This window comes from Streptomyces sp. SAI-170 (assembly GCF_049739565.1).
In the GTDB taxonomy this organism is placed as follows: Bacteria; Actinomycetota; Actinomycetes; order Streptomycetales; family Streptomycetaceae; genus Streptomyces.
The window spans coordinates 172,395-633,767 of the sequence record NZ_JBMGQD010000001.1; the positions used below are offsets into that span (position 1 = coordinate 172,395).

Here is a 461,373-nt window from a genome sequence, read left to right on the forward strand (position 1 = left end):
GCCCGAGGGGGGAGCCTCTGGCGAGGCGAACCATGCGCTGAGGTCGTCCGGGTAGCGTTCACGGACTTCGCCGAAGGTCAGGCCCTCCCAGGCGCCGAAGTCAGCTTCCCGCAGGTCCCGTTCGACCTGGACGCTCAGGCCGAGGCGCTCGGCCACGGCCTGAGCTGTCTCCTTGCAGCGCCGCATCGGTGACGTGACGACCGCCTCGATGTAGCCGCGGTGGGCGAGGGCGTCCGCTGCCGACTGGGCCTGGCGGCGTCCGGCAGGTGAGAGTTCCGGGTCGGATCCTCCGCTGCCGGAGAGCCGCCGCTCAGGGGTGAGCAGGGTTTCGCCGTGCCGCAGCAGGACGAGCGTCGTCACGTCGCTCACTTCGCGGTCTTCGCGAAGTGGTCCCGTACGCAGTCGGTCTGCTTCTCCATGATGTCGATGATGCCCTCGACCACCTTCAGGTCCGCGTCCTCGGCGATCTCCAGGATCCGCGACCAGTCGAAGAAGCTGCGGGCCGGGTCGTTGGTGATGGGGAACACCCGGATGGTCGCCTCGTAGCTGGCGACTCCGCTGGTGGGGGCGACGGCCCGGTAGGACTGGGTCCTGTTGATCTCGTCGCGGGCGGCGATCTCCTGCTGGACGACGTTGCCGCTGAGCGTGAGCTTGAAGTCGTAGCGGGCCGGGACCGTTTCGACCGAGCCGCCTTCCACCCAGCTCACGTCCCGGTGGACGTCCAGGTCACCGGGGGACACGATCTCCAGGATCTGCATGGCGTCGCGGATGGTCGCCCACACGGTGTCCGGGTCGGCGTCGAGGATGGTGGAGTGGTACATGGTGTGCTTGCGCTGGATCTTCGGCACGGGTTGCTCCTAGCTCTTGGCGACGAGGTGGTTTCCGAGGACCAGATAGTCGATCTCGGTGCCCATGAAGCAGTTCAGGGCGTCGGTGGGCGTGCAGACGATGGGTTCGCCGGCGACGTTGAACGAGGTGTTGATCAGGCAGGGGGTGTCGGTGAGTTCGATGAACTTGCGCAGCAGTGCCGTCAGGCGTGGCGTCCCCTCGTCCGTAAGGGTCTGGATGCGGGAGGTGCCGTCCACGTGTACGGCGCCCGGGATGCGGTCCCGGTACTCGTCGCGGACGGGGAAGACGAACGTCATGTACGGGGACTCGGTCTTGCGCCCCATGTCGAAGATCTTCGGCGCCTGCTCCTCGAGGACGAGGGGAGCGAACGGGCGGAACGGCTCCCTGTGCTTGACCCGGGTGTTGATGATGTCCTTGATGTCGCTGAAGCCGGGGTTGGCGAGGATGCTGCGATGCCCCAGCGCGCGCGGCCCGTGCTCGATACGGCCTTCGAACCAGCCGATGACGACCTTCTTCGTCAGCAGCCTCGCCACCTGCTCGACGACCTCGTCGTCGTCCAGCCGCGAGACCACGACACGGCCGGCGAAGCCCGCAAGGGCCTCCTCGATCGCGGCGTCGTCGTAGGCCGGGCCCACATAGGGCATGACGGGTGCGGCGGCGGCGAGGATGTCCGCGGGACCGGTGCCGGGATGGTCGAGCCAGGCGTGGACCGCGGCTCCGATGGTGATGCCGGTGTCCGAGGCGCCGAAGCTGACCTGCATGTCCTCGAAACGGGATCCTTCGAAGAGGGGGGTGTTGTTCAGGCAGTTCAGGGCGACGCCGCCTTCGAACAGCAGCCGGTCCAGGTCCGTCCTGCGCTCCAGGTGGCGCACCTGGTGGGCGGTGGCCACGTTCAGCATCTGCTGCGCGGCGGCGGCGATGCGGGCCTTGTAGGCGAGGGTGTCCTCGAAGGGACCGAAGTACTCCTCGAACAGGGCGTCGTGGCTGTGGAGGTTGTCGGTCTGCAGGGGCTTGGTGAAGGAGTAGCGGCCGTCGTCGTGCAGCGTCAGAAGGCGCTCGACGAACGGGTTCGGAGTCGGCGGGTCGGTGTACCCGGCCAGGCCCATCACCTTGTACTCGTCGTTGTTGGGGACGAAGCCGAGGAAGCGGGTGATGGAGGAGAACAGGGTGCCCATGGAGTACTGGGCGCCGATGACGCTCTCCTCGAAGACGGTGATCTTGCCGTCGCGGATCTCTCCCGTCAACGTCGAGAAGCGTTCGGCGCGGCCGTCGCTGACGAGGAACGCGGAGTCCTTCATGCCGGCGAGGTAGTAGCCGGTCGTGGCATGGGCCAAGTGGTGAGGGACGAAGCGGACCTTGGCCGGGTCGGGGCGGTGTCCGGTGCGGGCTGCGAAGTCCGCGAGGATCGCCTCGTGGCTGACGACCTGGTCGAACAGGTCGGCCATGTCGTCCATGAGGCGGGTCTTGGCATCTTCGCCCATCGGCGAGTTGCGGATGCCGTCCTGGATCTCCGCCAGCACCTGGGGGGTCCAGTTCCAGGGGAAGGCGAACAGGTCGACGTCGTCGAACGTGATCCCGGCTTCTTCCAGGCACCAGTTGATCGCGTTCGTGGGGAAGTCGGTGGTCTTCTTCTCCCGGTTGAGGCGTTCTTCCTCCACCGCGGCGACCAGGCGGCCGTCGATCAGGAGTGCGGCGGCGGCGTCGTGACCCAGGAGGTAGTGCTTGTTGATGCCGGTCGCGCCGAGGCGCTCGGAGAAGAACTCCGACACCCGACTGAAACCATTACATCCGAGAACTATCACGGGATTCTTTCCTGAATTATGGGGCTGCTTCGGCTACTTGGGCTGCTTGACGATCAGCAGATCGCGGAGCCTTTCCCCCGCCGCGGGTGCCTGGCACAGGCCCGCGCCGGTGAAACCGGCCGCGTACAGGAAGCGGCGGGTGGGGTGTTCGCCGATGAAGGCGGTGTTGTTCGGGCTGGCGTCGAAGTCGCCGCTCCACGCGCGATGCAGGCCGATTCCGTCCAAGGCGGGGAACAGGGTGCCGAGATGACCGGAGATACGGCCGAGCCAGGCCTCGCGTGCCTCGCCGGGCTGGGGTGCGCCCATGGCGAGGAGGATGCGGTCCTTCCACGAGCGGATCCGCAGGCCCGACGCGGCGTGCATCGTCATGGGCAGCTCGGGGTGCGGCGAGGGCGGGACGTCGGTGAACAGCATCTCCATCGTGCGGGGTCTCATCGGCAGGTCGACCGATGCCATGGACGCCACCTCGCCGGACCAGGGACCGGCCGTGCACACGATGCTGTCCGCCTTGATGCTGCCCTGCGGGGTGTGGACGGTGTTGTCGTCGTCGATGCCCGTGACGGGTGTGTGGGTGAACAGGCCGGCGCCGTGATTGCGGGCGGCGGCAGCGTAGCCGCGGACGATGTCGAGACCGTCGACGTGATACGCCTCGGGAGACCAGGCAGCGGCCAGGACAGCGCGCTCGTTGATCAGCGGGTTGAGTCCGGCCGCTTCACGCGCACTGATCAGGTCGACCTGGACACCGGCAGCCTTCTGGGCTTGCTGGGTGGCCTCGAACTCGGCGACCTGCTGTTCCTCGGTGAACAACGCCATGAAACCGAGCCGCTTCAGGGCGAGGGGGGCGGCGGTGTGGCGGGCGAAGTCGTGATAGGCCTTCAGGCTGCGCACGGCCCTTTGCCCGGTGTGGGGGTCGCCGGGGAAGTAGGTGCGGATCATGCCCGCGGTGTGCGCGGATGCTCCGCCGCCGAGGCCTCCGCGTTCCAGCAGTACGGTGTCCACGCCGGCTTCGGCGAGGTGGTAGGCGGCGGACGTGCCGATCACTCCCCCGCCGATGACGACAGCCTCGGCGCGGGCAGGCAGGGCTCTCGGCATGACTACACGCCTGCCTTGACGCCCTGCTGGCGGAGGTGGTCTCCGGTCTCCCACGGGTACAGCTGGAGGTTCCAGCCACCGAGGCAGTTGATGTACAGGGCCATCTGGCTGGTGACGGCGTAGAAGTCGTCACGGTCCAGGCCGTCGAGGACGTCGAGGAAGCGCTGGGTGAACGCCCACAGCTTCTCCAGTCCGCAGTAGCCCAGGAACTCGGCCGGGACGCCGACCAGGAGGCGGGTCATGTGGACGAGGGCGTCCATCGGCATGCCCTGGACGGCGGCGCGGACGAGTCCGCCGTAAGCGGCGTAACCCAGCGGCCGCGTCTCGCCGTTGACGAACAGCAGCGTGGGCAGGACGGTGCCGAAGTTGCCCGCCTGCGAAGGGATGATGCCCTGGTGGAGGTCGTCCAGCTCGGCCGGGGGCGCGAGCCAGATCTTCTCGGTCTCGGCGCGGATGTCGGAGATCAGCTGGGCGGCGGCCGTGTCGGTGGCGTGGAGCATCGGGATACGGTGGCCTCCCGGCTCCCCTGCGCGGCGTACTTCGGCGAGGATCTGCTTCTTCGTGGAGTAGACGGCCTCCCAGATCGCCGCCCCGGCCTCCAGCAGGGCGGGCATGTCCGCCGCACGGATCTGGCCGACGGGGGTGGCCGGCATCGGCTCGGTCAGCGTGCCGTACTTGATGCCCAGGTGCTGCAAGCCGGAGCAGAACACCGTGCCGTTCGGAGCCTCGCGCCGGTCGGGGATACGTGTGGTGTGGGGAGTGTGCAGCAGGGTGGGTATGGGCGCTACGTGGTAGAGGTGCTCCCCCGCGATGAGCGCGTGTCCTTGGAGGCTCTGGTAGGGCAGCGACTCCCACAACGCGTCGGCGAGTGCCGGGTTGCGGTCGTCAAGGTCGGCGGTGACCGTGATGCCGAGGTCGGGCCAGGAGATCTCGATCTGACGGCCAAACAGCTTCTCAGACAAGGCTTTTCCCGTTCGTTGGTTCGGCTTGCCCGAGGAGTACATCGTCGGCAGGCGGGTTTCAGCCAGGCGTCAAAGACCTGAAAAGTGGCCTGCCTGAGACCAGCACTTCGTGTGTTTCTACGAGAGTCGTGCCGTCCGGACACTGGCCGATGAGCCGCCGGCTTTCCCCGGACTCGAAGGGGCCCGGCGGGTCCATCACGGCGTATCGGTGGGGTACTTGAAGGCGATCGCATCGAGTGACGGGTCCTCAACTGGCTGAGGCGACATGCACCTTGGAGTGCGCCTTCGCGGATTGCCGACAGTTCCCCAGGAGGCGCGCGTCGTTCAGGCCTTGGCCGCTGCGAACTCCCGTACGGCTGCTGAACACAGCGAAGCGGAAGTCGGAGGGAGAGGGAACGCCTGTCCATGCTGCCGCAGTTGGAGAAGGCCACCCGGCTGGTCGCCCGCGCGTGGGCGAGACAGTCGCGGTGGAACACTGGAGATGCCCTGCTTTCCTGCGCTGATTCGTGTCCTGAGTACGACAGTCATCGCAGGCCGCAGGGCATCTCCAGGGTGGATCCAGGGTCAGTGGGCCATCACGGGCTCGCCCTCGGACGGCTCCAGAGCCCGATTCGGAATCAGGAACGCCGCGATCACCGCACCGACCACGAAGAACGCGGAGCCCCACGCCAGGGTGGCCGTGTAGCCCTCGACCCCGGCCTGCGCCGCGGCCAGCGCGCTGGGCTTGTGCGAAGTCAGGTAGTCGGTCGCGGCCGACGAGGCAACGGTGGTCAACAGCGCCGTGCTGATGGAGCCGCCGATTTGCTGGCTGGTGTTGATCAGCGCCGAGGCGACGCCCGTGTCATCGCGGTGCAGGCCTGAGGTCGCCCCCTGGAACGCCGTGGTCATCACCCCACCGATGCCGAGACCCAGCAGGATCATGCCGGGCATGATGTCGGCGACGTAGGTGCTGTCCAACTCGAGCCGGGTCAGCAGGGCCATGCCGGACGCGGCGACCAGGAAGCCTGCGGTGATCACGATCTTCGGGCCGACCCTGGGCAGCACCAGCACAGGCATCGTGGTCGACGAAACGACGACGCCCGCGACCATCGGCAGGAACGCCAGACCGGTCTTGATCGGCGAGTAGCCGAGGCTGGCCGCAAAGTAGTAGGTCAGGAACAGGAAGATCGAGAACATCCCCATGCCCAGGACGAACACCGCCACGAACGAACCACCGCGGGTCCGGTCCAGCACGACTCGCAGCGGCAGCAGCGGATGCGCGACCTTGGACTGCAGCCATGCGAACACCACGAGCAGCACCACGCCGACGATCATGGAGCCGAGGGCGACCGGGTCGGTCCAACTGGTGGACTCCACGTGCGCGAACCCGTAGACGATGGCGAACAGCGCGGCGCTCACCACGACGATGCCCGGGATATCGAGATTGGGCTTCCTGGTGATCACGGGCTTGGCCAGCAGCAGCAACGCACCGATCAGGGCGGGGGCCGCGAAGGCGACGTTCACGTACATCACCCAGCGCCACGACGCCCATTCGGTGAGCATGCCGCCGAGCAGCAGCCCGATCGCGCCGCCCGCACCACCCAGCGCACTGAAGATGCCGAAGGCCTTCGCCCTTTCCGACGGTTCGGTGAAGGTCACGCTGAGCAGTGAGAGTGCCGCGGGCGCGAGCAGTGCAGCGAAGAGGCCTTGAGCCACGCGTGCCGCGACGAGGATCTCGAAGCTGCCGGCCGCGCCGCCGACGACGGACGCGGCCCCGAAACCTGCCAAGCCGATCACGAAGAGGGTGCGTCGGCCCAGCAGGTCACCGAGTCGGCCGCCGAGCAGCAGCAGGCTGCCGAACGCCAGGGCGTACCCCGTGATGACCCACTGCCGGCTGCCGTCGCTGAAGCCGAGGTCGTGCTGCGCCTCGGGCAGCGCGATGTTCACGACGGTCGCATCGAGCATGACCATGAGCTGTGCCATGCCTATGACGACCAGCACCCACCAGCGCACGGCATGTGAGCCACGAAGGCCCGAGTCTGTCTTTCCGGAGGCGGGCGCCCCGCGGTCGATGCTGGTACTCATCTTTTTCCCTTGCTTGCTGGGCATGGCTGAAAGCCGTCTGGAATCTGATTGGTTTCCTCACCGCGATGAAGGTGAGGCGAGTGGGTGACGGGCTGGGATCTCAGGGCTTGGAGATCATCGTGTGGCCGCTTTGGGGCTTGCCTCGGCGATCCCCTGGAGGGCCGCGTCGGTGTCCGCGGTGGCCAGCATCCTGTTGATGTCGGCGCCGGCCAGAGCGCCGGCCGCTGCGGAGGCCCCGACCTGGGCGACCGGATCGGTGGCGTTGCCGGCCACCCACACACCCGGCACCTCGGTGGTGCCGGCGATGCCGGAGGCGAAACCGCGGCCCATGTTGTTCGGCAGGTCCTGCACCGGCAGGCCCAGACCTTCCAGGCCCTGGGTGCGGGCCTGCATCTGCGGGCCGACCGCGAGGACGCGGCGGGCCACGACCTGGCCGTCGGCCAGACGCACCCCGGCGAGGGCACCGTCCTCGTCGTTGACGACCTCGGTGACCGGGGTGTCGATGACGCGGATGCCGCGGGCGGCGAAGCGGGCGCGGCTGTCTTCGTCCAGGTCGGTGCCGTGGGTGAAGTAGGTCAGGTCCTCGGTCAGCTGACGGAACAGAAACGCGTGGCCGACGGAGGCCGCGCCAGTGGCGAGGATGCCGATGGGCTCATCGCGCACCTCCCAGCCGTGGCAGTACGGGCAGTGCACCACACTGTGCCCCCAGTGCCCGGCGAGCCCGGGCACCTCCGGCAGCACATCTGCGAGGCCGGTGGCCACCAGGATGCGGCGGGCGGTGATGCTGCGACCGTCGGCCAGGGTGACGGTGAACCGCAGGTCTCCGTCCGCCGACGGGGCGGCAGACTCGGCCGAGACCACCTCGCCGTGGACGACGTGTCCGCCGTACTGGCGCACCTGCTCCCGGCCCCGTCGAAGGATCTCGGGCGGCGGGGTGCCGTCCAGGGCGAGGAGGCCGTGCACGGCCTTCGCGGGCGCGTTGCGCGGGGATCCGCTGTCGATCACGACGACCGAGCGGCGGGAGCGGGCGAGGATCAGTGCGCCGTTCAGCCCCGCGGCGCCCCCGCCGATCACCACCGCGTCGACGGTCCCCTCGGCCAGTGCGTCGCTCGTGTACGGAGGAGTCGTCCCGGCCATGGCCTCCTGCCTTTCCTTATCAGTCATGGTTCGGTCAGCCCTTCGAGTTCTGGGTGGTTGGAGGGGGGTCATCTGTGCAGAAAACCCGGGATGTGGTCGGCGACCGTCTTGGGCTGTTCGAGGCGCAGGAAGAGCCCTGCGTGGGATGCACCTCAATCGCGCCAGGCGTGCACGCGGCCTGTCCGGTGAGCCCAAGATGGTTGTGTACTGAACAGTCAGAAACCTAGGCAGTTCTGTACTGAGTTGTCAAGAACGGCCGGTCGGCCTTACCTTCTGTGTATGGCGAGACCACGAAGCTTCGACCGTGACCACGTCCTCCATGCCGCCGAGCGGCAGTTCCGCACCTCTGGCTACAGCGGCACGAGCGTCGACGACATAAGCGCCTCCACCGGCCTGGGCCGCGGCAGCCTCTATGCCGCGTTCGACGGCAAGCACGGCGTACTGCTGCAGGCGATGGCCGGGTACTCCGCCCGGCTGGGGCAGTTTGTGCCGGAGGCGCTCGCCGGACCGGACGAGGGCGCCCTGGAACGACTGCGCGGGTTCTTGCTCCGTGCCGTCGAAGGGGTACCACTCGCCGACGACGTACCCCCCGCCCCTGACCGGGCGGCGGCAGCCTGCTTCGCCGCAAAAATGGCCCTGGAGCTCGGCGCCTCCGACCCCGAGGTGGAACGCCTGGCCAACGACTGCTTCTCCGCGGTCGCAACCGCGGTGGCCGAGTGTGTGCGAGCGGCGCAGCGCAGCGGCGACATCGACCCCGACGCGGATCCCGACGACCTTGCGTACCTTCTGCTGACCATCGTCCGCGGGATCGATGTCGTAGGCGCGTCCGGCCACACTCCCGCCCGCCTGACCTCGATCGCGGAGAGCGCGTTCGCATTGTTGCCTCGCCGGCGCCACGGCTGAGAAGGGCACGGCCGACAGGAGTTCGGGGCCGATCCGAAGCACCGTAGCGGCACCTCCGGACTCCAAGATCATCTCGTGGCGGGTTCCTGGCGTGCGGGGTCGGTGGGCCAACTCTGGCAAAGCCCGGTCCGGACGCCCGCCCGTACGGGCGTCCTGTGCGGCGCGCCCTGCGCGTGTACGAGGCTCAGGCGGGGTCGTGCCCACTACGGTGTCGGCCTGGCCCCTGCCGACAACGCTCTCGTGGAGTTGTGTTGCGCCGACTCACCGTTGCCCTCGCCTCTCTGACCTCCATGGCCGCCACGGTCCTCATCGGCGTCGCGGCGCTCTCCGCCGACGCCCACGACACCGATCCCACCCGCGGCACGAACATCCTCGTCGTCGGCATCGACAGCCGGAAGGGCATCTCGGCCGCCGAGAAACGGCGACTGCACGTCGGCGGCAAGGGCTGCAACTGCACCGATGTGATGATGCTCGTCCACCTGTCCGCGGACCGGCGCCGTGCCAGCGTCGTCTCCATCCCGCGCGACTCCTATGTCGCCTACGCCCAGGAACCAGGGGCCCCGACCCGCATGGGCAAGATCAACGGCGCCTACGCACTGGGCGGCGGCGACATGACGGTACGCACCGTGGAGAAGGCCACCGGCCTGCACATCGATCACTACCTGGAGACCGGCTTCCTCGGCTTCGAGAAGGCCGTCGACGACCTCGGCGGCGCGGTCGTCTGCACCGACAAGCCCCTCAAGGACGAGAACTCCGGCCTCGACGTCGCCGCCGGCGTCCATCACACCGACGGACGCGGCACCCTGCAGTACGTGCGGGCGCGCCACATCAACCGGCCCGGCGACCTCGGCCGTATGCGCCGCCAGCAGCGCATGGTCTCCGACCTCCTCAGCAAACTCAACGCCGAGCATGCCCTGTCCGACCCGGTCGGCACGGCTCGCACCGTCCAGACCCTGCTGAACTCCGTACGCACCGATCCCGGGACGAGTGTGCGGGACCTGCTCCGCATCGGCCAGGTGCTGGGGCGCCTGGGAGCCGGACAGACCGAGTTCGCCACCGTGCCCATCAAGGACTTCGACCACCGCGTGCCCGGAGTCGGTTCCACCCTGCTCTGGCATGAAAGCCGCTCGGTGGCACTCTGGCAGGCCATCGCCGCTGACCGGCCCCTCGCCGGTGACACCCGCATCCAGCCCGCTCCCGAGACACCCGTCGACACCGACCCTGCCAGGATCACTGTCCGGGTCGACGACCCCGCCGTCGCCGCAGCCCTGCGCGCGTCCGGCTTCCGCGTCACCGACACCTCCGCACAGGCCCCGGAGGTCCGCCTCGAAGGGCCACCCGTGATCCGCTACGACCCGGCCCACGAGCTCGACGCGGCCACGCTCGCCGCCGCTGTGCCCGGAGCCCTGCTGGAGCCCGTGCCCGGGCATGACGACACCTTCGACGTCGCCGTCGGGACCACGCCGGTGACCGTCAAGGAGGTCGTCTACGACCGCAACGTCGCCGAAGGCTCCCCGATCACCGGCGACCGCCTCGGCTGCGCCGGAACCGCCGGCCTCACGGGTGCTGCTCCCGCCTCCCACCCCTGATGCTCCGCACCGGCGCCCGCACACCGCCGGGGAAGGGATACGCGGCGCGGGCGGGACTGGGCCGCCGGGACGAGGTGACGTACGAGCGACAGTAATTCGGGTGCGTCCGCTTCGACCCGGTGATCCAATCGCCGGATGCGACGCGACACCGACATGCAGATCGAGGTCGGGATCGACCCTGAGGCAGCAGCTACGGTCGACCGCGGGCGGTTCTCCGACGCGGTCACCCCCTGGGAGGAACCCGGCTGGCGCGCGGCTGCCCTCGCCTGGGCGATGCGAGGGCTCGCCCGGCACGGCCTGCGGGAGACCGGGCCCCGTGAGGTGCGGGTGCGGCCCTGGTCGATCCTGATCCGGTTCCGGACCGGCGCGGCCGAGCGCGACGCCGTCTGGTTCAAGGCGAGCGCGCCGGCCGCCGGCTTCGAGGCGGCCCTGGGCGGGGCGCTCGCCGAGTGGGTTCCCGGGCACGTCCTGACGCCGCTGGCGGTCGACCCGGTCCGCGGCTGGTCGCTGCTGCCGGACGGCGGCCCGCTCTTCCGGGACGTCCTCGACGCGGGTGACGCCGGGCCGGCCGACTGGCTCGCAGCGGTCGAGCAGTACGCCCGGATGCAGCGCGCCCTGGTCCCTTACACCGACCGGATGTCCGAACTCGGTGTGCCCAGCGCCCGGACCCGCCACCTGCCGGAGATCTTCGACGGACTCGTCGAGAACAACCCTTCCCTCGCCCCGGACACCCGCCGCTCCCTGCGGGCTGGGCGTCCGCGCCTGCTCGACTGGTGCGCGGAACTCGACGCGATCGGTGTCCCCGACTCGCTCGACCACTGCGATCTGCACGACGGCCAGGTCCTCGCCCCGGGTGGCGCGCGCTTCACTTTCTTCGACTGGGGCGACGCCGCCGTGGGACACCCCTTCGGCAGCCTCCTCGTCCCGGCGCGGGACGTGCGCGAGCGGTACGGGCCCGAGGCCGTGGCCGCCGTTCGCGACACCTATCTGGAGCCGTGGAGAGACCTGTCCATACCCCTCCCGGAGCTCCGCCGCGCCGCCACCCTCGCGGTCCGGCTCGCCGCTCTCGGCCGTGCGGTCTCTTGGTGGCGGCTCTTCCCCGGCACTCCGGCCGACGACTGCCACGAGGCGAGCGCCTACTGGGTCGAGGAACTTTTCGCCGACCCTGACCTGTTGTAGCCGCGGGAGCCGACGAGGTGCGACTGTCGGGCGGTGTGCTTGTACGGCGTCCGCCCCGCCGTCTCGGTCGCGAGCCGACCGGCATGTCAACGGCCACCGGCGTGTGCTCGTGCCGTCCCAGTGTCGACCCGTGTCGTCGGGGCGACCGGGCGGATCCTGTGAAGGTGCCCGCCGACAAGGGGGTGGGACATAGGCTTGGTGCCGCTGTCGTCGGGCGCGGATCTGCTGCGCCCGTGCTGTCGCCACCGACGGGAGCCGGAATGGGCTACTTGGACGGCATAGAACCACGCCTCAGAAGAGCGTTGGAGCTCCGCAAACTGTCCCTGCACGAGCGGGCGGACAGGAGTGGGTACTTCGACGTGTACTGGGATGACGGCATCAAGAACGCCCCGGACGACCTCGGCCTCCCTGTCGGGTTTCTGAATGTGTCCGCCTACTCTTCCGGCTTCATGCGGCGCAGGGTTGAGTTGTGGTGGGTCAGCGTTTCCAGTCCCGTGGTCCACGAAGTAGCCGCCAGGCTTCCTGACGTCAATGAAGCCATCAGCGTGCTCCTTGTCCATCTCCCCGACCGATACTCCTGAACCAACCGCCGAAGGCCATCTCGCCCAGACCAATCTGCGGTCGGCGGCAGCTACGTGATCGACGCCGTCGCGCGTGTGCGGGCCGCGTCGATGCTTGGCGGCACGCCGAACTGGCGCTTGTACTCCCGGCTGAACTGCGAGGGGCTGTCGTACCCCACCCGTTGGCCGACGCCGGTCACATCGTGCGGACGGTTGGCCAGCAGGAGCCGTGCCGCCTGCAATCGGATCTGCTTCTGGTACTGGATCGGGCTCATCGCCGTCACCGACTGGAAGTTCCGGTGGAACGCGGAGACGCTCATCCCGGAAGACCGCGCCAGGTCCTCGACCCGAAACGCCTCGGTGTAGTTGTCCCGAATCCAGCCGACCGCCCGGGTGATGTGGTTCAAGCTGCTGTCCGCGAGGCCCAGTTGGCGGACCGCCTCGCCCTGCTCCCCCGTCATCAGCCGCCACAGAATCTCACGCTTGATCAAGGGGACCAGCACCCGGCGGTCGCGCGGCCGGTCCAACTGCCGGAGCAGGCGGACGATCGCGTCGATCAGCTCCGCCGAGGCGTCGCTGACCATGATCCCCGGCCGGGGCGGTCCAGATGACCGAGGCAGGTCACCCGGCCCGGCCTGCAGCATCAACTCCGCGATGACGGCGGGTTCCAGCGTCATCCCGAAGCCGAGCTGCGGCCCGCCCGGAGCGACGCGCCCGGTCACCGGCAGATCGGCCGAGGTGACCAGATACTGGCCAACCCCGTACTCGTACACCCGCTCGCCGAGCGCGAGCCGCTTGCCGCCCTGCGCGATGACAGCAAGCATCACGCCGGACATCGAGTACTCCGGCTCAGCGCCCGGGTCTGCCCGGCAGATCCGGACGCCGTCGATCGCCGTGGTCGGGTCAGGCCGTGCATGCCGCTCCAGCAGATCGCGAAGCTCGTCGAGGGACATGCGCCCATCTCATCACGGACCGACACGCTCCTCCCGGACGGCGAGAGGATCGTGCAAGGAGACGCGAGGAACATGTGGGCGTCCCGCGACGTGCAGGAGACGTCGTAATCAGGCCGCTCTCGCACCGCCGCGGGCGCCTACTCTCCGGTGTCCTCGTACTCGGCGATCAGCTGACCTCGGGCGATGGCGTGGAATCGGAGGTGGAAACCGACGAGGGCCGGCGACGCGTCCGCATCGGGTCCCAGCTTCTCCTGGTCCACGGCGTACACCGTGAAGACGTAGCGGTGCGGACCGTCCCCCGGCGGCGGCGCGGCCCCGCCGAAGTCCTTGCTGCCGTAGTCGTTCCGAGCCTGCTGGGCTCCCGTCGGCAGCCCCTTGAAGCCCCCGGTTCCGGCACCGGCCGGCAGCTCGGTGACATCGGCCGGAATGTCGAAGACCGTCCAGTGCCAGAATCCGCTGCCGGTCGGCGCGTCCGGGTCGTAGCAGGTGACCGCGTAGCCACGGGTGCCCGACGGCCCTGCCGACCAGCTCAGATGTGGTGAGGAGTTCCCCTTCGCGTACACGTGCGCGTCCGGCAGGACCCCACCGTCCGTCAGATCCGTGCTGCTGACCGACAGCTCGGGCACCGGCGGGTGAAAATCATGCGGCAGCGGACGTCGGCTCCTCGGGTCGCTCATTTCCGGTTCCCTTCATGTGTCTCTCGATGAAATCGCCCGAACGGGCGTGATCCCGATCTGACCACGCATCGAGTCACGACGACCGACCGGCGAGAGGATCGTGCAAGGGGTCGCAACATTTGTGAACGCACCCCCGGAGGGGCAGGAGCAGCAGCACGTGGCTGAAGCCTTGCCTCCTGTCCGTCGGTCGTGCTCACCCGGCCTTGTCGTCGCCGCAGGTCGACACGGGCACAGCCTGCGGAGCCCGCTTCATGCCGCCGATACCGGACAGGTCCGCTTCCTCGACGGGCAGCTCGTCGAGGGGCTCCCAGGGCTCCAGATCGCCGTGATCGCGCTGCCACGTGGTCCCCTCACGGTCCGCGAAGGTGAGGTAATGGACCTCGATGCTGTCCGGCGTCGGCTGAGGCCTCCAACCGTCCTCGCGGCGGAGCGGAACTCGATGGCTGTCCGGGAAGGTCGCCCGCCCTTCGGGGATCCGGTACATCCAGTCGTCCGGGTCCAGCGCCAGATCCGAGCAGGGCGGCACGCTGGGCAGGGAGAGGGAGTAGAGCACGGCGAGCTTGGTGTGGTTCCAGTCGCCCACCTTCGCGTCGAAGTACATGTCGACGTACGACACCGGGTCCCGCGACCTGTTCATCAGATGCAGTCGGATGCCGCCGTCCTCGCCGTAGTCGACCCAGGTCGCGATGCGAGCGGCCTGGGCGCGGTCCCTCTTCTCCGCGTCCTCGCGGGACTGGGCCAACTGGTCGCGCGACACCATGGCGCCGTAGTAGGTGGCGATTCCGGTGAACAGCAAGGTGCCGATGCCGGCCACCACGCCCACCACCGTGGCGCCCCGAGTCCAGTCGACCCGCCGCCACGCCGGCGTGGACGTGGTCGGCCCGGTGCGCCGTCTCCGCGTGCGTACCGAGTCCGGCCCCGGCCGCTGCCGGGCCAGCCGGCTTCTCGCGTGCCGCTGGCTGCGCGTGCTGCTCATCCGTCTCCCTTCCGGTCCAGGGCAGAGACGCGATCAAGGGCGGGCACGGTTTCGACCTGGACCAGCCACCCGGCGCCGGCCCGTCCCAGGCTCCCGCTGCCCTCGTCGGCCGGACGGTCCCTCCTTAAACGATGACGCGGCAGGGTTGGATCCGGGGCCGTGCTCAGGGGCGCCGCCAGGCGTCGTCCGGCAGATGGGAGCCGGCCTGCGGGCCCATCCGCAGCATCCCTCCGTCCACCACCCACGAGGCACCCGTGACGTAGGACGCGTCCGGACCGGCGAGGAACGCGATCACGGCGGCGACCTCGCGGGCGTCGCCGGGACGGCCGAGCGGTACGCCCGGCCTGCGCTCGTCGGTGACGTCGGTGTCCGTCTGGCCCGTCATCGGCGTGGCGATCTCACCCGGGGCGACGGCGTTGACAGTGATCCCGTGCTCGGCCAGTTCCAGCGCCATGACCTGGGTGAGAAGCCCGAGTCCGCCCTTGGCCGCACAGTACGGCGCCGCGCCCACCCGCGGCTGGTGCTCGTGGACGCTGGTGACGTTGATGATCCGGCCACCGCTCCCCTGGCCGATCATGCGGCGGGCGGCGCGCTGCCCGCACAGAAACGGGCCCACCAGGTCGACGTCGATGACCTGTTGCACCGTTTCGTGGTCAAGCTCCAGGAAGGGGGTCATGGTGCCGGTGCCGGCGTTGTTCACCAGCACGTCGATCCGGCCCAGTTCATCGGCCAGCCGGTCGACGACTCCGGCGGCCTCGGGGAGCCGGGTGAGGTCCAGTTGCTCGACCGCGGCCCGGCGCCCGGTCGCCCGTACCTCGTCCGCCGTCCGCAGCGCCCCCTCCCGGTCGCTGTGCCAGGTGATGCCGATGTCCATGCCGGCCTGCGCGAGACGTACGGCGGTCGCACGGCCGATACCGGAGTCGGATCCGGTGATCAGGGCCACCGGAGTGGTGCGAGGGCCGGGGGTGTCCTGCTGAGATCGCATCGAGGCTCCAGATGTCTCGTCCTGCGCCGGGGCGGGCGTCGCCCCGGGACGGAGCCCCGTCGGCTCCGGGGCGGGTCCCACGTACCCCGCGCCGAGCCGGCCACACGGGACTCCTGGCACACGTGTGCCGGTCCGACCGGCCGACTTCTGCCACCGCCCCGGGCCTGCAACCTCGTTCCAGGCCGCGAAGCGCCGCCGGCAGGTCATGCCCGAGCCGAAGCCGAGCTCCTGGTGCAGGCATTCCCGGCCGCCGCGTGCACGGTCGTCGCAGCCCTGCTCGCCCCCACAGCCACGGCCGCGTAGCCGCGCGCCGGAGGTGAGCCGGGGAACGCCGCCCCCGCCCGCACGTTGCCACCGAACACCCGTTCGACAGGTGGACCTTCCAGGGGCGGGCCGTGTCATCACGAACGGTGCGAATTGCGGCGCGCCCGCCTCCTTGCCGCCGCGCCCTCTGCCTCACGCCGCCGCAGCGCGGAACGTACTGGGGCTCAGCCCCTTGTGGCGCTTGAAGGCGGCGCTGAAACCGAAAGCGTCGGCGTAGCCGACGGTCTTCGCGATCTGGGCGATGCTGAGGTCGGTGTCGGCAAGGAGTGCCTCGGCGTCGTCCATGCGGCACTCGGTGAGGTAGGCGAGGGGCGGGCGGCCCATCAGCTCGGTGAAGCGCCTGGCGAACAGCGCCCGGGAGACGCCGGCTTGCGCGGCCAGCGACGCGACCGTCCATGGATCGGCGGGCCGGTCGTGGAAGGCGTGCAGGGCGGGTGCGAGGACCGGGTCGGCGAGGCCGCGGTACCAATTCGGAGCGTCGGCGCCCGCCTGGTCGAACCACATGCGCAGCGTGCACACCAGTGCCCAGTCGAGCAGCCGGTCCATCAGCGCCTGCGAACCGGGGGTGAGTCGGGCGGCGTCAGCTGCGGAGCTCTCCAGCCAGGCACAGACGTCGGCGTCCTCGGTGACGACCAGGACGGGCGGCAGCGCGCGCAGGAGCCGTTCCTGGCGGCGGCCGGCAGCGCGGTAGGCGCCCACGATGAGTGCCGTGGCTCCACCCGGGTCGCTGCCCCAGTGGATGCCGCCGAGTTCCTCGGCCGAGCACGGGACTTCGGTGAAGCAGTTGATCTCGTACGCCACGTGAGGGCGGTGGACGGAAGCGGGCTCGTCGGCGAGATGGAACGGTGCGGGGCCGCGCACGACGGCCGTGTCGCCTGCGGCGATCACCCGCTCGGTGCCGTCGGGCAGCAGCAGGGTGCCGCCTCCGCGCAGCACGGTGACCATGGTGAGCGGTGCGCCGTCGGTGAAGCGGATGGTCCAGGGCGCCTTCAGGACGGCATGGCTGACGACCGAGCCCTCGGCACGGATGCCGCTCAGCAGCGAACTCAGGGGATCCATAGGGGAATCGTAGACGTTCTCCTATGTCTTGGAGACTTTCTCCCATGGATCATCTACGCGGCCGCGTCTGTACTGGACTCACCGAACACAACGAGCCAGTCGGGAGACACTGTGCCGCAGCACAGCAGTGACGTCAGAACAGCCCTCGTGGTCGTCGCTCACCACCGCAGCGATTCCCTCACCGCCCACACCGCCCGCCGTGCGGCCGCCCGACTCGAGGCCGCCGGATACCGCATCGACCTGCTCGACCTGCACGCCGAGGGATTCGACCCTCGGATGACCGTGGAGGACCAGCCGGACTGGGGCAACCGGGAGAAGACGTACTCGGACGAGACGCACGCCCATATGCGGCGCATCCTCGACGCCGATGTGGTCGTCGCCGTCTTCCCCGTGTACTGGCAGAGCGTGCCCGCCGTCCTCAAGGGATGGATCGACCGCGTGTGGAACTACGGATTCGCCTACGGCCGCAGCAAGCCCCGCCTGGCCGGCAAGCGCATGCTGTGGCTGGGCCTGGCCGGCGCCACCTCCGACGATCCCGTCGCGAAGGAGATGCAGTCCGTCCTCGAGGCCCAGCTGAGTGAGGGCATCGCCTTCTACTGCGGCTTCTCGCACTCCACCGTGGGCCTGCTCCTCAACGCGGAAGAGCGACCGCAGCGCCTCGACGCCGAGGGCAATCTGCTCGTCGGCGCCGCGGTCGCCGGAGCCGAACGCGAGGCTCAGTACGCCGACTTCGACCGTCGGACACTGGAGTTCGTGGAGGGATTCCTCGCCGACGACCCGCTGGCGGCCTGAAGGCACCCGGGCCCTTCGGGCAGACCGGCCGTCTCGCCGGTCAGCCCGAGGGGCCCGGCCTCGGGCACTCAGTTGAGACAGTTGGGGCCAGAGCGCCCTGTCGAGGGCTCCGGGCGCCCGGATACAGTGCGCGAGACGGCAGCCCGGTCAGGGAGGGAAGCGTGACCGACACCAGCAACACCCGACCCGCCGACGGCGCAGCACAGGCCTCGCGGCCGAGCCGGCTGCACCGCCTGATGCGCTACATCCCCCTGATCGCCCCCGTCCTGCTGTGGGCCGTGCCCTGCTGGACGCTCCTGTACACCGGCCAGCACTGGCCCCTGCCCGTCACACTCGCCGGCACCGCCGTCTTCGCCCTCGGCCTCGTCGGAATGCCGCTCGCGATGGCACGCGGCCACGGCCGACGCCAGCAGGACCGCGCGGCGATCGTCGGGGACACCCTGCTGGGCACCAGCTGGGTCCTGTTCACCTGGTCCGTACTGCTCGGCGTCCTGTTGCGGCTCGCCCTGACCGTGGCCGGCGTCGGCGAAAGCCAGGACCGCGCCCGCATCGTCGCGTGGGCCGTTACCGGCACCAGCGCCGTTCTCCTCGCCTGGGGGTACGCCGAAGCCCGCCGTGTGCCACGTGTGCGCCGACTTGACGTCCAACTCCCGCGGCTCGGTGCCGGATTGGACGGGCTGCGCGTCGTCCTCATCACCGACACCCACTACGGCCCGCTCGACCGCTCCCGCTGGTCGGCCCGGGTGTGCGAGACGGTGAACACGCTGGAAGCCGACCTGGTCTGCCACACCGGCGACATCGCGGACGGCACAGCCGAACGCCGCCGCGCCCAGGCCGCCCCGCTCGGTACGGTGCAGGCCACCCGGGCCCGTGTCTACGTCACCGGCAACCACGAGTACTACAGCCAGGCCCAGGGCTGGGTCGACCTGATGGACGAACTGGGCTGGGAGCCGCTGCGCAACCGGCATGTCCTGCTCGAACGCGGCGGGGACACCCTCGTGGTCGCCGGTGTCGACGACGTCACGGCCGAGTCCTCCGGCCTGGCAGGCCACCGCGCCCACCTCGCCGGAGCCCTGGACGGCGCCGACCCCGGCCTGCCCGTCCTTCTCCTGGCCCACCAGCCCAAGTTCGTCGACCGGGCGGCCGCCGCCGGCATCGACCTCCAGCTCTCCGGCCACACCCACGGCGGCCAGATCTGGCCCTTCCACCACCTGGTCCGCATCGACCAGCCCGCCGTCGCCGGCCTCAGCCACCACGGCCCCCGCACCCTTCTCTACACCAGCCGCGGCACCGGCTTCTGGGGCCCGCCGTTCCGCGTCTTCGCCCCCAGCGAGATCACCCTGCTCGTGCTCCGCTCCCCCAACCCGGTGTAGTGCTCTGGGCATCGGCCGGGTGGGCCCTCGCCCACGGGCATGCCCTGCATGCCGACAGCACCACCTGCTCCGTCCACTTGCGCGGTCATCGCGTCCGCCGCATACTCGGCTCCCGCGCCACGCTCCCTCCCCACCCCGGAACGAGGTGTCGACTTCCGCCCTGAACACCCAGCCCGCGCCGGCCGAAGGTCGCTGAGCATCTCAGGAACCCTTCGGCGCCTCCTGCTCGCCGGCCGGCGCACCACGACATGGACAGACTGCCGCAACACTCCCGTCGTAATCCCGCCGCATGATTGATCGTTGGGCCGTGCAAGGACAACCGTCAGGGGGCACGCACCATGACCATCAGCCGCAGGACACTGCTCACCGCAGGGGCGAGCGCCGGACTGCTCACCGCCTGCGGGTCCAACACCGGGCGGGACGACGACGCCGGCGCCGGGCCGAAACTGTCGCAGTGGTACCACCAGTACGGCGAGGCGGGCACCGAGCAGGCCGTGGAACGGTATGCCGCCGCGTACAAGAAAGCGAAGATCGACGTCCAGTGGCGGCCTGGCAACTACGACCAGCAGACCGCCGCCGCACTGCTCACCGACTCCGGTCCCGACGTCTTCGAGGGCAGTCCCACCCTGGACCAGATCCAGGGCGGTCAGGTCATCGATCTCAGCGACCTGCTCGAAGACGTCAGGGACGACTTCAACCCCGCCGTACTCGCCCCGAAGACGTACGACGGAAAAGTCTGGGGTGTCCCGCAGGTCATCGACATGCAACTGCTCTACTACCGCAAGAGCCTGCTGAGCGACGCCGGCGTGGAGCCACCGGCCACCCTTGACGCGTTGATCGACGCGGCCGCGAAACTGACCACGAAGAAGGTCAAGGGGCTCTTCCTGGGCAATGACGGCGGCGCCGGCGTCCTCGGCGGAACTCCGTTGTACGCGGCGGGACTTGAGTTGGTCACCGACGACGGCAAGGTCGGCTTCGACGACCCCGCCGCCGCCCGCACCCTCGCCAAGCTGCACCAGCTGTACACCGACGAATCCTTGCTGCTCGGCGCCCCCGCCGACTGGTCGGACCCGTCCGCCTTCCTTCAGGGCCTGACCGCCATGCAGTGGTCCGGCCTGTGGGCGCTGCCGCAAGTACAGAAGGAACTCGGTGACGACTTCGGCGTGCTGCCGTTCCCGAAGGACGGATCGGGCGCTCCCGCCGTCCCCGTCGGCGCGTACGGGGCCGCCGTCAGCGCGCGCAGCAGGCACCAGGACACAGCGAAGGACTTCGTGCGGTGGCTGTGGGTCGAACGCACCGACTACCAGGAGGACTTCGCACTCTCCTACGGCTTCCACATCCCCGCCCGCATCTCTTTGGCGAAGAAGGCCGACAAGCTGAAGACGGGCGCCGCCGCCGAAGCGGTCCGCTTCACCGGCGAACACGGATACGCCCAGCCTCTGTTGTGGACCCCGGCGGCCCAGACCGCCTATCAGGACGCGCTGAGCCGGATCATCAAGAGCGGGGCGAACCCGGAGAGCGAACTGCGGACGGTGGTCCGGAAGGTGTCGGCCGAGCTCGACCGGGTGAAGAAGAAGTCGTGACGGCACAAGCGGTGACGGCCCGCCGCAGAGCACGTGCCCGCACTCTCTGGTTCTGGGTCTTCGTCGGTCCGTTCGCTCTCGGGCTCGGCCTGTTCACCTACATCCCGCTGCTGTGGAGCGTCGCTCTCAGCTTCTTCGACGCCCACAACACCGTCACCCCCACCGACTTCGTCGGCCTCGACAACTACACGGCCATGCTGTCGGACGACGCCTTCGTCGACAGCCTGTACACCTTCCTGATCTTCACGGCGTTCATCGTGCCCACGACGTACGGGTTCTCGCTGGCCCTCGCCCTGATGGTCAACCGGGTGCGCCGGGCACAGGCGTTCTTCCGGTCGGTGTTCTTCCTCCCGGCCGCGTGCAGCTACGTCGTCGCCGCCCTCATCTGGAAGATGTCACTCTTCAACGGGGTACGGTTCGGCCTCGCCAACACCGTGCTCGGCTGGTTCGGTGGCGATCCGGTCGCCTGGCTGTCGACCACCGACCCGCCCTGGTACTGGCTGGTCGTCGTGACCGTACGGCTGTGGCTCCAGGCAGGCTTCTACATGATCCTTTTCCTGGCCGGGCTGCAGCGGATCGACCCCGGACTGTACGAGGCAGCGGCCGTCGACGGCGCCCGGCCCGGCTGGCAGGTGCTGCGGCACATCACGCTGCCCCAGCTGCGCGCCACGTCGGTCGCGGTCGTCCTGCTCCTCGTCATCAACGCCTTTCAGGCCTTCGACGAGTTCTACAACCTGCTCTCGGACGCCCGTGGATACCCGCCCTACGCACGTCCGCCGCTCGTCTACCTGTACTACGTCGCCCTCGGCCAGGGCCAGAACCTCGGGCTCGGCAGCGCGGGCGCGGTGATCCTCTCACTGATCATCGTGGTCGTGACGGTGGGGCAGGCGCGCTGGTTCGGTCTGGGCAGGAAGGAGGAATGACCATGGAGGACGCGATGGTACGCGTCGGACGCGCGCTGCGGCTCGTCCTGCTGATCACTCTCGCTCTGCTCTTCCTCGTCCCCTTCTATCTGCTCGTCCGCAACGGCCTGTCGAGCGAGGAGGACATCACCGCCCCCGAATGGAGCTTCTTTCCCACTGAGGTGAGATGGGGAAACGTGCAGGAGCTCTTCGCCGACACCTCCGTCCCCTTCGCCCGCTCCCTGCTCAACTCCGCGCTGATCGCGGTCGCGACGACACTCGGCACCGTGCTGCTCGCCTCGCTCGCCGGGTACGGCCTCGCCCGCATCCCCTACCGGCACGCCAACAAGGTCTTCTACGCCGTCCTCGGCACGCTGATGGTCCCGGCCGCCGTCACCTTCGTCCCGAGCTTCGTGCTCGTGTCGTCGCTGGGCTGGATCTCCACCTATCGGGGGCTGATCGTCCCGACGCTGTTCTCGGCCTTCGCCTGCTTCGTCTTCCGGCAGTACTTCCTGGGCTTCCCCAGGGAGTTGGAGGATGCGGCGCAGGTCGACGGCCTGGGCTACTGGAGGACGTACTGGCAGATCGTCGTGCCGAACTCACGGCCCGTCTTCGCCGCTGTCGGAGCGATCGTACTCATCGGCGCCTGGAACTCCTTCCTGTGGCCGCTGGTGATCGGACAGGACCGCAACGCCTGGACGGTGCAGGTGGCGCTGTCGTCCTTCACCACGTCCCAGGTCGTCAGGCTCCACGAGCTGTTCGTCGCGGCCGCCGTGTCGATCCTGCCGCTGCTGGTCGTGTTCCTGTGCTTCCAGCGGTGGATCGTGGCAGGCGTGGAACGGTCCGGGATCGACTGAGACCTCAGACGGGCCCCCTGCACCAGTGCCGCACGTGACGTTGACGGGCACCTCAAGGGTCGTGTGCAAGTCCCCATCACGCAGCGACTACTGTGCCTGCCACGGTGGAGGTTCGGGGTAGCAGGAGCCGCGGGCGTGGGTCGGTGCGATACAACCGGTGGGCGGGAGACAAGGGTGGCGTCGGGCAGCGCGTGGGCTCCGGCGGATCACTCGCGGCGGTCGAAAGCGGGGGCGCGCAAGGGCTTCAGTTCTCTGATGTGGGCGGTGCTGCTTCCCGGCACGATGCTCCTCGGTGCCGGGAGCAGCCAGTGGGTGATCTGGATCGGCGTGGTCGTCATGCTGGCGAACCTCGCCGTAACCGCCTGTCTGATCGGGGGCGTCTGGCACCGCGCTGGTGCCGCGACACTGGCCTCGGCCAGTGCCTTCGCTCTGATGTTCTTCGCGGGGCCCGCCATGTACGAGGTCTACATGAAGACGGTGGGTGATCCGGTTCCCGCAGTGGTGACCGAAGTGACCGACGAGAACAACCGGCGAGGTGCGGACTGGTTCTGTACCGTCGAGGAGATCGGCGGCGCCCATGAAGTGCACGAGGTGTCTCAACAGGAGAACTGCTTCGGCCAGGCCGAGGTGGGCGACAGTGTGGAGATCCGCAAGGACCCACTCGGCCTGCTGGACCCGCGGCTGCCTGACAGTCCGGACCAGCAGAACACCACGGAGATCACCGTCGCCATCACCGCGGGGCTCGTCCTGCTGACCGCTGCCACCACCTTCTACGCGGGCCAGCGCCGCCGGGACAGCTGACGAGTGGGTGCACGGCGGCCGGTGGGACGAGGATCGTGTGGCCGGGCCGCGCCACCGGTGGCTCCTGAGCTGACCTGCTCCATGTTCTGGAGGCCGTCGCTCATGCGGCGTGCTCAGACACCGACGTGACGGAAGTGTGTGGTCAACTGCCCCGTCTCGTCGACGATGTGGAAGGCGAGGGCGGGTGGGTGATCCAGATGGACGTGGTCCTGGGCGTGGGCGCGGTGTTCCCAGGGGAGGCGGAGGGTGGAGACGACTCCGTGGGCCACCAGGACCGGGCGGCCGGCGAAGGCGGTCACCGCGGCGGTGTGGGCGTGTCCGCAGAGGAAGGCCGCGAGGTTGGCGTGGCGGTCGGCGAGGGCACCGAGCCGCTCTGCGCCGAACTGCCGGATGCCGTCGATGAACGGGACGTGCAGTCGCGCCGGCGGGTGGTGGAAGCCGACCAGTACGGGCGTCGACTCGGGGGTCTCGGCCAGCACGTCCTCAAGCCAGGTCAGTGTCTCGTCCGAGACGAACCCCTCGTCCTTGCCCGGCACGGATGAGTCGCACATCGCGATGACCACGCCGGCGCCACGATGCACCTGGTTGACCGGAGCCGTCGAAGCCGCCTGCTCCAGGAGGTGAGTCCGAAAGGTGTCACGCCTGTCGTGGTTGCCCGGGCAGAGCATCATCGGATGCCGCGAGGAGAAGAGCCGGCGGGCCTGCTCGTACTCGCTGGGCAGACCGTGATCGGTGATGTCTCCCGTGACCAGGACGGCGTCCAGGTCGTACGGCAGATCCTCCAGGTAGCGCATGACAGCCCGGGTGCGCTCGATGCTGCGCGGCTCACTGTCGATGTGGGTGTCGCTGAGATGGGCAATCACGATCATCGCAATACGTCCTGTCGCCGGTCGGCTGTTGATCACTCCCGGCCGAGGCTAGGCGGGCACTGGACCAGGTGTAAGGTCCAGTAGCGTGCAGAAATCCTGGTCCGGTTCACGCGTCGACCTGCACCTTCGTCTCGATGCCGCCCAAGGCCGCCGCTCGGCTCTGGAGTCGGCGCTGCGCGACGCGATCCGCGAGGGGCGCCTGGCCACGGGGACGCTTCTGCCCTCCACCAGGGGGCTGGCCTCCGAACTGGGCCTGTCCCGTGGAACGGTGACCGCCGCCTACGACCAACTGGTCGAGGAGGGCTACCTCACGACCCGGCCCGGATCGGGCACCACGGTGGCCGACATACCGCCGAGGACCGGGACGTCCCCGACAGCCGCACCGGCACCGCCCGGCCCCCGGCACGACCTGCGCCCGGGGCTGCCCGATGTCGGCGCCTTCCCCGCCCGTTCCTGGCTCGCGGCAACACGCAGGGTGCTCGCGGACTCCCGCTCGGTCGTGCTCGGTGCCGGAGACCCGCAAGGCCGGATCGAACTGCGTACCGCCGTGGCCGACTACCTCGGCCGCACCCGCGGTGTGGTCACGACCCCCGACCGCATCCTCATCACCTCCGGCTACTACCAGGGGCTGAGCCTGCTCAGCGGTGTGCTCGCCCGTGGCGGCGCAAGGACGGTGGCCGTCGAGGACCCGAGCCACAACGTCTTCCGCGCCGTCGTCCAGCGCTCCGGGCTCGCCACCCCGCCCATGCCCGTGGACGCCCACGGCGCCTGCGTGGACACCCTCACCTCCTCGGTCGACGCCGTGCTGCTCACGCCCTCGCACCAGTACCCGACCGGTGTCCCCCTTCACCCCGGCCGGCGTCAGGCCGTCAGCACCTGGACGCGCACCACGGGCGGGCTGGTCATCGAGGACGACTACGACGGCGAGTACCGCTACGACCGCCAGCCCGTCGGCGCGCTACAGGGCATCGCTCCCGACCGGACCGTCTACTGCGGCACCGCCTCCAAGACCCTTGGACCGGCTCTGCGCCTGGCCTGGATGGCTCTGCCCCGCCAGTTGGTGCAGCCCATGGTGGAAGCCAAGCAACAAGCCGATCTCTACACCGAGAGCCTCTCCCAGCTCGTCCTCGCCGATCTCCTCACCACGCACGCCTACGATCGCCATGTGCGCGCCGCCCGCCTGCGCTACCGCCGCCGGCGGGAACTGCTCCTGGCGCGTGCGTCCGCCATTCCGGGACTGGCCGCCCTGGGTGTCCCCGCCGGACTGCACACCCTCCTGACCCTCCCCTCCGACTGGCCACCGGAAGACGAGATCCTCTCGCTCTGCGCCCGGCAGGGAGTCGCCCTGCGCGGACTGTCCGAACTCCACATCGATCCCCACGGGCGTCCGTCGGGCGTCCTCATCGGCTTCGCGGCCCCACCCGAACACGGATACCGGCCCGCTCTCGACGCACTGTTCGGGACGCTCCAAAAGCTGGTGACGCGGCCGTGACGGTCGGGACTTCACCGCCACAGGGACGTCATGAACCTGTTCAGCCGGTCGGGGCCTGCCAAGGCTGGAACCACGGGTCGGGCCACTGCTCGGCGGCGGCCAGCAGGGGGAACAGGGTGGCACCGTCGATGGTTTCGCGGATGATGTCGGCGTGACCCCCGTGTCGGGAGGTCTCCTCGATGAGGTGCAACAGCACCCAGCGAACGGACCAGTTCTTCACGTCAGCGGGGAACCATGGCAGTCCCTGTGGGACGGGCACGGCCTGACCGAGATCGGCGATTCCGGCGATCACTGTGTCCGTCTCCCGCGCTGCGGCCTCGTACTGGTCCAGCACCTCTGCGAGCGTCTCCTCCGCGGTGAGCACGAATTCGGCGGAGTCGCTCTCGTCTGCTGTCCGTTGTGGGCCGCGCTGCCGCTGAAGGATCAGGTCCGTCCACCCGGCCTCGCACCGTGCGGCGTGTTTGATGAGACCCCCGATGCGCACAGCGCTGACCGCCTACCTGGCCCACCAGCGGCGTGCTCTGCGAGCCACCGCATACGGCCTCACCGACGAGCAGGGCCGCATGGCGGCATCTGCCGGCGAGCTGAGCATCGGCGGCCTCATCAAACACGCGGCGCGGTGTGAGGACTTCTGGACCGACCTCATCCTCCAGCAGCGGTGCGAGCCGCAGCCGAAAGCGGACGAGTTGAACGGGGAGGAATTCCGGCTCGGACCGGACGAGACCCTGGCCGAGGTCCTGGTCGCCTACGCAGAGGCGTCCGAGCGGACCGACGCGGCGATCGCCGGTGTCCCGGACCTCGGGCAGGCGGTTCCGGTGCCGCAGGGGGCTCCCTGGATTCCCACGGAGGTCAAGGAATGGTCGATCCGCTGGGTCCTGTTGCACTTGATCGAGGAGACGGCACGGCACGGCGGTCACGCTGACATCATCCCCGAGAGCATCGACGGCGCAACGTTTGATCCGCTGCTCGCCGCAGCCGAGGCGTGGACCGACCCGTGGGTCCAGCCGTGGGAACCGGCGCCCCAGGGCGTCAACCCGCGGCAGATGCCGATCGATCGAGCATGAACCCGCGCCGCACTGCGACTCGCCTGCTCCCCTCGGTTGGCAAGTCCACGGATGCCTGTCGAGCGGGAGGTCGGGTACACGGTGCCTGAACGTGCTGGTGTGGACGCAGGAGGGGAAGTCGGGCAGTGACAGTGAAGGCGATGGGGTGGGCACACTCCTTCCCCATGAACCAAGGAGTGCGCGCCGGCCGTGAGTGGACCCGCAGCCGTCTCGAGTCCCTGCCGTGGAGCGCTGCCGAACCCGACAAGGTGGACGCGATCGTGCTGGCGGTGTCCGAGCTGATCACCAATGCGCATATCCACGCGCACAGCGACGCGCAGCTGGTTCTCACATGGGACGGCGACTGCCTGCAGGTGAGCGTCCACGACGAGGACCCCTCGCTGCCGCGCCGACGCGATCCGGAGCCGGGCGCGCCCTCAGGCCGAGGAGTGGCCATCGTGCACCAGCTCGCCGACGAGTGGGCTTCAAGGTGCCAGCGGCACGGTAAGACGGTGACGGCGTGCTTCCGTCCCGCCGACCCGGGCGCGGGCGATGCCCGTCACGGTGGTTGACCGCCGCTCACCGGTGCAGGTCCCTGTACGCCCTGATCACCTACGGGCAGGGGACTGCTGTGGTGCGGGCGTAGTGGTCGGCGATGTCGTCGCTGGTCGTGGTCCACACGCCGGGGTGGTTGACGACGTATTCGAGCGCCTGGTCCAGGTACTTCATCCGGAACGCCTGGCCGGTTACGAAGGGGTGCAGGGCCAGTGACATCACGCGGCTGCTGTGCTCGGAGTCCTCGTACAGCTGGTCGAGCTGGTCCTTGACGATCTGGACGAAGTCGGGGCCGCTGATGGAGTGGGCGGTGAACAGCCCCAGGTCGTTGAGTTCGAGGGTGTACGGGACGCTCAGGAGCCCCGGCACGTTCAGCGGGAACGGCTGGTCGTCGGCCGTCCAGTCCAGCACATAGCGCAGACCGAGTTCTGCGACGAGCGCCGGAGTCTGGAACGTTTCGCTGAGGGCTGGTCCCATCCAGCCGCGAGGACGCTGCCCGGTCGCCTTCTCGATGGTCTCGACGACCTCGGTCAGGTAGGCGCGCTCGTCCGCCTCGACCTCGGCCTGCAGGGTGGAGTTGTTCTTGCCGTGCGCGAGCCAGGCCCAGCCGCGTGCCCGGCCGGCTTCGATGATCTGCGGGTAGTGCTCGGCGACATCGGAGTTGAGCAGCACGCTCGGGCGCACGCCGTGCCGCTCGAACGACTCGATCATCCGCCAGATCGCCACGCGGGGGCCGTAGTCGCGCCAGCCGTGGTTCAGCGGATCGGGCACGAGCGCTGCAGTGCCCTGGTTGATGCTGGTGGACGGCTTGCCCAGGACGAAGTGCTCCACGTTGAGGCCGACGTAGAACGCCACCCGGGCACCGTCGGGCCAGTGGATCGGCGTGCGTTCCGTGATGGGGGTCGTCAGCACCATGGAGGCGACATGAGCACGACGCGTACGCCCGACCCCGCCCGGCGCAACCCGCAAGCGACCGCCGCGATCCTCAAGGCCGCGCTCGACATGGCCCGCGAGATCGGCTTGGCGCGTGCGAGCATCGAGGGGATCGCGGCTCGCGCGGGCGTCGGCAAGCGAACCGTCTACCGCTGGTGGCCCTCCAAAGGCGCGGTCGTCCTCGACGCGTGGGCGCAACAGCTGGAAGAGCGCCTGCACCGGCGCCTCGAAACCGCGCAGACCGGCGACTTCGAGGCCGACCTGAAGCTGATGGTCAAGGACGCCTGGATCGACACGATCGGCGACACCCGCAGTGTGCTTGCGTCGATCGTCGCCGAATCCCAGCACGACCCCCACCTCGCCGCGGAGTTCCGCAAACGCCTCATCGACCCCGCCAGCGCGCTGGTCGCCGAGCGCATCCGCCGAGCCCAGGCGGACGGACAGGTCGCCCCCGACATCGACCCGTACCGCGCCATCGAGCTGATCTACGCCCAGCTGTATTACCGGCTGCTCGTCGTGCACGGCCCGCACGACGAGGCATACGTCGATGACGTCGTCGAACTCGCCATGCGAGGGCTCAGGCCCTCGCGCCAGGACCGAGCATGACCAGAGCGGGGGCCTGACACCGACGCTCCGGCAGCGCGCTTCGGCAACCCTCGGGCGAGGCGAGACCGCCGACGGCTCCATCCCCGGGCGAGCAGGTAGAGCCATGCGCCCTCCTGACGGTTCCCGACACTCCCCCTCCCACTCCGCCGACCTCGCCGGCTACCGGCGGGACAGGGCGCGGAGCTTGGACATCCAGCTCGGCAGCCAATGCATGAGCGCCACCGTCGCGGCCAGGCTGCCAAGTGTCACGAGGAAGGCCCCCGGGTAGAGGTGGTTGACCCAGCACGGCTGCCACTCGCTGTGGCAGGGGGCCGAGGAGCCCCTTCCGGGGATCGCGCGGGATGCGGCCAACGCGCTCACCAGGGCCACGGCTGCGTACCCGATGCCGGCCACGACCCACCGGGGCGAGTACTTGCTCTCCTCCGAGTACATCCGGCGGAAGGAGCGCCTGGCGGCCGTGAACGTGATCGGGAGCAGCACGCCGACGGTGGCGCCGAATCCGATTCCGGATGCCGGCCAGTACGCGGACAGAGTCCACAGCTCATCACCGAGCCACAGCGACAGTGCAAAAAATCCGCCGAGGGCTACGAGTGCGGCGGCCTGCTTGGTGTTCTTCTTCCAACTCGTGCTGCGCGCCGGACGCTTCATCGGCGATCCACCCTGTGGCTGATGGGACAGGACAGCATATTGAAACGTCGGGCACCTGCGACCTCAACCCTGGAACCGGACTGACAGGCCGGTTGATCAAGTGAAAGCGAACCGATTCGGCGCGCCTTTGAAGTCGGGCAACACTGATCAACGGGGCTAAAAATGACGACCTTTCAGAAAACGCTACTCAGCGCCTGTCTTGCGCCGATACAGTCCGACATGCGTAAACCCCACATCTACCCGGTGACGCCGGGACGTTGGAGGTGCACATGGCGCTGGTCGTGGTTCGATTGCACCCCCTGGGGGACCCGGTCTCGGGCTCGGATTTCTCGTCGGCACTGAACGGGCTGACGATCCGTGTGTTCGATCTGTCCACGTCGGGTGGCGAGGCGCAGATCGGCAATCCCGCGAGTTACGTGGCTCCGCTGGATCCGCTGCATCCGGAACTGCCGCACCCGAACACGGGAATCGTCCAGCACTTCCGGCTCACCAGCCCGCTGTCGGGCGTGTTCGAGCGGCTGGCCTCGGCGACCGCGCTCTTCGAGATCGCCCCGCCGAACCCGCCCGCGGGCCGTCCCGAGCACGGCACACGGGATCTGCGCGTGGAGGTGTCACGGGGCGGCGGTGTCATCCTCGTCCGCCGGATCTTCATGAACGTACCGGAGGCCACCGGGTCGATCCCGGTCGACCGCGGGGTGTTTCCCGGCATCGGCCCGACCTCGCTGTACCTCGCCGTACCCCCGGCCGGCACCCAGATCGACCCGGCCGACGCGTACGTCGAACTGCCCGCCGACGGCAGCCCGCCGGCGTACGACGGGCTGCTGAACGCCGTCGCCCGGGTGCTGGGACACGACCCTGGAGGGCCGGTCTCCCTGACCGGGCTCAGTGTGCCGCAGGCCCGGCACGTCGCCCGTGAGATCGTCTGGAACCAGAAGTTCCGGCCGATGCCGGTGCCCGGCACGACCGACCTCGGCAAGCTGTACACCACGCCGGTCAGTACCGCCGACGACGCCGAACGCGGCAAGTTCGAGGCCAAGTTGACCTCGTACTACGCCCAGGGCGACGCGGACGCCGAGCGCCTGACGAGCTATGTCTACGCCCTCACCACGGCGGTCGACGCGGAGGACCGGACGACGAAGACCACCCAGGCGGCCCTCACGTTCCCCGTGCTGCCGGGGCAGACCGGCACCGGCGAGCGGTACACCACCGCGCGGGCCCTGGTGACGAACCTCCCGGCGAACGCCCGGTTCACCGTGCCCGCGCGCTACTTCTACGCGCTCGGCGCGGGCCTGCCCGTCACCTTCGACGCCGAGCAGCGCTACCGGTCCGCCCTCCTCGCGGACACCGAGCGGCTGCGCGTCATGCTCAAGGCCGCCAAGGACACCGGGGTGATCAAGGAGCAGCCCCCGGCCTCCCCGCCACCGCTCCCCGCCGGTCAGCCACCGGTCGCGGACGCCCCCGCCGTCACCATCGCTCAGGCCGTACGCCGGCTGCGCGCCCTCGGGGACACCTCGGGCAAGCCGCCGCGGATCGCCGCGACCGGCGATGTCCTGGCGCTGGTCACCGGCTGGCTCGCGGTGACCCAGGTCGACATCGACACCGGCTTCTGGGACACCATCGTCACGACCCACGCGAGCGGTCACCTCGACCTCGTGCTCACGGCGCTGACCCGCGGGTACGTCGTCCAGCCCGGCAACACCCCGCTGCGGACGAAGATCCGTGCCACGCTCGCGCCCGCCGACGCGCCCGCCCTCTCCCGGATCACAGCGGCCGCGTGGGAGGCGTTCTTCCGTGGCGACGCGTCCTGGCCCGGCACTCTGCCCGACTTCACCCGGCCCGGTTCCCTGGACGAACGGCTGCAGGCGTTCATCCAGGAGGTGCGTAAGTTCTTCGTCCTCGCCTCGGCGGTCCAGGCCGCCCCCGACAACGCCCCGGACGCGCCACCGCTGCTGCGGGTGCCCGACGGCGATCCCGTCAACCGCTTCACGGCCGCCTACCACGCCCGCGCGGGTGCCGACTTCGTGTTCGGCGGCACCAACGACCCAGGACACGTCCAGGACGCGCTGAACGACGTCGGGAACACCCTGTTCCCGACCGACACGCGTGGGCGGGAGTGGCTCGCGGCCGCGATCGCGACGGTCGACGACCTCATGCGGCTCGTCGCCGTCGTCCCGGCACCGCTGCGCTTCTCGATCGCCGAGGCCCTCTACGCCCGCGGCTTCACCAGCGCCGCGCAGGTCGCCGCCCGTACCCGACAGGGCCTGCGGGACGCCCTGGTCGGCACCGTCGCCGTCGACTACGCCGACGTCCTCGGCTCCGCGGCCGGTGGCCCGTCCCCCGATCCGGAGCCGGGCGGCGACGGCCAGGTGCCGGTGCCGGTCAATCCCGACGGTTGCCTCGTCGACTGCCGGCCACCCGACCACCTGTCCGCGCTCGGCCCCGTCGCCTACCTCAAGGCCCTGCTCGCCCTCCCGCTCACCGCCGACTGCCACCACCCGGACGGCACACCGCACGGTGACGGGGCGCCGCCCACCCTCGGCGACCTCGTCGTGGCCCGCCGCGGTCCCGTCGACCAGTTGCGCGCCACCGCCGCGAACCTGGGCACCGCGATCCCCGTCGTCGACCTGGTCGACGAGTCCCTGGAGGCCCTCGCCGGCAGCCCGGGGACGGGCAAGGGGGCCGTCCACGACACCTCCGCCGATCTCACCGACGAGGATCTCGCGGCCCGGCCCGAGCACTCCACCCCCGCGGTGCCGCTGCCGGCCGGCGCCACGTACACGCCCCTCGCCACCGACGTCAGCCATCCGCTCCTGCCCTACCACCAGGCGCTGGACATCGCGCGCAGCCACCTCGACGTGCTGGGCACCTCCCGGTACGAGGTCATGCGGGCCTTCCGCCGCGACATCACCGAGTTCGTGATCGACCCGGCCGCCGAACCCGCCGAGTTCCGCCGCACCCTGTGGCGCTACCCGCTGCGGCTGCCCGTCGCCCTGGAGTTCCTCGGGATGAGCCCGCAGGAACACGCCCTGCTGTTCTCCCCCGGCCCGACCACCAGCCCGAGGAAGGGCACCCCCGTCTGGGAGTACTACGGGTTCGCCCGCCAGACCGAGAACGACCGCTCCTGGACGGACCTCGTCGTCCGGCTGCCGCGGTTCCTCGAGGCGACCGGCCTGGACTGGTGCGACTTCCTCGACCTGTGGCGCAGCGGGATCGTCCCGTTCGGACGCCGGAGCGAGGAGGGCCAGGACCGTACAGCGAAAGAAGCCGAGGAGCCCGCGTTCCCCGACTGCGAGCCCTGTCGGCTCGACGACTACGTGCTCGACCTCTTCCTGGCGGACCTGCGCCGCCTCGCGGTCGTCGTACGCCTGTGGCGGATCCTCAACCGCGCCTGCACACCCGCCTTCGGCTTCGATCAACTGGCCGATGTGGTCGCCGTACTGCCTCTGTTCGCTGCTGACGGTTCCCCCGTCCCCGACTTCGCCCGGCAGTTGGCCGCGCTGCAACTCCTGCGCCGCCACTTCGGACTGCCCCTGGCGCCGCACGGCCACGAACCCCCGGCCGGGACCCCGCCGGGAACCGGGCGCAGCCCGCTGCTCGCCCTGTGGGCCGGGCCGGACGACCCGCACTGGGACTGGGCGGTCGGCGCGCTGCTGAAGCACACCGGCGAGCACGCCGTGCGGCGCTTCGGCTGCCGGCCCCGCCCCGCGAGGTTCCTGGAGATCCTCGCCGAGAACCTCGACCCGCTGTCGGTGCTCGCCGGGTTCGACCCCGCCGACCCGCAGGCGCGATGGCACGCACGCCCCACCAGCACACTGCGCTTCGCCGAGGTGCTGGCCAAGCTGTACGCAAGCGAACTCGGGGTCGGCGAACTGCTGTTCCTGTTCACCGTACGGGACCACGCCCAGGGCGACGACCCGTTCAGCCTGCCGTCGCCCAACGAGACGCGGGACGATCCGCTGACGCTGCCGGACGACGACACGGCCAACTCGCTGTGGCGGCTGCGCGAGCGACTGCTCGCCGTCGATGACACGGAAGATGCCGCCGACTGGTCGTGGACGCAGATCGACGCCGCCCTGCGCACCGAGTTCGGCTACACGAGCGCTCCCGGCGCGGACCCGCTGTACCGGCTCGGGGCACACTTCTTCCCCTCGCTGCTGGAGGACGACGGCATCGTCGTACCGGTCGAGGACCGGCGCTGGAGCGCCCCGCTGGCCGGTTCGCCGCCCGCCATGTGGAACACCCCGCCCGACGGCCCGTTCCGTCATGCCGCCGGCCGGCTCACCGCCGGGCTCCCGCTGCGGGACGAGGCGGTGGCCGCGAAGCTGGGCCGGATCCGTCAGCTGCGCCCCGAAGAGCAGCACGCCGTACGGGAGTTGCTCGCGGGACCGCGAGCCGACCTGACGCCGTTCGCGTTCCTCTTCGAGGACGCCGAGGCCGCGCTGCGTCTCCTCGTGCACGAGGAGGACGAACGGGAGCGGTTCGCCTTCTTCGCCCGCTCGGTGCGCCGGGCGGTGGCGCGTGCGCGCGTCGTCGCGGACCATCTCGCGGGGCACGTCGAGGCGGCGACGGGACACCGCCGCGAAGGGACGGCCGCGCTCGCCAAGGCCCTGCTGCTGGCGCTGCACGGCGACGAGAACGCCGGCCTCGCCCCGTGGGAGAACGACGCCGGGACCACGCCAGCCGTGACCTGGGACGGTGTGAACGGGGCCGCGTTGGCCGCCCTGCTCTCGGTCACCGGCACAGGCTTGCTCGGCGAGTACCGCCGGGTCACCACGTCCGGAGAGGGCCCGCTCGTGTGGCGGCAGCCCACCTCCGGACTACGGCTGTTCGGTCCCGGCCGCGACGAGGCCGCCGTCGCCGTGCCCGGCCTGGTGCCGGGGCTCGACGCCACGCTGACGGCGGGGCAGGGCCGGTTCGCCGGGGTCCGCAACGGGTTCGCACTGAGCGACCCCACCGGCGAGCCGCTCGGGGCCGCGGAGGGCTTCGCCGTCCGCTGGACCGGCAGCCTGCTGGTCGAGACCGGCGGCGCGTACACCTTCTACGCCGGTGCGCCCGGGCAGGACGGCGAGATCCCCGACCCCGAGGCCGCGCGGGCCCGGCGCTGGCGTGTCGTACTGCGCCGGGGGCAGCGCGTCTGGGTGGTGCTGGCCCGGCACTGGCCGGGCGAGACGGGCGCACCCGAGTGCGCGTCCGAACTCGAACTGCGCCGCGGCGCCTACGACGTGGAGATCGAGTTCGTTCAGCCGGCACCGGAGTTCGCCGAGGCCGACGACGTACGGCCGGCCACGACCGGATTCGAACTCGCCTACCGCGGCCCGGACTCCGAGGGCCGCCCCGTCGCCCTCCCCCAGCACCGGCTCTACCGGCGCACCCAGGACCCCGGCCCGCTGGACGGCGGCCTTCAGGACCTCACCGACGTCGAGCGGCGTGCCCTGCGCGAGCGGTACACCGGCTCGCTGCGCGACGTACGCCGTACCTACCAGCGGGCGTTCAAGGCGCTGCTGCTGGCCCACCGGCTCGGACTGTCCGCCGCCCCTGTGGCGGACGACGGACAGTCCGAGATCGGCTACCTGCTCACGCACCCGGACCGGTTCTCCGGAGCGGCCTACCGCAAGGAGGGCGCCGCCTACGCGGTGCACCTGGCGGGTTTCGACCCCGACCTGCTGCCGGTGGCCGACCCCTACCTGTCCCCGGATCCGGCCGTGGACCTGCGGGCCGCGCCGTCGGTCGCCCGGCAGCAGGCGCTGACCGACATCTGGGAGCGCCTGTTCGACCACACGGTCACGCGGGCCGGGACGACGGGTTCCCCGGAGCGGCCCCTGTGGCTGCTGTTCCACGAGTCGGCGGAGGGCCACCCCGACCTGCCCGCGGACCTGCTGCGGTACGTCGGCGTCGATCTGCTGCGCACCTCGCTCGTCACGCTGTTCGACGGCGGGCCCGCGCTGGTCAGCGACGACCTCGTGGACGAGCGCTGGCCGATCCGCGTCTGGCACGCCGACCTGCTGCTGCGCAGGGTGCTGCGCCGCTTCCTGGTCGCGGACGTGCGCACCGCGCGGCCGGACCTGTGGGCCGCGGACGACCCGGCGGCCGGCGGCAACGCCAACCTCACCGCCTTCGTCGCCGACGGATATCTGTCCGCGGGACCGCCCCGCCGGTACGGCGATCTGCGCGCCCTGAACGACGGTCTGCGCACACGCGGTCGCGCCGCCCTGCTCGCCCACCTCACCCGCTTCGACCGGGTCACCGGCGTCGGCGGCACCCCGGTCCGCGAGGCCCGGCAGCTGAGCGACCTGCTGCTCCAGGACGTCGAAGCCGGACTGTGCGAACGGGTCAGCCGCGTCGACGACGCCATCAGCGCCGTACAGACGCTGGTCAGCCGGGCGCGGCTCGGTCACGAGCCCGACTGGGTGCCGGCTCCCGGGTTCCTCGCGTTGTGGGACGCGCAGTTCGCGCGCTATCAGGTGTGGCAGGCGTGCGCGCGGCGGCGGTTCTACCGCGAGAACTGGGTCGACGTCGACGAGTTGGCGCTGGCCCGGCGCAGTGAGGCGTTCGCGTTCTTCGAGGCGCAGTTGCGGCAGGTCACGCTGACCCGGCCGGAGCCGGGCGGGCTCGACGTATGGGCGCAGCCGCCCGCACCGGAGCACCCGGGCCTGGCGCTGCTCCAGGTGCGCGACCCTGCCACGCTGCGCGAGGTCGACCCCGCCCGGCACGGGTTCGATCTGCTGGGGACGCCTCAGCGGCATGCCCGGCCGTCGTGGCTCGCGGCGGTGCACGCACCGTCCGGCGACCGCGGCGACGTACCGCCCGACGGCGGAGACGGTGACGGCCAGCAGCCGCCGGGGCATGGCGGGGACGGCGGGCAGCCGCCGGGGCATGGCGGGGACGGCGGGCAGCCGCCGGGGCATGGCGGACACGACCAACGGCCGCCGGGCCATGGTGACGACCAGCAGCCGCCAGGCCATGGCAGGGGCGACCACGAGCCGCCGCGCGACGGCCCGGTCGGGCTGGGGGCGGCCCCGCGGCGCGACGAGCGCGGTCGGCCCGGCGACGACGACAGCCCGGCAGCGGTGGAGCTGCCCTGGTGGGTCGAGGCACCCGTACGGCTCGGTACCCGCTTCCTGCGGGTCGCCGCCGCCGGGGACCCGGCGGTCACGGCCGGGCCCGGGACGATCGGCCTGCTGCCGGGCCCCGCCGCGTCGTCGTGCTGTGCCACCTGCGGCTGCGAGCACGGCCCGTACGTCGACGAGTACTACTTCTGGCTCGTCGACGCCCGGCTCCACGACAGCGTCGAGCAGGACCCGGGCTGGCTCTGGCACGAGCCCGACCAGGTGCCCGGCCTGCTGGCGTGGCCGGAGACGCATGCTGTGCGGCTGGCGTGGTGCCGGGTGCGGCACGGGGAGTTCGGCCCCGTCCGCCACAGCAGTGAGGCCCTGCGCTGCACGGCCGGTGCGACGCTCGGTTTCGCCGGACGCACCGACGACTCCGTCCGCCTCGTCGTCACCGGCGGCATCGCGCCGCCCGGCCACGCGGCTCAGCCGCCCGGGTTCCGCTACGACATCGCGGCCGACGACGTCGTCGTACTGCCGCAGGCCGTGGCCGCACCACCGGCGCCGCAGCCGCCGGCCGGTCCGGTGCACCCGGGACAGCTGCCCGCGTATCCCTACTTCGTGTTCCACAGCCCCGGGGCACCGCTGGTGCCGGCTTCGCCGCACGCCCCGGCGACGGCCGTGGCGGCGGCGCTGCGCGCACACTGCCGGCCCGGTGCGGCACTCGGCTGGTACCGGCTCGCCGCGGACGTCGCCCACGGGGACGCCTCCTGGCTGCGCTGTCACGGACGGGAGGAGGACCGCAGGCATCGCGGATGCTGCACGGACAGCACGCGTGCCTCCGAGCAGGACGCGCGACGGCGCAGCATCGTGCTGCACCACGCCGAGACCCTGCTGGAGTGGGGCGACGCGCTGCTGCGGGCCGGGGGCAGCCCCGAGGATCTCAGCCAGGCGCGGGTGGTCTTCGACGGGCTGAAGGCGATCCTGGGCCGACGGCCGCGTCTGGTGCTCGACGCCGATACGACGCCGCCGGGCGAGGCGCCGACGGTCGCCGCGCTCGTCCCGCATCCGGCACCGCCGAACCCTCGGCTGATCGGGCTCTACGACAGTGTCGAGGACCGGCTGTGTCTGATCCGCGCCTGCCTGGACGCGCAGCGGCTGCCCGCGCTGTGGCCGCCGGGCGGGCCGTTCCTGGGGAACACCGAGCGGCTCGGCTGCGACGACGTCTGTGTGCCGGACAGTCCCTACCGTTTCGCCTTCCTGGTCGGCCGGGCCCGCGATCTCGCCGCGGAGGTGCACGGCCTCGGTGTGGCGCTGCAGAGCGCGTTCGAGCGCGGGGACGCCGAGTTCCTCGCGGCCCTGCGCGCGGACCAGGAGCGGCAGTTGCACGCGCTGTCGGTGCAGACCCGGCGGTTGCAGTGGCGGGACGCGGACTGGCAAGTGCAGGCGTTGCAGAAGACCAAGCAGATCGCCCTCACCCACCGCCGTTACTACGCCGACCTCGTGGAGGCGGGGCTGATCCAGGGCGAGAACGACTACCTGTCGCTGACCGAGCAGTCCGTCGGCAGCCACGGTACGGCGATCCCGCTGGAGGCGACGGGACAGGCGCTCGGTTTCATCCCCGACATCTGGCTGGGCGTGGCCGGCCTGGGCCCGCTCAACGCCAATCAGCTGCCGCTCGGCACCAAGCTCGCCGGGGTGTTCTCGGCAGCGTCGCGCATCGCGGGGATCTTCGGGACGATCGCGGGCATCACCGCCTCGGAGCGGCTGACCGAGGCCGGCTGGGACCGGCGTACGGCCGAGTGGCGGCACCAGGTGGAGATCCACGACATCGAGATCGAGCAGATCGAGCGGCAGATCCTCGCGGCCGAGCGCCGCCGGGACGCCGCGCTGCACGAGCTGGACGAGCAGCAACTGCGCTGGGAGCAGGCCAGGATCACCGAGGAGGTCGTCCGGGACAAGCTCACGGGCCACGCCCTGTTCCTGTGGCTGCAGCAGGAGACGGCCGCGCTCTACCGGCAGACGTACGAGCTGGCCGCCCGTGCGGCGGTGCAGGCGCGGCGCGCCTTCGAGCTCGAACGCGCCCTGCCCGCGCGGAACTTCCTCGCCGACGCGCGCTGGGACCGGCTGCACGAGGGGCTGCTCGCCGGAGAGCGGCTCACGCTCGGGCTGCGCCGGATGGAGCAGGCGTACCTCGATCTCAACGAGCGCGAGTACGAGCTGACCAAGCACATCTCGCTGCGCCTGCACGCGCCGGTGGAGTTCCTGCGGCTGCAGGCCACCGGGCGGTGCGAGATCGAGCTGCCGGAGTGGCTGTTCGACCGGGACCACCCGGGGCACTATCTGCGCCGGATCAAGAGCGTGGCGTTGACGGTGCCGTGTGTCGCCGGGCCGTACACCGGGGTGCACGCGCGGCTGACGCTGCTGGCGAGTACGACACGGGTGAGTCCGGTGCTGACGCCCGAGCCGGCGCCGTGCTGTTCCACGCGGGCCGACGGGTGTGGCTGTGGGGACTGTTGCGAGGACTCCGACACGGGCTGCGGCCACGGCGGTTACGCCCTGCTCCCCGAGGATCCGCGTGCGGTGCGCCGGTACGCCGCCCGGGAGGCGGTGGCCACCTCCAGCGGCCAGAACGACAGCGGCATGTTCGAGGTCCGCTTCCAGGACGAGCGCTATCTGCACTTCGAGTACCAGGGCGCGGTCAGCCGCTGGCTCCTCGAACTCCCCCAGGACGACAACCAGTTCGACCTGTCGAGCGTGACCGATGTCGTCCTCCACCTGAACTACACGGCACGGGAGGGCGGCACGGCCCTGGCGGAGGCGGCGCGGCGGGAGGCACGCAGGCGGCTGCCCGGGGACGGGCTGCGCGTCTTCGACGTCGAGCAGGACCTGCCGCAGATGTGGTCCTCCTTCTCGCGCGCCGCCGAGCACGAGGAGCGGCGGTTGCCGCTGCGGCTGTCCCGCGCGATGTTCCCGTTCCTGCCCGGCAACCGGGGCTTGCGCATCCGCCGGGTGGAGTTCTTCCTCGAGGCCGGGGGCGCCTGCCCGTCGGTGCACCACCCGGTGCGGTTCAGGCCGCCCGGGCGTCGGGGGGCCGAGGAGTACGAGGTCGTGGAGTGCGTGGCCTCGCGTGACTGGCCCGAGCTGTTCCACGGTGTGCTGCCCGACCTCGACGCACAGGGCGTTCCCACCCTGGTGCCCGGCGCACGGGAGGCGGACCTGGGCAGTGTGACGGTGCCGCCGCAGTTCGGGGAGGTGTCGCGGCTGTGGCTGCTGTGCAGCTACGAGGTCGACGAGTGTGACCGGAGCGGGCGATGACCGACCTGGACCAGGGCCCGCCCGCCTTCCCGGGCGGGGCGCAGGACGACACCGAGTCCGGCCCTGTCCGGCCCCGGCAGGATCCGCTGCCCGGGGCGGAACTGCCCTCGGCCGGCGGGGCGGTGCGCGGGATCGGGGAGAAGTTCGGCACGGACGCGGTGACGGGCACGGGGTCGTTCGCGATTCCCGTTCTCCTCACCGCCGGCCGGGACGGCTTCGGCCCGCAGATGTCGCTCGCCTACGACACCGGGCAGGGCAACGGGCCGTTCGGGTTCGGCTGTTCGCTGCGGCTGCCGTCCATCACGCGCCGCACCGACAAGGGGCTGCCCCGCTACGACGACGCACACGAGTCCGACGTGTTCGTCCTGTCCAGCGCCGAGGACCTCGTCCCCACCGGGCAGGACCGGCGGGTGGGCGGCCATGTGGTGCGCGGCTACCGTCCCCGGGTGGAGGCGAGCTTCGCCCGGATCGAGCGCTGGACGAGCCTCGACGACCCCGCCGATGTGCACTGGCGTTCCTGGTCCCCGGACAACGTCCTGACGGTATACGGCATCGACGCCGACTCCCGGATCAGCGACCCCGAGGAGCCGGAGCGCGTGTTCTCCTGGCTGATCAGCCAGACCCGCGACGACCGCGGCAACGCGATCGCCTACGAGTACGACCGCGGCGACGGCGTACGGGACCGGGCCCAGCGCTATCTGCGGTGCGTCCGGTACGGCAACGCCGTCCCCCTCCTGGACGACACCGGGGAGCGCCCGCTCTCCGTGACGACGGCCGAACTGCGTGCGATGCGGTGGTACTTCACGCTCGTGCTCGACTACGGCGGCCACGACGAGGAGCGGCCGGGCCCGCAGCCGGACCGGCCCTGGTCGCCTCGCCCCGATCCGTTCTCCTCACGCCGCAGCGGTTTCGAGCTGCGCACCGAGCGGCTGTGCCGTCGGCTGCTGATGTTCCACTCGTTCCCCGAGGAGTCCGACGTCGGCGGCGACTGTCTCGTGGCCGCGACCGAGCTGACGTACGCGCCGACCCCGGCGCCGGACGAGGCGACCCGGCCGGTCTACTCGGAGCTGACCGCCGTCACCCACGCCCGCTTCCGGCGCCGGCCCGGGGGCGGGTACCGGCGCAAGGCGTTCCCGCCGGTGGAGCTGGCCTACAGCCAGGTCGCCGTCCGGCACGAGGTGGAGACGGTGGAGGCGCGGGAGCTGGCCCGGCTCCCACACGGCCCCGGCCGGCTGCGCTGGGTGGACCTGCACGGCGAGGGCATTCCCGGGGTGCTGACCGAGCATCCGGGAGCCTGGTACTACCTGCGCAACCTCAGCGCGCTCACGGACGCGCCGCACTTCGGCGAGCCGGCGCCCGTGCCCCGGGTGCCGAACCGGAGCCTCGCCGCTGGGGCGGAACTGCTCGACCTCAGCGGGGACGGCCGCCTGGACGTCGTCGACCTGACCGGACCGCCGGCCGGCGTGTACGAGCAGGACGAGCACGGCGGCTGGCGGCCGTTCCGCCCCTTCGCCGGCCCGCTGGTCAGCGATCCCGGGGCCGACCTGCGCCTGGTCGACGTCACCGGGGACGGGCTCGTCGACGTGCTGCGCCTGACGCCCGACGAGCTGGGCTGGCACGAGGGGCTCGGCACATCGGGCTTCGGCCGCGAGCAGCGGGTGCCGGTCGATCCGGCGCAGTGGCGGGGCACCCGCGTGGTGTTCACCGACGACTCGGGTGCGCTGCTGCTGGCGGACATGACCGGCGACGGGCTGCGGGACCTCGTACGGATCGGCTGCGCGCAGGTGTGCTACTGGCCGAATCTCGGTTACGGCCGTTTCGGCGCGCGTCAACTGCTGGAGAACTGCCCGCGCTTCGACGCCGACGACCGCTTCTCCCCGGGCCGGGTGCGCCTGGCGGACATCGACGGGACCGGCACCAGCGACATCGTCTACCTCCATCCGGACGGGCCGCGCCTGTACTTCAACCAGTCCGGCAACGGCCTCAGCCGCGAGGTCCGGCTGCACGGCCTGCCCCCGGCCACCGACGTCGACGACTGCGACGTCGTCGACCTGTTCGGCAACGGCACGGCATGCCTCGTCTGGACCTCTCCCCTGCCCGGGAACGCGGGCCGGTCCGTGCGCTACGTCGATCTCATGGGCGCCAAGCCGCATCTGCTGACCCGCACGACCAACAACCTCGGCGCCGAGACCCGGATCCACTACCGCTCCTCGACGTCCTTCTACCTCGAGGACGAGGCCGCAGGGCGGCCCTGGCGCACGCGGGCGCCGTTCCCGGTGCAGGTGGTGGAGCGGGTCGAGTCGATCGACGTGGTGGCCCGGCACCGGCTGACCACGCGCTACGCCTACCACGACCAGTATTTCGACCCGGTGGAGCGGGAGTTGCGCGGCTTCGCGGTCGTCGACCAGTGGGACACGGAGGACTTCGACGCTGCCAAAGACGCGAGAGACGCGGGAGACGCGGGAGACGCGGGCTGGGAGAACTCTCACCCGGTCGCGCCCGTCCACACCCGCAGCTGGTTCCACACCGGCGTGCGGGGGCCGGGCGGCGAGTCGGCGCACGAGTACGACGAGGGGTGTGCCCGCGACGGTCTGCCCGACAGCGTCCTGCCCGAGGGGCTGACCCCGCAGGAGGAGCGCGAGGCGTGCCGTGCGCTCAAGGGCATGCTGCTGCGGCAGGAGGTGTACGGGCTCGACGGCTCGGAGCACGAGTCCGTGCCGTACAGCGTGCTGGAGCGGAACTTCACCGTACGGCTGCTGCAGCCGGCCGGCCGTGGTCGGCACGCGGTGTTCCTCGCACATCCCCGGGAGCAGTTGACGTCCCGTTACGAACGCGACCGCGACGATCCGCGGGTCACGCATGCGATCACCCTGCGCGTCAACGAGTTCGGCCAGGCGCTGGAAGAAGTGGCCATCTCCTACGGGCGGTTGGCCACCGACACGCAGCTCACGACGCGGGTCGACCGGGAGGAGCAGGCGCGGACCCTGGTCACCGCCGTCCGGTACGAGCACAGTGAGCCGCTGCTGGACGATCCCGGTCACTACCGGCTGCCGGTGCCCGCGCAGCAGAGCACGATCGAGGTGCGGGACGTCGTCGTGCCCGAGGGCGGCTGGCTGCGGTTCGAGGACTGGACGGGGTCCGGGGCGCCGTTCGCCCGGCCGCACCGGCTGCTGCGGCGCACCCGCACCCTGTACCGTCCCGACGACCTCGGCGGCGCCGACCCGCTCGCCCTGCTGCCGCCGGGCCGCGCGGGGCGGCGGGCGATTCCCGGGCTCGGTCTGACCCTGGCGTTCACCCAGGACGTCCTGGCCCGGGTCCTGACCCGGGACGGGCGGCCGGTGCTCGCGCCCGACGACCTCGACGCGGTCCTGCGCGAGGGCGGCTATGTGCCCGGTGACGCCCCCGGCGAGTGGTGGGTGCCGTCGGGGCGGACCTTCCTCGGGCCGGCCGGCGCCTTTCCCGGCGAGGCGGCGCAGCACGAACTCACGTACGCCCGGCAGCACTTCTTCCGGGCGCGCCGCTACCGCGATCCCTTCCAGGACGGCGTCACCAGTCCCGACCGTGAGGTGCGCTACGACCGGTACGACCTGCTGCCGGTCGACACGGTGGACAGCCTCGGCAATCGCAGCACGGTCGGCGAGCGCGGTCCTGACGGGGTGCGCGAGGACTCCGGCCTGGACTACCGGTTGATGAGACCGGTCCTGGTGACGGACTCCAACGGCAACCGCTCCGCCGTGGCGCTCGACACCCTCGGGCTCGTCGTGGCGACGGCGGCCATGGGCAAGCGGGGCGAGCGGCTCGGGGACTCGCTGGAGGGGTTCGACGACGCGTTCGTCGACGCGCCGGGCGGGGACGGCGTCGAGGACGCCGAACGGCTGCTGCTCGGTGCGACCCGGCGCGTCTGCTACGACCTGGAGGCGGTCCGCCGTACGGCGTCCGAGCCGGTGGTCCAGCCGCTGTCGGTGCGGACCATCCTGCGCGAACGGCACCTGAGCGACCTGGCACCGGGTGAATCCTCGCCGCTCCAGCAGAAGTTCGTCTACGTCGACGGGTCCGGGCGGGAGATCCAGGCCAAGACCCGGAGCGACGAGCCGGGCGGCTGGATCTCCAGCGGCTGGAAGGTCTACAACAACAAGGCGAACGTCGTCCTGTTCCACGAGCCGTACTTCACCTCCACCCACCGCTACGAACCCGGTCGGCGCGAGGGCGTGTCGACCGTCCGCTGCTACGACGCCACGCAGCGGCTGGTCGCGACCGTCTTCCCCGACGGGACGTACACCAAGCGGGTGTTCGGCGCCTGGTGGTCGAGCACCTGGGACCGGGCGGACACCGTCCTCGACGATCCACGCCACGACGCGGACATCGCCGTGGCCACCCGCGGCCTGTCCGGCCTCCTGCCCGCGGACTGGCGGCCGTGGTACGAGCAGCGGATCGACGGCGGGCTCGGCGACGCCGAGCAGGAGGCCGCCCGGGCCAGCGCGGCCCATGCGAACACCCCGGACAAGGAGTGGTTCGACGCCTTGGGCCGGGCCGTGCTGGTCCGGCGCACGGACGGGCAGCACGCGGTGGACAGCCGGGTGGTGCTGGCGATCACCGGCGAGGTGCTCGCCGTCCACGACGCCATGCCGGACGACGATCCGCGGGGGCGTGCGGTCAGCCGTGCCGACCACGACCTGCTCGGCCGGGTCCTCCGGCACTGGGCGCTCGACTCGGGGACCCGCCTGCGGCTCGCCGACGTCCTCGACCAGGAACTGCGCACCTGGGACTCCCGGGGCCATGTCTCCCGCACCCGCTACGACGCCGGCCGTCGCCCCGTCGCCGTCCTGGTGACGGGCGCCGACGCCGAGCGGCCCGAGGCCGAGGTGACCGTGGAGCGGGTCGTCTACGGGGAGACGCTGCCGGACGCCGAGGAGCGCAATCTGCGCGGGCGTATCCACAGGCGCTACGACCAGGCCGGGTTGGCGGTGTGCGACGGCTACGACTTCAAGGGCAGCCCGAGGTCGTCCACGCGGCGCGTGGCCGTGGCCTACGACCGGGTACTGGACTGGGCTGTGTCGGAGGCCGCGGGCGACGTCGAATTGGAACCCGCGCGTCTCGACGCCTCCACGCGCCTGGACGCGATGAACCGCCCGATCGTGCTGACCTCGCCCGCCCTCGACTCGGCGCCGAGCGTCACCCGCTACCGGTACGGCCGTTCCACCCAACTGCGCGCCCTCCAGGTGCAGATCGAGGGCGAGCTGGACGCCGACGGGCAACCGGTGTGGACGGACGTCGTCACCGCCATCCGCTGCAACGCCCGCGGTCAGCGCACCCGTATCGAGCGCGGGAACGGGCTCGTCACCGACTTCACGTACGACCCGCTGACGTTCCGGCTGGTCCGGGTGCGCACCTGCCTCGGGGCCAGGTGTGTGCAGGACCAGCACTACACGTACGACGCCGCGGGCAACCTGCTGCTGGTGCGGGACGACGCCGTACCGCCTGTCTTCTTCCGCAATCAGCGCGTCACGGGCGAGTCCGCCTACCGCTACGACGCGCTGTACCGCCTGGTCGAGGCGACAGGGCGCGAGCAGCTCGGACTCGTCGACGCGGGCGGCCCACGGCCCGGGGGGCACCGGTCGTTCGCGCATGTGGAGGACGGGATCGCCGTCGGGCGGTACGTGGAGCGGTACGCGTACGACGCCGTGGGCAACCTGCTGCGGATCGCCCACCGCGGGAGCGATCCGCAACGCCCCGGCTGGAGACGGGAGTTCCACTACGCCGCGGACTCCGGGAACCGGCTCCTTGCCACGTCCAGCACCGACGGGCCACGGGAGGCGTACGCCTACGACGCCCACGGGAACACGGTGGCGATGCCGCACCTGGCCCGGATGGAGTGGGACCACCGGGACCGGCTGAGGTCGACGTGGCGCCAGGTGGTCGACGCGGACGGCGAGGCGGGCTCGGTGGCCGTCGATCGGACTTACTACGTCCATGACGCGACCGGAGTCCGCACCCGGAAAGCCACCCGGCGCTCCAGCGGTGGGCTGGTGCGCGACGAACTGTTCCTGTCCGGCGTGGAGTTCGTCCGGGCTCACACCGGCCGCCATGCCGGCCTGGTCCGTACGGGCCTCGATGTGGGCGACGGGGTCGGGGTGTTCGCGCGGATCGAGACCCGTAACGACGTGGAGGACGGCTCGCCGCGACGACGGGTGCGGCATCAGCTCACCGACCATCTCCGCTCGGTGGTGCTGGAGTTCGACGACGAGGGCCGACTGCTGTCGGCCGAGGGGTACTCGCCGTACGGCGCCACCGTCTGGCGGGCCACGCGCGGGCAGACCGACGCTCCGGCCCGTCGAGGGTTCCTCGGCAAGCAGCGAGACGACGAGACGGGCTTCTACGCCGTCGGTGCCCGGTACTACGTTCCCTGGCTGGGGCGCTGGCTGTCGTGCGACCCGGCGGGCCAGCGCGGTCCGACGAGCCGGTACGCGTACGCCGCCTGCGATCCGGTGAACCGGCTGGACGACAACGGTGCCTGGGACATCAGCTGGAAGGACGTCGCCATCGGAGCGGCGGTCGCCGTCGGAACGGTCGCCGTGGTGGCGGTGGTCGTGGCGAGCGCGGGTACGGCGGCGGCTCCGCTGCTCGCGGCGACGGCCACGACGCTCGGGGTGAGCGAGGCCACCGTCGTCACGGGGGTGGTGGTGACCGGCACCGCCTTCGGTGTCGCGGGGACCGTGAACACCGCCAACGAGGTGGCGACGGGCCGGACGATCACCGGCAGGGTGCTCAGCGACCAGGAGCGCTCACGCAAGCTCGGTGCGCTGCCGGTCGAGGCGGTGGCGACCATCTTCGGCATGCGGGGCATCACCTTCGGAGGCGGCGGCGGAGGCGCGGCGCCGAGCATCGCCGCCGATGTGTCGGTCAGCGCCAACGGGAGCGCGGCACTGGCCCGGCCGAGCTTCGACTTCGGATTCAGCCTGCCGAACGTCGTCGCCAACACCGAGGCCATCGCGCCGGCGCTCATGGCCACCGCGGTTCCCGTGGTCAGCGCGATCACGGGCGGGGGCGGGGGTGGCGGGGCGTCCGGCGGTTCGGGCGAGTCCGGTGGGCAGTCCCAGGAGCCGAACCAGTCCGTCAAACCGCCGCCGGAGCCGAACAGTTCGTCGGCGACCGGGGCGAGTCCGGGTGTGCAGCCCGAGCCGAGTCCCGCCGCCACCTCCGACGCCGCGGGGGCCGCCACCGGCGGCAACGGCGCCAACGGCTCGACGTCCGGGGGTTCCACTGCGGGCCCGAACATCGCCCCGTACCGGGACATCGGCGGCCACCACATCCACCAGTCGGCCGCCAACTCCCCCGCCGGGCAGACCTCCCGCACGGGCAACCCCAACCACGGCGACGCCCTCGCCATCGAGCAGGGTGTACCCGGCTTCACCGAGGCCGACCACAACCTGGCGTCCGCGCTGCAACGCAACGCCAACCGTGCGATGTGGGGCAAGGAGATCACCGACCAGCCGATCGGTCCCGTGACGATCACCGCCAGTGGAGAGGGCACGGCCGTAGGCACGCCGTCGCCGTTCTTCGAGGACGTCAAGGCGTTCTTCGCCCTGGTCGCGGCGGGCCGTTCACCCGAGCAGTCACTGGTGGACGTCCTCCGGTCGCGGGCGCAGATCGACGCGTCGGGGGCTTCGACGGTGCGGGTGCCGACGCGGTGACCGGGGTGCGGGATTCATCTGCCCCACTGTGTCCCGCGACCCGTTCGCCGCGCAGGCCGACGCCTTCGAGGAGGAGACCGAGGGGGACTCGCGCGGCATCGTTCTGAACGACCGTTACCTCATCAAGGGGGCGCTCATCTTTCTCCAACGCGGGCGGCGTGTATCACGGCACGGACAAGGTCACTCTGGAGCCGGTCGTGGTCAAGGAGCCCGTCGGCTCACCAACTGTTGGACGAGCGAGGACCGCGTGTGGGGCGCGGTCGATGTGCTGCGCCATGAGTACGACATGCTGCTACACCTGGAGGTCGTTCCCCGGCCCGTCGCTCGGCATCGAAGGCTACGGCGAACTCGCCCGGTGCATCGCGGACGACACGTACGTCAAGTACGCCTTCGTCCCAGGGCTGTTCGAAGGTCTCTCGGGCATCGGCGAGTTCATGCTGGACATGTACGTCTTCACCGGCGAGGAGCGTTACCGCCGCAACGCGTTCGACATCGCCGAGACCCTACTGTGGTTCAGGATCGAAGGGGAGGACGGCACGGCCTTCCCGGGCCGATGGCTCACCCGCATCTCGCATGACTACGCGACCGGTTCGGCGGGCGTGGGCCTGTTTCTCTCACGGCTCGTCCGTCCTCACCCCCGGCACTTCGTCGACCTTGCGCCGCCCGGCCCGGCAGAGTGACCCCACCTGTGACCTGAGCCGGGCGGCGGTCCACGGCAAGCACCGTTGCCGTACTAGGTCGTCGCCGTCACGGGTTCGGCGGTGGGCCTGGACCAGTGGATCCGGGTCGCGCACAGGGACACGGTCAGCGCGCAGGCCGCGACGACGGCCATGCCCCATACCAGGCTGGTGGCCCCGGCGACGAAGCCGATCAGGGCCGGTCCGGCGAGCAGCCCTGTGGTGCCCATCGCCGCGACCAGTGCCAGGGCCTCGGGGCCGCGCGCGGCGGCCGCGACGTAGACGCACGGGGTGACGGCGGCGACGCCGAGGCCGACGCAGGCAAAGCCGAGCAGGGTGGGCAGCACGCCGCCGGCCAGGAGGGCGAGGGCGAGTCCGGTGCCCGCGAGGGCGCTGCCGAGGCGGACGATCAGGGCGTCGCCCCAGCGTTCGCGCCAGCTGTCGGCCATGAGCCGCGCCAGCACCATCACCACCGAGACCACGGCGATGCCCATGGGCACCAGATGCTCGGGCGCCTTGACGACGTCCTTCAGGTAGAGCGCGGACCAGTCGTTCATGGCGCCCTCGGTGACGGTGCCGAAGGCCATGGCGCAGCCCATCCACAGCGTCAGCGCCGACGGCAGGAGCAGTTGGCTGCGGCGGTCCTGCTTCTTCGCCTCCCGTGGCTTCGCGGGCTCTTCGTCGGTCAGCAGGCGGGGCTGTGCGTAGGCGAGGAGGAGCAGCAGCAGGACGGTGGCGGCCATGAAGTGGGCGGTGACGGCGGAGGTCACGAGGTTCATGCCGGAGGCGAGGAGCGCGGCGGCGAGGGAGCCGGCGCTGAAGGTGGCGTGCAGTTGGGACATGGCGGTGCGGCGGAACCGGGCCTCCAGGGTGGCGCCCTGGGCGTTCATGGCGACGTTGAGGCAGCCGACGGCGACTCCGTCGAGGCAGATGACCAGCAGCGCGAGCGGGTAGTTCGGAACCGTGGCCAGGGCCGGCAGCAGGGCGCCGAGGCACAGGGCCGAGACGCAGGCGAGCCGCCGGGAGCCGAGCCGTCGCATCAGCACCGCGACCAGCGGGAAGGAAGCGGCGGCGCCGGCGCCGCAGGCCATGAGCAGCAGCCCGAGTTCCTCCTCGGTCATGTCCAGCCGGGTCTTCAGCGCCGGGAGCCGGGCGGCCCAGGTGGCGTACTGGAAGCCGAGGAGACAGAAGAGTGCCGCTATGGCCGACTGGGCGCGGCGGAACTCGCCAGGGGCCCGGAACAGGTCACCAGGGACGCGGAACACGGTCATCAGCCTGCTTTCTGCGCATCGTTGCTTCGGCCCCCGCGCGCGCGTCGTGGAGTGCCGTCGACATGTAGGCCGCGTTTTCGCCGTAGCTCGCGGGGAGTTCGACCTCGCGGTGGGTCAGATAGCCGTGGGCCGCCCAGAACGGCTCCATCCCGCCGACCGCGATGAGCGAGATCCGCCGGTAGCGCTGTGCCGAGGCGGTGGCGGTGAGCCGGTGCAGCAGACGGCTGCCAAGACCCCGTCCGCGCAGCGGTTCGGCGACGACGAGGTCGTGCAGATGGAGGTTGGTCGAGCGGAAGACGGTCCGCTCCGGGCGGCTCAGGTCGGGGTAGCGGAAGGCCGGGTAGGGCAACGCGAGCACATAGCCCGCGAGTCGGCCGTCGAGATGCAGGACGAGGCAGGTGCTGGGCGAGGCGCGGCCGCGCGATTCCAGGGTGGCCCGGCCCTCCAGCAGGGAGCTGTCCCGGTAGGCGGAGGCTTCGAGGGCCGCCACACCGGGCCAGTCGGCGGCGCCGACCGCCCGGATGCGCACACGGTGGGGCATGGCTCAGGCTCCTTGGCGGGTGGTGCTGTGCGGCAGCGGGCGGAAGCCGTTGAACCCTTGGGTGAGGTAGCTGACGGCGTACGCCCCGGCGGACAGCACCCAGACCGGGTCGCCCGAGGCCGCCGCTCTGGGCACCGGCACCCGGGGGTGCTCGCTCGGGTAGGCGTCGTCACTGTCGCAGGTGGGACCGGCGACGACGGCGGGCACGTACTCGGCGCTGTGGGTGGGGAAGACGAGCCGGTAGCCCAACTGATCCATCTCGTACAGGCCGTTGAACTTCCCGCAGCTCAGGTAGAGCCAGCGCACCCGCTCGCCGTCGGGCCGGCCCCGCTCGGTCAGCCGGGAGACGTGCGCCCTGATCGCGCCGTGGTCGGCGACCAGGTGCCGGCCCGGCTCCATGACCACGGACAAGGGGGCCGGGGACAGGTGCCTGAGCCGCTCGACGCCCTCGCGGATCACCACGAACATCTTGTCCAGCGGGGGTTCGAGTGCGATGCCCCGCCGGTCGACGTAGCCGAGGGCGGGCAGTCCGCCGCCGAGGTTGACGTGGTCGGGGACGATGCCGCGCCGGTGCAGCGCCGTCAGCGCCTCGGCGAGCGAGTCGAAGGCCAGCCGCCAGGCCGCGGTGGTCATCTGCTGCGAGCCGACGTGGAGGGAGAGCCCGGCCGGGGTCAGGCCCGTCGCCCGCACGGCCTCCAATACCTGTACGGCGTCCTGCGCCGAGCAGCCGAACTTCCGGCTCAGTCCCCACAAGGCGCCCTGTCCGCCCATGGCCAGCCGGCAGAACACGCGGGAGCCGGGGGCGTGGACGGCGATCGCCGTGACGTCCGCCAGGCTGTCGGTGGCGAAGTCCCGGATACCGAGCCGGTGGGCCTCGGCGATGTCGGTGTCGGACTTGACGGTGTTGCCGTAGTGGATCCGGTCCACGGGGACCCCGGTGCGCAGGGCCAGCGCGATCTCACCGGGGCTCGCGGCGTCGAAGCCCGCGCCCCGGTCGGCGAGGCAGGTCAGCACCTCCTCGACCGGGCAGGCCTTGACGGCGAAGCGGACGGCGAGGCCGGGCAGTTCCCGCAGCAGTCCGTCGTACTGGGTCTCGATGCCCACGAGGTCGTACACCACCCGGTCGTCGGTGGCGGCGGCGAGTGCCGCGCGCAGGCGGGGGCTGAGCCGCCCGGTCACGGGGTCGCTCCGAGAAGCCCGCGGCCGGACTGGACGAGGGGCGTCCAGGACTCGGTCAGCAGCGCGAAGTCCTCCATGTCCTGCCGGACCTCGTCGAGCAGCCGGGCCCGACGTGGGCGGAGTTCCGCGGCGAACTGCGCGTATCTGCCGCCCAGTCGGCGATAGGCCCGGTCGACCTGGTCCAGGCGCCACTCGTTCTCGGTCCGGTCCAGGCCGGTGCTCTCGCGCAGGAGGGCGACGACCGCGTCCGCGCGGATCTCCTGCCGGTCGTCGAGGAGGGCGGCTCCGGTCGCGGCCATGCGGTCGTAGACGAAGTGGAAGTAGAGCATCGACAGCAGGAACTTCACGAAGCGTGTCTGGTAGGCGGTGAAGCCGGTGTGCGTGCGCCGCTCCGGGGTGTGGAAGTTCTCGATGTGCCGGTTGTGCAGGACGCCGGGGAGGGTGGCGTCGTGCACCAGGTGGATGTGGAAGTAGTCGCTGCCGATGGTGTTCCGGGCGGGCGGCAGCGGCATCCGCTCGTACACCCGGTGCTCGAAGCCGATGTTGCACATGTCCACCCGCATCGGGTCGACCAGGGTCAGCTGGGTGCGGTCCTCGGTGTACGGGGCGGTCCCGGCGCCGGTGAAGGACTCCGCGACCAGCTGTCGCTTCCGCTCCGCGGTCCAGTGGCCGGGCGCCCACAGGCCGACGACGTTGTCATAGACGTCCGGGTCGAGCGCGCGTATCTCGGCGATGTCCACGGAGAGCTCGCCGATGAAGGAGCCGCCCGCCATCGACACCGGCCGGCCGTCGTACGCCGGGTCCAGGTCCTTTTGGGACACCTCGCCCGCGACCTCGGCGGCGCGCCTGCCCAGTGCGGTCAGTTCGGGGTGGACCGGGAAGACCGGGACGCCGTCCTTGGTCTGGTAGCGGGAGTCCGAGTCGCGGCGGTGCACCGAGCGGCAGCCGAGGGCGGCGGCGATCAGGAAGGCGCGGTTGGTGCAGGCGCCGTAGGAGACCTCCGAGGGCAGCATCAGGTCGAGCATCAGGTCCGGCTTCGGGACGCGGGCACGGTCGATGACGGCGCGCAGGAAGTCCCGCTGGCGGGCCTCGTCGAGGTGGTGGACCGTGACGTGCGGGGCCGGGGCGAGAGCGGCGACGGTCCGCGCGTGCTCGGCGTGGGTCCGCTCGTCGCAGGAGTCGAGGATCAGCAGGTGCACCTCGACGCCGAAGTGCCGGGCCGCGTAAGCCGCTTCCGCACCGATCGCCGAGATCATCGGGGAACAGGCGCGGTTGGTGGGCAGGACCAGGCAGACGCGGCGCCGGTTCACCGGGCGCCCCAGGAGTCCAGGCCCAGCACCTTGCGGCCGAGGCCGGTCAGGTCGGCGGCGCCGTAGCGCAGGGACTCGTGCCTGTCGGCGTCGCCGAGCAGGGTGCCGTTCCAGTCGGGGGTGCTCAGGGTGCGCCAGGAGTCGATCCGCGAGCGCCTGAGCTCCTGGTGTTCCTCCAGTGCGGGCATCATCGACAGGTACTGGACCGCGCGGGCGCCGCTGCCGGAGTTGGGGGCCACACCGTGTGCCAGCAGCCCGTTGAAGATCAGGAGGTCACCGGCGCGCAGATCGGGCCGCACCAGGGGGAATTCGCGGCGGTCGACGGCGGGCCGGACGGGGTCGCGGCCCTCGGGCTGCTCGACCCGCCACCGGTCGAACCGCCGGAACAGCTCCGGGCAGCACTGGAACCCGCCCAGTTCGGGCCGGGTGTCGTTGAGCGCGATGATGCCCTGGACGCGCTGGGGCAGCACCTCGAGGGTGGTGTCGACGTCCCAGTGCAGCTCGATGTCGAAGCCCTGCTCGGTGGGTTCGATCAGGGAGCGGGAACGGTTCTTGGTGTTGGGCGGGTTGAGGTTCAGCCGGTCCAGGGTGGTCCACAGCTCCTCGCAGTCCCAGACGTCGACGAAGGCGTCGTACACTCTCCGGTTCTGGCGGCTGTCCCAGATGAGCTGGTGGTGGTACGCCTCGACGAAGCCGTAGACGAACAGGTCGCGGTCCAGGTCGGAGCGGAACTCCCGCTCCTCGTACCAGGTTTCGGGGCGCTCGGGGTCCATGTTCTGGAAGTCCCAGGCGAAGTCCAGCAGGGCACGCGCGGCTTCGGGGGAGATCGCCTCGCGGACGACGACATAGCCGTACGTCTGCCAGAAGGCGAAGTCCTCCTCGGAGAGCACGCGCAAGGGCAGGGACTTCTCGATGCCGCGCAGGGGAGTTGGGGTGAGGTAGGTCTCGCCGTCGGCGCTGAAGTAGGGGCGGTTCGACGCCGCCCGGTACAGGTGCTGGTCAGAGGCGGGCATGGCTGGTGCTCCAGGCTCGTTCGTGCTGCGGCCGAATGGCCGAGTATTGGACTAGACCAAGGGGGGTATGAGGGGCTACAACGGAGTCCGCCGAGCGGCCGGAAGGCAGGACCATGACCACCGATGCCGGTGTGCGAGCGCCCAAGTACTACCGCGTCAAGGAGCAGTTGCTGGAGTTGACGCGGACCTTGGGGCCCGACGCGCCGATCCCGGCGGAACGGTCGCTCGCGGTCGCGCTGCGCACCTCGCGCACCACCGTCCGGCGGGCACTGCGGGAACTCGCGGGCGAGGGCCGCCTCGACCGGGTGCACGGCAAGGGCACGTTCGTGGCACGTCCGAAGATGTACGGGACCCTGCGCTTCGGCTGCTTCGCCGAGGATCTGCGGGCCCAGGGGGTCGAACCGGCGACGCGGACTCTGGACGCCGGCCCGGTCGCCGCCGACGAGAAGCTCTCGGCCCTGCTCGGCGTCGGCGTCGGCGAACCCGTGCTGCGCGTCGAGCGGTTGCTGCTGGCCGACGGCCACCCGCTGGCGATCGAGACGACGCACCGGTACACGGGGGCCCGGCGGGCGGCGGAGGGCGAGGTGACCGTCGAGACCACGCCGGCGACCCCGTACGAGGCCGCTCTGCTGCGCGCCGACGTGGGCCAGCCGATGCTGCTGGTGACCTGGCACTCGCGGACCGCGCAGGGCGAACCGGTGGAGTGGGTCCGCTCGGTGTACCGCGGCGCCCGCTACCGGTTCGTGACGACGCTGCTGCGGGCGACGGGCTAGCACACGGCATGCGCGCTCCCCACCCCCAGGATGCGGCGGCGAGTCCTCGCCAGGGATTTCGGGTCGGCGCGGTCCACGTACCAGGGGCGGTTGAGCCGGTCGGAGTTCTCCCGCGGCACCAGGTGGACGTGGAGGTGGAAGACGTCCTGCCACCCCGCGGGGCGGTTCGCCTGGAACAGGGTCAGGCCGTCGGGCTTCAGCACCTCGTCGAGGACCCCGGCCATGCGGTGGACGGTGCGCATCACCGCTGCCGCGTCGTCCTCGGTGATCTCCCAGATGTCCGCCGCGTGCGCGCGGGGGACGACGAGAGTGTGGCCCTCCATCACGGCGGTGTTGTCGAGGAAGGCCACGGTCCGCTCGTCCTGGAAGAGGATCTCCGCGTGCAGCCGGCCCGCCACGATGTCGCAGAAGACGCACTCGGACGCCATGTCAGCCCCCGTCCTTGCGGGCGGCGGCGTCGATCAGCTCGCGCCAGCGGCGGACGGCGGCCGGGTCGACCGGGCTGTCCCAGCCCCGGTGGCGCACCGAGGTGCCGACGTGGAACGCGTCGACGCCCCGGGCGCGCAGCGCGGGGACGTGCTCGGCGCCCAGTCCCCCACCCGCCATGACGGCCAGGGTGTGACCGGGCTCGCCCTGGCGGTCCGCCTCGGCCAGCAGCGTGGGCAGTCCTTCCGCGACGCCGGCGACGCTGCCCGCGGACAGCAGGGTGTCCAGACCGGGCAGCCCCTCGATGGCGAGCCGTAGCGCCGTCCGGTCGGCCGCGTGGTCCACGGCCCGGTGGAACGTCCAGCGGCAGCCCGGCACCGCGTCGAGCAGGGCGCGGACCGCGGGCAGGTCCGGTGCGCCGTCCGCGGTGAGGAAGCCGAGGACGAACTCCTCGGCGCCCGCCACCCGCAGCGCCCCGGCTGCGGTGCACAGGGCGTCGAGGTCGGCGGCCTGGAAGCCGCCCTTGTCGCGCAGCATGACCCGCACGGGCACGGTGACGGCGTCCCGGGTGCGCACGAACTCCGCGAGCGCGGGGGTCATGCCGTCGGCTTCCATGTCGGCCGCCAGCTCCAGCCGGTGAGCGCCGCCCGCTGCAGCGGCGCGCGCCTCCTCGGCGGAGGTGACGACGACCTCCAGAATCGCCTCGCCCATGGCTCAGACCTCCGTCCGGGTCGCGGCGGTCATGGCGGGCGTCGGCGGTGGCCAGGTCATCCCGGTGAGATCGGGAACGATCAGATCGGCCGCGGCCAGCGCCTCGGCGGACTGGGTGGATGTGATCGCCACGCAGTCGGCGCCGGCGCTCTTGGCCGCCGCGACCCCGGCCGGCGCGTCCTCGAAGACCACGACGTCGGCGGGCGAGACACCCAGCGCCGCACAGCAGGTGAGGCAGCCTTCCGGATCGGGCTTGCCGCGGCTCACGTCGTCGGAAGTGACCAGCACGTCGAACAGGTCCAGCGCCCCGACCGCGCCGAGTTCGTGCCGGGCGTAGTCCCGGGTGCCCGAGGTCACCAGGCCGAGGGGGACCCCCGACTTCCTCAGCCGGGCGAGGAGTTCGAGGGCGCCGGGGATCGCGCCGACCGGGGGCATGTCGGGGAGGGTCGTGTAGGCGAGGGCCTCGGCGAAGAGTTCCTCCACGGTGCGTCCGGGGAAGCGGGGCAGGTGGTCGAGCAGTGCCTCGCGAGGGGGCCGCCCGGCGAAGCCCCGGATGACGGCGTCGTCGTGGGGGACGCCGTGGTTGCGGAAGAGCCGCGACCACGCCTCATGGCTGCGGGGCTCGGTGTCGATCAGGGTGCCGTCGAGGTCGAACAGCGCGGCGGTGTACATGTCGGTTCCTTCGGGTCGGTCGGTGGCTCACCGCACCTGGGCGGAGAGGGCGGCAAGGTCGCGGGCGGTCCTGGAGAGCGGAAAGCGTGCCGCGTTGGCGAACCCGGACCGGCGCAGGCCCTCCAGCGCGCCGGGGTCGTCCCGCAGCCCGGTCAGCTCGCCCAGCGCCCGCCGCGGATCGGCGAGGAGATCGAGGGGCAGCGCCGAGTCGGCCAGCGCGTCCCGCAGCCCCGGCACCGGCTGGTACGCCACCGGCAGCCCGCACGCCTGCGCCTCCACGGCCACCAGACCGAACGCCTCCAGCTTCGCGGACGGCACCACCAGCAGATCGTGCTCGGCGAACACCGCCCACAGCTCCTGGCGGCGCAGCCACCCGAGGTGCCGTACGGCCGACAGGTCCCGTTCCCCGGCCAGCCGCCGGAACTCGGCGGCCGGAGCCGCCATGCTGAGCCGCACCCCGGGTACGCCGGTCAGCACGGCGACCAGTTCGGCGGCGCCCTTCTCGGCGGTGAGCCGGCCGGCGTACAGCACGCGCAGCGGCCCGTCCTCCCGGGGGACGCGGACCGGCGGCTGGGCCAGCAGGGCGTCCGGGACGCCCCAGGGGATGTGGACGATACGGCCGCTGTCCGTCTGCGGGGCCAGGCGGCGCAGTTGGTCGGCCATCCCGGCTGTCGGCACCACCAGGGAGCGGGCCGCCTCGACCGCCTCCCGCAGCACGGCGCCCTGGGTCTCGTACTCGGCGGCGAACAGCAGGTCCGTGCCGTGCACCAGGCCGATGGCGGGCTGCTTGGGGTAGCCCCGCAGCAACGCCGGGGTGGCGCCGAAGGCGAGGTGCTGGAGGTGGACGACGTCCTGCTCGGTGTGCGGGAAGCGGGCGGTGACCGCGTCCGTCAGTCGGTCGACGTAGGCCCAGAAGCCTTCACCGCTGAGCTGTTTGCCGGGGACGTCCAGCAGGGCGAGGGGGCTCGCGCCGGGCGGCGGGCCTGCGTCCGCGGTCCCGGGGGCCAGCATGAACGCGCTCGCCGCCAGCGGCCCGTCCGGGTCGAGGTACAGGTCCTTGAGCAGCTCGACGCTGCCGCCCGGACTCCCCCAGGGCAGATCGAGTCCGGTCAGGACACGGGGCGCGCTCACCGCAGCTCCTCGTACAGCCGCGAGATGTCGATCCCGCTGGTCCGGGTGTATTTGCGGCCCAGGCTCTGGTAGCTGGACATCGCGCCCTCGGCGACCAGGAAGACGATCTTCCCGAAGGGCATCAGCGGATAGACCCGCACCGGCCGCGCCACCCGGATCTCCAGGGTCCAGCGGATGGCGTGACCGACGTGTCCGAGCGGGGCGGAGACATGGACCCAGATGCCGAGCGCGCCGAGGCTGCGGTCACCGTTGATCATCTGGGCGTAGCGCTCGGAGTGGGTGCGCTCGTGGGTGACGCCGAGGTAGAGCTGCCCCGGCCGCAGCACCATGCCCTCGGGCGGGATGACGTGCTCGGTGACCCGGGTCGCGGCGGCGGCGTCCAGCTCGTCGCCCTCGCAGATCCGGATGCGGTCCCCGAGGTGCCAGTCGTAGGCGTTCGGCGAGATCCGCCCGGGATCGTAGGGCTCGATCACGATGTCGCCGCGCTCCACGGCGGCGGCGATCGCTTCGCGGGTGAGGATCATGTCGTCGGCACCGCCACGTCCCTCCAGTAGCGGGACTCCTGGGGGCCCGCCGAGGACTGGTACTTGCCGCGGTAGAGGTCGACCTCGCCGAGCGACACGAAGAACATGATCTGGCCGATCTTCATCCCCGGGTACACCCGCAGCGGCCGGACCGGGGAGAGCATCAGCGTCCACTGGCCGTGGAAGCCGATGTCGCCGATGGGCGCCGTGATCTCCACGAACAGCCCGAGCCGCCCGACCGAGGACCGCCCGAAGAGCAGCGGCACATACCTGTCGGAGCCGACCTGTTCCACGGTGTGCCCGAGATAGAGCTGGTCGGGTCTGAGGACATAGCCGTCCTCCCCGATGACGATCTCCCGGGTGGCGTTGGGCCGGTAGGGGTCGATGACCTCGTCGGTGTAGGTCAGCAGCCGGTCGCCGAGGCAGACGTTGTAGCTGTTGGGGTTCACCTGGGCCGGGTCGAACGGCGAGATGACGATCCGGCCGTCGTTCGCGGCCTCGGTGATCTCGGGACCGGTGAGGATCACGCGGCCCTCCCCGCTCCACCCGTGGCACCCGCGGCGCCCTCGAAGTCGAAGTCCACCCGGTCCGCCACGTCCAGCTCCCGCAGCATGCGCAGGATGCCGGAGAAGTCGGTGACGAGCAGGTCGGCGTGTCCGCCGCTGCGGGAGTCCTCGACGATGTCCCGGGCCTTGGGGATGCCCGCGAACTCCAGGACCTTCAGCCACCAGTCGAAGTCCTCGGCGCAGAAGGCGTTGATGCCGGCGGGCAGGGACGCCACGAAGAAGTCCTGCTGCGGCTTGGAGAGGTTGACGAAGACGTCCTTCATCACCTCGACCATGACCGGGCCGTGCGCCGACTCGTCGCGGGCGTGCAGCCGGGCGATCGTGGAGTGCAGCGGCTGCACGGTGGTGTCCCGGGCCATCAGGTCGAGGAAGGCGTTGACGCTTACCTCGCCGACCGTGGTCCACAGCAGGAGGAGCAGGTCCGACTCCCAGCGCTCGGCGGAGGCGTCCTGCGCCTCGTACAGCAGCCGGTTGGTGACGGGGTGCCCGCAGTCGGGTTCGGCGGTGATGCCCCGGGCCTCGCGGGTGCGCTGCATGCCGAGCATGTGCATGTACGTGTGCCACACCTCGTCGATGTGGGACTGCCGCACGATCTCCTTGACCTCGAAGCGGTCCACCCCGGGAAACACGGCGTGGCCGAGCTTCTCGAAGGTGGGGTTGACGACGAACTCCTCGGCGGCCACGACGCGTTGGTTGTACGCGATCCAGCCCAGGGTGTTCACCGTGCGCCGCTTGTCCTCCGGGGCGTCCCGGAAGTCGGGGTGCTCGCCGAACGGCATCAGCGCGACGGGGTAGTCGAGGAGTTCGGGGTCGTACTCCTCGGCTCCGGTGACCTTCTCCATGTCGGTGCGGACGGTGGCCCGACGCGGCCAGGCCGCCGCCAGCCGGCGGAGCGTGCCGGGGCCGACCTGGCCGGTGGCTTCCTCGATGGTTCCCAACTCTTGCGTTCCTCCGTTGCCTTGCCGCGTCATTCGGCCGGTCCGGCGGTGGCGCGGGCCTCGATGACCCGGTATCCGCTGAAGCCGAGCGGCGCGCCCATCTCTGTCAGCTCGAGGCCGGCGGCGTCGAGGAGCTCGGTGAACTCCCGCTCGGTACGCTCTCGGCCGTGGGTCAGGACCATCAGGTTGAGGTCGCTGACGGTGAGGAAGGGGTCGGTCGTGGTGTCCGCGACAGGCGGTGCGACGACCTCGACGATCAGCACGCGGGCCGGGTCCGCCATGGACCGGCGGCAGTTGCGGAGGATCGTCACGCAGGTGTCGTCGTCCCAGTCGTGCAGCACGCTCTTGAGCACATAGCGGTCGCCGCCCTCGGGCACGGCGGTGAGGAAGTCCTGGGCGGCCAGTTCGCACCGGTCCGCGACGCCCGCGGCGGCGAGGACCTCCGGGGCCCCGGCCACCCCCACCGGGGTGTCGACCAGAATCCCGCGCAGGTGGGAGTGGTGCCCCAGCACCCCGGCGAGCAGGGCGCCGTTGCCGCCGCCGACGTCCACGACGGTCTTGACGCCGTCGAAGTCGTACGACCGGGCCAGCGCCTGTGCCTCCGCGCCGCCACTGACCGCCATCGCGGCGTGGAACTCCGCGCCCAGCTCCGGATCGGCCGCGAACAGGTCGAAGACCGAGCCTCCGGTGACCGACTCCACGGACGGCCGTCCGGTGCGCAGACACTCGGTGAACCGTCCCCAGGAGGCCCAGACGGCCTCGCTGAAGTAGGGCATCAGCATCGGGCGGACGGACCCGGGCACATCCGCGCGGAGCAGGTGCCCTGCCGGGGCCAGCCGGAAGCCGTCCTCGCCCTCCTGCTCCACCACGCCGAGGGTGGCCAGGCCCCGCAGCAGCCGGCGCAGCGCCGGGGTCCGGGTCCCGGTGTGTTCAGCCAACTCCTCGGTTGTCAGGGGCGCTTCGGCGAGGAGGTCGGGGAGGCGCAGCCGGGCGGCGGCGTGGATCATCTGGGCGGGAATGAAACCGAAGGCGAGGCGGTAGAGGTGGGCTGCCGCCATCGGGTCGATCGCGTTCACGTGCCACTCGTTTCTGGACGAACTGGATGAACTGAATGAACAGGAGCGAAGGAGATGGGCAGTGCGGTCAGCCCGCACAGGATGCTGATCTGGCGCCAGCGCAACTCGTCGGCCGGGACGGCCAGTTGCAGTCCGTCGAACCGGCCGAGCAGCGCGCCGAGTGCCGTGGTCGCGAGCATCCGGGCCAGCGGGGCGCCGAGGCAGTAGTGGATGCCGTGACCGAAGGCCAGATGGGGGTTGGCCGTCCGCCGCACGTCCAGGGCGTCCGCGTCCAGGAAGGCGCCGGGGTCCCGGTTGGCCAGGGACAGGCCGATGTTGACGACCGAGCCGCGGGGGATCACGGTCCCGCCGATGACCACGTCTTCGACGGCGACCCGGAGTGCGGACTGGCCCGCCGATCCCTCGTAGCGCAGCAGTTCCTCCACCGCCGACGGCAGCAGCGCCGGGTCGTCACGGACCAGGGCCAGCTGGTCCGGGTGGAGCAGCAGGGTGAGCAAGCCGTTGCCGATGAGGTTGGTGGTCGTCTCATGTCCGGCGACGAGCAACAGCACGGCCAGGCCGATGAGTTCGTCCTCGTCGAGGCTGCTGCGCTGTTCCTGGGCCACGATGAGGGCGCTGAGCAGATCGGGCTGCTCGTCCGGCGCCAGGTCCGGTCGTACGGAGGCGCGCTTGGCCGCGACGAGCCGGGTGAAGTAGGCGCGCAGCCGGCGGGAGCGCTCCTCGCGGGTGCGCGGTCCGGCGGCGGTGGACAGGGTGCGCCGGGCCCAGGTGCGGAAGACGTCCCGGTCCTGGGTGGGGACGCCGAGCAGCTCACAGATGACCAGCACGGGCAGCGGGAAGGCGAGGTCGGCGATGACGTCCGCTCGCCCGGTGGGCGCGAGGACGTCGAGGAGTTCGGCGGTGACGGCCTCGGCCCTCGGCGCCAGCGCGTCGATCCGACGGCGGGTGAACCCGTGGGAGACGAGTCGGCGCAGCCGGGTGTGGTGCGGCGGATCGTTGTTGGCCATCGGGGAGTAGGCGTTCGCGGTGTCGACCGAATGGCCGAGACGGCGCGGATCGTTGGAGAGTCCGGGGGCGCGCAGGGCCTGGCGGGCCTCGGCGTACCGAGAGATGAGCCAGTACGTGAAGCCGCTCTCTTCCCGTACCAGGCGGACCGGTGGCTGCATGCGCATCCGCTCGTGGACAGCGTCCGGTTCGGTGAGCAGCCGGTAGGGACTGAAATCGAGCAACGGTTCGAGATCCGGCTTGGCCTGCACCTGTTCCCCCTGAATCGACCGACCGGATCACCTTCGCACCGTGGCCGGAAGCTGTCGTCCGCCCCTGGACCGGATTTGCTTCTCAGACTGGAGGTTGAGCTTCCGACTCCGTCTCCACCGGCTGCCGCCCGGGGCCGTGAAGCCGGGATCCAATGGCGCTAGATCTTTGCGGCGACCTATCAGTACTCTGCAGGACGAGACGAGTGGTCCAGACCAGCGGTCTTGGCCGTTTCCCGTTATGTCCGTCTTCGGGATTCATGCACTCATGGGGGTTATTTCACAGCATGACGAACACAACTGGGGCTGACTGTATAAGGGTCGTGATCTGCGACCCACGCCATCTGATGCGAGCGGGCATGGTCAGCGTCCTGGAGAGAGAACCGGACATCAGCGTGGTGGGCGAAGCCCTCGACGGCCGGGAGATGCTCGCCGCGGTGCAGAGCCTGCACCCGCATGTCGCACTCATCAACCACGACGCCGACACCGTGGACGGCATCGCCATGGCGCGCAGTCTGCGCAGAATCGACCCGGACAACGCGCCGGGCGTCCTCATGCTCAGCTCAAGGACCGAGCACGCGGAGCTGCTGTCGGCGCTGAAGGGCGGGGTGCGCGGCTTACTCCCCGGCAACTGCGCCCCGCGGATCCTGCCCGCCGCCATCCGTGACATCGCCGGCGGCGCGATGGTACTGAAGTCGCCGAACGCCGTGCAGCTGATCGGCAGACTGCTCAACCGCTCACCCGAGGTGGCCGCTTTCGCGGGCTCCGGGAAGCTCGAGCTGCTCACCACCCGGGAGCGCGATGTGCTCTCACTCGTCGCGAACGGCCACTCCAACCTGGTGATCGCGAAGATGCTGTCCCTGAGCGAGGCGACGGTCAAGTCCCACCTCTATCACCTGTGCCAGAAACTCGGCCTGCGCGATCGCACCCAGGCCGTGATCCTCGCGTACGAGACGGGTCTGGTCCGCCCCTGCGCGGCCTGATCCGGCGGTTGGGGGCGGTGTCGGTGGCAGCGACCGACACCGGCATCGTCCTCAGCCCGCCGCGGGGAGCAGTTCGGCCGCGTCGACATGGCTCACCGCCACTGACAGGAAGGCGTTCGCGGACGCCGGATCGCTCGCGATCCATCGGGTGAACTCCAGCCTCTCCTCGGTCACTTCGAGCCGCGCGGTGTCGAGCGCGGTCCGGTAGCGCGGCTCCATCAGCCTTCGGTGGCCGTCGGCATAGCGGTCCAGGGCGGTCTCCAGCTCCCGCTCGTCGTGCAGCCCCGCGCCGACCGACCCGGCGAGCAGTGCGGCCTGTTCGAAGGCGTCGCTGATGCCGGTCCCGGTGATGGAGTCCTTGTGGCATCCGGCGTCCCCGACCAGGACCCAGCCCGGCCCCCTGACCTCTCGGATGTGGTTGAGCTGGCTGCCGGTGCCGCGCAGCCGCTCCACACGCCGTGCCGACAGGGCACGTTCGGCCAGGTCGGGGGCGGTGGTCCGGATGGCCTCCCGGTAGGCGCGGTCCGCGTCCCGCCGTATGTCCTGGAACTCCGCCTGAGGGAAGTAGGCTGCCACCAGGGTGAGTTCGTCGTGGGTGCCGACCACGCCGATGAGCCGTCCGGTCCGTTCATACACCTCGAACTGTGCGGGCAGCCCCTCCCAGTAGCCGTAGTAGACGCAGGTGCGCGGGGTGTCCTCCCGCTCGACCGCCGCACCGCACAGGCCTGCCAGCGTCGAGCGCATCCCGTCGGCGCCCACCACCAGCCGGGCCCGCACCGCGCTCTCGCCCCGGTCGGTCCGGCAACGCACCCCGGTCACCCGGCCCCCCTCGGCGAGCACGCCGGTGACGGTGTGCCCCTGCCGGAACTCGGCCCCGGCCTCGACAGCCGCGTCGATCAGCATGCTGTCCAGGACGTATCGCCGCGGCGCGTACACCGCGTCGATGCCCTCCTCCACAGGGACCGGTCCGGCGAGCCGGACGTCCTGGAGCGTGTAGGAGATCCGGCGCACCGGCGGGCAGCCGGTCGCGGCGAGCCGGTCCAGCAGCCCCCAGCGCCGGAGCAGCCGCAGTCCGGGCCGGTGGATGTGCTGGGTGGAGAGGGTGTCACTGGGGAAAGCCGCCCGGTCCAGCAGCAGGACCCGGTACCCGGCCCGCGCGAACAGCAGCGCGGTCGAGGCACCGGCGCTGCGCGCGCCGGCCACCACCACGTCGTAGGACTCCATGAGTCGGGTGCTCCTTCTGTTCAGAAACCGGCTCGCAGGGGCAGGTGCGGGTCCGTGCGGTCCGGTGCGCGGGGGCCCACGGTCACCAGCACCAGCGGCTGGAGCGGACCCGCGGTCAGACCGAGGGCCGACCGCACACCCTCGGGGTCGAAGTCACAGTGCACATGGCTCTCCAGGCCGGCGGCCGCGGCGGCCAGCGCGATTCGCTGGGCCGCGGCACCAGCGGCGATGTTCTGCGCCCGGTACCAGCGGTCCCCGCAGCGCTCGACCCCGCCGCGCGGATCGCCGCAGACCGCGAGGACCGCGGTGGCGGTACGGCATTCGTCGGCCAGCATGGGGCTCTTGGCCGCGGCGAGCACGTCCCGTGCGGCGTCGGCCCGCCGGGTGCCGATCAGCGCGTGGGCCTCGGCGTCGTACACATACGCGCCCGTCTCGACCTCCGGGACCCGCTGGAGCAGTCCGGCGAGTCGGACCGGGACCTCCGCCCCGGTCACCGGGGTCCCCGCGGCGGCGAGGAGGGCGGCGAGCGTCCGCTCGGCCACCGGGGCCGGCCGGAAGCCGTACGCCGTCCGGCGGCCCGGGAAGCCGTCGGCGAGGTCGAGGGAGGCGGCCGGCAGGGCGTGCCGGGGGTCGTCGGGGAGCGGCCAGGGGGCCGGGCCGTCGCCGAAGTCCCCCGGTGCGGCGCGTCGGATCGCGGCGTGCAGCGCCGCGGCCTCGGCCAGGACGGGGACCTCGCTGATGAGGACCGGGGTGGGCACGGCGACGGGAAGCTCGGTGACAGTAACCGGCTCGGGTTCGGGGACGGGCACCTCGGTGACAGAAACTGGGCCGGGCCCTGCGACGGATGGCCCGGTGACACGGACCGGGTCCGGCTCTGCGACGGGCACCTCGGAGACAGGGACCAGGCCGGGCCCTACGACGGACAGCCCACTGACACGGACCGGGTCCAGCTCTGCAACGGGCACCCCGCTGACAGGAACCGAATCGCGCACGGCCGCGCGCACCTCGGTGACACGGACCGAGCCCGGCTCTGCAACGGGCACCCCGGAGACGGGAACCAGGCCGGGCCCCGCGGCAGGCAGCTCGGTGTGGTGGCCGGTGGCAGGCGCCGCTGCCGGTGCGTCCGGCCGGTGCAGGGTGATCACCGCGAACACGCTCTCCGCGAAGGAGGAAAGGCCGAGCAGATCGTCCAACGCGGCGTCCTCGTAGCGCAGATGGACGGTCGCCGTCAGGCCCGCCGCCTCGGCCGAGGCCACCGTCTGCGCGGCCGCCACCCCGACGTCGAGGCTCTGGAGGCGGTAGCCGAAGACTCCGTACTTGGCCATGTTGCGCCACAGCACGCTGCTCAGCAGCAGGACGAACTCCGATTCACGTGCCGGTGGTTCGGCGAGCAGGCGCGTGACCAGGTGACGTCCGTCGTCCGCACGCAGGTGCTCCAGGACGTGATGGACCGGGTCGTAATGGGAGAGCCCGGCGGGGAGACCGTCCAGGGCGGGGTGCGCTAGGTAGAACTCCACGGGGTAGCGGGAGCCGGAGGCGGCTGCGGTACGGCCGGGTGACAGGAGCCTCGGGCGGGCGGCTGAACCGCCGAGGCCGAGCGGCATGATGCCGCTCATCCAGCGCATCCGGGTCAGTCCGCCCGCCCGGTGCAGCAGCCAGGACAGACGCCGGAGCGGATCCGCGTCCCGGGGACCCGGTCGGTCCGGCAACGGCAGACGGCGCGCCGACGGATAACGCTTGTGGACCGGCGGAAGCCGGAGCGGGTCGGCCACGGGCAGCGCGTCCGGCGGCTGATGGCCGGAGTCCAGGTACTGCAGGGCGGCCGAGGATGTCGAGGACGTCATGCGACCCTCCAGTGCGGGACGGGCATCAGATAGCGCTCGTCGTCACCGGGGGTGCCGAGGGAGATCTGGAACACCGGCTCGTGGCCCGGCGGCAGACGCAGCGCGCGGGCGAGCGACCCGGCGGCGTAGCCGTTGTGGATCCGCGCGGCGAGCCCGGACCGGGCGCTCAGCACGCACAGCCGCTGCGCGACGATGCCAGCCTCGTGGTGCAGCACCCGGAACCCCCGGTCGCCGAATGCCAGTTGGCCGCGGCGGGCCGGCACCGACAGGAAGACGACGGCGTTCACCGAGCGGTAGTCGATATTGGCCGCCTCCAGGCCGAGACCGGCGGCCCGCGCGGGACCGAGGTGCCGTAGGCCGTGTGCGGTCACCTCGTGCACTCCGTCCTCGACCCCGGTCACATCCACCGCCCACAGGTGCGCCCGCACGGGCGGCGCGGAACCTTCCGGCACGGCATCGGACCCGTACGGCGTGAAGGCGGGCAGGACCGCGTCGAGCACGGCCGCCACCGGCACCGGCCGCGGCTTCGGGTGGAACACCGGTGCGCCCGAGGTGCGTGCGCGCAGACACTCGGCGAGTTCCCCGGCCGGGGCGGGCACGGCGGGCGCCTGCTCCTCGTGGGGCAGCCGGGCGAAGGACGCCGTGTCGGTGAGCCGCGCGGCGGTGTCCAGCTCGATGAGGTCGGCGAGCGCGCCGACACCGGTGGCGGGACGAGCAGGCAAGGGCGTCAATGCCACCTCCGCCTCGATGGACGCCGGGGCAGGGCCTCCGCGCCCCGCGTACAACGGCACCACCGCGGCCAGGCTCTCCTCCGGACGCGAGACCCCGATCAGCCGCTCCAGCGGCCCGTCGACGAACTGGTGCCGCACCTCTCCCCGCACGCCGAGCGTGCCCGCCACCATGAGCGCGTTGCCGGCCACCAGACCCGTCTCCTGCGCGCACAGCCGGTACGCGTACGCCCCGTACCGGAACGCCGTGCGCCAGAAGACCGTGGACAGCAGCAGCACGCCCACCGCACCCTCCAGGTCCGTGCCGAGCGCCGCGCCGAGCAGGGTGCGGAAGTCGCCGGCCCGCAGCAGGACGAGGGCGTGGTGCGCGGGGTCGTAGGCGTACACGCCCGCGGGCAGTCCGTCGTGGCCCGGCGTCCACAGGTACGTCTCCACCGGCGCGAAGCAGCGGGCCGAGGGTGCGGCCCGGTGGTAGGGCCAGCGGGCGGTGGGGCCGAACTCGGTGCGCAGGACACCGCAGGTGTAGTGCAGCAGCGCGGAGTGCAGGCCGACGCTCGGCGCGGGCGGGCTTGCGGTGCCGTCGCCGAGGGCCCGGCTCAGCGTGCCGAGGGTCCGTGGCGGCGACGGCAGCGGATACCGGGGCAGCGAGCCGTGGCGGGTGAACCGCTCCGGTTCCTCCGGGGCGCCCTCCCGACCGCCCGGCCCCCGCCCGATCAGGTCGGCGTAGTCGTGCAGGGACCGGTGCCAGTACCGTGCCCCGGGCGGCTCGGGGGCCCGGTCGGCCCCTTCGACATCAGTCATCCGCGGGGTCCTCACGGGAACGGGTGGGGGTGGGGGTTGATGTCCTGGGGCGTCAACACACGGTCGCGGTAGCCGAGTTCGTACGGCACGGTCAGCAGCCTCGGGATTCCGTCGACACGCCGGTTCTGGTGCCCGAACGTCATCGGCAGGGTGCCCGGCACCATGACCTTGACGCAGGCGAAGCCGCCCGCCCGGTGTTCCGGGGTCGTCTGGTCCACGACCAGGACGTCCAGGCCCCGGTCCAGATAACGGCGGAGCATCTCCTCCAGGTCCGCCCGCAGATCGGTGTGCGCGGGCCACCGCCACTGCTCCTCGAAGCCGGCGAACGGCCGTGCCTCGCGCTCCCCCAGCAGGAAGTCGAACCGGTCGAAGGCGTCCTCGTGGCTGTAGAGCACGGAGTGGTCGCCCATCACCTTCACCAGGGACGGGTCGCGCACCATCTCTGCGGCGCGTTCCCGCTCCGCCGCGTCGTAGATCTTGGCGTGCTCCAGCAGATGTGCCGTCTCGTGCAGGACGTTGACGACGGCCTTCTCGGCCAGCAGCGCGGAGCCGCCCGCGCACAGCACACGCGGTCGGCCCGGGTCGCCGAGCGTGTCGAGCCCGACCGCCCAGAAGCACGGGACGCCCTGTTCCAGGGTGGCCGAGTACAGGCGGACCGCGTACCCCGTCCGTTGGCGCAGATGCTCGATCATCATGGGGATCGAGCGGTCTCGCGCGGAGTCCGGGTCGACGCGCGGGATCGGCATCCGTCCGTACCAGGTCATCAGGAAGGCGTCCCGTTCGGCCACCTCCAGCAGCCCGCACAGGACGGCCTCCTCCAGACAGCCGCCCATGGCGCAGCCGTTGGAGATCTCGTAGACGAAACGCGGGTCGTCGTGGCTGTGCGCCGCGTAGTAGGCGTACCGCTCAGGGACCAGCACCGGCTCGGCGCGGGCGAAGGACCAGCCCCACACCCAGGGCATCACCAGGTCCTCGTGGTAGCGGACGTAGGGGAAGCCGGGCAGGTCGTGGCGGTCGTCGGGGTAGAGCCCGAAGGTGCGCGGGTCCACGGCGCGTTCTCCCAGCTCCCGTCTGCTCGCCGTGACCGTGGTGCGCCGCCCCCGCGGCTGCTCCCCGCCGAACCGCTCCAGTGCCTCCAGCACGGCGGTGATCCGGGAGGTGCGGTAGTCGGTCGTACGGCCCCAGCCGTGCTGCGAGCTGTTGCCGCGCAGGGAGCTGAGCGGGGCCACCGCGCGCGGCAACGGCCCGCCCCGCTCGTCGTCCACGGACGGTACGACACCGGCGGCGCGGTCCACGTAGAGGTCGTACAGCTCCTGTTCGCGCGCCACGACGTTCTGCACCCGGAAGACGTCGGGCGCGGGCTTGGGGCGGGCCGCCGGGGCGATCCGTGCCGCCTCGGGACCGTCGGGCGGCAGACCACCGCAGTCCGCGCAGAGCGTGTACGGCAGGTAGCGGTGGGAGCTGACGGCGAGCGAGGCGAGTTCGACGCGGAGGAACCGGTCGTCCGGCCGGCGGCCCTCGGCGGTGCCCGCGCGGTCGGCGGCGTCCTGCGGCAGGGGTTCGCCGGTCAGGGTCGACCGGAGGAGGCCGACGGCGAGTTCGGCCGCGACGGCCGCCGCCGTCCGGGTGCGCAGCGGCGTGAGCCGGGCGGACAGGGCGGTGCCGTGGCGGGCGCGCAGGGTCTCGTGGTGCTGGGCCTTGTCGCGGGCGAGGCGGCGGCGCCAGTCGGCGCAGGTGGGGCAGGCGTCCCCGACGACGGGTCCGACATGGATCGCGTCCGCCCCGGTGCTGAGCGGGATCCAGGGGACCCCGGCCGCCTCCGCGGCCTTGCGGATCTCGGCGTAGCCGGTCGTGTCGGCGGTGTCCGAGGCCATCAGGACAGCGGCGCAGGAGCCGAGCGCGTCGGCGAGCGCGCCGTGGTCCGGCCGTACCAGCGGGAAGGAGCGGGCCAGGACGGCGGCGGTGGCCCGGTCGAGGAGTCCGCCGTCACCGAGCAGGGCGACCGGGCCGGTGGGGTGCTCACGCATCGAGCAGCACCACCCGGACGAGATGCGGCAGTACGGCGTGCACGGCCGGGTCCTGGTCCAGCGGTACGACGACGGGTTCGAGTCCGTCGTCGCGCAGGGCCTCGACGAGCGGGCGGTGCCGTTCCCCGTCGGCGCCCTCGGAGGGGGCCCACAGGGACACTTCGGGTGAGGGCGTGTACTCGGTCTGGTCGTGCGTGTGGGCCTGGTGGGCCAGCAGCAGGCGCCCCAGGCCGGACGCGGCGGCCTCGGCGGGGGTGAAGCCGGCCCCGTGCTCGGTCAGCCCGGTCCGCGCGTCACCGAGGCGGAAGGCGTAGGCGCTGACCCCGGCGGGGGCCGGGAGCGCGTACGCCGACAGTTCCTCGCCCGTGGTGAGCAGAAGGTCGCGCAAGCGGCCTGCCCGGTCGTCGAGTTCGAGGTCGGCCAGTGCCACCGGCTCGCGCCGCTCCGTCGGCAGCCGTCGCACGAGATGGTCAAGCAGCGCCCGCTCCACGGCGTCGTCCCATGTCGCACCTGCGCCCGTACCGACGGGGAGATGCCCGAACACCTCGTCCGCGGGTATGTCCCTGACCGTGCCGTCCGCCGCCGCGAACCCGGTCACCGCGGCGTCCGCCGACAGCGCGCCGGCGCGGACGGCGTACGCGGCGAGTCCGTGCCGCAGCGCGGCGTCCTGGGCCTGCGCGAAGTCGGCCCCCGCGCCCCACACCGGGAAGGAGTCCCCGGGGTGCCCGGGGTCGGCCACGGCGACGCGGACGACCCGCAGCGGGAACTGCTCGTAGTGCCCCTCGGTCACCGGCCCCAGCACCCCGAGCCGCTCATCGGTCAACGCACGTACACGTTCGGCGAGTTCGCCGCCGACGGAGGCGTCCGGCGCTTCGGCGAGCCGGTGGACGGAGGTCTGAAGCGTCTCCAGGTCGACACGAACGGCACCGGCCGCCGCGGTGTCCTCCTCCGCGACCCCGGTGACGTGCTCGAAGGCGCGGAACACCAGGTGGTTGGCGACGATGCCCGGCACGGGCCCGGTGAGCAGGTCGGTCCGCGTCTCCTCGGCCGGGCTGCCCAGTCTCCGCCACAGCCTCTCCCAGCGCATCGCGGGACGGTCCGCCGGGCACACCGGCCCGATCCAGGCCTCCTCGCCGAGGAGCGTCACGGCGATCAGGGTCCGGCCGAGTTGCGCGCAAGCGAGGTCGACGGCCGTGAGGTGCACGGGACGGGTGCGGTCGGCCGCGTACAGGACGAGGTCGGCGGCCTCGACCGCGTGCCGCAACGCCGCCGTGTCGGTGACGTCCAGCGATCCGTGGTCCAGGTGCTGTTCCACCGCACGGTCCCGGGCGTCGTCGGCGAGTTCCTCCAGCCGCGCGCTCACCCCCGGCTCCTCCCCGCCGGTGGTCAGGGCCGAGACCCGGGCAACACCCGTGAGCAGGGCGCCCTCCACGGTGGCGCAGAGCACCGCGCCCGCGCCGAGGACCAGGAGCCGGGTACGGCGGTACCGCTGGAAGCGCAGCGCGGGCGAGGAGCGGAAGGACTCGACGAAAGCGATCTCGGTGGCGTACGCCTCCATCTCGGCCTCCGACAGGGTGTGTTCCTTGTCCTCGCCGACATCGCGGACCAGTCCGGCCTCGTGCAGGGCGCCGACGAGCCGCTCGACCATCTGCCGGGTCGCGGGCCGCATGCTCGCGGTGAGGTCGCCGACGCTGTGTCTGCCGTCGAGGTGCGGGGACAGCTTCTCCAGCCACGCGTAGGTCGAGGCGCCCTGGAAGGTGACGATGTCGCTGCCCTGGGTCAGCAGCACACCGTCTCCTTCGGGGGTGGGCGTGAAGAAGACGCCGGTTCTCATCCGCGGGCGCATGGCCGCGATCGTGCTCTGCATGGTGGAGGACTCCGCATTCTGCTGGTCGGGCTGCGCGCCCCGGGCGAGTCGTGAGGTCGATCGTGTCAGCGGACCCCCGCCCCGGTCGTCCGTCGGCAGTCTGCATTCCTGCCTCCGCCGAGAAGAGGCGGGCGGGCCCGGTCTCCCACTGGCGTGGGGGCCGGGGACTCAGATTCGCTGGTGATGGCGGGTCAGCTCCTCCAGCACCGGCACGAGTTCGGCGGGTCCCGGAAGCCGCGCCAGCTCCTCGCGCCAGACAGCGGCGCCCTCCCGGCAGTCCTGGAGAACCGACCGCAGAGCCGCCCGCAACGACTTGGGGTCCGACTCCCCTCGCCGGAGGGCGACTCCGGCGCCTTTGCGTACGAGCTGTACGGCCGCCGCCTCCTCGTCCCAGGCCGGCTCCGGAACGATCACCTGGGGCACGCCCGCCGCCGCGGCCGACGCGAAGACCTCGGCACCGCCGTGGTGGACGACCGCCGAGCAGCTCGGGAGAAGCCGCGCCCAGGGGGCGTCCAGCGGGCCGACCAGCTCGATGTCCAGCTCCCGCAGGGCGTCGGCGAACTCCTCCCCCGCCACCCAGACCCGCGGTCCCAGCGGCCGGCCGCGCAGCCGCTCCGGGATGCTGCCGCCCCCGCCGTACGGCACCCAGCGCACGTTCTCGTACCGGACGCCCGGCGCGGGCAGCCGCATCCCCGGCGGCATGGGGTCGACGGTCCACTGGCCGAGGACCAGTTCCTCGGCGTAGGGCAGCCCGTAGGGTTCGAGGAGCTGCTGCATGGTCTCCTCCAGCGGCTCCGGGAAGCCGTCGCCGGGGGCCTGGTCCCGGTAGCGCGCCGAACGCCCGCGCAGCCAGGCGATGTTGTCGCGGCCCCACAGCAGGCGGGCGTGGGCGGCGCCGCCGACGCGGGCGGCGACGGCGGCCGGGAGGCAGAAGGGGTCCCACAGCACCAGGTCGGGCCGCCAGCGGACGACGGTACCGGTGAGCTCCTCCAGCAGGGGGCGCAGGGCCGCGAAGGCGCGGGTGGTCCGGTACCACTGGGCCCCCCAGTCGGGGCAGCCCCCCGGGCCGATGTGCAGTCCGCCTCCGGGGTGGCCGGCCAGGGCGGGGTTGCGGCTGAGGTCGGTCAGCGCGGCGAGGTCCTCGCCCTGGCCCACCGGGACGGCCGCGAGCCCCGCCTCGGTCACCCGGCGCACCAGGTCCGGGTGGGTGGCGACGCGCACCTCGTGGCCGGCGTTCTGGAGCGCCCAGGCGAGCGGGGGCACCGGGAAGGCACGGGCCGCGACAGGAAAGGCGGCGAACAGGACACGCACGAGGTCACTTCCTTCTCGCCGGGTGTTCGATGAGCCGGCGGTTGCAGTGCGTCATGAGGCGATCCGCACGGTGCTGTGGTCCCCGAGCACCAGCCGGTGCGAGGTGGGCACGCGGGGCGCGGGGGCGACCTGGACGTGGCAGCCGATGAGGGAGGCGTCGATCCGGCGCACTCCGGTGATGGTCGCTTCGCTCAGCACGATGGAGAACTCGATCTCGCTGTCCTCGATCCGGCAGTTCTCGGCGATCGAAGTGGACGGTCCCACATAGGAGTTGACGATGACCGATCCGGCGCCGATCAGTGCCGGGCCCACGATCCGGGAGCCCCGCACGACCGCTCCCGCGCACACCCTGACCCGGCCGACGAGTTCGCTGTCGGCGCTGACGCTGCCCTCGACGGCGGGTTCGAGCACTTCCAGGACACTGCGGTTGGCCTCCAGCATGTCGGCGACGGTGCCGGTGTCCTTCCAGTACCCGGTGATGACGGTCGGGCGGATGTCCCGGCCCTGCGCGAGCATCAGCCGCAGCGCGTCGGTGATCTCCAGCTCGCCCCGCTCGGAAGGGGCGATGGCGCGGACGGCCGCGTGGATGGCGGGGGTGAACAGGTAGACGCCGACGATGGCCAGATCGCTCGCGGGCCGCTCCGGCTTCTCCCGCAGGTCCGTGACGCGGCCGTCGGCGGAGAGCGTCGCGACGCCGTAGGCACTGGGGTCGGGGACCCGGGTCAACAGGAGCTGGGCGTCCGGGCGGTGCGCGTGGAACTCGTCGAGCAGCGCGCCGAGGCCGCCGACGATGAAGTTGTCGCCGAGGTACATCAGGAAGTCGTCGTCACCGAGGAAGTCCCGGGCGATCAGTACGGCGTGGGCGAGGCCGAGCGGCCGGGGCTGCGGAAGACAGGTCACCCGCAGCCCGAAGTCGGAACCGTCGCCGACGGCCCGCCGGATCTCGGCGGCGGTGTCGCCGACGATCACCCCGACGTCCTTGATCCCGGCGTCGGCGATGGCTTCGAGGCCGTAGAAGAGGACGGGTTTGTTGGCGATGGGGACGAGTTGTTTGGCGGAGGTGTGGGTGATCGGGCGCAGTCGCGTGCCCGCGCCGCCCGCCAGCACGAGGGCTTTCACGAGACTCCTTTCGATGCTCGGTGCGTCAGGGTGCTCAGTGCCTGGGCGCGCGGAACGCGGCGACCGTGAGCGGGCCAAAGACCACGAGCAGCAACAGCGACCAGCCGAGCGTGGCGGCGATCGGGTGCGCGATCGGCCAGGCGGCGTCGGCGGGTGCGGCGACGGGGTTGCCGAACAGCTCCCGTACGGCCGACACCACCGCGCTCACCGGGTTCCAGTCGGCGAGCAGCCGCAGCCCCGCGGGCAGCCCTTCGGTGGGCACGAAGATGTTGGAGATCATGGTGAGCGGGAACATCAGCATGCCGACCAGGTCGGTCGCCGACCGGGAGGGCATGACCTGGCCGATCCACATCCCCAGCCAGCTGAAGGCGTAGCGGGCGAGGAGGAGCAGGGCGAGCCCCGCCACCACCCCGGTCGGGCGCCAGCCGACCAGCAGCCCACAGCCGGCCATCAGCACCAGGGTGATGACCCCGCCGAGGCACTCGGCGAGCGACTGTCCGACGGGCACACCCGTGCGGCTCATGGGCAGCGAGTGGAAGCGGTCGGTGATCCCCCGCTCCTTGTCCTCGGCCACCACGGCCGCGCTGGCGGCGATGCCGAACACCGCCATCTGGGCGAGCATGCCGGGCACCAGGAAGTCGACGTACGAACCACCGCCGGGCGGCCGCATGTTGCTGCCGAGCACGTAGACGAACAGCAGGGTGAAGAGCAGCGGGATCACCAAGGCCATCACGGCCCGCTCCGGGGCGCTGCGCAGGTGCAGGAGATAGCGCCGGGCGACCGTCGCCGCGTCCCCGGCGCACCAGCGCAGCCGGGACAGCAGGGGTTCGTCGGCGGTGTGCCAAGTGGTGGGCAAAATAGGGGTGTTCACACAGACTCCCGGTCACGGTCCGGTCGGCGCATGAGATTGAGGAACACCTCGTCCAAGGTGGGCCGTCGCAGGGCGAGATCCGCTACGGCGATGTCGGCGGCCTCCAGTTCGCGCAGTGCCGTGGCGAGCACGGCCGTGCCGGGCGCCGCCTCCGCGCCGAGGGCCAGGGTGACCCGGCGGGGGTCGTCGCCGGTGTCGGGAGTCCGGCCGCCGGCTCGGGCCAGGATCTCGGCGGCCCGGCCGCGCTGCCCGGCGTGGCGGACGGTGAGGTCGATGGACTCGCCGCCGAGCGCGGACTTCAGCTCGAAGGGGGTGCCCTCGGCGACGACCCGGCCGCCGGTGCCGTCCGGGTCGTGCAGCACGGCGATCCGGTCGGCGAGATGGTCGGCCTCGTCCAGGTATTGCGTGGTCAGCAGCACGGTCGTCCCGGCCCGGACCAGCTCCCGCACGCTCTCCCACAGACCGCTCCGGCTCTGTGGATCGAGGCCGGTCGTGGGCTCGTCGAGGAACATCACCGCGGGTGGGACGACCAGCCCGAGGGCGAGGTCGAGCCGCCGGCGCATCCCGCCGGAGTAGGTGCGCACCGGCCGGTGGGCCGCCTCCAGCAGTCCGAACCGCTCCAGCAGCTCCTCGGCCCGTCGCCGTGCGGCGGCTCCGCGCATCCGGTACAGCCGGGCGAACATCTCCAGGTTGTCACGCCCGCTGATCACCTCGTCCACCGAGGCGTACTGCCCGGTCAGCGCGATGCTTCCACGCACCCGGGCGGGATGCCGGACGACATCGTGCCCGGCCACACGGGCGGTCCCGCCGTCCGGGACGGACAGGGTCGCCAGGATCCGGACCAGCGTGGTCTTCCCCGCGCCGTTGGGCCCGAGCAGTCCGCAGACAGTGCCGGGTGCGACGGTGAGGTCGACTCCGCCCAGGGCGGGCGTCGCCCCGAACGCCTTGTACAGGGCGCGCACCTCGATCGCGGGGGCGTCGGGCGGGGGTGGGGGCACGGGTTCTCCTCGGGACGAAGACTTAGGGTCGGGTCCGGGCGGCGGGGCGCAGCCGCACCGGCAGCGTCAGCAGCCCGCGCATGTCCCCGACGGGACGCCACAGCGGGGGCGCGCTCGGATCGGCCGCGGCCGGCTCCGGGCAGCGGTCGAGCAGTACGGCCAGGACGGTCTCCGTCTGGAGCCGGGCGAGCGGCGCGCCCAGGCAGAAGTGGATGCCGTGGCCGAAGGAGAGATGGGGGCCGCGGGCCCGGGTGAGGTCCAGCCGGTCCGGCACGGGGAAGACCTCCGGGTCCCGGTTGGCCGCCGAGAGCGCCACGCTGACGACGCTGCCCGCCGGGATGACGGTACCGGCGACCCGTACGTCCTCCCGTGCCACCCGCAGCGTGGTCCGCGCCAACGACGTCTCAAAGCGCAGGAGTTCATCCACCGCGGAGGGCAGCAGCTCGGGACGGTCGCGCAACAGCGCGAGCTGGTCGGGATGACGCAGCAGGGCGTCGACCGCGTTGCCGATCATCCCCGTCGTCGTCTCATGGCCCGCCACGAGCAACAGGACCAGCAGGCCGACGAGTTCCTCGTCATCGAGGCGCTGCCCCCGGTCATGTGCCACCACGAGAGCCGCGAGCAGGTCGGGCTGCTCCTCCTGGGGCAGGTCGGTGCGCACGTGGGGGCGCTTCGCGGCCACGAGGGAGGCGAACCAGCGGTGCAGTCTGCGGGTGCGCTCCGCGGGCCCCGATCCGTCGCCGGAGACGGTGAGCATCCGGGTGGCCCAGGTCAGCAGCGCGCCCCGGCTTCGGTGCGGCACCCCGAGCAGCTCGCTGATCACCAGGACCGGCAGCGGGAAGGCCAGCGCCGTCATCAGGTCGACGACGTCCTTGTCCAGGACCGCGTCGAGGAGTTCGCGGGTGAGCCGTTCGACCCGTGGCCGTAGCTCCTCCACCCGGCGCGGGGTGAACGCACCGGAGACCAGCCGCCGTAGCCGGGTGTGGTCCGGAGGGTCGCTGTTGACCAGGGGCAGGAAGAAGCTGTCGGCGCCGGAGACGCCGTACCCGGCGGAACTCAGCGCCTCTTCGGCGAGCCTGGGGTCCTTTGAGAACCGGGGGTCGAGCAGGACGGCTCTGGCGTCGGCGTGCCGGGTGATCAGCCAGTACTCCAGGCCCTGCGGGTTGCGCACGAGCCGGGGGCCGGGGCTCTCGCGCAGCCGGGCGTAGTAGGCGTGCTGATCGGCGAAGAAGGCGGGCGTGTCGATCTCGGTCGGCGAGGTCACCGGGAGTCCAGCAGGGATTCGATGGCGTCGGCTGCTGCGGGGGCTCCGCCGGCCCGCTGGATGTGTCCCCTCATCTCCTGCACCCGGGCACCGAACGAGGAATCGGACAACACCCCCAGCGCCGCCCGCCGCAGACCGTCGGCCGTCACCTCGCTCCGGTGCAGCATCACCCCGAGCCCCAGCTCCGCCACCCGGTCCGCGTTCGCCCGCTGCTCACTCATCTGCGGAATCGCCACCATCGGCACCCCGAACGACAGCGACTCCATCACACTGCCCATCCCGGCATGCGTCACGAACAGATCCGCCTCACGCAACACCCGAAGCTGCGGCACATGCGCCCGCACCTCCACATGCCCAGGCACCCCCACCAACCGCGCCGGATCGACCCGGTCCCCCACCGCCATCACCACATCCCACGGCAACCCGGCAAACGCATCCACACACGTCTGGAAAAACCCCAGATCATCGTTGTGAATCGTCCCCAACGACACCAGCACCAACGGCCGATCCCCACCCGACCCACGACTCCACACCCCGTCCGTGGCCCGCTGTCCGGGGCAGGGACCGACGAAGTGGACGTCGTCGCCGAACGTCTCGCCCCGGAACTGGAACTCACGCGGGATGAACACCAACGCCGGACCCGACTCGCTCCCGGTCATCAACTCCTTGGGCCGGAAGGGGACTTGCACCCGCTCCAGCAGCTTGGCGACACCGTGGTAGACGCGCATGACCTCCGGGTGCAGCGGATTGACCTCGGTCCGGTCACTGGCCAGCGACCAGTCGGCGCTCGCCGCGAAGGTGGTCCGGTACGGCAGCGCCGTGATGCCCCGTCGTGCCGCGGCCAGCCGGGCCGCCCACCCGGACGGGTCGTCGTACACCACCAGATCGGGCCGGTCCGCCGCGAACGCGCGGTCCAGCGGCCCGAGTACGGCCACGGTCTCGCGCAGCAGATCGCGCAGCACCTTCGCGAGGTCGGCGCTGCCGAACCGGTCCGAACGCTCCCCGGCGCTGTCGTCGGCCGGCAGCCCGTCCATGGTGGACTCGTAGCGCAGGGGCGTCGCCCCGGTCCCGGCCACGGCGGCGGCGAACCGGTCGGTCGTCGCGAAGCTCACCCGGTGCCCGCGCCGCGTCAGCTCCTCGGCGACACCGAGCGCCGGGTTCACATGGCCGTGTCCGGGCAGAGCGAAGAAGGCGATGTGCGCCGGGCGGGGTCCACCGGCCTGGCGGAGACCGCTCACCGTCCCACCTCTGCCCGCACCAGCAGGGATTCGATGGCGTCGGCCGCTGCGGGGGCTCCGCCGGCCCGCTGGATGTGTCCCCGCATCTCCTGCACCCGGGCACCGAACGAGGAATCGGACAGCACCCCGAGCGCCGCCCGCCGCAGACCGTCGGCCGTCACCTCGCTCCGGTGCAGCATCACCCCGAGCCCCAGCTCCGCCACCCGGTCCGCGTTCGCCCGCTGCTCACTCATCTGCGGAATCGCCACCATCGGCACCCCGAACGACAGCGACTCCATCACACTGCCCATCCCGGCATGCGTCACGAACAGATCCGCCTCACGCAACACCCGAAGCTGCGGCACATGCGCCCGCACCTCCACATGCCCAGGCACCCCCACCAACCGCCCAGGATCCACCCGGTCCCCCACCGCCATCACCACATCCCACGGCAACCCGGCAAACGCATCCACACACATCTGGAAAAACCCCAGATCATCGTTGTGAATCGTCCCCAACGACACCAGCACCAACGGCCGCTCCCCACCCGACCCACGACTCCACACCCCGTCGAACCGGCGCTCCGACCAGCAAGGCCCCACGAAGTGGAAGTCCGCCCCGAACGTCTCACCCCGGAACTGGAACTCACGCGGGATGAACACCAACGCCGGACCCGACTCGCTGCTGCCGAAGAACTCCTGGGCGCTCAGGCCCACTCCGAGGTCCGCCAGCATGGTGGCGATCTCCCCGTAGACGGCGTTCAGTCCGGCGTGCTCCGGCTCGAAGGTCGCGTACTCCCCGTCCGTACCGAGCGACCAGTGCTCGTTCGCGGCCAGCGTGGGGATGCTCCGCACGGCCGGTATCCCCCAGCTGTGCGCGAGGAGGCGGCCCGTCCACCCGGACAGTCCGTCGTGGACCAGCACGTCCGGACGGTCACCGGCGAACGCCTCGGCGAGCCTCGGGTACACCGCCTCGGTCTCTCGCACCAGGCCCCGCAGCACCTGTACGAAGTCGCCCGTGGTGAACCGGTCGACGCTCTCCAGGTCGTTCATCGCGTTCCGGGTCTGCCGCATGGTCGACTCGTACGGCACCAGCGTGGCGCCGGCCTCCTCGACCTCCGCGCCCTGGCGTGCGGTGACCGCGTAGCTGACGCGATGGCCGCGCGCCACGAGTTCCGCGACGATCCCCGCCGTCGGATTGACGTGACCGGTTCCAGGAATGTTGAAGAAGGCGATATGGGACATCGAACCACCTGTGTTTCCGGGCGGGCAGAACTGTCATCGGACCGGCAACGTAGCAAAGGATTCTGCCCGTTCGGTATGCGCGGGCTCCGTCCGATGCCGTAATGGAGGGATGGTGAGCCCGCGGCTCACACCCGGGTGGGAGACGCGGGGCCGGCTTCCTACTCGTGCGGGGAGCGAGAAACCAGCGGGCCGACGGAAGAATTCGGGATGCTCCTCCGGACAGCATGGCGACCGCCGCCCGGACTTCGGGCGGCCCGCGGATGCATTCCCCATCCGTCGGAATATCCCTTGTCGAAGGAGGCACCATGCCCGTCGCCGACCTGCTGGCCGATGACCTGCTGGAGCTGGACGCCCTGACCGAGGACGAGCTCCTCACCGTCGAGGCGGACGAGAACGAGGCGCAGGCCATCCTGTGCTCCTGCTGCTGCTCCTGGTGCGGTTGCTGAGCATCGGCCTGATACACGTCCCCCGGGAGGCCCGGCCTCCCGGGGGACGGCTGGACGCTGTCGCCCAGGAGACCGGAGTGTGCGATGACAGGTGATGTGCGCGATGACGAGTGAAGAGAACTGGGGCATGCCGCCCATCCCGATTCCGCCCCTCGGGGCGAAACGTCTTCTCCTGGTCGGTAGCGGCTCATCGAATGCCGCTTTCCTTCCGCTGTGGGTCAACTGGTTCCAGGTCAGTTACCCGCAGGTGGAATTGCGCATCGTCCTCACGCGCTCCGCGCAGCGTTTCGTGACCCGGGAGGGTCTTTCGGTTCTCACCAACCGGCTGGTTTTCGAGGATTCCTGGTCCGAGGAGCCGCAGACCCGGAAACTCCATGTGGAGCTGGCGAACTGGCCGGACGCCATCGCCGTATATCCGGCGGGCCTGCATTTCATCGCCCGCCTCGCCCAGGGCCTCGCCGACACTCCGGTGACAATGGCGCTGCAATGCACCGAGGCGCCGATCGCGCTGGCCGCCGCGCTGCCTCCGGGCGGCTGGGAGAGCGCGGCGATGACGGACCACCGGGCGCGGCTGCGGCAGCGCGCCAATGTCGTGCTGTGCCCGCCGGTGACGGGGCTGAGCATGACGACCGGACGCCATGACGGCAACCAGCCGGACACCCTCCCGAACCTCCTCAGGAGCCTGGAGGACCTCCGCACCCGGCACGAGGCGGTGAACGGTGCGGGCTCCCGCTGAGCCGGGAGCGGCGGCCCGGCATGTGGCGGTCTGCACGGCCGCCGCGTACAGCCACATCGGCCCGCTGCTGGGCACGGTGGCCGAGCTGGTACGGCGCGGCGTCCACGTCAGTTACGCCACGACCGAGCAGTTCGCGCCGCTGGTCGAGTCCGTCGGTGCCACGCCCGTACGGTTGCGCTCCTCGCTCCCCGCGGACCCGGCCGACTGGCCCACGGACGTCCGCCGGCTGCCGCTTCTCTACCTCGACGACGCCCGCACCGCACTGCCCCAGCTGACGGCGGCCTTCGCGGACAACCGCCCCGACCTCGTTCTCACCGAGGACCCTGCGGGCGCGGGCAGCGTCCTCGCCGCCCGGTGGGGCATCCCGTCCATGCAGGTCTGGACGTACCTGGCGGCACCCCGCCATTGGTCCCTGGCCCCGCCCGGGACGCCCGAGGCGAACCCGGCGGCGCCCGAATTCCTGTCCCGGCTGGCGGAGTTCCTCGTGGCCGAGGGCGTACGGACCACAGCACGGGAGCACTTGGCCACGGCGCTGTCGGGCGGACTGGTCCTGATCCCCCGCTCCTTCCAGCCGGACGGTGACTCCTTCGGCGAGGAGTACGCCTTCGTGGGCCCGACCCCGGCCCCCGAACCGGCGGACTGGACACCGCCCGACACGGACACCCCCGTCGCCCTGGTCTCCCTCGGTTCGATCGACCGCGCCCACCCGGAGTTCTTCGCGACGGTCGCCGAGGCGTTCACCGATCTCCCCTGGCATGTCGTGATGGCGACCGGCGATCGCCGCGACCTGCCCCCGCTTCCGGCCAACGTCGAGGCGCGTTCCTGGGTGCCCAACAGGGCCGTACTGCGCCATGCCGCCCTGGCCATCCATCACGGCGGGATGGCCACCACGATGGAGGCCCTCCAGCACGGCGTGCCGTCACTGGTGGTGCCCCGGCTGCCCGAACAGGCCGGCACCGCACGGCGCGTGCGCGAGCTGGGCCTGGGCGCGGCGATCCCGTTCCGCTCGGTCACCCCGGCGGCGTTGCGCACCGCCGCGCTCCGCCTGCATACGCACGACGGCGTCCGCCGGCGGCTGGCCACGATGCGCGAGGAGATCCGCCGCTCGGGCGGCGCCCGCGCGGCGGCCGACGCCGTCCTGCGCCGCCTCGCTCGCGTATGAGCGCCGAAGTGATCGGTGACGGATTCATCGCCCGCTATCTCCGCCGCCACCCGCTGCCGCACCACCGGGTGACCGTGCTGGCCGCGGGAGTCTCCAGCACCTCGGAGACCGCGCCGGAGCAATTCGCCCGTGAGGCACGGCTGGTGACCGCCACCGTCCGCCGCTGCCGGGAGCAGCGCCGGCTTCTGGTCCTGCTGTCCACAGCGGCTACCGGCCTGTACGGCCGGCAGGGCGAGGGTCACGAGAGCGCACGGATCACCCCGCTGACGCCTTACGGCCATCACAAGCTGGCGATGGAACGGCTGGTCACCGTCTCGGGGGCCGCCGTGCTGATCCTGCGCCTGAGTCATCTGGTCGGCCCGGACCAGAACCCGGCCCAGCTCATCCCGTCGCTGGTCCGTCAGATCCGTTCGGGCACGGTCACCGTCCACCACGGGGCGCGCCGGGACCTGCTGGACGTACGGCACTTCGGCACAGTGCTGAACCGGCTGCTGGACCTCGGGGTGCACGGCCGTACCGTCAATGTGGCCTCAGGGGTCTCCTACTCGGCCGAGGAGATCGTCACCGCGCTCGAGGCGGCCCTGGGCAGGCGGGCGCACCGGGTCCCGCACCTGGTGCCGCCCGAGTCCCTGCGGATCTCCACCGGCCGGATGCGGGCCTACGTCCCCGAGGCCGCGCACTTCGGCTTCGGCCCGTCCTACCTGGACGGCCTCATCGCGCGCTACGCGCCAGCCACGGTGTGAGGTTGGGGTCCACGATCAGTTCCTTGTAGGTCTCGTCCCCCGGCAGCGGCACGATGAGCCACTGGCCGGGCGGGAACAACCGGCCCTTGGTCCGGGCGAGCCCGCCGTAGACGGATCGCAGGAACCCGGGTACGGAGTCTCGCGGCACATCGTTGAACTCCACCCCGTCGACGGTGATCCGCGCGTCGTCCTCGGGGAAGAGCCGGACGCTGACGGAGGGCGACCCGGCCAGCTCCACGAACGCCTCGTGCGGCAGCGAGCCGTCCGGGTCGAACACGGTGAACAGCTCGGCCGAGGTGCGGCGAGAAGTCTGGTCGGCACCGATGTCGTCGGTGACGGTCATGCCCACCTCGAACTCCGCCGCCAGGTCACGAATCGCCACGACAGCGGACTCAGTGGTCGGCAGATGCACTCTCTCCATGCCACCGATCATGCCCGACGAACCCCGCAGAGGTCTAGACAATGTCTCGGCCCCGCGCGCCGGTGTCGCCCTGGCTCGGAGCCAGGCCCGTGTCGGGACCGGTGTGAGGTGGGATGATCCTTCCCTGTTCGGTATGCCAGGCGACGCCGCGCGTACCGGATTGCCGGTGTCCGACGAGGAAGACGATGGATCGATGACGTTGAACGTGGGCCAACGGGTGCGACTGGCGGCGGATCTGCAGTTGACCGGATCGGTGACCCCGGCCGGGGAACCCTCGGAGGAGACGGGTGCCTTCGCCGCCTCTCTGGCCCTGGCAGCAGGCATCGAGGGCACCGTCGAGCGTGTGGACGAGCATCACCGTCAGCAGAGCCACGAGGTCCGTGAGTACCTGCGCCTCAAATCACTCCTCGATGACTTCGGCCACCAGATGCCGCCCGCGAGCAGAAGACAGCTGGAAGAGCAGGTGGGGGCCCTGGAGGCGCACTGGGTCGCCTACCAGCAGCGGATGCTCCGTGTCACGGTCCGCGTCCGGCTCGACAACGGATTCGTCCTCGACGCCGTCCCCGAGGAGGCTTTCACCTCCGCCTGACCAGGCGTCGGGACCGAGGCCTGTATCGCGTGCCGCCGGGCAGACGGTAGGCCGGAAGCCGGACCGGCAGCCGCCCGGGCGGGCACGCTCGCGGCCGGCCCGACACGTGAGGAGAGACGCGGACGATGGGGACGGTCGTGCACGTTCCGCAGACGCGGGACATGATCGGGGAGGAGCTGTCCGGCGACGAGGCGTTCACGGCGCTGCGCCGCTACGGCGGTGTGCGGCTGCTCGCCGACGCGTTCTCGCGGTTCCGCTACGCCGACGGCTTCACCAACGCGCGCGCCCTCGGTTTCCAGATCGTGCTGGGGATGGTGCCCTTCACGATCGCCCTCGTCGGCGTCGCCACGGCCGCGCACACCGAGAGCGTCGGACGTGTCGTCGAACTGACGTTGGGCCGGATCGTGCCGGGCGCCAGCACCGGGGTGGTCGAGGAGGCACTGGCCGGCACCCGGCGCAGCGCCCACTCCGACGTCTGGAGCACCGTCGCCCTCTGGCTCGGTCTCGCCTTCTCGGTCCTCAACCTGGCCTCGGCGATGGGGCAGGTGGAGCGGGGCGCCAACCGCATCTACGGCATCGAACGCGACCGGCCCTTCCCCCGCAAGTACGGCCGGGCTCTGCTGCTGGCCTTCGCCGCGGGCGTCCCGATGGTCCTCGGGTTCCTCGTCCTGGTGGCGGGTGAGGCCGTGGGCCGGTCCACGGCCGAGGCACTCGGCTGGTCCGGGGCGCCCGGCTGGTGGGCAGCCCTGCGGACACCGGTCGGCGCGGGTCTCGCCTGGGTCGCCTCGGCCGTGATCCTTCGCTGGTCACCCCGCCGGGTCCAGCCCGGCTACACCTGGCTGGCGTTCGGGTCGGCCGTACATCTGGTGCTCTGGGTCGGCGCCACCTGGCTGCTGACGCTCTACGTCGCCGAGAGCGGGTCCTTCGGTGCGGTGTACGGCCCCCTCACGGCGTTCGTGGCGCTGCTGCTGTGGGCCAACCTCAGCGGTGTCGCGCTGTTCCTGGGCATCGCGTTCGCCGCACAACTGGAGGCCGCGCGGGCGGGGTTGACCGATGCGGTACGTCCGGACCCGGGGGCCGGGCCCTGACAGCCGGGCCCGCCGGCCGTGGGGGTGTCCCCGGCTCGAAACAGCCCGCGGGAATGAGGCGGCGCGGGTGGGGCAACAGGTGGTGCGGGCCTGTCGGGCAGCCCGCTTCCTTGCCCTCGATGTCCAGGAGGAGATCCGGCGTGATCCTCGACGGCATACCCGCACCGCTCGACGACAGCACGTCGACCGGCACGGCGGAGCGCAAACAGCGCCTGCGCCGCCGCCTGGAGCGGCTGATCGGCGTCGCCGCGACCGAAGGAAACGCCCTGGTGCCCCTGCGCAACGGCGACGAGATCTTCCCCGCGATGCTCGGCGCGATCCGGTCGGCCCGGCACACCGTCGACATGATGACCTTCGTGTACTGGAAGGGGCAGATCGCCCAGGACTTCGCGGGCGCGCTCGCCGAGCGCGCCAGCGCGGGGGTGCGCGTGCGGCTGCTGCTCGACGGATTCGGCGCCAAGGAGATCGAGCGGGGGCTGCTCGACCTCATGAGCGCGGCGGGTGTGCAGGTGGCGTGGTTCCGCAAACCCGCGTGGCTGTCGCCGTTCAAACAGAACCACCGCTGCCACCGCAAGGCACTCGTCGTGGACGAGCACACGGCCTTCACCGGCGGCGTCGGCATCGCGCAGGAGTGGTGCGGCGACGCCCGCACACCCGACGAGTGGCGCGACACCCACGTCCAGGTGTGCGGCCCGGCGGTGGACGGCATCGCGGCCGCCTTCGCACAGAACTGGGCAGAATGCCACAAGGAGCTCTTCGACGACCGCGACCGCTTCACCGAGCACCCCCAGGCCGGCTCGTCGGTCGTTCAGGTGGTGCGCGGCTCCGCCAGCATCGGCTGGCAGGACATGCAGACCCTCATCCGGGTCATGCTCACCTCCGCCGAGGAGCGCTTCCGACTGGCCACCGCGTATTTCGCACCCGACACCTACTTCATCGACCTGCTGTGCGCGACCGCACGCCGCGGTGTGCGGGTCGAGATCCTGCTGCCCGGTCCCCACACCGACCAACGCGCCTGTCAGCTCGCCGGGCAGCATCACTACGCGCGGCTGCTGGACGCCGGCGTACGCATCCACCAGTACCTCCCGACGATGATGCACGCCAAGATCATCACCGTGGACTCGGTCGCCTCGCTCATCGGGTCCACCAACTTCAACCGCCGGTCCATGGACCATGACGAGGAGGTCATGCTGGCCGTCCTCGACGAGGACTTCACCGCCGTCCTCGACCGCGACTACGAGGCCGACCTGAGGCGCAGCGTGGACATCGACCTCACGCGGTGGAGACGCCGCGCACTGCTGCAACGCGTGAAAGAGGCCTCGGTCCTGCCGATCCGGCGTTTCCTCTGAGCCCGGCGTGCGGCACCCGCCACCTGCGCCTGCCGCTCCACGCCGACGGACGTGACGCCCTGCGCCTGGCGAAGGGGCGACCGCGCGCGTTTCGACGTAACCGAACTCAGCCCGCAGAAGGGCGATTTCTCGCCGGTGCCGCGTCGCCGCTGCTCGGCGGAGTGCGGGACCGCCGGTGACGAGTTGGCCCATCGCGCCGTCGACCGACGGAGTTTGGCCACGGCGGCGCCGGAGCATCATCCAGGTCCGTCACAGAGGTTCTGTCCGAGGTGACATCACATCCGGGCTTCAAGAGCCCGGACGGGGGGCGAACGCGATGGCAGCACTGCCCGGCAGACCGTCCGACCCGGCGTCGGGTCCGACGTCGGACCCGGCCGACTCAGCGCACGCGCAGGGCAGTCGGGGCCGAATGGACGCATCGAATGTCTCGGGCGCCCCGAACGCATCCGGCGGACCGGGGACGTCTGATACGCCGAGCGCGCCGGGCACCGGCAGCGCCTCAGGTGTGCCAGGGGCCTCCACCGTGCCGAGCGCCGGTGACGGTGGCACACCATCGGGCGAAGCCGCACCGGACGGCGGTACGACGGGCGTCGATCTCCACAGGTCCGTCCGCTCGTTCGCCTTGATCGGCGGGCTCGGTGGTGCCGCGGCGATGCTGACGGCCGTCGCCCTGCTCCTCGGCAAGAGCCCCGTGGACTGGTTCGGCGACTCCGCCGCACCGAGCCCCACGACGTCGTCGCCGACCGAACCCTCCTCGTCCGCTCCCGACACCACTCCCCCGGGCACCGTCGCCGCGTCCCGCGCCTCCTCGGTCACGATCCAGCAGCCCACCACTCACGACGGCGAACAGGTCGAGGTCGAGCAGTGCCAGGAGTTCAGCGGCACGGCCCGTCTTGCCGACGGTTTCACGCTGTGGCTGGCCGGCCACACGAAGGCGGACCCTCGCTACGCGCTGTACACCGAGGCATCCGTCTCCGCGGCGACCGGCCGGTGGACGGCCACCGCTCAACTGGGCGGACCCGGCGAGGCCGGCCACAGCTTCGAGATCGTCGCCGTACCCGTACCCGCCGACATCGCGGACTACCTCAGGGGTATCACCGACAGCAGCAGCCGCCAACTGCTGCAGAACAAGGACGGAACAGGATCGTCCGTCGGCCTGTTCAACCCCGCGCTGCCCCCGCGTTCCGACACCGGGCACAGCGACACCGTCACCGTCCGGCGTGCGGAGGCTCCGCCGAACTGCTGAACGCCACAGGAGAGACGATGGCCGTCCCGACCCCGGACCGAGGCAATGCTCCGCAGGAGCAGGAGAGCGACGTACATCTGGTCGTGCTCGCGGCGCCCGGCGCCTCCGGCGGCGACGGGCTGACGCCTGCACATCGCGGACGACGCGGGCGACGCAGGCTCGCCGTGCTCGCGTCCGCGCTGCTGGTGACGGGGGCGTTGGCCGCGAGCCTGCCGTTCCTCGGCGACGCCGAGGATGACACGTACGCCACTCCTCGTCCCGACCAGCGCACGGCGGACACCGTCCCGGATCCGGCGAGGCTCACTCCGACGGGCCGGCCGGCCCGAGCCACCTCCTCCCTGCTCCCGGTCCGTACGAGCGCGCAGCCCAGGCAGCCGGGTACGGGCGGGCCGGCCACCGGCCGGGACTCCCCCGGACGCGGCGCGAGCGGAGGCACAGTGGGTGCCTCGGGCACCCCGGGCGGTGGAGGTTCCCCTGTCGGTGGCCCGGTCGGCCGGGCCACCGACGAGAACTCCACCCGCGCCGCCGCCGTGACCTTCACCGACCCTGCCCCGCGAGGCGACGCCTATGTCGAAGTGCCGCACTGCGCGCGACTCACCGGGACAGCTCTCATCCCTCAGGGCACCCGCCTGTGGTTCGCCGTGCGCTACACCGGCGACGCGCGCTACCAACTCATGGGCCCTGCCGAACTCGGCGCCCTGACCGCGGACCGGCGAACGCGCTGGTCGAAGGTCATCCGGCTCGGCAACCCGGACCAGTACCTCAAGGGCCGCGTCATCGCACTGTTCGTCCCCCATCGCTGGGCCGATTACCTGCTCGCCGCCAGGGGGTACGACGACCAGCGCCCGCTCCTCGACTCCGGCCAGGGCGACCCCTTCGGGATCTCCGCCGCAGTGCTGCCCCCGGACTCCAGCACGGAGGGCGAACTGAAAGTACAACGGGACCGCTCGGCCCCGTGCGACTAGAGCACGTTCCGCCGTGCCTGGCCGGGCCAGGCAGTACAGCGCGACTCGTTGTCGGGCCGGCGCCCCTCACTTGCTGAACCGTTTGCGCAGCGTCGGCTTCGAGGCGCTGTTCCACGCCGTGCGCGCTTGACGTTCCCGGGCCGCCGCGACGGCCTCCTCCCTGCCGTACAGCAGGCCCCAGGTGAAGGCGCTCTCGCCCGCTGTCGCGGCGGCCACGGCGAGTTCCCTGAGCGTGGCACGGGCCACCACGCTGTCGTGGTGGTCGCCGAGGACGCTCTGCACGGCCTTGACGGACCGCCCCAGGCGCTTGGCCGGTTTGCCGAGCGCTCCGCGGGCCGCCTCCGCCGCGTAGCGCGCCCTTTTCGCCGCCTTGCGGGCGTTGTGCAGGGCCGCGTCACGTTCGTCGCCCGGCGGCAGGCTCAGTGCGGTGTCCATGCGCCCGGCCAGCCGGTGGAACTCCTTGCGCACAGCCTTCGCCATGACCCTGTCCGCGTCCTCGCCCGCCTTGGCCCGCAGCGGTGGCTTCTCCACGAACCCGGCGAGGGTGTCGAGCAGGGCAAGGTAGCGGGGCGATCCGAGGGCGTCGAGCGTGCGCCGATGGGCCTCGTCCCCACGACCGACGCCCCACAGTTGCAGCCGGGCGGTCACCGGCCCGAGGACCAGTTCCCGGGGCAGGGCCCCGACGCCGTCGGTCAGGCGCTCCCTCAGTACTTCTTGGTCGCGCTCGGCGCCCAGCTCGCCGGCCAGCCACTTCAGTTCGTCGCGGACCGGGTCCGTGACCTCACGGTTCAGCACAGTGCGGTATGAACGCAGACAGCTCCGCAGGCGACGGCACGCGACGCGCATCTTGTGGACCGCGTCCGGCCGGTCGAGGCGTACGGCCGGGTCGTGCACGGTGAGAGCTGCGACCTGTTTCCGTACGTACGCCAGGACCTGCTCACCGGCCGATCCTCCAAGTCCCTCGGACCTGTCTCTGTCGCCGGCCGACGCCGCCCCGGTCTCCTCCAGGGCCCGGGCGAGCTTCGACGGTGACTGCGCCCGAGTGATGCCCTGCTCGCGCAGCCCGGCCTCCACGGCGTCCAGCAGCGCCGGGTCGGTCTCGTTCCCGGCCGACTCCACCTCCACCTCCCGCCACGCCGTAGGGGCGGCATGCGTCCGCAGCGACTCCCCACGGACCGCGTCGACGGCGAGTTCGGCAAGGGCAGCGCCCTCGGCGTCCGCGAGGCGCCACACCGCGCGGTCGGTGCGGATTCGCACGAGGGGCATCAGCTCGGCTCCGCGCGTGCGTGACCGGGTCAGGTCGAGCAGCGGTTGCGGGACGTCTGCCGCGAGAGGCGACCGGATCTCCTCCCGGCTGTCGCCCGTCATGGGCAGCTTGAGATGCCAGCCGGCATCGGCCCCACCGGTCCTGCGGCGCAGTGTCGCCCTGGAGCGGAAGAGGCGGAGGTCGGCGGTGTCGTAGTACACCGCCTCCAGCTCCTCGGTGCCCGAGGCGACAACCGTCGCGACGCCCTTCACCCGGTCCAGGCCGGGTAGCCAGGAAAGATCGGCGGAGGGCGGGACCTCGTACTTTCGCTCTGTTTCGCGCGTCGGCCTGACCATGACCTATAGGTAGACCGGTTGTGCCGATCGAAACACCGGCGCCACGACGGCGGGTTGGACAGCTACTCGGCCGAGGCCGTCCCGCGAGAACCTGGCGACGCGTGCTCCCGGCACAGTCGGTCGGCGGTAGTTCGGGCGCGGCGGGGTAACTGGACGCCCATCAGCCCTGTCGTGAGAAGGAGCCGATGATGACCGATGACGCCTACCTGTTCCTGCTCGACGACGCGTCCGCGCCGCTCGGCGTGCCCCCCGCCGCCGTCGGGGAGCTCGCGTGCATGGAGACTCCCGCCGTACGCGCATGGCTGGACGCGCATGAAGCAGCACCCACGTCCCCGCACTTGCGCCTGCTGCCGCCGGAGGAGACGGCGGCCATCCCGGAGGGAGCGGAACGGCTTCCCGTACCGCTGAGCGACGAGGAGCTGAGCCGGGTCCGCCACCAGAGGGCACCCGAGTCCCTGGCCCGGCTCGAGGACGAGCTGCTGGCCTACCGCGAGACCGCGAACGGCCGGGACGACCTGATCACGCGCGCACTGGCCGCCGGCGTGCCACCGCACCGCATCGTCGAACTTACCGGGGTCGATCCCGCGACGGTGTCCGCAGCGGCGGACGGCTGACGACGCGGCGGCGCCGGGCCGCCCAGACGGTCCGCTCGGTGCGCACGGCCAAGTCGTCGAGGCCGGCACCGACGCTCCCGGTCGGACCGACCTGGCGGTCGAGGGCGGACTTCACCGTGCTCGGCAACGCGCGCATCTTGCGCTGCCGGTCGGCCGGTCGGCAGCGCCACGCGCGCTCACCGGATGGTGGCGCAACGTCGCGGACGAGGGCCGCGCAGCGCCCACGGAATCCGTCAGCGCCCGGGCCCTCGGCACAGCGCGAGCACGCTGGGGCGGCAAAGGCCGTCAGCGGCGCCCTCGCCACCTGCCCAGAAGCCGCTGCGCCTGCGCCCGCCGACGTGGGTCGGCGGAGGCGCGGCGCAGTTGCTCCACGGCGCGACGCCCCTGCGGACTCCTGCTGAACTGCTTGATCCGGTCCAACATGCCTGGCACGGCTGCCTCCTGAGAACGGTCGACGACAAAGCTGGTACAGCTGAGCCTTCGTAGGAGCCGGTTACCCCCGTCCCGCTGTGGCATCCGCCGGGCGGAGGGCGCCGGGCGTCCCTGAGGCCGCCCTCCTCACGAGACAGGGTCGCGCCAGGGCTCGGAGGCGGCGGCTACCGGCCTCGGGTCGCGCAGCACCTCGCCAGCCGCCCGCGCCCCCGAGGCCGGTGGCCCGATGCGGAAGCGGTCGGCCACTGACAAGGACCGGTTCTCGGCCAAGGAGACGGTCATCGGCCACCCGGCGTCGGCAACCGGAATGCCAACTCCCGCATCATGCGAGCTCAGGACGAGGCCGCCGTGGAGCGTGCCGACCTGACGCCCACCGTGGCCCGGCTGAAAACGTCTGCCGTTCCGCGGCGAGGGCATCGTGGGTACCCCCTCCCGCCAGAGGCATGACCCGGTCCTCGAACTCCGTGGCCTCTGAGGCGAATGTGACGGAAGGGAAGTCCCGCAGTACGCCCCGGATGGCCTGCGGCCACTGTTGTGAACGAGGAAACAGCACACCTAGCTTTGTGCACTGCGTCGGCGCCCCCGCTGATCAGGTGCGGCGCGCCGGCTCACGCAACAGGCGGGGCAACCCGCCTTCCGTTGGAGCGAATTCCTCGACGAAGGGATATGACGATGGCTTACGAGCGTCCCACTCTCACCAAGGTCGGCGACTTCCAGAAGGTCACGGGCCTGGCCGGGACGGGCAGCCCCGACCTGCTGGGCGGCCACAGCCTGCTCTGACCTTCTCCACCCATCCTCCGACTGCCCTCTACGGCTGATCGGAGAGCTGGTCACAAGCGTGGGCGGCGCCGCCGGTGCCGCCCACGCCCCCTGCCGCACACCGCCGACCGCACCCGACCGGAAGGACCCCGCCCCATGGTGACCGGCCCGTCGTCTCCCGCCGGGGCCTGCTGGTTCCTCGTCTTCCCGGACACCGACGCCGTCGCAGCACTCGCCACGCGAGCCCGCTCCCACGGCACCCGGGAAATCCCGCATCCGTCCGGCCGGCCCTGGCTGATCGGCCGTTGGCCGGACCACGCCGTGACGACGGCAGCGTGCGGGCCCGCCCGGCTGACCGTGCTCGGGCAGCACGCGGTGACGCCGGAAGAGGCAGTGCGCGCGGCACGCACCGGATCACCCGAGGCCGCCGACGCGTACGCGAGGAAGTGGCCCGGCAGCCACCATCTGGTCGTGAGCTTCGACGGCAGGACGCTGGTCCGCGGCACCGTCACCGGCGTCCGCAGCGTCTTCGCCGCCGAGGCTCCCGGAACCCACGGCGCGCACCTCGTGTCCGACCGTGCCGACGTCCTGGCCGACCTGACCGGCGCGGGCCTCGACGAGGGCCGTCTGGCCGTCCAGTTGCTCAGTCCCGGCATCCTGCACCCGCTGACCGTCCAGACGGTCTGGCGCGGCGTCGACGTCGTGCCCGGCGACCGGCGCGTCCTGCTCGACCGCGACGGACGCCTGCGCACGAGCCGCTGCTGGAGCCCGCCGCCGGCCGAACTGTCGCTCGCCGAGGGCGCCCGGCTGGTCCGGGAACGGCTCGCCGACGCGGTCGCCGTACGGATCGCGGGCCGCGGACTGATCAGTGCCGACCTGGGCGGCGTCGACTCGACGGCGGTGGTGGCCACAGCCGCCCGCGCGGGCGCGAAGACCGTCGCCTACACCGCAGCCGTCCACGACGTTCTCGGCGACGACGTCACCTACGCGCGGCGCACGGTGGAGGCGCTGGACGCGGTGGAGCACCATGTGGTGCCCGCGACCGCCGTACCCCTGACCTTCGACCGCGTCGACACGCTCGACGACGACCTCGACACACCGTCGCTGTACACGGTCAACCGACACCGGCGGATGTACATCGTCGAGCGAGCCGCGGAGCGCGGCTCTCCGCTGCACCTGAGCGGAATGGGCGGCGACGAACTCTTCAGCGGCGCCTGTGCCCACGTCCACGGCCTGCTGCCACGCCATCCCCGTACGGCCTGGCGGCTCGCCCGCGGCTTCGCCTCCCGGCACCGCTGGTCCCGCCGCACAGCCCTGGCCCAGCTCCTGGACCGCCGCCCGTACGAATCCTGGCTGGCGCGCGTCGCGCACGACCTCACCCTCCCCCAACCCCCCATGTCCGTCCCCCTGTTCACCTGGGGCACCCCGCCGCGGCTGCCCCCGTGGGCCACCGGGCGGGCCGTCGAGGCCGCGCGCGAGCTGATCCAGCGGCAGGCGCGGGACGCGCAGCCACTCAGCGCCGGTCACGGCGGGCATCGGGAACTGGCCACCCTGCGCACCCTGGCCCGCTTCGCCCGGCACGTCCAGCAGATGTCCGAACCCCTCGGCGTCACCTTCGCCGCCCCCTACTACGACGACCTGCTCGTCGAGGCCGCCCTCGCCGTCCGCCCCCGGGACCGGGTGACGCCCTGGCGGTACAAGCCACTGATCGCGGAGGCCATGCAAGGTGTCGTCCCCGACGCCGCCCGCCACCGGACCACCAAGGCGCACGCCGCATTCGAGGAGGAGACCGGGCTGCGCCGCCATCGCTCCTCACTGCTCGCCCTCTGGGAGGAATCGCGGCTGCGCGAGCTGGGCTTCGTCGACGTGGCGGCCCTGCGCGACTGGTGCCTTCGGCCCCTCGCCGCCGACCTGGAGAGCGCGCTGCTGCATCCGACCGTCGGCTGCGAGGTGTGGCTGCGTACACGCGAACGAAACCGCGGCCCGCTGCTGCCGGCGAAAACCGACATGGGAGGTCTCACGACATGACGATGAACCTGCGCCCCGGAGTGGTGACGGCCGACACCGAGTACGGCATGGCCCTGCTCGACCAGAACAGCGGCGAGTACTACACCCTCAACCCCACGGCGGCACTCATCGTACGGACCCTGCTGGACGGCACGAGCCGGCAGCAGGCGGTGACGACGCTGACCGACCGGTACGACGTGAGCGCCGACCAGGTCGAGGAGGACATCACCCGCATCCTCGAGGAACTGCGCACCGCGAAGCTCCTGACGGCCTGACCCGTCGCCCGGCACCGTCCCGGTCCTCGCTTTCGACTCCGTCCCCGTCCCGGAGGGATTGCCGCAGTGTCCACCTCGCAAGTCGTCCCGCACGATCCCCGCTCGGTGCCCCTCGGGCCACGGCTGGTGACCCGGCTGGCCGTCGGCTGCGCCCACCTGCTCGCCCGGCAGCCCCCGTCCCGCATCCGTACGGTCCTCCTCCGGCTGCGCCGCGGAGCCCGCCCCGCGACCCTCGCCGAGACCGCCCGCGCCCGCCGGACCGTCCTCGCCGTCAGTCTGGCCGCCGGCGGCCAGCAGGGCTGCCTGCCCCGCTCCCTCGCCACCGTGCTGCTGTGCCGGCTGCGCGGCCAATGGCCCACCTGGTGCGTCGGCGTACGCACCCAGCCGCCGTTCGCCGCGCACGCCTGGGTGGAGGCCGAAGGCGTCCTGGTCGGCGAGGGCGCGCCCGCCGACTACTTCCAGCGGTTCATCAGGGTGGACTGAGGGCTCCGCTGCCCTGGCAGGCCGATCAGGTCGGCCGGGCCGGGACCGTGCATCTGGCGGACGGCATGGACGGGCTGACCCGGTTCGCCGCGCAGATCGCCATGGGGCAGGTGCCCCATCGGCCCTTCCTGCTGTTCGGCCAGATGACCAGCGCCGATCCGACCCGGTCCCCGACCGGGACGGAGTCCGCGTGGGCCTACACCCACGGGTCCCGCGACATCCGCTCCGACGCGGCGGACCGGCGGTGCGGCGCGGGCGGCGGAGCCGCGCGCCGGCGCTAGCGGGAATCCAGCGGCTGTTGAGCCGCCGCGACCGCACCGCGGGACGCCGTGACTCCGGGCGGGGCCGAGACCACCACCCATCACACGGCGGATACAGCCTTCAAGGAGGACGCGTGCTCCCCGGCCTCCAGCCTTGAACCGGCGGCGACCGACTCTCCCATGAGCTGCCCGCGGCCGCGGAGATGACCGGCGCGCCGGGCGATGGCCGAGAAAGCGCATCCGGTCGTGCCCCCGAGTAGGAACAGGTCGAGGAGGGTGTATTTCCGGCAGAAGGACCCCATGTCCAGCGGCCCGCTCGTCCACCGGACGCTCGTGGTGACGGGCGTCGCTCGCGGCATCGGTACGGCGCCGGCCCGTGAGATCGCCGCGCGGGGCGCACAGGTGGCACTGTTCGGCCAGGAGAAGGCCGCCCTGGAGGCGGTGGCGGCCTCCCTGCCCGGGACGGTGCCGGCCCTGGAGACGGACATCACCGATCCGACGGCCCTGGCGGCCGCCGCAGGCCGGGTACGCGAGGTCTTGGGCCCCGTCTCGGCCGTGGTCGCAAACGCCAGCATTGCCGAGGGCGGTCCCTTCCTCTCCTCCGATCCGGCGACCTGGCGGAGGGTGATCGACGTCAACCTCGTCGGCAGCGGCGGCGCACCGCTCGGACGGCTGATCGGGGCCGGGGCATCGCCTTGGAGACTGCCCTTTGGGCTACAGCCTTCTTCTCAGCCCTCGCCAGCCACTTGTGCGGATGCGGTGCGGTGCCGGAGATCCGGCGGTGCAGCATCGCGTGGTCCCACCACCGGTCTCGGTCTGCTCTCCCCTGGCCACGCCGCCAGTGGATACAAGCCGGCCGGCACCGGCGCAGGCAGCTCTCTGACCTGCTGGGTTCACGGGAAATGGGCGAGCTGCGCGGGTACGCACAGACCTCTTGCGCGACGGCGTCATTCGGCCTTCTACTGTCCTTCACGTTCTCGTCCCTCGCGCAGCAGGGCCCGTGACGCATCCTTACGTCCTTCGCACCGGGAAGCCGGTGGCAGGCGACACCTCCTTCCCAGAAAGACCGAAGGCCCCGTGCCCGTACCCGTCGTGCTCACCGGCCGCCTGACGCGGCTGGAGCCCCTCGCAGCGCACCATGTCGAAGGCCTGGCCCAGGCCGGAGCCGAGGACCGTACCTCGTACGCGTTCACTCCCGTCCCCTACGGCATGGACTCGGCTCGCGGCTACGTGGAACGGGCACTCGCCGAGCAGGCGGCCGGCCGGGCGGTACCGTTCGCCGTCGTCCGCGCCGACGACGGACGCGTCGTCGGCTCGACCCGCTTCCAGGAACTCGACTACTGGCAGGGGCCGCTGATGTGGCCCCCAGTGTCCGGTGTGCCCTACGGCGACCCGGTGACCGCCGTCCCCGACGCCGCCGAGATCGGCAACACGTGGCTCGCTCCGCACGCCCAGGGCACTGGGATCAACACCGAGGCCAAGCTGCTCATGCTGCGCCATGCCTTCGAGACGTGGCGGCTGCGCCGGGTCTCCTTCCGCGCCGACGCCCGTAACGTGCGCTCACGCGCCGCGATCGAGCGCCTCGGCGCCACCTGCGAAGGTGTCCGCCGGGCGCACTCGCGGGGCCTGGACGGCGTCGTGCGCAGCACCGCGTTCTACTCGATCCTGGACGAGGAGTGGCCGGCCGTCCGCGCCGTCGTGGAACTGCGGTTGAGCGCGGGACGGTCCGGAGCGGCCTGTGGGCTCGCCCTCGGTGACGTCGGCCCTCGGCCGCGTGGCAGCGGCGACCGGCTGATCCCGGCCTAGGGCCCGTCTTCCGGATCATGCCGGTGTCGCGGGGTCTGGCACGCACATCTGCGGCGTTGTCGTCGGTTGCCGACTCCATCGCGTCGCCGCCCTCCTCCGCCTTGCAGCTGCACGCTCCCCCACGCTCGAATCGAGCTCGCGCGAGGGCACCCCCATCGCCCCGCTCGACCCGGCCCGGAGGCGGAAGCCCCTAGCAGACCGCTCTGATGCTGATCGCCGTGCCCCACGGGGCCGCGGACCGTGCTCACGTCTCTTCGCCGTGGGTCCGGGACGCGGTCCTGACGATGTTGCGAGCCATGCCGCCGAAGACGGCCGCGTGCAACGGCGCGACGCTGCACCAGTACAAGTGCCCGAGCAGCCCATGGGGATCGAACAGGGCCCGCTGCCCTCAGTCGGCATGCGTCCCGTCGGCCCCGCCGCAGTCCTCCCCCGAGCAGCCGGTCGAGGCGGCCGCGCACAGCCCAGGCCAGCGGTCCGCCGATCCCTTCGATGACCTGCCACAGCGCGGCGGGCGGCACGTCGGCCCCGCATGCACGGACGTCCGTGTAACAGGCTGCCGCCGACCCGGTCCGGATCTGTGGGCAGCGGATCGCTCGGGGCGCCCGGCACCGAGGCCGACAACCACCGGGTGCTGGCCTGGGCCTCCCAGACCCGTTGCAGCGCCAGGGCCTCCCCGTCGCCGGAGTCGGCGACGGCAGCGTGCCGGCGCATCATGTCCTCGTACGTGAGCACCTCCGGCCCGCCGGATGTCGAAGGTGCGGTTGACGTCGGCGGGCAGACCGGCGCAGCCCATCAGGATGCGCAGCACGTCCCGCACGGCGATCGGCTGGATCCGGGTGTGCACCCAGGGCGGGGTGATCATCATCGGCGGCCGCTCGGTGAGGTAGCGGAGCATCTCGAAGCCGGCGGACCCCGAACCGATGATGACGGCGCCCGCAGGACCGCGGCCGGTACACCGCAGTCCATGAAGATCCTGCCGACCTCGGCGCGATAGCGCAGATGCGGGGGCAGGCTCGACTCGGCCACTCCCGCGGGAGTGAGTCCGCCGAGGTAGACGACGCGGGGGACGCCGGCCCGGCGGGCCCGCTCGCTGAAGTGGCGGGCCGCGTCCCGGCCGGTGCCGAGCGCGCGCACGAGGTAGTAGGACACGTCCACACCGCCCATCGCCCTGCCCACCGGGGCGGCGTCGGTGACGTCTCCTTGGACGATCTCCCCCTGGCCGACCCACGGATGGTCGCGCAGCTTGCCCGGGGTGCAGACTCGGCAGCGCACCCGGTGGCCCGCGGCCGGCAGTTCCGGCACCAGCCGGCCGCCGATATACCGCTCACACCCGCCGCCGGCGTGCCACGCACGTCCGCCGGAGCACGCCAGTCGTATCGCCCGACCCGCAGCATTCTGGACTGCGGCCGCTGTGCGCGTCCCAGACGGGCGTGGGTGATCCGAGGTCATGGGGGTGCTCGCCGGAGGGACGAACCACGGGATCGCCCGTGGAAAAGCTCCGAGCGCCGAAGGACGCGGGAACGCACCCGATGAATGATCAGCCGCGCCACGGCCGGGTTCAGCTGAGGCAGACCACGTCCACCCGCTCGGACCTGCTCGGCATCTACCTCAACGACCACCTCGTGGGTGCCACAGCCGGCGTCGAGCGAGCCCGGCACATGAAGATCATGCCGGTGCGAGTGCTGGGCGTGGACGGCACCAGCAGCAACGCGAACATCACCAAGGGGATCGTGTGGGCCGCCGCCCACGGAGCCGACGTCATCAACCTCTCCCTCGGCGAATCCGGCCTGATGGCGCGGCTACTCAAGGGCGGCATCCTCAACCAGGCCATCCAACACGCCCACGAAAAGGGCGCGGTCGTGGTCGCCGCCGCCGGCAACGAGGGCACCGGTACGTCGATGGCGGCCCCGTACGTGTCCGCGGTAGCCGCCTGGGCTGGGCATCGTGGATGCGCAGGCAGCCGTGAAGTCGGCCAAGGGCTGACCACCCCGATCACGGACACCAGACCGCCCGCCGCAAAGATCGAAGTCAGCCTGCCAGATCACGCTTTCTCGGATCCTCCCAGCCAGGGCGTCGGCCAGGCCGTGTGCAGTCGCAATGGTTCCGCTCGGCAAACAGCCGTGGCGCCCAGGGATCATGCCACCGCCGAGTTATGCGCAAGCTTCATGTCAACCGACCACGGATTCCGTCGCGGCGCGCGCTTCTATCGCGACCGTGGTGTGCCTGGCCGGCGTCTTGTCCTCGCCTTGGACCGGACGAAGCCGCCCCGAGTCCGGCCGACACCGCGAGAGTGCACGGCCGGTCGTCGCCCAGCAGCCCGACGACCGTCGCACCACCGCCTGCACCACGGCCGACAGCGTGAAACCCAGGATCAGCGCCCAGGTGACCTCCCAGGTCATCGCCCCGGCGCTTTACCCCGGTGGGGTATCTCGGGCGACGGATGGCGGGAGGTCCCCGGATCGATCCGGCGCGCCCGGACCTCTGTCACGAAACGCCGTTTACATGCCGATTTGACAGGTCTAGCGTGAAAGTACAGGACGACGCTCGCCGCCATCACCATCGGAAAAGGGGAGCCCCTCATGTCATGGACGATATCCGGCACTTACGTGGCCGGTTGCTCTTGCGCGGTGTTGTGCAGCTGTCCGTACGACGGCCGGCCTCGGGACACCAAGGGCGGGACCGAGTGCCTGGGCACCGCCGTGTTCCATGTGGCGAACGGGAATCTGGACGACCTGGACCTGTCCGACGTGGACTTCGCCTTCTACAACCACTTCCCCTCCAATCTGTCCTCCGGAAACTGGAAGGTCGGGCTCGTCGTGGACAGCACGGCCAGCGACGAACAGGCCGCGGCCCTGGAGCGCATCCTGTCCGGCCGGGAAGGCGGACCGTTCGGCCAGCTGTCCCAGTTCTACGGCGAGTACCTGGGCATGGAGCGAGCGAGCGTGTCCCTCACGGGCGGAGACAGTCCCGGCCTCACGGTCGAGGGCAAAACGGAACTCTCCTACCAGCCGCTCACCGGGCCCGACGGCAGCTCGACAAAGATCAAGAACGCCATGTTCGGGTTCGCGCCCGAATTCGAAGTCGGCACCACCACTGGCCGCTCCAATGCCTTCGGACTGAGCTACGAGGCGTCGTACGGCGAGACCGCCGACTATGTCTTCAGCAGCGAGGAGACCGAAGAGGCCGGCCACGGGCGGGTCTGAGCGAGTACACGGATGAGCGCCGGCGAGGCACCACGACTCCTGGCGACGGTGTTCTCGGCGGCCTCGTTGTGGAGGTGCGTACCGATCGCCCTCCTGGTGGGCACTCTGCTCTCACTGGTCAACCAGGGCGCGGTGATCGCGTCCGGCGACGCCACGGCCGCGACCTGGTGGCGGGTGCTGTTCAACTACCTGGTGCCGTTCTGCGTGTCCAGCGCGGGCTTCTTCGGCTGTCGGCGGCCCACCTGGCGGACAGCACGGTCCTCGGGGTCCAGGTGAGTCACATGCCGCCCATCGACGGCATCGACCCTTGCAGCCCGGGCAGCAGCCAGTCCTGGAACGGCGCGAGCACGGCCAGCACGAGAAACGCGACGCCCACGATCCGGCCGAGCAAGGGGCCACGGGACCACAGCTTCTCCAGGAAGATCACCACGGCCAGTCCGGCCATCGCCGCCACATTCATCACGCCGAGCGGAATCAGGACGACCATCAGTCCCGCGCAGCAGCCGACGCAGTAGGCGCCGTGATGGACGCCCACCCGAAGGTCGCGGGCCGGCTGCCGGAACCCGGCGTAGCGCACCAGCTGGCTCATGGGGTCGCGGCAGTGCCGCAGACAGACGTACTTGAGGGGGCCGAGCTGATACAGGCCTGCGAGCAGGAAAGCCGCTGAGCCGATCCAGCGTCCGGCGGTCGGATGGTCGTCCACCAGGTTGCCGGTGAGGGCCAGGGCCGCGTAGGCGAGCAGCCCGAAGGCGGTCCACACCAGCAGATACCCGCCCACGAACTCGACGGTGCGCATGGTTCGCGTCCAGCCGGAGGACTGCCGGCCGATCCCTCGCCCCCACGTGATGGCCACCGGCGCCATGGACGGCAGCATCATGGCCGCCATCATCGTCACCCACAGCAGCAGGAACAGGGGCAGCGCAATCCCCATCGTGCCGGGCTCGACCCCCATGTCCCGGGCCTGCCCGATCGTCAGCGCCCAGGCAGGCACCGCGATCAGGACGACCAGGAGCCAGGCGGCCGCGAGATCCCGAGCCGGCAGCAAGCCTCCGCCCGCTGCGGTCGGCGTGGACGCCCGGGTGGCAGCGAAGGCCGAAGTCCGGCTGTGACGCATCGGCGAGTCCTCCTGCGGATAGTTCCAGGACAGCACGCATTCCACTGCAGCGCGACCTTGCACAGCACGGCGGGGCTCGCGCATGGACCACCGAAACGGCGGGCTGCCGCCAATGACGACCAGCACCACGTTGAGCCGCTGACCGGACTACGCGAGGGCACGCCGGGCGAGTGCCAGGGCACACCCGTGCGCAACGTACTGGTCCGCTCCCTCGAAGAGCGTCGGCCCGGCGTCGACAACGGCACCTTCGTCGAACTGGCATCTGTCCGATTAGTGATCACTGATGCGATGTGGGACCGGATCGAGGCACGACCACGCACTCGGACGCTCCCGCGGCGGGCTGAGCACCAAGATTCACCTGGCCGCAGACGACCGCGCACGGCCCCTGGCTCTGGCCGTCACAGCGGGACAACCCGGTGACACGCCCGCCTTGAGGCGGGTGCCGAGGACCTGCCCCGGCCGGCCGCGGACCCGCCCCGCCATGGTCCTGGCCGACCGTGCCTACTCATCTCGCGCGATCCGGGGGCCCTGCGCCGTCGGCAGATCCGCGCGGTCATCCCGCAGCTATCGGACCAGACCGGCCACCCGATGCGACAAACCCCTCATCCGGGCCCGTAGGTGAAGACCTAGCTCTCCGCCTGCAACGCCCTGCGTGCTGCTGCCTGAAAGGCGCTGCCTGGTGCGCGCTTAGCTTCGACTGCTTGCATGTACTGGGCGTCGAAGTCTTCCAAGCGACCAACTCCGGCTTGGCGGGCAGCCTCATGCCAGGCGGTCCCAGCCATGTCCAAGGCATACATCGCCCGCCGTAGAGCATCGGCTGCATCGGCCACGAATGCGGGACCTACGACGGTGACCTCAGCCACCGCAGAACTGAAGGGAGCCCATGCCGCATGGGCGTCGGCCGCGGGTTCACGCCACTGCTCCTCAGTACTCCCTTCGGCGCGAAGACTCGCTGCCAACTTCCACCACGCCGCCGACACTTGCTTGGAAGTGCTGATGCACGTGCCGTAAGCGCTGCGGCGGGCCTCCTCCAGCCTGAGTTCCCGGTCGATCTGCCGCTGCCGTCTCTGCTGTAATCCCTGGCTCAGAGCGGTGACCAAGCCACCCCCGAAACCTCCGATCGTGCCGATCGCTTCGTGGGGTTTGGGGCGGTGGCCGTCTTCACGGACGGTGGTGGCGAGGATGCGGATGGAGTCGTCGACAGTGGCGTACGGCGATCCAGCGGCAGGCCAGGTCGTCACCGGGCGCGGCGATGCCGTCCGTGCTGCTGCGGCCGCGCAAGCACTGGGGCGCCGGGCGCAACAGCTTCGCCTGGGGTGCTTACCGCGACCTGGTTGTACGCGCGCATCTCCAGTTGAAGGCTCCCATCGTGCTGGTCTGGGGACATCTCGATACCCACCGGGCCGCTCGGATGCGCGGGCATGCTGCCACACACAACCGGAATTTTGTGCAACTGCCCTGTCCAGCACCGGACTTGGATGATCCCGTGGACGGCATCTGGTCGTCGCTACGCCGCGGCGCGCCGACCAACACCGTCTTCACCGACCACGACCGCCTCGAACGCATCCCTCGCCGGGGCTTGCGTCATACCACGGCCCGACCTGATCGACGGCTGCCCTGCCAGCACAGGACTCACACTCACCGACCAGCCGGCAACAGTCCGAAGAGGTCAGAAGGTGAGTCCAGGACGGCCTCGGTGAACGGCTCCGCGACGAGGCATGGCCCCCAGGCATCCACGCACCGGCCCACGGCGGCAAGGGGCGCTCGTGGAACCCGGTGTTCACGTCACCCCCGAACTCTCCAGATGGTTCCAGCAGGTTCTCGCGCGCACCTCCGCCGCGGGGCTCACCGCGTTCGCCGGCGACGGAAGCTCCACCGCTCCGTACCCCACCACCCGCCAAGGAAGCCGACGCTTCTCCGTCGGCATCGCCCACGCGGCCACCGACAGCATCAAGGACGCCGCATACACACTGCTCGGCATCCCGTGCGTCGGCACCGACCACGTCTTCCGCCTCAACGGAACACGCGTGGAGGCGTTCTCCGGCGTCCACGCCGACCTCTTCTCCCACCTGAGCCGCGGCCGCTTGGAGCGATACCGGAGCGACGTCCACGCTGTGCGCACCAAGTGGCCTGCGGACACCTGGGACGAGAAGTGGAACGGCCCCATCTCGATACACCAGGATGGCTCGGTCCTGGCCATGCATCTGCTGCCCTGACCGTCGAAGGTCGTCGAAGGTCGTCGAAGAAGCCTTCCCGCCATGCCCCATCGACCACTGGCGGGGGGAGGTCTTCTGGGGAGAATCAGGGAGTATGGGCGGCACTGAGGAGCGCGGGAGAAGAATCGGCTGCGGCGCTGCCGCCAGTCAGCGGCGACCCCGAACCCCTGCGGTCGATGCCCGTCGGGGACGGCAGCAGGCACACCGACTTGCAGATACAGCGCCCCCGTGAGCGCAGCTTGCGCCACACGCTGGCCCGGGCCGCCGCCAGAGCCCCGGCCGTGCCGACCGGCACCCGCAGGGACCCGACCCGCCCCGTCAGCTCGTACGTCATGCAACCGCCGTGACATGGACGTGAAACGCAGAGCCCGACCCGGAATCAGTGAGCGAGTCTCCACAGGCGGACGGTCCGGTCTGCGCTGCCGCTGGCCAGTAGGTTTCCGTCGGGGCTGAAGGCCACGGAGTAGACGGCGCCGCGGTGACCGGTGAAGGGGCGGTCGGCGGGTACGGGACTCCCGGATTCACTCACTCGCCACAGGCGGATCGTCCCGTCGCTGCTGCCGCTGGCCAGGAGACCTCCGCCGGGGCTGAACGCGACCGCCTCGACGGAGTCCTTGTGGCCGGTGGCGTCTCCCAGGAACACAGGATTCGCGGGGTCGGTCACCTTCCACAGACGGATCGTCCGGTCACCGCTGCCACTGGCCAGCAGGTGCCCGTTCGGGCTGAACGCCACACAGTAGACCCGGTCGGTGTGACCGATGAGGGGCGGGCCCACGGGCGCCGGAGGGTCAGCCACGTTCCACAACCGGACGGCGTGGTCGGAGCCGCCGCTTCCCATGACGCTCTCGTCGTAGCTGAACGCCACCGACAGGACGGCGTCCGTGTGACCGACGACAGGCTGTCCGACGAGCTCAGGACGTGCCGGGTCGGTCACGTTCCACAGGCGGACGGTGCGGTCGCCGCTGCCACCGGCCAGCAGCTCCCCGCTCGGGCTGAAGGCCACCGAGAAGACGGCGTCCGTCCGACCGGTGGCCGGTGTACCGAGACGCACCGGCTTCGCCGGATCGGTCACGTCCAGCAGCCGGACGCTCCGGTCGGCGCTGCCGTCGGCCAGGAGGTTTCCGTCGGGGCTGAAGGCCACGGAATAGACCGTGTCGGTATGGCCGGAGAAGGACGGGCCGAGCGGCTTGGCCCGTGCGGGTTCGGACAGGTCCCAGAAGCGGACCGTGCGGTCGACGCCGCCACTGGCCAGTACGCGCCCGCCCGGCCGGAAGGCCACCGAGTGGACGGCATCCGTGTGGCCGAGCAGCGGCTGTCCCAGGGGGGTCATCGACGCCTTGGTCGGCGTGCTCGGGGCTCCGCCGCTCGGCGGCTTCGTGTCCGCCACCGTCGAGGGGCGAGCCGGACGTCCGTCGAGGGTCAGGATGCTGTTGCCGATGGTCAGTCCGACGGCGGCGACAGCGGTCAGCAGGGTGCGCCGGTCCAGCCGTGGCGGCAGCTGACCGGGAGAGGGTTCCGGGAGTCCGTCGAGCAGCTTGTTGTGGTGGTCGGGGTGGGCGGCGTTCAGGGCGAAGGGGAAACGGCGTGCGTCGCGGGCCCCGCTGTCCACCGGCGTGGGCAGGTCGTCCTTCCGCAACCGGGCGCGCAGTTCGAGAAAGATCCGCTCCATGGGCAGGGTCGGCGCCGAGAAATCGGGGACGCCGTTCGACACCACCTGGAGAAAGGCCTCGGTGAAGCAGGTCAGCGTCCCGTTCAGAGGCGTCTTGGCCTTTTCGTGCTTGCCGCTGGCACCGATGACGTACACACCGTCGATCGGGTAGGTCTCCCCGAAATCGGCGGATTGGAAGAGGTAGTTGGACTGGTTGGAGAGTTCGGCGTGGCAGCAGTCCAGGAGAACCAGTTTGGTCGCCGCCCGGCAACGGCGAAGGATCTTGGCGAGGTTCTCATAGAGCATGGCAGTGTGCGGCAGCACTTCCCAGTCCGGGTCGGTATTACCCATCGCCAGCGCGAGTTGCCCATCGCTGGTGCGCATGCCGTGGCCGACGTAATACACCAGCAGTACGTCCTGGGTGTCGCGGATCGGCTCGATCACCCTGCGTGCCAAGTCGTCCGGAGACGCCACATCCACAAGGGACATGACGCGGTCGGGCGGCCATCCGCACAACTCACCGGTGAGCAACTCCGCCATCGCGGTCACACACTCGGCTGCGGGCAGATCAGGGATGCGGTCGTCCGCGTAGACGCCGTTGCCGATGAGGATCGCGCGGGACCGGCTCAGGTCACGGTCCACCCAGCAGTTCCTCCAGGACGGGCCGGACCTCTTCGAAGGTGTCGGCGGTCACCTTCAGCCGGACATTGCCCTGCCGGACCTTCAGTACGAAGCCCGGCCTGCGGGACTCCAGCAGCGACTTGACGATCCCCAGGAACACCGCGACGGCGCCGCCCGACGCGCAGGTCACCGTCACCATATCCACGACCGAGCCCTGCTCTCCGGGCTCCATCGGCACAGGCACCGCGTCCGCCTCGATCCCGCTGACGCCCTGCAACTCGCTGTAGAGGATGTCGAAATCGTCCGGGTCCTCAGCCGAGACGTCGATCGCGTGCACCCGCGCCCCCTTCGAGACTGGCGTGTAGCCAGCCCTCATGATGTCCCCATGGACTCGACTCCGTAACCCGCCCGCCTGCATGCCTGTCTGTACCTGGGCCCCCGCCCCCGGCACGACGCGCGCAGCCACTTCGACCCTAGAGGCACTGTGATCGCCGCATCCGCACGAGATCGGAACCTCCTCGAAATTGCTCACACCTGACCGGTTACGGTCGGCAGGCGTCAGGTGTTCGGTACGGCGATACGACCCCAATGGGGTCTGCGGGGCACCTCGGCCGCCGGCGTGGCGGTCCGGTCCACCGCGAGCTTGCATGCACGAGGTGCGTTCCTCGTGGTTCGCCGAGGACGACGAGACGGGCATGGCGGTGAAGGACCTCGTCGGCCCTCTGTCGACGCTGACCGTGCTGCTGCTCGCCTTCGTCCTGGACACCGCCACCGGCTCGTACGGCAAGGCGGAGGTCGCCGCCCCGCGGCGAGGCCCGGGCCCTCGACCAGATCACGGAGGCGGCCGCGTACGCGCATGCCGTGCGTGCCGCCCCATGGGCGAAGTCCGGCTCAAGGGAAGGCGGCCGCGGGAAGGGAGGAACGTCGCAGTCGTCGTCCCGTCCCCATGGAGTGCCGTGGTGCAGAACGTTGAAATCGTGGTCGTGGGTGCCGGCATGTTCGGCTCGGCGGCCGGAAAGTACCTCAGCCGTGCCGGTGCCGATGTGACGGTCATCGGCCCACCGGAGCCGGCCCGCCGCGCGGAGGCCGGCCTGCCGGAGTTCGGCGCGCACCACGACGAGGCGCGGATCGTCCGGCGCCTGGGACGGGACCCCTTCTGGGGGACGGTGGACGCCCGCTCGGCAGGACGCCTCCGCGCCATGGAGGCCCAGACGGGCATCGGCTTCTTCCAGGAGTGCGGTTCCCTCGCCGTGATGGCGACGTCGATCCGTTCCCGTACGGACTCCATGCTGCGTACGAGTGCGGGCGACGGCATCGCGGTGGAACGGCTCTCGGACACGGACATGAGAGGACGATTCCCCGGCCTGGGGCTGCCCCCGATCCCTGGCGGCGTCGAGGGTCTCCTGGAGACCAAGGAGGCCGGCCACCTCAACCCACGCCGCCTGGTGAAGGCACAGCTCGATCTGATGACGGCCTCGGGCGGACGGCTGCTGCGCGGGGCTGTGACAGAGGTCCGCAAGGACAGGCGGACGGGGCTGTGGCGGCTTCGGGTGGCAGGGACGCAGGGCGGCGGGCTGGAGGTGGGAGCCGAGAAGGTCCTCATCGCGACAGGCGCCCTGATCAATCACAGCAAGGCCCTGCCCGCCGGTTGCCGGGAGCTCGGCCTCCAGGTGTTCACCGAACCCAACCTCCTCTTCGAAGTCGAGGGAAACCAGATCGAACGTCTGCGCGACCTTCCCACCGTGGTCACCGTCGACCCCACGGATTCGGGCAACGACAACATGTCCCTCTATCTCCTGCCGCCCCACCGGTACCCGGACGGCAAGTCGTACCTGCGGATCGGCCCCGCCATGCAGCCCCTCGTCCACGACCTGCGTACGGCGGAGGAGATCCACGCCTGGTACGCGCGGGAACGGATCACTGCGGAACAGTCGGCGTTCCTCACGTGCATGATGCGCCTGCTCCTGCCCGGCCTGGAGCCGGTCTCTGTACGCGAGGCCAGCTGCGTCGTGGACAAGACGCCCTCCCGCTACCCGTACATCGGCCACCTCGGCGAGGACGAGAGCCTCAGCGTGGTCGCCGGCGGCAACGGCCACGGAGCCCGGGGCTCCGACGAGATCGGACGGCTCGCCTCGACGGTGGTCCTGGGGACGGCATGGGACTTTCCGGTTCCGCGAGACAGGTTCGCACCGCTGCCGGCGGACGCGGGCCGCGCCGACGACGGCCGACCCGGGTATCTCAAGCCACCCTTCGGGCTCTGCTGAGAGGCCCCTGACGGCCCACAGCCACCTGACCTGTGCCGAGACGACCGACGTCCTCCTGAGCGCCCCGACGGGTCACTGGGGCCATTCGTGTGCGTACGGCCTCATGCCGGGCGTAACCAGGGGCACGGCCGGGTACGGAGGGTCCCGTGCTGCCCTCCCTGCGTCTACCCCCGTACCGCCCCGCCTTGCGGGAGCGTTTCACCGCCGACGGCTACCTGCCCCTGCCAGGGCTGATCCCGCCGGACGCGCTGGCGGTGCTGTCGGACGAGGTCCGGCGCCTGGCGCGGCTGGCTGTGCGGCGGGACTTCGCCATGGAGTGCATGGACGGCTCGCCCCGCCACATGACCACGCTCGGCGGCAAGGTCATCACCGAGGAGTCCACGCTGATCCCGCAGCTGTACGAGAACGAGGAACTACTCGCTCTCCTCGGCGCGATCGCCGACCTGGACGCCGTACCGGTGCGGGACCCGCTGGAACGCCACGTCATCAACATGCTTCACGAGCCGGGTGACACCCACGGCGCGCACACCGACGACTACCCGCTGGCCCTCGTCCTCTTCGTGCAGGCTCCGGCGGACCCCGCCGACGGCGGTCTCCTCGAATTCGCCTCACACGCCCACCACCTGAGCGCCCTGCGCCGCACCGAGGCACTCCGCCGAGCCCACCACACGCCGGGCGACGGCTACCTGCTGCGCAGCGACACGACACCCCACCGGGTCACCCCACTGCGACGCGCCGGACTGCGCCGTACGGTCCTCAACTGCGCCTATACGACACCGGACCGACAGCGGGCCGTCACGCCGTCCGCGGCACGGCTGTACTGACCCGGGGCCAAGGCGGGAGTCGGAGCCTCCGCGCGTCGCCCGCGATGCTCGGGGTCCGTTTCAGAGGCCGACAGCACCGGCGCCCAGAGCCGGTTCTCCGTCTCGAGGCCGGCGAACGCATCGCGGAGCCTGGCCCCCATGGCCGCGCTCTCCTCGTCGCTCACCTCGACGACTCAGCGGCTGAGCCTGCTAACGCGACACCCGGTGGCGGAGGTAGACCACTCCTGAGCTGAAGGTGCGGGTCTCGACGAGTTCGAGATCCACCCGGCGCTCGCGTTGTGGATAGAACGGAATGCCACCGCCGACCAGCACCGGGTAGACCATGGCCCGGTACTCGTCGATCAGACCCGACTCGGCCGCCTCGGCAGCGAGCATCGCGCCACCGATCGCGATGTCCCCCTCCCCCGGCTCGGCCCGCAACCGCTCGATCTCCTCCGTCAGGCCGCCGGAGGCCAGGCGGGCATGTCCCTGCACCGCCGACAGCGTGGTCGAGAACACCACCTTCGGCAGCGGGTTCCACAGCGCGGCCCACTCGCGTTCCGCCTCGTCGAGCGAGGGATTCTGGTCGGCGGTCTCCCAGTACAGCATCGTCTCGTACAGCCGACGGCCCAGCAGATGGACGCCGACCTCCCGGATCTCGTCGATCCAGAAGCGGAACACCTCCGCGTCCGGCGCCGTCCAGTCGAAGCCACCGTCCGGCCCGACGATGTAGCCGTCGAGTGAGACGTTCATCGAATAGGTCACGCTGCGCATCAGAAGCCTCCTCGGTGACAGGTTTCGACAGTACGGCCGTCGGACGCCGCAGGACTCGTCGCGGCTCTCTGGATTCTCCGGGCCGCCAGGTGCTCGGTGGCCGCCCGTTCAGGAGGACACGGCTTCGACACCGACGAGGAAGGCCGCCGCTTCGGCGACCAGGGGCATCACTCCATCAGGAATGAGGGGCGTAGAAGCCGACCATCCGCCCGGCACCGTGCTCAACGGCCTGCCAGGAACCGGTGAAGGTGAGTACGGCCATGGCGGAGGTGGGAAAGCCACTGCGGTTCATTCGCGGCAGCAGGTCGCCCTCGGCCTCGCCTGCAAGGGCGTCGGCGAGAGCGTGCATGCCTGGGTTGTGCCCGATGAGCGCCAGGTCACGGACCTCGTCGGAGACCTCGTTGAGGACGCCGATCAGTTCACCCACGGACGCTTCGTAGAGGCGATCCTCGTACACCGTCCTGGGCCGCTGCGGCAGCTCGGGCACTGCGAGCTTCCAGGTCTCGCGGCAACGTACGGCCGTGGAGCACAGTGCCAGGTCCGGCGTGATCCCTGCGCCTGCAAGCCAACGACCTGCGGCGGGAGCGTCCTTGCGACCGCGTTCCGCGAGCGGACGCTCGTGATCGTCCACGTCGGGCCAGTCGTCCTTCGCGTGGCGGAAGATCACTACGCGGCGGGGCGTATCCACAGTCATAGCGCCCCAGCCTGTCGCAGCGGCCTCCCCCAGCTACGGAGAACCGCGCCGGATTCAGCCGAGTGGGGTACTGCCCGGTGTCGGGAGCTGTCGTTGGCCTGATGTCTCGCGGGCCGTACCGGTCCACCCCGACTCGTCACGGTCAAGATGCCCTCGCTGTGCGCCTGACTGCGGCTCAGGGCGGTGCACGCCGGCGCCCTCGGCTCCGTGTCGTTGGTAGTGGACGTTTCGTTCCAGCGGACGACGGCCGGGATGGCGTCGCTCCTCCGCCGGGTAGCCGAGGGACATGAGCAGGGCGATGGCCAGGTCGTCCCGGTCGCCGATCCCGATCACCTTCTTGACCTTGGCCTCGTCCCAGCCGTTCATCGGCGAAGTGGCGAGGCCTTGCTCCGTCGCGGCGAGCATCAGGAAGGAAGCGGCGATCATGGCGTCCTTCACGGCGTACTCGCGCAGCAGGCCACGGCGGTCCAGGTCTTCCTGGAACGAGTCGGAGGCGCTGGAGAACATGGCGATGAAGTCCTCGTTCCAGGCGCCGTTGCGGCGTGCCCGGTCGTAGATGTCGCTGCGGTCCTCACGCCATGTGTCTGGTTCGGCGACGAAGACCAGCGTCACCGGGGCTTCCTGTGGCTGCGGCTGACCTCCTGTGGCCCAGGTCAGTCCGGCGCGGCCCTCGTCGTCGGTGACCACCACGATCGATCGGTCCTGCAGGTTCCAACTGGTGGGCGCTTCGACGGCGAGTTCGAGCAGCGCGGTGAGTTCGGTCTGCGGGATCGGATCGGGCCGGTAGTGGCGTACGGTGCGGCGGCTGCGGATCGCGTCGGCGACGGAGAGGTGGCGGTTCGTCATGCCACTCACTATTGGAGAGTGACGCACCAATAGGAAGAAGGCACTTATTAGTGCGCTACTCTCCTGCAATGACGACTGTGGTGAAGTCCTCCGGCCTGCCCGCCGATGCTTATTCAGCGAAGTGCCCGACGCGCCAGGTGCTCGACCACATCGCCGGCAAGTGGACGATCCTGGTCGTCGACGCCCTTCTCGGGGGCACCATGCGGTACACCGATCTGAGCCGACGCATTGAGGGCGTCTCGCAGAAGATGCTCACTCAGACCCTCCGCGGCCTGGAGGCCGACGGCTTCGTCACGCGCACCGTTCATCCGACCATCCCGCCCCGGGTCGAGTACGACCTCACGGAGTTGGGCCGGAGTCTGGCCGAGCCCATCGCAGCGCTCCGGCGATGGACCGAAACCCACATCAACGAGATCGAACAGGCCCGGGCCCGTACCGGAGCGCAAGCGGCCAACGCCTCGACCCCGACGCCGACTTCTTCAGCGCAGTAGCCGCGCCCCTGCCGAGACCCGGGTGTGCACCGACGGCGGCCGGGGGCGCCGGCCCCCGGCCGCTGTCGGTGCGGTGCGGGTGTTTCGGAGTGACCGTCAGGTCGTCACGCCGGGTTCAGCACGCTGATGGTCAGGTCGTCACCCAAGTCGCCGGTGACGGTGACCTTCACCCCGTGCCCGGCGACCTTCACACTGCCCGTCGGGTTCGCGGTGCTGTAGTACGCCGTCGGGTCGGTGTCGTCGAAGACCGGAATGCCGACGACCGAGGGGGCACAAGCCTCGCGCGTCTCCACGGTGGCGCTGGGACCGCTGCCCACCTTGACCTCCTTGTGGAGGCAGACGGCGTCGGTGGCCTCGCGGCCGAACGTGGCGTCGAACGGCTGGCGCCGGTTGCTCGGGCTGGTTCCGTCACCGTAGGTGAAGGGCTGCGGCCGGGCGTCGACGGGCAGCGCCAGACCGCCGCCCGGGTGCTGGCTGGTGTTGTTGTCGTCGTACGACTCGTCGACGTACCAGACCAGCATGCCGTTCTGGAACTTGAAGAACTCCACCCACTCGGGGCGGGTGAAAGCCCGGCTGTACTGGTACGGCCCCTCGGCGAGAAGCTTGTCCCAGCCCACGTACTCGCGGTTCTCCACCAAGTAGTACTGCGCGGTCGTGGCGGTCTCGGAACCCGTGGAGATCTTCCAACGGCCCTGCGCGGACCAGCCATTGGCACCCTGCTCGACGTCGTCGGCGAAGAGGGTCGAACCGCCGCCCGTGAACGCGATGTCGTCCAGGAAGGCGCCGGTCAGGTGGACGCCGCCATCGGTCTGATAGCGGAAGCGGAACATCGAGGGCTTGCCGCCCGCGTCGTAGGAGTAGCGCAGCGTGGTCCACTTTCCGGCGGAGTCACCGTCGACGGCGGAGCCGATGCGCTGCCAGGTCGTACCGCCGTCCAGCGAGTACTCGGCGAACAGGTAGTCGTAGTCGGCCTCGATGTCGTACCACGCCTGCGCGGTGACGGTGACCCTCGACGATGCCGGAAGGGAGCGGGACAGCGATTGGTTCAGGCCGTCGGCCGACCCGGTCCACCAGGCGTTCCGGCCGGAGGTCGGTGTCGTGTAGGACTTGGTGGTCACCTTGTCCGGCAGATTGATGCGGACCGCCTGGTCCTTGCCGGCCATGCGGTACTGCGCCGGGTTCAGGGTGTACGTGCCCGAACCGCCGACGTTGACCGTGCTGTGGTCCAGCCAGCCGAGGAACTCCTTCTCCTGGGCGCCCATGAGGCCGGGCAGGGTACCGATGCCCTCGCCGGCTGCGGCGCCGTGGCCGAGCCAGGAGCCGCTGCTCATCAGGGTCCAGAACGCGGTGGAGTTCTCGCCGCCACCGCTGGTGTCGTAGAAGTCTGGCAGGCCGAGGTCGTGGCCGAACTCGTGGCAGAAGACGCCGAGTCCGCCGTTCTCGCCCTCGGTGGTGTAGTCGCCGAACCAGTACTTCGACTCGCCGATGCGGGCGCCGCCTGCCTTGTTCTGCGTGCCTCCGACCGACGGTCCGGTGATCCCGAAGTCGTCGCCGTTGACGTACCAGCGGTGCGACCAGATCGCGTCCTCGCCCTGGGCGCCGCCGCCGGAGTCCTCGCCCTCACCGGCGTGCACGGCCTGGAAGTGGTCGATGTAGCCGTCCGCCTCGTCGAAGTCGCCGTCGTGGTCCCAGTCGTTGCGGTCCCATACGTCGAACTGGGCGAGGTAGGCGTCGATCTCGGCCGCCGTCTTTCCGGCGGCGATCTGGGCGTTCCACCAGGCGTTGCCGCTGTCCTGGATGAAGTCCCACGAACCGCCGTAGTCCTCGCGGGCGTTGTCACCGTAGTACGACTCGTTGTACGGGACCTTGACCCAGTCGGTGACGGTGTTGGTCACCGAGTACTGGCCGTTGGACAGACCTTCGTAGAACGTCTTCATCGACTCGCCGGAGCCGTTGAACAAGTTCTCGTAGTGGGTCTTGCCGAAGTCGGGCGCCCACGCGGTCGAGTTGTCGACGCTGCGGTCCGGCTGGGGTATCTGGTTGTGCAGCGGGCCGGGCACCGTCCCGTAGCGGCCGGCACTCTGGGTGCCGAACTCGGACAGGATCGTGAAGATCTTGTCCTGCCTTGTGGTCTTGGTCTCGGTGAACTTTCCGGGCCCCAGCTTGACGACGCCGTCCGCGTCGGCCATGGCCTTTCCCTTGGCGATCAGGTCGATCGCCTGCTTGCGCAGCTCGTTGCGCTGCTTGGTGAGCGGCCCGGGACGGTTGTCTTCGTGGTGCGCGGCGGCGGCCTCGGATGCAGTCGCCTCCACGTCTTGCGTGGCTGCGGCCGCGGACTGTGGTCCGGCCGCCAAGAGGGCGGTGAGCGCAGGCCCCAAGGCCATGCCCACGACTAGTCTTCTCACTGGTAGTGGTCCCCTTCGAAGGGCGAGCGGGGTGTCGCTTCCCGACGCAGATCACCTGCGAGTGTCGCGGCAGTGTTGCACGCGCCGAGGGGTGACGAGGAGGTCTCTGACGCTCGAATTCGTAAGTCCTGGCAGGAGTTCGGCGGGTGGTCAAGATCGGAACCACGCCAGACGGCCGGCGTTGGGTATCACGGGCGGCTCAGTCTCTTGAGCCCGCAGACCAGCAACCGCTCGCCGCGCACATCGCCTTCAAAGCCGTCCGCGCGGACGTGCGGGCGTGCGGGCGTGCGGGCGCCTGCCGATGTCAGGGGACGTCCACGATACGGTGCGGGCGTGACCGCACCCGCCTGACCGACGGCCCCGTGCTGGTCCGCCGTCATGTCCTCAAGGCCGAGACGCGGCCGGCCGATGGCGGGGGTATGCACTCACTTTCCGTACTCACGAACCGCGGCCGTCTCGGCCGGTATCTGCTCGGTACATGTGCGGCACTGTCCGCCGTGCTGCTGTGGGCCCTCGCGCAGGGTTCAGTGGCTCCGCCTGCCGAGGCTGTAGCGCCACAACCGACGGCGACCGTGGACGCCAAGGGACTGCACGCGCTGTTCGGATCGGAGAATCGGGTGATCCGTACGCACGAGCGGGTGATCGCAGTGACGTTCAACGCGGCCTGGAACGACATCGGCCTGGACAGTGTCCTCGGCGAGCTCGCCCGCCGTCGAGCACCCGCTACGTTCTTCTTGACCGGCGATTTCGCCGACCGCTACCCCGCAGTGGTGAGGAAGATCGCGGCAGCCGGCCACGGGCTGGGCAACCACTCCTTCAGCCACCCCCTCTTCGAGGACCTGACCGAGGCCGGGCGACAGCACGAAGTGCTGGCCGCGGACCGGGCCCTCCGCGCCGCCGGGGCTGGCCGCGCCATGACGCCGTTCTTCCGGTTCCCGTACAGCGAAACCAGTCCCGCTCACATCAAGGAGGTCAACGCCCTCGGTTTCGCGGACATCGAGTTCACCACCGACACCAACGGATGGAAGGGAACCGAAGGCGGCATGACCGTGGACCGCGCCGTGGACAGGGCTCTCGACGCCCTGCGTCCCGGAGCGATCCTGCAGATGCACGTCGGGGCGTCTCAGGGCCGCACCGAGGTGATCGACGCCCATGCCCTGCCTCGCATCCTCGACGCGCTCTCTGCACGGGGCTACCGCGTCATCGACCTCCGTACGCTGCTCACACTCTGAGCCCGCACACGATGGCGCCGTCATTTCCCAGGCGCCCGACCGTCAGGCGTTGTGCGGGATCCTGGTCGTGCTGCATAAGGGCATCCAGTGGGAGTACCTGCCCCAGGAGCTGGACTGGTCAGCCGTGTCTCCGGTGCGGGCGACACGCCGATCGCAGGCCTCTGCTCTGGGCCGCTCAGTTGCTCACAGCAGCCGCCGGCTCCTGGATCCGCGGATGGTTCTCCAGCGCCTACACGGTCTTCGGCGGGCGCCCCAGCAGGGTTTCCAGCTGGTCGGTGAGCAGTTGTCTCTTGCCTAGGGCTCGAGGTTCATGCGTGCCCGGGCACGCCAGCCCCGCGGGGTCTCATCGATCTGCAGGCCGCAGCTGACTGCGGCGACGATGGCCAGGCCTCGTCCGTGCTCACCGGGCTCACAGGGCGGGGTGATCCGTTCGCTCTGCCCGTGATCGTCAACCGATATGTCCAGCGTCGGGCCGGTGCGGGTGATCGCGAGCGTCATCATTCCGCGTCCGTGCAGCACAGCGTTGGTCAGGAGCTCGCTGATCACCAGCTCTGCAGCCGCCTGGGCGTCGTCGCTCATCGCCCAGGCGGCGAAGAGTGCGGACGCGCGTTTCCTGAGAAGACCCACGCATTCGGCACGCGCCGGCGCTGTTACGCGAACGCTGTGAACACTCGACGCCAGGTACAGCAGCTGACGGGGTGCTGTGCGGGCGGTGCTGGTGAGATCCATGGCGCTTCCCGGAGGTCGGGGCATGTCCACTCGTCACTGAGGCAAGCCGGGCCGCCCCAGCTTCGTAGCTGAGGCGGCGGCTTCACGACCGGCGGCACGCCTCAACGGCGAGTGGTGCGCTCTACGTGAGCGCGGGCTGGACACTCGTTTCTGTCTCGTGTCGCACGGTGTGCGGACGCAGATTCCATGCGGCGACGGTGTAGCCGATGTGGCCCTCTTCCGGAGCGCGGGCTTCGATCCGCCAGGGGCTTGCGCCGGTGGGGTAGAACCGCAGGGTCAGCGTCCGGCCCGACGGGAGGTACAGCTCGGCGACGGAACGGTCCACCACCAGTCGCAGCTCGATCGCGGCACCGGATGCTGTCTCCGCCTCGGAACAGGGGATGCGATACGTTCCGCCGTGCGCGCGGGGGTCGAGTGAAGCGTGCTCACGGTCGACGACGAGCTCGCCGGTGGCAGGGTCGATCCTGATGTCGAGGTACTCGCCGCCGTCGGCGGAGGTCACCAGTCGCAGGCCGCCTGCCGTCGCCGGGGCGTGGAGTTGCAGACGGGCGGTTAGGTCGAAGCTCGCGTCCACCGTGCCCAGTACGGCAGTTGCGGCCGTCTCGCCGGAAGCTGTCAGAGCGCGCCCGTCGCGCAGCGACAGGAGTTCCTTGGCCGGCTGCTGTCGTACGGTGCCGTCCTCGCCGAGGGTGACCTCGCGCGGCAGGGTCAGCATCCCGGCCCAGCCGACCGCACTGACCCACTGCTGGTCGCGGGCCTCCCACGACCAACCCCACAGCAGCCATCGGCCGTCGGGGGCGGGCAGCAGCGCGGGGGCGTAGAAGTCGGGGCCGTGGTCGAGCAGGGCGGGGGCGCCGGCGAGGAAGCGGCCCTCCTCTTCCCGCCCGGAGTAGACGACCGTCCGGCGGGGTCCGAGCTTCGGGTCCCAGGCGCTGACGATCAGTGCGCTGCGTCCGTTGTCCGTGTGCAGGTACTGGGGGCACTCCCAGCCCAGCCCGGTGTCGGCACCCGACGCCAGCAGCTGGGGGGCCTGGGCGAGGAACGGGCCCCGGTAGTCCCAGTGTTCGAGGTCGGCGGACTCGTAGAGGAGGGCAGCTGCCTGGCCGTCCGCCAGGGCTGAGCCGACCAGCATCCGCCACCTGCCTCCTTCGCGCCAGACGAAGGGGTCGCGGTACATGGTGGTGCCCTCGGGCAGGTCGGGTATCAGCAGGCTGCCGCGGGATGTCCACGTGAAGCCGTTGTCCCGGGACTCGGCGGTGGTGACCGGCTGGGCCCAGTTGTCGGTGCGGAAGGCGGAGTAGAAGGCGACCATGCGGTCGCCGTCGGAGACGGCGTTGCCGGAGAAGCAGCCGTCGGCGTCGTCGCCGCCCGGGGTGGGAGTCAGCGCGATGGGGAGTTCCTCCCAGGTCAGCAGGTCGGGGCTGCGGAAGTGGCCCCAGTGCATGTTCGCGTGCTCGGGCCCGAACGGGTTGTACTGGAAGCACACGTGGTAGTGGCCGTCGTGGAAGGCCAGCCCGTTGGGGTCGTTGATCCAGTTGCGGGGCGGGCGCAGGTGCGCGACGGGCACGTGGGGGTCTGCAGGCATGACGGACACGCAGGGGGTCCTTTCGGTGCGGAGTCGGGGCGCGAAGTCAGCCCTTGACGCCGGTGGAGGCGATGCTGTTGACGAAGGAGCGCTGGAAGGCCACGAACAGGGCCAGGATCGGCACGGTGATCATGGAGGAGTAGGCCATGATCTGGCCCCAGCCCACGTTGAGTTGGAAGAAGTAGGAGATGCCCACCATGACCGGCCGGAGGTTCTCGCTCTGTACGACCATGAGCGGCCACAGGTAGGAGTTCCAGGCGGGCAGGAAGGTGAGGATGGCGACGGTGGCCACGGCCGGTCCGGACAGCGGCATGATGATCCGCCGGTAGATGGTGAACCAGCCGGCGCCGTCCATGACCGCGGCCTCGTCGATCTCCTTGGGGATGCTCTGGAAGTACTGGTGGAAGAAGAAGATCGAGAAGGCGTTGGCCACGAACGGCAGGATCTGGACCTGGTAGGTGTCCATCCAGCCGGTGGTCCACTCAAGGTGGAAGCCGTTGACGCGGAGCAGCGGCAGTTGGTTGACCCACCACACCAGCGGCAGGGCGAAGGTCTCGAAGGGCACGATGAGGGTGGCGATGACCGCGGTCATGACGACCTTGCGGCCTGGCCAGACCATGCGTGACAGCGCGAAGGCGGCCATGCTGTTGATGACGATGCCGAGGATCACGGTGACCGACGAGATGATCACCGAGTTCAGCAGGAACTGGGCCGCGGGGACGCGCTCGAAGACGCCCGTGTAGTTGTCCAGGGACAGGGCCCCCACGGGAAGGAAGGCGCGCAGGGAGCCCAGATCGTCGAAGATCTGGTCGTCCGTCTTGAACGAGGAGACCAGCATGAAGACGAGGGGCAGCGCGAAGACCAGGGCCAGGACGACCCGGCCGGCATGACCGCCGAGGTGCTTGAGGAAGGAGGTCATGTCAGTCCTTCTCCCGGGTCAGGAAACGCTGGACGAGGGACACGCTCAGGACGAGTACGAAGAAGACCAGGGAAATGGCCGCCGCGTACGCGGTCTGCTGCTGGTCGTAGCCGGCGTGCACCGCCTGGTAGACGACCGTCGTGGTGGAGTCGAGCGGGCCCCCTTGGGTCATCACCCTGATCTGGGTGAAGAGGCTGAACGCCGCGATGGTGATGGTGACGAGGACGAAGTTGCGGGTGGCGCGCAGGCCGGGCCAGGTGACGTGGCGGAAGCGGTGCCAGCGGGTGGCCCCGTCCAGGTCGGCGGCCTCGTACAGCTCGGCGGGAATGGTCTGCAGGCCCGCCAGCCAGATGATCATGTGGAAGCCGACGCCCTGCCATACCGACATCAGGATGATGGCGGGCATGGCGGTGCTGGGGTCGCCCAGCCAGTCCGGGCCTTCGATGTGTCCCAGGGTGAGCGTGGAGAGCACGTGGTTGACGAGGCCGTCCTTGCGGTAGAGGAAGGTCCACAGCAGGGAGACGACGACCATCGAGGTCACCACGGGCAGGAAGTAGACGGTGCGGAAGAAGTTGACGCCGCGTACCTTCGCGTTGACGAGCACCGCGAGCGCGAGGGCGAGCCCGGCTTGCAGCGGGACGACCACGGCGGCGAAGTACGCCGTGTTGCGCAGGGACTTGTAGAAGACCGGGTCCTCGAAGAGCAGGCGGAAGTTGCGCAGGCCCACGAACCGGGCCGGGGTGGGTGAGATGAGTCGGGCGTCGGTGAATGCCAGGGCGAAGGCGAGGACGACCGGTACGACGAGGAAGACGATCAGCAGCACGATGGCCGGTGTGGCCATGCCGAGGGCGGTGAAACTCTCGCGGCGGCGGGTGCGTGTCGGTCGTGTTCTTTTTACCGGACGCAGCCGGGCGTGGGCTGCGGTCTTGGTGGTCACGGTAGCTCCAGGGAATCCGGGCCGGCTCGGGCCACGCGGAGCAGGCGTGCTCAGGGCCCGAACCGGACCGGGGGTCAGCCGGCGTAGGAGCTGTTCGTCAGCTCCAGGGAATCCGGTCCGGCTCGGGCCATGCGGGGGAAGCGTGGTCAGGGCCCGGACCGGGGGTCAGCCGGCGTAGTAGTTGTTCGTCTTGAGGTTGGTGTCGATGTCCTTCGCGGCCTGCCCGAGCGCGTCCTTGGGGTCGGCTCCGGCCAGGATGTCCTTGGCCGCCTTCTCGAACTCGGTGGAGATGTAGGGGTAGGCCGGGGTCACCGGGCGCACCACCGCGAACTTGCGGGCGAACTCCACGAGGTCGTTGAAGTTCCCGCCGGGCTGGTAGCCGTCGATCTGCTGCGCTGCGGCCTCGGTTGCCGGGAGGGTGCCGGTGGCCTTGGCGTAGTCGACGAAGTACTTGGTCTGGCGGGAGAACTTCAGCCACGCCTGGGCGCCGTCCTTGTTGGAGCAGCTGGAGCTCATGGCCCACTGCCAGGAGGCGCCGCCGATCGTGGGTCCGTCGCCGAAGTCGACGGGCGGGATGATCGCCAGGTCGTCGCCGAGCTTGTCGGCGTTCTTGGCCGCGTTCCAGCTGCCGTCCCACTGGATGGCGCTCTTGCCGGCCAGGAAGTCCTTGTTGGGGTCGGCGCCGGACTTCTTCGCCATGTAGCCCTTGGACACCAGGGACCGGAACCAGGTGGCCCACTGCACGGACTCCGGGCTGTCGAGGGTGCCTGCGGCGGTCTTGTAGCCGTCGCGGTCAATGAGGTCGCCGCCGAAACTCTGCAGCTGCGGGGAGTAGGCGTAGGACCACCATTCACCGCTGCCGCCGGTGCCCATCTCCAGCGGGTACTGGAACTTGCCGCTCTTCTTCAGCTTGGCCAGGGCCGCGTCGAACTCGGCCCGCGTCCAGGGCTTGTCGAGGGTGGGGATGCGGATGCCGTACTCGTTCAGCACCGACTTGCGTGCGAAGTGTGTCAGGGCGACGTCGTAGAAGCCGAACGCGTAGACCTTGTCCTGGTAGCGGCCGACCGTGCTGGCCAGCTGGTCGGACAGGGGAACCTCGCTGCCGGAGACGTCTATGGGGGCGAGGTAGCCGCCCCAGGCCCAGTTCGCCACGTTGGGGCCGTCCACGTCCAGCAGGCAGGGCAGCTTGCGGGCCGAGGCCGCGGCCACGACGGAGCTGTTGTAGTCGTTCTGCGGGAAAGCCTGGAGCTTGACCTTGTACGTGGTCTGGGAGGCGTTGAAATCCTTGATGATCTTCTTGACGACGTCCAGCTCGGCCGAGTTGCCGGCGTTGTGCGTCCACAGGGTCAGCGTGTCGCCGCTGGCTCCGGACGAGCTGCCGCCGTCTCCGGACGCGCAGCCGGCGACCAGCGCGGTCGCCGCTGCAGCGGCTACACTCGCACCAGCGAGGCGCCTTGTATTCCACACCACGGGGTTTCCTCCATCTCACTGAGGCGGGTCTTGCCGGACCCGCCGGTGCGACCGGTTGCGTCGGTCGCTGTCTTTCGGTGACCGTCCTGCCGGCTCGGAGTCTTCGCTCCCAGGCGGCGGGACGACCGCTTTTCGGGCCGGTGTCACTCCAGGGCGGGGGCGCCGATGGAATCACGCTCCTGCAACGGCATGGCCACCCGGTGGACGGCTGCCTCAAGCGGCCCCTGGGCCAGAATCAGCTCGACTGCCAGGCGGCCGAGCCGGGCGTGCGGCAGCTTCACGGTGGTGAGTGCCGGGCGCAGTGCGGCGGCGATGTCCTGGTCGTCGAAGGACACGACCGACACGTCGCCGGGCACGGACAGTCCCACCTCGCCCAGCGCCTGGTAGGCGCCCATGGACAGTCTGTCGGTCAGGCATACCAGCGCCCGTGGGCGATGGCCCGCCGCCAGGAGCGCGGAGACCTCCCGATAGCCGTCCTGGGTGTTCCAGTCGCACTCGATGACGCCGTCCAGGTGGGCCCCGGCCGCCCTCAGGACCTCTTCCATGCCGCGCATGCGCTCGTTTCCGGCGATGTTTCCCTCGGGTGAGGCGGGCACGGCCAGGTGGCCGCCGATCGCCCAGATGCCCTTGGTGTGACCGGCGGCGAGCAGGGCCCGGGCCGCGTCGCGGCCGGCCTGCAGTTCGTCCGGCACGACGGACGGTGCGTCGAAGCCGGGGGCCAGGCAGTTCAGCAGCACGACCCGCTGCCCGTAGAGCTCTTTGGGCGGGGTGATGTAGCGGGTGGACATGGCCGCGTAGATCACGGCGTCGACCTGGCGGTCGAGCAGCGCGTGAACCAGTGACGACTCGGCGGCGCGGTCGCCGCCGGCCTCTGTGATGAACAGCAGGTTGTCGCGTTCGCGGGCGGCCTCGAGCGCACCGCGGATCACATCGCCCGCGAACGGGGTGGTGGTGATCTGGTCGGAGACGAACCCGATGGTCTGGGTCGACTTCGTGCGCAGGCTGCGTGCCGTGACGTTGGGGCGGTAGCCCAGTTCCTTGGCGGCCTCCAGGACGCGTGCGCGGGCGGCGTCGGAGATGCGCATGTCGGTGCGGCCGGAAAGGGCGAACGACGCGGTGGTCGGCGAGACACCTGCCATGCGGGCAACGTCGGCCATCGTCACGCGGCGTTCAGACATCAGCGGCTCAGCTCCGTTGTTAAATCGGATTAGCAAGGTTGTGACGAGATTGAATCGCCAATGGCCCCATGTCAACACCCTGGACATCTCGAACCAGCAACGGCGAAATTTTGTACCTTTTGTTCGATTAGTTCGATTTGCAAGTGTCGTCAATGTAAATCGCTGTGCGTTAGCTCTTGCTTTAGCCGGTACGCCAGGCGAACGATGCCGAGCCACGTGCTAAACCGAATTGGCATGGCGGAAGCCCTGCCGCACTGTTCCAGGAGTCAGCCATGAGGAGAAGAACGGCCCTCAGTGTCGTGTCCGCCGCTGTGGGCGGCGCGATCGTCCCTTTCTCGTTCGCTTCCGCCCCCGCAGCCGCGCGGAGCCGGGCCCTGCCGGCCGCACGGCCCACCGCCCGCTGGGACTTCGACGAGCGGTCCGGCGCGGCCACCCTGGAGGCGGTGTCCGGCGCGGCCGATCCGGTCGGCTACGTCTTCAACGACGCCCGTTACAAGCCCGACAGCGATCCTCTGCGGCGCCGCGGCGTGCGCGGCCGGGCACTGTACTTCGACGGCTACTCGACCGTCGTCACCGCCAACGGTCCCGGTGACCTCGACCTCTCCGGCGGGCTCACCCTGGATGTGTGGATCGCGCCCTACGCCTACGAGCACGGCATCGACGGCAAGCCCCAGGCGCTGGCCAACCAGCACAACCCCGACACGCGAAGCGGATTCCTGCTCGGCCTGCGCCGCTTCGGGCAGATCGTCTTCCAACTCGGTTTCGGCGACAGCCTGATCGAGGTCCAGGGCGCCCCGGACAAGCCCGCGGCGAAGAACCGGTGGACGCACGTGGCAGCGACCTACGACCCGGCTGCCCGGCAGCTGCGTCTTTACCGCGACGGCCTGCTGATCGGCACCACCGCCACGCCGGACAAGGCCCCTGTGCCGGCCGCTGAGGAGCCGCTGCTCATCGGCAGGCACAACCGCTCCACGCTGCTGAACGGCGAGTTCCACGCCAACATGTACATGGGGCTGATGGACAGCCTCGTCATCCGTCAGGGCACCCTGGACGATGCGGCCGCGCAGCAGGAGCACGCCCAGTACGTCGCCGGCCTCCCGGGCCACCGCGTGCCGCGGCCGGACCTCGCCCCGCAGCGCAGCCGCTTCGACGGCGACCGGCACCGGCCCCAGTTCCACATGCTGCCGCCCTGGCACTGGATGAACGAGCCGCACGCGCCTGTCTACTTCAAGGGCAAGTACCACATCTTCTACCAGCACAACCCGCTCGGCCCGTTCTGGGGGCAGATCCACTGGGGGCACGCGGTCAGCACCGACATGGTGCACTGGCGGGACCTTCCGATCGCCCTCGCGCCGGCCGCCGGCTCGGTCGGGCCGGACGGCTGCTGGTCGGGCTCGGCCTGCGTCGACGGGGACCGCGGGCCGGTCCTGTTCTTCACCGGCGGCGACGACCGCCTGCCATACCGCCAGCGCACCGGGCTCGCGGTGTCGACCTACCCGGCCGACAAGGACACGGACCTGCCCGCCTGGACGATGAAGTCCGAGCCGGTGACCGAAGCCCCGGCCGGTCTGCCCGCCGGTCCCGGCACCGCATGGGCGGAGAACTTCCGTGACCCGTTCGTCTGGGAGGAGGACGGCGTCTGGTACCAGCTGGTCGGCAGCGGCATCGTCGACTACGACGGCACCCGGGTGGCCCGCAAGCATGGGGGAACCGCCCTCGTCCACACCGCCCGCAGGCCCGAAGGCCCCTGGACGTACCGCGGAGCCCTGCACCACAACGACCTCACCACCCACCCGGAGCCCGGCGAGGTGTGGGAACTGCCGGTACTCCTTCCTCTCCCGGGCCCCGGCGGCAGGCGCAGCGGCAAGCACATCCTGCTGATCTGTCCCTGGTGGGAGGGGTTCAACCCCAACGCCGTCAAGCACACCTACTACTGGATCGGCACGTTCGACAAGCGTGAGTGCCGCTTTCTGCCCGACCACGACGAGCCCCGCGAGTTCGACTTCGGCGAGCACTTCACGGGACCCTCCGGCCTCGTCACCCCCGACGGCCGGTCCGTCGTCTTCAGCATCACCCAGGACCGCCGCAGCGAGCAGCAGCACGCCCAGTCCGGCTGGGCGCACAACGCCGGGATGCCCGTCAGCCTCTCGCTGCGCCGCGACGGCCGCCTCGGCGTCGAACCGATCAGCGAGGCAGCCGGGCTCCGCGCCAAGCACCTCGCCCGGATCCGCGGGACGTCCATCGATGAGGCGAACCGAGAGCTCGCCGGCGTCCGCGGCGACCTGCTGGACATCCAGGCCGTCATCGAGCCGCGCGGCGCGCGGACGATCAGCCTGGCGGTGAGGGCCTGTGCCGACGGCACCGAGGAGACGCTGCTGTCCTACGACACGGCCGAGCGGCGCTTCTTCATCGACCGCAGCCTCTCCAGCCTCGATCCGGACGTCCGCAAGGGCGTGCACGGCGGCACCGTCGAACTGGACGGCGGGCGACTGCGTCTGCGCGTCCTGCTCGACCGTTCCATGCTGGAGACCTACGTCAACGGCACCAACAGCATCACCAGCCGCGTCTATCCCACGCGGAAGGACGCCACCGGCCTGCGGCTCGCCGCCGACGGCGGCTCTCCCCGGATCGTGGAGCTGGACGTGTGGCGGATGAACGGCGCCTACGACACGCCCGTCGCGCCCGCCGCGTACGATCCGCCGCGTCCGACTGATGTCGACGCCCTGCCCAACCACGATTTCGCCACCGGGGACCTCACCGGATGGACCGTGGTCTCGGGCACGACCTTCAGCGACGCCAACGTCACCACCCGCACCGACTGGGGCTGGGGCGGACCCTTCTACCAGGCCGATACCGGCAGCGACGACGGCGGCCACCACCTGTGGGGCTTCAACCCCGACGCGGGCGGCGACGACGCCACCGGTGTGCTCCGCTCCGCCACCGTCGTCCTCGGCGGCGACGGCCTCGTCGACCTGCTTGTATCCGGCGGAAACGACCCCGACCGGCTCTACGCGGCTGCGGTCCGCGCCAGCGACGGCAAGATCCTGGCCAAGGCGACAGGCCGCGGCGGCGAGCAGTACCGCCGCGTCGTGTTCGACCTCGCCGACCACATCGGTGAGCAGATCTACATCGAAATCGTCGACAAGGCGACGGGCGGCTGGGGCCACATCAACGTGGACGACGTCAACGTTCCGGTCCGCCGGCGGTAACCCACCGACCCGGCAGACGCTCCCCCGTCCCTCCACGCCGGCTCATTCTTTCGCCCTGGCGGCCGGCCGGTCGTTGCGGCACCGCGACCGGCCGGCGGGCGCCGAGAACCCGGCCCCCCGAGGGCCGTTCCGGGACAAGCAGCAGGCCAGCCGCATCTCCTCCTGCGCTCGTGCCGTGCGCAGCAGTCAGTACGCGTTACCAGGAGACAGACCCTCACCATGCTCCGATCCCCCTCCCCCGGCAGTGTCACCGTCCTCGGCGAGTGTGTGGCCGACGCTTTTCCCGACCCCGCCCGATCCGGCCCGCAGGAACTTGCCCTGCGCGTCCTTCCCGGCGGCGGCCCGGCGAACACCGCGGTCGCCCTCGCCCGCCTCGGCACCCCCACCCGCCTGCGCGCCAGGCTCTCGCACGACGTCCTCGGAACCCTCTTCCGCAGCCGCCTCGCTGGCGCCGGCGTCGATCTGTCCGGCAGCGTCGACGCCGCCGAGCCCAGCGTCCTGGCCGTCGCCAGCCTCGACGCGAGCGGCCAGGCCGCTTACACCTTCTACGCCGACAGCGCCGCCGACTGGCAGTGGAGCGCCGCCGAACTCGCGGGCGCCTCCTACGACGGCACGGTCTGCCTGCACACCGGCTCCCTCGCACTGATACGCCAGCCCGGCGGCAGCCGGATCGAGGACCACCTCGACGCCGTCCGCGAGCAGGTCACCATCTGTCTCGACCCCAACGTCCGCCCCCACCTCATACCGCTCGCCGCCTACCGTGAACGGCTCCCCCGCTGGTGCGCCCTCACCGACATCCTCCGCCTCAGCGAGGACGATCTCGCCCTGCTCCTGCCCGAAGCCAACCCCGAACAAGCCTGCGACATCTGGCACGCCCTGGGCGCGCCCCTGGTCGTCATCACCCGCGGCCGGCACGGCGCCCTCGCCTCCCTCAACGGCCGGCGCGTCATCGTCCCCGCCCCCGCCGTGGACGTAGTCGACACCGTCGGCGCGGGCGATTCCTTCACCGCCGGCCTGCTCCACCGCCTCGCCGCCCTCGGCCACCTCGGCGGCCGGCTCAGCGCACTGAACCTCGAAGACCTCGCCGATGCCTGCGCCTTCGCCGCCCGCGTCGCCGCCCTGACCTGCTCCGTGCCCGGCGCGAACCCGCCCAGCGCCGAACAGACAGCACAGACAGCCGCGTTCGAACGGCTCTAGCCCTCACCTGATCCGCCGCGCCGCGGGCTGCTTTGTCCCCCGGCCCCAACAGGCGCAGCCAGCCCGTCCGCTTGCCTGCGCCCGGCAGCAAGACACCGCACTGCCTGACCGCGGGCGCTCCACGTGCGCCGCCGCGGTTTCAAGGGCGGCGCCCCACACGCCCGTTCCTCATCACTCATCACTGGAGGTATGCATGCGCACACGCTCGCCGGCAAGAGGCACCACCAGTCCCCCGCTCGTCCTTCTGCGAGTGCTGCTCGCACTCGCCGTATGTGTCGGCCTGCTGTCACCGCTGATGACGAAGCCGGCCGGGGCAAGCGAGACCACGCTGTCGAATCCGGGCTTCGAGAAGGGCAACCTGAGCGGCTGGACCACCACCGGAACAGCCTTCACCAACGCGGTCAGCGACAAACCCGGCTGGGGATGGGGCTGCTGCTTCAACCAGCAGGGCACCTACCACCTGTGGGGCTTCGCCTCCGGCGGCGACGCAGCCACCGGAACCGCCACGTCCGAGGCGTTCACCCTGACCGGCACCGGCATGGTCAGCGCCCTCGTCTCCGGCGGCCGCAACGACAACGACCTCTACGTCGCCCTCACCACCCTCGACGGCACCGTCCTGAACAAGGCCACCGGCACCGACGACGAAACCTACCGCCGCGTCACCTGGGACGCCCGCGCCCACCTCGGGAAGCAACTACGCATCACCGTCGTCGACAAAGCCACCGGCGGCTGGGGCCACATCAACCTCGACGACGTCCGCGCCGGCACGGACAACGCCCCGGACCCTTCCGCGACGCAGCTCGCTGCCCACTGGGACTTCTCCGAGGGCCAGGGCGCCACGACCAGGGAAAAGGTCAGCCAGGCGGCTGATCCGATCAGCTACGTCTTCAACGACGCGCAGTTCAAGCCGGACAGCGACCCGCTGTGGCGCCCCAAGCGCGAGGAGGACGGTGTCCTGTCCGGCGCCCTGCTCTTCGACGGCTACTCCACCTGGGTCTCCCGCGCCGCGACGCAGACGCAGTTGTCCACCGACGGTCTGACCGTCGAGGCATGGGTCGCGCCTCGCGCGTTCGAGTGGGGTGACGACGGCAAGCCGTCAGCGGTCGTCAACCAGCAGGACAAGGGTGCCAAGCGGGGCTTCTCCCTCGGTGTCGGCCGGCACGGCAGGTGGCAGTTCGGCATCGGGACCGGCGACGCGTGGTACGAGATCACCGTCCCGAAGTCGGCGGCCCTGGCCGCAGGCAAGTGGGCGCACCTGTCCGCGGTGTTCGCGCCCGCCGACGGAGCGATCAGGCTCTTCCTCAACGGCCAGCAGGTCGCCCAGACCGCCATTCCCACCAGCGCGCGGCTGGCCAAGGCCGACGTGCCGCTGATCATCGGACGGCACAACCAGCCCGCCATCATCAACGGCACCTTCGCCGTGAACATGTTCAACGGCCTCATCGACGAGGTGAAGATCCACACCGGCGCGCTCACCCCCGCGGCGGTGACCGTCGGACACCAGAAGGACGTCCAGACCTTCGCCGGAGGCGTCACGCCCACCGCGCGGATGGAGATGGACCGTGCCCGCTACGACGGTGACCGCTACCGTCCCGGCTATCACTTCACCGCCCCGAACCATTGGATGAACGAGCCCCACGCCCCCATCCAGTACAAGGGCAAGTACCACCTCTTCTACCAGCACAACTCCCACGGCCCCTACTGGCACAACATCAGCTGGGGACACGCGGTGAGCACGGACCTGGTCCACTGGCGCGACCTGCCCGTCGCGCTCGCGCCCACCGAGGACAGCGTGGCACCCGACGGAGTCTGGTCCGGCGACGCCGCCTACGACGAGAACGGCGTACCGGTCCTGCTGTTCACGGCCGGCAACGACTCCCAACGCCCCAACCAGGCCACCGGCCTGGCCCGCCCCGTCGACCCCAGCGACACCGACCTGGTCGAGTGGAAGATGCACCCCACTCTTGTCACCAGCCAGACCGCCGACCTCAACGTCGGCGCCGGACGCAAGGTCCGCTTCGGGGACTTCCGCGACCCGTTCGTCTGGCAGGAGGGCGACACCTGGTTCCAGCTGATGGGCTCCGGCGTCCAGGCCACCGACGGCCGCGACATCGGAGGCACGGCCCTGCTGTACACCTCCAAGAACCTCACCGACTGGACGTACTCCGGGCCGCTGATGACCGGTGACGTGGCGGCATACCCCAAGACCGGCCAGGTCTGGGAGCTGCCCACGTTCCTGCCGATCGGCAAGGACGCCCAGGGCCGCGAGCGCCGGGCCCTGCTGATCAACCCGGCCTTCCCGGCCGGCCCCGGCGAGTACAGCAGCAAGTACGTCTACTACTGGACCGGCATCTGGGACGGCCAGGCCCGCCGCTGGACACCCGACACCACTGAACCGAAGCTGATGGACTACGGCGACCACTTCACCGGCCCCAGCGGAACCGTGGACGACAAGGGACGCTCGCTCGTCTTCAGCATCGCCCAGGACCGGCGCACCGAGCGCGCCCACTACGACGCCGGATGGGCACACAACGCAGGCCTTCCCATCCAGCTGTCCATGCGGCCCGATGGAGACCTCGGCTTCAGCCCCGTCGAGGAAGTCGCACGCCTCCATGACGGCGAACCCCTCGTCGACATCACCGCCCCTACGTCCGTCTCCGCCGCGAACGAGCGCCTGACGAACATCAAGGGCGACATGCTCCACATCAAACTGACCCTCGAACGCGGCAGCGCCGGCACCTTCGGCCTCGACGTACTGCGCAGCCCCGGAGACGAAGAGCGCACACGCCTCTTCTACGACGCCGCCGGCGGACAGCTGGGAGTGGACCGGACACGGTCGGGCAACAACTCCAGCGCCGAACCTAACCTCGGCGTACACAAGGGTCCGCTGACACTCTCCAACGGCACTCTGACCCTGGACGTGTTCGTCGACCGCTCGGTCATCGAGGCGTACGCGAACTCCCACAAGTCGATCACCACGCGTGCCTACCCGTTCCGGCAGGACTCCCTCGGCCTGCGCCTCTTCGGCGACGGCAGCACCGTCAAGTCCATGACCGTCTGGAAGATGAGCAGCATGACCGACTGACACCTCGCACGAGCTGACCCAGCGGGAAGCGCTGTCCGCAACGAAGCCCCGCCGCACGCCGGCGGGGCTTCACCATTGGCACATGTTCCTGCCTGATCCAGAGGGCCGCGGTCAGGACCCACTCTCAGGTGATCGCCCCCGTGACTTGTCGTAGGCGTTCTCAGACGCCGACGGCCTCCCCCGGACCAGGCACGCGACGGAAGCGGAACGGCTCCGGATCGCGTCCGGGCTGGATGAACCAGCACTCCCCGGTGGCGTCGCCGGTGACGAGCCGGAGCACCGTGTCCGCGACGACCTCGGCCGGGATGATCGGCAGTTCCTGCTCGGCGAGCATGTCGCGCAGGTGGTCGATGATCCGCGACTCGGCGAACCCCGGGCAGACGGCGTTGAAGCGCACGTTGTCACGGGCGAGAGCCGGTCCCAGGGAGCGTGCGAGTCCCACCACCGCATGCTTGTTGGCCGCGTACAGCGGATCCAGCGGCACTGCCGCCAGGCCCGCCAGGGAGGCGGTCGCCACGATCGCTCCTCCGCCGCGGGCCCGCAGCGCCGGCAACACCGCATGGGTGCCGAAGACGACGCCGTCGAGGTTGGCGCCCATCGCGCGGCGGTAGCGCGCCAGGTCGAAGTCGTCGCCGAGGCCGCATCCGGTCGCCACTCCCGCGTTGAGGAACGCGATGTCGACGCCGCCGCACTGCTGCTGGGCGAAGTCCACCAACGCCAGGTTGGCTTCGAGGTCGGAGACGTCGCAGGCACGGAAGTGGCCGTCGACCATCTCGGCCACCTCACGGCCGCCCCGTGCGTCGAGGTCGGCGACCACGACGCGCGCCCCCGCCTTGGCGAGCGCCAGGGCCGTGGCCCGGCCCAGTCCGCTGGCACCGCCGGTGACGATCGCGACCTTGTCCTGGAGCGCGAGCGCGCTCTCGGCGGCCGTCACGCCAGCTCCAGCACGAGCTTGCCGACGTTCTCGCCGCGGAAGAGCATCTGCAATGTCTCCGGGAAGTCGTCCACGGTCCCCCTGACCACGTGTTCCTTGACCTTGATGCGACCGGCGCCGATCCAGGCCGCGATCTCCTGGGCGGCCTCGCCGTACCGCTTGGCGTAGTCGAAGACGACGAAGCCCTCCATGCGGGCGCGGCGCACCAGCAGCGAGAGGTAGTTCGAGGGGCCCTTGACCGGGGTGGCGTTGTTGTACTGGCTGATCGCGCCGCAGACCACGACGCGCGCGTGCATCGCCAGCCGGGTCAGGGCTGCGTCGAGGATGTCGCCTCCGACGTTGTCGAAGTAGACGTCGATGCCGTCGGGGGCGTGCCGGCGGAGCGCCTTGCGGACGTCCTCGGTGCGGTAGTCGATCGCTGCGTCGAAGCCCAGTTCGTCAGTGAGCAGCGCGCACTTCTCCGGCCCTCCGGCGATGCCCACGACCCGGCAGCCCTTGGCCTTGGCGATCTGACCGGCGATGGTGCCGACCGCGCCGGCCGCGCCGGACACCACGACGGTCTCGCCCTCCTGCAGCGCTCCGACGTCCAGCAGGCCGAAGTAGGCGGTCATACCAGGCATGCCCAGCGCGCCGAGATAGGTCGAGGGCGGGGCGAGGGAGGTGTCGATCTTCATGGCGCCCTTGCCGTCGGAGACCACGTGCTCCTGGACACCGAACGTCCCGACCACGTGATCACCCGGCTGGAAGTCGGGGTGGTTCGACGCGGTGACCTCGATGACCGATCCGGCGCGCATCACCTCACCGATGCCCACCGGCGGCAGGTAGGAGGGACGGTCGTCCAGCCAGCCCCGCATCGCGGGGTCCAGGGAGATGACGCGGGTACGGCCCGCGAACCGGCCCGGGCCCGGCTCGTCGACGGGCTCCGTACAGTGCTCCCAGTCATCGGGTTCGACCTCGCCCACGGGGCGGGCTGCCAGACGGATCTGGCGGTTGGTGGCAGACATCGCGCCTCCTGTCGTCACGGCTCCCCGCGACCATACCGACCAGTAGGTACGTCTGCTGCCGTGATGTTCGCCACAAGCCCGTCTCCCCGCCGGGTGCCTATGGTGCAGGGGGCCATCGAGCCGTGACCCGGCAGTGCTCCTCCGGTGCGACCTTCGAGCTCAAAACGTGATGCTCGACAGCCTTAGCAGGCATACCCACCAGTCGGTATCGTGCGCGCGCCGCCCCCTCCCCACGCCCCGCACGGCACCGAGACGCACCGGAAGGCCACCCGATGACTTACCCCGACGACAAGCGGTACCCGCCGCCGACGCCGCCGCAGTGGCCGCAATCGCGGACCGAGCCGTACAGCCGCACCCCTCGCCACCCTTCGTACGGGCAGGAACCGGGGCAGCAGCCCCAGCCGTCCGGGTACGGCGGCTTTCCGGGGTACGACCCGTTCGGGCAGACCCCCCGTCCACAACCGCACACGCACGAGGCCCACGCCGGCAGCGACCTCGCCGCCCTCCGCTCGGCCTACCGCGTGCTGCGCCGCGTCTCCACGCTCACCGCACTCGGTTCCTTCGTGGTGTACGTGCTGCTGTCCTGCTACGCACCGGACCTGATGGGGTCCAAGATCATCGGGGAGCTGAGCCTGGGCATGTCCCTCGGCGTCCTTCAGCTCGTCGTCACCTTCGGGGCGGTCTCCTGGTACGGACGCAGCGCACATCGCTCGGTGGACCCGTTGGCCCACGCCGTCAGAGAGCGTGCGGCCGCCCGGCACGCGGGGGTGGCGAGATGAACGACTTCAGCTCCGGGACGCAGGCAACCGTCCTCGTCCTCTTCGCCGCCCTGGTCACCGTCACGCTGCTGATGTGCGTGATGGCGGGACCGGACCGCGACGACCTCACGGACTTCTACACCGGCTACCGCTCGCTCACCCCGTTCAAGAACGGCCTGGCCATCGCGGGCGACTACATCTCGGCAGCCACGGTGCTCAGCACCACGGGCATCATCGCGCTCGCCGGATACGACGGCTACGTCCTCGCGGTCAGCACCGCCCTGTCGCTGGTGCTGCTGATGTTCCTGGCGGCCGAACCCCTGCGCAACACCGGCAGCTTCACCATGGGCGACGTCCTGGCCCGCAACATGCCCGGGCGGGCGGTGCGTATCGCCGCCAGCGTGGTGACGCTGTCGGCGACACTGCCCTTCCTCGTCGTGCAGCTCTCCGGAGCCGGGTCGCTGCTCACCTTCATCCTGGACATCCCGCACGGAGTGGGCGCCAGAACGGCGTGCATCGTCATGGTCGGCAGTCTGATGATTCTCTACGCGGCGCTCGGCGGTATGCGGGGCACCGCACTCATCCAGATGATCAAGATCGTGATCCTGCTCGGCACCAGCTTCGTCGTCGCAGCCCTGGTCCTCAGCCGCTTCGACTGGAGCCCGGGGGCCCTGCTCAGAGCGGCCGAGCACGGCAGCGGCACGGGCCCCGCCTTCCTCGAGCAGGGCCTCCAGCTGGGCACGTCGGCCGGCGACCGGCTGGATTTCGTCGGGCTCCAGCTCACCATCATCCTCGGCGTGGCCTGCCTGCCCCACATCACCATGCGCCTGTACTCCGCGCAGGACGTGCCCGCCGTACGACGTTCCATGTCCTGGGCGGTCGGTACGGTGACCACGTTCTGCCTGCTCGTGATCGTCATGGGCACGGGCGCGGCGGCGCTGGTGGGATCGCAGCACATCATCGCGGCCGACCCGCAGGGCAGGACGTCGGTGCTCATGCTGCCGCAGGCGCTCGGCGGAAGCCCCGACTCCGCGGGTACGGCGGTTCTCTACTCGGCCGTGGCGGGGATGGTGTTCATCACCCTGCTGTCCTCGGTGGCGGGAATGACCCTGGCCGCGGCCTCCTCTCTCGCCCATGACCTGTTCGCCCATGCGGCGCGGCGGGGACAGGCTGAGCCGCGTACGGAGATGACGGTTGCGGTGTGGACGAGCGTGGCCGTGGGGACCGTGGCCATCTCACTCGCCACCCTGGTCCAGAACTGGGACGTCGGCGTGCTCACCACTGTGGCCATCTGCATCGGGGCATCCGCGGTGGCCCCCGCGCTGACCTACTCCCTGTTCTGGCGAGGATTCACGCGCACCGGCCTGCTCGCCACCCTCTACGGCGGTACGGCCTGCGCGCTGGTGCTGATGGTCTTCTCCGAGGCCGTCTCGGGCACGCCGTCCGCCGTCTTCCCGAACGCCGACTTCCACTGGTTCCCCATGCAGTCCACCGGGCTGGTCTCCATCCCGTTCGGTTACCTGGCGGGCTGGCTGGGCAGCCGTCTGGACCACCGGCTCCGGGCCGCCGACAGCCGGGAGAGCCGGCAGTCGTACGAGGAGAACGAGGCGCGTCTGCTCGCCGCAGCCGATTGACAACGGTCGTGCACCACCGAGCAGCATGCGCCTGACCGCGCAGGCGACCGGGTGGGCCCTGGGGACATGCCGGCTGACCGCGCTGGCGCGCGCCTCAGTCGGCCGGGTGCCGTGGCACAGTGGCGGTATGTGCGGCCGCTACGCCTCCACCCGCAGTCCCCAGGACCTCACCAGCCTCTTCCACGTCACGGACTGGCGTCCCGACGAGACACTCGCGCCCAGCTGGAACGTCGCGCCGACCGATCAGGTCTACGCGGTCCTGCAGCGCGTCTCCCGGGACGGCAGTGACGAAGTGCGCCGTGAGCTGCGGGCGCTCAGGTGGGGCCTGGTGCCGTCGTGGGCGAAGGACCCGAAGGCCGGCTCCAGGATGATCAACGCCCGGGTCGAGACCGTGCACGAGAAGCCCGCCTACCGGCGTGCCTTCGCCGAACGCCGCTGCCTGCTGCCGGCCGACGGCTTCTACGAGTGGGAGCCGGTGAAGGACGAGAAGTCGGGCAAGACCCGCAAACAGCCGTACTTCATCCACCCCGCCGACGGCCAGGTGATGGCCATGGCCGGTCTGTACGAGTACTGGCGCAACCCCGACGTCACGAACAACGACGACCCCGATGCCTGGCTGATCACCTGCACGATCATCACCACCGAAGCCACCGACGAAGCCGGCCGCGTCCATCCCCGCATGCCCCTCGCCCTCACCCCCGGCCACTACGACGCCTGGCTCGACCCCCACCACCACGACACCGAAGACCTCCGCGCCCTGCTCACCCGGCCCGCGGACGGCAATCTCAACGCCCGGCCCGTCTCCACGGCGGTGAACAACGTCCGCAACAACGGCCCCCAACTCCTCGACACAGCCACCTGAACTCGCCGGTGGCCGGTCGGGAGCAGTTGCGCCGACGCGTGACCTGTCACCGCGGGCCCTCCTCCCCGTCGGGACCGGAGGTGGCCTGTCCCAGGCCCCGGCGGATGGCGATCTCCACGGGTGAGTACGCGCCGTCGGCCCGCTCCAGTTCGTAAGGCGCGGCCGGCATCAGCGGCGGCTGGGCCATGAAGCGCGGCCGCACCCCGTGGTGCGGCTGCGCCGCGTGCACCAGGAACGGATGGCACAGGAAGACGTCGCCCGGGGATCCCGTGGCGAGGGCGAGCGGCCGGTGGGCGGACGCCGCTACGAGGTCCGGCGCGACGGCCAGGCCGCTCGCGCCCTTCTCCCCGTACGGCTCCAGCACCTTCGGCACGTCGAGATGGGAGCCGACCCGGATCCGGGTCGGGGCGTCCTCCTCCCCCACCTCGCTGAACAGGAACAGCATCAGCAGAGCCCGGCCGCGTGAGCGGAGATTGGTGAAGGGCCAGGTCTCGCCCTCCACCGCATAGCTGCCCTCGATGTGCCAGCCCGCGTCATCGGGCTCCTCCTCGTGCGGGAAGCGCAGCGGGAAGGTGCCGAGCGAGTAGCGCGGCTCCCAGCGTCCGGCGCCGACCAGCAGGTCGTACGCCCGGTGCAGGGCCGGGGAGTTGGGTGCGGCGGCGAACGGTCCCTGGGCCATCCCGCCGACCCAGTGCACGGGCTGCGTCCACGTCTGCGGGTCGTCCGGGTCGCAGCCCGTCTCCCGCCACAGCAGCCGCGCGCAGCTCGCGGCCACGCGGGGCGCGACGGCGCCCTCCAGCTTGACGAAGCCGTCGCGCAGAAAGCGGGATACCAAGGTCGTGTCGTCCATGCCGCCATCGTGCGGCGCCGCCCGTCCCGGTCACCCGACACTTGCCGCACCGCTTTTCTCGGGTGCGGCGTGCAGGCCGCGCCTGATTGAATCGATGGCCGGGATCTTGGAGGCCAGCGTGCTGGAGCGGCTCAATCAGGCCATGGAGCACGTCGAGCGGCAGCTCGACAGCTCCGTCGACGTAGGCGAGTTGGCGCGGATCGCGGCCACCTCGGAGTACCACCTGCGGCGGATGTTCTCGGCGCTCGCGGGGATGCCGCTCTCGGAGTACATCAGGCGCCGGCGGCTGACCGTCGCGGGTGCGGAGGTACTGGCCGGTGAGCGGACGCTGCTGGAGATCGCGGTGCGGTACGGATACGGCTCGGGCGAGGCGTTCGCGCGGGCGTTCCGCGCGGTGCACGGCGTCGGGCCCGGCGAGGCGCGGCGCACCGGCGCGGCACTCAGCTCCCAGCCCCGGATGACCTTCCGCCTCATCGTCGACGGGAACAGCAGCATGCGCTATCGCGTCGTGCACAAGCCGCAGTTCAGCGTCGTCGGGGCCAAGGCCCGCGTCCCGCTCGTGCACTCGGGCCCGAACCGGGCGATCATCGACTTCGTCCGCGGAATCGGCAACGAGACGAGCCGGCTGCTGGAGAAGCTGTCCGACCAGGAGCCGCACGGCATCCTCGCGGTCTGCGACAACCTCGATCCCAGCCGGGCGGAGGGCACCGGCCTCGACTACTACCACGGGGTCGTCACGTCGGCGTCCGCGCCGGAGGGCATGGCCACGCTGCCCGTGCCGGCCGGGACCTGGGCGGTCTTCACCACCTCGGGGCCGGCACCGGAGGCGATCCAGGCGCTGTGGCGGGATGTGTTCACCGAGTGGTTCCCGTCGAACCCGTACCGGAGCCGTCCCGGGCCGGAGATCCTTCGTACACGGATGTCGGCGGACGGCAGCGAGGCGGATGCCGAGCTGTGGCTGCCGGTGGAACGGCAGGCCGCCTGACATTGAAAACAGGTCGGCATCGCACGGCCATGTTCTTCCGACCGCGCCGAGAAGTACCGACCGGGCAACGGGGACGAGATCACGCACTCACCCGCGCACCGCCTCGGTCGTCTTCTAGGGTCGTCCGTATGATCATCGACAATGGGGCCGCCGGCTTGCTCTTCGAATCCCTCCGGGCGGACGCCCTCACCAGCCCGGAGCAGTTGCGCGAGCTCTACCAGCAGCCGAATCCGAACGCGCTGCGCAAGGAGATCGACCACCTGACCGAGGAAACCCGGGCGCTGATCGGCTGTTCCTCGCTGGTGTTCATCGGCAGTGCGGACGTCGAGGGCCGGGCGGACGTGACGCCGCGCGGCGGCCCGGCCGGATTTGTCTCGGTGCTGGACGAGCGGACCTTGGTGATCCCGGACGCGACCGGCAACAAGCGGCTCGACACCCTGCACAACGTGCTGCAGACCGGACGCGTCGGGCTGCTCTTCCTCATCCCCGGCCGCCCGACCACGCTGCGTGTCAATGGCCGCGCCTGCGTCTCGGCGCGCCCGGAGCTGCTCGCCCAACTCACTCCCGTTGGAAAACCGCCGGTCACGGCGATTGTGGTGCAGGTCGAGCAGGTCTATCCGCACTGCCCGAAGTCGCTGATGCGCGCAGGCGCCTGGCAACCGGAGCGGTGGGTGCCTGCTGACGCCCAGCCGACCAGCGCCGAGGTGACGCTGGCCCAGCTGAACCTGCCGGGCCTGACCGTCGACCAGGTCGAGGAGGCCGAACGGGAGTCACTGCGCCTGCGTTACGAGTAAATCCCGTTAGAGGTTCTCAGTACGTAATCGGTGATCGGTACGGCGCGTAGGGCTCACTCCGCCTTTCTGAACAGCTCCGACATCCCGTCCCCGGTGTCGGGGGCCAGCCGGCCGGAGGCCTCCGGGGGGAGCAGCCCGATCCTGGTGGCCAGTTCGCGGCCGTGGACGTCGACGGCGGCCTCGACCAGGCTCGCGAGTGCGTCGAGGGCGGTGCGGGCGCGGGAGCGGGCCACGGCGGCGCAGCCGAGGGCGGCCAGGGAGGCGGGCCACCACCAGCAGGCGAGTACGGCGTAGCCGGCGGCCCAGGCGGCGAGGCGGGCGGCGGCGCCGAAGGAGTCGTGGGCGGACTGGATCTGCCGTACGGCGGTTTCGGGGAGGATGAGCCACAGGCGGGGCCAGAGCGCGGCGAGGTCGAGGCCGTAGGCCGTCTCCACGCGGTCGGCGGCGGCCTGCATGCGGTCGCCGTACCAGGTGGGGCGGACCGGCTCGCGTGGCGCGACCCGGTCGCGGGCCTCGGTGAGGGCCTCGATCCGTGCGAGGAGGGCGTGGGGGACGGTCACCGTGCCGGACGGGGTGTCGGCGGCGGGGTGGGCACGGCTCACCGCCTCCTCCAGGCGAGCACAGCCGGATCGCCCCTCCCCGCGCCCTCGGGCACGTCCGGTCCGGCCCGGGTGCGCGTGCCGACCTGCGTCAGCGTCTGGCGGCCGACTGGCGGGAGGTGACCGACCGGATCCGCGCCGAACACCCCGAGCTGGGTCTGCTGCGCCCGGTTCGGGAGTGGGAGGAGCGTGAACTGTGTGCCGTCGCCGCCGACGGCCCGGTGGTGCTCGTCGATGTCTCGCCCTACGGCAGTCATGCCCTTCTTGTCACCGAGTCCTCGGTGGACGCCGTGCCGCTGCCCGGGCTCGACCCGGCGACCACGGCCGCGCGTCGGCGGACCTTCGAGGAGGCGCTGGTCCGACTTGAGACGCCCGGTGTCTCCCGCAGGCAGTCGCAGCGCGCTCAGCAGGACGTACGGGAAACCCTCGGCTGGCTGTGGCAGACGGTCACGGGGCCGGTCCTCGACCGGCTGCCCGCGGCCACCCGCGTGTGGTGGTCACCCGGCGGCCGGCTGGGCACGCTGCCCCTGCACGCGGCGCAGCCCGACGGCGCTCCCGGCGCCCTGGACCGGGTGGTGTCCTCCTACACCCCGACGCTGCGGGCCCTGGACCACGCCCGTCGGCGCCTGGCCCGGCCGGCGGGACGCGGCACCCTTGTCGTCAGCGTCGCGCAGGCCGCGGGTCAGAGCCCGCTGCCGGGCGCCCATCACGAGGCCGAGCAGCTGGCCCGCGACCTGCCCGGCGTCACGCTGCTGGCCGACGCGCGCGCCACCCACTCCGCCGTCGTCGCCGCCCTGCACGACCACGCCCACGTCCACTTCGCCTGCCACGCCCTCGGCGACACCGAGCGCCCCTCGGGCAGCCGGCTCGTCCTGCACGACCACCTCCAACACCCGCTGACCGTACGGGATCTGGCCCGGCTGCGACTGCCGTCGGTGCGCCTCGCCTACCTGTCGGCCTGCGACACCCTGCGCACCAGTCCTGAGCTCGCGGACGAGGCCGTACACATCGTCAGCGCCTTCCAGATCGCGGGATTCCCCCACGTGGTCGGCTCGCTGTGGCACGTCGACGACGTCATCGGCGCCGAAGTCGCGCGTGGCGTCTACGCGGCCCTGGATGCCGGTGACGCCACTCTTGACGTCGCCCGCACGGCCGAGGCCCTGCATCAGGCCGTACGGGCCCTGCGCGACACCTACCCGCGCACTCCCAGCCTGTGGGCGTGCCAGGTGCACGCCGGGCCCTGAAGGCCGGGCCGCGCCGACGGGTGCTCCACGTTCGGCCACCGTATTTCTGCGAGACGCGCGAGACTTCCGCCGAGCATCACCGAGACAGCGGACCACAGCACAAGGCTTCTCATCTCGCGCCCCACGCCCTACCGTTCGCGTCCCGCAGCCCGACCCCACACTCGCCGGGAGGCCCCCGATGTTCAGCCGACGCGGACTCCTCACCGCCTCTGCCGCCGTGCTCACCGCTCCTCTTCTCACCGGCCACGCTTTCGCTGTCGCCGCCGACACTCGCCTGCTCGACATACCAGGGCTGGTCAACGCCCGTGACATCGGCGGCTCCTACAGTCCCGCCGGAACCATCCGCTACCGGACCCACTACCGCACCGACGGCCTCCACGCCCTCCAGCAGCCCGGCATCGACGCTCTCGCCGGCCTAGGTCTGGCCGCCGTCGTCGATCTGCGCACCAGCACGGAACGCACCCAGGACGGCCTGGACAAGCTCCCTCCCGGGCCGGTCACGCACCACTGCCCGATCAGCGAGGGCAGCTGGTACGCGGACGTCAGGCAGGCGATCTTCACCCGTGACTACGCCAGGCAAGAGACGCTCCTGGGCAACGGCCGTGCCACCCAGCTGATGATCGACATGTACCGGGGATACGTCACCAGCAGCGGCAACCGCGCCTCCCTGGCCCGAGCGATCACCGTATGCGCCAACGCCTCCGGCCCGGTGCTCACGCACTGCACCGCAGGCAAGGACCGCACCGGAATCACCATGGCCGCCATCCTGCGCCTCTGCGGCGTGTCCACCACCACGGTCATGCAGGACTACCTGCTGTCCAACGACCTGCGCGCCACCGCCGACGCCAACACCCGCACCTACCTCAAAGCCCAGGGCTACATGATCAACCCCGACCTGCTGATCCCGGTCCAACGTGTCGAGCCCACCTACCTCAACGCGTTCTGGCAGCAAGCCACCGACTCGTACGGCTCGTTCGGCAAGTTCCTCACCACGGGCCTCGCCCTGCCGGCCGGCACATTGGCCGCCCTCGTCGACCGCCTCACCTGAAGACTGCGCCCCCGGCAGCTGAAGCGGCACACGAGTGGTTTCGAACAGCCAATCGGGCGAGAGGCGACGGAGCTCTGCTTCGGGCCGGGAGAGAACCGGCATCCTCCCGGCGCGGACGCCCTCACTCGAGGGCGAACCACAGGCCGCGCTCCCGGAAGGAACACAAGGCATGACTCAGTCACAGACCCGGACCGTAGGCAGCGTCGACGACGTCATCGAACGGATGCAGGCCATCAAGGCGCAGCTGGATCCACGCGATGGCGTGGCCTGCTTCAACCGTATGTACCTGCGCGTGACGGAACTCGTCGGCCAGAACCTGGTCGCGGGCTTCTTCGAGGACCAGGCATTCATCGAACGCATGGATGTCATCTTCGCCGGGTTGTACTTCGACGCGGTCGACGCCGCAGCCGAGCGCCCCGCGGCAGCGGGCAACCTGGCGGCGCCCCTCCTGGGTGCTGCCCAGGCCGTCACCGGCCACTCGCAGAACCATCAGGCATGGCAGCCCCTGTTCGACGCACGCGACAACCGCACCATCTGGCCCATCCAGTTCGCGTTCGCCGGCATGAACGCGCACATCAACCACGACCTCGCACTCGCCGTCATCGACACCTGCATCGAACGCGGCACCACCCCGGACACCGCACCCGTCCACGCCGACTATCTGCGCGTCAACGAACTCCTCGCCAAGGTCGAGGCAGAGATCCGCGCGTCGTTCGAAGCCGAGCTGATCAAGGTCGCCACCAAGGACGCCGAAACCCTGAAGCACATCGTGGGCGCCTTCAGCATCGCCCGCGCCCGTGACAGCGCCTGGGCCACCGCCCAGAGCCTGTGGCACCAGCGCAGCCTGCGCCCTGCCTACGACGCCACCCTCACCACCGTCGCCACCACAACCGCCACCATCGGCCGTGCGCTCCTCGTCCCCGTCCTGCCCCCGGTCGAACAACCCGACGGCCACAACTGACCCGAGCCGGTGACCGATCCTTCGACACCGGTGAATTCGCCGATGGCAGCCCGCCACGGTGCCTCCAGACTGCGGTCTCGACCCATTGGGAGACGCATTCACGGAGGCAACCCGTGCGCATGCTTGCTCGGTCATCCCGGCGGTCCGTCACCGCCACCGCTCTGGGGGCGCTGCTCTGCGGCGCCCTCCTCGGCACGCCGTCGGCCGCCGCGGCCGCGGGCCCCACGGTCACGGTCCCGCCCGCCGGCAGTCACGGCTTTCCGTTCCTCGCCGCGGCGGAGGACCTCGGCTCGTTCGGCTACACCGAGAGCGAGTACTTCATCTCGGGCACCGCAACGTCGTACGCCAAGTCCGGTCTGTGGACTTCGGACGGCCGCTGGGCCGTACGCGCGTCCGGCAGCGCCGCGTACAAGAGCCGTCTGCTGGTGCGCCGCCCCGTCGACCCGGCCGCGTTCAACGGCACGGTGGTCGTGGAGTGGCTCAACGTCAGCGGCCAGCTCGACCTCTCCCCGGACTACTGGTTCGAGCGGGAGGAACTGCTGCGCGAGGGTTACGCCTGGGTCGGTGTCTCGGCGCAGGCCGTCGGGGTCAACGGCGGGCGGGGCGAGATCAAGGGCCTGAAGGGCTGGGACCCGGCGCGGTACGGCAGCCTGGTCCACCCCGGTGACGCCTTCGCCTACGACATCTTCTCCCAGGCGGGCCAGGCGCTGCGCACCCCGAACGGGTCCGACCCGCTCGGCGGGCTCCCGGTGCGGACGCTGCTCGCGGACGGCGAGTCGCAGTCGGCGGGCTTCATGACGACGTACGTCAATGCCGTGCACCCCGTGTCCAGCGTCTACGACGGCTTCATGGTGCACAGCAACAGCGCGGTCGCCGCCCCGATCAGCGGCCGGCTCGCCGACACCCTGCTGATGCCGAACCCGTCCCGGATCAGGACCGATCTGTCGGTGCCGACGTTCGTCGTGCTCACCGAGACCGACGTGCCGGGTGCCGCGGCCGCCCGGCAGCCGGACACCGACAGCGTCGTGCACTGGGAGCTGGCCGGCACTGCGCACGGCGACCAGTGGGCCTTCGACCTCGGCAACCCGACCGTGCAGAAGTCGGCAGGCGCAGCCGCGCCGTCGCCCGACTGCGCCGCAGGTTCGGCCCCCTTCAACGACGGACCCGGCCACTGGGCGATGAACGCGGCGCTGCGCCACCTGGCCGGCTGGGCGCGGGGCGGTCCGCGGCCACCGAGCGGTCAGCCGCTGAGCACCGTACTGCGCGATGCTGCCACCGGCCTGGCCACCGGCGGTGTCCGGCTGCCGGACGTCACGGTGCCCACCCGTACGCTCACCGGTGGCCGCGACACCACCGACAGCGGCGTCTTCTGCGGCCTGTACGGCGCCCGGGACCCATGGAACGGCGACGCCGACGCCTGGGACCGCCACGACGACGGCGACCCGTCCGACCCGTCCTATCCGGACACCCCGGAACCGGTGCTCAGCCGGCTCTACCCGACCCACGCCGATTACGTGAACAAGGTACGCACGGCAGCGCAGACGTCCGTCGACGCCGGATACCTCCTGCCGGAGGACGCGGCGGCGATCGTCTCCGCCGCGCAGGACTCGGCCATCGGCAGCAGCACACAAAGCTTCACAGAACGCGTGGTTCAATGACCGCATGGTGGCAGACGGTACGTTTCTGGGACCGCTGGAACTGTGCAGCGGGCATTGGGGAGTTGGGGACGCCACGCGTCCGGACACCTATTGGGTGCAGTTCCGCCCCGACGGGCTCTACCAGCACGGGCCGGACTCCCCAGGACAGTTGATCGGGTGGTCCAGGCTCATGACCGGCATCTGGATCACCTGGGGCAAGCACTCCTGGAACACCAACGCCCGGGGCGTCTACACGCCCAAGGGAACGGTCGCCCGGCGCGACGGCGGCTGGCTGCACATGACGCTGCGCCACCCGCACGAAGCCCACCAGCTGCGCTTCGACCAGCACGCGCGCCCCTACCGGGCGGTGGACGTCCTCCGGCTGGAGTACCTGCTGCGGCAGCTCATCGACGAGGGAAGGCCACACCTCCTCGGCGACCCGGAGTGGGTGGGCCGCGCCGTGACGTGCCTGGCCGGCGGGAGCAACCGCTGGATCACCCGACGCGCGCTGCGGCGTGCCGCGGCGCAGGCTCTGGCACTGAGCCGCGACATCGACGCAGCGGACCGGACACAGCCCCGGTGAGCGGCCGTCCCCCGGGCGGGCCGGTCAGCGCAGTCCGGCGAACAGGTCGTTCTCGGGCACATCCGCGCCGGTGGTGTCCTGGACGCGTACGAACGTCTCGACGCCCATCAACTCGGTGAACCTCTCCGGGCCCATCTGAAGAAAGAAGATGTTCTCGCCCTGGCTGGCGTGCGCGGCCAGGGCGTCGAACTTCTGGCCGCCGAACGCCGTGGTGTCCACCCAGGTGGTGATCTCGTCGTCGGGCAGTCCGATCTCCGCCATCGCGGCGGCCTCGGCGGAGTCGGGCTCCGGGAGCTCCGCGCCGAACTCGCGCATGACCTCCCCGAACCTCTGCATCATCGAGCGGGGCGCCGTCGTCCAGTACACCTTCGGCGTCAGCTCGGTCATCGCCAGCGCCGCCATCGTGATGCGGTTGGCCTGGATGTGGTCGGGGTGACCGTAGAAGCCGTTCTCGTCGTACGTGACGACGACATCGGGCTCGTAGCGCCGCAGGAGTTCCGCGAGCCGGGCGGCGCCCTCCTCCACGGGCGTCCGCCAAAAGGAGCCGGGGGCGTCATTGGCCGGCCAGCCCATCATCCCGGAGTCGGCGTAGTCCAGCATCTCCAGGTGACTGATCTTCAGGATGTCGCAGCTCGCCTCGAGTTCGCGACGCCGCATCGCGGCGACGGCCGAGGGATCGTGCCCGGGATCGCCCGGCTTGACGCCCCCCGGTCCGTCACCGCAGCCGCCGTCGGTGCAGGTCACGAGAACCGTGCGGACGCCCTCCGCGGCATACCGCGCGAGGACACCACCTGTTCCCGTGGCCTCGTCATCGGGGTGAGCGTGTACAGCCATCAACGTCAACGGCCGGTCATTCATAAGAGACAGTCCTCCTCGACGAAACAGCCCCGGCCTGACGACCGCGGCCGGTACACAAGCCGCCACCCATCATCCGACACCGCATGGCGGATGACCGGGCGCACCCCGGTCGCGATGTCGGGGAGGGTGGGCAGCCGGGTCCGAAGAGTGTTGAAGGAAGTGCTACGGCATCGGTCTGCCCCTCAATCTTCAAAGGCGCGGAGCAGATCCGCAGCGACGCTCACCGCGATGATCGCCGGTTCCTTGCCGGTGATGTCGGGCAGCCCGATCGGGGTCTTGATCCGGTCGATGGTGGCGTCGTCGTGGCCGCCCTCGGTGGACAGGCGTTTGCGGAACCGCGTCCACTTGGCCGCCGAGCCGATCAGCCCGATGGAGCCGAGATGGTCGGTGCGCAGGGCGGCGTCGCACAGTGCGGCGTCCTCGGCGTGATCATGGGTCATGATCAGGACGTGGGTGCCGGGCGGCAGGTCCTCCAGCACCTCCTCCGGGAGCAGGGGCGTGTGATGCACATGGACCTGCGCGACCGCGTCCGACAGCACGTCGAGCCGGTCCTCGGTGAGGATGTCGGCACGGCTGTCGATCAGATGGAGGTCGAGGTCCTGGCGCGCCAGGATGCGCGCCAGTTCCAGGCCGACGTGCCCGACGCCGAAGATGGCCACCGCGCGGACCACCGGGAGCGGTTCGAGCAGCACCGAGACCGTGCCGCCGCAGCACTGCACGCCGTGCTGGTTGGTCACCTTGTCGTTCAGGGCGAAGTCCATCAGTTCCGGCTTCCGCTCGGAGGCGGCGATCATCTCCCGGGCCCGGTCGATGGCGACGGCCTCGACGTTGCCGCCGCCGATCGAGCCCCATGTCCGGGTCTGTCCGACGACGAGTTTCGCGCCGGCGTCGCGCGGGGCGTGACCGCGCACGGTCGCGACGGTCACCAGCACGCCGGACTCCCGGCGTGCCCGCAACCGTGCGACCGCGGCGATCCACGTCATGTCAGGCACCGCTCAGCACTTCTGCGTCGCCGCGGACCTCGCCGGCTTCGCCGGCCCGCGAGGCATCGCTCTGGCGAGCGGCCTGGATCGCCCAGAACACCGCCTCCGGCGTCGCGGGCGAGGCCAGATCGACGCTGACCCCGCTGGGGCCGAACGCGGCCGCGGCCTGCCGCAGCGCCTCGCGCACCGAGAACGCCAGCATCAGCGGAGGCTCGCCCACCGCCTTGGACCCGTACACCGCGCCCTCTTCGGTGGCGTTCTCCAGCAGCGTGACGTTGAACTCCTCGGGCATCTCCGAGAAGCTCGGCAGCTTGTACGTGCTCGCCGCCTGGGTCTGCAGCCGGCCGCGGTTCGGGCCGTCGCTGGTGTCCCAGCGCAGGTCCTCCAGCGTCAGCCAGCCCGCGCCCTGCACGAAGCCGCCCTCGACCTGACCGATGTCGATCAGCGGGGACAGGCTGTCGCCGACGTCGTGCACGATGTCCACCCGCCGGATGCGGTACGCGCCGGTGAAGCCGTCGACCTCCACCTCGGTGGCCGCGGCGCCATGGGCGAAGTACTTGAACGGCGAGCCCCGGAACGACTTCGCGTCCCAGTGCAGCCCCTCGGTCCGGTAGAACCCGGCCGCCGACAGCTGGACCCGCTGGAAGTACGCGGTGCGCACCAGGTCGTCCCAGGCCAGCTCCTTGTCGCTGCCCAGGGCGCGCGCGACGCCCTCGACGATGCGTACGTCAGAGGCATTCGCGCCCAGCTGCGTGGAGGCGACCTGCAGCAGGCGCTCGCGCAGCTGCTCACAGGCGTTCTTGATCGCCCCGCCGTTGAGGTCCGCACCCGAACTGGCTGCCGTGGCAGAGGTGTTGGGCACCTTGTCGGTACGCGTCGGGGCCAGGCGCACCTTGTGCAGCGGGATGCCCAGCGTGGTCGCGGCCACCTGCATCATCTTGGTGTGCAGGCCCTGGCCCATCTCGGTGCCGCCGTGGTTGATCAGGACGGAGCCGTCCTTGTAGATCAGCACCAGCGCGCCGCCCTGGTTGAAGGCGGTGAGGTTGAACGAGATGCCGAACTTGATGCCGGTGATCGCAAGGGCCCGCTTGGTGTGCGGGTGCGCGGCGTTGAAGGCGGCGATCTCACGCTTGCGGTCGGCGATGCCGGCGTCGTCCTGCACCTGCTGCCAGACGGTGGAGATCCGCTCGGCCTGCGTGACCGGCTGCCCGTACGGCGTCGTCTGGCCCTGGCCCGGCTGGTAGAAGTTGCGCTCCCGCAGCTGCATGGGGTCCAGACCGAGCCGCGGAGCGCAGCGGCCGAGGATGTCCTCGATCACCAGCATGCCCTGCGGGCCGCCGAAGCCGCGGAAGGCGGTGTTGGAGACCGTGTGGGTCTTGGCGATACGGCCGGCGACGCGCGCGTTGGGGATCCAGTACGTGTTGTCGATGTGACACAGCGCCCGGGCCAGCACCGGCTCGGACAGGTCCAGGCTCCAGCCGCCGTCGGCCACCAGGGTGGCGTCCAGGGCCTGGATACGGCCGTCCGCGTCGAAGCCGATCTTCCACTGGGCGTGGAAGCCGTGCCGCTTGCCGGACATGGTGAGGTCCTGCGTCCGGTTAAGCCGGAACCGGACCGGCCGGCCGGTCAGCTTCGCGCCGAGCGCGGCGACGGCCGCGAACCCGTGCGGCTGCATCTCCTTGCCGCCGAAGCCGCCGCCCATCCGCAGGCACTGCACGGTCACCTCGTGCGCGGGCACACCGAGCACGTGCGAGACGATCTCCTGGGTCTCCGAGGGGTGCTGGGTGCTGCTCTGGATGAACACCTGCCCGTTCTCGTCGATCTGGGCCAGCGCCGCGTGCGTCTCCAGGTAGAAGTGCTCCTGGCCGGCGAACTGGAACTCGCCGGTGAACACGTGCGCGGAGTCGGCGAAGCCGGCGTCGATGTCGCCGTGCACCATCAGGGGCTGGGCGCCGTGATAGCTGCCCGCCTCCATCGCGTCCTGCAGCGTGACCAGGGACGGCAGTTCCTCGAGCTCCACCTCGACGGCCGCCGCACCGAGCCGGGCCGCCTCCAGGGTCTCGCCGAGCACCCAGGCGACCGCGTGGCCGAAGAACATGACCTCGTCCGGGAACAGCGGCTCGTCGTGCTTCATGCCCGCGTCGTTGACACCGGGCACGTCGTCCTTGGTCAGGACACGCACCACACCGGGCACGGCGAGCGCGGGCTCGGTGTTCAGCGCGGTGATCCGGCCGTGGGCCTTCATGACCTGGACCGGGTAGGCGTGCAGCACGTCCTTGGTGCGCTGGACCAGGTCGTCGGTGTAGAGCGCCGTGCCGGTGACGTGCTGGAAGGCGCTCTCGTGCGGCATCGAGACGCCGACTACGGGCTTCTCGGGGCGCTCGGACAGATGACTCATGACGACACCGCCTCGGGGGTCTGTGCGTGCAGCTTCAGCAGGCTCTGGCCGAGCATCGCGGAACGGTAGAGGGAACTGGCGCGATGGTCGTCCATCGGCGTGCCCTCGCCCCGCAGCACCCGGGCCGCGGCCTCGACGGTCTCCGCCGACCACGGCTTGCCCTCCAGGGCAGCCTCGGTGGCGAGCGCGCGGATCGGGGTGGCGGCCACGCCGCCCAGGCCGATGCGCGCCTTGCGGACGACGCCGTCCTCGATGTCGAGCGCGAAGGCGACGGCGACGCTGGAGATGTCGTCGAAGCGCCGCTTGGCGATCTTGTGGAAGGCCGTGACGGGCGACAGCGGCAGCGGGATGCGCACCGCGCGGATCAGCTCGCCGGGGCGGCGCACGCTCTGCCGGTAGCCGGTGAAGTACTCCGCCAGCGGGACCACGCGCTCACCGTCGGCGTCGGCGAGGACCAGCGACGCCTCCAGCGCGAGCAGCACCGGCGGGCTGTCACCGATCGGGGAGCCGGTACCCAGGTTGCCGCCGAGGGTCGCACCGTTACGGATGAGACGGGAGGCGAACTGCGGGAACAGCTCGGCGAGCAGCGGAACACTGCCGTCGAGACGGCGCTCGATCTCGGTGAGCGTGACCGCCGCCCCGATCTCGATGTGGTCGGACTCGACGCGCAGCTCGCGCAGTTCGGGGAGCCGGTCGATGGCGACCACACAACTCGCCCGGCGGGAGCGGATGTTCACCTCCACGCCCCAGTCGGTGCTGCCGGCGACCAGCACCGCGTCCGGCCGCTCGCGCAGCACCTGCAGGACCTCGGCCAGCGTCCCCGGCCGCAGGAACGTGCTGTCGTCCTGGGTGTATTCGGTGGCGGCCGGCTCGGGCGGCGACTGCTCGCGGCGCTGGGCCAGCGGGTCGTCCTCAGCGGGCGTACCTACGGCGAACGCGGCGTCGCGGATGGGGCGGTAGCCGGTGCAGCGGCACAGGTTGCCGCTCAGCGCGTGCAGGTCGAACCCGTTCGGACCGTGCTCGGCGTCGGTGTGCCCGTCCGCGTCGGCGTCGGCCTCCGTGTGCGCGCAGCGGTCGGGCCGGTAGTACTCGGAGGCCATGCTGCAGATGAACCCCGGCGTGCAGTAGCCGCACTGCGAACCGCCGCGGACCGCCATCTCCTCCTGCACCGGGTGCAGCGTGGGGGCCGTGCCCGGCTCGCCCTGGGTGGCGAGCCCCTCGGCGGTGACGATCTCCTGACCGTCGAGCGCCGCGACCGGGACAAGGCAGGCGTTGACCGCCACCCAGTCGGTGGGCTTGTTCACCCCGGGGCGCGCCACGAGCACCGAACAGGCGCCGCACTCGCCCTCGGCACAGCCTTCCTTGGTGCCGGTGAGGCCACGCTCGCGCAGGAAGTCGAGCACGGTGGTGTGGGGCGCAGCCGGGGAGATCGGTGCTTCTTCTCCGTTGACCGTGATCCGCGCGGCTACCATGACGGGCCCTCGTTTCGGCGCGCGGTCGATCGATTCTGTGTGTTCGCCAATTTTCAGGCAGCTTTCTGTGTTCAGACACGCCGCTTCACAGGGAGCGGGCGCAAAAGACACGCGACAGCGACGTGCCGGGAAATGATGATGACGGGAAACCCGAAATGTGCCACGAGCGGCACCTCAGAACGGCGCGCTCAGCAGCCGTGCGCGATCCGCCCCGGCACCCAGGCCGTGCGGCGGGCGAGGCGACCGAGATCAGAGCTGGTGTACATCTGCTGGTCGCCTCCCTTCGATAGCTACGCTTCTAGCGCAAGTTAGTGGCTGGAGTCACAGCCGTCAAGGCCCCTGATCTTGGACTCCGGAGAGAGCGTCCCAGGCGTGCCGCCTGTCCTTGCGGCCGGAGTCCGGTGAGCAGCCGCTCAGTGCAGCCGGTCGGTCGGCTCCGTCGCCTGGACAGGAGTGGCTGCCAGGCTCGCGAGGAGCCCCAGGCGCTCTTCGGAGGTGCTGCCCGGTTCGACGGTGTAGAGGCTCGGATCGTGCACGGTCCGGTGAGACATATGGCGCGGAAATCGGCGCGTGCAGGGCCTGGCCGAGCGAGTCGTGGGCGATGACGTCCAGGCGGCCGTTGCGTATGGCGATGCTCACGCTGCGGCTGCCCACGCGGCTGCCCTGATGCTCGCCCTGGGCGTCTTCGCCGCAGGTCACGTCGCCGTAGCCGTCGGCTCCAGCTTCAGTCTGCTGCTCGCGGCCCGCTTCCTGACCGCGATCGCCACCGGTGCCTTCTGGGCCGTGGCCCGCGGTCTCGTCGGGGTCGGCGCCATGCTCGTGATCGTCGTCGGCGTGCCGCTGGGCGCGTTCGCCGGGCAGCTCATGGGCTGGCCCGGCCCGTTCTGGGCCTTGGCAGCTCTGGCCGCCGCGGCCGTCCCGCTGATCGCCCGCACCGTCCCGTACGACGGCCCGGCCCAGCACACGGGATCGGTCCGCTCCGAGCCGGCCGCCTGGGGCTGGTCCCGGCGGCCTGCGCCACCACCACCGGGGGCGTCCTTGCCGCGTACTCCTAAATCGCGCCGCTGCTGACCGACCGCACCGGTCTGGTGCCGCTGGTCCTCGTCGGCTTCGGCCTCGGCGCCCTCGTCGGCGGCCGTCTCGGGGACCGCCGCCCACACGGTCACCGCCGCCGCAGGCGCCGCCGTCCTGCTGCTGGCGATCGTCCTGCCGGCCGGCTCCGCCCCCGCGACGGCCGTCCTGGTCGTCCGCTACGCCGGTAAGGCGCCCACCCTGGCCTCCGCCCTGGCCGTGTCGGCGTGGGCACCGCCATCGGCTCGGGGATTGCCGGCCGAGCCCTCGACTCCGGTATGGGCTCCACCGGCCCCGCCGTGGTCGGCACCGCCATCGCCGCACTCCCTGATCCCCACCACCGTCATCGCCCTGAACCGCCACCGCCGAGCCGTGACGTCCGGCTCGGCCGACCTTCCGAGTGCGCCCGCCGACCGTGCCGATCAAGCTTGAGACCGGCCAGGGCGCGCACTCGCCCCCACTGAGGCGCACCTCATGCGCGCATGTACGGCGCCGGTGACGCCCGCCTACGAGCAGGCCCTCTGCGTCGTCCGGCCCGGTGGCGTGATCGGCCGGGTCGGCGTACGCCAGTACAAGGACGCGCCCATCGGCTTCGGCAGCCCCTTCTGTCACAACATCTGCCTGGCCGGCGGCCCCGCACCGGTCCCGCGCCTACATCGAGGACCTGATGCCCGACATCCTCGACGGCACCATCGAGCCGGAGAAGGTCTTTGACGCCACCCCCGACGCTTACGAGAGGCGAGTGCGGTAGAGGCGTCTGAGGGCTTCGAGCTCGGTCCGGGGGCAGTGCTCACCCCACCTGCCTCGGCAGCCGCTTTCGCCGTAGGTCTGTGCGACCTCGTCGAAGCAGCGGATCGCGGCGCGGGCGAGTCGGTCGATGCCGATCTGACTCGACCAGATCTCGGTTCCCCTGTTGTCGTGATCGCGGCGATCGCGCAGTTCCAGCACGCGAAGCCAGCTGTCCTCGCCTTCGCGCCAGAAGATCCACCGGTAGGCGGTCGGCACGGACTCGAACTGGGCACGCGTCTCCGTCTCGCCCGCGACGAGCCGCGCCACCGCGGTCAGGAACTCCTCGCGCGCACTGGCGCCACGCTAGCCGTCACCTGGATCGACCGGCGTGGCGACGCACTGGTGATTTCGCTGATGGCGGGTGCGTCCCGCGCCATGACTCTGGGCGGGTCAGGCACCCGCATCCTTCTCGGGAGGGCTCATGCGTCGTCGTTCAGCGCGCCGATTCTTCGGCGTTCTCGCGGCCACCACGGTCGCGTTCACCCTGTTCACCTCGGCTCCGACGGCCGGTGCGACCGCGTCCGTCTCGACTGCCTCCGTCACGCAGTCGGCGCATGAGGCCGCCGAACCGCTGTCGACCAGGACGCCGGTCGTCTTCGTCCATGGGTACACCGGCAACGCGTCCAACTGGGTCACCGCCATGAGTGTCTTCCGGCTCAACGGCTGGTCCAGCTCCGACCTCTTCGCCTACGAGTACAACTCGTACGGCAACAACGTCACCAACGCCCAGGGCCTCGCCGCCTTCGTCAACGGCGTGAAGGCGCGGACGGGCGCGAGCAAGGTCGCGATCGTCAACCACTCGATGGGTGGCCTCGTCAGCCAGTACTACCTGAAGGTGCTGGGCGGCAACACCAGCGTCAGCCACCTCGCCTCGATCGCCGGAGCGAACCACGGGACCACGTACGCCGGCGCCTGTCTGATCTACACGACCTGTCAGCAGATGTACCCGGGCTCCTCGTTCATCGCGCAGATCAGCTCGGGCGACGAGACCCCGGGCGCCACCAGGTATGCCACGTGGTACTCGGCGTGCGACGGCATCATCATCCCGTACACCAGCACCCGGCTGGACGGCGCGACGAACAACAACGTGGTCTGCCAGACGCACATCGGGTTCCTCGCGGACACGGTCGTGCTCGGTCAGATCGCCCGCTTCATCGCTTCCTGACCGCCACGCGGCGGCCGAACCTGTGCTCCGTCCCCGGCATGCCGTTGCCGGGAACGGAGCACAGGCCTGTGGCACGTCCCTGAACGAGCGTCACGCGCCGTCGACGTGCGGTACGCCCATCAGCTGATGGAGCAGGCGACGGTCGATGAGGAGGATCGGCGTGGTGAGGCGTGCGCCGAACTCGACCAGGGCCGTCTCGATGCCGAGCAGCGCGGCCGCTTCAGGATCGGTTCGCACAGGCTGCGCACGCGCACGCCGAGCGCGGGTTCGACGCCCTGCAGGCTGTTCAGGGCCAGCTCGGCCGCGTCACCGTCGCCCTGGATGTTGCGGGCCGTGTTCAGCACGTCCCCGAGGTGGTTGAAGCCGCCCGGGCCGATGACGCCGCCCTGCGCTTCGAACAGGGCGGCCTCGTGCGACCCTGGTAGATGCCGTGCATCGCTCCGCGTGAGGAGTTGAAGAGCGCGAGAAGGGCCTGGGAAAGCTCCAGGACGAGTTCTTCGGTCGGGTCCACAGCCTGCGCTCCTACTCCACACAGGCTCGGCTGGGCGTCCTCCACCCACGATGGCAGCGCCACCGTCCGTACATCGGGGCCCACGCCCGGGGATGCCGCCCGGGTTCCGACGGGCGGAGCACCCCGGTCGCGACGATCTCGCTCTGCCGGGGTCGTCAGGGATGCCGGCGGTCGGACTCTCCGCCCGGCGTGTCCCAGGAGTCCTCACGGCTCGCGGCGGCCGGAGGCTGGACGGTCGGCCCCGCGGGGCCGGGAGACTGGCGTCGGGCCGCGCGGCGCGATCCCCACCAGAACGCACCCAGGATCATCAGGACGAGCACGACGCCGACGACGATCAGAAACAACGACGGGGACCCGGACGCGGCCAGAGGCAGGAGTTCATTCATGTGGGGCGCGTTCCCCACCAGGGCGGACTCACCCCCGATGTGACCCGTCCAGCCGAACATGTCTCCTGCTCCGGCACGTCGGCCGCGAGCCGTATCCGCCCGCCGAGCCTCCGCGAAAACCCGTTGGTGGGACGCGGCAGCCACTGCTACGTTCTCGGAGGCCGTGCGAGAGAACAAGGAGGTGGTACCCGTGAACACAGTATCGACATGGGTGCTCCCCTCCGGGGTCACGGTCGGGCGATAGGTCGTCCGGGAGCGCCGCTCTGAGCACTCCCGAAAGGCACGACCATGCGATTCACTTCCGAGCAGCGCCTCGACGACGGCGTCCTCGAACGCGAATTCACCCTCGGCGAGATCCCCGGCACCCTGTGGACGCCTGAATCCGCCACACCGGTCCCGCTGATCCTGATGGCCCACAACAACGCCCTGCCCAAGGGGGATCCCCGGCTGGTGGCCCGGGCCCGGATCACCGCGTCGTACGGCTTCGCGGTGGCCGCCATCGACGCCGCCGGGTGCGGTGACCGGCCCCGTACCGCCGCCGAGGAGCAGGCCCGCGCCGACTTCCGCCGGGCGATGCAGGCCGGCGAGCGGGGCGATGAGGTCTTCGAGTCGTTCATCGGCCCGCTGGTCGAGAACGCGGTCCCGGACTGGCGGACCACTCTGGATGCCCTGCTCTCGCTGCCCGAGATCGGCGGGCCGGTCGGGTACTCGGGATGGACCGCCGTCGGCATTCGGCTGGCGGTGGTGGAGCCGCGTATCGCGGCCGCCGGCTTCTTCGCCGGGGGTTACGTGCCTCGCGCCCAGCGCGAGGAGGCCCGGCAGGTCACCGTTCCGCTGCTGTTCCTGCTGCAGTGGGACGACGAGGGCAACCCCCGGCAACGGGCTCTGGACCTGTTCGACGCCTTCGGCAGCAAGGAGAAGACGCTGCACGCCAATCTGGGCGGGCACACCGGAACGCCGTGGTTCGAGGTGGAGGACGGGGGCCGGTTCTACGACCGGCACCTGAGGTAGGACCCCCGGGCCGTCGGGCAGACGCACTCCACCGCCCCGATCGTGTCGACACCGGCCGATCGGGGCGGCACGGACATGCACGACTCAGATGCCCCCATGGACGAGGTCCAGACGCGCGGCGACCTCCCGGCCGATGCGCGCCAGCGGTGCCGGCTGGGTCATGGCGTGGTGGGTGCAGGGGATGTCGCGGGTGTCGATGCGGCCGGTCACCAGGCGGCGCCATGTCTCGCCGGTCGGGGCGTGTTCCGGTTTTCCGTGGGCGGCGTGGAAGTAGAGCAGGTCGCCGTCGAAGACGCGTTCCACGAAGGTGGGCAGGAGCTTGGCGAAGTTGGTGAACGTCTCGGTGATGGAGGTGAGGTGGGCTTCGTCCAGTGCGGGGTGGTCTGTCATCGCGGCCAGCAGGGTGTTGCTGCCGGCGTTCTCGCGCAGGGCCGCGGCGACGCCCGGGACGGTCAGCGGGGGCTTGAAGCGGGTCGGGTCGTGGCCCGCTGCCTCCAGCAGCAGGGCGAGGGTTTCGGTCTCGGTCGGCGCTGAGAGGGCTGCGTGATGCGGGTCGATGGGGCGGGAGTCGAGCATGGTGAGCAGGTCCACTCGCTCGCCCTGGTCCCGCAGCAGTGCGCCGGTGGCGTGGGCGAGCGCGCCGCCGAGGGACCAGCCCAACAGGTGATAGGGGCCGGTGGGCTGAACGCCGCGGATCTGGGCGACGTATTCGGTGACCATTTCTTCGAAGGTGGTGGGCGGGGTGGCGGAGTGGGCCAGTCCGCGAGCTTGCAGCCCGTACACCGGCAGGTCCGCGGGCAGATGGCGTAGTAGCCCCGCGTAGCACCAGCTCAGGCCGCCGGAGGGGTGGATGCAGAACAGCGGTGGCCGACTTCCCTGGGTGCGCAGGGGCAGCAGCATGTCGAAGCCGTCCCCATGGGTGCCGGTGGCCATCAGCCGGGCCAGGCCCGCGACCGTCGGGGCCTCGAAGAGCGCGCGGATGGACAGTTGGGTGTCCAGCGTGGCGCGGATACGGCTGAGGAGCTTGGCGGCGAGGAGCGAGTGGCCGCCGAGGGTGAAGAAGTTGTCGTCCACGCCCACATGGGGGGTGTTCAGCACTTCGGCGAACAGGGCGCACAGAAGTTTCTCCTCGGGGCTGCCCGGGGGCCGCCCGGAGGGGTGTGCGGGGGCGGCGGGGGCCGGGAGGGCGGCGCGGTCCAGCTTGCCGTTCGCGGTCAGGGGCAGTCGGGAGAGGGAGACGAAGGCGCTGGGGACCATGTAGGCGGGGAGATGGTCGGCGGCCCAGGTGCGCAGCGCGGTGGCGTCCACCGGCCTCTCGGGCGTGGGGCGGGCAGAGGGGACCACGTACGCGGTCAGCCGTGGATCACCGGGAGCGTCCTCCCGTTTGGTCACCTCGGCGTGGGCCACGTCCGGATGGCGGGCCAGGACGGCCGCGATCTCGCCGGGTTCGATGCGGAAGCCTCGAAGCTTGATCTGGGCATCGGTGCGGCCCAGGTGTTCCAGGACTCCGTCGGCCGTCCAGCGCACCAGGTCGCCGGTGCGGTACATGCGCGTGCCCGCGGGCCCGAAGGGATTGGGCAGGAACCGTTCGGCGGTGAGCTCCGGCTGGTTGAGGTAGCCGCGGGCCAGCTGGTTGCCGGCCAGATACAGCTCGCCCGGGACACCGGGGGGCACCGGGCGCCGGGCGTTGTCGAGGACGTACGCCTGGATGCCCGGGCCGGGGCGGCCGATCACGGGGGTGGCGTCGCGGTCGGCGAGGCAGCAGAAGATCGCGTCGACGGTGCATTCCGTCGGCCCGTAGTAGTTGTAGGCGCGTGTGGCGGTCTGGGCCCGCAGGGTCTGCCACAGGCCGGCGTCGAGGGGTTCACCGCCGACCATCAGGATCCGCGGCCTGTGCCGTGGGGCGGGCGGCCGGCTGTCCGTCGACTCGTTCAGCAACCCTGCGGCCAGGAGCTGGTGCAGATACGTAGGGGTCAGGTCGAGGAAGTCGATGCGGTGGCGGTGGACGTGGTCGACCAGGGCGGCCGGGTCGAGCCGCACCGCGTCCTCGATGAGGTGCAGTTCGTGGCCGGCGGTCAGGAAGAGCGGGCCTTCCCAGAAGGTGTCGAAGGAGAAGGCGGCGGTCAGTGCGGTCTTCAGCCTGCGGCCGGCCGCGGCGGCCTCCGGGTCGATGAGCTCGGCCCGGTGGCCGCCGTAGAGATGGGACAGCTGACGGTGTTCGACGACGACGCCCTTGGGGCGGCCGGTGGAGCCGGAGGTGTAGCTGACGTAGGCCGCGTTGTCGGGGGTGAGCGGGGCCGTACGGTCGGTGTCGCGCGGGTCGGTGTCCGGGCGGCGGGCGAGCGACCGGCACACGGCCGGGGCGTCCAGGGGCACTGCCACAGCGGTGGGCGGCAGCCTCCGGGCGACGGCGGTGGTGGTGAGCACGCACTGCGGGCGTGTGTCGTCGAGGAGAAGGCGGATCCGCTCTGCGGGCAGGTCCGGGTCGACGGGTACGCTCGCCGCGCCGGACTTGAGGACGGCCAGCAGGGCGACGATGTATTCGGCGGTGCGAGGCAGGGCCAGGGCCACGTAGGTCTCGGGGCCGGCGCCGCGGGCGATCAGTTCGTGGGCCAGCCTGTTGGCGCGAGCGTTGAGCTGCTCGTAGGTGAGCGTGGTCGCGCCGCAGACCAGGGCGATGGCGTCGGGTGTGCGGCGGGTCTGTTCCTCGAACAGCTCCGGCAGCGGTCGGGTCTCGACCGGGCCGGTCCTGCCGTTCCACTCGGAGGTGACCAGGCGGCGCTCGGCCTCCAGCAGCACCTCGACGCGGTCGACGGGCACCTGGGGTTCCGTGTCGGCGAGGGTGTCCAGCAGGCCGAGGAAGCGGCGCAGGTGGCCGGCGGTGGTCTCGGCGTCGTACAGGTCGGGGTCGGCGTTGAAGTCGATGCGCAGCGAACCGTCGGCGGCACGCTCGTAGACGTTGCAACCGAGGCCGGTGACCGGGCCGTTGGAGAGGTTGTGCAGGGTGGCCGCGTGCTGCCCGAAGGACAACTGCGGGTCGTATCCCATGATGTTGATGCCCCAGTCGGCCAGGTAACCGCCCGTGTGCTGCACCACGCCGAGGTCGCGGACGAGCAGTGGCAAGGGGTAGCGCTGGTGGCGCAGCAGGCCGCGGGCCCGCTCGGAGGTCTGCCGTACGAGGTCGGCCACGGTCGTGGCCGGCTCCAGTTCCAGCTGAAGCGGCAGGACGTTGACCACCATGGAGGGCACGTTGCGGGCCACGGCGCCGACGCGGCCGGTCACGGTCAGATCGAGCATCACGTCGGACGTGCCGCTCAGCCGGTGGACGTAGAGGGCCATCGCGGCCATGGCCACGGCCGGCAGGCCCGAGCGCGACCGCCGGGCCAGCGCCCGCAGGCGGTCGGCGACCGGCGCGGGCACATGGCCGGTGGCGCGTACGAAGCGGTGCGGGACCAGGACGTGCCCCTCTGCGGCGCTGCCGGCGGCGGGGCGAGCGGCCAGTTGGTCCGCCCAGTACGCGCGGTCGCGGGTGAAGCGCTCGGACGCCTGGTACTCGCTCTCATCCGCCACGAGCTCCGCGAGCGACCCGAACGGGCTGGCAGGGCACGGCTCGCCCGCCGCGAGGGCGGTGTAGACGTCGGCCACGCGCCGGATGAACAGCGAGAAGCCGTAGCCGTCGAGAGCGATGTGGTGAATGCGCAGGTACAGCAGGCAATGGTCGTCGGGCAGCAACAGCACCGCGAAGCGGAAGAGCGGGAAGTGCCGCAGGTCGTCGTCGCCGGTGCGGCGCAGGTCGGCCCACATCCAGCGGCGCGCCCGCTCCCACGGGTCCGGCGCGCTGTGCGGAGACTGTCCGTCCGATCCGTCTGGCTCCCTCAGGTCCACCACCGGCAGCGTCCACTGTGCCGAGGCGTCGACGACCTGCCACACCTCGCCCTCGTCGTCCGTCTCGAAGCGGACCCGCAGCGCCTCCGTGTCGGCGACGGCGCGGCGCAGCGCGGCTCTGAGCAGGCTCAGGTCGACCGGGCCGTGGATGTCGACGTACTCGGCGGCGCGGTAGATCGGGTTTCCCGCGTCCAGTTGCTGGGCGAACCACATCCCGGTCTGCGCTGTGGTCAGGGGCACACGCCTACCACGGCTGCCAGGCTGCTGGTCCATGCTCGTCGACTCCTCAGGAGAATGCGCAGGGCGATCGGCCCGGCGTCGGAGAGCGACGCGCGTGGCGGCCGTGCAGCCGTTGCCCTCGCACCCGGGCGGCCCCTGCGGGCCCGCTCGGTCCTCACGTTAGGAAGACGTGGGGTGCGTGAGAGGGCAGAAACGATATGCATTCATCCGTTTGCGTGAAGACGTCCTCGCGCTGCTGCCGCGAGGCGCGCGGGTTCACCGGTTCCATCATCGGATTTCCGGCTGTTTCCCGCGCGCCGACCGGGGTTTCCGGCTGTGTCCCACGGCCGATCGGGCTTCGTACGGCCCCTCCGGCCGGATTCACCTTGTCCGTGTCAGGCGCCCAGTGCCGCAAGGACCACGGACTTGGCCTCCTCCTGGACCTGGTGCAGATGGTCCTGGCCCTGGAAGGACTCGGCGTAGATCTTGTAGACGTCCTCGGTGCCTGAAGGGCGGGCCGCGAACCAGGCGTTGGCGGTGGTGACCTTGATGCCGCCGAGGGCCGCGCCGTTGCCGGGAGCTTCGGTGAGCACCGCGGTGACCGGTTCGCCTGCGAGGGTGTCGGCGGTGACCTGACGCGGAGACAGCTTGGCGAGCAGTGCCTTCTCCTCGCGGGACGCGGGGGCGTCGACGCGGGCGTAGGCGGGAGCACCGAAGCGGTCGGTGAACTGTGCGTAGTGCTCGGAGGGCGTCTTGCCGGTGACGGCCGCGATCTCGGAGGCGAGCAGCGCCAGGGTGATGCCGTCCTTGTCGGTGGTCCACACCGAGCCGTCGCGGCGCAGGAACGAGGCACCCGCCGACTCCTCGCCGCCGAAGCCGAGCGTTCCGCCGGACAGGCCGTCCACGAACCACTTGAAGCCCACCGGGACCTCCACCAGCGGCCGGCCGAGGTCCGCCGCCACCCGGTCGATCATGCTGGACGACACCAGCGTCTTGCCGATCCCGGCGCCCGCGGGCCACTGCTCCCGGTGCGAGAACAGGTACGAGATCGCCACGGCCAGATAGTGGTTGGGGTTCATCAGCCCCCCGTCCGGGGTGACGATGCCGTGCCGGTCGGCGTCGGCGTCGTTGCCGGTGGCGATGTCGAACCGGTCGCGCTGCTCGATGAGCGAGGCCATGGCGTACGGCGAGGAGCAGTCCATGCGGATCTTGCCGTCCCAGTCCAGCGTCATGAAGCGCCAGGTGGGGTCGGTGAGCGGGTTGACGACCGTCAGATCGAGGCGGTGCTGTTCGGCGATCCGGCCCCAGTAGGCGACGGAGGCACCGCCGAGCGGGTCGGCACCGATCCGCACACCGGCGGCGCGGATCGCGTCCAGGTCCAGCACGTTCGGCAGATCGGCCACGTAGGCGCCGAGGAAGTCATGGCGGCCGGTGCCGGGCGCGGCCAGGGCACGGCTGTACGGGATGCGCCGTACGTCCTTCAGACCGCCCGTGATGATCTCGTTGGCGCGGTCCTGGATCCAGGAGGTCGCCTCGGAGCCGGCCGGGCCGCCATGGGGCGGGTTGTACTTGAAGCCGCCGTCGGCGGGCGGGTTGTGCGAGGGGGTGACCACCACGCCGTCGGCGAGGGCGGACGTGCGGCCGCGGTTGTACGTGAGGATGGCGTGCGACACGGCAGGGGTGGGCGTGTAGCCGTCGGCCTGGTCGATGAGCACGGTCACGTCGTTGGCGGCGAAGACCTCCAGGGCCGTGATCCGCGCGGGCTCGGACAGGGCGTGCGTGTCGGCGCCGAGGAAGAGGGGGCCGTCGGTGCCCTGGGCGGCGCGGTACTCGCAGATGGCCTGGCTGGTCGCGGCGATGTGGTCCTCGTTGAAGGCCGCGACAAGGGACGAGCCGCGGTGTCCGGACGTACCGAACGCCACCCGCTGCCCGGGCTCGGCCGGGTCGGGGTGCAGCGCGTAGTACGCCGTGACCAGGCGGGCCACATCGACGAGATCCCCGGGCCCGGCGACCTGCCCAGCTCGTGCTTCCTGCATATCCTCGCTCCTCCGCAAAGATCGTCGACCGGTCGTCGACCGTTGATCACGGCCCTCATTCTTCCCCGCCCCCCGCCCGTCCGTGTGTCGCTGATCCTTGTCCGTGACGACAACCTCAAGTTGCCGCGAGGCGGTTTGCCCGACCGGCCTTGCGGCGAGCCGCACCATCGCCGCTCAGGGGCGAAACCTGCAGGGGTCCGGTCGGTCCGCCCGTCGCCGATACCGCTGTCGGTCGCGCAGGCGTCAGGGAGTGGCCGGGCCGCTCGTCACCGTGGTCCATCGGCCGCCGGCGACAGAGAGTACCGTCAGGCGCCGGTTGCGGGTGTCGCCGTACGCGTCGAAGGCGACGTGGCCCGTGACGCCGTCGAAGCCGAGCCGGGACACGGCCTGGGGCATCTTGGCGCGGGCGTCTCGGGGCAGGGTGCCGCCGTTGGCCGTCACGAGGGACTTCACGGCCTCGATGAGGCTCCAGGTGGCGTCGTAGGCGTACGGTCCGTACCAGCCGGCCGCCTCGGGGTACCCGGCCCTGCGGTAGCGGGCGAGGAAGTCCGCCCCTCCCGGCTGGTGTTCGGCGGGCACGCCGATGTTGACGGCGAGGTCGCCGTCCGCCTTCGAGCCGGACGTGAGGAACTCCTGGTCGAAGATGCCGTCACCGCCCATCAGGGGGACGTTGACGCCGGCCTGCTTGAGCTGCTGGGAGAGCGGGCCGGCGACGTCGTAGTAGCCGCCGAAGAAGACGGCTTCGGCGCCCGAGGCCCGGACCTTCCCGGCAAGTCCGGGGAACTCGTGCTGTGTGGGGTCGACATGCTCCGTGCCGACCACGGTTCCGCCGAGCTTCTCCAACTCCGCCGTGAAACCGGAGGTGAGGCCGGCGCCGTAGGAGCTTTTGTCGTCGATGACGTAGACCTTGCTCTTCCCGGCCTCGGCGTAGAGGTGTCGTGCGGCGTACGGCCCTTGGTCCACGTCCGTGGTCACGGTGCGGAAGTACGTGCCGTACGGGCGGGCCTTGGTGTCCGCGGCCCAGTCGGGGCCCAGCGTCAGCGCGGGTTCGGTGTTGCTCGGTGAGACGTTGACCAGATCCGCCTGGGCCAGTGGGCCCACCAGGGTCTGGGCCACGCTGGAGTTGAGCGGTCCGACGACGCCGAGGACCTTCGCGTCGGACACGAAGTCGGCGGCGTTGGGCTCTCCCTTGGCGGGGTCGGACGCGTCGTCCAAGGCCTTGATCTCGAACTTCACCCCGGGGACGTGCCTCTTCTCGTTCGCGGTCCTGACCGCCAGGTCGGCGGAGTTCCGGATGCCGAGGCCCATCGGGGACTGGCTGCCGCTCAGTGGCGCGTCCACCCCGATCACCACCGTGACCGCGGATTCCGCTGCGCCCTTGCCGGCTGCTCCGCCGCCGGGTGTCTCGTCGTCACGGGAGAGAGTCCAGGTCAGGGCGGAACCGGCCACGAGCGTGGCCAGTGCCGCGCCCAGGACGACGGAACGCCGGGTGAGGGCGCGTGCCGGTGCCGACCTCTGCTCGTCCTTCTTCGCCTCGGCCGTCGTCCCCAGCGAGACCAGGTCCTCGGTCGAGGGGACGGGGGCCGGGACCGGGAGCGGGACCGGGACCGGCGGCGGGCTGCTCGGCTGGTCCGGGACCGGGCTTCGGGGGTCGACCGGGGCGGGCCCGGAGTCCCGGACCGTGGGCGTTCGCGGGGTTGCGGGCGGAGGGGGCGTACGGGGTGTGGGCGGCGTACGGGGCGTCGGGGGTGCCTGCTCCGTCTCGGCGTCCGGTGCCGGGGCGCGCTCGGGCTCGGGCTCGGGTTCCGTTTCCGATCGCGGGCCCGGCTCCTCTCCCGGCTCCGGTCCTGGTCCGGGCTCCGGCTCCGGCTCGCCGACCGTCTCGTACCGAGCCGGGAAGGACCGGAGTACCGACGCCAGCATCCTGGCGGCCTCCGCGGCGCCCACCCGCTGCTCCGGGTCCTTGGTGAGCAGTGCCTCCAGTACGGGCGCGAGTGGTCCGGCGTGGACCGGCGGACGGTGCGGGCGGGTGAAGACGGCCACGGCCAGGGCGTGCAGCCCGTCCGCCTCGAACGGCGGCCGTCCCTCGACGGCGTGGTACAGGGTCGCGCCGAGCGCCCACAGGTCGTTGGCGGGCGTCGGGCGCTTGCCCTCCAACTGCTCCGGGGGCATGTACTGCGGTGTGCCGATGACGATCCCGCTGTGGCTCAGCTTGGTGGTGGCGTCCGCGAGGTGCGCGATGCCGAAGTCGGTGAGGACGACCCGGTCCTTGGTCAGAAGGACGTTGTCCGGCTTGATGTCGCGGTGGACGATCCGCGCCGCGTGGGCCTCGGCGAGCGCGTCGAGCATGGCGGCACCGATCTCGGCCACCCGCTGCACGGGCAGTCGGCCCTGCTCGCGGATCGCGGCGGCCAGGGACTGTCCACGGATGAACTCCATGACGATCACAGGGGCGCCGTGGTGCTCCGCGACGTCATGGATCGTGATGATCCCGGGGTGGCTGAGCGTCACCGCCGCGCGGGCCTCGCTCATGAAGCGCCTGAGCAGCGTGGCACGGTCGCCCTCGTCCGTCCCCGGCGGGAAGAGGACCTCCTTGACGGCGACCTCGCGTCCGAAGAGCTGCTGGTCCAGGCCGCGCCAGACTCGGCCCATACCGCCCTGGCCGATGCGTTCGACCAATTGATACCGGCCGGCGATGAGTTCGGGGTTCCGCTCGGTCACGCGCACACTCTAGGTCCTGCGGACAGCGAGCCTGCGATATTCGCTGGTACGCAGCCAGGTGCCCCTTGTACGTTGGCGTCGCGACCGCGCCTTCCGATGCGCTCGGCTGCGGCTACTTCCTTTGACAACCAAGTGACGCCGCCGCCCTCTTGATCTCGGCAGGCGCGGCGCTCTCGCCCCGTCGGACCCTTCGACCGGGGCCGTCCCGTCCCTTGAATCCGGGGGGATTCACTGCCTCGTCACACCCCACGCGTCTCCAAGATCTGGTCCGAGATGCTGGTGGCCCCGCAGGTCTCGGCGGCCGCTCGCTCCGTGCCCCCGCCCCGGCTCCCCCACGCGCCCGCATGGCCGGACCTCCGCGGCTACGCGGGCGGCCCGGCCTTCGTGCGGGAGCCTCGCGAGGAGCTGTTCCTCCTCGCGGTCGGCAACTTCGTCTCCCAGCGGACTTTCTACGAGAGCGGCGAGGAGCGGGACGACCGGTTCCTGCGTCTCGTCGGTGAACTCGCGGTCCAGGATCCCGTATGGACGGCCGGACTGCTGCGCTGGCTTCGCGGGGAGGGCAACATGCGTACGGCGTCCCTGGTGGGGGCCGCGACGTATGTGCGGGCTCGGCTCGATGCCGGGGTGTGCGCGGGTCCGTCGAACCGGTCCGTGATCGACTCGGTGCTCCAGCGGGCCGACGAGCCCGGCGAGCTCCTCGCCTACTGGGTCGCCGCGTACGGGCGGAAAGTGCCGCAGCCGGTGAAGCGGGGCATCGCCGACGGCGTACGGCGGTTGTACACATCTCGGTCCCTGCTCAAGTACGACACCGCCTCCAAGAACTTCCGTTTCGGCGACGTGCTCAACCTGGTGCACGCCTCGCCCGACCCGGACAAGCCCTGGCAGGGCCCGCTCTTCCGCTATGCGCTGGACCGCCGTCATCATCCGGAGCAGGCGGTCGCGCCGGCCTCCGACCACGTACTGACCGCCCATCGGGCGCTGATGGAGATGCCTGCGGACGAACGGCGGGCGGTGGTGACCGGGCCGGGCGGCTCCGAGCGGCTGGCCGCGGCCGGGATGACGTGGGAGGCCCTGGCCGGATGGCTGCACGGACCGATGGACGCCGCGGTCTGGGAGGCCGTGATCCCCACGATGGGGCCGATGGCACTCGTGCGGAACCTGCGGAACTTCGACGAGGCGGGGGTCTCGGACGAGGTCGCGGAGCAGGTCGCCGCGCGGCTCTCGGACGCCTCTGAGGTCGCCCGGTCCCGCCAGTTCCCCTTCCGCTATCTGGCCGCTCACCGGCATGCGCCGTCGCAGCGCTGGGCTGCCGCGCTGGAACGGGCGCTGGGTCATTCCCTGGCCAACGTGCCGTCGCTGCCGGGCCGGACTCTCATTCTGGTGGACCGGTCCGACTCCATGTTCTGGGACACGGTCTCCGAGAGGTCCACGCTGAGCCGGGCGGACGCGGCCGCCGTGTTCGGCACCGCGCTGGCCCTGCGGGCTGAGCATGCGGATCTGGTCGAGTTCGGCTGGAGCAGCAGAGCGGTGGCGTTCGAGCGGGGGGAGCCGGTGCTGGAGGTGCTGCAACGGTTCCACAGTCTCGGAGGCACCCAGACCGCGATGGCGGTACGGGCTCATTACCGGCGGCACGACCGGGTCCTGATCGTCACCGACGAGCAGGCCGCCCCCTACAGCCGTGGCGGCCCGGCCGAACCGGTCCCGGCCGACGTTCCCGTCTATACGTGGAACCTGGCGGGGTACCGGCCCGCCCACGGCCCTGCCGGCCCCCACCGGCACACCTTCGGGGGCCTCACGGACGCCGCGTTCCGGATGGTCGGCCTCATCGAGGCCGGCCGCGAGTCCGCCTGGCCGTGGTGCGGAGGGGTGGATGTCCAGCCCTGAGCGGCTTCCGCCGCGACTCGGCGATCAGCCGTAGAGCGAGCGGGCTCCTGGGCTGTCGCCCTTGAAGCGCCGGCCCGCGGCGATCTCGTCGCCGACCACCGACCAGACGGTCTCGTCGTCCTGGAAAGGGAGCGGGTCGATGCCGCTCGTCTCTTCCCGGACACGCTCGACCTCGCGCTCCAGGCGCTCGAAGTCGGCCTCCTCGTCGCCGCTGAAGGTGAACTCCTCGAGCAGGCGCTGGAACCGGAGGGTGACTTGGACGAGGGACGAGACGTCCGTGTGGAGTTCCTGCACGGTCTCCTCGTCGGCGTCGAAGGCGTGCACCTTGCCGGAATCGGGGTCGAGGGCGAGGTGGGCGTTGAGCAGCCAGCCGATGACGGGCCATTCGTGCGCGTCCTGCGCCGCGTTCTCGAAGTCGTCCGTGTCGACGACGTCCCGGACGAGGGGCAGCCGGCCGGTGTCCTCGTCGGGCTCACGCAGATGGAGCGTCCCGGTGGGGACGCCCGCGGTCTGCAGGAGGCGGGCGCCCTCGGTGTCCGCGGCGGCGGGCGGGAAGGCAGTGGCGGGCAGGGTCGCGATCCGGTCCTCGCCGAACATGTCGGCGAGTTCGCCGCGCGTGATGTCGAAAAGCACTGCCAGAACTCCGAACTCGGCCGCATCGCAGGCGCCGTGGGACTTCTCACGGACGGAAGCGGTGACAACCATAGCGTTGCGGATCGAGGGCCTCCGGCGACTCCCCAGGTCTCCGTTCTATGTACGGTGCGGAAATGACAAGAAGTGAGCGACTCGCGGAGCAGCTGGACTGGTACTGGCACAAGAACCTGCGCCCGCGGCTGGACGGTCTTACCGATGACGAGTACTTCTGGGAGCCGGTGCGCGGCTGCTGGAGCATCCGCCCACGTGGCACCTCGGCCGCACCGATGTCGGCGGGTTCGGGAAAGTGGACGATGGACTTCGCGTCCCCTGCCCCGGTGCCGGCGCCGGTGACCACGATCGCCTGGCGGCTGGCGCACATCATCGTCTCGTGCCTGGGTTATCGGGTCGGCTGGCACTTCGGCGGCCAGGAGGTCGACGCCGAGACATTCGCCTACGCGGGGACCGCTGACGAGGCGCTGAAACAGCTCGATGAGATGTACGGGAGATGGAACGCGGGGGTCCGTGAACTCTCGGACGCCGACCTGGACAATCCGCCCACGGTGGGTCCCGAGCGGTTTCCCATGGAGAACAGGGTCCTGCACGTCAATCGGGAGCTGATCCATCACGGCGCCGAGATCTCCCTGCTGCGCGACCTCTACCGCTGGCAGGACGGAGCCGCAGCGCGCCGAACGGTCAGCGGTGCGGATCGGTGATCTCCCGCAGCGCCTCCAGAGCCTGTCGAAGCTGTCGGGTGCGCCCGGGACCCAGGTGAGCCGTCCATTGGCCCTGGATGTCGCGGACGACGGGCAGGCTCAGCTCGATGAGTTCGTGACCGCGGTCGGTGATGGTGACGAGTCGGGCTCGTGCGTCGCGCGGGTCGGGGGCGCGTCGCACGTATCCGGCCCGCTCGAGCTGGTCGACGATCGACCCGATGGTCTGCTTGCTGACCTGTGACGCCTCGGCCAGCTCGGCCAGCCGCGAGCCCTCGGGGCGGATCCGCTGGAAGACCTGTGCCTGGGTGAGCGAGATGTCGTGCCCGGCGGACTTCAGTGCGGCCATCACGGCCGACTCCATGAAGCGGTACGGGATGAACATCAGGAGTCCGAGGTTGAGCTCGTCGGCGTCGTCGTCGGCCATGCCTCCATCATTGCAGAAGGTCCGAGCCTCGTACTAATATGGTCCGGGATTCGGACTTCTGGAGGCTCTCATGGCCGACTCGAACCCCTACTGGTCCGCTGTCCGCACGACGCGTCTGCGGATCGCCGACCTGCTGGAAGAGCTCGCCCCGGCCGAATGGGAGCAGGAGTCGTTGTGCCGCGGCTGGCGTGTACGGGACGTCGCGGGACACCTCGCGCTGGTCCCCACGATCAGCACCTGGGACATGGTCGCGGTGGCACCGCGTGCGCGGTTCAACCCCGACCGGATCAACACCGTGCTGGCCCGCCGGCACGGCGACCGCGATCCGGCAGACCTGATCACCGCGATCCGCGCCCACGCCGACACCCGGCGAACGGCGAGGGTGCTGGACACGCGCAACGCGTTGTTCGACGCGATCGTCCACAGCCAGGACATCGCCCTGCCGCTCGCTCGGCGGTTTCCCGTCCCGGCCGAGCACAGCCGCGAAGGGCTGCGGCGGGTCTGGGCGATGGGCTGGCCCTTCCACGCCGAGCGCCACCTCGCCGGCTTCACTCTCCGGGCGACCGACACCGACTGGACGGTGGGCGACGGCCCGGAGATCGCCGGGCCCGCTCTGGCTCTGCTGCTGCTCTCGACCGGACGCACGGCCTGTCTGGACGCCCTGCAGGGCGCCGGCGCCGACCGACTCAAGTCCTCGCACGCAGACCGCTGAGACATCCGCTCGAAGACCTCGAAGGCCTCGAAGGACGCGGAGCGTCTGATGCCTCGCACCATCGGCATGACCCTCTACGCCGTTCTCATCGCGACGCGCCCGACTGGGCCCGGATCGCCGAGGCGGTCCTCATCGCCATCGCCGTCGCGCTCCCGGCGCCCGCCGTCCGACCGGCTGCGGCCGAGCGGGCTTGACGCCACCCACACCCTCACGTCCACCGGGTGAGCCGTGTCTCACCCGGGCCCCCCTTGCTATGCAACGAGGTGCATAGCAAGATCGGAGGCATGGCGCTCGACCACGCGATCCTCGTCTCCCTGCTGGAGAAGCCGGGCTCCGGCTATGAGCTGGCCCGGCGGTTCGAGCGGTCCATCGGGTATTTCTGGACCGCCACGCACCAGCAGATCTACCGGGTGCTCAAGCGCATGGAGACCGAGGGCTGGGTCGAGGTCCGGGACGTCCCGCAGTACGGGCGTCCGGACAAGAAGGAGTACTCCGTCACCGGGCCCGGACGCGACGCGCTGTCCGCGTGGCTGCACGAACCGACCGAGCCCGAGAGCGTGCGGCACGACCTCGCGGTGAAGGTCCGCGGCGCCGCCTTCGACGATCCGGCCGACCTGATCCGTGAGGTCGAGCGGCACCGGCAGGCGCACTCGGACCGCCTCGCCCACTACCTCGCCGGCGAGGAGCGCGACTTCGGGGAAGCCCCCGCGGACGGCCCGCTCGACGCCGAACGCGAGCTCCAGCACGTCGTGCTGCGCGGCGGAATCGCGTACGAGCGGATGATGATCGCCTGGCTCGACGACGTCCTCGCCACACTCGCCCGCTTCGGCACCGGTCGCTGACCGGCCGAGCGGGCCCCCGGGACCCGTGCCCGGACCCACCCTCACCCCTCTCAGCCGAAAGGCGGCACCCATGGCCGACGCGCTGCTCTTCAACCCTCGGACGTACGACCCCGCGCACTTCGACCCGGAGACCCGCAGGCTGCTGCGCGCCACCGTCGACTGGTTCGAGGAGCGGGGCAAGCGCCGGCTGATCGAGGACTACCGGACCCGCGCCTGGCTCGGTGACTTCCTGGCCTTCGCCGCGAAGGAGGGCCTCTTCGCGACCTTCCTCACGCCCGCCTCCGCAGCCGGAGAGGGCGAGGGCGACAAGCGCTGGGACACCGCCCGCATAGCCGCGCTCAACGAGATCCTCGGCTTCTACGGCCTGGACTACTGGTACGCCTGGCAGGTCACCATCCTCGGCCTCGGCCCCGTCTGGCAGAGCGACAACGCCGACGCCCGGGCCCGAGCGGCCGAACTCCTCTCCCAGGGCGAGGTGTTCGCCTTCGGCCTGTCCGAGAAGGCGCACGGCGCCGACATCTACTCCACCGACATGCTGCTCGAGCCGGACGGCGACGGCGCCTTCCGGGCCACCGGCTCCAAGTACTACATCGGCAACGGCAACGCCGCCGGGCTGGTCTCCGTCTTCGGCCGCCGCACCGACGTCGAGGGCCCGGACGGCTATGTCTTCTTCGCCGCCGACAGCCGCCACGCGAGCTACCACCTGGTCAAGAACGTCGTCGACTCGTCGAAGTTCGTCAGCGAGTTCCGCCTGGAGGACTATCCCGTAGCCGCCAAGGACGTCCTGCACACCGGCCGCGCCGCCTTCGACGCCGCCCTCAACACGGTCAACGTGGGCAAGTTCAACCTGTGCACCGCCTCGATCGGCATCTGCGAGCACGCGATGTACGAGGCCGTCACCCACGCCCAGAACCGCATCCTCTACGGCCGCCCGGTCACGGCCTTCCCGCATGTGCGGCGGGAGTTGGCCGACGCGTACGTCCGGCTCGTCGGCATGAAGCTGTTCAGCGACCGCGCCGTCGACTACTTCCGCACCGCGGGCCCCGACGACCGCCGCTACCTCCTCTTCAACCCCATGACGAAGATGAAGGTGACCACCGAGGGCGAGAAGGTCATCGACCTGATGTGGGACGTCATCGCGGCCAAGGGCTTCGAGAAGGACAACTACTTCGCCCAGGCCGCCGTCGAGATCCGCGGTCTGCCGAAGCTGGAGGGCACCGTCCACGTCAACCTGGCGCTGATCCTCAAGTTCATGCGCAACCACCTCCTCGACCCGGTCGCCTACGAGCCCGTCCCGACCCGCCTCGACGCGGCCGACGACGACTTCCTCTTCCGGCAGGGGCCCGCCCGCGGCCTCGGCTCGGTGCGCTTCCACGACTGGCGGCCGGCCTTCGACACGTACGCCCATCTGCCCAACGTCGCCCGCTTCCGCGAACAGGCCGACGCGCTCTGCGAGTTCGTCCGCACGGCCGCCCCTGACGAGCAGCAGAGCCGGGACCTCGACCTGCTCCTCGCCGTCGGGCAGCTCTTCGCGCTCGTCGTCCACGGGCAGCTGGTCCTGGAGCAGGCGGCCCTGTCGGGCCTCGACGAGGATGTGCTCGACGAGCTGTTCGCCGTCCTCGTGCGCGACTTCTCCGCGCACGCCGTCGAGCTGCACGGCAAGGACTCCGCGACCGAGGAGCAGCAGACTTGGGCGCTCGGCGCGGTCCGGCGTCCGGTGGTCGACGGGGCGCGTTCGGAGCGTGTCTGGCAGCGCGTCGAGGCGCTGTCGGGGGCGTACGAGATGATGCCCTGACGATTCGTCAGGGTCTCGCAGGGGCCTGCGGGTAGGGCGGCGGCCGGCGAAACGCCGGTCGCCGTAGCCCCCGAGGCCTTCCGGTACTCCTGCTCAACTCGACCCCATGACGGAGCAGTTGCCCGACTCGGCCTTCACGCGCACACCGGTTTACATCGATGTACATGCGGCTCTAGCCTGACACGGATCCCCCTCCCCCGCAGGAAGGAAGACCGCGTTGATCCTCCGCCTGTCACACCTCACCGGACGCCGCAGGCGTCGCCCCCGGGCTCGTGCCGCGCTGTTCGGCCTCGTCACGGCGCTGGGCCTGGTGCTCGCCGGCCCGGCCGCCGCCGACGTACCACCGGCTCCCGCCGTACCGGTGGCGGACGACCTCTCCCCCACCGCCACGGGCACGCCCTTGCGGGACGGAACGGCGCTGTACCCGCGTCTGGTCCGGCTCGCGCACAACGGCCCGGCCAATGGCCGTGTCCTCGCCAGTGCCGTCACCTTCGACGGCAACAACGGCATCGGCGCCATCCACGAGAGCACCGACTCCGGAGCGAGTTTCCGCGAGGTCGGCCGGATCTCCGATCCCGAGGCCGCGGCGGGCCAGGGCCTGTGCTGCGCGACCCTCTTCGAACTCCCCCGGCAGGTCGGCGCGTTGCCCGCCGGAACCCTGCTCTGGGCCTCCTCCGTGGGCCAGGACGAGCAGAACCGCCGTATGGCGCTGCGGATCTGGCGGAGCAACGACGTGGGGCGGACGTGGTCCTATCTGTCGGCATGCGCGGTGGCGAACGGCACGGGCGGGCTGTGGGAACCGGAGTTCTCCGTGGCCGCCGACGGCGCTCTCGTGTGCCACTACGCGGACGAGACGGACCCGGCGCACAGCCAGAAGCTCGTCGCCGCCCGCAGTTACGACGGGGTGCACTGGCAGGGCCACCACGACACCGTCGCGAGCACCTGGTCCGAGGACCGGCCGGGCATGCCGGTGGTGCGCCGGCTGCCGAACGGCACGTACTTCATGAGCTACGAGATTTGCAATCCCGGCGGCCAGTACCAGTGCGTGGTGCACTACCGCACCTCCACCGACGGCTGGAACTGGGGCAGCCCGGCCGCGCTCGGGTTCCGGCCGGAGACCGTCGACGGCAAGTACTTCCGCGCCGCGCCGACCATCGCCTGGGCACCGGCGCCCGGCGGCGGGCCGAACGGGCGGATCCTGCTGATCGGGCAGCGCCTGCTCAACCGCGACGGCAGCCCCGCCGCGGACAGCGGCCGGACGATCCTCGCCAACACCGAGAACGGCAGCGGTCCGTGGTACGAGATACCGTCGCCGGTGACCGTGCCGGAGCCCGGGGTGAACTACTGCCAGAACTACAGCTCACCGCTGCTGCCTTCGGTCGACGGCAGCCGCGTCCTGCAGATCGCCACCGACTTCGACGGCACGGTGTGCCGGGCCTGGTTCGGCAGCGGCTCACTGACCGGCAGCGGTGACGCGGCCGGAGTCGTCGACGGCGGGCTCTACCGGCTGGTCGACGCCGGCAGCGGGCACTGCCTGGACGTCGCCGCCGACTCCCGTGCGCCAGGCGGAAACGTCCAGCAGTGGACCTGCAACAGGCTCGGCCCGCAGGAGTGGACCCTGCGGGCCCACGGCGGCGGCCACTTCACGCTGACCGGGCGGAACAGCGGTCTGTGCCTCGACGTGGAGAACGGCTCCCCCGCGCCGGGCGCGAACGTGCGGCAGTGGTACTGCAACGGGCAGGCCGCCCAGGACTGGCGGCCGGAGAACGTCGGCCGGGGGTACTACCGGCTGGTCGTGCGCTCCAGCGGCCAGTGTCTGGACGTGGCGGCGGGCTCGCGTGAGCCCGGGGCCAATGTCCAGCAGTGGACGTGCAACGGGCTCCAGCCGCAGATCTGGCGGCTGGAGCGGGTGTGACGCACGGGCGTCCTCCCGGTGGATGCCGGGAGGACGCCGCCGGTCCGGCTACTCCTGGAGCCGCTCCTCGATCGCGGCCGGCCGCAGTTGTGCGGCCCGGACGCGGTCGACGTCGAGCTTGACGCCGCGGTCGAAGCGGTAGATGCCGTTCTGTTCCTGGAAGACGTCCGTCAGCTGGGTGTAGCAGTAGCCGAACATGTTCGGGTCCTCCAGCAGCACTTGGGTGAGTCCGGCGAAGCGGGCGTGGAACTCCTCCTCGTCGCGGACCCGTTCGCCGTACCCCCAGGAGGCGGTACGGTCCTCGCCCGACTGGGCGGCGGCCGCCTCGGGGTCCCACCAGATGCCGCCGAACTCGCTGACGAAGTAGGGCTGTCCGCGGTACGGCTGCGAGTAGGCGGCCCCGTTGTCGTAGGAGTTGACGAAGGGGTCGTCCTTGGCCAGCCCGGACATCAGCGTGCGGAACGCCTCGGGGTCCTGCTCGTAGTTGTGGGCGTCGTAGATGTCGGTCTCGGCGACCCGGTGGGAGTAGCCGGAGGCGTCGACGACCGGCCGGGTGGTGTCCATGGCCTTGGTGGCCAGGAACATCGCGCGGGTCACGGCGTCGAGCTGGGTGATGCGGTCGTGCAGCTTCTGGTACGTCTCGTTCAGCGGGCACCAGCCGATGATCGAGGGGTGGGAGTAGTCGCGTTCGAGGGCCTCCAGCCACTGGGAGACGTAGGAGGCGTCGGGCTGTTGGTTGTCGCCCGAGGAACCGCCCACCTCGCAGCCCCAGTCCCCGAACTCGCCCCACACCAGATAGCCGAGGCGGTCGGCGTGGTACAGGAAACGCTCCTCGAAGACCTTCTGGTGCAGCCGCGCCCCGTTGAAGCCGGCCGCCATGGCCAGCTCGATGTCCCGGACGAGGGCGGCGTCGGTGGGCGCGGTCATCAGGCCGTCCGGGTACCAGCCCTGGTCGAGCACCAGGCGCTGGAAGACCGGGCGGCCGTTGAGGGTGACAGCCTTGCCCCGAAGCCCCACGGCGCGCAGGCCGGCGTAGCTGTCGGCGCAGTCCACCAACTGCCCGGCCGCGTCGAGGAGTTCGAGTCGCAGGCCGTAGAGGTGCGGGTCGTCGGGGCCCCACTCGCGGCGCCTGTCGTCGGGGACCGGCAGGACCAGGCGGGGGGCCATGTCCAGGTCGGCGCGGACCTCGGCGCAGCTCACCTCGCCGTCCCCGTCGCTGAGCACGGCACGCACACGGAGGCCCGGGCGGTTGCCGGACAGCGGCAGTTCGAGGTGGAAGGCGGAGCCGGCGAGGTCAGGCGTGATCCGGGGCCGCCTGAGGTGCAGTTCGGGCACGGGCTCGAGCCAGACGGTCTGCCAGATGCCCGTCACCCGGGTGTAGTTGCAGTCGTGGTTGGCGTACTGGACGGCCTGTTTGCCGCGCGCCTGGGGCCCTGTCTTGGGGTCGCGGGCCCGGACGGTGATGACGACGTCCGCCCCGGAGCCGGCGATGTCGCCGAGGTCGGCGGTGAAGGGGGTGAAGCCGCCGCGATGCCGGGCGACCTCGCGCCCGTCGGCCCACACGGTGGTGTCGTAGTCGACGGCACCGAAGTGCAGCAGCACCCGCCGCCCGGCCCAGTCGGCCGGCAGCGTGACGGTACGGCGGTACCAGACGGCCTCGAGGAAGTCGGTGTCACCGATGCCGGACAGCTCGGACTCGGGCGGGAAGGGGACGAGGATCTCGTCGTGCAGTGCGCGGTCGAGGAGGCCGCGTTCGAGTCCGCTGTCCCCGCGGTCGGTCTCGAACTGCCAGGCGCCGTTGAGGTTGAGCCAGTCGCTGCGCACGAACTGCGGGCGCGGGTACTCCGGGCGCGGTACGGAGTGAGTGGGCACACATGCTCCAGTCGATCGGGCGGCCGGCGAGCGAGCCGCCGTGCCTGCGTGTACGGCGGGAAAGGTGGGGTCAGGAGCCGCCGAGGCCGGTGGTGGCCACGGAGTCGACGATGCGGCGCTGGAAGAGGAGGAACACCACGATCAGCGGCAGCGCGGCCAGCAGCGCGGACGCCATGGACTGCGCGTACTGGATGCCGAAGGCGTCCTTCACGGTGGCCAGGCCGACCGGGAGGGTCATCAGGCCGGGGTCGTTGGTGACGACGAACGGCCACATGAAGTTGTTCCACGCGCCGATGAACACGAAGATCGACACGGCGGCGACGATCGGCCGTGACAGCGGCAGCACGATGGACAGGAAGACCCGGAACTCGGACGCGCCGTCGATCCGGGCGGCGTCCTCCAGCTCCCGGGGGATGCCGTCGAAGAAGCGCTTGAGGATGAACACCATCATGGGCGCGACCACTTGAGGCAGGACGACGGCCGCATAGGTGTCCACCAGGTCGAACAGCAGCATCTGCTCGAAGAGCGGGACGACGAGCAGCTGCGGCGGGACCATGACGGCGGCCACCGTGACACCGAGCAGGGCCCTGCGGCCGCGGAAGGTGCCGCGCGAGAGACCGTAGGCGGCGAGGGTGGAGACGACCACGGTCAGGAGCGTCACCAGCCCGGCGATCAGAAAGCTGTTGAAGGCCCAGAGGGTGACATTGCCGCGCTCCAGGATCTGGCGGTACGCCTCCAGGGTGAAGGCGCCCTTGAAGGGCGAGAGTCCCGGGGTGGCCACGTCCTGCTCGCTCTGCACGGAGGTGGCGACCGCCCAGACGAACGGCAGCAGCCAGAGGGCCGCCAGGAGGGCCAGCGCCGTGCCGGCCAGGACACGCGGCGTCCGGCCGTGACCGAGGAGCAGTGGCGAGCCGTCGTGGCGCAGCGGTGGGCGGCGCCGTGGACGCAGGGTGGGTGCGGTGACGGACACGGTCAGTCCTCCCGGCGGAACAGGCGCAGCTGGACGAGTGAGACGACGACGATGAGGGCGAAGAAGAGGTACGAGACGGCGGAGGCGTAGCCCAGCCGGTAGCCGGTGAAGCCGACGTCGTAGACGTACTCAAGGACCGGGCGGGTCGAGCCGCCCGGGCCGCCCTTGGTGAGGATGTAGATCTGGTCGAACACCTTCAGCGAGGCGAGGATCTGGAGCATGGCCACCAGCGCGGTGGTCCTGCGCAGTTGCGGCAGGGTGACGGACCACAGCCGCCGCCACGCCCCGGCGCCGTCCAGGGCGGCGGCCTCGTCGTAGGTGGTGGGCAGGGACTGGAGTGCGGCGAGGTAGAGCAGGAAGTTGAAGCCGACCGTCCACCACACGGTGAGCGCGGTGATCGACCACATCGCGACGGCCTCGTCGGAGAGCCAGCCGACGGGTCCGGCACCGAAGGCGTCGAGGAACTGGTTGGCCAGGCCGATGTCCGGCTGGTAGAGCCAGGCCCAGACGAGGGTCACCACGGTCACGGGCAGCAGGTAGGGGGCGAAGAAGGCCAGCCGCCAGGCCCACTGCCCGGCGAGCCCGCTGTGCACCAGCAGCGCCATCGCCAGGGCGACGAGGACGAGCGGCACAGAGGAGATGACGGTGAAGAAGACGGTGTTGCCGAGGCTGCTCCACACGTCGGGGTCCCCGAAGGCCTCGGCGTAGTTGTCGAAGCCGACGAACGTGGTGTCGCGCAGGGCGAGGGAGCTGTCGGTGAAGCTCATCCACAGCCCTTGCGCGATCGGCCAGACCATGAAGAGGGCGAAGAGGACCAGGAACGGCAGGACGAAGACCAGTCCGTTGCCGGCGGTCGTACGGATCGCCCAGCGGCCGGGCCGGCGGGAGTCGCCGGCCGGGGTTGCGGCAGCGTCTGCGCGCACTTGGGCGCCGTGAGGTGCGGTGGTGGTCATGTCGGTCACTCCTTTCGTTCGTCAGGCCACCGGGTTGGGCTGCCGCAGCAGCGTGTCGGCCTCGCCGACCATCTGCCGCACGGCCTTCTCGGGGGTCGTGTTGCCCAGCAGGGCCGACTGAAGGGGCTGGCACATCCGGTTCTGGAAGTTCGAGCCGGCTCCGGCGAACCAGTTCGGCGGGTCGAGCACCGCGACCTGTGCGGCCCGCGCGTACGAGGACTGCGGGTCGAGGGCGGCGTACTCCGGCCGCGCGAGCACGGGCTGGTACGCAGGGATGTGACCGGCGCTCGCCCAGGTCAGGCTCTGCTTGACGATCTCGGCGACGTACCGGTGTGCTTCGCGGCGCCTCGCCGGGTCGGGGTTCTCCTGGCGCGGGAGGACGAAGCTGTGGCTGTCGGTGTAGACGGCCGGCTTGTCGAAGACCTGGGGGAAGGGTGCGGCGCCGAGCGGGATGCCGGACTTCTTCAAGGTGGGCAGTTCCCACTCCCCCAGCATGACCATGCCGCCGCGACCGCCGATGAATCCGGCCATCGCGCCGTTGTAGTCCAGGTTGTTGGGGTTGGTGCGGCCGTCGAAGAGCTGCTGCATGAACGTCACGACCCGCACCGCGGCGTCGATGTCGATCTGGGCCGGGCCCCCCTCGGGGAGGGTGAAGGACGCGCCGGTCTGTGCGTAGAGGGCGGCGAACTGCCGCCAGCTCTGTGCCGTGTCGGTGACGTGGCCGAACAGAATGCCCGACTGTCCGGTCGCCTCGGCCAGCGCCCGCCCGGCGTCCAGCAGGGCTTCCGGTGAGCCCATCGGGGCCAGCTCGCCCGAGGAGTCGAGCAGTCCCGCGGTGTCGGCCGCCTCCTTGTCGTAGAAGACGATGAAGGGGTGTACGTCCAGCGGGATCGCGTGGACGACGCCGTCGTGGAGCGTCCGCTGCCAGACGGCGGGGGCGAAGTCCTTCTCGGTGACGCCGAATTCGGCGAGCAGATCCAGGTCGAAGGGGTCCAGGAGGCCGCCCGGCGCATAGCCGGCCAGCCGCGACAGGTGCAGGACCGCCACGTCGCACGCGCGGCCACCGGCGGCCGACATGGCGAGCTTGGTGTAGTAGGAGGGGCCCCAGTCGAGGATGGTCCGCTTCACCTCGAAGCCCCGCGGGCCTGCGGAGACGGCCTCGATCATGTCGTCCATCAGCATGCCGTCGCCGCCCTGGAACAGGTCCCAGACGCTGAGGTCCGAGGCGCCGGAGGCCGCCGCCGGCGACGCGCAGCCGGACAGCGGTCCGGCGGCGGCCAGTGCTCCCGCCGCGGCCAGGGTGTGGTGCATGAGCCGGCGGCGGGTGAGGCCCCGCGGCCGATCGGAGGGGGGCGCTGCTTCTGGTACGGGAGAGCGGGAGGACATCGCTGACCTTTCGACGGCCGGACGCGCGCGCCGGACCGGCGGTGGGCCACGGAAGGGTGGCCACCGGCGGCGGCAGACGGTGGTGCGCACCGGTGGGATCGGTGCGGTGGCACGTTTTTACATCGATGTACATTGGCTGTAAAGAGCCTCGGCCGCACCGCCCGGGATCGGTGCCGGACAGCCCGCACGGACTGCGCTCAGATCCGCGCCACCCCCGGACATAGACTCGGCACGCGCGAAGGGGCAGGGAGGTCTCGGTGGCACGACCCAGGATCAAGGACGTCGCACGGCACGCGGGGGTGTCGGAGAAGACGGTCTCCAACGTGATCAACGACTACGAACACGTCTCCGAGCGGACCAGGCGCGCGGTGCAGGAGGCGATCGAACACCTCGGCTACAAGGTGAACCTGGCCGGGCGTCACCTCCGCAAGGGACGCACCGGCATCATCGCCCTCGTGGTCCCCGAGCTGGACGTCCCCTACTTCGCCGAACTGGCCCGGCATGTCATCCGGGAGGCCGAGGCGCACTCGCTGACCGTGCTGATCCATCAGACCGGGGGCGACCGGGACCACGAGCTGTCGGCACTCGCCGGGTTCGGCTCCGCCTTCGTCGACGGGGTCATCCTCAGCCCGCTCGCCCTCACCGCCGACGATCTGCGCGATCGTGCGGACGCCCCGCCCACGGTGCTGCTCGGGGAGCTGCTGGAGGAGGGCGCCGACCATGTCGCCATCGACAACGAGAAGGCCGCGCGGGAGGCGACCGAGCACCTGATCGGCCTCGGACGCCGCGCGATCCTGGCCATCGGCGGCCGGGACGACGTCGGGCTGGGCACGGCCGAGGCGCGCACCCGCGGCTATCGCACCGCCCTCGAGGAGGCCGGCATCGCCCACGATCCGGCCGCGGCGATCCCCGTCGCGTCGTTCAGGATGCCCGACGGCCACGAGGCCGTGGCCCGGGCGCTGGAGACCGGCGCGCGGCCGGACGCGCTGCTGTGCCTCAACGACCAACTGGCGCTGGGCGCACTGCGCGCGCTGCACGAGCACGGCGTCCGGGTGCCCGAGGACGTGGCCGTCATCGGCTTCGACGACGTGGAGGGCGGACGGTTCAGCGTGCCGACGCTGAGCACCGTGGCGCCCGACAAGGCCGCGGTGGCGAAGGTGGCCGTCGAGCTGCTGCAACGCCGTATGGACGAGGCGGCGGGCACCGGCGAGGCCGACGACCGCGCGCCGCGGGATCTGGTGGTGCCGCACCGGCTCGTGCTGCGGGAGAGCACGGAGGGAGCGGCGGGGAACCGCCCTGTGCGGACCTGAACCGGCGACGGCACGCGCGGCGCCACGGCGGCACCCCTCGCCTCTTGACCGTCCTGCCCGTGCCGTCCCAGAGGCCTGGCCCCGAACTCCGGGTGACCCGAGCGCCCCTCATTGACATGCTCACCACGAGACAGGATGCTGCCCCGTATTCCATCGATGTAAAGCGTGCTGGACGATCGGACCACGGGAGCAACCATGAAGCGTGAACCACGCCTCCTCGGGGCAGCCACCCTGGCGCTGAGCCTGCTGCTCGCGCTCGTGACGGCCCTGTCGACGCCCGACACCGCCCAGGCGGGTCAGACCTCCCTGCGCGCCGCCGACCCGAGCGTCCTGCGGGTCGGCGGCACCTATGTGTCGGTGCAGTCGACCGGCGACGGCATCGCCGTACGACAGGCCTCCTCGACGGCCGCCCTGGCCACGGCGCCCGCTCGCCGGGTGTGGTCGGACACGCGGGGCCTCGGTGAGGTGTGGGCACCGGAGATCGTCCGCGACGGCGGCCGCTACTACGTCTACTTCTCGGCCGGACGCGGCTCCGCCCACCGGATGTACGTGATCAGCTCGGCGAACCCGGACAGCGGCTACACGGCCGCAACCCGGCTCGCCCTCCCCGACGACAAATGGGCCATCGACGGCACCCTGTTCACCTTCGGCGGGCAGCGCTGGTTCGTCTGGTCCGGCTGGGCCGGCGACACCAACGTCGAGCAGAACCTGTACATCGCCCGCATGAGCAGCCCCACCACACCGACCGGCCCGCGACACGTCATCTCGCAGCCACGCGAGAGCTGGGAGCGAGTCGTCGGGAACCCCTACATCAACGAGGCGCCCGAGGCCGTCAAGGACCCGAACGGCCAACTCCACATCGTCTACTCCGCCAACGGCAGCTGGAGCGACCAGTACTGTCTCGCCGACCTGCGGCTGCGGGCCGGCGGCGACCCGACGTACGTGTGGGACTGGTACAAGTCGAACGGCTGCCTCTTCGGCTCCCACCGCGCGACCATGATGACCGGCTGGGACCCGACGCTGTACGTCGACGGGCCCGGCCACCACAGCTTCGTGCTCCTCGACGGCGACATCGCCACGAGCCCGCCCGCCGGTCCCACGTTCCCTCTGATGTTCCACGCGGTGCCGAAGGGGACGCCGTACGCCTGGGAGAACCGGTACTGGTACACCGGCTCCTTCTGCTGGTGGGGCGGGACCACCTACAGCCGCGCCAACGTCCCCGGGCCTGTGACGGACACCGGCTGGAGCCTCAAGTTCTTCGAGTGAAGGCAGATGCCCCGACGGTCAGGCGGTGTGCAGGGTCAGGCCGTAGCGGGCGAGGATCTCGTTGACCGGCTGGAACCATGTCTCGCCGCCGGTGGAGCAGTTGCCCCAGCCTCCCGACGTGACGCCCTGCGCCTGGTCCCCGCTGATGAACGAGCCGCCGGAGTCACCGCCCTCGGCGCAGACACTGGTCTTCGTCATCTGGTACACCGCGCCCTGGCTGTAGTTCACCGTCTCGTTCTTCGCCAGGACGGTGCCGCAGTGCCAGTGGGTCGTGGAGCCGGAACGGCAGACGGACGTGCCCACCGGCGCCTCCGCGGAGCCCTTGACCAGCCGGTCCGGGATCGTGCCCCAGCCGAGCACCACCGGCACGGTCCACCAGCCGCTGTGGATGCTCACATAGGCGTAGTCGTCGCCAGGGAACGAGGAGCCCTGGAAGGTGCCCATGGCGGAGCCGTCCCAGCCGCGCACGGCCGCTCCGGCCCGCCCGCAGTGGCCGGCGGTGACGAAGCCGCCGTGCACGGAGAACCCGATCGAGCAGCGGACGTTGCCCGTGTAGTACGGGTCTCCGCCGACCGTGCCCGCCGCGTACGTGCGCGGCGCCTCGGCCGTTTCCGTGACGGTGACCGGGGCGTCGCGCCGGGCCCGGTCGACGAAGGCCCGGACGGCCGGGTCGGTCCGCTCACCGCGTACGACGGTGATCTCGACGGAGTTGGCCGCGGGATCGACGTGCCAGCCGGCGACACCCTCGGGGGCGGAGAGCGAGTCCAGCCGGGACTTGGCCCGGTCCAGGGCGGCGGCGCTGTGCCGCACGAGCCGTGTGTCGGCGCCCAGTGCGCGCACCTCGGGGGCCTTGGCCCGGTCGGTGAGGGCGACGACGAGCCGCCCCGAGGACGATTCGAACCATGAGCCGCCGTACGCCTTTCCGGCGGCGGTCCGGGCGGCCTTCTCCGTGCGCATGGCGGCCCGTTCGGCGTGCAGGCGCTCCTCGGCCTGCGCCTCCGTCAGCCCGAGGTCCCGGCGCATGGCGTCGAGCAGGCCGGGCGAGACGGAGACGGAAGCCCCGGTCTCTCTGAGGGAAGGGGCGGCGTTCGCGGTGCCGGCATGGGCGGCGCCGAGTCCGGCGGCGAGCAGCACTGCCGCAACGGCGGCGCGCAGAGTGGCGGTGCGTTTCACGGGGCCTCCTGGTGTGGGGAGCGGAAGGGCGCCCTGAGAGCGCTCTCAGAACGCATTCGCACGCTAAGCCGCAGCACTTGGCAGGTCCATACCAGGATTCGGCCGTCCGTCGGCCCTCTCCCCCGGCCCGTTCACGGGCACGCCGACACCCCGGTCCGCACGTACCGCCCGCGAACCGGGGTGCCGCGCCGCCTCGAACAGGGGGCCGTCTACCGCTTCTCAGCGGCGTACAGAGCGCTCACCTCCTCGGCGGAAAGTGCCCTGTCATAGGCGTGGACCTGATCCACCGAGCCGTTCCAGAAGTCGACGTTCCCGCCGCCCCACTTGGCCCGGCCCACCGCCAGCGGGCCGGTGCTCACATCGGCGGGAGCAGGCGTCGCCGTGGCCATGAGCGTGCCGTCGACATACAGCCGGATCTCGTTCCTCGCGGCGTCCCGCACGCCCACCAGGTGGTACCAGCGGCCGAGTTCGGGCGTCGTGACGTACCGGGCGCGATTGCCTCCCAGTGTGCTGAAGGCGAAGGCGCCCTGGCCGTACTGGAGGTAGAAGGGGTTCTCCTGGCGGCGCCCGTCCTGGCTGACGACGGTCGCGTAGTTACCGGGCAGGGCGTCGAGCGTGGCCCAGGCGGCGACGGTGTAGTCGGTGGTGGTGTCGAGCACGGGGCCGTCGGTCTGGGCGTACTCGCCCTGGCCGTCGAACCTCAGGGCGCTGCCGCGCACGCCGTCCACCCAGGTCGTGCCCGCGGTCAGCGAGAGGTGCCTGGCGTTCGGCCCCCCGTCGGCGGCGGTGGTGCCGCTGCCCTCGTCCAGGGACCAGGAGCCGCCGCCCTTGAGCGGGGCCCGGTCGCCTGCCGCGGCGCCCGCGGCGATCACCTTCAGGTTGACCTCCCGGACGCGGACCGGGTCGACCTTGATCTCGCGGCGGTCGTAGGTGTACAGGCCGTTCAGCTCGTTCTCGAGATCCGAGATCTGGGTGTAGACCGAGCCGGAGAGTTCGGCGCCGGCGGCCTCCAGGTAGTACCTCTCGGTGTTCTCCACGTACTTGCGGGTGAGCGCCTCCTTGTCGGCGACACCGCTGTAGATCACCGTCGGGGCGCCCGGCCACATGTGGCCCGGGGTGCGCAGCGTGAAGCCGCCGTGCTCGCCGTCCATGGCGGCCCTGCGCGCGTCGGGGAAGGCCGGGTCGGTGTTGTTGTAGTCGTGGTGGTCGATGATGTCGCCCTTGCCGGAATCACCCTTGGAATTACAGCAGTTGACGCCCGAGTGGGCGTTCGTGATACGGGAGGGGTCGGCCGCCGCGACCTGCTCGGCGATACGGCCGGTCGCCGCGCGGTCCCATTCGCCCCAGCCCTCGTTGAAGACGGTCCAGCCGATCACGGACGGCGAGTTGTGGTGCTGGCGCATCATCTCGCGACCCTGGTCGACGAAGGCCTGCTGCCCGGTGGGGCCGGTGATGTCGCCGGAGACGAAGTCCTGCCAGACCAGCAGGCCGAGCCGGTCGGCGTGGTGGAACCAGCGTGGCGACTCCACCTTGATGTGCTTGCGTACGGCGTTGAAGCCGAGCTTCTTGTGGGCCTCCAGGTCGAAGGCGAGGGCCTTGTCGCTGGGCTGGGTGTACAACCCGTCCGGCCAGAAGCCCTGGTCGAGCGTGGCCAGGGAGAAGACGGGCTTGCCGTTGAGGACCAGCTTGCGGAAGCCACCGACGTCGGCGACCTCGATCTCCCGCATGCCGAAGTAGCTCTCGACGCGGTCGGCCGACCGCCCGTCGGTCAGCCGCACTTCGAGGTCGTAGAGGTAGGGGTCGTCCGGGCTCCACAGGTGCTGGTCCGCCACCGGCAGACGCAGCTCCTGGTTGGCCGGGCCGGTGACCCGGCCGACGACCCTGCCTTCGGTGTCGCGGGCGACGGCGTCCACGCGCGCACCGGCCGAGGCCCGCCCGGACTCGACGGTCACCGCCAGACTGCTCGAATCGATGTCGGGCGTCGTGACAAGGTTGTCAACGGACACGGGGGCGACGGGTTCCATCCAGACCGTCTGCCAGATGCCGGACGACTGGGTGTAGAAGATGCCGCCGGGGTGGGTGGACTGCTTGCCCTTCGGCTGGTTCGCGCCTCCGGTGTCGGTGACCGCGACGACCAGCTCCTGCGGTCCGGCGCCCTTGAGCGCGTCGGTGATGTCGGCGCTGAACGCGTTGTAGCCGCCGGTGTGTCGGGCGACCTGCTTGCCGTTGACCCAGACCCTGGCCTCGTAGTCGACGGCTCCGAAGTTGAGCATCAGGCGGTTGTCCTTGCCGCCCGCGCCGACCTTCCAGCCCTTGGGCACATCGATTAGCCGGCGGTAGAGCATGTGGTCCTCGTGCCGCTCGATTCCGGAGAGCTGCGACTCCACCGGGAAGGGCACCACGATCCGCTCGTCGAGGTCCTTGCCGAAGACGGGTGTCTCGCCCGCTTCGGCGCCGGCGAACTGCCAGGGTCCGTTGAGGTTCTTCCACTTGGCGCGCACCTGCTGCGGACGCGGGTACTCGGGCAGCGGGCGCTCCTCGTCCAGTTGGTCGCCCCACTTGGTGGTGAGCCGGTGGGTGGAGGCGTTGGCCGCGAAGCGCAGGAACCGCGGGACGGTCTCGTCGCCGTCCTTGAGCCCGCCACGGCCGTCGTAGTCGACCCGGACCTGCTGGCCCTTCTGGACCGGCGCCGCGAGGTCGACCACGGCGGTGGTCGGGTCGCCGGGCGCCGCCCGGACCGAGCTGACGGGGAGGGGCGTCGTGTCGGCCTCGACCGTGAGATGGTCCTTGACGTCGGCGAGTCCGCTGACCGGGTGCTCGAACCTGAGGCGGAGCTGACGGCCGTTCGCCGGGACCGTCGGCTCCATCGGGTAGACCTCGAAGTCGGCCGGCGGGGTGAACGCCGATTCCGGTACGAGCTGCTTGGGCATCGTCGGGGTCGACCAGCGCAGGAACATGTTCGCGCCGCCGACGTCCTGGAACATCTCCAGGCGGAATTCGTGCTCCTCCCCTGCGGTGAGCCGGACCGGTGCGCTGGTCTGCTCCCGGTCCCAGTCGGGCACCCAGTGGTCGATGACCGGCCGGCCGTCGATGAAGAGCCGGAAGCCGTTGTCCCCGATGCCGTGGAACGTGTAGTCGCCGGTGACGGGTGCTTCGATCCGGCCGGTCCAGCGGGCGGTGGTGTGCTCGGACCGCCCGGTCAGGGACTGGAACGTGCCGGTGAGGCCGGGAAAGTTGATCTGCGGGTCGAGGGCGGTGCCACCGAGCGTGGCGAAGTCCCGGGCGCCGGGGGCCGACATGCTGAAGTACTCGCCCTTCAGGCCGTGCACGTCGATGGCGGCGTCGCGGGCGCTCGCGGGGGTCGGGGCGTCGCCCACGGCCGTGGGGGCGGCCGGTTCCGCGGCGGACGCGGCGGGAAACAGGCCTCCGGTGGACAGCAGCAGGACGGCCGCCGCGGTCAGCAGCGCCCGTCTTTTGGTGCAGGGGCGGGTGTTTCGGGGGCGGGTATGGCGTCGTGTCATCGAGTCTTTCCTCGGGGGAGGGGATTCGGAGCCGACCGGGCGCCTGGTCATACGGCGAGGCGTGGGCTGCCACGATTACATCGATGGAAATTCTGCGCAGCGGAATGACAGCACGCCGCCGGGCGGCTGTCCAGACCCTGTGCGACAAGTCGCTGACCGCTCGTCATGTGGGCTGCGTGGGCCGACAGTTGCGGGAACCCCGAGAACCTCCGCGAGGCTCAGTGGCCGGCAGGCGGCTCCAGGCAGCCGGTCTCCGGGTACAGGCCGTTGGTCCGCACCTGGTAGTTGGTCTTCTGCAGGAACGCCGTGACGCAGGTGTCGTCATGCACGCGCAGCGCGACCAGCGCTCCCTCGGGCGTGACGTAGTGGTCGGTCTCGAAGCGCGGGTACATCTCCCGGACGGTGAGCGTCCCGCCGAGGCGCTTGCCGTCCTGGGTGATGCGCTCTTCCTCGTAGCCCAGGTCCAGCAGGGCGGTGCGTACGCTCGCGGGGTCCCACTTCTTCTGCTTCCACAGCCGCTCGATCACCGGGGTGATCCGCTCGGCCTCGCGGTTCGCGTCCGCCTCATGGGCGGGGGACATCTCGCCCTCGCGGCGGTAGGCGTTGTTCTCGTTGTAGTGCGGGGCGCCGTCGCCGGCTCCGGGTTCCACGTAGGGGCCGGCTCCCGGGGCGCCGGTCGAGGCGCTCGCCGACGGTGCGGCCGGGCCGCCGGCCGTGGCGGTCGTGTCCGAGGCGCGCTCGCGGCCGCAGCCGGTGAGCGCCAGCGCGGCGGACAGGGCGAGGAGGGCAGCGGTGAGCGGGGCACGACGGGCCGGGACTGAGGCGGACATGGCACCACACTGTCATGTCCACAGGCGGTCGGGATCAGCACGCGCACGCACGGAACATGAGTACGTGTACTCATGACAGTCGCGCCCCGGCGCGGGAGCCGTCGTGCGCTCAGGACTGTCGCGAAGCCATGACATTCGCACGGCCTCGACAGTCGCATACTCGTCCCATAGGCGCACGCGCGACGGGGCTGAGGAGCCGTTCGGCCCTGGTCCCAACCCGTCCAGAGCGCTTTCCCGGAAGGGTCGGAGGAGGCTGCCATGACTGGCGAAATCCCGGCTCCGCGCCTTGGAGGGCGCGTCTCCGCCGTACTGATGTCGGCACTGGCGTTGTCGCTGCTGTCCGTCGGAGCCTGCGACTCCGCCCCCGGCGGCGACGCGTCCCCGAGCCCCACCCGGCCGATCCCCTCGACCACCGGACCGGGCACACCGGGCGGCGCGACCGGCACCCGCACACCGGCGGACACGGGCACAGTCACCATCACCCCGACAGCCCCGGCGGCACCCGTCCAGCCGGTCACCGAACCGCCCCGGGCCCCGCGCAGGGTGACCACCGCGGTGTACTTCCTGCACGGCGCGTACGTCTCCCCCGCCCCGCGCACCGTGACCGCGCCGGGCACCGCCGCGGGGGCCCTTCGCGCCCTGCTGGCAGGACCCAGCGGCGCCGAGGCACGGCAGGGCCGAACCACGGCGATCCCGTCGGGCACGACGCTGCGCTCGCTGGCGGTGCGCGACAAGGTGGCGACCGCCGACCTGTCCGGGCGCTACGACGACGACGGGGGCACCCTCTCGATGCGGGCCCGCCTCGCCCAGGTCGTGTACACGCTGACCCGCTACCCGAGCATCGAGAAGGTGCGCTTCCAGCTCGACGGCAAGCCCGTCACGTCGTTCGGCGGCGAGGGCATCCTCCTCAACAGGCCCGTGGGACGAGCGGACTTCGAGGACGTCACGCCGGCCGTCCTGGTCGAGTCGCCGCTGATCGGCGGCACCGTCCGTACGCCGGTCAGGGTGTGGGGCACCGCGAACACCTTCGAGGCCGAGTTCCGGCTGAAGATCACGGACGTCACCGGACGGACGGCGGCCGACGTCCGGGTGATGGCCACGTCCGGCACGGGCACCCGCGGCACGTTCGACGTGAGGTTCCCGTACAAGGCGGCGCGCACCGGGCCCGGTGTACTCACCGCGTACTACTACTCCCCCAAGGACGGGCGACCCGTCACGGTCGACACCGTGCAGGTGACCGTGAACCGCTGAGCCGGCCCCACCGGACCCCGGCCGGTCGAACTGCCCACGTCTCGCGGGCGGGCCTTGCGACAGCCGCACGGACCACATCAACTGCCGTATGCGGCAAGGGACGTACGAAAGGGACAGTCCTTGCGCCGACCCGGGCCGGAGCAGGTCCGTCTCCAAGATCGTGGCACGATGTCGACCGTGACGCAGGACATACAGACCCGCGGCGAGGCCCTCGTCGCCGCCGCCCGCGCAGGCGACTCGAAGACCGCCCGCCGGCACACCGACTTCTTCGTGCTCGGCCATCACGTGGACGAAGGCATCCCGTACTGGGAGCAGGCGGTGGCGGCGGGCGACGCCTTCTCGCACTACACCCTTGCCCGGTACCGGAAGATCCGAGGGGACCGGCCGGCGGCGGAAGCCCTGTACCGCGCCGTCGCCGACCGCCACTCCGGATGCGCCTACGGACTCGGTGTGCTGCTCAAGGAGAACGGCGACCCGGAGGCCGCCGAATGGTTCCGGCGCGGCTGGGAGAACGGCCGCAATCTGGACTGCAAGATCGAGTTCGGCAAGCTGCTCGTGGCCGAGGGACGGCTCGACGAGGCGCCGAAGTTCCTGATGAGCGACATCGAGCTCGGCGACATCGCGGTCTTCCGCTGGGTGAAGCTCTTCGAGTCCATCCGCGAGGAGTTCGACCGTGTGGCCGCGGACCTCGACGCCGCGGAGGCCGCCGGGGACGGGGACGCCGCGGCCTCGGCTCTTCGCCCGCTCTTCGACCTGGAGAAGCACTTCCGCGACTATCCCGGCCTGACCGTCGAGGCCGCGGGCTACTACCGCCGGGCCTCCGCGCTCAGCGCATCGGCCCGCGTGGACCATGCCGTGTTCCTCACGGAGACCGCCGACGACACGGTCTGGCCCGAGGCCCGCGCCCTGCTGGTCCATGCTCATGAGGCCGGCTACGAAGGCGCCGCGTACGTACTCGGGGTCCTGCACGAGCAGCGCGCTGACCTCGCCGACGCCGAGCACTGGTACGGCCTGGCGGCCGATGCGGGGCACCCGGCAGCGCAGTGGAACCTCGGCATCCTGTGCAGACGGCAGCGGCGGTACGAGGAGGCCGAGCGCTGGTTCCGTCAGGTCGGCGAGGACGACGAGGACGTCGTCGCGCAGCTCGAACGGATCGCCGCGGCGCGTGAGGCGGGCGGCGTCGCGCCCGGCAAGGACCTGCGCAGGCTGCCCGGGCTCCGCGAGCGCGCGGAGGCGGGCGACGTCCATGCCTCGTACGCGTACGGCAAGATCCTGCGCGACTGGGCCGGCGCGGCCGACCGCCACGTGGTCCGGTGGATCGAACCGGCCGCGCTGGCCGGCGATCCGGATGCCGCGTACGACCTCGCGGAGCTGTACCACTCGCTGCGGCGGCCCGCGTTGCGCGACCAGTGGTACCGGAAGGCCGCCGATGCGGGGCACCACGACGCGTGCAACGACATGGGCTGGCTCTCCGAGTACCACCGGGACTACCAGGAGGCCGAGCGCTGGTACGTGCGCGCGGCCGACGACGGTTCGTCGCTGAACGCCATGCTCGCGGGCAAGCTCAAGGCCCAGCGCGGCGCGTACGCCGAGGCGGAGCCCTTTCTGCGCCGGGCCTGGGAAGAGGGCGGCGACACCGCACACCGCACGGAGGCGGCGGGGTACTACGGACTCGTCCTGCACCGGCTGGGCCGGCTCACCGAAGCCGTCGAACCGCTGCGGGCGGCCGTCGCACGGTGGGACGACGACGTGCGCGCCCGCTACAGCCCGGACGACCTGACCGTCCTGGCCCGGACGGCCGACCCGGTCAAGGAACTCGCGGAGGTGGAGGCCGCGTTGGCGGCGAGACTGCCGTGATCGGGCGGTCCGTGAAAAGCACTGTCGCGGGCCGCATCGCCGACCGGTCGGTCCCCGCCGGACAGGTCCCCGCCTCGCCGGCTCCGAGGACGCTCAGTCGAGACAGAACTCGTTGCCCTCGATGTCCAGCATCGGGATGCACGCGTCATTGCCGTCGTACAGCGTGCGCACGTGTACCGCGCCGAGCGGGACCAGTCGCGCGCACTCGGCCTCGAGTGCGGCGAGGCGTTCTTCGCCCACGAGTCCGGTGGCGACCCGCACATCGAGATGCAGCCGGTTCTTGGCGGCCTTGCCTTCGGGGACGCGCTGGAAGAACAGTCGCGGGCCCACACCTGAGGGATCGACGCATGCGAACCACGCGTCCTGCTCCTCGGCCGGCAGCGAGCGCTTGAAGTCGTCCCAAGTGGCGAACCCCTCCGGTGGCGGCGGTATGACGTACCCCAGCACCTCGCACCAGAAGCGCGCGAGACGCTCGGGTTCCCCGCAGTCGAAGGTGACTTGGAACTTCTTGATCGATGACATCGGCGCACCCTACCAAGGGGGGGAGCGACAGCTCCCGCACGCCCGAACTCCCCGCCGCGAACCGGCACATGAAAAGCGAGAAAGGCAAGGAGGTCGCTCTCCTTGCCCTTCTCAACGTATAGCAGGCAGGGGGACTTGCGGCAAGGCCCGGGTGGTGGCGCAGAATCGTCGGCCTAGGCCACAACCTGCGGAAATGGGGGCACGACGTGCCGGTGTCGTTGTCGATGTACGGGGGATGCGAGTGCGCGCCATGCGACTCGTCAGAGGTGGAGACGACGGTGATCCGACCGGGCGGTGCGGTGCGACGGAGCACGGCGGCCTCGGAGGTGTCGCGATGAGCGAGCAGTACGTGGTCGATCTGCAAGCGGTCGACGAGACGCAGGTCGCGGTCGTCGGCGGCAAGGGGGCGCACCTGGGCGGTCTGTCGCGGATCGACGGCATCCGGGTGCCGGACGGCTTCTGTGTGACGACGGAGGCCTTCCGGGGGATCATGGCGGCCACGCCGTCGATCGAGGAGCTGCTCTGCGAACTGTCGCGCTCGGACCCGGACGACCGGGAGGCGATCCGCGCCCTCAGCGCGCGGATCCGGCGAGCCATCGAGGGGGTCGCCCTCCCGGACGAGGTCGCGGCGGCGATCACCCGCGCCCTCGCTCGGCTCGGCGAGGAGACCGCCTGTGCCGTGCGGTCCAGCGCGACGGCGGAGGACCTGCCGACGGCCTCCTTCGCCGGCCAGCAGGACACGTATCTGAACGTCGTAGGGCCGCAGGCGATTCTCCGGCACGTCAGCCGGTGCTGGGCCTCGCTGTTCAGTGAGCGGGCGGTGATCTATCGCCAGCGCAACGGCATCGACCACCGTACGGTCCATATGGCCGTGGTCGTGCAGAAGATGGTCCTCCCGGAGGCGTCCGGCATCCTGTTCACGGCCGACCCCGTGTCGGGCAACCGGAAGGTCGCCACCCTGGAGGCCGGCTTCGGCCTCGGCGAGGCCCTGGTCTCCGGCCTGGTGAACCCGGACGTCTTCGCGGTGCGGGACGGCGAAGTCGTCAGCAGGACGATCTCCGCCAAAGAGCGTGCCGTGCAGGCCTTGCCGGGCGGCGGTACGCAGGAGGTGGAGGTCGACGCGCGGCGGCGGGAGCAGCCGGCGCTGACGGATGCCCAGGTGCTGGAGCTCGTACGGCTCGGGCGGCGGATCGAAGCGCACTTCGGCTGCCCGCAGGACATCGAATGGTGCCTGGTCGACGGCAGCTTCCGGATCGTCCAGAGCCGGCCGATCACGACGCTGTTTCCCGTCCCCGAGACCGATGACCAGGAGAATCACGTCTACGTCTCCGTCGGTCACCAGCAGATGATGACCGATCCCATGAGGCCCCTGGGGCTCTCCGTGTGGCAGCTCACCGCCATGACACCGATGCTGGCGGCGGGCGGGAGGCTGTTCGTCGACACCACCCGGCGCCTGGCCTCGCCCGCGGGCCGCGCCGGCCTTCTGGACCTGGTGGGGCGGTCCGATCCGCTGACCAGGGACGCGCTGGAGACGGTCCTCGACCGGGACGGCTTCGTCCCGTCGCTCCCGGACGCGGGTCCCGGCGGGCCGCCGGCCGGTGGCGCCTCCGCGCCGATCGAGACCGATCCGGCCATCGTCAAGGGGCTGATCGAGCGGAGCCAGGCGTCTCTCGGCGCCCTGAGGCGCGACATCGGTTCGAAGACCGGGCCGGCGCTGTTCGACTTCCTTCTGGAGGCCTTCGAGGAGCACAAGCGCGTCCTCGCTGATCCCCAGAGCATGCAGGCGATCATGGCGGGGATGGAGGCCACGTGGTGGCTCAACGACCAGTTGCAGGAGTGGCTGGGCGAGAAGAACGCGGCTGACACGCTCACGCTCTCCGCCCCCGACAACATCACGTCGGAGATGGGACTGGCGCTGCTCGACGTCGCGGACGTCATCCGCCCGCACCCGGAGCTGGTGGCGTTCCTGCAAAGCGTCCAACACGACGACTTCCTGGACGAGTTGGCGAAACTCCCGGGCGGCACCGAGGCGCGCGACGCCATCGAGGCCTACCTCGACCGGTACGGCATGCGCTGCGTCGGCGAGATCGACATCACCAGGCCGCGTTGGCGCGAGCGCCCCACCGCTCTCGTGCCGGCGATCCTCGACAATGTCAGGAACTTCGAACCGGGCGCCGCCGAGCGGCGCTTCGAGCAGGGCCGGAAGGAGGCGTGGCAGAAGGAGCAGGACGTGCTGTCACGCCTGCGGGACCTGCCGGACGGGGAGGAGAAGGCAGACCGGACCAAGCGCATGATCGACCGCGTCCGGACCTTCATCGGATACCGGGAGTACCCGAAGTACGACATCATCAGCCGCTACTTCGTCTACAAGCAGGCCCTCATGGAAGAGGCCGAGCGGCTCGCGCGAGCGGGCGTGCTGTCCGAAGTGGAGGACATCTTCTACCTCACGTTCCAGGAGCTCCACGACGTCGTGCGCTCGCACCAGGTGGACGAGCAGCTCGTCCAGCGGCGCAAGGAGGCCTTCCGGTCGTACCACGCGCTCACCCCGCCTCGGGTGCTCACCTCGGACGGTGAGACCTTCAACGGGGCGTACCGGCGCGACGACGTGCCGGCCGGTGCGCTGATCGGCCTGCCGGTGTCCGCCGGGACCGTGGAGGGGAGGGCCCGTGTCGTGCATGACGTGGCGGATGCCCTTCTCGAGGCGGGAGACATCCTGGTCACGACCTTCACGGACCCCAGCTGGTCGCCCCTGTTCGTCGGGATCGCCGCCCTGGTGACGGAGGTGGGCGGCCTGATGACCCATGGTGCGGTCATCGCCCGGGAGTACGGCTTGCCGGCCGTCGTGGGTGTGGACGGGGCCACCCGGCTGATCCGGGACGGCCAGCGGATCCGCGTCCACGGAACCGAGGGGTACGTCGAGATCCTGTCGTGACCGATGCGTCCGGAGGCTGCGGCTGGGGCGACCGCCCCGGCCGCTGGGCCTCCAGCTGTTACGACGGAACGGCGTCACCGGGGACCGGGTCGCCGTCGCCCGGCTCCGCCGGCGGCTCGGCGAGCTGCTCGCGCACGTAGTTCCACACCACGGCGATCAGGGCCGCGACCGGGACGGCGAGCAGGCTGCCCACGATGCCTGCCAGGTTGCCGCCCAGCGTCACCGCCAGCAGGATCACCCCCGCGTGCAGGCCGAGTCCGCGGCTCTGGATGATGGGCTGGAACACGTTCCCCTCGAGCTGCTGCACGACCACGATGATGGCCAACACGATCAGCGCGTCGGTCAGGCCGTTGGAGACCAGCGCGATCAGGACCGCGACGAAGCCGGCGAACAGCGCGCCCACGATCGGCACGAACGCGGTGACGAACGTCAGCACCGCCAGCGGGAGCACCAGCGGCACCCCCAGCGCCCAGAGACCGAGGCCGATCAGCACGGCGTCGAGCAGGCCGACGGCGGCCTGGGACCGCACGAACGAGCCCAGGGTGTCCCAGACACGCGCGGCGACGGTGGGGACGTCGGTGGCGAGCCGGCCGGGCAGCTGACGGGCCAGCCACGGCAGGAATCGCGGGCCGTCCTTGAGGAAGAAGAACATCAGGAAGAGGGCCAGCACGGCGGTGATCACGCCGTTGACCACCGTGCTCACTCCGGTGACGACGGCGGTGACCGCACTGCCGATACCCTCCTGGGCCCGGTCGACCGCGGTGTCGAACGCCTTGTCGATCTGGGCGTCCCCGATGTTCAGCGGCGGGCCTGCTGCCCATTCCCTCAGCTTCTGGACCCCTTCGACCACGCCGTCGGTCAGGTCGCCCGACTGGGACGCCACCGGAACCGCGATCAGCGCCACGACCCCCGCGGCGACGAGCAGGAACACGATCGTCACCACCGACGCGGCAAGCGCGGGACGCCAGCCTCGTGAGCGAAGGAAACGCGTCGGCGGCCAGGTCAGGGTGGTCAGGAGCAGACCGACGACGAGCGGCCACACCACCGACCACATCCGGCCGAGCAGCCAGAGGGCCACCGCGAGCATCACGAGCACCAGCAGCAACTCGGCGGAGACACGTGCCGATGTGCGCAACGCGGCGCGGGATTTCGTGGAACTCAACCTGGCAGACATGGGGTTCACCCTATGGCGCTCCGCCCCGCTCCAGGACAGGTGGTGGCTGCTGTCAGACTGGTTCCATGCCGAAGAAGCGAACGCCCGACAAGAACTTCGCCGACGTCGTGGCCTCACTGGAGACCCCGGGGGGATCCGACCCGGCCGACGGTCTGCTGTCGCCCGCGAGCGCGGGTGAACTCGTCGACGCGGAGGGGCGTCTGTGGACGAGGGAGCGCGGGCCGCTGGACGCGCGGCTGGCCAGGCGGCTCGTGCGCGGCGCCGACGAGATGATCATCGGGGAGGGCGCCGGGGAGGTGCTGCGACCGGTGCCGGCCGACGGGCGTGAGGAGGCGTGGGCCCTGATCAAGGACGCGCTGGAGGCCCCCGAGTCGGGCACGTACCGGGCGTACGACTTCCGCTCGGAGGACGGTCGCGTCCTGCTGTACGTCGAGGAGTTCTGCTGACGTCGTACTGACGTGGGTAAGCGTCGGGGCGGTCCGGTGTACGGACCGCCCCGACGTTCATGTCACCTCTCTCGGTTCTCCCGGTTCACGTCCGCGATGTCACCAGCGGTAGTGGTTCGTGCGGAAGATCCGTCCGAACCGGTTGATGAAGTCGACGTGGACGTGGTTGCCGGAGCCGCACGGACCCCGGTAGCGGCAGCGGCCGCCGGTCCTGGCGACCTGCTTGGCATGGCGGACCGCCGCTGCCTTGCTGCTGAACCGGGTGGGGTGCCACCAGTTCAGTACGTTGCGCTTCTTCGGGATGTACCGGGCGCAGTTGTGGACCAGCGCCGACCGGCCGTCGGTCACCACGAAGTAGGTGTGGCTGCCGGCGACGGTCAGGTTGAAGACGGTCCGGACCGCCTGCGTGCGGCTGGTGGCCGTGACCGTCGGCGCGAAACCGGTCGGGTTCGACAGGCGCGAGCCGGGGGTCAGCTGGAACGCGTCGATCCAGCCGCGGCCCTGGACGAAGAACGGGTGGTTGGCGGTCGCGGTGATCTTCTTCGACCGGCCGTCGCCGTCCGCGTCCACGGACAGGGTGACGAGATCCTTGGTGCCGTGACCGATGATCACGTCGGAGACCGGGGAGACGGTGGTCTCACCGGTGATCTCGTCGACCGCCTGGACCAGGTCGCCGACCTCCACCTGACTGATCGGCAGGGTGCTGCCGTCGGCCATGACGACCGGCGTCTCGGGCAGGAAGGAGTTCCAGCGGCAGCTGCGGCCGATGGCCCGGGCGGCCCGCAGGGCGCGGTAGCCGCGGTAGGCGCGGTAGCCCCAGGCGGCGGCGCCGAGGCCGGGGATGAAGCCGGCCGCGGTGAGCGCGATGTCCCACTTGTTGCGCCAGGCCCAGCGCTTGGCCTTCTTGAAGAACTTCTTCCAGCCCCACTTGCCGTCCAGGTCGAAGCAGTTGACCGGGTCGGCCGAGCAGTACTCGTAGGCGTTGGCGTTGCCGCCGCGCTGGGGGTCGACCGACAGGAACCGGCCGGTGGCGGGGTTGTACTGGCGTACGCCCATGAGGGTGAAGCCGGCCACCGTCTCGCTGGAACGCTGCTTGCCGCCCAGCCAGCCGTAGCGCACGGCCTGCTGCTTGTCGCGCGCGTTGCCGTACTCGTCGGTGTCGAGGACGATCGGCGCCTCGCCCGCGTTCAGCGGGAGTTGGAGCGCAACGTCGCCGTGGATGTCGGTGAACTGCAGCACCGTGTCACCGGTGGCGCTGGTGACCGCGCCGAGGTTCCCAGAGAGGGCGTCCACGTTGCGGGTCAGGGCACCGGTGGCGGTGTTCTCGACGATCCAGCGCGGATTGTCGTTGTCGCCGTCGTAGTGGTTGAGCTTGTTCTCGGTCGGCGACCAGGTCCCGCCGCTGTTGCTCTCCACCGTCCAGCCGCGGAAGCGCAGGGCGGCGTCGAGGGTCCAGGTCTGCCGTTTGGTGCCGCTGGTCTGCTGGTAGGCGAGGTCGTTGGTGTAGTAGCCGACGCTCACGCCGCCCGGCAGGGAGGTGGTGCGGCCGAACGCGTCGTAGACGTATCCGGCGTCGGTGATGCGGTCGGCGCTGTCGAACGCCGAGGTCCTGCTGGTGCCTCCGGTGGTCGGGCAGTCCAGGCCGGGCGCCGAGGCGGCGCTGGTCAGGGACGTGCGGTTGCTGTGCTTGTCGAACCCGTAGGTGCGCCGGGTGCAGACCGTGTCCACGGTGTCGTCGACCTGTACGAGGCGGCCGGCGGCGTCGTAGCGGTAGGTCTGGTCCGACCAGCCGGCATGGCTGGTGATCTGGCCCTGTACGGACTCGGTGACCGCGTCGGACATCACGACGGTGCCGTCGCTGTCGCGGGTGTAGGTGCGGTCGACCGCGGCGCCGGTGGTGTCCTCGGTCTGGGTGAGGGTGTAGCCGCCGGGCAGCTTCTCCGTGGCGACCGAGCCGTCCGCGTCGTACGTCGCCTGGAAGACGCCGGCGACGGAGTCCGTCGCCTTCGTGGCCAGGCCGCGCGGCTCGACGGTGTGGTCGTAGGTGAAGGTCACGCTGGACGGGACGGTGTCGCCGACCTTGACCGGCCGGTCGAGCAGGTCGTACTCGGTGGTGGTCTTCCCGCCGTCGGCGTCGGTGTACGAGGCGAGCCGGCCGAGCTTGTCGTAGACCCGCGTGATGGTGCCGCCGGTCGGCGACGTCGTACGGATCTCCTCGCCGGTGGCCGGGTCGTACTCGGTGGTGGCGTCCGGGACGGCCTGGCCGCTGCCGCCGGTGACCTTCACGGTGACGGGGCGGCCGGCCGCGTCGTACGTGGTGGTCGTGGTGCGGGTGACACCGCCCGCGGTGTCGGTGCCGATCGTCGCGTTGCCCCACCAGTCGTACTGGGTGGTCGTGGTGGGCAGTTGCGTCGGGTTGCTGCCGCCGCCGGTGATGGCGCCACCGGGTCCGGTCGAGCACACCAGGTCGGCCCACTCCGGGCGGCCGGCGCAGGTGCCGGTGCCGGTCGCGGACCAGTACGAGGTCACCACGGTGCCCGCGTCGGCGCCGGTGCTGCCCGTGTTGTACGTCTTGACCACGCGGCCCAGCGCGTCGTACTCGGTCGTGGTGGTGATCGCCAGGCCGGCCGGGTCCTGGATCGACTTCACCGGCAGGCCCTTGGCCCAGTCGTACACGGTCTGCACGACGCGGGTCTCTCCGTGCACCGCGGGGTGCTCACGCACCTGGGCGCCGGTGGTGACCTTGGTGACCTGGTCCTTCACCTTGGCGGTGCCGTCCGTCGGGCGGCCCGCGTCGTACTCGTTGACGGTCCAGCTGCGGGCGGTGACGGGCGAGCCCGCCGCGACCAGCGTGGTGGTGCCGGACTTCAGGTCGGCGGTGAGGTCGACGCGCCGCAGCGGGCCGAACTCCTCCAGCTCGCGGGTGCCGTTGTCGTTGTAGACGGACTTGGTGGTGAGCAGGTCGGCGCGCTCGGACGAGGCGAGCGAGGCGATGCCCAGCTCGGCCTGTGCGGCGCGGTCCGCGGCGGTGGTGCCGAGCGCCAGGGCCCGGTTGGCCGCCGTCAGCTCGCGGACGGTGTTGCCGAAGCGGTCGTACTCGCTCGTCGTGATGTGCCCGCCTGGCGTCGCGGCGTTCACCGCGCGGCCCGAGGCGCCCATGTAGGTGATGTCCGCCCGCTGGTAGGACGTGGCGGTCAGGGCGCCGCCCGCGTTGGACGCGGGGACGGCGTCGGCGGGGAACACGGCGGTCGCGTCGGTCGGCGCGTCCGTCTGGCCCCATGCCTTCACATCGGAGGCGCCCATCTTGTACGGGGCGGTGGTGCCGGTCAGCGGCACGTCGTAGACGACGCTGGTGGCGGCCTCTCCCTCGATCACGTCGAGGGTGCCCTGCTTGAGCGCGGGACGCGAGGCCTTGAGCAGCATGCCGTCACCGGCCGCGCTGCTGGAGCCCGCCTTGCCGTAGGTGAACGTCCACGGCAGCCGGCCGGGCGGGGTGACCTGCGTGACGCGGCCCGCGGTGTCGTAGGCGTACTGCGTCTTCAGCGCGGGGCTGATCAGCGGGTTCCACGTCTCGGTGAGCCGGCCGGCGGCGTCGTAGCGGTAGGTCTGCACGACCTTGGAGGTCGCCGAGGCGGCACCGGGGTCGGTCGACCACAGGCGGATCTCCTTCACCTGGCCGGTGAAGTCGCCGAGGGCGGTCGTGGTCGCGGTGGTGCTCGTCGCGTAGACGAACTCCAGCGAGCGGCAGCCCTTCGTGGCCGGGGTGGCCGTGCAGGTCGCGGCGGAGGCGGCCGAGGTCGGGGCGATGACGCGCTTGGGGCGGGCCAGCGTCTTGCCGTCGGCCGTCACCGTCTCGGAGACGACGGTCGTGGAGGTCTGGGCCAGGCCGTCCATCAGCGCGCTGGAGACCTGCCAGGTCGTCGCGGCCGGGTCCGGCTTGGTGAACTCGGTGACGGTGCCTTCGGTGTCGGAGAGGGTGAAGCTGCCGGTCACGCTGCCGGTGAGGGTCAGTTCCTCGGAGCCGGGCTCGGGGATCCAGCCGGTCTTCGCCGCGTTCGCGGTGAAGGAGATCTCCTCGCCCTCCAGGTCCACCACGGCGACGGCCGTGTCGGAGATCCTGCGCAGGTGCGAGTAGTCGGAGTCGGTGGCCTCGGCGGCCGTGCCGGACACCCACTCCTTGCCGAAGATGGCCACCTGGCCGGTCTGCTGCGCGCCGGCGTCCGGCTTGCGGGAGGACGCGGTGCGGGTCACCGACAGGTCGAAGTGCGTGGTGTCGGTGGCGGACAGGGTGTAGTCACCGGTCAGCAGGTTCAGCTGGCCGGGGCCGATCTCGTCGGTCGCGGCGCCGGAGGCGGTGCGGTCGACGACCACGTTCAGCGGCTGCGTACTGCCCGAGGCGCTGTTCGGGCCGGTGAAGTCGGCCTTGATCTGGACGGTGCCGTCCGGGTCGACCGTGCTGGTCGCGTCCCACACCAGCTGGGCGTTGCGGCCGGCCGTCAGAGGCACCGGCCAGGCCGTCAGCGGGGTGCCGCCGGAGGTGACGTGCGCCGCGGGGATCTGCGTCCACGGATCGGCCTCGGAGCGGCGCCAGGAGAACGACACGTTGTCGTACTTCGATCCGTCGGCCTCCGCGACGAGCGGCAGACGGCGTGCGGTGCGCTCGCCCTCGTCGGGCTGGACGAAACCGCCCGGCCCGGCGTGGAAGGTGTAGTCGACGGCCTCGGACTTGTTGTCGGCCTTGTCGACCTGCCGCACCTGAAGGGTGTGGGTGCCGTCCTTGGGCGGGGTGACGCCGATGGCCTTGGCGGCGGTGGAGCCGCCGGTGGCGACCTTGGTCCAGGTCAGGCCGTCCAGCGACCACTCGAGCCAGTTGTGGTCGGTGCCGTTGGGAGTGACGGTGAAGGTGCCGGTCTGCCCGGCGCCCTTGACCCACGCGGTGGACGGGTAGTCCGTCGACGTGACGGAGGTGGGTGCTGAGGGAGCGGTGGTGTCGACCGTGAAGGTCTTCCACTCCGACCAGCCCAGGTTGTAGTGGGTGCCGTCGTAGGGCGAGGTACGGAATTTGTACGTCTTGCCGTTCGTCAGCGCCCCGGCCGGGACGGTCACCGAGGCGACCTGCCCGGAGTTCACCCACGGCGAGACGATGACGTTGCCGACCTGGGTGTTGGTGGCGGCGTCGAAGATCTGGAAGGTGCCGTTGACCTTGTCACCGTTGGGGTCGACGAACGTGTCGCGCAGGGTCGGGGTGAGCGTGTTGACGACGTAGGCGCCGCTGTAGGAGTAGTAGGGCGGGCCCGCCTCCTGCTTGGTCCCCGTGCGCGGCCGGTAGTTGTAGGTGACGACCAGCTTCGGCGGGTTGGCGGCGGCGTTGGCGGAGTTGACGCGCTTCCACTGCCCGGTGACGTTCTCGTCCGAGGCGCGCAGGCCCAGGTGGGACTTCGCGGCCTTCGCCGAGGCCCATTCCTGCACCAGCGTGGTGACGTTCGCGTTGATCCAGCCGTCCGGCTGCGTGCCGCAGGAGGCGTTGCCCCGCGTCTCCGACGAGGTGGCCTTCTCCGCGATCCACGACGGCTGGGCCGTCCAGCGCGAGGAGGTCGAGGCGGCCCCGGTGGACCACACCTCCCACGGCTGGTTGGGACACGAGGAGCCGGTGTAGTTGCCGGAGTGGAAGTTCCACAGCGACAGCTTGGCGTCCATCACCAGCGCGTCGGCGATCGGCGCGGTGTTCCAGGAGATGAACGACCGGGCCGTGCGGAAGGTGCCGTCGGCGTTCTTCGTACCCGGGTTGCCCAGGTCGAGCTCGGTGTCGGCGGACCAGTCGACGGTCTCGCCCTGCTGGACGTAGGTGTCGAAGACGTTGCTCAGCGCGGAGGTGGACGGGTCCACCGTCACGGGGTACTTCGTCCTCGGGTCGGCGAGGAAGCCGGCGTCCGGGGTGAGGACCAGGTCGACCGAGCCCTTGCGCTGGACGACCTTCAGGCCGACCTTCGCGCGATGCGTGTGCTCTCCGGAGACCTTGTCGGTGGTCGCGTCCCACATCACCGGGGCGGGCATGACGGCCCGCCGCTTGTTCTTCCTGTCGGTGAAGAGGAGGCTGCCGTCCTTCTGCTGCTTGACCTTCAGGCCCTTGGCCTTCAGCGGCAGCGTGTAGGTGTAGCCGCTCGTCGCCGGGCGCTGCCGGATGTCGACGTACTGCTCGTAGCCGGTGCGGGTGGCCTCCACGACGACGTCGGCGCCGGGTACGGCGTTCACGTAGGTGGCGCGGGTGCCGTCGAGCTCGGGCTTGGGCAGGCCGCCCTTCCACTGCAGGGTGATCTGCTGGTCGCCCTCGCCCAGGGTCACGAGGTCGCGTGCCGCGGCGGCGGCCGTGTCCTTCAGCGAGCGGGCCTTCGCGCCGCCGCCGGCGTTGAGCCGGAGCCCATTGGGATGGCCGACGGGCTCCACCGCGCCGCCGGCGTGTTCGACCAGGGTGAGGTCCACCGGGTGCCAGCGGCCGTTCTCCTGGTAACGGATCGGGCCGGCCGTGAGCTCGGTGGTGAGCGAGCCGTCCTTGTTCGCCCACGTTGTCGACGTCTCGGTGCGTTCGGAGAGCGCCTCGACGCGCCTTCCCGACAGTCGCGCGGCCACGCGGGCCGACGGGATGTCGGCGGCCTGCTTCACCGCGGGCTTGGTCTCCTTGGCGGCCTTGTCCGCGTCGGCCGCGAACGCCGTGCCGGTGGCGTCGAGCAAGGAGACGGCCAGGGTGAGGACAACACCCCCCGCCACGGAGCTGAGTGTCCTCCCGGACCAAGGCCGGCCCCGTTCGTTGGGACCGGGTATGTGGATCGTCATGCCTTCTCGGTCTCTTGTGAGTTCCCTGTGCGCCACCTGTGTGACGCTGTTGCAAAAGTAATGGGGAGGAAGTGAGCGGGAATCGCCACAAGTTGCCACAACTGAGCCTGGAAGGTGCTCAAACTGCCCCGTGATCTAAGCCACTTGTGAGAACAGGGGGAACTCTTCGCGGTACCTGGTGTTCCCTCAGGTGAACGCGAGGAGGCCGTCGGCCGGCCGCAGCGGGCACGGCGGTGGTGCTGCCGAGGCACGTCACCGTGCGACCAGCAGCACCCCGGCGTAGGAGACGCCTGCCACGACCAGCCATGCCGTCAGGCCCAACAGGGCCGTCCGCGCGCCGGTGCGGGTGAGGGAGGGCAGGTCGACCGCGCTGCCGAGCCCGAACAGGGCTGTGGCCAGCAGGAGTTCCTGTCCGGTGTGAGCCGCGTCCAGCACGGGGGCCGGCAGCAGCCCGGTGCTGCGCACAGTCACCGCGGCGAGGAAGCCGACGATGAACAGCGGTACCAGCGGCGCCCGTTTGCGACCGGGCTCGGCAGGCCCTGACTCGGCTGCCGGCCCGGACACGGCTCGGCTGCGGCGCCGCGCGGACAGCGCGACGGCGGCGACGAGCGGCGCGAGCATCGCCACCCGCATGAGCTTGACCAGCACCGCCTCACCGAGGGCCGCGTCACCGGCCGTCTGCGCCGTGGCGACGACCTGGCCGACGTCGTGCACGCTCGCGCCGACCCAGCGCCCGAACACGACGTCGCCCAGCCCCAAGGGCCCCTGGAGCAGGGGCAGTACGGCGATCGCGAGGGTCCCGCAGAGAGTGACCAGAGCCACGGAGGTCGCCGCGTCGCGTTCGTCGCTGCCTCTCGCCTCCCCCACCGCGCCGATGGCCGAGGCGCCGCAGATCGCGTACCCCGCGGCGATGAGCAGGGGCTGGTCCCCCGGCAGCCCCAGTCGCCGGGCCAGCCACCAGGTCCCGGCCAGTGTGGCCATGACGACGGCCAGCGTCATGACGACGGTGGCCCAGCCGATGCCGGCCACGTCGCCGAGACCGAGCTGCAGCCCGAGGAGGACGATGCCCGCCCGCATCAACCGCCTTCCGGCGTACGACAGTCCCGGGCGGGCGGCTCCCCGCACCACCGAGCGCAGCCGGGGCAGATGCGCGGCGAGGACGCCGAGCACGACGGCGGCGGTGAGCAGCGGTACGGCGGGAAGCAGCCGGTGGACGGCGAGGGCGACGGTGAGGGCGCAGGCCGCGAGAAGGAGTCCCGGGCTCAGGGCGGGCGCTTCGCGCACGCGGTCACATTGCCCAGGACGCTCCCTGAGGAGGGCCATCAGCAGTCGGCGGGCAGTTGGTAGACGCGGCGGACGCTGCTGCCGAGGCGGGAGATGTCCGCGCCGTAGACATGCAGCGAGATCGCCGTCGAGGGGCCGGCGTTCCAGACGCGGTGGATGTCGCCGGGAGGGGCGAAGCCGCAGAACTCGCCCTGCTGGTTGAGGGCGTCGGCGGTGGCGACGAGCCTGGCGGAGCCGTCGGCCGCCGGGAGGAGCCGGTAGCGCCGCTCGCGTTCCTGGCCCTGGTGCACCCCCGTGGTGCACCAGGACACATGGTCGTGGACGGAGGTTCCCTGACCGGGCAGCCAGACCAGCGCGACGACGGAGAAGCTCCCGTCGTGCTCCGCGTGCAGCAGGTGCTGCCGGTACCGGGTCGGATCGCTGACCTGCTGCTCGTCGGTGAGCAGGTCGGGCGCGCCCAGGTGGGGGGCGAGGCGTTCGCCGACGAGGTGCGCGGTCAGGTCGGGCGGGAGGCCTCGCGCGACGTCCTGTCGTATGCCGGCGAGGAGGGTTTCGAGACGGTCGGTGGCCGGGGCCGCGGTGAAGGCACCCGGAGCGGTCGGCGCGGAAGTCATGCACCAAGCGTCGGACCGCTCGTGTCATCACGTCCAACGACACCTTCTTCGCATGTCCCAAGGAACGCTTATGGGTTGTGCGGTCAACAACCCGTCTTTCCTGCGGCCACCGTCTTCAGCTCCTTCAGGACCAGCGCCGTGGCGGGAACGCGCAGGTGCTCGCGCAGGACGTAGGCCGAGACCTTGCGCCGGGAAGCGGGCTGGAGCGGCCGGCCGGACACCTTGGCGCGGTGCATGAACGTCAGCATCAGCGCGGGAACCATGGCGACGCCGAGGCCCTCGGCCACCAGGCTCTGTACCGCGAGGTTGTCGTCCGTGGTGAAGGCGATGTCGGGGACGAAGCCCGCCCCCTCACACTCGTGCAGCAGGTTGGCCCGGCAGCGCGGACAGCCGGCGATCCACCGCTCCTCCGCCAGGTCGGTGAGCTTGACGACCCTGCGCCTCGCGAGCCGGTGCCTGCTGGGCAGCAGCACGGTCAACTGGTCCTCCAGGAGGGGAGTTTCGACCAGGTCCTCCGGGACCTGCTCGTGCAGTCCCGGGTAGGTGAACGCCAGGGAGATGTCGCACTCCCCCTGCGCCAGGCGGTGCAGAGACTCCGGCGGCTCGTTCTCCAGCAGATCGACGCGTATGCCCGGGTGGTCCGCCGCCAGTCGGGCCAGAGCCTCCGGCAGGAGCGTGGAGTTGGCGCTGGGGAAGGCACAGACCCGGACCCGTCCGGCGTGCAGCCGGGCCAGGGCGTTCATCTGCTCCTGCGCCGCCGACAGCGAGCCGAGGATGTCGTCGGCGTGCCGCGACAGCGTCTCGCCCGCCTCGGTGAGGCGTAACCCGCGGCCCACCCGCACGAACAGCGGCATGCCGACGTCCCGTTCGAGCGCCTTCATCTGCTGGGTGATCGCCGGCTGGGTGTAACCGAGGGTGCGCGCGGCAGCCGAGTAGGAGCCGGTCCGGACCACTTCGTGGAACGTTCTCACGTGCCGGGAATCGAACACCGCTGCATCATAGAGGCAGTTCGAGACCGCCCGACGGGCTGACCTTCCCCGCCACAGCGCGTAGACAGCGTCTACGCCCTCCTGGTAGACACCGTCCATGGACCCGTTGCTCCTCGGGGTCGTCGTGATGGTGGGCGCGTCCGTTCAGTGGCTGACGGGGATGGCGGGTTCATGAACGCCTCGGCCGGCCTGGGCGGCCCGCCGCTCTCCCTCTACGCGATGAACGCCGGCTGGAGCGTTCACGAGTTCGTGCCGAACGCGCAGTTCTACGGCATCGTCGTGAACGCCTTCTCCCTCGCGGCCAACGGCGTTCCCCGGCTGGGCCCGACAGGGTGGGTGACGGCCGTGGCCGCCATGGTCATGGGCGCAGTCGTCGGCAAGCTGCTCTCCGACCGGGTCCCGGAGAGCCGGGCCCGGCTGCTCGTCCTGCTGCTCGCACTGGCGGGTGGAATGTCGGCCCTGGTCAAGGGGTTGGCCGGGCTCTGATCCAGGACACGGGCGATCGTCGCGGTGCGCCGCGGGGCTCGACGCGGCGCCCTTCGTGGCAGCGAATGGTAGCGTCGGGTGCGACTAGGGCCTGTCTTCCGGATCAGGTCGGCTAAAAGGGACTGCGCTTCTCGACCAAGTCGAGCGGGGTCTGGTGCGTGCAGCTGCAAGGCGGAGGAGGGCGTCGACGCGGAGCGTCGGCAACCGACGACAACGCCGCAGATGTGCGCACCAGACCCCGCGACGCCGACATGATCCGGAAGACAGGCCCTAGGGGTTACTCCTCGGACATCGCGTTCTCGTACGCGATGCGCGGGGACGGGGGGAACGGCGTGGGATCCACCGATCTGCTCATCACTTTGGACCGGGTGAGCGGTACGACGCTGCAGCAGCAGGTGTGCGACCAGGTCACGGCGCTCGTGCGCGCGGGACGGCTGCGTCCCGGCGACGCCCTGCCCGCCTCGCGCGAACTCGCCCAACAGCTGGGCGTCTCCAGGACCGTGATCATCCGGGCCTACGAACTGCTGCGGGCCCAAGGGGTCCTGACCGCCCGGCGCGGCTCGGGCACGCGCGTCGCGGAGCTGCCCACCAGCGGTTCGGTGAACCTCGCCACCGGTACGGCGGCCCGCTCCAGGCCCGTACAGCCGGTTCCCGCACCGCCCCGGCCCACCGACGAGGGCGACCCGCTGTGGCAGCCGTGGGAGCCGCCGCCCGTCCTGCGGCGTCCCGGCAACGTCCTCGACTTCCGGCACGGCACGCCCGCGCTCGCCGCGTTCCCCGTCGCCCGGTGGCGGCAGTCGATGCACGAGGCGTACGGGCGGGCCGACACCGCCGCGCTCGGCTACGGCCCGGCCGAGGGCTCGGCGGCCCTGCGCGCCGAGATCGCCGCCCTGGTGCGGCAGAGCCGGGCCATCGACGCCGCCCCCGAGAACATCATGGTGACCGGTGGCGCCACCCAGGCGCTGGACATCCTGGTGCGGATGCTGGTCGGACCGGGCGACGTGGTGGTCATCGAGGACCCCAGCCACACCGTCCTGCGGCAGGTCTTCGGGTGTTCCGACGCCGCCGTGGTGCCCGTCCCCGTCGACGAGGAGGGTCTGCGGGTCGCGGACATCGACGACCGGGTGCGCGCCCACGGGCACGATCCGGCGCAGGTGAAGCTGGTGTACGTGACGCCGTCGCACCAGTTCCCCACCGGCTTCATCATGTCGCAGACCCGCCGCCGCGCCCTGATCGCCTGGGCCCACGAACGCGGCGCGACGGTTCTGGAGGACGACTACCACAACGAGTTCACCTTCACCGCGGAGCGGCTGCCCGCGCTCGCCGCCGAGCGGCACCGCGACACCGTCGTCTACGTCGGCAGCTTCAGCAAGACCCTGTTCCCGGCGCTGCGCATCGGCTACGCGGTGCTGCCGCCGCATCTCGTGCAGCCGTTCCTCGGGATCAAGTGGATCACCGACCGGCTCACCCCGACCGTCACGCAGGAGGCACTGGCCGACTTCATCGCGACGGGTGCCTACGCCCGGCACATCAGCCGGATGACGCGGCTGTACCGGCAGCGCAGAAGGCGGCTTCTGGAGGCGCTGTACGAGCACTTCGGCGCCGAGGTGCGCATCTCCGGGGAGGCGGCGGGACTGCATGTCCTGATCAGCTTCACGGGGGCGCGCGGCGTGCCGGAGGAGGAGATCGTGGAGCGGGCGGCCGGACGCGGGGTCCGGGTGTACCCCGCGTCCGGCTACTTCGTCCTCGACCCGCCGGCCGAACCGACGTTCCTGGTCGGCTACGCCGCGCTGCCCACCGCCCGCATCACCGAGGGCGTGGCCCTGCTGGCCGCCGCTGTGCGCGAGGCGAGGGGCCGCTGATCCGCGAGGGCGGCACCAAGGCGTCCGGTGTCGCCTCGGGCTCGGTGAAGCGGGGCCGGCGGAAGCGGGCGCGCTGCGCGTACGGCACCGTACAGTCGAAGTGCGCCTTCGCGGTCCGCCCGTCGGCGGAGAGGCTGTCCGAGTAGGCGGTGGACTGCGTCGGGTCGAGCGGGAAGCCCTCCCGGTCGGGCAGCACGGTCAGGTCCCGGTCCGCCTGGACACGGGTGGCCATCGCCCACCACAGGTCGGCGTCCGACTCCGCGTCGACGTCCTCGTCCACCGAGACGACCATCTTGGCCATCCGGAACGTCTCCAGGACCGACTCGGCGGCCTCGCGGACCAGCAGGTCGTCGGCGTCCGAACGCTTGGCCTTCCACTGGATCACCACCATCAGCTGGCCGCCGCCGGCCGTATGGCAGTGCACGGCACCGACCGGCGCTCCCAGGCGGCGCAGCCGGTCCAGGACGGCGGCCTCCATGCCGAAGCCGAGCAGCACCGACTGCTCGTGACCGGGGCCCGAGACGGTCTGCAGGATCGCCCCGTCGCGTGCGGTGATACCGGTGACGCGCACCGTGGGCAGCGCCGGGTGCGCGCGCCCCTGGTAGCCGAGGAACTCGGGGGTGGCGGACGGGCCGTTCGGGTTCTCCGGGGCCAGGTCCGCGAGGAGTTCGCCCTCGATGACGTACTCGGCGTGGGCGACGTACTCCGCGTCGACGGTCCGGCACCGGGCGAGTTCGACGGGTGCGCCGCCGAGGGCGCCCGCCACCGCCAGCTCGTCCACGCCCGCCGGCACCAGGGAGGTCGGGCAGCACGAGGCGAGCAGCAGGGCCGGTCCCAGGCCCAGGTGGATCGCGACGGGCAGGTTCTCGCCCCGGCGGCGTGCCGCCTGCCCGGCCGCCTCCAGGTCCCGGCCGGGCACCATCCAGATGGTGAGCCGGTCGGGGCCCTGGACGCACATGCGGTGCACGGACAGATTGCGTACACCGGTGTCCGGGTCGGTGGCCAGGACCGCGCCGAGCGTCAGGAACGGCCCCGCGTCCTCGTCGGTGAGGACGGGGATCGGCAGCGCCGTCAGATCGGGTGCGAGCAGGTCGCGGGCCTGTACCCGCCCTTCGGGAACGTACGACGGTGCCACCGGTGAGGCCACGGCGTCGAGCAGCCGGTGGGCCATCTCGGCGGGGGTGAACCCGAGCAGTCCCGCGGCGCGCCGGCGGCTGCCGTACAGACCGATCAGCACCGAGCGGGCCGCCCCGGCGCCGCTGGGTGCCACCCGCTCGAACAGCACGGCGGGGCCGGGGCCCGTGGGCGGCGGGGCGGGTGTCCCGGCCCACTTCGCGTACCGGGCGGTGACCCCGAACCGGGCCGGGACCTCCTCCCGGACCCGCACCAGCTCGCCGGGCAGCGGGTCAAGACCGGCGAGCGCGGTGCGCAGATCGGCGAGTCCGCGGCGGGTCATGCCGCTCCGTTCGCCGCGGCCGGCGCTGCGGCGGCCCGGCGTTCGGCGAGCCGCCGCAGCTGAAGGTCGGTCAGCTCACGGATCAGCGTGCGGTACACGGCTTCCGCGATGGCGGGCGGCATGCCCTGCGCGTCGGCGAGATCGCGCACCTTGGCGATCACCTGCTCCACCCGCTGGGGCGAGCGGACCGTCTGTTCGTCCTGCTTGAACTCGGTCAGCTCGCGGACGACCGCCGTGCGTTCGGCGAGCAGGGCGACGATTCTCCGGTCGAGTGCGTCGATCGAGACGCGCAGTTCCTCGATCCTGTCGGTGCCGCTCATGGCGCGGGCACCTGGTCGACGACGTAGACGACGGTGGACTCGGTGTCGGAGCCCTGGGAGCGGTGCCGTTCGTCGCCGGGGATGATGAAGCCCATGCCGGGACGGCAGGGCACCGAGCGGTTGTCGAAGTGGATGGTGAACTCGCCCTGGAGGACGTATCCCTGGTGGCCGTGCTCGCACCACTTGAGCTCGTTGAAGCCCGCGGGGAGCTCCAGCAGACGCACCCGGTACCCGCCGGTGTACGCGATCTTCACCCGGCCGTCGGCGCCGGGCTTGTGCCACTTCTCCCAGGGGATGCTGTCGAAGTCGATGCCGACGACGGCGGGGGTGACGGTGGACATGATGTGAGTGCTCCTGATCGTGCGGTGGTCGGATGATGAGGGACGGCAGACCGGCGCGGTGTGGTCAGGCGGGCCGCTGGGCGCTGTCGACCAGGTGGGGCCGGCGGCGTTCGACGCGCTCGTTCTGGTCGTCCAGCGGCAGCACGGGTTCGCCGGTCTCGGCCTGGTGACGGCGCAGCAGCTGGACCATGTCCACCATCCGGTGGGCCATGCGCTCCAGGGCGTCCACGCCTTCGGGGTCATTGAGGCCCGGCTCCCTCGCCGTGTTGCGCAGCAGGGCCGGGAACCCACTGCCCACCAGGATCATCCGGTTGAGCAGCAGATTGTCGACCAGCTGGTGGTGGACGGAGGCGTCGCTGTAGCGGCGGGCCGTGACGATGATGCCGCCGACCTTGTTGGCGAGCGGCCGCTCGAAGCGCAGGAAGCCGACGCCCGCCCGTTCGATGAAGATCTGCATGAGATGGGCGAGGCCGAAGCCGTGCACCGGCACGGCGTAGATGATCCCGTCGGCCTGCCGCATCCGGTCGATGATGGCGGGCATGTCGTCGCGCACCCCGCATGGGAGGGTGCGGTTGTTGCAGTCGCCGCACGGGCTGCACGGCGAGATGCGGTGCTCGCGCAGGTACAGGGTCTGGAAGTCGGCGCCGCGCTTGCGCACCAGTTCTCCCGAGTACTGGAGCGCCAGGTCGGTGTTGCCGCCCGCGCGCTCCGACCCCGAGATGCCGAGGATGACGGGCCGGTCCCCCCGTATGTCCGGCGGTGTTCCCTGTGCTGTGAGCATGTTTTCCCCCTGTTGGTGATCGCGCGGCGGAGCGGGACCCCCTGTCCCGCTCCGCCTTGGGTCCTCGCGTCAGTCGGTCAGCTTGCCGCCGAAGTAGTCGATGTAGGCCTGCATGTCGAAGTGGCCGTGGCCGGAGAGGGAGAACAGGATCGTCTTCGCCTCGCCGGACTCCTTGCAGGCGAGCGCCTCGTCGATGGCGACGCGCACCGCGTGCGTGGACTCCGGGGCGGGCACGATGCCCTCGTTGCGGGCGAAGGTGACGCCCGCCTCGAAGCACGCGGTCTGCGGCACCGCGCGCGCCTCCAGGTAGTCCAGCTCCTTGAGCTGGCTGATGATCGGGGACATGCCGTGGTAGCGCAGGCCGCCCGCGTGGATGCTCGGCGGCACGAAGTCGTGGCCGAGGGTGTGCATCTTGGTCAGCGGGGTCATGCCGGCCGTGTCACCGAAGTCGTAGTCGAAGCGTCCCTCGGTCATGGTCGGGCAGGACGCGGGCTCGACGGCGATGGCCCGCACCGAGCGCCCGCCGCGCAGCTGCTCGCCCAGGAACGGCAGCGCCAGGCCGCCGAAGTTGGAGCCGCCGCCCGCCGCGCCGATCACGATGTCCGGGTAGTCCTCGGCCAGCTCCATCTGGAGCTGCGCCTCCTTGCCGATGATCGTCTGGTGCATCAGCACGTGGTTGAGCACCGAGCCGAGGGCGTACTTCGCGGTGCCGCCGCTGGTCACCGCGGCCTCCACCGCCTCGGAGATGGCGAGGCCGAGGCTGCCCGGCGAGTCGGGGTCGGCGGCGAGGGCGTCCCGGCCGGCCTGGGTGAGCTCGCTCGGGCTGGCGGTGACGGTGGCGCCGTAGGTCTCCATCAGGCCGCGACGGTAGGGCTTCTGCTGGTAGCTCACCTTCACCATGTAGACCTCGCAGACGAGGCCGAAGTACCGGCAGGCCAGTGACAGGGAGCTGCCCCACTGTCCGGCGCCGGTCTCGGTGGTGAGGCGGCCCACGCCGGCCTGCTTGTTGTAGTAGGCCTGCGGGATGGCCGTGTTGGGCTTGTGGCTGCCGGCCGGGCTGACGCCCTCGTTCTTGAAGTAGATCCGCGCCGGCGTGTCCAGGGCCTTCTCCAGGCGGCGGGCCCGCACCAGCGGGCTGGGCCGCCACTGCTTGTAGACGTCCAGCACGGCGCCGGGGATGTCGGTCTCGCGCTCGGTGGAGAACTCCTGGGCTATGAGTTCCGCGGGGAACAGCGGCTCCAGGTCGTCCGGGGTGACGGGCTGCCGGGTGCCGGGGTGCAGCATCGGCTCCAGCGGCTTGGGCAGGTCCGCCACCACGTTGTACCAGGTGGTGGGCAGCTGGTCTTCGGACAGCAGGAACTTCGTCTGAGACATGAACACTTTCCCGTGATCGTCGGTGCGTGGAGGCGGATGGTCTAGGTGGTGGCCGGGGCCGCGGCGGGCTCCGGACTGCGGGCGGCGGCCGTGGGCCTGGTCCGCAGCACGGCGTAGGCGGCCATGCCGACGAGCGGTGCCGCGAGCAGCGTGAGGAAGACGGGCCGGTGGCCTTGGGCGGTCCACAGCGCGCCGAGACCCGCGGGCACCGCGAGCCGGGCGAGCCCGAGGACGAAGCCGTTCAGCGCCATGAAGCTGCCGACTCGGCGCTCGTCGACGTGGTCGGCGATGTAGGTGGGCACGACCACCGAGGCGATGATCTCGCCGAGCGTCCAGATCACCGTGGACAGCAGGATCGCCGGCAGCGAGAAGCCTACGACGATGACGGCCAGGCCGGCGGCCCACAGCGCTCCGCTGACCAGCAGCAGCGGCTTGGTGCCGTGGCCCTGCATGCGCTTCTCCATGGCCAGCCCGAGGCCGACCACGACGATGCTGTTGACGGTGTAGACGACGCCGACCAGACCGGCCGATTCGTGCAGGACCGTGGTGACGGCGAGCGGCAGCGCGTATTCGAGGCCGATCAGCGGCACCACGTAGAAGAAGGACACGAGCACCAGGAGCAGCACGTGGTGGTGGCCGAGCGGGCCCGAACGCGCCTTGTCCTTGCTGCTCTTGACCTTGTCGCGTCGGTCGGAGGGCACCCACAGGGCGATCAGCGCGGCGCACAGCAGGCCGGCGATGATGTTGCCCGCGAACATGACGTGGTAGGAGTACGCCGCCGCGAGGCCGCCCAGCAAGGGACCGATGCCCATGCCGAGGTTGTTGCCGATGTAGCTCACCGTGTAGGCGAACGGCCGCTGCTCGGGCGCGGTCAGGTCGGCGACCAGGGTGTTGGACGCCGGCCCGAACATGCCCATGCCGACCAGGGCGACGAAGAGCAGTCCGGCGTACGTCCACGGGGGGCCGTCCAGCACGGCGAGGCCGAGATAGCCCGCGGCGTTCAGCAGGAGCGCGGTGAGCAGGGCCGTGCGCCGGTCGCGCCGGTCGCACAGGGGCCCGCTCAGCAGGCTGCCCACGAGCAGGCCGGTGCTGCCGACCGAGATCAGCAGTCCGGCCTCGCCGGGGCTGAGGTCCTTGCCGCGCACCAGGTAGACGGCGAGCAGCGGGAAGACGAACATGCCCGCGCGGTTGATGAAGGAGGCGAGGAACAACACCCGCAGCGCGAGCGGGAGTTCCCTTAACCGGGTCAGCCACGTCATCGCTGTGCCTGCCCGCCCGTGGTGCCGGCGGTGACCTCGGGCGCCGTCTCCACGCGGAAGGCGTCGCGTACGGTCTTGAAGCGGGCCCGGATGTCGTCGAAGTCGGTGCCCTCGCACACGTACCAGCCGAGGACGTCGTTGGAGGCGGTCGGCGGGGCCAGGACGTCGCCGACCTGCTTCCACACGTCGGCGTCCAGGACTCCGTCGAGCTCCATCAGTTCGGCCGGGGTGGTGATGGCGGTGATGTGTCCGTAACGGTCCGAGGCGAGGTACTCGGTGCCGATCTCGGGGCCGAGGCGGGCCTCGGTGCGGTGCGCCGGGTCGAGTTCCAGACGGCACCACTCTCCCGCGAGGTTGATCCCGCGTCCGGCCTCGATCGCCGGGACGATGGAGCCACCGCCGGCCCGCGCACCCGCCTCGCCGAACACCACGTCCCCGTCGTCCAGCAGGAAGAACTCGGCGTGGACCACACCGGTGGCGAGGCCGAAGCCGCGCAGCACCACGGTGTTGAGCTCCAGGATGCGCTGCTCCCCCGCCGACAGGTCGTGCTTGCGGGAGATGGTGCCGCCCGGTTCGTTGAGGTACTCCAGGACCGAGTAGGTGTAGCGGGAGAGCTGGGCGAAGACCGCTTCGCCGTCCTTGAAGAGCGAGTCGACGTGGTACTCCGTGCCGCGGATGAACTCCTCGACGCGGTACTCGTGCCGGTCGTCGCCCATCTCCTCCCAGACCCGCTCCAGGTCCGCCGGGCCGTCCACCCGGTAGGTGCGGCCGCAGGCCCAGCCCGCGTACGGCTTGACGACGACCGGGTAGCCCACCTCCTCGGCGAACTCCGTGACGGCGCCGATGGTGTCGGGGCGGCAGGACCGGGCGACCCGCACACCGAGTTCCTCGGCCCGGCGGTGCATCACGTTCTTGTCGCGGAAGTTGAGCGCCTGGTCCGGGGTGAGCCCCGGGATGCCGTGGTCGCGCCGGGCGCGGCTGGCGGGCAGCACATCTCCCTCGAACAGCGGGAAGATGCGCTCGATGCGGTGCTCGGTGACGATTCCGTCGACGGCGGCGCGTACGGCCGCCGTGTCGTCCAGGTCGGCGTGGTACTGCGCCAGGCCCTCGGCCTCCGGCGCCTGCCAGCCGGCGGGCAGCAGCACCACGGTCCCCACGCCGAGGTCGTCGGCGGCGGCCACGATGCTGCGGAACTGGGCGACGTAGCGCCCGGCGGCGGGCCGGTAGATCACCAGGATCGAACGGTTCATGTCCTGCTCCTCATCCAAGAGTGGGGACCGGCTCAGCGGACCGGCGCGGCCGACAGGGCGCCGAACAGCTCCACGCGGGTGGTGGCGCCGTCGAGGATCCGCGGTGGCTCGGGGGCGGCGCCGAGGCCGGTGAGCGCCTGAGTGAGCTGTCCGAGCGTCCGCTCCACCTCGGCGCGGCCGCCCTCGTGCACCGACTCGACGGTGAGCAGGAGCCGGCGCCGTCCGAGGTCCGACTTGACCAGGTCGCCCTGCCGCCAGTTCCAGCGCCGGGAGTGGGCGCGGCCCTGGTCGTCGGCGTAGACGACCTCGCCGGGCTCGGGGTGCTCGGGGGCGTCGGGGGCGCCGAGCGGCAGATAGACCTCGCTCCCGTCGGCGAGCCGCACGGACAGCTCCGCCTCGATGCCGCCCACGTCGCACGAGGCCACGGGCAGCCGGCTCTCCAGGGACACCGCGTTGCACAGGTCCACCAGCGAGTTGATGCGCGGCAGCCGGTCTCCCTTGGCGACCCTGCGCAGCACCGACTCGGCGGCGCAGGGGAACCGGTTGGGGTTCACGCCCGTCTCCCGGTAGGCGTCCCGCCAGGCGGCGATGGAGGGCAAGGCGGAGACGTCGGCCTTGGAGAGCCCTTCGCCGTGCAGGGCGTCCTCGGCGGCGGTGAGGCGGTCCGCCACCTGCGGGGCGTCCGCGACGACGCCGACGTCCGGTACGGCGATCAGGCCGAGGACGTAGCCGGGCACGCGCTCCCACACGCGCGCGTCGACGCCGACGCTGAGGGAGCGGGTGTCCGAGTGGGGGCGGTCGCTTTCCATGGGTGTGTGGTCCTTCGTTTCTTCCGGGCGGCGGCCGCCCGTGCCGGTTGTGCCGGGCGGGCCTTGTTGACGGGTCGACAGTAGGGAGCGGATGGGGGGCCGGCGGTGGCCAATTACGGGGCAATGCGTGAGGCCACTTGCCGGCCGCGGGGTCCGCTGTGCCGGGTGTCGGCCCAAGGCGGCGGGAGTCCGCCGTGCCGGGGCGTCAGCCGGGGTCGCCCGCGGGAACGGGGGCGGACGCCGCGTCGGTTTGTGGCTCGGCGGTCCGCAGCCGCGCCCCGAGGAGGGCGGTCAGCAGTCCGACCGCCGCGAGAGCGGCCCCGAACTGGCCGAGCCGGTCCACCCCGTGGGCCCCGCCGTGCTCCAGTACGCGGCCGCCGATGAAGCCGCCCAGGGAGATGCCGGCGAAGGTGGCGGACGAGTTCAGAGAGAGCAGGAGCGGCCCCGACGTGGGTGCGATCGCGAACAGCCGGTGCTGCTGCGGAGGTTGGGTGGCCATCGCGGTCACACCCCATGCCGCCATGCCCACCATCGCGGTGGCCAGGGAGTCCCGGGTCAGCGGCAGTGTCACCAGGACGGCGGCCAGGCCCGCGACCGACGCCAGCAGGACAGGGGTCGGCCCCCAGCGGTCGGTGGCCCGCCCGCCGATCATGGTGCCGCCCACCGCGAACACGCCGAAGACGAGCAGCAGTACGGCGAGCGTGGTGCCGTCGCCGTCGGTCGCCGGGGCGAGGACCGCGCCGATGTAGGTCAGCGCGAGGTAGCCGCCCGTCATGAAGGCGAGCGTCGTCAGCACCGTGCACAGCACCCTCGGGTCCCGCGCGGGCGCGAGGCGGGCCGCGAGCCCCGGTGCGGCGGGCAGCCGCACCTCGGGCAGCCCGCCGGCCACGGCGACGGCGCACACCGCGCCGAGTCCGGCCAGCAGCCAGAACGTGGCGGACCAGTCGAGGTCGGCGGCGAGCCACGTGCCGAACGGCACCCCCGCGAAGGTCGCCGCCGAGAGCCCGCCGAGCACCACCGCCATGGCGCGTCCCCGGCGTTCCGGGGCGGCCAGGGCGGCGGCCGACGCGGAGGCGGCCGGGATGTAGAGGGCGGCTCCCGCCGCGGTCAGGATCCGCGCGGCGAGGAGTGCGGCGAGCCCGGTGGAGAGGGCGGAGGCCACGTTGCCGATGGTGAACACGCTCAGCGAGAGGACGAGGACCGAGCGGCGCTCCAGGCGGCCGGTGAGCGCTCCGAGCACGGGCGCGAGGACGGCGTAGGTGAGCGCGAAGACGGTGCTCACCCAACCGGTGTCGGCCAGGCTGGACTCGAGGTCCTGGGCGACTTCGGGCAGCACCCCGGCCACCACGAAGGTGTCGGTGCCGATGGCGAACGCGCCCACGGCGAGCAGCGGGGTCACGGGGAGGCGTGCTTGGGTCCTGGTCATCGCACGGCTCCCGCGGATGCCGGGGCGCCGTCGAGCTCGGCGTACGGTGCGGTGCCGGCCCGGAACGGCTCGGCGCTGCCCGCGACGGGGGCCCCGCCGAGCAGGACCAGTTCGATGCCTCCCGGCCGGCTCAGGACGGAGATGTCCTCGGCGGGGTCGCCGTTCGTCACGACGAGGTCGGCCAGGCGTCCGGCCTGCACCGTGCCCGCGTCGTCGCCGCGGCCCGCGAGCCGGGCCCCGTTGGCGGTCGCCCAGGTGAGCACGGTCGGCGCCGGGATGCCCGCCATCTCGACGTACAGTTCCAGCTCCTTGGCGTACGTGCCGTGCGGGGTCCAGGCGAAGCCGAAGTCGTCACCCGCCACCACCGGGATGCCCAGCTCCACCATGATCGGCAGGATGCGCAGGGAGTTGGCCACCTCCGCCTCGAACTCCAGCGTCTCCAGGTACTCGGTGGTCTTGCCGTGCTGGGTGCCGGTGGTGAGCAGCATGTGCGGCTGGTAGAGGCTCGGTACGACGAAGATCCCGCGCTCGGCGATCGCGTACAGCGCCTCGTCGTCGGCGTAGGTGGCGTGGTCGATGACGTCGACTCCGGCCGCGATGGCGTTGCGTATGCCGTCGAGCCCTCGGGAGTGGGCGCGGATCCGGGCCCCGTGCTCATGGGCGGTGCGCGCCGCGATCTTCAGCTCCTCGGGGGTGAAGAGGAGTTCGTGGGAGCGCCCGTTGGGGAAGGTGTCGTCGCCCGAGGAGAAGACCTTGACGATCTCCGCGCCCTGCGCGATCTCAGTGGCGACGTACTCCGCCATCTCCTCCGGGGTGTCCGCCAGCCGCATCAGATCGCTCGGGATCCGCTTCTTGACCTCGGGGTTGCGGCGCTCGGGCGGTCCCGACACCATCAGGTCCCGGCTGCACGGCGTGATCCGGGGGCCGCGCAACTGCCCGGCGTCGACGGCGCGTCGCAGCGCCATGTCGATGCCGGAGACCGAACCGGCGCCCACGAAGGCGGTGTAGCCGAGGGCCAGCAGGTTCTCGGCGTTGCGCGCGGCGGCGAGGGTGAGGTCGGGGACCGAGTACTTGAAGAGCATCTCGCGTCCGTTGAGGACGTTCAGGTAGGCGATGTGGGTGTGCCCGAGGGTCATGCCGGGCATCACCGTCCGCCCGTCGAGGTCGAGCACGTCGACGCCGGGCGCGTTCAGTGGGGCGAGCCCCTCCGGCAGCACCGCCTCGATGCGGTCGCCGTCGATCAGCACGCTGTGCCGCGGCAGCGAGGGCCGGCCCAGGCCCTCCTGGACCGTGGCACGGTGGAGCAAGGTCTTGCGTGGCACGTCGTATCTCCTGTGATCAGGGTTGCGGGTCCGCGGTCAACGGCTTGTGCGGCTGTTCCGGCGTCCCGGACTCCTCCGCGTGGTCGAAGAGCGTCCAGAGGATCTCCGCGCCGGGGCGGGTCGCCATCCAGCGCAGTCCGTACGCCTGGACTCCCGGGGCGTTCGTCACCGCGAGCTGGGCGCCGCCGCCCGCGACGATCTGGGCGGCGTGCTGGGTGGAGGAGGCGTCCACCCAGTCGACGTCCCGGCCGCGCAGCGCCGGCGGCACGACCTCGGCGTAGATCCGCCGTACCTCCCACATCGCGGCGACGGACAGGGGTCCGTCACCCGGCTGGAACGGGCTGCTCGCGGCCGCGGCGATGCCGTACTCCGGGGTGGCGCGCGGGAAGAACGCGCGCAGCCGCAGCGCCCGGTGCCAGTGGAAGCGCGTGAGTCCCGCGTAGGCGCTCGGTACGAGGGCGAAGTCGAGCTTGCGCAGCAGAAGTCGGTCCAGGACGTCGTCGAAGGTGTCGTGCAGCTCGACGCGCAGGTTGTGCTCGGCGGCGAGGTAGCGGGCGACGAGGTCGCTGGAGGTGCCCGCGGGGCCGAGTGTCCCGAGCACGGATCCGGGGCGTGCCGCCCACCGCTCGGACAGTTCGCTCCAGCGTGCGGCGTACTCGCTCGCCAGGGCGCGGGGCAGCGAGGCGGTCCGGAGGGTCCCGGCCGCCAGGTCAGGTCGTATAGCCACGGTTCGCCGCCATCCGCTGTGCCACCGAGGTCTCGTGATCGGTCGCGGTGCGCCGGTCCACCACGCGGGCGGCCTTCCAGCTCACGAACGCGCCGGTGCTGACGATCGGGTCGAGCCCGTCGCTGAGCTCGACGGTGACGGGCACGCCGAGCGCGTCCGCGGTGCGTGCGCGTACCGCGTCGGCGAGTGCCTCGGGGTCGTCCACCAGGCCGGTGAGGAGTTCCAGCCGTACCGTGAGCCGGTCCTGGCCTGCGGCGTCCTGCTCGATGACCACCTGGTATCCGGCGGACCCGGTGACGTCGGTCAGCACGGCCGTCTCGATCTGGCCGGCCGTGAACCGCCGTCCGCCGAGCTCGATGCGGTCCAGGGTGCGGCCGACGATCCGTACGAGGTCGCCGGGCATCTCGCAGTCGCAGTCGGACTCCGTCACCGCCACCACGTCGCCGGTGCGGTAGCGGACCAGCGGCTTCACCCCGTCCATCAGCATGGTGAGCGTCAGCTCACCCGTGCCGCGCGGGCCGTTCGACTCCTCGGTCTCCGGGTCGACGACCTCGACGATGTAGTTGGTCTGGGAGAGGTGCATCCGCTTGTTGCGGCAGGCGGTCGCGACGACGAAGGCTTCCTGCGAGCCGTAGAGGATGTTGTAGACGTCGGCGCCCCAGACCGTCTCCAGGTTGTGCGCGAGGGCGGGGGTGCACATCTCGCCCGTGACGAAGAGCAGCTTGACCGCGAAGTCCCGCCGCAGGTCGTAGCCGTAGTGCTCGGCGGCCTTGGCCAGGGTGAGGGCGACGCCGGGCGTGCAGCAGACGACCTCCAGTTCGAGGTCCTTCATCAGCTGCAGGGCCTTCTGGAAGCCGATGACGGGCGAGTAGGGCCAGATCTTGGCGTTCATGGAGCCGGTGTTGCGGGCGATGTCGCCGAGCGTGTCGCCGAAGGAGTGCACCTCGGTCGGGCCCATCAGGCCGATGCGCGGGGCGTGTTCGCCGAAGTGGTGGCGGAAGATCGAGCTCCAGGACTCGGTGACATGGGCGTTGCTGGCGACGATCTCGCGGCCGTCGCGGGGGCAGGGTGTGGCGCGGCCGGTCGTGCCGGTCGTCTCGTAGAAGAAGAGGGCCTCGGCGAGCGGCCGGCTGAGGACGTCCAGCATCTCCTCGCGCAGATGCGCCTTGGTGGTGAAGGGCAGCCCGGTGAGGTCCTCCGGCGTGGCGGCGGACAGGTCGGCCTGCTTCAAGTGGCGTGCGTAGAACGGCGATCGGGTGCTGACCTGCTCCAGGACCGTAGCCAGTTGGCTGCGGCGCCAGTCGTCGAGGTCCGCGGCGGACAGGGTGCGGTTGTAGAAGGCACGGTGGAGTTCCAGGTACCGCGCGGCGAACTCGGCCGCGGGTCCGTGCGTGGGAAGCCACATGGGCGTCGGGTTCCTTTGTACGTTCGACGGTGCTGCCGTACGCGTGGGGCAGCCTGGTGCCGCGCCGACACAGCCACGCGCGGGAGCGCGGCGACTGTGACGGGGCGGGAGCGAATGCCGTCGCTCGGCGGCGGGGGTGGACGGCGCGAGGCGCGCCGTCGGCGGAGCGTGGTACGTCTACCGCAGGGCGGCGGTGGCCGCTTCGGCTCGTGCCAGGAAGTTGCGGAAGAGCCGCATCCCGTCCTGGGTCATGACGCTCTCCGGGTGGAACTGGACGCCTTCGACGTCCAGTTCCGCGTGGCGTACGCCCATCACACAGCCGTCGTCGGTGGACGTCGACGTGACCACGAGCGGCGCGGCGGGTTCCTGGATGACCAGGGAGTGGTAGCGGGTGACGGTCAGCGGGTGCGGGGCGCCCTCGAAGACGCCCTGTCCGTCGTGCTCGACGGGGCTGGTCTTGCCGTGCATGAGCCGTTCGGCCACGGCGATCCGCGCCCCGTAGGCGAGGCCGATCGCCTGGTGGCCCAGGCACACGCCGAGCAGCGGGACGCGTCCGGCGAAGGCGTGCACCAGCTCGACGTGCCCGGAGTCGGCCGGATGCCCGGGTCCCGGTCCGAGGACGACCGCGTCGGGCGCCGACGCCACCAGCGCCTCGGTCGAGCGGGTCCGCGAGCGCACCACCTCGGTCTGCGCGCCGAGGCTGAGCAGGTACTGGTCGATGATGTGGCTGAAGCTGTCGTACGCGTCCACGAGCAGGACCTTCATGCGAGCAGCTCCTCACCGGTCAGCGCCCAGTAGGCGGCGCTCATCTTGGCCAGCGTCTCGCGCCATTCGGCGGCCGGCTCGGAGTCCGCGACGACCCCGGCCGACGCCTGGGTGCTGTAGCGGTCCCCGTCGTGGACGACGGTGCGGATGCACAGCGCGAGGACCGCGAAGCCGCGTACGTCGACGAGGCCGAGCGCGCCGGCGTAGATGCCGCGGGGCTCCTCCTCGAGGTCGTTGATGATCTCCATGGCGCGCAGCTTGGGCGCGCCGGTCATGGTGCCCGCGGGGAAGGTCGCGCAGATCGACGCCCAGACGTCGAGGCCGTCGCGGACCCGGCCGGAGACGGTCGACACCAGGTGGTGGACGTAGGCGAAGGGTTCCACCTCCATCATCGTGTCGACGCGCAGCGTGTCCGGCACGCACACCCGGCCGATGTCGTTGCGGCACAGGTCGACCAGCATGACGTGCTCGGCCTGTTCCTTGGCGCTCGCGCGCAGTTCCGCGACCCGGCGGGCGTCCTCGGCGGGGTCGGCGGCCCGGGGCGTGGTGCCCGCGATGGGCCGCATCGAGATGTCGCCGTCCTTGATGCGCACGAACAGCTCGGGGCTGGCCCCGATGACCGTGCGGCCCGCCCAGGGCACGAGGTACATGTACGGGGAGGGGTTGCGGTGGCTCAGCCGCCGGTACACCTGAATGGGCGTCAGTTCGGTTTCCACGTCGACGCGGTGGCCGATCTGGATCTGGTAGCTGTCACCGATTCCGATGTGCTCCAGGCACCGTCGGGCGCGAGCGGTGAACGTCTCCTCGTCCACCGTGTCGCGCACCGAACGAGGGCTCGGCGCGTCCGGGACCGCCGACCGTGTGGTGCCCAGGGACCGCGCACGGTCCATGGCCGCCCGCAGGTCCGGGGCCGTGCCGTCGAGCTGGGGCCCCTGGGCGGCGAGATGGCGCACTCCGCCGTCGCGCAGGTCGTACCAGACGGTGTCCTGGAAGAGGGTCAGCGTGCACCGCGGCAGGCCGGATGCGGTCTGCTGAGCAGGCAGTTCCTCCATCGCCCAGGCCGCCTCGTAGGACAGGGCGGTGAGGAATCCGAAGGCGAAGGTGCCGGTGGGCACGTCGGTGTCGAGGTCGAACGCGTCCTGTGCCGCGCGCAGCACCCGCCACACCGTGTCCGGTCCGGCCAGGGGCCAGCTGCGGGTGTCGTCGACGTGTGTCGGTGTCCGGCCGGCGGCGGCCGAGACGGCGGCGGTGAGCGCCTCGCCGAGCACTCCAGGGGCGATGAGGTCCACGTGGTCGGCGTAGACGCGCAGTTCGGCCAGCCGTCCACAGCCGACGGCGGCGAAGTGCCGGTCCTGGTCGGGGCCGTCGAGGCTCTCGAAGAGATAGACGTCGTCCGGCGTCCGGATGGCGGACAATTCCTGGTAGAGATGGAGGGCGTCGACGTAAGGAAGCTCGTCCGACGTCACCCGTACCGCAATTTTTTCCGTCAGGGCGTTTTCTTCGGGCACTTCCGAAGCCGGATCGGCCCCTGTGGACGCGAAAGGCCCCCGATTGCCTGATTCATGCGACAACGCCGCAGCCGATTGCACCGAAACCAATGACACAACGCTTGCCTTTCGATCTCAAGGACCGCAGGGGCGTCGAGGAATAGGTCCCCCGTACCGCGGGAGCGCGCCCCTTCGCCGGGCACAGCACCGCACTTCGCACGCCCCGACCCGCAACGGCCGGTTCCCCCCTGCCGCACCGGCCACCGGGTCTGAGAGTGGCCGAATGCGCGTGCGAGGCAACTCCATCAAATGTTTGAATGCTCCGGCCATACCACTTCGACCCTTCGAGAGGAGACCACTTGTCACGCCACATCGCGCTCACGGTGGAACGGGATTCTCGGATTCCGCTGGCCATGCAATTGCGGGACTCCCTCCGAAATTTGGTTGAGAGTGAAACATTAAAGCCTGGAACCCGCATACCCTCCACCCGTCAGCTCGCCGTCGACATCGGCGTGTCCCGCAGCGTGGTGGTCGAGGCGTACGACCAGCTGACGGCCGAGGGATACCTGACGAGCCGCCGCGGTTCGGGCACGTGCGTCGCCGAGCACACCGGCGCGAAGACAGGCGCCTCCGCCCTCGCTCCCCTCGCCGAGGAACCGGCCCCGGACGCCCGATGGGACCTGCGCACGGGCACGTCCAACACCATCGACTTCCCTCGCGCGGAGTGGCTCCGCTGCATGACCGCCGTCATCAACGAGGCGGGCCACCAGGAGCTCGGGTACGCCCCGCTCGCCGGAGTCCCGCACGCCCGGCACGTGTTGACCGGCTATCTCGGCCGGGTCCGCGGAGTGCGCAACCGGCCCGAGGACCTGATGATCACCTCCGGCTTCGCCCAGGGCCTGGCACTGGTCTGCCGGGTCCTGCTCGATCGCGGGCACACCACCCTGGCGGTCGAGGACCCCGGCCACCCCGGCGAACGCGAGTTCATCGCCACATCGGGGCTGCGGCCCATCGGCATCCCCGTCGACGCGGACGGCCTCGATGTCGAACGCCTCGAGGCGAGCGCCGCACGGGCCGTACTGGTCACGCCCGCCAACCAGTTCCCCACCGGCGTACGTCTCAGCCGCGAACGCCGCGCGCAGCTCGTCGCCTGGGCACGCAAGGTCGGCGGCTGCATCCTGGAGGACGACTTCGACAGCGGCCTGCTGGACACCGCCGACCGGCCACCCGCCCTGCAGAGCCTCGCACCGGACCGCGTCGTCTACGCGGGCAGCGCCAGCAAGACCCTCGCCCCGGCACTGCGGCTCGGCTGGCTGGTGGGCCCCTCCGACTTCATGGCCTCCGTCGAGCACGTACGTGCCGGCTGGGACATCGGCTGCTCCGGCCTCGAACAGCTCGCCTTCGCCCGTTTCATCGACACCGGCGCCTTCGACCGCCACCAGCGCAGACTCCGCACCGAGTTCCGCCGCCGCCGTCGGACCGTACGCGCCCAACTCGACACCCAACTCCCCGGCGCCTGGCTCCTGAGCGGCCCCGGCGGCCTCCAGGCCTACATCCGGCTCCCACCCCACATCGACGAACAGTCCCTCGTCCGCGCCGCCCGCCACCGCTCGGTGCTCCTGCGCGGCGGCCGCCACTATGCCGCGTCCACCGCCGCGAGTCCCCCGGCACTCGTCATCAGCTACGCGACGGCCAACTGCACGGCGTTGTCGCGCAGTTTGGGTGAGGTGGGGGTGGCTTATCGGGAGCAGTCGGAACGCCGGGAAGAGCCGGACATCAGCCGAAGAACGACTTGAACTCGGTCAGGCTGATCCTCCTGTCGCCGTCCGTGTCGGCACCGCGGACGAAGTCGACGAGCTTCATGCCCTGAATGGTGGTGTCGTGGGCCTGTCCGTAGGCCCTCAGCTCCCGCAGTCGGATTTCTCCGTCCCCGTCCGTGTCGATCTCCGTGAAGAGGGCCTCGGCTTCGGTATCGGTCAGCTTGTCCACTGTTCGTCCCTCGTTTCCTGTTCTGGTCATCGCTTCACCATTCCGACGCTATAGGTGTAAAGGTCCGCATACCCACTCGGATTACACCCGACGGGCGGCGGGACGTCTGCGCCAGGCAGCCGCGAGTCCTTGCGGGATGACGTCGCGATGACGTCGCGATGACGCCCCTTCCGTAGCTTGATACGAGGCGCTTCCCCTGGACGGTCCTGTCCGGGAACCGCTGACGGCGAGGTATGACATGGGCGGCATCTTCGGACTCGATCTGGCAGGGCTGGCGGTCGACCCGACGAAACTGGAGATCGACACCACCCTGCCTCCGGTGCGACTGCGCGGTCGGCTGGAACGCCGGCAGCCCGATGCCTACTCCGGTGTGCTGAGCGCGGCTGTGCCGGCCACGACGGTGACCGCCTTCGGGCAACTGGACCTCGCCGCACCGGGCGGCCCGGCGTTCATCGCGTTGATCGGCGCCGTCTTCCCCCCGCCCGGCCTCCAGCTCGGCCTCGGCTTCTCCCTCAGCGGCGTGGGCGGCGTGGTGGGCGTCAACAAGGCGGTGAACCAGGACGCCCTTATCGCCGCCATCGCCGATGGCACGGCCGCCGAGCTGCTGTTTCCCCCCGACCCCGTGGCCGCGGCACAGCGGGTCGTGCCCCGGCTGCCTGCGCTGTTCCCCACCGCACCCGGGCGCGCCGTCGTCGGGCCGATGTTCCAGGTCTCCTGGGGCGGACGGCTCGTCTCCCTCTCGGCGGCCGTCGTGGCCGAGCTTCCGGATCCCGTACGGCTGTCACTGCTCGGAGTGCTCCGGGTCTCGGTGCCCGACCCGGCGGTGCCGCTGATCCACCTCCAGGCCACCTTTGCCGGACAGTACGACAGCGCCGAGCCCAGCGCGCTGCTGATGGCGAGCCTCACCGGCTCGCACATGGCGGGGGTACCGCTCGAAGGGGACGTCGTACTGCTCAGCCGGGGCAGCCCCGACCCGGTGTTGGTCCTGAGCGCGGGCGGCTTCCACCCGGCGTACCCGGTCCCGCGGGGCGTGCCCGCGCTGCGCCGGCTGACCATGAACCTCTCGCCGCTGCCGTGGATGCAGCTGCGCTGTCAGGCGTACGTCGCGATCACCAGCAACACTCTCCAGTTCGGGGCCCGGATCTCCCTGGTCGCCGAGATCGCCGACTGCGGGCTGCGCGGCCAGTTCGGGCTCGACGTACTGATCCGCCGGGAACCCACCCTGTCGTTCACCGCCGACATGCGTGGCTCGGTGTCCGTCGAGGTGTTCGGGGAGACGCTGCTCGGCATCGCCTTCTCGCTCACGCTGGAAGGGCCCGCGCCCTGGCACGCGGTCGGGCGCGGAAGCATCGACCTGTTCCTGTTCAGCGCCTCCTTCGACTTCGACGAGCGCTGGGGCAATCCCCCGCCCGCCGTGCCGGCCGAGCCCGCGGACCTGCGAGGCAGGCTCGAGAAGGCGTTCGCCCGCCCTGAGGCGTGGAGCGCCATGCCGCCCGGCAAGGGCGAGTACCTGCCCGTGCTGCTGTCCCCGGCCGCCAACCGGCTGATCGGCGACGGCAGCCTGGTCCATCCGCACGGCACCATCGTCGCGCGGCAGCGTGTCCTGCCCTTCGGGGTCGACATCGAGCGCTTCGGCCCGTCGGTGGTCGAGCCCGCCGAGCACTGGGACATCGGCTCCTCCACCCTCGGCGGAGCGGACGCCGACGACGGGCCGACCGTGGACTCCTTCGCCCCCGGCCAGTTCCGAAAGCTCAGCGAGGACGAGCAGATGACCCGCCCCGCGTACGAGACCTACCGCTCGGGCAGGCGCTTCTCGGCCGACATCTCCGAGCCGGAGAACGACGCGTTCGTCAGGGCCACGCTGGCCTGGGAGACGAGGGTGGTCCCGGACCCCCGTCCGCAGCGGCCCCTGGACCTGCTGCGGTTCATGCGCATCGCCGCGCTCGCGGACGCCGAGGACCTGGCCGTCGCGACCTCCGTACGGGATCCGCGCTGGTGGCAGACCCAGCTCACCCTTCTCGTGACCGACCGGGCGCCGATCGCCGCGGTGTCGACCTGGTCCATGGCGCCCGTCGAGACGGACGCCGGGCCGACGCCCACGGACGCGGAGCTGCGCCTGCGCTGCGGCGCTCTGGCCGGCGTACGGGCCGTCGAAGCCTGGGAGGTGGGCACCTGATGGCCGAGGAGTTGGAGTTCGCCCCGTACATGCAGAGCTCGATCGGCGCGGCGCTCAGCAGCACCGTGCCCGACGGGCCGGCCCTGATCAGCCCCGAACTCACCCTCCTCGGGCCCGACCAGGAGGTGACGGTCCGGCCACCGCTCGGGGACCTGCGGATGCTCGGGCCGGAAGGCGTCATCGGAATCGACACCCGGCGCGTCCTACGGGTAGACCCGCCGCCCGGCATCCAGGACACCGAGCCGAACTACATGCCCTGCATCGAGTTCGACGCACCCGAACTGCCGTGGCTGTTCACGCCCGCGCGCGCCGACGGCGGCAGGCTGCGCCCCTGGCTGGTCCTGGTCGCCCTGGAGACCGCCGCGCACCCGCTGCAGAGCGGTCGCGCGCTGCCGTTCGTGGACGTGGACACAGCCGCCCTTCCGTCGCTGGGGCAGTCCTGGCAGTGGGCCCACGTGCAACGCCCGGCGGGCCGGTCGGAGCCGCTGACCTCGCGGCTGCTGTGTCCACTGCGGCTGAGGTCGAACATCGACTACACCGCCTGTGTCGTGCCGGCCTTCCAAGGCGGTGTCGTGGCCGGGCTCACCGGCGGGCTCACCGACGCCGAACCGCACGGCGACGCCTGGTGGCCGGGCCAGGGCGTCGTCCGGCTGCCCGTGTACCACAGCTGGCAGTTCCGTACCGGCGAGGCGGGCGACTTCGAGCAACTCGCCACCGCGATCGTCCCGTTGTCGCCCGAGGAGAGCGCCCTGCTGGCGGGGCGGACCGTCGACATCACCGAGCCCTGGCTGTACGACGATCCGCTCGCCTCCGACGGGCCACCCGGCACCCGGCAGACCATCACCGTGCAAGGCGCGCTCCAGCTGGTCGACACTCCCGAGGACGAAGGGGCGGAGACCGCCCTGGCCGACTTCGAGGAGCGGGTCGCCGTGTACCTCGACCGAGGCAGGGAGGGCGTGGTCGCCCCGCCCCTGTACGGCGGCCATCCGGCCGTACGCGACCGGCTCGACGACCATCTCATGGGGTGGCTCGAAGAGCTCAATCTCGATCCGGAGACCCGGATCGCGGCCTCCCTCGGCGCCGGCTGGGTGCGGGACAACCAGGAGTGGCTGATGGCCGGGGCGTGGAACCAGATCGGAGCCGTCCGAGACGCCAACCGGCTGCTCAACCGCACCGCATTCTGCACCGCGGTGTCCGGGTCCGTGCACCGGCGCCATGTGCAGCCGCTCGCGCCGGACGAGACACTCGGATTCGCCGCCCCCACACGCGACCGCGTCCGTACCGACAGCGGGCTGCCGCTGAAGACGGAGGTCGCAGTCAGCCCCGCCCCGAACGAGCTGGTCGCGCCCGCTCTGCGGCGGCTGCTGCGGCGCCGGGGACCCCTGGCCCGGCACGCGGGCCTCGACGGTGAGTCGTACGCACGTCGCACGCTCAGCGGCGAGCTGCTGCCGCCGCTGCCGACGGCGATGGTGACCCGCTCCACGCAACCGGAGCCGATGGAAGGCGAGGACGCGAACGAACTCAACGCCGTGGTGAGCAATGCGGTGCGCGCCACCGGTGAGGTGCGTGACGCAGAGCGAATCAGGCTTCTGTCGGCCATGGCCCCCTCGGCCATGGCGAACGGCTTCGACACCCAGGCGGGCGCGATCACCGCGCTCCTGGAAGGTCCGGCCGCCACCCTCGCGGCGGCCCCCGAGCCGGAGGAGGAGCCTCTCACCGGGGCGACGCGGCTGTTCCGGGCCCTGTCCGTAGCCGGCCCGGAGAACCTGGTCGGGGACGTGTCCTCGGCCTTCGCCGTGCGGCCCCCGGACGCCGTCATGACGCTCGTCGACCCCGACACCGCGCTGGCGCCGACCGCCTCGATGACCGACGACCCCGGGACACACATCCTGGAGTTCGGCGTGCCCGTCGACGCGGACACGATGAACAGCCGCCTCACCGAGGCCCTCGACCCCGCCCCCCTGCTCTCGGCCAGGCTGGACAGCCAGATCGTCAGCCTGTCGGACGACGACACGTTCACCATGCCCGAAGCGCCGGGCGAACCCATCATGGCCACCCCCGACTTCGCCGCGCCCATGGCCCTGGCCCTGCAGAACGACATCCCCGACTGGTTCCTGCCGGGCTCGGCGACGATCCCCGACGACCGGGCCGTGCTCCTCCAGGCGAACGCGCCCTTCATCGCCTCCTTCATGGTCGGCGTGAACGACGAGATGAATCGCGAGATGCGCTGGCGCGAGTACCCCACCGACCTGCGCGGCAGCCCCTTCACCCACTTCTGGCCCCGTCCGGACGGCGCGCCGGACGTCCCGCCGGTGCACAGCTGGGTCCGGGAGAAGGGACTCGGCTACCAACTCTCGGAGGGCGCCGGCGACGTCGACGTCCTGCTCATCCGGGGCCGCCTCGTGAACCGGTATCCCAACCTGCTCGTCGCCGCCGTACCGGCGTCGTCGGTGAGCGATGCCGACGACCTCGCCGAGGGCACGTGGCAGCACCCGAAGATGGTGCTCACCCTGGACGAGCGGACGGTCGCCTACACCTTCGTGCTGGACGGGGACATCCACGACTGGTGGTTCGTGCTCGCCGAGAACAGTTACCGGATGCGCTTCGGGTTCGACACCACTTCCGACCGCTATGAGCACTGGTCGGACCTCACCTGGCGGGAGGTCCCGGAAGGCGGCTTCGCCGATCTCTCCGTGGCGCCCACGACACCCGCGCAGGAGCAGCCACCGGATCGGTGGAACGCAGCCACGGTGGCGATGGTGTCCCTGCAGCGTCCCTTCAGGGTCCTGATGTCGGCCCGCAAACTGATCGGAGAGCCGCAGTGAGCGTCGACCTGGAAACGGCGCGGGCCCACCAGGAGGTCCGCGACGCCCGGATGGCCCGGGACCGGTCCCGCGCGGAACTGGCCATGTGCGTCAAGCGCATGCTGGCCGCAGATCCGGATCTGGGAGAACAACTCACGGTCGCGCAGGACGACGCAGCCGCGCAGGAGACGCGCCACGACGCCGCTCGCGAGGCCTACCGCGAACTGGCCTCCGCGGAACCCGGTCTCTGGGACGACGACAGCGGAGCCGACCCGCTGCTCCTCCTCCCGCTCCGCCTGGAGACGGTGTACCGCAACGACGGAGAGGCCGGCCTGGAGCTGATGATCCGCGCCTACCCCGACGACATCCACATCGACTCCCTCGATCCCACCCTCACGGCGGCCGAACGGACCGCCACCGAGGCGTACTGGCGCGAGGTGTGGGCCGCGGGCCCCCACTACGAGCGCCGTGAGAGCGCCTGGACGCGGCTCGTCACCGCCATCGGCCCCGGACGGGCCGCCTGGGCGGTGAAGGCGCTGCGGCCCAGCCGGACGGAGCCGCCGGACACGGAGACCCCGGCCGGCGTCACCGGGCCGTCACCGGAACCGTGGGAGGCGCAGCCGCAGATGCGTGAGGGCACCTGGACCCGGGCTGCGCACAGCTACGTGCTTCCCGACCGGCTGGTGTTCTCCGGCTACGAGGCCGACGACGACGATCAGCCCGTGCTGCTCTGGCGGGAGGAGGGCGCGTCCATCCCCGAGGTGCTCGACGTCGGCCCCGGCCCGGACTCGCCCGAGCCCCCCGCCTGGCTGAGCGACTTCGACGAGGCCGTCCGCGTGGGCATGGGAGTCAAAGTCCTCATCGAGGGCGAGATGCGGCCCGATTTCGCACTGGTCACCGTCACGGGCGTGCGGGGCGGAACCTCGGAGAACACCGAGGGGCTGATCGGCACCCTGCTCGACGCACACCGCTGCACCGACGGCCTGGCCGTGCTGCCCACCGGCACACCCACCAACAACACCGACGCCACCAGGTCCGCCTGGCGCACCCGCATGCCTCCGCCGACCCCCGAGGAGGCCGACGCGCAGGGCGCCGCCCTCGGCGACCTTCCCCCGGGAGATCCCCACGCCGCCGCCCGGATCGCCCTGGCCCTCGGTCCTGCCGCCGGACGCGTCGTGGCCGAGACCGCCGACGGTCTCGACCTGGACGACCACGACCTGCTCACGGAACTGCACGCGGCGATCGGCGCGATGGGCGCCGCGTCCACCAGGTGGCGTGCCTACGACGCCGACACCCCGGTGGATCTGGCCTTCCTCGTCTCGCACTTCATCGACCACGTGCGCGCCCGGGGCCAGTTGCCCACGCTGCGCGTCGGCCGACAGCCGTACGGCATCCTGCCCGCCACCTCGCTCGACCTGTGGCACGGCACCGAGGTCGACCCGCGGATCTTCGACCACATACAGGGGTTCCGGAGCTTCGCGGAGTCGGAGTCCTGGCGTGCGCCGAGTGTCGGCAGCCGGTTCGACCCCGACGAGGTCATCAACGACCTGCTGCACCGGCTGCCGGCCTCCCGCAGGGTGCGCTTCGTGCAGCAGGTGCCCGTCGACCCGCCCGTACTGCCCGTGCCCGACACCCCGGTCGGCGTCCCCACCAACAGCTATTTCGCCTGGCTGGAGCCACCTGACCTGGAGATCCCGCCGTTTCCCCTGGAGTTCTCCGTCGTCGACGAGGCATCACCGGAACTCCAGGAGCTGTTGAACGCCGGACCGCTCGGCACGCTCCACGGCGTCCTGCGCGGCGTCGGCGAGGCAATGGCCGAGCACGGCGACCCCTCGGCCGAGGTCCTCCAGCCGATGTTCGACCTGGCCCCTGCCTTCAAGGGGCTGCGCGACGGCCGGCTCGGGCTCTGGTACCACTTCGCCACCATCGTTCTGTACATGTACTACCAGCGGCTGCAGCAGCGCATACAGGCCGGTGGATCGCTGGAACCCGTCGTGAGCCTGCTGGACGATCAGGTGACGGTCCCCGACGGCACCGTTGCGGACCTGTTCGACTGGGCGGCTGTGGCCATCGACCGGCTCGTCATCGCCGAAGGCATGGCGTCCGGGGACCTGCCGCGGTTGGAGCGGCTGCTCTGCGAGGTGCTGGACACCCAGTCCCACCGCCTGGACGCGTGGATCACATCCGTCGCCTCGGCCCGGCTCGAACGGCAGCGCCGCGACCGCCCCGAGGGCACCCACCTCGGCGCGTACGGCTGGGTCACGGATCTGCACCCCCGGGGCTGGGAACCGCCGAGCGTGCCCACCGATCCGGAGGACGATGAGCTGGTGGCCGGACAGGACGGGGACGGGGAGGCCGGTGAAGAGGTCGCTGAAGGCGGTGAGGGGACACCTGAGGGCAGTGGCGAGGTGCCCGAGGGTGGTGACGAGATGCCCGAGGACGAAGAGGCCCGGAACGCCTGGCTCTTGGGCGGGATTCCCGCCGACACCGGAGAGCCCACCGGAGGCGACTCCGGTGAGGACAGGACGTCCGGGCAGAGCAACGACGGCTATCTCATGGCACCCTCCATGCACCAGGCCACCACCGCCGCCGTCCTGCGCTCGGGCTGGCTCAGCCACACCGACGACGAGGCCTTCTGCATCGACCTCAGGGCGAGCCGCGTGCGCAAGGCACTCGCCGTGGTGGACGGCATCCGGTCCGGCCAGACGCTCGGCGCGCTGCTGGGCTACCGGCTCGAGCGTGCGCTGCACGACGCTGACCTGGACCAGCTGATCAACGCGTTCCGCATGAGCTATCCCACGCCGCGCCTCGCCGATCCGGAAGCGCCGGGCAGCGAGGAGGCGCGTACGGCGACGGCCGCCCGCGACGTGGTCGACGGCCAGGCGTTGGTCGCCGACTTTCTGGCGAACGGCCGGGACCTCCAGAACCTGGAACCCCTCCGCTCCCAGCTCTCCGACGACCTCCTGCCTCTGCTGGACCAGGCTCTCCCGCTTGTCGACGAGGTGGCGGCCACCGTCGACGCCGTCGGCGACCTGCTGCTCGCCGAAAGCGTGCACCACCTCGTCGCGGGCAACCCGCTGCGCGCCGGCCAGGCCGCCGACGGCATCGCGCGCGGCGACAACCTCCCCCAGGACTTCGACGTACTGCGCACCCCGCGCGCCGCCGTCGACGTCACCCACCGCCTCGGCCTGCTGACTCCCATGACCGGAACCGAGGGCTGGGCGGCGGACCGGCCGCTGGCTGCCCTCGATCCCGCCCTGGAGCGGTGGTGCCAGACCCGCCTCGGCCCTGCCTCGGGCTGGAGCTTCGCCTTCGGCGACCCGGACTCGCCCACCCCGGTCGGCCTGGCCGACCTCGGAGTCTGCGCGCTGGAGACGGTGCTCGGCGCGGGGCTCTTCGCCCACCGGGCGGACCAGGTATCCACCGCTCTGGGGGACCCGGGCGGCACCCTCGCACGGCGGCTCCTGCGTCAAGCACCCGCGGGCGCGGCGGTCACCGAGCCCGGAGCGGCGCGGTTCGCCGAACTGCAGCTGCTCTGCCAGGCGCTGGCCGATGTGCTGGCCGCCGGACGGCCTCTGCTCGTCACCGACCTGGACACCACGGCGGGCGCCGACTGGTCGGCTGACGACCTTCCCGAACTGGCGGCGCGGGTCACGGCGTGGCACACGGCGGTCACCTCCTCGCTCGCGGAACTGGACGAGGAGTTCGAGGAGTTGCCGGACACGGCGGACGCGGTGGTGCGCAGACTGGAGATCCTCGCCGGCCTCGGGGTGCCCAACGCCTGGCCGACGGCCGACGCCGAGCAGGTGGAGGCGCTGGGCGAGCAGGCGCGAGCGGTACTGGGCCGATTCCGGGCCGAGCCGCTGCCCCCGCTGCCGGGACCTCCGCCGCAGGATCCGTCGGCGGTGCTGGAATGGGTCACCCAGCTCCGTACGGCAGTCTCCTCGGTCTTCGGCCGGACGCTGCCGGTTCTGCCCGTGCTCCGCCTCGACGGCAGCGCCGCCGCGGCTGCGCTGACCGGCCCTGCCCCGCAGGGCGCCGACGAGGACGCGGTCGCGGACTGGCTGCTGGAGATGGAACGGGTCAGGCCGCAGGCCGGCGTCCTGGGTGACGCGCTGGCGGCCGCCGAGACACTGGCCGGCACGGCACCCTGCACCTCCGTCGTGGCCCAAGTGCCCACCGGGCAACCGTGGATCGCGCGCGGCCCGGCTCCCGTACCATCCCGTCGGCAGCCCGCCCCGCACCACTGTGCGGTGTTGCGCACCGACGGCACGCCCGATCCCGCCCGGATCGCCGGGCTGGTCGTGGACGCCTGGACCGAGACCGTGCCCGAGCCGGCAAGGGGTGACACCGCAGAGCAGGAGGAGCTGGGCGGGCTCGCCTTCCACTACAACCAGCCCGACGCACGCGCCCCGCAGGCACTGCTGCTGGCCTTGCCGCCCGACCCTCAGCGGGGCTGGCGGATGCAGGATGTCCACGCCGTCGTCGAGGAGACCTTCGCCCTGGCCCGGCTGCGGGGCATGGACCTCACCGACCTCTTCGCCCTGCGTGGGCTGCTGCCCGTGCAGTGGGTCAGGCCGGAGCATGGAGGGCTGCCGCTATGACCACCATGTTCAGGTACGAGCCCGTGCCACGTGACACCGGCATGGAGGAGGCGCTCGCCGCACGGACCGCCGACGCCGCGTGGTTCCTCGCCCGCCAGTACGGGTTCGGGGAGTTCCGGGGCGAGGACGCCGCCTCCCCGGTGTCGGTCTCGATCGCCCAGGAGACCCACCGGCTGGACCAATGGCGCAGCAGTGCCGAGGCCGACTGGCAGCCGTACGACTCGGCCACGACGGTGTTGGAGGAGCTGGTCGAACAGGAACCGGTGGAGGGTCCGGACGCCCGGCTGATGACGGCGGGCGCGCTGCGCTGGCGTCGGGCGCTGGCCGGCGCCGGACTTGTCGACCTGCTGCCGGCCTTCGCCCGGATCTGCCCCTTCGACGCCGAGGGCCCGCTAGCCCCGACCGGACTGTCCGCGGCCGTGCGCGACAGGCTGCCCGACCCGGTCGCCCTCGCTCCCTGGGCAGCGCGCCTGGCCGAGCACGACGAGACGGCCGCCAAGGAGTTCGACGCCCCCGAGACCGGCACGGCCCGCGAAGCCCTGGCCGCCGCGGCGGCAGCCTGGTTGTCCTGGTGGCAGGCGCGCGTGCCGGTGGTGGAGGAGGCCGAGGCGTCCCCGCCGCCCGATGCGTGGAACACCAAACGGCTGGAGTACGCGTTCGAGGTGTCCGCCTCCAGCCTGCCGGGCCTCGAACTGCGTGCGGAGGAATACCACGGCGGCCACCTCGACTGGTGGGCCGTGGACGCGCCGGACACCCAACTGCCGGTCGACGAGACCGCGATCAGGAGGGACGGCCGCAGAATCATCCCGACACCCGCGGTCTACGGCGGCATGCCGGTGTCCCGCTTCTGGGAGATGGAGGACGCCCGCATCGACTTCGGCTCCGTCGACGCCTCCCCGGCCGACCTGGGGCGGCTGATGCTCGTCGCTTTCGCCACGGTGTACAACAGCGACTGGTTCTGCATCCCGCTGCCGCTCGCCGTCGGATCCCTGAGCCGCGTCGTGGACTGCACCGTCACCGACGTGTTCGGCGACCGGACCCCCCTCTTCCACGCCACCGCCGACGACAGCGTCACCTGGAACCTCTACGGACTGGGCGACACGGCCTACGCATCGCGCGGCGCTCCTGACCTGTCCACCCCGCCCTCGCCCTGGATGTACCGCCCCGCCTCGCTGCCGCGCGGCCTGGAGAGCGCTCCGGTGGAGTCGGTGGTGCTGCTGCGTGACGAACAGGCCAACCTCGCCTGGGCCGTCGAGGAGTCCGTCGCCGACCGCGCCGGCGAGCGCGTCGACCGACACGAGCGCTGGACCACCACCGCCCGGCCACGCCCCGCGGCTGAACCCGGCGCCGCCCCGCGCTACTTGGTGACGACCGAAGTCCCCGCACACTGGTACCCGTTGGTGCCGGAGGTTCTCGCCGACATGGAGTCGATCCGCTTCCGCCTCACCGGTCTGCTCCGCGACGAGACCTACCCTCAGACGCCTCTGGGCCGTCTCCTGCGCGAGACGGACTGGCTGTTCGAGGAGGAGGTACCACGCTCCGGCATCCGAGTCGAGCGCAGTCGCCAGTTCACCCGGTGGCAGGACGGAGCACCGCACTCCTGGACCACGCGCCGCAAGGCGAGCGGCTCCGGCGGCGGGTCGAGCGGCTTGCGCTTCGACGTGTTGGACGAGCTCTAGACATTGCACAGTGCGCCGGCTCCCCCATGGTCAGCGACAGTCGTTGAGCCAATCCCCCGGGATCAGGTCCCGAACACGGTCGAGGTCGTCTGCCGTCCGGCCGCGGGCCAGGACGGCCGCGCCGTCGTCATCGCGTAGGAGGACGTCGTGGCCCAGGAACCAGCGGGTCTCCTCGCCGATGGGGTATGCAGGGAAGGGCAGTCGGACGAAGTTCGTCTCCAGCAGGTCGAGGCTGTCGCCGTCGGGGTCGAGGTAGTCGCAGAGCTCTTCGTCGGCCTGGAGGGACTCCGACAGGATGATCTCGACGAAGCAGAGGGAAAGGCGCTCCAGCCATTCCTCCCACCGCTCGGCGCTCTTGTCGGCGAGGTCGAGCCGGATGAGCACCGCGGGGTCGTCGTTCTGGAGGCTGTCGAGGAGGACGCCCCAGGATGCGGCTCCCTGGTTCTCATGGCGGAAGACCAGTGCCTCCTTGGCCTCGTCGACGTAGAGCTCCGCTGGGCTGAGCAGCACATCGTGGTTGCTGGTGAGATCCTGTCGGCGGCCGAACAGTCGATACGCCTCGCGCAGCGCCGCCGGCAGCCGGACGCCCAACCTCTCCTCGGCAGCGTCGAGTTCGGCTTCCGTCCATCCGTCGTCGTTTCCCAGCGCCGGGCCCGCCCAGTGGGCGGCGAAGCCCTGGATGAAGGCCCAAGCACCACTGCGGCCTTCGACGCCCCTGGCGAGCGACGCGGCGAGATCGAACCCTTGTGTCATGCCGGGACGATATCCGTTCCGCTCATCGGCCCTCTGGTCTCGCCGGCCGGACCGTATGCCTCCCTCACGTCACGAGGCGGCGCGTGAACGACAGAGAGCGGGTGAAGATCTCCTCCACCTGCGCGTCAGGGAGCCCGTGCCAGCCGTGGTCGGCGCCGGGTACCGTCCACAGTTCGACCGGCGATCCGGCCTCTTTCAGTGCAGCGGCCAGGGACTGGCTGTGTGAGCAGGCCACCATGGTGTCCTCCTCGCCGTGGACGAGGAGGAACGGAGGGGCGCCGGGGCGGACCTGGGCGAGTGGGCTCGCCGCGCGGGCGCGTTCCGGGGCGGCTGACGGGGCCGCGCCGAGCAGGAGTGCCTCGGGGGTGCCGGCGTCTTCGGGAGTGAACCAGCCCCGGGCGGCAGTCAGGTCGCTCGGTCCGTACCAGATCACGGCGCCGGCCGGCGACGGGGCGGAGCGGGACAGGGCGAGGAGTGAGGCGAGGTGTCCGCCGGCGGACTCGCCCCATACGACGGTCCGCGCGGTGTCGATCCCGAGCTCGGCGGAGCGCAGCGTCAGCCAGCGCAGGGCAGCGTGCAGATCGTCCAGCGGGGCGGGGAAGGTGGCCTCGCCGCTGAGGCGGTAGTCGACGCAGGCGACAGCGAGACCGGCGGCCGCGATGCGTGTGAAGGGGCCGGGACTCCAGTGGCGTGTGCGCATGCCCATGTCGTCGCGCCGCCCTCGTCGCCAGGCGCCGCCGTGCACGAACAGCACCAGGGGCAGGGGCTCGTCGCGGACGGTCTCGGGCAGCCACAGGTCGAGTTCCAGTGGACGGCTGCCTTCGAGGTTGCCGTAGGGAATGCCGCGCCGTTCGCGTACGCCGGGTTCGCGCGGTGTGCCGGGCGGCAGTGGAGCGTGGTCGGGGTGGGGTGCGCCGATGAGTTCCCGCAGTGCGGGTCCGCTGTCTGTCATCGCGTCCTCCACTGGTGGTCGGGCAGGAAGCGCACGTCGTACTGCTCGGGGACGCTGGCGAACTTGCGGGGTTCGGGGACGACCGGCTGGTGCGGCAGGCCCAGTTGCTCGGTGGGCGCGCCGAGGTTCTCGAAGAACCGCTCGAAGGTGCCGCCAGGACCGGCGGCGACGCCGACGACCTGGCTGTGATGGCGCTCCATGCGGTAGGCGTGCCGGCAGTTCTTCGGCACGAAGCCGAAGTCGCCGGGAAGGAGCAGCTTCTCCTGCTGGTCGCCCTCGGTGTCCTCGACGAACAGCCGGACGGCGCCGTGGGTGACGTAGAAGACCTCGTGGGTGTCGGTGTGCAGGTGCGCGGGGATGAGGTCGCCCTTGGGGCCCTCGACGGTGAAGAAGTTGAAGGTGTTCTCGGTCTGCTCCCCGCCCGCGTAGATCGTGATCAGGTCGCCGAACAGATGCGCGCGGTCGCCCTCGCCCTTCTCGATGAAGTACGGCTTGCCGGGCTCCGCGGGTATCCGTGAGGCCTGCCGGTAGCGGGTGGCGTACTCGATGGTCATGGGTTCTCCCGTGATCGGACTCCGCCAGGAATGTCAGGTAGCCTGACATGAGAAGGTGGGAGTGAGCAAGCGCTGGATTCGAGCCCGGCCCACCCGTGAGGATCAGATGCAGTCCACCACTCGCCGCAACCTTCCCCAGTTGCTCGGAGAGGCCCGGCGCTGGTTCGAAGAGGGGCTGCTGTCGGCCCTGGAAGCGGCCGGAGCGACGCCGGTGTCCCCGACGCAGGCGCAGCTCTTCGCCGTACTGGACGACGAGGGGACCACGGTCGCCGAGCTGGCCCGGCGCATGGGCGTCACCCGGCAGACCGCGCACCAGGCCGTACACGGTCTGGTCGCCACCGGACTGCTCGAGCAGATCCCCGACCCCGCCTCGGCCCGTCAGCGCCTGATCCGGCGCACCCCGGAGGGGGAACGCGCACATCGCCAGGCCGGCGTCATCCTGGAACGACTCGAGGAGCAACTCGCCGAGCGCATCGGCCGGGAAACCGTCGACGCTCTGCGGGCGACGCTGGAGACCTCATGGGGCCGGCCGCCCTCTCCGCGCTGAGCAGGGCGGCGCCATAACCCACTTGGTTTTTCCAAGCGACGTGGCTACGCTGCCGTTCCATGATCACAGCGGGAGGCGAGGCCGACCGTCGTGACGCTGGAGCACCTGACAGGCACCACCACTGATTCGTCATCCGGGAGATGCCAGGACATGCATACGCCACCCTCGTCGTCCGGCGCGGAGCGGACCGGCGGATCATCCGTTCGGATCGGTGCGCTCGTTCCGCTGACTCGGCCTGGCTGGGCCGAGGCGGGCCGGCAGGTGCTCGCCGGGCTCGAACTGGCCGTCGGTGAGGTCAATGACGGCGGCGGGATCGCCGGAAGGCCGCTGGAGCTGGTGGTCCGGGACACCGCGGCTGATCCGGAGAAGGCCGCGGCGGCCGTGGACGAACTGGCTCGACTGGGCGTGGCCGCCCTGGCCGGCGAGTATCACAGCGTCGTCGCTCGCGCCGCCGCCACCAGGGCCGACGCCCTCGGGGTGCCGTTCCTGTGCTCGTCGGCGGTTCTCGACGCGCTCACCGAACAGCCGACGCAATGGGTCGCGCGCCTCTCGCCGCCGCAGTCGCGCGGCTGGCGGGTCTTCGCGGACTTCCTGTTCGCCGCCGGCCACAGCCGTATCGCCGTAGCGGCCCAGCAGAGCGTGTACTGGGCGTCCGGAGCCCGCATCCTGCGGGACTGCCTCACTCCGCGCGGCGGCACCGTCGTCGAACTCGACGCGGGCGCGCTGTCCCCTTCGGCTCTGTGCGACGCGCTGGTCGACAGTCGCGCGACCGCCCTGCTCCTGCTGGTCGGCCATCCGGAGCCGGCCGTGCCGATCGTCCGGGCCGTGCGCCGCGACCCGCGCCTCGCCGAGGTCGTGATCGGTGCTCCGGCGGGGCAACCGGAGTTCGCCGAATGGGCGGCGCTGCTGGGCGACGACGGCGCCTCGATCCCGTTCCTGCGGTACCTGCCCGAGCGTCTCAGCCCTCTCGGCACACGGGCCGAGACCGCGCTCCGCGAAAAGCTGGGTGCGGCGCCTTCCTTCGTCGCCTTCGAGGGCTACGACACGATCGCCGTCCTCGCCGAACTGCTGCGCTCCCACGGCACGGACCGCGCCCGCACCGCCGCGTCCTGGCCGCGCGTCGCGGTCGAAGGCACCCGCGGGCGGATCGAGTTCACCCGCACGCCAGGCATCGGCGTCTGGCAGTGGGCTGCGACGCCGATCCAAGTCGTCGATCGGGATCCGGCACAACCCGATCGCTTCCGCGTCCTGCACACCGGCTGAGCGGACCGCAACGCGTCGACGCCCCTGTCAGCGGGCCGCTCCCCGGTGGTCCGCCCCCCTGCGGCTACGGCCGGACCGGTAGCCAGCCGCGCTGGACGGCGCGTACGCCGGCCTCGAAGCGGCTGCGGGCGTCGAGGCGGTCCATCAGTTCGGAGGCGATCCGGCGGGCCGTACGGTGGGACACCCCGAGCCGCTTGGCGATCGCCTCGTCGGTGTGGCCCTCGGCCAGCAGGCGCAGCGCGGCGGCCTGCTGGCCGGTCAGCCCGTTCGCGTCGGTCGGGACGGCCTGCCCGAGGGGCTGGGCGGAGTCCCAGGTGGTCTCGAAGAGCGCGCACAGCGCGGTGAGGGTGCCCTGCCCGGTCAGAAGGACCGCGCCCGCGGCGGTGTCGTCGCTGCTGACCGAGATCATGGCGACACGCCGGTCCATGATGATCATCCGCGTCGGCAGCGACGCCACCGTACGGATCTGACCGCCAAGCCCGGCCAGCCAGTTGGCGTGTTCGACGGAGGGCCGGTTGCCGCGCACGCTGTCGAGGTAGATCGTGCGCATGCGCACCCCGCGGCCGAGCAGGTCCTCGTTGAGCGGCCGCGACGCGGCCATGTTCTCCGCGGTCTGCGGCCCGCCGGGCGCGAAGGTCAGGAACTCCTCCTTCACCTCGCGCGTGAGGACGGCCAGCCGGTCACGGATCTGGTCGAGCCCGACCAGTTGCTCGACTCCGGGATGGCTGCTGGCCGGACGCAGTTCGGCGTACTCGGAGATGAGCTGGGCCGCTGCCGCCCGCGAGGCCTCCAGACGCTGCTGCTGGGCCGCGAGCTGGGCCTGCTGCCGGGCCATCAGGATCTCCATGCCGATGTCGGGCGAGACCGCCCGCAGCCGACCGGCGTCCCCGGCGGCGGGACGCACCAGGGCCAGCTCGCTCAGGGTGTCGAGGGCTCGGCGCAGTTCGTCCTCCGGCAGGCCCACGGCGTCGGCGAGGGCCGCGACACCGGCGGCCGGGTGTCTGAGCATGGCGCGGTACACCGTCTCGACGACGGGGTCGAGTCCGAGCGTGGTCAGCATGTGGGTCCCCCAGTTCCTGCACACACTACATCCCCTGTCTCACCGGGATCTTCGCAGAGGAGGCAGGTCGGTCACAGGGGCAGGACGGAACCGGCCGTGGACTCAAACGGCCATCTCCCGCAGCCACTTGACGCGCTGATCCGCTGAGACGCTGGAGCGCATGTACCTTGTCCACGCCCACCTGGAACTTCCCCCCGGTGAGGAACTGCCCTCGGACGTCGGCACATCGGTGCGGTCGGCGATCGTCCCCGACGACGGCATCGAGCACCTCGCCGTGCACCCCCGCTCCACCTCCAGACTCACGCTCGGGTTCTATCTCCTGGCCGACGGGATCGAGGAAGCGGAGGACCGGACCGTACGGGTCTGCGAGCGACTTCTGGGCGAAGTACGGGAGTTGGCCGGGGCACGGCTGACCGGCTCCGGCGTGCCGCTGGTGCCGCTGGCCTTCGAGTCGCAGACGGCGGACTGAACGGGGCCCGTCTGCCACGCAGCAGACGACCAACTGAACATGGCCCGTCCGGACGCAGCGGACGACGGACTGAACGCCGCCCCCGTCTGGACGCATCGGTCCAAGGCCCTTTCCGTCCATCCGTGAACTCTTCTCTCCGGCCTGCGCCGCGGCGAGTCTATGGATCACCGGCCAGGACGGCGCGTCACCGCGGGACGCGACGCCGGGCCGGTCACCGCACCTCGTCCCCGGATGGAACGGAACAGCCATGCCTCGCATCCCCGTCGCCAAGGCCGCCGCGGTCGCCTCTCTCCTCGTCGCCACGGTGATCGCCGCCCCGGCCGTCACGGCAGCGTCCGCGGCGGACACGGTCACAGCGTCCGGCGCCACCGCCACCGCCCCCGCCGACGCGGGCTGGCAGGTCACTCCCGAGGACGCGGGCTGGCAGGTCACCCCGGCGGACGCCGGCTGGCAGTGAGACGCCCTGCCGACTGGCCCGCCGCCGGAACCCACGCCGTCTCACCACAACTGACCCACGGGGGAACCCAAGTGAAGAACACCCGCGCCCACAGCCGTAGAGCCGCGGTCCTGCTGACCGCCACCGCCCTCGGCACCGGACTCCTCACCGCGACCGCTCCCACCGCCGACGCGGCCACCACCTGCTCGGGCGGCGTCAACATCTACGGCGTACTCGACGACGGCAGGCTGACGTTCAGCCAGATCAACCCGGCCACCGGAGACCCCGCCAAGGTGCTCGTCGGACCGGACCTCGGCTTCGAGCCGAAGGCGATGGCGACGCTCAACTTCAACACCGTACTGGTCACGTCGACTTCGGGCGCCCTCTACCGTGCGTGGCCGCCACTGCGGAAAGCCTCCCGTTCGAGGACCGGTCCTTCGACGCCGCGATGGCGGTCAGCACCGTTCATCACTGGCCGGACCCGGTCGCCGGGCTGCGCGAGATGCGGCGCGTGGCCCGCCGCGTGGTGGTGTTCACGTACGACGCCAGTACGCCCGGCTGGCTCGACCGGTTCTGGCTCACCCGCGACTACCTGCCCGAATTCGCCGGCCTTCTCACCGACTGGCCGTCCCTGGCCGACCTGACCCACGCGATCGGGGGCCGGGCGGAGCCGGTGCTCATCCCGTGGGACTGCGCCGACGGCTTCTTCGAGGCCCACTGGCGCCGGCCCGAGGCGTACCTGGACGAGCAGGTACGCCGCGCGGTGTCGGTGTGGACCAGAGTCGGGCCGCAGGCCGAGGAGCGGGCGGTGAACCGACTCCGCGACGACCTCTCCTGCGGCCGGTGGGCCGAACACAACCGCGACCTCATGGCCCTCGACGCGGCTGAGGCCTCCGCCTGCTCGTGGCCTGAACCGCGCACGCGATCCGGCGACTTCAGCGGCGAGATCGGCGAGATCGGCGACGGCGAGGCTGTCGTCGGCTCGTGAGGGGACGTTTGTACGAGCGCAGATGGTGCACACGATGAGCTGACACAGTCTTTGTACGACGAGACGGAGAGCGCACCATGGGCATCATCGCGTGGATCATCATCGGCCTGCTCGCCGGCGCCATCGCCAAGGCCATCATGCCGGGCAAGGACCCGGGCGGCATCATCATCACCATGCTCATCGGCGTCGCCGGCGGCCTGCTCGGCGGCTGGCTCGGCAAGGCGATCTTCGGCGTCGACTCCATCGACGGGTTCTTCGAACTCTCCACCTGGATCGCCGCGATCGTCGGCTCCCTCATCCTCCTCGCCCTCTACCGCTTCATCACCGGCAACCGGCACACGCACCGACACGCCTGACCCGCTGACGCCGGACACACCCAGGCACCTGCGAACGGCTCCCACCCCCGCGTGCGGGGAGGGAGCCGTCGGCGCATCCGGGGTCGTGCAGGCCCGCCCGTGCCGGGGCTACTTCACGGCGCCGGCGGTGAGGCCGCGGGTGAGGGTGCGCTGGAAGACGAGGAAGAAGACGATCATCGGGATGACGCCGAGGAGGGCGGCGGCGCTGAGCGCGGTGGGGTCGCTGGTGTACTGGCCCTGCATCACGGACAGGCCGAGGGGGACGGTCTGCTGGTCGTTGGAGATGAGCAGGACGAGGGGGTAGAGGAACTCGTTCCAGCTCCAGACGAAGAAGAACACGCACATCACCGACAGGGTGGGCCAGCTCATCGGCAGCACGATCCGCCACAGGATGGTCCAGCGGCCGGCGCCGTCGAGGGAGGCGGCCTCGATGAGTTCGCGGGGGAAGGTGCTGAAGACGGAGGAGAGCAGGTAGGTGCCGAAGGCGCTGTAGGTGATGCCCACCAGGATGGTGTAGCCGAGCTTGCCGTCGTAGAGGCCGGTCTCTTTGAAGAGGTAGTAGATGGGGTAGACCAGCCCCTCCTGCGGCAGGACGTTGACGCCGAGGAAGAAGACGAGGAAGGCCGTGCGCCATCGGACGCGGCCGATGCCTATCGCGTAGGCGTTGAAGAGCGCCAGGACGACGGCGATGACGACGACACCGAGGCTGATCTGGATGCTGTTGACCAGCTTCTGGCTGAAGTCGACGCGTTCCCAGACCTCTCCGATGACGCCCCAGTTCCACTGCTCGGGCCAGGACAAGGAGCCGTGGGCGCGGTAGTCCGCACTGGTCTTGAAGGAGTTGACCAGGATGATGGCGAAGGGTGCGAGGAAGGCGAGGACGAAGACGGTGACGGCGGCGACGACGGCGTAGGAGCCGATGCCGCGGCCGCCGGGCTTGCTCGTCCTGCGGCGCTTTTCGGGTGCGGCGGGTACCTGCGGCGCGGCTTTGTCGACGCCCGGTGTGGTGTCGATGGCGTCGTTGGCGTGGGTGATCATGGTCATCCGTCCTCGCGGGCCTGGCGGGTGAGCATGGTTCCCGCGATGACCAGCACGAGGAGGGTGATGGTGCTGGAGATCGCGGAGCCGTAGCCGACGTCGGCGCGTTCGAAGAAGTTCTGGTAGGCGAAGTACGCGGGGACGAGGGTGGAGTTGCCGGGTCCGCCACCGGTGAGGACGAAGATCTGCGCGAAGACCTTCAGCCCGGCGATGGTGGTGGTGACCAGGACGACGTAGACCTCGGGCCGCAGGATGGGGACGGTGATGCGGGTGAAGCGCTGCCACCAGTTCGCCCCGTCCAGGGCGGCAGCTTCGTACAGTTCGGGGTCGATGCGCTGCAGGCCGGACAGGAACAGCACCAGGGGGTAGCCGAGCTGCATCCAGACCAGGACGCCGAGGACGATCCACAGGGCGAGGTCGGGGTCGCCGAGCCAGTTCTGCTGCAGTGAGGACAGGCCGAGGGTGTCGAGGATGCTGTTGACGGCGCCTTCGGGGGCGAGGATCCAGCCCCACATCAGGCCGGTGACGGCGACGGGGATGACCTGGGGCAGGTAGAGGCCGGAGCGGAAGACGCTGACGACGCCGTCTCCGTGCTTCTTGCCGATGTAGTCGAAGAGCAGGGCGGCGAGGAACAGGCCGAGCAGGGTGGGCACGATCGCGATACCGACGATGACGAAGGCGATGTTGCGGAACGAGGCCCAGAAGTCGGCGTCCTGGAAGAGGCGGGTGTAGTTGTCCAGGCCGGTGAAGACAGGGGTGCCGATGCCCTGCCATGTGGTGAGGCTGTAGTAGAAGGTCATCACCAGCGGGACGACGAGGAAGAGCAGAGCGAGCAGCAGGCCTGGGGCGAGGAAGACGGCGTAGCCCGTGGACCGCCGGTGACGTGTGGTTTTCACGGTTGCTCCTAGGTGGGGCGGGACGGCGGCCCGGGCTGCCGGGGCGCCGTCCCCTGAACGACGCTGCATCGGGCGGGAGGTCCGGTCCGCGCGGAGTTGCGGGAGCGTCCCCCCGGGTGATGCGTGGGCGCGGCCCGTACGGTGTCCGGCCGCGGTGCGGTCAGGACCGCGTGGCGACGAAACTGTCGTAGGGCGCTTCGAGTTCGTCGAGGACGGTGTCGGGCTCGCTGCCGTTCATCAGGTTCTGGGTGGAGGCCAGCCACGTGTCGTAGTAGCCGGTCACGGGCCAGTCCGGGTAGAAGGCCAGGCCGTTGTCGGCCTGGTAGGTGTCGAAGGCGCTGATCAGCCCCTTCGCCTTGGGGTCGGTGACGGTGTCGGCCTTGGCGGCGAGGGGGACGCTGCCTTCCTGTCCGATCAGCTTCTGGATCTTGTCGGACATGGTGATGGCGATGAAGTCCTCGGCGAGCTTCTTGTTCTTCGCCCTGGTCGGAATCACCCAGTGGTTGCCGCCGGAGCCGAGGGTCTTCTCGCTGCCCGGGTAGGGGGCCGTGGACCAGGAGAAGTTCTTGATGTCGGTGCTCAGGCCGCCGAACCACCAGTTCCCGCCGACCATGATGGGCCGCTTCTGCGAGACGAACTGCTCGGTCATGTCGCTGCCCTTGAGACCGACGTCCTTCTTCTCGAAGTAGCCCTTGTCGAGCCACTCCTGGTACTTGTTCACCGCGTAGGTCATCTCCGGCCCGTGGAAGTCGACCTTGCCCTTGTAGAGCTGGTAGTCGTCCACCCAGGCGTCGGTGGCCCTGGACAGGGCGAGCAGGTAGAGCCAGTGGCCGGCGGGGTGGTCGTTGCCTGCGTTGGCGAGCGGTGTGATGCCGGCGGCCTTGAACTTCGCCAGCGCGGCCTCGAAGGTCTTGAAGTCGGTGGGCTTGGCTATGCCGTGCTTCTCGAACAGGTCGTCGTTGTAGTAGGTCAGGACGAACTCGCCGTAGTTCGGCACGCCGTACCACTTGTCGCCGCCCATCTCCCCCTTGGCGTCGTAGCGAGCGGTGACGGAGGCGCGCTCGCTGATCGCGGTGTCCCAGCCGTGTTCCTTCACGAACGGGGTGAGGTCGGTGAGCAGGCCCTGCTCGGCGAGCAGGCCGGTGGTGGCGTTGCCCTTGTTGTACTCCATGACGTCGGGCGCCTTGTCGGAGTTGAGGATCATGCCGGCGTTCTGCTGGACCTGGTCGAACGTCTTGCGTTCGAAGACGACCTTGACGTCGGGGTGGGTCTTCTTGAACTCGGCGATGGACGCGTCCCAGGCCTTGCTCAGGGCGCCGTCCTGCTGCTCGTAGTGCCACAGCCGCAGGGTCTTGCCGTCGCCCGCGCCGGTGCCGGATCCGCCGCAGGCGGTCAGCGGGGCCAGCAGAGCGAGAGTGGAGGCCGCGAGGAGGAGAGACCTGCTGCGGGCGGTGCGGGTGGGCGGGTTGTTCATGGCTGGTTCCTCGGTGTGCGTCGTTGCGGCAAGGGCGGGCGTCAGACGGTGGCGCGGCGGTGGACGCGGGCTTCCCACGGCCGCAGGGTGCAGCGGGTCGTGAGAGGTGAGGGGGCGGGAAGGTTGGCGATGAGCGTGTCGCTGTCCTCCCAGCCGTCGGGCAGGTCGACAGTGAGGTCGGCCGGTCCGAAGTTGGCCAGGACGAGCAGTTCGACGCCGCGTTCCCGGTCGTGGCGGGTGAAGGCGTAGAGCTGCTCGTGGTCGGGGTGGAGCATGTGGAAGTCGCCGTGGGTGACGGCTGGTTCGGTGTGCCGCAGCTCGATCAGGCGCCGGTAGTGGTGGAACACCGAGTCCGGATCGGCGAGCTGGGCCTTGGCGTTGACGCGTACGTGGTCGGGGTTGACCGCGATCCACGGCGTGCCGGCGGTGAAGCCGGCGTGTTCGGTGGCGTCCCATTGCATCGGCGTACGGGCGTTGTCGCGGCCGCGGGCCCGCAGCCCGGCCAGGATCTGCTCCTCGTCGACACCGAGGGCGACCTGGTCCCGGTGGTGGTTGAGGGACTCGATGTCGCGGAAGTCGTCGATGGTGGCGAACGGGGCGTTGGCCATGGCGAGTTCCTCGCCCTGGTAGACGTACGGCGTGCCGCGGTGCAGGTGCAGCACGGTGGCGAGCAGCTTGGCGGAGCGGTCGCGGTGGGCGGGGCTGTCGTCGCCGAAGCGGGAGACGACGCGCGGCTGGTCGTGGTTGCTGAAGTACAGGCTGTTCCAGCCGGTGTCGGCGAGACCTGTCTGCCACCGGCCGAGGCTGGCCTTGAGGTCGGTGAGCTTCAGCCGGCGGGTGTCGAACTTGCCGCCGGGGCCCTGGTCCAGGCCCACGTGCTCGAACTGGAAGACCATGTCCAGCTCACGGCGGGCCGGGTCGGTGAACAGCTTCGCCTCGTCGATGGTGACGCCGGGCATCTCCCCCACCGTCAGCAGCTTGCGCGGGTGGCCGGCGAACACCTCGCGGTGCATCTCGGCGAGGTACTCGTGGATGCGGGGCCCGCACACGTAGAAGGGGCTGCCGTCGCCGTGGCGGCCGCCCTCGGGGACGCGCCCGTCGGGCAGGCCCGGGGCCTTGGAGATGAGGTTGATGACGTCCATACGGAAGCCGTCGACGCCCCGCTCCAGCCACCAGCGCATCACCGCGTGCACGGCCCTGCGCACCTCGGGGTTCTCCCAGTTCAGGTCGGGCTGCTTGCGGGAGAACAGGTGCAGGTAGTACTCCCCGCTCGTCTCGTCGTACGTCCAGGCCGGGCCGGAGAAGAAGGAGCCCCAGTTGTTCGGCTCGGCTCCCGGTGTGCCGGGCTCCATGCCCGCGCGGGGCGGGCGCCAGATGTACCAGTCCCGCTGCGGGCCGTCCGGTCCGCCGTCGCGGGAGGCGGTGAACCACGGGTGCTCGTCGGAGGTGTGGTTCACGACCAGGTCCATCACCAGCTTCATGCCGCGCTCGTGGACCGCTGCCAGCAGCCGGTCGAAGTCGGCGAGCGTGCCGAACAGCGGGTCGATGTCCTGGTAGTCGCTGATGTCGTAGCCGTTGTCGTCGTGCGGGGACGGATACACCGGCGACAGCCACAGCACGTCGACGCCGAGCTGGGCGAGGTAGTCCAGGCGCTCGGTGATGCCCTGCAGGTCGCCGACGCCGTCCGCGTCGGAGTCCGCGAAGGAGCGCGGATAGATCTGGTAGACCACCGCGTCGCTCCACCAGGAGTCGGCGGGGCCGGCCACGTTTTCGGGCACGTCGAACCTCATCGTGTGTCTCGGGTACGGGGTGTTGTTCGGGGTCTGAGCCGGGGTCAGGACAGGGCCGCGCCGACCGCGTCCTGGATCATCAGGCAGGCCGCGCCCCTGGCCCACAGGTCGTGCTGTACGGGATCGACGCGGACGTCGCAGTCCTGTGCGGCGGTGGAGAAGGCGTGGGCCTGCATCGCCCGGGTCATGGCGGGGCCGAACAGGTCATGGGCCACCGCGCCCTCCCCGGCGATGATGATCTTCTGCAGGTTCAGCAGGTTGCACAGGCCCGCCAGCCCCCGGCCGAGGGCGGTTCCCGCCTCGGTGAAGGCGGAGCGGGCGGCGGTGCAGGCCGAGCCGGTGCCTGAACGGGCCAGCTCGATCGCCTCGCCGATGCCGGCGCAGTCCACTCCCGCGTCCTGAAGGTGCCGCAGGACGGCCCGGTCGCCGGCGAGGGCCTCCAGGCAGCCGCGGCGGCCGCAGCTGCACATCGGGCCCGCAGGGTCGAGGGGCAGGTGGCCGAGTTCTCCGGCCAGGCCCGTCGCTCCGGAGAAGAGGGCGCCGTCGAGGAGCAGTCCGCAGCCGATGCCGGGGCCGACCGTCACGACGGCGAAGCAGTCCACATCGCGGCCCTGGCCGAACCAACGCTCGGCCACGACCAGGGTGTTGACGTCGTTGTTGACCACCACGGGCAGGCCGGTGGCCTCCCGCAGCGGGCCCGCCACGTCGACCTTGTTCCAGTCCAGCAGAGCGGAGTAGCGGCACATTCCGGCGCCCGGGTCGACGTGACCGCTGACGCCGACCCCGAGTCCGAGGACCCTGTCCGCCGCCTGGGGCGCCTCGGCGAGGAGCCGCCGGGTCAGATCGGCGACGGCGGTCAGGGCGGTTTCGGGGGTGCAGTCGCCGATCGGCTCCTCCGCCCTCGCCAGGACGCCGGCGGCCATGTCGGTGACCACCGCGGACACTTGGGCGGGGCCGATCTTCGCTCCGACCACTATGTGCTTGTCCGGGTTGACCTGGAGCATCTTCTGCGGCCTGCCGCGCCCGGTGGGGGCGGTGTCCAGTTCGCGAAGGTAGTCGTGCTCCAGCAGCGGAGGCAGCATCCGCGTCACGCTGGACGGCACCAGACCCAGACGCTGGGCGAGCTGGGTGCGCGAGATGGGCCCCGCGGTGAGCACGGTCGCGAAGATCTCCGCGCGAGTCCGCTCACCGACAAGCTCCGAGAAACGGATCTTGGAGGGGGTCATCACACAATCAGCCGTCACAGCAGCCTCCTTGGGGCGTGACAGGAGTCTTACCCGACCCTTTTGATGCGTCAAGAAAGAAAACTGCGCGTTACATAACCGTGATGGGGGCCTGTGGGTGATTCGCGATGGGGCTTTTGTCGCCTTTCAGGACACCGGCAGGGTTGCTGCCTCCCAGCATCAGAGAGTGATCTGGTTCGTTTTGTTGACATGACGAAGAAATGACGCGACGTTGTCCCGCGACCACAGAACGGCAGCCGGCGCTGCTTCCTCAGCGAGGGAAAAGAGGTACTTCGTCATGCCCGCAGCAAGACTGAGCAGGCCTGCGGCGCTCGCCGCCGGCCTGGCGCTCGCCCTGGCCGGCGCCGTCGCGCCGGCCGACCCGGCGGGCGCCCGGCAGCTCCCGCCCCAGGCGGCGCCCGCCGCCGAGGCCGCGGCAATCACCACCGCCAACAGCGCGCAGCTCAAGACGTGGTGGCACGACAACCACGAGTACAACACCACCAGCCCGGTGGCGAACGACAAGGTGCGCCGTTCGTCGTTCTACGACGTTCAGGTCGCCACGGCTGCGGCCCCGGCGGCGCGGTTCGACTCGTTCGCGTACATGAGCATCCCCCGCAGCGGTAAGGGCAAGATCGGCTACACCAAGGAGGACGGCGCCGAGTTCTCCTCGTCGGCCGGACTGACGATGAGCTGGTCGTCGTTCCAGTACGCCGCCGACGTGTGGGTGGACGTCTCCCTGAAGACGGGGCAGACGATCTCCTCGGACGACCAGGTGAAGATCAAGCCCAGCAGCCTGAACTTCGCCAAGGAACTCGTCGACGGCGACACCGTCCGCGTCAAGGTGCCCTACAGCCCGGCCGGTCACCGGTTCTCGGTGGAGTTCGACCCGCAGCTGTACACGGCGTACAACGACATGTCCGGCCCCGCGACCGACGCGGGCAGGCTCACCACGCAGGGCGGGGGCGGCAACCGGGCCGTCCACACCGAGCCCCGCAACTCCATGATGATCTTCGCCGAGCCGGCGCTGTCCGGCGCGGAGGCGGACCGGCTGATCCCGACCCCGTCCTCAGGCAGCATCTACTACCCGTCGCAGGGCCGGGTCACCGACCTCAACACGATCACCCAGGAGATCGTGTACTTCCGCCCCGGCACCTACTACATGACCTCGAAGTACCACGCGCTGCTGCCCAAGCAGGTCAAGTGGGTCTACCTGGCGCCGGGCGCGTACGTGAAGGGCGCGATCCGCTTCCCCTACGACAGCCAGGGCCTGTACAAGGTCACCGGCTACGGAGTCCTCTCCGGTGAGCAGTACGTCTACGAGGCCGACACCAACAACAACTACGACCACCTCTCCGGCGCGTCCAACTGCCACTCCTCCTGCGTGAAGATGCTGCAGTTCGCCTCCGCGCAGGGCCGGCAGCAGCACCTCGACCTGCAAGGTGTCACCGTCAACGAGCCGCCGTACCACTCCTTCGTGGTCTACGGCGACGAGGACACCTTCGGCATGCGCGTCGAGAACTACCAGCAGGTCGGCTCGTGGTACTGGCAGACCGACGGCATCGAGCTGTACCGCGGCAGCACCATGAAGAACACTTTCTTCCACGCCAACGACGACGTGCTGAAGCTGTACCACAGCGATGTCAGCATCGATGACACCGTCGTCTGGAAGAACGAGAACGGCCCCGTCATCCAGTGGGGCTGGACCCCACGCGACATCGACAACGTCCGTGTGAACAACACCCACGTCATCCACAACCGGATGTACTGGAAGGACGTCAAGTACAACACCTGCGTCCTCAACTCCTCCTCGCACTGGGAGGACATGGGCTCGACCACCAAGGCCGACCCCCACATGTGGGTGAAGAACATGACCTTCGAGAACATCACCGTCGAGGGCATGACGAACTGCGCGATCCGCGTCTTCGCGCTCTCCAGCACCGAGAACATCCACGTCAAGAACCTGAAGATCGACGCCTGGAGCCGGCTCGATGCGTCCTCCCAGGTCAGCCTTCTGAAGCGGTACACCGACCCGACCGGGCAGAAGGTGACGCTGGGCAACGAGACGCGTGACGGCCGCGGGCTGAAGCTGGAGAACTACACCGTCGGCGGCACCGTCATCGACAAGTCCGGCACCAACTGGTCCGCCGACGAGCTCGGCCGGCTCGGCTTCGACGCCGAGAACTGGGACAACTGGAACGCCTGGGGACGGGCGGCAGCGAGCAGTGGACCCTGACCCCAGCCGGCAGACTCAGGCAGTGGCGGGCTGCTGCATGAAGGCGCGTTCCAGGAGCGCGTAGAGGGTGCTCCGCTCCTCGTCGTCGAGGCGGTCGAGCCCGGCGCGCGTGGTGTGCATCTTGCCGCGGATCACGTCGATGACGCGTTCGCCCTCGGTGGTGATGACGACGTTCTTGACGCGTCGGTCGGTGGGGCTGGGCTCGCGCTGCACCAGGCCGCGCTTCTCCAGCCGGTCGACGATCCCCGTCATGTTGGAGGCGTCGCAGGTCAGGATCGCGGCGAGGACGCGCATGGCGGCGGGCCCCCGGCGCAGCACGTTGAGCGTCTTGGCCTGGCTGGCGGTCAGGTTCTCGCTGGCCGCGGCCGCCGTGAAGTCGCCGTAGTAGGCGGCGAGCGACGCCGAGAGCATTTCCATGAGCTGGGCTGTGTCGGCACCGCGGGTTCCGGTCATGGGGTCACTCTACGCCGAGAAGCTTGACTATCTCAACTATTGAGGTCTACCGTCAGGGCGATTGCTTGAGGTTCTCAAGCATTGCCGTACTCAAGCATTGCGGTACTCAAGCATGCGGTTCTCACATAGTTAGGGCAGAACTCCCGTGTCTCACTCTCAGCAAGCGGCGTCGTCCAGACCGTCCGGGCATATCGGGATCATCCTGGTGCTCGGGCTCGCCGCCATGGTCGTCTCGATGATGCAGACCCTGGTCGTGCCGATCCTGGGGATCATCCAGAGCGACCTCAAGGCCACCACGGCCAATGTGAGCTGGGTGACCACGGCCACGCTGCTGTCGGCCGCGGTGTTCACCCCGCTGCTCGGCCGCTTCGGTGACCAGCACGGGAAGAAGCCCACGCTCGTCGGCGTGCTGGGCGTGATGATCGCCGGCTCGGTGCTCGCCGCCACCACCACCTCCCTGACCTGGCTCATCGTGGGGCGGGTGATGCAGGGCGCCGCGACCGCGATCTTCCCGCTCGCCCTGTCCGTACTGCGTGAGGAGATCAGGCCGGAGAAGCTGCACGGAGCGATGGCGCTGGTCAGCGGCACGCTCGCGTTCGGCAGCGGCCTGGCGCTGGTCGGCGCGGGCCTCCTCACCCAGGGCTCCGACCCCGACTACCACCGGGTCTTCTGGCTGGCGGCCGTGCTCGCGGTGGTGGCGCTGGCGGGCGTGCTGTTCGTGGTGCCCGCTTCCCGTACGAAGACGGGTGGGCGGACCGACTGGGTGGGCGCGCTGACGCTCGGGATGCTGCTGGTGCTGGTGCTTCTGCCGCTCTCGCAGGGGCATGAGTGGGGGTGGACGTCGGGCCGTACGCTCGGCGCCTTCGCCGGTGCGGTCGTCATGACCGGCATCTGGGTCCTCACCGAAAGCCGGGTCAAGGAACCGATGGTGGACATGAAGATGTTCGTCCAACGGTCCGTTCTCTTCACCAACCTGGCGGGCCTGCTGCTGGGCTTCGCGATGTTCACGCAGTTCATCGGCGTCTCGTACCTCGTGCAGATGCCGGAAGAGCTCGTCGGCTACGGCTTCGGCGCGTCGGTGCTCGCCGCGTCGGTCGTCTATCTGCTGCCGACCACGCTCGTCTCCCTCATCGGTGCCCAGGTGGGCGGTGTACTGGTCGGCAGGCTCGGCGCACGCGTCACCCTCACCGCGGGCGCAGGCTTCGGAGTGCTCGGCTTCGCCTGGCTGACCGCCGCGCACGACACCAGTGCCTCGGTGATCGGCGCGGGCATGCTCATCGGCCTGGCGATCAGCTTCGGCTACGCCGCCATGCCCGCGCTCATCGTCGCCAGCGTCCCGGCCGGACAGACCGGCATCGCCAACGGCCTCAACTCCATCTCCCGCTCCGTGGGCAGCGCCGTCGCGAGCGCCGTGATCACCTCGCTCCTGGCGTCGAAGACCATCGAGCTGCCCGCCGGGATGCCCGCCCTCCCCCAGGAGAGCCAGTTCACGACAGGCTTCGCCGTCGCCGGCGCGGCGTTCGTCCTGGTCGCCGTTGTCGCTCTCTTCGGTCTCAGGCAGGCGCCCGCGCCTTCCACGGCCGGAGCGCGGAAGATCGTCCCCTCCGAGACAGAAGAGCTCGCACAAGCTCAGTCGCAGACCGAGCCCGTCTGATCGGGCCGGCTGCTCGCACCGTGACCGGCGAGGTGGTCCGTACGTGCCAGGGCGACGGACCCCTCGCTCGCCGAACGTTCCCCCCGCAGAAGGGCATCCACGTTGAACCCCTCGAACTACAGCGACACCCGACCGGCTCCGGTGGACCACCCCTCGGCGGTCACGGCGGAGACCGCCCGATTCGTCGCAGCGCTTCGGCACGCCGACCTGACGACTCCCGTGCCGAGCTGCCCCGGTTGGACACTGGCGGATCTGGTCAGGCACACCGGCAGCGTCCAGCGATGGTTCGCGGCTCTCCTGCACGCGCGCATCCAGGAACCTCCGCGCAGCCGTGAGGTCGACCTGCAGCTCCCGGACCGGCACGACGGATACGTCGACTGGCTGACCGAGAGCGCGACCGTGGCCGAGCGGGCCTTCGCCGCCACCGACCCGAACCTGCCCATGTGGGCCTGGGGCGTCGACCAGCACGCCCGCTTCTGGGCACGCCGCATGCTCTTCGAGACCCTGGTGCACCGGGCCGACGCCGAACAGGCCCTCGGCCTGCGGCCCGTCATCGACCGCCCGCTCGCGGTCGACGGGATCGACGAGTTCCTCGTCAACCTCCCCTTCGCCACCTTCTTCGCACCCAAGGTCGCGCACCTGCGCGCCCCCGACAGCACCATCCGCTTCGAGGCGACCGACGGCGACGACACCTGGCTCGTACGCCTGCGGCCCGACGGCTTCGGCCTCGACACGGACCCTGCGACGACCTCAACCGCCGACGCGACCGTACGGGGAACCGCGTCCGACCTGTTGCTGCTGGTCTACGGCCGCCTCCGCCTCGACTCGGACGCCTTCACACACGACGGAGACAAGGACCTGCTGACACTCTGGTTCTCCAACTCCGCCTTCTGAGGGGCGGTCGCGCCGCCGGGCCGTTCGGGACGCGGCCCGGCGGCGGTCGACGTCGAGCCCGAGGTCAGCAGTAGACGGTGGCCCGGGTCGTGTCCCCCCGGAAGGTGTTGAACCAGACGTACCTGGTCTCCCCGCCCTGAGTCGCCGAATACCTGTAGAGGGTGGTCCCACCCGACTGCTCGGTGCCCTCGTAAGCGACGTCCACCTCGACGGTCTCCTCCTTGCCACTGCTGTCGGTGATGTCACAGAACGACGCGGATGCCGTTCCGGCGCCACCCACCAGCAGGGCCGCGCCGAGCGAGGCAGCCAGCGTGCCGTACAGCGCCTTGGAGATCATGGTGCGTTTCACGGTTCCCCCCGAATGCCGTGGTGTCACACTGTTCGACCCGTTCATTACGATTCCGGGTGCGGGGAAAAGTAACAGCGGAGGTCGGGCCTCCGTGAGCGGGATCAGGCCAACCGCCTTGGCCGGACGAGGGAGTTGAGGTCGGCCGTTGACGATGCGGAGGAGCTGATCGCGCCTTCGCACTGCCGACCTAATCGCTCACTCGCGGGCCAGCGCGGCGCGCACGGCCTTGGCGCCGGTGCCCATGGACTCGTCGAGGTTGACCGCTTGATCGACGAGCCACGCACTCCCGTCGCCGGGGACGAGCCGCAACGCGGTATTCACGACCATGCCCGGAGCCACCGTACCCGCCTCGAAGGTCACCCGCAGTGCGAGTCCCGCCGGATGGGGCCCGAAAGCCTCGACCTCGAGCGCCTTACCAGTGGTCACCCGCGCGTCCGGGTAGTCGCGAATCCGAGGCGCCCTGGTGATCTCTACGCACTCGGCGATGGTGTCCGCCCCCATGCTCTGCCGCAGGCGTTCCGTCCGGGCTTCGCACGCGGCCTCCCAGTCCTGATCCACCTGGGCCTGCTGAAAGGCCCGGGCCGCCTCGATCGCAGCCGTCGTGGAGTCCTTGTTTCCACCATCGCTGCCGGAGTCGTCGTCACCGCCGCAACCGGCCACAGACACAGCCATCGCCATAGCGACCGCCCCAGCAGCGCGCCCAATCCGAGCAGACACGTCCTCCCCCCCCTTCACAGCGCTCTCCCCAGCGCCGTTCGGAGGATTACACCACAGGGCCGAAGTCGGAAACGATCGCAGCAGAAGCGCGAGAGAAGGCGACTTGTTCGGTACAACTGGGTCCGGAGCGACGGAGGTTGATGTGGGGGAAAACCGTGTGCAGGCAGTCAAAGTGGGCAGTCGTCGGGTTCTGCTCGAGCGATTACGGGCGTCCCCTTCTCTGCTCTGGGCTTCCGCGACAACGGTTCTCAGCCATCTGGAGACCCTGGGGGCGCCTGATCTGGTGCATCCGGTGCTTGATGGAGATCGGCTGAACCGCTGGTACCGGCAACTACTCGCGGTCTTTCTCGTCTTGCTGGTCGGGCTGGTGAGTCTGTGGAAGCTCGACCGTGACGCGTCGTCCTGGCGCGACGAGACTGTGAGCTATGCCGTGGCCAAGCGCTCCCTCGGCGAGTTGTGGCTCCTGGTGCAGAACATCGACGCTGTCCACGGCCTGTACTACTTCCTGGCCCATCTCGTACTCGGCGTATGGGACGACGGCGTCCTGACACTGCGAGCCCTGTCGGTGCTCGGCACGCTGACGGCTGTGCTGGGCGTCCACGCCATCGGTAGCCGGCTCGGTGACCCTGCGACCGGATTCTTGGCCGGAGTTGCCTTCCTGTGCGTCCCCCAAGTGCAGTTCTACGCGCAAGAGGCCCGCTCCTACGCGTTGGTGAGCGCCGCGGTGGTATGGGCGACGTGGTTCTTCGTGCGCGCGCTGCAGGACGGCCGACGGCGTTGGTGGGCGGGGTACGCAGGGCTGTTGTCGCTGGGCGGGTGGCTGCATGTGTTCGCGCTGCTGGTCATCCTCGCGCACGCCGTGACGCTCTGGCGCAGTGGGCAACGACGCCGCCTCGGGTGGCGCTGGCTGTCGGGCAGTGCCTTCGCCGGTTGTGCCGTGGCTCCGCTGGCCGTGGTGAGTGGTGGTCAGGCGTCGGCGCAGCTGGACTGGCTGGGCCGTCCCAGCCTGCAGGACTGGCTGGGATTCGTGGTTCCTGCGGTCGTGGCAGCCGCCCTGGGCGTATGGCTTCGCCGGCAAGGCGAGGGCTCGGGCAGGGCGGTGACGCTTCCGGCGATCGGTGTGCCACTCATGATCGTCCCGGCCGGGTTCCTGCTGACGGTGTCCCTCATCCACCCTTGGTACGTGGATCGTTACGTCCTGTACTGCATGTCTGGGCTGGCGCTCCTTGCCGGCCAGGCCCTACGGCACTGGCAGCGGATCCTTCGGGGAGAGGCGGACCCAGCACGCAGGCGACACCGGCTGTACGCGACGACAGCCGTTGCCTTCGCCCTCTTCTCAGCGGCCGGCCCCTGGTACTGGCAGTTGCGCGTACCGGTCAGTCGCACCGACACGGTGGAGAGCTTTTGGGGGCTCACCGTCACGGTTCCGGGCGATCCCGAGCCAGTCCTGTTCCAGCCCGCCCGGCGCCGCGCGTGGGTCCTGGCCCGACCCGCCGTATTCGGGCCGCTCGACGACATCGCGCTGCAGCAAACGCCTGCTGCATCCGGCACGTTGTACGGTGTCGAGGCGCCCCCGGACGTCATCCGGCAGCGCATGCTCCAGCATCGTGAGATCAACGTCCTGCGTGATCGTCCCGGCCAGCCTCTGGACGACACCCCGGCAGAGATCACCAAGCGGGAAGTCCTACGCCGGCACTATCAGCTCTGCTGGGTGATCCCGGTCAACGGCGGCGAATCCGCGATCTTCATCCGCCGCGATGCCGCGGCGACGGACCCTCTGTGCGCGCCCGGACGCGACATCTACAGCTGATCGGCTGAGCATCCGTTCCACGGCGGCCCCGATTTGTGGTGGGTCACCCGGGCAGCCGCGATCCAGTACATCGAATCCTGTACCGCGGTACTGTCCGAAGTTCGCGGCATGGCCTCCCGCTTGGCTCTCTCTGGTCCCCGAGACACCCATGTCCGAGTGTCAGCGCATGAAGCCGGTGCCAGTGCCGGGGCCCTCAGCTCTCGCGCGTCCTGACGGGTTGCTGTCCCGCCTTGTCGACGACCGCTTGGTCCATGAGCGCGGTGCCGGACAGGAGTGTGCCCTTCTTCCCGTACGAGGTGTCCTCGACGAGGTAGCTGCGGGCGCCCAGGAACGAGAGGTCCCGCTGGTCGAAGACCCACTCGGTGCGGGTGTGGAAGGTGGTGTCGGTACGGGCGATGCCGACACCGTGCCGGCCGAGGACGTCGTGGGCGGCGGGGGCCTCCGTGACGCCGGGAATCTTCGCGGCGGCCTTGTAGAGCGCGGCGGCGGTCTTCGGCGGCATCAGCTCGCCGAGCAGGTCCCCGATGCGGTCGAAGACGGCCTGGTGGCGCTCCTGTGCGTCGGTTTCGGGTGACTTGGCGTACAGGTACGCGAGCAACTCGTCGGGGTCGGTGGGCAGGGAGGCTAGCCAGTGATAGGTGGGGCGGCCGAAGCCCGCCGGTGTGCCGTCGGTGTCGCCCAGTTCGGCGTTGAGGGGGAACGTCTGACCGTTCTCCTTGCCGAGACCGAGTTTGTGCAGCGGGCCGGGCTCCTGCGCGAGCCACCTCTCGGACTCCATCAGCGGACCGACCACCGCCTTTCCGCTGGTCAGATCCGCGCCCCGGACCTTCGCCCGGGTGTAGGCGAACTGGTCGTCGCGCACCGTGAGGGCGTCGCCCTTACCTGCGGCGGCAGAGATCTGGTCGAGCAACGCGACGCCAGGCTGCACGTTCCGGGCCGCCGTGATGTTCGGCGGTGTGTCGTCGTCCGGCCTGAGCGTGATGCCTGCGGTGACGATGCCGCCCAGGGCGAGGGCTGTCACCGGAATCAGGAAGGCGGGGCGCAGCAGGCGCCTGGCGGGGCGTCGGGCGTCGGCGCGCTGGTCACGGTCGATGTGCTGCATCAACTGGTCCTTGTAGTGAAGGTGCTGCGCGTGCGGGAGGTCTTGGCGCGTCGGGGCCGGCAGCAGCCGGGCGATCTCGGCGACGTCGGCGTCCGTGGCCGCGTCGGCACGTCCGTCCACACGAAGGTTCTTGTCGGTCATGCCGTCTCCTCCCGCACGGGCAGGGCCGCGAGTGCGGCTTCACCCTTCATCTCTCCGCGAGCCGTGCGCGGTTCCGGATTTCCCTCGGCCTCGTCAGCGAACCGGGCGAGTTTGGCGCGGGCTCGCGACAGCCGTGAGCGCACCGTGCCGATGGGGACGCCCAGGGCCTCGGCCGTCTGCCGGTAGTCGAGGCCCGACCAGACGCACAGGCTCAGCACCTCCCGTTCGTGGCGCCGCAACCGGTCCAGTGCGCTCTGTACGGCCTCCAGGCGGCGTGCGTCGTCGATGCGGCCGGCGACCGCGGGGGCGAAGTCCTCGACGACGGGCGACTGCCGTTGCCGTGCCAGGAACGCCAGTCGGCGGCGCAGGCTCCGGCGCGCGTTCTCCGCCTTGTGGGTGGCGATGCCCAGGAGCCAGGGACGCAGGGACCCTCCGTCGTCATGCAGCCGTGCCCGCGCCTGCCATGCGGTCAGAAACGTCTCCGACATGATGTCCTCGGCGCTCGCACGGTCGCCGGTCAGCCAGAGTGCGTGCTGGTGTACGGCCTGGGCGTATCGCTCGTACAGCTCGGCGAACGCTTCGCGCTCACCGGCTCGCACGCGTTCGCGCAGCTCGTTTTCTGAGTCTTTCACAGTGACTATCTCTCCGCCGTCCCGGCGGAGTTCCTGTGACCTGCGCCATGCCCTGCGTTCTCAACGACCGCAAGCCCCTGACCGCACTCCCCCGGTTCAACTTGCGACGTCGGGACAGAGCCCATTCAGGCAGACAGGCCACCACACGACACAGCATCTCACCATGCCTGCCATGGGAATCAGTCAGTCAGGGACGTGCAACCTGTGCCACCAATGACCGCAGCCATCGGAGCAGAAACGCTCGCGACGGCGTTGGTCGGCGATCGCGAGTACCGCGACCAGCAGCCGGAATGCCTTACGGCGTTCGTCGAGAGGGGTGAGAGAGACGATCTTTCCCAATTGGTGTTCGATCCGGCCCCGAGAGATCAGAACCGCGGGCGTGTGGGTCGGGCGCAGCCCGGCCCGGCGGATGCTCTCCGGTCCGTCCTCGCTGACGGCGCGCGCCTGGACACAGTAGTGACTCAGGAACAGCAGCACCTCGGACTGTTCCTCCGGACCGAGTGCGTCGAACCAATCGATGCCTTGTGACATCGGGCGCAGCCCTTGCGCTAGCTCGTTGAGCATGACGTCGCGTTCGGTCACGACTGCCTCCTGTCGGACGATCGGCGCTCGGCCGTGCGATTGAGGCAGGCGAGGGCGTCGTAGGCGTTGTCGCTGTTGAGTCGGAAGAGGTCGATGGCGGCGTGCCAAATGGAGTCCTCGTCGGCAGGGCCCAGAGGCGGGCACCTGGGCGACTCGATCATCCCGCTGCCTTCGGTAGACATATAGGCATCCTGCCTGCACGACTCGAGACGCGGCACTTGTTTTCCCTCCAGTCTGCCGCGCCATCTGAGCAGCGCGCTTGAGGGTCCCAGCCGCTCACTCTCTTCTCCGACCGCCTGCTCGGACTCCATCCGGCGCCTCTTCCTCGAACTCCCGTCCTGGGCCTGTGTCGAAACCGTGCTGAGCGAAGCCCTCATGGCTCGAGCCATCCAGAGGCGCGGTCCGGGGCACCGTTCGGCCCGCATCGGGCTGGCCTCAGCGTCGACCGCAGCCGGCCGTGACTCACGTCACCGGGCCGGCCGCGGGGCGCTGCGACTCAACTCCTGCGGCGACCAACCAGCCGGCGATGGCCGCGGCTTGCTCGGGGTGCTCCGCCAACCATCCGTCGAGGTGCTCCCGGAGGCCTTTCTCGATGCAACTGCGCACTGCAGCGTTGCCCAGCGCACGACGGGTGGCGCCTTGGAACTCGGGACGTTCCAGCTTCACCGACACAACCGCCGTCAGGCCCTTGCCGATCCGATCAGCACTGAGGTCGGGCTCCCCTCGCGCCAGCAGATGCAGTTTGCGTGCGTAGGCGTTGACCGAATCCGCCACCGCGTCACGGAAGCCTGCTACGTGTGTGCCGCCTTCGGTTGCCCAGCTGTTGACGAAGCTGCGCACTCGCTCCCCACCGACGCCGCACCATCGGAGTGCCACCTCCGCCCTCCCCTGCATGCGCAGGTCCTCCCAGCCGAAGGCAACGACGTCCGGGTGAACGAGCACTCCGACCGACGCGTCGAGCAAGGCGACGAAGTCCCGCACGCCGCCCGGGTACCGGAACCGAACCGACCGCGGCTCACCCGGGCCGCGTGCGTCGGTCAGTGACATCTCCAGGTGCTGGTTCAGCAAGGCCAGTTCTCTGAAGCGTTCCTCCAGCACCGCGAACGAGCAGTCCACGGTCTCGAAAATCTCGGAGTCGGGCCAGAAGGTGATGGTCGTCCCGCTGCTCGACGTCGACCCCACGGCGGTGGGCGGGGCGACCGCGACGCCGCGCCTGTACTCCTGGATCCAACGGGTCCCATCGCGCCGCACTTCGGCCGTCAGTCGGCTCGACAGGGCATTGGTGACACAGGGCCCGAGGCCGAAGGGACCCAACGACACGGTCCTGCGGCCACCAGGCACCGCCGCTGTCTGCATGCGGGTCAGCAGAGCTTCGAGCCCCGGAGCATCAGTGGTCCCGTCCTCATCCGCGGGGACGCCCGCTCCGTCGTCGGCGACCCTCACCCCGCCATCGGCACCGAGGGCGACGTCGACGCGATTGGCACGTCCGGCCAGAACCTCGTTCACCGCCCGGTCCACCACCTCGAACACCGCCTGATGCAGGCCGCGTTCACGGACCGAGCCGACGTACATTCCAGGCCGCTTCCGAATGGCCTCCCGCCCTGTCAGCACCGTGATGTGGGCGGCGTCGTAACCGTGGACGTCCTCACGCACCAAGTCCCCCTCCCGCTGGGTCCAACAGATCCGCCCAGCCTAGGCGAATCACCGGAAAACACCAGGTCAGATCTGTTTCAGCGAGGGCCTGAGCTGACCGGTGAGCGCCTGCCATGCTGTCGGTGGCCCAGGACTCTCGGAAAGCAGCCAAAATGCGGCCGGACCCCCGCCCAAACCCTCCAAGGCCCCTTCCCGACGGCTCCGAAGCCCCCGATTTCACGGAAGACCAGCTGGGCGGCGGGTTCCTCTCTGTTGACGATCAGTGCGTTCTAGACCCATGGGCAGCAGTACCGGCCGACGACAGTGGCAGGGTCACGCTGCCCGAAACCGCCCCTCCTCCGCCTCCGCGATCCGCCCCTCGCCCAGCAGCCGGTCAAGGTGCTGAACCGCCGTCCTGTGTTCCACCGGCCGCACGTGGGGGCCTTCGACGTGGGGTCGGTAGACCAGCCGATGGTCGACGATCTCCTCGATGCTGCGGGGCTCGGCGAGGAATGCCAGCAGCGCCGCCTCCCGCTTCGCCATCACGCCGGCGAAGGCGTCGAGGCGGCGCCGGAAGTCGGCGGCGCCTTCGATCACGCCCTTCTGATGGGACGTGCCGTACCAGCTCGCGTCGATCTCCCGGCAGCGGCGTATCGACGCCTCGTAGTCGGTGAGGCTGCTGCCGGGGTCGCCGTAGTACGGGCCGAAGGAGGTCAGGTCGATGTCCGCGACGAACAGGAAGCCGTCGGGCTCGATCAGGAAGCCGCTGTGGCCCGCGGTGTGGCCGGGCAGATGCACCACGGTGACGGTGCGCCCGCCCAGGTCGAACACGGCGCCGTCTTCGAAGCCGAGCGCGTCCGGACGTCCCCGTACGTGGAAGTCGTCGCGGAACGTCGCATCCAGCTCCTGCGCCGCGTCCGGCGGGAGGCCGAGCCCGGCGACCATCGCCTCGCGGGAGCGCAGTGCGGCGAGGTCGGCGTCGTGGACATGGGCCGGTACGGCGTCGTAGCTACCGAGTCCGGCGATGTGGTCCTCGTGGGTGTGGCTCACCAGGACCAAGTCGGCGGACGGTGCGTCCTTGACGAGTGACAGCGACGGGTCGACGACCAGGGTCTCCGCGGCGCCCCGTATCAGCAGCGAGTTGGCGTACGGATAGGCGCCCCGGTCGGGGCCGACGAGCACGTCGACCCCGCCGTATGTGGCTGCTGTGTATTCCGTGGTCTGCGCGTCCACGACTGTCGTGTCCTCCGATCGCGCCGGGTGGCGCACCGTGCTCACCCGGAAGGCTGTCTGGCCAGTGACGGCGTGGCCGATGACAATGCGCGACCATAGTGCGCATGGACGCCTTCATCGACAGGCTCGACCCTGACATGTGCGTCGTCACCGCTACGGCGGGCGACGAACAGGCCGGCTGTCTCGTGGGGTTCGCCTCGCAGTGCTCCATCCGGCCGGTGCGGTTCGTGGTGTGGCTGTCCAAGGTGAACCGGACGTATGAGGTGGCTCGTGGCGCCGAGTTCCTCGCCGTACATCTGCTGACGCGGGAGCAGCGGGAGCTGGCGGACCTGTTCGGTGGCCAGACCGGCCATCGGGTCGACAAATTCGCGCGAACGGCCTGGACCCGCGGGTACGGCGGGGCCGCTGTCCTGCAGGATGCGTGTGCCTGGTTCGTGGGAAGGATCCAGCAGCAGATCGACGGGGGCGACCACGTCGGGTTCGTCCTGAGCCCCGAGCAGAGCGGCGAGCACGAGAAGGCCGACGGGCGGCCATTGCTGCGGCTCGCCGATGCCCTGTCCATCGACCCCGGGCATCCGGTCTGACAGGGCCTTTTGCGCGCTGGTCAAGGACTTCCCTCCGCCGCAACAGGGTCCGCTCCCCAGGCCGCAGCGCACAGCGCCCGGTCGACCTCGGCGGTGTAGTGGGCGGCGGCGAGCCAGGCCCGTGCGAAGCGGTCGAGGTCGGCCGGGACGAGGCGGCCGAAGGCGTCGCGGGTGCGGTCGGCGGCCGCCGCGTGCAGTTCGTCGAGGAGTTCGGCCGCCGTACCGAGTCCGAGCCGCCGCAGGCGCCCGCTGTCGGCGGCGCCGTCCCCGGGGAAGGCGAGCACCCGGCGTCCGCCCGACACGGCCTGGTGGACGCGGCGGCGCAGAAGGTGCACGGGAGCCTCGTCGGGCACCGGCGGCGCCGCGACGGCTCCGGCCTGCGGCCGCTCAGGCAGGTCCGCCTGTTGGAGGCGGTCAAGTCCCAGGTCGAGTCGGGCCTTGGGGTCGGTGGGGTGGCTGACGGCGAGAAGCAGGGCGCGCGCGTGCGCGGCCGGGACGAGCCGGGCGATGACGCGTAGTCGGCTCCCTCGGGCCGCGGCCAGCAGACGTAGGTTGTCGCGGTGGGGAAGCGCAGGATGGTCGTGGGCGGCGGCGAGCCGGACGGTCAGACCGTCGCAGTCGGCGAGCAGACAGTCGCCCGCCGCCTCACGGACCGTGCCGCCGAGGGTGACATCGAGGAACAGCAGATCGTGGTGGCCGTCTTCGGCGAGGGCGCGTACGGCCTGATCTGCGGCAGGCACGGCCCACAGCCGGTCCAGTGGCTCGGCGTGCCAGTCCGCGCCGGACGCGCGCACCGCCCGTACCCCCGCCCCCGCGCCGAGCCGACCCGTGGGGGAGACGGTCGCCCCGGACACGGCCAGCCCCGCCCGTGACAGCTCCCGGTGTGTCAGGGCCGTATCGCCGACGCGGACGGCACGGTCGGCCGCACCCACCGCCCGGCCCGCGCCGCCCGGTGCCACGTCGGAGACCGTGTACAGGCGGCCCTCGGCGTCGGCGGTCCAGGTCACTGCCCCCGCATAGCCGGTCGTCGTGAGGACCGGCTCGGAGAAGAGTCCGTACAGACGCAGCGAGCCGTCCGGACGGTAGGGCCGGCGCACGCTGCCGCGCAGCGCCGTCAGCTCCGGGCCGACGGCGCGCGGGATGCGATACGCGGTGCCCAGGACGTCCCGGAGCGTGGCGACGAGGTCGGCGAGGCGGTACGACGGGTCTGCGGCGCGGGCCGCTCGCAACCCGGTGACCGTGGATACCGCGGAGGCGGCGGCCCGGGGCAGCCCGGCCAGCCGCGCGGTGTGCGCGGCACGCAGCAACTCCGCCTGGGGGACGGCGCCCGCACCTTCCGTGCCCGCGTCGAGCACCCGCGCCGCGGCGGTGTGGAGTGCCTGGGCTGCGTCGTGCTGGGCGGGGGTGGCGGTGTCGGGAGCCGGCGCCGGATCGGGGCACGGCTCCGGTTGCGGGGCGGACGCTGGCCTGGAAGCGGGCCCTGCCCCGGGGGCGGGCTCCGGCCCGGGAACGGGCTCCGGCCCGGGAACGGGCTCCGGCCCGGGAACGGGCTCCGGCCCGGGAGCGGGCCCTGACCCTGAAGCGGACCCTGGCCCAGGAGCGGGCCCCAGCCCGGAAGCAGGCCCCGACCCGGAAGCAGGCCCCGACCCGGAAGCGGGCCCCGACTCCGAAGCGGGCCCCGACCCGGAAGCGGGCTCCGGCCCCGAAGCAGGCCCTGACCCTGAAGCGGACCCCGGCCTAGGAGCGGGCCCTAGCCCGGGAGCAGGCCCCAGCCCCGAACCAGGCCCCGACCCGGAAGCAGGCCCCGACGGCCGAGACACGTCCGCCTCCGACGCCGCAGCCGTTGCCCCGCCCAACTCGGCCACCAATGCCCCAGCCGACACGCCGTCCACCTCCCCCACCCCGATCGCCCCCTCCGCGACCGGCGCCGCCGAAGCCACCGCCGCCCGGTGCAAGCAGTCCGGCGCGAGCAGGCAGCCGCAGCGGATCGCGTCCGGGGCGGTCACGACCCCGCCCGGGGCGTGCAGTTCGAGGTCGGTGTCGTCGTCGACGGCGAGGCGTACGGTGTCGCCGTCCAGGAACACAGGGCGGCCCGACAGCTTGGCGACACCGGCGTCCAGCCGTTTGCGGAGGCGGGGCGACAACGCTCCGACCAGCTCGGCGGTCACGGACGGGGCGACCGCGGGAAGGCCCGGGCTCATGCGATCTTCTCTCCTACCCAGCGGGCGAGTTCGAGCGGACTGAGGGCGGCGACCGGCATGCCCGCGGCGACGAGCTGCCCAGCGACGCCGGTGGAGTAGCGGGGGCGGCCCGCGTCGTCGAGGCTCGCGCAGCCCAGCACATGGCAACCGGACCCGACCAGGGCCCGGACTTCGGCGAGCAGCCCACCGAGGGGGTAGCCCTCCTCGAAGTCGCTGACGACCACGACGAGTGTGCGCGACGGCACGGTGACGAGCTCACGGGCGTGCCGCAGCCCCGCGGCGATGTGCGTGCCGCCGCCGACGCTGACCTCCAGCAGCAGGGACAGCGGGTCGTCGACATGACCGGTGAGGTCGATGACCTCCGTGGAGAAGGCGAGGAAGTGCGTGGACAGCGTGGGCACTCCGGCCAGCACCGAGGCGGTGAGCGCGGCCCAGACCGTGGAGGCCTCCATCGAGCCGGACACGTCGGTGACGAGGATCAGCCGCCAGTCGGCGGCGCGCTTGGCGCGGGTGCGGAAGACCGGGCGTTCGGGGATCACCTGGATGGTGCCGTCCGGGGCGCGCCGCGCGGTCGCCAGGTTGGCGCGCAGGGTGCGCGGCAGGTCCAGGCCGCCGCCCGGCCGTCTGCTGGGGCGGGGCAGCGCCGTGCCGTGCAGTGCCGGGCGCAGCCGGGTGGCCAGCTCCCGGGTCAGTGCGTCGACCAGACGCCGGACGAGGGGGCGCAGCGCGGCCAGCCGGGCCTCGGGCAGCCCGCCGGCGTGCTGGAGCACCGTGCGCAACAGGTCGACGGACGGGCGCACGCTGTCCGGATCGAGCTCGGCGAACACATCTGTGCGGCCGGACGCGGCCGCCGCCGCCAGCACCTCCTCCCGGATGCCGGGCCCGAACAGGGCGGCCAGTTCCTCCGACCACTCCCGCACGCCGGGATAGGGCGCCTCCCTGCCGCCGCCCGCCCCGCCGCCGGGCAGTCCGCCTCTGCTGCCCTCGCCGCGTCCACTGCCGTACAACTCGTCCAGCGCGGTGGCCAATCCGGCGGCGGAGGGCGGCAGTCGGTCCGTACGACGGCCCAGCACCAGCCGCCAGCGGTCGGCGGGGGCGAGAAGGCTGTCCTCGGGGGGCGCGGCAGCGGGGGCCTCGTGAGGCTCCCGGGGCCTGTCCTGCGCCCGGGGTGGCAGCAGTCCCAGCGCCCGGAGCGTCGCACGGGCCGCGAGGTCCGCACCGGTCCAGGCGGCGAGCGCGGCGGGGGCGACGCCACCGGTGTCGGCCAGGTGTGTGACGCCCAGGCGCTCCTCGACGACTGTGAGGAGGCGGTCGCGGGCAGCGGGGCTGAGGGTGTCGAAGCCTCCGCGCAGTGCCGGAAGCCGGTTCAGGAAGGGCCGGTCGGGCAGGCTCGCCACTCGGTCGAGAAGTGGCTCCAGCGCGGACGGCGCCGCCTCCAGGAGCGGTCCGGCGGCCGTCAGCACTCCGGCGAGCCGGGCGGTGAGGGAGGAGCGGGACTCGGGATCGGTGGCCGAGTCCACCCAGGAGGCGACCCGGCCGCCGAGCGCCGAAGGCTCCTCGTGGCCGAGCAGCACGCGTACGGCGCCGGCGGCGCCCCGCATCAGCGGCGAGCCGTCGGCGGCCAGCCGGGCGAGCGCGTCGGTGAGCCGGATACCGCCCGACACGTCGGCGCGATGGGCGAGTTCGAGCAGGGCATGTGCGTCGGCCGGGTCCTCGGAACCGGTGAGGCCGTCCACCTGGCGCACGGCAGCCGCGGTGAGGAGTTCGGCCACGGCGACGGCCCGGGCCGCCCGCGCCTCGTCGGTGTCGAGCCCGGCGATGTGACCGGCCCGCAGCCGGTCCAACAGGGCGAGGCTGTCGAGGAGTTCGGGGAGCGTGCCGGTCTGCGGCACGGTGTCGGCGAGGTCGGAGAGCCGTTCCTCCACCAGCTCCGCCAGGCCGCACTCCGCGGCTTCCCGCAGCCCTTGCAGGACCTGAGCGGCTGTCGATCCGCCCTCGTCCCGCTCCGCCCGCCGACGCTCGCGCAGCACTCCCTCGGCCGCCTGCGCGGGCGTGACCCCACGCGCCGCCGCCGCGGTCAGCATGGCCGCTGTGGCGGGGGTCCAGCGGACCTCCCAGCGCGAGGTGAGCGCCTCGGCCCCGCCCGCGCCGACGACCTGCTTGGCCTCCGCGGACGGCACACCGCACACCGTCAGCCGGCGCAGCAACAGCTCGCGGCGGCGGTCCAGGTCGGAACGGAGCGGATCCAGCCGCAGATCGTGCGCGGCGTCGGCGCCGCGGCTGTCCGGGCCGGGCAGGCCCAGCGCCGCCACCTCCGACTCCACCGCCGGGGCGAGGCCGCTGCGCGGGGCGCCGGGTGCGGGGCGGCCGCTGCGGGTACCGACGAGCACCCGCTCCATCGCCCGGGCCACGGCCCGGCCCCGGCCGTACGGCTCGCCCTGCGTGAGGACCGTCTGCACCGCTTCCACCAGCTCACCGCGCCCCGCGGCGGGCAGCCCGCGCAGCCGGGCCAGATCACCGGCCAGGCGGCTGATCTCCCGTGCGTCGGCGGGCCCCGACGGATGCCCGAGGGAACGCAGCTCCGCGCACACCCGCACGGCCGCCCGCGTCAGCGCCTCCTCCAGCGCGGCCGGATCCCCCGCCGCGCCCAGCACCAGATGCTGCCACTCGGGGTCCCGGATTCCGGCCGGGTAGCCGGAGCGCTCGTCCAGCAGCGCGTAGGTGTACGGGATGAGCGAGGTCACCCAACTCCCCCGTACGGCAGGCTCTTCGACCGACTCCGGTTCCGCCTCGGACGGCAGCAGGGCAGGGGCGTGGAAGGCCCCGACCAGCACGGCGGCCCGTTCGCCGTTCGCGGTGGCCGCCGCCAGGCGTGCGCGCATCCACCGTTCGCGCCGCAGGTCCAGCTCGGGAACCCCGCCGGAGGCGGCCGCGTCCTCGCGCAGCGCCCAGCCCGTGAGCAGCGCCGCCCGGCGCAGCGCCTCGGGCGGGGAGCCCGGAGCGGTGGCCTCCACGAGACGGTCCCACAGGTCCTCCCCGGGGCGGCCGGTGAGCCGCTCCCGCAGGGCGTCGGCGAGCCCGGGACCGCCGTCCGCCTGCCCCGCCGTACCGCGCCCCTCGCCCCAAGCCCGGTCCGCGAGCGGCAGATCGCACGCGAGGACCGGGGTTCCGCGCCGTACGGCCCAACGTACGGCGGCGAGTTCCGGAGAGAAGTCGGCGAAGGGGTAGAAGGCGGGCCCTCCCCCGGTGTCGGGCGCGGCGGCCAGGGCGACCGGCGCGAGCGTGTCCTCGTGGCCCAGCCAGGGCAGCCAGTGCTGCATCTCGTCGGGGAGCTCGACGAGCAGCACGTCCGGTTTCGCCTCGTCCAGCAGCGCGGGCACGGCGGCCGCCAGGGACGGCGCATGGTGCCGTACGCCGATCAGGTAGGGCGCCGCCGGGTCGGTGAGGGCCGCCGCGGCCTGGTCCGGGGTGAGGGGCACGGTGCTCAGCCCTCCAGGACCGTACGCAGGTCCCACAGGGTGCGCCAGGTGGCGGAGCCCTGTTCGGCGCGGCGCCGGACCGGGCCGTCCCAGTAGCCGCGCAGCCGGGCCGCGTCGGCGGGGTCGTCCTTGCGGACGACGCCGAGCAGATGGCCCGGCAGCAGCCCGAGCACATCGCGGTCGCCGGGGAAGTACGCGGCGGCCAGCCCGAGCGCGCCCGCGACGGACACGGCCTCCGCGGTGCTCATCACGGTGGACGGCCGCTCCACCTCCCAGCCTTCCGCCGACCGGCCCTCCCGCAGGTCCCGGAAGGCCGTCACCAGGGCCTCCAGCACGGCGTCGTCGACCTGGAAGGGCGCCCCGGCGCGCTCCACGGAGGCCCGCGCCTGGCTGCGTACCAGCGCGCACTCGGCGTCGAGGTCGGAGATCGGGCCGACCGTCTCGAAGTTGAAGCGGCGCTTGAGGGCGGCGGACATCTCCGAGACGCCCTTGTCGCGCAGGTTGGCGGTGGCGATGAGGTTGAAGCCGGGCGCGGCGTGCGCCAACGCGCCCTCGGTGCCCGCCAGTTCGGGCACGGCGATGCGCCGCTCCGACAGCAGCGAGACCAGGGAGTCCTGCACCTCGGGCAGACAACGCGTGACCTCCTCGACCCGGGCGATGGCGCCCCGGCTCATGGCAGTGAGCACGGGCGAGGGCACGAGGGCCTTGCGGCTCGGGCCCTGGGCCAGCAACAGGGCGTAGTTCCAGCCGTACTTGAGCTGGTCCTCGGTGGTGCCCGCGGTGCCCTGCACGACCAGCCCGCTGGTGCCGCACACGGCCGCCGAGAGCAGCTCCGACAGCATGGACTTGGCGGTGCCGGGCTCGCCGACGAGCAGCAGGCCGCGCTCGCCGGCGAGCGTGACGACACAGCGTTCGACCAGCGCCCGGTCGCCGACGAACTTGCCCGACACGACCAGGCGCCGCGGCACGCCGTCCGGCACCTCGGCGGCGTCGGGCAGCCGCAGCGCCTGGCCGCCGCTGCCCATGACGAACGTGACGACGGCACGGGGCGTGAGCAGCCACGCGGGCGGGCGCGGCCCGTCGTCGTAGGCGGCGAGGAAGGCCAGCTCGGTGGCGTACAGATCCTCGGGCGGGACGATCTGGCGGGCCGTGTCGGGAGTGAGGGTGGCGGTCATGACTGCGGTTCTTCCGGTCGGTGGTGCGGGGCGGGGGCCTGTGTGGTCTGGGCGGTCTTCATCGGCGTCGCCCCTTGCGGGTTGCGCGGGTGGTCAGTTCCTCGTAGGCGGGTGCGTCGCCGTCCCGCACGCGCTGCCAGGCGCGGGCGAACAGGTCGGGGACCGGCTGGATGGGCACGGTGCGCATGCGGTCGTGGATCGGGTAGAGGCCTTCCTTCCAGGTCTCCACCGGCAGCGCCTCGTCCTTCAGGTCGCGCCAGCCGCAGGGCAGGAAGAGCGTGCGCCCGGCCCGTGCCCGCTTGGCCTCGACGACGAGGTCGGTGGCGGCCAGCTCGGCGCGGGCCTTCTTCAGCCGGGCGGGCTTCCAGCCGGTCCAGCGGGCGCAGTTGCGGTCCGTGGGATCGGGCAGGGCCAGCAACTGGAGGTACAGCGCCGCCGCGTCCTCACTCAGGCCGTGTGCCGAGGCGACCTCTGCGACCAGTGCGGGTGCGCTGACCTCGGGGTTCTGGGCGTACCCGACGGGCCCTTCGCGGTCGGTGCCTTGCGCCAGGGTCCGGGCGAGGTCGTCGGCCAGGATCGTGCGCAGCGCCCGCAGCCCGGCTCCCCGCTGCGGACCGACCAGGCCCTCCAGCAGACCGAAGACGGCATCGTCCGGACCGGTCAGCCCGCCCGGGCGGACCAGGGTGGTCTCGGTGTCGCCGCGCCACGGGCGCAGCACCAACGCCTCACCGATGCGGGTGAGTCCGTGCGCGTCGGCTCCGCCGGTGGCCGACAGACCGTATGCCTTGCGGATCTCTACAGCGGTCGCGCTGCCCTGCTCCGTCCACTCGATGTCCAGGTCCAGCAGCAGCTCCGGGTCGGCGACCCTGCGGCGCAGGGCGGCGAGGCCCTCGGGCAAGGCGGCGCGCAGCGGGTGGCCGTAGGGCAGGCCGTAGGCGAGCGAGGCCAGGGAGGAGACGGCCCTCGCCAGGTCGCCTCGGCCGGGCACCGCCTTGGGGTCCTCCGGGACGAGGTTGCCGTCCTGGTCGGGCCGCAGGACCGTGGTCCGGCTGATCCAGGGAGTGCGCCCCGGGTTGAGTACGGCCCCGGCGGCGAAGCAGGGCAGGCCCGCGAGGTCGGCCGAGACGTCCTCGGGCAGCCGCACGACGGACCCGAGCCGTTCGGCCCACACCCGGCCGGCGGCGTCGATGTCCGGCCCGGTCGTCCACAGGTCGGCGGGGTCGGCGGGTAGCAGCGCTCCGAGCAAGGCCTTGCGGTCCCGGGCGGACAGCGAGCCCAGCATGCCCTTGGCCTGGTCCATCTGACGCGGCTTCAGGCCCATCAGGGCGAGCGCGTCGGCGTCGCGGTCGTGCGGCTGGGCGGCGAGCAGCACGGTGGCCTGGAGCGGACCCAGACCGCCGCGTGTCGCGGCGGCGAACGCGTCGACCGCCTCGGGCCGCCAGGGCGCGGCGCCCTTGTCCCGGATCAGCCGGGCGACTTGGGCGAGCGCGTCGGCGGGGATCTCCGACCGGTGCCGGGTCTCCTCCGCCAGGGTGAAGTGCGCGATCGCGCCGAACGCGCCGGTGGGGTCGTGGTCCAGGGCGAGCCAGCGCACCTGGCCGTGGACGGGGTCGATGCGCTGGCAGCCGAGGACGACGACGGTACGGCCGTGCCGGCGCAGCACCTGGCCCGTGCGCTGCTGCTTCTCGGCCGGCTCGGCCAGGACGATCTCGCGAAGCGAGTCCCCGGGCGCGGCGAGCGGTCCCTCGGCCAGGGCCTCGAACAGCAGGAGCAGCGCCTCGCGTTCGGCGTCGGAGACGGTGGGCGCGGCCGCGCGGTAGGCCAGCGGCCGCAGTACGCCGAGCAGCGACGGCCAGATCGTGCCGATGTCGGGAATCGTCAGCTCGTCGCTCTGCCAGCCGTCGCCGAGCGGGGCGGGACGTCCCTGCCCTGCGGGCAGCGCCTTGCCCTCGGCGGGGTGCCCGGACAGGACGTGGTTGACCGCCCGGATCTGGCGGAGCACGCTCCACCGTTGCGCGCCGTGCCATCCGCCCCACAGGTGGGCGATGCCGGCGGTGGCCTCGCGCAGCGTCCCGTCGTCGCCGTGCTCGGGGCTGTAGTCGGCGAACATCCCCTCGGTGCGCCGCTTGTCGGATGCCGCGCGCTGGGCGGGAGGCGCCGCGAGAGCGGTGGCCCACTCGGTCAGCCGCAGCGCCGCACGGACCAGGGCGGAGACGCCGATGAGCAGCCGCTCGTCGGTGATGTCGGGCAGAGCCAGGGCCACGGCCCGCAGGACGAACTGGTCGGCGGTCGCGACACTGACGCGCGTGGCCTCGTCAGCCGCGGCGATCTGTGCCAGCCGCTCCGCCAGCGCAGCGGCGCCCGCGTGCAGGAGCTCGGCCGCGCGCTCGTCGCTCAGGGCGCGCAGCACGGCCGAGCCCCGCTCGTCGCGAGGGCGCAGCACGTGCCAGTAGGGAACCGGCGGTACGTACCGGGTTCCGGCGGCGAACTCGCTGCCCCGGTCCCCCAGCGTCACCCGGCCGAGCAGGCCGTCCTCGGAGGTGTCGTTCGCCGCGAACAGGGCGACGTGTCCCTCGAGGAGCGCGGCGACGGGCTCGGCGCCGCCCGGCAACCGCAGGGTGCCGAGTGGAATTCCGCGCGTCATGGTGACCGTACGGCCGTCCGGGGTGCCGGTGGTCGTGCGCTTGTCGTCGCCGTCCTTCTCCGTGCGCACCCAGCGCCCGAGGACGGTGCCGTCGGTGCCGAACGGGCTGTGTTCGAGGCCGGGTTGCAGCGGCAGGACCTCGCACACCGCGTGATGCAGCGACGTGCCCTCGCGGACACCGGACGCCAGAAGGGCGGGCAGCGAGGCGCGCCCGTGGGTACCGGTCGCCGGGTCGTACTCCAGCCACACCTGCTGCTTGCCCTGCCTGCCCTGGCGCCACAGGGTGGTGCCGTCGCCGATCACCGGGCGGCTCGGCGGCAGCACGGTGTCCCCGGCGTGCAGGGTGCGGCCGCCGGTGGCGCGGCCGCCGCCGGGCAGCGGGATCGAGGGCAGGCCGACGTGGTTGTACCAGTAGCCGAGCTGTTCGCCGCCGAGGGTGAACACGTCCGAGGGCCGGGCGGACCAATAGCCGTGCTGCTTGCCGTCGTGGCGCCACATGACCAGCAGTTCACCGTCGGTGTAGCGGAACTGCGGGCGGCTCCAGCGGTCCAGCTCCACGGGCAGCCGGAGGTCGTGCTCGAGCACGATCTTCTCCGGGCCGACGACGAACGCCTTGTGCCCGCGGGAGACGATCAGTGCGGGCCAGGCCTCGGTGACCGACAGGTCGTTGTGGTGGTCCTTGGGGCGGGTCTCGGCGTCCAGCAGCCGCAGCGCCTCGTCGAGGGCGGGCCAGCCCAGCTCGTCCATGATGCCCGCGCGCAGGGTGCGGCCGAGGAGCGGCGCGATCTCGTGGGCGACGACCTTGGCGACGGCGTCGGCGTCGACCGTTGCCGCCACGGGGCGGAAGGGCCGCAGCCGGTCCAGGGCCGCGCGGGCACCGGGCAGACCGGTCGACCGGGTGAAGTCCTCGGCCCGGTCGGCGAGCCACTCGCGCAGGACGTCGCCCAGCACCGGGTGCGCGGCGAGCGTCTCCAGCAGCTCGGACGAAGCCCGGTTGCCGCCCAGCTCGCCGATCGCCTCGTGGAGGAGGCGTCGCAGCCGCGGGTCGGCGGCCGTGGCCGTCAGATCGCGGCGGCCGGGCCCGGTCTCGCGCAGCCAGCGGTCGAGGGCCAGGTGGACGGGCGTGTTCGGGTCGGGGACGGCCAGCAGGATGCCCTGCGCCGCGCACAGGTCCAGCAGGTCGAGGTCGGCGCCCGCGTGCCAGCGGCCGGTGAAGAGGTCGACCGTCCGGCCGTCCGCGCGCAGACGTGGCGCCATCCGCTCGACGAGCGCGAGGGTGGCCGGGGAGCGGTCGGAGAACGAGCCGCCGTGCTTGCGGTGCGTCGCCCAGCGGCCGAGCCACTCCGCGGCGTCGACCGACCCGGCCGCCTCGGTGTCCTCCCCGGTCAGCAGGCGGTCGGCGCCGGTCTCCGCCAGCAGCGCCAGCCAGAACTCGTCGTCCTCGACGTCGCGTCCCAGGCCGTTCGGCATGATCTCCAGCAGCCGCGTCCGCGCGGACGGCTGCTGTTCGGCGAGGACGGACAGCGTGGCCCGGTAGGTGTTCCAGAAGGAGGCGGGAGCACGGACCGCGGCCGGAGAGGCGATCAGGTCGGCGACCAGGGAGCACTCCTCGGTGACCCGGGACAGTCCCGCCGCCTTGATCAGGCTCCGGGCGTCCTGCGGCAGCGAGGCGTACGGCGGCATGCCAGCCGCGCAGCGCTCCACCGTCAGCTGCCGGTACTGCGCCCACGCCTCGGCGGGGTCGAGCCGGCGGGCGAGGTCCTTCACATGTTCCTTGAGAGCCTTGACCGTCAGCGCCCCCGCGAACGCGAACTCCAGGAACACCGCCCGCTGCCGGTCCTCGTCGACGGTGAGCGCGTGCACCCGCTCGGCCTCGCGCGCCTTGCCGAAGAAGGCCGAGGCGTACGTCGTGTTCTCGTGCTGGAGGAAGATCCGCGCCGCCTGCTCGTAGAAGGTCGGCAGGAAGTGCGGGACCGCGCGGCCGAGCCGCTCACCGAGGGCCTCGAAGCCCTCCTTGGCGGTGCCCGGGCGGGACTTGGCCTGGCGGGCGAGCCGTTCGACGTCCTTGACCAGGGCGAGTGCGTGATGGCCGTTGGCCGGGTCGTTGACCAGCGCCCAGGCCGGGAAGCCCAGGGTCTCCCGGCGCACCTGGCCCACCTCCGGCGCCTCCGGCTCCCGGGCGAGGCCCAGGAACTCCAGGGCGAGGTCCTCGGCCTCGCCGAGGGTGCCCGGCACGAGCCGGACGACGCTGCGGTCGTCCAGGGCGGGGTGGGTGTAGGTGCGGACGGTGAGGGTGTCGGCGTCCTCGCGGGCGGTGGTGCCCGGCGGCAGGACGGCGCCGGCGTCCAGCAGCGCGGCCGCGGTGGTCTCGTCGTACGTGCTCATGCGGCCTTCTCCTCGTCCTCGACGTCGCGCCCGGCGTACAGCGCGGCCGCCATGCGCATGCCCTCCGACCAGGCCACCGGCCCGACCTGACCTAGCCTCAGCGCTCGTCCCGAGCCGTCCGTGAAGGTCAGCGGGCCGGTCTCAGTCTCCATGTACGTGTCGTAGTCGCCGATCCAGACCCGGGCCTCGATCGCGCGGCCCTCCTCGCGCAGGGAGCAGACGGCGTCGCCGCCGCGGACGCGGTAGCCGAGCTGGGTGGCTCTGGCCTGCAGGAAGCGCAGTTCCTTGAACACCCCGCCCGCGTAGTCCTCGACGGCGTGGGCGTCGAAGTCGACACCGTCGGAGTCGAGACCGTCGGGGCGGTGCCAGACCTCGCGGAAGAGCTGCTGGGCGCGCTGCTCCAGGCCGAGTTCGACGGCGAACTCCCGCAGCTCCTCCAGGTCGTCGAGGAGTACCGGGTGCGGGACGCGGACGAGGTCGGGGCTGATGCGCACGGTGTCGCCGTCGAGGTCCACGAGACCCAGCCCGCGGTCGAGGTCGGCGTCCCGCAGGAATCCCGCGACCTCGCCGTCTGGTCCGGTGACCACGAGGTCGCGCAGCGCGCTCTGCCAGGCCGGATCCGGCCACACCCGGGCGATGACGGCGAAGGGCACCGGGAGCGAGCGCACCATCCACCGCTCCACGTCGGCCAGGCACTGCCGCTCGTGCCGCTCCAGCCATTCGGCGAGCTGACGCAGTCCCACCACGGCGGGATCGTCAGCGAGCTTGGCCGGTACGGACTTCAGCCGCCGCCCCGCCGCATTGCGGCAGACCACTTTCCCGGCGTCCAGCGCGACTTCGTAGTCGCCGGCCGTCACCCACCCCACACGTGCCTCCCCGCACTTCAGTGATCAAGTGACGGGAACTCTAGGGCAGGGCACTGACAACGCCCTCCGCGAGTTGACGTCCGCACCTCACGTGATGTGCGTCTCAGGGGCAACCCCGTCCCCTCGGTCGACGTCTTGACCGACAACAGACGACGCCCCGGCCCTTGAGCCAGGGCTACTTTTTCCAGGCTCTATACACGCCATGTATACACATCGTGTATACGCGCGAGGTATACCCAGTGTGGCAGACAGACCGAAAGGCATCGATGTACGGCAAGGCATTCGCCCCGGAGTACCAAGGCACACTGACCACTCTGTCCGTCAACTCCTCGCTGACCGACGTCCTGGCCGCCGGCACCGAGCAGTTGGAGGCGGCCGAGCGGGCCGGGCAGCCCGGCGAGGCGGCGCGTTCCGGACTCGCGGTGGCCGAGGCGCACCGTCGGCTCGGCCGCGTCGAGGAGGCGGACCGGGCGTGGAAGGCGAGTTACCGCGCAGCTCGGGAGGCCGGGGACCTCGCCGCGATGGCCTGGGCGCTGTGGAGCGGCGGCACCCTCGCCCGCCAGCGCGGGGCCTTCGCCCTCGCCCGGCGGCTGCTCGGGCTCGCGGCCGACCTCGGCGAGCGCGGCGGCGACATCGTCGTCCGGGGCTACTCACTCGCAGGGCTGGCCGAGACCGGCCGTATCCAGGGCGACTACGAGGCCGTGGGCAGACTGCACGAGCAACTGCTGGCCGAGGCCCGGCGGCGCGGCGAAGCACGGCACACGGTGTGGGCGCTGGAGGGCATCGCGCAGATGCACCGCAACACCGGCGGCTACGACACCGCGTACGACCTGTTCGAAGAGGCGGCCCGTATCGCCGAGGGCGCCGACGACCGGCGCGGCCACGCGTGGGCGCTGCGCGGCCTCGCCGACGTGGTGTCCGTACGGGACGGGGACACCGAGCGTGCGCTGGCCCTGCTGTCCGAGGCCGAGACGACGTGCCGGGCGATGAAGCTGTCCAGCGCTCTGGCCTACAACCACAAGATGCGCGGCAACGTGCTGTACCGCGCCGGTCGGTACGCCGAGGCGCGCGCGCTGTACGAGCAGGCGCTGGCGGAGTTCCGCGCCATGCGCGAGCCCCGCGGGGAGGCCCTGTCACGGCTGGGTCTGGCCAAGTCACTGGCCCAACTGGGCCGTGACCGGGCAGAGACCGCCGCCGAACTCGCCGACCTGGCGTCGACGTTGGACCGCATCGGCCTCAAGCATGCCCGGGAGATGGTCGCGCGGGCGCAGAAGGAGTTCGGATTGGGCGCGGACGGTGCTGGGTCGGGGGGCACGGGCGCGGCGGCGGACGAAGGCCGAGCAGGACACACGGGCACGGCAGCGGACCGAAGCGAAGCTGCAGACGCGCGTACGGCGACGCACGAAAGCGAAGCACGACCCGCGGGTACGGCAGCGGACCGAGGTGCGGTCACGGATGCCCATATGGCGTCACACGGCGGCGCGGCAGCGGACCGAGATGCGGTCACGGATGCCCGTACGGCATCACACGAGGACGCGGCAGCGGACCGAGGCGCGGTGACGGAAGCCCACACGGCATCACACGAGGACGCGACAGCGGACCGAGGCGCGGTGACGGAAGCCCACACGGCATCACACGAGGACGCGACAGCGGACCGAGGCGCGGTGACGGAAGCCCATACGGCATCACACGAGGACGCGACAGCGGACGCCGGCGCAGCCGCCCGCATACCGGCGGACACCGGCACGCCCATCGCCGCCCACTCCCCCGCGGAGGTCTCCCGGTGACGGCGACGTCCTCCACCGCACCGGCAGACGCTCCCGCCGTCCTGCACCGCTGCCGGGAGCTGGTGCGGCCCGCGCTGGCCTCGGCTGTCGCACGGCTGCACCCATGGGTCGGCGAGATGGCCGCGTACTCACTCGGCTGGTGCGAGGTGGGCGGTGCTCCGGCGCCGGCGCCCGGCGGCAAAGGCGTACGGCAGGCACTGGCCGTGCTGGGGGCCGAGGCCGCCGGAGCGCCCGGGCGAGCCGGAGTCGCCGCCGCCGTCGCGGTGGAGCTGGTGCACGCCTTCTCCCTCCTGCACGACGACATCATGGACGGCGATGCCGTCCGGCGATGCCGCCCGGCCGTGTGGAAGGCCTACGGCACCGGACCCGCGATCCTCGCCGGTGACGCCCTGTTCGCTCTGGCCGTCGAGACGCTCGCCGCGGAACCGGGCGGTGCCGGCGCGGTGCGGAGGCTGTCCGTGGCGCTGAACGACCTGGTGCGCGGGCAGGCCGACGACCTGCTGTTCGCCACGCGCCCGTGGACGGGCCCGGACAGGGTGACGCCCGAGGAGTACCGGGCCATGGCCGAGCACAAGACCGGGGCGCTGCTGGGCTGTTCCGCCGCGCTGGGCGCGGTGCTCGGCGGTACGGCCCCCGGTACGGCCGCCGCGCTGGACCGGGCGGGGCGGCACCTCGGGGTCGCCTTCCAGATCGTCGACGACGTGCTCGGGATCTGGGGTGATCCCGAGGTCACCGGCAAGCCCGTCCACGGTGATCTGCGGGAGCGCAAGAAGACGTTCCCCGTGCTGGTGGCTCTCGGGTCTCCCGCGGCCGGGCGCCTCGCTCCGCTCCTCGACAGCGATCCGCGGGGTGCCGCGGCGCTGATCGAGGAGGCGGGCGGACGGTCGGCGGCGCTGGCCGAGGCGCGGCGGCATCTCGCCGCTGCGGAGTCGGCCCTCGTCGGGGCGCCGCTACGGACGACGGCGGTCGACGAGCTGCGGTCGCTGCTCGGCTTCTTCGTCAGCCGGGAACTGTGACACCGCGCCGGGGATGGTCGTACGCCTTGGGAACGGTGCCCAGAATCGTGAAGCCGCCATGAGACGGGTGTCGGCTACGGCCTCCACCGCCCCGCCGTCGCGGAGATCTCACCCGCAGCCGCCGCTGTGAACGCGCAGGGCGCGTCACCCGCCCACCCCGAGCATCAGGCCGAGCCCTGAGACCAGGGCGAAGACCAGCACGAACAGACGCATCTTCCGGGCGTCCAGACGGTGGTGCACCAGGCGGCTGAGCCACGCGCCGACAGCGATCGCCGGGAGCAGGACGACAGCCTGGCCGAGCTCCGCGACCTGCGCCTTCCCGGTGCCGAACAGCAGGAGAAGGGAGGCGACTTCACCGACGAGGAAGCACGCGGCGACGGTCGAGCGCAGTTCGGCGGGCGGCCGGTGCTGGTAGACCAGCGCGAGCGGAGGCCCGCCGACACCGGTCGCGGTCTCCGTCAGCCCGGTCACCGCGCCCGCGCCGACGTAGGCGGCCCGGCCGGGTGTGAACGCGGGCGCGGCCAGGCTCACGACGGCCGCGAGCACGGTGGCGACACCCACGAACACGCCCAGGCTGCGTTCCGGGATCAGCCAGAGCAGCGCCAGTCCGGCCGGGGTGGCCGCGAGGCGCGCCCCGGTGATCCAGCCCGCGCCCCGCAGGTCGAGCGAGGCCCGTTCCCGCCAGGCGACGTAGAGGTTGAGCGGGATCATCGCGGCGAGGACGAAGACCGGGACGAGCCGGGGGTCGAGCATCCCGGCCACGGGTGCGACGATCAGCGCGAAGCCGAGTCCGCTGCTGCCCTGGACGAACGCGGCCACGGCCACCGTGACGGCGAGGACGGTCAGCATGTCCGAGGTCACTGCGGCGTGCTCCACTCTCGTGCCTGGTGCAGCGCCCGTGCCGCCGTGGAGGTGGGATGCACGCGGGAGACGTCCGCTCTGCCGACGGCGGCGCGGGCCAGCTCGGCCGCGCGCCGCACCAGTGCGGGCCCGTCCCAGTCGGTCGGCGCGCCCTGCCACAGGCGCAGGCGTCCGGCGACGAAGACGGCGGTGATCTGGTCCCGGTTGCCGCGCCGTACGAGTTCCCAGGGCAGGTCCCAGGAGAGCGCGAGTTCCGGGGTGTCGACGTCGACGAGGAGGAAGTCGGCCGCCATGCCCTGGGCGATGGTGCCCGTGCGGGCGCCGAGGCCGACGGCGTCCGCTCCGCCGCGGTGGGCGTGCTCCAGCCATGTCCAGCCGGCGCCGCACGAGGAGTCGCCGATGCCGATACCGTACGCCAGCCGCTGCGCGAACTCGGCGGCCTCCGCGAGCCGGAAGCCGTCGCCGCGGGTGCCGTCGGTACCGAGGCCGAAGCGGATGCCGCGCTCGGCCATGGCGACCGCGGGCGCGACGGCGTTGCCCTTCCAGGCGCTGGCGACGGGGTTGTAGCTGACGGCCGTTCCGGTGTCGGCGAGCAGGGTCAGCTCGTGCGGGGTGAGGAGCGTGGCGTGCGCGGCGAGCAGTTGGGGGCCGAGTGCGCCGATGCGGTGCAGGTGTTCCAGAGGCCGCAGCCCGTGCCGGACCAGCGATCGTTCCACGCCGGCGAGGTGCTCGTTGACATGGATCTGTACGACGGCGCCGGCCTCGGCGGCCAGCCGGGCGGTGGCGCGCAGTGTTCCTTCGGTGGCCGCCTCGGGGATGGAGACGGCCAGGGAGGCGTGGACGAGCGGGTCGCCGGCATACCGGGCGAGGTGCTTCTCGGCTTTCTCCAGCACGGCGGGCTGATCCGCCTCGCCCTCGGCGTCGTTGCAGACGAGTCCCAGGACGCAGCGGATTCCGGCGTCGCGCGCCGCCGAGGCGACCACGTCGACGTCCACGTCTGCACGGGTACCGGCGTCGGTGACGGTGGTGAAGCCGCCGCGCAGCGCTTCGAGTGCGGCCAGCTTGGCCGCTGTGTAGGCCGCCTCCTCGTCCAGCGCGCCCTCCAGGGGCACCCACACCCGGCGGAATATCTCCGAGGGCTCCCCGAAGGCCAGTGCGGCGCCGAAGCTCTGGGTGAGGTGGTGGTGGGCGTCGACGAAGCCGGGCATCAGCAGATGGCCGGGCAGCCGTACGGGCGTCAAGTGCGGGTGGGTGCGCTTCAGTTCGTGTGCCGGTCCGACCGTCTCGAAGCGGCCGTCGCCGATCACGACGGCCCAGCCGTCGGCGGGACCTTCGGGGAGCAGGACCGCGTCCGGTTCGAGGAGGAGGGGGCCGGGTGCGGCGAGGGAATCGCGGTCGGGCTGGTTCATCGGTCGCTTCCTGTGCGTACGGTGGTCAGGCGGGCGGCGATGCCCGGCCGGACGTGGTGGAAAAGGATGTTGAGGACGGCGGCGACGAACGCGCCGACGGCGACGCCGCTTTCCAGCAGGATGCGGACGTTCGCGGGGAAGTGGCCGTACACGCCCGGGATCAGGATCGGCAGGAGCCCCAGAGCGAGGGCGACGGCGCAGATGAACGTGCTGGTGTGCTGGTCGAGGTCGGAGCGGCCGAGCATCTGGATGCCGAGCACGGTGATGACGGCGAAGACGACCATGGCGGTGCCGCCGATGACCGCGGAGGGGATCAGGCTGATCGCCTCGGTGACCGGGGCGAGGAACCCGATGACGATCAGCACGACACCGGCCGCCGCGGTGACGAACCGGCTGCGGACGCCGGTGACCCGGACGATGCCGATGTTCTCCCCGCTGGTGACCATGAGCGGCAGGCCGAAGAGGCCTCCGAAGAGGGAGGTGAGGGCGTCACCGCGGACGGTCTTCGGCACGTCGGTCCGCTTGTCGATGTCCTTGCCGACGGCCTCGGCGTTGATGACGGTCTGGCCGGTGGCCTCGGCCATGGAGGCCAGGCTGTAGAGCATCAGCGGCAGGGCGGCGAGGAGGTTGAACTGGGGTGAGCCGAAGGGCAGCAGCTGCGGCAGGCTGACCAGTCCCCCGCCGGTGCCCGCGGTGTCGATCGCGCCGAGCGCGGCGGCGAGCGCGGTGCCGGCGAGCAGGCCGAGCATCACGGCGAGCTGGCGCAGGATCCCGGCGAAGAGCAGGTAGAAGACGACGGTGAACCCGATGGTCGCCATGCCGAGGCCGAGGTTGAGGGGATCCGCGAAGCCGGGCGTGCCGGGGCGTCCGGTGACGAGGATCGCGCCGACCTTCACCAGGTTGACACCGACGATGACGATCATCGTGCCGATGACCAGGGCGGGGAAGAACTTGAGCAGACGCGAGAAGACCGGCAGCACGACGAAGTAGAACGCCGCCGTGAGGATCACCGCTCCGCTGGCGGTGCGCAGTCCGTGCTGCTCCGCGATCGCGAGGAACAGGATGAGCGGCGCCCCGCCCGGCAGCATCACGAACGGCAGCCGCGGCCCGAACTTCCAGGGACCGAGCGACTGGATCAGCGATCCGACGCCGGACAGCACGAAGGCGGCGGAGAGAAGTTGGACGGTCAGCTCGTTGCCGAGCCCCAGCGTGGCGCTCATCAGGAAGATCGCCGAGATGGGGGTGGCGGCCATGACGAGGACGTGCTGGATCCCGAAGAGCAGGATCTTCAGGACCGGGCGCGATTCGTCCACGGGGTGGGTTCCGGGCCGGGCACCGCCCTCGGAGGGCGAGTGGGTCTCGTCGGCGAGGGCGGTGGCGGCTTCGCCTTCCTCGCGCGTGACCACCGCACGGCCGGGGGCGGGGAGTTGTCCGGCTTCGGGCCGGCTCTGGCGGGGACTGGACACGGTCGGGCTCCGTTCGGGCGTCGGGAACGCTCGGAATTTCAGCCGCGATCTGGCCCCGGACGGTGAGCCAAATCGATTTGGCCAAATCGATTTGGCCGCCAGTATGTGAGGCTGTGGACCCACCGTCAAGGGTTGTCGCACCGGATAGGGAACAAGGCCGTGATCACTGGGACCGAGATCGGCGAAGATGGTGAGATCAACCGTTCGCGTCCGCGAGGAGTGTCCGAGCACATGGCTACGTCCGCCTCCGGTCGGAAACCGCCGACGATCGCCGATGTCGCACGCGTCGCCGGGGTTTCCCGCACGACCGTGTCGCACGCCCTCAACGGGCTCGGCAAGGTCGACCCCAGGACGCGCGAGCGCATCAGGCAGGTCGCGTCGGAGCTCGGCTACCGCCCCAACCTGCGGGCGCAGCGGCTGCGGCGCGGGGAGGCGAAGGCGATCGCCCTGGTCTCCTCGATGCCGTTCGCCGTGGCCGGCGGCCCGTCCCGGCTCGGGTTCTACATGGAGGTCGCGGCCGCCGCGGCGGAGAGCGCCCTGTCGCACGACTACGCGCTCGTGCTCGTCCCGCCCGTGCAGTCGGGCTCGGCGCTGTACTCCCTCGACATCGACGGGGCCATCGTGGTCGAGCCGGACGTCGAGGACGCGGCGGCGGCCCAGCTGCGCGAACGCGGACTGCCGTACGTGACGCTCGGCCGGCCGGTGTCGCCGAAGGAGGACGCCCCGTACGTCGATCTGCGCGGCAGGCTGGTCGCCGAGCTGCTGCTGCGGCACCTGCACGAGCAGGGCGCCGTCCGGCCGGCCCTGATGGTGGGCGCCGGCTCCCGGCACTCGTCGGTGGACGCGGTCGCCGCGTACGAGGGCCTGGCCAAGGAGTACGGCTGGACGCCGATCGTGGCGAGAGTGCCGGAGTCGGGCGGTGAGCAGGCGGGGTACGAGCGATGTGCCGCCCTGCTCGCGGAGCATCCCGACGTCGACGCGGTGTGTGCGCTGGTGGACGCCTTCGCGGTGGGTGCGGTCCGGGCGATACGGGAGAGCGGGCGTGCCGTACCCGACGACGTCCTGGTCGTCACTCGCTACGACGGCCTGCGTGCCCGCACCTGCCAGCCGCCGCTGACGGCGGTCGACCTGCACCTGGACCGGGTGGCGTCCGAAGCGGTGGAACTGCTGCTGGGGCAGCTGCGCGGGGACACCGCCACGCCGCCCGTGGCGGTGTCCCTCGAGCCACGGGTGATCCCTCGCGCCTCCTCCGTCCGGGCCGACCGGGGCTGAGCCGGGCCGAGTTGTCCGCGGTCGGCGCCCCGCGCCAGCAAGCAGCAGTCGGGGCGGTCCGTTCCTCAGAGGCCGTCACTCCCCCGTCTCCCCCAGCCTCCTCCCCACCCGCGCGGCCGTCTCCCGCAGCCAGATGTGGGCGGCGTCATGGGTGTGGACGGGGTGCCACCACAGGGCCTCGCGCAGCGGGACCGCCTCGTAGGGCGGTTCGAGGACGCGGACGGCGGCGAGTGGTGCGACGAGGTGGGCGAGGCGGGCCTGGACGAGGGCGATGCGCCGGGTGCCGGCGACGAGCAGGGGCAGCAGCTGGAAGCTGTCGACGGAGACCTCGACGCGCGGTTCGATGCCGAGCATGCCGAGCTGGCGGACGGCCGGGGCGTCGTAGGTGCGCTGGTAGGTGACCCACGGCAGCCGGGCGAGGTCGTGGCGGGTGAGCCGGTCGTGGACGCTGGGGTGGTCGTCGGCGACGAGGAAGACCCAGCGGTCGTCGTAGAGGTCGGTGGCGGGGAAGTCGCTGATGACGCCGTGCGGCATGAGCAGGCCGTCGGTGGCGCTGAGCAGGGTGGCCGTGTCGTCGACGACGGTCGCCGGGGTCTGGGTGAAGCGCAGCCGGATGCCGGGGGCCTCCTCGTGGACGACACGGGCGAATTCGGCGCCGAAGACGGCGACGGCGTAGTCGGACGCGATCAGGCGGAACTCGCGGCTCTCCTTCGTGGGGTCGAAGTCGGCCTGGCTGGCGAAGAGGCGCTCCAGCACGTCGTAGGCGGTGGCGGTGCGGTCGAGGAGGACCTGGCCGAGGGCGGTCAGCTCGTAGTGGCCGCCGACGCGGGCGAGCAGGTCGTCGTCGAAGTGGCGGCGCAGCCGGGCGAGGGCGGCGCTCATCGCGGGCTGGCTGAGGCCGACCCGCTGCCCGGCGCGGGTGACGTTGCGCTCTTCCAGCAGGGCCCGCAGGGCGACGACGAGGTTGAGATCGAGCCGGGTCAGATTCACGGGACTTCTCCTTGCTCCAGGCCTCCCACCTGCGGTGAATAAACCACATGGATGCTTCTCATCCACACAATCTATTTCCCTGATCCCGGGGGCCGGGTCCAGATTAGTGCCACCGAATCAGGAGGACATGTCCGTGAAACCTGAACCCGTGTCCGCGCTCTTCGCCGGACCCTTCGCCCTCGCGACGCTCTCGGCCCCGGACGGGCCCGCTTTCCCCGCTCTCGTCACCCCGGACGCCCAGGTGCTCGACCTGCGCACCGCCCTCGGCGACTCGCGGGCCACCACCCGCACGCTGCTGGACGACTGGGAGACGGTCCTGCCGCGGTTGCGGGCGCTGGCCGACGACCGGAGGGGGGACCAGAGGCCCCTCGCGGACTTCCGTGTGCACGCTCCGGTGGAGCCGCGTCAGGTCTTCCAGTCGGGGGCGAACTACCGGCAGCACGTCATCGACCTGCACGTCGCCCATCGCACCCCGGGTGACGACCGGCCCGAGGGCGAGCGGCGCGCGGAGGCGGCCGAGATCATGGACCGCCGGGCGGCCGAGGACCTGCCGTACGTCTTCCTCGGCCTGCCGAGCGCGATCACCGGCCCCTACGACGACGTGGTGCTGCCCGCGTGGGCCCAACAGCCGGACTGGGAGCTGGAGTTGGCGGCCGTGATCGGCCGTCCCGCCCACCGCCTCTCCGTCGAGGACGCGCTGGAGTACGTCGCCGGGTACACGATCGCCAACGACCTCACCGACCGCGCCACCGTCTTCCGCCGGGACATGCCGCAGATCGGCACCGACTGGCTGCGCAGCAAGAACGCGCCCGGCTTCACGCCGCTCGGCCCGTGGATCGTGCCCGCCGAGTCGGTCGCGAACCCCGACGACCTGCGGGTCACGCTGAAGCTGAACGGCGAGACCATGCAGGACGAGTCCACCAAGGACATGATCTTCAAGGTCGCCCGCATGGTGTCCTACGCCTCCCAGACCGCGCAGCTCCTGCCCGGCGACCTGGTGCTGACGGGTTCCCCCGCCGGCAACGGCATGCACTGGGGCCGGCTGCTGCGCGACGGAGACGTGATGGAGGGGTCGATCACCGGCCTCGGCGTTCAGCGCACCCGGTGTGTCGCCGAGGACGCCTCGTGAACCGCCACGACCCCGAGGGCGCGATCGCCGAGGCCGCCAAGGCGTACTCGAACTGGGGGCGTTGGGGCGAGGACGATCGCCTCGGCACCCTCAACTTCCTGGACGAGAAGGGGCGCCGTGAGGGCGCGGCTCTGGTGCGGCGGGGCGTCAGTTTCTCGCTGTCGCAGCGGTTCGACATGAACGGCCCGCAGAAGGGCTGGCGGCGGCGCACCAACCCGGTGCACACCATGCTCGACACGGGCGTTGACGCCGCCCTCGGCCACCAGGGGTTCCCGCACGGGCTGGGCGGCGCCGACGACGTCATCGCGATGCCGTTGCAGTGCTCCACCCAGTGGGACGGGCTGGGACACATCTTCGACCACGGCATCGCCTGGAACGGCCGGCCGGCGCAGCAGGTCGTCACCTCCGAGGGCGACCTCGTCACCGGCATCGAGCACATGGCCCCGTATGTCGCCGGGCGCGGCGTCCTGCTGGACGTGGGACGCGTGATCGGCGAGAACGGCGAGCTGCCCGACGGGTTCGCGGTCACCGAGGAGCACCTGACGGCGACGGCCGAGGCGCACGGCGTGCGCGTGGGCCGTGGGGACATCGTGGTCGTCCGCACCGGACAGCTCACGCGCGTGCGCCGCGAGGGCTGGGGCGACTACGCCGGCGGCCCCGCGCCCGGACTGTCCTTCTCCACGGCCGGCTGGCTGCACGGAACGGAGATCGCCGCGATCGCCACCGACACCTGGGGGTTCGAGGTGCGGCCGAACGAGTTCGAGCATGCCTTCCAGCCCCTGCACCAGGTCGCCATCCCGCACATCGGCCTGCTGATCGGCGAGATGTGGGACCCGGACCCCCTCGCCGAGGACTGCGCGGCCGACGGCGTGTACGCGTTCTGGCTCACCGCCGCTCCCCTGCCCATCACCGGAGCGGTCGGCTCCCCCGTCAACCCGATCGCCGTCAAGTGACCGGCGGAACAAAGGAGTTCCTCCCATGAGCACATCCCGAACGGTCCTCGTCGTCGGCGGTGGCGCGGCGGGCAACGCCGTCACCGTTCTGCTGCGCCGGGCCGGTCTGGCCGTCGACCTGATCGAGGCGAAGGACGACTGGAACGCCACCGCCGGCTCCGGCATCACCCTCCAGGGCAACGCCCTGCGCGTGCTGCGCGAACTCGGCGTGTGGGAGCAGGTGAAGGAGTCCGGCTTCGCCTTCGGCTCGGTCGGCATCACCGCCCCCGACGGCACCGTCCTGCATGTCGCCCGGGACCTGCGCACGGGTGGCGACGACCTGCCCGCCACTGTCGGCATGCAACGCCCCCGGCTCCAGCAGATCCTCATCGACGCCGTCCGCGCGAGCGGTGCGACGGTGCGCCTGGGCACCACCGCCGAGACCCTGGACCAGGACGCGGACGGCGTGACCGTACGCTTCTCCGACGGCACCGAGGGCCGCTACGACACGGTGGTCGCCGCCGACGGCCTCGGCTCGGCCACCCGCGCCGCCATCGGCATCCCGGACAGACCTGAGCCCACCGGCATGGCCATCTGGCGCATCGCCGCCCCCCGCCCGGCCGGAGTCGTTCGCACCGACCTCGCCTACGGCGGCCCCGCCTACATCGCCGGGTACTGCCCCACCAGCGACACCACCCTGTACGCGTACGTGGTCGAGGCCAACCGGGACCGTGCCTCGATCCCTGCGGAGACGTACGCCGACGAGATGTGGCGGCTCGCCTCCGCGTACGGCGGGTTCTGGAAGGAGATCTCCGAGCACATCACCGACCCGGCGCAGGTCAACTACACGTGGTTCGACCGGCTGTTGGTGGAGGGCTCCTGGCATCGCGGCCGGGTGGTCCTCGCGGGTGACGCCGCCCACTGCTGTCCGCCCACCCTCGCCCAGGGCGCCGCGCTGTCGCTGGAGGACGCGTGGGTGCTCGCCCAGATGCTCACCGGCGCGGACACCTGGGACGACGCGCTGCTCCAGGCGTACTACGAGCGGCGCATCGCCCGAGTCCGCCCGGTCGTCGAGGCGTCGGTGCAACTCGGGCAGTGGCAGCTCGACGGCGTGCGGGACGCCGACGTCCCCGGCCTGATGGGGCGCACCATGACGATGCTCCGGGAGCTGCCGTGACCACCCCCACCGTCGACGTGCACGCTCATGTCCTGCTGCCCGAGGTCGACGCGCTCGTGGCCGGTCTGCCCGGCCGTGCGGAGGCGAGGGAGCTGGACGCCCGGCGCAACGGCCCGGCCGCCGTCGCGGTCAACGGACCGATGGTGCGCGAGCGCGTCCCGCGGCTGACCGACGTCGCCGTGCGTCTGGCGGCGATGGACGCCCAGGGCGTGGACGTACAACTGGTCAGCCCCTCCCCCTCGCACTACCACTACTGGGCGGACGAGGAGACGGCCGAGAAGGTGTACCGGCTGGCCAACGAGGCGACGGCCGCGCACTGTTCGACCGCTCCCGCGCGGCTGCGCGGACTCGGACTCGTCCCGCTCCAGCACCCGGAACAGGCGGTGCTCGCTCTGGATCACGCGCTGGAACAGGGCCTGACCGGCGTGGAGATCTCCACCCACGCCCCGGGACGCGAACTGTCCGATCCTGCCTACGAGGGCTTCTGGGCACGCGCCGAGGACACGGGCGCCCTCGTCTTCCTGCACCCCTTCGGGTGCACGCTCGACGAGCGGCTGGACCAGTGGTATCTGTCCAACACCGTCGGGCAGCCCGCCGAGAACGCCGTCGCGCTCTCCCACCTGATCTTCTCCGGTGTGCTGGACCGGCATCCGCGCCTGAAGGTGATCGCGGCGCACGGCGGCGGTTACCTGCCCACCCACATCGGCCGCTCGGACCACGCCTGGCGGGTCCGCCCCGACGCCCAGGGCTGCGCCCGTCCGCCCAGCAGCTACCTGAAGCGGCTGTACTTCGACTCCCTCGTCCACGACCCGTACGTGCTGCGGGAGTTGGTCCGCGTCGCCGGCGCCGACCGCGTACTTCTGGGTTCCGACTTCCCCTTCGACATGGGCACCGAGGACCCGCTCGCGGACCTGCGCGCGGCCGGTCTGTCCGACACCGACCTCGAAGCCGTACGCGGCGGCAACGCCTCCGCCCTTCTCTTCACGGAGTGATCTCATGCGTCTGCTCACCCACCTGCGGCACGTCGACCTCGCCGTGCCCGACTACGACAAGCAGCTCGACTTCTACTCCGGTGTCTGGGGACTGACCAAGGTCGCCGAGGACTCCGGCATCTCCTTCCTGGCCGCCGAGGGCAGCCCGGAACAGTACGTCGTACGCCTGCGCAAGGCGGAGGAGAAGCGCCTCGACCTCGTCTCGTACGGGGCCGCGAGCGCGGCCGACGTCGACACCCTCGCCGAGGAACTCCTCTCCCAGGGAGTCCAGTTGCTCTCGCAGCCGGGGAAGGTCGACACTCCCGGCGGCGGCTACGGCTTCCGCTTCTTCGACGTGGACGGCCGCACCATCGAGGTCTCCGCCGACGTCGAGGTACGCCGGCATCGCAAGATCGAGGAGAAGGAGTCGATCCCGGTCAAGCTGAGCCACGTCGTCCTCAACTCCCCCGACCTGAACCGGACTCGGGAGTGGTACGAGCGCCACCTCGGCTTCCGTCTCTCCGACACGCTCAGCTCGCCGCACATGGGCGAGGTCATGCACTTCATGCGGATCAGCAACCAGCACCACTCCATGGCCATCGCGCAGGGACCCCACACCTCCCTGCACCACATCTCCTTCGAGATGCGCGGCATCGACGAGTACATGCGCGGCTCCGGCCGGGTGATGCGGGCAGGCTTCCGGAAGATCTGGGGCCCGGGCCGGCACATGGCGGGCGACAACACCTTCACCTACTTCCTCGACCCGCACGGCAACACCGTCGAGTACACCACCGAGCTGGAGTGCCTGGACGAGGACACCTGGCACCCGCACGTCTACGACTTCTCCCAGCCGGAGGTCACCGACCAGTGGGGCACGGCGAACCCCATGAACGAGCTGGTGGCGAAGGAGTCCTTCAACGACCCCGACCGGGGCGTCTTCGTCGCTCCGCCCGTCTGATCGTCCTTCCCCGACCTCCTCCCTCACCAGGAGCCCACCATGCGCTTCGCCGCCTACGAGCACCACCACCGCCATCGGGTGGCCGTCCTGGAGGACGACGGCACCCTGTACCCGCTGCCCGGCGTCACCTCGCTCACCGCGCTGCTCCAGGAGACCGGCGGCCTGACCGGGCTGCTCGCCGCCGGCGCGGCCGCCCTCGACGTCCCGCCCGGCCCGCACGTCTCCCAGATCCGTCTGCTGCCACCACTCCAGCCCGCCTCGGTACGGGACTTCGTGACGTTCGAGGAGCACGTCGAAGGGGTCCGCAGATCGGTGCAGGGCACGACCGGCGTGCCCGAGCAGTGGTACGCGGCGCCGACCTTCTACTTCACCAACCCGCACGCCGTCCACGGTCCTCAGGACGCGATCCCGGTGCCGCCGGGCTCGGCCGTGCTCGACTTCGAGCTGGAGGTGGGCGCCGTCATCGGCCGCGAGGGCCGGGACCTCACTCCCGCGCAGGCCCGCGAACACATCGTCGGCTACACCGTGTTCAACGACTGGTCCGCGCGCGATCTGCAGGGCGCGGAGATGCAGGTGGGCCTCGGCCCCTGCAAGGGCAAGGACACCGCCACCACCCTCGGCCCGTACCTGGTCACCGCCGACGAACTGGAGCCCCACCGGGACACCGACGGCTTTCTGCGCCTGGCGCTGCGGGCCGAGGTCAACGGCGAGACGGTCGGCGAGGACCTCCTGTCCAACATGAGCTGGACCTTCGAGGAGATGACCGCCTACGCCTCCCGCGGCACGCGTGTCGTGCCGGGTGACGTCCTCGGCTCGGGCACCTGCGGCAACGGCGGCTGCCTCGCCGAACTGTGGGGCCTGCGCGGCGAGCGGACCCCGCCGCCGCTCGAGCCCGGCGACACCGTCTCCCTCACCGTCGAGGGCCTCGGCACCCTCACCAACACCGTCGTGGCCGGGGCGGATCCCGTGCCCCTGCCTGCCGGCCGGCGCCGCACCCGGGAGCGGCCGTGAGCGGCCTGCACCCCAAGAGGCTGCTGGGCAGGGTCGTCGTCGTCACGGGTGCGGCCCGCGGTCAGGGCGCCGCCGAGGCCGAGGCCCTGGCCCGGGAGGGCGCCCGCGTCGTCGCCACCGACGTCGCACCCGCGGACGGCTGCCGCCGCCTCGACGTCACCCGCGACGAGGAGTGGGCCGCACTCGCCGCCGAGCTGCGGGAGACGTACGGGCAGGTGCACGGCCTGGTGAACAACGCGGGCATCACCTGGCGCGCCCGTGTCGGCGAGGTCCGCCCCGAGGACATGGCACGCGTCCACGCGGTCAACGTCACCGGCCCGCTGCTGGGCATCCAGCACCTCGCACCGCTCATGCCGGCCGGCGCCTCGATCGTGAACGTCGGCTCCTCGGCGGGACTCACCGCCCACTACCCGGTCGCCTACACGAGCAGCAAGTGGGCGCTGCGGGGCCTGTCGAAGGCGGCCGCGCTGGAACTGGGTCCGCGCGGCATCCGCGTCAACACGATCCACCCCGGCTACATCGAGACCGAGATGACCGCCTCCGCCGCCCCCGCCTTCCGTGAGGCCAACGTCCGGGAGACGCCGCTCGGCCGCGTCGGCACCGTCGACGAGGTCACTCCGCTGGTCGTGTTCCTGCTGTCGGAGGAGTCGTCGTTCGTCACCGGCGCGGAGATCCCCGTCGACGGCGGGCTCACCGCCCACGGCGGTGTGAAGTCCGTTTCCGACGCCCTGCGTACGGGGGCGTCGTGAAGCGGCTCGACGGCGAGGTCGCCCACCTGCTGGTCGTGGAAAGGAACAGACACATCGTGGACAAAGTCATCGGCAGCGCCGCCGAGGCGGTGGCCGACATCCCCAGCGGCGCCTCGCTGGCCGTCGGCGGATTCGGCCTCAGCGGCGTCCCTGAGGTCCTGATCCGCGCCCTGTACGACCAGGGAGCGAGCGGTCTGACCGTGGTCTCCAACAACTGCGGCGTCGACGGAAGGGGGCTGGGCGTGCTGCTCGCGGCCGGCCGGATCGCCCGGGTGACCGGCTCCTACGTGGGCGAGAACAAGGAGTTCGCCCGCCAGTACCTCGCCGGTGAGCTGGAGGTCGAGCTGGTGCCCCAGGGCACGCTCGCCGAACGGCTGCGGGCGGGCGGCGCGGGAATCCCCGCCTTCTACACACCGGCCGGCGTCGGCACCCAGGTGGCGGACGGTGGCCTGCCCTGGCGCTACGCCGACGACGGCTCGGTGGCGCTCGCCTCACCGCCGAAGGAGACGCGCACCTTCGGCGCGAGCACCTACGTCCTGGAGCACGCCATCGCGACCGACTACGCCCTCGTACGGGCCTGGCGCGGCGACCGCCACGGCAATCTCCGCTTCCGCAAGGCGGCCGCCAACTTCAACCCCCTGGCCGCGACGGCGGGCAGGGTGACGATCGCCGAGGTCGAGGAACTGGTCGAGCCCGGTGAACTCGACCCGGACGAGATCCACCTGCCCGGCATCTATGTGCAGCGCGTCGTCTCCCTCACCTGCGAGCAGGCCACCGACAAGCAGATCGAGAAGAGGACCGTACGCGCATGAGCTGGACCCGCGACCAGATGGCCGCCCGCGCCGCCGCCGAACTCACCGACGGCTCCTACGTCAACCTCGGCATCGGCCTGCCCACCCTGATCCCCGGCCACCTCCCGCCCGGCGTCCACGTCGTGCTGCACTCCGAGAACGGCATCCTCGGCACCGGCCCCTACCCCACCGAGACGGAGGTCGACCCGGACCTCATCAACGCCGGCAAGGAGACGGTCACCGTTCTGCCGGGTGCCGCCTTCTTCGACTCCGCCCTCTCCTTCGGCATGATCCGCGGCGGGCACATCGACACGGCCGTGCTCGGCGCCATGCAGGTGTCGGCGTCGGGCGACCTGGCCAACTGGATGATCCCCGGCAAGACGGTGAAGGGCATGGGCGGCGCGATGGACCTCGTGCACGGGGCCCGCCGCGTCATCGTCCTCATGGAGCACACCGCCAAGGACGGCAGCCCGAAGATCGTCGAGGAGTGCACACTCCCCCTCACCGGCGAGCGCTGCGTCCACCGGATCATCACCGACCTCTGCGTCCTCGACGTCACCACCGACGGCCTCACCCTCGCCGAAACCGCCCCCGGTGTCACCGTGGAGGAGGTGACGGCTCGCACCGCCGCTCCCCTCGGGCCGGTTCTCAGCGGGCCGCCGGGCCAGTGGTGAAGAACTCGGTCATCTGCTGGAGGCCGTTCTCGCCGAACATCGTCTCCAGGCTGGCGGCGGACTCCGTGGCGGACGCCTCGCTCCGTGGGAAGAGTGCCTCTTCGTAGGCGGCCAGGGCGGCCTCGGTGTCGCCGGGGTGGGCGGCGACGGCCTGGGCGAGTTCGGCTCCGTCGAGCATGGCGAGGTTGGCGCCTTCGCCGGCGAAGGGGGACATCAGGTGGGCGGCGTCGCCCAGCAGGGTCACGCCCGGGACGCGGTCCCAGCGGTGGCCGACGGGCAGGGCGTGGATGCGGCGCGGGGTGATCGTGTCCGCGTCGGCGACGAGGCGGCGCAGGCCCTCGTCCCAGCCTTCGAAGTGGGCGAGGACCGCGGCCTTGGCGGTGGCGTGGTCGGTGAAGTCGATGGTGTCGAGCCAGCCCTCGTCGGCCCGGAGAGCGGTGTAGACGTGGAGGCTGCCGTCGGATTCGCGGTGGGCGAGGAAGCCGCGCTCGTCGCCGAGGCTGATGAAGAACCCGCCGCCGACGATAGCCGCGCTGCGCGGGTGGCGGGTGTCGGCCTCGTACAGGTCGGTCTCGGCGAAGGAGATGCCGGTGTAGGCGGGCTCGGCGTCGGAGAGGAGCGGCCTGATGCGGGACCAGGCGCCGTCCGCGCCGATCAGGAGGTCGGTCGTGATGGCCGAGCCGTCGGCGAACGTCACCTCATGGCGTCCGTCGCCCAGCGGCCGGGCGCCGGTCACCTTCCGGCCCCAGCGGACCGTGCCGTCGGGCAGGGAGCCCAGCAGCAGGTCACGCAGGTCGCCGCGGTCCACCTCGGGCCGGTCGCCGGCACCGTCGTCCTCGGCGGACACGTGGACCGTGCCGTCCGGGCCGAGCAGGCGCATGGCTTGGCCGCCCTCGTGGACGAGCGCGCGGAAGCCGTCGTAGAGGCCGGCGGCGTGCAGGGCCTTCTGGCCGTTCTCCGCGTGGATGTCGAGCATTCCGCCCTGGGTCCGGGCCGCGGGTGATGCCTCCCGTTCGAAGACGGCCGATTCGATGCCGTTGACGTGCAGGACACGGGCTGCGGTCAGGCCGCCGAGGCCTGCGCCGATGATCGCGACGGGGTGGTGGGTGCTCATCCGGCTTCTCCGATGCATGAGGGGTTCCGGGCTGACACCTCCACCGTAACGAACATGTTCGTCGCGAACAAGTTCGCCCATGGGTGTCGTAGCTTTCATCGGCGAGGATGCGGTGATGCTTGAGGAGGCCCGGACCGCCCCTGTCAGGCGGCGGCAGGCGGCAGCGGAGTGCCGGTGATCCCGTTGATCAGGACGTCGAAGCCCCATGACAGCCGGGCGTCGGCCGAGCCGGTGAGCAGGTCGGGCAGGAGTGCCTTGATCGTCGGGTGGGTGGCTTCGTCCACGTCGTGCACGGCCCGGGCGAGCGCGTTCCACTCCTCCCGGGAGGCGGGGCTGCCCTCCTGCGTCCCGTGCTCCGCGGCGGTGGCCGTGGCGTACTGGAGCAGGTTGTCCACTCCCCAGGCGACCTGTTCCCGGGGAGCCCCGCTGCGGGAGAGCAGGTCCAGGACGCGCTCGACGAGGTTGAGGTAGTTCTCGCCGCTGGGCCGTGACACCAGGGCCGAGCGGGCCAGCTGCGGGTAGGCGAAGAGGACGAGGGTGTAGGAGGTGAGCACCGCCACGAGCTGGTCGCGCCAGCCCCGACCGGCCTCCCCCACGGTCAGGTCGACCTCGCCGAGCAGGGCGTCGAGGACGGCCGCGTGCAGTTCGGCCGTGTTCGCCACGTAGACGTAGAGCGAGGCCGGACCGGTGTCCAGTTCCTTCGCCAGCCGGCGCATGGTGACCTTCTCCAGGCCCTCCTCCCGCATGATCTGCACGGCGGTGTCCACGATCCACCGCCGGGTCAGGGCGGGCTTGGCGGGACGCTCACGGCGGCTGATCGGTTCTTTCGCGGCAGACATCCGCCGATCGTAGCGAACGCGTTCGTGCGTCCCGGCCTCCCCATCAGCGATGCGCGGGCCTCTACGGCGCCTCGGCGAACGCGGCGGACGGTTGGTCGCCGTTCTGGGCCTGCCCCGCACGCTCGGCCACCGCGCGGGCGATGCCCGACAGGACCGCCGAATTGAGTTCGTCGTAGCCCCCGCCGTAGGTGACGCGGATGACCACGGTCCCGGCGCGGACGACCGTCGCCATGGCGTACGTGTACTCCGAGCCGGTGTACTCCTGCTGGGAGAACGCGGTGCTCTCGTCACCGATCTGCTCCAAGGACATCGACGCCACATCGTCCCCCGAGCCCACGCTGCCGACGCGGTCCTCGTAACCCTTGACCGCGGCGTCCACGGTCTCGTAGGCCTCGACCTTGATGTCGGCCCGGTCGGACCCGTCGGGCACGGCGTAAGTGACGTCACCTTCGCTGAGCAACCCCCCGCAGTCGCCCGAGCAGTTGTCCGAGGTCACTTCCTGGGTCTCCGCCTCCTCGGCCAGCGACCATCCGGCCGGCATGCTCTGCAGATCGGGCAGGATGCCCTTGGCGAGCTCGAGGTCTGTGACGGGCGCGGCTCTGCCACCGCCACCGCCACCGCCGCCTTCCGCTCCGGCCTCGCCGCCGGTCAGCGGCACGTCCGAACCGTCGCCGTACGCCCCTCCGATCACGCCGGCCGAAGCGCCCTCGCGCGACGCGTCACGGTCGCCTCCGCCCGCCGCCTGCACCAGACCGTAGACGGCGAGCCCGAGCACGAGCGCCACGGCCAGCAGCAACGCGGTCACGGTGGTGGGGGTCAGCTGGTCCTTGCGCAGGGTGAGCGGCCCGAACGCGATGGTGTTGTTCTTGGCGCGGTCCCCGATGTGGGCCTGGTTGATGTCCCGGCCGGCGTAGGGCGCCACCGAGGGCTGCCGCTGCGCCAGTTCGCGCAAGTGCTCCAGTCGGCGGGCGAGATCGGGATCCGCGTCGAGTACGGCGGTGACCTGCCGCTCCGTCTCGCCGGCGGCCCCGTTCTCCGGGTCGAGGGCCGCGCGCCCTTCGGGGGAGGCCTGCAGTCGGTCTCTCACCAGTCGGGACGCCTCGGCTCCGGCCGCCCCGCCGATGGCACCCGCCGCCCCGTTCGATGCCTGGGTCAGCAGCGTCACGACCCAGGCCGTCAGTTCGGATGCTTCCATGAGGCAGAGTATCGCCATGTCCCTGACCAACGGAGGGTCTCTTTTCGGCCCTTCGGGGCCTCCGTCCGAACGGCTCTGCGGGATTGAAGAGGACCGGCGCCGACCAGGCAGTGGCGGGCGCCGGTGATGTCGGTGCAGACGGTGTGTCAGCAGCCGATGGGTGCGGAACCGACGGCCACGTCGTCGAACCACAAGGTGTCGTCACCCGTCCCATAACTCTCCCAGCCCAGGCGCAGAGCGGTCGGCCGGGGCGGGGTCGTGCGGGCGAGCCACTGCTGGTCGACATCCTGGGTGGGGACGCCGTCGGCGTGCAGGCCCGGGATCTGCTCGTCACCGAGCCAGGTGTCGAGCTTGGGGGCGGCCGTGTCGATCGAGAACCGCAGGCACTGCCAGCTTCCGGTCGGCAACGGCCGGCTCAGCGCCACACCCGCCGGGCTCTGCGCGGGCAGGGTGGCGTCGTCGCTCTCCCTGTTCCACTGAAGGGCACCGTTCTGACCCCCGACGCGCAGGCTCCGCCCGCCCTGGGAGGAGTCGGGCAGGGAGACGAAGGTGACATGGGCGGCGGGCAGCGCGGTGGTGTGCCGCACCCACATCCGTACGTACATCACCGGACCGACCGAGGACAGGTCCGCGGTGGCGGCGACGAACGCGTGGTTGCAGTAGCCCGCCCTGCCCTCGACCCGCAGCGAGGTGCTGCCGCTGTGCGCGACCGCGGTGTCGACGGCGGCCGTGCCGGTGCCCTGGCAGTCGGGCGCCGTGAACCGCCAGGCGCCGGACGGGGTGGGGCCGGTCTGGTCCTCGAAGTCCGAGCAGATCACGGCGGAGCCGCAGTCACCGCTGGGCGGGGTGGTCGGGGGCGGGGTGGTCGGCGACGGTGTGGTCGGCGGTGGGGTGCCGGTGCCGCCGCAGGACACGCCGTTGAGGGTGAAGTCGCTCGGCGCGGGGTCGGACGAGCGCCAGGTGCCTTGGAGACCGAAGTCGGCGGTGCCGCCTGTGGCCAGCGCGCCGTTCCAGCCGGTATTGACCGCGACGACGTTGCCGCCGGTCTGGGTGACCGTGGCGTTCCACGCCGACGTCACCTGCTGGTCGCCGGTGTAGGTCCAGGTCAGACGCCAGCCGGTGAGGGCCGGGCCGAGGTTGGTGATCTTGATCTGTGCCGTGTAGCCGCCCGTCCACCGGTTCACGGTGTAGTCGACCCGGCAGCCGGACTCCGCACCGCTCGCGGACAGGGCGGTCAGGCCGGACATGAGCAGCGCTACGGCCGCGAGGATCGTCGCCGCGGTCCAGGGGCGGCGCGCGCGTAAGCGCGGGATGGGGATGCGCATGGGTGCCTCCGGGGGGATCGGGCGGGAGCGCCCCCGAGTGGATTGGGAGCGCTCCCGAAATGTCATTCAGGGCCTTTCAGGAGGTGCATCGAGTGGATCTGCAGGATCTGCTGGTGGGTCAGCCGGTCGGGAAGGTGTCGGGGGTGCTGATCCGGCTCTTGATCAGGGCGCCGGACTCGGTCAGCACGCCGCTGCTGCTGTAGTCGCTGCCGTTGCAGGTGCCCGGCTTGAGGGCGGCGCTGCTCTCGTCGGCGTCGGAGTAGGTCCAGTTCGCGTAGCTGATCTTCAGCTGGTCGAGCAGGTCCAGCCAGGCCGTGGTGCTCGCCCGGTCCATCGCCCCGCCGCCGGTGGCGCTCACCGTGCCGAACTCGGTGACGAACAGCGGCAGTTTGCCGGCCGCCCGGCTCACCGTGGCGCGGTAGTTGTCCTTGTGACTCGCGGCGTAGAAGTGGAACGCGTACATGATGTTGGTGGCGTTGACCGGGTTGTTGACGACCTCGGTCTCGTTGGAGCCGTCCGAGACGCCCAGCGAGGACCAGCCGCGGGTGCCGACGATGACGACGGCGTCCGGGTCGGCGGCCCGGATGACGGGGATGACCTGCTCGGCGTAGTTCTTGACGGCCGTCCAGCTCACGCCGTTGGGCTCGTTGGCGATCTCGTAGATCACGTTCTTCTTGGCCGCGTTGCGGGCGGCGACGGACGCGAAGAACGTCTTCGCGCGGTCGAGGTTGTAGTTCGGGTCACCCGGCGTGAGGGTGTGGAAGTCGATCAGCGCGTACATGCCGCGGGCCTCGGCCATGTCGACGTAGCTGTTCACGCGGCTGGTGAAGCCGGCCGGGTCGGTCTCGTAGCCCTGTTCCTGGACGTACATGGCGATGCGCAGCAGGTCCGACTTCCAGCTGGTCGCCAGCGCGTCCAGGGAGGCGTTGTTGTAGCACTTGCTGAACCACTGGATGCCGTGCGTGCTCATGCCCCGCAGCTGGATGGGGCGGTTGTACTGGTTGCACAGGTTGACGCCGCAGACCTTGAGCCGGCCGTTGATGCTCACAGGGGTGCCGGTGCCCGGGTCCGGGTCGGGCGGGGGCTCCTCGCCGCCCACGGAGCCCGTACAGGCCACGCCGTTGAGCGTGAACGCGGCGGGCTTCGGGTTGGCGCCGGTGAACGTGGCGGTGAAGCCCAGGTCGGTGCTGGCGCCGGTGGACAGGGTGCGGTTCCAGTCCACGTTGGTGGCGCTGACCGTGGAACCCGACTGCGACCAGGTGCCGTTCCACCCCTGGGCGACCTTCTGACCGGCGTCCGGCCAGGTCCACTTGAGCGTCCAGCCGCTGACCGGGTCCCCCAGGTTGGTGACCTTCACCCCGGCCTGGAAGCCGCCCTGCCACTGGCTGGTGATCGTGTAGTCGACTCTGCAGCCGGTGGCGGCCGCCGCCTCGGGGCCGGCCAGTGTCGTCAGGCCCAGGGCCGTCGCGCCGGTCGCCAACAGGGCCAATATGCGTTTCAAGCGTTCCTCCTCGTGTCCCTACGAAGCGAAGCTGAGTGGAGCGGAGTGGAGCCGGACCGATCCGGTGGCGCCAGAATGGGAGCGCTCCCAAAGTCCGTCGGGCCGAGACCGTACACCGGTGCGTCGGCCGCGTACAGACATTGGACCGTCGAACGATTTCGACGGTGCTGGTGAGCACTCCTCCGGTAGGACCCCTTGAGGACGGCCACGAAGGTGCAGGCAGTCGTCGGTCGGCTGACGGCCCACCGCGGGCGCGCAGAAGGCTGTCCGCTCCCCCGCGGAGGGCGGCCCCCTGCGCGCCGGTCCGAGGGGTTCAGCCGTCCGCCCCGCACAGGGGGTCGTGCACGGCGGTCACCGTGTAGGGCGGGACGCCGGGCGGGTCGTCGTTCTGGCTGTTGACGACGTACAGGCGGCAGCCGCGGCGGGCCAGGGTGGTGGGCAGGTCGAATCTGTCACCGGTGATGCGGTGGACGACGCTTCCGCCGCGTAGCTGAGCGTCCAGCCGGGCGATGTAGAGGCCGTGCGGGGCGCCGTAGTTGAGGACGGCGTAGAGGTGGTGGCCGTGGAGCACCATGCCGTCCGCGCCGAACGAGGTGTCACCGAGGTCGAGGCGGCTCACCTCGCGGGTGGAGGTGTCGATGCGCCAGACGGCCTCGGTTCCGTTGGAGGCGACGAGGAGGGTACGTCCGGCCGGGTCGGCGACGATGCCGTTGAGCAGCCAGTAGCGGTCGGGAAAGCCGGGGAACGCGGCGCGTACGTCTGCCCAGGGCTCCAGCGGGCCGATGTGGCTGCCGTCCAGGGACGCGCGCAGGACCACGGGGTTGGCCCAGTCGGTGACGTAGACGGCGTCGGGTGTGATGACCAGGTCGTTGAGGTCCGGGGGGCCGAGGGGACCGTCGGGGGCGTCGACGGTGGCGAGCAGGTGCCCGTCCGGGGCGTGCACGGTGAGCCGGCCTGCGCCGACGGAGAACACCCGGCCCGAGCGGTCGGAGTGGATTCCCCGCGTGCTGCCGCGGGCGGTCGCGCCCTCGGCGTGGAAAGGGCGTAGTTCCGGTGTCGTCACCCGGCCCCGGTACAGGGCGCCCGTCGCGTCGGAGGACACGTACATCGTCCCGTCGGGGCGGACGTCGACGCCCTCGGGGAGTACACCGGGCGCGCGGGCGACGACGTACTGGTCGGGCAGGGCCCGGCAGGCGCCTGCGGCGGGCGCCGCCGCGCTGCACAGCAGCAGGGTCGCGGCCGCCAGGGCCGTCACGAGGGCACGGCAAGGGACGGGCATTCGGCCTCCCAGGAGGGCTGTTGGCTCCGGCGGGTGCCGGGCACGCACCCGAGGATCGCCGTCGGCGGCGGTCGGCGCCCCTCTTTTCGGTGCTGGCCGAAACCGCCGGCCGCTCCGGTAGCCTGCACCGCGTGTTACGGATACGGTTCAGCCCCGCCGACCTCGCCAGTGTCACCGTCGCCGCGACACCCGACGTCCTGCTGGAAACCGCCCTCAGCGTCCGCCACTTGGCGAACCCCGTCTCCGGGCCTGTCGCACGCCGGGGCGAACTCGCGGCGTGGAGGCGTACCGTCAGGCCGGGGCTGGCGGAGCGGGCGGGTGTCCTGGCCCGGCTGGTCCCGCCCGCGGGCTACCTGCCCGACTTCCTCTACCAGCCCACGGCCCGGGACGCCGCCACCGCGGCCGAACTGGCCGCCCGGACCCCGACGGCGCAACTGGCCGCCGAACTCGAGCCCCTGCACGTGGAGCCGCGGGCGGCTGTGACACGTGAGCTGGCCGAGGGTTCGAACAGAGCGCGGCGCGGGCTGTTCGAGGACCTGACGCGCTATCACCGTTCCGCGATCGCCCCGCTGTGGCCCGCCGTACTCGGCGCGGCCGCCGCCGACCGGGCGCTGCGCTCGGAGACCCTGCTGCGGGGCGGCGTGGCAGCGCTGCTCGCGACCCTCGCGCCGGGCTGGCGCTGGGATCCTCCCGAGCTGCTGGTCCCCTTCACGACCTCTCACACCGTCGAGCTGTGCGGGCGCGGACTCCATCTGCTCCCCTCCTACTTCGCCGCCACCGCGATGCTCATCTACGACCCGGCCGCGCCGACCGTCCTCATCCGCCCGCTGCCGGCCGCCGATGTGACGACGCCGCCCGGTGACGTACTCGGGGCACTGCTCGGACGCACCCGCGCCAAGGTGCTCGCTTCGCTCGCCACGCCCGCGGGGACCACCACGCTCGCCGAACGCGCCGGAGTCTCGGTCGCCACCGCCAGCGAACACGCCACCGTACTGCGCGCCGCAGGCCTGATCACCACGCTCCGAGACGGCAGCCGAGTTCTGCACACCCTCACTCCCCTCGGCCACCAACTCCTTGCCGGTTCATGACAGTCGTGGCGTGCGACGGGAACGCGGATCGGCCACATAGCGGCGTACGCAGGCCGAAACACGTCGTTCCGCGGTGGTCGTCGCCGCGACAAAGGCACTATGGCGGGAGTTTCCCGCCCGAGAGGGGTGCAGCGCATGAGCATCGTCGACCTCGCGTCACTCGGTGAGTCCTTCACCCGCGACCCGTATCCCGTCTACGCCCGGCTGCGCTCGCAGGGTCCGGTGCACAGGATCCGTATGCCGGAGGGCGGTACGCAGGCGTGGCTCGTCGTGGGACACGAGGCCGGACGCGCGGCGCTCACCGACGACCGCCTCTCGAAGGACTGGAGCAAGGCGTCACCGAGCCTGGGACTGGGTGCCGTCTCGGCAGGACCGCACATGCTGCGGGCCGACCCGCCGGACCACACGCGGCTGCGCAAGCTCGTGGCACGGGAGTTCACGGCGCGCCGTGTGGAGGAACTCGCACCTCTCATCCAGAAGACGACCGATGTCCTCCTGGACCGGATGCTCACCGCCGGCGAGGGCCGCGCCGACCTCGTCGAGGCGCTGTCGTTCCCGCTGCCCATCGCTGTGATCTGTGAGCTCCTCGGTGTTCCCGACCTGGACCGCGACTCCTTCCGCGCCTGGTCGAACGACGCCATCAGCGCCACCGACCCCCTGATCCGCAAGGCCGCCGCCGAGGCCATGGCCCAGTACATGCGGGAGCTGGTCCAGGACAAGAGCCGGCACCCGGGCCAGGATCTGCTGAGTGCGCTGATCCAGGGCTCGGGCGAGGACCCGGACGGACTGTCCTTCGAGGAACTGGTCGGGATGGCCTGGCTGTTGCTCGTCGCCGGGCACGAGACGACGGTGAACCTCATCTCCAACGGGGTCCTCGCCCTGCTCACCCACCCCGACCAACTCGCAGCCCTGCGTGCGGACTTCGGCCGCATCGACGGGGCGGTCGAGGAGATGCTCCGCTACGACGGTCCGGTGGAGACGCCCACCTACCGTTTCACCACCGAGCCGGTCACCATCGGGGACACGGAGATCCCCGGAGGAGGTGAACTGGTCCTCGTGGCGCTGGCCGACGCCAACCGCGACGCGGCGCGCTTCCCCGAGCCCGAGCGCTTCGACATCTCCCGCGACGCCCGCGGCCACGTGGCCTTCGGCCACGGCATCCACTACTGCCTCGGTGCGCCTCTGGCCCGCCTCGAGGCGCGCATCGCCATCCGGACGCTCCTCCAACGCTGTCCGGACCTGCACCTCGACATCCACCCCGCGGCGATCAGCTGGCGCGCGGGACTGATGATCCGCGGCCCGCAGTCTTTGCCGGTGCGGTTCACCCGGTAGCCCGCCTCGCCCAGCCGCCCTTCGCAGGAGCCCCTGGCCCGAACACGTCGGAAATTCTTGACGCGTCGGATTTTCCCGACGTAATCTGAGGTCATGCCTACCGACGTGTTCGGCGTGCTCGCCAACCCAGTACGGCGCAAACTGCTCGAAAGCCTGCGGGAAGGACCTCGCTCCACGGGCGAGCTGGCCGGCCTGTTCGAGCTCGGGAGGCCGGCGGTCTCCGAGCACCTGGCGGTGCTCCGCAACGCCGGACTCGTACGGGAGGAGCCGCGCGGCAGGCACCGCTTCTACCACCTCCAGCCGGCCCGGCTGGCCGAGGTGGGCGAGTGGCTGCACCCGTTCGAGCACTACTGGAAGCAGCGCCTGGACGCCCTGTCCGACCTCCTCGACGAAGGAGAGGAAACCGAGAGATGACCGAGAACAACACCATCACCTGCGAGAAGTTCCTGCCCCACCCTCCGGCGGCGGTGTGGAAGGCCCTCACCGACCCCGAGCTGCACGCCCGCTGGTGGGCGGCCGGCGACGTCAAGCCGGTCGTCGGCCACCGTTTCACGCTCGACATGGGCAACTTCGGCAGCCAGCCCTGCCAGGTGACCGAGGTCGAGGAGGAGCGCCTGCTGGCCTACCGGTTCGCCGAGGGCTCCCTCGACACCACCGTCACCTGGACGCTCCACCCCGAAGGCAACGGCACCCGCCTCGCCCTCGACCACAGCGGCTTCGACCTCGACTCCCCCATGGGCCGACAGGCCTACGAAGGCATGGGCAAGGGCTGGCCCCACGTTCTGGAGCGCCTCGGCACCGTACTGGACGAGACCGTCTGACGCGCCACCGCGAAGTCGGCTCAGCCGGGTCCGCTCACCCGCGGGACCACTTCTGACCGGCCCCTCCGTTGCAGGTCCACAGCACCAGCGGCGTCCCGTTGGCCGTGGCGGCTCCGTTCACGTCGAGGCAGAGCCCGGCGTGCGCGTTGCGGATCGAGCCGTCGGAGCCGACGGTCCACTTCTGGTTGTTCTGGCCGTTGCAGGGCCAGGTGATGACACGGGTGCCGTTGGTGGTGCCCTGGTTGTAGGCGTCCAGGCACTTGTCGCCGTAGACGCGGATCTCGCCGCCGGCCCATGTGGTCCACAGCTGGTTGGCGGCCGTGTGGCAGTCCCAGATCAGTACGGTGGCGCCGGCGGCCGTGGACGCGTTGTCGACGTCCATGCAGCGGCCCGAGGCGTTGCCCCGCAGACGTGAGGTGGTGGCGGCCAGCGGGCTGCCGCCGTGCACCCGGAACACGGCGACGCCGTGCGCGGGGACGCTCGCCGAGATCTGCCCGGACGTGCTCGACGTGGCGCCGGTCCACAGGTCGGTGAGGGTGAACGGGCCACCGGACAGGCCTACTTGCGCGGCCGTGGTGGTGACCGTCGCTGTGCCGTCTCCTCGGTTGAACAGCCCCACCGCGACCGAACCGTCCGCCAGGGGCTTGGCGAACACCTCGGCGCTTCCGTCGTCGCGCACCCTGCGTCCACCCGCACCCAAGGAGTCCTGGTTCACCGCCAGCAGGCGTGGGTTGCGCAGGACGGCGCTCACGTCGGCGGACATGGTGCGGATGTCGTTGCCTGCCATGAGCGGGGCACTCATCAGCGCCCACAGGGCGAAGTGGGAGCGGGACTCGGTCAGCGACAGGCCCGGACGGCCGACGACCAGCATGTCGGGGTCGTTCCAGTGTCCGGGCCCCGACTGTGCCGCCAGCGGCGCGGTGACGTCCAGGACGTTGCCGACGCCCATCGGGTAGCTGTTGGTGTTGCCGTTCTGCCAGATGTCGAGCAGGTCCTCGGTCGTCCGCCACAGGTCGGCGACCTCGCCCCAGTTGTACGAGGCTCCGGTGATGGCGTGGAAGCTGTTGGGGTTGATGCTGTAGACGATCGGCCGACCGGTGGCGCGCAGGGCGTCTCGCATGAGCGTGAACCGCGCGACCTGCTCGTCGCGCGTGCCGCTGGACGAACACCAGTCGTACTTGAGGTAGTCGACGCCCCACGAGGCGAACGTGGCGGCGTCCTGGGCCTCGTGACCCCTGCTGCCCGTGGACCCGGGGTAACTCCCCACGGTCTGCGCGCAGGTGCGCTCGCCCGGCACCTGGTAGATGCCGAACTTCAGGCCCTTGCCGTGGATGTAGTCCCCGAGCGCCTTCATCCCGCTCGGGAACTTGGTCGGGTTCGCCCGCAGGTTGCCCTGCGCGTCGCGCTGCGGGTCGAACCAGCAGTCGTCGACCACCACGTACCGGTATCCGGCGTCCCGCATCCCCGAGGACACCATCGCGTCGGCGGCCTGGCGGACCTGGGCCTCGGTGATGCCACATCCGAAGCTGTTCCAGCTGTTCCAGCCCAGGGGCGGGGTGAGGGCCGGGCTGCCCGGCGCGGCCGAGGCGGTGGGGTGGGGTAACGCCGTCACGGACGCGGTGATGGTCAGCGCTGCGGCGGCGAGGAGGCGGAGCAGTCCGCCTGAACGTCTGGGCACCAAGAGCTCCATTTCTGGGAGGGAGCCACACAGGAAAGGGTGTCCGAAATTTCGGACGCCATTCGGAAAATCGTGCAGTCAGGGATAGCAGAGAGGCGGTGGTGCATGTCAACAGCACCAGCCGAACTGGTTCGCCACCTGCGACGACTCGACGTCGGAGTGGGCGAAACTTTCGGTGCATTCGGCGAATCCTGCGAGAGGGATTGACGGCGCCTTCTGTCGACCTATCATCCAGATTGCTCGACCATCCGATCCATGTTCGTCATCCCGAACGCATGAGTCGCCGCACACCGAGCCGCCACCCCGCAACCGACCTCCACCGCAAGGGACCCCCACCACAAGGAGCAAGCTGCCCATGGATCTGTCATGCACACATCACTCTTTATCCCGCCGTCGCGCGCTCACGGCGGCCGCCGGCCTGGCCACCGGCACGCTGCTCCCCCTGGCGCGGACTGCCCGAGCGGCCGCCGCACAGTACGGGAACCCGGTGATCTGGCAGGACTTCGCGGACATCGACGTCATCCGGGTCGGCGACACCTTCTACGCCTCGGCCTCGACGATGCACTACTCCCCCGGCGCACCCGTCCTGCGCTCGTACGACCTCGTGAACTGGGAGATCGCCGGCCATTCCGTGCCCGCCCTCGACTTCGGCGCCAAGTACGACCTGAACGGTGCCCGTGGCTATGTCAGAGGCGTGTGGGCCTCGTCGCTGGCCTACCGTCCGAGCAACAGGACGTTCTACTGGCTGGGCCAGATCGACTTCGCGCGGACGTACGTCTACACCGCCACCGCCGTCGAAGGACCGTGGAACAGGCTCACCAGCATCAGCACCCCGTACTACGACGCCGGACTGCTGGTCGACAGCGACGACACCCTGTACGTGGCGTACGGCAACACCACGATCAGCGTGGCCCAGTTGTCGCCCGACGGCCGCAGCCAGGTCCGTACGCAGCAGGTGTTCACGACCCCGTCGAGCGTCGGCACTCTCGAGGGCTCGCGCTTCTACAAGATCAACGGGCAGTACTACATCTTCCTGACCCGCCCCGCGAACGGGCAGTACATCCTGAAATCGTCGGGCGGCCCCTTCGGCCCGTACGCGATGCGCCAGGTGCTGCTCGACCTGCGCGGGCCGATCCTCGGCGGGGGCGTCCCGCACCAGGGCGGGCTCGTACAGACACAGAGCGGCGCCTGGTACTACATGGCCTTCGTCGACGCCTACCCCGGCGGCCGGATGCCCGTGCTGGCACCGGTCACCTGGACGCCGGACGGCTGGCCCGTCGTGCAACTGGTGAACGGCGCCTGGGGCACCTCGTATCCCAGCCCGGCCCTGGCCGCGCCGCCCCGCCAGGTCACCCCCATGACCGGGGTCGACACCTTCGACGGCACCACTCTGAAGCCGAGATGGGAGTGGAACCACAACCCGGACAACACCAAGTGGTCGGTCGGCAACGGCCTCACCCTGAACACCGCGACTGTCACAAACGACCTCTACTGGGCCCGCAACACGCTCACACACCGCATCCAGGGCCCCACCTCCACCGCCACCGTCCAGCTCGACCACTCCGCGATGCGGGACGGCGACCGGGCCGGACTCGCGCTGCTGCGTGACTCCTCCGCGTGGATCGGCGTCAAGCGCGACGGCGGAGCCGCGCGGGTGGCCATGGTCAGCGGGCTGACCATGGACAGCAACTGGAACACCACCGGCACCGGTCACGAACTCGCGAGCGCGGCTCTGCCGGGCAGCCGTGTCTGGCTGCGCGCGAGCGCGGACATCCGCCCCGGCGCGGCACGCCCGGGGACGTTCTCCTACAGCACCGACGGCATCACATTCACCCGCCTCGGGCCCGACTTCTCCCTGGGCAACGACTGGCGGTTCTTCATGGGCTACCGGTTCGCCCTCTTCAACCACGCCACCCGGGCACTCGGCGGCGCGGTCCGCGTCACGCGGTTCGAGCTGTCCACGCCCTGAACCGAGCGAATCCCGCAACCCCCCACCCGCACCTGACCGTACGAGGAGCAGCATGAACCCACTCAAACGCTCAGGCCGCCGCCGAGCATCGGTCCTGGGTCTGCTCGCCGCGACGGTCCTGATGACGCCCGGGACCGCAACAGCCTCACCCGACGCTCAGCCGGGGGCGAGGACGGATTCCGCGACGGAGGTGCGGGCGTACAGCACGGTGCGGCCGGCCCGGTGGGCGGTGACGAAGCCGGCGTCGCGCAGGGCGGTCAGGTTCTGAGAGACCCCGGCCATGGAGATTCCGGTGCGGCGGGCCAGTTCGGTCGTGGTGGCGGGGGTTTCGAGTTCGGTGAGCAGGAGGGTGCGTGTGCGGCCGAGGACAGCGCTGATCGCTTCGGTGCCGGTGACGGCTCGGCGTTCCCAGAGTGTGCCGGTGCCGCGTGCCCGGTAGGCGAGCTGGGGCGGGTCCGGTGGGGCGACCCGCGTGGACAGGACCGCTCCCTTGAAGGCCGAGGGGATCAGGAGCAGCCCGGCGCCCGCCGTCTCCCGGGTCAGGGTCCGCTGCCGGCGGACCAGCCGCAGCACGTCGGCGTCCCAACTGACCAGCGGATGCAGCTCGTTGAAGAAGTGGCCGGCCCCCTGCTCGGCGACCTGCCTGGCCCGGTGGAGGACGTCGGCGTCGAGCACGGTGCGGATGCGTGCCCAGTAAGGGGCGAGCGCCAGTTGCCAGTACGCCTCGATCTCCTCCGCGACGCGTGCGAGGCGGGCCCCAGGGTCGGCGTAAAGGAACCGCAGCCGGGGGCCGATGCCGCCCTGGTGGTGGCTGAGATGGTCGAGGTCCTTGCGGACACGGTCGGCGGGAGTGGCCGTGATCGCGGTCAGTTCGTCGCCCAGTGTGGGAGCCGGCCCGGTGGGTGCCGGGTTGAGGAAGTCCGGGACGTAGCCCGAGGGCGGGACCAGTTCGGCGAGCCATCCTCTGTGCAGCCCCGCATGCGCGACGCGTGGCCGTACCTGCTCCAGCCAGCGCCGGTGCACGGCGTCGGGGGCACCGGAGTTCAGCAGCCGGAAGCTGGTCCCGACCTCCCACATGGGTGAGACGGCGAACCGCATCTGCGCCAGATCGCTTGCCGAGAACGTCAGCTCCGCCAGGACAGTGCCCCCAGGATTCATCCATACCTGAATCGATGGCAGTCACCCTACCGCGCGGTGATCATTCCGGCATGACCTCACAGACGATCGACGCCGCGGCGTCAGGCACCTGGAAGCGGGGAGACCTCCCGGTCCGTCGCATCGGCTTCGGGGCGATGCGCCTGCCACAGACCGGCGAGGCCCTCGTGCCCGACGCCGTCCCGCGCGACCGCGACCAGGCGATCCGGGTGCTGCGCCGGGCGATCGAGCTGGGCGTGAACCACATCGACACCGCCGCGTTCTACTTCTCGCCGCTGCGGTCGGCCAACGAGCTGATCAACCGGGCCCTGGCCCCCTACCCGGACGACCTGGTCATCGCCACCAAGGTCGGGCAGCCGCGTGACCCGTCGGGTGCCTGGCTGCCGCATGCCACACCCGCGCAGTTGCGCGGGCTGGTCGAGGAGAACCTGCGCCAGCTCGGCCGGGACCATCTGGACGTGGTGAACCTGCGCATCGTCGGGACCGACTCGATCGCCGAACGCTTCGGCGTGCTGGCCGAGTTGCGCGAGGCCGGACTCATCCGCCATCTGGGCCTGTCCAACGTCCTGCCCCATCACCTCGCCGAGGCCCGGGCCATCGCGCCGGTGGTGTGCGTGCAGAACATGTACGGCCTCGGAGTGCGGCCCGACCAGGACACCTTCGTCGGTGCCTGCGGTGAGCAGGGTGTCGCCTTCGTGCCGTTCTACGCGATCGCCGCCTCCGGACGCCAGGCCGGGGCGAGCGACAGCGACCACCAGGAGATCCGGGCCGTCGCCCGGGCACACGACGTCGGCCCCGCCCAGATCCGGATCGCCTGGACGCTGCACCGCGGCCCCCACATCCTGGCCATCCCCGGCACCGGCGACCCCGACCATCTGACCGCCAACGTCGCCGCCGGCGCCCTCCGGCTCACGGAGGACGAACTCGCACTCCTCGACTCCGTGCACCGGCGGCCACAGAACGGCTGAACTTCCCGGGCCTTGCCTCGTACGAGCGCCGACAGAGGCTCAGAAGGTCCAGGCGAGCGTCACGTTGAGCCGTTGTTCCACCATGGTGATGTCGCTCATCATGGCTCGCCGGCCACCCAGCCGGACGCCGCCCCACAGCAGGCCGACGGCGTTGTTGGTACCGGACTGCAGGACGACTGAACCCGAGTCGCCGCCCCGGGAGAAGATGCCGTCCGGGCATTCCGCCGGGTTGAAGAAGATCTCGAACTGGTGGGCCATCACGTACACGTGCCCTGCCGGCGGACTGCCGCTCTCCCAGTACACGGCCGGCGCGACGCCGACGATCTGACCACCGGTTGGGCCGCTCTGCGAGCCGCGTTTGCGGACGAACATCTTCACCGTCGGCGCGAGCGTCTGAGCGACCGCGCCGAAACCGTCGGTGATCGTGTTGGAAAACGTCCGGCCCTGCTGAGCGGCCTCGTCCAGGGCGACGATCGCGGCGTCGACCTGCCGGCCCAGCCAGAGCTGTCCCCCGACCGGGGTCGGGATCGTCTGCGTCGCCGGGGAGTCGAAGGCGATCACCTGACCGAGGCTGTCGGTCAGGTCAGGGGTGGAGCCGATGGGCATGGGCGGCGCGGTGGGCTGGTAGACCCTGGCCCCGGTGTCGCCGGACACGTGGTGGCAGGTCAGGCCGGCCAGCGTGTTGTCGTCGTTGCGCAGGACCACCGCGCCGAGCGTGCCGGCGGCCTGCGGGGCCTGCTCGATCTGCGCCCCGCCCACGAGCTCGTCGTACCGGTTGGTGTCCGGGGTGAACAGCGGTCTGATCGGGAACTCGACGATGCACACCGGCAGATCGACGATCTGCGTGGGCAACTCGGGCACAGCCGTGGCGTCGTCCACGTAGACGCGAACGGCCAACTCGTCGAAGAACTCCTCGTTCTCCTCCCGCATGCCGATCCCCACGCCGTTGACACCTTGCAGGGCGGTCAGCTCAAGGGACGGAACCTCCAGAGCGGCAATCAGTTCTTCCGGGATCTCCATGGTGAGCCTCCTCAGACAACGGGCAGCGGAATCTCGTCCACGCACCCGGTGCTTTCGGGCTTGCGTGGGAGCCTTCCGTCCGGCATCCGGCCGTCCTGAGGCGTGGCAGGCGCTCAGCAACGTCGATGCCCGCCTTCTCAGGATCCCAGCTGCCGTAGGTGTTGTCCTTCCGATGGGCAGGGGGCCTGTCAGGACGAGGCGCCGGCGATCACACCGCACAAGTAGACAGAGATCCACAGTTCGGCGAGCCCGGCGACGGTTGCCGCAGTCGTCAGAGGCTTATTGCCCTACCGTGGACAGAACGGGCAGAGGGGGCAACGGTACGTGTACGACGACGTCCGGCGAGTGACCAAGGACTTCTGGCTCAGCGGTGACATCGACGCGCTGCTCGCGGCCAAGTTGCCGCCACCGCGGCGGTGCCCGCGTCGTCTGCTGCCGGAGCTCGCTCAGGCGCACCGGCTGAGGTTTCAGGCGCACAGCGGGTTCGCCGGGCTGGTCGAGCGGGAGATCGCCGCTGTTCTCTTCGATCGATCGGGTGATCCTGCGGTCGCCCGTGTCACGGCGCTGCCGGAGTATCGGGTGCTGGAGGCGGCACGCGAGGAGTACGACGAGCACCCGGACCGCGCTTCGTCGGCGCGGTGCGCCGACGCCCACATGAGGTTGATGAACGCGGTGGACGACGAGCGGATGAAGGCCGCGATCGCCGCCGACTACGCCAGGGCGTTGTCCACGCTCGACGAGCTGTCCGCCACCGGCCGGAACCGTCAACTCGTTCTGGACCTGCTGAACTGGGCGATCGCCCGTACTCCGCACGACGACCCGCAGCGGGCTCGAAGGCTGCTCGCCCGGGCGCGAGCGAAGTCGGCCGCGGGGGCGCGCCCGCTTCAGGTGCTCGCCGACTGCCGGGCCGCTGCCCGGCTCGCGCTGCGCGAACGTCCGGTGTGGCGCGACGTCGTGCTGGCGCTGGCCCAGTTCGAGGCCGACCTGTACTCCCAGGGTGCACCGTTCATCCACCTCGCCGGTGCGCTGGTCGCCTGCCGGGACCTCGCCGAGGCCGTGCGGCGCGACTTCGGCGAGAAGGCGGAGGTGCCCGTACTCCGCGAGCTCGAGGAGGAGGCGACGCTCCGGCTCGGTGCCGAGACGACGCGCTGGCTGATGACCTGTCACCGCGATCCCGCCGCGCTGGCAAGGCAGTACGACGTCATCGCCCTTCTGCGCAAGATGCCGATCCGCTCGGGTGTGCTCGAGAAGCGCCGCGACCAGGCGTGGGTGCTGGCGACCGGTCTACCGCTCAACCACCGTGACAGGACCGCCGCGTTGCTGGACCTCACCTACGCGCATTCCAACCTGTGGGAGATCGCCGGCGACCCGGACGCGGTCGCGCGAGCCCACGACACCGCCGCCGAGGCGCTGTTGACGGCCTCACCGGACGACCCGCTGCGGGGCAGGCTGCTGGTGGCGTTCTCGCACTCCGGTATGACCCTCGCGAAGCAGACCCACGACACCGACCTGGCCGGAGAGGCGGTCGCGGCGGGCCGGGCCGCGCTCGGCCTGGCCGGCGACGACCCTGACGAGCGGGCGCTGCGCCAGTCAGAGTTGGCGTACGCGCTGATCACCCAGTACGAGCTCGGCGGCAGCCCTGCCGCTGCCGGGGAGGCGACCGCGCTCGCAGCCGAGGCCGTCGCCCTGACCCGTGCCGATGACCCGGACCTGCCCGTGCGCTGGGCAGTGCTGTGCACCGCGGCCAAAGCCGCCGCCACGGCGGGCGAACCCGGCATGCTCACCAAGGCGGTCGAGGCAGGCAGGCGAGCGGTGGAGACCCTCCCCGCAGGCGACGCGCGCCGCCCCGTCATGCTCTACAACTACGCCGACACCGTGAAAACGCAGGCGGTGACAGCGGAGACGAACGACCCGCGCCTGTTCGACGAGGCCGAACGCGCCCTCCGGATCGCTCTCTCGCTGCTGGAGCCCGGCCACGGCGACCACACACGCTTCGGCAGTTCCCTGGCCGATGTGCTCTACCACCGGTATCGGCAGTGCGGCGACTTCGGCGCGCTCGACGACTCGCTCGAACAGGCACAGAAGGCGGTTCGCGGGACCGCGCACAACCACCCCTTGTACCCGGCCCGCGCGCTCACCCTCGCCCGCTCGGCCCGCGAACTGGCGCGCACCGCAGGGCCACGCGCCGACGACCTGCGCAAGCTCGCGATCAGCCACTACCGGGCCGTCGGGACCCACCCGCTGGCCGACGCCGAGCAGCGGATGTCTGCCGAGCAGGCACAGGCTGCGCTGCTGGCCGAGGCCGACACGGCGTCGTGGCTGGACGCGCAGGAGCGCGTGATCGCGGTGATTCCCGAGTTCGTCAGCCGCGCCCTGCCCAGCCACTACCGGCTGGAGGCCGTACGCGCTCTTGACGGTCTGGCCGACCGGGTGGTCGACGCGGGTGTGCGGTCCGGCCAGGTCGACCGGGCTCTGGAGCTGCTCGAACGCTGCCGGGCCGTGCTCTTCGCTGACGCCTGGGGCGTCCGCCGATGCTGGACGCGGCTGCGCGAGACCGCGCCGGAACCGGCCCGACGGCTCAGCGACGTCGAACGGCTGCTGGCCCACAACGACCTCTACGCCAACGTGACCATCCGTATCTCGGATCCTGAGGACCCCGCCTCCGCGGTACACAGTGACCAGAGGCCTCGGACACTTGAGCAGATCCGGCAGCTCGCGAAGGAACGCGACAGGCTCCTCGCCGAGGTACGTGACCTGACGGGTCTGCAGGACCTGCTGTCGCCACCGGATGTGCACGCCCTGCGCGGACGGCTGGCCGGGCACACAGCCGTGGTCATCAGCGTGGCAGGCACCGCCCTCGTCGTTCCGCCCGACCCGGCCCGGCCCCTCCAAGTGGTCCCGTTGCCAGGCATGAGCGAGGCCGCCGCCCGCGATCGGGTTCGGCAACTGCGTACCGCGCTGGCCGACGCGAAGGACCTGGCGTGCTCCTTCGACCGACGTGAACAGGCCCAGCGCGAGGTGCACGCGGTGCTGGAGTGGCTGTGGGACACCGCCGCGGGACCGGTGCTGGACCGGGTCACGACGTCCCGGCTGTGGTGGTGCCCGCTCGGCGTCGTCTCCCAACTCCCCCTGCACGCGGCGGGCCGGCACCGCGACCGCTCCGGGCGGACCGTCCTCGACCGGGTCGTCTCCTGCTATACGCCGTCGCTGACCGCGCTGGCCGACGTCCTGACCACGCCGCGGCCCCGGCACGCCGACCCCACCGCACTCGTCGTAGGTGTCCGAGAGGCGAAGGGCCACCCGACACTGCCGAACGCCGGCGCCGAGGCCGCGGCAGTGGCGCGGCTCCTTCGTGACGCGACGGTCCTCATCGATGCCGACGCCGAGCGGGAGGCCATCAAGAAGGGCTTGCTCGAGCACGAGATCGCCCACTTCGCCTGCCACGGCCGCGCGGTCAGCTCGACCGAGCACCCCGACCTGGGCGGGCTGTTGCTGAGCAAGGGCATGATCGCGCCGTCGTTCGTCCACGACCTGCGCACCACGCGCGCGCAGCTGGCGTTCCTGTCCGCATGCGACACGGCCGGCGCCGACCCTGAGCTGCTGGACGAGCCGTTGAACCTGGCCTCGGCTTTCCACCTGGCCGGTTTCCGGGGTGTGATCGGCACGCTGTGGCAGACCGGGGACAGCACCGAGACAGCCGAGGCGTTCTACACCGCGCTCACCGGGGGCGGCAGCCGGCCTGTCGACCCGGCCATGGCGGCCACCGCCCTCAACGAGACCTTGCGCCGCATGCGGGATGCGTATCCAGCCGTGCCGACCAGATGGGCCGCTCACGTCCACGTCGGCGACTGATCCCTCATAGGTCGCGTGAGCTTCGACACCCCGTCCGGCTCAGGCGTGGGCCTCCTCCGCGTCCGCCGGGGTCTTCGCGGCCGGGGAGTCGCCGGTGCCGGCGCGCACGGCGGGGATCAGAAGGGCGACGGCGGCCGAGACCACGGCGACGCCGCAGCCGATCAGCAGGCCGACGCGGAAGCCGTTCTCCGAGGCGAGCGTGTGGCCGCCCAGGGTGATGGTCATCTGCGCCAGGACCACGCCGATCACGGCCGACCCGATGGTGGTGCCCAGCGAGCGCATCAGGGTGTTGAAGCCGTTGGCGGCGGCGGTCTCGGAAACCGGGACCGCGCTCATGATCAGGGCCGGCATGGCGCCGTAGGCGAGGCCGACGCCGCTGTTGATGACGATGCCGACGATCATCAGGCCCCAGGCGGTCCCCATGAGCGGAAGCGCGACGGCGTAACCGGCGGCGATGACCAGCGCGCCGCAGATGAGGGTGGTCTTCGGGCCGCGCGCGTTGATCAGCTTTCCGCCGAGCGGGGAGACGATCATCATCATGACGCCGCCAGGCGCCATCCACAGACCGGCCGCCAGCATCGACTGGCCGAGGCCGTAGCCGGTGGCCTCGGGGAACTGGAGCACCTGCGGGGCGATCAGCATGAAGGCGTACATGCCGACGCCGATCAGGATCGAGGACACATTGGTGAACAGCACCCGGGGGCGGGCGGTGGTGCGCAGGTCGACCAGAGGGTCACGGGTGCGCAGTTCATAGGAGCCCCAGACGGCCGACGTGACGACGGCCAGAGCGAACAGGACGAGGACGGTGCCCGACGTCCAGCCCCAGTCGCCGCCCTTCGAGACGGCCAGCAGCAGCGACACCAGGCCGATGGCGAGGCCCACTGCACCGGGGGCGTCGAACCTCTGCCCCTTGGCGCCGGCCGACACATCCGGGACGTAGACGAAGATCAGCGCGCCGATCACCAGGGCGAGCGCCGCCGCGCCCCAGAAGAGCACGCGCCAGTCGGCGTACTGCGCGACGGCCGCGGCCAGCGGCAGGCCGATCGCACCTCCGATGCCCATGGAGGCGCTGACGAGGGCGATGGAGCCGCTCAGCTTCTCGGCCGGTACGACGTCCCGGAGCAGGGCGATGCCGAGGGGCACCATGCCCATGCCCATGCCCTGCAGACCGCGTCCGACGATCATCGGGACGACGGACGAGGCGAGGGCGCAGACGACCGAGCCGGCCACCAGGGGCACGGCGCAGACGAGCAGCATCCGGCGCTTGCCAATCAGGTCGCCGAGGCGTCCGGAGACCGGCACGCACACACCCGCGACCAGCAGCGTGACGGTGACGACCCACGCCGCGTTCGACGGCGTGGTGTTCAGGATCTGCGGCATCTCCGCGATCAGCGGGGTCACCAGGGTCTGCATGATCGCGGCCACGGTGCCCGCGAGGGCGAGCGTGGCGACGACAGCGCCTGAGCGGGTGGTCGGCTGGGGGCCGTCCATGCGGGGCTCCTCCACGAGAGTCGATGACGAAGGCACACCCCCCGAAGGGGTGTGATGTGCATCGTACATACTCTGTGTATCTGCCACATCGAGTGCTCGATCCATAGGATGGCGTGGAGCGAAGGCCGCAGGAGGCGCACCGCAGCAGCAGCGCAGGAAAGAGGGCACGTGAGCACCGCGGAAAGGGCCACGGAAGAGGTCGAGTTCGAGCAGATGCTGCTGAGCCGCTACATGCATCTGCACAAGAACAAGGGGCGCCGCACGGACAGTGTCCTGGAGCGGAGCGCCTACATCCTGCTCAGCCGCATCCGTACGCAGGGCCCGATGTCGATCGGACAGCTCTGCGAGGCCTTCGGGCTGGACGCCTCCACACTCAACCGGCAGACGGCTGCGGCGATGCGTGCCGGGCTGGTCGAGCGCATCCCCGATCCGGAGGGCGGCATGGCCCGCAAGTTCCGGATCACCGAGGAGGGCGAACGGCGCCTGGACGAGGAACGCACGGGCCTCGTCGCCAGCCTCGACCTCATCATGGCCGACTGGCCGGAGGAGGACATCGCGGCCTTCGCCGGCTACCTCCGGCGCTTCAACTCGGACATCGAGCGCCTCCACGGGATGCCGTGGCCCCGACTGGAGCGGTGAGCAGCCCCGGGCGGGCGATGCTTCGGGCCGGCCGGGCCACCAGGACTACGCGAGGGACTGCCCGTGGCGCGCTGCCAGGGCCGTCAGGTCGGGGTCGCCGAACTCGGCGCGCAAGGCGTCGAAGACTTCGGTCTTCTCGCTGCCGAAGCGTGCGACGTAGCGGGCGTAGGTGGCGGCGGACAGGAACTTCGGGGGCGTGCTCTTGGTGTGGAACTTGTCGGCGTACATGACGAGTCGTTCCTCCACGGTCTCCGCGAGGTAGTCGCACGCGGGCAGGGGCAGGCCCTGCGTGACCACGTCGTGCTTGGTCAGACCCACGCCCGTGTGGCAGGAGGCGAAGCGGCGGATGTCCTCCGGGAAGCCCTCCTGCCGAAGGATCTCGTGCCCCAGCACTCCGTGGCGGATGTAGTTCGCGTGGTCGAGGTTTCCGTGGGCGTCGACGAGCCGGTAGACGCCGATGTCGTGCAGCAGGCAGCCCGTGCGCACCAGGTCGACGTCCACCGGTGGAGCGGTGTCGCCGATCAGGGTCTCGGCGATGCTCCACACGATCTCGCAGTGCGTGTGCACGAGGTCGAACGCCTGCCGGGTGGGGGCGTACTTCTCGTGCAGGGCGCGGATGTCGTCGACGCTGGGGAGAGTCACCGGCGGAGGCTAGCAGGCGGTGCCGCCGGCTTCGCCGTGCGGGCCCCGCGCCTGCCTGGTCCTCGTACCGGAACCCGGTCGGAGCGCAGGCGCGGGGCAGGGACTCACTTGTCGGTCAGTCTCACCGGCAGTTCGAACAGGTCGTTCTGGGTGACGACCGGCTTGTTGCGCAGCTCGGCGGCGGGTACCGCGAGGTCGAGGTCGGGGAAGCGCTCGTACAGAGCGGGGAGGGCCACGCCGGCCTCCAGGCGGGAGAGCGCGGCGCCCGGGCAGACGTGGGGGCCGTGGCCGAAGGAGATGTGCCGGGTCACCGGGGTGCGGGTGATGTCGAACTGTCCGGCGGTCGGGCCATGGGCCTGCTCGTCCCGGCCGAGGGCGCCGTAGGAGACGATGAGCGCGTCGCCGGCGGGCAGGACGCGGTCCCCGACGGTCACGTCCTCGGTGGCGAAGCGGATCAGTACGTGCGAGGTGGGCGTGGACCAGCGCAGGGTCTCCTCGATGACGGCGGACCAGTCGACCGCGCCGGACAGCACCAGGGCTCGCTGTTCGGGGTGGGTGGACAGGTTGACCACGGCGTTGACGATGAGGGAGATGGTCGTCTCGTGGCCCGCCGCCACCATCAGCTGGAGGGTGGAGACGATCTCCTCGTCGGTGAGCCGGTCACCGTCCTCGGACGCGGCGATCAGCGCGCTGGTGAGGTCGTCACCCGGCTGCTGCCGCTTGCCGGCGACCGTCTCGGCCATGATGCCGGCGAGTTCGGTGAGGGTGGCGATGACCTCGTGCGGCGGGGTCTGTGTGGAGAAGAACTTCTCGAACAGCACCTTCAGCCGGGGCAGCCGGGCTTCGTCGATGCCCATCAGGTCGGCGATCACGTACATCGGCAGCGGGTAGGCGAACGCGGCCTTGAGGTCGACCACTTCCCCGTCGTCCGGCAGCTCGTCGAGCAGGGTCCGGGTGAGGTCGGTGATGCGCTCGCGCATCTGCTCCACACGGCGCGGTGTCAGGGCCTGTGCCACCAGGGTGCGCAGCCGGCGGTGGTCGGCGCCGTCCACGGTGAGCATGGACCGGCCCGGGTTCGCCAGCCCGATGAGCGGCCAGTCGGCGGGGATCTCGCCGCGCTGCCAGGCTCCCCAGACGTCGATGTCCTTCACCAGGCGCGGGTCGGTCAGCAGTTGCCGGGCCTCGGCGTGGCGGGTGACCGCCCACACCGGCACGCCGCCGGGCAGCTCGACCGCGGCGAGCGGGCCCGCCTCGCGCAGCCGTGCGCTCTCGGCGTCGAGGTCGGTGACGAAGGGGTCCAGGGCGATACGCGGCAGTTCGGTGCCGGTCGTCATGTGGGGGTGCCTCCAAGGGCGGGGGTCGGGGTGAACCGCACGGGCAGTGACGTCAGCCCTCGCAGCCAGGGCGAGGGGCGACGGGTCAGGGAGTCGGCCGGTACCGCCAGGTCGATGTCCGGCAGCCGGTCCAGCACGACCTCGATGGCGGTGCGGGCGATGACCTCGGCGACCTCCTGGGCCGGGAAGGGGCATCGGTGCTCACCGTGGCCGAAGGAGAAGTGGGCCTGGTTGCCGCCGGTGAGGGTGGCACCGTCGGTGCGGACCTGCGGATCGTCGTTGGCGCCCTGGAGCCCGAGCAGCAGCATGTCGCCGGCGCGGATCGGCCGCCCGCCGAGCCGGGTGTCACGGGAGGCCCAGCGGCCGGCCACGTTCTGGGTGGGCGTGTCCTCCCACAGGACTTCGCTCATGGCCTCGGCGACGCTGTTGCGGCCGCCGAACAGGGACGCCGCGAAGCGGGTGTCGGTGAGCATCAGCCGCAGGGAGTTGCCGATCCAGTCGGCGGTCGGCTGATGGCCGGCCGCCATCATCACCATCAGGTCCTGCGCGATCTCCTCCGGGGTGAACCCGCTGGTGTCGGCGAGCATCCGGGAGACGACGTCGCGGGCCGGCGCGGCCTGACGCTCCGCCAGCAGGGCCGCCATCGACGCGGCCAGGTACTGCTGGCCCTCGATGGCCCGCTCCCGCCCGTCGATCATGTCGTTCAGCGCGGCGACCAGCGCGGGCCCGTCCTCCTCCGAGAAGCCGTAGAGCCGGGCCAGCACCCGTACGGGGAGCAGCATGGCGTACTCCCCGACGAGGTCCGCCTCGCCCTTGCCGCACAGCCCGTCGATCAGCTCGTCCGCGAACCGTTCGCAATGGGTGCGCAGTTCGAAGGGGTCGACGGCCTCCAGGGCGTCGCTGATCATCCCGGCGCGCTGCCGGTGCCGTTCGCCGACGGTGTAGAGGATGGACGGCTGCTTGCGGCCGATCATCGGCAGCAGCGGCCAGTCGCCGGGGATCGAGTCCCACTGGTTCCACAGCTCGGAGTCGCGGCTGAAGAGGACCGGGTCGCCGGTGACCTGGTGCAGTTCGCGGTAGCCGACCACCAGCCAGGCCGGTACGTCGCCGTCGAGCAGCACCGGGACGACCGGCCCGTGCTCACGGCGCATCTCCCGGTACAGCCGGGCCGGTTCGGTCTGGAACCGGGGCCCGCCCAGAGGTACGGGGGTGCTGTTCACGGGACCAGCTCCTGAGATCGGCCGGGGTGCGGGACGGCGTACTGGTCGCTGATGTGCTCGACGAGCGCGATCAGCACCTGCTTGCTGGACTCCCGTGACCGGGCGTCGCAGTGCAGCAGGGGGACCTGCGGGTCCAGGTCGAGTGCCGCGCGGATCTCGGCGGGTGTGTGCGCCGGGCCGCCGAAGTCGTTGCACGCCACGACGAACGGGGTGCCGTGGTGCTCCAGGCGGTCGATGGCGTACCAGGAGTCGTCGATACGGCGGGTGTCCACGAGCACGACCGCGCCGAGGGTGCCCGAGAAGAGGCGGTCCCACAGGAACCAGAAGCGCTCCTGGCCGGGCGCGCCGAACAGGTACAGCACGTTGCGGGCGTCCAGGGTGATCCGGCCGAAGTCGAAGGCGACCGTCGTCGCGGTCTTGCCGCGCACCTCACGGATGTCGTCGACCGACTCACCGGCTCGGGTCATGGTCTCCTCGGTGTTGAGCGGGCGTATCTCGCTCACCGAGCGGACCATGGTCGTCTTGCCCACGCCGAAGCCGCCGACGATCACGATCTTCAGACCGTTGTCGGCGGAGGCGGCCAGCGGGGTGCGGGCGTCAGAGGTTGCGGAGTCCAACGAGCACCTGTTCCAGGATGTCGGGGGCGGGGAAGCCGGAGGACGTGGGCTTGCGGGGGTGGCGGGCGCTCACGCGGCCCTGGTCGAGGAGGTCGGTGAGCAGGATCCGGGTGATGCCGACCGGCAGCCGCAGCTCCGCGGCGATCTCGACCACGGCCGTGGGACGCTCGGTCAGCCGGAGGATCGCCGCGTGCTCGGACTGCATGCCCGCCACCGGCGCGGACTCCGCGACGACCAGCGTCACCAGGTCGAACGGGGAGTCCGGTGCGCTCCGGCTCCGGCCGCCGGTGACGGTGTAGAGCCGGTCGGGCGCGTCGTCCCGGCCGGGGCGGCTCATGACGTCCGCGGCTCGGCGCGCAGGTGGTCGCCGAGCTGCTCCACCAGCTCGTTCATGTGGTGGCCGACCAGCCCCGGGTCGGCCTCCTCGGTGGTGACGACCGCGAGGTGGGCTCCCTCACCGGCCTCGACGATGAACAGGACACCGCCGTAGAACTCGGTCATCGCCGAGCGGACGCCGCCGCTGCCGTCGCCGAACTCCATCGACGCCCCCTGGGACAGCGACTGGATGCCGGCGGCGATCGCGGCGAGCTGATCGGCCTGGTCCGTGGAGAGTTCCGGGGTGCGGCACAGTTTCAGACCGTCACGGGAGAGGACGAGCGGCGCGTGCCGCGCGCCGGGGGTGCGCTTCAGCAGGCCCTCGATCAGCCAGGTGAGTTTCTCGTCGGTAGTGGTGCCGGTCATGGGGTGGCAGTGCCTTCCGGATACGTGTGCGGAGGGAGTTTCGTACGGCCTGTGCGGCCTGTACGGGCTATGCGGAGGGAGTTCCGGGCTGTGCGTCGGGCTGGGCTCCGGACTGCCGCGCCGATGAGCCGCTGTCGTCCGGGGAGCCTGGGGCCGCCCCGCGTACCGCCTCACGGAAGCTGCTGAACCTGGCTGCTCGCGTGGGGATGTCGGTGGGCGCCGCGCCCTGCTCCACCGTACGGGCGGAGTGTGCGCGGGACCGCTCGGACTCGGCGAGGGTGCGGCCCCGGCTGCGCCGCGGCAGGCCTCCGGTCGCGCTCGGCTGCTCGGTGGAGCCGCTTCCGGCCTCGGCCGGGGCGGAGCGCGCGGGGAGATCGGCGGAAGCCGCGGTGGTGTGTACGGGCGTGTCGTGCGGGTCCGTGGCGGCGGCCTCGGCGACGTCGTACGACGCACCGGGCGCGTTCGCCGGCGGGCCCAGGGGCGGCTCGTCCCGGGCGGTGAGGATGTCCTGCGGCAGCAGCACCAGGACGCCCGTGCCGCCCCGGGCCGACGGCCGGAAGGACACCTTCAGCCCGTGCTTGCGGGAGAGCCGGCCGACGACGGCCAGTCCAAGCCGTGTGCCGGTCAGACCGCCGAGCCCGGTGATGTCGCCCGAGACCGCGCGTTCGGCGCGCCGCAGTTGGACATCGCTCATCACCAGCCCGCTGTCCTCGACGGAGACGAGGGCACCGGCCGGCACCTCTTCGACGTAGACATGGACCTCGGACGTGGGCGGGGAGAAGTTCGTGGCGTTGTCCAGCAGTTCGGCCAGCACATGCATGACGCCCTCGGCGGCATGTCCGACGACCGCGGTCTCACTGGTGGAGTGGACCCGCACCCGCCGGTAGCCGCCGATACGGCCCATCGCGCCCCGCAGGATCGACTCCATGGGGATGGGACGGGCCCAGCGCCGGCCGGAACGGGCGCCGGACAGCACGGCGACGGAGTCGGCGACGCGACCGGCCTGCGCCGTACGGTGGTCCAGGTGGAGCAGGTCGGCCAGCACCTCCTCGTCGCTGTGCTTCTCCTCCATCGTGCGCAGGTCGGCGAGGATGCCGTTGGCCAGGGCCTGAAGTCGCGCGGCGGCGTTGGCTGTCGCGGAGATCGCCGCCGCACGCTCGGACTCCGCCTGACGGGCCCGCTCGGCCAGCCGGGCGCTCTCACCGCGGACACCTTCGAGCTCCTCGGCCGCCCTACGCCGGTCGAGCGCGGCCTCGTCGGCCCGGCGCTCCAGCTCCTGGTCGAACTCCGCCTGCATGCCGGCCTTGTCCTGCAGCAGCCGTCCGAGGTCGCTGCTGACCGCGTCCAGCCGGCCCTGCAGCAGACGGGCGGTGATGCGGTGATGGGCGGCGACCGCCACGGCGGCACCCAGCAGCACCGCGAGCGTCCCGCCACCCGAGGCGAACTCCATGCGCGCTTCCGGCGGCACGACCGTCATCGCCGTAGCGCCCACCAACGCGAGGGCCGGCACGGCGGCGGCCAGGGCGGGCGGCAGCACCGTTCGTATGCCGGGGCGTCGGCCCGGGCGGCTGGGCGCAGTCATGCAGCGTGGTCCTCTGCGGTGGCCCAGCGCGGGATCGGCGGCACGAATCCGCCGTACGTCAACTGGTGTCCACAGTTGTTGAGTTGGTGGGTGAAGGCGAGTGGATTCTTTGTGGTTGTCATCAGTTATGTCAATCCACTGTCCATCCGCCGCCTCCCTGAGCCGATGTTCGACGAATTGGGGTCGATCCCAGCAGGAACCGAAGGGTTCTTGCCATACCTCGGTGAACGAGGGCCCCGTTTCCGTACCATCACTACGACATGCCTGTGCAGCAGTAACCGCTACAGGTCGTGCGGTACCAGGCGGAACAGCAGACGCGTTGGACTTCGCATACGTCACAGGCTCGCTCGCCGCGAGCCTGTGACATCAGAGATGGGTGGCAGAAGCATGGCCGAAACGAGTACCGGCACAACGGACGTGGCCTCGCAGTACAGCGCTCAGGTGGCCAGTGACCTGGAGCGCAACCTCAAGGAGCAGGAACGTCTCAGTGGTGAGATCGAGGCCCTCCAGGCGCAGTTGACGGCCCTTCAGCACAATCAGAGTGTTCTGGCCGCCATCCAGCAGGCCCTGGGCACCTCGGCGGAGACAGCCGCACCCGCACCTGTCACAGCGGTGCCCGCTCCACGGAAGAAGCCTGCGGCGAGGCCCGGTACGGGCCGGCAGAGCAAGGCCCAGAAGCCCGCAGCGGCCGCCAAGAAGCGCCCTGCCAAGAAGAGCACCACCACGCAGGCCACGACTTCACAGCCGGCCGCACCGAAGCTCGTCGCCCTCGTCCGCGAACACCTCGCGGACCAGCGGGAGCCCCGCTCCGCCGCCGAGGTCGCCACCGCCCTGGAGAAGCAGCACCCCGAGCGCACCATCAAGACCAACGTCGTACGCACCACACTCGAAGGACTCGTGGCCAAGAACCAGGCCCAGCGCAGCAAGCAGGGCTCGTCCGTCTTCTACACGTCCGCGGGCGCGGCCGCTGAACCGGACGTCCCTGCGCAGGATGCGCCGTCCGCCGCCGGAGGCGAATGAGCAGGGGACGAAGTCCGCGCGCACGACCAGGGAGAGCGGGATCGCCGTGTCCCGGACGGGGTCAGCCGAGGAGGGTGACGTAGGGCAGGAGGTCCTCGTCCGGTTGGCCCTAGGCGACCAGTAGCGCCAGTTGCTCGTCGGCGCCCTTGGTGGCGACGTCGTCCACCTCCTTCGGTCCGCGCTCCGTGACGCCGCCTTCACCAGTGGCGTCGTGGAGGGGCGGGACGGCTTCACGAAGTCGAAGGCGCCGATCTCGGCCGTATGGCCCACTACGAGATGCGGCCCTTCCCTTGTCCGGTGATGCTGGGCAGGACACCCGCTCTCCGGCTCCCGCTGAGAGAGCGCGAGGTGAGGAGGCGTTTTGCTGACTCGGACACCGTTGGAGGGCGGAGGCTTGGCTCGGGAGCGGCCGGTGAGGGTCGGTCGCATCGGCGATGCCCTTCACAAGCGGCCAGGCGCTCCACAGAGGGCTCGGGAACCTGTCACGGGTGCGGCACGCACCCCACTGGACAGCACGGACTGATCTCCGGTGCAAGCGGTCGGCAAGATGTCAGAAGGCCCCACGGACTTGCCTGTCGGCGTGGCACAGATTCTCGCGCCGGACGGAAGTGTGGCGGGGGCCGGCTTCCTGGTGGCCGAGGGCGTGCTGGTCACCTGTGCGCACGTCGTCCTGGCTGCGGGACGCCGGCCCGGGGAGCGGGTGCAGGTGGCCTTCCCCCACGCGGCCAAGGCGTTCCGGGCCGAGGGGTATGCAGTGCCGGAGCTGTGGCGTGCCCCCGAGGCGGAGGACGTGGCCGTCATCCGCCTGAGCGGTACGTCGGCGGAGCTGGAGCCGTTGTCGTTGGGCTCGGCGGCGGGCTGCCGGGGCCACCAGGTTCGCTCGTTCGGGTTTCCGGCCCAGGCCCCGCCGGAGGGGCACTTCGGCTTCGGCGTGGCCGGCGATCTGCTGCCGGCTGCCGGCGGCAGGGGCCCGCACCTGCAGTTGACGGCCGCCAACGACCTCACCACCGGTTTCAGCGGTGGGCCCGTCCTCGACGAGGTGACCGGCCTGGTCATCGGCATGCTCACCGAGATCGCCGCCCCCGACGCGTACGAACGGGGTCAGGGCATCGCGTACGCCACTCCGACGCAGGTGTTGCGTGAGGTCCTGCCGGAACTGGTAGAGCAGGAACTGTGCCCCTACCGAGGGCTGGAGTCGTTCACCGAGGACCAGGCACGGTGGTTCGAGGGCCGACAGGACGCAGTACGGAGGGTCGTGTCGGACCTGGCCCGACAGCGGCGGCTGACGCTGCTGCTCGGTCCCTCCGGCTCGGGCAAGTCCTCTCTGATCCAGGCCGGTGTTCTGCGTGCACTGGCCGCGGGTGAGCTGCCGGGCAGCGATCGGTGGTTGCCGGTGGTCGCCCGGCCGAGGCAGGACCTGGCGAGGGAGATCGAGCGTGCGGGGCTGCCCGGGACCCGCACCGACGGTCTGGTCGCGGCCGTCGGTCGTCGACTTGAGGGTGATCCCGCCCACGAGCGCATCCTGCTGATCGTCGACCAGTTCGAGGAGTTATTCACGCAGACCGCCGACGGCCACGAGGGCAACCGCACGGCCGTCCTGAACCAGATCGCCGCAGCGGTCGACTCGCTCGCGGAACTCAGCGTGATCCTGGTCATGCGTGACGACTTCTACCCGCAACTGGCCGCTCGGGCCCCCAGGCTGTTGGAAAAGGCGATGCCCGGACTTCTCAACGTACCGGGAACCCTGAATCGGCAGGACCTGCACGACATCATCGCCCTGCCCGCCCAGGATGTGGGACTTCGCTTCCAGCCGGGACTGCCGGAGCAGATCGTCAGCGACGTCCTGGCCGCAAATCCGGAGGCCGCGACAGCCCAGCAGGCACCCGTGACCGTGCTCCCCCTCCTCGAGCTGACGCTCAGCCAGCTGTGGGTGCGGCGTCAGGACGGGTACCTCACTCACGACGCCTACCGTCGCATCGGAGCAGTCAGCGGAAGCCTGACCACCTGGTGCGACAGCGCCATCAACGAACTGGCCCCGGGGCAACGGCCCATCGCCCGGCGCATCCTGACGTCGCTGGTGCGTCCTGCCGACCCCAGCCGCCACATCCCGGCAGTCCGAGCGCAGGTCCCCCTCCGCGATCTACGCGACCTGGCCGCGGGCTCCGACGACGACTCATCCGACGGTGACGTCGACACCGTCATCGCCGCCCTCACACGCCATCGCATCATCACCACCCAGACGATGCGAGACCAGCAGCGCCCGGACGCCCCGCCCGGCGAGCCGGTGGCCGAACTCATCCATGACGCGCTCATCCGTGACTGGGGCGCGCTGCGCGAGTGGATCAGCCAGGATCACCTCTTCCAGGAATGGCTCAGCCGCACCCGTGAACAGCAGGCCCGGTGGGCGGAGAGGACCGACTCCGGAGACCTTCTTGGGGGAACGGCACTCGCGGAAGGTATCGAGTGGTCTCGGCGACGTCGTCTTCCTGGCGACATCACAGCCTTTCTCACCGCAGGCAAGCAGCGCCAGCAGGCCGCCATCCGGCGCAGCCGACGCCTCAACACGGTCCTTGCCGGCCTGCTCGTCCTCGCGCTCCTCGCTGCGGGGGGTGCCCTGTGGCAGTGGCGGACGGCAACCGCCCAGCGGCGGGCGGCACAGTCGCGACAACTCGCCGGCCAGTCGGAAAGGCTCTTCGGCACAAGCCCAGAAGTCGCCTCACTGCTGGCCGTCCAGGCGTACCGCACGCGTCACACTCCCGAGTCCATCGCGAGTCTGAGGACCGCTGCGGCCCTGCCTTTGCATCGGCGTCTGGCGGGGCACACCAAAGATGTGTTCTCGGTGGCCTTCAGCCCTGACGGCCGTACCCTCGCCACCGGCGGTACCGACGGGGCCGTGCGGTTGTGGGACGTCGCGACCGGCGCGACCCGCACCACCCTCAGCGGACACCCCGGTGGAGTGTCGTCGGTGGCCTTCAGCCCGGACGGCCGCCTCCTCGCCACCGGCGGTGCCGACGCGGCCGTGCGGTTGTGGGACGCCGCGACCGGCAAGGTCCGCACCACCCTCACCGGACGCACCGACGGTTGGTGGGTGGCGTTCAGTCCCGACGGCCGCACCCTTGCCACCACCGGCAGCACCCACGACACCGTGCAGTTGTGGGACGTCCCGACCGGCAGGAACCACGCCACCCTCACCGGACACACCGGAGACGTCTACTCGGTGGCCTTCAGTCCCGACGGCCGCACCCTCGCCACCGCCGGCGGCGACACGACCGTACGGCTGTGGGACGTGACCACCGGCAAGACCCGCACCACCCTCACCGGCCATACCCGATATGTGCTCTCGGCGGCTTTCAGCCCTGACGGCCGCACCCTCGCCTCGGCCAGCAGCGACACGACCGTACGGCTGTGGGACGTGACCACCGGCAAGACCCGCACCACCCTCACCGGCCACACCGATGAGGTGGAGTCGGTGGCCTTCAGCCCGGACGGCCGCACCCTCGCCACCACCGGTGCCGACGCGGGGGTGCGGTTGTGGGACGTGACCACCCGTACGATGCGCACGTCCCTGATCGGCCACTCGGGCGATGTGTGGTCGGTGGCTTTCAGCTCGGACGGTCGTACCCTCGCCACCGGCGGTGCCGACACGATGGTGCGGCTGTGGGACGTGACCGCCAGTGCGAACCGCACGTCCTTGACCGGCCACTCGGGCGACGTGTGGTCGGTGGCTTTCAGCCCGGACGGCCGCACGCTCGCCACCGCCGGGAGCGACGACACCGTGCGCCTGTGGGACGTCGCGACCGGCAGGACTCGCACCACCCTCACCGAACACACCGATGAGGTGAGCTGGGTGGCCTTCAGCCCTGACAGCCGCACGCTCGCCGTCGCCGGCCACGACGCGACCGTACGGCTGTGGGACGTGACCACCGGCAAGACCCGCACCACCCTCACCGGGCACACCAGCTCTGTCCTGTCGGTGGCCTTCAGCCCCGACGGCCGCACCCTCGCCACCGCCGGCTCGGACGCGACCGTGCGGCTGTGGAACGTCGCGACCGGCAAGACCCGCACCACCCTCACCGGGCTCACCACAGTGGCGTCGGTGGCCTTCAGCCCCGACGGGCGCACCCTCGCCACCGGCAGCGTCGACAACGTCGCACAGCTGTGGGATGCCACGACCGGCAAGATCCGCACCACCCTGAGAGGGCACACCGGCGATGTGATGTCGGTGGCCTTCAGCCCGGACGGCCGTACGCTCGCCAGCGCCAGCATCGACGCGACCGTACGGCTGTGGGACGTGGCCACCGGCAAGACCCGCGCCACCCTCACCGGCCACACCGGCGAGGTGACTTCGGTGGCGTTCAGCCCCGACGGCCGGACCCTCGCCACCACCAGCAACGACCCGACCGCGCGGCTATGGGACGTGCGTACTGGCAAGGCCGACGCCACGCTCATCGGGCACACCGACAGTGTGTGGTCGGTGGCCTTCAGTCCGGACGGCCGAACCCTCGCCACCGGCAGCGTCGACAAAACCGTACGGATATGGGACGCGACCCTCCCCCAGCCATCCGAAGCGGTCCGCAAGATCTGTCGTGCCGTCAACCGCGACCTCACACCGGAGGAACGGACGGCGTATCTGCCGGACACGTCAGTGGGGCCGGTGTGTCCGGGAAGGTGAACCCCATCCGCTGCGCTGTCTGCCCGTCGGGCCGCGCGTCACCTTGAGAGGCCGGCTTCGATGCCGTCGAGCAGGAAGTCGAGGCCCATCCGGAAGGTGTCGTCGGCGTCCAGATGGGCGGCATCGCGCACCACCGTGGCCAGCGCGGGGAATCGGCCCGTGGCGAAGGTCCGCTCCAGGTAGGGGCCGAGGGAAGCCTGCCAGCGCTTCTCGTCCATTCCGGTGGCCCGCTCGGCACGCCTCGCGGCGATCTCGCGGCGCACGGCGCCGATCACGTACGCGTCGACGGCGGTGACCACCGGCATGACGGCGTCCACGTCGACGCCGTCCAGCGCGGCCACCACGGCCTCGCCTCTGGCGAGCGCGTGCGGTCCGAGCTGCGGTCGTCCACCGAGCAGATCCGCGAGCCATTCGTGCTCGTGAGCGGCCTGGCGGGTGGTTTCGGCAAGAGAGCGAAGCACCTCGCGCCAGCCGTTTCCGACGGGCCGGATCTCGGCGTAGGCCGCGTCGACCATCAGGTCGAGCAGCTCCTCCTTGCTGTCGATGTAGCTGTACAGCCGCATCGGCCCGACGCCCAACGCGGCGGCGACCTTGCGCAGCGACACCGCGTCCAGGCCGTCGGCGTCGGCCAGCCGGATCGCCGCTCGCACGATCCGCTCTCGGTTCAGCGGGGCCGGAACAGGTCGATCCGGCGGCTCCGGCCTTTCCCACACCAACATGCGGACAACAATACATCGCATGGCGCGATACAGCGTATCGGCTAATACGGCGTATCGAAGGGGAGGCAATCATGACCATCGCCATCGTCGGAGCCGGGCTCGGCGGCCTGGCTCTCGCCCGTGTGCTGCATCTGAACGGCATCGACGCCCTGGTGTACGAACGGGAGCCGTCGCGTCACGCGCGCGGTCAGGGCGGCATGCTCGATCTGCACGCCGGGACCGGTCAGCGGGCGCTGCGCGAGGCCGGCCTGATCGACGAGTTCGAGGCGATCGCCCGTCGCGCAGGGCAGGACCTGCGCCTTCTGGAGCCGGACGGCACCCTGCTGCTGCAGGAGGACACACCCGACGACGCCCCGCTCGACCGACCCGAGGTCGACCGCGCCGATCTCCGTGACCTGCTGCTGGATTCACTGCCCGAGCACGTGGTGCGCTGGGGGCACGTGTTCGAACACGCCGAGGACGGCCTGCTGCACTTCGCCGACGGCAGCAGTGCGACGTACGACCTGCTGGTCGGCGCCGACGGCGCGGGCTCCTCTGTCCGGCCGCTGCTCACCGACGCCCGGCCGGCGCACACCGGCCAGAACGTCGTCGAGCTCGGTATTCCCGACATCGACCGCACCCGCCCCGACCTCGCGGAGATGGTCGGACGGGGAAACTACTGGGTGCTCGGCAATGGACAGTCCCTGGCGGCGCAGCGCAACGGTGACGGCCGCGTACGCGTCTACCTGAGCTTCTACAACACGGGCGAGGACTGGTTCGCCACCAGCGGCATCCCCTTCGACGACCCCGCCGCCGCCCGGACGCGGCTGATCGACCTGTTCAGCGGCTGGGACTCCCGCTTCACCGCACTGATCGCAGCCTGCGACGACACGGTCCTGCCACGGTCGATCACCACGCTCCCGGTCGGCCTGACCTGGCCGTCGACGCCCGGCGTGACGCTGCTCGGCGATGCCGCGCACCTGATGCCGCCGGTGGGGCAGGGCGCCAACATGGCACTGCTCGACGGCGCCCTGCTCGGCCTCGCGCTGGCCGCGCGCCCGGACGACTTTCCCTCCGCCGTCAAGGACTACGAACGCGAGATGTTCGAACGCACCAGCGCCGCCGGCCGGCAGTCCGCGCACGTCCAGGAGATTCTGGCGTCGCCCGACGCCGCCCGGAAAATGCTCGCTTTCTTCCAGCCTGACCCTCGTCAGTGATGGTGCGGCGGCCGGCGGTCCTGGGTCACGACGCGGAGTCGGCCGTGACGTCGAGGCCGCGGGTGGTGACCAGGTGGGCGCTGCCGTCAGCCGGTAGGACAGGCCCACCACGGCGGTCTTGCCGGCCTTCACCTGGTCGGCCAGCACCCGGGAACGGTCCAGCAGCAGGTCGACGGTGTGCCGGGTGTGCTCGGCGATGATGTCGCCGTCCTGGGTGAGGCCGGCGGAGCGGGCTGCCAGCACGCTGGGCGTGACCCTCTCGATGACGTCCCGTACGTACCCGGGCGCGGTCACTCCGTCCTCCACGGCGGCGCGGGTGGCCGCGACGGCGCCGCACGAGTCGTGGCCGAGGACCACCACCAGGGGGCAGTTCAGCACGCTCGCCCCGTACTCGATGCTGCCCAGCACCTCCGGCCCGGTCACATGGCCGGCGGTACGGACCACGAACAGGTCGCCCAGCCCCTGGTCGAAGATGATCTCGGCGGCCAGGCGGGAGTCGGAGCAGCCGAAGAGCACCGCGAAGGGGTTCTGGGCCGGTGCGATCTCGGAGCGGCGTTCGGCGTCCTGGTTGGGGTGTTCCAGTATGCCTGCGACGAACCGCTGGTTGCCGGCCAGCAGCATCTCGAAGGCTTCACGGGGAGTCAGCGTCGAGGTGTCGGTCATGGCCGCAGATTACGGCCAGGCCCAGGTCACCGCGCCAGTGGGTGAGCCTCTACGTCGGCCATCGGTGGTCCCGGACGCCGGGCGAGGGCGGCCGACGGCCCGATCCGCCTCTCGTCCTGGAGCACCCGGAGCCAGGCCATCGAACCCCCGTCCCGGGGCACCCGCGGCAGGTGCCCCGACCCGTCGCGAGGAAGAGATCACAGGGGCAATGGATCACCACGTCCCACTCTCCGGGTAACGTCAAGGTATGAGTCATCCGCACCCCGAGCTGAAAGCCGCGCCACCCCTGCCCGAGGGAGGGCTGCGGGTCACTGCCCTGGGCGGCCTGGGGGAGATCGGCCGCAACATGACCGTCTTCGAGCACGCCGGCAAGCTGCTCATCGTCGACTGCGGCGTGCTGTTCCCCGAGGAGACGCAGCCCGGCGTGGACGTGATCCTGCCGGACTTCACCTCGATCCGGGACCGGCTGGACGACATCGTGGGCGTGGTGCTCACCCACGGCCACGAGGACCACATCGGCGGCGTGCCGTACCTGCTGCGCGAGCGCTCCGACATTCCCCTCGTCGGCTCCAAGCTGACGCTGGCGTTCCTGGAGGCCAAGCTCAAGGAGCACGGCATCCGACCGCGCACCGTGCGGGTGCGCGAGGGCGACCGGCGCGGCTTCGGTCCCTTCGACTGCGAGTTCGTGGCGGTCAACCACTCCATCCCGGACAGCCTCGCGGTCGCGATCCGCACCAGCGCCGGGATGGTGCTGCACACCGGCGACTTCAAGATGGACCAGTTCCCTCTCGACGAGCGCATCACCGATCTGCGCGCCTTCGCCCGCCTCGGCGAGGAGGGTGTGGATCTGTTCCTCACCGACTCCACCAACGCCGAAGTGCCCGGCTTCACGACCTCCGAGCGTGAGCTGAACCCGGCGATCGAGCAGGTGATGCGCACCGCGCCGCGTCGGGTCATCGTCTCCAGCTTCGCCAGCCATGTGCACCGCATCCAGCAGGTCCTGGACGCCGCTCACCAGTACGGCCGCAAGGTCGCCTTCGTCGGCCGGTCGATGGTCCGCAACATGGGGATCGCCCGTGACCTGGGCTATCTGAAGGTCCCGTCCGGTCTGATCGTGAGCACGAAGGAGCTGGAGAAGCTCCCGGACCACAAGATCACCCTGGTGTGCACCGGCTCGCAAGGCGAACCGATGGCCGCGCTGTCACGCATGGCCAACCGCGACCACATGATCCGTATCGGCAAGGGCGACACCGTCCTGCTGGCCAGCTCGCTCATCCCCGGTAACGAGAACGCCATCTACCGGGTGATCAACGGTCTGACCCGGTGGGGCGCCCATGTGGTCCACAAGGGCAACGCCAAGGTGCACGTCTCCGGGCACGCCAGCGCCGGCGAGCTCGTCTACTGCTACAACATCGTCAAGCCCCGCAACGTCATGCCCGTGCACGGCGAGTGGCGCCACCTGCGGGCCAACGGCGACCTCGCCATCCGTACCGGCGTGGACCCCGACCGGGTCGTCATCGCCGAGGACGGCGTCGTCGTCGACCTCGTCGACGGGCGCGCGTCCATCACCGGCAAGGTCCCCGCCGGCAACGTGTACGTGGACGGCATGGAGGTCGGCGGCGCCACCGAGGCGTCCCTCAAGGACCGCCTCACCCTCGCCGCCGAAGGCGTGGTCACGGTGGTGGCGATCGTCGACGCGGACACCGGTGCCCTCGCCGAGGCGCCCGACTTCCTGGCCCGCGGCTTCGTCCACGACGACGCCACCTTCGAGCCGGTCATCCCCGTCATCGAGAAGACCCTGGCCACCGCGGCCGAGGAAGGCGTCGGGGACGCGCGCCAGCTCGAACAGCTCATCGCCCGCTCGGTGGCGAACTGGGCGTTCCGCACCTACCGCCGCAAGCCGCTCATCATCCCCGTCATCATCGACGCCTGAGCCACGGCCCGGCCACCCGGGCGCCCGTGCCCTCCAGCACGCGCGTCCGGGGCCGCTCGGTCATCGGCGGGTCCACCGGAACCGCGGTCGCTACCCCGCCGTGATCTCCGGAATCCGCGTCCCCGTGCCGCTCACCCGCACGCGCGCGTCGCCGGCGTGCAGCGTGACATGCAGTTCGCCCGGGCGGCCCAGGTCCGCGCCCTGGTGCAGGACGAGTGCCGATTCCTCGGGGACCAGGCCCAGCTGGCGTGCGTAGGCGCCGAAGGCCGCGGCTGCGGCGCCCGTCGCCGGGTCCTCGACCACCCCGCCGACGGGGAAGGGGTCGCGGACGTGGAAGACGGTCTCGGACTCGCGCCACACCAGTTGCACGGTGGTGAGGTCCAGGGAGGTCATGAAGGCCTTCAGCCGCTCGAAGTCGTAGGCGAGGTCCGCCAGGCGCGCGCGGGTCGCGGCGGCCAGGATCAGGTGGCGGGCCCCGGCGTAGCCGATCCGCGGCGGGAAGGCCGGGTCGAGGTCGGCGGCGGACCAGCCGAGCGCCTGGAGCGCCTCGGTGACGTCCTTCTCCGTCACCTCGTGGACGGCGGGCTCGACGCTGGTCAGGGTCGCGCGCAGGGTGCCGTCAGGCGCCTGAGTCACCGTCACCGGGACCGTACCGGCGGGCGTGGCGAGGATCAGATCGCCGGGGCCGTGGCGTTCCGCGTGGGCGACGGCCGTGGCGATGGTGGCGTGTCCGCAGAAGGGGACTTCGGCTTGCGGGGAGAAGTAGCGGACGGTGTACGCCCGTTCGTGAGCGGCGAGTTCCGTCGGTGGTGCGGTCAGGAAAGCGGTCTCGCTGTAGCCGAGTTCCGCCGCGATCGCGAGCTGGTCCTCGTCGGTCAGCCCTGTGGCGTCCAGGACGACACCGGCGGGGTTGCCTCCCGCAGGGTCGGCGGCGAACGCGGTGTAGCGGAGTATCTCGGGGCTGCGGTGCGGTGTGGTCATGAGGGGCAACTCCTTGCGGTCCAGGGCGTAACGGGTGGGGATGTCGAGGGCTGTCTCCGCGTCGGTCAGGCAGGCACTGCGTCGGCTCGGCGCCGGACCGACAGGGCGAGCAGACCGCCGAGGGCGAACGTACCCGCCGCGACAGCCGCCGACAGGTGCAGGCCGGAGGCGAAGTCGTCCGCGGTGGCGGCGAAGGTGCCGAAGAGGGCCACGCCCACGGCGCTGCCGATCTGCCGCGACACATTCAGGACGGCGGTGGCGATCGCCGCGTCGGACGGCGGAGCGGCTTCGACGACGGCGGAGACGGCGGCAAGGGCCGTCATGGTCTGACCGAGGCCGGTCGCGATCAACGCGAAGAGCAGGACGGGGTACGGGGTGCCGGGCCCCGCCGGCAGCCAGCCGAGGAAGCCGACGGTGCCGAGGAAGAGACCGGCGGCCATCGGGAGGTACGGCCCGGTGCGTGCCGCGATGCGGCTGAACAGCGGGGCCGTGGCCAGCCCCATGCACACCGAGGGCAGCAGGGCCAGGCCGGTGTCCAGGGCGCTCAGGTGGTGCTCCTGCTGGAAGTACAGGGTGGCGAGGAAGAGCATGCCGTAATAGCCGAGGCTGATCAGCATGCCGATCGCGACGGTCGAAGTGAAGGAGTGGGAGCGGAACATGGAGGGCCGGAGCAGCGGAGCGCGCCGGGTGCGGCCCTGTGCGGAGCGCGATTCCAGGGTGCGTTCGATCAGTACGAAGGCCACCAGGGCCGCGGCACCGGCGCCGAGGACCGAGAGGACCAGCGGGGACGTCCAGCCGTACGAGCCCGCCTCGTTGAGGCCGCCGGCCACGCCGAGGAGGCCGATGACGGCGAGCACCTGGCCCATCGGGTCCGCCTTCCGCCCACTCGACCGGGGCGCCGGGGCCGGAATGTGACGCAGGGTCAGCAAGATGGCGAGTGCGCCGAACGGCAGGTTCAGCCAGAACACCGAGCGCCAGTCGAAGCCCGAGACCAGCAGCCCGCCGACCGCCGGTCCCGCCCCGAAGGCGATCGACGCGACGGCTCCCCAGACGGCGACGGCCCGGGACCTCAACGTGCGGTCGGGGAAGGTGACTTGGAGCAGGGCGAGGGATGCGGGCACGAGCAGGGCCGCTCCGGCGCCCTGGGCGAGTCGTCCGGCGATGAGCAGCCCGGAGGCGGTGGCCAGGCCGCAGGCGACGGAGGCCGCGGTGAACAGGCCCAGGCCACAGAGGAACACGCGGCGGTGCCCGAACCGGTCGGCCATTCCTCCGCCGAGGAGCAGCAGTGCGGCGAAGACGGTGCTGTATCCGTCGACGATCCACTGGAGCGCGGAGTGGCCCGTGCCCAGCGAGGTGCGGATGTCGGGGATCGCCACGTTCACGACGGTGACGTCCAGCATCACGAGGAAGTAGCCGAGGCTGAGCGCGATCAGCGGCGCGCGGGCGAGGGGGGCCGACTTCCCGGTGGCGGCGCCGGGCGGTGCCGAGTCCCGGTCGCCGGGCCGGTCCTGGACCGTGGCGGGAACGGGTGCGGTGGGGGAAATCGGTGCGCTGGTCATGAGCAGAGCATCACCGCCGGACACTTCGTCATCCGACGAAGTGTCGTCGTTCTACGCTGAGTCCATGCCGAACGACAGCCCCCTCGCCGGGCCGCGCTCGACGGCCGCCGCCGTGCCGTCCGAGCGCCAGGGTGAGCCGCTCAAGCACCAGACGGACATCGCCCGTGCCGCCGCTCTCATCGCCGACCCGTCGCGTGCTCGGATCCTCAAGTGTCTGGGCGACGGACGCGCACTGCCCGCGAGCGCCCTGGCCGGTGAGGCGGGCATCGGTGCCGCGACCGCCAGCGTGCACCTGGCCAAACTCGTCGAAGGAGGGCTCCTGACCGTCGAGCGGCAAGGCAGACACCGCTTCTACCGGCTCGCCGGCCCGGACGTGAGCGCGGCCCTGGAGTGCCTCGCCCTGATCGCGCCACCGCTGGCCATCACCTCGCTCAGGCAGAGCAGCCGCACCAACGCCCTGCACCGCGCCCGCTCCTGCTACGACCACCTCGCCGGCCGGCTGGGCGTGGCCCTGATGCGCGGCCTGCTGGAACGGGGCGTCCTCAGCGGTCACGACGGTGTTCACCGGCCCCACGAAGCCGTACGCGACCGGCCTTCGTCGTACGGCCGCGACGTCCGGTACGAACTCACCCCCAACGGCCCCGCACTGCTCGCCGAACTGGGCGTCGACACCGACCGTCTGCCCCCGCGCCGCCCTGCGATCCGCTACTGCGTGGACTGGAGCGAACACCAGCACCATCTCGCCGGCGGGCTCGGCGCGGCCCTCACGGCGCGGCTGTTCGCACTCGACTGGGTGCGGTGGGGGTCGAGACCGCGCGTGGTGCAGCTGACCGACGCGGGCGCCCTCGGCCTTGAGCGCACCCTCGGAGTGGTGGTCACCGACCGGTAGAGGCGGCCACTCGCGCCCACGCGGCGCGTTTTGGCGCTGTGGCGCAAAAGGAACGCATTAGCGATCATCGATCAGTTGAGCCCCGCCGCAAAGCCTCAACACAAATTCCACACATCCCCTCTTCATAAGGGCCTCCATGGTCTAGATTGACCGTGCTTCAGCTGTTCGGGTTCGAGGCGACCAGTAATGATCTTTAGGTCCGGCGCTGCGTGAAAGCCAGCAGTCGCGTCTCCGGCGGCCGGACGTGGGGGTGATCAATTCCTGGAGCCCTGGAGGGGGCCTTGGGTGCGGGGAGCACCCGGGGTTTCGACGGGGTCCAGATCGTGCGTTCTGCTGCCACCAGGGTGGGTTGTTCAAGTAGCTCTCGATGTGCCGAGATGTCATGCGCGGGGGTGGACCGCTCCCGCTGGGGAGGAGCAGCGCGGCGCGGGAGGCGGGGGCCTCCCGACGGGGGGCAGTGTTTGGCGACCACGTCGAACCACTGGGGACCTGGGGGGTTCTGTGCGGCAAGGGGGAATTGTCAGCCCGTTTCCGTCAGCGAGCGGGCATGTGGCGAGCGGGGCGATCAGTCGGCCCGCGCTCGACTGGGAGCAGCGGTACCGCCGTACCGTGATCACCAGCGATACGGTGGCCACCGCGTTCGTGGTGGCGGCGATCGGCAACTTTTTCGGGGCCCGGGACGCGGCCAACTGGCACGAGAAGTGGGGAATTCTCGCATTCGGCACCGAACTGCTGGTGCTGGGATCCCTTGCGGTGAGCCGCGCATGGGCACCGGCTGTTCTCGGCCAGGGCGCCGAGGAATTCCGCCGGCTCGGACGTTCACTTTTCACGGCGACCGTCGTCCTGGCACTCGGCGGAATCGCTCTCACCTCGCGCAACATCAAACTCTGGATCTTCGTCGCGATCCCCGCGATCGCACTGGTCACCATGACCGCGCGTTATCTGCTGCGTCTGTCGCTGCACAAACAGCGCAAGGACGGGCGGTGTCTGAGACCGGTGCTCGCCGCCGGGAGCCGGGACACCGTGCGCGATCTGATCGCCCGGACGCGCAAGTTCCCGCACCTCGGCTGGCGGGTGGACGCGGTGTGCACGACGGACGGTCTGGGGCTCGTCGACGACGAACTGGACGGAGTGCCGATCGTCGGGCGACTGACGGACGTGGCCCATCACGTCCGCCGCGACGGCTACCGGGTCGTCGCGGTCACACCCGACCCGCACTGGTCACCGGACCGGCTGCAGCGGCTGGCCTGGAACCTCGAGGGCAGCGACGCGGAGATGGTCGTGGCGCCGGTGCTGATGGAGGTGGCCGGCCCGCGGCTGCACGTCGACGCGGTGCTCGGGATCCCGTTGCTGCGGGTCAGCATGCCGGCCTTCACCGGGGGCCGCAGGGCGGTCAAGGAGGTCGTGGACCGGGTGGGCGCGGCGGTGCTGCTGGTGCTGTTCGCGCCGCTGATGGTGCTGGTCGGGCTGCTCGTGCTGGTGGACAGCCGGGGCGGGGCGTTCTACCGGCAGCGCAGGGTCGGCAAGGACGGCCGTGAGTTCACCATTCTCAAGTTCCGCACGATGGTCGCCGGTGCCGACCGGGCACGTGCCGAACTGGCCGACCGCAACGAGGGCGCGGGCCTGCTGTTCAAGCTCCGCCGGGACCCGCGGGTGACCCGGGTGGGAGCGGTGCTGCGCCGGTACTCGATCGACGAGCTCCCGCAGCTCTTCAACGTGCTCACCGGCTCGATGTCGCTGGTCGGTCCGCGCCCTCCGCTGCCGGAGGAGTGCGCCGCGTACGGGCCGGACATCCGGCGCCGGCTGCTGGTCAAGCCCGGCCTCACCGGCCTGTGGCAGATCAGCGGACGCAGCGACCTGCCGTGGGAGGAGGCGGTCCGACTCGACCTGCGGTACGTGGAGGACTGGTCGCTCGCCCTGGACACGGTGATCTTGTGGAAGACGCTGCGTGCGGTCCTCCACGGGCAGGGGGCCTACTGATGCGCGGGGGGCAACTGCCCAATGGTCCCGCAGGCCGAGGGGGCCTGCCTGGGGGGAGGAACGCGTCATGAGAGTCAGCGTTTTCGGGCTCGGCTACGTGGGCTGCGTGTCGGCCGCGTGCCTGGCCAGCATGGGCCACGAGGTCATCGGAGTGGATGTCAACCAGGTGAAGGTCGACCTGGTCAACGACGGCAAGGCCCCGGTGGTCGAGGAGCGGATCGGCGAGCTCACCGCCGAGGTCGTACGGACCGGAGCCCTGCGCGCCACCCGTGACGTCCGCGAGGCGATCATGGGCAGCGAGGTGTCGCTGGTCTGTGTGGGCACCCCGTCGGAGCCCAACGGCAGCCTGTGCACCACGTACTTGGAGCGGGTCACCGAAGAGATCGGCGCCGCGCTCGCCGAGCGGGGCGGGCGGCACACCGTCGTCTTCCGCAGCACGATGCTCCCCGGCACCTGCCTGAACCTGCTGGTGCCGATCCTGGAGAAGTACGTCGGCGGTACGGCCGGGGTGGACATCGGGGTCGCGGTCAACCCGGAGTTCCTGCGCGAGGGCACGAGCGTGCGGGACTTCTTCGACCCGCCCAAGACCGTCATCGGCGAACTCGACGCGGCGAGCGGCGACGCGGTGCTGGCGCTGTACGACGGCCTGCCCGGCGAGGTGTTCCGGGTGCCGGTCCCGACGGCCGAGGCGATCAAGTACGCGGACAACGCCTTCCACGGCCTGAAGATCGGCTTCGCGAACGAGCTGGGCGCGGTGTGCCAGGCGCTCGGGGTGGACTCGCACCAGGTGATGGACGTGTTCCTGGCCGACCGCAAGCTGAACATCAGCCCCGCCTATCTGCGGCCCGGCTTCGCCTTCGGCGGCTCCTGCCTGCCCAAGGACCTGCGCAGCCTGGTCCACGCGGCGCAGCGCGCCGACGTCTCGGTGCCCATCCTGTCCCACGTGCTGCCCTCCAACTCCGACCATCTGCAGCGCGCGGTGGAGCTGGTCGAGCGCACCGGAAAACGCAAGGTGGGCCTGTTCGGGCTGTCGTTCAAACCCGGCACCGACGACCTCCGCGAGAGCCCGCTCGTCGAGCTGGCGGAGAGGCTCTTCGGCAAGGGGTACGACCTGAAGATCCACGACGCCAATGTGAGCCTCTCCCGGCTGATCGGCGCGAACCGCGAGTACATCGAGACCCGGCTGCCGCACCTCGCGCAACTGCTCGCGGACTCCGTCGACGAGGTGCTCGAACACGCCGAGGTGTGCCTGGTCGGGACCAGGGACCCTGCTGTCCTCTCCGCGCTGCCTCATGGCGGCGGCCCGGTGATCGTCGACCTCATACGCCTCCCCGACGCCGAGGCGCGTCGGGCCGAACCTGGGTACGTGGGCCTTGCTTGGTGATGCAGCCGGCGGCGACCGGGCTGACCGGCGCGCGCTGATTCTGGTGGAGAACCTGTCGGTGCCGTTCGACCGGCGGGTGTGGCAGGAATGCACGACGCTGCGCGACGCGGGCTGGACGGTGCACGTCATCTGCCCCCAGGGCAGCAAGCGGGACACGGAGCCGGAGGCGGAGATCGACGGGGTGCGGATCCACCGCTACCCGTTGCGCGCCGCCACCGGAGGGCCTGCCGGTTATCTGCGGGAGTACGGATCGGCGCTCTGGCACACGCTCCGGCTGGCCCGCAAGGTCGGCCCGGTCGACGTGGTCCACGCCTGCAACCCGCCCGACCTGCTGTTCCTGCCGGCCCTGTGGCTGAAGCGGCGTGGAGCGCGGTTCGTCTTCGACCAGCACGACCTGGTGCCCGAGCTGTACCTGTCCCGGTTCGACCGCGGCGAGGACCTGCTCTACCGCGCCGTGTGCGCACTGGAACGGCGTACCTACCGGGCCGCGGACGTCGTGCTCGCCACGAACGAGAGCTACCGGGACGTCGCCGTGCGCCGGGGCGGCCGGCGTCCCGAGGACGTCTTCGTGGTGCGCAGCGCGCCGCAGACCGAGCGGTTCCGACCCGTGCCGCCCGAGCCGGAGTTGAAGCGCGGCAAGCCTCATCTGCTGTGCTACCTCGGCGTCATGGGCCCGCAGGACGGCGTCGACTACGCCCTGCGCGCCCTGGCGAAGCTGCGCGACGAGGTCGGGCGGACCGACTGGCACGCGGTGTTCGTCGGCTCCGGCGACGCCTTCGACGCGATGGTGGAGCTGTCCCGGCAGCTCGGGCTCACGGAGCAGGTGCAGTTCACCGGGCGCGTTCCGGACGCCGACCTGGTGCGCTACCTGTCGACCGCGGACGTGTGCCTCTCCCCCGACCCGCGCAATCCGCTCAACGACGTGTCGACCATGAACAAGGTCCTGGAGTACATGGCGATGGGCCGGCCGATCGTCTCGTTCGACCTGAAGGAGGCGCGCGTCTCCGCCGGTGACGCCGCCGTGTACGCGCCCGCGAACGACGAGGCCGAGTTCGCCCGGCTCGTCGCGCTGCTGCTGGACGACCCGGAGCAGCGGGCCCGTATGGGAAAGATCGGTCAGGAGCGGGTCGACGGGCCGCTCTCCTGGCGGAATTCGCAAGCGTCGCTGCTCGCCGCCTACGCCGCTGCCTGCCGTGACCATGCTCCGGTGCCGTCGGGGCCCCGGGCCGGGCAGGGAAGAGGCCGCGCCGTTGAGCGATGACACGATACGCCTGGTCACGATCGGACGGATTCTCCGCCGGCGCCGGCGGCTGCTCACCATCCTCGTCGTGGTGGGTGCGCTCGTCGGCTACGGCACCTCGCTGGTGTTCCCGCCGCGCTACACGACGTCGGCATCGGTCCTGCTGCCGGGCGCGTGGGAGGAGCGCGAGCTGCTGACCCAGGCGGAGATCGCGACCAGTTCGGTGGTGGTCGACCGCGCGGCCGCCGCACTCGGCTGGCCCGGGGTCGGCGGAAGCGACCTGCGGGACCAGGTGAGCGCCAAGGCCGCCGACGGCAACATCATCAAGATCTCGGGTACGGCCGACTCCCCGGAACGCGCACAGCAGCTCTCCGACCAGGTGGCCCAGGAGTTCGTCGCCTTCGCGGCGCGGCTCGCGGGCAGCGCCGACCCCGAGGCGGCGTCCGGTCCCGAGGCGCTGCGCAAGGCGGTGGAGCGCACCAACCGCCGCATCACCGACCTGGCCGAGGCGGCCGATCCGGGGCAGACCGTGGAGAGCGTGCAGGCCCGCACCGAGCTGGAGAAGCTGCGCACCACGCTGCAGGAGGCCATGAAGAAGCTGGACGAGGCCGACCCGGCGACGAACAAGGCCGCCATGGTCGTGATGGGTCCGGCGGCCCGGCCGACCGGCGAGGCGGCGCCCACGCGGGTGCAGTTCATCGCCGCCGGGGCGCTGCTGTTCTTCCTGGCCGCGGTCGTCGGCCATCTCGCCGCCGCCCGGGTGAGTCGCCGGCTGCGCACCGCACCGGAGATCGCCGCGGCGCTGGGCTCCGTGCACCTGGGCACCGTGGACGTACCGGCTGAACAGCCGGCGCACCGGCCGCAGGGCCGTGGCCCGCGGGCCCGGATCCGCCGGCTGCTGGGCGTCGACACCCGGTGGGACGTACCGACCCCGCAGCCGTCCGGCGGCGAGGCCGGGCGGCAGCTCCGCTACCGGCGGGTGTGTGCGCGCCTGCGGGAACAGTTGCCGGCCCCGCGGCGGCTGCTGGTCGTGGTGCCGGACGGCGACGAGGTCGCCCGCCGGGCCGCCGGGCAGCTCGTCGCCGAGGCCGAGGGCGATCCGCTGCTGCGGATGGTGGAGGTCTCGGTGGCCCGGCCGCTGGTGCCGGACCGCGACATCGAGTCCGGTGCCCTGGTGGTCCTCAGCGCGGGCGGCTGGACCGCGGAGGAACTCGCCGGCGTCGCCGAGGCGTGTGCGGACGCGGGGCACGAGGTCGTCGGCACCGTCGTCGCCGGCCTGGTCCGGGGCCGTCCGGCGCGGTCGGCCGGCCGTCCCGCGGACGAGGCCACCGTGGCGCTCGCGCTGCGCGGCCACGCGACGGGAGGTTCGGTGTGACGACGAGCAAGACTTCGGAGTCGGCCGCCGCTCCGCTGGTGGATCTGCAGGCGCTGGTGGTAGCGGTGCGCAGGCGCCGCCGCCTGTGGTGCTCCCTGGCGCTGCTGGGCCTGCTGGTCGGCGTGGCGGTCGCGGTCCTGCTGCCGCCGGCGCCGACCGCGGTGGTCACGGTGCTGGTCGCCCACGAGGAGGACCAGCCGAACGACACCGGAACGCTGATCCGCACCGACGTCGAGCTGCTGCACACCACGCGGATCGCCGGCCAGGCCCTGCGGGCCCTCGACTCCCCCGTAAGCCCGGCGGACTTCATGCGGGACTACCGGGGCACCGGCCTGACCAACAACCTGCTGCGCATCGATGTCACGGGTGACAGCGACGCGGAGGCGGTGGCCCGGGCCGAGGCGCTGGCCGACGCGTTCGTCGCGGACCATGTGAGGCGGATGCGGCAGACCGCGACGGCCGAGGCGAAGGCCCTGCTCGACCAGCGTGACCGCATGAGCAAGGAACTCGCCGAGGTCAACGAGGCGATCGGCGACGGACCGCCGCAGAGCGACCCGGAGGCGTCGGCGAACCTGGAGTCGCTCTTCGCCCGCCGCGCCGAACTCACCTCGCGGATCGCCGACTTCGACCAGCGCGCCGAGGAAGCGCGCATGGGAACGCCCCGGCTCGTCGCGGGCACGCAGATCGTGGACGCCCCGCGCGCGGTACGGCACTCCCTGCCCAGGGCCGCCGGCACCGACGGCGCGATCGGGCTGGTCCTCGGGCTGGTCCTCGGGCTCGCGGTGGCCGCGGTCGGCGCGGTGGTGGCGGACCGGCCCGTACTGCGCCGGGAGATCGCGGCGAACCTCGGCGCCTCGGTGATCGCGGAACTGCCGCGCACGCCGCGCGGGCCGGCCCGGCTGTGGCAGCGCCGAAGAACCCGGGCGGCACGGACCCGGCTCACCACGTCCCTGGCCCGCACCGTGCGCGGCTCCGCGGAACCGGTGTCGCTGCTGGAACTGGGCTGTGCGCGCAGCACGAGCGTGATCGCCCTGGACCTCGCCGGGGCGCTGGCGGCGCAGGGGCCCGTGGTCGTCGTCGACGGTCTGCCCGGCCTGCCGCTCGCGGGCCGCCGCCCGAAGCCGGGAGCCCCGACGGTGGTCGTCGGCGAGCGTGCCGCGGCTGTGGCGCACGACGAACTCCGTGTCGGCGTCGGCTCGGTGGCGCCCGGCACGGCGTGGACCGACCTCCGCCACCTCGGCACCCGGACCGTGCTCGTGGTGCGTGCCGGGCACGGCAGCGCCGCATGGCTGCACACCGTGGCGCGGCAGCTCGCGGACCAGCGCGTCTCGGTGATCGGTGTGGTGCTGATCGACCCCGATCCGGGCGACCGGACCGACGGCACGCTGTGGGACGGCCCGCTCACCGCCCTGCGTGGCCAGAACGAGCGGCCGCCCCGGCAGAGCGGTGGGGGCACCTCCCACGCCGTTCAGGCAGTGGGGGAGGTCCGGCGGCGGACGGAGCGGCCGCCGATGTGGGCGGCGCGGGTTCCGGACAGCGACCAGGAGGCGCGGTAGGACATGTGTGGCATCGCAGGTACTTACCGCTGGCCGGACGGGAAGGCCGTGACCGACCGGCTCACCCATGTCCTCGCCCACCGCGGCCCGGACGGGGCGGGCCGCTACGGCCACCCGGCCGGTGACGGCGACGTGCAACTCGGGCACCGCCGGCTGTCCATCATCGACCTGTCCGAGACCGGCGCCCAGCCGATGGTCAAGGACGGCCTCGCCCTCACGTACAACGGCGAGCTGTACAACGCGCCCGAGCTGCGGGCCGAGCTGGCGGCCGCCGGGGTGCGCTTCCGCGGTACCTCCGACAGCGAGGTGCTGCTCGAGGCCTGGCGGCGCTGGGGCACCGACTGCCTGCCCCGGCTGCGCGGCATGTTCGCGTTCGGGATGTTCGACGAGCGCACCGGTGAGCTGGTGCTCGTCCGCGACCAGCTCGGCATCAAGCCGCTGTTCCTGCTCCGGCGGGGCGAGGGCCTGGTGTTCGCCTCCGAGCTCAAGGCGCTCGCCGCGGCGACCGGCGGGGCGCTGGAGGTGGACCCCGGGGCGCTGGTGGCCTCGCTGCTGTACTACTGGGTGCCGGACTCGCGGTGCGCGTTCCGCGAGGCGGAGAAGCTGCCGCCGGGGAGCTGGCTGCGGTGCCGGCCCGACGGCCGGGTGGAGCGCGGCCGGTACTGGAACATCCGGGACGTCGCCGCCGAGGCCCGGGAGAGCGAGCTGCCGGATCTGGCCGCCGTCGTGGAGGAGTCGACCCGTCGGCACCTGCTCTCCGACGTGCCCGTGGCGACGTTCCTGTCCGGCGGCCTCGACTCCAGCTATCTGACCGCGCTGGCGGCCCGCCACCAGCCCGGGATCTCCGCCTACACGATCGGGTTCCGCGCCGAGGACGCCAAGTTCGAGGCGATGCCGGACGACCTGCGCTATGCCCGGCAGGTGGCCGAGCGGTTCGGTGTCGACCTGCACGAGATCGAGATCGCTCCGAACGTGCTCGACCTGCTGCCGCGGATGACGTACCACCTGGACGAGCCGATCGGCGACCCCGCCGCGATCAACACGTTCCTGATCTGCTCGGCCGCCCGGGAGGCCGGGGTCAAGGTGATGCTCTCGGGGATGGGCGCCGACGAGCTGTTCGCCGGGTACCGCAAGCATCTGGCCAACCTGCTCGCGCTGCGCTACCAGCGTGTCCCGAGGCCCCTGCGGCGCGGGGTGTCCGCGGTCGTGGACCGGCTGCCGGTCGCGACGAGCCGCCGGGGGTACCGGTCGGTGCGCTTCGCGAAGCGGTTCCTCTCCTTCGCCGAGCTGCCGGAGGAGACCGCGTTCCGGCGCAGCTACACCATGTACGACCGAGCCGAGCTGCTCGCCCTGATCGACCCGGACCTGGCCGCCACGGTCGACGACGTGCTGACCGAGCACGCGGACGTCTATCAGGACAACGACCTCGACGACTTCGTCAACCGCATGTGCCTGGGCGACGCCCGGATGTTCCTGCCGGGCCTGAACCTCGCCTACACGGACCGGGCGAGCATGGCCGCGTCGACGGAGGTGCGGGTGCCGTACGTGGACGTCGACGTGGTGCGGGCGGCGTTCGCCGTGCCCGGCGACCGGAAGATCGTCGGCCGGCAGGGCAAGGCCGTCCTCAAGGAGGCGGCCACCTCGATCCTGCCCCGGGAGATCGTGTACCGGCCCAAGGGCCTGTTCAGCGCCCCCTTGCGCGCCTGGATGAGCAGGGACCTGGCCCCGCTGGTGCGCGAGGTGGTCAACGACGGCGAGCTCGTCCGCTCCGGGTTCCTGCGCCGCGACGCGCTGACGCGGATGGTCGCCGAGGACGCCGCCGGGCAGCGGGACTTCTCCAAGCATCTGTGGCACGTGCTGACCCTGGAGCACTGGTATCGCGGCGCGACCTCACGGTCCGGCGAGGCCCCTTCCCTGACGGCGTAGAGACAAGAGGACTTCGGTGAAACAGGTTGTGCAGAACTACAAGAGCGGCGAACTGGCGCTGCTCGACGTGCCGGTGCCGGGGTGCAAGGCGGGGGGTGTGCTGGTCCGGAGCGCGTACTCGCTGATCTCCACCGGGACCGAGCTGATGAAGGTGTCCGAGGCCGGCATGTCGATGCTGGGAAAGGCCCGCTCGCGGCCGGACCAGGTGGCCAAGGTCGTGCAGAGCGTGGCCACCAACGGGGTGCCCGCCACCTACCGCAAGGTGATGGGCAAGCTGGACTCCTACACGCCGCTGGGCTACTCGCTGTGCGGGGTGGTCGAGGAGGTCGGCGCCGGGATCGACGATGTGGCGGTCGGTGACCTCGTGGCCTGCGCCGGCAACGAGCACGCGCTGCACGCCGAGCTGAACTGGGTGCCGAAGAACCTCTACACCCCGGTGCCGGACGGCCTCGCGCCCCGGCACGCCGCCTTCGGCACCGTCGGGTCGATCGCGTTGCAGGGCGTGCGCCAGGGCGAGCCGCAGCTCGGCGAAGTGGCGCTGGTGGTCGGTCTCGGGCTGATCGGGCAGCTGGTGGTGCAGCTCCTTACCGCCTCGGGAGTCCGCGTCGTCGGCGCCGACCCCGACCCGGCGCGCTGCGAGCTCGCCGAGCGCCTGGGCGCGGCGGCCTGCGGCGATCCGGCCTCCGCGGCCGTGGAGAACGCCGTCGCCGAACTCACCGCCGGCCACGGCGTGGACCAGGTGTACCTGGCCGCCGGCGGCGGCAGCAACCAGCCCGTCGAACTGGCCGCCAGGCTGGCCCGGGACCGCGGCCGGGTCGTCGACATCGGCAAGTGCCGGCTGGACCTGCCGTGGAACGCGTACTACGAGAAGGAGCTCGACGTCCGGTTCTCGCGTTCGTACGGGCCCGGGCGCTACGACCCTTCGTACGAGCTGGAGGGGCGCGACTACCCGATCGGCTACGTGCGGTGGACCGAGCGCCGCAACCTGGCGTGCTTCCTCGATCTCGTCGCCCGGGGCAGCGTCGACGTCGAACCCCTGATCTCCCATGTCGCCGACTTCGACGACGCCGTGGAGACGTACCAGCGCCTGAAGGACGGCGAGTTGAAGGCCGTGACCGCGCTGTTCCGTTACCCCGAAGCGGAGGTGGAGGCGGAGGCCCCGGCGGTGGCCGTGCCCGCGGTGAACGTGAAGCCGAGCCCGGCCCGGGCCACCAGGACTCCGGTGAGGGTGGCGTTCGTCGGCGCGGGCAACTACGCGACGTCGATGCTGCTGCCGCACCTGGCGCAGCGCGACGGCGTGGAGCTGGCGACGGTCGTCACCACGACGGCGCTGTCCGCGGCCAACGCGCAGCGCAAGTTCGGCTTCGCCCAGGCGACCACCGACCTGGACGCCGTCCTCGGCGACCCGTCCATCGACGCGGTGTTCGTGGTCACCCGGCACAGCTCGCACGCCGAACTGACGCAGAAGGCGCTGCTGGCCGACAAGGCCGTGTTCGTGGAGAAGCCCCTGGCGCTCACCGAGGACGAGCTGGCCGGCGTGCTCGCGGCGGTGGAGAAGTCCGGCAACGACCGGCTGCAGGTGGGCTTCAACCGCCGGTTCGCGCCGCTGCTGCAGGAGGCCAGGAAGCAGTTCGGCACCCGGACCGGTCCTGCGAGCCTGCGCTACCTGGTCAACGCGGGCCGGCTGGAGCACGGCAGCTGGTACCTCCAACAGGGCACCCAGGGCTCGCGGTTCGCCGGCGAGGGCGGGCACTTCATCGACACGGCGAGCTGGCTGCTCGACGCCGACCCGGTGTCGGTGTACGCGATCACCACGCCCGGCAACGAGGACCTCCAGGTCGTGCTGCGCTACCCGGACGGGTCCACCGCCACCATCAGCTACGTCACCACCGGTGCGCCCGGCTTCCCCAAGGAGACGCTGGACCTCATCGCGGACGGCAAGGTGCTGCGGCTCGACGACTTCGTGCGCGCCTCGGTGTACGCCCGTAAGCGGTGGGTCAGTTCCCGGCTTCCCAAGGCCCGGGACAAGGGCCAGAACGCCGAACTGGCCGCGTTCGTCAAGGCGGTGCGGACCGGCGGGCCCATGCCGGTGCCGCTGGACTCGCTGGTCGCCACCACGGCGGCCACCCTCGCCGTGCAGGCCGGCCTGGCGAGCGGGGCGCCGGTGACGCTGGCGAGGGCGCGATGACCGTGACCTCGGGGAGTGCGGGCTGGTACCTGCGGCGGCTGTCCCGGATGGGGCCGCAGGAGGTCGCGGGCCGGGTGGGCGACGCGGTACGCAGGCGGCGCTGGCGGTCGGCGCCGCCGGACTGCCCGAGCGTGACCGGCGCCCGCTTCACCGCCGTACTGCCCGCGGGGACGCTCGACGGCGTTTCGCCGGACGCCGCGAAGCGACTTGTCGCCGAGGCGGACCGGCTGATGGCCGGGCACGCCGCGTACTTCGGGGTGGAGCGCGACGACCTGGCCGACCCGGACTGGTGGTACGACCCCAAGACCGGGCGCCGGGCTCCGGCGGGCTACGCCTTCGACGTGCCGTACCGCAGCGAGGACACGGTCGGGGACATCAAGCAGATCTGGGAGCTGTCCCGGCATCAGTACCTCACCGTGCTCGCCGCCGCCTACGCGCTCACCGGGGACGAGCGGTACGCCGAGCGGGTGGCCGCGCACCTGCGGTCGTGGTGGACGGCCAACCCGCCGCTGCGCGGGGTGCACTGGACCAGCGGCATCGAGCTGGGCATCCGGCTGCTGTCCTGGGTGTGGGTCCGCCGGCTGCTCGACGGCTGGCCGGGCGCGGCCGGGCTGTTCGAGGACAACCCCGTGGCGCGGAACCAGATCTGGCACCACCAGCGCTGGCTGGCCGCCTTCCCCAGCCGGGGGTCGTCGGCGAACAACCACGTCGTCGCCGAGGCCGCCGGGCAGTTGGCCGCGGCCTGCGCGTTCGGGTGGTTTCCCTCCTCGGCGCGCTGGCGGGCCGACGCGCTGCGGTCGCTGCAGCGGCATCTGCGCGGCAACACCTTCCCCTCCGGCCTCAACCGGGAGCTGGCCACCGAGTATCACGGACTGGTGCTGGAGCTCGGCCTGGCCGCGGTGGCCGAGGCGGATGCGGCAGGCGTCCCCGTCCCGGCGTCGGTCCGGCTGGTGCTGCTGCGGATGTCCGACGCGCTCGCGGCCGTCGTGGACAGCCGGCTGCGGCCGCCCCGCCAGGGGGACGCGGACGACGGACACGGTCTGGTCGTGGACGGCGCGGGCACCGACCGCTGGGCCTCGCTGCTGACCACCGGCGACGCCGTGTTCGGCCGGCTCGCCTGGTGGCCGGAGGTGACCGGCACCGATGTGCGCACCCCACTGCTGGCCGCGCTCATCAAGCCCAACGAACTGTCCGTGGCCCGCCCGGCGAGCCGGCCGGCGCACTTCGCCGACGCGGGCATGTCGATCCTGCGCGGTCCGGGCGGGATCTGGTGCCGCTGCGACGGCGGTCCGCACGGGTTCCTGTCCATCGCCGCGCACGCCCACGCGGACGCGCTGTCCGTGGAGGTCCGGCACGACGGCGTCGACGTGCTCGCCGACCCGGGGACGTACTGCTACCACGGGCAGCCCGAGTGGCGGCAGTACTTCCGGTCGACCCTCGGCCACAACACCCTGCGACTGAACGGCGATGACCAGTCCGTCTCCGGCGGCCCGTTCCTGTGGACCCGGCAGGCCCGCAGCCGTGTGCTGGTCGCGGACGAGGGTGCCGCCCGCTGGTGCGCCGAGCACGACGGCTACCGGCCCTTCGTGCACCGCCGCCGGGTGGAGCTGACGGCCGAGAGCCAGGAGCTGACAGTGGTCGACGAGGTACGCGGCCCGCGCCGGGCCGCCGTGCAACTGGCGTTCCACCTCGGCCCGACGATCGCCGTGGACCTGGTGGGCGACCGGGCCGAGCTCACCTGGACCCGGGACGGCGAGGACCGCTCCGCGGTGCTCGACCTGCCCGGACAGCTGAGCTGGCGGGCGCACCGCGGCGAGAGCGACCCGCCGCTGGGCTGGTACTCCCCCGGCTTCGGCCGCAAGGAACCCGCCACCACGCTGGTCGGCACCGGCTTCGCCGACGGCGCGAAGGCGTTCACCACCGTACTCAAGTTCCGCGGCTAGGGGGGCGCGTGGGGATCATGTGGCGGCACCGGGCGTTGCCGGCGGCACCGCTGGCGCTGGCCCTGCTGGCGGCGACCGGCTGTGAGGGCACGCCGGACGCACAGCCGGAGCCGACCGCCGCGCACTCCACGTCCGTGGCCCGGGTGTGCGACAAGCCCGCCGCCGGCCCGGCGAAGGCGCCGGCGGGCGCGGTGACGGTCGACCCCGCGGTGGTCGGGGACCTGGCGGCGAAGACCAGGAACAGCCCCCCGCACACCACGTTCTGGTTGCGCCCGGGCAGGCACACGCTCGCGCCGGACCGTTACGCCCAGGTCATCCCCAAGGAGGGGAACAGCTACCTCGGCGCGCCGGGTGCGGTGCTCGACGGCCGCAGAACCAATCAGTACGCGTTCGGCGGCACCGCCCGGGGCGTCACCGTCCGCCATCTGACCGTGCAGGGGTTCGTCGCGCCGCACGACGAGGGCGTGGTCAACCATGACTCGGCCGACGGGTGGGTGATCGAGCACACGACGATCCAGCAGAACTCCGGAGCCGGACTGATGGCCGGTGCCGACCAGCAGGTGCGCGCCAACTGCCTGCGCGGCAACGGCCAGTACGGCATGAACGCGTACAAGGCCACCGGCCGTATCAGCGGTCTGGTGGTCGAGGGCAACGAGATCGTGGGCAACAACACGGACGACTGGGAGCGGCGGCGGCCGGGCTGCGGCTGCGCCGGAGGCGTCAAGTTCTGGGCCGTCGACGGCGCCGACGTACGCCGCAACTGGGTGCACGACAACCGCGGAGCGGGGTTGTGGGCGGACACCAACAACAACGACTTCCGCATCGAGGACAACCTGCTCGAGGACAACGACGGTGCCGCGCTGATCTACGAGACCAGCTACAACGCGGTCATCCGGAAGAACACGATCCGGCGGAACAACTGGGTCGAGGGCCGCAGGTACGCCGACAGCGGCGACACCTTCCCGTTCGCGACCATCTATGTGTCCGAGTCCGGCGGCGAACCGCGGATCCGGGCCCGTACCGACAAGATCGAGATCTACCGGAACGTGCTGGAGAACAACTGGTCCGGGATCACCCTGTGGGAGAACGCCGACCGGTTCTGCAACAGCCCGGCCAACACCTCCTCCGGTGCCTGCACGTTGCTGGTGAAGGACACCGACCGCTGCGCCCGGCCGGCGATCGCCCGCGCCCCGCTGTACGCCGACTGCCGGTGGAAGACCCAGCGGGTGGACATCCACGACAACCGCTTCGTGCTGGACAAGTCCGTCCTCGACTGCACGGTGAAGTGCGACCGCATGGCGGTGCTGGCCAACTACGGCACCTACCCCGACTGGTCGCCGTACCAGGGCGAGCGGGTGGCCGAGGCGATCACCCGGACGCAGCACAACCGCTGGCACGACAACGTCTACCTCGGGCCATGGAGCTTCGTCGCCCACGACCCGGGCCGGCTGCTCGACTCCTGGCAGTGGCAGGGCGCGCCGTACCGGCAGGACGCGGGCAGTGTCTTCCGCGCACGGGACGGTGGTTGAGATGGTGGCGGACCGCACGCCGAGGAGCGTCGGGACGGTCTGGGGGCTGCTGGTCCTCAACACGCTCGGCTCGGCCGGGGCGAAGACCATCGTCCCGCTGCCCCGTTCCCTCATCCAGATGGTCACCATGGGCGCGCTGGTCGCCGCTTTCACGCTGGCGCTCGCGCTCAATCTGCGGCTGCGTATCCGGGCCAGCGCCTTTCTGCTGCTGCTCACTCTGCTGCTGGTGCCGAGCGTGATCTCCAGCGTGCATCTGGAGTCCGGGTTCGGCGCGCTGTTCCGCTGCGCCCGGCTGGCGCTCTTCGTCGGCACGCTGTGGCTGCTCAGCCGCTGGTGGGACGGCAGTGCGACGTTCGTCCGGCATCACATCCGGATGTACTTCGCAGTGCTCGGCTCGGTGGCCGCCGGTCTGGTCGTCTCCCCGGGCGCGGCCCTGCCCGAGCTCTACGGCGGACGGCTGGTCGGCGCGTTGTGGCCGCTCACCCCGCCGCAGATCGGGCAGTACGCCGCGGTGATCATCGGGCTCACCGTGCTGCTTCTGATGGGCCGCCGGACCGACCGGGTGAGCGCGGCGGTGGTCGTCGTGCCGTCACTCGTCCTGCTCGCGCTGACCCATACCCGGACGGCCACGCTCGGCCTGCTCGTCGGGCTGTTGCTGGCGATCGGCTCGCTCATCCTGACCAGCGCCGCGGCCCGCCGGTTCTTCGCCTGGGCGGTGCTGTGCGCCGCCGTGGCGGCGGTGGGGCTCGGCTCCGCGCTCCAGGCGTGGTTCCTGCGCGGGCAGAGCAAGGAGAACTTCACCAGCCTCACCGGCCGGGCGAAGGTCTGGGACGCCCTGCTGGCGGCACCCCGGACGACCTCGGAGCAGTTGTTCGGCGTGGGCCTGGGCGACAAGTCGTTCGGGGGGCTGCCGATCGACAACAGCTGGCTGGCCGTCTACCACGAGCAGGGGATGACCGGCGTGGCCCTGGTGGCGGCGGTCGTCATCGTGCTGGGCGGTGTCGCGTTGCTGCGGCCGCCGTCGCTGTCGAGGGCCTGCGCGATCTTCCTGATCAGCTACTGCGCGATCGCGTCGTACACCGAGGCCGGACTCGGCGACGCCTCGCCGTATCTGCTCCATCTCGCCGTGGCGGCCTCGCTGTTGGCGGCACCTGTCGCGCCCCCTCCCCTTCCGGCGCCCGCTGCGCCTCGACGACGTGTCCCTCGATGGGCCAGAACGGAGGTGACCTGAGCATGCACGTCCTCGTGGTGCACAACCGCTACGCCTCGGCGCAGCCGAGCGGGGAGAACAAGGTCGTCGACCAGGAGGTGGCGCTGCTGCGGGCGGCCGGTCACCGGGTCGAGGTGTTCGAGCGGCGCAGCGACGACATCCACGCCCGCTCCCTGTTGGGCAAGGTCGCGGTGCCGCTGCTCGTGCCGTGGAACCCTGCGGTCCGCACGGAGCTCGCCGCCCGGCTGCGCACCGAGCGGCCGGACGTGGTGCACGTCCACAACGTGTTCCCGCTGCTGTCGCCCGCGGTGCTGGCCGCCTGCGCCGACGCCGGGGTGCCCGTCGTGGCCACGCTGCACAACTACACCCAGGTCTGCCCGCCCGGCACGTTGCAGCGGGACGGCCGGCCGTGCACCGAGTGCGTCGGGTCGACGCCGCTGCCCGCGGTCCGGCACGGCTGCTACCGCGGCTCCCGCCTGGCGACGGTGCCGCTCGCGGTCAGCCTGTCGGTCAACCGGCGGCGATGGTGGTCCGGCGTGGAGCGGTTCCTCTGCATCTCCGCGGCCCAGCGCGACGTCCTGGTGCGGTCCGGCATGCCGGCCGAACGGCTGGCGGTGAAGCACAACTTCGTGCCCGACCCGGGCACGCGCCGAGTCGGCAAGGGTGAGCAGCTGCTCTATCTCGGCCGACTCGCCGAGGCCAAGGGCGTACGGCTGCTCATGGCCGCATGGGACGAGATCGCCGCCGACGGAGGTGTGGGCGTACCGCTCGTGATCGCCGGCGCGGGGCCGCTGGAGCGAGAGGTGACCGCCTGGGCGGACGGCCGGGACGACGTGCGCTGCGTCGGCCTGTTGGACCCGGCACAGTGCCGTGAGGCCATCGCACGGTCGGTCGCCGTGGTGGCTCCCTCGACCTGGCTGGAGGCGTTCGGCCTGGTGGTCGTGGAGGCGATGGCGGCGGGGGTGCCGGCCGTCGCCGCCGGTCACGGGGCCTTCGTCGAGCTCGTCGAGGACGGGGTGACGGGGCTGCTGCACACGCCGGGCGAGTCCGCCTCGCTCGCGTCGCGCATACGCCGGATCGCGGCCGAGCCGGACCTGGGCCGGGAGATGGGCCGGGCGGCCCGGCTCCGTTACGAACAGGGTTTCAGCCCGGCCGTCGGGCTGGAGCGCCTGGTGGAGGAGTACCGCACCGCGATCGCGGCTCGGACGGAATCAATGGGGGGCAGTAGATGACACGATGCCGACTCTGCGGCTCGGAGGCGATGGCGAGCGTCGTCGACCTCGGGGCGACGCCGCCGTGTGAGAGCTTTCTCGCCGCGGACCAACTGGACCGGCCGGAGCCGGCCTACCCGCTGCATCTGCGGGTCTGCACCGACTGCTGGCTCGCGCAGATCCCGCCGCTGATCACGCCGGAGGAGACGTTCAAGGAGTACGCGTACTTCTCCTCCTTCTCGACCTCGTGGGTGGAGCACGCGCGCACGTTCGTCGCCGACGCCGTGCGGCGCCTCGGGCTCGACAGCGACGCCTTCGTGGTCGAGGTGGCGAGCAACGACGGCTACCTGCTGAGGCATGTGGTGGACCGGGGGATCCGCTGCCTGGGCATCGAGCCGTCCGTGAACGTCGGCGCCGCCGCGCGGGACGCGGGTGTGCCCACGGTCACGGAGTTCCTGAGCCCGGAGACCGGCGCGGCCGTCCGCGCCGAGCACGGCCCGGCGGACCTGGTCGTGGCCAACAACGTGTACGCGCACATCCCCGACGTGGTCGGGTTCACCCAGGGTCTGCGCGCCCTGGTCGCCGACGACGGCTGGGTCTCCATCGAGGTGCAGCACCTGCTGACCCTGATCGAGGAGAACCAGTACGACACGATCTACCACGAGCACTTCCAGTACTACACGGTCGCCTCCGCGATCCGGGCGCTGGCCAGCGGCGGACTCGCGCTGGTGGACGTCGAGCTGCTGCCCACGCACGGCGGTTCCATCCGGCTGTGGGCCCGGCCGGCCGAGGTGGCGGGCGAGCCGACGCAGCGGGTGGCCGACGTACTGGACCGGGAGAAGGCCGCCGGGCTGCAGGAGCTGGCCGGGTACACCGAGTTCTCCGCCCGGGTGGCCAAGGTGCGCCGGGACCTGCTCAAGTTCCTCATCGAGGCGGCCGAGCGCGGCGAGACGGTCGTCGGCTACGGCGCCCCCGGCAAGGGCAACACCCTGCTCAACCACTGCGGCATCCGGCCCGACCTGCTCGCGTACACGGTCGACCGCAACCCCTACAAGCACGGCCGGTACACCCCGGGCACCCGCATCCCGATCCTGCCGCCCGAGCAGATCGCCGCCGACAAGCCGGACTACGTGCTCGTCCTGCCGTGGAACCTGCGGGCGGAGCTGGTCGAGCAGTTGTCCTTCGTGCACGACTGGGGCGGCCGGCTGGTCTTTCCCATTCCGGAACTGAGCATTGTCGAGGTCGAGTCGTGAAGGTCGTTCTGTTCTGCGGCGGTTACGGGATGCGGATGCGGAGCGGCGCCTCCGACGACGTGCCCAAGCCGATGGCGATGGTCGGTCCCAGGCCGCTGATCTGGCATGTCATGCGCTACTACGCGCACTTCGGGCACACGGAGTTCATCCTGTGCCTCGGGTACGGGGCCCACCACATCAAGGACTTCTTCCTCAACTACGAGGAGACGACGTCCAACGACTTCGTGCTGCGGGGCGGTCGGACCGAGCTGTTGTCCACGGACATCGCCTCCTGGACGATCACGTTCGTGCAGACGGGCATCGAGTCGCCGATCGGTGAGCGGCTGCGCCGGGTGCGGCACCATCTGGACGGCGACGAGATGTTCCTCGCCAACTACGCCGACGTGCTCACCGACGCTCCGCTGCCGGAGATGATCGAGAACTTCGCGCGGCGCGACGCGGGCGCGTCGATGATGGTGGTGCCGCCGCAGTCCTCGTTCCACTGTGTGGACCTGGGCGAGGACGGCCTGGTGGGAGGCATCACCGCGGTGAGCGAACTGCCGCTGTGGGAGAACGGCGGCTACTTCGTGCTGCGCCAGGAGATCTTCGACCACATCCCGGAGAACGGGGACCTGGTCGCCGACGGATGCGGCCAGCTCGCCAAGCGCGGGCGGCTGGTGGCCTACCAGCACCGGGGCTTCTGGAAGCCGACCGACACCGTGAAGGAACGGGCCGCGCTCGACGACGCCTACGCGCGGGGCGACCGCCCGTGGGCCGTGTGGGAGCACGACCGTGCGGGAGCGAGGGCGTGATCCGGCTCGGCGCCGGGCGCCTGGACCGGCTCGTCGCGGTGGGCGCGCACTGCGACGACATCGCCATCGGCGCGGGCGGCACGCTGCTGACGCTGTGCCACGCGCGGCCGGGCCTCCGTGTCGACGCGCTGGTGCTCTCCGGCGGTGGCAGCGAGCGGGAGCAGGAGGAGCAGGCCGCGCTCGCTGCCTTCTGCCCGGGTGCCGACCTGCGGCTGACCGTGCTCAAGCTGCCGGACGGCCGGATGCCGGTGCACTGGGACGAGGCCAAGGCCGCCGTCGAGGAGCTGCGCGAGCGGACCGAGCCGGATCTGATCCTCGCCCCGCGCACCGACGACGCGCACCAGGACCACCGCGGCCTGGCGCGGCTCATACCCACCGCGTTCCGCGACCACCTCGTGCTCGGCTACGAGATCGTCAAGTGGGACGGCGACCTCGGCCGTCCGGCCGCGTATCAACCGCTGTCGCCGGAGATCGCCGAGGAGAAGGTGCGGCTGCTGCAGGAGCACTACCCCTCGCAGCGGCACCGGCCCTGGTACGACCGGGAGGCCTTCCTCGGTCTCGCGCGGATCCGCGGCATCGAATGTCACGCGCGCTACGCCGAGGCGTTCGCCGTCACCAAACTCACGCTCAACCTGGGGGGTTGAACCATGCGCGTACTGCTGACCGGACACCAGGGCTACCTGGGCACCGTCATGGCCCCGGTCCTTGCCGCCGCCGGACACGAGGTCGTGGGCCTCGACGCCGGCCTGTTCGCCGACTGCGTGCTGGGCCCGGGGCCCGCTGACCCGCCCGGCCACCGGGTGGACCTGCGCGACGTGACGGCCGAGCACGTGGCCGGGGTCGACGCCGTGATCCACCTGGCGGCGCTGTCCAACGACCCGCTGGGCTCACTCGCACCCGAGCTCACCTACGACATCAACCACCACGCGTCCGTACGGCTGGCCCGGCTGGCCCGCGACGCCGGAGTGCAGCGCTTCCTGTACGCCTCGACCTGCTCGGTCTACGGTGCCGCCGGCGGTGACGACCTGGTGACCGAGGACGCCCCGCTGCGCCCGGTGACGCCGTACGCGGAGTCCAAGGTGCGGGTGGAGGACGACCTGCACGCGCTGTCCGACGGCGACTTCAGCCCGGTGTACATGCGCAACGCCACCGCCTTCGGCTACTCGCCCCGGCTGCGCGCCGACATCGTGCTGAACAATCTGGTGGGTCACGCGCTGCTGTCCGGTGAGGTGCTGGTGCTCTCCGACGGCACGCCGTGGCGGCCGCTGGTGCACGCCGCCGACATCGCGCGGGCCTTCGCGGCGGCGCTGGTCGCGCCGCGGGAAGCGGTGCACGACCGGGCGTTCAACATCGGCAGCGAGATCAACAACGTGACGGTCGCCGAGATCGCCGGGCAGGTCGCCGAGGCGGTGGCCGGCTCGGAGGTGGTGATCACCGGGGAGACGGGGGCCGATCCGCGGTCGTACCGGGTGGACTTCTCCCGGTTCCGCGCCGCGGTGCCCGGCTTCGACTGTGAGTGGACGGTGAAGCAGGGCGCGCTCGAACTCGCCGACGCCTACCGCGAACACGGGCTGACCCGGGAGGACTTCGCACAGCGCTTCACCCGCCTCGCCGTGCTGCGCGCGGCGTCCGAGGCCGGCGCGGTCGACGACACCCTGCGGTGGCGCCGGTGACCGCGGACGGCTTCGGCGAGCAGATGTACGCGCTGGTGGAGCGGCTGTACCCGCTGTGCCGCAGCATCACCGGCGACGGGGTGCGCGCCACCTTGGACATCGTCGGCGAGTACGTCCCGCTCCAGGTGCACGAGGTGCCCACCGGGACTCAGGTGCTGGACTGGACGGTGCCGCAGGAGTGGAACATCCGCGACGCGTACATCGCGGACTCCACCGGCCGCCGGGTCGTCGACTTCGCCGCGTCCAGCCTGCATGTGCTCGGCTACAGCGTGCCGGTGTCGGCGACCATGCCGCTGGCCGAGCTGCGCGCACACCTGCACACCCTGCCGGACCACCCGTCCTGGGTGCCGTACCGCACGAGCTACTACAAGCCCGAGTGGGGGTTCTGCCTGGCCCAGGAGACCCTGGACGCGCTGCCGGACGGCGAGTACGAGGTGCGCATCGACTCCACGCTCGCCGACGGCCACCTCACCTACGCCGAGCACGTCGTCCCCGGGCAGGTCAGCGACGAGGTGATCGTCTCCAGCCATGTCTGCCACCCGTCGCTGGCCAACGACAACCTGGCCGGCATCGCGGTGGCGACGTTCCTGGCCCGGGCGCTGGCCGAGCGGACGCCGTACTACACCTACCGGTTCCTGTTCGCGCCCGGCACCATCGGGGCGATCACCTGGCTGGCCCGCAACGCGGAGCGGGTGGAGCGGGTCAAGCACGGGCTTGTGCTGGCCTGCGCGGGCGACCCGGGCTCCTTGACGTACAAGCGGAGCAGGCGCGGCGACGCCGAGATCGACCAGGTGATGCGGCACGTGCTGACCGCCTCCGAACGCCCGCACCGCATCACCGAGTTCACGCCGTACGGCTATGACGAGCGGCAGTTCTGCTCGCCGGGGTTCGACCTCGGCGTGGGCTCCCTCAGCCGGACCCCGTACGCCGGCTACCCCGAGTACCACACCTCGGCGGACGACCTGGACTTCGTCTCCCCCGAGGCGATGGCGGACACACTCGCCGTCTGCCGCGAGGCGTTCGCCGTCCTCGACCACAACCGGCGGTACGTCAACCTCAGCCCCTACGGCGAACCGCAGCTCGGCCGGCGCGGGCTGTACGACGCGCTCGGCGGCCGCAGCGACACCCAGCAGGCCCAGATGGCCATGCTGTGGGTGCTCAGCCTCTCCGACGGCGAGCACAGTCTGCTGGAGGTCGCCGAGCGGTCCGGGCTGCCGTTCGGCACGGTCGCCGCGGCGGCCGACGCCCTGCGCTGCGCGGAACTGATCAAGGCCTGACGCCGATGACCACCGAGGACGAGAAGCCGCCGACGACGGCGCCACCGGCCGGATCCGCCCAGCGGGCCCTTGTCGGCCGGCTGTCCTGGGGGCTGGCCGACCAGGCGGTCTCCAGCATGACCAACTTCGCGGTGGGGATCTACGTGGCCCGCTCGCTCGGACTGGCCGCGTTCGGCGTGTTCAGCCTCGCCTGGGTGACCTACGGCGTGGTGCTCAACGTCTCCCGGGGGCTGGCCACCGATCCGCTCGTGGTGCGCTTCAGCGGCGTGCCGGAGGCGTCCTGGCGCGGGGCGGTGGCCCGGTCCTCGGGTACCGCACTCGGCGTCGGTGTGGCCATCGGCGCGGCCTGCCTGGTGGCCGGGCCGGCCCTCGGCGGCCGGGTGGGGGCCGCGTTCGTCTGCCTCGGCGTCACGCTGCCGGGGCTGCTGCTCCAGGATGCCTGGCGGTTCTCGTTCTTCGCCGCCGGCGCCGGGCGGAAGGCGTTCGTCAACGACGTCGTGTGGGGCGTCGCGCTCGTCCCGGCCTTGATCGCTGCGGCCCACGTGGGCAGCGTGGCCGCCTTCGTGCTCGCCTGGGGCGCGTCCGCCACGGTGGCGGCGGGGTACGGCTGCGTCCAGTCGGGCATCCGGCCCCGGCCGGCCGGGGCGCGCGGATGGCTGCGCGAACAGCGCGACCTCGGGTACCGCTACCTGGTCGAGAACACCTGCCTCAGCGGCGCGAGCCAGCTGCGGGCCTACGGGCTCGGTGCGATCGTCGGGGTCGGCGCGGTGGGCGCGGTGCGCGGCGCCGAGCTGCTGCTCGGCCCGTTCCTCGCCGTGCTGATGGGCCTTTCGCTGGTCACCGTCCCGGAGGCGGCAAGGGTGCTGCGGCAGGCCCCCCACCGCCTCGGCGCGTTCTGCCTTCTGCTGGGCGGCGGGCAGGCCGCCGCCGCGCTGCTCTGGGGCGGGGCGCTGCTGCTGATGCCGGACCGGCTCGGCGAGCTGGTGCTCGGCGGCGTCTGGCACTCCGCCTCGGAGCTCATCGTGCCGGTCACCCTCGGTGTCGCGGGCGCCGGCCTCGGCACCGGCGCGGCGGCCGGTCTGCGCGCGCTCGGCGCGGCCCGGCGCAGTCTGCGCTCCCAACTGTTCGCCTCCGTCGCCTACGTCGGCGGCGGGCTCGGCGGGGCGGCCGTCGCCGGCACGGTCGGCTCGGCCTGGGGCGTCGCCGCCGCGACCGTCGGCGGCTCGGCCGTGTGGTGGCTGCAGTTGCGGTCCGCCCTGAGCGAGCACCGCCAGAACTCCATCCCCGAAGTGAGGACCTCATGACCGCCCATCCCAGGCTGAGCATCGGCCTGCCCGTGTACAACGGCGAGGAGTACCTGGCCGAGTCGCTCGACGCCCTGCTCGGCCAGACGTACGAGGACTTCGAGCTGGTCGTCTCCGACAACGCCTCGACCGACGGGACCGAGGAGATCTGCCGCAAGTACGCCGCACAGGACGCGCGCATCCGGTACATCCGGCTGCCCCGCAACATCGGCGCCACCCCGAACCACAACTACGTGTTCGCCGAGAGCCGCGGCGAGCTGTTCAAGTGGGCCTCGCACGACGACCTGTACGCCCGGGACCTGCTGCGGCGCTGCGTCGAGGCGCTGGACGAGCGGCCGGACGTGATCCTCGCGCACGCCGACCAGGCGGTCATCGACGGCGACGGCCAGGTCAAGGTGCCGTACGAGTACACGCTCGCCACCGGCTCGCCGCACGCGCCGGAGCGCTTCCGCAGCCTGCTGTTCGAGCCCGGTGGCGACGACTTCTACGGGGTGATCCGGGCCGATGTGCTGCGCCGGGTGAAGCCGATGGACAGCTACCACCACGCGGACCGCACGTACGTCGCCGAGATCGTGCTGCACGGGCCCTTCCACCAGGTGCCGGAACTGCTGTACTTCCGCCGCGACCATCCGACCCGCGCGGAGCGCGCGAACCCGTCCAAGCGTTCCCGGTGCGTCAACCTGGACCCGCGCCGGGCGGGCGCGCTGCACCCGACGCCCCGGCTGCTCGCCGAGTACGTCTGGGGCTTCGTCTCGGCCATCCGGCGGGCGCCGCTGTCCCCCGCCGACCGGCGCGCCTGCTACCGCCACCTGGCCGCCTGGATGACCAGCCGGGTCCGGCCGGGCGCCGGTGAGCGGGTCGAGGACCGCGCCCCGGTCGACCCGGCCGAGCTCACCGTCTCCGTCGACGCCCTGGTCGCCGGCCGTGAGGGGAGGCAGGCGTGAGCGGCGTCCGCGTCGGGGTGTTCGGGCTGCTCGGCTCGGGCAACCTCGGCAACGACGGGTCGCTCGAAGCCGTCCTGGGGTACCTCCGCGACGCCCACCCGGAGGCGGTCGTCGACGCGCTGTGCGGCGGACCCGAGGTCGTCACGGCCCGGTACGGCATCCCCGCGACACGGATGCACTGGTACCGCGGGGAGTACCGGACCGCCTCGCGTGCGGGCGCGATCGTGGGCAAGGGCCTGGGCAAACTCGTCGACGCGTTCCGCACCGCTGCCTGGGTGCGCCGGCACGACGTGGTGATCGTGCCGGGCATGGGCGTCCTGGAGGCCACGCTGCCGCTGCGGCTGTGGGGTTTCCCGTACGCGCTGTTCCTGCTGTGCGCGAGTGGCCGGCTGTTCGGCACCCGGGTCGCGCTGGTCGGCGTCGGCGCCGCCCCGATCGGCAACCGGCCGACCCGGGCCCTGGTGCGCTGGTCGGCGCGGCTGGCCGCGTACCGGTCGTACCGGGACGCCCCGTCGCGCGACGCGCTGCGGGAGATGGGCGTGGACACCGCGCGCGACGAGGTCTACCCGGACCTGGCGTTCTCCCTGCCGGCACCGCGGGCGAGCGCCCCCTCGGGCCCGCCGGGCCAGGTCTGCGTCGGCGTCATGGACTTCCACGGCAGCAACGACGACCGTGCGCGGGCCGAGGAGATCCACCGGCGCTACCTCGACGGGACGATCCGGTTCGTCCGCGCGCTGGTCGAGGACGGCAGGCCGGTACGGCTGCTCACCGGCGACCAGGTCGACGCGCCGGTGGTCGCCGCGATCCTCGACGCGGTGGACTCAGCCCTGGTCACCGCTGCCGAAGCGGCCTCGCTGGCCGACCTGATGAAGGAGACGGCGGCGGCCGACACCGTGGTGGCGATCCGCTACCACAACCTGATCTGCGCGCTGAAGGTCGGCACGCCGACGCTCGCGGTCAGCTACGCGAGGAAGAGCGACGCGCTCATGGACCGGATGGGTCTCGGCGCGTACTGCCACCCGGCCCGCGAGGTCGACGCCGACCGGCTGCTGGAGCAGTTCCGGGAGCTGGAGCGGCGATCGGCCGACCTGCGGCGGACCCTCACCGAGCGGAACCTGGCCGCTGTCCGGCAACTCCAGGACCAGTTCGCCGCGTTGACAGACGTCCTGTATCCGGCGACCGACCGTGCCCGAGCCCACGCCCTGCGGGAGACTCCATGAAAGCGACCGAAGTCCCGGAGATCGCCGGGGCGTACCTTTTCCGGCCGACGCCGTACGCCGACGAACGCGGCTTCTTCTGCCGCACCTTCGACGCCGACGTGGTCCGCTCGGTGGGCCTGGACCCGGACGCCTTCGTCCAGGACAGCGTCTCCCGCTCGGTCCGGGGCGTGCTGCGCGGCCTGCATCTGCGCTCCGGCGCCGGCGAGGCCAAGCTGGTGCGGTGCTCGTACGGGAGGATCTTCGACGTCGTCGTGGACCTGCGGCCGGACTCGCCGACCTACTTGGGCTGGGCCTCCTTCGAGCTGTCCGACGAGACGCAGCCGAGCCTCTACATCCCGGCGGGGTGCGCGCACGGCTTCCAGGCGCTGACCGACACCGCCGACACGTCGTACCGGATCGACCGCCCGCACGATCCGGCCGAGGACGTGACGATCGCCTTCGACGACCCGGAGCTCGCCATCGACTGGCCGCTGCCGGTCACATCGATGTCCCCGCGGGACCGGGAGGCACCGAGCCTCGCTCAGGTTCTGAAGCAATTGGAGAGGTGAGTCGGCGTGGACAACTCAGACGAAGAGTTCCAACTGCCCAGGTCCCGGCTGGCGAACGAGCGGCTGCACGCCCTGATACCCGGGGGCGCGCACACCTACGCCAAGGGCGACGACCAGTACCCCGAGAACCTGGCCCCGGTCATCAGCCACGGCCGCGGTGCACACGTCTGGGACGTCGACGGCAACCGCTACATCGAGTACGGCTCCGGCCTGCGGTCGGTCAGCCTCGGCCACGCCCACCCGCGCGTGATCGAGGCGGTGCGGCGGGAACTCGACCGGGGCAGCAACTTTGTCCGGCCGTCCGTCATGGAGGTCGAGGCCGCGGAACGCTTCCTGGCGACCGTGCCGACCGCCGAGATGGTGAAGTTCGCGAAGAACGGCTCCGACGCCACCACGGCCGCGGTACGCCTGGCCCGCGCGGCCACCGGACGCACGCGGGTGGCGCTCTGCGCCGACCATCCGTTCTTCTCGGTCGACGACTGGTTCATCGGCACGACGCCGATGTCGGCGGGAATCCCGGCCACGGACCTGACGGTGACGTTCCCGTACGGGGACCTGCCCGCCACGGAGGAGCTCCTCTCCCGCCACGAGGGCGAGATCGCCTGCCTGATCCTCGAACCCGCCACCCACACCGAGCCGCCGCCCGGATACCTCGTAGGCATGCGCGAACTGGCCGACCGGCACGGCTGCGTCCTGGTCTTCGACGAGATGATCACCGGCTTCCGCTGGTCCGAGGCGGGCGCCCAGGGCCTGTACGGCGTCGTCCCCGACCTCTCCACCTTCGGCAAGGCGCTGGGCAACGGGTTCGCCGTCTCCGCGCTGGCCGGGCGCCGCGAGCTCATGGAGCGGGGCGGCCTGCGCCACTCGGACGACCGGGTGTTCCTCCTCTCCACGACACATGGCGCGGAGACGCACTCCCTGGCAGCCGCGATGGCCGTGCAGACCACGTACGTCGAGGAGGGCGTCACCGCGCGGCTGCACGCCCTCGGCGAGCGGTTGGCCGCCGGTGTCCGCGACGCCGCGGCGAGCATGGGCGTCGGCGACCATGTCGTCGTCCGGGGCCGGGCCAGCAACCTGGTGTTCGCCACCCTCGACGAGAACCGGCAGCCGTCGCAGGAGTACCGCACCCTGTTCCTGCGCCGGCTCCTCGCGGGCGGGGTGCTGGCCCCGTCGTTCGTGGTGAGCAGCGCCCTCGGCGACGCCGACATCGAGCACACCGTCGACGTGGTCGCGCAGGCGTGTGCCGTGTACCGGAAGGCACTGGACGCCGGTGACCCGAGCCCTTGGCTGGGCGGACGCCCGGTGAAGCCGGTGTTCCGCCGCCTGGCATGAGGTCGTGAGGTCAGCGGGGAGCCGCCCTGTCGACGAGCCAGGCCGTCACCGGAACCAACGCCAGCGCGGTGCACCAGCCGCCGAGGGCGTCGGTCGGATAGTGGGCGCCCAGAGCGACCTGCGCCCAGCCCATGGCGGCACCGGCGGCCACCGCCGTACCCAGCACGAGAAGCGTGCCGGCCGTCCTGCCGAGGCCGAGCCGGCCGGTCGCGAGCAGTGCCACCACGAGGGCGAGCGCGGTGGCGAACGCGGTGTGCCCGCTCGGATAGGACAGGTTGTCGTCGCCGTGGATGGTGCGTCCCACCAGATGCTTGAGCAGCGTGGTCGCCCCCACGCTCAGGCCGGGCCCGGCGACCACGAACACCCCCGCGCGAGGCCGCCGCAGCAGCAGACAACCCATCACGACGCCCGCGACCAGCACCGCCGCTCCCACGGGCTCCCCCAGGAAGTCCGTGCCCAGCGCGACACGCCGCCACGGCGGCCCCACACTGTCCGCCGTCGGCTCCTTGATCCACCTGTCCACCCTGCCGGGCTCGCCGTGGCCGGCGTACATGACCCCTAGCACCACGACCACCAGCGTGGCGGGCACCGCGATCAGCCCGAGGGGCGCGCGCAGGGACGGGGGCAGCACCGGGGGCGTGGGTCGGCCGGTCACAGGCCCACCGGGTCCGGTCGACCTGTGCTGCATTTCCTGGGCTTCCGGCTGCTGCCGGCGCCACTCCCCCAACGAGCCCCCGTCGTCTCGTCCGTCACCCTGGTCAAGGGCATCGGAATCGGTCTCTGTCTGCCACCCTAACCAACCGGGGACCTGCCGGACTACGCCGAAGCGGGAGGCCCTTGACGGACGAAGGTGAACGTCATCCCACCACTGCCTCCGACCTCTCCTCCGCTCCCCAGGATGCTCACGGTGCCCTTCGCGTTGATCTCCACCGCCACCTCGACCTGCTCCAGGCGGTAGTTCCCGATCTTCTCCTCGGCCCGTGAGAGCGTCTCCCCCAGGGCTTCCACGAACGCGTTGACCTGCTCCCTCAGAACACTGACCGGGACTTTCTCCCGCACCAGTTCCACATCACCGCGCCACCTGAAGGACCGCTCGTCTCCGGCGGCACCGAGGACTGAGATGCTTTCTTCGTCGGTCATCCTGGAGTCTCCTTCGACACCGGTTGGGCCACTCGGATGTCACCGTCGGCATACGCGACATAGATGAGCCCGAGCGGGTTCTTGTGCTCATGCAGCAAGGCTCTCCTGCTGTTGCGCAGGGACTCACCGAGCGACTGTCCCGACAGGAAGCACCCGTAGAACACCTTGGAGAAGGCCGCCGCCACGTCGTCGGGCACAGGTGCTTCCGTCCCGATGAAGCCGATGTAGCCGTTGTTCTGAAAGAAATCGGGAAGCGAAGCTCCGGTGAGGACCTCTGCGACGGCGCTGGAGCAGGCGTTGAGGAACACCAGGGGAAGGATCGGTGCAGCCGATCTCGCTCTTGAGGCCCGAATCAGTCTCAGAACGGTGGATCTCGCCTCAAGATGCCCGAGGGTCACCTCGATGCGGCCCGTCTGCTCGCCCCTCAGCCCGATGGCGATGTCCGCCGGGGATTCCACGTCGCTCCTGCAGTGGCAGGCGAAGTGCAGTACATGGGCGTCCAACTGACCCGGCGGGCAGCTCTCCCGCAGGATCTCGGCAATGATCTCCTCGAGACTGCCGACATCGCTGGACGGCCAGGGTCCGAGCAGAGTCAGCTGTGGACCGTGGCCTTTCAGATCCAGTTTCTCCGCTGCCGTTTCGGTCAGTGAGGCCTCCTGGAAGAGCGCCACCTTCAGCCCTGACTGGTTGGGCAGGCAGCTGATCTTGAAGTCACCTCTCCGGCACAGTGGCAGGGGTGCGACGGGAGCGCCTCTGACGTGGCGGCGTACGTTCGTGGCGAACCCCAGGAACCTCCCGACGTTTTCGCTGAGTGACTCGTCATTCACGATGGGCGGCCGCGTGTCCATGAGCCGGAAGAGCGGAAGGAGTTCGATGGGAAACACAGCGTCTTTGTCGCAGATGAATTGAATGCTGGGGACGTCCTCCTCGTGCACGCCGGCGGTCGGCAGGAGTCGCTGCATGGCCCTCACGAACTCCTCCGTCTGCCCGCCGAACAAGGCTTGGACTGCCCCCAGGCCGGCCCGGTACAACGTGGACATGCCGGCTTCGACGTCGTCCCATTTGGGCTTCAGCTCGAACCGCAGGCTTCTGCGCAATTGATTCACGGCCACTTGAAGCCGGGTGCGTGTCTCCGGCAGCGCGCCGGGTCTCAGCAGAAACTCACCGATCTCAAGATCCTCACCGCCGATGGTGCGGCGCAGAAAGAGCATCGGTTCTCCCCCGGAGCGGACCTCCAGGGACACGGAGGGCCCGGTCGGGCCGGGCACGCTCATGCCTCGGCACCGACGAGGAGACGAAACCGGACGATGTGGACCAGTCGCGTGTGCTGATAGATGGCCACCCAGCCCGGACACTCCCCCTGTCGGGCGGGTGTGTGGAGTTCGAAGTCGCACACCGCGGTCCCCTGTGACGTCTGCACGCCCACCTCGCGACGGCTCGGCCGGGCGGTCACCCCCTCGATCTCCGGGACCAAGGCGAAGCGGGCGGCCTCGCCCGTCTTGCCCGCGATCGCCATGGCCTCCGACGGAGTGACGGGAGCGGCGTCCTCGGCAGGCTCTTCCGTGCTCACTCGCACGCGGAGGGTGTAGTCGCTGTCGGGTGCGAGCGTCGGCCCGGCAGGATCGGCTTCCACGCTCGTTCCGTCCGGGTGATGCAGGGTCACCTTCACGAAGCCGCTGAACGCGATGATCTCCGGCCCCCGCAGAGAGCGCTGCACGCTGACGCCGACAGCGGTGGCGATGGCGCCCGCGAAGGCCATGCCTGCCGACCCGCGAAGGTTCCGGCGAATCCTGTCCTGCATGAGATCGCCGACCGTCGCGGTGACGTTCGCCTCCACCTCACTCAGCCGCTGGTCCAGGAGGTCGTCCCACTGGTCGATGTCCGGAAGGGAGACCGGCGGCTCCGTCGCCTCCTGCAGGACCTGGTGAACCCGGTTGTCCACCTGCCGGGTCAGGAGTTCCTGGGCGAACCCGAAGATCAGCGCCCAGGCGAGGATCTGACTCTGGTTGTCCAGTCCCCCCAGGCCGGGCAGGAAATCTCCGGTCATGAGTGTCAAGCCCAGGAACGCGCACAGGGCACCGGTCGGCAGTTTCAGCACAGCGCATGTGAAGGGCAGCATGGAGACGGCCGAGGTCGCGCGATAGCGGCGCAGCGCGGCACCCACGCCGAGGGCCCCGCCCACAAGGCCCACGAGCTCCACGAACGCGACATCACCGGGGCGCGGTGTGTCGCCGATGGGACAGGTCGTGCGGTTCGCGGATTCGAAGCAGAGACTCAGCACTTCCGGGCGCAGTGCGCCCAGTGCCGCGAGGACGCAGGCACTCACGGTCATGACCACGAGCGTGACCAGCAGAGACCGGTGAAGGGCGCGAACACGTGCCCAACCACTCAGATGTTGTTCACGGGCCGCGCGAAGTGCCGCCATGGCGGCCTCTCGGTCGACGGGCCCCTTGTCTTGGCGATTTCTGCGCAGTGTTTCGTTGAACCGTTCCCGGCGTGGATCAGCGGGCGGAAGCTGTGTGCGCACCCGGTGAGTGATCTCAGGAAGGTAGGCGGAGAATTGCTCATAGGCGGCCGCCTGAAGGAGCAGCATCTCGGCGGCATCGGTGTGGGCCGACGTCTCGGCCGACGCCCCGACCCGTACTGGTCGTCGCCTCCCCTCGGTCACACCCTCGGCCTCGGCAAGATGCATCTTCGCCCGCGAGAGCAGCTCGCGCGCATCCTCGACTGCTGCTGGTTCCCCCTCGATCGCCGCAGCCAGATCCTTCAGCGCGGCAATCCTGCTGCACGCCGCCACCTGCCACGCTTCAGCGGATCCTGGCATGCAGTGCCTATCCCACTGCCACGAGTTGCGGAACCGCTTCCTTCGTGACGTACCACGATCGGTCGACAGCGGAAGGGCCGGGAGCACCCCACGCCGAGCTGTTCTGCCCTCGGCTAAGTCCCGGCCCGACCGGGCTCGACCATCACTACAGTCCGGACGCATGACGAAGGTCACCACACGCACAGTCGCATACCCGGCAGACGGCCTCACGATGGTCGGGCACCTCGCGCTGCCCGCCGGTGACGACCGCCGGCCCGCCGTCCTGATCGGGCCCGAAGGTCCGGGCCTGAACGACTTCCAGCGCCGCAGGGCCGACGCCCTCGCCGAACTGGGATACGTCGCGCTGGCCTTCGACATCAACGGCGGGCGCTGGTTCACCGACCCACAGGAGATGCTGGCGTATGTGACTCCCCTGCTCGCCGACCCCGACCGGATGCGGGGCATCGGCCGTGCGGCGCTCGATGTGCTGCGCGCGCAACCGCGGACCGACCCGGACCGGATCGCCGGCATCGGCTACGGCACCGGGGGCGCGATCGTGCTCGAACTCGGCCGCGCCGGCGTCGATCTGCGCGCCATCGGGACGGTCAACGCACTCATCACAGGGCGACCGGGCGAGGCGGCACGCATCCGCTGCCCTGTGTGGGCCGGTGTCGGATCGGAGGACCCGATCATGCCCGCCGAGCAACGGGACGCGTTCACCAAGGAGATGCAGACCGCGGGAGTCGACTGGCGCCTCACGGTCTACGGCGGAGCCCTGCACGCCTTCCATCACCCGTCGGTCGAGCACGCCGTGCTGCCCGGCGTCGGCCACCACCCGCGACACGCACAGCGGGCGTGGCGCGACATCGTCGACCTGCTCACGGAGTGCGTGCCTGTGACGGAGTGACGCGGAGCGTCAGGACCGCCCCTCACCATGTCCTGCCGGCCTTCCTGGCAGATCTCCCCTCCCCTGCCCCAAACCCCCAGGTCAGCCCCCCATCCGCCGACCCGTCAAGTGGCGCAACACTCCAGCAACACCACTATCCCTACCGGATAGCTATGGTTCCAGCCATGCCACCCACCGACCGCATCCGGGACCACGCCGGACAAGGCGCGCCCACTGTCGCGGCGCAGCGCACGCGGCGTCGGCTGCGTGCGGACCAGGCACGGCAGCTCGCGGACCTGCTGCGTCATCAGGTGCTGAGCGGGAGATTTCCGGCCGGGGCGCTGCCGCACGAATCGGTCCTGGCCGCCGACTACCGGGCCTCTCGCAACACCGTGCGTCAGGCGCTGGACCTGCTGCGCGCGGAGGGGCTGGTGGAGCGTCTTCCCGGGGTCGGCACAGTCGTGGTGGCCGAGAAGTACCCGCACGGGCTCGACCGGCTGATGGGTCTCGCGGAGACGCTGCGCGAGCACGGCCGGGTCACCAATGAGGTGCGCACCATGGGACCGGCCCCGGCGCCCGCTCCCGTGGCCGAGCGCCTCCGGGTCCCGCCCGGCGCCGATGTCCTGTACATCGAACGCCTGCGCCGCCTGAACGGCCTCCCCCTCTCCCTGGACCTCACCTACATCCCCCTCGACATCGGCACCGCCCTGCTCGGCGCCGACCTGGAGAACACCGACGTCTTCCGCCTGCTGGAGGCCGTCACCGGCAAGCGGCTCGGGCATGCCGAGATCACCCTGGAGGCGGTGAACGCGGACGCGCACTCCGCCGGCGTCCTGCAAGCCCCCCGCGGTGCGGCCGTCCTGATGCTGGAACGGCTCACGCACCTCGCGGACGGCCGCCCGGTCGACCTGGAGTTCATCCGGTTCCGCGGCGACCGCATCACCATGAGCGGCCTGCTGCACCGCTCCCTGTAGACACCACCCGCTCCCCACCGCACGACCTTCCCGGAGACAGCCATGCCCTTGGTGCCCCAGCGTGCCGACGTGCCCGTGACCATCGACGAGTCGAAGTGCATCGACGGCTGCACGCTCTGTGTGGACATGTGCCCGCTGGACTCGCTCGCCATCGACGAGACCAACGGCAAGGCGTACATGCACGTCGACGAGTGCTGGTACTGCGGCCCGTGCGCGGCCCGCTGTCCCACCGGAGCCGTCACGGTCAACATGCCCTACCTGCTCCGCTGAGAGGCCCAACTCCCATGAAACGCACGGCAGTCGCGCTCGCCGCTTCCGCTCTTCTGCTCCCCCTGTCCGCCTGCGGCGGCAGCGCCGAGGCGGGTGACGGTTCCACGGTCACCGTCACCGTCGGATACCAGTCCAAGACCATCAACACGGTGACGGCCGGGACGCTGCTGCGCTCGCTCGGCTCCTTCGAGAAGCAGTTGAACGCCCTGCACGACGGCAGGACGTACAAGGTCGACTGGCAGGACTACGCCACCGGCGCGCCCATCACCGCGCAGATGACCGCGGGGAAGATCGACATCGGGTCGATGGGCGACTTCCCGCTGCTCATCAACGCGGCCCGCGGCGAGCAGTTGGGCAAGCCCACCCACCTGGTGTCGGTCACCGGCTACAACCTCAAGGGCGGCCTCAACACGATCGTCGTCGCGCCGGAGTCGACCCTCGCCGACCTGAAGGACCTCAAGGGCAAGAAGGTCTCCACGAGCGTCGGCTCCGCCGCCGACGGCACTCTCGTACGGGCCCTGCAACGGGCCGGCATCGACCCGAACGAGGAGGTCGAAAAGCTCAACCAGCAGCCCGCGGTGGGCGCCTCGGCCCTCTCGGCCGGCAGCGCGGACGCCCTGTCGCAGTTCGTCGCCTGGCCGGGCCTGCTCGCCCACCAGGGCAAGGCGAAGGCGCTCTACGACGGTGCCCAGCTGAACCTGCCGACGTTCCACGGCGTCACGGCCCGCGAGGACTTCGCCGAGCAGCACCCCGCCGTACTGGAGGCGTTCCTGAAGGCCCAGGCAGAGGCGACCGACTACCTCGACGCCCATCCGGTCCAGGCCGCCGAGCAGGTCGCGGAGGCGACCGGGCTGCCGGCCGAGGTCGTCTACCTCTACAACGGCGCCCACGGGATCTCCACCTTCGACCCGGCGATCAAGCCGCAGCTCGTCTCCGCGCTCGAGCAGGACGTGCCCGTCCTCAAGGCCGCCGGGCTGACCGGTGACATCGACGTGGACTCCTTCGTCGACGACCGGTACGTGAAGAAGGCCCTCGGCGCCGGCTACGCGCGGCGGCTCGCCGCCTCCCCGCCCGCCACCGCGAGCGAGGTCTGGCCCAAGGGAAGCGCGAAGACCCGGAGCTTCTCCTCCCCGAACCAGCTCCTCGCGTACGTCGCCGAGCACGAGGGCGGCGTCCGCGCGGCCTACGTCCCCGACGCCACCACCGGCACCCTCTGGTTCGCCGACAAGGCCGTCTGGGTCGCGGACGGCGAGCAGTTGCTGCCCTTCGTCGCCCCGGCCACCGCACGGGCGTACGTGGCCGGTCACGACGGCGCCCGGGTGGTCACGTACGAGGACGCCCTGGGACGGGTCTCGTGAGCCGCTACCCCGGTCGGGCGGGCCGGCTCGCGCTGCGGACCGGTTCACTGGCCGCCGCTCTCGGGCTGTGGCAGTCGCTGACCGCCTTCGACGTGGACCTGTGGGTGCGCTTCTCGCAGTTCCCCACGGTGACCGACGTGGGGCGGGCCTTCACCGACCGGCTGTCGGGACCCGACTACTGGACCGACCTCTCCGAGAGCCTCACCCGGATCGTGACCGGCTTCCTGCTCGCCGCCGTCCTGGGCGTGGCCACCGGCATGCTCGTGGCCCGCTCACGGCTCGCCGAGGACCTGCTCGGCCCGGTCCTGGAGGTGGTGCGGCCCATCCCCGCGATCGCCCTGGTCCCCGTCGCGATCCTGCTGTTCCCCTCCAACGAACAAGGCATCGTGTTCATCACCTTCACCGCCGCCTTCTTCCCCGTCCTGGTCTCCACCCGGCACGCGGTGCGCGCCCTGACCCCCGTGTGGGAAGAGGCCGTGCGCACCATGGGCGGCGGCCGGTGGCGGATCCTCGGCTCGGTCGTCCTGCCGGGCGCGCTGCCCGGCATCTTCGGCGGCCTGTCGGTCGGCATCGGTGTGTCCTGGATCTGTGTGATCTCCGCCGAGATGATCTCCGGCCAGTACGGCGTCGGTTACCGCACCTGGCAGGACTACACGATCGTCGACTATCCGGGGGTCTTCGTCGGCATGGTCACCATCGGCCTGCTCGGCTGGCTGACCTCCACCGCCGTCGAACTGGCCGGCCGCCGTCTGACCCGCTGGCTGCCGCGTGCGTCGTACGACCCCGCCGTACGGCCCCACCCCGCACGACGGGCCCCGGCGTCCACCGTCGAACCCGCCAAGGCCGAGGAGGCACGCGATGAGCACCTCGTCTGAGACCGGACTCGCCGAGGCGAGGACCGCCTTCGCGGCCCCGCGCGGCACCAGCCTCACCCTGCGCGGCGCCACGCTCGGCCGGCCGGACGCCCAGGCCGTGGCCGACGTACACCTGGACGTCGCGCCGGGCGAGATCCTCACCGTCGTCGGCACCTCCGGCTGCGGCAAGTCGACCCTGCTGCGCACCTTCGCCGGTCTGCTGCCCGTGCTGGACGGGGCGGTGGAACAGGACGGCCGGCCGGTGACCGGACCGGGGGCGGACCGTGCACTGGTCTTCCAGGAGGACGCCCTGCTGCCCTGGCGCACCCTGCGCGCCAATGTCGAACTGCCCCTCGCCATCCAGGGCCTGCCGCGCGCGCGGCGCAGGGAACAGGCCGAGGCCTGGCTGGAACGGGTCGAACTCGCCGAGCTGGCTGCGCAGTTGCCGCACCGGGTCTCCGGCGGGCAACGCCAGCGCGCCCAACTGGCCCGCGTCCTGGCCGCCCGGCCGCGCGCCGTCCTCATGGACGAACCCTTCGGCGCGCTCGACGCCCAGACCCGCGCCGGCATGCAGGACCTGCTGGTGGAGGTGCTGCACGGCACGGGCGCGACCGTCGTCTTCGTCACCCACGACGTCGACGAGGCCCTGTTCCTCGGCGACCGGGTCGCCCTCCTCGGCTCCGGCCGGCTGACCGCCGTACGCGAGGTACCGCGTCCGCGTGAACGGGCGGCGCACGACGATCCGGCGCGCCTCGCCCTGCGGCGCGAAGTCCTCACCTCACTCGGTTCTTGAAAGGCACCCTGGTGGACACCCCCCTGCAGATCCCGGCCCTGGCCGACGCGGCGGAACTGAGCTGTGACGTCCTCGTCATCGGCGGCGGCACCGCCGGCACCATGGCGGCCCTGACCGCCGCCGAGCACGGCGCGGACGTGCTGCTGCTGGAGAAGGCGCACGTCCGCCACTCCGGCGCACTCGCGATGGGCATGGACGGCGTCAACAACGCGGTGATCCCCGGGCGTGCCGAGCCCGACGACTACGTCGCCGAGATCACCCGCGCCAACGACGGCATCGTCGACCAGAGCACCGTCCGCCAGACCGCCACCCGCGGCTTCGCCATGGTGCAGCGCCTGGAGTCGTACGGAGTGAAGTTCGAGAAGGACGAGCACGGCGAGTACGCCGTACGCCAGGTCCACCGCTCGGGCTCGTACGTGCTGCCGATGCCGGAGGGCAAGGACGTCAAGAAGGTCCTGTACCGGCAGTTGCGGCGGCGCGAGATGCGCGAGCGGATCCGGATCGAGAACCGGGTGATGCCGGTGCGCGTGCTGACCGCCGAGGGGCGTGCCGTGGGGGCGGCCGGCTTCGACACCCGTACGGGGCGGTTCGTCACCGTCCGGGCGGGCGCGGTGATCCTCGCGACCGGCGCCTGCGGCCGGCTGGGTCTGCCCGCCTCCGGATACCTGTACGGCACCTACGAGAACCCGACCAACGCCGGTGACGGCTACGCCATGGCGTACCACGCGGGCGCCGAGCTCACCGGCATCGAGTGCTTCCAGATCAACCCGCTGATCAAGGACTACAACGGCCCGGCCTGCGCCTATGTCGCCAACCCCTTCGGCGGCTATCAGGTCAACCGGCACGGCGAACGCTTCGTCGACTCCGACTACTGGTCGGGGCAGATGATGGCCGAGTTCGCGGCGGAGGTGGCCGGCGACCGGGGCCCGGTGTACCTGAAGCTGAGCCATCTGCCGGAGGAGTCGATCTCGGCGCTGGAGACGATCCTGCACTCCACCGAGCGCCCGACACGCGGCACCTTCCACGCGGGCCGCGGCCACGACTACCGCACCCACGACGTGGAGATGCACATCTCCGAGATCGGCCTGTGCGGCGGCCATTCCGCCTCGGGTGTACGGGTGGACGACCACGCCCGTACGACGGTCCCCCGGCTGTACGCGGCCGGAGACCTGGCCTGCGTCCCGCACAACTACATGATCGGCGCGTTCGTCTTCGGGGACCTGGCGGGCGCCGACGCAGCGCAGTTCCGGCCGTACGAAGGGGAGTTGCCGGCCGACCAGCTGCGCGAGGCGCACGAGCTGATCTATCGGCCGCTGCGCCACCCCGAAGGTCCGCCGCAGCCCCAGGTCGAGTACAAGCTGCGCCGCTTCGTCAACGACTACGTCACCCCGCCGAAGTCCGGCGCCCGGCTGTCGCTGGCGCTGGAGGCGTTCGAGCGGATGCGCGCGGACATCGCGGCGATGGGTGCTCGCACCCCGCACGAGCTGATGCGCTGTGCGGAAGTGTCCTTCATCCGGGACTGCGCGGAGATGGCCGCGCGGGCTTCTCTGGCCCGTACGGAGTCCCGCTGGGGCCTCTACCACGAGCGGCTCGACCACCCTCAGCGCGACGACGCCTCCTGGTTCCACCACCTCGATCTGCGCAAGTCGCCTGCGGGCACGATGGAGTTCACGGCCCGTCCGGTGGCTCCCTATCTGGTCCCGGTCGACGGCTTCAACGCGGTCGGCGGCACCTCCCGGCATCTCGGCGAGATCCGGCCGGAACAGGTGGCGACCGCCGGGGCCCGGGAAGCGGCACCCGTCGCGCTGCGGCAAGCGGCACCCGCCTCGCGCGGCACCGACACGGACGCTCCGGCCACGCCGCGCCTGCTGGAGCTGCTCGCCCTCGCGGAGGACGAGCCGCCGCTCAGCGATCTCGTCCCCTACCTCACCGACCCCGATCCCGGCGTCCGCCGTACGGCGGTCACCGTCCTGACCGAGACGGTGCCCTCGGGCACCGGACCGGCCCTGGCGGCCGCGCTCACCGACACCGACGCCGGCGTCCGGGCCGCCGCGGCCGCCTCACTGCGGGAACTGGTCGAGACACTGGCCCCGGAACCGGCCCTGCGCGACAGCCTCGTCTCGGCCGTGGCCTCGGCCGACCCCGTCGCCCGCGCCACCTCGCTGGACGCCCTGCGCGTCCTGCGACTTGGTGACACCGCGCTGTTCACGCGGTCCCTCGGGGACCCCGACACCGCTGTCCGGATCGCCGCGGTACGCGCCCTCGTGTCGGTCGACGCCGTCGAGGAACTGGCTCGCGCGGCAGCCGCCGACACCTCCCGCGAGGTCCGCGTCGCCCTCGCCAAGGCCTTGGCCACCGTGTCCGCGGGGCGGCTCGACGACACCGCGCCGGCCGTCCCCGACGAGGTGCTCCCGGCCCTCGCCGAGCTCACCGCCGACCCGGACGCCCTGGTCCGCGCGGCGGCCTACGAGGCACTGGGGACCACGGGCTGCCCGCCCCCGCCGGCCGCACGCGCCGAGGCCGCCCTGTCCGACCCGGCCTGGCAGGTACGGGCCGGCGCCGCGACCGCCCTGTCCTCCGCAGACCCCGGCCAGGCCGTACCGGCCCTCGCCAAGACGCTCGCCGACCCCAACGCCGATGTCCGTAAGGCCGCCGTGAGGGCACTGATCCGCCACCGCGCCGTCGCCGAAGCCCGGCAGGCTCTGGCCACCGCGACGACGGACCCGGACGCGGACGTCAGGGCCTACGCGGCCCGGGCGCTGTGACAGGCGCCCGAGCAATCGGCTGCTGCGCAGGGGGTCAACCCTTACTCTCGCGTGGGACGACGCTGAAATCGAAGGGAACAGTCCCGGGGTCGACAGCGGTCGCGCCTCCGTCCACGGTCAGCACGGCTCCGTTGACGAAGGACGCGGCCGGTGAGAGCAGCCAGGCGATGGCCTCGGCCACCTCCTGGGGGTCTCCGGGGCGGCGGGCCGGCAGCAGCCGGGTGGCTTCCTCGTACGCTTCGTCCAGCTCGCCGGAGACCAGTCCGGCGTCCTCGACGAAGCGGGCCATGCGGCGATCGGCCATCTCGGTGCGCACCCAGCTGGGGCAGACGGTGTTGGCTCGCAGACCCTGCGGGCCGTAGTCGACGGACAGCGACCGGCACAACTGCAGCAGTGCCGCCTTGGACGTGGCGTAGGCGGCGTTGCCCACTCCGTTGCGCAGAGCGGAGACCGAAGCGACGGCGACGACCGAGCCCCGGGCGCGAAGCAGGTGGGGCAGTGCCGCCCGCATCAGAAGGAACGGGCCGGTGAGGTTGGTGCGGAGCACCAACTCCCAGTCCTCGTCGGACAGTTCCCCGACTCCCCCGCCGCGCCCCACGCCCGCGTTGACGACCAGCCCGTCGAGCCGGCCGAATCGGGCGACGACGGTGTCCACCAGACGGAGAACGTCATCCGGCTCGGTGGTGTCAGCCGGGCAGGCCAGCGCTCCGGTCTCCTCGGCGATGCGGTGCAGCGGCTCCGGCCGTCGGCCGGAGACGACGACATCGTGCCCGGCCGCCCGGAGCAGGCGTGCGGTCGCCGCGCCGATCCCCGTCCCTCCGCCGGTCACCACCACAACACGCTGATCCTCCATGCGCGTTCGGCCTCCTGTCGCTCTCGGGTTCGGAGACGTGATCATATGCGGCTGCCCTCCGGCACCAGGCTGCCGTCCGGCGCGAGCGCCTGGCCGCCGACGAACGCTGCCGCGCATCAGTACCGGCGATCGAGCATGATCATCCCTTTGTTATGGTGGCCCGATGGCATCGGTGAAAAAGGTCCAGGTCACCTTCGACTGCGCAGAGCCTGAGCGCGTCGGTCGTTTCTGGTGCGAGGTGCTGGGGTATGTCGCACCGCCGCCGCCGGAGGGGTTCGCCACGTGGGACGACTTCAATCGCTCGCTGCCTGCGGAGGAGCGGGGTTCGTGGTTCGCGTGCAGTGATCCCACGGGGGTGGGCCCGCGGCTGTACTTCCAGCGCGTTCCCGAGGGCAAGGTCGCCAAGAACCGGGTGCATCTCGATGTGCGGGTCGGTACCGGACTCGTGGGTGACGAGCGCCTGGCCACGCTCCAGGCCGAATGCGAGCGGCTGGTGGCGCTCGGTGCGGTGCAGGTGCAGGTGCTCCTTGCCGATGAGGAGAACGAGTCCTGCATCGTGATGCAGGACGTCGAGGGCAACGAGTTCTGTCTCGACTGACCGTCCTTCGCTCAGGCGGCCCCCGCCTCCGTCAGGCCCGCCAGGGCACGCGCCGTGATGTCCTCGACCGGCCCGACCGCGGGAACCGTGACCAGGATGCCCGCGTAGTGGGCGAGGAGCGGCGCGGTCCGACTCTCGTACACCCGCTGCCGGTGCCGTACGACGTCCTCGGTGTCGTCCGGCCGGCCTCGGCTCAACAGCCGTTGCACCACGACGTCTTCGGGCGCCGTGAGCTCCAGCACCGCGTCCAGCGTGGCGCCGGTGGCGGCCAGTACGGTGGTGAGTTCCCGGGCCTGCGGCACCGTACGGGGGAATCCGTCGAGGAGGAAGCCGTGCCGGGCGTCCGGGCGCGCGAGGCGTTCGCGGACCATGCCGACGGTGACGGTGTCGGGGACGAGTTCGCCGGTGTCGAGGTAGCGCTGGGCGTCCCGGCCGAGGGGGGTCCGGCGGGTGACATGGTCCCGGAACAGGTCGCCGGTGGAGATGTGGGGGACGTGGAGCCGCTCGCTGAGAACGGCTGCCTGGGTGCCCTTGCCCGCTCCAGGGGGGCCGATGAGGACGATGCGCATCAGGGTGACACCTTTCGGGTTCGTGTGTTCGGTCGGGTCAGGCGGCCCGGGTCGGGCAGGCGGGTTCCTCGCTCAGGACGAGCACCGGCCCGTCGGCGGGGTCCGTGCCGTGGAGCAGCAGATCGCACAGCACCTCTGACACGGCGTGCCGGTAGGCCACCGTCGCCAGGGACGGGCTCGGGATCAGCGTGCGGACGTGCACCTGTGGGGCCAGTTCGGCGGCGAGCCATTCGGTGAGTTCGGTGAGAGCGCCCAGGGCGGCGTCCTGAGGGCCGCTGCGCGCCGTGTCCGCCACCACGTTCACCACCGATCCGCCGTGGGCGGCCATCCAGCGCCAGTAGGCGCGCTGGGTGCAGGCCAGCGGGGTCACCAGGTCGCGGTGCAGGACGTCGCGCAGGGCCAGCGGGTCCAGTTCCATCAGCGGACCCGGGCTGGGGCGGCCCGCCACCAGGTTCACCAGGTGGTCCAGGCGTCCGAGCCGCTCGACGACCCTGTCGACGGCCTGGGCGGGCCCGGCCATGCCGTCGCGGGCCGAGGTCAGCGCGAGCAGCGGGGAGCCCGGCGGTGCCGTGCGGCGGGTCTCCTCGGCGTCGGGGCCGGCCAGCGCCACGACGGCTCCGCGGGCCAGGAGGCTTCCCGCCATGGCGGCGGCGAGGCCGCCCTCCCCGGTGACGAGTACGACCCGGCCGGTCAGCGTGCGTGTGTGTGCCATGACGGTGCCTCCTGGTCCTTCGCCGGTCAGTCGGCCGGGCGGGACGGATCGGTCCGGCCGGCGCTGATGAGGTCCATGACCGAGGCGTCCGCGAGCGTGGTGACGTCGCCGACCTCCCGGTTCTCCGCGACGTCCCGCAGCAGCCGGCGCATGATCTTGCCGGAGCGTGTCTTGGGCAGCTCGGGGACGACCATGATCTGGCGGGGCTTGGCGATGGGGCCGATCTCCCGCGCCACGTGCTCGCGCAGGACTCCGGTCGCCACCTCTTCCCCGGCGTCCGCGCGCAGGATGACGAAGGCGACGATCGCCTGTCCGGTCGTCGCGTCCGAGGCGCCGACCACGGCCGCCTCGGCCACCGCGGGGTGCGAGACGAGCGCCGACTCGACCTCGGAGGTGGAGATCCGGTGCCCCGACACGTTCATCACGTCGTCGACGCGGCCGAGCAGCCAGATGTCGCCGTCCTCGTCGTAGCGGGCGCCGTCCCCGGCGAAGTAGTAACCCTGCGCCGCGAAGCGGGACCAGTACGTCTCCCGGAAGCGTTCCTCGTCACCCCACACCCCGCGCAGCATGGACGGCCACGGCTGGTCCAGCACCAGACAGCCGCTCTCGCCCCGGCCGACCTCCCTGCCCTGGTCGTCGACCACCTTGGCGGAGATCCCCGGCAGCGGGGTCTGCGCCGAACCGGGCTTCAAGCCCGGGCTGTCGGGCAGCGGCGCGATCATCACCGCACCCGTCTCCGTCTGCCACCAGGTGTCCACGACCGGCGCCCGGTCGGCCCCGAGGTGCTTGCGGTACCAGCGCCACGCCTCGGGGTTGATCGGCTCACCCACACTGCCGAGCACCCCGATCGACGACAGGTCGTAGCGGGCCGGGAGGTCCTCGCCCCACTTCATGAAGGTCCGGATGAGCGTGGGCGCCGTGTAGTAGACGGAGACGCCGTACTTCTCGATCATCTCGAAGTGCCGCCCCTCGTGGGGGGAGTTGGGCGTGCCCTCGTACAGGACGGATGTGGTGCGGTTGGCGAGCGGCCCGTAGACGATGTACGAGTGCCCGGTGATCCAGCCGACGTCCGCGGTGCACCAGTACACGTCGGTGTCCGGGTCGAGGCCGAAGACGGTGCGGTGGGTGTACGCGGTCTGGGTGAGGTAGCCGCCGGAGGTGTGCAGGATGCCCTTCGGCTTCCCCGTGGTGCCCGAGGTGTAGAGGATGAACAGCGGGTGCTCGGCGTCGAACGCCTCGGGGGTGTGCCGGTCGGACTGGGCGTCCACCAGCTCGTGCCACCACAGGTCGCGGCCCTCGGTCCACGGCACCTCGGTGCCGGTGCGGCGAACCACCAGGACGTGCTCGACGCCCGGCGTGGCCGAGGTCGCCTCGTCAGTGTTGGCCTTCATCGGCTCGGCCCTGCCCCGGCGGTACTGGCCGTCCGCGGTGATGAGCAGCCGTGCCTCGGCGTCCTCGATACGGGACTGGAGCGCGGCCGGGGAGAACCCGCCGAAGACCACGCTGTGCGGCAGCCCGAGCCGCGCGCAGGCCAGCATGGCGAACACCGCCTCGGGGATCATCGGCAGCTGGATCGCGACCCGGTCCCCGGCGCGCAGGCCCAGGGACAGCAGCGCGTTGGCGGTCCGGCAGACCTCGCTCCGCAGCTCGGCGTAGGTGATCGTACGGGTGTCACCGGGCTCGCCCTCCCAGTGGAAGGCCACCTGGTCGCCGTGTCCGGCCTCGACATGCCGGTCGACGCAGTTGTACGCCACGTTCAGCTTCCCGCCGGTGAACCAGCGGGCGAAGGGGGCGTCCGACCAGTCGAGGACCTCGTCCCACCCGGTGTCCCAGTCCAGCCGCGCGGCCTGTTCCGCCCAGAACGCCAGGCGGTCGTCGTCGCCGGCCTGCGCGGACGGTACGGGCCGGGCCGTGCCCGGGATGGGGCGCGGGCTCTGCGGGCGGACCTGGTGGTCGGAACGGGGAGACATACGGAATCCTCCAGTGAGGTGCGGGTGCCGGGGCGGGGCCTGCCCGGGGGCGGGCCTGTCCCCGAGGGCCACAGTGGGCGGACAGGGTTGGCGGCAGGTTGGCGGTCACGGCGCGCGCTGATCCACGGCCCAGGAAGTGCGCCGCTCTACGGCCGGGGGGCGCGCGCTGCTCCACGGCCGGGCGCGTGCGCAGCTCTACGGCTGGGGGCGTGCGCCGGTCCAGCGGCTCACCACGCGCAGCGCGAGTCGTGGCCGTAGCGGGGAGGTGGTCCTGTGGCGCAGAGCGCCCTGCCATACGCCCCAGCCGTAGGCCAGGTCGTCCAGGCGGCGAAGCACCAGGTGGGTGAGGGGCGGGAGCGTGCTGCCGGAGCGCCGGTGGTCGAGCAGCCCGTCGGCGACGGCGGCGGCGATCAGCACCTGCCGTGCGCGGCGGTTCACGCCGGCCGCGGCGAGGGCGACCGGCCAGTGGTGGCGAGTGGCGCAGCGCAGCAGTTGCTCGGCGGTGCCGCGCACCGCGGCGAGCGTCAGCAGGGCGCCGGCGCGCGCCGGCCGGTCGGCGTCGGGCATCCGGCGGGCCAGCCGTACGGCGGTCACGCCGGTCAGCGCCACGGCCGCGGCCACCGACACCGGCCGGCCCCGCAGCAGCAGGGCGCAGGCGGCCAGCGACCAGGGCGCGGCGTACAGCGGCGGCACGAGTCCGGGGTGACGCAGCGCCAGGGCGGCGGCGCCGGTGCCGTACCCCGCGCGTTGGGCGAGCCAGCTGCGCGGGTCGGTGCGGTGGCGGTGGCCGACCCGGGCCGAGGGGACGTAGCGCAGCCGCCAGCCCGCCTCGTGCAGCCGCATGCACAGGTCGACGTCCTCGCCGACGCGCAGGGCCGGGTCGAATCCGGCGCCGACGGCCGTTCTGCGGACCACGATCGTCGCGCTGGGCACGTAGGAGAGCGCCGACACGGGCACCACCGGTCCTTCCACCGCGCCCATGTCCAGCGGCGAGCGGACCTCCTCGTACCGGTCCAGGAGCCCCGGTGAGGGCACCGGCAGCGCGACCACCCGGGGCGCGGCGAGCGCCACCGCCGGATCGGCGAACTGCGCCAGCAGGGTTGCGAGCCAGCCCGGTTCGGGCACCACGTCGGAGTCGCAGAACGCCACGTACGCGGTGCGGGCGTGGCGCAGGCCGGTGTTGCGTGCCGCCGCCGGGCCCCGGTTGTACGGGTGCACCAGCAGCCGGGCGCCGTGTCGGCGGGCCACGCCTGCCAGGGCGGCCGGGGCGTCGGAGCCGTCGTCCACCACCAGCACCGGCAGGGCAGCGGTCGCCGGGTCGGAGCGCAGGGCGTCCAGGAGCCGGTCGAGTTGGGCGGCGCGGTCGCGGACGGGGATCACGACCGTCGTGTCCTCGGCCGGCGTCGTCGGCGCCACCCTGGCGGGGCGCGGGTGCACCACGCCGGCGTCCAGCAGCCGCCGGGCCAGGGCCGCGCTCGGCGCGTCCGTCACGGAGAACCGGCCGTCGCCCAGGCGCCGGACGGCCGCGTCGGTCAGCCGGATCAGCCTCAGCGGTGACCCGCCGGTCATGAGCCGTCCGTCCCGCGAGCGGTGGGTCCCGGGGGCGAGTTCGACCGTGAATCCTGCGGGCAGGGTGGCGTCGGCCGGGGGAACGAGCACACCCGGTGAGGGCAGAGAGCGTACGAGTGTCATGCCGTGAATCCCCCGTCCGCGTGGAGTACGGAGCCGGTGACGGCGAAGGAGTCGGCAGAGCAGGCCCAGGCCACCACGGCGGCCACCTCCTCCGGTTCCAGTGGGCGACCGGTGAGCTGCCGGTCGGCGAGGTCGTCGATGTCGGGCAGGTCGTACAGGCCGGCGGTGGCCCGGAGCATGTCCGTGCGGGTCGAGCCGGGTGACACGGCGAGGGCGTTGACCCCGGTGCCGCGCAGGTCGCAGGCGAGGCCGCGGACCAGGCCGACCACGGCGTGCTTGGCGGCGCAGTAGGCGCCCAGGTGCCACAGCCCGCGGTGCGCCGCGGCCGAGGCGAGGGCCACGAACCGGCCGCTGCGGGGCCGGGGTCTGCGCAGCAGGGCGGGTACGGCGGCGCGGGCGAGCCGGGTGACGCCCATGACGTCCACGTCGAGCAGGGTCCGCCACTGCGCGTCGGTCTGCTCCCACACCGGGCCGCCGCCGAGCAGGACGGCAGCCGCGGCCACGGCGGCGTCGAGTCCGCCGAACTCGCTCTCGGCGAGGTCGACGGCCGCACGCAGCGCGGGCTCGTCCCGGACGTCCGCGCGGACCGGACGGACCAGCGGGAAACCCTGGGCGAGGACGTCCAGTTGGCCGGGCTCGGCCAGCGGATACGGCACGTCGGGGTCGTCGGCGCAGCGGTCCACGGCGACCACCGCCCAGCCCGCGCGGGCCAGCCGGCGTACGGTCGCCGCGCCGATGCCGCGGGCGGCGCCGGTGACGACGGCGACCCTGGGGCCGGTCATCGCCCCGCCTCCACAGGCTGCCGCTCGGGCAGCCCCAGCCGGCCGCGCCCTGAGACCTTCCAGGCGCGGATGTCGGCGGCGAGCCGGTCCGCCATGCTGTCGAGGAGCCGTTCGCCCTCGCTCGCTCGGGCCCCGGTGGGGTCGCCGAGGACACCGGACGGGCTGACCCCGCGGACGGATTCGGTGACCAGCCGGTCCATCAGCAGATGGACCGCGTCGGTCGGTCCGGCGACGGCCCGTTCCCGCCGGACCGCCGACGAGCGCAGCCGCAGCATCATCGAGGTCTCGGCGTGGCCCGCGTGGGCGTCGGAGCCGGGCGGCAGGCACGGCCACCAGGCCACGTCCCGGCGCTCGTGCCGCAGCCCGGTCACCGCGTCGGCGAGGCTCACCAGGTTGCCGCCGTGCCCGTTGACCACGAGCAGCCGGCCCGCCCAGCGCAGCATGGAGCGGCCGATCTCCGTGACCAGCAGGCGCAGCGCGTCATGGCCGACGGACACGGTGCCCGGGAACCCCTCGTGCTCGCCGCTGGCGCCGTACGGCTGGCACGGCGCGACCAGCACGTCGGCCTCGCCGCGCAGCCGCTGGGCGGCACGTGCGGCGACCACGCAGGCCACGGTGGTGTCGGTGTCCAACGGCAGGTGCGGGCCGTGCTGTTCGCAGGAGCCGAGGGGCAGCAGCACCAGGGGGGCGCGGTCGGTGAGGTCGGGCCAGGTGAGGTCGGCGAGGCGGGGTGCCGAGGAGAACCGCGCCCCTTCCGCGCCCTCTGTGGGGACGGGACCGGCCGCCATGTCAGACCGCGCCCAGGGTCCGGGTGAACCCCGGCGGGATCACCACGTCGTCACGGGTCAGCTCCTGCACGGACGAACGGCCGAGGCCCAGCAGCGCGGAGTCGATGCCGCCGCGCAGGATGTCCAGCACGTTCTCCACGCCGCTCTGCCCGCCCGCGGCCAGGCCCCACAGGTAGGCGCGGCCGATCATCACGGCCCGCGCACCGAGCGCCAGGGCCTTGACCACGTCGCTGCCCCGGCGGATGCCGCTGTCCAGCACGATCTCGACCTGGGAGCCGACCGCGTCCGCGATGGCCGGCAGGGCGCGGATCGGGGCCGGGGTGCTGTCCAGGTTGTTGCCGCCGTGGTTGGACACCGAGATGGCGGTGACACCGGCGTCGACCGCGCGCAGGGCGTCGTCCACCCGGCACACGCCCTTGAGCAGGAACGGCCCGTCCCACTGCTCGCGCAGCCAGCGCACGTCCTCCCACGACGGGGGCGGGGTCCCCATCCACTCGCCGTAGGCCCCGAAGAACGTAGGAGCGTCCTGTCCGGGGTCGGCGAGGTTGGGTGCCGTCAGGTCGGGCAGGCGGCCCGATCTGGCGAAGTCCAGCAGCCAGCGGGGGCGGGCGAGCGCCTCGGGGGCGAAGCGTGCCATCGCCTTGAGGTCCAGCCGCTCGGGGATCTTGGGGCTGCCCCAGTCGCGGCCGTGCGAGAAGGACCAGTCAAGGGTGACGATCAGCGCCTTGGCGCCCGCCTCGTACGCGTGCTGGATGCGGCGCAGCATCGCGTCCTTGGAGCCCATCCAGTACATCTGGAAGAACGTCCGCGGGTTGGCGGCGACGACATCCGCCAGGGGCTTGCTCGCGAACGAGCTGAGCCCCATCGCCGTGCCCCGGGCCGCGGCCGCGCGGGCCACCGCCACCTCACCGTCGGGGTGCACGGCCTGCACACCGGTCGGGGAGATGATCACCGGCAGGGAGATCTGTTCGCCCAGTACCGTCGTCGACTGGTCACGCTTGGCCGACAGCCCGGCGACGTGGGGCGCGAAGCCCAGTTCCGCGAACGCCTTGGTGTTGTCGTCGTAGGACGTGCCCTTCTCGGAACCGGCGAGCAGCGCGCTGTAGACGGACTTCGGCAGTCGCTTGCCGGCCCTTCGCTGGGCCTCGGCGACCGTCTCGAACCACTTGCTCATGACGTTCCTTTCGTGTCGTGCACGGCGTGGAGACCGGCCAGCGGGCTCTCGTCGCAGAGGCGGTCGGGGCGCTCGGTGCGCACCGCGGGCATGCCGAGGGGCACGGTCCGGTGCGAGTGGTCGTTGCCCTGGCGCGGCAGTGCGCCGGGCCTCACCGACGCCAGCGCGGCGGCGCCGTGGCCCTTCACGCACTCCGGGTCGGGACCGTCCAGCGGCAGGCCGGTGAAGAACTTGGCGGCCATGCAGCCGCCCTGGCAGGAGTCGTACGCCGGGCAGCCCGAGCAGGCGCCCCCGGTCGTGGGCCGGCGCAGTTCGGTGAACAGCTCCGACTCGCGCCACACCCGGTCGAACCCGCCCGGGGAGCGCACATTGCCCGCCTTGAACGCGTCGTGGATGGCGAACGGGCAGGCGTACACGTCACCTACCGGGTCGATCAGACACACCACGCGTCCGGCGCCGCACAGGTTCAGGCCGGGCAGCGGCTCGGAGCCCAGCGCGTTCAGGTGGAAGAAGGAGTCTCCGGTGAGGACCCGCTCGCCGTGGCCGAGGAGCCAGGCGTAGATGTCGTACTGCTGCTCGGCGGTCGGATGCAGCTCGTCCCACACGTCGGCGCCCCGCCCGGACGGCCTGAGCCGGGTGATGCGCAGTTGGGCGCCGTAGCGGTCGGCGATCGCCGCGAAGTCGTCGAGCTGTGCGACGTTCTGGCGGGTCATCACGACCGAGATCTTGAAGTCGCGGAACCCGGCGTCCGCGAGGTTCTCCATGGCCCGGATCGCCATGTCGTACGAACCCCGGCCGCGCACCGCGTCGTTGACCTCGCGGGTGGCGCCGTCGAGGGAGATCTGGACGTCGACGTAGTCGGTCGCGGCCAGCCGGCGCGCCCGTTCGGGGGTGAGGCGCAGCCCGTTGGTGGAGAACTTCACGCCGACCTGGTGGGCGATCGCGTAGTCGAGCAGCTCCCAGAAGTCGGGGCGGACCGTGGGCTCGCCGCCGCCGACGTTGACGTAGAAGACCTGCATGCGCTGCAGTTCGTCGATCACGGACTTGATCTCGTCCGTGGACAGCTCCAGCGGGTCGCGCCGCCCGGACGAGGACAGACAGTGCGCGCAGGACAGGTTGCACGCGTACGTCCACTCCCAGGTCAGGCAGATCGGGGCGTGCAGGCCGCCCTTGAACTGCTCGACGAGGGCGGGCACGCGTTCGGCGGACGGGGGATCGTGCAGGGTCGTCATCACGGCGCTCCGGTTGCACTGCGCTGAGGAATGATCATGTCGGCGGCGGCCAGGGAGGCCAGCGCGCGCAGGAAGACGTCCCGCCGGGCGTCGGGCACGTCGGCGAGGGCGTGTCCGACGCTGGGGTGGCGGTCGAGTCCCCGGACCAGTTCGACGAGTTCCGGCGCCTTCAGGAAGGACAGCCGGCGGTTGCCGAAGTGGTAGGCGAGCGCCCCGAACGGCTCGGGGCGCAGCGCGACGGAGGGGTTCAGCCGGTACGCGCGCGCCATGTCGAGTGCGGCGGCCGCCGGGGCGTTCGCTGGGGTGGTCATGGCGCCGGACTAGTAGACGCCGCACATGCCGTCGATGGACACCTCTTCGACGAGGACCTCCTCGACGACGACGTCGGTGTTGTCGACGGCGTCGACGGCGTCCGGTTCAGCCCTGGTCAGATCGTCGTTCATGGTGAAACTCCTTGCGAGGAACGGGTGTTGGAGACCGGATGCGTCGTTCACCGACCGGCCGCTCTCGACGCTACGGGCGGGCTACGGCGCCGCTCGCCCTGCTTCCGGCCGCCCTCGCCCTGTCCGGTCGGACAGGTGTGCCGGTGCCCCCTCCGATCGGACAGGTCGGGGCCCCTCCGTCCGCGCCCCGCTGCCGTCCGAGCGGCCGGTGTCGCCCGGCCACGCCGTCCCCGAGGGTGAGTCACGCCACGAACTCCCCGCAGAGAGGAAAGTCGCGATCATGCAGGTCGAAGAACTTCTCAAGCCGTTCCCGATCAAGGAGTTCCACCCCTTCCCCCGGGCGCTGATGGGCCCGGGCGCCCATGAGCTGATCGGGCCGGAGGCCAAGAAGCTGGGATTTAGCCGCACGCTGGTGATGACCACCGGTCTGCGCGGCAGCGACACCGTGCACAAGATCGTCGAGTCGATGCGGTACCACGGCCTCGATGTCGTCGTGTACGACAAGGTCGAGTCGAACCCCAAGGACTACAACGTCATGGACGCCGTGGCGCTGTACCAGGAGAACAAGTGCGACTCGTTCGTGTCGATCGGCGGCGGCTCGTCGCACGACGCGTGCAAGGGCGCCCGTGTCTCCGTCGCCCACGACGGCCGCAACGTCAACGACTTCGAGGGCTTCAACAAGTCCGAGAACCCCAAGAACCCGCCGCACATCGCCGTGTCCACCACGGCCGGCACCGGTTCGGAGACGTCCTGGGCGTACGTCATCACCGACACCACCACGGACCCCGACAACCCCCACAAGTACGTCGCGTTCGACGACGCCTCGGTGGCCACCCTCGCCATCGACGACCCGACGCTGTACTACGACTGCCCGCTGGACTACACCGCCCAGTGCGGCTTCGACGTCCTCGCGCACGCCTCCGAGCCGTACGTCTCGCGCCTGAACTTCCAGCCGTCGCTGGGCAACGCGCTGCACGCGATCCGGCTCACCGCCCGCCATCTGCGTCAGGCGGTGTGGAACGGCCAGGACCTGGCCGGCCGCGAGGGCATGATGTACGCCCAGTACATCGCGGCGCAGGCCTTCAACTCCGGTGGCCTGGGCATCATCCACTCCATCTCGCACGCGGTCAGCGCGTTCTACGACACCCACCACGGGCTCAACAACGCCATCGCGCTGCCCCGTGTCTGGGCGTTCAACATGCCGGCCCACTATGAGCGGTTCGCGGACATCGCCGAGGCGATGGGTGTCGACACGCACGGCATGACCAAGGTGAAGGCCGCCGAGGCCGCTCTCGCCGCGGGCATCCGGCTGCTGCGTGACGTCGGCATCCCGGAGAAGTTCACCGACGTGCAGCAGGACTCGTACTCCAAGAACCGCCTCGGCCAGGGCCCGACGAAGTTCTACGAGCAGGCCAAGGTCATCAAGGGCGACGCCGGTGACGTCGACCGCATCACGCACCACGTCCTCGGCGACGCCTGCACCCCGGGCAACGCCAAGGAGTGCACGTTCGACACCGTCCGCCCCGTCGTCGAGCACTGCATGACCGGCGACCTGGACGACCTGCTCGGCTGAGCACCCCGAACCGGGAGCGGGGGGTTCGCACTGTGGGAGGTCACCCCCCGCTCCCGCCCCACCGGACGGAGACACCGTGCCCGCCACATCCGAGAACCCCGCCTTCACCTCGGTCGACGACGTCACCGGGCGGTTCGCCGCCCACGGCTACATCGCCGACCGGCGGCTCGCCACCACCGTGTATCTGCAGACCCGACTCGACAAGCCGCTGCTCCTGGAGGGCCCGGCCGGCGTCGGCAAGACCGAGCTCGCCAAGACGCTCGCCGCCGCCACCGGCCGCCGGCTGCTGCGCCTGCAGTGCTACGAGGGCCAGGACGAGAGCCGCGCCCTGTACGAGTGGGACTACGGCAAGCAGCTGCTGTACACCCAGATGCTGCGGGAGAAGATCGGCGACCTCACCGCCGACGCCCCCGACCTGGCCTCCGCCGTGCACCGGATCGAGGAGCAGGACAGCGTCTTCTTCTCCGACCGGTTCCTCGCGCCGCGCCCGCTGCTGGACGCGGTACGCGGTGAGCAGCCCGCCGTGCTGCTGATCGACGAGGTCGACCGGGCCGACGAGGCGCTCGAGGCCGTCCTGCTGGAGTGCCTCGCCGAGTACCAGGTGTCGGTGCCGGAGATCGGCACGTACACCGCGAAGGTCCCGCCGTACGTCGTCCTCACCTCCAACAACACCCGTGACCTGTCGGCCGCGTTGAAGCGCCGGTGCCTGCACCTGTTCCTCGACTACCCGGACGCCGAGCGGGAGTTGGAGATCGTGCGGTCCAAGGACACGGGCCTGCCCGAGGCCACGGCCCGCCATCTGGTGGACGTGGTGCGGGGCCTGCGCGAGCTGCCGCTGCGCAAGAGCCCCAGCATCTCCGAGACCGTCGACTGGGCGCGCACCCTCGCCGTGCTCGGTGTCGACGAACTCGACCCGGCGGTCCTCGCCGACACCGCCAACGTGGTCCTGAAGTACGAGCGTGACCTGCACCGGGCGCTGGACGTCCTGCCGCGTCTGGTCGACCCCAACCGCACGCTGCCCGAGCCCGGCCACCACCATGGCGGCCATCATCACCACCATGGTCACGGTGAGCCGCACGAGCCGGACGGGCGTGCGGTGCGGGCCGCCATGGACCGGCAGGGCCGGCACGACGAGGGCTACTACGGCGCCCCGGGCACCGGTCCGACGCACCGCACCACCACGGGCACCGGTCAGGGCGCCCGCTCGTTCGCCGCCGTCGCGCGGCGCCGCACCGACTGATCAGGGAGGCGTGCATGGAAGCCGGCGTGCACCGATTCGTCCGCGTGCTGCGGCTGTTCGGCCTGCGGGTCTCCGTGGCGGAGGCGATGGACGCCATGCGCGGGGCGGCCCAGCCCGGCGTGCTCGGCGAGCGGGAGACCCTGCGCGAGGCCCTGCGCATGACGCTGGTGAAGGACCGCCGCGACGACGTGCTGTTCGACGACCTGTTCAGCGCGTTCTTCTCGCTGCGCCCGGTGGACCCCGCCGGCGACGGACACGGGCACGGCCACGCGCACGACGACTTCACCGACACCGGGGACCTGGAGTCGTTCACCGTCTCCGACGAGCCCTCCGAGACCCCGCAGCAGGGCCACAGCCACGGCAAGCCGTCCGACATCCGCGACTACTTCGACCAGCAGGACCTGGCCCAGCAGTACAACCTGCACCAGGAGGCCAACAAGATCGACCTGGCCTCGATGACCGACGAGATCGTCCTGTCGAAGGACGGTGCCACCGCCGGGCGCGACGACACACCGTCCGTCCAGCTGGAGACCGAGCGGCTGCACGGCGCCGGCATCCCCGGACGGCTCGCGGCGACGTCCGGGCAGCCGGTCGACACGACCCTGACCGTCGCCCAGCGCGACGCCCTGCTCGGCTGGCTCGCCGAGCAGGAGGACGACCCCGGAGGAATCGCGATCGGGGGGCAGTTGACGGGTCTCATCGACAGCCTGCCCGAACTGCTCAAACGTCATCTGGACCGGCTGGCCGAACTCCAGGCGGTGGCCGTGGAGTCCGCCCGGATCGCCGAACGCGCCCGTCTCGAAGCGGTCGACGAGGACGAACGCGGCCAGTTGGAGGAGGCGCTGCGCCGGGTCGGCCGCACCGTGCGCGGTGCCCTGACCAGCCGCAGACGCAGCACCCCCACCGGGCGGGTCCATCCGGGCCGCACCATGCGCCGCAACATGCGCTACGACGGCGTACCGTTCAGGCCCGTCACCGTCACCCGCGCCGAGGACCGGCCCCGTCTGGTGATCCTCGCCGATGTCTCGCTGTCCGTGCGGGCCACCGCCCGCTTCACCCTGCACCTGGTGCACGGGCTGCAGTCCCTGTTCGGGCAGGTCCGGTCGTACGCCTTCGTCGACGAACCCACCGAGATCACCGAGCTGTTCGCGGAGCATCCGCTGGAGCGGGCGCTGGGGCTGGTCTTCGACGGGCTGCCGGCCGGCGGTCTGCTGGACGTGGACGCCACCTCTGACTACGGCCGGACCTTCGAGACGCTGCTCGCCGACCACACGCCGGCGCTGGGCCGGCGCACCACGCTGCTGGTGCTGGGCGACGGCCGCGGCAACGGCAACCCGCCGCGGACCGAGGCGTTCGCGGAGATCGCCCGCCGGGTGCGCCGGACGATCTGGCTGACCCCGGAACCCCGCTACTCCTGGGGCCTGGGCGGCTGCGACCTGCCCGCCTACGCCGAGTACTGCGACCGCGTGCAGGTGGTCGCCGACCTCGCCGGCCTGGAGCGCACCGCCCACCGCATGGCGGTGGAGGCCTCGGGCCGATGAACACCGCACACCGCACACCGCCTGGGGGAGTTGCCGTGAGTGTCCCGAGCCTGCGCAGCGCGATCGCCGCGCGCCGTATCGACCCACTGGCGCCGAGCGCGCCCGGCCTCTACGTGGACCATCTGGTCCGGGTCGTCCGCCATGACCGCGTGGCTCAGGGCGCGCCGTCGCAACCCATCGTCCGCACCGACCACTTCACGCTGCACCGCCGCGGCCGCCGTATCGAGCTGGGCCACCGCCTGAGCCCCGGGCAGTTGGACAACGACCTGGCCGGGCTGCTCGCCGAGGAGCTGTTCGCACCCGGCTGGCTGTCCGGCAGCGATGTCTTCGAGCGGGTCTTCACCGGCGTGGTGCGCTCGTGCGTGGACGGCCCGCTGCCCGCGTGGACGACGTTCTACGACAACACACTGACCCGCATCAGGCAGTACTGGCAGACGCCGGAGCCCGCCGTGCACTCCTCGATCGCCGGCTTCGCCCCGGTGTACCGGCGCACGCTGGACCTCGTCGGGCCCGGCTCCGTGCTGGATCTCGGCTCCTGCTTCGGCTTCCTGCCGCTGCTGCTCGCCGAGCGACAGGAGCGGACCGTGATCGCCTCCGACCTCTCGCGGGGCACCATGCGCCTGCTCGGCACCGTGGCCGGCGCGCGGGGCCTGATGCTGGACGTGCTGGTCTGCGACGCGGCCCAGGTGCCGCTGCCGGACGCCTCGGTAGACACCGTCACCGTCGTCCATGTGCTGGAGCACCTCGACCCCGAGCACGGCGACGCCGTCCTCCAGGAGGCGCTGCGGCTGGCCCGACGGCGGGTGGTGGTGGCCGTGCCCTACGAGGACGAGCCGACCGCCGCGTACGGGCATGTGCGGTGCTTCAGCCCGCGGCAGCTCGCCGCCCTCGGCCGCCGTACGGGCCACCGCTTCCAGGTCGGCTCCTTCCACGGCGGCTGGCTGGTGGTCGAACCCGGCTGAGCAACGCCCCCCAAGACTGCGCCGCCCTCGATGGTCAACCCCGTAACGCAAAGGAGCGTTCATGTCCCTCTCGGAAACGGACGCGGTGGGTACCGCCTCCGCAGCCCACGCGAAGTCCCGGCCTCAGGCCACGCCGGGCCCGCTCGACGGTGACCCGGCGCTGATCGGCGTGCCCACGTTCGTCGTGGGCTCGATCGCGCTCGGACTCACCCTGGTCGGCTATGTTCCGGCCGGCACCGCCGGAGCTCCGCTCGCGATCATCCTCGCGGCCACGGCGCTCGGCCAGCTCATCGCCGCTCTCTGGGCGGCCGCGCTCGGACAGAGTGCCGTCGCGGCCGTCTTCGGCGTCTTCACCGGCTTCTGGCTGAGCTACGCGGTGCTGGTGCTCGGCCTCCTCCACGGCTGGTTCGGGATCACCGCCGACACCGCGACCCGGACCCAGGCCCTGTTCCTGATCTCCTGGCTGGCCACCGTGGTGCTGCTGACCGTGAGCACGCTACGGCTGCCGGCCGCCTTCACCGTGCTGTTCACGTTGATCGATGTGGCCCTCGCGCTGGTGCTGTTCGCCACCCTGAACGGCTCCGCCACCCTGCAGACGGCGGCGGGATACACCGTCTTCGCCTTCGTCGCGGTCGGGGTCTACCTGTTCCTGCATGTGACCTCGCTGGCCACCGGGGGCCGCGGGCTGCCGCTCGGGCGCCCGGCCGTGGGCTGACGGCATGAGCGTGGGAGCCGGGGACCGCCGACGGGCGGTTCCCGGCTCCTCGTTGTCAGATCACGCCCAACTTCGTGGCTTCGTAGACCACTTCGGCCCGGCTGCCCGCGTCCGTCTTGCGCATGATGTTGCGGACGTGGAACTTCACCGTCGTCTCGGAGATGTACAACTCCGCGCCGATCTCCCGGTTGCTGAGCCCATGAGCGAGCAACTGCAGGACCTTCAGCTCCCGTTCGGTGAACTTCGGCCGATCCGGCTGCACCCGCATGGAGCGCACCATCGCGGCGGCCGCGTGCGAGTCGAAGGCGCTCTCGTTGCGGGCCACCGCCCGGATGGAGCGCAGCAGTTCCGTGGTGTCGACGTCCTTGACGACATAGCCGCGCGCCCCGTGGTGGATGGCCTGCACCACCAGTGAGTCGTCGAGGAACGTGGTGAGGACCAGTACCGCCAGGTCCGGGTGACGTTGCGTCAGCCGCGCGCACAGCTCCAGGCCCTCGGTGTCGGCCGCCGTGGACAGCTTCAGGTCGAGCAGCACGATCGCGGGACGGGTCCGCTCCACGACGGCCGCGGCCTCGGCGGCGGTGCTCGCCTCTCCCACCACCTCCAGATCGCTCTCGCGCTCCAGGATGGACCGCAGCCCGTGCCGGACGATCGCGTGGTCGTCGACCAGCACGATCCGCAGCGCCTCGGTGGGCGCCGCCGCCCGCTGTTCGGTGGTCATTGCGGTGCCTCCTGAGCACGCTTCACCGGCAGCGGGACGTCGACCCGCAGCAGGACGCCTCCCATCCCCGACCGGCGGATGGACAGTCGGCCGCCGAGCTCCTCGGCCCGGGCGACCATGTTCGCCAGACCGCGATGGCGTCCGGCCAGATCGGTGGCCCTGGACAGACGCAGAGCGCGCCGCAGCTGGGCCGGATCGCCGCCGCCGTCGTCGGAGACGGTCAGCACGATCGCGTCGGGCAGATAGCGCAGCCGCACCAGGGCCCGGCAGGCCTTGCCGTGGGTGGCGGAGTTGAACAGGGCCTCGCCGGTCAGCCGCAGGATGGACTGCTCGGCCTCGGGCGGCAGCGGCGCCGGCCGGCCCGCCACCTGCACCCGTACGTCCAGGTCCGTCGGCAGGTGCACGGTGGAGAGCCGCTCCAGCATCACCGGCAGCGGCCCGACAGGCTCCTGCGAGGTGCGGTTGAGGGCGTAGATCGCGGCGCGCAGCCGCTCCACGGCCTGCCGGTTGAGGTCCTTGGCGCCGGCCAGCCGGTCGGCGATCTGCGCGGCCTGTCCGCCCAGAGCCGCCAGGTCGGCCCGGCACACCTCAAGGGTCATGCCCGCGCTGAGCACGTACTGGGAGACGCTGTCGTGCAGTTCGCGCGCGATGCGGCGCCGCTCGTCGTCGAGCGCCTGCCGCTGCATGGCGTCCAGCAGCCGCGCCTGGGTCTCGGCCAACTGGGCGCTGCGCGCGGCCAGGTCACGGGCCTGCTGCTCGGCGGCCTCGGACAGCTCGTCGGCCCGGCCGCGCAGGGTGGTCGCCGCGTGGAACAGGAAGGTGTGGTGCAGTGCCACGGCGGCCTGGTTGGCGAGCACCCGCAGGATGGCCAGGTCGGTGTCCGCGACCTCCACTCCGGCGCCGGGCTGGGCGGCGATCCCGCCGACCGGTTCGTCGTCGAGGGTCATCGGCGCGCGCACCCAGTCGCGGCCCTGGCCGGGCCCCTGCGCCTCCCAGGGGCGGGTGCGCAGCAGTTGGAGATGCTGCCGTGCCTCGGCGGGTATCCGGGTCTCGTCGTCGATGAAGACGTCGTCGGTGTACAGCAGGAACCGGGGCCGGGCGGCACGCAGCGCGCCGTCCGCGACGGCCAGCAGCAGCCAGCGGGCGCGCAGATGCTCGGCGGCGGTCCGTACGACGGTCTCGACCAGGGCGCGCGGCCCCTCCGCGGTGCGCACCAGGGCGCGGGAGATGCCGTCGAGGGCCTCCACCGTCCGCTCCAGCCGCTCGGTGGAGCGCACGTACGCGGGGTAGAACGAGCGCTTGCCGGACCGCAGTCCGGTGAGCACGCCCAGGTCGGGGGTCTGAGGTGACCGTTCGAGGTCGCTCACCGGGACCGCCTCACAGTGCCTCGCGGAACAGTGTCTCCACGTCCCGCAGTTCGACGATCCGGGGGTTGGTGGCCATGCAGGCGTCCTTCAGCGTCGTACGGGCCAGGACCGGCACATCGCGCTCGGCGACTCCGAGGCTCGCCAGGCCCTTCGGCACGCCCACGTCGTCCGCCAGGGCACGTACCAGGTCCGCGAGCCGGGCCGCCACCTCGTGCGGCGGCACACCGGCGGTCGGCAGTCCGGCCGCCGCGCCCAGCGCGACGAAACGGTCCGGCCACGCCTCGGCGTTGAACCGGATCACATGCGGCAGCAGCACACCGTTGACCACGCCGTGCGGGGCGTCCAGCAGGCCGCCGACCTGGTGGCTCATGGCGTGCGTCGCGCCGAGGATGGCGTTGGTGAAGGCCATCCCGGCCTCCAGCGCGGCCTGCGCCATGGCGAGGCGGGCGCCGAAGTCCTTGGGGTCGATCTGGGTGCGCACCAGGTTGCCGATGATCAGCTCGACCGCGTGCAGGGCGTGGATGTCGGTGAGCGGGTTGTGCGCCCGGGACACGAACGCCTCGATGGCATGCGTCAGCGCGTCCAGGCCGGTGGCCGCGTTGAGCCAGTCCGGCATGGTGGTCAGCAGCCGCGGGTCGATCACGGAGATGTCGGGCACGAGCGTACGGCTCACGATGGTGATCTTGATGTGTTCGGTGGTGTCGGTGATCACCGCGAACTGGGAGACGTCCGCGCCGGTGCCGGAGGTGGAGGGCACCATCACGGTCGGCGGGATCGGCTGGATCACCTGGTCCACGCCCTCGTAGTCGAGGATGCGTCCGCCGTTGCCCGACAGGATCGCCACGCCCTTGGCGGCGTCGATGACGGAGCCGCCGCCCACGCCGACGATCACGTCGCAGCCGCTCTCCGTGTACCGCTCGAACCCGGCCTGGACCTCGTGGTCCTTGGGGTTGGGGGTCACCTCCGACCACACGACGGGCCGCAGTCCGGCCCTCTTCAGATGGGCCACCGCCTCGTCCGCCCAGCCCGCCGCGATCAGCCCGGGGTCGGTGACCAGGAAGGGGCGGCGCCCGCCCAGGCGCAGCGCGCAGTGCCCCAGCTCGGCGAGCGAGCCGGGCCCGAACACGATCTCGGGGACATGGAACTTGGCCAGCCGCGCCGACCGCCGGACGGCGTCCGTGCTCGTCTCCTGCGGTCCCAGGAGCTCGCACTGGCACTCGTCGCGGCTCCAGTCGGCACTCGGGTCGTTCCCGCCCGTCACCATCGCTGCGGACGTGAGCGACATGCGACCTCCCAAGGGCGTGAAGCCCGCAATGCAGACGCAATCTTGATTTTACCGCCGGGGTGGCTGATAACACTGGCGTCTGACTCAAGACCACGCTAGGCGCGCGCTGCGGGATGCGACACCTGTCCGATCGGACAGGGTCGACGGACCGTCCGGACAGGTGCGGCGGCGCGGTCGCGGCGGACAATAGACGGTTGTTCCCGTACTACGGCAGGGAAAAGCACATGTCACAGCGCAGTGACCTGCGGCGGCGCAGGGTCAGGCTGGAGAGCGAGTGGTCCCGCTGGGTGCCGCGGATGAGAGCCGCCGGTTCCAGCCCGGTCGGCGGGGAGGAGCTGCGCCGTGATGTGACCGACTCCTGGATGCGATCGCTCAGCCATGTGGACCCGGGCCGGGACAGCGCCCCGGTCAGCGACGGCGAAGGCGTGCACCACCGCTGGAGCGGCTCGCCGCTGCGCCGGCCGGTCGACGGCCTCGCCGACGAGCTGCGCGGCATCGCGGAGGACGCCGGGTTCGTCACCGCCGTCACCGACGAGTCCGGCACCATCCTGTGGACGTGCGGCGGGCCGACCATGCGCCGCCGGGCCGAGCGCGTCAACTTCGCGCCCGGCGGCCGGTGGGACGAGCAGGCCATGGGCACCAACGCCCTGTCCCTCGCCCTGCGCACCGGCCGCCCCTCCTCCGTCTTCTCGGCCGAGCACCTGGTCACCGCGCTGCACGGCTGGGTCTGCTACTGCGCCCCCGTCCACGGCCCCGACGGACGCATTCTCGGCGTGCTGGACATGTCCACCACCTGGGACCGCTCCAACCCGCTGGCCATGTCCACCGTGCGCTCCCTCGTCGCCACCATCGAGTCCCGGCTCCGCGCCGAACCGCCCCGCGAGCCTCAGCGGAACACCAGCCCCGTGCGCCTCACCTGCCTCGGTGGTGAACAGGCGTCACGCGACGGCGTCCCTCTCGCCCTGCGCCCCCGCCAGCTGGAGATCCTCACGCTGCTCGCCCTGGAACCGGACGGCTTCTCGCCCGAACGACTCCGCGACGCCCTGTACGGCGAACGGGCCGTCACCGCGTCGACGTTCAAGGCGGAGATCTCGCATCTGCGCCGCGCCCTCGACGGCGGGGTCGCCACCCGCCGCTACGCGCTCACCACCCCCGTGTCCTGCGACGCGGCCGAGGTGCTGCGCGCGCTGGAGCAGGGCGACACCGAGACCGCGCTGCGGCTGTACCGCGGCCCGCTGCTGCCCCGGTCCGAGGCGCCGGGCATCGAGGAGTGGCGCACCCATCTGGAGGTGTCCGTCCGCGAGGCGGTGCTGGCGAGCAACAGCCCGGAACACGCCCTGCGCTACGGCGAACGGGCCTCCTACGACGCCGAGGTGCACGAGCTCGCGCTGAGCCTGCTCGGCCCGCGCGATCCCCGCCGCGCCCTCGCGGCCGGCCGTCTCGCCACGGCCCTGCGGGACTGACGCCGGGGCGGGGGTACGGCGCCAACCTCGCGCCAACCTGGCGGTCGCACAGTGCGGTGCAGCACGACGGCACGGGCCGTCGGAGCACCGCACTCGCCATTTCCCCGAGGAGAGCCGCCATGGTGTACGCGCAGCCGGGAACAGACGGCAGCATCGTCAACTTCGCCCCGCGATACGACAACTTCATCGGCGGCGACTGGGTCGCCCCCGTCGAGGGCCGCTACTTCGCGAACACGACGCCGGTGACCGGCAAGACGTTCTGCGAGGTGGCCCGCTCCTCCGCCGCCGACGTCGAACTCGCCCTGGACGCCGCCCACGCGGCCGCGCCGCGCTGGGCCCGTACGTCCACGACGGACCGGGCGAACATCCTGAACAGGATCGCCGACCGACTGGAGGAGAACCTCCAGAAGATCGCGGTCGCGGAGACCTGGGAGAACGGCAAGCCGGTGCGCGAGACGCTGGCCGCCGACATCCCGCTGGCGATCGACCACTTCCGCTACTTCGCCGGAGTGGTCCGCGCCCAGGAGGGTAGCATCGCCGAGATCGACGACGACACCGTCGCCTACCACTTCCATGAGCCGCTGGGCGTGGTCGGCCAGATCATCCCCTGGAACTTCCCCATTCTGATGGCCGCCTGGAAGCTGGCGCCCGCGCTGGCCGCCGGCAACTGTGTGGTCATCAAGCCGGCCGAGCAGACCCCGGTCAGCCTGCTGCTGGTGGTCGAGCTGATCGCCGACCTGCTCCCGCCGGGCGTCCTCAACGTCGTCAACGGCTTCGGCGTCGAGGCGGGCAAGCCGCTCGCCTCCAGCCCGCGCGTGGCCAAGGTCGCCTTCACCGGCGAGACCACGACCGGCCGGCTGATCATGCAGTACGCCAGCGAGAACATCATCCCTGTCACGCTGGAACTGGGCGGCAAGAGCCCCAACATCTTCCTGCCCGACGTGCTGGCCGCCGACGACGACTTCCTGGACAAGGCCGTCGAGGGCTTCGTGATGTTCGCGCTGAACCAGGGCGAGGTGTGCACCTGTCCGTCCCGCGCGCTCGTCCACTCCTCGATCTACGACGAGTTCATGGCCCGCTGCGTCGAGCGTACGAAGGCGATCGTCAGCGGCGACCCGCTGGACCCGGCGACCATGATCGGCGCGCAGGCCAGCAACGACCAGTACGAGAAGATCCTCTCCTACATCGACATCGGCCGGCAGGAGGGCGCCGAACTCCTCACCGGCGGCAACCCGCGCTCCGTGGCCGGCCTGGAGGGCGGCTACTACATCGAGCCGACGATCTTCCGCGGCACCAACGACATGCGGATCTTCCAGGAGGAGATCTTCGGCCCGGTCGTCTCGGTCACCACGTACGACTCCGTCGACGAGGCCCTGAAGATCGCCAACGACACGCTGTACGGCCTCGGCGCCGGTGTGTGGACCCGGGACGGCAACACCGCCTACCGCCTGGGCCGCGGCATCAAGGCCGGCCGCGTGTGGACGAACTGCTACCACGCCTACCCGGCGCACGCGGCCTTCGGCGGCTACAAGAAGTCCGGCATCGGCCGCGAGACCCACAAGATGATGCTGGACCACTACCAGCAGACCAAGAACCTGCTGGTCAGCTACTCCGGCCAGAAGCTCGGGTTCTTCTGATGACCGCTCGCACCAGGCGCGTCGAGCTGACACCGGCCGCCGAGGACCTGGTGCGGCGGCTCGCCGCGACGCACGGGCCGGTGATGTTCCACCAGTCCGGCGGCTGCTGCGACGGCAGCGCGCCGATGTGCTATCCGCGCGGCGAGTTCCAGGTCGGCGCCGCGGATGTGCTGCTCGGCCTGGTCGCCGACGACACGCCCTTCTGGATGAGTGCCGACCAGTACGCGTACTGGCGGCACACCCACCTCACCGTCGACGTGGTCCCGGGCCGCGGGAGCGGGTTCTCCCTCGAAGCACCCGAGGGCGTGCGCTTCCTGATCCGCTCCCGGGTCCTCACCGACGAGGAGTGGGAACGCCTCGCCGCGGAACCTCCGCTCCCGACGGGGGCGGACACCGCCGGCTGAGCCACACCTGACGGCCACCGCGCCGGCGCAGGCGGTGGCCGCAGCGGGGCCGGACACCCAGGTGTCCGGCCCCGCGTCGTTCCCCCTGGACGGGGCCGCCCCCTCCATCCGGACAGGGTGGGTGCGCCCCGTAGTCCAGCTACGCAGGGCCGGACACCTGCGTAGCGTCAGAAGTGGCCCGGTGGGCCCGGAGGTCCCCCACCGTCAGGGCCCGCTCCGACCCCCTTCCCGCCAGATTTGGGGCCGACCATGTACACCACGCTCCTCGACGAGACGGGACGGCCGCCGGCCACCGCTCGTACGAACCGGCGGCCCTCCGCTCCGCCGCTCCCCCGTCCCGACCGCACCGCATCGGTCGCCGCCCCCGCCGACGACCGCACGACCGCAGGCCGCGACGCCGTCCTGGCCCTGCCGGCCGAGGTCCGGTGGGTGCCGGTGGTCCGGCGCTGTGTCGTGGCCGTCCTGACCCAGTGGCGGTTTCCGTCGGACGCCCGTGACTCCGCCGAGCTCATCGTCGGCGAACTCGCCGCGAACGCCGCCGAACACGGCCGCGACGACATGACCGTACGCCTCTGCCTGCACGGCGGAGTCCTGTGGATCTCGGTGACGGACTCAGGGGCTCCGGCCTCCCCTCCAGTGCCTCGCAGCGCCGACCTCGAGGAACACGGCAGAGGGCTCTCCATCGTCGAGTTCCTCGCCGCGAGGCTCCGCGTCCACCAGGGCCCTTGGGGCCGACAGGTCGACGCGGCTCTCCCCGTTGCCGCGCCGGACGCCGACTCTGTCGAAGCGGCTGCCTGAGCGCGCCGGAGGCCCCCTGCCCTCCTGGCCCGCGGTCGTCGGCCCCACTCGAACAGAGACGTGCGAAAACCGGTGGAACGGCGCCATCGTGTGCCCTTACCGTGCTGCCGGACCAAGTCGCCCAGGCAAGGACGTGCCGTTGTACACCGTGTGAGACACCCCGAGCGCTGATCGGTCGCGCGTCGCATCTGTGCGCCGCGCTGCTTTTTGCTGCGGACTTCTCACTGGAACCGGTGTACTTCTGTGCTCAATACCTGGGTGGTCGCACCCACCTGCCTGCCGCTCGTTCTCCGTCGTTGCCACGCGTGCGCGTCCATGCGCTTCCGGGCACCCGGTAAGTTCCGCGTCAACGCGAACCACAAGGCCATCGACGCCTGGCTCCTCGTCCTGTGTACCGGTTGCGGGGACACGGCGAAGCTCACGGTCTTCGAGCGGAGGAACGTGCGCACCGTACGGCCCGAGCTGCTGGACCTGCTGCACGACAACGACCTCGGCCTGACAGCCGAGTTGCTCCAGGACCCGGTCCTGCAACGACGTAATCGCGTCGCTCTGGACTGGGCCGACGCCTGGCGCCTCGACACCGGCGGATCGGATCACCTGGACCAGGAGGTGATCGACGTCTCGGTCCGCTTCGCGGCGCGGATTCCCGTCCGGCCCGTACGGCTGATCGCCGAAGGGTGCGGTCTGTCACGGGCCGAGGTGGAGAGGCTGATCGAGGAAGGGAAACTCGTCTCGGCGGTCCGGCTGAGCGGCCAGCTCTCCGGGGACTTCACCTTCACGCTCAAGCGCTGAGGCCTCCTCGCGACCGGGGCCTGTCCGGGGGCATTCGCCGGACAGGCCCCGGTAGTTCCCCCCGAGTCACCCGCCGCGCGCGTGCTCGGCGACGACGCCTACGGCGCACCCGGGAGCCGGACCGTGACGAGGAGTCCGCCGGTGGGGCGGGGGGCGAGGTCGAGGGTCCCGCCGTGGGCGCGGACGACGCTGTGCACGATGGCCAGGCCGAGCCCGACGCCGGCGTGTTCATCGGTGCGTGCGCGTTCCGTTCCGCGCTGGAAGGGCTCGGTGAGGGTCGGCAGCAGTTCCGGTGCCACGGGCGGTCCCGTGTTCTCGACCCGCAGCACGCTCGTGTCGCCGTACGCCTCGGTGTGGACCGTCACGGTGCCGGCGACGGGGAAGTTGTGGACGACGGCGTTCTGGACGAGGTTCGTCGCCATCCGCAGCAGGAGTTCCGCGGAGCCGCTGGTCGGGGCCGCCCCGCCGGTGACGTCGAGCGTGATCCGGCGCTGTTCGGCGAGGGGAAGCAGCGTTTCGGCGGCTTCTTCGGCGACGAGGGAGAGGTCGACGCTCTCGCGGGTGAAGTGTCCGCGGTCGCTGCGGCTGAGCAGCAGGAGGGCCTCGGTGAGGCCGATCGCGCGCGTGTTGACGGCTTGCAGGCGTGCGAGGAGTTCTTCTCGGTCCCGTGTGGGGTCCTTGCGGGCGACGTCGAGCAGCGTCTGCGAGATGGCCAGTGGGGTGCGCAGTTCGTGGGAGGCGTTCGCGGCGAACCTCCGCTGCTCGGCGACGTGCGACTCGAGTTGTCCGAGCATGGTGTCGAACGCGTCGGCGAGTTCACTGAATTCGTCCTGGCGGCCCTCCATGCGGATCCGGTGGGACAACGATCCGTTGCCGACCGTCCGTGCCGCCGCCGTGATCTGTGTGAGCGGCGCGAGCATCCGGCCTGCGAGGAACCACCCTCCGACGAGGCCGAACACCAGCAGGAAGGCCATCGCCACGGCCGCGGCGGGGGCGAAGGTGTGCACGAGCAGGTAGCGGTTGGGCGAGATCCCGAGGAGGCCCTGGGAGTTGTCGGGGACGTAGCGCAGGATGAACGCCCACACCACGGCCAGCAGAAGAGCGCCGGCGACCGCGAGGAACCCGGCGTAGCTGATTGTGAGCTTCAGTCGGACGCTGAGCCCTGGGCGTCTATGCATGCGTGCTGCCCGGGCCGATGTCGATGCGGTAGCCGACACCCGGCACCGTGGCGATGACCCATGGCTCGCCGAGCCGTTTGCGCAGGGCGGAGACGGTGATGCGCACGGCGTTGGTGAGGGGGTCGGCGTTCTCGTCCCAGGCCCGTTCCAGCAGCTCCTCGGCGCTGACGACCCCGCCCTCGGCGGCGACGAGGACCTCCAGCACGGCGAACTGCTTGCGGGTGAGCGCGACGTAGCGTCCGTCGCGGAAGACCTCCCGGCGGAAGGGGTCGACCCGCAGGCCCGCGATCTCGCGGACCGGGGGACGGGCGTAGGCGCGTCTGCGGTCCAGCGCCCTCAACCGCAGGACCAGCTCCCGCAGCTCGAACGGCTTGGTGAGGTAGTCGTCGGCGCCGAGCTCGAACCCGGAGGCCTTGTCGTCGATCCGGTCGGCGGCGGTGAGCATGAGGATCGGGATGCCGCTGCCGGAGGCGACGATGCGCCGGGCGACCTCGTCGCCGGAGGGGCCGGGGATGTCGCGGTCGAGGACCGCGAGGTCGTAGGAGTGGACACTGAGCAGTTCCAGGGCGCAGTCGCCGTCGCCCGCGATGTCGGCGGCGATCGCCTCCAGCCGCAGACCGTCCCGGACGGCTTCGGCCAGGTAGGGCTCGTCCTCCACGATCAGTACGCGCATGTCCGAAGGGTAAGCAGCACCGCATATCGGTGGCGTATGCGGCGAGGTGAGGCGTGAGCCGCACCCCTTTGCGCCGACATGTGCGGACCGGTGTCCACACCGGCCCGCACCTCAGGCCACGGCGCCGGCGCGGGTCAGGCCACCCGTGCCGGCGCGGGGCGACCCCGCTCCGACGGCGCTTCCGCCCGGGTGGCCCACCAGCGGCGCGACGCCAGCGCGGCCAGCACGGCGCCGACGGCGTTGACCAGGACGTCGTCCACGGAGGACACCCGGTCCAGTTGGAGGACGTACTGCGCGGTCTCGACCAGGACCGAGCAGCCCGCACCGAGGGCCAGGATGCGCGGCAAGGACGCCGTCGCCGCGAACCGCATCGGGGCGAAGAACCCCAGCGCCGCGAAGACCAGCAGGTTGCCGGCGATCCCGAGCGACCCCATGGTGGCCAGGTCCCGCAGCGGGACCAGGCTCACCCGGGCCCGGACGGTGCCGGCTCCGGCGCCCGGCATCAAGGTCAGCCACAGGAACGGCACGGTCCCGTGGACCATGCCCACCTCGGCCAGCGAGATCCGCCCCGCCGACGCGACGCCGGCGGCACGCCGACGGCGCGCCAGCGCCCACGCCACCAGCGCGGCCAGGGGCAGCGTGACCAGCGTCATGAGCACCACGCCGTTGAACGTGTCGAGGCAGCCGTGCCACCGCCCCGCCATGCACCGCGGGGCGGACATCATGAGCGGCCGGCGCATGACGTACACGGCGTACGCCAGGCCGAGCGTCACCACGCTGAGGAGCACGATCCTGCGGGTGAGGCGGGGTGGTGCCGACTGGGATGCGTCGTGGTTCATGCCTCCATGGGAGACGAAGGGCCGTTGCGGAGGCGTATCCGGTTTTCGATACGTCCTCGATACACAAGAGCCAAAGACTTAAGTCAAGTTGAAAGGAAAGTACGTCCATCGTCTTGACGGTGACATGACCCGAAGGCATGGTGTGGCTCGGAGAGCGCTCTCCCAACGAGGTATCTCGGCAACGACCGGCAACGACTCCCTTCGCCCGCCCGCCCCGTCAGGAGCTCCCGTGCCCAGACCCCCCTCCCCGCCCCGCCCGGCCCCTCGCCGCGCGGGCGTGACTCTGCTCGCCCTCGGCGCCCTCCTCGCGTCCTCGCTCAGCGTCGCCTCCGCGCCGAACGCGCAGGCGGCCGACGCCCTCCTGTCACAGGGCAGGCCGGCCACCGCCTCCTCGCAGGAGGGCGACAGCTTCGCGGCCTCCGCGGCGGTGGACGGAAACCTGACCGGGACCCGGTGGGCCAGCCGGTGGAGCGACCAGCAGTGGCTCCAGGTCGACCTGGGCCAGGCGTCGGACATCAGCCGCGTCGTCCTGACCTGGGAGTCGGCCTACGGCAAGGACTACGAGATCCAGGCGTCGGACAACGGCACCGACTGGCGCCCCTTGAGGAAGGTGACCGGCGGCGACGGCGGCACCGACGACCTCACCGTGTCCGGAGCCGGGCGCTACGTCCGTATGCAGGGCCTGGCCCGATCCGGCGGATACGGCTACTCGCTCTGGGAGTTCCAGGTCTACGGCTCCGCCGGTGACACCACGCCGCCCGCCTCGGGTGCCGTCAAGGTCCAGGGCACGCAGGGCGACTGGCGTCTGACCGTGGGCGGCCAGCCGTACACCGTCAAGGGCGTGACCTGGGGTCCGGCGATCTCCGACGCACCCAAGTACCTGCCCGACGTCAGGGCGATGGGCGCCAATACGATCCGCACCTGGGGCACCGACGCGTCGAGCAGGGCGCTCCTGGACAGCGCGGCGGCCAACGGCATCCGTGTGATCAACGGCTTCTGGCTGCAGCCGGGCGGCGGTCCGGGGGCCGGCGGCTGCGTCAACTATGTGACCGACACGGCCTACAAGAGCAACGCGCTCACCGAGTTCGCCAGATGGGTGGACGCCTACAAGGGTCATCCGGCGACGCTGATGTGGAACGTCGGCAACGAGTCGGTCCTCGGCCTGCAGAACTGCTACAGCGGCACCGAGCTGGAGGCCCAGCGCAACGCCTACGCCGGCTTCGTCAACGACGTCGCCAGGAAGATCCACGGCATCGACCCGGACCACCCGGTCACCTCGACGGACGCGTGGACGGGAGCCTGGCCGTACTACAAGCGCAACGCGCCCGACCTCGACCTGTACGCGGTGAACAGCTACAGCAATGTGTGCAAGGTCCGGCAGGACTGGATCGACGGGGGCTACACCAAGCCGTACATCGTCACCGAGACCGGGCCGGCCGGCGAGTGGGAGGTGCCCGACGACGCCAACGCCATCCCCGACGAGCCGACGGACGTGCGGAAGGCGGACGGATACACCGACGCGTGGAACTGCGTGAGCGGCCACCGGGGCGTGGCCCTGGGCGCCACCCTCTTCCACTACGGCACCGAGCACGACTTCGGCGGCGTCTGGTTCAACCTGGTGCCGGACGGGCTGAAGCGGCTGTCGTACTACGCCGTGAAGAGGGCGTACACCGGCTCCACGGACGGCGCGAACACTCCCCCGGTCATCAGCGGCATGACCGTCTCCCCGGCCTCCTCCGCCGCGGCCGGGGCTGAGTTCACCGTGCGCGCCGACGTCCGCGACCCGGAGGGCGACCCGCTCACGTACAAGGTCTTCCTCAGCGGCAACTACGCGAGCGGGGACAAGCGGCTCGTCGAGGCGCAGTGGCGCTCGACGGGCAATGGGACCTTCGCCGTCACCGCGCCTCAGAAGCTCGGCGTGTGGAAGGTGTACGTGCAGGCCGAGGACGGCCACGGCAACGCCGGTATCGAGACCGAGTCCGTCAGGGTCGTCGCCCCGCCTGTGAACGGGACCAACCTGGCACTGAACCGGCCCGCGACCGCCTCCTCCTTCCAGCAGTCCTACGGCGACTGCCCCTGCGCCCCGGGGCTGGCCGTCGACGGCCGCGCCGACACCCGCTGGGCGAGCGACTGGAGCGACCCGCAGTGGCTCCAGGTGGACCTGGGCGCGCCGAAGGCCCTGCGCACGCTGCAACTGGTCTGGGACCCGGCCTACGCCAGGTCCTACGAGGTACGGGTCTCGGACGACGGCACCAACTGGCGTCCGGTGTACTCGACGGCCGCCGGGGACGGTGACGTCGACACCGTCGACGTCTCGGCCACAGCCCGCTATGTGCGCCTGCAGCTGACCCAACGCGGCACGGGCTGGGGCTACTCCCTTCACGAGCTGGGGATCTACAGCTGACGCTGCGCCCCCTAAGCGTGGCGGAACCCTACGCGTGGCGGAACCCACGGCGGGTCTCGCCACCCCCGCACGATCCCACCGCACCTTCCCCCCTCACGGGCAGGAGATCCCATGAGATCGAGTCCGAAACGGCTCTCCGCACTCCTCCTCTGCAGCGCGCTGCTGGCCAGTGCCCTCGGCGTCGGGACCATCGCCTACGCCGGCACCGACAGCCGTGACGCGGCACCCGCGGCGTCGGCCGTCGGGCACAGCGGGCACAGCGGGCACACGGCGGCCGTGTCCACCCTGGCGTCGGGCGACGACCCGGACGGCGACGGCTACATCCCGGCGGTACCCCAGGTCACCGGCGTCACCCCGTCGACGGCCACGCCGCCCACGCGCTACTTCCACGAGTTCCAGGCCAACTGCTCGGTGACGCACACCGCCCCGGACGACCCGATCGTGTACCCCGGCCAGCCGGGCAGGTCCCACGACCACACCTTCATGGGCAACACCTCGACCCACGCCGGCAGCACCACCGCCTCCCTGTACGGCGGTGCCACGACCTGCAAGGCACCCGCCGACGCCTCGGGCTACTGGATGCCCTCGCTGTACAAGGGCGACCAGAAGATCCTGCCCGTCGGCCCGCAGACCATCTACTACAAGGCCGGTGTCACCGACTACACGAGCGTGCGTCCCTTCCCCAAGGGCCTGCGGTTCGTCGTGGGTGATCCGATGCAGAGCGCCGACGCGTTCCGCCACCACCGCGGCTTCGTCGAGGGCTGGGAATGCGGCGACAGCTACTCCAACACCGACTTCCCGGCGACCTGCCCGGACCGGCCCGACGTACAGCTCAACATCCGCTTCCAGGCGCCCAGTTGCTGGGACGGCAAGTACCTCGACACTCCCGACCACAAGAGCCACATGGCCTACCCGGTCGTCAAACCCGGCACCAACGACAACATGTGCCCCGCCGACCACCCGGTCGCCCTGCCGATGATCGAGTTCAAGATGGCCTTCCCGGTCAACGGCGACATGAGCCAGGTGCGCCTGGCGAGTGGCCGCGGCTACTCCTTCCACTACGACTTCTTCAACGCGTGGGAGGAGCGCACGCTCAAGGCTCTGGTCGACCACTGTGTCGTGGGCGGGCTTCAGTGCGACGCCCGTGGCTACGACCAGACACGGCCGGAGGCGGGGGCGGCCCTGAACACGGACTACCGACTGCCCTGACCAACGCCCTGATCCGTCGGCCCGGCCTCTCCCTTCCATCGGGGAGGGGCCGGGCTCTCATCTGTCGATCAGGGCGTTCACCACGGCCTGGGCCACGCGGCGGGTGCGTTCCTCCGTCCAGTGGGCCGGCTCCTCCATGGTGGAGACGTAGTAGCCGCGGGTCAGCAGGGAGAGGACGTCCGCGGCGAGGTCGGCGTCGGCCACTCCCGCGGCGATGGACGCGTCGAGGAACTCCTCGCGTGCCTCACGCGGCTCGTCGCGGTCGACGCCGCCTGGGTCGACGTGCGCCGACGAGAGCATCTCGACCCACAGGGCGCGCAGCAGCAGGTCCTCGGGTTCGGTGCTGAGGTGCCATTCCACCGTGGCCCGCAGCCGGTCGGCGCCGATCAGGTCGCCCAGGTGGGCTTCCAGGTCGGTCCGCCACCGGGATTCGGCGGCGCGGACGGCGTTGGTGATCAGCGCTGTCCGCGTCGGCACGTAGTTGGTGACCATCGCGGTGGATCCGCCGAGTTCTTTGGCCACGGCACGGATGGTGATGGCGCGAGCCCCGTCCCGGGCGGCGACGGCGAGGGTCGCCTCGGCGATTGCCTTGCGGCGCTGGACTTCGTCGACGTCGATCGGCATGGAAGCAACCTAGCTCAGAGGGGGGTTGACGCTGAACTCGCGGAGATGCAACGCTGTTATATCACAGTGTTGTTTCTCGCGTTTCCCGCGACTCGCCTCCGTGGAGGGCCCATGAGCCTTGCCGTCCGACGCGTCACACCGGAGCCCGTCCCTCCGCAAGCACAGGAACACCGGGTGCGCATGCGCGACGGCGTGCTGCTGGCCACCGATGTGTACGGCGCCGACCCGGGAATACCGGCGCCGACCGTGCTGGCCCGGGTGCCCTACGACAAGAACAGCCGGTATGTCTTCTTCGACCGGATCGCGGAGCGGTTCACGGCCCGCGGCTACGTCGTGGTGGTCCAGGACGTCCGCGGCAAGTTCCGCTCGCAGGGCCGGACGCTGGGCTGGACCGGGGAGGTGGACGACGGGTACGACACCATCGAGTGGATCACCCGTCAGCCCTGGTCCGACGGGATCGTGGGCATGTTCGGCGACTCGTACTACGGCTTCACCCAGTGGTCGGCGGTGGCCTCCCAGCACCCCGCCCTGCGCGCCATCGTCCCCCGGGTGACCTGCACCAACAATGGCCCGGGCATCGCGAGTTACGACCCCGGCTCCGGCCCGCAGCCCCCGTGGCTGGAGGGGACCACGTATCAGGCGCAGGTCTGGACGGACCACGACAGCTTCGAGTTCGACGTCGACCTGACCCGGCGGCCCGTCCTCGCGGCGTACGAGGAGGCGTTCACCGCGATCGGTAAGCGCTCGGCGGGCTTCGACCTCATCGTCGGCGGCATCCCCCTCGCCCCGTACAACGGCCCCCACCCCTACGACGCGCGGCCGGTGCCCGTCCTGCACTGCGTCGGCTGGTTCGACAATCTCGGCACCGCCCATATGCGCGACGTCACCGAGCTCGCCCGGCGCCCCGGATGGGCGGCCGTGCAGTATCTGATCGCCGACACGATCGACCACGAGAACTACTTCCTGGAGGACGCCCCGGTCCCGCCGGACGCCGACCACCTGCACGACGACACCGCTCTGGAGCGCATGCTCGACTCCTACACGGGCCCCGCCGTCGAGTTCTTCGACATCTTCCTCAAGGGCGTCGCAGGGCCCGAGTCGCTGCCGCGGGTGCGGTGGAGGCTCGGCCACGTGGGCTGGCGCACGGCATCCGCCTGGCCGCCGCCCGAGGCCACACGGACCGAGCTGTATCTGGCGGAGGCATCCGCAGCGGCCGGCCCGGTCCCCGGCGGAACGCTCGCCCGGCGCCCGGCCGACGGCACGGAGTCGGTGCGGTGGCGCTACGACCCGGACGATCTCGTGCCGTCCGCGGCGGCCGACACCTTCGCGCAACTGCGCGATCACGCCGACGAGCGCCACACCCTCGACCGGGACGACGTCCTGGTGTTCACCGGCCCTGCCCCGGACCGGCCGCTCGACCTCGCCGGCCCGGTCCACGCGGTGCTGCACGTGGAGAGCACGACACCGACGTACGACGTCTTCGTCCGCCTCCTGGACCTGGCGCCGGACGGGACGGCGCGACTGATCGTGCGCGGCTGCGCCCAGGCCGACAGCCCCGGGGAGGTGCGGATCGCCCTCGGCCACACCGGTTACCGCCTGCGTCCGGGCCACCGTCTCGCGCTGATGATCGCGTCCAGCGACTTCCCCAACCACCTGCCCAACTCCGGCTCAGCGCAGAGCCCATGGCTGACCACCGCCCCGAAGGCCGGCCTGCAGACGCTCAGGACCGGTTCCTCCCACCCCTCCCGTCTGTGTCTGACCGTGCTGCCCGCGAGCGGCGAAGAGCCGGGGAAGTGATCCGCGATGAGCCTTCGCTACGTCGCCATCCGGGCGGGCATGCTCGTCGTGACCGTGCTCATGTCCAGCCTGGCCATCTACGGCGCGATGTTCCTGACGCCCGGTGACCCCGCCACGCTGCTCGTCGGCGGCAGCCGCGACCCCGACCCCGCCGTGCTGGCGCAGATCCACCGGGAGTACCACCTGGACGATCCGTTCGTGCAGGGCTACTGGCACTGGCTCGGCAACTGCCTGAGGGGCGACTTCGGGCGATCGCTCGTCTACCGCGACTCCGTCGCCGGCCTCATCGGCGCCCGCGCGGGAGACACCCTCGCGCTCGTCGCCTACGCGGCCGTGCTCGTCCTCGCCGTCGGCACCCTCATAGGGACCGTCGCCGCTCTGCGCGGCGGCCGGATCGAGGCGCTGGCCACGACCGTGACCGCGGGGGCGATGGCGGTGCCGACGTTCGTCATGTCCGTGCTGCTCATCTGGCTCTTCGCCGTCAAGCTGCCCTGGTTCCCGGTCTACGGCTCCGGCGAGGGCTTCACCGGCACCCTGACGCATCTGACCCTGCCCGCCGTCGCCCTCGCGATGACCTGGATCGGCTACGTCGCCCAGGTGACCCGGACCGCCGTGCGAGCGGAGATGCGCTCGGAGCACGTGGAGACGGCACGCAGCCGCGGCGTACCCGAGTGGACGGTGATCAGGAGGCATGTGCTGCACAACGCCTCAGGCCCGGTCTTCGCAGTCTCCGGCGTCGGCATCGCGGGCCTCATCGCCACCGCGGCCGTGGCCGAGCAGGCGTTCGGCACGGGAGGGCTCGGCGCCCTGATGATCGAGGCCGCCGCCAAGCAGGACATGGCTGTGGTCCAGGCCGTGTCGCTGATCTTCGTGGTCGTGTTCGTCGTCATCAACACCACCGTCGACCTGGTCAGCGCCGTCCTCGACCCGCGCACCGCACAGAAGGGGGCCCTGTGATGACGGCCGCCCTGTTCTCCCGTACCGCGCGCGAGCGGCGGACCGCACGTCCCCGCGACCACCTGACGCTCGGCGCGGGTTGTGTCGTCGGCCTGTTCGTCCTGCTCGCCGTGCTCGGTCCGCTGCTCGCCCCGCACGACCCGAACGCCGTCGACCCGCTGAACGTGAACGCCGGGCCGACCGCCGCGCATCTCCTGGGGACGGACGACACGGGCCGCGACCTGCTGTCCCGGCTGATCGCCGGCACCCGTGCGAGCCTCGCCGCCCCCGCCGTGGTGATCGCCGTGTCCACCACGCTCGGCACCTTCCTGGCGCTGGCCGGCGCATGGTTCGGCGGCCGGCTCGACCGGCTGGTCTCGGGCGCCCTGGACGTCGTGTTCGGCTTCCCCGGGCTGATCATGGCCGTCCTCGTCGCCGCGGTCTTCGGCGCCGGCCTCACCGCGCCGGTCGTCGCCCTGTCGATCGCCTATCTCCCCCTGATCACCCGGGTCGTCCGCGCCGCCGCGGTCAAGGAACGGCACCTGCCCTACGTCTCCGCGCTGCAGCTCCTCGGCGCACCGACCGCCCGCATCTGGCTCCGGCATCTGCTGCCGAACCTGCTGCCACTCGTCCTCGTGCAGGCCACCATCGGGTTCGGATACGCCCTGCTCGACGTGGCCGCGATCTCGTTCCTCGGCCTCGGCAGTCAGCCTCCGGACCCGGAGTGGGGGCTGATGGTGGCCAACGGAGCCCCGTCCATCCTGGCCGGCCGGCCGCAGCAGTCGCTGTACGCGGGCCTCGCCGTCCTGATCGTCGTCGTCGCGTTCAACCTGCTCGGTACGGGACTGTCCCGACGTCTGCTCGGAGAACACGCATGAGCCCAACGCCCCTGCTCCACATCGACGCGCTGCGCATCGACCTGCCCCTCGACGGAGCCCTGCGGACCGTCGTCCACCGCGCCGACCTGAGCATCCCCGAGGGATCGGCGGTCGCCCTGGTGGGCGAGTCCGGGTCCGGAAAGTCCCTGACGGCACGCTCCGTGATGGGCCTGCTGCCCGGCAGCGCCCGTATCGGCGGAGACGTGCTGTTCGCCGGGGAGTCCGTCCCAGCGATGCAGCCCGAACGCCTGCGCGCCTTTCGCGCCTCCGAGGTCGCCATGGTGTTCCAGGACCCGCGGGCCCACATCAATCCGGCCCGCAGCGTCGGGGACTTCCTCATCGAGGGGCTGACCACCGCACGCGGCGTCCCGGCCGCCGAGGCGACCCGGAAGGTCGTGGGCATCCTGCGGGAAGTCGGCATCCCCGACGCCGACCGGCGTATGCGGCAGCGGCCCCACGAACTGTCGGGCGGCCTGCTCCAACGCGTCATGATCGCCGCCGCGCTGGCCGCCGAGCCGCGGCTGTTGCTCGCCGACGAACCGACCACCGCGCTCGACGTGACCACGCAGGAGGAGGTGATGGCCATCATCGGAGAGGCCCGCGAAGCCCGTGGGCTCGCCCTGCTGTTCATCACCCACGACCTGGAACTCGCGGCCGCCGTGTGCGACCGGGTGGCCGTGATGTACGCGGGGACGACCGTGGAGGAACTCCCCGCGGACCGACTGCGCCGAGGTGCCGCCCATCCGTACGCGCGCGCCCTGCTCGCCTCCCGGCCTTCGCTCTCCGACAAGGGCGCGAAGCTGCGTTCCATCCCCGGCAGGCCCCTGTCGGGATTCGAGGTGCCCGAGGGATGCGCGTTCGGCGACCGATGTCCCCGGGTCCAGGACCTGTGCCGCACCGACCGGCCGCAGCCGGCTTCCACCGGTGACGCGACGGCGGCCTGTCACTTCCCCCATGCGGTCAGCCCCGAGGAGGCCGGAAAGCATGCTTGAGATACGCAATCTGCGCAAGGAGTTCGGTGACTTCGTCGCCGTGGAGGACGTGACGTTCTCACTGCCGGCGCAGGGATCCCTGGCGATCGTCGGGGAGTCGGGGTCCGGCAAGACGACCACCGCGCGCATGATCGCCGGGCTGGAGAGGCCCAGCGGCGGACACATCGTCGTCGCGGGCGAAGAGCGCGGGTCCGGGCGGTCGAAGCCGGGCGAGCGCCGTGCGCGGGGCCGGCAGATCCAGATGGTCTTCCAGGACCCCTACTCCTCTCTCGACCGGCGTCAGCGCGTCGGTGACGCCGTAGCCGAGGCCGTCGCGCTGCACCGGCGACTGCCCGCGGACCGGCTCCGGGCCCGCGTGGCCGAACTGCTCGACATGGTGGGGCTGGACGACCGGCAGGCGCGTTCCCTGCCCAGGGCGCTGTCCGGCGGACAGCGCCAGCGCGTCGCCATCGCCCGCGCTCTGGCCACCGACCCGGAGGTGCTGATCCTGGACGAGGCCATCGCGGCCCTGGACGTGTCCATCCAGGCGCAGATCCTGGCCCTGCTCGCCCGCATCCGCGCGGACACCGGAACCGCCCTGCTGTTCATCACCCACGACCTCGGGGCCGTGCGGCACATCAGTGACGACGTGCTGGTGATGCGGGCCGGCCGGGTCGTCGAACACGGCCCGGTCGGGGGCGTCCTCGACGACCCCCAGGACCGCTACACCCAGCGCCTCATCGCCGCCATCCCCAAGCCGGGATGGACACCACGGAGAAGGGCGAACACGGCTGCCGCCTGAGGCCCGGTGGGGGGGGAAGCAGCCCCAGGCCGGGCAGAGCGAAACGGCGTGCCCCGGCGGTCTGTCGAGACCGCCGGGGCACGCCGTCGATGCGTTCGGGAGCGGGTGGTCAGCCGGTGCGGGCCCAGGAGAAGGCCGGCCGGCTGCGCGGGGCGCGGGACTCGATCGCCGTGGCGACGTGCAGCAGCAGGTCCTCCTGGAAGCGTCCGCCGATCAGCTGCACGCCCGACGGCAGCCCGTCGCGCAGTCCGGTGGGCACGGAGACGGCCGGGAACCCGAGCACCGGGACGGCCTGCATCGGCCACTGCGCGGCCAGCAGCTCACCGACGCGGGTGTCGCCGGCGAGGTCCGCGTCCTGCTCGAACGGCGGCTCGGCGGTGACCGGCGTCAGCACGATCCGGTCATTGCCCAGGAACTGCTGGAGGCGGCTGATGAGGGTGCCGCGGCGGGCGTAGCCGCGGATGTAGTCGGTGAGGGTGGGGTGTTCGCCCCAGATCTCCGCGGCGGCGGCGAAGGAGGACGTGAGTGAGACGCGTACGCCGTCGTCGCCGAACTGCTCGATCTCGGACATCATCGTCTTCAGCTCCTGATAGAGCAGCAGCGACCACAGCCGGGCGGCCTCGCCGAGCAGGGGAAGCTCGACCTCCTCCACCTCGTGGCCGGCCTCGGCGAGCCAGCGGGCCGCGTCGTCGACGGCGGCGTCCACGGTGGGGTGGGGCTTGGCCGGCCCGGCGGCGCGCACGACCGCGACCTTCACCCGGCGCGGCTCGCCCAGCGGCGGGCGCGCCGGAAGGCCCACGGGGTCGGTCAGATCGGGCGTCACCATGGCGTGCAGGCCGAGGCGTACGTCGTCGACGGTCCAGCCGATCGGCCCGTGGACCGCCATGGTCTGGAACGACAGGGGGCTGTCGAATTCGACCGCGCCGCGCGGTTCGACCCCGGAGACGAGGCCCATGGTGGGTCGGAGCCCCACGGCGCCGCAGCAGTAGGCCGGGAAGCGGACGGAACCGCCGATGTCGTTGCCCTGGGCGAGAGGGGTCATGCCTGCGGCGACGGCCGCGGCGGCGCCGCCGGAGGAGCCGCCGGGGGTGTGGCCGGGATGCCACGGGTTGAGGGTCCTGCCGTGCAGGTCGTTGGCGGTGAACCAGCGCACGGCGAAGGCGGGGCTGTTGCTGCGGCCCATCAGGGTCGCTCCGGCCTCGCGCAGTGCGGCGACGCAGACGGCGTCCTCCTGGGCGACGGCGCCGGCCCAGGCCGGGACGCCGTGCGAGCTGGCGTATCCGCGCTGCGAGGTGTTGATCTTCGTGGAGACCGGGACGCCGAGCAGGGGCGGCACGTCGCCGCCCGCGGCGACCGCGGCGTCGGCGGCCGCGGCCTGGGCGAGGGCTTCCTCGGGCCGGATGTCCACGAGGGCGTTGAGCACCGGGTTCGTCGCCTCGATGCGCGCGAGGAACGCCTCGGCGACCTCGGTCGCCGAGAAGGCTTTGGCGCGGATTCCGGCGGCCAGTTCGGCGGCCGGGCGGTCCCACAGCGGTGTGTCGGCCGGGGCGTCGGTCATCGTCGTCTCCTGATGCGAAGGGGTCGCGGTCACTTGTCGGTGCCGCCGAGGTGGGCGGCCCACGGCATGCCCATGTAGGCGAAGGAGGCCGGGGCGCCGCTGAGGCGCTTGTTCATGAACATCCGCTCGTGCGTGGTGGCGAGGTAGACCGCGGGGACGGTGGGGGTGAAGAGGGCCTGGGCCTCGCCGTACGCCTGGGCGGACGCCACGGGGTCGGAGGAGGTACGGGCCCGGTCGAGCAGCCGGGTCGCCTCGGGGTTGTCGTAGTGCGTCCAGTTGAAGATGCCACGCGGGTCGACCATCTCGGCGACGTAGGACGACGGGTCCGGCATGGTGACGTAGCCGAAGGTGAGGATGAGGTCGAGTCCCTCGCGGACCGAGGGGTCGTAGAAGAGCGAGGACATCTCGGCGGGCTGGAGCTGCTTGATCTCGATGGCGACGCCGATCTTGTCGGCCGCAGCCTGGATGAACGTCAGTGCCTGGAGTCCGCGCTGGTCACCGGCGGGGATGGCGGCCACCAGCGGACGCGGGACGGGACCGGCCTCGGCGACCAGTCGCTTCGCCTTCCGCTCGTCCGGCTTCGGGACGGCGGGCAGTGCCGCGTAGGCGGCATCGAAGTGGGCGGCGGCCCTGTCGCCGCGCCAGGTCAGCGGCGGGACGAGCGACTTCAGGGTGGTGGCGTCACCACCGAAGACGTTCCTGATCAGGGCGTCGCGGTCGATGACCAGGGAGAGGGCGTCCAGCAGTCTGCGGTCGGCGGCGGGCGAGTCGGCGTGGCCGGGGATCAGCAGGACGTTCTGCGTCGAGGGGCCGAGATACACGGTGCCGCTGTCGGCCTTGCCGAGCGCGGTCGCGCTGCTGGGCGGCAGTTCGTAGGTGCCGTCCACCTCACCGGACAGCAGCGCGCCGGTCAGCGTGTTGTTGTCGGTGATGAACCGGAACTCGACCTGCCGCGCCTTCGGCTTCAGCCCGGTGTCCCAGTAGGCGTCGTTGCGTTCCAGCGTGATGCTGCCGCCGGACTTCCATGACCCCAGCTTGAAGGGGCCCGTGCACATGAGGCCGCCCTTCGCCGTTCCGTAGGCGGGGCCTGCCTTCTCGGTGTACGTCTTCTCGCTGACCGCGCCGAACGACGTCGCCAGGGCCTTGGTGAGCGTCTGGTCGTAGCCCTTGGTGCGCAGGGTCACCTGGTGGGGGCCGGTGGCCCGGATCGACGTCACGGAGGCGAGGTAGTTGCCGTACAGCGCCTGGGTTCTGGGGTCCCGCTGCCGCTCCAGGCTGTGGATCACGTCCTGGGGTGTCATGGGCTCGCCGTTCCAGAACTCGACGTCGGAGCGCAGGTCGAGCACGAGGGTGCGGTCGTCGGTCCAGGTGACCTTCCGGGCGAGTCCGGGGCTCAGGGAGAAGTCCGCGTTCATCCGGGTCAGGGTGTCGCAGAGGTTGGCCTCGACCGTCTGGGGCGAGTAGTCGCCGATCTTGGCGGGGTCCAGCGTCGCCGGCTCTCCGTAGGGCAGTGCCCAGGTCACGCGGTCCAGCTCGGAGCTGCCGGGGGTGGTGGAGGTGGTGAGATGGCCGGGCGTGGGTGCCCGGCCGCTGCCGTTCGACGAGCCGGTGCAGGCCGTGGCGGCCAGCAGTCCCACGCTCGTGAGCACCGTCAGCACCGATTTTTTCGCAGCCATGGCTGATGCTCCTTGCCGAGAGGAGTGAGAGGAGGAGGGGTTGGGGGACGCTCGACATGGGGGAACGCCTGAGAACGCCTGGGAGGCCTGAGAACGTCGACGAGCCGTCGTAAACGAACGTCATATAACGCTGTTGCATCTCACGCTGGCATCTGGTGAGCTAACGCGTCAAGAGCAAGACGTGACCGTCTCGCGCATCAACCCTCACCGAAGCGGAGAACCGCCATGCCTTTCACACCCGCCCTGGAGTTCGTCTTCGAGATCCGCGCCGAGGTGTCCGACACCCTGCACATCGGCCACGGTGACGGCGAGGTCACCGAGTTCACCCCCATCGTCGGGGGCAGCGTGGACGGCCCGCGGCTGCGCGGGACGGTCCTTCCCGGCGGAGGCGACTGGAGCAGCACCCGCGGGGAGGTCTGCGAGCTGGAGGCCCGGTATCTGATCCAGGCGGAGGACGGTGCGGTGATCGACATCGTCAACCGCGGCTACTACCGGCCCAGGCCGGACGCCCCGGACCAGTTCGACGGGGACGTCCAGGTCTCCGAGGCCGGCCACTACTACCGCACATCCCCGGTCTTCCGTACGGACGCCCCCGCCCACCGCTGGCTCGCGGAGACCGTCTTCGTCGGCCTCGCCCGCCCGGACGGCGACGACGCCGTCGTCATCCGCATGTACGCGCTGAAGTAGCCCCCGGCCCATCCGCCTAGGACAGGGATCGCCACGCCGCGTTCAGCGCCTCGCGGAACGTGGCGATCTGCTCCGGGCTCAGGTCGGCGACCATCGACTCCTCGAGCCGGCGCGCCGGTTCGGCGTACTCGGCGAGCAGCCGCCGACCCGGGGCGGCGAGCAGGATGAGGCGTTCGCGGCGATTGGCGGGGTTGGGCTCGCGGTGGATCAGGCCGCGGCTCTCCAGCGCGCGGACCATGTCGGCCATGGACTGGGCGGTGACGAAGGAGTCCCGGGCGAGCTGCGCCGCGGAGATGCCGTCGTGTCGCTCCAGGACGGTGAGGGCGGTGTACTGCAGCGCCGTGATGCCGGCGGGCTTGAGCAGCTCGTCCAGGCGGGCGCGGACCGCCAGCTCCGTTCTCTTGACCAGGTAGAGCAGTGAGGCGCTCACGTTCAGCCTTTCGCGACGGCGGGTGTCCGCAGGGGTCATCGCCCTGCGCCGGGCGCCGCCGGGTGGCGGCCCGGCCCACTCTAGGCCGTTGACAGGAATCCTGTTGATTCCCCAGACTGCATTCATCAGGATTCCTGTCGATCCCGGTGTCCACCGGCCCGTCGACACCCCCCTTTTTCGCACCTACGAGAGGCACCTCTCATGGACCTTCAGGGCAAAGTCGCCGTCGTCACCGGCAGTGGCCGCGGTCTCGGCCTTGCGTACGCCCGGGCCCTCGCCGCGGCCGGCGCGGCCGTCGTCGTCAACGACGTCGACCGGGACGTCGTCGACGCCGCCGTCGACTCGATCACGTCGCAGGGCGGCACGGCGACCGGTGTGGTCGCGGCGGTGGGCGACAGCGAGACGGCCCAGCGGCTGGTGGACACGGCGGTGGATGAGTTCGGACGGCTGGACGTGCTCGTCACCAACGCGGGCATCCTGCGCGACCGCGTGCTGTGGAAGATGACCGACGACGACTTCGACGCCGTGGTCCGCGTCCATCTGCGCGGCACGTTCACCTGCGCCCGGGCGGCGGCCGTCCGTATGCGGGAACAGGGCACAGGCGGCCGGCTCGTGCTGATCTCCTCGCCGGCCGGCCAGCGCGGCAACTTCGGCCAGACCAACTACGCCGCGGCCAAGGCGGGCATCGTCGCCATGGCCCGGACCTGGGCCATGGAGCTGGGCCGCGCCGGCATCACCGTCAACGCCGTCGTGCCCGTCGCAGCCACCGAGATGACCAAGACCATCCCGGCGTTCGCACCGGTCATCGAGGAGGCCGAGCGCACCGGCAAGCCGCTGCCGGACTGGCTGCGCAAGGACGAGGGCCTCGGCACCGTCGAGGACGTCGCCGCCCTGATCACCTTCCTGGCCTCCGACGCCTCCCAGTCGGTGACCGGGCAGGCGATCGGCATCGGCGGCGACCGGCTGGCCCTGTGGGCGCACCCGAAGGAGAAGGCGGTCGCCTTCGCCGACGGCGGCTGGAGCGCCGACGCGATCGCCGATCACTGGCCGGGCGGTGTCGGCGCCGAGCCCGAGACCTACGGCATCCCCGCGCCCAAGGCCCCGGAGGCATGAGATGGGCGACCTCGCGCTCGACCTCGACCGGCTGACGGCCATCGACGTGCACACGCACGCGGAGGTCTCCAAGGACGGTCACGGGGCGCTGAGCCCGGAACTGTTCGGCGCCTCGGAGACGTACTTCAAGGCCCACGGACACCGGCAGCCGACCGTCGACGAGATGGCCGACCACTACCGCGAACGCCGCATGGCGGCCGTGGTGTTCACCGTCGACGCCGAACACGCCACCGGGCATCCGCGGATCTCCAACGAGGAGATAGCGGAAAGCTGCGCGGGCCACGCCGACGTGCTGATCCCGTTCGCCAGCATCGACCCGCACAAGGGACGCGCGGGGGTGCGGGAGGCCCGGCGCCTGGTGGAGGAGCACGGCGTGCGCGGGTTCAAGTTCCACCCCAGCATCCAGGCGTTCTCCCCCGACGACCGGCTCGCCTATCCGTTGTACGAGGCCATCGAGGAACTCGGCGTCCCCGCGCTGTTCCACACCGGCCAGACCGGCATCGGCGCGGGCGTCCCGGGCGGCGGCGGCATCCGGCTGAAGTACTCCGACCCCATGCTGGTCGACGACGTCGCTGTCGACTTCCCCGAGCTGCGGATCATCCTCGCCCACCCGTCCTTCCCCTGGCAGGACGAGGCCCTGGCGGTGGCCACGCACAAGCCGCACGTGTACATCGACCTGTCCGGCTGGTCGCCGAAGTACTTCCCGCCGCAGCTCGTGCGCTACGCCAACACCCTGCTCAAGGACAAGGTCCTCTTCGGCTCCGACTACCCCGTCATCACGCCCGACCGGTGGCTGGCGGACTTCGACGGGCTCGACATCAAGCCCGACGTCCGGCCGAAGATCCTCAAGGAGAACGCCGCCCGATTGCTCGGTCTGCTCACGGACTGAAGGAGCCGTTCGTGTTGAACCAAGGCATCGGTTCGTGGCCGGCCCGCCGGGCCCACAAGACGCCCCACCGCGTCGCCGTCGTCCACGACGAACACACCTCGACCTACGGCGAGTTGCACCGGCGCGTGCTGCGACTCGCCCACGCCCTGCGCGCCCTGGGCATCGGACACGGCGACCGGGTCGCGTATCTGGGGCCCAACCATCCGGCGTTCCTGGAGACGCTGTTCGCCGCCGGGGCGCTCGGCGCCGTCTTCGTCCCGCTGAACACCCGGCTCGCCGCCCCGGAACTGGCGTACAACCTGGCCGACTCGGGCAGCAGCGTGCTCGTCCACGCGCCGGAGCAGGCACAGGCCGCCCGTGCCGCGGCCGAGGAGGCCCGCGTCCCGCACCGGATCGCGCTCGACGGGCCCGGCGAAGGCGCCCTCGGTTACGAGGAGTTCCTCGGCGACGGCGCCGGCGGTCCACTGGACGAGACCGTGGCGCCCGAGGACCCCTGCATGATCATGTACACCTCCGGCACCACGGGCCGCCCCAAAGGCGCGGTCCTCTCCCACGCCAACATCATCTGGAACAGCGTCAACGTCCTCGTCGACACCGATCTGGCCGGCGACGAGGTGACCCTGGTCGTGGCGCCGCTGTTCCACACCGCCGGCCTCAACATGACGTGCCTGCCCACCCTCCTCAAGGGCGGCCGGGTGGTGCTGCTCGGTGCCTTCGACGCCGAGCACGTACTGGAGACCGTCGAGCGCAGGCGAGTGACGTACATGTTCGGTGTCCCCACCATGTACGACGCCAGGGCCGCACACCCCCGGTGGGCGACGGCGGACCTGTCCAGCCTGCGCACCCTCAACTGCGGCGGCGCACCCGTGCCCGCGCGCACCATCGCCACGTACCTCGCCCGCGGGCTGGCCTTCAGCCAGGGGTACGGCATGACCGAGGCGTCACCCGGGGTCCTCTACCTGGACCGGGAGCAGACCTCGGCCAAGGCCGGTTCAGCGGGGGTGCCGCACTTCTTCACCGACACCCGTGTGGTGCTGCCCGACGGCAGCGAGGCCGGACCCGGAGAACGCGGCGAGATCCTCGTCCACGGCCCCCACGTCATGACCGGCTACTGGGGCCGGCCCGAGGACACCGAGGCCGCGTTCACCGACGGCTGGCTGCGCACCGGCGACATCGCCCGCACCGACGCCGACGGGTACGCCTACCTCGTCGACCGGGCCAAGGACATGTTCGTCTCGGGCGGCGAGAACGTCTACCCGGCCGAGGTCGAGGACGCGCTCCTCACCCACGGGGCCGTCGCCGAGTGCGCGGTCATCGGTGTGCCCGACCCGGTCTGGGGCGAGGTCGGCCGTGCCGTCGTCGTCCTTCGGCCCGACGCCCGCGCGGACGAGGAGGACATCCTCGGCCATCTGCGGGGCCGGCTCGCCAAGTACAAGATCCCCAGGTCCCTCGTCGTAGCCCAGTCCCTGCCCCGTACGGCCTCCGGGAAGATCATCAAGCCCGCCGTGCGCGACACCTACGGCACCGGTCCGGCCGAGCGCCCCCGCCGGTGACACACGACTCAGGCAGGACGATCGCTGCCTGTCCCCTCGAAAGGAACCCTCATGCCCACCGTCGCCCACGGCCTCGACGGCCTCAAGTCCCTCAGCGGTGCCGACCTCGGCCGCACCGAGTGGCGGGAGATCACCCAGGACCGGGTGAACACCTTCGCCGACGCCACCGACGACCACCAGTGGATCCACACGGACCCGGAGAAGGCCAAGGACGGGCCCTTCGGCGGCCCCATCGCCCATGGCTACCTCACGCTCTCCCTCATCATCCCGCTCTTCGGCGAGCTGCTCGGCATCACCGGCACGCGGATGAGCGTCAACTACGGCCTGGACAAGGTCCGTTTCCCCAGCCCCGTCCCCGTCGGCGCGAAGATCCGCCTCCACGGCGTCGTCGGCACGGTGGAGGAGGTCAAGGGCAACGGCGTGCAGATGCCCCTGACGTTCACCGTCGAGGTCGAGGGCAGCGACAAGCCGGCCTGCGTGGCCGAGGCCGTCTACCGCCACTATGCCTGACGGCAGTCAGCAGCTGAGGCACCGTCACCTGTCGGGGGCGGTGCCTCGGCTCTTGACCGCCTCTGCGATCTTCAGGGCCGCCTCGGCGGGCGTGAGGTGCGTGGTGTCGACGACCTCGGCCTCGGCGTGCAGCCACGTGCGGGCGGCCTCGGCGTAGGGCTCGAGGTACTGGAGACGGAAGGAAGAGGGACCCATGACGGTGTCCCCCCTCGATGCGAGCGCGGAGGGTGTCCTGGTCGGCGTGGAGGACGAAGTGCCGTACCGGGATGCCGTGTTCGGCGAGGCCCGTGCTGATCTCCCGCCAGTACTCCTCGATCAGGACGGTCATGGGCATCACCAGGGTGCCACCGGTGTAGTCGAGCACGTGGCGCGCGGTCTCCACCACGAGCGGCCGCCACGGCGGCCAGTGCTGGAAGTTACCCGTCCAGGGCAGCGCCGGCTTGATGTCCATGAGTGTCTCGCCGACCTTCTCGGCGTCGAACACCCGTGAATCCGCGAGCAGTTGCTGCACCAGCGCACTCGTCGTCGTCTTGCCCGCGCCATGGGTGCCGTTGAGCCATACGATCATGCCCCTGACGCTAGCGGCCGTGAGGGCCTGGGACAGGGGCACGGCTGGAAATCAGCCCGCACGGCCGCAGCGTTCGGTGTCGATCTCGGTGAGGGTGGCCTCGTGGTAGCGGGCTCCGTGGACGGTGGTGGCGTTCAGCACCCGTCCTGCCGCGTCGAGAACCTCGCCCGGTACGTCGACGTCCAAGGTCGCCAGGTTCTCCCGCAGGTGGGCGGCCGACCGGGTCCCGGGAAGGGCGATCACGTGGGGGCCGCGGGAGAGGACCCAGGCCAGCGCCAGCTGCGGAAGGGTGAGGCCGGCGGCCACGGCGATGCGGTCCAGCTCATGCCGCAGCGCCAGGTTGGCCGGGTAGTGGCGGGCGTCGAAGCGGGGCATGGCCCGGCGGATGTCCCCCGCGGGAAGGGCGTCGAGGTTCGGGGGTGACGAGGTGAGGAAGCCGCGGGCCAAGGGGCTGAACGCCACGAGAGCGACGCCGAGTTCGCGGGACGCCGCCAGGGTGCCCTCCTCGGGATTGCGTGACCAGAGGCTGTACTCGTTCTGCAGCGCGGCGATCGGATGCACGGCGTGCGCCCGGCGCAGCGTCCGGGCGGACACCTCGGACAGACCGAGGGCCCGCACCTTCCCGGCCGCGACGAGCTCGGCCATCGCCCCGACGCTCTCCTCGACGGGGACCTGCCGGTCGAGGCGGTGCAGGTAGTACAGGTCGATGACGTCGGTGCGCAGCCGGGCCAGCGCCTCGTCGGCCGTACGCCGGATCGTCTCCGGCCGGCCGTCGATGACGCGCTTGCCGTCGACCCCGGTCATCCCGCACTTGCTGGCCAGCACGATCCGGTCCCGGTGGCCGGCGAGCACCCGGCCGAGCAGCTCCTCGTTGGCGCCGAAGCCGTAGAGGGCGGCCGTGTCGAAGAACGTGACGCCCTCCTCCACCGCCGTAAGGAGCAGTCGCCCGGCCGCATCCGGCGCCGGCGGGACGCCGTAGGCGTGGCTGAGGTTCATGCAGCCCAGGCCGATCGCCGGTACCTCGAACGGCCCGATCCGGCGCGGCGGCCGGCCCGGACCGGCCGCCGGTGCCGTGCTCACGCGCCCGACGCAGCGTGGAGCTGCTTCTCGAGGTCGGCCAGTGTCCGGTAGCAGGGCATCACCTGGGCGATGGAGGAGTTCGGCTCGCGGCCTTCCCGGATGGCGGCGACGAACTCGCGGTCCTGCAGTTCGATGCCGTCCATCGAGACATCGACTCCGCTCACGTCGATCGGCTCGTCCTTGCCGGTGACCAGGTCGTCGTACCGGGCGATGTAGGTGCCGGTGTCGCCGATGTAGCGGAAGAAGGTGCCGAGCGGGCCGTCGTTGTTGAAGGACAGCGACAGGGTGCAGATGGCGCCGTTCTCCGCGCGCAGCTGGATGGACATGTCCATCGCGATGCCGAGCTCGGGGTGGATCGGGCCCTGGAGGGCGTTGGCCTGCACGATGGGCGAGCCGGTCTGGTGGGCGAAGAGGTCGACGGTGTGCGCGGCGTGGTGCCACAGCAGGTGGTCGGTCCAGGAGCGGGGCCGGCCGAGGGCGTTGAGGTTGGTGCGGCGGAAGAAGTAGGTCTGCACGTCCATCTGCTGGATGCGGTAGTCGCCGGCCTGGATCCGCCGCCGTACCCACTGGTGGCTGGGGTTGAAGCGCCGCGTGTGTCCCACCATCGCGACCAGGCCGGTGCGCTGCTGTGCCGCCAGGCACGCCTCGGCGTCGGCGAGGGAGGCGGCCAGGGGGATCTCGACCTGGACGTGCTTGCCCGCTTCGAGGCAGGCCAGGGTCTGCGCTGCGTGCATCGGCGTGGGGGTGGCGAGGACGACGGCGTCGATGTCGTCCATCGCCAGCACCTCCTCCAGGGTCGCGACGCCGCGGCCGACGCCCTGTTCCGCGGCGAACTTCCGCGCGCTGTCGAGGTCGCCGCTCACGACGGCCGCGACCTCGACGCCCTCGATCCGCTTGAGCGCGGCGGCGTGCTTGGCGCCGAAGGCGCCGCCTCCGGCCAGGGCGATGCGGACGGTCTGCTGGTCAGTCATGTCACTCCTTCACGGCGGGTTCCGGGTCCCGCGGCTGGTTCTCCAGGATCAGATGTCCGACGGCCGTGTTGGACGCCGGCACATGGTAGAAGCGGTGCTTGACCTCGATCTCCCCCGAGCCGTCGAGGTCGCTCAGCGCCCCGCGGGCGATCAGCCACATCACCAGCTCGATGCCCTCCGAGCCCGCCTCCTCGACGTACTCCAGGTGCGGCACCTGCGCCAGACCGGCCGGGTCCTCGATCAGCCGGTCGAGGAAGGCGTTGTCCCATGCGCGGTTGATGAGGCCGGCGCGCGGGCCCTGCAGCTGGTGGCTCATGCCGCCGGTCCCCCACACCTGGACCTTGAGCGGTTTGTCGTAGGACTCGATCGCTCTGCGCAGCGCCCGGCCGAGGTGGAAGCACCGGGCGCCCGAGGGCACGGGGTACTGCACCACGTTGACGTGGAACGGGATGACCTTGCACGGCCACTTCTCGACGTCCCCGAACATCAGCGACAGCGGGACGGTCAGACCGTGGTCGACGGCCATCTCGTTGACGAGGGTGAGGTCGAAGTCGTCCCTGATGAGCGAGTGCGCGATGTGCGCGGCCAGGTCGGGGTCGCCCTCGATGCCGGGGACGGGCCGGGGCCCGTAGCCCTCGTCGGCGGCGGGGTAGGCGGCGCCGGTGCCGAGCACGAAGGTCGGGATCAGCGACAGGTCGAAGGACGTGGCGTGGTCGTTGTAGACCAGGAAGATCACATCGGGGAGGTTCTCCTTCTCCCACTCCTTGGAGAACTCGTACCCCTCGAAGACCGGCCGCCAGTACGGTTCTTCGGTCTTGTCGTGGTCCATCGCCGCACCGATCGCCGGTACGTGCGAGGTGAAGACCGCGCCGGTGATCGTGGCGTGCTCGGCCGGCGGTGCCGGGTCGGCGTACGCCGCTTCGAGTACGGCGTGGTCGATGCGGTTGCCCTCGACGGAGCGGCCGCCGCCGGCCATCATGGCGCGGTACTCCTGCTCGGTCATACCGGTCATCGAGCCCGCCATCTGCTGGAACGACAGCCCCAGCGTGGCACCCCACTTGGCGAGGAAGTAGATGTTGCCGCCCTCACGCATGGCGGCGTTGAGGTCGCGGTCGAGCAGCGCCCGCTTCTGCTCCTCCCGCAGCGGCCACGCGTCCAGGTAGGCCCGCTCGTCGGCGAGGTAGAGCGCGCGGTTCTCCGCGGTCATCAGCGACATGCAGAACTGGTTGAGGTGATAGCCCTTGGCGGACTGCTCGGCGTCGAAGACGGTCGTCCCGGGGACGAGTTTGTAGGTCTTGTCCAGTGACATGGTGGAACTCCGATCGGGAGGCGGTCAGCGGACGTCCGGCCAGTACAGGCGCATCGGGTTGGTGACGAGGAGCTTCTGTCGCAGCTCGGGGGTCGGCGCGATGTGCGGGACGAAGTCGACGAGCAGGCCGTCGTCGGGCATGTGGGCGGTGAGGTTCGGGTGCGGCCAGTCGGTGCCCCACAGCACCCGGTCGGGGAACTCCTGGACCACGCGCCGGGCGAACGGCACCACGTCGCGGTAGGCGTGCTGTTCGCCGTCGAGGGCCGGTGGACCGCTCGCCGACAGCCGCTCCGGGCAGGTCACCTTGCACCAGATGTCCGGCCTGGCCCGCAGGAAGTCCAGGAACGCCTCAAACTCCGGGCCGTGCGGGTCCTTGGTGACATCGGGCCGGCCCATGTGGTCGACGACCAGCGGCAGCGGGATCGACAGGAGGAAGTCGCGCAGGCCGGCGAGGTCGGCCGCCTCGAAGTAGACGACGACGTGCCATCCGTACGGCGCGATCCGCTCGACGACGTCCCACAGGTCCTGCCGCGGTGCCGCGTCGACGAGCCGCTTGACGAAGTTGAACCGCACGCCGCGGACTCCGGCCTCGTGCAGTTCTTTCACCTGGGTGTCCGAGATCCCCGGCCGCACGGTCGCGACTCCCCTGGCCAGGCCGCCCGAGGCCCGCAGGGCGTCGAGCATGGCGCTGTTGTCGGCGCCGTGGCAGGTCGCCTGGACGACGACGTTGCGGGCGAAGCCCAAGTGGTCGCGCAGCGCGAAGAGTTGCTCCCTGGACGCGTCGCAGGGGGTGTACTTCCGCTCGGGGGCGTACGGGAACTCCGCGCCCGGACCGAAGACATGGCAGTGCGCGTCGACCGCGCCCTCGGGCACCTGGAAGCGGGGCCGGCTCGGATCGGCGTACCAGTCCAGCCAGCCGGGAGTCTTCTCGAAGTCCGTCATCGTCAGTCCTCGTAGCGCAGGCCGAGCTCGGCCAGCGGGCCGCGCATGCCGTACAGGTCCAGGCCGAGCTCGCCCGCGCGGAACCGCGCGCGCTTGCCCTCCTCGTTGGCCTCGCGCCCGGCCGCCGCCTCGGCGACCTCGGCGGCCCGCTCGCGGGGCACCACCACGACACCGTCGCGGTCCGCAACGACGACGTCGCCGGGCCTGACCAGGGCGTTGGCGCACACCACCGGTACGTTGACCGAGCCGAGGGTGGCCTTCACCGTGCCCTTGGCGTGGACGGCCCGGGCGAAGACCGGGAAGTCCATCTCCTCCAGCTCGGCAGCGTCCCGCACACCGCCGTCGATGACCAGGCCCCCGCATCCCCGGGCGCGGAACGAGGTGGCGAGCAGTTCGCCGAAGAACCCGTCCTCGCTCTCGGTCGTGCAGGCCGCGACCACGACGTCGCCCTCCTGGATCTGCTCGGCGGCGACATGGAGCATCCAGTTGTCGCCGGGCTGCAGCAGGACGGTCACCGCCGTGCCGCACAGGCGGGCCTTCGGGTGGACGGGGCGCAGGTAGGGGCGCATCAGGCCCACCCGGCCCATGGCCTCGTGGATCGTCGCCACACCGAACGCCGACAGGGCGGCCACGGCCTCGGGGTCGGCGCGGATGATCGACGTATGGACGACACCGATCTCGGCGTGCTCCATGGTTGTTCTCCTGGGGTCAGTGGCGTACGGCGCCGAGGCGGGCGGCGAGTCGGTCGGCGAGTCGGGGGTAGACGCGCAGGGCGTTGTCGCAGTAGACGGCGGCTCGCTGCTCGTCGGAGAGGTTCGCGGTGGCCTCGACGTACCGCTTGGTGTCGTCGAAGTGGTGGCCGCTGCTCGGGTCGATGTCCCGGACCGCGCCGATCATCTCGCTGGCGAACAGCAGGGAGCGGCTGGGGATCACCTGGGTGAGCAGGTCGATGCCGGGCTGGTGGTAGACGCAGGTGTCGAAGAAGACGTTGTCCAGCAGCGTCTCGGGGTCCGGCCGGCCCAGCGCCATGGCCAGGCCGCGGAACCGGCCCCAGTGGTAGGGCACCGCGCCGCCGCCGTGCGGGATCACGAACCGCAGCGTCGGGAAGTCGGCGAACAGGTCGCCCTGGAGCAGCTGCATGAACGCCGTGGTGTCGGCGTTGAGGTAGTGCGCGCCGGTGGTGTGGAAGGCCGGGTTGCAGGATGTGCTGACGTGGATCATCGCCGGGATGTCGTACTCGGCCATCGCCTCGTAGACCGGGTACCAGCTGCGGTCGGTCAGCGGCGGTGCGGTCCAACTGCCGCCGGACGGGTCGGGGTTGAGGTTGATCGTCACCGCGCCGAGTTCCTCGACCGCACGGCGCAGCTCGGGCAGACAGGTCGCGGGGTCGACACCCGGGGACTGCGGCAGCATCGCGCCCATCGCGAAGCGGTCGGGGTAGAGCGTGCTGACGCGGTGGACCAGGTCGTTGCAGATCCGCGCCCACGCCGAGGAGACCGCGAAGTCACCGATGTGGTGGGCCATGAAGCTGGCCCTCGGCGAGAAGACGGTCAGGTCGCTGCCGCGCTCGTCCATGAGCCGCAGCTGGTTGTCCTCCACGGCCTGACGAAGTTCGTCGTCCGTGATGACCAGGTCGTCCGGATCGGGCGCGTCCTCGGGGTTGCCGACCGCCGCCACCTGGCGGTCCCGCCACTGTGCCAACTGGGGCGGTGCGGTGGTGAAATGCCCGTGGCAGTCGATGATCATGTGTTCTCTCCTGGTGGGTCGCCGTCGTCGGTGGCGGAGCTGGTGGGTCGCGGCGGTCCCTCGCGGGGCCTGGTGGTTCGACGGGGTCGGGGCGGGAGTTGTGGGTTCGTGGGGGTACGCCGTGTGGGCTGGTGGTTCGCGGGGCCAGTTCGGGAGCTGGTGGCTCGCGGGTGTCCGGCTGCGGGAGTCAGTGGGTTCGCCGGCAGTCCGCCACGGAGGCCCGCCGCAGGAGCCTGGTGGCTCGCCAGGAGCCCCCGCCGAAGCCGGTGAACGCGCCGAACGTTTCCACCGAAGCCGCCCCACCCCGAGGTCAGCCCCGAGACCCCACAGGCCACCCCGTGTACTGCTCGGACAGATAGGTGCGCCCGGCGCGCGTGCCCACCACGTTGTCCAGTTCGCCCAGTTGGCGTCTCAGGTCGAACGGTGTGCTGCCGGGCGCGGTGTGCAGTAGTTGGGTCATCCAGTAGGAGAAGTTCTGGGCCCGCCAGATCCGCTGGAGGGCGCGCGGCTGGTAGTCGTCCAGCGCGGCCTCGCCCGCACTGCCGAGCGCGCGCAGCAGCACGTCGGCGAGGACCTTCACGTCGTGCAGCGCGAGGTTGAGGCCTCGGGCGCCGGTCGGCGGCACGGTGTGCGCGGCGTCGCCGGCGAGCGTCATCGCGCCCCAGCGCATCGGCTCCTGGACGAACGAGCGGAACCTCAGCACGGTCTTCTCCAGGACCGGCCCCTCCTTGAGCCGGAAGCCGTCCTGCCCGGCCACCCTGGCCTGCAGCGTCTCCCAGATGCGGTCGTCCGGCCAGGCGTCGGCGGACTCGTCGGGGCCGCACTGGAAGTACATCCGCTGTACCGTCTCGGTGCGCTGGCTGATCAGCGCGAACCCGTGCTCGGAGTGGGCGTAGATCAGTTCGGGCCCGCTCATCGGTGCCTCGGCCAGGATGCCGAACCACGCGAAGGGGTACTCCTTGCCGTAGCGCACGCGCCGGTCCTCGGGCACCAGATCGCGGCACATGCTGCGCGACCCGTCGGCGCCGACGACGTACCGTGCCCGTATCTCGTGGCGGGTTCCGTCGGGCGCGGTCCAGCGGACTCGGGGACGGCCGGTGGTGATGTCGAGGACCTCGGTGTCCTTGACGCCGAAGTGGACCGTGCCGCCGTCCCGGTCCCGGGCGTCGGCCAGGTCGATGAACACGTCGGTCTGCGGGTAGAGCCACACCGATGCGCCCACCAGCTGCTTGAAATGGATGCGGTGCGGCCGGCCGCCGAACCGCAGCTCGATGCCCTCGTGTTCATGGCCGTCGCGCAGGACCCGGTCGCAGACGCCGGTCTCGACCAGGTCCCGCGCCGCGTCGGCCTCCAGGATGCCGGCCCGCTGCGTCGTCTCGATCTCCCGCCGGGTGCGGGTGTCGAGCACGATCGTCTCGACTCCCGCCCGCCCGAGCAGGTGCGCCAGCATCAGGCCGGCGGGACCGGCACCGATGACGGCGACGGGAACCGAGGCAACAGTGTCGACGGCGGCGTCGGCCATGGGCATCTCCTGAGCAGGTGCGAACCTTCCGGACACCCCGAACGTTGGCACCCGGCACCCGCGCCGGTCGCCGCTGTTTCCGTCAGGCGGAAGCCCGCACGAGAGGTCAGGCTGTCGTACGCGTACGCCGGCCGAGCTCGTCGGAGATCGCGTACGCGGCCCTCAGCAGCGGCTCGCGCAGCCCGCGGGCACGACTCGCGCCACGTGCGGCCACGACGATCCCGAGCGCGGCGCTGACCGGCCCGGTCCGGCCGATGCGCACGGGGGCGGCCACCGCGACGGTGTTCTCCGAGAGTTGCCGGTCGCTGACGAAGACCCGTTCGCGGCGGATGCGGTCCAGCTGGGTGCGCAGTGTCTTCGGGTCGGTGACGGTGTGCGGGGTCCAGGCGCGCAGCGGGGACTGGAGGACCTCCTCCTGGAGGTCCCGCGGCGCGTGCGCCAGCAGCACCCGGCCCATTCCGGTGGAGCCGATGGGGAAGCGGGAGCCGACCATCGTCAGCAGCTCCACCGAGCGATGGCCGGCGATCCGCTCGACGAAGACGAGCTCGGTGCCCTCGCGCACGGCGAGCTGGATGTTCTCGTGGGTCGCCTCGTACAGGTCCTGCATGAACGGCAGCGCCACATCCCGCAGGATCCGGGTGCGGGGGCACCCGGAGGCGATCTCCCAGAGCCTCAGTCCTACGTGCCACGACCCGTCCTCGTCGCGCTCCAGCACTCCCCAGCCCGCCAGCTCCGCGACGACCCGGTGCGCGGTGCTCAGTGCCAGGCCCGTGCGCTGAGCGATCTCCGACAGCGTCTGCGACGGGTGCTCACGATCGAAGGCCGAGAGGACCTGAAGGACTTTGCCTGCCGCCGTGCTCCGGGTTGTGCTCACGCGGCCAGTCTGGCAGACCGGCCGGCGGCTCCCCTGGCCACGTCGGGCCTCGTGGGCGCTCCGGCGGCACCGGGGTGCGGGGCGTCCCCGGGCGTGCCAGCATCGAGACAGGAGCGTCCGGCGGCCCGCTGCGCCGTTGCCGCCGTCCGGAAGCCGGGCCCGAGTCCGGCCGAATCCCGGGAGCCGCGCATGGGACTCTTTCCCGATGCCAAGCCCGAACTGATCGACCCCGATCCCGATCTCCAGCTGGCCTTCGACGCCGCGATGGCGGCCTTCGGACAGGGGCTGGAGAAGACGCCGATCGTCCTGGTGGCTCTGTCGGACATCGAGCCGCACGATTTCGCGGGCCAGTTGGTCGAGGAGGTGCACTACTCGGCGAGCCTGTTGAAGGCCACCGCGATGTGGGCCGCGTTCGAACTCCGCCGGGCCGCCAACGAGTTCGTCTCGACCGCCGGTCCGGCTCCTGCCGACACCATCGCGCTGTTGCGCGACACCTTCCGCAGCGAGATCGACGAGAACCGTGTCGCGCAGCTCGACGGCAAGAACCTCGAGGGCTTCCTGCTGCCCCGGTGGGACAAGGTGTTCCAGGTGCTGCCCGATGCCACGGTCAACTTCACGTCCGGCTTCTTCGGGAAGCTGTTCGACGCGATCGTCGACGGCAGCAACAGCGCGGCGGGCGAGGTGGTCCACGGGCTGGGCTTCGGCTATCTCACGAAGGCCGCCGCCACGGCCGGGTTCTTCGACGACGGCGCCGTCGACCCACCGCAGACCGCGGACGGGATGTGGCTGTGCGGCGACTTCGGCAACGGCTTCCCGCCCCAGCGCATCCCGTGCGTCAACGACACGCCGGTGGCCCAGGCGACGTCCGCCTTCCAGATGGCCCGGCTGTTCACCTTCCTGGCCGCCGGTCCCGGTGCGGCGGCCGCACCGGGTGTCGACCCGGGCCAGGCCCCCGACCCCGAGAACACCCCGCTGGTCGACGCCTCGTCCGACGAGGCCATGCTCAAGCTCTTGTTCAACGCCGTGAACGTGCCCCGGCTGCACCTGTTCCTCAACCGGGACACCTCGGTGCAGTTCGTCACCTTCCAGTCGAAGATCGGCCTGGGGCCCCTGAACAACGGCACCAACGTGGCCTCGGAGGCGGCGATCATCAAGGAGGCCACGGCCGGCCGGCGCTTCGTCGCGGTGTTCCAGAACCGGACGTTCGTGAACGACGCCTCGATCGTCCCGGTCTCCCAGGTCATCGACGCGACCATCGCCAACTTCCTCTTCCCCTGACGACTTTCCCTGACGACTTTCCCTGACGGCTGCCTCTGACGACGTTTCACGCCGAGGTCGACGCCGTGACCGGGTGCTCGGCGCCGCCGGACTCCGCCGCACCGGCGGGGTGAGCGCGAGGCACGCCCCGCCGCCCCGCCAGGCGGCACCCCAGGCAGTCCGGGTGCCCCGCCCTCGCGCCGGTGTCCCGCACGCGCCAGTCCCACTGCCCGGCCGGGCGCGGCCCGCTCGGCTTGCCCCAGCCCGCCAGGTGGAGCGCCCAGGCGGTCAGGAGCGCCAGGACGAGCACGCCGGCCCCGGCGCACACGAGCGGACCCGAGGTCATGATCACGCCGAGGCCGCACAGCGCGGACCCCAGGGTCGCCACGGCCACGCCGCTCCAGCCGGCGACCGTGTGCCCCATGTCGTACGCGTCGTCTCCGTGGATGAACATGATCGGGCTCCTCGAGAGCTGTGAAGATGAGGGGACGGCGACGGCCGCGAGCCGCCGCCGGAGACAATTTATCTCACGAGCTAAGTAACTTAGATGCTAAGGGGAATTTGTGGAGCACCGCAAGGCGCGCCCGGCCGCGACGGGCGACCAGGCGCTCTACGCCATGGACCGGATGATCGCGACGGCGCAGTTCGGCCAGCAGGACATCGCGCGCAGGCTCGGCCTCAACGTCACGGACCTCACCTGCCTGGGCTTCCTCATCGAGGCCTCCATGGCCGGCGAGAACCTGGTCGCAGGTGACCTGGCGGAGCGGGCGAGGCTGACGACCGGGGCGGTGACCGGCGTACTGAACCGGCTGGAGAAGGCCGGCTACATCCGCCGCGCCCCGGACCCGGGCGACCGCCGACGCGTGGTCGTGGTGATGGAGGAAACGGCCCAGGCACGCATCCTGGCGGTCTACGGCCCCGTGTACGAGCGCCTGGGCGCCCTCTTCGCCGACTACGAGGACGAGGAGATCGCCGTGCTGACGGACTGGTTCACGCGCGCCCGGGGGCTGCTGGAGGAGGCGCTGCACGAGATCCGGGAACAGTCGCCGGGCTCGTAGGGACAGAACGGCCGCGGCTGCGCGAGCGGCGCCAGAGGGCGGCTCAGCCGGGCTGCTCGCGGCGGTCGAGCACCTCGTAGTGCGTCGATCGCCTGTCGAAGTCCAGGAGCACCGCCCGAGCCGCCGCGGGCACGTGCGCGGTCTCGTAGTCCTCTCCCATGAACGCCCGCACGGAGTCGATCGCGTCGAACCACATCAGGGTCATGAACTCGACGTCGTCCACCCGCTCACGGCGGACGAGGTCGATCGACAGGAAGCCGGGAATGTGCCGCGCCTCGATCCCCGGAATCACCTGTCCCCGGACGATGCGCTCGTACGCGTCGGCGTTCTCCTTCGTGCTCCAGCCCCGCCACAGACGACAGATCATGCGCCGAGTGTAGGCGCGCCGTCCGGGCCGGACCAGGCGGGAAAGGCCCGCTTCGGCAGCGCCCTGCGCTCCGCCGTCCGCGGTCGCGGGGCGCGCTGCGCGAACACGGCCAGGCGCAGCACGAGATAGCGGCCGATCCCGACGAGCGCGGTGGCCGTCAGGTACACCGCCTGTTGGGGGACGAGACCGGCGTCGGGGCGCAGTGCGGCCAGCGCGGCGACCGCCGCGGAGGTGACCAGCCAGCCCGCGGCGATGGTGGCCCCGCTCTTCAGGTGCCCGGCCAGGCCGGGCCGTCCGTGGCGGAACGAGACGCGGGCGTGCAGCTCGGTGGTGACGACGGAGGAAGCCACGGTGGTCAGGGCGTTCGCCGCCACCCACGGCATCCACTGCGCGAGCACGACCAGTGTCGCCGACGCGGCCAGGGTGACCCCGCAGCCGAGGGCGGCGAACCGCCCGAAGGCCGCCATGTGGTGGCGGATCAGCTGCGGACCCTGCATGGTGTTCCCCTCCCGGGCCGCGGCTCCCTCGTCCGGAGCCGGCGTCGTCGTATGCCGCGGAGCGTGCCCGGCGGACGGTTCAGCGCGGCTTCAACGGGTTTTCAGGAGGGCGGGGTCGGTGAAACCGCCGCTGGTGGACGACGGCCCGGCCGGGTGGCAAGGGGGCAGGGCCCACCGCCCGATGGGGGTCAGCACCCCGAGCCGCCGTGGGGGTAGGCCCCCGTACGGGACGGGGACTGGCAGGCTGTTCCGGCCGGGCGGGGGTGCGGAGACTCGAGGGTATGACCATCTCTCAGCAGACCGTGGTGGCGGTCGCGGCGCCCGCCGCCCGATCCCGTACCTCCGACTCCCGAGCCGGCAGTGACTTCGCGCGGCTGTCCCGTCGTATCGCCGAGGCAGGACTGATGAGGCGCCGGCCCGGCTACTACACGGCGCGGCTCGGTCTGGTGATCGGGCTGACCGTGGCCGCCTGGGGAATGTTCCTCGCGCTCGGCGACAGCTGGTGGCAGTTGGCGGTGGCCGCCTTCCTGGCCCTGATGTTCGGGCAGATCGCCTTGGTGGCCCATGATCTGGCGCACCGTCAGGTGTTCGGGGGCGCGCGGACGAGCGCGACGTGGGGCCGGCTCTTCGGCAATCTCGGCATCGGCATGAGCTACGGCTGGTGGATGAACAAGCACACCCGCCATCACGCCAACCCCAACCACGAGGAACTCGACCCGGACGTCGCCCCGGACATCCTGGTGTGGTCCACCGAGCAGGCGCGCGACAGCCGAGGCCTGGCCCGTTTCATCGGCGGCCACCAGGCGTGGCTGTTCTTCCCGTTGCTGACGCTGGAGGGCTTCAACCTGCACGTCGCGAGCCTGCGGGCGCTGCGCTCGCCGTCCGTGAAGAACCGGCCGCTGGAGGCCGCGCTCCTGCTGCTCCACCTCGCGGTGTATCTGTCCGCGCTGTTCCTGGTGCTCTCCCCCGGCAAGGCGGTGGCGTTCCTCGCCGTGCACCAGTGCCTCTTCGGCGTCTACCTCGGCTGCACCTTCGCACCGAACCACAAGGGCATGCCCACGTTCCGCGGCGACGAGCGGCCCGACTTCCTGCGCCGCCAGGTCCTCACCTCCCGCAACGTCCGCGGCGGCCGGCTCACCGATGTGCTGCTCGGCGGACTCAACTACCAGATCGAGCACCACCTGTTCCCGAGCATGCCCACCCCCCATCTGCGGCGCGCCCGGACCATCGTGCGGGCCTACTGCGCGGAGATCGGCGTGCCCTACCACGAGACCGGTCTCGTACGGTCCTACCGCGAGGCCCTCACCCACCTGCACCGCGTGGGAGAGCCGATCAGGCGCCGGCGCAGGGCAACGGCCTGACGTCGTACGGCGGTTGAGGCGCGGGTGGGTCAGCCGGCGGAGGTGGCGACCATGAGGCCGAAGCCGATGAGGACGACGCCCGTGGTCCGGCCGAGCGCGCGGCGGGCCCGCGGATGCTGGAGGACGTGTCCGGCCCTGGCCAGCAGGAGCACGTAACCGCTCAGCCAGGCAAGGGTGAGGACGGCATGGAGAAGGACCAGAAGCGTCATGGCCAGGGCCGCGGGCAGGCGGGGCGGGGCGAGCGTGGGCAGCAGGCCCGTGTAGAAGACGGCGATCTTCGGGTTGAGGACGTTGCTGACCAGGCCGGTCCGCCAGGGGCTGCCGGTGCTGGGGCGAACCTCGGAGTCGGCCGGGGCCTGGGCGGCACTGCGGTTCTGCCACAGTGCCTGTGCGCCCAGGAACACCAGGTAGCCGGCCCCGATCAGCTTGACCGCGAGGTAGGCCGCGGGCGACGCGGCGAGCACCGAGGCGAGTCCGGCGACGGTCAGCGCGCCCCAGAGCAGCAGCCCGGTCGCGATCCCGGCCACGGTCCGCAGCGCGTCCCCGGGGCCGGCCATGAGGGCCCGACGGGTCACCACCGCCATGTCCGGGCCGGGCACGATCGTCAGCAGGCCGAGGACGCCGAGCGCGGCGACGAGATGGGTCAGCACGCTGCCGGCCCCTTCCTGAGGGAGCCGACCGCACCGGTCCCGGTCGCCGCGTGCGGGTTGGCCGCCGCGCCCTCGGTGCTCAGCAGCACGACCACCGAGCCGGGTCCGAGACCCAATGCCGTACGGCGTTCCCCGGCGCCGGCGCCGGTGAGCGCTGCCCGCGCACCGGCGAGGGCCGCCGCCCCGCAGGGGCCCGCAGAGACACCGGCCGTGGCCAGATCACCCGCCGCGCGGGCGCTGTCGGTGTCCGTGACGGCGACCGCCGCGTCCAGCCCGCCGCGCAGATGAGGCCAGGCGATGCTGGACGGGGTGCCGCAGTTCAGCCCCGCCATCGTGGTCTCGCTGGTGCTGACGCTGACGGGTTCGCCGCGCATGAGGCTCGTGAGGACGCAGGGCGCGGCCTCGGGCTCCACCGCCAGCAGCGCGGGGGCGTGCCCGGAGGGGCGGCTGCGGTAGTGGGTGATCACGGCCTGGGCCAAGGAGCCGACCCCGACCGGTACGGCGACGAGGTCGGGGCCGTCGACGCACCCCGCGGCCGTCAGTTGCTCGTCGATCTCGGCGCAGAGGGTGGAGTAGCCCTCGACGATCCACCCCGGGATCCGCTCGTAGCCGGGCCAGGCGGTGTCCTGGAGCAGGATCGCGTCCGGCGCGGCAGCCGCCTCGGCCGCGCGGCGCACCGCCTCGTCGTACGAGCCCGGGACCTCGGTGACCTGCGCCCCCTCGGCGACGATGGCCGCCACGGCCTGGGGGTGCGGGCCCTGCGGGACGAAGACGTGGACGCGCTGCCCGAAACGGTGTGCCATCCGGGCCACGGCGCGGCCGTGGTTGCCGTCGGTGGCGGTCACCAAGGTGACCGGGCCGTCCCCCGCGCCGTCCCCCACGCCGTTCGCCGCCCGTTCGGCGAGGGCGCGGTGGATCGCCCAGGACGCGCCCAGCGCCTTGAACGCGGGCAGCCCCAGACGGCACGACTCGTCCTTGACGAAGACCCGGCCGACACCCAACTCGCCTGCGAGCGCCGGGACTTCGGTCAGCGGGGTGGGCGCATGGTCGGGCAGCGAGGCGTGGAAGGCCCGCACCTCGGCGGGGGGCGGTGGACACCGCCAGGCGCGGGCACCGGGTCGCGCGCACCACGGCAACGTACGGGAGGAGGAAGGGGTCTCGGGCATGCGATCAGGGTGCCCGCGCTTTCTATAATCGGTCCAGCGAACGTTTTCGACGGGTACCCATCAGGAAGAGCGACCATTGCCGGTCGCTTCGCGAGGGTGAGGAGAGCGGGCCGCCCATGTTCGATCTGCACCGACTGCGCCTGCTGCGGGAGCTCAAGCACCGCGGCACCCTGGCAGCCGTCGCCGCCGCCCTGTCCTACGCCCCCTCCTCCGTCTCCCAGCAGCTCTCCCAGTTGGAGGCCGAGGTCGGTGTCCCGCTGCTGGAACCGGTCGGACGGCGGGTGCGGCTGACCGAGCAGGCGGAGATCCTCGTCGCGCACACCGAAGCGGTCCTCGAACGGCTGGAGCGCGCGGAGGCGGACATCGCCGCCTCCCTGGCCGACCTGACCGGCACGCTGCGCATCGCCTCGTTCCAGACGGCCGCCCTGGCGCTGGTGCCGGCCGCGCTCGGTCTGCTGCGTGACCGGCACCCGCGTCTGCGCGTCCACCTCACGCAGATGGAGCCGGAAAGGGCCCTGCCCGCTCTCCAGGCCCGGGACTTCGACCTGGTCCTCGCCGAGGAGTACCCCGGCAACCCCAACCCGCGGTCCGCCGAACTCGAACAGGAGGACCTGCTCGACGACCCCCTGCACCTCGCGCTGCCGCAGCCGGTCGAGGCGGCCCCGACGGCCGCGCTGCGCTCGCTGGCGGACCACCCCTGGGTGATGGAACCCGAGGGCACGGCCGCACGGCACTGGGCCATGACCCTGTGCCGCAACGCCGGTTTCGAGCCCGACGTACGGTTCGAGACCACGGACCTCCTGCTCCACCTGCGCCTCGTCGAGCACAAGCAGGCCGCGGCCTTCCTGCCCGGCCTCGTCTGGAGGGGACAGCCCAGGACCGTGGCCCTGGCTCAGCTCCCCCGCGGGCAGCGCACCCGCCGCATCTTCACCGTCGTACGGCGTGGCCGCGGGCGGCACCCTGCCGTGCGGGCGTGCCGTGAGGCCCTGCTCGAGGCGGTCGCCCTGAGCGAGTCCCGGGCAGGTCGTCGGTGACCGTCAGCAAGCCTCTCCCAAGTGACGCAGGGCCTCTCGGAAGTCGTCGAGGGCGGGACCGAATTCGCCGACAGCGGCACGGAAAGTCGACCGGTCGACGAGGACCGCGGCCAGGAGCCGCGCTCCACGCCCCGGATCGTGCTCGTGCAACCGGCGGGCCAGACCGACTCCTTCGTCGAACAGGGGACTGACTCGCTCCGCGAACAGATGGGTGCGCTCCACCCAGTGGACGACCGAACGGACGGTGAGCACCCGCTGGACCCGGACCAGTTCGGCCAGGTGCCGGTCCGGATCCTCGTCGGCCCGCGCGGCGAGGGCGTCCACTTCCGCGCGGAGGGGGCGCGGCTGTCGACGTAGCGCCGCCTGACGTCGGGCGACCATTCCATGGGCGTGGCACCGAAGGGCGGACGTGGCTCTCCGGCGGCCGGTCGCTCGCTGTCGGCGCCGGAGCAGGAGAGCAGGACCGCCCAGAACGAAGCCTGGTAGCCGCTCCAGGACTTGCGCTCACCGGTGGCGTGCAGTCCGGTCAGGACGGCGAGCGCCTCCTGCCGCACGGCGGCGGCCTGTGAGCCCCGGCCGTAGGTGTCGAGCAACCGCGCGTACCCGATCAGCGAGTAGAGGTGGCAGACGATCGGGCCTCGGTCGCCGGCGGCCTCGTCCGCTTCCATGTCGACGAGTGTGCGGTACGCGGCGAGCGCTTCGTCGGGCCGGCCGGCGTCGTGGAGCGCGGCGATCCATTCCAGCAGTGACCAGGCGAGAGTGCCGTCACTTGGCCCGTCGGGGAGGATCGCCGCGACCCACTCGGTCAGGGCGTCGGCGGCCTCGGCGTACCGGCCCTCCTCGGAGCAGCCGGCCGCCCAGTCACGCAGTCCCCTGACCACCGGGCTGCCCGAACGCTCGGCCTGCGCACGTCCGATGGAGAGCATCTCGGCACGCAGGGCGAGCCCTTCGGCGCGCCGGCCCACGTCGTACAGCTCTCTTTGGCACGCGTCGAGCGCGCGGTACAGCAGGTCGGCTCGGGCGGGTTCGGCCGGGTCGACGGTCCGGGCCACGGCGACCGCCTCCTCGCACAGCGCCAGAGAGGCCGGATGCCGTCGGCCCAAGCGGGTGTCGTACGTCAGACTCAGGAGCGCCTTGACCAGCCGGGGCAGATAGGAGGCCGGGCTGACCCGGGCGAGTACCCGGTAGGCGTCGACCTCCTCCCGTGGGGTGCGGCGTCCCGAGGCGAGCAACACGTTCCGTGCCCGGATGATCGTGTCCTGATCGACTTTCCCCCTGTGATCCATAGCGAGGATTCTGGGCGCCCCGGGAAACGCCGGACAAGCCTTGCGGGCTGTGCCGTCCGTCCTACGCAAACGGCCTCTGACCTGTCATGATGGGTGTGTCTTCACTCCTCTTCACTCCCCCGCCCGGTCGATGAAGTCAACTTCCGGGAAGGCCGGTGAGGGGCCGTCGAAGAGGCCGTGGTCCGGGCGGTGCCGCAGGTGCGTGTCGAGGAAGGCACTGAGGTAGGCGCGCTGGACGCGCAGGCTGCGCGCGGAGGCCACCGTGCCGACGGCTTCGCGGAGCCTGTCCGGCGGCATCGCGCCCGCCGCCGCGATCCGGGGGAGCTCGGCCTGGAGATCCGTGTAGGAGTAGTGGCTCGCCGCGAGCATCTGGATGTTGCAGCGCCAGCCCCGCAGGTGCTGCCAGAACGTGGCGAGGGCCGGGTGGCGGCTGTTCCCCAGGATGCTGCTCATCAGCAGGAAGGGGCGGTCGAGACCGTCGTCGACGACGGTGCCCACGGATTCGGGGCCCGAGCCCGTCCCGCCGTCGAGGTTCGCTCCGGCGACGACCCGGTGGTCGTCGTGCATCACCTGCGCGGTGGTGGCCCCGCCGAGCGAGTGGCCGAACATGCCGATCGCGGTCAGGTCCAGGCTCCGGGCCAGCCGCGCCGGCAGCGGCCGCCGGGACGCGTCCGGGGTGCCGCCCGCGTTCAGCGCCTCCAGGCAGTCGAGGACGAACCGTACGTCGGCCACGCGCACGTCCACCAGCGCGCGCAGTCCCCGCGTCTCCGTCGCGGGCTGCTTGTCCTCCAGCCGGCCACCGGGGAACTCCACCGCGAGCGACTCGTGGGTGTGGTCCACGGCCACGACGACGTAGCCCCGGCTCGCGAGGTCCTCCGCCAGGACCGTGCCGAAGCCGCGCGGCACGTCCTTGCCCGGCGAGTACAGCACGACGGGCAGGCCGCCGCGCTGCCGCAGTACCGGCGCGCCGACGACGCTGTGCGTGGGGGTGGGCGCCCAGTCGACGGCGCCCGCCCGGATGGAGAACTCCTTCTCCGCCAGCGCCCCGAACCGCGCCGCCGTCCCGGCGGGCAACTGCGGTGCCACGCCCTTCCCGTGCCCCGGCCGGGCCGGGTACCAGAGGCTGACCATCAGCTCCCGCCTGCGCGTCGGCGACACCCAGGGGTCGCTGCGCGACGCGTCCACCAGATGCATCGACGTCGTACCGACGCTGTACGGTCCGGTGGGCGCGGGCAGGACCAGGGTGAGGGGCGCGCGGCCCCTCCCCGGGTGTCTGCGAGCCGTCGCCGCCCCCGCGGTGGTTGCGCCTACGGCGGGAGTCAGCAGCGCGAGGCCGAGCGCGCCGGCGACGCGGCGGCGCGTGGGGTTCCGGGACTGGTCGTTGTCGTCCATGGCTCGACGCTACGGACGGGCCCACGGGCCCCACATCGTTCCACGGGCGCGGCCGGCTCCCCCGCGCGGCGGAGCCGGCCGTCAGCCCTCCGCCGGGTATCGGATCGCGCTGTTCGTCGCCGACGTGACGTGACGAGGCGGTCAGTGGACGTCGTACGTCAGATGCGTCGCGGTAGTCGTCGCGATCACGGTCCGCTGGACCAGGGCGCGCGGCGTCCGACCGGTGAGCAGGGGTGTCCCGGTGCCCAGCACGACGGGTGCGAGGTGCAGCGACAGCGTGTCGACCAGCCCGGCGTCGAGCGCCGAGCCGACCGTGGCGCCGCCGCCCATCAGGACGACGTCGAGGTCTCTGCCACTGTCCGACGACGCCGCCTCGGCGCGCTCACGCGCGGCGGCGACGGCGTCGGCCAGGCCCGTGGTGACGAACGTCCAGTCGAGGTCGCCGAGCCGCACCGACTCCGGCGGTGAACTCGTCACCACGACGAACGCGGGCTTGCCCACCTCGCCGGCGCCGTAGCCGGTGGTGTCGTCCCAGCCGTGCGGCCCGTCGACCACGTCGAAGAGCCTGCGGCCGAGGACGACGGCCCCCGAGCGGGCCGTCGCCTCACGCAGGACCCGGCGGTCGTCCGGGTCGTCGGAGAACGCCCAAGTGTGCAGGGCCTCACCGCCCGTGCCCAGGCCGTTGTCCGGCCCGGGGTCGGGCCCGGTGACGTAGCCGTCGAGGGAGACCGAGATGTCGGCGACAATGCGAGTCATACCAGGGCAGACTCCGGCCGCCGCACAAACTCATCGCGGCTGCCGACGCTCACCGGGCGGTGCGACACGCCCCAGCCGTTGCGCCAGGAACGCGAGGATCTCGTCGCGGGCCCGCACCGTGGGGTGCCCCTCCTGGTCGACGAGGTGGGCCGTGACGACGCTGTGGGCGCAGCGGACGATGTCGCGGAAGAACGGAGGCGGGTCCGTGTTCGCGGCCTCGGCGGGCAGGACCCGGCCGTCGAAGGCGTCGCCGAGGAGTGCCCGGTAGGCCGCGAAGCGCCGGCCGGTGCACCACTTGTCGTTCTCGAAGCGGTAGGCGAGCACCGTCAGCCCGTCGCGTCGGACCCGATCGGCCACCGCGGCGGCGTCCTCGTCGTCCATCTCCAGCCCGGCGGGGTCGTCCAGCGGAAGGGACGGATGGTTCACCACCGGAGCGACGACGGCCGGTTCGAGGGCCATCGTCAGGGCGAAGTTCCCGGTGAAGCACAGCCCGACGGCGCCGACGCCGGGCCCGCCGCACTCCGCGTGCGCCAGCCGCGCCAGGCCGCGCAGCCACGTGACCACGGGGCTGGTGCCGCCGCCCGCGAACGCGCGGAACTCGGCGCTCACGCAGGCACGCCGCACCACGGTCTCGAACGCCTCGGCACGCGGATGGGCCCCGTCGACCCCGAACAGCGACGGCACGTACACACGAAAGCCCGCCTCCCTCGTCCAGCGGGCGAACCTGGCGACGTCGGGGCTGATGCCGGGCATCTCCGGCATGAGGACGACAGCCGGTCCCGTTCCGGTGACGTACACGCGTTTGGCGACGCCGTCCACCTCGACGGACCTGCGCTCGAAGTCGTCCAGTGGGTCGTCGTACTGCCCTTGCTCGGTTGTCATGACCGGCAGCTTGGCGGCAGGCTGTGCGCGTCGAGAACCGGCGATATCGCCGACTTCCCTGGCCATCTCGCCATACGTCGTCCAACGGGGGTGCGGCATGGGTCCGTTGCGGGTGAGCGTGCTGGCCTATCCCGGCTGCTTCGCGTCGGAGGTGTACGGCGTCCTGGACCTGCTCACGATGGCCGGACATGTCGCCGCCGCCCAGGGTGCGACCGAGCCGTCCTACGCGGCTTCGGTGGTCTCGCCGCGCCGGCGGGTCGTCGCGTCCGGCGGCTCCCCGCTCCACTGCTCGGCGCTCCGCCCGGCGGACGTGCTGATCGTCCCGGGGTTCGAGACGTCCCCCGGCGGGGACCTCGACGCCACGCTCGCGCGCCTGGCGCCCGAGACCGCCGCGATCCGGGAGCAGGCGGGATCGGGTGCCGCGGTGGTGTCGATCTGCGTCGGGGCCTTCCTGGTCGCGGAGGCCGGACTGCTCCAGGGCCGCGACGCGACGACGTCGTGGCTGTACGCGGACGGGTTCGCGCGCCGCTACCCCGACGTGCGCCTGCGACCCGAGCAACTGGTCGTGACCGACCGCGGCGTGACGACCACGGCCGCCTTCAGCGCCATGTACGACTTCGCCCTGCGCTTCGTCCGCGAGCACGACGGCCCGCGCGTCGCCCGCGGCACCGCCCGCATCGCCCTCCTCGACGAAACCCGGTCCACGCAGGCGCCGTACGTGGACACGGATCTGCTGCCGACCGTCGGGCACGGCTTCTCACGGGACGTCATGCGGCGCCTCGACCAGGACCTCGCCGCTCACTACGACCTGCCCGCCCTGTCCCGGGAGTTCGGCGTCAGCTCCCGGACGATGCTGCGGCGCTTCAAGGAGGAGACCGGCCGGACTCCCCTCTCCTACCTGCACATGGCGCGGGTGCGCCGGGCACGGCACCTGCTGGAGACGACCGACCGGACCGTCGCCGCCGTCGCCGCCGACGTCGGCTACCGCGATCCGGGCACGTTCACCCGCATCTTCGTCCGCCACACCGGCCGACGGCCGAGCGCCTACCGCAGCGCGTTCCGCCGCCGCGACTGACGCGACGCACCCCGCCCCTTGGGGCGAGGCATCGGTCACGCCGACGACGCCGCGACCGGGGGCAGCGGTTCGCGGGCCGCGTGCCAGGCGGCGGGGAGGGCGGCGACGCCGGTGCGGGCGGCGATCACCCCGCCCGCGATGGCGCAGGTGGTGTCGATGTCACCGCGCCCGGCGACCGTGCACCACAGGCCCTCGTGCAGATCGTCGAGGTGACCGGCCGCGCACCACAGGGCGTACGGGACCGTGTCGGGCCCCGACATCCGGTAGCCGGAGCCCAGGACCTCCGCCGCATGCCGGACCGAGGTGCGCTCCGGCATGCGGGCGGCCACCCGCAGCCCCGACCGGACGTCACTGTCGGGCAGCCGTTCGGCGACGGCCCGGAGGAAGTCCGGCCGTGCCGGGGCCGGGCCGCCCCGGCTGCGGGTGGCCAGCGCGGCGGCGAGGGCGACCGCGACCGCCCCTGCGACCGCCTCCGGGTGGTGGTGCGAGACCGCGCCCTGGCGGGCGGCCTGCTCGGCGACCGCGCCGAAGTCGCCGGCGTGCCAGGCTCCGAGCGGGGCGACGCGCATGGCCGCGCCGTTCCCCCAGGAGCCCTGGCCCCCGAACTGTCCCCCGACCACTTCCCGCCAGGGCTCCCCCGCACCGATCCGCCGGAGCACGTCATGCATCGAGGCGCCGTAGCCGCGGTACGTGTCGTCGGCGTACGCCTGCGCGAAGCGCAGGGCCAGGCGGTCCTGGTCGACGACACCGCCGCCCTCGACGAGTTCCCGGACGAGGACGACCGCCTGCGCGGTGTCGTCGCTCCACCGCCACAGCTGCTCGGGCGGCAGCGTCCGCGCTTCGAGCCAGGCCGAGCCGTCCCGGCGCAGGATGCCGAACCAGCGGTCGCCGAAGGCGTCACCGAAGGCGAGGCCGTGCAACGAATCCAGTACGGCGGCGGGCACGTTGATCATCGGAGCAGTATCTCAGCGCACGGTGTGAACGGGCCGGGGTGAATGGCCGGACTTCCCCCTGGGCGCGTTCCAGGCGGCTTTCTACGATGCGACCGCCCCGGCTCTTCACAGCAACTTCATTGATTCTTCACGGAATTGAGCTGAGGAGCAGCCGGGCGCATCCACCCCCCACCGATCCGAGCGAAGGGGAGAGACCATGACAGGTGGGCTGCTCCTGGGCGGCGCTGTCGCCGTTCTCGTCGCCAACGTCCTGCCGGCACACAACCCGTCCACCGGGTTCGTCGACCCGCCCCCGGACAAGATCGTCATCAACGTCGCCACCGTGAACGGCTCGGGCTGCCCCGCGGGTACCGCCGCCGTCGCCGTCTCCGAGGACAACACCGCCTTCACGGTGACCTACAGCGACTACCTCGCCCAGGCCGGAGGCAACTCCGACCCCACGGCGTTCCGCAAGAACTGCCAGCTGAACCTGATCGTCCACGTCCCGCAGGGCTTCACGTACGCCATCGCCAGCGCCGACTACCGCGGCTTCGCCTCGCTCCAGCCCGGCGCCACCGCCATCCAGCGGGCCTCGTACTACTTCCAGGGCTCGTCGCAGACAGCGTTCATCAACCACCCCTTCTCCGGCGCCTACAACGACAACTGGCAGGCCACGGACGTCACCGACTGGGCCCAGCTCGTCTGGGCGCCGTGCGGGGTCCAGCGCAACTTCAACATCAACACGGAGATCCGCGTCAACGCGGGCACGTCCGCGCCGGGCAGGGTCAGCTTCATGACGATGGACTCGACCGACGGCGACATCAACACCGTGTACCACATGGCATGGAAGGAGTGTCCGGGCAAGTGAAGGGAGAGGGCCGTTCGCCGAGCGGGCGGCCCTGCTCGGTTCCACGCTCGGCCGGTGTCAGGATGCCGGTATGACGATCATGCTCAAGGGGGCCAACGCCCCGCTGCCCAAGGGCCCGTTCCGTATCGCCGTGGCCCGCGAGGACCGGCCGGGCACTCCCCTGGTGGCCGCCGCGGCGGTGCTGCTGGACACGGCGGGCCGGGTCCGTGGGGAAGCCGATGTGGTGTGGGGGGACCGGCCCTCGCACCCCTCGGGCGCCGTACGGCATCTGGGCGGGGCGGCTCAGGGCGGGCTGCTCGTCCAGCGGCTCGAGGTGGACGAGGAGGCGGTGGAGGCCGCCGTGCAGCGGGTCCTGGTCGTCGTGTTCGCGGCGGGCGGGACGTTCGGCTCGGTCGCCGGGCTGTCCGTGGAGGTGACCGGTGCAGAGGGACGGCCGGTGGCGCGGTACGAGGTCGCGCACGCCGACGGGGAGAGCGCGCTGGTGCTCGGCGAGTGCTACCGCCGCGACGGGGCCTGGCGCTTCCGTGCCGTGGGTCAGGGATACAGCGCCGGACCGGCCGCGCTCGCCGCCGACCACGGCATACCCGCGCAGGCCCTCCCGACCGCACCGGTGCCGGGCCCGGCGATGACCGAGGTCCACAAGGAGGCGGCCCCGGCGCCGGGTGAGGCCACGGGTCCGGCCATGGGCGGCGAAACCCCGCCGCCGAAGTACGAGAAGACGCCCGCGCAGGAGCACCGCCGCACGCCGCAGCACGCCCGGCCCCTGGACACCGTCGTCCACGAGGGGCACGGCAAGCAGGAACTGACCCTGGTGAACCCCGAGCCCGGCCGGCCGGCGGTGGTGGAGTTCGAGCGGACCCGGGTGCCCGAGCCGCACAGCTGGTTCTGGCTCTGGCGGCTCGACGACAAGGGCGGGGTGGACGAGCTGAGCATCTTCTCCAGCACCAAGGACGCGCGGGGGCAGCTGCTGGTGTTCGCCAAGGGCGAGCCCGAGGTGCGGCTGAGGGTAGAGAGCTCGGGCGACTGGCGGCTGCGGGTCCTTCCGTTCGACTCGGTGCAGACCCTGACCAGGCACGCCGCAGGACGGGGACAGGCCGTACTGCGCTACGAGGGGCCGCCCGCCCTCCTCCGCGTCACCTGCGAAGGTCCCGAGAACATCATCAGCTACGTGCACACCGTCCACCCCGACGGCACCAGCGACCGGGCCGGGGAGATCGGCACCCTGCGGTCGATGACCGGCCCGCTCGCCGTGGGGCCCGAGGGCTGGTGCCACGTCGCCGTGAAGCTGGACCACGCGGCCTCCTGGAAGCTGCAGGTGCTGCCCCTGGACGACGTGCGCGAGGTGAAGCGGGAGCTGTCCGGCCACGGCTGGGAGCTGGTGCGGCTGACCGGCTCCGCCGCGAAGGTGAGGGTCCGCCTCGATTCCAAGGCCGGGTCCGACACCATCGTGCTGGCCACCGTGGACGCACACTTGCGCCCCCAGAAGCAGTTGTGCGCCAAGCCCGGCGTCTACATGGTCCCTCCCGGCCTGATCGCGGTCCGCACCCACGATAAGTGGAGTCTGAAGGTCCGCCGCTGACCGGGAGGCGCCGTCCGGGGCCCTTGTCGCGAGCCCCGGCGTCCTACTCGTGGCCCAAGTGGCCCGATCAGGCGAGGAACTTGGCGATCGTCGCCGTCTTCTTCTGGAGCTTCTCGGGGCTCACAGAGGCCAGCTCGCTGGCGATCCTGTCGGCGTGGTTCCTCAGCTGCGTCACCACGGTGGTGTCGGTGTCGCCCTCACCCGCCGTCCCGACCTCGGCGAGACGGGAGGCCTGGACACAGAGCTCGGCTCGCGGCTCCAGGATGGTCAGCAGGGCGTAGAACTTGGCGAGTTCCTCGGTGGTCATTCAGGGCTCCTTGGTTCGTAAGGGGACCGAGCGTCACACACCGTAGCAAGCTCGCGACTCTGTGTTGCGTTGGCTGGGCCGTACATCGACGGCGCTCGACCATGAGGGCGAGCGCCCCCGCCGCACTGCTTCACCTCTCACTGGCCCCTTTCAGTCAGTAGCTGGCCGACCGCCGCTGTGAAATTCTCTGAACGCCTTGGGGGGAAATAGCGGAGATTTCTGGGGGACTCACTACCGGCACAGCCGCGCCTCTGCCGTTCTCACCCTCCATTGCCCGTCTTCGGCGAAAAGGGGAAGAGATGACCACGACAACAACAGGCAGAGCCGCACGGTGGCCGGCCCGAATGCTGCGCGTCCTGATGACGCTCGCGCTCACCGCGGGCGTCTTCGCCCTCGCGCCGTCCACCGCTCACGCGGCCGCGACCCGCGGCTTCGCCTACGTATGGGCGAACCAGCCGTCCGCGTCGCTCAACACGCCGTACACGCCGTCCGGTTACTACAGCCGCAACTCCACCGGCGCGGTGAACTCGGTGGTCCGCACGGGCGTCGGCCAGTACACGGTGCGCATGCCCCGGCTGGGCCTGCTGGGCGGCACGGTGCACGTCACCGCGTACGGGGCGACCAACCACTCGTGCAACGTGGCGTACTGGTCACCCGTCGGTGACCGGCTGGACGTGCACGTACGGTGTCACACGGCCGCCGGGTACCGCGCCGACACCTACTTCACCGCGAGCTATGTGAACACCGCCTACCTCGGCGGCAGGTTCGGCTATGTGTGGGCCGACCAGCCGTCCACGGGCTCCTACACACCGTCCACGACGTACCAGTTCAACTCCGCCGGTGTCCGCAACACCATCACCCGCAGCGGCGTCGGCCGGTACGCGGTGCGGCTGCCCTCCATCGGCTCCGCGGCCGGACACGTGCAGGTGACGGCGTACGGCGATGTCGCGGCCCGCTGCAAGGTCGTCAACTGGTACCCCTCCGGGACCGCCCAGATGGTCAACGTCCGCTGCTTCACCCTCGGCGGCGCCCTGCGCGACACCCGCTTCACGCTCACGTACACACGCGGCACCGGCCTGCTGCGGACCACGCCCGCCGCGTACGCCTGGGCGAACCAGCCGACCACGGCCTCGTACGTGCCCTCGGCGGCGTACCGCTACAACTCCGGCGGGTACACCAACCGGATCACCCGCCAGGGCGTCGGCGTCTACCGTGTCTCGACTCCGGGCATGCCCCTGGGCTACGGCGATGTCCAGGTGACCGCCTACGGCTCCGACTCGCGGTACTGCAAGGTCGACCACTGGACCCCGAGCACCGGCATCCAGGTCCGCTGCCTCACCGCCTCCGGGGCGGCGGCCGACACCTACTTCGACGTGTCGTTCGTGCGCTGAGCAGGGCTGACGGGCGTCAGGGGGCCGCCATCCCCTGATGCCTGTCAGGCGGCGAAGCCGATGTTGGTGACGTACTCGTACTGGCCCCACTCGGACCCGAGGTCCACCACGGCGTCGTTGACCCAGGCGTCGTCCAGGGCGGCCTCGTCGTCGGCGGCCCAGGCCTCGACGATGCGGTCCCAGTGGCGGACGTTGAGGGTGCGGAAGGACAGGGCGCGCTGGTGGGGGCGGGTGACCTGGGACTGGTTGAGCGGGTGGAACTCGACGCGGGTACCACGGCCTTCGCGGTTGAGGCGGGCGAGCAGGTACTTGGCCACGTTGTGGCGGCGGACCGTGAGGTACGCGGTCTCGATGGTCCGCAGGTTCTTCTTCGACGGGTTGCGCCTGCCGTCCAGCCAGGCCTTGAGCGTGCGGTCGGTGACGGTGAGTCCGGCCGCGCGGGCCGCTTCGCGGGCATGGCCGGTTCGCGTGAGGTAGTGCAGCCGGGCGAGGAGGCCGCGCCGGTGTGTGACGGGGGTGGCGACGAAGTTGGCGAGGGCGTTCAGCTGACGGGCCACGGCTTCATGTCCCTTGATACCGCGTGCCCCGAATTTCCCGAATTCGATATTCCTCTCGGGCACCTTCGTCTCCTCGCCCCGCGGATAATTCGACGAACCGTCATGAGCGTTCGTGGTAAACCGGGCCAACCTTACAGGATTTCCCTGGCGGGAAAGCCGGCAGGCTCTTCAGCCTTTCACGTTCCTACGGTGTAGACGTCCTTGACCTTCACCTCGGTGACCCCGCGGCCCTCGGTGAAGACCGCGCGCCAGTCGCCGATGACGTGCAGCTCGTCGGTGCCCATGGCGCGCACGACCATCAGGCCCTCGTCGTAGGCGCGGTGGGCCTTCCACCACAGGTTGGCGAAGGCCTGGCTGCGGATGAGGTGCATCCAGTCGGTGCGGTACAGCTCGCGGTTGTAGTTGGACTCGCCCAGGGTGGAGACGAACTTCGAGTACATCGCCTTGACGTACTCCAGTGTCACCTCGTCGTCCTCGGCGATCGCCCGGTCCCGGGCGTCCTTGAGCGCCACCCGGAACTTCTCCAGCAGGCCCTCGGTGGCGCCGGACGTCCACGACTCGTGGATCTCCGGAGGGTCGCACAGTCCGTACTTGGGCCCCGAGATCCGCAGCAGCAGGCGCAATGTCGCCTCGGTCACCCACAGCGGGCCCGGCTCGTCCCGGCTGCCGATCGGGTTGGGCAGGTAGGCGTCGTGGTCCCAGTCGGACGGGGTGATCAGGTGGACGCCGGCGCGGCGCGGGTTGTGGTGGTTGCCGGTGGAGTGCTCCAACTGGCCGAGCGGCAGATGGGTCTTCAACGCGCTCAGATACGCGCCGTTGACGTCGAGCGCGGTCACCTCGTGCTCGCCGGGAGGCAGTTCGGAACGGGCCCACTTGGGGCGGGCCTCCCAGATCAGGTCCGGGCCCCGGGAGGACTGCTTGCGCAGTACGTCGGGCAGCCAGGGGTGGGCGACCACCTCGTAGCGGCCGCCCTTGCGGCTGTGGTCCAGCAGCGCCATGGCGTCCGGGATCGCCCGCTTCACCAGAGCCTTGGTCGCCGCCTCCACGTCACCGGAGTGCTCGGCGAGCGCGCCGGCGACCGCGGAGCCGATGAGGTCCGGGGTGTCGGCGGTCTTCAGGCGACGACCGACGGGGACGACCTTCACCCCGCCTCCCGCATGCCCCTGCCGGCCGGAAGGCCGAGGATGCCGGGGACCCTGGGATCGCTGGGGCTCCACCCGTGCGGGCGCTGCGGGCTCGGTCGTCCGCGCCGGCTCGTCGGTGCCGCACTCGGCCGGATCGAGGTGCTGCGGAAAGCCCGCGACCTGGTGGCGGGCGGGCTGCCCGCACAGCACACAGGGCCGGGGCGTGGCGAGCGTGTCGACGTCGTCGTCCTGATCGGCCGACAGCTCGGCGTCCGGCTCGGCGCCCAGCTCTTCGGGCAGGGCCTCCTCGGCGGACTCACCCGTCTCGGCGGCCAGTTTGGCCTTCGCTCCCTCAAGAAAGTACGCGTACTTCTCCCGCACCTCGCCGCTCGGGTCCCGCCCGGACTCCCAGCCAGCGACCGTGGAGGGGCTCACTCCCAGGGCCTGAGCCAGCTGCGTACGCGAGAGGTTCAGCTCCTCGCGCAGGGTGCGCCGTTCCTCGGCGGGCGGCAGCGGGACCTCTTTGCGGGCCTGGGCGAGCAGGGCGTCGATCGCGCCGAAGTCTGTCATCACGCGCCTCTCTCGACGGCTGCGGGCCGCTGGTGGCCGGCCTGGCGGCCGGGGGTGCGGCGGCGTGCGGTGGGCAGTGCCTCTGTGGCCCGGGTGGGGCCCGCCAGGAGTTCGAGTACGTCGATGCCGTAGTGCGCGGCGACCGCCTCGCAGTCGAGCAGACTCCAGGCCGCGGCGCCCGACTGACGACGGCTCACCTGCGCCTGGCTCACACCGAGGGCGGCGGCGAGCTCGGTCTGCGACTCGCCGGCGGCGTGGAGCAGTGCCGCCACCGCCGATCGCACCCGTTCTTCGAGGCTCATACCCATGGCGAGAAAGCTACTACGGATTGCTCATCGTCCATGCGTATCCCGCATTCGTGGGATGTTCCTTCGGCAAGGAGTCAGCCCGGGCGCAGGGCGAGCAGGGCGACGTCGTCGTCGTTGCCGGCCGGGCGGACGCGCTCCAGCAGGTGGTCGGTGAAGGAGGACAGGGGCCGGTGGGCGAGGGCGGCGGCGTGCCGGCTGAGGCGGTTCAGGCCCTCGTCCAGGGAGTGGCCCGGTTCCTCGATGAGGCCGTCGGTGTAGAGCAGCAGGGTGGATCCGGGTGCCAGGAGCGCGACCGCGTCGGGGCGCGAGCTGTGCTCCCCCACGCCCAGGAGGATGCCCTGACCTCCGGTGAGGTAGGTGGCCCGGCCGTCGCGGCTGATCAGCAGCGGGGGCGGGTGGCCGGCGTTGCACCAGGACAGCTCCCAGTGGCCTTCCGCCGCCTCCTCGATCCGGCCGAAGATCATGGTGGCCATGGAGATGTCGGTGAGGTGGGTGACCGCCGCGTCGAGCCGCTCGACGATCCGGCTGGGGGACTCCTGCTGGGCCCAGGCATAGGCGCGGAGCATGTTGCGCACCTGCGCCATACCCGCCGCCGCCTCCAGGTCGTGGCCGACGACGTCGCCGATGGCGAGTGCCGTGGAACCGTCGGGCAGGGGGAAGCTGTCGTACCAGTCGCCGCCGACCTGCGAGGCGTGCGGGGCGGGCTGATAGCGGGCGATCATCCGCAGCCCCGGCACGCGCGGCAGTTGGGGCAGCAGGTGGTTCTGCATGGTCTCGGCGACCTTGCGCTGACGCTGGTAGAGGCGCGCGTTGTCCAGAGCGAGGCCGGCGCGGCTGGCGATGTCCTCCAGCAGCGGGAGGTCCGCGGTGGTGAAGTCCCCCGGTCTCTGCGCGCGGCCGAGGGTCAGGGCGCCCAGGACCGCGCGGGCGCTGCGGAGGGGGACGATGGCCGCGGAGCGGATGCCGGTGACCTCGAAGAGGCGGCGCTGCTCGACCGCGATACCGGAGTCCGGGGCCCGCCGGTAGGTCTCCGGCCCGGTCACCGTCGAGGCCACCCCCCGCAGGGCCCGTGACAGGGGCATCGGCGACTCGTCCAGGACGGGCGGCATCGGCCCCTGCAGATCCTCGTGGTGCACCAGGGCGGCGTCCTCGGCGTGCACCACTGCGGTGCGCCACACCTCGTCGCGCTCCGCGACCAGGTCGACGACCGCCCAGTCGGCCAGCCGTGGCACCACCAGCGAGACCAGCCGGCGCACCGCCTCCTCGGTGTCGAGGGTCGAGGCCAGCTGCGTGGTGGTCTGTGCGAGCAGGGCCAGGCGTTCGAGTTCCGTCAGCGCCCCGGCGGCCTGCTCCGACGGCTCGTAGGGCTCCTGCTGCTCGTCGCTGGGGTGGAACACCACCAGCGTGCCGGGCCCGGAGCCGTCGATGCCGTACGGGGTGACCAGCCAGGACACCGTCAGCAGGGTGCCGTCTCCGCGTGCGAAGTAGTCCCGCTGCTCCTGGGCGGTGCGCCCGGCGTGGAACGCCTGCCGCATCCGGCAGCGGCTCGCCGGCAGCGACTGACCGTGCCGGTCGCGGTGCAGCAGGTCGTGGGCGTCGTGGCCGAGCAGGTCCTCGGCGGGCCGGGCGAGCAAGCGCTCGGCGTGCGCGTTGACGGCGGCGACGCGGCCCCGCTCGTCCACCACGTACGCCCCGGTGCCGATCGCGGCCAGGGCCGCGGACAGTGCGGCATCCGTTCCCTGGAGCCGCGCCTCGAGTCCGTCCGTGCCTTCCGGCCCTGCCATACCCGCGCCTCCTCGGTGCCCGCCCGGCACGCCGCCCGCTCGTGGCCGTGTCATGCCGGTCCTGCCGTCCCTCTACGGTGTGCCCCGCGACCGGCGCACCACATCATGCGCCTCGCCCGGATCAGCGGCAGGCTGGGGCCATGGCCACCGATCAGCCCGTCGTCGTCTTCCCGCCCTCCTCCGACGGCGGCCGGCGTGTCCGTATCGACGGCCGGTTCGTGGGCATCGCCTACGGCCTTCTCGATCTCGTGGCCTTCGTGCAGGAGGCGGGGCTTCAGGACTGGGACGAGATGGATGTCGCGCGGGCCTCGCTGATCGAGTGGCGCGGGGGCGGCCCGGACGCCTGGTCGCCCGAGGAGTGAGCCGGCCGCGGCCGTGAGGCGCACACAGGCCGTCGTACGACGAATGGGTGAGCCCCTGCCGCCGGGGGCAACGGCAGGGGCTGTGGCCCCCCTTCCACCGGGGAGTGGGAAGGGGACAGGGCACCGCCCCCGGGGAGGTGTCGGACCGCCACGGGGAGCACCGACGGGGCGGTGGCGATCACAATGCGCCAGGTTGGCTGAAACACACAAGGGTCTCGACGCCTCCAATCGCACTCTTTCCCGGCGCTGTTCTCCTTCTGGCCTCCGCCCGGACGCGTTCATCGGCGCCCGAAGCAGCCCAGCCACTCCCGGTAGGCCGGCGCCTCACGGGCCACCGCCCAGTAGGCCTCCTCCAGATCCGGGTAGACGTCGTCCAGTTCGGCCTCCGTGCGGGCCGCCAGCAGCAGGCGTACGCCGATCGGGTCGCCCTCCAGAGGGCGGATCGCGAGGCCGTGGCGCGGGTGGGCCGTGGGCTGGCTGACCGTGACCACCTCGCCGATGGCGGCCAGCGAGTACGCCGTGAGGTAGTCGCCGTGCAGCATCTGCGGGCGCAGACCCGCGGCGCGCAGGACCCGGCTCAGGCCCTCCCACTCGCCGTCGACCGTGGAGTCGACCATCCACCGGTCGCCGGCCAGGTCGGCGAGCCGCACCCGGCTCCGGGACGCCGCCGGGTGGTCCGCGGCGAGCGTCACGAACTGCGGCTCGCGCTCGACGAGGACACGCAGGCGAAGGCCCGGCGGGATGCGCAGCGGGCTGCCCTCGACCTCGTGCACGAAGGCCATGTCGAGCCGGCCCGCGGCGACCATGTCCAGCAGGGCCCTGGCGGAGACGTTCATCTGCAGGACCGGTTCGATCCGCGGTTCCCGTGCCCGCAGCCGGCGCAGCCAGCCCGGGATGGCCCGGCTCGCCGTGGCACCGATGCGCGGGTGGAAGCCGTCGGCGGCACGGGCGGCCGTCGCCCTGGCCTCGGTGACGATCGCCTCGAACTCCGCCACCAGAGGCCTGGCCCGGCCCAGGACGGCCAGCCCCAGCGGGGTCGGCCGGCAGCCGGTGCGGACCCGTACGAACAGCGGGGCGCCGAGCGCGTTCTCGATGCGCCGCAGCTGGGTGCTCAACGAAGGCTGGGCCAGGCCGAGTTCCCGAGCCGCTTTGTGCAGGCTGCCGGTGTCGGCGATGGCGCAGAGCACGCGCAGGTGCCTCACCTCGAGCTCCATGGGGGGAGAGCGTAGGGCGGCGCACGGCACCGCACCAGATGTTCAACTTCCAACGAAGCGGGACGAGTTGGCCGCCGATAGCACTGCGCTATCCCCAAATGCCATCATCCGCAAGCTCGTTCGTCTGTCCGAGACTCAGGGGCAACCCATCGTTCAACCCCACAGGACGAGTAGGAGCCCCCCACATGTCGCAGTTCCGTACGAGGAGACTTCTGTCCCTCGCGCTCGGCCTCGGTCTGGCGTCCGCCGCGCTCGGCACCGCGAGCCCGGCGAGCGCCGGCACTCCCACCGAGGTCCCGGCCCGCACCGCGACCGCCGGCTACGTCGGCTCGGCCGGTGAGACCGGCAACAAGGCGTTCTTCGACGCCGTCCTCAAGTCGGTCGCGAAGAGGCAGACCGCCCAGGCCACACCGCTCGCGGTGACGGTCTACTACAACGCGACCCGGGCCCCGAGCTTCCGCTCCCAGATATCGAGCGCCGCCTCCATATGGAACAGCTCGGTGTCGAACGTCAAGCTCCAGGCGACCTCGGGCGGCGCCGACTTCGCCTTCTACGAGGGCAACGACCCTCGCGGGTCCTACGCCTCCACCGACGGACACGGCAGCGGCTACATCTTCCTGGACTACGCCCAGAACCGGCAGTACGACTCGATCCGGGTCACCGCTCACGAGACCGGCCATGTGCTGGGGCTGCCCGACCATTACAGCGGCCCGTGCAGCGAACTGATGTCGGGCGGCGGTCCCGGCCCGTCCTGCACCAACCGCTACCCCGACGCCACCGAGCGCTCGCGGGTCAACCAGCTCTGGGCCAATGGCCTCGCCAAGGCTCTCGCCGAGGTGAACGCCACGGGCTGACGGCGCCGGACACCTGCGGCTGACCTGCCCCGCGGCGGGCGAGGACCGGAAATCGGGCCTCGCCCGCCGCTTCTCGTCCGGCATCTCCGTGCCCGTCCGGCACCCCCGTACCCGTTCGGCATTCCCACGCAAGCGACCCGCTGCCGCCATCGCGAGGGCCGGGGAGACAGGCGCCCCGGCGATGCGCCGGGCAGAATCGAGGGGAGGAGAGCGGGATGGAGGTGCCGTGGGCGGACGACAGCGGGCCGGCGGCGTGTCGGGTCCGGTCCAACGGTTCCTCAAGGGGCACCGGGCGCTGCGCGGCGTCCTGTCGCCGGTGACCGAGGCCCTGGCCGCGCGGCACCGGCTGACCTGGCTGAACGCGGCGGGCGTGCGGATCGGCACCACACTGGACCTGCGTCGCACCGCCGAGGAACTGGCCGACTTCACGGTGCCCGAGCTCGCGGACGGCTGCGCGGTGGACCTGCTGGACTCGGTGCTCCGCTTCGAGCGGGACGACCGCGACGGGCATGGGGCGCCGCCTCTGCTGCGGGCCATGGCGGTGTCCCAGGTGGAGGGTCTGGAGCTGGCCCCGGATCCCGTGGGAGAGCTGTCCGTGCACACCCCGCAGCGTCTCGGCGCCCAGTGCCTGAAGTCGCGCAGGCCGGTTCTGCTCGGCCGGATGAGCCCGGCCGACTACGACGCCGTGGCGCCCGGCCCGGAGGCGGCGGAGCTGATGCGCCGGGCGGGCGTGCACTCGTACATGGCGGTCCCGCTGATCGCCCGGGGCATGCTGCTCGGGCTCGCCGACTTCATCCGGGCCGGCCGGCGTCCCTCGTTCACCCGCGCCGACCTGGCGCTGGCCACCGAGCTGGCCTCGAAGGCGGCCGTCTACATCGACAACGCCCGCCTGTACGGACGCGAGCGCCTCCAGGTCGTCACCCTGCAGCGGACGCTGCTGCCGCGGGCCACTCCCAGCACCCCCGGTCTCGAGGTCTCCTCGTGCTACACCCCCACCGCCGACCCGGCCGGGGTAGGCGGCGACTGGTTCGACGTGGTGGCGCTGCCTAGCGGCCGCACGGCGGTCATGGTCGGGGATGTGATGGGGCGCGGCCTGGCCGCTGCGGCGACCATGGGCCGGGTGCGCACGGCGGCCCGCACGCTGATGGCCCTCGACATCGCGCCCGAGCGGGTGCTGGCCCGTCTCGACCTCGCCGTCCGGGACCTGGAGGAGGACCAGGTCGCCACCTGTCTGTGCGCCGTGTACGACCCGTGCGGCAGCACCTTCCGCATCGCCAGCGCCGGACATCTGCCGCCCCTGCTGACCTCCGCGGACGGCACGGCGTCGTTCGTCGATCTGCCGGTCGGCGCGCCGCTGGGCACCGGGATGATCCCGTACGACCCGATCGAGTGGCCGGTGGTGCCGGGCGGGCGGCTGATGCTGTACACCGACGGGCTGATCCGGTCGCGTACGGCGGACGTCGACGAACAGCTGGCCGGTCTGCTGCGGACCGCCCGCTCCGCCCTCCCGCAGGCGGCGGCGGTGTGCGACGCGGTCAGGGCGGACGTGGGCGGGGACCCCACGGACGACGCCATCGTGCTCGTCGCCGACACGGTGCCGCTCAGCCCGGACGGCGAGGCGTACGTGTGCACGCTGCCCCCCGACGGGTCGGCCGCGTCGCAGGCCCGGCGTACCGTGCGGGGCGTGCTGGTGAAGTGGGGACTGCAGGACCTCGTCGACAGCACCGAGCTGGTGGTGAGCGAGCTGGTGGGAAACGCCCTGCGCTACGGACATGCCCCGGGCGAGCTGCGGCTGGTGCGGCACGAGCGGCTGTCGGTCGAGGTGTCCGACACGGGCCCGGACCTGCCGCAGATCCAGCACGCCGGCCTCAGCGACGAGGGCGGCCGCGGACTGCAGCTGATCAACATGATGTGCCGGCGCTGGGGCGCCTGCCGCACCCCGACCGGGAAGGTCGTCTGGGCGGAGCAGGATCTGCCGTCGTGACGCGGACGCAGTGGCCGGGCCGTGAAAAGCGCGCTCATGTGCCGGCGGGGTGACCATGGTGATGTGGAAGCGAGGCTGCAAGCCACTCCGGCGCGGTCGTCCGGCCCTCCGGCCGGCGGGCCGGTGAGCGACGCGGACCGCTTCGGCCGCTGCGGGTCGTACGAGGTGCGGGCGGAGCGCGGGACGGGCGGCGCGGGTCCCACCCGTGTGCGCGGCGAAGCTCCCGCGGCCCGGCGACGGCGAGGAGGCGGCCGGTGAGCGAGCCGGTGGAGGAGCTGATCAGCGGCGCCGCCCGGGAGGCCGGCGGATGGATGGGCGCGCTGGCGATGGCGCAGGTGGCCACCAGCGCCGACGGCATCGTCGTGCGGTGGAACCGGGCCGCGCAGGAGCTGCTCGGTCACACCCCGCAGCAGGTGGTGGGGCGGCACATCGCCGAGCTGCTCCATCCCGGTGTGGACCGCAGCCTGGGCCGGTCGCTTTGGGAGGCGGCGGCCGGAGGGCGGAGCGTGATGGGAACCGTCACGGCGTGGCACGCCGACGGGCACCCGGTCGAGCTGGAGATCTGGGCCAGTCCCGTCGTCGACCGCCACAAGGACACCGCCGCGATGATCGTGTTCGCCGCCGACGCGCACGCGGCCCGCCGTATCCGGGGCTCCTCGGCGGTGTGGGACGGCCTCTTCGACCGCTCACCGGTCGGCATCGGGGTGCTGGACACGGAGCTGCGGTTCCTGCGCGTCAATCCGGCCCTGGAGCGGATGAACGGCCTGCCGGAGTCCGCCCATGTCGGGCAGCGGCTGTCGCAGTTGCTGCCGGAGGTCAACGCGCAGGACATGGAAGCGGCCATGCGCAGCGTCATCGACAGCGGGCAGCCGGTCCTCGACCGCCGCCGGGTCGGCCGCACCCCGGCCGACCCCGACCGCGACCGGGTGTGGTCGTGCTCCTACGTCCGGGTCCAGGACCCGGCGGGCCGGCCGATCGGTGTCATCGCCTCGCTGCTCGACATCACCGACCAGCAGCGCGCCCATATCGAGGCCGAAGCGGGCCGGCGCCGTCTGGCGCTGCTCAGCGAGGCGTCGATCCGGGTCGGCTCCAGCCTGGAGCTGGAGCGCACCGCGCAGGAACTGGCCGACCTCGCCGTGCCCCGCCTGGCCGACGCCGCCACCGTCGACGTGCTGGACACCCTCGCCCGCGGCGACGACCCCGGTCCGGGCCTCTCCGGCGGCATCGGGCTGCGCCGCCTGGGCAAAGCCCCGCTGACCGGCTCGCCGATCACCGAGATCCTGGCCCCGCTCGGCCGCACCCTGGTCTTCCCCGCCACGGCGCCCTACACCCATGTCCTCGCCGGACGGCATCCGTTCCTGCTGGCCCACATGGACGCCGGGGCCATCGCGGGCGCCGCCCGCCACACCAGACGGCCCGCCCTGCTGCTGGGGATGGGGGTGCATTCGCTCATGATGGTGCCGCTCGTGGCCCGGGACCTGGTGCTGGGCATGGCGACCTTCTACCGCGCCGGCCACGTCGGCCCCTTCGACGGCGACGACGTCGCCCTCGCCACCCAGCTCGCCGCCCGTGCCGCGATCAGCATCGACAACGCCCGCCTGTACCACCGTGAGCACGACACCGCCGTCACCCTTCAGCGCAGCATGCTGCCGCAGCACATCACCCCGCCGGCGGACCTCGAGGTGGCCCACCGCTATCTGCCGGCCAGCGACGCGAACGAGGTCGGCGGCGACTGGTACGACGTGCTGCATCTGCCCGGCGGCAGAACCGCCCTGCTCATCGGGGACGTCATGGGCCACGGCATCTCCGCCGCGGCCGTGATGGGCCGGCTCTCCTCCAGCGTCCGTGCGCTGGCCCGTCTGGATCTGGAACCGCGCGACATCCTCGGCCAGTTGGAGGCCGCCCTGGACGACCTGGCCGAGCCGATGATCGCGACCCTGCTGTACGCCGTCGTCGACCCGGCGACCGGTCAGTGCCGCCTCACCCGTGCCGGGCATCCCCCGCCCGCCCTCGTCGCCCCGGACGGCACCGTACGCCTTCTCGACCTGCCGCCCGGGACGCCTCTGGGGGTCGGCGGCGAGCGCTACACCACGACCGACCTCATCCTGGAGCCCGGCAGCCTTCTCGTGCTGTACACCGACGGACTCATCGAGTCCCGCGGCAGCGACATCGACGAACGCCTCGCCGAACTCACGCACGCGCTCGCCGAACCGTCCCCCTCCCTGGACGCGTTGTGCGACGGTCTGCTGGCCCGCCTGGTGCCGGCTTCCGCCGACGACGACATCGCCCTGCTGGTCGCCCGCACGCCGCGGGACAGGGCGCGCGGACGGGGCGGGCCACAGGCCTGAGCCGTCGGGTCAGCGGCGGATCAGGCCCAGGTCGGTGGCGGTGGCCACGGCGGCGGTACGGGAGTCCACGCCGAGCTTGGTGTAGATGCGGGCGAGGTGGGACTTGACGGTGCCCTCGGTGAGGTGGAGGCGCCGGCCGACGGCCTGGTTGGACAGGCCGTCGGCGACGAGGGTGAGGACCTCGGTCTCGCGCCGGGTCAGGGCGGTGCCGGGGGTGCGCAGCCGGTTCATGAGCCGCTCGGCCACGGTCGGGGCGAGGGTGGTGCGGCCGGTGGCGGCGGTGCGCACGGCGGCGGCCAGGTCCTCGGGCGGGGCGTCCTTGAGGAGATAGCCGGTGGCGCCCGCTTCGATGGCGGGCAGGGTGTCGGCGTCGGAGTCGTAGGTGGTGACGATCAGGACGCGCGGCGCGCCAGGGCGGGCGGTGATCCGGGCGGTGGCCTCGGCGCCTCCCATGCCCTTGCCGAACCGCAGGTCCATGAGCACGACGTCGATGTCGCCGGCCGCGGCGCGGTCGACGGCGTCCTCGGCGGTGGCGGCTTCGGCCACGACGACCAGCCCGGGTTCGGTCTCCAGCACGGCACGCAGTCCGGCGCGCACCACCGGGTGGTCGTCGGCCAGGAGGAGGCGGATGGGGGTGTCGGTCACGGGCGGGCCTCGGGCTCAGGAGCGGTCGGGGTGTCGGTGGGCGAGGTCAGGGGCAGCCGGGCGGTCAGGGCCGTGCCGCTGCCGGGGGCGGAGGCGACGGTCAGGGTGCCGCCGAGGGCATGGAGGCGTACGCGCATGGCGGCCAGGCCGAAGCCGCCGCTCTCGGAGTCGGGGGCCGGCACCTGGGCGGGGTCGAAGCCGGTGCCGTCGTCGACGATGTCGAGGGCGATGTGGTCGCCGAGGTAGCCGAGGGTGATGTCGGCCGTGGTGGCGTGGGCGTGGCTGAGGGTGTTGCCGAGGGCGGACTGGGCGACGCGCAGCAGGGCGACCTCGTGCGCGGTCGGCAGCGGGGCCGGGTCGCCGGTGAGGTGGAAGCGGGCGGTGAGCCGGTGGCGGGCCCCGGCGGTGGCGCACAGGCGCTCCAAGGCGCCGGCCAGGGTGGTGCCGTCCAGGGCGGGCGGGCTGAGGGCGGCGACGAAACGGCGGGCCTCGGCGAGGTTGTCGGCGGCGGCCTGGCGAGCGGCCTCGACATGGCGGGCGGCGGCATCGGGCCGGGCGGGCAGCGCGCGTTCGGCGGCCCGCAGCAGCAGCTGGATGCTGGTGAGGCCCTGGGCGAGCGTGTCGTGGATCTCGTGGGCCAGGCGTTCCCGTTCGGCCAGCACTCCGGCGGTGTGCTGGGCCTCGGCGAGGCCGGCACGGGTGGCGCCGAGTTCCTCGATCAGACGCCTGCGCTGTTCGCTCTCCCGGTACAGCGCCTGGTATCCCCGTACGACGGCGACGGCGACGGCAGCGCCGAGGGCCGGGCCGATCGCCATGGCCGCGCTGAAGGAGTGCTGGTGGGCGGCGAAGCCCGCGACGGCCAGGGCGGCGGTGGCGGCGACGGCGAGCGGTCCGGCCCGGCGGGGCAGCAGGTGGAGCTGGAGGAAGTACAGCGGGAAGGCGACCCAGACGCCGTCGGGGGTCAGGGCCAGCAGGACCAGCCAGGCGCTGCCCACGGCGGCCAGCCACCAGGCGGCGGCCCGCCGGGAGCGGCGGATCCGGGGCAGGAGCGGACCGGCCGCGTAGACGGCGGCGCACGCGGCCGCCGCGGCGACGGTCCACCCGGTGTGGGGCCGGTCGTCGGCCACGGCGCGGGCGCCGGACAGGGCGAGCAGGCCGAGGATCAGCAGGTGCAGGCACCAGGTCAGGGCGCGGGTGGTCGGGGTCGGGGCGGGGGCGGCAGCGTTCACGGTGCCTTACAGGCTACGGAGTGGGGCGCCGGGCGGCCTCTGTCGAAAGGTGGAAGCGGCCTGCCGTCTTTCGGGCCGTGAAGTGCGGTCCCCCGCCAGATGCCCGTGCCGGGGGCCGAGGGCGACGGTGGAGGCACATCGGTGGAGGCGCCGCGCTTCCACCGCGTTCACCCCGTTCACCCCGGAAAGGACAGGCCGAGGCCGTGTTCGTCGCGTGGAGAGACCTGCGGTTCGCCAAGGGGCGGTTCGCCCTGATGGGAACCGTCGTCGTGCTGATCACCCTGCTGGTCGGGTTGCTGTCCGGGCTGACGGCGGGCCTGGGCCGGCAGAACGTCTCGGCGATCACCGGCCTGCCGGCCGACAGGATCGCCTTCCAGCGGGTCGGCGGCGGAGGGGAGCTGTCGTACGCCGACTCGACCGTCACCGAGCGGCAGTGGCGGCACTGGTCCGCGGCTCCGGGCGTCACCGGTGCCGAGCCCTTGGGGATCACCACCACCAAGGCCACCGCCGCGGACCGGAGCGCCGGGGTCTCCGCCTTCGGCGTCCGGCCCGGTTCCCGGCTCGCTCCGGACAGCGACCGGCTCAGCGACCGTACGGTGGTGCTGTCCGCCCCGGCCGCCGACGAGCTCGGCCTGCGGCCGGGCGACTCCCTCACCCTCGCCGGACGGCGGCTGACGGTGGCCGCGGTGCGGGGCGATGCGTACTTCAGCCACACGCCGGTCGTCTGGACGACTCTCGCCACCTGGCGCACGGTCGCGCCGCCCGCCGGGCCCGAGGACGGGCCGACCGCCACGGTCATCGCTCTGAACACCACGTCCGGGGTCGATGTGGCGGCCGTCGACCGGCGAGCCGGCACCAGGACGGTCCCTCTCGGCGACTCGCTGTCGGCGATCGGCTCCTACGCCTCCGAGAACGGCTCGCTGCAGCTGATGCGCGGCTTCCTGTTCGCCATCTCCGCTCTGGTCGTCGGCGCCTTCTTCACCGTGTGGACCATCCAGCGCAGCGCCGACGTCGCCGTCCTCAAGGCCCTCGGCGCCCCCACCGCCCATCTCCTCAAGGACGCCCTCGGCCAGGCCGTCGTCCTGCTGGCCGGCGGCACCCTGGCCGGCACCGCGCTCGCCGTGGCCCTCGGCGCCTTCGTCGTCGGGGGTGCCGTGCCCTTCGTCCTCAGCCCCGGCACCGTGCTGATCCCGGCGGGCGTGATGATCGCGCTCGGTGTCGTCGGGGCCGCGCTGTCGGTCCGCCGTATCACCTCCGTCGACCCGCTGACCGCTCTGGGGAGTGCCCGATGAGCCTGCGCCTGACCGACATCACGCTCACCTACCCGGACGGCGAGACGCGGCTGACCGCCCTCGACCGCGTCACGCTGGATGTGCCCCGGGGCTGTCTGACCGCCGTGGTCGGGCCCTCCGGTTCCGGCAAGTCCAGCCTGCTGGCCGTGGCCGCCACCCTGGTCGCTCCCGACAGCGGCACCGTCACCGTCGACGGCACCGACACCACCGGGATGTCCCGCGGGGAGCTCACCGAGCTGCGCCGCCGCAGGATCGGCATCGTCTTCCAGCAGCCCCATCTGCTGGCGTCGCTCACCGCCGTCGAACAGCTCCAGGTCATGGCCCACATCGACGGCCGGTCCCCGGCCGGGGCGCGCGGCCGCGCCATGGAACTGCTCGACGCCGTCGGCCTCGCGGACCAGGCGCACCGACGCCCTCATCAGCTCTCCGGGGGCCAGCGTCAGCGGGTCAACATCGCCCGCGCGCTGATGAACGACCCCACCGTCCTGCTCGTCGACGAGCCCACCAGCGCCCTCGACCACGAACGCGGCGCCGCCGTCGTCGACCTGCTCGCCCAGCTCACCCGCCGCCGGGCCACCGCCACCGTCCTGGTCACGCACGACCGGGCCCACCTCGCCGTGGCCGACCGGACGGCCGAGGTGCACGACGGCCGCCTCCGCTTCACGGAAGCGGAGGCGGAAGCAAAGGCAGGCTGCTGAAGGCGCCTCGCCCGCTCAGGACCCGAGCCGTCGATGGTCCTCCTCGTCCCACTTGCGGGTGTCGCGCGGCTGTACGTAGGGCTCCTCGTCGGCCGGGTGGCCGCCCGCGACGGCGCGTCGGCGGGCCAGCTCGGCGTCGAACTCCAGGCCCAGCAGGATCGCCAGGTTCGTGATCCACAGCCAGACCAGGAAGATGATCACGCCGGCGAAGGTGCCGTAGGTCTTGTTGTACGACGCGAAGTTCGCGACGTAGAGGGCGAACCCGGCAGAGGCCACCATCCAGATCAGCAGAGCCAGGAAGCTGCCCGGCGTGATCCAGCGGAAGCCCCGGATCTTCGCGTTCGGCGTCGCCCAGTACAGAAGCGCGATC

At 71.4% G+C, this 461,373-nt stretch carries 374 protein-coding genes and 13 pseudogenes (2 of these 387 running past the window's edge); 182 read left to right on the plus strand and 205 right to left on the minus strand.

Translation table 11 applies throughout. The features are described from left to right. The 7 genes and pseudogenes from RKD23_RS00845 to RKD23_RS00875 form a co-directional block, all read right to left on the minus strand. Positions 1-354, minus strand: a pseudogene (locus RKD23_RS00845) (histidine phosphatase family protein); its annotated part reaches 258 nt to the left of the window's first position; the annotation flags it as partial. Positions 355-365: 11 nt separating this feature from the next. Beyond that, entirely contained in the window at positions 366-848 is a 483-nt protein-coding gene (locus RKD23_RS00850; RefSeq protein ID WP_424851761.1) for an SRPBCC family protein, read from the minus strand. Positions 849-857: 9 nt separating this feature from the next. Then, on the minus strand, positions 858-2,618 hold the full coding sequence (locus tag RKD23_RS00855) for a carbamoyltransferase family protein (protein WP_424851762.1): 1,761 nt from the start codon (positions 2,616-2,618) through the stop codon (positions 858-860). A 66-nt stretch (positions 2,619-2,684) separates the two neighbouring features. Beyond that, positions 2,685-3,743, minus strand: coding sequence for an NAD(P)/FAD-dependent oxidoreductase (locus tag RKD23_RS00860; protein WP_424851763.1), 1,059 nt, complete (start codon positions 3,741-3,743; stop codon positions 2,685-2,687). Between the two features lie 2 nt (positions 3,744-3,745). Next, positions 3,746-4,705: a hypothetical protein gene (locus tag RKD23_RS00865; RefSeq protein ID WP_424851764.1), complete on the minus strand. Its 960-nt coding sequence runs from the start codon at positions 4,703-4,705 to the stop codon at positions 3,746-3,748. A gap of 564 nt (positions 4,706-5,269) precedes the next feature. Then, the gene (locus tag RKD23_RS00870) at positions 5,270-6,769 is read right to left on the minus strand and encodes an MFS transporter (RefSeq protein ID WP_424851765.1); all 1,500 of its coding nucleotides are present in this window, start codon (positions 6,767-6,769) and stop codon (positions 5,270-5,272) included. Between the two features lie 114 nt (positions 6,770-6,883). Then, positions 6,884-7,906 (minus strand): NAD(P)/FAD-dependent oxidoreductase, encoded by a 1,023-nt coding sequence (locus RKD23_RS00875; RefSeq protein ID WP_424858133.1) that lies wholly within the window; start codon positions 7,904-7,906, stop codon positions 6,884-6,886. Positions 7,907-8,185: 279 nt separating this feature from the next. Between RKD23_RS00875 and RKD23_RS00880 the strand changes: the two genes are divergently transcribed. The 4 genes from RKD23_RS00880 to RKD23_RS00895 all read left to right on the plus strand — a co-directional run bounded on the left by RKD23_RS00880 (position 8,186) and on the right by RKD23_RS00895 (position 12,158). Then, on the plus strand, positions 8,186-8,809 hold the full coding sequence (locus tag RKD23_RS00880; protein WP_424851766.1) for a TetR/AcrR family transcriptional regulator: 624 nt from the start codon (positions 8,186-8,188) through the stop codon (positions 8,807-8,809). A 251-nt stretch (positions 8,810-9,060) separates the two neighbouring features. After that, positions 9,061-10,398, plus strand: a complete 1,338-nt coding sequence (locus tag RKD23_RS00885) for an LCP family protein (RefSeq protein WP_424851767.1) — start codon at positions 9,061-9,063, stop codon at positions 10,396-10,398. A gap of 135 nt (positions 10,399-10,533) precedes the next feature. After that, a complete protein-coding gene (locus RKD23_RS00890) occupies positions 10,534-11,577 on the plus strand; it encodes a phosphotransferase (RefSeq protein WP_424851768.1) in 1,044 nt (347 codons plus the stop codon). A 164-nt stretch (positions 11,578-11,741) separates the two neighbouring features. Then, positions 11,742-12,158: a hypothetical protein gene (locus tag RKD23_RS00895; RefSeq protein WP_424851769.1), complete on the plus strand. Its 417-nt coding sequence runs from the start codon at positions 11,742-11,744 to the stop codon at positions 12,156-12,158. A 50-nt stretch (positions 12,159-12,208) separates the two neighbouring features. On the opposite strand, the gene RKD23_RS00900 is transcribed toward RKD23_RS00895, so the two are convergent. The 5 genes from RKD23_RS00900 to RKD23_RS00920 all read right to left on the minus strand — a co-directional run bounded on the left by RKD23_RS00900 (position 12,209) and on the right by RKD23_RS00920 (position 17,111). Beyond that, complete coding sequence (locus RKD23_RS00900; protein WP_424851770.1) at positions 12,209-13,090, minus strand: AraC family transcriptional regulator; 882 nt, start codon at positions 13,088-13,090, stop codon at positions 12,209-12,211. Between the two features lie 137 nt (positions 13,091-13,227). Then, positions 13,228-13,767 (minus strand): YbhB/YbcL family Raf kinase inhibitor-like protein, encoded by a 540-nt coding sequence (locus RKD23_RS00905; protein WP_424851771.1) that lies wholly within the window; start codon positions 13,765-13,767, stop codon positions 13,228-13,230. A 193-nt stretch (positions 13,768-13,960) separates the two neighbouring features. Further along, a complete protein-coding gene (locus RKD23_RS00910; protein WP_424851772.1) occupies positions 13,961-14,743 on the minus strand; it encodes a hypothetical protein in 783 nt (260 codons plus the stop codon). A gap of 163 nt (positions 14,744-14,906) precedes the next feature. Further along, positions 14,907-15,728: an SDR family oxidoreductase gene (locus tag RKD23_RS00915; RefSeq protein WP_424851773.1), complete on the minus strand. Its 822-nt coding sequence runs from the start codon at positions 15,726-15,728 to the stop codon at positions 14,907-14,909. Positions 15,729-16,184: 456 nt separating this feature from the next. Then, entirely contained in the window at positions 16,185-17,111 is a 927-nt protein-coding gene (locus RKD23_RS00920) for an AraC family transcriptional regulator (protein ID WP_424851774.1), read from the minus strand. A gap of 111 nt (positions 17,112-17,222) precedes the next feature. Between RKD23_RS00920 and RKD23_RS00925 the strand changes: the two genes are divergently transcribed. The 6 genes from RKD23_RS00925 (at position 17,223) to RKD23_RS00950 (ending at position 23,419) form a co-directional block, all read left to right on the plus strand. Continuing rightward, complete coding sequence (locus RKD23_RS00925; protein ID WP_424851775.1) at positions 17,223-17,903, plus strand: NAD(P)H oxidoreductase; 681 nt, start codon at positions 17,223-17,225, stop codon at positions 17,901-17,903. 161 nt (positions 17,904-18,064) lie between these two features. Then, the gene (locus RKD23_RS00930) at positions 18,065-19,276 is read left to right on the plus strand and encodes a metallophosphoesterase (RefSeq protein WP_424851776.1); all 1,212 of its coding nucleotides are present in this window, start codon (positions 18,065-18,067) and stop codon (positions 19,274-19,276) included. Between the two features lie 338 nt (positions 19,277-19,614). Then, positions 19,615-20,859 (plus strand): ABC transporter substrate-binding protein, encoded by a 1,245-nt coding sequence (locus RKD23_RS00935; protein ID WP_424851777.1) that lies wholly within the window; start codon positions 19,615-19,617, stop codon positions 20,857-20,859. After that, complete coding sequence (locus RKD23_RS00940) at positions 20,856-21,782, plus strand: carbohydrate ABC transporter permease (protein ID WP_424851778.1); 927 nt, start codon at positions 20,856-20,858, stop codon at positions 21,780-21,782. The genes RKD23_RS00935 and RKD23_RS00940 overlap by 4 nt, the downstream gene beginning before the upstream one ends. Positions 21,783-21,784: 2 nt before the next feature. Continuing rightward, entirely contained in the window at positions 21,785-22,618 is an 834-nt protein-coding gene (locus RKD23_RS00945; RefSeq protein WP_424851779.1) for a carbohydrate ABC transporter permease, read from the plus strand. A 255-nt stretch (positions 22,619-22,873) separates the two neighbouring features. Further along, complete coding sequence (locus tag RKD23_RS00950) at positions 22,874-23,419, plus strand: hypothetical protein (protein ID WP_424851780.1); 546 nt, start codon at positions 22,874-22,876, stop codon at positions 23,417-23,419. A 113-nt stretch (positions 23,420-23,532) separates the two neighbouring features. Here the strand turns inward: RKD23_RS00950 and RKD23_RS00955 are convergent, their stop codons facing one another. Beyond that, a complete protein-coding gene (locus RKD23_RS00955; RefSeq protein WP_424851781.1) occupies positions 23,533-24,288 on the minus strand; it encodes a metallophosphoesterase in 756 nt (251 codons plus the stop codon). 85 nt (positions 24,289-24,373) lie between these two features. Between RKD23_RS00955 and RKD23_RS00960 the strand changes: the two genes are divergently transcribed. Beyond that, a complete protein-coding gene (locus RKD23_RS00960; protein WP_424851782.1) occupies positions 24,374-25,780 on the plus strand; it encodes a PLP-dependent aminotransferase family protein in 1,407 nt (468 codons plus the stop codon). A 40-nt stretch (positions 25,781-25,820) separates the two neighbouring features. Here RKD23_RS00960 and RKD23_RS00965 read toward each other — a convergent pair whose 3' ends face one another. Beyond that, entirely contained in the window at positions 25,821-26,264 is a 444-nt protein-coding gene (locus RKD23_RS00965; protein WP_424851783.1) for a DinB family protein, read from the minus strand. Between RKD23_RS00965 and RKD23_RS00970 the strand changes: the two genes are divergently transcribed. Then, entirely contained in the window at positions 26,257-26,844 is a 588-nt protein-coding gene (locus RKD23_RS00970; RefSeq protein WP_424851784.1) for a DinB family protein, read from the plus strand. The two genes, RKD23_RS00965 and RKD23_RS00970, sit on opposite strands and share 8 nt — an antisense overlap. 125 nt (positions 26,845-26,969) lie before the next feature. Continuing rightward, positions 26,970-27,395, plus strand: coding sequence for an ATP-binding protein (locus RKD23_RS00975; protein ID WP_424851785.1), 426 nt, complete (start codon positions 26,970-26,972; stop codon positions 27,393-27,395). A 40-nt stretch (positions 27,396-27,435) separates the two neighbouring features. Here the strand turns inward: RKD23_RS00975 and RKD23_RS00980 are convergent, their stop codons facing one another. After that, positions 27,436-28,293, minus strand: a complete 858-nt coding sequence (locus RKD23_RS00980) for a polysaccharide deacetylase family protein (RefSeq protein WP_424851786.1) — start codon at positions 28,291-28,293, stop codon at positions 27,436-27,438. Between the two features lie 9 nt (positions 28,294-28,302). Between RKD23_RS00980 and RKD23_RS00985 the strand changes: the two genes are divergently transcribed. After that, the gene (locus RKD23_RS00985; RefSeq protein WP_424851787.1) at positions 28,303-28,917 is read left to right on the plus strand and encodes a TetR/AcrR family transcriptional regulator; all 615 of its coding nucleotides are present in this window, start codon (positions 28,303-28,305) and stop codon (positions 28,915-28,917) included. A gap of 159 nt (positions 28,918-29,076) precedes the next feature. Here the strand turns inward: RKD23_RS00985 and RKD23_RS00990 are convergent, their stop codons facing one another. Then, positions 29,077-29,565 carry a hypothetical protein gene (locus RKD23_RS00990; RefSeq protein ID WP_424851788.1) on the minus strand — a complete coding sequence of 163 codons (489 nt, stop codon included), beginning with the start codon at positions 29,563-29,565 and terminating at the stop codon, positions 29,077-29,079. A gap of 269 nt (positions 29,566-29,834) precedes the next feature. Between RKD23_RS00990 and RKD23_RS00995 the strand changes: the two genes are divergently transcribed. The 3 genes from RKD23_RS00995 (at position 29,835) to RKD23_RS01005 (ending at position 48,300) form a co-directional block, all read left to right on the plus strand. Next, a complete protein-coding gene (locus RKD23_RS00995) occupies positions 29,835-39,929 on the plus strand; it encodes a neuraminidase-like domain-containing protein (RefSeq protein WP_424851789.1) in 10,095 nt (3,364 codons plus the stop codon). After that, entirely contained in the window at positions 39,926-47,620 is a 7,695-nt protein-coding gene (locus tag RKD23_RS01000; protein WP_424851790.1) for a SpvB/TcaC N-terminal domain-containing protein, read from the plus strand. Before RKD23_RS00995 ends, RKD23_RS01000 begins: the two co-directional genes overlap by 4 nt. Before the next feature lie 275 nt (positions 47,621-47,895). Continuing rightward, a complete protein-coding gene (locus RKD23_RS01005; RefSeq protein ID WP_424851791.1) occupies positions 47,896-48,300 on the plus strand; it encodes a hypothetical protein in 405 nt (134 codons plus the stop codon). Between the two features lie 53 nt (positions 48,301-48,353). On the opposite strand, the gene RKD23_RS01010 is transcribed toward RKD23_RS01005, so the two are convergent. The 5 genes from RKD23_RS01010 to RKD23_RS01030 are packed head-to-tail and all read right to left on the minus strand — an operon-like array spanning position 48,354 to position 53,611. Next, positions 48,354-49,568: an MFS transporter gene (locus RKD23_RS01010; protein ID WP_424851792.1), complete on the minus strand. Its 1,215-nt coding sequence runs from the start codon at positions 49,566-49,568 to the stop codon at positions 48,354-48,356. Continuing rightward, positions 49,543-50,109 carry a GNAT family N-acetyltransferase gene (locus RKD23_RS01015; protein WP_424851793.1) on the minus strand — a complete coding sequence of 189 codons (567 nt, stop codon included), beginning with the start codon at positions 50,107-50,109 and terminating at the stop codon, positions 49,543-49,545. Before RKD23_RS01015 ends, RKD23_RS01010 begins: the two co-directional genes overlap by 26 nt. Positions 50,110-50,112: 3 nt before the next feature. Next, on the minus strand, positions 50,113-51,288 hold the full coding sequence (locus RKD23_RS01020; protein WP_424851794.1) for a type III PLP-dependent enzyme: 1,176 nt from the start codon (positions 51,286-51,288) through the stop codon (positions 50,113-50,115). Continuing rightward, positions 51,285-52,544: a DUF6271 family protein gene (locus RKD23_RS01025; RefSeq protein WP_424858134.1), complete on the minus strand. Its 1,260-nt coding sequence runs from the start codon at positions 52,542-52,544 to the stop codon at positions 51,285-51,287. Before RKD23_RS01025 ends, RKD23_RS01020 begins: the two co-directional genes overlap by 4 nt. A gap of 50 nt (positions 52,545-52,594) precedes the next feature. Further along, positions 52,595-53,611 carry a phytanoyl-CoA dioxygenase family protein gene (locus tag RKD23_RS01030; RefSeq protein WP_424851795.1) on the minus strand — a complete coding sequence of 339 codons (1,017 nt, stop codon included), beginning with the start codon at positions 53,609-53,611 and terminating at the stop codon, positions 52,595-52,597. A 113-nt stretch (positions 53,612-53,724) separates the two neighbouring features. Between RKD23_RS01030 and RKD23_RS01035 the strand changes: the two genes are divergently transcribed. Further along, positions 53,725-54,384 (plus strand): GntR family transcriptional regulator, encoded by a 660-nt coding sequence (locus RKD23_RS01035; RefSeq protein WP_424851796.1) that lies wholly within the window; start codon positions 53,725-53,727, stop codon positions 54,382-54,384. Here the strand turns inward: RKD23_RS01035 and RKD23_RS01040 are convergent. From RKD23_RS01040 to RKD23_RS01080, 9 genes are read right to left on the minus strand one after another with little or no spacing between them, the layout of a single operon-like run. Next, the gene (locus tag RKD23_RS01040) at positions 54,381-54,812 is read right to left on the minus strand and encodes an HIT family protein (protein WP_424851797.1); all 432 of its coding nucleotides are present in this window, start codon (positions 54,810-54,812) and stop codon (positions 54,381-54,383) included. The two genes, RKD23_RS01035 and RKD23_RS01040, sit on opposite strands and share 4 nt — an antisense overlap. Before the next feature lies 1 nt (position 54,813). Then, complete coding sequence (locus tag RKD23_RS01045) at positions 54,814-55,521, minus strand: copper homeostasis protein CutC (protein WP_424851798.1); 708 nt, start codon at positions 55,519-55,521, stop codon at positions 54,814-54,816. A 3-nt stretch (positions 55,522-55,524) separates the two neighbouring features. After that, positions 55,525-56,193 (minus strand): HAD family hydrolase, encoded by a 669-nt coding sequence (locus RKD23_RS01050; RefSeq protein ID WP_424851799.1) that lies wholly within the window; start codon positions 56,191-56,193, stop codon positions 55,525-55,527. A gap of 27 nt (positions 56,194-56,220) precedes the next feature. Next, a complete protein-coding gene (locus tag RKD23_RS01055) occupies positions 56,221-57,324 on the minus strand; it encodes a glycosyltransferase family 4 protein (RefSeq protein WP_424851800.1) in 1,104 nt (367 codons plus the stop codon). After that, positions 57,321-57,848, minus strand: coding sequence for a dCTP deaminase (locus tag RKD23_RS01060; RefSeq protein WP_424851801.1), 528 nt, complete (start codon positions 57,846-57,848; stop codon positions 57,321-57,323). The genes RKD23_RS01055 and RKD23_RS01060 overlap by 4 nt, the downstream gene beginning before the upstream one ends. Continuing rightward, positions 57,845-58,375: a dCTP deaminase gene (gene dcd, locus RKD23_RS01065; RefSeq protein ID WP_424851802.1), complete on the minus strand. Its 531-nt coding sequence runs from the start codon at positions 58,373-58,375 to the stop codon at positions 57,845-57,847. The genes RKD23_RS01060 and dcd overlap by 4 nt, the downstream gene beginning before the upstream one ends. Next, on the minus strand, positions 58,372-59,352 hold the full coding sequence (locus tag RKD23_RS01070; RefSeq protein ID WP_424851803.1) for a diiron oxygenase: 981 nt from the start codon (positions 59,350-59,352) through the stop codon (positions 58,372-58,374). Before RKD23_RS01070 ends, dcd begins: the two co-directional genes overlap by 4 nt. A gap of 29 nt (positions 59,353-59,381) precedes the next feature. Continuing rightward, positions 59,382-60,428: a methyltransferase gene (locus RKD23_RS01075; protein WP_424851804.1), complete on the minus strand. Its 1,047-nt coding sequence runs from the start codon at positions 60,426-60,428 to the stop codon at positions 59,382-59,384. Further along, positions 60,425-61,684, minus strand: coding sequence for a cytochrome P450 family protein (locus tag RKD23_RS01080; RefSeq protein WP_424851805.1), 1,260 nt, complete (start codon positions 61,682-61,684; stop codon positions 60,425-60,427). The genes RKD23_RS01075 and RKD23_RS01080 overlap by 4 nt, the downstream gene beginning before the upstream one ends. 320 nt (positions 61,685-62,004) lie before the next feature. On the opposite strand from RKD23_RS01080, the gene RKD23_RS01085 reads away from it, so the two are divergent. Beyond that, a complete protein-coding gene (locus RKD23_RS01085; protein ID WP_424851806.1) occupies positions 62,005-62,664 on the plus strand; it encodes a LuxR C-terminal-related transcriptional regulator in 660 nt (219 codons plus the stop codon). Between the two features lie 51 nt (positions 62,665-62,715). On the opposite strand, the gene RKD23_RS01090 is transcribed toward RKD23_RS01085, so the two are convergent. The 12 genes from RKD23_RS01090 to RKD23_RS01145 form a co-directional block, all read right to left on the minus strand. After that, complete coding sequence (locus RKD23_RS01090; RefSeq protein WP_424851807.1) at positions 62,716-63,888, minus strand: NAD(P)/FAD-dependent oxidoreductase; 1,173 nt, start codon at positions 63,886-63,888, stop codon at positions 62,716-62,718. 20 nt (positions 63,889-63,908) lie between these two features. Continuing rightward, positions 63,909-65,732 carry a SagB family peptide dehydrogenase gene (locus RKD23_RS01095; RefSeq protein ID WP_424851808.1) on the minus strand — a complete coding sequence of 608 codons (1,824 nt, stop codon included), beginning with the start codon at positions 65,730-65,732 and terminating at the stop codon, positions 63,909-63,911. Next, entirely contained in the window at positions 65,729-67,261 is a 1,533-nt protein-coding gene (locus RKD23_RS01100; RefSeq protein ID WP_424851809.1) for a SagB family peptide dehydrogenase, read from the minus strand. Before RKD23_RS01100 ends, RKD23_RS01095 begins: the two co-directional genes overlap by 4 nt. Positions 67,262-67,272: 11 nt before the next feature. After that, on the minus strand, positions 67,273-69,288 hold the full coding sequence (locus RKD23_RS01105) for a TOMM precursor leader peptide-binding protein (protein WP_424851810.1): 2,016 nt from the start codon (positions 69,286-69,288) through the stop codon (positions 67,273-67,275). After that, positions 69,281-71,155 (minus strand): hypothetical protein, encoded by a 1,875-nt coding sequence (locus RKD23_RS01110; protein WP_424851811.1) that lies wholly within the window; start codon positions 71,153-71,155, stop codon positions 69,281-69,283. Before RKD23_RS01110 ends, RKD23_RS01105 begins: the two co-directional genes overlap by 8 nt. A gap of 168 nt (positions 71,156-71,323) precedes the next feature. After that, positions 71,324-72,466, minus strand: coding sequence for a nucleotide disphospho-sugar-binding domain-containing protein (locus tag RKD23_RS01115; RefSeq protein ID WP_424851812.1), 1,143 nt, complete (start codon positions 72,464-72,466; stop codon positions 71,324-71,326). Between the two features lie 51 nt (positions 72,467-72,517). After that, the gene (locus RKD23_RS01120) at positions 72,518-73,585 is read right to left on the minus strand and encodes a glucose-1-phosphate thymidylyltransferase (RefSeq protein ID WP_424851813.1); all 1,068 of its coding nucleotides are present in this window, start codon (positions 73,583-73,585) and stop codon (positions 72,518-72,520) included. Between the two features lie 34 nt (positions 73,586-73,619). Next, positions 73,620-74,456: an ABC transporter permease gene (locus tag RKD23_RS01125; RefSeq protein ID WP_424851814.1), complete on the minus strand. Its 837-nt coding sequence runs from the start codon at positions 74,454-74,456 to the stop codon at positions 73,620-73,622. Further along, positions 74,453-75,454 (minus strand): ATP-binding cassette domain-containing protein, encoded by a 1,002-nt coding sequence (locus RKD23_RS01130; protein ID WP_424851815.1) that lies wholly within the window; start codon positions 75,452-75,454, stop codon positions 74,453-74,455. The genes RKD23_RS01125 and RKD23_RS01130 overlap by 4 nt, the downstream gene beginning before the upstream one ends. Before the next feature lie 22 nt (positions 75,455-75,476). After that, positions 75,477-76,718, minus strand: coding sequence for a cytochrome P450 family protein (locus RKD23_RS01135; RefSeq protein WP_424851816.1), 1,242 nt, complete (start codon positions 76,716-76,718; stop codon positions 75,477-75,479). Then, entirely contained in the window at positions 76,715-77,956 is a 1,242-nt protein-coding gene (locus RKD23_RS01140) for a macrolide family glycosyltransferase (protein ID WP_424851817.1), read from the minus strand. The genes RKD23_RS01135 and RKD23_RS01140 overlap by 4 nt, the downstream gene beginning before the upstream one ends. Then, on the minus strand, positions 77,953-79,179 hold the full coding sequence (locus tag RKD23_RS01145) for a macrolide family glycosyltransferase (protein ID WP_424851818.1): 1,227 nt from the start codon (positions 79,177-79,179) through the stop codon (positions 77,953-77,955). Before RKD23_RS01145 ends, RKD23_RS01140 begins: the two co-directional genes overlap by 4 nt. A 305-nt stretch (positions 79,180-79,484) precedes the next feature. On the opposite strand from RKD23_RS01145, the gene RKD23_RS01150 reads away from it, so the two are divergent. From RKD23_RS01150 to RKD23_RS01165, 4 genes are all read left to right on the plus strand, one after another. Next, positions 79,485-79,625 (plus strand): hypothetical protein, encoded by a 141-nt coding sequence (locus RKD23_RS01150; RefSeq protein WP_159045587.1) that lies wholly within the window; start codon positions 79,485-79,487, stop codon positions 79,623-79,625. A gap of 94 nt (positions 79,626-79,719) precedes the next feature. Beyond that, a complete protein-coding gene (locus RKD23_RS01155) occupies positions 79,720-80,361 on the plus strand; it encodes a flavoprotein (RefSeq protein WP_424851819.1) in 642 nt (213 codons plus the stop codon). Next, the gene (locus tag RKD23_RS01160) at positions 80,345-81,523 is read left to right on the plus strand and encodes a macrolide family glycosyltransferase (protein WP_424851820.1); all 1,179 of its coding nucleotides are present in this window, start codon (positions 80,345-80,347) and stop codon (positions 81,521-81,523) included. Before RKD23_RS01155 ends, RKD23_RS01160 begins: the two co-directional genes overlap by 17 nt. Next, positions 81,520-82,266, plus strand: coding sequence for an NAD-dependent epimerase/dehydratase family protein (locus RKD23_RS01165; RefSeq protein ID WP_424851821.1), 747 nt, complete (start codon positions 81,520-81,522; stop codon positions 82,264-82,266). Before RKD23_RS01160 ends, RKD23_RS01165 begins: the two co-directional genes overlap by 4 nt. Here RKD23_RS01165 and RKD23_RS01170 read toward each other — a convergent pair. Further along, positions 82,235-82,687 (minus strand): hypothetical protein, encoded by a 453-nt coding sequence (locus RKD23_RS01170; protein ID WP_424851822.1) that lies wholly within the window; start codon positions 82,685-82,687, stop codon positions 82,235-82,237. The two genes, RKD23_RS01165 and RKD23_RS01170, sit on opposite strands and share 32 nt — an antisense overlap. A gap of 193 nt (positions 82,688-82,880) precedes the next feature. On the opposite strand from RKD23_RS01170, the gene RKD23_RS01175 reads away from it, so the two are divergent. The 5 genes from RKD23_RS01175 (at position 82,881) to RKD23_RS01195 (ending at position 87,924) form a co-directional block, all read left to right on the plus strand. After that, complete coding sequence (locus tag RKD23_RS01175; protein ID WP_424851823.1) at positions 82,881-83,276, plus strand: hypothetical protein; 396 nt, start codon at positions 82,881-82,883, stop codon at positions 83,274-83,276. Between the two features lie 125 nt (positions 83,277-83,401). Then, positions 83,402-84,364, plus strand: coding sequence for a YihY/virulence factor BrkB family protein (locus RKD23_RS01180; RefSeq protein WP_424851824.1), 963 nt, complete (start codon positions 83,402-83,404; stop codon positions 84,362-84,364). Positions 84,365-84,504: 140 nt separating this feature from the next. Then, entirely contained in the window at positions 84,505-85,713 is a 1,209-nt protein-coding gene (locus RKD23_RS01185; RefSeq protein WP_424851825.1) for a phospholipase D-like domain-containing protein, read from the plus strand. 523 nt (positions 85,714-86,236) lie between these two features. Then, positions 86,237-86,959, plus strand: a complete 723-nt coding sequence (locus tag RKD23_RS01190) for a hypothetical protein (protein WP_424851826.1) — start codon at positions 86,237-86,239, stop codon at positions 86,957-86,959. A 17-nt stretch (positions 86,960-86,976) separates the two neighbouring features. Continuing rightward, on the plus strand, positions 86,977-87,924 hold the full coding sequence (locus RKD23_RS01195) for a hypothetical protein (protein WP_424851827.1): 948 nt from the start codon (positions 86,977-86,979) through the stop codon (positions 87,922-87,924). A 66-nt stretch (positions 87,925-87,990) separates the two neighbouring features. Here the strand turns inward: RKD23_RS01195 and RKD23_RS01200 are convergent, their stop codons facing one another. Beyond that, complete coding sequence (locus tag RKD23_RS01200) at positions 87,991-89,526, minus strand: CHAD domain-containing protein (RefSeq protein ID WP_424851828.1); 1,536 nt, start codon at positions 89,524-89,526, stop codon at positions 87,991-87,993. Between the two features lie 188 nt (positions 89,527-89,714). On the opposite strand from RKD23_RS01200, the gene RKD23_RS01205 reads away from it, so the two are divergent. From RKD23_RS01205 to RKD23_RS01240, 8 genes and pseudogenes are all read left to right on the plus strand, one after another. After that, positions 89,715-90,140, plus strand: coding sequence for a DUF6003 family protein (locus tag RKD23_RS01205; RefSeq protein ID WP_424851829.1), 426 nt, complete (start codon positions 89,715-89,717; stop codon positions 90,138-90,140). Between the two features lie 1,104 nt (positions 90,141-91,244). Further along, the gene (locus RKD23_RS01210; protein WP_110635242.1) at positions 91,245-91,352 is read left to right on the plus strand and encodes a keywimysin-related RiPP; all 108 of its coding nucleotides are present in this window, start codon (positions 91,245-91,247) and stop codon (positions 91,350-91,352) included. A 135-nt stretch (positions 91,353-91,487) separates the two neighbouring features. After that, a complete protein-coding gene (locus RKD23_RS01215; protein WP_424851830.1) occupies positions 91,488-93,359 on the plus strand; it encodes an asparagine synthase-related protein in 1,872 nt (623 codons plus the stop codon). Continuing rightward, positions 93,356-93,613, plus strand: a complete 258-nt coding sequence (locus tag RKD23_RS01220; protein WP_424851831.1) for a lasso peptide biosynthesis PqqD family chaperone — start codon at positions 93,356-93,358, stop codon at positions 93,611-93,613. Before RKD23_RS01215 ends, RKD23_RS01220 begins: the two co-directional genes overlap by 4 nt. Before the next feature lie 66 nt (positions 93,614-93,679). Then, positions 93,680-94,096 carry a lasso peptide biosynthesis B2 protein gene (locus RKD23_RS01225; protein WP_424851832.1) on the plus strand — a complete coding sequence of 139 codons (417 nt, stop codon included), beginning with the start codon at positions 93,680-93,682 and terminating at the stop codon, positions 94,094-94,096. Further along, positions 94,093-94,335, plus strand: a pseudogene (locus RKD23_RS01230) (NAD(P)/FAD-dependent oxidoreductase); the annotation flags it as partial. The gene RKD23_RS01225 and the pseudogene RKD23_RS01230, both read left to right, overlap by 4 nt. 321 nt (positions 94,336-94,656) lie before the next feature. Continuing rightward, positions 94,657-94,992 (plus strand): annotated as a pseudogene (locus RKD23_RS01235) (SDR family NAD(P)-dependent oxidoreductase); the annotation flags it as partial. A 441-nt stretch (positions 94,993-95,433) separates the two neighbouring features. Continuing rightward, the gene (locus tag RKD23_RS01240; protein WP_424858135.1) at positions 95,434-96,162 is read left to right on the plus strand and encodes a GNAT family N-acetyltransferase; all 729 of its coding nucleotides are present in this window, start codon (positions 95,434-95,436) and stop codon (positions 96,160-96,162) included. A gap of 244 nt (positions 96,163-96,406) precedes the next feature. Here the strand turns inward: RKD23_RS01240 and RKD23_RS01245 are convergent. Further along, positions 96,407-97,611, minus strand: a pseudogene (locus RKD23_RS01245) (DUF2867 domain-containing protein). An 80-nt stretch (positions 97,612-97,691) separates the two neighbouring features. Here RKD23_RS01245 and RKD23_RS01250 point away from each other — a divergent pair. Then, positions 97,692-98,033 (plus strand): annotated as a pseudogene (locus tag RKD23_RS01250) (S8 family serine peptidase); the annotation flags it as partial. A 382-nt stretch (positions 98,034-98,415) separates the two neighbouring features. Here the strand turns inward: RKD23_RS01250 and RKD23_RS01255 are convergent. After that, positions 98,416-98,561, minus strand: a pseudogene (locus RKD23_RS01255) (permease); the annotation flags it as partial. 228 nt (positions 98,562-98,789) lie between these two features. Between RKD23_RS01255 and RKD23_RS01260 the strand changes: the two are divergent. Then, complete coding sequence (locus tag RKD23_RS01260; RefSeq protein WP_424851833.1) at positions 98,790-99,365, plus strand: DUF1326 domain-containing protein; 576 nt, start codon at positions 98,790-98,792, stop codon at positions 99,363-99,365. A 12-nt stretch (positions 99,366-99,377) separates the two neighbouring features. Continuing rightward, positions 99,378-99,641, plus strand: coding sequence for a nitrate/nitrite transporter NrtS (gene nrtS, locus RKD23_RS01265; protein WP_424851834.1), 264 nt, complete (start codon positions 99,378-99,380; stop codon positions 99,639-99,641). A 1-nt stretch (position 99,642) separates the two neighbouring features. Here nrtS and RKD23_RS01270 read toward each other — a convergent pair whose 3' ends face one another. Beyond that, positions 99,643-100,479 carry a DUF2182 domain-containing protein gene (locus tag RKD23_RS01270; RefSeq protein WP_424851835.1) on the minus strand — a complete coding sequence of 279 codons (837 nt, stop codon included), beginning with the start codon at positions 100,477-100,479 and terminating at the stop codon, positions 99,643-99,645. Positions 100,480-100,762: 283 nt separating this feature from the next. Between RKD23_RS01270 and RKD23_RS01275 the strand changes: the two genes are divergently transcribed. Then, complete coding sequence (locus RKD23_RS01275) at positions 100,763-101,101, plus strand: transposase (RefSeq protein WP_424851836.1); 339 nt, start codon at positions 100,763-100,765, stop codon at positions 101,099-101,101. Positions 101,102-101,105: 4 nt separating this feature from the next. Here the strand turns inward: RKD23_RS01275 and RKD23_RS01280 are convergent, their stop codons facing one another. After that, entirely contained in the window at positions 101,106-101,720 is a 615-nt protein-coding gene (locus RKD23_RS01280; RefSeq protein ID WP_424858445.1) for a hypothetical protein, read from the minus strand. Between the two features lie 65 nt (positions 101,721-101,785). Here RKD23_RS01280 and RKD23_RS01285 point away from each other — a divergent pair. Together RKD23_RS01285 and RKD23_RS01290 are read left to right on the plus strand one after the other, a co-directional pair. Next, a pseudogene (locus RKD23_RS01285) lies at positions 101,786-101,879 on the plus strand (transposase); the annotation flags it as partial. 366 nt (positions 101,880-102,245) lie between these two features. Then, positions 102,246-102,695, plus strand: coding sequence for a hypothetical protein (locus RKD23_RS01290; RefSeq protein ID WP_424851837.1), 450 nt, complete (start codon positions 102,246-102,248; stop codon positions 102,693-102,695). A gap of 85 nt (positions 102,696-102,780) precedes the next feature. Here the strand turns inward: RKD23_RS01290 and RKD23_RS01295 are convergent, their stop codons facing one another. From RKD23_RS01295 to RKD23_RS01305, 3 genes are read right to left on the minus strand one after another with little or no spacing between them, the layout of a single operon-like run. After that, on the minus strand, positions 102,781-103,029 hold the full coding sequence (locus RKD23_RS01295; RefSeq protein ID WP_424851838.1) for a hypothetical protein: 249 nt from the start codon (positions 103,027-103,029) through the stop codon (positions 102,781-102,783). Between the two features lie 45 nt (positions 103,030-103,074). Next, positions 103,075-104,985, minus strand: a complete 1,911-nt coding sequence (locus RKD23_RS01300) for a caspase, EACC1-associated type (RefSeq protein ID WP_424851839.1) — start codon at positions 104,983-104,985, stop codon at positions 103,075-103,077. Next, entirely contained in the window at positions 104,975-105,301 is a 327-nt protein-coding gene (locus tag RKD23_RS01305; protein WP_424851840.1) for an effector-associated constant component EACC1, read from the minus strand. The genes RKD23_RS01300 and RKD23_RS01305 overlap by 11 nt, the downstream gene beginning before the upstream one ends. 310 nt (positions 105,302-105,611) lie before the next feature. Here RKD23_RS01305 and RKD23_RS01310 point away from each other — a divergent pair, with 310 nt between their 5' ends. Continuing rightward, positions 105,612-107,228 carry an NAD(P)/FAD-dependent oxidoreductase gene (locus RKD23_RS01310; protein ID WP_424851841.1) on the plus strand — a complete coding sequence of 539 codons (1,617 nt, stop codon included), beginning with the start codon at positions 105,612-105,614 and terminating at the stop codon, positions 107,226-107,228. 185 nt (positions 107,229-107,413) lie between these two features. Beyond that, on the plus strand, positions 107,414-108,052 hold the full coding sequence (locus RKD23_RS01315) for a HalD/BesD family halogenase (RefSeq protein WP_424851842.1): 639 nt from the start codon (positions 107,414-107,416) through the stop codon (positions 108,050-108,052). 189 nt (positions 108,053-108,241) lie between these two features. On the opposite strand, the gene RKD23_RS01320 is transcribed toward RKD23_RS01315, so the two are convergent. From RKD23_RS01320 to RKD23_RS01330, 3 genes are all read right to left on the minus strand, one after another. After that, complete coding sequence (locus tag RKD23_RS01320) at positions 108,242-108,805, minus strand: dihydrofolate reductase family protein (RefSeq protein WP_424851843.1); 564 nt, start codon at positions 108,803-108,805, stop codon at positions 108,242-108,244. A gap of 175 nt (positions 108,806-108,980) precedes the next feature. After that, a complete protein-coding gene (locus RKD23_RS01325) occupies positions 108,981-109,499 on the minus strand; it encodes a SixA phosphatase family protein (protein WP_424851844.1) in 519 nt (172 codons plus the stop codon). A 54-nt stretch (positions 109,500-109,553) separates the two neighbouring features. Continuing rightward, entirely contained in the window at positions 109,554-110,345 is a 792-nt protein-coding gene (locus RKD23_RS01330; protein WP_424851845.1) for a nitroreductase family protein, read from the minus strand. Between the two features lie 68 nt (positions 110,346-110,413). On the opposite strand from RKD23_RS01330, the gene RKD23_RS01335 reads away from it, so the two are divergent. Next, complete coding sequence (locus tag RKD23_RS01335) at positions 110,414-110,836, plus strand: winged helix-turn-helix transcriptional regulator (protein ID WP_424851846.1); 423 nt, start codon at positions 110,414-110,416, stop codon at positions 110,834-110,836. A 104-nt stretch (positions 110,837-110,940) separates the two neighbouring features. Here RKD23_RS01335 and RKD23_RS01340 read toward each other — a convergent pair whose 3' ends face one another. Beyond that, on the minus strand, positions 110,941-113,148 hold the full coding sequence (locus RKD23_RS01340) for an immune inhibitor A domain-containing protein (protein WP_424851847.1): 2,208 nt from the start codon (positions 113,146-113,148) through the stop codon (positions 110,941-110,943). Between the two features lie 512 nt (positions 113,149-113,660). On the opposite strand from RKD23_RS01340, the gene RKD23_RS01345 reads away from it, so the two are divergent. Further along, positions 113,661-114,473: a polysaccharide deacetylase family protein gene (locus RKD23_RS01345; RefSeq protein ID WP_424851848.1), complete on the plus strand. Its 813-nt coding sequence runs from the start codon at positions 113,661-113,663 to the stop codon at positions 114,471-114,473. Between the two features lie 294 nt (positions 114,474-114,767). Here RKD23_RS01345 and RKD23_RS01350 read toward each other — a convergent pair whose 3' ends face one another. The 6 genes from RKD23_RS01350 to RKD23_RS01375 form a co-directional block, all read right to left on the minus strand. Then, complete coding sequence (locus tag RKD23_RS01350; RefSeq protein ID WP_424851849.1) at positions 114,768-115,202, minus strand: ATP-binding protein; 435 nt, start codon at positions 115,200-115,202, stop codon at positions 114,768-114,770. A gap of 121 nt (positions 115,203-115,323) precedes the next feature. Then, on the minus strand, positions 115,324-116,787 hold the full coding sequence (locus RKD23_RS01355; RefSeq protein ID WP_424851850.1) for a glycoside hydrolase family 32 protein: 1,464 nt from the start codon (positions 116,785-116,787) through the stop codon (positions 115,324-115,326). Between the two features lie 46 nt (positions 116,788-116,833). Then, complete coding sequence (locus RKD23_RS01360; protein WP_424851851.1) at positions 116,834-117,706, minus strand: carbohydrate ABC transporter permease; 873 nt, start codon at positions 117,704-117,706, stop codon at positions 116,834-116,836. Between the two features lies 1 nt (position 117,707). After that, a complete protein-coding gene (locus RKD23_RS01365) occupies positions 117,708-118,643 on the minus strand; it encodes a carbohydrate ABC transporter permease (protein WP_424851852.1) in 936 nt (311 codons plus the stop codon). A 165-nt stretch (positions 118,644-118,808) separates the two neighbouring features. Beyond that, on the minus strand, positions 118,809-120,113 hold the full coding sequence (locus RKD23_RS01370) for an ABC transporter substrate-binding protein (protein WP_424851853.1): 1,305 nt from the start codon (positions 120,111-120,113) through the stop codon (positions 118,809-118,811). A gap of 143 nt (positions 120,114-120,256) precedes the next feature. Beyond that, entirely contained in the window at positions 120,257-121,291 is a 1,035-nt protein-coding gene (locus RKD23_RS01375) for a LacI family DNA-binding transcriptional regulator (protein WP_424851854.1), read from the minus strand. A gap of 272 nt (positions 121,292-121,563) precedes the next feature. Here RKD23_RS01375 and RKD23_RS01380 point away from each other — a divergent pair, with 272 nt between their 5' ends. From RKD23_RS01380 to RKD23_RS01390, 3 genes are all read left to right on the plus strand, one after another. Continuing rightward, a complete protein-coding gene (locus RKD23_RS01380) occupies positions 121,564-124,500 on the plus strand; it encodes a GH32 C-terminal domain-containing protein (protein WP_424851855.1) in 2,937 nt (978 codons plus the stop codon). A 219-nt stretch (positions 124,501-124,719) separates the two neighbouring features. Then, positions 124,720-125,697: a carbohydrate kinase family protein gene (locus tag RKD23_RS01385; RefSeq protein WP_424851856.1), complete on the plus strand. Its 978-nt coding sequence runs from the start codon at positions 124,720-124,722 to the stop codon at positions 125,695-125,697. A gap of 193 nt (positions 125,698-125,890) precedes the next feature. Continuing rightward, complete coding sequence (locus RKD23_RS01390) at positions 125,891-128,782, plus strand: GH32 C-terminal domain-containing protein (protein WP_424851857.1); 2,892 nt, start codon at positions 125,891-125,893, stop codon at positions 128,780-128,782. Positions 128,783-128,942: 160 nt separating this feature from the next. Here the strand turns inward: RKD23_RS01390 and RKD23_RS01395 are convergent, their stop codons facing one another. Together RKD23_RS01395 and RKD23_RS01400 are read right to left on the minus strand one after the other, a co-directional pair. Beyond that, positions 128,943-129,716 (minus strand): SDR family NAD(P)-dependent oxidoreductase, encoded by a 774-nt coding sequence (locus RKD23_RS01395; protein ID WP_424851858.1) that lies wholly within the window; start codon positions 129,714-129,716, stop codon positions 128,943-128,945. Further along, a complete protein-coding gene (locus RKD23_RS01400) occupies positions 129,713-130,720 on the minus strand; it encodes an NADP-dependent oxidoreductase (protein WP_424851859.1) in 1,008 nt (335 codons plus the stop codon). The genes RKD23_RS01395 and RKD23_RS01400 overlap by 4 nt, the downstream gene beginning before the upstream one ends. A gap of 272 nt (positions 130,721-130,992) precedes the next feature. On the opposite strand from RKD23_RS01400, the gene RKD23_RS01405 reads away from it, so the two are divergent. From RKD23_RS01405 to RKD23_RS01415, 3 genes are all read left to right on the plus strand, one after another. Continuing rightward, positions 130,993-131,499, plus strand: a complete 507-nt coding sequence (locus RKD23_RS01405; RefSeq protein WP_424851860.1) for a DUF485 domain-containing protein — start codon at positions 130,993-130,995, stop codon at positions 131,497-131,499. Further along, positions 131,496-133,112 carry a cation acetate symporter gene (locus tag RKD23_RS01410; RefSeq protein WP_424851861.1) on the plus strand — a complete coding sequence of 539 codons (1,617 nt, stop codon included), beginning with the start codon at positions 131,496-131,498 and terminating at the stop codon, positions 133,110-133,112. The genes RKD23_RS01405 and RKD23_RS01410 overlap by 4 nt, the downstream gene beginning before the upstream one ends. Positions 133,113-133,239: 127 nt before the next feature. Continuing rightward, the gene (locus RKD23_RS01415; protein ID WP_424858136.1) at positions 133,240-133,974 is read left to right on the plus strand and encodes an SOS response-associated peptidase; all 735 of its coding nucleotides are present in this window, start codon (positions 133,240-133,242) and stop codon (positions 133,972-133,974) included. A 46-nt stretch (positions 133,975-134,020) separates the two neighbouring features. On the opposite strand, the gene RKD23_RS01420 is transcribed toward RKD23_RS01415, so the two are convergent. Beyond that, positions 134,021-134,824: a phytanoyl-CoA dioxygenase family protein gene (locus tag RKD23_RS01420; RefSeq protein WP_424851862.1), complete on the minus strand. Its 804-nt coding sequence runs from the start codon at positions 134,822-134,824 to the stop codon at positions 134,021-134,023. A 118-nt stretch (positions 134,825-134,942) separates the two neighbouring features. On the opposite strand from RKD23_RS01420, the gene RKD23_RS01425 reads away from it, so the two are divergent. Continuing rightward, positions 134,943-135,809 (plus strand): AraC family transcriptional regulator, encoded by an 867-nt coding sequence (locus tag RKD23_RS01425; RefSeq protein WP_424858137.1) that lies wholly within the window; start codon positions 134,943-134,945, stop codon positions 135,807-135,809. A gap of 128 nt (positions 135,810-135,937) precedes the next feature. After that, the gene (locus tag RKD23_RS01430) at positions 135,938-136,603 is read left to right on the plus strand and encodes an MSMEG_1061 family FMN-dependent PPOX-type flavoprotein (RefSeq protein ID WP_424851863.1); all 666 of its coding nucleotides are present in this window, start codon (positions 135,938-135,940) and stop codon (positions 136,601-136,603) included. 53 nt (positions 136,604-136,656) lie between these two features. On the opposite strand, the gene RKD23_RS01435 is transcribed toward RKD23_RS01430, so the two are convergent. Further along, positions 136,657-137,205, minus strand: a complete 549-nt coding sequence (locus tag RKD23_RS01435; RefSeq protein WP_424851864.1) for a hypothetical protein — start codon at positions 137,203-137,205, stop codon at positions 136,657-136,659. Positions 137,206-137,321: 116 nt separating this feature from the next. On the opposite strand from RKD23_RS01435, the gene RKD23_RS01440 reads away from it, so the two are divergent. The 5 genes from RKD23_RS01440 (at position 137,322) to RKD23_RS01460 (ending at position 142,675) form a co-directional block, all read left to right on the plus strand. Then, a complete protein-coding gene (locus RKD23_RS01440) occupies positions 137,322-138,446 on the plus strand; it encodes a CHAT domain-containing protein (RefSeq protein ID WP_424851865.1) in 1,125 nt (374 codons plus the stop codon). 178 nt (positions 138,447-138,624) lie between these two features. Beyond that, positions 138,625-139,494, plus strand: a complete 870-nt coding sequence (locus tag RKD23_RS01445; RefSeq protein WP_424851866.1) for a tyrosine-protein phosphatase — start codon at positions 138,625-138,627, stop codon at positions 139,492-139,494. A 169-nt stretch (positions 139,495-139,663) separates the two neighbouring features. Then, complete coding sequence (locus RKD23_RS01450) at positions 139,664-140,455, plus strand: DUF5995 family protein (protein ID WP_424851867.1); 792 nt, start codon at positions 139,664-139,666, stop codon at positions 140,453-140,455. A gap of 119 nt (positions 140,456-140,574) precedes the next feature. Beyond that, on the plus strand, positions 140,575-142,113 hold the full coding sequence (locus RKD23_RS01455) for an alpha/beta hydrolase domain-containing protein (protein WP_424851868.1): 1,539 nt from the start codon (positions 140,575-140,577) through the stop codon (positions 142,111-142,113). A gap of 4 nt (positions 142,114-142,117) precedes the next feature. Beyond that, positions 142,118-142,675, plus strand: a complete 558-nt coding sequence (locus tag RKD23_RS01460; protein ID WP_424851869.1) for a hypothetical protein — start codon at positions 142,118-142,120, stop codon at positions 142,673-142,675. A gap of 24 nt (positions 142,676-142,699) precedes the next feature. Here RKD23_RS01460 and RKD23_RS01465 read toward each other — a convergent pair whose 3' ends face one another. From RKD23_RS01465 to RKD23_RS01485, 5 genes are all read right to left on the minus strand, one after another. Then, entirely contained in the window at positions 142,700-143,533 is an 834-nt protein-coding gene (locus RKD23_RS01465; RefSeq protein ID WP_424851870.1) for a PIG-L family deacetylase, read from the minus strand. A 182-nt stretch (positions 143,534-143,715) separates the two neighbouring features. Further along, a complete protein-coding gene (xdhC, locus tag RKD23_RS01470) occupies positions 143,716-144,516 on the minus strand; it encodes a xanthine dehydrogenase accessory protein XdhC (RefSeq protein ID WP_424851871.1) in 801 nt (266 codons plus the stop codon). A gap of 1 nt (position 144,517) precedes the next feature. Further along, on the minus strand, positions 144,518-146,914 hold the full coding sequence (gene xdhB, locus RKD23_RS01475; protein WP_424851872.1) for a xanthine dehydrogenase molybdopterin binding subunit: 2,397 nt from the start codon (positions 146,912-146,914) through the stop codon (positions 144,518-144,520). Further along, on the minus strand, positions 146,911-148,386 hold the full coding sequence (locus tag RKD23_RS01480) for a xanthine dehydrogenase small subunit (RefSeq protein ID WP_424851873.1): 1,476 nt from the start codon (positions 148,384-148,386) through the stop codon (positions 146,911-146,913). The genes xdhB and RKD23_RS01480 overlap by 4 nt, the downstream gene beginning before the upstream one ends. Positions 148,387-148,799: 413 nt before the next feature. Continuing rightward, the gene (locus RKD23_RS01485) at positions 148,800-148,922 is read right to left on the minus strand and encodes a hypothetical protein (RefSeq protein WP_424851874.1); all 123 of its coding nucleotides are present in this window, start codon (positions 148,920-148,922) and stop codon (positions 148,800-148,802) included. A gap of 130 nt (positions 148,923-149,052) precedes the next feature. Between RKD23_RS01485 and RKD23_RS01490 the strand changes: the two genes are divergently transcribed. Beyond that, positions 149,053-149,457, plus strand: coding sequence for a hypothetical protein (locus tag RKD23_RS01490; RefSeq protein ID WP_424851875.1), 405 nt, complete (start codon positions 149,053-149,055; stop codon positions 149,455-149,457). A gap of 729 nt (positions 149,458-150,186) precedes the next feature. On the opposite strand, the gene RKD23_RS01495 is transcribed toward RKD23_RS01490, so the two are convergent. Further along, positions 150,187-150,513, minus strand: a complete 327-nt coding sequence (locus RKD23_RS01495; protein ID WP_424851876.1) for a hypothetical protein — start codon at positions 150,511-150,513, stop codon at positions 150,187-150,189. Between the two features lie 154 nt (positions 150,514-150,667). On the opposite strand from RKD23_RS01495, the gene RKD23_RS01500 reads away from it, so the two are divergent. Then, on the plus strand, positions 150,668-151,411 hold the full coding sequence (locus RKD23_RS01500; RefSeq protein WP_424851877.1) for an esterase/lipase family protein: 744 nt from the start codon (positions 150,668-150,670) through the stop codon (positions 151,409-151,411). Between the two features lie 90 nt (positions 151,412-151,501). On the opposite strand, the gene RKD23_RS01505 is transcribed toward RKD23_RS01500, so the two are convergent. Both RKD23_RS01505 and RKD23_RS01510 read right to left on the minus strand, forming a co-directional pair. Next, complete coding sequence (locus RKD23_RS01505; RefSeq protein WP_424851878.1) at positions 151,502-151,648, minus strand: hypothetical protein; 147 nt, start codon at positions 151,646-151,648, stop codon at positions 151,502-151,504. Between the two features lie 429 nt (positions 151,649-152,077). Beyond that, positions 152,078-152,308, minus strand: coding sequence for a DUF6479 family protein (locus RKD23_RS01510; RefSeq protein WP_424851879.1), 231 nt, complete (start codon positions 152,306-152,308; stop codon positions 152,078-152,080). Between the two features lie 288 nt (positions 152,309-152,596). On the opposite strand from RKD23_RS01510, the gene RKD23_RS01515 reads away from it, so the two are divergent. After that, positions 152,597-153,319 carry a dienelactone hydrolase family protein gene (locus RKD23_RS01515; protein ID WP_424851880.1) on the plus strand — a complete coding sequence of 241 codons (723 nt, stop codon included), beginning with the start codon at positions 152,597-152,599 and terminating at the stop codon, positions 153,317-153,319. Positions 153,320-153,403: 84 nt separating this feature from the next. On the opposite strand, the gene RKD23_RS01520 is transcribed toward RKD23_RS01515, so the two are convergent. The 3 genes from RKD23_RS01520 to RKD23_RS01530 form a co-directional block, all read right to left on the minus strand. Then, on the minus strand, positions 153,404-157,477 hold the full coding sequence (locus tag RKD23_RS01520; RefSeq protein ID WP_424851881.1) for an amino acid adenylation domain-containing protein: 4,074 nt from the start codon (positions 157,475-157,477) through the stop codon (positions 153,404-153,406). A 341-nt stretch (positions 157,478-157,818) separates the two neighbouring features. Further along, entirely contained in the window at positions 157,819-159,459 is a 1,641-nt protein-coding gene (gene pgm, locus RKD23_RS01525) for a phosphoglucomutase (alpha-D-glucose-1,6-bisphosphate-dependent) (protein ID WP_424851882.1), read from the minus strand. A 243-nt stretch (positions 159,460-159,702) separates the two neighbouring features. Continuing rightward, positions 159,703-162,180 (minus strand): bifunctional serine/threonine-protein kinase/ABC transporter substrate-binding protein, encoded by a 2,478-nt coding sequence (locus RKD23_RS01530; protein WP_424851883.1) that lies wholly within the window; start codon positions 162,178-162,180, stop codon positions 159,703-159,705. Between the two features lie 273 nt (positions 162,181-162,453). Here RKD23_RS01530 and RKD23_RS01535 point away from each other — a divergent pair, with 273 nt between their 5' ends. Next, on the plus strand, positions 162,454-164,064 hold the full coding sequence (locus RKD23_RS01535) for a TROVE domain-containing protein (RefSeq protein ID WP_424851884.1): 1,611 nt from the start codon (positions 162,454-162,456) through the stop codon (positions 164,062-164,064). 24 nt (positions 164,065-164,088) lie between these two features. Here the strand turns inward: RKD23_RS01535 and RKD23_RS01540 are convergent, their stop codons facing one another. After that, on the minus strand, positions 164,089-164,697 hold the full coding sequence (locus tag RKD23_RS01540; protein WP_424851885.1) for an SUKH-4 family immunity protein: 609 nt from the start codon (positions 164,695-164,697) through the stop codon (positions 164,089-164,091). Between the two features lie 134 nt (positions 164,698-164,831). Between RKD23_RS01540 and RKD23_RS01545 the strand changes: the two genes are divergently transcribed. Next, a complete protein-coding gene (locus tag RKD23_RS01545; protein ID WP_424851886.1) occupies positions 164,832-165,413 on the plus strand; it encodes a DinB family protein in 582 nt (193 codons plus the stop codon). On the opposite strand, the gene RKD23_RS01550 is transcribed toward RKD23_RS01545, so the two are convergent. Next, a complete protein-coding gene (locus RKD23_RS01550; RefSeq protein WP_424851887.1) occupies positions 165,394-165,837 on the minus strand; it encodes a MarR family winged helix-turn-helix transcriptional regulator in 444 nt (147 codons plus the stop codon). The two genes, RKD23_RS01545 and RKD23_RS01550, sit on opposite strands and share 20 nt — an antisense overlap. A 70-nt stretch (positions 165,838-165,907) precedes the next feature. Here RKD23_RS01550 and RKD23_RS01555 point away from each other — a divergent pair, with 70 nt between their 5' ends. From RKD23_RS01555 to RKD23_RS01570, 4 genes are all read left to right on the plus strand, one after another. Next, on the plus strand, positions 165,908-166,549 hold the full coding sequence (locus tag RKD23_RS01555) for a maleylpyruvate isomerase family mycothiol-dependent enzyme (protein WP_424851888.1): 642 nt from the start codon (positions 165,908-165,910) through the stop codon (positions 166,547-166,549). 284 nt (positions 166,550-166,833) lie between these two features. Further along, complete coding sequence (locus RKD23_RS01560; protein ID WP_424851889.1) at positions 166,834-167,391, plus strand: PadR family transcriptional regulator; 558 nt, start codon at positions 166,834-166,836, stop codon at positions 167,389-167,391. A gap of 70 nt (positions 167,392-167,461) precedes the next feature. Further along, on the plus strand, positions 167,462-169,186 hold the full coding sequence (locus RKD23_RS01565) for an acyl-CoA dehydrogenase family protein (protein WP_424851890.1): 1,725 nt from the start codon (positions 167,462-167,464) through the stop codon (positions 169,184-169,186). Between the two features lie 217 nt (positions 169,187-169,403). Then, positions 169,404-171,101 carry an RICIN domain-containing protein gene (locus RKD23_RS01570; protein ID WP_424851891.1) on the plus strand — a complete coding sequence of 566 codons (1,698 nt, stop codon included), beginning with the start codon at positions 169,404-169,406 and terminating at the stop codon, positions 171,099-171,101. 48 nt (positions 171,102-171,149) lie between these two features. Here the strand turns inward: RKD23_RS01570 and RKD23_RS01575 are convergent, their stop codons facing one another. The 4 genes from RKD23_RS01575 to RKD23_RS01590 form a co-directional block, all read right to left on the minus strand. After that, positions 171,150-172,973: a glycoside hydrolase family 2 protein gene (locus RKD23_RS01575; protein ID WP_424851892.1), complete on the minus strand. Its 1,824-nt coding sequence runs from the start codon at positions 172,971-172,973 to the stop codon at positions 171,150-171,152. A 70-nt stretch (positions 172,974-173,043) separates the two neighbouring features. Beyond that, positions 173,044-173,943, minus strand: a complete 900-nt coding sequence (locus tag RKD23_RS01580) for a carbohydrate ABC transporter permease (protein ID WP_424851893.1) — start codon at positions 173,941-173,943, stop codon at positions 173,044-173,046. Positions 173,944-173,945: 2 nt separating this feature from the next. Continuing rightward, positions 173,946-174,896, minus strand: a complete 951-nt coding sequence (locus tag RKD23_RS01585; RefSeq protein ID WP_424851894.1) for a carbohydrate ABC transporter permease — start codon at positions 174,894-174,896, stop codon at positions 173,946-173,948. 21 nt (positions 174,897-174,917) lie between these two features. Then, a complete protein-coding gene (locus RKD23_RS01590; RefSeq protein ID WP_424851895.1) occupies positions 174,918-176,282 on the minus strand; it encodes an extracellular solute-binding protein in 1,365 nt (454 codons plus the stop codon). Between the two features lie 257 nt (positions 176,283-176,539). Between RKD23_RS01590 and RKD23_RS01595 the strand changes: the two genes are divergently transcribed. Together RKD23_RS01595 and RKD23_RS01600 are read left to right on the plus strand one after the other, a co-directional pair. After that, on the plus strand, positions 176,540-177,592 hold the full coding sequence (locus RKD23_RS01595; RefSeq protein ID WP_424851896.1) for a LacI family DNA-binding transcriptional regulator: 1,053 nt from the start codon (positions 176,540-176,542) through the stop codon (positions 177,590-177,592). A 195-nt stretch (positions 177,593-177,787) separates the two neighbouring features. Beyond that, positions 177,788-178,858 (plus strand): glycoside hydrolase family 43 protein, encoded by a 1,071-nt coding sequence (locus RKD23_RS01600; protein ID WP_424851897.1) that lies wholly within the window; start codon positions 177,788-177,790, stop codon positions 178,856-178,858. A gap of 18 nt (positions 178,859-178,876) precedes the next feature. Here the strand turns inward: RKD23_RS01600 and RKD23_RS01605 are convergent, their stop codons facing one another. The 3 genes from RKD23_RS01605 to RKD23_RS01615 form a co-directional block, all read right to left on the minus strand. Continuing rightward, positions 178,877-180,031, minus strand: coding sequence for a S1 family peptidase (locus tag RKD23_RS01605; protein ID WP_424851898.1), 1,155 nt, complete (start codon positions 180,029-180,031; stop codon positions 178,877-178,879). A 209-nt stretch (positions 180,032-180,240) separates the two neighbouring features. Next, on the minus strand, positions 180,241-183,552 hold the full coding sequence (locus tag RKD23_RS01610) for a LamG-like jellyroll fold domain-containing protein (protein ID WP_424851899.1): 3,312 nt from the start codon (positions 183,550-183,552) through the stop codon (positions 180,241-180,243). Between the two features lie 218 nt (positions 183,553-183,770). Then, the gene (locus RKD23_RS01615) at positions 183,771-184,382 is read right to left on the minus strand and encodes a hypothetical protein (RefSeq protein ID WP_424851900.1); all 612 of its coding nucleotides are present in this window, start codon (positions 184,380-184,382) and stop codon (positions 183,771-183,773) included. 258 nt (positions 184,383-184,640) lie between these two features. Here RKD23_RS01615 and RKD23_RS01620 point away from each other — a divergent pair, with 258 nt between their 5' ends. Continuing rightward, a complete protein-coding gene (locus RKD23_RS01620; RefSeq protein WP_424851901.1) occupies positions 184,641-185,633 on the plus strand; it encodes a GerMN domain-containing protein in 993 nt (330 codons plus the stop codon). A 168-nt stretch (positions 185,634-185,801) separates the two neighbouring features. After that, positions 185,802-187,490 carry a sel1 repeat family protein gene (locus RKD23_RS01625; protein WP_424851902.1) on the plus strand — a complete coding sequence of 563 codons (1,689 nt, stop codon included), beginning with the start codon at positions 185,802-185,804 and terminating at the stop codon, positions 187,488-187,490. A 93-nt stretch (positions 187,491-187,583) separates the two neighbouring features. Here the strand turns inward: RKD23_RS01625 and RKD23_RS01630 are convergent, their stop codons facing one another. Next, a complete protein-coding gene (locus tag RKD23_RS01630) occupies positions 187,584-188,012 on the minus strand; it encodes a VOC family protein (protein ID WP_424851903.1) in 429 nt (142 codons plus the stop codon). 334 nt (positions 188,013-188,346) lie between these two features. On the opposite strand from RKD23_RS01630, the gene rph reads away from it, so the two are divergent. Beyond that, on the plus strand, positions 188,347-190,944 hold the full coding sequence (rph, locus tag RKD23_RS01635) for a rifamycin-inactivating phosphotransferase (RefSeq protein ID WP_424851904.1): 2,598 nt from the start codon (positions 188,347-188,349) through the stop codon (positions 190,942-190,944). 58 nt (positions 190,945-191,002) lie between these two features. Here rph and RKD23_RS01640 read toward each other — a convergent pair whose 3' ends face one another. Next, positions 191,003-192,118: an AI-2E family transporter gene (locus RKD23_RS01640; protein ID WP_424851905.1), complete on the minus strand. Its 1,116-nt coding sequence runs from the start codon at positions 192,116-192,118 to the stop codon at positions 191,003-191,005. A gap of 65 nt (positions 192,119-192,183) precedes the next feature. Between RKD23_RS01640 and RKD23_RS01645 the strand changes: the two genes are divergently transcribed. Continuing rightward, positions 192,184-192,564, plus strand: coding sequence for a hypothetical protein (locus tag RKD23_RS01645; protein WP_424851906.1), 381 nt, complete (start codon positions 192,184-192,186; stop codon positions 192,562-192,564). 99 nt (positions 192,565-192,663) lie between these two features. On the opposite strand, the gene RKD23_RS01650 is transcribed toward RKD23_RS01645, so the two are convergent. The 4 genes from RKD23_RS01650 to RKD23_RS01665 all read right to left on the minus strand — a co-directional run bounded on the left by RKD23_RS01650 (position 192,664) and on the right by RKD23_RS01665 (position 202,282). Then, positions 192,664-199,395, minus strand: a complete 6,732-nt coding sequence (locus RKD23_RS01650) for a polymorphic toxin-type HINT domain-containing protein (protein ID WP_424851907.1) — start codon at positions 199,393-199,395, stop codon at positions 192,664-192,666. A gap of 252 nt (positions 199,396-199,647) precedes the next feature. Then, positions 199,648-200,718 (minus strand): YeiH family protein, encoded by a 1,071-nt coding sequence (locus tag RKD23_RS01655; protein ID WP_424851908.1) that lies wholly within the window; start codon positions 200,716-200,718, stop codon positions 199,648-199,650. Beyond that, the gene (locus tag RKD23_RS01660; RefSeq protein WP_424851909.1) at positions 200,718-201,293 is read right to left on the minus strand and encodes a cysteine dioxygenase; all 576 of its coding nucleotides are present in this window, start codon (positions 201,291-201,293) and stop codon (positions 200,718-200,720) included. The genes RKD23_RS01655 and RKD23_RS01660 overlap by 1 nt, the downstream gene beginning before the upstream one ends. An 83-nt stretch (positions 201,294-201,376) precedes the next feature. Then, positions 201,377-202,282 (minus strand): LysR family transcriptional regulator, encoded by a 906-nt coding sequence (locus tag RKD23_RS01665; RefSeq protein WP_424851910.1) that lies wholly within the window; start codon positions 202,280-202,282, stop codon positions 201,377-201,379. Between the two features lie 150 nt (positions 202,283-202,432). Between RKD23_RS01665 and RKD23_RS01670 the strand changes: the two are divergent. Next, positions 202,433-202,768: pseudogene (locus RKD23_RS01670) on the plus strand (TSUP family transporter); the annotation flags it as partial. A gap of 332 nt (positions 202,769-203,100) precedes the next feature. Further along, positions 203,101-204,630 (plus strand): PLP-dependent aminotransferase family protein, encoded by a 1,530-nt coding sequence (locus RKD23_RS01675; RefSeq protein WP_424851911.1) that lies wholly within the window; start codon positions 203,101-203,103, stop codon positions 204,628-204,630. On the opposite strand, the gene RKD23_RS01680 is transcribed toward RKD23_RS01675, so the two are convergent. From RKD23_RS01680 to RKD23_RS01745, 14 genes are all read right to left on the minus strand, one after another. Continuing rightward, positions 204,575-206,086, minus strand: a complete 1,512-nt coding sequence (locus RKD23_RS01680) for a UbiD family decarboxylase (RefSeq protein WP_424851912.1) — start codon at positions 206,084-206,086, stop codon at positions 204,575-204,577. The genes RKD23_RS01675 and RKD23_RS01680 overlap by 56 nt on opposite strands. Then, positions 206,083-206,406, minus strand: coding sequence for a chorismate mutase (locus RKD23_RS01685; protein ID WP_424851913.1), 324 nt, complete (start codon positions 206,404-206,406; stop codon positions 206,083-206,085). Before RKD23_RS01685 ends, RKD23_RS01680 begins: the two co-directional genes overlap by 4 nt. Next, the gene (locus RKD23_RS01690) at positions 206,403-206,747 is read right to left on the minus strand and encodes a cupin domain-containing protein (RefSeq protein ID WP_404045209.1); all 345 of its coding nucleotides are present in this window, start codon (positions 206,745-206,747) and stop codon (positions 206,403-206,405) included. The genes RKD23_RS01685 and RKD23_RS01690 overlap by 4 nt, the downstream gene beginning before the upstream one ends. Before the next feature lie 64 nt (positions 206,748-206,811). Next, positions 206,812-207,528: a flavodoxin family protein gene (locus RKD23_RS01695; RefSeq protein WP_404045212.1), complete on the minus strand. Its 717-nt coding sequence runs from the start codon at positions 207,526-207,528 to the stop codon at positions 206,812-206,814. Positions 207,529-207,597: 69 nt separating this feature from the next. Further along, entirely contained in the window at positions 207,598-208,902 is a 1,305-nt protein-coding gene (locus RKD23_RS01700) for a TrpB-like pyridoxal phosphate-dependent enzyme (RefSeq protein WP_404045215.1), read from the minus strand. Between the two features lie 41 nt (positions 208,903-208,943). Next, positions 208,944-210,161, minus strand: a complete 1,218-nt coding sequence (locus RKD23_RS01705) for an MFS transporter (RefSeq protein WP_424851914.1) — start codon at positions 210,159-210,161, stop codon at positions 208,944-208,946. Then, entirely contained in the window at positions 210,158-211,411 is a 1,254-nt protein-coding gene (locus RKD23_RS01710) for an ATP-grasp domain-containing protein (protein ID WP_424851915.1), read from the minus strand. Before RKD23_RS01710 ends, RKD23_RS01705 begins: the two co-directional genes overlap by 4 nt. Before the next feature lie 32 nt (positions 211,412-211,443). Further along, on the minus strand, positions 211,444-212,220 hold the full coding sequence (locus RKD23_RS01715; protein WP_424851916.1) for a B3/B4 domain-containing protein: 777 nt from the start codon (positions 212,218-212,220) through the stop codon (positions 211,444-211,446). A gap of 205 nt (positions 212,221-212,425) precedes the next feature. After that, a complete protein-coding gene (locus RKD23_RS01720; protein ID WP_424851917.1) occupies positions 212,426-213,646 on the minus strand; it encodes an MFS transporter in 1,221 nt (406 codons plus the stop codon). After that, positions 213,643-214,968 (minus strand): amidohydrolase family protein, encoded by a 1,326-nt coding sequence (locus tag RKD23_RS01725; RefSeq protein WP_424851918.1) that lies wholly within the window; start codon positions 214,966-214,968, stop codon positions 213,643-213,645. Before RKD23_RS01725 ends, RKD23_RS01720 begins: the two co-directional genes overlap by 4 nt. A 16-nt stretch (positions 214,969-214,984) precedes the next feature. Further along, positions 214,985-215,695: a hypothetical protein gene (locus tag RKD23_RS01730; protein WP_424851919.1), complete on the minus strand. Its 711-nt coding sequence runs from the start codon at positions 215,693-215,695 to the stop codon at positions 214,985-214,987. Continuing rightward, positions 215,679-217,100, minus strand: coding sequence for a phenylacetate--CoA ligase family protein (locus RKD23_RS01735; protein ID WP_424851920.1), 1,422 nt, complete (start codon positions 217,098-217,100; stop codon positions 215,679-215,681). The genes RKD23_RS01730 and RKD23_RS01735 overlap by 17 nt, the downstream gene beginning before the upstream one ends. Before the next feature lie 177 nt (positions 217,101-217,277). Next, positions 217,278-217,865 carry an anthranilate synthase component II gene (locus RKD23_RS01740; RefSeq protein ID WP_424851921.1) on the minus strand — a complete coding sequence of 196 codons (588 nt, stop codon included), beginning with the start codon at positions 217,863-217,865 and terminating at the stop codon, positions 217,278-217,280. Then, on the minus strand, positions 217,862-219,331 hold the full coding sequence (locus RKD23_RS01745; protein WP_424851922.1) for an anthranilate synthase component I family protein: 1,470 nt from the start codon (positions 219,329-219,331) through the stop codon (positions 217,862-217,864). Before RKD23_RS01745 ends, RKD23_RS01740 begins: the two co-directional genes overlap by 4 nt. 434 nt (positions 219,332-219,765) lie before the next feature. Between RKD23_RS01745 and RKD23_RS01750 the strand changes: the two genes are divergently transcribed. Beyond that, a complete protein-coding gene (locus RKD23_RS01750) occupies positions 219,766-221,148 on the plus strand; it encodes a PLP-dependent aminotransferase family protein (protein ID WP_424858138.1) in 1,383 nt (460 codons plus the stop codon). On the opposite strand, the gene RKD23_RS01755 is transcribed toward RKD23_RS01750, so the two are convergent. Continuing rightward, positions 221,129-221,371, minus strand: coding sequence for an EF-hand domain-containing protein (locus RKD23_RS01755; protein ID WP_424851923.1), 243 nt, complete (start codon positions 221,369-221,371; stop codon positions 221,129-221,131). The genes RKD23_RS01750 and RKD23_RS01755 overlap by 20 nt on opposite strands. Before the next feature lie 208 nt (positions 221,372-221,579). Here RKD23_RS01755 and RKD23_RS01760 point away from each other — a divergent pair, with 208 nt between their 5' ends. From RKD23_RS01760 to RKD23_RS01775, 4 genes are read left to right on the plus strand one after another with little or no spacing between them, the layout of a single operon-like run. Next, the gene (locus RKD23_RS01760) at positions 221,580-223,517 is read left to right on the plus strand and encodes a DUF6603 domain-containing protein (protein WP_424851924.1); all 1,938 of its coding nucleotides are present in this window, start codon (positions 221,580-221,582) and stop codon (positions 223,515-223,517) included. Beyond that, complete coding sequence (locus RKD23_RS01765; RefSeq protein ID WP_424851925.1) at positions 223,517-226,342, plus strand: hypothetical protein; 2,826 nt, start codon at positions 223,517-223,519, stop codon at positions 226,340-226,342. The genes RKD23_RS01760 and RKD23_RS01765 overlap by 1 nt, the downstream gene beginning before the upstream one ends. Beyond that, positions 226,339-230,925 (plus strand): hypothetical protein, encoded by a 4,587-nt coding sequence (locus RKD23_RS01770; protein WP_424851926.1) that lies wholly within the window; start codon positions 226,339-226,341, stop codon positions 230,923-230,925. Before RKD23_RS01765 ends, RKD23_RS01770 begins: the two co-directional genes overlap by 4 nt. Beyond that, the gene (locus tag RKD23_RS01775) at positions 230,922-232,604 is read left to right on the plus strand and encodes a hypothetical protein (protein ID WP_424851927.1); all 1,683 of its coding nucleotides are present in this window, start codon (positions 230,922-230,924) and stop codon (positions 232,602-232,604) included. The genes RKD23_RS01770 and RKD23_RS01775 overlap by 4 nt, the downstream gene beginning before the upstream one ends. A gap of 30 nt (positions 232,605-232,634) precedes the next feature. Here RKD23_RS01775 and RKD23_RS01780 read toward each other — a convergent pair whose 3' ends face one another. From RKD23_RS01780 to RKD23_RS01790, 3 genes are all read right to left on the minus strand, one after another. Continuing rightward, positions 232,635-233,357, minus strand: a complete 723-nt coding sequence (locus tag RKD23_RS01780) for an SMI1/KNR4 family protein (protein WP_424851928.1) — start codon at positions 233,355-233,357, stop codon at positions 232,635-232,637. Between the two features lie 64 nt (positions 233,358-233,421). After that, positions 233,422-234,309, minus strand: a complete 888-nt coding sequence (locus tag RKD23_RS01785; RefSeq protein WP_424851929.1) for an alpha/beta hydrolase fold domain-containing protein — start codon at positions 234,307-234,309, stop codon at positions 233,422-233,424. After that, a complete protein-coding gene (locus tag RKD23_RS01790) occupies positions 234,306-234,863 on the minus strand; it encodes a quercetin 2,3-dioxygenase (protein ID WP_424851930.1) in 558 nt (185 codons plus the stop codon). The genes RKD23_RS01785 and RKD23_RS01790 overlap by 4 nt, the downstream gene beginning before the upstream one ends. Before the next feature lie 106 nt (positions 234,864-234,969). Here RKD23_RS01790 and RKD23_RS01795 point away from each other — a divergent pair, with 106 nt between their 5' ends. Together RKD23_RS01795 and RKD23_RS01800 are read left to right on the plus strand one after the other, a co-directional pair. Beyond that, positions 234,970-235,410, plus strand: a complete 441-nt coding sequence (locus tag RKD23_RS01795; RefSeq protein ID WP_424851931.1) for a MarR family winged helix-turn-helix transcriptional regulator — start codon at positions 234,970-234,972, stop codon at positions 235,408-235,410. Positions 235,411-235,560: 150 nt separating this feature from the next. Then, on the plus strand, positions 235,561-236,673 hold the full coding sequence (locus RKD23_RS01800; protein WP_424851932.1) for an ABC transporter substrate-binding protein: 1,113 nt from the start codon (positions 235,561-235,563) through the stop codon (positions 236,671-236,673). Positions 236,674-236,737: 64 nt separating this feature from the next. Here the strand turns inward: RKD23_RS01800 and RKD23_RS01805 are convergent, their stop codons facing one another. Beyond that, positions 236,738-237,733: a helix-turn-helix domain-containing protein gene (locus RKD23_RS01805; protein WP_424851933.1), complete on the minus strand. Its 996-nt coding sequence runs from the start codon at positions 237,731-237,733 to the stop codon at positions 236,738-236,740. 160 nt (positions 237,734-237,893) lie between these two features. On the opposite strand from RKD23_RS01805, the gene RKD23_RS01810 reads away from it, so the two are divergent. The 4 genes and pseudogenes from RKD23_RS01810 to RKD23_RS01825 all read left to right on the plus strand — a co-directional run bounded on the left by RKD23_RS01810 (position 237,894) and on the right by RKD23_RS01825 (position 239,982). Beyond that, positions 237,894-238,202, plus strand: coding sequence for a hypothetical protein (locus RKD23_RS01810; RefSeq protein WP_424851934.1), 309 nt, complete (start codon positions 237,894-237,896; stop codon positions 238,200-238,202). Between the two features lie 247 nt (positions 238,203-238,449). Then, positions 238,450-238,659, plus strand: coding sequence for a hypothetical protein (locus RKD23_RS01815; RefSeq protein ID WP_424851935.1), 210 nt, complete (start codon positions 238,450-238,452; stop codon positions 238,657-238,659). Positions 238,660-239,026: 367 nt separating this feature from the next. After that, positions 239,027-239,527 (plus strand): annotated as a pseudogene (locus tag RKD23_RS01820) (class I SAM-dependent methyltransferase); the annotation flags it as partial. A gap of 176 nt (positions 239,528-239,703) precedes the next feature. Further along, positions 239,704-239,982: a GlsB/YeaQ/YmgE family stress response membrane protein gene (locus RKD23_RS01825; RefSeq protein WP_424851936.1), complete on the plus strand. Its 279-nt coding sequence runs from the start codon at positions 239,704-239,706 to the stop codon at positions 239,980-239,982. A 108-nt stretch (positions 239,983-240,090) separates the two neighbouring features. On the opposite strand, the gene RKD23_RS01830 is transcribed toward RKD23_RS01825, so the two are convergent. From RKD23_RS01830 to RKD23_RS01850, 5 genes are all read right to left on the minus strand, one after another. Continuing rightward, the gene (locus RKD23_RS01830) at positions 240,091-241,026 is read right to left on the minus strand and encodes a carbohydrate ABC transporter permease (protein ID WP_424851937.1); all 936 of its coding nucleotides are present in this window, start codon (positions 241,024-241,026) and stop codon (positions 240,091-240,093) included. After that, the gene (locus RKD23_RS01835; protein ID WP_424851938.1) at positions 241,023-241,916 is read right to left on the minus strand and encodes a carbohydrate ABC transporter permease; all 894 of its coding nucleotides are present in this window, start codon (positions 241,914-241,916) and stop codon (positions 241,023-241,025) included. Before RKD23_RS01835 ends, RKD23_RS01830 begins: the two co-directional genes overlap by 4 nt. A gap of 160 nt (positions 241,917-242,076) precedes the next feature. Then, entirely contained in the window at positions 242,077-243,390 is a 1,314-nt protein-coding gene (locus RKD23_RS01840; RefSeq protein WP_424851939.1) for an ABC transporter substrate-binding protein, read from the minus strand. 41 nt (positions 243,391-243,431) lie between these two features. Then, positions 243,432-245,168: an alpha-glucosidase gene (locus RKD23_RS01845; RefSeq protein ID WP_424851940.1), complete on the minus strand. Its 1,737-nt coding sequence runs from the start codon at positions 245,166-245,168 to the stop codon at positions 243,432-243,434. Between the two features lie 56 nt (positions 245,169-245,224). After that, positions 245,225-246,424, minus strand: coding sequence for an ROK family protein (locus RKD23_RS01850; protein WP_424851941.1), 1,200 nt, complete (start codon positions 246,422-246,424; stop codon positions 245,225-245,227). Positions 246,425-246,701: 277 nt separating this feature from the next. Here RKD23_RS01850 and RKD23_RS01855 point away from each other — a divergent pair, with 277 nt between their 5' ends. Next, positions 246,702-248,639, plus strand: a complete 1,938-nt coding sequence (locus RKD23_RS01855) for a family 49 glycosyl hydrolase (RefSeq protein WP_424851942.1) — start codon at positions 246,702-246,704, stop codon at positions 248,637-248,639. Positions 248,640-248,654: 15 nt separating this feature from the next. Here RKD23_RS01855 and RKD23_RS01860 read toward each other — a convergent pair whose 3' ends face one another. Then, positions 248,655-249,092, minus strand: a complete 438-nt coding sequence (locus RKD23_RS01860) for a MarR family winged helix-turn-helix transcriptional regulator (protein WP_424851943.1) — start codon at positions 249,090-249,092, stop codon at positions 248,655-248,657. A 223-nt stretch (positions 249,093-249,315) separates the two neighbouring features. Between RKD23_RS01860 and RKD23_RS01865 the strand changes: the two genes are divergently transcribed. Beyond that, positions 249,316-250,746, plus strand: coding sequence for an MFS transporter (locus tag RKD23_RS01865; RefSeq protein ID WP_424858139.1), 1,431 nt, complete (start codon positions 249,316-249,318; stop codon positions 250,744-250,746). 102 nt (positions 250,747-250,848) lie between these two features. Further along, on the plus strand, positions 250,849-251,640 hold the full coding sequence (locus tag RKD23_RS01870; protein ID WP_424851944.1) for a maleylpyruvate isomerase family mycothiol-dependent enzyme: 792 nt from the start codon (positions 250,849-250,851) through the stop codon (positions 251,638-251,640). A gap of 64 nt (positions 251,641-251,704) precedes the next feature. Here RKD23_RS01870 and RKD23_RS01875 read toward each other — a convergent pair whose 3' ends face one another. Continuing rightward, positions 251,705-251,989 carry a hypothetical protein gene (locus tag RKD23_RS01875; RefSeq protein WP_424851945.1) on the minus strand — a complete coding sequence of 95 codons (285 nt, stop codon included), beginning with the start codon at positions 251,987-251,989 and terminating at the stop codon, positions 251,705-251,707. Between the two features lie 195 nt (positions 251,990-252,184). Next, on the minus strand, positions 252,185-252,667 hold the full coding sequence (locus tag RKD23_RS01880) for a hypothetical protein (RefSeq protein ID WP_424851946.1): 483 nt from the start codon (positions 252,665-252,667) through the stop codon (positions 252,185-252,187). 196 nt (positions 252,668-252,863) lie between these two features. On the opposite strand from RKD23_RS01880, the gene RKD23_RS01885 reads away from it, so the two are divergent. Next, a complete protein-coding gene (locus tag RKD23_RS01885) occupies positions 252,864-254,516 on the plus strand; it encodes a glycosyltransferase family 39 protein (RefSeq protein ID WP_424851947.1) in 1,653 nt (550 codons plus the stop codon). A 193-nt stretch (positions 254,517-254,709) separates the two neighbouring features. On the opposite strand, the gene RKD23_RS01890 is transcribed toward RKD23_RS01885, so the two are convergent. From RKD23_RS01890 to RKD23_RS01910, 5 genes are all read right to left on the minus strand, one after another. Beyond that, on the minus strand, positions 254,710-255,759 hold the full coding sequence (locus RKD23_RS01890) for a CU044_5270 family protein (protein WP_424851948.1): 1,050 nt from the start codon (positions 255,757-255,759) through the stop codon (positions 254,710-254,712). Then, positions 255,756-256,370, minus strand: coding sequence for an RNA polymerase sigma factor (locus RKD23_RS01895; protein WP_424858140.1), 615 nt, complete (start codon positions 256,368-256,370; stop codon positions 255,756-255,758). The genes RKD23_RS01890 and RKD23_RS01895 overlap by 4 nt, the downstream gene beginning before the upstream one ends. A 204-nt stretch (positions 256,371-256,574) precedes the next feature. Next, positions 256,575-256,973: a DUF5958 family protein gene (locus tag RKD23_RS01900; RefSeq protein ID WP_424851949.1), complete on the minus strand. Its 399-nt coding sequence runs from the start codon at positions 256,971-256,973 to the stop codon at positions 256,575-256,577. Between the two features lie 462 nt (positions 256,974-257,435). Continuing rightward, positions 257,436-258,626, minus strand: coding sequence for an ATP-binding protein (locus RKD23_RS01905; protein ID WP_424851950.1), 1,191 nt, complete (start codon positions 258,624-258,626; stop codon positions 257,436-257,438). Positions 258,627-258,938: 312 nt separating this feature from the next. Next, positions 258,939-259,838, minus strand: a complete 900-nt coding sequence (locus tag RKD23_RS01910) for an MBL fold metallo-hydrolase (RefSeq protein ID WP_424851951.1) — start codon at positions 259,836-259,838, stop codon at positions 258,939-258,941. A 95-nt stretch (positions 259,839-259,933) separates the two neighbouring features. Here RKD23_RS01910 and RKD23_RS01915 point away from each other — a divergent pair, with 95 nt between their 5' ends. Continuing rightward, entirely contained in the window at positions 259,934-260,422 is a 489-nt protein-coding gene (locus tag RKD23_RS01915; RefSeq protein WP_424858141.1) for a flavin reductase family protein, read from the plus strand. Positions 260,423-260,442: 20 nt separating this feature from the next. On the opposite strand, the gene RKD23_RS01920 is transcribed toward RKD23_RS01915, so the two are convergent. The 5 genes from RKD23_RS01920 to RKD23_RS01940 are packed head-to-tail and all read right to left on the minus strand — an operon-like array spanning position 260,443 to position 273,172. After that, positions 260,443-262,623: a hypothetical protein gene (locus RKD23_RS01920; protein WP_424851952.1), complete on the minus strand. Its 2,181-nt coding sequence runs from the start codon at positions 262,621-262,623 to the stop codon at positions 260,443-260,445. After that, a complete protein-coding gene (locus tag RKD23_RS01925; RefSeq protein WP_424851953.1) occupies positions 262,620-266,102 on the minus strand; it encodes a vWA domain-containing protein in 3,483 nt (1,160 codons plus the stop codon). The genes RKD23_RS01920 and RKD23_RS01925 overlap by 4 nt, the downstream gene beginning before the upstream one ends. Positions 266,103-266,107: 5 nt before the next feature. Beyond that, positions 266,108-267,277, minus strand: a complete 1,170-nt coding sequence (locus RKD23_RS01930; RefSeq protein ID WP_424851954.1) for an ATP-binding protein — start codon at positions 267,275-267,277, stop codon at positions 266,108-266,110. Positions 267,278-267,335: 58 nt separating this feature from the next. Then, on the minus strand, positions 267,336-272,306 hold the full coding sequence (locus RKD23_RS01935; protein ID WP_424851955.1) for a hypothetical protein: 4,971 nt from the start codon (positions 272,304-272,306) through the stop codon (positions 267,336-267,338). After that, positions 272,303-273,172, minus strand: coding sequence for a DUF4132 domain-containing protein (locus RKD23_RS01940; RefSeq protein WP_424851956.1), 870 nt, complete (start codon positions 273,170-273,172; stop codon positions 272,303-272,305). Before RKD23_RS01940 ends, RKD23_RS01935 begins: the two co-directional genes overlap by 4 nt. Before the next feature lie 266 nt (positions 273,173-273,438). Between RKD23_RS01940 and RKD23_RS01945 the strand changes: the two are divergent. Further along, a pseudogene (locus tag RKD23_RS01945) lies at positions 273,439-274,467 on the plus strand (tetratricopeptide repeat protein); the annotation flags it as partial. Positions 274,468-274,955: 488 nt separating this feature from the next. Next, positions 274,956-275,975 carry a polyprenyl synthetase family protein gene (locus RKD23_RS01950; protein ID WP_424851957.1) on the plus strand — a complete coding sequence of 340 codons (1,020 nt, stop codon included), beginning with the start codon at positions 274,956-274,958 and terminating at the stop codon, positions 275,973-275,975. A 144-nt stretch (positions 275,976-276,119) separates the two neighbouring features. Here RKD23_RS01950 and RKD23_RS01955 read toward each other — a convergent pair whose 3' ends face one another. Genes RKD23_RS01955 through RKD23_RS01965 form a run of 3 tightly spaced genes read right to left on the minus strand, consistent with a single transcriptional unit; the run spans position 276,120 to position 279,558 of the window. Then, positions 276,120-276,824 carry a sulfite exporter TauE/SafE family protein gene (locus RKD23_RS01955; RefSeq protein WP_424858142.1) on the minus strand — a complete coding sequence of 235 codons (705 nt, stop codon included), beginning with the start codon at positions 276,822-276,824 and terminating at the stop codon, positions 276,120-276,122. 8 nt (positions 276,825-276,832) lie between these two features. Further along, the gene (locus tag RKD23_RS01960; RefSeq protein ID WP_424851958.1) at positions 276,833-278,245 is read right to left on the minus strand and encodes an amidohydrolase family protein; all 1,413 of its coding nucleotides are present in this window, start codon (positions 278,243-278,245) and stop codon (positions 276,833-276,835) included. After that, positions 278,242-279,558, minus strand: a complete 1,317-nt coding sequence (locus RKD23_RS01965; protein WP_424858143.1) for a uracil-xanthine permease family protein — start codon at positions 279,556-279,558, stop codon at positions 278,242-278,244. Before RKD23_RS01965 ends, RKD23_RS01960 begins: the two co-directional genes overlap by 4 nt. 384 nt (positions 279,559-279,942) lie before the next feature. On the opposite strand from RKD23_RS01965, the gene RKD23_RS01970 reads away from it, so the two are divergent. Continuing rightward, the gene (locus tag RKD23_RS01970; RefSeq protein ID WP_424851959.1) at positions 279,943-280,983 is read left to right on the plus strand and encodes a substrate-binding domain-containing protein; all 1,041 of its coding nucleotides are present in this window, start codon (positions 279,943-279,945) and stop codon (positions 280,981-280,983) included. A gap of 75 nt (positions 280,984-281,058) precedes the next feature. Here RKD23_RS01970 and RKD23_RS01975 read toward each other — a convergent pair whose 3' ends face one another. Beyond that, positions 281,059-281,973 (minus strand): LysR family transcriptional regulator, encoded by a 915-nt coding sequence (locus tag RKD23_RS01975; RefSeq protein ID WP_424851960.1) that lies wholly within the window; start codon positions 281,971-281,973, stop codon positions 281,059-281,061. A 127-nt stretch (positions 281,974-282,100) separates the two neighbouring features. Here RKD23_RS01975 and RKD23_RS01980 point away from each other — a divergent pair, with 127 nt between their 5' ends. Genes RKD23_RS01980 through RKD23_RS02020 form a run of 9 tightly spaced genes read left to right on the plus strand, consistent with a single transcriptional unit; the run spans position 282,101 to position 290,365 of the window. Further along, positions 282,101-283,102: a fumarylacetoacetate hydrolase family protein gene (locus RKD23_RS01980; protein WP_424851961.1), complete on the plus strand. Its 1,002-nt coding sequence runs from the start codon at positions 282,101-282,103 to the stop codon at positions 283,100-283,102. Next, entirely contained in the window at positions 283,099-284,055 is a 957-nt protein-coding gene (locus RKD23_RS01985) for a cyclase family protein (protein WP_424851962.1), read from the plus strand. Before RKD23_RS01980 ends, RKD23_RS01985 begins: the two co-directional genes overlap by 4 nt. A gap of 25 nt (positions 284,056-284,080) precedes the next feature. Further along, positions 284,081-285,211, plus strand: a complete 1,131-nt coding sequence (locus tag RKD23_RS01990; protein ID WP_424851963.1) for an FAD-dependent oxidoreductase — start codon at positions 284,081-284,083, stop codon at positions 285,209-285,211. Continuing rightward, complete coding sequence (locus tag RKD23_RS01995) at positions 285,208-286,203, plus strand: amidohydrolase family protein (RefSeq protein WP_424851964.1); 996 nt, start codon at positions 285,208-285,210, stop codon at positions 286,201-286,203. Before RKD23_RS01990 ends, RKD23_RS01995 begins: the two co-directional genes overlap by 4 nt. A 4-nt stretch (positions 286,204-286,207) precedes the next feature. Beyond that, positions 286,208-287,140: a VOC family protein gene (locus tag RKD23_RS02000; RefSeq protein ID WP_424851965.1), complete on the plus strand. Its 933-nt coding sequence runs from the start codon at positions 286,208-286,210 to the stop codon at positions 287,138-287,140. A gap of 39 nt (positions 287,141-287,179) precedes the next feature. Beyond that, positions 287,180-288,151, plus strand: a complete 972-nt coding sequence (locus RKD23_RS02005; RefSeq protein WP_424851966.1) for a fumarylacetoacetate hydrolase family protein — start codon at positions 287,180-287,182, stop codon at positions 288,149-288,151. After that, positions 288,148-288,900, plus strand: coding sequence for an SDR family NAD(P)-dependent oxidoreductase (locus RKD23_RS02010; RefSeq protein WP_424851967.1), 753 nt, complete (start codon positions 288,148-288,150; stop codon positions 288,898-288,900). Before RKD23_RS02005 ends, RKD23_RS02010 begins: the two co-directional genes overlap by 4 nt. A gap of 56 nt (positions 288,901-288,956) precedes the next feature. Then, on the plus strand, positions 288,957-289,712 hold the full coding sequence (locus RKD23_RS02015) for a CoA transferase subunit A (protein WP_424858144.1): 756 nt from the start codon (positions 288,957-288,959) through the stop codon (positions 289,710-289,712). Further along, a complete protein-coding gene (locus RKD23_RS02020; RefSeq protein ID WP_424851968.1) occupies positions 289,709-290,365 on the plus strand; it encodes a CoA transferase subunit B in 657 nt (218 codons plus the stop codon). Before RKD23_RS02015 ends, RKD23_RS02020 begins: the two co-directional genes overlap by 4 nt. Here the strand turns inward: RKD23_RS02020 and RKD23_RS02025 are convergent. The 6 genes from RKD23_RS02025 to RKD23_RS02050 form a co-directional block, all read right to left on the minus strand. Further along, entirely contained in the window at positions 290,340-291,479 is a 1,140-nt protein-coding gene (locus RKD23_RS02025; protein WP_424851969.1) for an FAD-dependent oxidoreductase, read from the minus strand. The genes RKD23_RS02020 and RKD23_RS02025 overlap by 26 nt on opposite strands. Before the next feature lie 143 nt (positions 291,480-291,622). Next, the gene (locus RKD23_RS02030) at positions 291,623-292,318 is read right to left on the minus strand and encodes a TetR/AcrR family transcriptional regulator (RefSeq protein ID WP_424851970.1); all 696 of its coding nucleotides are present in this window, start codon (positions 292,316-292,318) and stop codon (positions 291,623-291,625) included. 61 nt (positions 292,319-292,379) lie between these two features. Continuing rightward, positions 292,380-293,513 (minus strand): hypothetical protein, encoded by a 1,134-nt coding sequence (locus RKD23_RS02035; protein WP_424851971.1) that lies wholly within the window; start codon positions 293,511-293,513, stop codon positions 292,380-292,382. Between the two features lie 146 nt (positions 293,514-293,659). After that, positions 293,660-294,838 (minus strand): cellulose-binding domain-containing protein, encoded by a 1,179-nt coding sequence (locus RKD23_RS02040; RefSeq protein ID WP_424851972.1) that lies wholly within the window; start codon positions 294,836-294,838, stop codon positions 293,660-293,662. Between the two features lie 118 nt (positions 294,839-294,956). Continuing rightward, the gene (locus RKD23_RS02045) at positions 294,957-296,339 is read right to left on the minus strand and encodes a cellulase family glycosylhydrolase (protein ID WP_424851973.1); all 1,383 of its coding nucleotides are present in this window, start codon (positions 296,337-296,339) and stop codon (positions 294,957-294,959) included. Positions 296,340-296,652: 313 nt separating this feature from the next. Further along, a complete protein-coding gene (locus RKD23_RS02050; protein ID WP_424851974.1) occupies positions 296,653-297,594 on the minus strand; it encodes an SMP-30/gluconolactonase/LRE family protein in 942 nt (313 codons plus the stop codon). Between the two features lie 155 nt (positions 297,595-297,749). Here RKD23_RS02050 and RKD23_RS02055 point away from each other — a divergent pair, with 155 nt between their 5' ends. The 4 genes from RKD23_RS02055 (at position 297,750) to RKD23_RS02070 (ending at position 300,859) form a co-directional block, all read left to right on the plus strand. Further along, complete coding sequence (locus tag RKD23_RS02055) at positions 297,750-298,706, plus strand: ArsR/SmtB family transcription factor (protein ID WP_424851975.1); 957 nt, start codon at positions 297,750-297,752, stop codon at positions 298,704-298,706. Between the two features lie 135 nt (positions 298,707-298,841). Further along, positions 298,842-300,038 carry a cytochrome P450 family protein gene (locus tag RKD23_RS02060; protein ID WP_424851976.1) on the plus strand — a complete coding sequence of 399 codons (1,197 nt, stop codon included), beginning with the start codon at positions 298,842-298,844 and terminating at the stop codon, positions 300,036-300,038. A gap of 93 nt (positions 300,039-300,131) precedes the next feature. Next, a complete protein-coding gene (locus tag RKD23_RS02065) occupies positions 300,132-300,452 on the plus strand; it encodes an ArsR/SmtB family transcription factor (RefSeq protein ID WP_424851977.1) in 321 nt (106 codons plus the stop codon). Continuing rightward, positions 300,449-300,859, plus strand: a complete 411-nt coding sequence (locus RKD23_RS02070) for an SRPBCC family protein (RefSeq protein ID WP_424851978.1) — start codon at positions 300,449-300,451, stop codon at positions 300,857-300,859. The genes RKD23_RS02065 and RKD23_RS02070 overlap by 4 nt, the downstream gene beginning before the upstream one ends. Positions 300,860-300,893: 34 nt before the next feature. Here RKD23_RS02070 and RKD23_RS02075 read toward each other — a convergent pair whose 3' ends face one another. Next, positions 300,894-302,549 carry a glycoside hydrolase family 27 protein gene (locus RKD23_RS02075; RefSeq protein WP_424851979.1) on the minus strand — a complete coding sequence of 552 codons (1,656 nt, stop codon included), beginning with the start codon at positions 302,547-302,549 and terminating at the stop codon, positions 300,894-300,896. 343 nt (positions 302,550-302,892) lie between these two features. On the opposite strand from RKD23_RS02075, the gene RKD23_RS02080 reads away from it, so the two are divergent. Further along, on the plus strand, positions 302,893-304,506 hold the full coding sequence (locus RKD23_RS02080; RefSeq protein WP_424851980.1) for a glycoside hydrolase 43 family protein: 1,614 nt from the start codon (positions 302,893-302,895) through the stop codon (positions 304,504-304,506). Positions 304,507-304,662: 156 nt separating this feature from the next. Here the strand turns inward: RKD23_RS02080 and RKD23_RS02085 are convergent, their stop codons facing one another. Then, positions 304,663-305,664, minus strand: coding sequence for a winged helix-turn-helix domain-containing protein (locus RKD23_RS02085; protein ID WP_424851981.1), 1,002 nt, complete (start codon positions 305,662-305,664; stop codon positions 304,663-304,665). Between the two features lie 50 nt (positions 305,665-305,714). Between RKD23_RS02085 and RKD23_RS02090 the strand changes: the two genes are divergently transcribed. Continuing rightward, positions 305,715-306,629, plus strand: a complete 915-nt coding sequence (locus RKD23_RS02090; RefSeq protein ID WP_424851982.1) for an oxidoreductase — start codon at positions 305,715-305,717, stop codon at positions 306,627-306,629. Between the two features lie 39 nt (positions 306,630-306,668). Here the strand turns inward: RKD23_RS02090 and RKD23_RS02095 are convergent, their stop codons facing one another. Continuing rightward, on the minus strand, positions 306,669-307,649 hold the full coding sequence (locus RKD23_RS02095; protein ID WP_424851983.1) for a hypothetical protein: 981 nt from the start codon (positions 307,647-307,649) through the stop codon (positions 306,669-306,671). 324 nt (positions 307,650-307,973) lie between these two features. Between RKD23_RS02095 and RKD23_RS02100 the strand changes: the two genes are divergently transcribed. Then, a complete protein-coding gene (locus tag RKD23_RS02100) occupies positions 307,974-311,501 on the plus strand; it encodes a CHAT domain-containing protein (protein ID WP_424851984.1) in 3,528 nt (1,175 codons plus the stop codon). 39 nt (positions 311,502-311,540) lie between these two features. Here the strand turns inward: RKD23_RS02100 and RKD23_RS02105 are convergent, their stop codons facing one another. Beyond that, entirely contained in the window at positions 311,541-312,992 is a 1,452-nt protein-coding gene (locus RKD23_RS02105; RefSeq protein ID WP_424851985.1) for an MFS transporter, read from the minus strand. Positions 312,993-313,205: 213 nt separating this feature from the next. On the opposite strand from RKD23_RS02105, the gene RKD23_RS02110 reads away from it, so the two are divergent. After that, positions 313,206-313,631, plus strand: a complete 426-nt coding sequence (locus RKD23_RS02110; RefSeq protein ID WP_424858145.1) for a MarR family winged helix-turn-helix transcriptional regulator — start codon at positions 313,206-313,208, stop codon at positions 313,629-313,631. Between the two features lie 45 nt (positions 313,632-313,676). Here the strand turns inward: RKD23_RS02110 and RKD23_RS02115 are convergent, their stop codons facing one another. The 7 genes from RKD23_RS02115 to RKD23_RS02145 all read right to left on the minus strand — a co-directional run bounded on the left by RKD23_RS02115 (position 313,677) and on the right by RKD23_RS02145 (position 319,767). Continuing rightward, on the minus strand, positions 313,677-314,273 hold the full coding sequence (locus RKD23_RS02115) for an HD domain-containing protein (RefSeq protein WP_424851986.1): 597 nt from the start codon (positions 314,271-314,273) through the stop codon (positions 313,677-313,679). A gap of 104 nt (positions 314,274-314,377) precedes the next feature. Further along, positions 314,378-315,607, minus strand: coding sequence for a cytochrome P450 family protein (locus tag RKD23_RS02120; RefSeq protein WP_424851987.1), 1,230 nt, complete (start codon positions 315,605-315,607; stop codon positions 314,378-314,380). Next, complete coding sequence (locus RKD23_RS02125; RefSeq protein WP_424851988.1) at positions 315,604-316,827, minus strand: cytochrome P450; 1,224 nt, start codon at positions 316,825-316,827, stop codon at positions 315,604-315,606. The genes RKD23_RS02120 and RKD23_RS02125 overlap by 4 nt, the downstream gene beginning before the upstream one ends. Further along, positions 316,824-317,444: a GTP-binding protein gene (locus RKD23_RS02130; RefSeq protein ID WP_424851989.1), complete on the minus strand. Its 621-nt coding sequence runs from the start codon at positions 317,442-317,444 to the stop codon at positions 316,824-316,826. The genes RKD23_RS02125 and RKD23_RS02130 overlap by 4 nt, the downstream gene beginning before the upstream one ends. Continuing rightward, the gene (locus tag RKD23_RS02135) at positions 317,425-317,781 is read right to left on the minus strand and encodes a DUF742 domain-containing protein (RefSeq protein WP_424851990.1); all 357 of its coding nucleotides are present in this window, start codon (positions 317,779-317,781) and stop codon (positions 317,425-317,427) included. Before RKD23_RS02135 ends, RKD23_RS02130 begins: the two co-directional genes overlap by 20 nt. Further along, positions 317,778-318,185 (minus strand): roadblock/LC7 domain-containing protein, encoded by a 408-nt coding sequence (locus RKD23_RS02140; RefSeq protein WP_424851991.1) that lies wholly within the window; start codon positions 318,183-318,185, stop codon positions 317,778-317,780. Before RKD23_RS02140 ends, RKD23_RS02135 begins: the two co-directional genes overlap by 4 nt. 67 nt (positions 318,186-318,252) lie before the next feature. Further along, positions 318,253-319,767: an ATP-binding protein gene (locus RKD23_RS02145; RefSeq protein WP_424851992.1), complete on the minus strand. Its 1,515-nt coding sequence runs from the start codon at positions 319,765-319,767 to the stop codon at positions 318,253-318,255. 387 nt (positions 319,768-320,154) lie between these two features. Between RKD23_RS02145 and RKD23_RS02150 the strand changes: the two genes are divergently transcribed. Further along, positions 320,155-320,787 carry a hypothetical protein gene (locus tag RKD23_RS02150; RefSeq protein ID WP_424851993.1) on the plus strand — a complete coding sequence of 211 codons (633 nt, stop codon included), beginning with the start codon at positions 320,155-320,157 and terminating at the stop codon, positions 320,785-320,787. Positions 320,788-321,334: 547 nt separating this feature from the next. Then, positions 321,335-325,459, plus strand: a complete 4,125-nt coding sequence (locus tag RKD23_RS02155) for a trypsin-like peptidase domain-containing protein (RefSeq protein ID WP_424851994.1) — start codon at positions 321,335-321,337, stop codon at positions 325,457-325,459. A 38-nt stretch (positions 325,460-325,497) separates the two neighbouring features. Here RKD23_RS02155 and RKD23_RS02160 read toward each other — a convergent pair whose 3' ends face one another. Then, a complete protein-coding gene (locus tag RKD23_RS02160; RefSeq protein ID WP_424851995.1) occupies positions 325,498-326,178 on the minus strand; it encodes a TetR/AcrR family transcriptional regulator in 681 nt (226 codons plus the stop codon). A 71-nt stretch (positions 326,179-326,249) separates the two neighbouring features. Between RKD23_RS02160 and RKD23_RS02165 the strand changes: the two genes are divergently transcribed. Further along, positions 326,250-327,374 (plus strand): FAD-dependent oxidoreductase, encoded by a 1,125-nt coding sequence (locus tag RKD23_RS02165; protein WP_424851996.1) that lies wholly within the window; start codon positions 326,250-326,252, stop codon positions 327,372-327,374. Positions 327,375-327,399: 25 nt separating this feature from the next. Here RKD23_RS02165 and RKD23_RS02170 read toward each other — a convergent pair. Beyond that, positions 327,400-328,037, minus strand: a pseudogene (locus RKD23_RS02170) (carbonic anhydrase). Positions 328,038-328,284: 247 nt separating this feature from the next. Between RKD23_RS02170 and RKD23_RS02175 the strand changes: the two are divergent. Beyond that, positions 328,285-329,970: a ribonuclease J gene (locus tag RKD23_RS02175; protein WP_424851997.1), complete on the plus strand. Its 1,686-nt coding sequence runs from the start codon at positions 328,285-328,287 to the stop codon at positions 329,968-329,970. Between the two features lie 90 nt (positions 329,971-330,060). Here RKD23_RS02175 and RKD23_RS02180 read toward each other — a convergent pair whose 3' ends face one another. Together RKD23_RS02180 and RKD23_RS02185 are read right to left on the minus strand one after the other, a co-directional pair. Further along, positions 330,061-330,951, minus strand: a complete 891-nt coding sequence (locus tag RKD23_RS02180; protein ID WP_424851998.1) for a PhzF family phenazine biosynthesis protein — start codon at positions 330,949-330,951, stop codon at positions 330,061-330,063. Between the two features lie 65 nt (positions 330,952-331,016). Then, positions 331,017-332,510, minus strand: a complete 1,494-nt coding sequence (locus RKD23_RS02185; protein ID WP_424851999.1) for an MFS transporter — start codon at positions 332,508-332,510, stop codon at positions 331,017-331,019. Between the two features lie 64 nt (positions 332,511-332,574). On the opposite strand from RKD23_RS02185, the gene RKD23_RS02190 reads away from it, so the two are divergent. The 22 genes and pseudogenes from RKD23_RS02190 (at position 332,575) to RKD23_RS02295 (ending at position 361,283) form a co-directional block, all read left to right on the plus strand. Beyond that, the gene (locus RKD23_RS02190) at positions 332,575-333,399 is read left to right on the plus strand and encodes an ArsR/SmtB family transcription factor (protein ID WP_424852000.1); all 825 of its coding nucleotides are present in this window, start codon (positions 332,575-332,577) and stop codon (positions 333,397-333,399) included. A 501-nt stretch (positions 333,400-333,900) separates the two neighbouring features. Continuing rightward, the gene (locus RKD23_RS02195; RefSeq protein WP_424852001.1) at positions 333,901-335,379 is read left to right on the plus strand and encodes a sugar transferase; all 1,479 of its coding nucleotides are present in this window, start codon (positions 333,901-333,903) and stop codon (positions 335,377-335,379) included. 67 nt (positions 335,380-335,446) lie between these two features. Continuing rightward, complete coding sequence (locus tag RKD23_RS02200; protein WP_424852002.1) at positions 335,447-336,763, plus strand: nucleotide sugar dehydrogenase; 1,317 nt, start codon at positions 335,447-335,449, stop codon at positions 336,761-336,763. Further along, positions 336,753-338,017: pseudogene (locus tag RKD23_RS02205) on the plus strand (glycosyltransferase family 4 protein). The gene RKD23_RS02200 and the pseudogene RKD23_RS02205 overlap by 11 nt, the downstream one beginning before the upstream one ends. Then, a complete protein-coding gene (locus tag RKD23_RS02210) occupies positions 338,014-339,378 on the plus strand; it encodes a Wzz/FepE/Etk N-terminal domain-containing protein (protein ID WP_424852003.1) in 1,365 nt (454 codons plus the stop codon). The pseudogene RKD23_RS02205 and the gene RKD23_RS02210 overlap by 4 nt, the downstream one beginning before the upstream one ends. Continuing rightward, entirely contained in the window at positions 339,375-340,934 is a 1,560-nt protein-coding gene (locus RKD23_RS02215) for a Wzz/FepE/Etk N-terminal domain-containing protein (protein WP_424852004.1), read from the plus strand. Before RKD23_RS02210 ends, RKD23_RS02215 begins: the two co-directional genes overlap by 4 nt. 3 nt (positions 340,935-340,937) lie before the next feature. Next, a complete protein-coding gene (asnB, locus tag RKD23_RS02220; RefSeq protein ID WP_424852005.1) occupies positions 340,938-342,860 on the plus strand; it encodes an asparagine synthase (glutamine-hydrolyzing) in 1,923 nt (640 codons plus the stop codon). 16 nt (positions 342,861-342,876) lie between these two features. Next, a complete protein-coding gene (locus RKD23_RS02225; RefSeq protein WP_424852006.1) occupies positions 342,877-345,048 on the plus strand; it encodes a bi-domain-containing oxidoreductase in 2,172 nt (723 codons plus the stop codon). Next, entirely contained in the window at positions 345,045-346,991 is a 1,947-nt protein-coding gene (locus RKD23_RS02230) for an alginate lyase family protein (RefSeq protein ID WP_424852007.1), read from the plus strand. The genes RKD23_RS02225 and RKD23_RS02230 overlap by 4 nt, the downstream gene beginning before the upstream one ends. 8 nt (positions 346,992-346,999) lie before the next feature. Then, positions 347,000-348,520 carry a right-handed parallel beta-helix repeat-containing protein gene (locus RKD23_RS02235; RefSeq protein ID WP_424852008.1) on the plus strand — a complete coding sequence of 507 codons (1,521 nt, stop codon included), beginning with the start codon at positions 347,000-347,002 and terminating at the stop codon, positions 348,518-348,520. A 1-nt stretch (position 348,521) separates the two neighbouring features. After that, positions 348,522-349,751: an O-antigen ligase domain-containing protein gene (locus RKD23_RS02240; RefSeq protein ID WP_424852009.1), complete on the plus strand. Its 1,230-nt coding sequence runs from the start codon at positions 348,522-348,524 to the stop codon at positions 349,749-349,751. 2 nt (positions 349,752-349,753) lie between these two features. After that, positions 349,754-350,962 (plus strand): glycosyltransferase, encoded by a 1,209-nt coding sequence (locus RKD23_RS02245; RefSeq protein ID WP_424852010.1) that lies wholly within the window; start codon positions 349,754-349,756, stop codon positions 350,960-350,962. Continuing rightward, positions 350,959-352,194: a class I SAM-dependent methyltransferase gene (locus RKD23_RS02250; protein WP_424852011.1), complete on the plus strand. Its 1,236-nt coding sequence runs from the start codon at positions 350,959-350,961 to the stop codon at positions 352,192-352,194. Before RKD23_RS02245 ends, RKD23_RS02250 begins: the two co-directional genes overlap by 4 nt. Beyond that, positions 352,191-352,985 (plus strand): glucose-1-phosphate cytidylyltransferase, encoded by a 795-nt coding sequence (locus RKD23_RS02255; protein ID WP_424852012.1) that lies wholly within the window; start codon positions 352,191-352,193, stop codon positions 352,983-352,985. Before RKD23_RS02250 ends, RKD23_RS02255 begins: the two co-directional genes overlap by 4 nt. Then, a complete protein-coding gene (locus RKD23_RS02260) occupies positions 352,982-353,629 on the plus strand; it encodes a PIG-L deacetylase family protein (RefSeq protein ID WP_424852013.1) in 648 nt (215 codons plus the stop codon). Before RKD23_RS02255 ends, RKD23_RS02260 begins: the two co-directional genes overlap by 4 nt. A gap of 3 nt (positions 353,630-353,632) precedes the next feature. Then, positions 353,633-354,658 (plus strand): NAD-dependent epimerase/dehydratase family protein, encoded by a 1,026-nt coding sequence (locus RKD23_RS02265; RefSeq protein WP_424852014.1) that lies wholly within the window; start codon positions 353,633-353,635, stop codon positions 354,656-354,658. Next, the gene (locus tag RKD23_RS02270) at positions 354,646-355,935 is read left to right on the plus strand and encodes a DUF4910 domain-containing protein (protein WP_424852015.1); all 1,290 of its coding nucleotides are present in this window, start codon (positions 354,646-354,648) and stop codon (positions 355,933-355,935) included. The genes RKD23_RS02265 and RKD23_RS02270 overlap by 13 nt, the downstream gene beginning before the upstream one ends. Before the next feature lie 5 nt (positions 355,936-355,940). Then, positions 355,941-357,239, plus strand: coding sequence for a hypothetical protein (locus RKD23_RS02275; RefSeq protein ID WP_424852016.1), 1,299 nt, complete (start codon positions 355,941-355,943; stop codon positions 357,237-357,239). Further along, positions 357,236-358,183: a glycosyltransferase family 2 protein gene (locus RKD23_RS02280; RefSeq protein WP_424852017.1), complete on the plus strand. Its 948-nt coding sequence runs from the start codon at positions 357,236-357,238 to the stop codon at positions 358,181-358,183. The genes RKD23_RS02275 and RKD23_RS02280 overlap by 4 nt, the downstream gene beginning before the upstream one ends. Next, positions 358,180-359,403, plus strand: coding sequence for a polysaccharide pyruvyl transferase family protein (locus RKD23_RS02285; RefSeq protein WP_424852018.1), 1,224 nt, complete (start codon positions 358,180-358,182; stop codon positions 359,401-359,403). Before RKD23_RS02280 ends, RKD23_RS02285 begins: the two co-directional genes overlap by 4 nt. Further along, positions 359,400-359,951: a dTDP-4-dehydrorhamnose 3,5-epimerase gene (gene rfbC, locus RKD23_RS02290; RefSeq protein WP_424852019.1), complete on the plus strand. Its 552-nt coding sequence runs from the start codon at positions 359,400-359,402 to the stop codon at positions 359,949-359,951. Before RKD23_RS02285 ends, rfbC begins: the two co-directional genes overlap by 4 nt. Positions 359,952-359,957: 6 nt before the next feature. After that, on the plus strand, positions 359,958-361,283 hold the full coding sequence (locus tag RKD23_RS02295) for a glutamate-1-semialdehyde 2,1-aminomutase (RefSeq protein ID WP_424852020.1): 1,326 nt from the start codon (positions 359,958-359,960) through the stop codon (positions 361,281-361,283). 10 nt (positions 361,284-361,293) lie between these two features. On the opposite strand, the gene RKD23_RS02300 is transcribed toward RKD23_RS02295, so the two are convergent. The 4 genes from RKD23_RS02300 to RKD23_RS02315 all read right to left on the minus strand — a co-directional run bounded on the left by RKD23_RS02300 (position 361,294) and on the right by RKD23_RS02315 (position 365,247). Next, positions 361,294-361,938, minus strand: a complete 645-nt coding sequence (locus RKD23_RS02300; RefSeq protein ID WP_424852021.1) for a phosphatase PAP2 family protein — start codon at positions 361,936-361,938, stop codon at positions 361,294-361,296. A 161-nt stretch (positions 361,939-362,099) separates the two neighbouring features. Then, positions 362,100-362,423: a Pepco domain-containing protein gene (locus RKD23_RS02305; RefSeq protein ID WP_424852022.1), complete on the minus strand. Its 324-nt coding sequence runs from the start codon at positions 362,421-362,423 to the stop codon at positions 362,100-362,102. Beyond that, positions 362,420-363,634 carry a CHAT domain-containing protein gene (locus RKD23_RS02310; RefSeq protein WP_424852023.1) on the minus strand — a complete coding sequence of 405 codons (1,215 nt, stop codon included), beginning with the start codon at positions 363,632-363,634 and terminating at the stop codon, positions 362,420-362,422. The genes RKD23_RS02305 and RKD23_RS02310 overlap by 4 nt, the downstream gene beginning before the upstream one ends. Positions 363,635-363,693: 59 nt before the next feature. Then, positions 363,694-365,247: a hypothetical protein gene (locus tag RKD23_RS02315; protein WP_424852024.1), complete on the minus strand. Its 1,554-nt coding sequence runs from the start codon at positions 365,245-365,247 to the stop codon at positions 363,694-363,696. 160 nt (positions 365,248-365,407) lie between these two features. On the opposite strand from RKD23_RS02315, the gene RKD23_RS02320 reads away from it, so the two are divergent. The 7 genes from RKD23_RS02320 (at position 365,408) to RKD23_RS02350 (ending at position 373,126) form a co-directional block, all read left to right on the plus strand. After that, complete coding sequence (locus RKD23_RS02320; RefSeq protein ID WP_424852025.1) at positions 365,408-366,133, plus strand: dienelactone hydrolase family protein; 726 nt, start codon at positions 365,408-365,410, stop codon at positions 366,131-366,133. Between the two features lie 164 nt (positions 366,134-366,297). Next, entirely contained in the window at positions 366,298-367,086 is a 789-nt protein-coding gene (locus RKD23_RS02325; RefSeq protein ID WP_424852026.1) for a GntR family transcriptional regulator, read from the plus strand. 42 nt (positions 367,087-367,128) lie between these two features. Continuing rightward, positions 367,129-367,356, plus strand: coding sequence for a 4Fe-4S dicluster domain-containing protein (locus RKD23_RS02330; RefSeq protein WP_351802318.1), 228 nt, complete (start codon positions 367,129-367,131; stop codon positions 367,354-367,356). Between the two features lie 14 nt (positions 367,357-367,370). Next, complete coding sequence (locus RKD23_RS02335; protein WP_424852027.1) at positions 367,371-368,714, plus strand: ABC transporter substrate-binding protein; 1,344 nt, start codon at positions 367,371-367,373, stop codon at positions 368,712-368,714. Continuing rightward, complete coding sequence (locus tag RKD23_RS02340; protein WP_424852028.1) at positions 368,711-369,589, plus strand: ABC transporter permease; 879 nt, start codon at positions 368,711-368,713, stop codon at positions 369,587-369,589. The genes RKD23_RS02335 and RKD23_RS02340 overlap by 4 nt, the downstream gene beginning before the upstream one ends. Next, positions 369,573-370,361, plus strand: coding sequence for an ABC transporter ATP-binding protein (locus RKD23_RS02345; protein WP_424852029.1), 789 nt, complete (start codon positions 369,573-369,575; stop codon positions 370,359-370,361). Before RKD23_RS02340 ends, RKD23_RS02345 begins: the two co-directional genes overlap by 17 nt. Positions 370,362-370,372: 11 nt before the next feature. Continuing rightward, the gene (locus RKD23_RS02350; RefSeq protein WP_424852030.1) at positions 370,373-373,126 is read left to right on the plus strand and encodes a fumarate reductase/succinate dehydrogenase flavoprotein subunit; all 2,754 of its coding nucleotides are present in this window, start codon (positions 370,373-370,375) and stop codon (positions 373,124-373,126) included. Positions 373,127-373,160: 34 nt separating this feature from the next. Here RKD23_RS02350 and RKD23_RS02355 read toward each other — a convergent pair whose 3' ends face one another. Next, positions 373,161-373,979, minus strand: a complete 819-nt coding sequence (locus RKD23_RS02355; protein WP_424852031.1) for an SDR family NAD(P)-dependent oxidoreductase — start codon at positions 373,977-373,979, stop codon at positions 373,161-373,163. 163 nt (positions 373,980-374,142) lie between these two features. On the opposite strand from RKD23_RS02355, the gene RKD23_RS02360 reads away from it, so the two are divergent. Beyond that, a complete protein-coding gene (locus RKD23_RS02360) occupies positions 374,143-374,577 on the plus strand; it encodes a VOC family protein (protein ID WP_424852032.1) in 435 nt (144 codons plus the stop codon). A gap of 11 nt (positions 374,578-374,588) precedes the next feature. Here RKD23_RS02360 and RKD23_RS02365 read toward each other — a convergent pair whose 3' ends face one another. From RKD23_RS02365 to mftA, 10 genes are all read right to left on the minus strand, one after another. Beyond that, the gene (locus RKD23_RS02365) at positions 374,589-375,146 is read right to left on the minus strand and encodes an adenylate kinase (protein ID WP_424852033.1); all 558 of its coding nucleotides are present in this window, start codon (positions 375,144-375,146) and stop codon (positions 374,589-374,591) included. Positions 375,147-375,183: 37 nt separating this feature from the next. Then, complete coding sequence (locus RKD23_RS02370) at positions 375,184-375,858, minus strand: SDR family NAD(P)-dependent oxidoreductase (RefSeq protein WP_424852034.1); 675 nt, start codon at positions 375,856-375,858, stop codon at positions 375,184-375,186. Positions 375,859-375,884: 26 nt separating this feature from the next. Continuing rightward, positions 375,885-377,828, minus strand: a complete 1,944-nt coding sequence (acs, locus tag RKD23_RS02375; RefSeq protein ID WP_424852035.1) for an acetate--CoA ligase — start codon at positions 377,826-377,828, stop codon at positions 375,885-375,887. Between the two features lie 195 nt (positions 377,829-378,023). Next, entirely contained in the window at positions 378,024-379,520 is a 1,497-nt protein-coding gene (mftF, locus tag RKD23_RS02380) for a mycofactocin biosynthesis glycosyltransferase MftF (protein WP_424852036.1), read from the minus strand. Then, positions 379,517-380,302 (minus strand): mycofactocin-coupled SDR family oxidoreductase, encoded by a 786-nt coding sequence (locus RKD23_RS02385; RefSeq protein WP_424852037.1) that lies wholly within the window; start codon positions 380,300-380,302, stop codon positions 379,517-379,519. The genes mftF and RKD23_RS02385 overlap by 4 nt, the downstream gene beginning before the upstream one ends. Then, positions 380,299-381,090 (minus strand): mycofactocin biosynthesis peptidyl-dipeptidase MftE, encoded by a 792-nt coding sequence (gene mftE, locus RKD23_RS02390; RefSeq protein ID WP_424852038.1) that lies wholly within the window; start codon positions 381,088-381,090, stop codon positions 380,299-380,301. Before mftE ends, RKD23_RS02385 begins: the two co-directional genes overlap by 4 nt. A gap of 1 nt (position 381,091) precedes the next feature. Next, positions 381,092-382,264: a pre-mycofactocin synthase MftD gene (mftD, locus tag RKD23_RS02395; RefSeq protein WP_424852039.1), complete on the minus strand. Its 1,173-nt coding sequence runs from the start codon at positions 382,262-382,264 to the stop codon at positions 381,092-381,094. Continuing rightward, the gene (gene mftC / locus RKD23_RS02400) at positions 382,261-383,496 is read right to left on the minus strand and encodes a mycofactocin radical SAM maturase (RefSeq protein WP_424852040.1); all 1,236 of its coding nucleotides are present in this window, start codon (positions 383,494-383,496) and stop codon (positions 382,261-382,263) included. Before mftC ends, mftD begins: the two co-directional genes overlap by 4 nt. Beyond that, positions 383,496-383,807 carry a mycofactocin biosynthesis chaperone MftB gene (gene mftB / locus RKD23_RS02405; RefSeq protein WP_424852041.1) on the minus strand — a complete coding sequence of 104 codons (312 nt, stop codon included), beginning with the start codon at positions 383,805-383,807 and terminating at the stop codon, positions 383,496-383,498. The genes mftC and mftB overlap by 1 nt, the downstream gene beginning before the upstream one ends. Before the next feature lie 9 nt (positions 383,808-383,816). Then, positions 383,817-383,939, minus strand: coding sequence for a mycofactocin precursor MftA (gene mftA, locus RKD23_RS02410; protein WP_424852042.1), 123 nt, complete (start codon positions 383,937-383,939; stop codon positions 383,817-383,819). Positions 383,940-384,219: 280 nt separating this feature from the next. Between mftA and mdo the strand changes: the two genes are divergently transcribed. The 5 genes from mdo to RKD23_RS02435 all read left to right on the plus strand — a co-directional run bounded on the left by mdo (position 384,220) and on the right by RKD23_RS02435 (position 389,970). Further along, positions 384,220-385,512 carry an NDMA-dependent methanol dehydrogenase gene (gene mdo / locus RKD23_RS02415; RefSeq protein ID WP_424852043.1) on the plus strand — a complete coding sequence of 431 codons (1,293 nt, stop codon included), beginning with the start codon at positions 384,220-384,222 and terminating at the stop codon, positions 385,510-385,512. 76 nt (positions 385,513-385,588) lie between these two features. Continuing rightward, positions 385,589-386,752, plus strand: coding sequence for an AAA family ATPase (locus RKD23_RS02420; RefSeq protein WP_424852044.1), 1,164 nt, complete (start codon positions 385,589-385,591; stop codon positions 386,750-386,752). Positions 386,753-386,766: 14 nt separating this feature from the next. Continuing rightward, positions 386,767-388,293 (plus strand): VWA domain-containing protein, encoded by a 1,527-nt coding sequence (locus tag RKD23_RS02425; protein ID WP_424852045.1) that lies wholly within the window; start codon positions 386,767-386,769, stop codon positions 388,291-388,293. A 35-nt stretch (positions 388,294-388,328) separates the two neighbouring features. Beyond that, complete coding sequence (mftM, locus tag RKD23_RS02430) at positions 388,329-389,255, plus strand: mycofactocin oligosaccharide methyltransferase MftM (RefSeq protein WP_424852046.1); 927 nt, start codon at positions 388,329-388,331, stop codon at positions 389,253-389,255. Between the two features lie 61 nt (positions 389,256-389,316). After that, positions 389,317-389,970: a GPR1/FUN34/YaaH family transporter gene (locus RKD23_RS02435; RefSeq protein WP_424852047.1), complete on the plus strand. Its 654-nt coding sequence runs from the start codon at positions 389,317-389,319 to the stop codon at positions 389,968-389,970. Between the two features lie 55 nt (positions 389,971-390,025). Here RKD23_RS02435 and RKD23_RS02440 read toward each other — a convergent pair whose 3' ends face one another. From RKD23_RS02440 to RKD23_RS02450, 3 genes are read right to left on the minus strand one after another with little or no spacing between them, the layout of a single operon-like run. Continuing rightward, entirely contained in the window at positions 390,026-390,691 is a 666-nt protein-coding gene (locus RKD23_RS02440; protein WP_424852048.1) for a MadR family response regulator transcription factor, read from the minus strand. Further along, a complete protein-coding gene (locus RKD23_RS02445) occupies positions 390,688-392,058 on the minus strand; it encodes a MadS family sensor histidine kinase (protein WP_424852049.1) in 1,371 nt (456 codons plus the stop codon). The genes RKD23_RS02440 and RKD23_RS02445 overlap by 4 nt, the downstream gene beginning before the upstream one ends. A gap of 10 nt (positions 392,059-392,068) precedes the next feature. Next, positions 392,069-393,343 carry an iron-containing alcohol dehydrogenase gene (locus RKD23_RS02450; protein ID WP_424852050.1) on the minus strand — a complete coding sequence of 425 codons (1,275 nt, stop codon included), beginning with the start codon at positions 393,341-393,343 and terminating at the stop codon, positions 392,069-392,071. 224 nt (positions 393,344-393,567) lie between these two features. Here RKD23_RS02450 and RKD23_RS02455 point away from each other — a divergent pair, with 224 nt between their 5' ends. The 5 genes from RKD23_RS02455 to RKD23_RS02475 all read left to right on the plus strand — a co-directional run bounded on the left by RKD23_RS02455 (position 393,568) and on the right by RKD23_RS02475 (position 398,437). Continuing rightward, on the plus strand, positions 393,568-394,806 hold the full coding sequence (locus RKD23_RS02455) for a transcriptional regulator (RefSeq protein WP_424852051.1): 1,239 nt from the start codon (positions 393,568-393,570) through the stop codon (positions 394,804-394,806). A gap of 119 nt (positions 394,807-394,925) precedes the next feature. Then, positions 394,926-396,443 carry an aldehyde dehydrogenase gene (adh, locus tag RKD23_RS02460; protein ID WP_424852052.1) on the plus strand — a complete coding sequence of 506 codons (1,518 nt, stop codon included), beginning with the start codon at positions 394,926-394,928 and terminating at the stop codon, positions 396,441-396,443. After that, positions 396,443-396,847 carry a DUF779 domain-containing protein gene (locus RKD23_RS02465; RefSeq protein ID WP_424852053.1) on the plus strand — a complete coding sequence of 135 codons (405 nt, stop codon included), beginning with the start codon at positions 396,443-396,445 and terminating at the stop codon, positions 396,845-396,847. The genes adh and RKD23_RS02465 overlap by 1 nt, the downstream gene beginning before the upstream one ends. Before the next feature lie 249 nt (positions 396,848-397,096). Next, positions 397,097-397,645 carry an ATP-binding protein gene (locus RKD23_RS02470; RefSeq protein ID WP_424852054.1) on the plus strand — a complete coding sequence of 183 codons (549 nt, stop codon included), beginning with the start codon at positions 397,097-397,099 and terminating at the stop codon, positions 397,643-397,645. A gap of 243 nt (positions 397,646-397,888) precedes the next feature. Beyond that, entirely contained in the window at positions 397,889-398,437 is a 549-nt protein-coding gene (locus RKD23_RS02475; RefSeq protein WP_424852055.1) for a DUF1062 domain-containing protein, read from the plus strand. A gap of 98 nt (positions 398,438-398,535) precedes the next feature. On the opposite strand, the gene RKD23_RS02480 is transcribed toward RKD23_RS02475, so the two are convergent. The 3 genes from RKD23_RS02480 to RKD23_RS02490 form a co-directional block, all read right to left on the minus strand. Then, the gene (locus tag RKD23_RS02480; protein ID WP_424852056.1) at positions 398,536-399,615 is read right to left on the minus strand and encodes a sensor histidine kinase; all 1,080 of its coding nucleotides are present in this window, start codon (positions 399,613-399,615) and stop codon (positions 398,536-398,538) included. After that, positions 399,608-400,288 carry a response regulator transcription factor gene (locus tag RKD23_RS02485; RefSeq protein WP_424852057.1) on the minus strand — a complete coding sequence of 227 codons (681 nt, stop codon included), beginning with the start codon at positions 400,286-400,288 and terminating at the stop codon, positions 399,608-399,610. Before RKD23_RS02485 ends, RKD23_RS02480 begins: the two co-directional genes overlap by 8 nt. A gap of 134 nt (positions 400,289-400,422) precedes the next feature. Continuing rightward, complete coding sequence (locus RKD23_RS02490) at positions 400,423-401,127, minus strand: VanZ family protein (protein WP_424852058.1); 705 nt, start codon at positions 401,125-401,127, stop codon at positions 400,423-400,425. A 229-nt stretch (positions 401,128-401,356) separates the two neighbouring features. Here RKD23_RS02490 and RKD23_RS02495 point away from each other — a divergent pair, with 229 nt between their 5' ends. Together RKD23_RS02495 and RKD23_RS02500 are read left to right on the plus strand one after the other, a co-directional pair. Next, complete coding sequence (locus RKD23_RS02495; RefSeq protein WP_424852059.1) at positions 401,357-403,531, plus strand: discoidin domain-containing protein; 2,175 nt, start codon at positions 401,357-401,359, stop codon at positions 403,529-403,531. A 111-nt stretch (positions 403,532-403,642) separates the two neighbouring features. Beyond that, positions 403,643-404,740, plus strand: a complete 1,098-nt coding sequence (locus RKD23_RS02500; RefSeq protein WP_424852060.1) for a DUF1996 domain-containing protein — start codon at positions 403,643-403,645, stop codon at positions 404,738-404,740. Positions 404,741-404,797: 57 nt separating this feature from the next. On the opposite strand, the gene RKD23_RS02505 is transcribed toward RKD23_RS02500, so the two are convergent. Further along, positions 404,798-405,364, minus strand: coding sequence for a TetR/AcrR family transcriptional regulator (locus tag RKD23_RS02505; protein WP_424852061.1), 567 nt, complete (start codon positions 405,362-405,364; stop codon positions 404,798-404,800). A gap of 111 nt (positions 405,365-405,475) precedes the next feature. Here RKD23_RS02505 and RKD23_RS02510 point away from each other — a divergent pair, with 111 nt between their 5' ends. From RKD23_RS02510 to RKD23_RS02530, 5 genes are read left to right on the plus strand one after another with little or no spacing between them, the layout of a single operon-like run. Next, positions 405,476-407,161, plus strand: coding sequence for a CocE/NonD family hydrolase (locus tag RKD23_RS02510; RefSeq protein WP_424852062.1), 1,686 nt, complete (start codon positions 405,476-405,478; stop codon positions 407,159-407,161). A gap of 6 nt (positions 407,162-407,167) precedes the next feature. Next, the gene (locus tag RKD23_RS02515) at positions 407,168-408,118 is read left to right on the plus strand and encodes an ABC transporter permease (RefSeq protein WP_424852063.1); all 951 of its coding nucleotides are present in this window, start codon (positions 407,168-407,170) and stop codon (positions 408,116-408,118) included. Beyond that, positions 408,118-408,975 carry an ABC transporter permease gene (locus RKD23_RS02520; protein WP_424852064.1) on the plus strand — a complete coding sequence of 286 codons (858 nt, stop codon included), beginning with the start codon at positions 408,118-408,120 and terminating at the stop codon, positions 408,973-408,975. Before RKD23_RS02515 ends, RKD23_RS02520 begins: the two co-directional genes overlap by 1 nt. Continuing rightward, the gene (locus RKD23_RS02525; protein WP_424852065.1) at positions 408,972-409,967 is read left to right on the plus strand and encodes an ABC transporter ATP-binding protein; all 996 of its coding nucleotides are present in this window, start codon (positions 408,972-408,974) and stop codon (positions 409,965-409,967) included. The genes RKD23_RS02520 and RKD23_RS02525 overlap by 4 nt, the downstream gene beginning before the upstream one ends. Next, the gene (locus RKD23_RS02530) at positions 409,960-410,748 is read left to right on the plus strand and encodes an ABC transporter ATP-binding protein (protein WP_424852066.1); all 789 of its coding nucleotides are present in this window, start codon (positions 409,960-409,962) and stop codon (positions 410,746-410,748) included. The genes RKD23_RS02525 and RKD23_RS02530 overlap by 8 nt, the downstream gene beginning before the upstream one ends. A gap of 109 nt (positions 410,749-410,857) precedes the next feature. On the opposite strand, the gene RKD23_RS02535 is transcribed toward RKD23_RS02530, so the two are convergent. Continuing rightward, positions 410,858-412,306 carry an amidase gene (locus RKD23_RS02535; protein ID WP_424852067.1) on the minus strand — a complete coding sequence of 483 codons (1,449 nt, stop codon included), beginning with the start codon at positions 412,304-412,306 and terminating at the stop codon, positions 410,858-410,860. Between the two features lie 29 nt (positions 412,307-412,335). Continuing rightward, entirely contained in the window at positions 412,336-413,982 is a 1,647-nt protein-coding gene (locus RKD23_RS02540; protein ID WP_424852068.1) for an ABC transporter substrate-binding protein, read from the minus strand. A 225-nt stretch (positions 413,983-414,207) separates the two neighbouring features. Here RKD23_RS02540 and RKD23_RS02545 point away from each other — a divergent pair, with 225 nt between their 5' ends. Then, positions 414,208-414,669 (plus strand): DUF3237 domain-containing protein, encoded by a 462-nt coding sequence (locus RKD23_RS02545; RefSeq protein ID WP_404041096.1) that lies wholly within the window; start codon positions 414,208-414,210, stop codon positions 414,667-414,669. Positions 414,670-414,685: 16 nt separating this feature from the next. Here RKD23_RS02545 and RKD23_RS02550 read toward each other — a convergent pair whose 3' ends face one another. Next, positions 414,686-415,138 (minus strand): MarR family winged helix-turn-helix transcriptional regulator, encoded by a 453-nt coding sequence (locus RKD23_RS02550; protein WP_424852069.1) that lies wholly within the window; start codon positions 415,136-415,138, stop codon positions 414,686-414,688. Between the two features lie 162 nt (positions 415,139-415,300). Between RKD23_RS02550 and RKD23_RS02555 the strand changes: the two genes are divergently transcribed. Genes RKD23_RS02555 through RKD23_RS02570 form a run of 4 tightly spaced genes read left to right on the plus strand, consistent with a single transcriptional unit; the run spans position 415,301 to position 419,164 of the window. Then, a complete protein-coding gene (locus tag RKD23_RS02555; RefSeq protein ID WP_424852070.1) occupies positions 415,301-416,212 on the plus strand; it encodes an SDR family oxidoreductase in 912 nt (303 codons plus the stop codon). 1 nt (position 416,213) lies between these two features. After that, positions 416,214-417,101, plus strand: a complete 888-nt coding sequence (locus RKD23_RS02560) for an amidohydrolase family protein (RefSeq protein ID WP_424852071.1) — start codon at positions 416,214-416,216, stop codon at positions 417,099-417,101. 11 nt (positions 417,102-417,112) lie between these two features. Then, positions 417,113-418,654: an acyl-CoA synthetase gene (locus RKD23_RS02565; RefSeq protein ID WP_424852072.1), complete on the plus strand. Its 1,542-nt coding sequence runs from the start codon at positions 417,113-417,115 to the stop codon at positions 418,652-418,654. 51 nt (positions 418,655-418,705) lie between these two features. After that, positions 418,706-419,164 (plus strand): MaoC family dehydratase, encoded by a 459-nt coding sequence (locus RKD23_RS02570; RefSeq protein ID WP_424852073.1) that lies wholly within the window; start codon positions 418,706-418,708, stop codon positions 419,162-419,164. Positions 419,165-419,188: 24 nt separating this feature from the next. On the opposite strand, the pseudogene RKD23_RS02575 reads toward RKD23_RS02570, so the two are convergent. From RKD23_RS02575 to RKD23_RS02615, 9 genes and pseudogenes are all read right to left on the minus strand, one after another. Next, positions 419,189-419,732 (minus strand): annotated as a pseudogene (locus RKD23_RS02575) (ATP-binding protein). Positions 419,733-419,783: 51 nt separating this feature from the next. Next, a complete protein-coding gene (locus RKD23_RS02580) occupies positions 419,784-420,812 on the minus strand; it encodes an aldo/keto reductase (RefSeq protein ID WP_424852074.1) in 1,029 nt (342 codons plus the stop codon). After that, positions 420,809-421,783, minus strand: a complete 975-nt coding sequence (locus RKD23_RS02585; RefSeq protein ID WP_424852075.1) for a Gfo/Idh/MocA family oxidoreductase — start codon at positions 421,781-421,783, stop codon at positions 420,809-420,811. The genes RKD23_RS02580 and RKD23_RS02585 overlap by 4 nt, the downstream gene beginning before the upstream one ends. A gap of 1 nt (position 421,784) precedes the next feature. After that, positions 421,785-423,092 carry a protocatechuate 4,5-dioxygenase subunit alpha gene (gene ligA, locus RKD23_RS02590; protein WP_424852076.1) on the minus strand — a complete coding sequence of 436 codons (1,308 nt, stop codon included), beginning with the start codon at positions 423,090-423,092 and terminating at the stop codon, positions 421,785-421,787. A 24-nt stretch (positions 423,093-423,116) separates the two neighbouring features. Next, the gene (locus tag RKD23_RS02595; RefSeq protein ID WP_424852077.1) at positions 423,117-424,034 is read right to left on the minus strand and encodes an amidohydrolase family protein; all 918 of its coding nucleotides are present in this window, start codon (positions 424,032-424,034) and stop codon (positions 423,117-423,119) included. A 2-nt stretch (positions 424,035-424,036) separates the two neighbouring features. Continuing rightward, on the minus strand, positions 424,037-424,726 hold the full coding sequence (gene ligK / locus RKD23_RS02600; protein ID WP_424852078.1) for a 4-carboxy-4-hydroxy-2-oxoadipate aldolase/oxaloacetate decarboxylase: 690 nt from the start codon (positions 424,724-424,726) through the stop codon (positions 424,037-424,039). 16 nt (positions 424,727-424,742) lie between these two features. Next, positions 424,743-425,780 carry an amidohydrolase family protein gene (locus RKD23_RS02605; protein WP_424852079.1) on the minus strand — a complete coding sequence of 346 codons (1,038 nt, stop codon included), beginning with the start codon at positions 425,778-425,780 and terminating at the stop codon, positions 424,743-424,745. A 310-nt stretch (positions 425,781-426,090) separates the two neighbouring features. Then, on the minus strand, positions 426,091-427,302 hold the full coding sequence (locus RKD23_RS02610) for a 4-hydroxybenzoate 3-monooxygenase (protein WP_424852080.1): 1,212 nt from the start codon (positions 427,300-427,302) through the stop codon (positions 426,091-426,093). A gap of 106 nt (positions 427,303-427,408) precedes the next feature. Further along, positions 427,409-428,176 (minus strand): IclR family transcriptional regulator, encoded by a 768-nt coding sequence (locus tag RKD23_RS02615; RefSeq protein ID WP_424852081.1) that lies wholly within the window; start codon positions 428,174-428,176, stop codon positions 427,409-427,411. Between the two features lie 189 nt (positions 428,177-428,365). On the opposite strand from RKD23_RS02615, the gene RKD23_RS02620 reads away from it, so the two are divergent. Then, positions 428,366-429,454, plus strand: a complete 1,089-nt coding sequence (locus tag RKD23_RS02620; RefSeq protein ID WP_424852082.1) for a hypothetical protein — start codon at positions 428,366-428,368, stop codon at positions 429,452-429,454. 46 nt (positions 429,455-429,500) lie between these two features. On the opposite strand, the gene RKD23_RS02625 is transcribed toward RKD23_RS02620, so the two are convergent. Further along, on the minus strand, positions 429,501-429,887 hold the full coding sequence (locus RKD23_RS02625) for an HGxxPAAW family protein (RefSeq protein ID WP_424852083.1): 387 nt from the start codon (positions 429,885-429,887) through the stop codon (positions 429,501-429,503). 163 nt (positions 429,888-430,050) lie between these two features. Here RKD23_RS02625 and RKD23_RS02630 point away from each other — a divergent pair, with 163 nt between their 5' ends. Then, positions 430,051-430,491 carry a MarR family transcriptional regulator gene (locus tag RKD23_RS02630; protein WP_424858146.1) on the plus strand — a complete coding sequence of 147 codons (441 nt, stop codon included), beginning with the start codon at positions 430,051-430,053 and terminating at the stop codon, positions 430,489-430,491. 43 nt (positions 430,492-430,534) lie between these two features. Here the strand turns inward: RKD23_RS02630 and RKD23_RS02635 are convergent, their stop codons facing one another. Continuing rightward, on the minus strand, positions 430,535-430,858 hold the full coding sequence (locus RKD23_RS02635) for an antibiotic biosynthesis monooxygenase (protein ID WP_424852084.1): 324 nt from the start codon (positions 430,856-430,858) through the stop codon (positions 430,535-430,537). Continuing rightward, a complete protein-coding gene (locus RKD23_RS02640) occupies positions 430,855-431,355 on the minus strand; it encodes a GtrA family protein (protein WP_424852085.1) in 501 nt (166 codons plus the stop codon). The genes RKD23_RS02635 and RKD23_RS02640 overlap by 4 nt, the downstream gene beginning before the upstream one ends. Before the next feature lie 281 nt (positions 431,356-431,636). Here RKD23_RS02640 and RKD23_RS02645 point away from each other — a divergent pair, with 281 nt between their 5' ends. Then, positions 431,637-432,716: a fatty acid desaturase family protein gene (locus RKD23_RS02645; protein WP_424852086.1), complete on the plus strand. Its 1,080-nt coding sequence runs from the start codon at positions 431,637-431,639 to the stop codon at positions 432,714-432,716. 29 nt (positions 432,717-432,745) lie between these two features. Here RKD23_RS02645 and RKD23_RS02650 read toward each other — a convergent pair whose 3' ends face one another. Continuing rightward, positions 432,746-433,366 carry a LysE family translocator gene (locus RKD23_RS02650; protein ID WP_424852087.1) on the minus strand — a complete coding sequence of 207 codons (621 nt, stop codon included), beginning with the start codon at positions 433,364-433,366 and terminating at the stop codon, positions 432,746-432,748. After that, entirely contained in the window at positions 433,360-434,532 is a 1,173-nt protein-coding gene (locus tag RKD23_RS02655; RefSeq protein ID WP_424852088.1) for a diaminopropionate ammonia-lyase, read from the minus strand. Before RKD23_RS02655 ends, RKD23_RS02650 begins: the two co-directional genes overlap by 7 nt. 116 nt (positions 434,533-434,648) lie before the next feature. Between RKD23_RS02655 and RKD23_RS02660 the strand changes: the two genes are divergently transcribed. Continuing rightward, positions 434,649-435,566, plus strand: a complete 918-nt coding sequence (locus RKD23_RS02660) for a LysR family transcriptional regulator (protein WP_424852089.1) — start codon at positions 434,649-434,651, stop codon at positions 435,564-435,566. 1,397 nt (positions 435,567-436,963) lie between these two features. Here RKD23_RS02660 and RKD23_RS02665 read toward each other — a convergent pair. The 3 genes from RKD23_RS02665 to RKD23_RS02675 all read right to left on the minus strand — a co-directional run bounded on the left by RKD23_RS02665 (position 436,964) and on the right by RKD23_RS02675 (position 439,882). Further along, the gene (locus RKD23_RS02665; protein ID WP_424852090.1) at positions 436,964-438,244 is read right to left on the minus strand and encodes an alpha/beta hydrolase family protein; all 1,281 of its coding nucleotides are present in this window, start codon (positions 438,242-438,244) and stop codon (positions 436,964-436,966) included. Positions 438,245-438,385: 141 nt separating this feature from the next. After that, a complete protein-coding gene (locus RKD23_RS02670) occupies positions 438,386-439,000 on the minus strand; it encodes a dihydrofolate reductase family protein (protein WP_424852091.1) in 615 nt (204 codons plus the stop codon). A 30-nt stretch (positions 439,001-439,030) separates the two neighbouring features. After that, positions 439,031-439,882, minus strand: a complete 852-nt coding sequence (locus tag RKD23_RS02675) for a dienelactone hydrolase family protein (RefSeq protein WP_424852092.1) — start codon at positions 439,880-439,882, stop codon at positions 439,031-439,033. A 97-nt stretch (positions 439,883-439,979) separates the two neighbouring features. On the opposite strand from RKD23_RS02675, the gene RKD23_RS02680 reads away from it, so the two are divergent. Continuing rightward, positions 439,980-440,957 carry a GlxA family transcriptional regulator gene (locus RKD23_RS02680; protein ID WP_424852093.1) on the plus strand — a complete coding sequence of 326 codons (978 nt, stop codon included), beginning with the start codon at positions 439,980-439,982 and terminating at the stop codon, positions 440,955-440,957. Positions 440,958-440,992: 35 nt separating this feature from the next. Here the strand turns inward: RKD23_RS02680 and RKD23_RS02685 are convergent, their stop codons facing one another. Continuing rightward, positions 440,993-441,910, minus strand: coding sequence for an ADP-ribosylglycohydrolase family protein (locus RKD23_RS02685; RefSeq protein ID WP_424852094.1), 918 nt, complete (start codon positions 441,908-441,910; stop codon positions 440,993-440,995). Positions 441,911-442,106: 196 nt separating this feature from the next. Here RKD23_RS02685 and RKD23_RS02690 point away from each other — a divergent pair, with 196 nt between their 5' ends. Further along, positions 442,107-442,757, plus strand: a complete 651-nt coding sequence (locus RKD23_RS02690) for a DUF4360 domain-containing protein (RefSeq protein WP_424852095.1) — start codon at positions 442,107-442,109, stop codon at positions 442,755-442,757. A gap of 70 nt (positions 442,758-442,827) precedes the next feature. Next, on the plus strand, positions 442,828-444,336 hold the full coding sequence (locus RKD23_RS02695; protein WP_424852096.1) for a TerD family protein: 1,509 nt from the start codon (positions 442,828-442,830) through the stop codon (positions 444,334-444,336). A gap of 67 nt (positions 444,337-444,403) precedes the next feature. On the opposite strand, the gene RKD23_RS02700 is transcribed toward RKD23_RS02695, so the two are convergent. Beyond that, a complete protein-coding gene (locus tag RKD23_RS02700) occupies positions 444,404-444,643 on the minus strand; it encodes a hypothetical protein (RefSeq protein ID WP_424852097.1) in 240 nt (79 codons plus the stop codon). 299 nt (positions 444,644-444,942) lie between these two features. Between RKD23_RS02700 and RKD23_RS02705 the strand changes: the two genes are divergently transcribed. Next, entirely contained in the window at positions 444,943-446,034 is a 1,092-nt protein-coding gene (locus tag RKD23_RS02705; protein WP_424852098.1) for a hypothetical protein, read from the plus strand. A gap of 44 nt (positions 446,035-446,078) precedes the next feature. On the opposite strand, the gene RKD23_RS02710 is transcribed toward RKD23_RS02705, so the two are convergent. The 4 genes from RKD23_RS02710 to RKD23_RS02725 form a co-directional block, all read right to left on the minus strand. Next, positions 446,079-446,654, minus strand: coding sequence for a transcriptional regulator (locus RKD23_RS02710; RefSeq protein WP_424852099.1), 576 nt, complete (start codon positions 446,652-446,654; stop codon positions 446,079-446,081). 113 nt (positions 446,655-446,767) lie between these two features. Further along, a complete protein-coding gene (locus RKD23_RS02715) occupies positions 446,768-448,285 on the minus strand; it encodes a helix-turn-helix domain-containing protein (RefSeq protein ID WP_424852100.1) in 1,518 nt (505 codons plus the stop codon). Then, positions 448,285-448,593, minus strand: coding sequence for a helix-turn-helix domain-containing protein (locus tag RKD23_RS02720; protein WP_424852101.1), 309 nt, complete (start codon positions 448,591-448,593; stop codon positions 448,285-448,287). The genes RKD23_RS02715 and RKD23_RS02720 overlap by 1 nt, the downstream gene beginning before the upstream one ends. A gap of 74 nt (positions 448,594-448,667) precedes the next feature. Continuing rightward, a complete protein-coding gene (locus RKD23_RS02725) occupies positions 448,668-450,377 on the minus strand; it encodes a SpoIIE family protein phosphatase (RefSeq protein WP_424852102.1) in 1,710 nt (569 codons plus the stop codon). A 140-nt stretch (positions 450,378-450,517) separates the two neighbouring features. On the opposite strand from RKD23_RS02725, the gene RKD23_RS02730 reads away from it, so the two are divergent. Continuing rightward, positions 450,518-450,739, plus strand: coding sequence for a hypothetical protein (locus tag RKD23_RS02730; protein WP_424852103.1), 222 nt, complete (start codon positions 450,518-450,520; stop codon positions 450,737-450,739). Positions 450,740-451,017: 278 nt separating this feature from the next. On the opposite strand, the gene RKD23_RS02735 is transcribed toward RKD23_RS02730, so the two are convergent. Further along, the gene (locus RKD23_RS02735; protein WP_424852104.1) at positions 451,018-451,953 is read right to left on the minus strand and encodes a LysR family transcriptional regulator; all 936 of its coding nucleotides are present in this window, start codon (positions 451,951-451,953) and stop codon (positions 451,018-451,020) included. A 185-nt stretch (positions 451,954-452,138) separates the two neighbouring features. On the opposite strand from RKD23_RS02735, the gene snpA reads away from it, so the two are divergent. The 3 genes from snpA to RKD23_RS02750 all read left to right on the plus strand — a co-directional run bounded on the left by snpA (position 452,139) and on the right by RKD23_RS02750 (position 457,139). After that, a complete protein-coding gene (gene snpA / locus RKD23_RS02740; RefSeq protein WP_424852105.1) occupies positions 452,139-452,807 on the plus strand; it encodes a snapalysin in 669 nt (222 codons plus the stop codon). A gap of 226 nt (positions 452,808-453,033) precedes the next feature. Beyond that, positions 453,034-454,791, plus strand: coding sequence for an ATP-binding SpoIIE family protein phosphatase (locus RKD23_RS02745; RefSeq protein WP_424852106.1), 1,758 nt, complete (start codon positions 453,034-453,036; stop codon positions 454,789-454,791). Positions 454,792-455,045: 254 nt separating this feature from the next. Continuing rightward, entirely contained in the window at positions 455,046-457,139 is a 2,094-nt protein-coding gene (locus tag RKD23_RS02750) for a SpoIIE family protein phosphatase (protein WP_424852107.1), read from the plus strand. Positions 457,140-457,148: 9 nt separating this feature from the next. On the opposite strand, the gene RKD23_RS02755 is transcribed toward RKD23_RS02750, so the two are convergent. Both RKD23_RS02755 and RKD23_RS02760 read right to left on the minus strand, forming a co-directional pair. Further along, positions 457,149-457,784, minus strand: a complete 636-nt coding sequence (locus RKD23_RS02755; RefSeq protein WP_424852108.1) for a response regulator — start codon at positions 457,782-457,784, stop codon at positions 457,149-457,151. Next, positions 457,781-459,013 (minus strand): sensor histidine kinase, encoded by a 1,233-nt coding sequence (locus RKD23_RS02760; RefSeq protein WP_424852109.1) that lies wholly within the window; start codon positions 459,011-459,013, stop codon positions 457,781-457,783. The genes RKD23_RS02755 and RKD23_RS02760 overlap by 4 nt, the downstream gene beginning before the upstream one ends. Before the next feature lie 203 nt (positions 459,014-459,216). On the opposite strand from RKD23_RS02760, the gene RKD23_RS02765 reads away from it, so the two are divergent. Then, the gene (locus RKD23_RS02765) at positions 459,217-460,305 is read left to right on the plus strand and encodes an ABC transporter permease (RefSeq protein WP_424852110.1); all 1,089 of its coding nucleotides are present in this window, start codon (positions 459,217-459,219) and stop codon (positions 460,303-460,305) included. Then, entirely contained in the window at positions 460,302-461,003 is a 702-nt protein-coding gene (locus tag RKD23_RS02770) for an ABC transporter ATP-binding protein (RefSeq protein ID WP_424852111.1), read from the plus strand. Before RKD23_RS02765 ends, RKD23_RS02770 begins: the two co-directional genes overlap by 4 nt. Before the next feature lie 15 nt (positions 461,004-461,018). Here RKD23_RS02770 and RKD23_RS02775 read toward each other — a convergent pair whose 3' ends face one another. Further along, positions 461,019-461,373 carry the 3' end of a YihY/virulence factor BrkB family protein gene (locus RKD23_RS02775; protein WP_424858147.1) on the minus strand. 713 nt of this gene lie beyond the right edge of the window, so 355 of the gene's 1,068 nt are visible here — the last part of the coding sequence; the start codon falls outside the window, past its right edge; the stop codon is at positions 461,019-461,021.

Bases quoted from the DNA above. Each gene is read 5' to 3' on its own strand.
- RKD23_RS01860 (WP_424851943.1), bottom strand. From the start codon at position 249,092: ATGACCGGAACCCGCGGTGCCGACACAGCCCAGCTCATGGAAATGCTC.
- RKD23_RS01195 (WP_424851827.1), top strand. From the start codon at position 86,977: ATGGCCGTCCCGACCCCGGACCGAGGCAATGCTCCGCAGGAGCAGGAG.
- RKD23_RS02070 (WP_424851978.1), top strand. From the start codon at position 300,449: ATGACCGAGAACAACACCATCACCTGCGAGAAGTTCCTGCCCCACCCT.
- RKD23_RS01060 (WP_424851801.1), bottom strand. From the start codon at position 57,848: ATGATCCTCACCCGCGAAGCGATCGCCGCCGCCGTGGAGCGCGGCGAC.
- RKD23_RS02305 (WP_424852022.1), bottom strand. From the start codon at position 362,423: ATGACCGACGAAGAAAGCATCTCAGTCCTCGGTGCCGCCGGAGACGAG.
- RKD23_RS01045 (WP_424851798.1), bottom strand. From the start codon at position 55,521: ATGGGCGAGGCGATTCTGGAGGTCGTCGTCACCTCCGCCGAGGAGGCG.
- RKD23_RS02585 (WP_424852075.1), bottom strand. From the start codon at position 421,783: ATGACTGACCAGCAGACCGTCCGCATCGCCCTGGCCGGAGGCGGCGCC.
- RKD23_RS02525 (WP_424852065.1), top strand. From the start codon at position 408,972: ATGAGCCCAACGCCCCTGCTCCACATCGACGCGCTGCGCATCGACCTG.
- RKD23_RS02510 (WP_424852062.1), top strand. From the start codon at position 405,476: ATGAGCCTTGCCGTCCGACGCGTCACACCGGAGCCCGTCCCTCCGCAA.
- RKD23_RS01740 (WP_424851921.1), bottom strand. From the start codon at position 217,865: ATGAAGGTCCTGCTCGTGGACGCGTACGACAGCTTCAGCCACATCATC.
- RKD23_RS01375 (WP_424851854.1), bottom strand. From the start codon at position 121,291: ATGTCTGAACGCCGCGTGACGATGGCCGACGTTGCCCGCATGGCAGGT.
- RKD23_RS01270 (WP_424851835.1), bottom strand. From the start codon at position 100,479: ATGCGTCACAGCCGGACTTCGGCCTTCGCTGCCACCCGGGCGTCCACG.
- RKD23_RS02330 (WP_351802318.1), top strand. From the start codon at position 367,129: ATGCCCTTGGTGCCCCAGCGTGCCGACGTGCCCGTGACCATCGACGAG.
- RKD23_RS01035 (WP_424851796.1), top strand. From the start codon at position 53,725: ATGACCACCGATGCCGGTGTGCGAGCGCCCAAGTACTACCGCGTCAAG.
- RKD23_RS01345 (WP_424851848.1), top strand. From the start codon at position 113,661: ATGCACTCACTTTCCGTACTCACGAACCGCGGCCGTCTCGGCCGGTAT.
- RKD23_RS01990 (WP_424851963.1), top strand. From the start codon at position 284,081: ATGAGCACATCCCGAACGGTCCTCGTCGTCGGCGGTGGCGCGGCGGGC.
- RKD23_RS01800 (WP_424851932.1), top strand. From the start codon at position 235,561: ATGCATACGCCACCCTCGTCGTCCGGCGCGGAGCGGACCGGCGGATCA.
- RKD23_RS01110 (WP_424851811.1), bottom strand. From the start codon at position 71,155: ATGCAGAGCACGATCGCGGCCATGCGCCCGCGGATGAGAACCGGCGTC.
- RKD23_RS00985 (WP_424851787.1), top strand. From the start codon at position 28,303: ATGAGCACGACGCGTACGCCCGACCCCGCCCGGCGCAACCCGCAAGCG.
- mftF (WP_424852036.1), bottom strand. From the start codon at position 379,520: ATGACACTCGTACGCTCTCTGCCCTCACCGGGTGTGCTCGTTCCCCCG.
- RKD23_RS01780 (WP_424851928.1), bottom strand. From the start codon at position 233,357: ATGACACAAGGGTTCGATCTCGCCGCGTCGCTCGCCAGGGGCGTCGAA.
- RKD23_RS01880 (WP_424851946.1), bottom strand. From the start codon at position 252,667: ATGGCGATGGCTGTGTCTGTGGCCGGTTGCGGCGGTGACGACGACTCC.
- RKD23_RS02025 (WP_424851969.1), bottom strand. From the start codon at position 291,479: ATGAGCACCCACCACCCCGTCGCGATCATCGGCGCAGGCCTCGGCGGC.
- RKD23_RS02335 (WP_424852027.1), top strand. From the start codon at position 367,371: ATGAAACGCACGGCAGTCGCGCTCGCCGCTTCCGCTCTTCTGCTCCCC.
- RKD23_RS01500 (WP_424851877.1), top strand. From the start codon at position 150,668: ATGCGTCGTCGTTCAGCGCGCCGATTCTTCGGCGTTCTCGCGGCCACC.
- RKD23_RS01050 (WP_424851799.1), bottom strand. From the start codon at position 56,193: ATGTACACCGCCGCGCTGTTCGACCTCGACGGCACCCTGATCGACACC.
- RKD23_RS00870 (WP_424851765.1), bottom strand. From the start codon at position 6,769: ATGAGTACCAGCATCGACCGCGGGGCGCCCGCCTCCGGAAAGACAGAC.
- RKD23_RS01455 (WP_424851868.1), top strand. From the start codon at position 140,575: ATGCTTGCTCGGTCATCCCGGCGGTCCGTCACCGCCACCGCTCTGGGG.
- RKD23_RS02670 (WP_424852091.1), bottom strand. From the start codon at position 439,000: ATGACTCGCATTGTCGCCGACATCTCGGTCTCCCTCGACGGCTACGTC.
- snpA (WP_424852105.1), top strand. From the start codon at position 452,139: ATGTCGCAGTTCCGTACGAGGAGACTTCTGTCCCTCGCGCTCGGCCTC.
- RKD23_RS01935 (WP_424851955.1), bottom strand. From the start codon at position 272,306: ATGAGCACGTACGACGAGACCACCGCGGCCGCGCTGCTGGACGCCGGC.
- RKD23_RS02165 (WP_424851996.1), top strand. From the start codon at position 326,250: ATGACCATCGCCATCGTCGGAGCCGGGCTCGGCGGCCTGGCTCTCGCC.
- RKD23_RS00920 (WP_424851774.1), bottom strand. From the start codon at position 17,111: ATGGATCCCCTGAGTTCGCTGCTGAGCGGCATCCGTGCCGAGGGCTCG.
- RKD23_RS01690 (WP_404045209.1), bottom strand. From the start codon at position 206,747: ATGTCCACCGTCACCCCCGCCGTCGTCGGCATCGACTTCGACAGCATC.
- RKD23_RS01655 (WP_424851908.1), bottom strand. From the start codon at position 200,718: ATGGCCCTCCTCAGGGAGCGTCCTGGGCAATGTGACCGCGTGCGCGAA.
- rfbC (WP_424852019.1), top strand. From the start codon at position 359,400: ATGAAAGCGACCGAAGTCCCGGAGATCGCCGGGGCGTACCTTTTCCGG.
- RKD23_RS00890 (WP_424851768.1), top strand. From the start codon at position 10,534: ATGCGACGCGACACCGACATGCAGATCGAGGTCGGGATCGACCCTGAG.
- RKD23_RS01735 (WP_424851920.1), bottom strand. From the start codon at position 217,100: ATGTGGCTTCCCACGCACGGACCCGCGGCCGAGTTCGCCGCGCGGTAC.
- RKD23_RS01030 (WP_424851795.1), bottom strand. From the start codon at position 53,611: ATGCCCGCCTCTGACCAGCACCTGTACCGGGCGGCGTCGAACCGCCCC.
- RKD23_RS01660 (WP_424851909.1), bottom strand. From the start codon at position 201,293: ATGACTTCCGCGCCGACCGCTCCGGGTGCCTTCACCGCGGCCCCGGCC.
- RKD23_RS02160 (WP_424851995.1), bottom strand. From the start codon at position 326,178: ATGTTGGTGTGGGAAAGGCCGGAGCCGCCGGATCGACCTGTTCCGGCC.
- RKD23_RS02275 (WP_424852016.1), top strand. From the start codon at position 355,941: ATGACCACCGAGGACGAGAAGCCGCCGACGACGGCGCCACCGGCCGGA.
- RKD23_RS01205 (WP_424851829.1), top strand. From the start codon at position 89,715: ATGACCGATGACGCCTACCTGTTCCTGCTCGACGACGCGTCCGCGCCG.
- RKD23_RS02485 (WP_424852057.1), bottom strand. From the start codon at position 400,288: ATGCGCGTACTGATCGTGGAGGACGAGCCCTACCTGGCCGAAGCCGTC.
- RKD23_RS02140 (WP_424851991.1), bottom strand. From the start codon at position 318,185: ATGACCGGCACCACTACCGACGAGAAACTCACCTGGCTGATCGAGGGC.
- RKD23_RS00970 (WP_424851784.1), top strand. From the start codon at position 26,257: ATGCGCACAGCGCTGACCGCCTACCTGGCCCACCAGCGGCGTGCTCTG.
- ligA (WP_424852076.1), bottom strand. From the start codon at position 423,092: ATGTCACTGGACAAGACCTACAAACTCGTCCCCGGGACGACCGTCTTC.
- RKD23_RS02700 (WP_424852097.1), bottom strand. From the start codon at position 444,643: ATGACCACCGAGGAACTCGCCAAGTTCTACGCCCTGCTGACCATCCTG.
- RKD23_RS02310 (WP_424852023.1), bottom strand. From the start codon at position 363,634: ATGCTCTTTCTGCGCCGCACCATCGGCGGTGAGGATCTTGAGATCGGT.
- RKD23_RS01090 (WP_424851807.1), bottom strand. From the start codon at position 63,888: ATGGAGTCCTACGACGTGGTGGTGGCCGGCGCGCGCAGCGCCGGTGCC.
- RKD23_RS02110 (WP_424858145.1), top strand. From the start codon at position 313,206: ATGCTGCTGAGCCGCTACATGCATCTGCACAAGAACAAGGGGCGCCGC.
- RKD23_RS01320 (WP_424851843.1), bottom strand. From the start codon at position 108,805: ATGCGCAGCGTGACCTATTCGATGAACGTCTCACTCGACGGCTACATC.
- RKD23_RS01685 (WP_424851913.1), bottom strand. From the start codon at position 206,406: ATGAGCGGCACCGACAGGATCGAGGAACTGCGCGTCTCGATCGACGCA.
- RKD23_RS02265 (WP_424852014.1), top strand. From the start codon at position 353,633: ATGCGCGTACTGCTGACCGGACACCAGGGCTACCTGGGCACCGTCATG.
- RKD23_RS01620 (WP_424851901.1), top strand. From the start codon at position 184,641: ATGACTGGCGAAATCCCGGCTCCGCGCCTTGGAGGGCGCGTCTCCGCC.
- RKD23_RS01520 (WP_424851881.1), bottom strand. From the start codon at position 157,477: ATGGACCAGCAGCCTGGCAGCCGTGGTAGGCGTGTGCCCCTGACCACA.
- RKD23_RS01385 (WP_424851856.1), top strand. From the start codon at position 124,720: ATGCTCCGATCCCCCTCCCCCGGCAGTGTCACCGTCCTCGGCGAGTGT.
- RKD23_RS02675 (WP_424852092.1), bottom strand. From the start codon at position 439,882: ATGACAACCGAGCAAGGGCAGTACGACGACCCACTGGACGACTTCGAG.
- RKD23_RS01825 (WP_424851936.1), top strand. From the start codon at position 239,704: ATGGGCATCATCGCGTGGATCATCATCGGCCTGCTCGCCGGCGCCATC.
- RKD23_RS00995 (WP_424851789.1), top strand. From the start codon at position 29,835: ATGGCGCTGGTCGTGGTTCGATTGCACCCCCTGGGGGACCCGGTCTCG.
- xdhB (WP_424851872.1), bottom strand. From the start codon at position 146,914: ATGAGTCATCTGTCCGAGCGCCCCGAGAAGCCCGTAGTCGGCGTCTCG.
- RKD23_RS01810 (WP_424851934.1), top strand. From the start codon at position 237,894: ATGTACCTTGTCCACGCCCACCTGGAACTTCCCCCCGGTGAGGAACTG.
- RKD23_RS01855 (WP_424851942.1), top strand. From the start codon at position 246,702: ATGCCCGCAGCAAGACTGAGCAGGCCTGCGGCGCTCGCCGCCGGCCTG.
- RKD23_RS02435 (WP_424852047.1), top strand. From the start codon at position 389,317: ATGTCCCTCTCGGAAACGGACGCGGTGGGTACCGCCTCCGCAGCCCAC.
- RKD23_RS02455 (WP_424852051.1), top strand. From the start codon at position 393,568: ATGTCACAGCGCAGTGACCTGCGGCGGCGCAGGGTCAGGCTGGAGAGC.
- RKD23_RS02280 (WP_424852017.1), top strand. From the start codon at position 357,236: ATGACCGCCCATCCCAGGCTGAGCATCGGCCTGCCCGTGTACAACGGC.
- RKD23_RS01865 (WP_424858139.1), top strand. From the start codon at position 249,316: ATGGTCGTCTCGATGATGCAGACCCTGGTCGTGCCGATCCTGGGGATC.
- RKD23_RS01460 (WP_424851869.1), top strand. From the start codon at position 142,118: ATGGTGGCAGACGGTACGTTTCTGGGACCGCTGGAACTGTGCAGCGGG.
- RKD23_RS02320 (WP_424852025.1), top strand. From the start codon at position 365,408: ATGACGAAGGTCACCACACGCACAGTCGCATACCCGGCAGACGGCCTC.
- mdo (WP_424852043.1), top strand. From the start codon at position 384,220: ATGCAGGTCGAAGAACTTCTCAAGCCGTTCCCGATCAAGGAGTTCCAC.
- mftA (WP_424852042.1), bottom strand. From the start codon at position 383,939: ATGAACGACGATCTGACCAGGGCTGAACCGGACGCCGTCGACGCCGTC.
- xdhC (WP_424851871.1), bottom strand. From the start codon at position 144,516: ATGACGTGGATCGCCGCGGTCGCACGGTTGCGGGCACGCCGGGAGTCC.
- RKD23_RS00990 (WP_424851788.1), bottom strand. From the start codon at position 29,565: ATGAAGCGTCCGGCGCGCAGCACGAGTTGGAAGAAGAACACCAAGCAG.
- RKD23_RS01760 (WP_424851924.1), top strand. From the start codon at position 221,580: ATGGGCGGCATCTTCGGACTCGATCTGGCAGGGCTGGCGGTCGACCCG.
- RKD23_RS02490 (WP_424852058.1), bottom strand. From the start codon at position 401,127: ATGAACCACGACGCATCCCAGTCGGCACCACCCCGCCTCACCCGCAGG.
- RKD23_RS01650 (WP_424851907.1), bottom strand. From the start codon at position 199,395: ATGACGATCCACATACCCGGTCCCAACGAACGGGGCCGGCCTTGGTCC.
- RKD23_RS01840 (WP_424851939.1), bottom strand. From the start codon at position 243,390: ATGAACAACCCGCCCACCCGCACCGCCCGCAGCAGGTCTCTCCTCCTC.
- RKD23_RS01330 (WP_424851845.1), bottom strand. From the start codon at position 110,345: ATGACGAACCGCCACCTCTCCGTCGCCGACGCGATCCGCAGCCGCCGC.
- RKD23_RS01490 (WP_424851875.1), top strand. From the start codon at position 149,053: ATGCTCGCCCTGGGCGTCTTCGCCGCAGGTCACGTCGCCGTAGCCGTC.
- RKD23_RS02550 (WP_424852069.1), bottom strand. From the start codon at position 415,138: ATGACCCCTGCGGACACCCGCCGTCGCGAAAGGCTGAACGTGAGCGCC.
- acs (WP_424852035.1), bottom strand. From the start codon at position 377,828: ATGTCTCCCCGTTCCGACCACCAGGTCCGCCCGCAGAGCCCGCGCCCC.
- RKD23_RS01360 (WP_424851851.1), bottom strand. From the start codon at position 117,706: ATGACCTCCTTCCTCAAGCACCTCGGCGGTCATGCCGGCCGGGTCGTC.
- RKD23_RS01450 (WP_424851867.1), top strand. From the start codon at position 139,664: ATGACTCAGTCACAGACCCGGACCGTAGGCAGCGTCGACGACGTCATC.
- RKD23_RS02200 (WP_424852002.1), top strand. From the start codon at position 335,447: ATGAGAGTCAGCGTTTTCGGGCTCGGCTACGTGGGCTGCGTGTCGGCC.
- RKD23_RS02150 (WP_424851993.1), top strand. From the start codon at position 320,155: ATGGCCGAAACGAGTACCGGCACAACGGACGTGGCCTCGCAGTACAGC.
- RKD23_RS01630 (WP_424851903.1), bottom strand. From the start codon at position 188,012: ATGTCATCGATCAAGAAGTTCCAAGTCACCTTCGACTGCGGGGAACCC.
- RKD23_RS01325 (WP_424851844.1), bottom strand. From the start codon at position 109,499: ATGACTGTGGATACGCCCCGCCGCGTAGTGATCTTCCGCCACGCGAAG.
- RKD23_RS01215 (WP_424851830.1), top strand. From the start codon at position 91,488: ATGGTGACCGGCCCGTCGTCTCCCGCCGGGGCCTGCTGGTTCCTCGTC.
- RKD23_RS01155 (WP_424851819.1), top strand. From the start codon at position 79,720: ATGTGCGCGATGACGAGTGAAGAGAACTGGGGCATGCCGCCCATCCCG.
- RKD23_RS02175 (WP_424851997.1), top strand. From the start codon at position 328,285: ATGAGTCATCCGCACCCCGAGCTGAAAGCCGCGCCACCCCTGCCCGAG.
- RKD23_RS00860 (WP_424851763.1), bottom strand. From the start codon at position 3,743: ATGCCGAGAGCCCTGCCTGCCCGCGCCGAGGCTGTCGTCATCGGCGGG.
- adh (WP_424852052.1), top strand. From the start codon at position 394,926: ATGGTGTACGCGCAGCCGGGAACAGACGGCAGCATCGTCAACTTCGCC.
- RKD23_RS00910 (WP_424851772.1), bottom strand. From the start codon at position 14,743: ATGAGCAGCACGCGCAGCCAGCGGCACGCGAGAAGCCGGCTGGCCCGG.
- RKD23_RS02655 (WP_424852088.1), bottom strand. From the start codon at position 434,532: ATGCCCGAGACCCCTTCCTCCTCCCGTACGTTGCCGTGGTGCGCGCGA.
- RKD23_RS01420 (WP_424851862.1), bottom strand. From the start codon at position 134,824: ATGGACGACACGACCTTGGTATCCCGCTTTCTGCGCGACGGCTTCGTC.
- RKD23_RS02370 (WP_424852034.1), bottom strand. From the start codon at position 375,858: ATGGCACACACACGCACGCTGACCGGCCGGGTCGTACTCGTCACCGGG.
- RKD23_RS01775 (WP_424851927.1), top strand. From the start codon at position 230,922: ATGACCACCATGTTCAGGTACGAGCCCGTGCCACGTGACACCGGCATG.
- RKD23_RS01930 (WP_424851954.1), bottom strand. From the start codon at position 267,277: ATGACCGCCACCCTCACTCCCGACACGGCCCGCCAGATCGTCCCGCCC.
- RKD23_RS00955 (WP_424851781.1), bottom strand. From the start codon at position 24,288: ATGATCGTGATTGCCCATCTCAGCGACACCCACATCGACAGTGAGCCG.
- RKD23_RS01025 (WP_424858134.1), bottom strand. From the start codon at position 52,544: ATGATCTCGGCGATCGGTGCGGAAGCGGCTTACGCGGCCCGGCACTTC.
- RKD23_RS01015 (WP_424851793.1), bottom strand. From the start codon at position 50,109: ATGCCCCACCGTGTGCGCATCCGGGCGGTCGGCGCCGCCGACTGGCCC.
- RKD23_RS02685 (WP_424852094.1), bottom strand. From the start codon at position 441,910: ATGATCAACGTGCCCGCCGCCGTACTGGATTCGTTGCACGGCCTCGCC.
- RKD23_RS01700 (WP_404045215.1), bottom strand. From the start codon at position 208,902: ATGTCTCAGACGAAGTTCCTGCTGTCCGAAGACCAGCTGCCCACCACC.
- RKD23_RS02560 (WP_424852071.1), top strand. From the start codon at position 416,214: ATGGGCGACCTCGCGCTCGACCTCGACCGGCTGACGGCCATCGACGTG.
- RKD23_RS02605 (WP_424852079.1), bottom strand. From the start codon at position 425,780: ATGATCATCGACTGCCACGGGCATTTCACCACCGCACCGCCCCAGTTG.
- RKD23_RS02245 (WP_424852010.1), top strand. From the start codon at position 349,754: ATGCACGTCCTCGTGGTGCACAACCGCTACGCCTCGGCGCAGCCGAGC.
- RKD23_RS01005 (WP_424851791.1), top strand. From the start codon at position 47,896: ATGAGTACGACATGCTGCTACACCTGGAGGTCGTTCCCCGGCCCGTCG.
- RKD23_RS00950 (WP_424851780.1), top strand. From the start codon at position 22,874: ATGTGGGCGGTGCTGCTTCCCGGCACGATGCTCCTCGGTGCCGGGAGC.
- RKD23_RS00915 (WP_424851773.1), bottom strand. From the start codon at position 15,728: ATGCGATCTCAGCAGGACACCCCCGGCCCTCGCACCACTCCGGTGGCC.
- RKD23_RS01545 (WP_424851886.1), top strand. From the start codon at position 164,832: ATGACAAGAAGTGAGCGACTCGCGGAGCAGCTGGACTGGTACTGGCAC.
- RKD23_RS01515 (WP_424851880.1), top strand. From the start codon at position 152,597: ATGCGATTCACTTCCGAGCAGCGCCTCGACGACGGCGTCCTCGAACGC.
- RKD23_RS02735 (WP_424852104.1), bottom strand. From the start codon at position 451,953: ATGGAGCTCGAGGTGAGGCACCTGCGCGTGCTCTGCGCCATCGCCGAC.
- RKD23_RS01640 (WP_424851905.1), bottom strand. From the start codon at position 192,118: ATGTCTGCCAGGTTGAGTTCCACGAAATCCCGCGCCGCGTTGCGCACA.
- RKD23_RS02505 (WP_424852061.1), bottom strand. From the start codon at position 405,364: ATGCCGATCGACGTCGACGAAGTCCAGCGCCGCAAGGCAATCGCCGAG.
- RKD23_RS02040 (WP_424851972.1), bottom strand. From the start codon at position 294,838: ATGCGCATCCCCATCCCGCGCTTACGCGCGCGCCGCCCCTGGACCGCG.
- RKD23_RS01150 (WP_159045587.1), top strand. From the start codon at position 79,485: ATGCCCGTCGCCGACCTGCTGGCCGATGACCTGCTGGAGCTGGACGCC.
- RKD23_RS01275 (WP_424851836.1), top strand. From the start codon at position 100,763: ATGCGATGTGGGACCGGATCGAGGCACGACCACGCACTCGGACGCTCC.
- RKD23_RS02120 (WP_424851987.1), bottom strand. From the start codon at position 315,607: ATGACGACCGGCACCGAACTGCCGCGTATCGCCCTGGACCCCTTCGTC.
- RKD23_RS01755 (WP_424851923.1), bottom strand. From the start codon at position 221,371: ATGACCAGAACAGGAAACGAGGGACGAACAGTGGACAAGCTGACCGAT.
- RKD23_RS02385 (WP_424852037.1), bottom strand. From the start codon at position 380,302: ATGACCGGCCCCAGGGTCGCCGTCGTCACCGGCGCCGCCCGCGGCATC.
- mftE (WP_424852038.1), bottom strand. From the start codon at position 381,090: ATGGCGGCCGGTCCCGTCCCCACAGAGGGCGCGGAAGGGGCGCGGTTC.
- RKD23_RS00935 (WP_424851777.1), top strand. From the start codon at position 19,615: ATGACCATCAGCCGCAGGACACTGCTCACCGCAGGGGCGAGCGCCGGA.
- RKD23_RS01465 (WP_424851870.1), bottom strand. From the start codon at position 143,533: ATGAATGACCGGCCGTTGACGTTGATGGCTGTACACGCTCACCCCGAT.
- RKD23_RS01335 (WP_424851846.1), top strand. From the start codon at position 110,414: ATGACGACTGTGGTGAAGTCCTCCGGCCTGCCCGCCGATGCTTATTCA.
- RKD23_RS02240 (WP_424852009.1), top strand. From the start codon at position 348,522: ATGGTGGCGGACCGCACGCCGAGGAGCGTCGGGACGGTCTGGGGGCTG.
- RKD23_RS00900 (WP_424851770.1), bottom strand. From the start codon at position 13,090: ATGTCCCTCGACGAGCTTCGCGATCTGCTGGAGCGGCATGCACGGCCT.
- RKD23_RS02570 (WP_424852073.1), top strand. From the start codon at position 418,706: ATGCCCACCGTCGCCCACGGCCTCGACGGCCTCAAGTCCCTCAGCGGT.
- mftB (WP_424852041.1), bottom strand. From the start codon at position 383,807: ATGACCACCCCAGCGAACGCCCCGGCGGCCGCCGCACTCGACATGGCG.
- RKD23_RS01600 (WP_424851897.1), top strand. From the start codon at position 177,788: ATGAAGCGTGAACCACGCCTCCTCGGGGCAGCCACCCTGGCGCTGAGC.
- RKD23_RS00875 (WP_424858133.1), bottom strand. From the start codon at position 7,906: ATGGCCGGGACGACTCCTCCGTACACGAGCGACGCACTGGCCGAGGGG.
- RKD23_RS01890 (WP_424851948.1), bottom strand. From the start codon at position 255,759: ATGACCGACAAGAACCTTCGTGTGGACGGACGTGCCGACGCGGCCACG.
- RKD23_RS01785 (WP_424851929.1), bottom strand. From the start codon at position 234,309: ATGACAGACAGCGGACCCGCACTGCGGGAACTCATCGGCGCACCCCAC.
- RKD23_RS00880 (WP_424851766.1), top strand. From the start codon at position 8,186: ATGGCGAGACCACGAAGCTTCGACCGTGACCACGTCCTCCATGCCGCC.
- RKD23_RS01310 (WP_424851841.1), top strand. From the start codon at position 105,612: ATGCACGAGGTGCGTTCCTCGTGGTTCGCCGAGGACGACGAGACGGGC.
- RKD23_RS01445 (WP_424851866.1), top strand. From the start codon at position 138,625: ATGTTCAGCCGACGCGGACTCCTCACCGCCTCTGCCGCCGTGCTCACC.
- RKD23_RS02680 (WP_424852093.1), top strand. From the start codon at position 439,980: ATGGGTCCGTTGCGGGTGAGCGTGCTGGCCTATCCCGGCTGCTTCGCG.
- RKD23_RS01625 (WP_424851902.1), top strand. From the start codon at position 185,802: ATGTCGACCGTGACGCAGGACATACAGACCCGCGGCGAGGCCCTCGTC.
- RKD23_RS01980 (WP_424851961.1), top strand. From the start codon at position 282,101: ATGTCCGTGAAACCTGAACCCGTGTCCGCGCTCTTCGCCGGACCCTTC.
- RKD23_RS01555 (WP_424851888.1), top strand. From the start codon at position 165,908: ATGGCCGACTCGAACCCCTACTGGTCCGCTGTCCGCACGACGCGTCTG.
- RKD23_RS02610 (WP_424852080.1), bottom strand. From the start codon at position 427,302: ATGGCCGACGCCGCCGTCGACACTGTTGCCTCGGTTCCCGTCGCCGTC.
- RKD23_RS00945 (WP_424851779.1), top strand. From the start codon at position 21,785: ATGGAGGACGCGATGGTACGCGTCGGACGCGCGCTGCGGCTCGTCCTG.
- RKD23_RS02230 (WP_424852007.1), top strand. From the start codon at position 345,045: ATGACCGTGACCTCGGGGAGTGCGGGCTGGTACCTGCGGCGGCTGTCC.
- RKD23_RS01100 (WP_424851809.1), bottom strand. From the start codon at position 67,261: ATGACTGATGTCGAAGGGGCCGACCGGGCCCCCGAGCCGCCCGGGGCA.
- RKD23_RS01750 (WP_424858138.1), top strand. From the start codon at position 219,766: ATGCAATTGCGGGACTCCCTCCGAAATTTGGTTGAGAGTGAAACATTA.
- RKD23_RS01645 (WP_424851906.1), top strand. From the start codon at position 192,184: ATGCCGAAGAAGCGAACGCCCGACAAGAACTTCGCCGACGTCGTGGCC.
- RKD23_RS01165 (WP_424851821.1), top strand. From the start codon at position 81,520: ATGAGCGCCGAAGTGATCGGTGACGGATTCATCGCCCGCTATCTCCGC.
- RKD23_RS02500 (WP_424852060.1), top strand. From the start codon at position 403,643: ATGAGATCGAGTCCGAAACGGCTCTCCGCACTCCTCCTCTGCAGCGCG.
- RKD23_RS01705 (WP_424851914.1), bottom strand. From the start codon at position 210,161: ATGACGTGGCTGACCCGGTTAAGGGAACTCCCGCTCGCGCTGCGGGTG.
- RKD23_RS02470 (WP_424852054.1), top strand. From the start codon at position 397,097: ATGTACACCACGCTCCTCGACGAGACGGGACGGCCGCCGGCCACCGCT.
- RKD23_RS01410 (WP_424851861.1), top strand. From the start codon at position 131,496: ATGAACGACTTCAGCTCCGGGACGCAGGCAACCGTCCTCGTCCTCTTC.
- RKD23_RS02770 (WP_424852111.1), top strand. From the start codon at position 460,302: ATGAGCCTGCGCCTGACCGACATCACGCTCACCTACCCGGACGGCGAG.
- RKD23_RS01550 (WP_424851887.1), bottom strand. From the start codon at position 165,837: ATGGCCGACGACGACGCCGACGAGCTCAACCTCGGACTCCTGATGTTC.
- RKD23_RS01795 (WP_424851931.1), top strand. From the start codon at position 234,970: ATGCAGTCCACCACTCGCCGCAACCTTCCCCAGTTGCTCGGAGAGGCC.
- RKD23_RS02180 (WP_424851998.1), bottom strand. From the start codon at position 330,951: ATGACCACACCGCACCGCAGCCCCGAGATACTCCGCTACACCGCGTTC.
- RKD23_RS02135 (WP_424851990.1), bottom strand. From the start codon at position 317,781: ATGAGCCGCCCCGGCCGGGACGACGCGCCCGACCGGCTCTACACCGTC.
- RKD23_RS00905 (WP_424851771.1), bottom strand. From the start codon at position 13,767: ATGAGCGACCCGAGGAGCCGACGTCCGCTGCCGCATGATTTTCACCCG.
- mftD (WP_424852039.1), bottom strand. From the start codon at position 382,264: ATGAGCAAGTGGTTCGAGACGGTCGCCGAGGCCCAGCGAAGGGCCGGC.
- RKD23_RS02635 (WP_424852084.1), bottom strand. From the start codon at position 430,858: ATGATCTGTCGTCTGTGGCGGGGCTGGAGCACGAAGGAGAACGCCGAC.
- RKD23_RS02365 (WP_424852033.1), bottom strand. From the start codon at position 375,146: ATGCGCATCGTCCTCATCGGCCCCCCTGGAGCGGGCAAGGGCACCCAG.
- RKD23_RS02105 (WP_424851985.1), bottom strand. From the start codon at position 312,992: ATGGACGGCCCCCAGCCGACCACCCGCTCAGGCGCTGTCGTCGCCACG.
- RKD23_RS02155 (WP_424851994.1), top strand. From the start codon at position 321,335: ATGTCAGAAGGCCCCACGGACTTGCCTGTCGGCGTGGCACAGATTCTC.
- RKD23_RS01585 (WP_424851894.1), bottom strand. From the start codon at position 174,896: ATGACCACCACCGCACCTCACGGCGCCCAAGTGCGCGCAGACGCTGCC.
- RKD23_RS01400 (WP_424851859.1), bottom strand. From the start codon at position 130,720: ATGTCTGCCACCAACCGCCAGATCCGTCTGGCAGCCCGCCCCGTGGGC.
- RKD23_RS02065 (WP_424851977.1), top strand. From the start codon at position 300,132: ATGCCTACCGACGTGTTCGGCGTGCTCGCCAACCCAGTACGGCGCAAA.
- RKD23_RS01010 (WP_424851792.1), bottom strand. From the start codon at position 49,568: ATGACCGTGTTCCGCGTCCCTGGTGACCTGTTCCGGGCCCCTGGCGAG.
- RKD23_RS01350 (WP_424851849.1), bottom strand. From the start codon at position 115,202: ATGGATCTCACCAGCACCGCCCGCACAGCACCCCGTCAGCTGCTGTAC.
- RKD23_RS02515 (WP_424852063.1), top strand. From the start codon at position 407,168: ATGAGCCTTCGCTACGTCGCCATCCGGGCGGGCATGCTCGTCGTGACC.
- RKD23_RS02595 (WP_424852077.1), bottom strand. From the start codon at position 424,034: ATGACGGACTTCGAGAAGACTCCCGGCTGGCTGGACTGGTACGCCGAT.
- RKD23_RS01040 (WP_424851797.1), bottom strand. From the start codon at position 54,812: ATGGCGTCCGAGTGCGTCTTCTGCGACATCGTGGCGGGCCGGCTGCAC.
- RKD23_RS01680 (WP_424851912.1), bottom strand. From the start codon at position 206,086: ATGACCCGCCGCGGACTCGCCGATCTGCGCACCGCGCTCGCCGGTCTT.
- RKD23_RS01710 (WP_424851915.1), bottom strand. From the start codon at position 211,411: ATGAACCGTTCGATCCTGGTGATCTACCGGCCCGCCGCCGGGCGCTAC.
- RKD23_RS01380 (WP_424851855.1), top strand. From the start codon at position 121,564: ATGAGGAGAAGAACGGCCCTCAGTGTCGTGTCCGCCGCTGTGGGCGGC.
- RKD23_RS01720 (WP_424851917.1), bottom strand. From the start codon at position 213,646: ATGACCAGGACCCAAGCACGCCTCCCCGTGACCCCGCTGCTCGCCGTG.
- RKD23_RS02000 (WP_424851965.1), top strand. From the start codon at position 286,208: ATGCGTCTGCTCACCCACCTGCGGCACGTCGACCTCGCCGTGCCCGAC.
- RKD23_RS01480 (WP_424851873.1), bottom strand. From the start codon at position 148,386: ATGGTAGCCGCGCGGATCACGGTCAACGGAGAAGAAGCACCGATCTCC.
- RKD23_RS00980 (WP_424851786.1), bottom strand. From the start codon at position 28,293: ATGGTGCTGACGACCCCCATCACGGAACGCACGCCGATCCACTGGCCC.
- RKD23_RS01210 (WP_110635242.1), top strand. From the start codon at position 91,245: ATGGCTTACGAGCGTCCCACTCTCACCAAGGTCGGCGACTTCCAGAAG.
- RKD23_RS02450 (WP_424852050.1), bottom strand. From the start codon at position 393,343: ATGTCGCTCACGTCCGCAGCGATGGTGACGGGCGGGAACGACCCGAGT.
- asnB (WP_424852005.1), top strand. From the start codon at position 340,938: ATGTGTGGCATCGCAGGTACTTACCGCTGGCCGGACGGGAAGGCCGTG.
- RKD23_RS02145 (WP_424851992.1), bottom strand. From the start codon at position 319,767: ATGACTGCGCCCAGCCGCCCGGGCCGACGCCCCGGCATACGAACGGTG.
- RKD23_RS02190 (WP_424852000.1), top strand. From the start codon at position 332,575: ATGCCGAACGACAGCCCCCTCGCCGGGCCGCGCTCGACGGCCGCCGCC.
- RKD23_RS02185 (WP_424851999.1), bottom strand. From the start codon at position 332,510: ATGACCAGCGCACCGATTTCCCCCACCGCACCCGTTCCCGCCACGGTC.
- RKD23_RS02535 (WP_424852067.1), bottom strand. From the start codon at position 412,306: ATGACCGACGCCCCGGCCGACACACCGCTGTGGGACCGCCCGGCCGCC.
- RKD23_RS01175 (WP_424851823.1), top strand. From the start codon at position 82,881: ATGACGTTGAACGTGGGCCAACGGGTGCGACTGGCGGCGGATCTGCAG.
- RKD23_RS01695 (WP_404045212.1), bottom strand. From the start codon at position 207,528: ATGCTCACAGCACAGGGAACACCGCCGGACATACGGGGGGACCGGCCC.
- pgm (WP_424851882.1), bottom strand. From the start codon at position 159,459: ATGCAGGAAGCACGAGCTGGGCAGGTCGCCGGGCCCGGGGATCTCGTC.
- RKD23_RS01220 (WP_424851831.1), top strand. From the start codon at position 93,356: ATGACGATGAACCTGCGCCCCGGAGTGGTGACGGCCGACACCGAGTAC.
- RKD23_RS02555 (WP_424852070.1), top strand. From the start codon at position 415,301: ATGGACCTTCAGGGCAAAGTCGCCGTCGTCACCGGCAGTGGCCGCGGT.
- RKD23_RS02630 (WP_424858146.1), top strand. From the start codon at position 430,051: ATGGACCGGATGATCGCGACGGCGCAGTTCGGCCAGCAGGACATCGCG.
- ligK (WP_424852078.1), bottom strand. From the start codon at position 424,726: ATGGAGCACGCCGAGATCGGTGTCGTCCATACGTCGATCATCCGCGCC.
- RKD23_RS01765 (WP_424851925.1), top strand. From the start codon at position 223,517: ATGGCCGAGGAGTTGGAGTTCGCCCCGTACATGCAGAGCTCGATCGGC.
- RKD23_RS02440 (WP_424852048.1), bottom strand. From the start codon at position 390,691: ATGACCACCGAACAGCGGGCGGCGGCGCCCACCGAGGCGCTGCGGATC.
- RKD23_RS02345 (WP_424852029.1), top strand. From the start codon at position 369,573: ATGAGCACCTCGTCTGAGACCGGACTCGCCGAGGCGAGGACCGCCTTC.
- RKD23_RS02005 (WP_424851966.1), top strand. From the start codon at position 287,180: ATGCGCTTCGCCGCCTACGAGCACCACCACCGCCATCGGGTGGCCGTC.
- RKD23_RS02090 (WP_424851982.1), top strand. From the start codon at position 305,715: ATGACCTCACAGACGATCGACGCCGCGGCGTCAGGCACCTGGAAGCGG.
- RKD23_RS02425 (WP_424852045.1), top strand. From the start codon at position 386,767: ATGGAAGCCGGCGTGCACCGATTCGTCCGCGTGCTGCGGCTGTTCGGC.
- RKD23_RS01955 (WP_424858142.1), bottom strand. From the start codon at position 276,824: ATGCTGACCGTCCTCGCCGTCACGGTGGCCGTGGCCGCGTTCGTCCAG.
- RKD23_RS02540 (WP_424852068.1), bottom strand. From the start codon at position 413,982: ATGGCTGCGAAAAAATCGGTGCTGACGGTGCTCACGAGCGTGGGACTG.
- RKD23_RS01355 (WP_424851850.1), bottom strand. From the start codon at position 116,787: ATGCCTGCAGACCCCCACGTGCCCGTCGCGCACCTGCGCCCGCCCCGC.
- RKD23_RS02720 (WP_424852101.1), bottom strand. From the start codon at position 448,593: ATGGGTATGAGCCTCGAAGAACGGGTGCGATCGGCGGTGGCGGCACTG.
- RKD23_RS02665 (WP_424852090.1), bottom strand. From the start codon at position 438,244: ATGGACGACAACGACCAGTCCCGGAACCCCACGCGCCGCCGCGTCGCC.
- RKD23_RS01415 (WP_424858136.1), top strand. From the start codon at position 133,240: ATGTGCGGCCGCTACGCCTCCACCCGCAGTCCCCAGGACCTCACCAGC.
- RKD23_RS02060 (WP_424851976.1), top strand. From the start codon at position 298,842: ATGAGCATCGTCGACCTCGCGTCACTCGGTGAGTCCTTCACCCGCGAC.
- RKD23_RS01970 (WP_424851959.1), top strand. From the start codon at position 279,943: ATGGCTACGTCCGCCTCCGGTCGGAAACCGCCGACGATCGCCGATGTC.
- mftC (WP_424852040.1), bottom strand. From the start codon at position 383,496: ATGACGACCCTGCACGATCCCCCGTCCGCCGAACGCGTGCCCGCCCTC.
- RKD23_RS02520 (WP_424852064.1), top strand. From the start codon at position 408,118: ATGACGGCCGCCCTGTTCTCCCGTACCGCGCGCGAGCGGCGGACCGCA.
- RKD23_RS01430 (WP_424851863.1), top strand. From the start codon at position 135,938: ATGATCATCGACAATGGGGCCGCCGGCTTGCTCTTCGAATCCCTCCGG.
- RKD23_RS02095 (WP_424851983.1), bottom strand. From the start codon at position 307,649: ATGGAGATCCCGGAAGAACTGATTGCCGCTCTGGAGGTTCCGTCCCTT.
- RKD23_RS02020 (WP_424851968.1), top strand. From the start codon at position 289,709: ATGAGCTGGACCCGCGACCAGATGGCCGCCCGCGCCGCCGCCGAACTC.
- RKD23_RS02360 (WP_424852032.1), top strand. From the start codon at position 374,143: ATGGCATCGGTGAAAAAGGTCCAGGTCACCTTCGACTGCGCAGAGCCT.
- RKD23_RS01610 (WP_424851899.1), bottom strand. From the start codon at position 183,552: ATGACACGACGCCATACCCGCCCCCGAAACACCCGCCCCTGCACCAAA.
- RKD23_RS02690 (WP_424852095.1), top strand. From the start codon at position 442,107: ATGACAGGTGGGCTGCTCCTGGGCGGCGCTGTCGCCGTTCTCGTCGCC.
- RKD23_RS01145 (WP_424851818.1), bottom strand. From the start codon at position 79,179: ATGTCCCATATCGCCTTCTTCAACATTCCTGGAACCGGTCACGTCAAT.
- RKD23_RS01405 (WP_424851860.1), top strand. From the start codon at position 130,993: ATGACTTACCCCGACGACAAGCGGTACCCGCCGCCGACGCCGCCGCAG.
- RKD23_RS01095 (WP_424851808.1), bottom strand. From the start codon at position 65,732: ATGACGTCCTCGACATCCTCGGCCGCCCTGCAGTACCTGGACTCCGGC.
- RKD23_RS02030 (WP_424851970.1), bottom strand. From the start codon at position 292,318: ATGTCTGCCGCGAAAGAACCGATCAGCCGCCGTGAGCGTCCCGCCAAG.
- RKD23_RS02695 (WP_424852096.1), top strand. From the start codon at position 442,828: ATGACGATCATGCTCAAGGGGGCCAACGCCCCGCTGCCCAAGGGCCCG.
- RKD23_RS01565 (WP_424851890.1), top strand. From the start codon at position 167,462: ATGGCCGACGCGCTGCTCTTCAACCCTCGGACGTACGACCCCGCGCAC.
- RKD23_RS01920 (WP_424851952.1), bottom strand. From the start codon at position 262,623: ATGAGCCCGGGCCTTCCCGCGGTCGCCCCGTCCGTGACCGCCGAGCTG.
- RKD23_RS01170 (WP_424851822.1), bottom strand. From the start codon at position 82,687: ATGGAGAGAGTGCATCTGCCGACCACTGAGTCCGCTGTCGTGGCGATT.
- RKD23_RS02715 (WP_424852100.1), bottom strand. From the start codon at position 448,285: ATGACAGACTTCGGCGCGATCGACGCCCTGCTCGCCCAGGCCCGCAAA.
- RKD23_RS02725 (WP_424852102.1), bottom strand. From the start codon at position 450,377: ATGGCAGGGCCGGAAGGCACGGACGGACTCGAGGCGCGGCTCCAGGGA.
- RKD23_RS02355 (WP_424852031.1), bottom strand. From the start codon at position 373,979: ATGGAGGATCAGCGTGTTGTGGTGGTGACCGGCGGAGGGACGGGGATC.
- RKD23_RS02620 (WP_424852082.1), top strand. From the start codon at position 428,366: ATGGGACTCTTTCCCGATGCCAAGCCCGAACTGATCGACCCCGATCCC.
- nrtS (WP_424851834.1), top strand. From the start codon at position 99,378: ATGAGCGCCGGCGAGGCACCACGACTCCTGGCGACGGTGTTCTCGGCG.
- RKD23_RS02325 (WP_424852026.1), top strand. From the start codon at position 366,298: ATGCCACCCACCGACCGCATCCGGGACCACGCCGGACAAGGCGCGCCC.
- RKD23_RS02250 (WP_424852011.1), top strand. From the start codon at position 350,959: ATGACACGATGCCGACTCTGCGGCTCGGAGGCGATGGCGAGCGTCGTC.
- RKD23_RS01590 (WP_424851895.1), bottom strand. From the start codon at position 176,282: ATGTCCTCCCGCTCTCCCGTACCAGAAGCAGCGCCCCCCTCCGATCGG.
- RKD23_RS02085 (WP_424851981.1), bottom strand. From the start codon at position 305,664: ATGAATCCTGGGGGCACTGTCCTGGCGGAGCTGACGTTCTCGGCAAGC.
- RKD23_RS01560 (WP_424851889.1), top strand. From the start codon at position 166,834: ATGGCGCTCGACCACGCGATCCTCGTCTCCCTGCTGGAGAAGCCGGGC.
- RKD23_RS01830 (WP_424851937.1), bottom strand. From the start codon at position 241,026: ATGACCATGATCACCCACGCCAACGACGCCATCGACACCACACCGGGC.
- RKD23_RS01390 (WP_424851857.1), top strand. From the start codon at position 125,891: ATGCGCACACGCTCGCCGGCAAGAGGCACCACCAGTCCCCCGCTCGTC.
- rph (WP_424851904.1), top strand. From the start codon at position 188,347: ATGAGCGAGCAGTACGTGGTCGATCTGCAAGCGGTCGACGAGACGCAG.
- RKD23_RS02645 (WP_424852086.1), top strand. From the start codon at position 431,637: ATGACCATCTCTCAGCAGACCGTGGTGGCGGTCGCGGCGCCCGCCGCC.
- RKD23_RS01715 (WP_424851916.1), bottom strand. From the start codon at position 212,220: ATGGAAAGCGACCGCCCCCACTCGGACACCCGCTCCCTCAGCGTCGGC.
- RKD23_RS01295 (WP_424851838.1), bottom strand. From the start codon at position 103,029: ATGACGTACGAGCTGACGGGGCGGGTCGGGTCCCTGCGGGTGCCGGTC.
- RKD23_RS01790 (WP_424851930.1), bottom strand. From the start codon at position 234,863: ATGACCATCGAGTACGCCACCCGCTACCGGCAGGCCTCACGGATACCC.
- RKD23_RS01105 (WP_424851810.1), bottom strand. From the start codon at position 69,288: ATGCGTGAGCACCCCACCGGCCCGGTCGCCCTGCTCGGTGACGGCGGA.
- RKD23_RS01805 (WP_424851933.1), bottom strand. From the start codon at position 237,733: ATGCTGACCACGCTCGGACTCGACCCCGTCGTCGAGACGGTGTACCGC.
- RKD23_RS02035 (WP_424851971.1), bottom strand. From the start codon at position 293,513: ATGGAAGCATCCGAACTGACGGCCTGGGTCGTGACGCTGCTGACCCAG.
- RKD23_RS01000 (WP_424851790.1), top strand. From the start codon at position 39,926: ATGACCGACCTGGACCAGGGCCCGCCCGCCTTCCCGGGCGGGGCGCAG.
- RKD23_RS02705 (WP_424852098.1), top strand. From the start codon at position 444,943: ATGACCACGACAACAACAGGCAGAGCCGCACGGTGGCCGGCCCGAATG.
- RKD23_RS01615 (WP_424851900.1), bottom strand. From the start codon at position 184,382: ATGTCCGCCTCAGTCCCGGCCCGTCGTGCCCCGCTCACCGCTGCCCTC.
- RKD23_RS01510 (WP_424851879.1), bottom strand. From the start codon at position 152,308: ATGAATGAACTCCTGCCTCTGGCCGCGTCCGGGTCCCCGTCGTTGTTT.
- RKD23_RS02530 (WP_424852066.1), top strand. From the start codon at position 409,960: ATGCTTGAGATACGCAATCTGCGCAAGGAGTTCGGTGACTTCGTCGCC.
- RKD23_RS01180 (WP_424851824.1), top strand. From the start codon at position 83,402: ATGGGGACGGTCGTGCACGTTCCGCAGACGCGGGACATGATCGGGGAG.
- RKD23_RS02660 (WP_424852089.1), top strand. From the start codon at position 434,649: ATGTTCGATCTGCACCGACTGCGCCTGCTGCGGGAGCTCAAGCACCGC.
- RKD23_RS02730 (WP_424852103.1), top strand. From the start codon at position 450,518: ATGGCCACCGATCAGCCCGTCGTCGTCTTCCCGCCCTCCTCCGACGGC.
- RKD23_RS02315 (WP_424852024.1), bottom strand. From the start codon at position 365,247: ATGCCAGGATCCGCTGAAGCGTGGCAGGTGGCGGCGTGCAGCAGGATT.
- RKD23_RS01960 (WP_424851958.1), bottom strand. From the start codon at position 278,245: ATGAACCAGCCCGACCGCGATTCCCTCGCCGCACCCGGCCCCCTCCTC.
- RKD23_RS02545 (WP_404041096.1), top strand. From the start codon at position 414,208: ATGCCTTTCACACCCGCCCTGGAGTTCGTCTTCGAGATCCGCGCCGAG.
- RKD23_RS02465 (WP_424852053.1), top strand. From the start codon at position 396,443: ATGACCGCTCGCACCAGGCGCGTCGAGCTGACACCGGCCGCCGAGGAC.
- RKD23_RS01200 (WP_424851828.1), bottom strand. From the start codon at position 89,526: ATGGTCAGGCCGACGCGCGAAACAGAGCGAAAGTACGAGGTCCCGCCC.
- RKD23_RS02080 (WP_424851980.1), top strand. From the start codon at position 302,893: ATGGATCTGTCATGCACACATCACTCTTTATCCCGCCGTCGCGCGCTC.
- RKD23_RS02625 (WP_424852083.1), bottom strand. From the start codon at position 429,887: ATGTTCATCCACGGAGACGACGCGTACGACATGGGGCACACGGTCGCC.
- RKD23_RS01535 (WP_424851884.1), top strand. From the start codon at position 162,454: ATGCTGGTGGCCCCGCAGGTCTCGGCGGCCGCTCGCTCCGTGCCCCCG.
- RKD23_RS01815 (WP_424851935.1), top strand. From the start codon at position 238,450: ATGCCTCGCATCCCCGTCGCCAAGGCCGCCGCGGTCGCCTCTCTCCTC.
- RKD23_RS02075 (WP_424851979.1), bottom strand. From the start codon at position 302,549: ATGGAGCTCTTGGTGCCCAGACGTTCAGGCGGACTGCTCCGCCTCCTC.
- RKD23_RS02640 (WP_424852085.1), bottom strand. From the start codon at position 431,355: ATGCAGGGTCCGCAGCTGATCCGCCACCACATGGCGGCCTTCGGGCGG.
- RKD23_RS02480 (WP_424852056.1), bottom strand. From the start codon at position 399,615: ATGCATAGACGCCCAGGGCTCAGCGTCCGACTGAAGCTCACAATCAGC.